Here is a 461,373-nt window from a genome sequence, read left to right on the forward strand (position 1 = left end):
GATGAATCGTTACAACCAGGAGAATACCGACGGCTTTCAGCGCTAGAGGTCAGCTATTTTTAAGTTCAGAGCTATACAGTACAACCTGGTTTCGCCCACGCGCTTTAGCAGCATAAAGCGCGTCATCGGCCTGCTTGTATAGATTGGCAAAGCTTTGCTCTTTATGGCTTTCAGTCACCCCAAAACTGCAGGTAAAACTCGGTTCTTTGCTAGTCGCCACAAATGCTAAGCGTAAACGTTCGGCCAAATTAAGCGCTTGCTGAGCATCGGTTTCTGGCAATAACATAATAAACTCTTCGCCGCCCCAACGCGCCAGCAAATCTGTATCTCGCTTTAAGTGATTAACTGTTTCGACTAAACGAATTAAACATTCGTCGCCCACATCGTGACCGTATTGGTCATTAAGCTGCTTAAAATGATCAACATCTAACATCAATATTGAAAATAGTGAGCCATTTCGTTCGCTCCTGCTTTGCTCCAAGTGAGTTGAATCTTCGAAATGCCGGCGATTAGCAGCCTTCGTTAGGGGGTCTGTGTTGGCTAATTTTTTTAGTTCATTCTCTAGGGATTTTTGTGCGCTGATATCAACGCTAGAACAAACAAAATTGTGTAATTGGTTTTGCCAATAAACTGCTGTTACCGTCAATTGCTGAATAGATGTTTTACCTTTTAATCCTTCTACTTTAATTTCGCCAGACCAACTACCTTGCTCGCTAGCCAGCAACATAATTTGCTTAAAATCGGGTTCGCTATGGCCAAAATCGGTTAAATATTTCCCTAGCATTTGCGTTTTTGGTACACCAACTAATTGCGAAAAATAACGATTAGTTTGTAACACGATACCTTCAGTGTTTGTAATGACTTGGGAAAACTCCCCCTCAAAGGCTGCTTCTCTTAGGGCGTTCAATTCTTCAATTATCGCCTTCTCTCGGCGAATAACATCCGTTAAATACGCCCCAATAAAACAACTGAGAATTGCTACACAAAAAACAATAGCAATAAATACCAACCAATAGCGATTGCTTTCTGCCAAATCTTCATAGGATATGTACAAGTATGTGAGATTGGGTTTCTTATCAGCTGATTGAATACGCTTAACAAACATCAGCCCCGTTCCCACATCAAAAGGAGCTTGCTCACCGTCAAACATATCACTGGCAAAAAATCGTTGAATAGAAAAATAGTTAAAACGCCCCACTAAGGCCATGAGTTTTTGCCTAGTGTCTTGACTATAATCACCTTCAACAATAACGCCTTCGTCAGTAAGAATAATTGCTCGTTCCACTAAACGAGGCCTGCCCACAAAGTGCACAGTTTCATTAATAGAGGCTTGATTATATTCATTGACCATCCAGCCGGTCAGTTTCGACCATTTATCAAAAACAGGGGTGTAGATTAAATAAAGTTGATTTTCACTGAAATAGTCATTGATGACTTTACTAGAAATTTGGCCTTCGTTACGCCAACCGACACCTTTAAAGTAACTAATCACCGCAGGGTTTACTTTCGCTCCCCACTTCACTTTATGTCCCGAGTTATATTGATTCAGGGCTAAATCTACCCGTCCATCCCGATGGATATAATAGAAGTTTCCTTCCAAGTTAATATCTTTAGCTATGCGCTGCCATTCGGTTGCCAATGTCACTAAGGTTAACTCAGACTCATTGTTGACGTAATTGAGTAAACCTAAGGTTCGAGTCAACAAAGAAAGCCGCTGAGATAAGAGGCTAACAAGGTGTTTGTTGGCGGTACTAAAGCCAGTAAAAGATAGCTCAATTTCTTCTACTATTTGCTGCTTTACGGTTTGGAATCGATGATAAACTACGGCAGAAAACAGCAAAACCACCAATAGCGTCCATATTGATGCTCTTTGTTTCCAAGATATAGTTTTTTTAAAAAATCGTGATTTCAAATGATCTCTTTTATAGATTATTTTTATTACTGGTTATTATTAAACATTTACGCGTGTTTTTCTCTACTTAAGTGATAAAGCCCCACGAGCAAATCTATAATGGCAATTTCTCTTTTCATACTTGAAAGCATAACAGCAGAAAAGGATACTAGAGAAAAAACTATAAGGTAAATAAATGACTGATTTTCGCTTCCATCCTCAAAGTCAGCTTATTCAGCAGCAAGACAGCTATCAAGTCACCCTTTACACCGCGATAAACCATCCTTATCAAAAAATATTTGTTCGGGTGGAACCCGATCACGAAGAATGGCTTATCGAGCTTAAAAAACCCATAGTTGAAGGGAATTGGTTAAAGTGGCAAGCAACGATCCCAATCAGCCCTCACAGTCCATTAACCCTTTACTGCTTCAAGTTTCTACTGAACGACAGACAAATCTATTTACATGCAGCGGGAGAATCATCTCGTCTTCCGCAAAAGCACTATCACTTTCGCATCAATACTCTTGATAAACCGCCAGCCTGGGTGAAACAACAAGTTTTTTATCAAATATTCCCTGAGCGCTTTGCAAACGGTGACCCAAGCTTAACTCCCAATGACCAAAGCTATAGCTATCACCGGGATGGCAGGAAAGTACTGCAAAAACAATGGGGTGAGCCAGTTGCTCAATCGCACTCAGGAACCGGTGCCACCGAGTTTTATGGTGGTGACTTAATCGGCATCGAACAAAAGCTTGATTACTTAGAGCAGCTCGGCATTACCGCCTTGTATCTAAATCCGATTTTCTGTTCGCCTAGCAATCACAAATATGACTGCAGCAACTACTTCAAAGTAGAGCCCCACTTTGGAGGAGACCAAGCCTTAATTAACTTATCCAGTAAGATGAAACAACGTGGTATGAAGCTAATGTTAGACGCCGTGGTTAACCACACGTCCAACCAACACCATTGGATGGATTTCTACCAGCAAGGCAAAGGTGGTGCCTACCATAATCAAGATTCTTTGTTTCGAGATTGGTATCATTTTGACAACCACGGAAACTACTGGTCTTGGAAAGGTGTAGAAACCTTACCTAAACTCAATTTTGCCAATACCGAAGTACAACAAGCTATATACTCTGGCCCACAATCGGTATTGAAATATTGGCTTAAGCCGCCCTTCTCTATTGATGCATGGCGTTTTGATGTTATTCACATGCTTGGTGAGCATAACAGCGCTCAACATAATGCCCATTACGTTGCAGAATTTAGAAAATCGATTAAAGAAGTGAATACAGAAGCCTATATGATTGGCGAACACTTTGCCGAAGCTAGCCAATGGTTGCAAGGCGATCAAGAAGACGCGGCCATGAACTACTATGGCTTTAATCAGCCGGTGGTGGCTTTTTTGGCTAAGGTAGACGTTCCCCGTTACGTTCCAGTAAAACTGAACGCCAGTGACTTTGCTAACTGGTTGGCCGAAGCACGTGGCTCAATCCCCTTTGCGAATCAACTTGCCCAATACAACTTACTTGATAGCCACGATACGCCTAGATTCACCCACTTGGTCCAAGAGAATCAACAGCTGGCGATGGTGGCCGCGACTCTGTTGTTAACTTATATTGGCGTGCCGTCTATTTACTATGGTGACGAAGTGGGCTTAACAGGCGCTAACGACCCGGATTGTCGCCGTTGTTTCCCATGGGATGAGCAGCAATGGGACCAGCAGGTATTGCAACACTATCAAGCGTTAATCAAACTGCGCAAACAACGTAAAGAACTACAAGAAGGCGATCTTATTAGTTTACTTGAGCTTGAAGATGTTTGGGTGTTTCAACGCTGGTTGCCCGAGCAAAACAGCCTGGTAGTGATTAACCGAGGCGAGGCGCAAAGCATCTCTATAGACCTGAGTGCCGCGCAGTATTCACATCGTTATACTCAGCTCCACACTGGCAAGCAAATAACAGTAGAGCAGCAACAGCTTATACTCTCGTTGCCCGCCCATTCATCAATGGTACTAAGCAGTCATTAAGCACTAGTCTTGCTGCTGGCTATCGGCTAGCAGCTTGGCTTCCAATGATTTGCTTGAACTGACTTGTAAATCCTTTAACAACTGTGCTTGCCTAACTAAATTACCTTTACCGGTACTTAGTTTGCTCATGGCATGTTGATAACTGTCGTTAGAACGCTGTAATTGCTGGCCGTGGTTTTGGAGATCTTCAGTGAAAGCTACAAACTTATCAAATAACTTACCAGCGCGTTGGGCGATCACCTGAGCATTTTGTTGTTGATGTTCGCTGCGCCAGAGGTTTTGAATAGTACGTAACGCCACCATTAGGCTGCTAGGGCTTACCAGCAAAATATTCAATTCAACCGCAAATTTCACTAAGCTAGGATCTTGTTCCAAGGCACTTAGATATGCACCTTCTATAGGCACAAACAACAATACATAATCCAAAGATTGTAGCTGATAAAGCGTATGGTAATCTTTTTTACTCAAACCAATGATCTGACTTCTTAAGCTTTTTGCATGTTCTTTTAAAGCACTTTGTTGGACCTCTTGCTGATCACTATTGTAATAGCGTTCATAGGCAACCAGATTGACTTTAGAATCAACAATGACAGCTCTGTCGTCGGGTAATTTCACCACCACATCAGGCTTAATGGTTTTACCATGCTGATTGACACCAACTACTTGAGTTTGATATTCGTGCCCTTCTCTCAAGCCTGAAGATTGAAGGATTTGCTCAAGAATTAACTCTCCCCAGTCTCCCTGCTGCTTGTTATCGCCTTTTAACGCTTTAGTTAACTTTACAGCATCATCGCTCATTTGTTGATTGAGTTGTTGTAATGTGACTATCTGATCTTTCAATGAATGGCGTTGCTTAGCCTCATTTTCGTAACTGTTCTGAATCTGTTGCTTAAAGCCATCCAACTGTTGCTTTAAAGGCTGTAACACTGATTCGATGCTCAGCTTACTTTGTTGCTGAAGCTCTACCCCCTTCTCCGAGAAAATACGATTAGCTAACAGTTCAAATTGAGCATTTAACCGCTCTTCACTTTTTTCCAGATAAGCAATGCGCTCTTGCAAAGTGAGGTCCTTTTGCTGCAATAAGGCGCAGCGCTGTTGCTCACGTTGTAACAGCTGTTGGCTAGTATCGAACTGTTCCTTCACTGTGGTTAAATTCTCGAGTTCGTTGCGTAATTCAGCATTACTAATGAGCTGATCTTGTAAACGTTGCTGCAGCGCATCAGCGTTTAATTTCAACTGTTCTTGCTCAAGGAGTTGTTGTTCAATATTTTGCTTTAACAAGTCAGTTTGTTTACTGGTAGTGCCAGTGTTTATACGATTTACCACTAACAATAATAAAACAAGAAACAATAAAAATAAGGTAACCAAAAGGCTAATTTGACTAAATTGAGAAGAAATAATCTCTAAGTTCACAGTAATACCATTGCGGTTGTGGTGATTTGCTCGTTATGATGCATCATACCGTAAACAGCCGACTAAGCGCGTAGCTGTTTAGCATGTTTTAGCTTAATTTTAGGAAAATCATCAACATGAGTATCTTTTCAGCTTTTAAGAAATTATTTGAATCAGAGCCAGCTAAAGCCAAAAGCTACCCTGAAGAACAATATAGCGACTTTACTATTGCGCCTAGCCCTCAGTCGGCAAATGGCCAGTACCGAGTAGCGGCAGTAATCAGTAAAACTATCGATGGCGAGTTGAGAGAACATACGTTTATTCGTTCAGACACCTGCGCTAGTTCAGACGATGCCGCCGAGCTAGCGTTGCATAAGTGTAAAACCTTTATCGATCAGATGGGTGATCAAATATTTGAGTAAACCCAGGCTATTTTTCGACTTCAAATAACCGCGTAAGCACCTGTTTTACTGCGTCAATATCAAAAGGCTTGTCTACCAAAGCGGAAACACCGCTTTGCCGAACCCCATCTAATTTGGCGCAGTTATTTTCTGAAGTTACCATTAAGGCTGGAATGTCACAAAACTTAGGATGTTGCCTCAGTGCTTCGATTAAAGCGGCCCCATCCATCACCGGCATATTGTAATCAGTGATCACCAAGTCAACCTGATTGCTTTCTAATATCGTTAAGGCTTCTTGCCCATGTTCGGCCACTAATAAGTTAATCAGTCCGATATTTTCCAAGACCTTCGAAATATGGCGACGAGCAGTTTGGCTATCGTCTACCACGAGTATGGTTTTGTCGGAGATATCAATATTATTGATCACTTCACTATCAGGTTCGATATAACTAATCGTTGCCTGTAATGCGGCTAACAAATGGGTGAATTCAAAGGGCTTGGGTAACATCGCAATCACCCCCGCTTGCTTAATTGCATCTAAAGTATGGTGGCATGCTTCGCTAGAGATCAGCATAAAGGCAACATCGCGGCTAAGATTATTGGCACGTAGTTGTTGAACCAGATCGGTGGCTGTACCGTCCGAAAAATACATTGAACTAACCACTAAGTCAGGGGCAGTTTTTAACGCTATTTCTAGCGCTTGTTGGCAATTTTCTGCCAACAAAAAGTTATCAACACCCGCTTCGTGTAAACGCGTTCGAATGATGTTGCGCTGCATATTTGAGGGTTCGACCAACAAAATGGTTAAATCAGCTAAGGATAAAGAGTCCATAAAATCCAATTAAAGCTAGCAATAATTCGCCTTATATTACCCCTTTAAACTCACCTTTTTTACCGCTATTTTGTTAATCTTCGACATTGACTTGAAAAACATGCATTTAGTCACCAAATTAAGACTAAACAATATAATGGAAAACACTATGCAGCCCACTACATCTGTTATCGATATTAGCTTTGAAAATGCCCAACAGGTATTAATTGAAGGCTCATTTAATCAACCTGTAGTCGTACAGTTTTGGTCACCCGCTAGCCCCCAGTGTGAGCCTTTATTTGGACTGTTACAGCAAATCCACCAGCAAACCGGTGAAAGCTTTGTCTTGGCTAAGCTTAATATGGATGAGTTGGCCCAACTTGCACAGCAACTAGGAGTAGCACAGGCTCCTGCGGTAGTCATTCTAAAGGAAGGCAGACCTGTAGATGGGTTTACCGACATCCCCTCTCCAGAAGTGATTGCAGAAACCATCGTTCGTCATTTACCCGCTCCAGAAGAGCAATTGCTAGCCAAAGCTAAAGCTTTACTTGAGGCCGACCAGTCAGCAGAAGCGCTTAGCGTCATAAGAGAAGCGCACCAATTGGCTCCGCAACGCAACGATATCATTTTGGTGCTTATTCAAGCTTTATTAAATAATCAACATGCCGAAGAAGCAGAAACACTGCTAAATGCCTTACCTTTAGAAGACCAACAAGCTGATTTTCACGAACTAAAAAGCCAGTTAGAACTCTTAAAGGCTGCCGCAGAAAGCCCAGAGATACAAGCCTTAGAAGCCAAGTTAGCCACCAGTGAAGACTCTGCTGAGCTACGCTTAAATTTAGCCATTCAATATTCTCAAGCAGGTAGAAACCAAGAGGCTTTAGAGTTGTTGTTCGCTATCCTACAAAAAGACCTTGAATCAGTAGACGGGAAAATTAAGAAAAACTTCCTCGATATACTTGCTACCTTGAATGGTGACCCGCTTTCATCACAATTTAGACGAAAGTACTTTAGTTTGCTTTATTAGGCCTGTAAGGGGTGAGAGCAAGCCAATATCAGACGATACTGGCTTGTTTTGCATGACTTAAACCGCTTCAGCAACGAGCTCGCTATCGGTTTTATTTGATGTTGTTTTTATCAGCTTTAGTTTATCTGCATCTAAACGGTAATAGTGCATAATAAACACCAACGAAACAAAAAATAGCCCAGGCAGTAATGTATACAACATGTTTATCCACGTTATTGCTTGGCTAGACTGTGACTCTGCTCCACCAACATATCCTGCACCAGCAAGACTCCAACCGACCAAAGCGCCACCAATAGCAATACCCGCTTTTATTGCAAACAAGTTAGTTGAAAAAACCATGCCACTTAAAGAGCGACCACTGCGCGATTTTTCATAATCAACCACATCACTCATCATGCTCCACAATATCGGTGTTGTGCTCATTTGCACCACACTCAACACGATCATCACAGTAAATATCAGTAAAATATTGCTAGGCTCTATGAAAAACATCAAGCCAGAAAGAAGCCCTGACACGCCAATCAAGACTTTGTAAGTCTTAGCTTTATCAAAACGACCTAACACCGGCGCTGAGGCCATAGCACCCACAATGTTGGCTAGCATACCTGCTACCATCATCCAGGTCGCTAAATCGGGACGGCCCATTACACTATTTACGTAGTACATGGTGGACGCAGCTTTTAACACAACCCCGGTCAACAACACGATATTAAGTATAAACAGCACTCGCCATTGGGTATTTTCCCATAATAGTTTTATGTCACCAAATGCAGAATTTTTTTGGCTTTGATTAACTTCGGTTGTGATGTGCTCTTTGGTATTAGCAAAACAATAGAAGAATAACACCATTGCTCCGATGCCCATTATTACCATTGCGCCCAAGTAGCCTTTTTGTTCATCACCTTGGCCAATATATTTCACTAAAGGTAGAGCGACGAGTGCCACTACCAATCCGCCCGCAGTGCTTAAGGCAAAGCGATAAGATTGCAGAGAAACACGTTGTTTTGGGTCATCGGTCATAGCATTCGCCATGGCGCAATAAGGAACGTTTATTGCGGTATACATTAAAGTGAGCAAAATGTATGAGCAGTAAGCATATATAATTTTCCCCGTCGATCCCAAGTCAGGGGTATAGAAAGTAATCATACACGCGACGCCAAAGGGGACTGCCATCCACAGTATATAAGGGCGAAATTGTCCGTGTTTGGTTCTCGTTCTATCAACTAACGACCCCATTAACGGATCGGTAATCGCATCAATAAACCTTACCAAGAGAAACATGGTTCCCATGTGAACCGGTGATAAACCATATACATCAGTGTAGTAATACGCTAAAAAAAGCATGACCGTTTGCCATACAAAATTACACCCTGTATCTCCTAATCCGTAAGCTACTTTTTCTTTAACCGTTAAATGAACATTGCCCATGAAACTCTCCGCTGCAATTAGTATTTTATCTATTCGCATTGTTAATTACGCTTCACCAACAAACTATTATGTTATAAAAAAGAGTCTTTGCGTTATTTTATAAGTGATAGGTCGATCTATGTATTGCATTTATTCTTTTAGCAAGTTGCGCAATGTTTAATCGAAAATCATTTGTAAAGGCTAAGGCGCATCGGCTTTTTGGGTTTGAGAAGAGCAGCAATCTGTACTTATAGGGTCAGTGAACAACGTGCGTAAGGCTGACAAGCGTCATCATTGGCTGGTGCAGTATTCTATGGCGGTTGTTTGAGTGAGGCCGGTGATGGTGACAACAAAATTTAGAACACGCTGCATGTAACACCGTTGACTCGCAGCTTTAAAGCCACGAAGCGACGCAGCGACGAAGCCACGAAGCCACGAAGCCACTTCAGTCTAGATAAAACTCGTAGTAAACATCTAATGCGCTATTTATACCAGAGAACGCTTCGATAAATAGCTTTGGTAATATCTCATATTTCACGGTTAGCTCATTGACTGGGTCAAACACCCCCATTCCGTAACGAACTTCAACCCCAGGCAATACATAAGCGCTCACCTCTACTTGGGTAGAGCTACCTGAGCCAGCTGTACTCAATGCCAAGTCACTTAGCCCCAAGCTACTTCCCACGTTGCCGACAATACCGCCTGCGCGATTTATTCCAGCGCTGAGTAGCATTGATGAAAGCGCGTTATTGTCTTGCTCGGTGTCGCTCAACGCTCGACCTCTTAGTAAATAGGATAACATTTCGTTTTGCGACATAGAGGGATCGGAAAATAAGGTTACTTGTGGAGCATCGGCTAAACCAATCACTTTTACCCCAACAGTAACGCTGTCAGAAATGGTGTTCGGATTACGAATCGCTTCAAAGTCTAAATAGGGCTGTTCTAGAGGACCGGTAAACATTATCCAGCCTTTTTCAATCACCAAATTTTGGCCGTAAGCATTAAATTCACCGTCTATGAGCTCAATTCGACCGTTCGCCCGCAATGGTTCTAACGGTTGTTGTTTTAGGTTTAATTCTCCTTTTAACTTGGTATCTAAACCTAGTGCTTCTAGAGTGATAACTTCAGCTAGGGTGACGGTTAAATCTATTTTGGTGCGCTGTAGCGATACGGTTTCAGTTTGTTCTTCAATCACAATCGCATCTGCAGACTCTGAGATGGCAGATTCTGGTAAGGATTTAACTTTTATAGCGCCCTCTTCAACGGCGATAATGCCGCTGACATCGATAAGCCTATCAGAAAAGACTACGGTTACATCGGGTGATACCGCCAAACTTGCATAGGGATCGACGCTAATCGGTAACAGTTTGGCATTGATATTTAACTCGCCAAGTAGTTGGTTATCTGGCCAGCTGAATTCACCCTTCCAATATGCTGATTTACCTTCACTATTAAACCCACCGTTTAAACTCGCTACTTGGTTATCAAAATTAAGCTCGGTGTGCAGCTGATCGATGCTAAGAGGCACATCGGGGCCCGATACTCGCCCATCAGTAAGCTTTATCTCTCCACGTAATTGCGGCGCTTGTAGTTTACCGTTAACTATAACCGTTCCGTCTATTTCACCGCTTAAGTCATCTAAGGCATTGATAAAGGGTAATAACGGCGATAGCTGAAGCTTATCCAGTTGTAACTGACCACTAATGACCCCACTTTTATCTAAGGATGCTTTACCAGCAGAACGTAAGGCGCCAAGTTGTTCCGATTCAAATAATGCTTGCCAGTGGATATTCTCTTGCTTAATTTGAGCGTTTAACTCTACGGTTTGATAGTTGAGAGTGAGAGCGTTAGTTTCCGTCTTTTGGGATATTGAGCCAGGTGTGAGGCTAAGTTGCAGATTGCCCGTTTGTGGTAACCAATTCTTCAATTTCGCATTAATTACCGCTGAAGCTTGTCCTTCAACAGTATATTCAGTGGGCATAAAGGTATTAAAAATGGCAAAATCGAACCGCTCAACCTTAAGCGCCACTTTACTCTCCCCATCACTAGAGAACGGCGACAGTAAACAAATTTTACTGTTATCTCTTGACCAACAATGGCTGCCAATAGTGGCCACAGAGTTGGCATACTGTAAATCGATAGGGTTAGATAAATAATAGGTACCCAATTCAGCAGTGAGCTCCGCATTTGCGAGTTGCCCTTGCCATTGAGAAAGGTTCCCCTCGCCTTTCAATGAAAGCTCTGCCTCGCGTTGATCTTGTTCTGCTTTAAGACGTAAACCTTGTTGGTTATTGTTACTTGTATAAGCAAGGCTCGCGGCATTTATCGTTTCACCAGCCACAGCCAAACGTTCAAGAGCTAGATCTATGTCTCCGCTAAAGCCTTCGTCTAGCGTTAACTGCCCTTTTGTCATGAGCTTAGCAAGCGATAACTGTTGATTGACAACATTTTCGCTATTAATTTCCCAAGAAAACACTGGCATAGCGAGTGGGCCGGATATTTCAATATCAGCAGCAACCGTGCCCTCTGTCAGCCAAGGCAATTCTGCTAGATTGTCGGCTTGTAAGCGCGCACTAAGCGCTAACTGGTCTTCATTCACAGCGGCTTCTGCCATCAGCATGGTGTTAGCGAGTTTAAGCTTAACTTTTGCATTATTGGTTTGTTGGTCAATATTACCTTGACCAGTAATATCAGCTGTTAAGGGAAGTCCTAACCATTCGCCGGTTAAATCTGCTTTATGCAAATGCCATAGCTTTTCATCGAGAGCAGCCTGAATGACACCATCTAGATTAGGTAATGCGTTTTCCTTACCTAAATCAACCCAATGGCTAAGCTGTAGGTTATCTAAATCAATCGATAACTCTGCTTTTAAGCTTGGTTGCCATTGAGCGCTCCCCTTAATATTGAAGCCGCCTACAGCTTCTTGAGTATCTGCGTATTGGTTAGATGGCGGCTCGCTTTCCTCTAGGGTTTCTGATTGTGGGCTTATAAGCTTATTTTTTAATAGTTCTCCTTGGATAGCTAGCTGGCTAAGCTGAGATAGATCACCACTCAACTGGGCGTTTAACCACAGGTCTTGTAAGCCAGCTAAATCACTATATAGCTGTAATTGGTAACCCGACAAATCGCCGTTAGCATCCATGGTCAGCGAGTCGATTGATAATTGTTCGGGTAATAACTCAAAACTTTGCGTGAGTTCTGCACTAAAATCAAAAGGAAGGTTGGTTTCCATCCAAGCGGCATTTAGTGCTACCTGACTAGCTAGCAAACCTTCACTACTCAGCTCTGCAGACAAGCCTTCGCCATCGCCAGAAAGTTGAAAACTTAAGGCCAACGGCTGCTGCTCTACTTGCATTTCCCATCGCCCCTTTAACTGAGACGGATATAGCTTTTGAAAACCTTGAGTGCCTGCTAACTGTAAATATCCCCAGGGTGTGCTTGCCTCAAGCTTGCGCAACTCTAGATAAGAGAAATCCAATTTTCCGCGTAGGTTTATTGAAGGAAAATTTAACACTTGCGTAGTCAGATCAACAGCGCCTTTTTGTAGTTGCAAATCATCGACGATGACTTGATAAGGCATGCTTACGTCGGGTAGTTCAACAACAAAAGGCAATATGCTTTGAGCTGAGCTGGCTTGTTTTTGCGGCTGTGAAGTCGAGTCCTCTATGGGTGGCATGGTGAACAGCCAATCATCGAGATGTAGGTAATCAACTGAAATAGTCGATTTTTGCCAGTTAGCTTGAGCTTGTATGGCCTGCCAAGAAATTAGCATACCATCAACATTAATTTTGGCCGAGCTCACCGCTAACCGGTTTACAACAAATGGGAACGGTGGTGTCCAAGGGCTGTCGTTTGATTCAGTGCTCTCTGCTTGTTCAGGCTCAGTTGATGCTGCGCTCATTGCCGCTGTATCCACCTTCACGATCAGTGCACTACTTAGCAATTTATCGACACAGAGCTTCGTTTGGCTGATACATAACCAGTCTAACGCGAATTCTAGCTTGTTTAGCTCTACATATAGCCCTGCTTGCTGCCAAATTACTTGTTGAGCACTGATCCCTTGGTACAGATTACCGTCAGCTTCGCTAATGGTTAAGCCATCAACCAAAGTGCTAGCTTTAGCTAAAATCCATTGGGTCGCGCCGCTAGATGATAAGGCCAGCACTAAACAAAATAACAAAGCACTTACCAACAGTAATAAGTACTTGATGGTTTTAAACATCATAAATCTGGCCCCAATGAAAAATGCACTCGCCAGGGATCGGATTCATTTTGGAATCCTTTTGCTACATCTATTCTTAACGGACCAATTAAAGTAAGCCAACGGATCCCCATGCCAGCCCCGATCGATACCGGTTCAGAGAAATCATTAGTAGCCGTACCCGCATCAACAAATGTTGCCCAACGCCACTTTTCGGCAAACTGGTAATTGTATTCAATACTGCCCACCGTCATGTATTTACCACCAATTAGCTGCCCATCGTCGTTTGTGGGACTGATAGTTTTATAATCGTAGCCTCGTATGCTTTGGTCACCACCGGCAAAGAAACGCATTGACGCAGGTACATCGGTAATTTCATCAACTATTATCGCTCCGACATCAGCGCGAAGCAGCACCCTGTGGTTCTGGTAAGAGCGTAACCATTTACCCAACGTGGCTAGACGCAACATTTCTACATCAGATCCCCAATAGGGATGGCCAACTTCTACGCTTGCCTGAAGGTTATCTCCCCAATAGGGGTCTAAGCCCCCCCGGCTTCGAAGACGCGCAAAGTTTGCCCCCGGTAAAACTAAATCGGTAATAGAATACTGATCTGCTTGGCGGTATTTCTCATGCTGCCACTTTAGAAAGAGTGAAGGCTTCCAATCATTAGGGAGTAACCATTGCCGCGTGGTAGAGAGTACGGTTTTTTCACTTTCGGTATCGTTATTATCTTCTCGAATATAACCCGCTTGTACATCGACATAATCATCTACCGGGTTATCCATAGGAATTCGATAAACAAATAGCGCACTTTGTTTGGGTTCTGCGGCTTCTATTTCAAAGCTTACACTATGGCCGCTATCATTTACCCAGGGTCGATTCCACTTTAACCGGACACGGGGGCCTATATCAGTGGTTACCCCTCCACCCACTTCAAAGGTATCCCTTGGTTTTAATTGCAGCCCGACCAGCAAATCGATTTGACCATCGTGGCGATTTTCTAAGTCGGGTCGCACCGAAATAGCTTTAAAATAATCGGTTTCACCTAGGCGTTGGTTAAATTCGCCGACGTCTTGAGAATCGTACCGATCGTTTGTATTGAATTCGGCCAAATTGGCAAATATATCTCGTGGAAGATTTGGGTTAGTGAAAACAATATCGCCAAAACGATAACGTTTACCAGAATCATAATGTAGATAAACATCTGCTGTATTGGTCTTGATACTGATTTTCACTTCGGCTTGTTGGTAACTCGCATCAAAGTAACCATAGCGAGCGGCTAAGCGATTAAATTCAGATTTTAAACCATCATAAGCAGCGTGAGAAAAGGGTTTCCCTTCTGCTAAGCCACTTTTTGTGACCGCGCTGTTGAAACGAGTATCTCTGGTGGCTTCACCAGAAAACTGAAACTCTATCTTGCCAACATTGAGTCGTTCACCAAGCTCAACATTCACCAAGTAGCCCTTTTTGTCTTGTTCAGTAATGGTGATCTTGCTTTGATAGTAACCAAGCGCACGTAAAGCCTTTTTTGTTTGCTCGCTACTGGCACTAATAATTCGTCTAGCACTGCTATTTTCAGGAAAAGTTTGCGCTTCTAAATAAACCTTTACATTATCTTTGGTTTCACCCGATAAGCCCTGGTAATCAAAGTCTATGGCAATTACCGAAGTGGTAAATAAAACAAGCAACATCGGCCAAAAGCGTAAAAACAATGGTTACTTTCCCAATCAAAATTCCGTTAATAGCTAAGTTTAAAGCTTTTTTTGCAGTTTAAAACTACTTATCTAGGTAAGCTGGACTAAATTAGTCGAAAAAAACTAACAGAGTAATCAAATGGATAAAAAATGGCCAAAACCGGTGCTGGGTATTGCCGGTTTTAGTGGGAGTGGGAAAACACGTTTACTGAGTGAAATACTCCCCATGTTGATAGAAAAGAAACTAAGGGTGACGGTCATTAAGCATAGTCATCACACCATTAATTTGGATGATCCCACAAAAGATAGCCATAAGCTTACAGCAGCCGGAGCATCTGAAGTGATATTGTCTTGTCCCAACAAACGTTACCACTTTAGTCAGCAACACAATCACGATAGCGTCGAAGAACAACTGAATTGGGTGAACTGGGCTGCCTGTGACCTGGTATTGGTTGAAGGGTATCGTGACAGTGAAATACCAAAGATTGAAGTTTATCGTGAACAATTAGGCAAACCGCTACTCAGTGCCAATGACGAATCAATTATCGCCGTGGCTAGCCCTAATAAACTGGAGTCACCGCTTACAATTCTGGATTTAAACAAGCCACACTTAATCGGCGAATTCATAGTGAACTATACTAACAACGAAAATTTGTGAAATAGAATCATAAACTTAAAGGTCTATACATTGTCACTACTGTTTAGAGAATAAAATATGAAAGCGAATAAACAGATTGTTGTAGCGGTACTTGTCGTTATTATCGGTCTTACATGGTGGTTCGATTTGGGCCAATGGTTAAATTTTGACACCATCAAACAGAGCCAATCGGACTTGCAATCTAGCGTAGAGCAACATTACTTTGTATCTATTGTTGGTTACTTTTTCCTATATATATTTGTCACCGCTTTTTCAATACCGGGAGCCGCATTGCTGACCCTGCTAGCGGGAGCTCTATTTGGCGTGGTGAATGGGGTCATAATGGTGTCTTTTGCCAGTAGTATTGGGGCAACCTGTGCATTTTTTGTGGCGAGATACTTATTAAGAGATAGCCTAGAGAAGCGTTATGCAGACAAACTACAAAGCATCAATCAAGGCATTGAAAAAGAAGGCGCATTTTATCTATTTAGCTTACGTCTAATCCCTATTTTTCCTTTCTTTCTTATTAATCTTGTGATGGCGTTGACTAAACTGCCACTCAAAACCTTTTACTGGGTAAGTCAGTTGGGGATGATTCCAGCGACTATCGTTTACGTTAATGCAGGTACAGAATTAGCAAAGCTCGACAGCTTATCAGGAATACTGTCCCCTTCGTTACTCATCGCTTTTACGCTTTTAGGTGTGCTTCCTTACATTAGCAAAGCAATTTTAAACAAAATTAAGCAAGGTCGGGTGTACGCGCCTTTCAAAAAACCCACATCTTTTGACAATAATTTATTGGTGATTGGCGCGGGCGCGGGCGGTTTAGTGAGCTCGTATATAGCTGCAGCGGTAAAAGCTAAAGTAACACTAGTTGAAAAACACTTAATGGGTGGCGATTGCTTAAACACTGGTTGCGTGCCATCTAAGGCGCTAATTCGTAGTGCTAAGTTTGCTTATGAAGCCAACAATGCTGAAAATTTTGGTTACGAAAAAGTGGCGGCTAAAGCCAATTTTGCAAAGGTGATGCAACGCGTTCATCAAGTTATAAAGCAAGTTGAGCCCCATGATTCAGTGGAACGTTACACCCGCTTAGGCGTGAATTGCGTTCAAGGCACTGCGCATATTCGTAGCCCTTGGGAAGTTGAAATTGACGGCAAACTGGTTACTACTCAAAACATCGTGATTGCTACTGGCGCTCGGCCACTGGTTCCGGCTATTCCAGGCTTGCAAGATGTTGATTTTCTAACCTCAGATAGCTTATGGCAGCTAACAGAGTTACCTCAAAAGCTATTAGTATTAGGCGGCGGTCCTATCGGCTGCGAACTTACCCAAAGTTTCGCTCGTTTAGGTTCTCAGGTCACTCAAGTTGAAATGGCCGATCACTTGCTTATTCGCGAAGATATAGAGGTTAGTCAGTTATTAGAAGAACAATTTACCAAAGAAGGCATAGACCTTAAGTTGGGGTGGAAAGCAATAAGCTTTCACAACCATGAAGGTAAACAAAGTGTCATTCTCACCCAAGGCGAACAGCAGCTACAAGTAGAATTTGACAAAGTTATACTTGCGCTTGGAAGAGTGGCAAATACTAAAGGTTTTGGTTTAGAAGAATTAGGGATTGAGAATTCCGAACGAGGCACTGTGGCTGTTAATGCCCACCTTCAAACTAACTTTCCCAATATTTATGCTGTGGGTGATGTAGCAGGCCCTTACCAGTTTACCCACTTTGCAGCCCACCAAGCTTGGTACGCAGCAGTGAACGCACTGTTTGGCCGATTTAAGAAATTTAAAGCTGATTATTCGGTCATTCCAGCGGCAACTTATACTTACCCAGAGGTCGCACGAGTAGGACTGAACGAACAAGATGCGAAACAGCAAGAGATTGCCTACGAAGTGACCGAGTTTCAATTAGAAGAACTCGACCGAGCAATCGCAGAAGGCTCCACCAATGGCTTCATTAAGGTACTTACTGTGCCGGGTAAAGATAAAATTTTAGGTGCGACTATAGTAGCTGAACATGCGGGCGAATTGCTTGCTGAGTTTACCCTAGCGATGAAACACGGACTAGGTTTGAATAAGATATTGGGAACAATTCATGCTTACCCAACCATGATGGAAGCAAACAAATATGTAGCCGGAGAGTGGAAACGTAATCATGCTCCACAGAAGGTCCTGTCATACTTAGAAAAGTTTCATACTTGGACAAGAAAGGGTTAAGCAAGCGGCCTAGCTGACTGCTTTGGCAATACCTTGCGACCTTTAATCTAAAATAAATAGGGCCTAGTAACTAGGCCCTATTTATTATTTAAGTGCTAAACATTAAAGTTACTTAATGAGTTGAGGCAAATATCTATTTTACCACTGAATAGCAAGCAAACCTTCTACCCACGAAAATGCTAATAAACTTTACGCCTTTGATGGCTAGGCAACAAAGGCCTCAAAAAGTGTGTTAATGACGGTTTTGATATGCCCAATAACTTTCAACCTTGAATACAAACTTACTTGTTCTTTAGGCTATCTCTGCCTGACCGATAAATAAGCGATCTTCAAATATTTCTGGCTCTAAAGCTTCGCTAAAGTAGAAACCTTGATAAACCGTACAACGACGATATTTTAAAAACTCTAGCTGATACTCTGTCTCTACCCCTTCGGCAATAACTTCTAGGTCTAGGTTTTCCGCCATAGAAATAATAGTCGTGATAATGGCACATTCACTGCCACCGCTTTGCAATTCGCTAACAAACGATTTATCAATTTTTAAGCAATTAATGGGTAGTTTGTTTAAATACGCTAATGAAGAGTAGCCAGTACCAAAGTCATCAACGGAGAAGCGAACGCCAATGTCACGGAGGGCTTGAATTTTTTCAACCGTATCCTGAACGTTATCGACTAATACGCCTTCGGTAATTTCAAGCTCTATAAGTTTTGGGTCACAACCTGTCGCTTGAATAATATTAATAGTTTCTTGGACAAAAGTGTCTCGGTGAAACTGGTTAGGACTAACGTTAATTGACAAGGTTTTAAAGTTATCGGGAAGCCCTCGGTCTTGCCATACTTTTAAGGTTTCACAGGCACTTCGCATAACCCATTGTCCTAGCAACAGGATGAGTCCATTTTCTTCTGCGAGAGGAATAAAACGACCAGGAGATATCCAACCCATTTTACTGTCAAACCAACGTAATAAGGTCTCGGCTCCCACCATTTCAAAATTTGCGTTATAACGAGGCTGAAAATAGGCAACCATGTCTTCGTTTTCTAGGGCTTCTCGCATCATTTTTGTTAGCAAGTGGCGTTCTTGAATTTCGTCGGCCATTTTATCCGAGAAAACATGAACACTAGAACGCGCTAAATCTTTGCCATGATAAAGCGCGATATCGGCTTGGCGCAAAATCTCAGTAGCATTACTTTCAAGGTTCGGGAACAAGGCAACACCGGTGGTTAAATTAAGGGTGATCTGGTTGCCTTTGATAATAAATTCTTTATGAATAATTCGGCTTAATTCAACCGCCATCTCAGTCGCTAAATTTTTCGCTTCTTCGCGATCATTGGATAAGTTAGGAACCAACAACGCAAACTCATCGCCACCTAACCGTGCTACAGTTTCGGCGCTACTGCGGCCCTCTCGAAGACGGTGAGCAATTAAGCGTAACAACAGGTCTCCGGCTGCATGTCCCAGCATATCGTTAACGTTTTTAAAATGGTCAATGTCCAAATAAATCAGCGCGCCGACTTTTTTGCTACGTTTGCTCCTGTCGATCTCGAGGTCTAAGTTTTCTAACAGCTTACGACGATTCGACAAACGCGTAATATCATCGTGAGACGACTGGAAACGCACCAATTCTTGAGCCGAGCGGACTTCTGAAATATTGGTTTGCGTACTAATAACACGCGAAGGCAAACCACGCTCGCTACGTTCTACAACCATCCCTCTTGATAAGACCCATAGATAATGGCCATCTTTATGCCTTACGCGATGCATACTCTCGTAGACCTTATTTTTCTTTTTAAGGTGCTTACGAAGCTCATTGAGAGTTTTGTCTAAGTCGTCCGGGTGAATTCTTGATTCCCACTCTTCAATTTTTTCTCCTACCTCTGAATCTTGAAATCCCAGCATTGATTTCCATTGAGGTGAATAATAAACCGTGTTGGTCAGTAGGTTCCAATCCCAGATCCCATCCCCCGATCCACTTAATGCGAATTGCCAACGTTGTTCGCTTCGTTGCAACTGGGCAAAACTGCTATGAATGCCAGATGCCATTTTTGATATAGCATGTTCTAAAGCACCTATTTCACCCTGACTTTTCGCTTGAATTTGTAAATGATTATGCGTTTGAATTTGCTTAGTGCGACTCACTAGTTTGTTGACTGGTTTTACTAAAATGCGATTTAACATCCACACTAAAATCAACATAGCGATCGACATGTAAATAAAACTTTTTATTGCTTCACTAAAAATTTCTTGGCGCTTTACCAACCAAGCATTTTCAAGGTTGTAACTGACAAATATTGCTCCATGTTCTGCACGTCTTAAACTATCTTCACGCGGCCCCATATCGAGAGGCAAATACAAATTCACTTGCCATTTCTGGGGGAGTATTTGTGTCAATGGCGCCCGCTGGTTTTTGACTTTGGTAAATAAGTCACCATTAAAATAGTTGCTACTATCGGCGGCAAATAAGCTCTTTTCAGCACGATGATTAGATAACTGAACCAAGCCTTGAGGGTCGATAACTTGCAGCGAGTCTAAGCCTTGATTTAACGCCACTAAGGTAATTTGTCGTTCAGCGATATCCCATTGATGACGCGACAAGCTATCAGACAAACTTTGCTGAAGCTGGTACCCGGTATTCAACAGATTAATAGCGGCATCTTCCGCTATTTTGTCTTGTTGTTCGTTCAATGTACCCAATAGCAGTAGCCCTTGTGTAACTAGCAACAACACCAGAGCCAATACAGGAATAACTATGCTTAGCGAAATCCTTTTTATCTTAAACACCTGTTAACTCCATTAACCACTCACTACTGAAGTTTCTCGATAAATCCGGCGCCCGGCGGATCAATTCTAAATCTGCCATGCGCTGCGCTTTTTGTTGGGCATGCCCTGAGATAAAATTGCTAGAAAATAGCGAAATACTTTGCTGTGCATTTAGAACCTGTATTTTGGTATAGGCTTGTTTAACCTCTTTACTATATAACTGAGTTCGCTTGGCTATCAGCTTGAAGCCTTCTCTAGAATGTTCCTCTAACCAACTACTGGCAGAGTAAAAATTATTCAATAGCTTAAGCACATTTTGTTTTTGGTCATGTAAAGCCTTAGTGCGCACCACCAATACACGATAATACGGTTCACTTTGCACAGCACTTTGATATAAAACATTCCCTGACAAGTTATCAACTAAACGGCTCTGGATTGGGCCCGAAGTGAGAACTGCACTAATATCACCTTTGCGAAACAAGCCAAGTTGTTCATCTAATTTTGCTTCTACTAACACAAAATCATCCGCTTGCAACTCACTGTCTTGAAGCCAATCGTCGATCACTAGCGACGCAACGGATAAACTTTCATAACCTATCCGTTTACCTTTTAACGAACTAATATCGCCAATAGCCTGCTGCGATACCAAAGCATCACCACCGACGCTGCGGTCAATAACCGCAACGACGGTCAGTTCTACGCGCTCTGATAATAATGTAATCACTTCTGTTAGGCTGAGAAAGGCAGCGTCTACTTGGTTGCTCTTAATAGCATGCATGACATGACTAGGGGTTGTAAGCTCACTAACCTTGTAACTGGCAGAGCCTTCGTAAGCGAGTTGTTTAGCGAGAAATATTGGCTCAAAACCAAGCCATGGAGAGACAGCAACGCGAAGATTTTGAGTTTGATTTTGGCAAGCAGCTATCAAGCCAGCCAACAACATGACAGTGATCTGTTTGAAACACTTTAAAGACGGCACAATAAAATTCATATCCCTACGTTGTTCTCAACTCATCCTGAGCCTTTAACAATTATTAGGTCATTCTGCTTGCCATTAGCACAAAAAGAAAGTGTCGATGTAAAAAAATTATGACGATGTTACATACTTAAAGGTTTACGCCCAAAATTTGAGCACTAGATCAAAGAGAGCCGCAAAAACGGCCCTCTTTTTAAAAATTGAAACAGAAGTGATTCTTGGTTAATTCGCTCTTAGTGCTGCTATGCGTTTTTCTAAAGGCGGATGACTTAACAGTAATTCGTTGATTGAGCGTTTTCCGTTAATGCCAAAAGCCATCAATGAACCTTCCATTTCCGGTTCACGGCTACCACTTAGGCGTTGTAAAGCGTTGATCATTTTTTGTTTGCCAACCAACTTAGCCGACCCTGCGTCTGCGCGGAATTCACGTTGGCGAGAGAACCAACTAACGATGATGCTCGCTAAAATGCCAAATACCATTTCCAATACAAAAACTGTTGCTATGTATGCGAGGGTCCCCATACCTTGGCCGTTTTCATTGTTGTTGCTCATAGAAGAACTAATCAGGTTGGCAATAATACGTGCTAAGAACATCACAAAAGTATTAACTACTCCCTGAATTAGAGTCAGAGTGACCATATCACCATTAGCAACATGGCTAATTTCATGAGCAAGTACCGCTTCGACTTCATCACGAGTCATGTTTTCCAATAAACCTGTACTCACCGCTACCAAGGCGTCATTACGCTTTGCTCCAGTAGCAAAAGCATTCATATCTGGCGCAGCATAGATTGCAACTTCAGGCATCCCGATACCGGCGGCTTTAGCTTGGCGCGCGACCGTTTCTAGCAACCAAGCTTCAGTTTGGTTTTTCGGAGTAGTAATCACTTGAGCCCCAGTAGATCGCTTAGCCATCCACTTAGATATCAGCAGCGATATTATGGAACCACCAAAACCAAAGATTGCACAAAATACTAATAGTCCGCCAATACTTTGAGTCGATATCCCCAAAGCAGAGAACACAATGTTCATGACGATGCCAAGTACTAATACAACCGCTAAGTTAGTGGCTAAAAACAAAAATATGCGTTTCATCATCTTCCTCGAAATAGGTCTAAATAACCCAACACCTATAATATATTGGGCATAGCTCACATTTTTCAATGCCTCGAGATTAAATTATTAACTTACATTTTACAAACTAGCTCATTCAAACTGAAGTGATTGGCGATGGATTGCGGGTCTAGCTGAGCTTGATAAGGGATTTTGGCGATACACGGTGCTTCAAAGGTGTCGCGTAGATACTGAATATTCAAATCTGATATTTGACGATCGCTATTTAGTACATTGGCTACCCAGCCGATTAAACGGGCTCCACTAGCCTTGATAGCCTCGGCCGTTAACAATGCATGATTCAAACAACCAAGCTTTACTCCAACCACTAACAATACGGGTAGCTGTTGCTCTACGACCCATTGCGACATCGTGATGTGATGTTCCCCCAATGGTACGTGCCATCCCCCGGCGCCTTCAACAACAACAAAGTCTGACTTCGCTTTTAGCTGCTGTAAGCCCTTAGTCATCAAGCTGATATCTACCGGTGTTTTTTCTAGCCGTGCCGCAATATGAGGAGCAATGGCTTGCTCTAATACCACCGGGTTAATTTCAGAATAACCCAGTTTACCGCTACTAACGGCATGAATAGCGATACCATCCTCATTAACTAAATGGTCACCGCTTTGCTCAGCGCCTGCTGCAATAGGCTTATAGCCATTGACGCGACGGCCTGCCATCTGTAGCTGTAATGCTTTAATGAGGCCACAACTGATGACCGTTTTACCAACTTCGGTATCGGTACCTGTAATGAAAATAGACTTAGTCATTTATTAACACTCCATAACAGACTTTATAGCTGGCACTCATGCGGTTATCCATCTCTGATTTGGCAAACTTTTGTTTATAAACACCCGCCATCTTCTTTAACTGCGTTGGATTGGCCAAGCCGTGTTGACCTTCTACTACGTAATTGGCGCCTATCCCCTTTAACTCCGCGAGTAACATAAAGGCATGCTCATACCACAGCGTTTGATCTTCAATAGTGATGTCTCGTTGATTAAAACCCGAATTTTCAATGGCTTTTTCGATATCAGATTGATGAAGAAAGCTATTCACGTGGCTATGTTGGTCAATTTCAGCCCAGGCTTGTTTTAACTCACATAAACTTCCGTCAACTAAAGTAGAAAAAATCGCCACACCGTTAGGCTTTAATATTCGCTTTATCTCAGCTAAGGCCTGCGGTAAGTCATTACACCACTGCAAGGCCAAATTTGAGAAAACCAGATCAACAGAATGATTGGCTAAACCTAAGTGTTCTGCATCACTCACTACACTAGATAAACCATGATGGGTTTGCATAGTTTGACGAGCCATAGCGTGGGATAAGTCAACCGATATTAGATAATCAGCTCTGGCCTGCAACTCAGCAGAGAAATATCCGGTACCACAACCTAAATCAATAGCTAATGGAAACCGCTGGCTTGGCAGAAAAGTCAATAAACGGTGCCCAATATCTCGTTGTAATCCAGCGAAATCATTATAAGTGGTAACAGCTTTTGAGAAAAACTGCGCCACCAAGCGTTTGTCAATAATCATATTTTGTTACTTAATAACTCAGCCAGCACCGACAACAACTGGCTAATATCTTGTTGTTGGTGGTGGCTACTTAAGGTGATACGCAAGCGCGCAGTATTTGAGGGTACTGTTGGGGGCCGGATAGCGGAGACCCAATAGCCTCGCTGTTGTAACTGTTGGCTGATAGCTAAGGCCCGCTCGCTAGATCCCAACAAAATTGGCTGTATAGCGGTGTCTGATCCACCTAATGTAATCCCCAGTTCTAATGCCTGTTTTTTAAAAAAGGTAATATTTGCTAGTAGCTGGGCTTGAAATTGTGGTTCATTTTTGACCACCTCAATTGCAGCACTGATCGCGCAGGCTTGGGCAGCCGGCATAGCGGTTGAATAAACATAACTTTTATCAAAGTTAATTAAATAGTCTTTCAGTTCTTGGTTACATAGGATGGTCGCCCCTGATACACCTAGCGCCTTACCAAATGTAAGCATGTGTATTTGTACGTCATTGACTGGCAAATGGGCATGTTCGATACTTCCCCGACCTTGATCACCAAGGCAACCAACACCATGAGCGTCATCTACCATTAACCAGCTATCATGCTGCTTACATAATTGACTGATTGAGCTTAACGGAGCTTGATCACCATCCATGCTGAAAACACCTTCAGTGATCACGAGGCGGTTGGCATTGCTAGCATTGACAAGATGTTGCTCTAGATGTTGAACAGAATTATGTTTAAAACGTTTGAAGCTTGCCTCACTCTGCACCCCTGCTTCCATTAAAGATGCGTGATTAAGTTTATCTTGTAATAACACATCATGTTTTGTTAACAGTGCTTTTATCAATCCTTGATTAGCTGAAAAGCCACTATTAAACAGCAAGGCCCCCTCACGCCCCTGCCATTCGCAGAGTTGCTGCTCTAATTGATAATGTGGCCTTTGAAATCCGCTAACCAAAGGTGAGCCACCACTACCCACACCAAAATCTCGAGCCCCCTTAATCCAGGCTTCAATCACACTTGGGTGGTGAGATAAACCAAGGTAGTCATTACTAGAAAAATTAAGGTAGCGTTGGCGATCAAATTCTATCCATCGCCCTTGAGCGGAAAACTGGCAGCGTCGTTGGCGAAACAATTGCTGCTGTTTACGCTGCTCAATGGCTTGACTGACAATCTCAAAAGCCATTTTAAGAAGCGTCGTAGAATTGCGAGTCGCTGTCTTTTTGCTGCTGCTTAACCAAAGTTTGGTAGAGCACTTCTTCTTGCTCTTCGGTGCCATTTTTAAGCGCCGCCGTCTCAGGACGGATACCTAATTTTTTGAACAACTGCATATCTTGGTTTTCATCTGGATTAGGGGTGGTTAATAGCTTACAACCATAAAAGATTGAATTGGCACCGGCCATAAAACATAAAGCCTGCACTTGTTCGTTCATCTCTTCACGCCCGGCTGATAAACGTACGTGAGAACGTGGCATCATGATCCGTGCAACAGCAATACAACGAATAAACTCAAACTGGTCCATATCATCAACATCCTCAAGCAAGGTTCCCTTAACCTTGACCAGCATATTAATAGGCACGCTCTCAGGATGGCGAGGCAAATTTGCCAACTGCACTAACAAACCACTTCTATCACTAGCGGTTTCTCCCATCCCCATTATTCCGCCAGAGCACACTTTCATCCCAGCAGAGCGCACGTTATCAAGGGTATCCAGGCGTTGATCATAAGTTCGAGTGGTAATGATTTCTTGGTAAAACTCGCGAGAAGTATCAAGGTTATGGTTATAGTAATCTAAACCCGCATCTGCCAGTTGTTCGGCTTGCTGTTTCTCCAGCATACCTAAGGTCATACAGGTTTCCATGCCCATGTCTTTCACCCCTTCCACCATTTTCAGTAGATAAGGCATGTCTCTCTGCTTCGGATTTTTCCATGCCGCCCCCATACAAAAGCGGGTTGAGCCGTTTGCTTTGGCTTTTTCAGCCTCTTTGAGAACATGTTCGACTTCTAATAAACGCTCAGTTTTTAAGTCTGTTTTGTGATGAGCACTTTGTGGACAATATTTACAATCTTCAGGGCAAGCGCCAGTTTTAATTGAGAGCAAAGTAGACACTTGTACCTGATTAGGGTCAAAGTTAGCGCGATGAGCGCACTGAGCCTGAAATAGTAAGTCATTAAATGGCAAAGCAAACAGATCGTTTACTTCCTGTACGGTCCAATCGTGGCGGAGTGCTTGAGTCATTTGTGCGCTTTCTTTAGCAATAATATTCGGCTAGTCTATCTACAGCAAAGCAGCTGTCAACTTTTATAAGTCAACAACTTTACAAGCGGTTAAAAAATGAGCATTGATTTAAACTACGACCAACAACATATTTGGCATCCTTATACTTCTTCGATTACACCTCTGCCTTGTTTTCCAGTCGCCGCCGCCCAAGGATGTGAAATTATACTCGAAGATGGCCGTCATTTAATCGATGGTATGGCGTCTTGGTGGGCATGTATTCATGGCTATAAGGTCAAAGAACTCGACCAAGCTGCCGCTGATCAGCTATCGAAAATGTCACATGTGATGTTCGGCGGCCTAACCCACCAACCCGCTGTTGAACTCGCCAAAAAACTGGTAGAGATCACCCCTAACAATCTTGAGCAGGTTTTTATTAGTGACTCGGGATCGGTCGCGGTAGAGGTAGCCTTAAAGATGGCACTTCAATATTGGCACGCCAAAGGTGAAAAACGCACTAAGTTTGCCACGATACGCAACGGCTACCATGGCGATACCTTTGGTGCGATGTCGGTATGCGACCCTAACGGCGGAATGCATCAGCTTTATCAAGGTTTCCTACCTGAGCATTTCTTCTGTGCCGCCCCACAAACTGGCTTTGATGAACAGTGGGATCCCGCAGATATTGAACCGATGAAAACCCTGCTCGAACACAATCATCAGCAGATAGCCGCGGTTATCGTTGAACCCATTGTACAAGGTGCGGGCGGTATGCGAATTTATCACCCACAGTATCTGCGTGAACTAAGAAAGCTGTGTGATCATTATCAAGTACTGCTAATTGCCGACGAGATCGCCACCGGCTTTGGTCGAACAGGTAAACTGTTTGCCTGCGAGCATGCCGACATTTCGCCTGATATTCTTTGTTTAGGAAAAGGTTTAACCGGCGGTTATATGAGCCTTGCAGCCACGCTTACCTCAAAAAGAATCGCTGATACTATTTGTAGCGGCGAGGCAGGTGTATTCATGCATGGGCCGACATTTATGGGAAATCCTTTGGCTTGTTCAGTAGCAGTAGCCAGTATTAATTTGTTACTCAGTTCGGGTTGGCAGCAACGAGTCCGTAACATAGAGAAGCAATTAAAGCAGCAATTGGCCCCTTGTGCAGGTCTGCAAGCGGTGCATGATGTCAGAATATTAGGTGCCATCGGCGTGGTCGAAACGAAAACACCGGTCAATGTTGCACAAATACAACAAACATTTGTAGAGCAAGGAGTATGGATTAGGCCCTTTGGTAAACTGGTATATATCATGCCTCCTTACGTTATTACACCGAGTCAGTTAACTCAGCTATGTAGCGCTATTTACGGTGCTTTAGCGGAGTAAGCCACTAATCAAACAAGTTTAAGTAATAGCCTAGCAACGCGGCAATCACAATCAGCGCTAACAAGCCCGTATTTATTTTAGAATAATCGGTTTGACGGCGTGAACGACTCCAGTTTAGCGCGATGCTGGTTAAGGTAATGCCACAACATCCCCACAATAAATAAACGTAAAGCTGACGCAAATCTTCTTGCCAATGGTCGCGGTATCCTTGCCCGTCTGATGGTTGAAAAGCACTATATACAATTTCGGGACGTGCATAGTGATAAACAATCAGCGAGGCTAAGAATGCACTCCACCCTATCAAAGAAAATACAAAGAACAAACGTTGGAGGCCATCTGGACCTTTTCTTCTTTCTTTACGGTTATGGGGCATCGCTAACCTTTTTTGCTGGTATAAATTTGTTTTTATAAGGATAACTTATCGAATTACATTGTTTTAGCATATTTTACTTGAGTCTTTAGCCTCAGGAAGTAACATTGGTTCCCTTATAATATTAGCACTATCAGATTGGAGCAGTTGTTTGCTATGACGCATTCTTCAGTGGCAGACGTTTTGAGCGGTAAGTTCAACGTTGGTCAACAAGTTACATTAAAGGGTTGGATCCGTACTCGTCGCGATTCAAAAGCCGGACTTTCTTTCTTAGCTATTCATGACGGTTCATGTTTTGATGCCGTACAAGCCGTAGCACCTAATACCCTGTCCAATTACGATAATGATGTGTTAAAGCTGACTGCCGGTTGTTCTGTTGTTGTAACGGGCGACGTGGTTGAATCCCCAGGCAAAGGCCAATCATTTGAAATTCAAGCGACTGAAGTTGAAGTGGTAGGTTGGGTAGAAAATCCCGACAGCTACCCCATGTCGGCTAAACGCCACAGTATAGAGTATCTCCGAGAGCATGCTCACCTGCGCCCTCGCACTAACGTAATGGGTGCGGTTATGCGTGTGCGCAATTGCTTATCTCAAGCCATCCATCGTTTTTACCACGAACAAGGTTACCTTTGGGTAAGTACCCCTATCATCACCGGTAGTGATACTGAGGGTGCTGGCGAGATGTTTAGGGTTTCTACTCTAGATATGAATAACTTGCCACTGGGTGATAAAGGCGAAGTAGATTACCAACAAGACTTTTTTGGTAAGGAAACCTTTTTAACGGTTTCAGGCCAATTAAACGCCGAGACTTACGCGTGTGCGCTATCGAAGGTTTACACCTTTGGGCCAACCTTCCGTGCAGAAAACTCTAATACTAGCCGGCACCTAGCTGAATTCTGGATGGTAGAACCGGAAGTTGCATTTGCAGATTTAGAAGACGTGGCAAAACTTGCAGAAGATATGCTGAAATACGTATTTAAAGCCGTGTTAGATGAGCGTATGGACGATATGAACTTCTTTGCACAGCGAATCAACAAAGAAGCGGTAAGCCGCCTCGAAAACTTTGTTAGTGCTGATTTTGCCCAAGTAGATTACACCGACGCGATTCAAATTTTAAAAGATTCAGGACGAGACTTTGAATACGACGTTGAATGGGGCATTGATATGTCTTCAGAACACGAACGTTATTTGGCAGAAGAGCATTTTAAAGCGCCAGTGGTAGTGAAAAACTACCCGAAAGACATTAAAGCTTTTTACATGCGCCAAAATGAAGACGGTAAAACAGTAGCAGCAATGGATGTTCTGGCGCCTGGTATCGGTGAAATCATCGGTGGTAGCCAACGTGAAGAGCGACTCGATGTACTAGACGCGCGCTTACTTGAGCTAAACCTAGATAAAGACGATTACTCTTGGTACCGCGATTTACGCCGCTATGGTACCGTTCCGCATTCAGGTTTTGGTTTAGGTTTTGAGCGTTTAGTGTCATACGTAACCGGTATGACTAACATCCGCGATGTCATCCCGTTCCCACGGGCACCTAAAAATGCAGAGTATTAATTAACAGCGTTTATAAACCTTTAATGATTAAAGCCTCAATTTTGTTGAGGCTTTTTTATTTGCTGATCACCCTCACACTCAAGCTAATTGCCGCTTAAGCCATATCAATCAAAGCTATACAGCATTGGGATCATCATCCATACTTGTTTTCATTGAAAGTGCAAAATTATCATGAGCGTAACAAGGATCTGCATGAAAAAATTGAAAGTGGTTACTACCGAAGACGTACTACTCACCCTGTGTAATTCAGTCACCAATGTATTGAACAAAGCAACCAGTAGTGAAATTAGATACTCGGCGATGGTTCAAAAAATCAACAAAACTTGCCTTAAACCAGATATAGGCTGTTTTGTACTTTTCGATGGCGGTTTTTCAGGTTTGGTCGTGATTAACTTCACCGCCGATGCTGCAATGGAAATCTACCGCAATTACATGTTGCACATGGGCATACCTGAATCGGAACTCGCCCAACAACACACTGCTGATGAGGTCGGCAACGTGATGGGTGAACTAATGAATCAAATGGTAGGTTACTTCACTGGTGTGATTGGAAAAGAGTTACAAACCTCTCTTACCCAAAACCAGCCGAAAATGCTTGCACTAAATAAACAAGTTCTCATTTCGATTGATACTAATCTAGATCGACCTCAAGCGCGCCGAGTGACCTTTACTACCGCTAAAAATAATATCTTCTATCTAGAATTGGCGATGGATAAAACAGAGTTCATAAAACTTCATGAATTTGAAACCGAAGAAGATGTTGATCCCGATGATCTTATTGAACAAGCTGCAGCACAGAACAAAGCATCCAAAAAGCCTGCCGAATCAAGCCAAACCATTGATCAAGATTTACTTGACGAATTGGGCATCTAATTAAGCAACTGCTGTATATGCTCAAGGCTAACTTGAGCATTTTTATAATCTAAGCCCACTGGATGATAAGCACCTGAGACTTCTAACACCAAGGAAGGAAAGCCCTGAATAGGTAAACTACGAGCAAAATGAATCTGCTCTAGTAGCTGTCTATTCAACTCGTCACTCGTCAAGTCACGAGAAAACTGCTGACTATCCAAGCCCAAATTTTGAGACAGCGTAATCAGTTGATGATCATCTGAGGGATTGATTGCCTGCAAATAATAGGCATGCTGAATTGCGCTAATCATCGCTTTTCCTGCGTGCTGCTTAGCAGCAGCAAGTACTGCGCGGTTTGCTGGATAGGTGGAACGCCGAGGTATGTTTAGTCGCCAGAAATCAAAATTAAATTCAGTGCCTAACTGGTCGGAAATTTTATGCCACGTTTGCTGTAAAAATTGTTGCATATCTTCAGCCATCTCCACCGAAGAGTCAGCGGCCAAGCCCCCTAATAAGTACTTTAGTTGAACATTCTTAGGCAATTTTTTTTCCAGTGAGCTCAAGGTTGGTTGGTAACCCCAACACCATGAGCACATTGGATCATGCACGTAATATAAGCAGCCTTTAAAATCACTCACTCTACAACCAACTTACGTAGTCTTTAAAGTCTAATTCACGTGGCTTATTGGCTTTGGTTTGAGCACTACCTAAATAGAGATAACCCACAATAGACTCAGTCTCAGATAAACCTAATTGTTGGTTAACTACCGGGCTATAAGCCATGGGACCTGTACGCCAAATACCATTATACCCTTGAGCAAATGCTGCCATCTGCATCGCATGAACCGCACAGCCTGCAGACAATACTTGTTCAATTTCAGGAACTTTAGAATGTACTTTAGGTGAAGCGATAACGATGGTAATAAGTGGAGCACGAAACGGCATAGCTTTAGCTTTCTCGTGGTCGCCCTCTTCAGCTTCAGCCGCCTTCGCAAAAATGTTCGATAGACTACTTAACCCCTCACCGCTAACATGAATAAAACGCCATGGGGTTAAGCCTCCGTGGTCAGGAGCCCGCAGGCCTGCTTTCCAGATCACTTCTAGCTCTGCTCCTTCGGGAGCGGGTGCCGCTAAGCGCGCGCATGAGTAACGATTTAGCAATAAATCTAAGGCTTTCATTATTATCCTTAACAGCCTGAATATAGCGCCATTGTGCGCGAATTATGCCAAAAGTAAAGTAAGCTAGATCGCTGTTTTACAGCTAAGCAATATGTGTATTGAAACGAGAGAAGCTAGCTAATCAACCAGTTTAAAGTGTGGCTGTTGCAGTCTTGGCTAAAATGAGTCTACTAGACTGCAACGGTAAAATTAACAATACACAAAGCTAACCCTAGATAACAGCTGCCAGCTCAGCGCCTTGGCGAATAGCTCTTTTAGCATCCAGCTCGGCCGCGACGTAAGCTCCGCCTATGAGGTGGGAGCTTACGCCTAAAGCACTTAAATCGTCATGTAAGCCGCGCATAGGCTCTTGTCCAGCACATACGACCACATGATCGACATCGAGAATTGTTTTCTCTCCATTAACCAAAATATGCAAACCTTGATCATCAACTTTTTGATATTCAACACCAGCAAGCATTTCTACCTGGTTTTTCTTTAAGGTTTCACGATGGATCCAGCCGGTTGTTTTACCTAAATTCTTACCTACTTTACTGGCTTTACGTTGACATAAGTAGACTTTACGTAAGGCCTTATGCTGCTGCTGCTCTTTTAGGCCACCCGCTTGTGACATTGTATTATCAATTCCCCAATTGTCTAACCAACGGCCTACATGAGTAGATAAAGAAGGCTGTTTTTCAACCAAATATTCTGCAACGTCAAAGCCGATACCGCCAGCACCGATAATCGCGACTTTATCGCCAACCTCCTTGTGGTCTCGTAGCACATCCAAATAGTTATAAACTTTAGGATGATTGATGCCTTCAATGGGGGGAGTACGGGGTGATATACCACTCGCGACGACAATTTCGTCCACATTTAGCGCCGCTAACATGGGCGCGTCAACACGAGTATTGAGCTCAAGGTTTATATTGAGTTGCTTGATACGATTGGCAAAGTAACGCAGCGTTTCATAAAACTCTTCTTTGCCAGGGATCTGCTTCGCATAGTTAAACTGGCCACCTAGTTGCGCGCTGGCGTCATAAATTGTCACTTTATGTCCACGTTCTGCGGCGTAACATGAAAATGCCAAGCCGGCAGGACCGGCGCCAACTACTGCAATATTCTTACTATGTTTACTGGTTTCAAAAGTAAGCTCGGTTTCATAACAAGCTTGCGGATTAACGAGACAGCTAGCACGTTGCTGTTTAAATACATGATCTAAACAAGCTTGGTTACAACCAATACAGGTATTGATGAGGGCGGCTTGGTTGGTTCGCGCTTTTTCGACAAACATCGGGTCTGCTAATAAGGGGCGCGCCATTGACACCATATCGGCCTGACCTGAGCGTAAAATATTCTCTGCTACATCAGGCGTATTAATGCGGTTTACTGCTACCATTGGAATACTAACGTGTTGCTTTATTTTTTCAGTAACCCAAGCAAATGCTCCTCGGGGAACACTGGTTGCGATAGTAGGAACTCGCGCTTCATGCCAGCCAATACCAGTATTCAATATTGTGACACCGGCTTGCTCAAGTGCTTTTGCAAGGATCACGACTTCGTCATAGGTGCTACCTTTTTCAACTAAATCTAACATCGATAAACGGAACACTATGATAAATTTTTCGCCAACCAAAGCTCGGGTTTGTTTAACAATTTCTAAAGCAATTTTTATTCGATTTTGATAACTGCCACCCCAGCCATCGTTACGTTGGTTGGTTCGCGCGCAAATAAACTGATTAATCAGGTAGCCTTCTGAGCCCATAATTTCAACACCATCATAACCCGCTTTTTTGGCCAGTTTGGCGCTGTTGGCAAAATCTTTAATGGTGGCGCGTATTTGACGATCACTCATTGCCTTTGGTTTAAATGGCGAGATAGGCGCTTTTATTTTGCTCGCGCTTACATTAAATGGGTGATATCCATAACGACCGGCATGTAAAATCTGTAGCGCAATTTTGCCACCTTCTTGGTGTACAGCATTGGTGATTATTCGGTGTTTTTTAACTTGCCAAGGAAAACTAAGCTGACATCCATTAGGCGCTAACCGTCCTCGAAAGTTAGGCGCAATACCGCCAGTAACAATTAGACCAACCCCACCCTTTGCGCGTAAGGCATAAAATGCGGCTAACTTTTCAAACCCACCTTTTTCTTCTTCTAAACCGGTGTGCATAGAGCCCATTAAGACTCGACTTTGTAACTGAGTAAAACCTAAATCAAGTGGTGCTAACAAGTTGGGGTACTTGGTCATCTTTGTAACCTCAATCCTTTGGAATGTTATTAAACTGTTAACAGAGTATACAAAGCAAACCCACGTTTCAAACAATTGTTTTAATATTTGCAGGTGCCTGATAATTATGACTATGGTAACGTTTAACTCTATTTGACATTAATAAGTAGATCGCAGTGTTTAAATTCATCAAAAACATATTCCGCTTGTTTTGGAAAACCCTTAACTTTATTCGTGCGTTAATCGTTAACTTATTTCTACTATTGCTGGTAGTAATGGTAATAATTGCCGTTAACGATGTCAGCGACGAACCAGCAGCCCCACCGGTTGCCGGCGCATTACAGCTTGTTCTTGACGGGCAAATTGTTGAACAACGCCAACGAATAAACCCGATGGCTGAATTGTCCAATGAATTACTGGGAAATACCGTAGAAAAAGAGTTTGATTTACACGACATAGTCGCAGCCATTGAGCAAGCCCGTACAGACAGTAATATCACCGGTATTGTGCTTCAGTTAGGTAGTTTACCGAACACTAGCCAAACAAAATTGGCCACCATCGGACAGGCTTTGCTGCGGTTTAAAGACAGTGGAAAACCTATTGTGGCTTATTCCGATTATTACGACCAACACCAATACTATCTCGCAAGTTACGCAGACCAGTTATTGCTTAACCCTAAGGGAGCGGTATTAATACGAGGGATGAACTCTCGTCGCTTATTCTACAAAGATGCTATCGATAAACTTGACGTCACTACCCATATTTTCCGAGTAGGAACACATAAATCGTTTGTAGAACCTTACATTCGTAATGATATGTCCGACGAGGCAAAACAAGATTTAGCTCATTGGATGGATCAGCTTTGGCAGGCTTATTTAACAACGGTATCAGCAAATAGGAAGCTCGATGCCGAGCATCTTATGCCTAAACCCTCAGAGTTACTTGCACGTCTAAAATCAGTAGACGGTGATGGCGCACGTTACGCCGAAAAGTTTGGTTTAATCGATCAGCTCACTACTCGCAGCCAAGCTAAACAGGTGCTAGTCGATACCTTTGGTGAATCAGAAGATGGTGAAAGCTATAAAAAACACAGTTACCTCGATTACCTACAAACCGTGTCTAACAATCAAACCAGTAGTAACAAGATTGCTTTAATTGTTGCTCAAGGGGCAATTGTTGGCGGGCGCGGACAAGAAAATGTGATCGCTGCGGATACTGTATTGTCGCAGCTGAATCGCGCCTTGAATAATGAGCAAGTTAAAGCCTTAGTAGTTCGCGTTGACAGCCCTGGAGGTAGCGCCTTCGCCTCAGAATTAATTCGTGAGAAATTCCAACAATTTCAAGATAAAGGCATCCCGGTCATCGTATCAATGGGTAGCGTGGCAGCAAGCGGTGGATATTGGATTTCTTCCACCGCCGATCAAATCTTTGCCAGCCCCACCACGATTACTGGTTCTATTGGTATTTTTGGCATGTTTGCGACTTTAGAGAACGCCTTAGCGAAAATTGGCGTGACTAGCGACGGCTATGCAACTAGCACCTTAGCTGAAATAAGCCCTATCCAAACCCTACCTGAAGAAGTTAGGCAGATCATTCAGTTGAATGTGGAGCATGGTTACCACGATTTCCTATCGTTAGTTTCTTCTGGTAGAGGTATCGACTTAGTCGATATGGATAAGATAGCTGAAGGCAGAATTTGGACTGGTCAAGATGCATTAAATAATGGACTGGTCGATCAACTCGGTGATTTACATGATGCGATAGACTACGCTGCTGCTCTCACTGAGTTAGAAAACTATCAAGTAGTAAAACTAAGGCCTGAGCTAAATTCTCGTGAACGTTTTATTGCCCAGCTATTTGACTCTCATATAGCCCAAGCCTTAGAAACGGCTATCCCCAATTGGGCGCTATTGCATTCTCTTGCAGAACAGGCCCCGAATGTTGAACAATTCAATGACCCGCTAGGTCAATATAGTTTTTGCGCTGTATGCGAACAATTCTAAAACGATGGCATTTATTTAGAATCGCTTAATTACTTTAGCTTTGCATCAGACTATAATTTCAAAAAATTATTGAATTATAGTCTGATGAATCAAAAATCTATTTATATAGCCTACACTGGCGGCACTATCGGTATGCAACGTAGTGAAAGAGGCTATGTACCTGTCGCTGGGTTTATGCGTGATTGTCTTAAAGCAATGCCAGAGTTTCAACGCGACGAAATGCCAGACTTTACCGTTCATGAATTTTCTCCACTTATAGATTCAGCTGACATGGATCCTCAGCATTGGCAGTTGATCGCTGAAGATATCCAAGCTAACTACGAAAAATATGATGGTTTTGTCGTTTTGCACGGTACCGATACCATGGCTTACACCGCTTCAGCACTATCATTCATGCTTGAGAACCTAACTAAACCCGTCATTGTTACAGGCTCGCAAATTCCACTGAGCGAGTTACGCTCTGATGGTCAAACAAACTTACTGAACGCGCTTTACCTTGCCGCTTATTATCCAGTTCACGAAGTATGCCTATTTTTCAACAACCAGTTACTACGCGGAAATCGCAGTACCAAAGCCCATGCAGACGGCTTTGATGCATTTATGTCACCTAACTTCCCCCCTTTACTAAAAGCCGGCATAGATATCGAAGTTATCGCTGGTGAAATAAGGCCAACCGGAATTAGCGCCCTGCAGATTAGTCCTATAGTGCCCCAACCTATTGGCGTAGTGAGTTTATATCCGGGGATTTCAGTTGAAGTAATCGCTAATCTGCTATTACAGCCAGTTAAGGCGGTCATTTTGCTTAGTTATGGCGTGGGTAATGCTCCGCAACATGAAAGGATGACGGAGCTGCTAGAACAAGCCAGTGAACGCGGAATTATCGTGCTCAACTTGAGCCAATGTTTAACAGGAAAGGTAAATATGGACGGTTATGCAACGGGCAATGCATTAGCCAAAGCTGGTGTTGTAAGTGGCAGTGACATGACCACCGAAGCAGCCTTAGCTAAATTACACTACTTGCTAAGCAAAGATTTACCTAGCAAGCGGATTAGAGAATTGTTAAGCCAAGATATTAGAGGTGAAATCACCCTCTAACTATCGTGCTGAGCTACTTTAATAATCGTTTGCTCCTCGCGGTACTGACGCTTTAGCTCTTGCTTTGACTTCATGACCAATTCGCCGTCGGTTCCTACGGTGAAATGTTGGGGCTGATGGTTATGTTTAGCCTGATACAAAATCACCATTTGCTGGGTATGGTCACGCTGTTCTTTAGTGACTTTTTTACCATCAGGCCAACGTCCAGTTTCTACTGCTGTTAGCATGTTTTGATAAATCTCGGGGCTCATCGCCGCCAACAACTTCTCTACATCCATTTATCACTCCTATAATGTTATGGAAACACTAACAAACCAATTGAGCACTGCCAAGTTATAAACTGAGCAGTTGAGCAAAATGCCGGGGTTTAGATTGACCTAAATAGAAAAAAACTATGCTAGTCTTACACTTATAAAAATTGCCACTAAACCTTTATCAGGGAAATGATTTGTCTCTATTTAAACCATTTAGCCTTAGCTTATGCTTAGTTGTTCCGCTTACTCTTAGTGGATGTGATACTCGATTTAATTTCTTCGGCTTTGGCAGCCCTACAATAAAAAGCATTTGCAAAAACAACCCCGAGCTTTGTGATGATCTAAACCGAGATGGCTGGTGTAAAAATGAACGCTCAGCAGTCATATTTAGCCGCTTAGACGAGCGACAAGAACCCAGTGAACCCAACAAATACGCCTTGATAAGAGACTATAGCGCTTACAATTTCTGTATAGAGCTAGCCGCCAGTATTGAGCCCAAATATGACAAATCACGTAAAACACAACGGGTAATAGGTATGTTGACTTCTCTTGAAGAACTGCAACGCTTAGAGCAGGAAACTAAAGAATCTGATTACCCCTTCCTATCCAAATACCACTGGACTCAATTACGCAATGAACAAGCGGGTAAACGGTTTTTAGCACTAGAAGGTACAGAGGCCTTAAACCATCCTGAACTGCAGTGGACATTAGCTATTTACTACAGTGGAAAGGATGCAAATAAAGCCATCAGCATTTTACAAAATATCTTTAAACTTTACTCTACAGAAGCGTCGATCCCAGCGAAATATGCTGAAGCAATCACTTCACAGTATATGAGTATAAAAGATTACCCAAATGCCTACTTATGGGCTCGGGTTTCTGCAAAATTCAGCGATCATAGCACCCAAGATTATGCGGGACTAAATCATCTATTGAAAATGGATGAACAACAAAAACAAGCGCTAGACAACACCGCTGACAAAATTTTTGAACAAATAGAGAAAAGGCAATACCAGCCGTAAATCAAGTCTAATTATCAGCAGAAAAATCAAGCGCCACTGAATTGATACAGTAGCGGTCCCCTGTTTCAGTAGGGCCATCATTAAACAGGTGGCCCAAATGGGCGTCGCAGCGACTACATCTCACTTCTATTCTATCCATGCCATGACTTTTATCGGCCACAAACCGAATAACGTGCTCACTGGAGATACGATCAAAACTTGGCCAGCCACATCCGGCATCAAACTTAGCGCCTGACTGGAACAAGGCTTGGTTACAGCATACACAGCTATAAACACCTTGCTGTTTATTATGTAATAACTTCCCAGTGAAAGGATGCTCAGTCGCACCGTTACGAGTGACTTGAAAAGCGAGTTCGTCTAACAATTCACGCCACTCTTGCTCATCTTTAACTACTTTAGTCATGGCTTACTTGTTCTAATAATAACATGGAACTTTTACTCAATTTAATGGATGGTTTTCGCCGCTGTTTAGGGTAAATAGCTTGTTCACTAGAAGTATCTAACTGTTGCACCCAACGATGGTTATTTTCTGCGGCGGGAATAGCAAACTCTATGGAATGGTCGCAAGCATTAATAATCCATAACCAGCGTTCCTTGGCATCTCGTAAACTACGCATTTCAACAGCCACCGCCCAACCATGGGACTGGTGCCAATCCTCTTGATGCATATGTTTTCCATCAGGCCTGAACCAACGCACGCTATGATGCTTATGATGACACTTCTCATAGCTGTCGTTTTCTAACTGCAAATAATGAAATAAGCGAGAACGTTTACGCAACGCTATAAGCTGCTGAGTAAACGCCAAAAATTGTTGCTGTTCACTATCTAACTGCCAATTAAACCAACTCAGTTTGTTGTTTTGGCAGTAGGCATTGTTATTGCCTTGCTGGCTTCGGCTTAACTCATCGCCGCCTAGAAAATGAGGGATTCCTTGCGATAACATAAGAGTAGACAATAAATTACGTTTTAGTTTTCTGCGCCGAGCCAATACTTTCTTGTCTTTGGTAGCTCCTTCAACGCCGCAATTGACCGAAATATTATGTCCGTGCCCATCCCGATTATCTTCCCCATTGGCATGGTTGTGTCGCTGTTCATAGCTGACGATATCTTCGAGGGTAAATCCATCGTGATAACAGATATAATTAACGCTAGTATGAATACTTCTGCGACTGGATAGGAATACGTCGCGAGACCCCATGATTCGAGTCGCCATTTCACCTAAAAGGCCGTGCTCTCCTTTCCAAAAGCCTCTGCTAGTATCACGGAAGCGATCATTACACTCCATCCAACGCTCTGGAAAATGCCCCAATTGATAACCGTTAGGGCCGATATCCCATGGCTCGGCAATCATTTTGGCACGCGATAGGATGGGATCTTGGGCAATAGCTTTAAAAAATGCGGCTTGGTTATTATAGTGATTTCGTTCTCGGCCTAAACTTACCGCAAGGTCAAACCTAAAGCCGTCAACTTGCATTTCATCAACCCAGTAGCGCAGGCTATCTAATACCAGCCTCAAACCGATTGGATGATCTAAGCTAACACTGTTTCCACACCCAGTATTATTCACATACTGGCTATAATCAGGGCTGTCGCCAATGTGTTCAAATAGGTAGTAGTTTTTATTATCTAGGCCTCTGTAACACAACGAGGGCCCGTCTGAACCCGATTCAGCGGTATGGTTAAAAACCACATCAAGGATAACTTCAATGCCATGCCTATGGAATTCGCGAACCATGGTTTTAAATTCAGTCAACGCATCATTTTGAGCATAACGAGGTTCAGGAGCCATAAACAATATTGGGTTATAACCCCAATAATTACTCAAACCTAAAGATTTTAGCCGCGGTTCTGACATGAATGTAGCTATTGGTAGCAGCTGCACAGAACTAACACCTAAGCTTTTAATATGCTCAATACTAGACGGCTCAACCAAACCCAAATAAGTGCCACGTTTGGCAATCTCGACATCTTCTTTTTGCTGACTAAAACCGCGAACATGGGTTTCGTAAAGAATGGTATCTTGCCTAGCAATATTGGGTTTGCTTACACCTTGCCAATCAAAAGCATCGTCACAAACAATGCATTTAGGCACCATTTGAGAGTCGTCATCCTGATAGGCTTTAGCATCCCAAATAATCGGCCGAGTGACCGCTTTGGCATAGGGATCTAAGATCAGTTTTCTTGGGTCGTAACACAGACCATGCTCTGGCTGGTAAGCGCCAAAAACACGGTACGCATAAAGTTGACCCGCTTTAATGCCGGCGATATGACCAAAACGGATGCCGCCCTGCTTTCCGGGTAATACAACCCGAGCGAGTTCATTTTCATTGTGATCAAATAAGCAAAGCTCGATGTGCTTGGCATCACCAGCATGTATCGCAAAGTTACACCCATCATCATCTAATGAGGCGCCAAGCGGATAGTCATTCCCGGTTGATGCCTGATACTGAACCAGGCTAATCGGCAGTGGATTTAATTGACTTTTTGTAGACATGTACACCCTTGAGCCTCTGCTAAGGCAGAGGCTAAACATCAAAAATCTAATCTACTTTGATTAAATACAATGTTGACAGTGGTGGCAAGTTTAAAATAATGGAATTTTCATATCCCTTCGCATTAATCGCTTCACTTTGGAACTCGATACCGGCGTCATAATTGCCCCCCCAATACATCTCAGAGTCGGTATTCAATATGATTTTATAACGCCCTTCTTCGGGAACAGCTAAGCGATAAGCATCTCGAGGAACCGGTGTAAAGTTACTAATAACAATCACTTTTTCGTTATTGCTAATGGCATTTCTCTGGAACACTACGATGCTATTTTCCCAGTCATCATGATCTACCCACGTAAAGCCATTGGTATCATAATCACCTTCATACATTGCCGCATGACTGCGATAAACTTTATTAAGTTGTTTAACCAGCTCTTGTTGCCCTTTATGTTTTGGATAATCCAAAACATTCCACTCTAGGCTTGTATCATGGTTCCACTCACTGGCTTGGGCAATTTCATTACCCATGAAATTCAGTTTTTTACCTGGGTGAGCAAACATGAAAGCGGTATATGCTCTTAAATTAGCGGCCTGTTGCCATTCGTCACCCGGCATTTTCCCTAATAACGAACCTTTACCGTGAACCACCTCATCATGAGATATCGGTAATACAAAGTTCTCGTCGTAGTTATAGACCATCGCGAAGGTAATTTCGTTGTGATGGTATTTTCTAAAAGCCGGATCTTTTTGCATATAAGTGAGAGAATCATGCATCCAACCCATATTCCATTTAAAGCCGAAGCCTAAACCACCAGTAAAAGTAGGACGTGATACCCCAGCAAATGCTGTCGATTCTTCAGCTATCGTCATCGCATGCGGGTACTGACGGTACACTTCTTCGTTAAACCACTTCAGCAAGCTAATTGCTTCGTAGTTGTGGTTGCCACCGTCAATATTAGGCACCCACTCTCCCTCTTCACGAGAGTAGTCCCAGTACAGCATCGATGCAACGGCGTCAACACGTAAGCCGTCAACATGAAATTTATCTAGCCAAATCAATGCACTAGCAACTAGGAATTGACGCACCGTATCGCGACCAAAATCATATATGTATGAGTTCCAATCGTTATGCCAGCCACGACGTGGATCTTCATACTCATACAGATGGGTGCCATCAAACTGGGCAAGACCATGCGAATCACTCGGGAAGTGTGCAGGAACCCAATCAACAATAACGCCGATACCATTTTGGTGACATTGATCAACTAAGAATTTGAAATCATCTGGGTTGCCAAATCGACTGGTTGGAGCAAACAAGCCAATTGGTTGATACCCCCAAGATCCGTCGAAGGGAAACTCTGAAATAGGTAAAACCTCAATGTGGGTATAGCCCATTTCTTTAATGTAATTAACTAACTCTACGGCAAGCTCTCGATAGCTGAGATAATTGTTACCGGTATCTTCTATTTTACGCTTCCAAGAACCTAAATGGACTTCGTAAATACTCATTGGCTGATAGCGTTTATCGGTTTTTTGAGACTCGATCCAGGCTTGGTCACCCCATTGGTATTGATCGTGATCCCATACTACCGAAGCAAAAGAAGGATATTGCTCAGAACTAAAACCCACCGGATCTGTTTTATGCGGTAGTGAATGACCGTGCCGATCCTTCAGTTCATACTTGTACTTAATGCCTGCCGATAAACCAGGTACAAAAAGTACCCAGTGGCCATCTAGAGAGCGTTGCATTGGCAAACAACGTCCGTCCCAGTGATTGAAATCACCAATCAAACTGACGCTTGAAGCACTCGGAGCGTAAACCGCAAACCTAACACCCTTTACGGTTTGTCCTTCAAACTCATAAGATTTAACTTGAGCGCCTAAAACCTCATAGAGATTTTGCGGGGCATGGGTCATTGTTGCTAGGCCATCGTAGGCCTGTTCAGTAAATTGATAAGGGTCGATAACGGTGGTTTTGGTATCACCATAATCAACTTCAAGCTGATAAGTAAATCGTTGACGATTGTCTAGTTTGAGCTCGAATAAGCCCTGAGTCGACAATTGCTCCATGGTGCCTATAACTTCGCCAGCTAAGCTCATTACAGTGATGGCTTTGGCGTCGGGTTGCCAAACTCGAAGCAGCATACCCTTGCCATTTTTATCGTCTAATAAGCCTAAAGCATTGAAAGGCTCACCTAAGCGAACACTAGATAATTGTTGAACTAATTGAGAAACATGTGAAGACAAAGATCGTTTCATTGTTTACTTACCTTAAGATCCTGAGAATAAGGGGATTTGGTCATTAAACTTAGGTTAGCGCAACTGAGCAATGTTTTCTGCTTTTATGGCCACTAAAGTGAGATAGAAAACATTTTCATGGCAAAAAAAAAGCGCTCCGAAGAGCGCTTGCTTATATTATGAACAATAACTAACTAGCTTTGTTACGAGCATCGGTCAGTGACTGCATTAATTGTTGGACATCGTTACTCGCAAACAAGTCACTAAGATTCCAAGTTAGCTTACGTCGCCAGTTTGGATATTCAGCTGAAGTGCCAGGTACGTTAACAGGCTTGTCCATCTCCATCCAATCTTCTAATTGGACAGACAATAGGCTACAACTGCCCTTTGCCATATGCACTTGAATACCGAAGTTCAAGCCACGATCCATACCAACCCAATTTACATCATGTGAAATATAATCAGGAATGCTTTGATGACCATGTAAGGTATCTAGTAGCTTCTGTTTATTTTCATGGCGATCTTTATAAAGACTTTGCAATACGTCTTCGTCGGGGTAAATGCCTAACTCGCGACCTAGTGCTAAATCATCACAATGCCAAAAACCACGTAGGGTTGGCATATCGTGGGTTGTCACTGCAGACATCGCCTGAACTGGATAATGAGCCGGTGAAATGAAGCCACCATCTTCAGCTTGTTCAAAGAAGAATATACGGTAAGAGTGAACACCGTTCTCTTGAAGTATTTCAAATATGCCGTCAGGCACCGTGCCTAAATCTTCACCAATGATGAGACATTTATTTCTGTGGCTCTCTAGAACCAAAATGCCTAATAGATCTTGGATTGGGTAATAAAGGTAAGCACCTTTATCAGCAGAATCTTCATTAGGGACTAACCAAAGTCGTAACAGCGCCATTGCGTGGTCAATACGTAATGAACCACATGAACGCATGTTTGAGCGGAACAAATCAATCATGGGTTGATATTGCTGTTCCTCAAGCACTGCTGGGTCCATCGGAGGCAAGCCCCACTTTTGACCTAATGGACCAAGAATATCTGGCGGAGCGCCTACACTAGCGTCTAGCGAGTAAAGGTCACCATTTGCCCAAATCTCTACACTACCTTCACTAACACCTACGGCTAGGTCGCGGTAAAGGCCCATTGCCATACCAGAATCTTTAGCAACAGCATCAACCGCAGCTAATTGCTCATCAGCCATCCACTGTAACCACAGATAAAAATCTACCGCTTCCTGGTTAGCTTTAACCCACTCTGCTACTGCTGGTAAATGGTATTCTTTATATTCGTCTGGCCATGCTGGCCAACCCCAAGCGTTACCAATCGCGTCATACAAGTGAGCTTGTAATGCGTCGTAAGTTGCCTGAGCAGCTAAGCTTTCGCCGCCTTCTTTAACAAAAGAACGGAAAGCATTAGCGCGTTTAGTGCGGCCTTTTTGAACAGTTTGGAACTGTTTAAAGACAAGTCTAAGCGCTTCTAACTTGGCTTCAGTGACACCAGTGTAATCTACCCATTCGCTACTGCGAAGTTGCTCTAAGCGATTCTGAAAAGCACTGCTAGCGACTAATTCAGCCGCTTCAGAAGCTTCAAACTCGGCAATGGCTTTAACATCGATGTAAACTACGTTTAACCAGCGACGCGAAGACGGGCTATAAGGGCTAGCAGCTTCTGGGTTTGCTGGGTACAAAGAGTGAATTGGGTTTAAACCAACAAAGTCACCCCCCTTTTCAGCAATATTTTTAACTAATACTTGTAAGTCACTGAAATCGCCAATACCCCAGTTTGTTTCACTGCGTAGACAGTAAAGTTGAACGCTAGGGCCCCAAACTTTTTTACCGTTGGCAATACTAGGTTGAATATATGCCGCTTGTGGCGCAACAATGTAACGTGTTTCAGCCAATACTTTGCGTCCGCCCTTTAACGAGATATTTAAAGAGTGGTAACCAATAGGTAATTCTAGCTCTAGTGGAACTTGATAAGCTTGGTATTCTGCTTCATTAATGGCATGAGCTTCGATAAGCTCACCATCAACAGGAACGATTTGCCCCTTGAATTCTTCACCCTGCTCAGTTTGCAGCTTCCAATTAAAACTCTTATTGGCTAGCTCAATAGGAACACGAATTTCCAGAGGATATTGCGGAGCGACTCTCACTACTTTTACTACTGGCATTACTTGTTGCCAGTAATTCAGTACGTCCTCTTCATAACGTTGGGCTAATTGCTCTGCGTTATCTACAGGGTAACCGAGTGCTTTCAATAATTTTAACTTGCTTTCAGGCACGACTTCAGCCGCATTACCCCAAGCATCTACGTAGCTGGTTTCGATGCCGCGAAGCTTTACCAACTGTTCAATGATTTGATCTGACATAACATTTCCCGAGTTATTGCTTTGTATAGAACTAATTATTATTTTTTTGCGCGTGTATTGTACTCATCCTAAAGCTTGTTTTATCGATCTAGCACAAACTTCACCAAATTAATTTTATCTGAGATTCACTGATATTGATTGTTTTTTTTTAAGTCTACGTCAATACTTCTTTCTGCAAATTGTAGCTTGTACATTTTTGAATCATTAATTGATGTTGCGCAAATTAATTGTCGATTCGACTTGAACAAATTTCAGAATGTTGTAAGTTTACAACCAAATTATACATCTGTTAACAACTAGGAACATTAGGTATCACTATGACAATTAAAGTTGGTATTAACGGTTTTGGCCGTATTGGACGTTTCGTATTCCGTGCATCTGTTGAGCGTAACGACATCGAAGTCGTAGGCATCAACGACTTAATCGACGTTGAATACATGGCTTACATGCTTAAGTATGACTCAACTCACGGTCGTTTCAACGGTACTGTAGAAGTAGTTGACGGCAACCTTGTAGTAAACGGCAACACTGTTCGTGTTACTGCAGAGCGTAACCCAGAAGAACTAAAATGGGATGCTATTAGTGTTGATGTTGTTGCTGAAGCAACAGGTATCTTCCTAACCGACGAGACTGCTCGTAAGCACATCACTGCTGGCGCTAAGAAAGTAGTATTAACGGGTCCTTCTAAAGACGCGACTCCTATGTTCGTAATGGGCGTAAACCAAGCGTCTTACGCTGGACAAGACATCGTTTCTAACGCTTCTTGTACAACTAACTGTTTAGCACCTATCGCTAAAGTACTAAACGACAAGTGGGGCATTGAATCTGGTCTTATGACTACTGTTCACGCTACTACTGCAACTCAGAAAACTGTTGACGGTCCTTCTGCTAAAGATTGGCGCGGTGGTCGTGGTGCTTCTCAAAACATCATCCCATCTTCAACTGGTGCAGCTAAAGCTGTAGGCGTTGTACTTCCTGAGCTAAACGGCAAACTAACGGGTATGGCTTTCCGCGTACCAACTGCTAACGTTTCTGTAGTTGACCTAACAGTTAACCTTAAAGAAGCTGCAAGCTACGAAGAAATCTGTGCTGCTATGAAAGCTGCTTCAGAAGGCGAAATGGCTGGCGTTCTTGGTTACACTGAAGACCAAGTTGTTTCTCAAGACTTCATCGGTGAAACTCAGACTTCTGTATTTGATGCAAAAGCTGGTGTTGCTCTAACTGACAAATTCGTTAAAGTTGTATCTTGGTACGACAACGAAATCGGTTACTCAAACAAAGTTCTAGACTTAATCGCTCACATCTCTAAATAAGAAATGTAGCTTTAAGCTAGACTAATAAAGCGACCTTAGGGTCGCTTTTTTTATAGGTGCAATTTATGGTCCTTGAAAGATTACAACTTAAAGTCGTTAAACAGCTAGATAACGCTGTATTTGAAGTGCGTAACGAAGAAGGTATGCTGTTTTATTGGGTCGATCACCCACAAGCAAAAGCACTTATTGCCCAGCAAGGGGCTCACTTAGTCAGTTACCGACCTAATCCCGGTAAAGAAAAATTATGGCTTAGCAAAAGTAGCGAATTCACCAGGGGAAAAGCGATTCGCGGAGGCATTCCTATTTGCTGGCCCTGTTTTGGTACCTTGGGAGGCGACACCTACCCAAGACATGGCTTTGCTAGAACCAGCCAATGGTCACTAGATACCATTAAAACAACCGAGCAATACTGCCAACTGGTACTTACCCTGTGCCATGATTCAACACCAGAAATTGCCTTAAGCTGTAAATTCACCCTCGGTGACCAAGCTAGCATTGAACTAACGACCACCAACAACAGCCCGACCGAATTTGAAATCACTGGCGCATTGCATAGTTATTTCATAACTGATGTAAAAAAATTACACATCGGATCACTTGGCGATCAATATATTGATTCTGTCAGCCAACAGACAAATTGCGATGTAACACAGTTTGAACTAAGTGAAGAAACCGACCGAATCTACCTAAAGCCCAAAAATATTAGTCATTTAAGCTGGGATAATTCAACAGTAGAGATTGAACACCGCGGTCATGACAGCGTAGTAGTGTGGAACCCCGGTAAAAAATTAGCTGACAACATGGCTGACCTACATAGTGCTGACCACTTCATTTGCATTGAAACCGCTATAACTCAGTCACCCGTCAAAATACCGGCTAAGCATTCGCACCAGTTAATTCAAGTTATTCGCTAAATAAAAAAGACCCTAAAAGGTTTCCTTTAGGGTCTTGTGTTCATTTTGTGTGTTGAAACAACCAACAGGTAAATTTATGGTTGTTTCAACATGAACCCACAAATTTATACTTTGGTAATACCAAACACTTGATTTTCTTGTTCTTGAACTCGAATAAATGTGGTGCGCTTAGTTAACTCTTTAAGTTCAGACGCCCCTACATAAGTACACGCAGAACGAACCCCGCCCAATACGTCTTGTACGGTAAGTTGAACACTGCCTTTATAAGGAAGCAAAACTGTTTTACCTTCAGAGGCTCGATATTCTGCCACCCCACCGGTGTGCTTATCCATCGCTGTTTGTGAACTCATGCCATAAAATTTCATGAACTGCTGGCCGTTCTCTTCGACGACTTCGCCGCCATTTTCTTTATGCGCAGCCAACATTCCACCTAACATCACAAAATCAGCTCCGCCGCCAAACGCCTTGGCCACATCGCCCGCTTGAGTACAACCACCATCACCCACTATTTGTCCACCAAGGCCATGAGCCGCATCGGCACATTCAATAATGGCTGACAGCTGCGGGTAACCTACACCGGTTTTCACCCGAGTGGTACACACACTGCCCGGGCCAATGCCCACTTTAACAATATCGGCACCGCTTAAGATGAGCTCTTCTACCATTTCACCGGTAACCACGTTACCCGCAACAATAACCTTATCAGCAAAGGTGTCACGCATCTTACGAACAAAACTCACAAAATGCTCTGAGTAGCCATTAGCAACATCAACACATATAAACTGAAGATGCTTATTAAGAGCCAAAATTTTCTTAGTTTTTTCAAACTCTGCGTCTGAAGTACCGCAACTTACCATCAAGTATTTGATTTTCTCAGGCGCCATATTCGCTAGAAACTCAGACCACTGAGCAATCGAGTAATGCTTATGTACTGCCGTCATCATTTTATGTTCAGCTAAGGCTGCCGCTAAGCCAAAGGTTCCCACAGTATCCATATTTGCGGCAATAACAGGCACACCTTCCCATTGACTACCGGTATGTTTAAAGGTAAACTTCCGATCAAGTACAACCTGAGATCTACTCTTCAGTGTTGAACGCTTAGGTTTGATTAAAACGTCTTTAAAACCAAGCTTTATATCTGTCTCAACTCTCATCTATTTCTCTACTACTTATTAGGCACAAAACCCAAAGAGTATAGCAGCAAAGCCATAGTAACAAAACCATTAATAATCGATTGCTGTAACACAGAGCCGCATAGCTTTCTGACACGCGCTATCTCATTGGCTGATCAGGTAAATTTGTACCGTGCAATAAAATAGCCTTAAAAAGGCTTAGGACAAAATAGAAAGCAATATAGCGTTTAGCGAATTGGGGGGGATTTTAGGGTGTTAAGCGTTCAATCAAACCGTCACTTGCTTGTTCAATTAAATCCAGCACCGTTTTAAAACCCTGCACGCTGCCGTAGTAAGGGTCAGGAATTTCTAAGGTATCACTTCCACCTGATGGCAGATACAATGCCAGTTTGCTACTAAACTGATGAGGGCAGTGTTTCTCTAGGTAAGCTAAGTTCTTATTATCTGAAGCAAGTATCAGGTCAAATTTGGCAAAATCTTTAATCAAAACCTTTCGAGAGCGTATACCTTTAAAACTATAGCCTTTATCTTCGGCAACTCGAACCGCTCTGGGGTCGGGTTTATCCCCATGGTGGTAATCGGTGGTACCCGCAGAGTCCACTTTTATTTTCAGTTTTTTCTGCTTAAGCTTGGTTCTTAATACAGCTTCGCCTGTGGTCGACCTACATATATTGCCCATGCAAACCACTAGAATAGATTTAACTCCAGGTATTTTATTCACTATGCATCCTTCGCCGTAAAACAAAGGGGCCAACTAAAGCCCCATCATGTTTAATTGAAAAAACCACCTAAGCTATCCAGTAGCTTTTTACTATCTTCATTATCGCCTAACGCTTTATTTAATTCTTTATTAACCGCGTCTTTTGCTTGGCTTTCAAATAGCTTCTTCATATCTAGGTTTATTTTGGGTTCCGACCAAGTACCTTTTACATTGATAGGAATATCTAATCCTGCCAAATCATTGTCGGCGCCCTGCCCTTCTAAACTGGCAACGACTTTGGTGACGAAACTAAAGTCTAAACTTTCTTTAATAAGATGCGAGTTGCCTTTGCCATCAATACGTAACAGCGGCGAAGACATTTGCATTTGCTTTACACTAGCCAAGGAATTTCCCAACGTCGCCTTGACTAGCAGCTCACTAAAATCGGTTTTTTGTTCTTGCTGAGCTTGCTGTTTATCCCCACCTTTCATTGATGCTTTGGCACTACGGATCATTTGTGGAATATTCACTCCATACACTGCACCGTCAGTAAAGGTGGCGTTTATCGGACCAGAAATTTTTTGTTTTACCGCCGTAGGCGTTAAACCCACACCTTTCAGATTGAGGTCGACGTTTAAGCCTCCAGCAATAAATTCGAAATCAGCAGCATCTGTGAGCAAAGGCCTAGCTTGGACACCTGACAAAGTAGCCTTCATAGAATAACTGGCTACAGGTTTTTGGGCATTAATAACTGCACTGCTTGCCAATTTACCATCATACAAATCGGCGCTTAGCTCTTGAACACGTAAGATCCCTTTATCAATGCTCAACTGTTGCTTGATATTTTCTATATGCAATTTTTGATGTTGAAATTGAGTTATTCTCAGAACGCCATCCAAATTGATGGTGTTAAGCGCACTAAGGTCAGGTTCTTGTTCTGGTTCATTTTTTGGTTTGGCGGAATCATTACTGTCATTATTAGATGTTGTGTTATCAGTCTCAGCAATAAAGTTAGCGGTATCTAGTAATGGAATAGTTAGGTCGAATGAAATGTCGGGAATTTCATTTAACACGACCCGGCTACTGCCGTTTAGTTGAGTGTTACCATCGATATCTACCGCAAGATCGCTCAATTCGACAGTTTTTGCTTCAACAAGATAAGCAAGACTAAAATCGGTTTGAACTTTCATCGCACCATTAGGAATCGTTTCCCCTTTTAGTGAGATACTGTTACTGACTGCTTTTAAAGCTACTTTGCTAAAGTCACTTGCGACAAACAGTAAACCCTCAGCCTGTTGTTCTACCGCCAACTGGCCATCACTGAAGTTTAACGAAAAAGTAAATTTGTTATCTTGGTCGAGCTCCAAGCCTTCAAGGGCAAAGTTTACTGGGCCAAGCTTCTGCGTTTTGTTTTGTTTAAGATCGATGAGCTCGATATTAGCGTCACTGAGGGTAATACCTGACAGGCTAATGCTCCATTCGCTCGTAGCCGAAGAAGCTGAAGTGTCAGCTGTTTCCCCAGTTGTTGGCGCGGGTTGTGCGTCACCCTTAGTTAAATCATCAAGATTACTAGAGCCATCAGCGTTGGTTTGATGGCGTAAGCGTAAACCTTCAACTGAAATATCGCCAACTTCTACGTTTTTACTAAACAAAGGCATCAAAGCCACTGACATTTCGGCACTGTTAATACTAAAAGTATCACCATCGCCAAACTCAGGGTGATCAAGTAAACGTACTTCTCCAAGCTCAAAACCAATGCTTGGGAAGAACCGCCAGCCTAAATCACCTTCAATGATCAGCTCGCGCCCCGTTGCTTGTTTAGTTTTTTCTACAAGCAACTGCTTGATGTCATCGGTATTCACTAAGGAGACGGCTATAACCACCGCTAAAATAATTACAACAAATACAATGGCTAGTCCATATAGCAGCTTTTTCATGATCTTCCCTATTTATCAAAATCGTTGAATAATATGTAATTAATTTATAATAATCACATTCAGCTGGGTTTGCGTTGTTTTTCGCTTGATTAGATAAACTTTCTTACCCTGTAGCGTCTACTAAACAACTCTACGACGCCAGCAGATGTCTTATTTTTGCGTTAATGATGTCAATTGCAATTCGATTTTTTCCGCCTCGTGGGACGATTACATCAGCATACTGTTTTGAGGGTTCAACAAACTGTAAAAACATAGGGCGAACCGTATGGTGGTATTGAGACAATACTGAATCTAATGTTCTACCGCGCTCTTTAAGGTCACGTTGAATGCGACGCGCCAAACAAATATCGAGGGGGGTATCAACGAAAATGCTAATATCTAATTGGTCACGTATCGCCGGGTCGGTAAATAGAAGGATCCCCTCCAGAACTATTATTTTTGTGGGTTGAACGGTTTTAGTTTGTTCCATTCGGTTATTTACAGTGTAGCTATATTGAGGCTGCTCAATCGTAAGCCCCTGTTTTAGCTGTTTAAGGTGACTGACTAATAGCGCGTGGTCCATCGACTTTGGGTGGTCATAATTGGTTTTTTTTCGTTGCTCAGGGGTAATATGACTTTGGTCGTTGTAATAACTATCTTCATTTATAACGGCAATACAGCTATCACCAAGCTCACTACGAATGTCGTTTACAATGGTTTTAGAAAAAAGGCTTTTACCTGAGGCTGAAGCTCCAGAGATGCCGATAACGACAGTATTATGATCTTGATTTTTCATAGAATTAACCTAGTACTTTTGCGGCAATTATAGGTGCAAAGCCACTATTAGTCATTACTGGATTAGACTACAAATAAATATTTGATGCTGATTAGCCATAAGTTATTCAGCTGGCTACTCACCCACTAGGCATCAACAGCCGCTTAGGGTAAGATTGGCTCCCTAGAATCACCTGTTAATTGACTGAGCTTACAGTAGATCACATGACAAACGAACAACGAAAAATACTGGTCACCAGTGCCTTACCTTATGCAAATGGTCCTATTCACTTAGGACACTTACTGGAATATATTCAAACTGATATTTGGGTTCGTTTCCAAAAACTTCGTGGTAATACCTGCACCTACGTGTGTGCCGATGATGCCCATGGCACTCCGATCATGCTTAAAGCTCAGCAAATGGGAATTTCACCCGAAGAAATGATCAATCAAGTTCACCTTGAACACAGTGCTGACTTCAAAGAATTTAATATTGAGTTTGATAACTATCACTCGACCCATAGCCCAGAAAACCAAACCTTATCTGAAGGCATTTACAATAAGTTGAATGAAGCTGGGCATATTAAAACCAGAACCATTTCTCAGTTATTTGACCCTGAGAAAAACATGTTTTTGCCCGACCGTTTTGTCAAAGGAACGTGTCCCAAATGTGGCAGCGAAGACCAAAATGGCGATAACTGTGATAATTGCGGTGCAACCTATAGTCCAACCGATCTGGTATCGCCAAAATCGGTTATCTCTGGCGCTGAACCGGTACTGAAAGATTCAGAACATTACTTCTTTGATTTGCCTGCATTCCAAACAATGTTAAAAGACTGGACTGTTTCAGGGTCTTTACAAGACGAAATGTCAAACAAACTAAACGAATGGTTTGAGCAAGGATTACAACAGTGGGATATTAGCCGAGACGCCCCCTATTTTGGTTTCAAGATACCAGGTACAGAAGATAAATACTTCTATGTATGGCTAGATGCACCTATCGGCTATATGGGGAGTTTCAAAAATCTTTGTGACAAACGTGACGATCTAGATTTCGATAGTTACTGGAATAAAGACTCTGACGCAGAGGTTTACCACTTCATCGGTAAAGACATCATTTACTTCCACAGCTTATTTTGGCCAGCAATGCTCGAAGGAGCCGGATACCGCAAACCAACGAGTGTATATGCACATGGTTACGTCACGGTAAATGGCGCTAAAATGTCAAAGTCTCGTGGCACCTTTATTAAAGCACGCACCTACCTAGACCATTTAGACCCTGAATACTTGCGTTATTACTACGCGGCCAAATTGAACAACAGAATTGATGACTTAGATTTAAACCTAGAAGACTTTGCTCAAAGGGTTAACTCAGATCTAGTCGGTAAAGTAATCAATATTGCTAGCCGCACAGCTGGCTTCATCAGTAAGCGTTTCAACTCTACCTTATCAAATGAAGTAAGTAACCAAGCGCTATTAGATGAATTTATTGCAGCTGAGCAAACCATTGCCTCGTTATACGAAGGCCGTGAGTTTGGTAAAGCCATGCGCGAAATCATGGCGCTAGCAGATAAAGCTAACCAATACATAGCAGAAGAAGCACCTTGGCAATTAGCGAAAAATGAAGAAACCTTAGAACGTGCTCACCACGTATGTTCAATGGGTATTCACTTATTCCGCGTTCTGATCACTTATTTAAAACCGGTGTTACCAGAGTTAAGTGGCAAAGTTGAGCAATTCTTAAACATAGAGCTAAAATGGTCTGATATTGGTAATACCTTGGTAAACCATGAAATCCAAACTTTTAAAGCCTTAATGCAACGCATTGATATGACGAAAGTTGAAGCAATGGTCGACGCGTCAAAAGACAATTTGCTTGCTGCTCCGGCTGCAAACGAACAGAAACCTCAAATAGACAAAACTGAAAAAGCCGCGTTCGAACCTATCGCAGAAACAATTAGTTTTGACGAATTTGCAAAAATTGATTTACGTATCGCCCGTATCGTAAAAGCTGAACATGTAGAAAAAGCTGAAAAACTACTTCGTTTAGAGCTAGATATAGGCACCGAAACTCGCCAAGTATTTGCAGGCATCAAATCTGCCTATGCGCCTGAAGACTTAGAAGGTAAATTGACGGTGATGGTCGCAAACTTAGCGCCGAGAAAAATGCGCTTTGGCGAATCTCAGGGCATGGTATTAGCGGCGGGACCTGGAGGTAAAGAACTATGGATATTAAGCCCTGATGACGGCGCCCAGCCCGGTATGCGAGTAATGTAATTCAGCACTAAAAATGGCGCCAATGGCGCCTTTTTTAATAACTATTAAACTGACTAAACGTTAAGGTATCTAGCTTAATTAGCTCTTCAGTGACGATATCTTCAACCACCGAAGACGGAGAAGCTGTTTGCAGAAACCCCATTAAAACCATCACGTCTGTTTCATTACCTTCAGCGACAATTTCAACATCACCATCACTAAGATTTTTGGCATAACCGGTTATTGATAGCTGATTTGCCTTGAGCATAATATGGTATCTGTATCCTACGCCCTGTACTTTTCCTTTGGCTAAAACAGTTAAGCGGATTAACGACATATCACCCCATTAATGGTTTTGGTTTACCTAAAATAGAAAAGTCAAAGCCTATCGATTCAAGGGGTAAAGCGTCTAGAGGTACTTTGCAATGATCCAGCTCTAAACAAAAATATCGTTGCAATTGATATTGCGCATTGAGTTGCTCAACCTCTTCAAAGCCAAACTGACTCAATGTCCAGCGTAGCCTCTCATCTCGACAATTGCAGATTAAGCTAAGTAAACTATAACCTAGCTTTAATGCATAACAGCGCGCCCAGTCGACCATCAGCTTTGCTAGACCTTGCCCCGCATTATTACGGCAAACTGTAAGTTTATGCATAAATAGGCTTTCATTTTTTACTTCACTGTTTACTTCAATGGCTCCACAACGAGTATTCAAAATCATTGCTGCTACCGGCCTACCAGCCACATACCCCATAAACATTTCATCTAATCGATGATTAGCGAGTAAGGAATGAGGGGTTATTTGATTTAACTTCCACAATGGCTCACCTCGTGATTCGAACCAGCTAGCGGCCTCCATAAGTAACTCACAAAATTGATATAACTCTATACTTGATATAGCACGAACCACCATGTGGCTTGTGGCTTTTGAAGACATATCAACTCCCTTGATAAACGCCCAAACTGTGACCAACACCCAGTTGTGAAGAATATGTTACACACATTAAGTATAAGTTAAAAGAACTGTGAGCTTAAATAACGTTGAGATTTGCTATTTCTAATATTACCAACTAAATGGGGAAATCAGTAAATTCAAGCTAAAACCAATAAAACGGCTAAGCTATGCTCATATTGCAGACTAAATGTGATGTCTGAGCGTACCTATAAAACGCAATCATCTGTCGTAAATATTGCATTTTGTAACTGATAATATTCAATAAAAATGTGATAATTCAGTCTTATATGTAGTCAGTGTCGCTATTAGTACCACTCAACTATGTAGTCAGTGTCGCTATTAGTACCACTCAACAACACCGAGGTAACACACTCAATGGATTGCTGCAGTCAGCCAGGCCTTATGCCAATAGAACAAGCCAAATCAACGCTTACCAACAGCGTTAACATCAAAACAACACCACAAACAATTGGTGTAGATGAGGCCTTGGACCGAATTTTGGCTGAAGATATTGTTTCTCCATTAGATATTCCTCCATTTGATAACAGCGCAATGGATGGATACGCTATTTGCGTTGAACAATTACCAGAAGATAAGCAACTCCCTTTAAGCCACAAAGTATTTGCCGGCGATACGCGCAAACTTAGCGTAGAAGCCGGTCATTGTGTAAGGATTATGACAGGAGCCCCTTTGCCGACGGACTGTGATGCGGTCGAAATGCAAGAAAACACCGAAACAGTCGGTAACTTAGTTCATTTTAAACAACCAATTACCAAGGGGAAAAACGTTAGGTTTGCTGGAGAAGATGTCAAGCAAGGGCAGGTCGTTATCCCTGCGAGAACACGCCTAAATTCAAGCCATATTGGATTACTTGCAACCTTAGGTATTAAAAATGTTGTTGTTCAAAGCCTGTTGAAAGTTGCCATATTTTCTAGCGGGGATGAACTAATCCAACCAGGGCTGCCACTTAAACACGGCCAGATATATGATAGCAATCGCTTTGCAATAAGAGCGCTACTAAATAAATTGCCTGTAGAAATCATCGATTTAGGGGTGATACCCGATGATAAACAGCAGGTAAACGAGGCTTTCATTAATGCTGATCAACAGGCCGATATTGTTATTTGTAGTGGCGGAGTATCTGTTGGCGAAGCTGATTACACTAAATTAGTACTGGATGAAATTGGCGATATTGGTTTTTGGAAATTAGCCATTAAACCTGGAAAACCTTTCGCATTTGGACAGTTAGCAAATTCTTATTTCGTCGGCTTACCAGGTAATCCAGTGTCAGCCTTCGTTACGTTCTACAAACTTGCGATGTTGGTGATAGCAAAAGCCAGTGACTGGAACTACCAAGAACCATTAAGTCTAAAAGCTACGTCTTTACAAAGTTTTAAAAAGTCTCCTGGGCGCACCGACTTCCAGCGGGGTTACGCCAGTATCAATGAACAAGGTCAGCTCCAAGTACGCTCAACGGGTGCTCAAGGAAGTGCCATTTTCACCAGTCTCACCGACGCCAATTGCTTTATTGTTTTAGAAGAAACCCGCGGTAAAGTGAGTGCTGGCGAACCAGTGAATATCGAAATGTTCGCCAACCCAATGACCTAGTTAAAACTGATTATGCAATTTTACAGCCTTATGCAGCAAAAACACCATTTGGTCTTTAGCCAAGCATAAGGTTTGTTGGGCTCTTGGAGAGATAGGTACAGAAAATACCAGCCCCTCTAAATCCACTTCGATTAAACATTCATTCGCTCGTTGACTAAGCCCCACAACCTTTGCTTGCCACTGGTTTTGCGCACTGCAGTTTTCTACAAAGTGACTAGAAATCACCAAATTTTTAGGTTTAAAGCTAACTAAATGAAAGCTTTGATCTAATAGCTGATCGCTCTCAGCGAGTAGGTATTGTTGTCCGAACTTAAACCATCGCCAGCCGCGATCGGCTTTTCTATCCGATTGAACCACCTTGATAACTAAAGCCTGTTGCTGCTGATCGTTGTATCGATTAATCATCTGTAAACTATCACCCAGTGCTACGGGCTTGTCCGCAGTTAACAGCAATACTTTGTCGCTGAAATAGACTAAGTCCTCCGGGTTATGCGATATCATTAAGCAATCAATGTGGCGAGCGGTTAACCACCTTTTTAAACCTTTGAGTAAAGCTATCGCGCTGCTCCTATCCAGGGCAGAGAATACTTCGTCTAGCAACAACAATTTGGGTTGGCTAGCTAACGCTCTCACTAACGCCACCCTCTGTGCTTGTCCACCCGATAACTGAGTCGCTTTTTTATCCAATAAAGGGACTAATTCAAATAAATTGATAAGCTGTAACAGCTCTTCATTATTGACGCGTTGTACTAATTTTATATTCGCTTTAACACTTAAATGAGGAAATAGATGACTGCCTTGAGTCACAAAGGCTATAGGTCGACGGTGGGGTGGGATATTACAGGAAGCGTTTAACCAGCTTTGCCCATTAAACTGTATCTCACCACGAGATGGCGATTCTAAGCCAGACAATATTCGTAGTAAGGTTGTTTTACCCACTCCAGAGGCGCCAAAAACCCCAGTTAAAGAGGGTAAATCTAATTTACTTGTTTCTAAAAGAAAATCTTCCCTGCGGTAAACTAGGCTAAAACTTAACACCGATGCTCCCTACTCGCTTGCTTTTAGCAGAGAAAAAATAAGTCATCAGCAAAGCAACAAACGAAAAACCTAGCAACACAATAGCGAGACGATGAGCAGCCGCAAAATTCAGGCTTTCTACATGGTCAAATAAGGCGATTGCAATAACTTGGGTTTCACCAGGAATATTACCGCCAATCATCAATACCACCCCAAATTCACCTAAAGTATGAGCGAAGCCTAAAACCATTGCCACCAAAAATCCATTTTTAGCTAAGGGCAATTCTACTGCGACTAGTTGCTTCCACTTGGCCATTCTCAGCACTTTAGCGGCATCTAATACGCCAGGTTCTATTTGTTTGAATGCACTTTGTATGGGCTGAACCACAAATGGCAAGGAATAGAGACAAGAAGCAAATACCAAACCTGAAAAACTGAACGCGAGTTGATTGCCGGTCAATTGCAGCCACCATTGGCCTAGCATGCTATCTGGGGCGAAACCAATAAGTAGATAAAAACCGAGGACGGTGGGTGGTAACACAATCGGTAACGCGACAATCGCTTCCACAATATGCTTTAACTTAGATTCGCTTCTCGCTAGCCACCAAGCTAAAGGCGTACCAAGCAGCAGCAATATTAAACAGCTTAGTGAAGCAAGTTTAATCGATAATAGGATGGCTTGAAATTCTGCTTCGGTCATTGCTTAAGGTAATAAATATCCGTTGTCAGTAATAATAGTCTGCGCCTTAGCGCTCGATAAATATTGATAAAAGCCCAAAGCTTGTGGAGTATCTTCAAGCAATGCAACATGTTGAGCAAGCCTTTGATGAAAGTGGGTAGGCACCAACCAATAAGAACCATCAAACAACGCGTGCGTTGAGCGAGCGACAAAACCGCCCGCTACGTTACCGGTTACAATAAATTGATAAACCTGTGAGACATTGTTAGCGAGAATAAGCTTGCTGGTTAGGCCTTTTTGTTTCACTAATTGATCTGCTGCTAAGCCGTACGGCGCCAGTTTAGGATTGGCATAAGCAACACCAAATTGCCACTCTCGCCATAATTGTTCGCCCATTACAGGCTGCCCGTAAGCATTGGTATAGTTAGGGGCCCAAAACACTAACTGACCAACAGCGTATGGTTTCTGTGCTAATGCGTATTGGTTTGTAAACAGCAATTTGGCACGCTGCTCATCTGCTGAAAAAAACAAGTCAAATGGCGCGCCATGCAGCACCTGATTATACAGTACACCAGTAGACGCACTGGAAATGCGGTAAACAAAATTGGAATTTACTGCTTGGTAATCTTTCGCTAGCAATTCTAGCGTGGCTTTGAAGTTAGCAGCAACCGCCATCGTAACCGGAGCTGCATTGACGATGTTAGCCATGACCATGAGTAACACAGTAACCAACAGTTTTACCATTTGTTCTTCGCTTTTAGATCAGACTCTCTAGCATCTAACCAAATATCGCCTTGTGAAGTACGTTCTTTTTTCCAAAACGTTGCCTGAGTTTTTAAGTAATCCATAATGAAGTGGCAGGCTTCAAAAGATGCTTCACGGTGCGCACTGTTAACCCCAACAAATACTATTTGCTCGTTAACATCTAAATCTCCCACTCGATGCACAACACTAGCATCTTGAATTGGCCACCGCGTTCGAGCTTGATCTACAATCCGAGCTAATTGTGATTCAGTCATGCCAGGATAGTGCTCTAGGTGCAAGCCTTGTACTTGTTCACCCAAATTCATGTCCCTGACTAAACCAACAAAAAACACTATCGCACCCGCACTGGCTCGATTTCTTAAGCGTTGATACTCCTCGCCAACATCAAAATCTTGTTGTTGTACACGAATCATTTAGCCTCCTGTCACCGGGGGGAAAAAAGCGACCTCATCACCATTTTTAAGTCGCTGTACATCATTTATCTGTTGTTGATTTAGCGCAACAAGCACGGAATCATCAGCTAACACCGACCAAGCGGAGCCGGTGTTAATTAACTGTTCAGTTAAATTTTCAGTATTACTGCCTTCTACCAGCTCTATATTTATACTTGAGCAGCCAAGCTGTTCTTTTAGCCGAGCAAAAAATAGTACCTTGATTAACATAAGCTCACCTTAATTATTGGGCGCAAAAAGATCCTGATTTGCCACCATGCTTCTCCAGAAGCTTAATATCTTTAATCACAATATCTTTTTGGATCGCTTTACACATATCGTAAATGGTTAAAGCTGCAACACTGGCGGCCGTAAGTGCTTCCATTTCTACGCCCGTTTGCCCTTTTAATTTGGCTGTACTGATTACAGTGATAAGTCCTGCGGTTTCGTTCAAGTCCAACTCAACCGTGACTTTACTCAGCATCAAAGGATGACAAAGCGGAATTAACTCTGAGGTTTTTTTAGCCGCTTGGATACCCGCGATACGCGCACAAGCAAATACATCACCTTTATGTTGCTCGCCACTGATTAAGCTAGCCACTGTTTGTTGATTAATTTCAACTAGAGCTTGAGCCTTGGCTATTCGGCTTGTTTCTGACTTATCAGAAACATCGACCATAATCGCTTCTCCTGATGCATTGATATGGCTAAAGTCGCTCATTATTTTTGCCCTATGTGCGGTACGAAGTTACAGGGCTTGTGAGTGCTATTCAGTTGCTCTAACAGTATTTTTTGCCACGCTGTTTTACACGCATTGGTTGAGCCGGGTACACAAAAAATGACGGTTTTATTGGCAAAGCCACCCAAGGCTCTACTTTGAACGGTGGATGTTCCTATTTCGGTATACGAGATATAACGAAACAATTCGCCAAAGCCTTCAATGTCTTTATCAAATAACACACTCACCGCTTCAGGCGTATTATCTCTTGCTGTAAACCCTGTACCGCCGGTCGAAATAACGCAATCCACTTCAGGGTCGGCGATCCACTGACTCAACACAGCTCTTATTTTATACACGTCATCGATTACAATTTGCTTATCGGCTAAGTTGTGCCCAGCCTGTTGCAATGCACTGACTAAGTACTGTCCAGAGGTATCTGTTTGTTCATCTCGAGTATCTGAAACCGTCAGTACGGCAATATTTAGGAATGTTTGAGTATTATTCGCCAAATGGCTCATTAATTTTCTCCAAGTGAATTTACAACGAACTGCCATTGCTCGGGTGTATTGGTGTTTATCAAAGAAGCTTGCATAGCTTGGGGTAAATCTACGGCAGTTGCTTGAATAAGTGACAAAAATGCTTTAATTGACCGCTGTTTTTGCTCTGAATAATCAAGAACATCTTTCAGTAATTGAATATTACTAGCGTTCGCTTGAACGACTAAAGGGAAAACGCTATTCAAACAAGAATAGTTAGCTGGTTGGTCAGTGTAGTGCTGAACTAAACAGTCGATAACCTGATTACTTAGCAAAGGCATATCAACCGGTACAATCAAACAGGCATCGCCCTCTAAGGCTTCTAAACAACTTAATATACCGGATAGAGGACCATGTGACTCCCCTTTATCCGCGATGCAGCGAAACGCTGGATAATAACCACTAACATAACAGGGACTAGCCAGTACCGCTTCAAGTTGATTCACTTTCGTCGCCAATAAGGTTTTGCCCTTTAATGAGAGCATTGCTTTGTCGGTGCCCATACGGCGAGATTGTCCGCCGGCTAACACCACCCCATGAATGATTGTATGAATTTTTTTTTGCATGCTCTAAAAAGTAAAAACACTTAGTAGGCCAATAATGCCTACTAAGTGTTAGGATGAAAAGGCTTAATCAAGCCTAAGTTATTGGTCTTTATCCCATTTAGATAGAATAGCTAGAGAAATAACCGCAACTCCAACAAAACCCATCACAAAAATAGTCGGCATAGCGGCATAACCTAACACATGCCAAAAAACTGATTCTAAAGTACTCATGTGTTTTCCTTAATTTACTGCCAACCTTCAACGCCACTCATATCGGGTAAGCGGTGTGCAATTCCTTTATGGCAATCTACACAGGTTTTCTCTCCGCTAGCTAAAGCGTCTGAGTGTTGCGCCACGCTTCGGGGGCGTTGTTCAGAAAAGTCCATAAATTCAAACTCATGACAGTTACGACATTCCTGTGAATCATTTTCTTTCATACGATGCCATTCTCTGCCAGCTAAGTAACCGCGCCGTTCCTCAAATTTCTCTTGGGTGCTAATTGTTCCCATAGCAAAGGCTATCAACTCTTTACTGGCTTGTACCTTACGAACAATTTTATCGGTCCAATTATGTGGTACATGGCAATCGGAACAGATAGCCCGCACTCCTGAACGGTTAGAGTAGTGAATAGTTTCTTGAATTTCAGCAACAATCGGCGCATGACAACCTGAACAAAAAGCCTCGGTATTAGTGGCTTCCATTCCCGTGTTAAAGGCACCCCAAAATAGAATACCACCGGTAAAACCGAGCGCTAACACTACACCCACAGCAGCTTTGCTGGGTGTACTGAGTTTTCGCCAAAATGCTTTTAGTAACTTCATAATTTAGCCTCTGGTTAAACTTGTATTTAGCGTAATGACTCAACACGTTGGTAATCATTTTCTATCAACGGCGCGGCTTCATTTTGAGGCACATGGCACTGTAAACAGAAATAACGACGAGGAGACACATCCGCTAACACTTGACCATCTCGAGCTTCATAGTGAGTCACACTGATCTTAGTTGCTCCACTTTCGCGAGCATTCTTCCAACTATGACAAGACAAACATTTATTGGCGTTTAAACTCATTTCATAGTGACGTATTTGATGCGGTATCAACGGTGGTTGAAACACATAGTCACTTTCGTAAGGTTTATCCTGTTCTACGACATGTTTTAGATTGGCGGCCTGTTTCTGAGTATTTAACTCAGTATCACCTCTTAATGAGGCGACCCCACCATTACTTACGTAATCATTGGCTACAACGGCTCCGCAAAGCAGAAGGCTGGTTATAAAGCCGGACATTAATACTCGCATTTTCATAATACTCTCTCCGCCACCTTGGCAAACTTTTCTAACGAAGTATTAACAGCGAGGGGCTCTCAATACTTCTCAATTGCGTTAAACCTTCACTAACTTCACGGCACACTTTTTAAAGTCAGTCTCTTTTGAGAGAGGGTCTGTGGCATCTAAAGTGAGCTTATTGGTTAGCTGCTTGGCATCGAACCAAGGCATAAATACAAGGCCTTTTGGCGGACGGTTTCGGCCGCGAGTTTCAATACGTGATTTAACTTCACCGCGGCGTGATTGAATGAGTACTTCATCACCTCGTTTAAATCCACGTTGCTTTGCATCCTCTGGATGAATAAATAACACTGCATCAGGAAAGGCTCGATAGAGTTCCGGTACACGTCGTGTCATCGACCCAGAGTGCCAATGCTCCAAAACACGCCCCGTGCTTAGCCACAAATCAAACTCTTCATCTGGAGACTCTGCAGCAGGCTCAAAAGGCGTAGCAATGATGAACGCTTTACCATCTGGCTTACCATAAAAGTGTACTTCTTGACCTGGTTTTACATAAGGGTCTGAGCCTTCACGGAAACGCCACCGCGTTTCTTCTCCATTCACGACGGGCCAACGTAGTCCACGCACTTTGTGGTAGGTATCAAATGGGGCTAAGTCATGGGCATGGCCACGGCCAAACAAGGCGTATTCTTCAAATAACCCTTTTTGCAGGTAAAAACCAAAGTCTTTTGATTCATCATTTAACTTAGCATCAACCTGTTCGACTGGATATTGATCCACCACACCGTTACGGTAAAGCACATCATAGAGGGTTTTACCTTTATACTCGGGCTTCTTAGCTATTAGCTCAGCTGGCCATACTTCTTCTACAGTGAAGCGTTTCGAAAACTCAACTAACTGCCATAAATCAGATTTAGCGTCACCTGGTGGTGACACCTGTTGATGCCAGAATTGAGTACGACGTTCAGCGTTACCATAAGCGCCTTCTTTTTCAACCCACATGGCGGTTGGCAAAATCAAATCGGCGGCTTGAGCTGTCACCGTGGGGTACGGGTCAGAGACCACAATAAAGTTTTCAGGATTTCGGTAACCGGGTAAACCTTCCTCATTAATATTGGGTGCGGCCTGCATATTGTTGTTACACATGACCCAATATGCGTTAAGTTTACCGTCTTTCAGCATCCGATTTTGTAATACGGCGTGGTAGCCAGGTTTGGGCGGAATAGCACCTTCGGGAAGCTTCCAAATATCTTCTGCAATTTTTCTATGTTTGGGGTTATTCACCACCATATCGGCAGGTAAACGATGCGAGAATGTTCCCACTTCGCGTGCAGTGCCACAGGCCGATGGTTGCCCTGTTAACGAGAACGGGCTATTACCCGGCTCGGAAATTTTGCCGGTTAACAAATGAATATTGTAACAAGAACAGTTTGCCCAAACGCCACGGGTATGCTGGTTAAAGCCCATAGTCCAGAACGACGTCACTTTGACATTGGGATCGGCGTAATCTTTTGCTAACGCTTCGAGTTTTTCTGCTGGTACGCCTGACAGTTTAACCACCGCGTCTAGATTGTAGTCTTTTAGGAACTCGCGATATTCATCGAAACTCATATCGGTCATTTTTCCAGAATCGGGGTTCGCAGCGGCTTTCTGCAAGGGGTGTTCTGGGCGTAAACCATAACCGATATCCGTTTCACCGCGTTTAAAATGAGTATGTTTGTTAACAAAATCCCAGTTAACTTTGTCATTCTCAATAATGTAATGGGCGATATAGTTAAGAATGGCTAAATCTGTTTGCGGGGTAAATACCATCCCGTTATCCGCCAACTCAAAACTACGATGTTCAAAGGTAGATAAGACATGAACTTTAACGTGAGGAGCAGATAAACGACGATCGGTTAATCGTGACCATAGAATCGGATGCATTTCGGCCATATTCGAGCCCCAAAGCACAAACGAATCAGCCGCTTCAAGATCATCGTAACAACCCATCGGCTCATCGATCCCGAAGGTACGCATAAAGCCCCCTACTGCTGAAGCCATACAATGGCGTGCATTAGGATCGAGGTTATTGGTTAAGAACCCCGCTTTATGTAACTTGGCGGCAGCGTAACCCTCCCAAACAGTCCACTGGCCTGAACCAAACATACCGACAGAGGTTGGCCCTTTATCAGCAAGCGCCTGTTTCCATTTTTCAGCCATAATATCGAAAGCTTGGTCCCAAGAAACCGGAGCAAACTCGCCATTTTTGTCGAATTTACCGTCTTTCATACGCAATAAAGGCGTAGTTAAGCGGTCTTTTCCGTACATGATTTTAGAAAGGAAGTAACCTTTAATACAGTTTAAACCTTTGTTTACCGGCGATTCAGGGTCACCTTGGGTAGCGACTACTTTGCCATTTTGCGAGCCGACTAACACACTACAACCAGTACCACAAAATCGACAGGCGGCCTTATCCCAGGTCACTTTTGTTTCTTCAGAAGTGGTAATTAGATTTGTCGCACTGGCCGGTATAGTGATACCGGCCACGGTGGCGGCGGCACTGACCGCATTCGCTTTAACAAATTGTCGGCGTGTCCATTTCATGATGCGTCCTCATTGGCTGATTCAAATTGGTGGAATACTAAATTACTGCTTAGCACCGCTTCCAACTTTCCGATATCTTCTAGGGTCGTTACGATGTTGTTGCGCATTTCACTTTCGATAGAGACAACAATTTTTCCCTCGGGGTTAAAACCATGTACCTCTAATCCAGCAAAACTGCTTATTTGGTCGATAACTTCAGTGATTCGGTCAGGCTGACACATCACCACTGCGCTACTAATGTGGTACTCGTCGTTCATCCAACTTCCTTAATTTCAATGGCATTGCTGGGGCATACAGAAATACAAGCACCACAACTATTACATTCTACCGAGTCGATATTGACCTCAGCTTTTCCGGCTAACAATGGTTTAATCGATATCGCTCGTTGATCACAGGTATCACTGCAAGTACGACAATAAACGCCATTTTGAGCTAAGCAGTTAGCGCCATTAACCACGACTGAATTTGTCCAGGCGGGGTGTTCTTCAAGATGAAACAAAGATTCAGGGCAAGATTCGGCACACTGGTAACAAAACGTACATTCACCTTTTGTAAAATCAATGGTAGGAAAACCACCACTTCCTTTGACAATAATCTTCTCTGGGCACGCTTTTAAGCATTCTCCACATTGGCTACAGCCCTTGTCGATTGCTTCGATTAACCAAGGCAAAGAGTGATGTTGTTTATTGCGAGCCGTTGGACTGCTTCCAAACATACGCCGTTTAGACAGATCTACCGACATCCTCGTTCCCTTCCAAATTGGGCTTTACCCAAACGACAAAACCCCTTAGGTTTCTATTGGAATAAGCGTAGAAGTTATTAACATTCAATAACATACCTCTAAAGAGGTGTTTGTGTGAATGATTGACTTAGATCAAGTATAGTGCGTGATTTCTATCACGCACTTAAACTTAGCCGCCGATAGAAGCGAGGTGGGGAGTAGCGCCGGTGTTGCCGTCGTGAAGGAAATGACTCACTTTTTTGGTTTGCAAGGCGGTTTCAATTCGTTGCATTAACTGATCTTGCTGGGCGCAATTTGACAATAAATCTCGTAAGTCGACGCCCTCTTCACCAAATAAACAAAGGTGTAATTTTCCAAGTGATGAAATTCTTAAGCGATTGCAGCTGGCACAAAAATCGTTAGAGTATGGCATGATCAAACCAATTTTACCGGCGTAATCGGGGTGATGAAAAACTTGAGCAGGGCCGGCATTGTGAGCTCTAATTTGCTGCTCCCACCCTTGTCGTAGCAAGAGAGTTTTGAAGCCATCCCCTGCTATATGGTGCTGTTCAAAATACTCTGGGTGATCACCCATTTGCATCAATTCAATAAAACGAACCTCTACGGGGCGGTGTTTAATCCACTCGAGATACTTTATAAAATTCGTTTCAGCCATGTGTTTAATAAGAACGGCATTAAGCTTAACCGCTTCAAACCCTTGATTTAAGGCTTCGTCGACTCCTCGCATTACTTTACTAAAGGTCTTAGTCCCAGTTATTAACTCAAACTGGCGAGGGTCTAAACTGTCAACACTAACATTCACATGGCTTAAGCCTGCTTCTTTCCATCGCTTGGCATGACTGGCCAATTTAAAACCATTAGTGGTCATGGCGAGTTGCTTAATACCTTCGGTTTGAGAGCAAATTTGCATTACCTCAACGAGGTCTTTGCGCAAACTAGGTTCGCCTCCGGTTAAACGGATTTTATTGGTACCTAATTTCGCAAAGCAACGAGCGAGTAGTTCGATCTCTGATAGAGACAAATTGGCATGGGGTGTTTCACAGTGATAACCGTCGGGCAGACAATAATCACACTTAAAGTTACAGACGTCAGTCAGAGAAAGACGCAAATAGAAAAACTTTCGGTCAAACGAATCCGATAACATAAATCAACCTTTCCAAATGCGGGAGGCAAAGCCATTTCTGAACTCTACCCTGCTTAGTCTATTGCTAAGGGTCTAAACGCCATATCATTCTGACTTAGGTCATTTTAGACTTCGGTGATAGGTTTAATGCTATGCAATAAAACCGGATTTGTTAAGTGCTTTGTGTTCAAGATACAATTATAAATCTTGATACTGCTAGCTAATCTCTCATAAATACAAGGATTTCAGCTTGAAACGTTTTTTTGGCAAACGCTCTATTGGCATAGCGATTATTCGCTTACTTAGCCTGATGATGTTTTTATTTGCATTGGTAGCGGTAAGTTCATTAACCACTTTGGTAAACAGTTTAAAAGATGCCGAAGCAATCAACGTTGCCGGCTCACTGCGCATGCAAAGCTACCGTATGGCGCACGCTTTAAATATAGGCGCTACCGATATTAAGCCAAAGATCAGCCAATTTGAAAACTCTCTAAACAGCCCTTCGTTGAAAAAAGTTGCCAAACAAGACGATACGATTTTGCAACATTATCAAGCCGTACAAGACAGATGGAAACAATTGAAGCCAGTGGTAAGCTCTCGCGATGTAGCCGCTTTTGATTTGGAAATCGTCGCTTTTGTCGACCTTATCGACGATTTTGTAGCCCAAACGCAATATAGCTCTGAACAAAAAGTGTTCTCTTTAACCTTGCTACAGCTCATCGCCTTCGCAATTATCACCATTATAGCTATTTATACCTTGTGGTATATGCGAAGAAATATCTCCAAGCCTATATACAAGCTAGTTGAAGCAGCTAAGCAAGTGCAAAACGGTGATTTTAAGTTAGATTTAGCAACCCGTTATGACAGTATCGAAATGGAAACTTTGTCTAAAGCCATCATTTCTATGTCTAAAGACTTAGAGCGTTCTTACCAGAACCTAGAAAACCAAGTAAAAGATAAAACCAAAGAATTGAGGCACGCAAATCGCGACCTAAACTTCTTATACCAACTAGAACAAGAATTGTTTAACAGCGATTTAAACCAACAGCATCTAGAGCGATCGTTAAAATTACTATGCGAAACCTTAGCGGTTAGTGATGCGAAGCTTTACTTAGAAAAATTGGATATAAGCATAGAAATTGGTGAAACGAATGAAAGCTTGGTATCGCCTAGAGAGTTGAGACTTGAAAACGAACATTACGGGTATTTGCAGTTACCCGCTATTGCCCATAGCCAACAAGCTATTGTAAATAGCTACAGTCGAACCGTGACCAAAGTTTTAAGATTTGAACAGAGCTTACTGCAAAAACAAAAATTATTGTTAATGGAAGAACGTGCCACTATCGCACGTGAATTGCATGATTCACTCGCTCAGACTCTATCTTATTTAAAAATACAAACCAGCTTGTTACAGAGGCAACTTAAAAACCACCCAGCAGATGTCGAGCAAAGCTGGATCATCAGCGAAGAAATAAAAAATGTACTTGGCGCGGCTTACGCTCAGCTACGAGAGCTACTGTCCACTTTCAGATTGACCATTAAGAATGCCTTACTTACCGAATCTCTAAAAGTATTAGTGAAAGAGCTTAACAATCAGCACCCCCAAACCATTGTATTATCCAGTGATCTGAGTAATGACATGGTGGAAGCAGATAAACAAATCCATATTATCCAAATCGTTAGAGAAGCTATCATTAACGCTCTCAAACATGCTGATTGTGATACAATTTCAGTCACTTGTATTGGTGATACTGAACAAATAACCTTAGAAGTCTCTGATGATGGACTACGAGGAAATAAACTAAAACAAGTTAATGACCATTACGGGCTGCAGATAATGCAAGAACGAGCTCAACGTTTAAACGGTCAAATTAATTTCGATCAATCTTTAAGTGGCGGAGTTTCCGTTAAACTAAGTTTTCCGCTTCTCAGTAAACAAGGAACTACCGAACTATGAGCAATACTATTAGCATTCTTGTTGTCGACGACCACCCTCTTATGCGTAAAGGGATCGTGCAATTTTTAAGTATTGAACCTGACTTCAATGTAATCGCTGAAGCAGGAAGTGGCGCTCAAGCAGTCGAGTTATGTAACGAATTAGAGCCTGATGTAATATTGTTAGACCTCAATATGAAAGGCCTGTCTGGCTTAGACACACTAAAGCTATTACGGGAAAAGCAAATATCATCTACCATCATTATTTTAACCGTGTCCGATGCAAAACAAGATGTGATTAAATTGATTAATGCTGGCGCCGATGGCTACTTGCTAAAAGATATGGAGCCAGAACAACTTCATGAACAGCTGAAGAAAGCCGCAGCAGGGCAACAAGTCCTTAGCGACGAATTACTCCCTTACTTAAATTGCTTGCACGAGAATGATGAATTTGCAGACAAATTGGCCACCGTAACCAAACGAGAACTGCAAACACTCAATGAGATAGCTAAAGGTGCGAGTAATCGAGAAGTGGCATCTAGCCTCAAAATAACCGAAGGTACTGTCAAGGTTCACGTAAAAAGTTTACTCAGAAAACTTAACGCTAAATCTCGGGTAGAGTTAACGGTTATGTACCTAGAGCACATGGCTTAAGCGGTTAAGGTGCTAATGAACAAGCTTATTTTAGGACTAGAAGTTGTTCTAGTTGCGCTTTCAACAGCGTGTTTCTTGCAAGCAATATATTGGCACTCTCAACGCCACCAAGAGTGGCTGCGACCTTTCTTGGTTTTTTTTAAACCTGTTAACGACCTCACTGCCAGAGAATACCAACGCATTAAATATGGCCTATGGTTAGTCATCGCGTTGGTGGTTATTGACCTACTGAGAAACGGCTTAATTTAGCAAAATCAACGGCCTTTAAGAAAACCGATCGTTTATTTACCCTCGGTTTGGCCGGTCCACCCCGGCTTATAGTGAGCCACAAGTCCCCCTATCCCCCGTCTAATGATGCCCTGTTCGTCGCTACATCTATGGGGTCGCCCAGATCGAAATTTAGTCGACACGAACCCGTTGGCCTTAGTCTTACTAACAACCAAACACAAAAAAAGCGACGCTTGTTTTACCAAGGCGTCGCTTTGCTATTACCGTTTACTATTTGCTGTTATTGTTTATTACCTGCGAATACGACGACCACTTTATCGTCGCCTTTAACGCGGCTAAAGGCGTAAGGTTGGTCACTAATCTTATTATGCTCACCTGCGCCAATCGCTACGTGACGGTCGCGGAACTGACCTACTTTTTGCCAGTGTTTAACCAAGGCTTGGCGATCCGCTTCTTTTTCTATTTGCGCCCAGTTCATAAAAGAACGGGTCGGCGAATCGAAAGCGTCGGTTTGAGGGCCACGAGGCCTTGCGCTTTCATCGCCATAATACAACTGCACACCACCCGGCATCATCAACAAGGCGGTACCCGCACCCGCTTGTAGCGGAATATCTTCGTAGTTCGAGTAGAACAACTTAGTATCGTGTGAGCTAATGTAAGTTAACAAATTGAAAGTAGGGTCACTATTAATGTCTTTCGCATAAGTAGCGTACATATTTTCGTTTTGCGCTAAGCATTGTGAGCCTTTCAGTGCTGCACTGTCACCCGCGTACTCAAAGTTGATTAAGCTATCCATGCCATTGTCAAAGTAGAAGTCTCGATAAGCTCCGTGGTGCCATACTTCGCCTACCATCCAAAATGGCTTGTCATCTAAGGCTTTTTCAGGATTATTCTTCTTCCATTCTGCCAAGGCTTCAGTAGCAGTGTCTTTTAGCTGCGCCCACACTTCGGCTTCTACGTGTTTTACTGTGTCAGCCCTAAAGCCATCAATACCGTAATCTCGAACCCAGTTGGTATGCCACTCAACCAAATAATCTAAAACTGTATAACCTTCACGCTCTACCGCTTTAGTATCTTTCTTGTTTTTCAAGATTGGCGGCAAACCAACATGCTTAGTACTTTCTGTTAATAGGTCTGGTAAGCCCGCTAAATTCATGGTGATATCGTCGCCGCCAGGAGGAGTGTATCCAGCCATACCACTGCGCACCCAATCAGGGCCCCACCAATTTTCTACCCACTCGCTCGAGCTCCAGCGAATGAAGTTGTTATAACGATGCCAGTTATGGCCTTTATCAAAATCGGGTTGCCAATCAGTCCATTTTTTGGGCACTGGGGCACCAGGCGCCATAGCGTTAATACCAAACGTTTGCATGTCATCCATGGTTGGATAACCCACATGGTTTACCACTACATCGACCAATACGCGTATTCCACGCTTGTGCGCTTCATCTACAAATCGGCCAAAATCTTCTTCACTACCCAAATTAGGATCAATCTTAGTAAAGTCTAATGCCCAATACCCATGGTAGCCATAAAACGGAAAGCTGCCCTTTTCACCACCACCAATAAAGCCATGAATCTGCTCTACTATAGGGGTTACCCATATAGCGTTCATGCCAAGATCTTTAATGTAATCTAGCTTGGCTGTAATACCGCTAAAGTCTCCACCTTGGAAAGTTCCGGTTTCTTGCTTGCCATCTGCTTTACGGTTTAACGGAAAATCATTACTGGTATCGCCGTTATTAAAGCGATCAGTCATGATGAAATAAACGCTAGCGTTATCCCAAGAAAACTCACTGGCTTTAGCGTCGGCGGCTTCAAGCAACAACACGCCACCGCTGGCTGGGTCAGGTTGCATACTGACTTGGCCGTTAAGTACTTTTTGAGTTTGGCCTGAATAGAAGTCTTTAACGGTTTGGCCATCTTTAAAGGTAGAGCTCACATCAACAGTTACTGGCTTTCCATCCCAAGCGATACACTCAACCGCTGGTGGTTTACGTTTAAACGTCGAAGCTTGCGCCTTACGGGATACTTGTAACGTAGGTTTGTCGGCGTCAGAGTTATCCAAAATCAACTCATAATCACCCGCAAACCGAATATTCAACTCAAAAAACTTGTCTTTAGCACAATCATCAAGGCCTTGCGCTTTTGAGAAGCGAAGCTTGCTTTCGTCTACAGGGCCATAGCGTAAACCACATTGTTGCCCTTCATCTGAGATTTGGATGTTGTAGATACGTTTCTCTAAAGGAACCGTGATTTTATAGCGACTCTTACCTGCAAACTTTAAACGTTGTTCAACATTTACGCCGCTTTCAGCATAATTCATGTACAAAGGGGTTTTGATCATCGCTGCCGACACACCCGCCGAACCACCCGCCATAACTAGCGCCGCACTCAATAAACCTAGTTTAAAACCTTTCATTCAACCTCCATGGAATTTGTACATCGCAAACCGCGAGTAAACCCCTCGTTCAACTAATTGAATTGATGAAAACAAAAGCTACTGAAGTTTTCACTAACAAAGCATGATTATTTGTTAATTTTATGACTGACAGCGCTTTCATTTGGCAAAACAACAAGTTCGCCATCATATCGACACTGATTCCCTCGTGCCCCTTGCTGGACCTAAGATGTTGTTTTATGATGTTGGGTCTTAATTGTGGTTATTTGAGTGCTTAGTGTTGGTTCAGAAACCGTAATGTGCAAACAAATAAAAGAAACAGTTTACGATAGTAGTCGCTTAAATCTTGACAAAGAAATAGAAACAGCGCGAGTAGAAAGCAACAGACAGGGTGTAAAGGAAGCAATGAAAAAAACAATGTACGAAAAGATCTGGGACGCGCATGTAGTCCACGAACCAAAAGGTAGCGCATCTATCCTTTTTGTTGATCGTCACCTCATGCACGAAGTAACTAGCCCGCAAGCATTTGAAGGTTTGCGCATTGCTAATCGCCCGGTTCGCAACCCCCATAGCATTCTGGCAACAATGGACCACTGTGTGCCAACCAAAGCTGCCGACCGCATCAACTTGCCAGATCCAATCGGCAAGAAACAAATTGAAGTTATGGCGCAAAACTGTGCCGATAACAGTATTAACCTTTACGACATGAGCAGTGTCAACAACGGCGTTATTCACATCGTCGTACCAGAGCACGGCTTCGTTCACCCAGGTATGGTAGTGTGTTGTGGTGATAGCCATACAGCTACCCATGGTGCTTTTGGTGCCCTAGCCTTCGGTATCGGTACTTCTGAAGTAGAGCACATTATGGCTACTCAGACTATCCAGCAGCAAAAGTCAAAAACCATGTTAGTTAAAGTAGATGGCGAACTGTCGTCATTTGCTACCGCCAAAGACATTGTGTTAGCCATTATTGGTAAAATTGGTACTGCTGGTGGTACTGGATACGTTATTGAATTTGCCGGTAGCGCTATTGAAGCCCTTAGCATGGAAGGTCGTATGACCGTGTGTAACATGGCTATTGAAGGCGGCGCACGTGCTGGCCTTATCGCTCCAGATCAAAAAACCTATGATTTCTTAGCAGGTAAAGAATTTGCGCCAAAAGGCGAGCACTGGGAACAAGCAGTTGCTTACTGGGAATCACTAACCACCGATGAAGGCGCAGAGTACGACGCAGTAGTAGAATTAGCTGCCGCTGACATCGCTCCGCAAATCACTTGGGGCACTTCGCCTGAGCAAGTACTTCCAGTGGATCAAGCCATTCCAGATCCAGCTCAAATCGAAGACTCTATCAAGTCACTCGCCGCTAAAAGCGCCCTTAACTACATGGGCCTAGAAGCTGGCAAGAAAATGACAGATTTCTCAGTTGATGTGGTATTCGTAGGCTCTTGTACTAATGGTCGCATCGAAGACTTCCGTGCAGCCGCTGAAATGACCAAAGGCAAAAAGGTTGCCCAAGGCGTACAAGCTATTGCCGTACCAGGGTCTTACCCAGTAAAAGAACAAGCCGAAAAAGAAGGTTTAGATAAAATCTTCATTGATGCGGGTTGGGAATGGCGTGAGCCAGGTTGTTCAATGTGTTTAGCAATGAATGGTGATTACCTTCAGCCTGAGCAACGTTGTGCTTCTACTTCAAACCGAAACTTCGAAGGACGACAAGGCAAAGGGGGTCGTACCCACCTTGTTTCACCAGCCATGGCCGCAGCAGCTGCCGTAGAAGGTAAGTTCGTCGATTTACGTACTTGGAAATAATGTAAACACATTGAGTTAATCGATGTGAGTTAAATTTTTGGAGTTAGATATGCAACCATATGATAAACACGATTCTATTGCCGCGGTAATGAACCGCAGCAACGTTGATACCGACCAAATTATTGCAAAGCAATTCTTGAAAAAGGTTGAGCGCACCGGTTTTGGTATCCACTTATTCCACGATTGGCGTTACCTAGAAGACGGTTCTGACAATCCAGAATTTGAGTTAAACCGCCCTGAGTTTAAAGGCGCAAAAATCCTAATCGCTGGTGATAACTTTGGTTGTGGTAGCTCACGTGAGCACGCACCTTGGTCAATTGCCGACTATGGCTTTAATACCATTATTTCAACTAGTTACGCTGACATTTTCTTTAGCAACTGCTTTAAAAATGGCATATTGCCAATTAAAGTTGATGCCGAAACACTGCAAGCATTAATGGATGAAGTAGAAGCTGCACCGGGAATTTCAATTACTATCGATCTAGAGAATCAAGTGATTAAAACCCCTGCCGGTAAAGAGATTGCGTTTGATGTTGACCCCTTCCGTAAAGAGACCTTGTCAAAGGGTCTTGATGACATCGGTTGGACTTTAAAATTCGAAGATAAAATTACTGAATTTGAAGCAAAACACAAACAACAACTACCTTGGTTGTGGCCAAGCGCCTAGTTGTAATTTAGACGCAGCTTAGGCTGCGTCTATTTTTTAGCAATTTTCATTACTGCGAGACATGGTTTATGGAGCAGAACCGCTCAATACAACTCATGGACACTACCCTTCGCGACGGCGAGCAAACTCAAGGTGTGTCTTATTTCCCCCAAGAAAAAGTAGCCATCGGCAAAGCCCTTCTTCAGTTGTTAAAAGTCGATCGTATTGAAGTCGCTTCTGCACGTGTTTCCGACGGTGAAAAAGCCGCCGTGCAACAACTCACCGCTTGGGCTAAAGATGCGGGCCACTTAAATCAAATTGAAATTCTTGGTTTTGTTGATAACACTAAAAGTGTTGACTGGATCGTACAATCTGGCGCTAAAGTGATTAACTTACTCACTAAAGGCAGCTTAAACCATTGCACTAACCAGCTCAACAAAACCCTTGAGCAACACATTGTCGATATTAAACAAACGGTCACTTACGCGAAAAAACAAGGTTTAAACGTAAATGTCTACCTTGAAGATTGGTCAAACGGTTACGCCAATAGCCCCGATTATGTCTATCAGCTAGTAGCAGCGTTAAAAGACTTAGGCATACAGCACTTCATGCTACCCGATACCCTCGGTGTGATGGCACCAAAAGAAGTGTTCGATAGCTTAAGCGACATGATAGCTCGTTTTCCAGGTATTCAGTTTAACTTTCATCCACATAATGATTACGGCTTAGCGACAGCCAATAGTATGGCAGCCGCCCAAGCTGGCGTAGCCGCTTTGCACTGCACCATGAACTGTTTAGGCGAGCGTGCCGGTAACGCTTCCTTAGCCGAAGTCTCGGTAGTGCTAAAAGATAAACTTGGCTTTAAGTTAAATATTGATGAGAAAGAAATTCACAATATCGCCAAATTAGTAGAGAGCTTTTCTGGTAAACGCTTAGCGGCCAACACGCCGATTGTGGGCGCCGATGTATTTACCCAAACAGCGGGAATTCACGCCGACGGTGATCAAAAAGGTGGCCTATATATCACCGAGCTTAGCCCAGAACGCTTTGGCCGTGAGCGCAGTTATGCTTTAGGTAAATTGGCTGGTAAAGCGTCGGTATTAAAAAACCTTGAAGCCATGGAGATAGAGCTGTCTGCTGAAAATCAGCAAAAATTATTGAAAAAAATCGTTCAATTAGGCGACCAAAAGGCCACGATTACCCAAGAGGATCTCCCCTTTATTATTGCCGACATTATGGAAAGCAACGACTTTGCCCACATTGAAATGCTAAACTGTTCAATAACCAGTGGCTTAGATTTAGAATCTTCGGCTAACATTCGTCTGCGTATTGGTGATGAAGTTTACAAAAGCTCCGGTCATGGAAACGGGGGCTTCGATGCGTTTATGAAAGCCCTAGCTTATCCCTTATCAGACGCTGATCTCTCTTTGCCAGAATTGATTGACTACGAAGTGAGAATTCCACCCGGTGGGCAAGCCAATGCCTTAACCGAATGTGTCATTCAATGGCGTGATGAAGGCAAACAATTCCACACTCGCGGGATTAACTCCAACCAAGTATTTGCCGGCATTCAAGCTACCCTACGTATGCTTAATGTGCGCTTACATCAACGTCAGACAGTTTAGTCCCGTTAAAACGGCAAGCTAAGACTTGCCGTTTTTATAAAAACCTTAAGCTGATACTTCAGCATTAAAGGCTAAGAGTATTTGGGTAACTTCGCCGATGCGCCTTACAAAACTCTGTTTATTCGCTCGCTCATGTATCGTATGGTCACCGTCGCCAAAAGGACCAAAGCCATCTAAGGTTGCCACCCCCACCGAAGACACTATGTTGGCATCACTCACCCCTCCTCGTTTTTCAGTCTTTAGTGGATAATCCAAGATCTCAGCAATGCTTGACAGCAATGCAGCTTGTTTAGCGGATGCCTGCATAACGTCTCGTTGAATGCCTCCTTCAAGCTCAGCGCTCACCCCGCGCACTTTAGGTGTAGCTACAATCTCTTTGAGTGCGGTTAACAAGCGATCTCTTTCTTTTGTTTGGGTATAGCGAACTTCAACCACTATCGAGGCTTTAGGGGAAATCGTGTTGGCACCGATGCCACCTGAAAATTTTCCCGCATTTACGGTGCTGCCCTGCGTTAGATCAGTGAGCTCAGTCAACGCTATAATCATATGGGCAGCCGCTAAATTCGCGTTACACCCTTGGGCATAGTGATTACCGGCATGTGCGGCTTTACCTTCTAATGAAATGGTAAAAGTGCCCACGCCTTTGCGCTCTATCACGACTTCATGGTCTGGCCCAGCGGCTTCAAACACTAAACAGATATCATACTCTTTGGCTAATTCGGCACTTAAGTACTTGCTGTCATCACTGCCACTTTCTTCATCACTCACTAATAACATATCAATGTTTGCGATGGTCCCACGTGTTTGTTTCACCGCTTTTAAGGCTTCCAATGCGACAATATTGCCTCCTTTCATATCGCAAACACCAGGTCCATAAACCCACTCGGCATCTTCACGAAAGCCTTCAAAGGTCTTTGGTGGAAATACGGTGTCTAAATGACCAAGCAGCAATACCCTTGGTAATTTGGGATTATATGCACTACGAAAATGTAAGTGATTACCAATTTTTTCCCGGACAAATACTTCGGTGCAGTAGCCTAACTGCTCCATCCAAGAACGGAACATTGCACCATTTTGGTCCACACCCTGTTTATTTTTGGTATATGAGTTTAAATCAATGATGTTTTTTAGCTGGGTAAAGTTAACCATAGCGCAGTAACCCTTATCTCTATTCAATGCTTTCAAACTTAGCCAATACCCCTTATGAGGTAGCACAGCAGCGAGTTCCACTCCCTACAAACACATTATGCTGCAAGTGATTATTGCCACCGAACAACACAGTGGCGGTGCAAAAAGTGAACCAGTGAAATACTAACGACATCTGATGGCACTAATATTGCTGTTTTAGATACAAGGTTTAAAAGGGGTTAAGCCTTGTAACTACGAAATATTTTGGTCTTAAGGGGTGTGTATGAATAGAACGCTAATAGCTAATAGTGGCCCTACTATAGGGATGTGGATGTACCAAAATAGTGGCGGCGAAGATATTCAAAACCAAATAATTAGCAAGCTAGCCAAACGAGGCATTAGTGTCATTACCGGCTTAGATTTAGCCCACGCATCAGCAAAAAATGGAGAGATCATTTGTAACGGCATAGCCATGGAACAGCTCGATTTATTTTTTTCTTATAATGCTGGTGAACAAACACCTTATCAATTGTACTTATACCAAGCGATAAACAAGCTAGTGCCAACGATTAATAACTATGAAGCCTTCTCACTTTGTGAGGACAAGTTTCTAACCGCTTATGCACTTAACCAGGCGGGGATCCGCAGCCCCGATTATCGACTGTTTAACCGAGATGATATTTCAGGTTTACGTGAAACAGTAAGAGAATGGGACGGCCGAGTTGTCTACAAACCTACTGACGGTTGGGGTGGCACTGGCATTGTAAAAATAGAAGATGAGCGCTCTTTAGACGTATTAGTCCCCTTCTTAAATCGTTTAGATGTTCCGCATTTCTATCTAGAGAAGTACATTAATTATGATAAATCTGACTATCGAGTAGACATTGTCGATGGTCAGTATATCGGTTGCTATGGCAGAAAAGCCCCTACCGACAGCTGGAAAACAAACATCACCAGCGGCGGCAGTGTGATTACACGCCACCCATCAGATGATGTGATAGAACTGGCAATACAAGCGGCCAAAGTAACCGGCTTGGAAGTGGCCGGCGTAGATCTACTCTATGATCTTGATGCCGAAGAGTACGTGGTGCTAGAGGTTAACGGCATCCCCGCCTTCGCCACACCAGAACAAGAAAAGTTAGGTATTGATTTTAACCAGAAAAAAATCAACGCCATTGTTGAATTAATAGAGCGTACCGTGTTCACCAAAGCACAGCCTCTCCCCTTATTAGACCGAATAGAAGACAGCATATATGAGCAACAGCAAACTGCCTAAGTTAGGTTTACTTTACCTTGATCACGTCTTGCGATTTTTTGATAAGTCGAACTTCAAAGGATGGCCAAATAAAATTGAAACAGTGGTATATCACTGGGGCAATGACAAACAACGATTCATCGAAGAAGTAAAACAAAAGAATATTGAGGTATTAGTGGGTAATATCCCCGCTACAGCCTATGAAACCTTTCGAGAAATTGCTCGGGCTCTACCCGAGGTAAGATTTATCCCCTCTCTTGATACCCAATTTAGCAACAAGTCTAAAGAAAATGTGACTCACTTTTGCGAAAAGTACCAGATCCCAATCCCCCCTACTAACATTTATTATGAACCCAAAGACGCGGATGCTTTTTTACAAGCAACCACCTATCCAAAAATCATTAAAAAATCTTACGGACCGTCTAATTATGGCGGCTATTTTGTACATAAAGTTGATAGCTACCAACAAGCAACCCAGTTGTTAGAACAGAAAAAGTATTACCCAGTCTACTTGCAAGACTTTGTGCCAATGAGCGCAGATATTAGAGTGATGTTAATTGGCCATAAACCAGTTTGTGCCTTTTGGCGTAGACCACCGGAAGGCGATTGGTTAACCAATACTAGCCAAGGTGGCAGTATGGACTACCAAGATGTTCCCAAAGCGGTATTAGATTTAGCCGTTAAGGTATCAAAGGCGGCTAACGCTGAATATTGGGCTTGTGATGTGGCAGTGGGTATAGATGGAAAATTGCGTATACTCGAATGCGCCACGGCTTTCGCGGCCTTCCCTTATATTAGAGATTGGATAGGCCAATATCTGATGTGGCATTTATCTGAGGGACAATTCAAGCTACCGAACATCCCCTTATATAACTGGGAAGAACTGGGCAAAATGAGCTCATCTATTCTACGAACCATGCGATATATTACCTTTGGAAAAGAAGTATTTCCAAGCTGTGATAGCGGTGAAACCTTTAACCAGCTTAGCGAAGACAATTACCCAATCGTTTCATTAGATACCGCGCCTGTTGAGGAAGAATGGCCCAGTGAAACATGGAATAGGCAAGACAACTATCGGCTAATAAAGCCCCATGACCAGTCCACGGTAATGACCCAAATGGCTGAGAAACCAGACCAAGGAGACATACCCTCTCTAGAAGAAGCTGATGAATCAAGTCCTTTACATCCATCTAGCTAAAAAGTTAACTATCTGCTTCCCTTATTCTATAAAATAGGGGATGCAAAATAGTAAACCTAGCAACAGACAACTACGCTGCGCTAGGCCATGCGACATATTCAAGGAAAGAATACAGGCTTTGCGAAAATCCTGGCAATAGGCCAACTATGAAAAAACAATATACTTCTTACAAAGAAACCATGGCATTTCTCGATCAAGCTATGGCTGAATATCCCGACTTAATCCGGGTACAAAGTATCGGAGAAACCTGGGAAGGTAGACCAATATTACTTGCAACGATATCTTTAGGCTTAGCCAATGCGGACAGCAAACCCGCGCTTTTGTATACTGGTACTATTCATGCGCGCGAATGGATAGGTATTGAGCTGGCCAACAGCTTTATCAAATACATCCTTGATAATCATCAGTTTAACCCTAAGTTACAACAAGCCCTAAGTCGCAATACTTTATATATAGTGCCCTGTCTTAACCCCGACGGTTTTGAGTTTTCGCGTACTCACTTCTCTTTTTGGCGAAAAAACCGTCGGAATAATGGAGATGGTACCTTTGGCGTAGACCTGAACAGAAATTTTGGCACACGCTTTAAACGCCGTAACGATACCAACGCCACCACCTACGGTGGTCCAGAGGCTTTTTCTGAACCAGAAACACGGGCCATTAGAGACTTTGTCGATGCCCATAGCAATATTACAGTGGCCTTAGATTACCACTCTCAAGGTAACGTATTTTTCCCAGCGCATAAGTTTAATCATGAAGCTGAAGTTGACACCACTGATCTGAATACCCTTTGCGCCAACATGGCCCACGAAATTAACAAGGTCTCGGGCACTAAATACGGTATTCATCGAGGTAAACCCCCCACCAATTTAATCAACGGCAGTGGTCGCGAGTATTATTATGATAAAGGCATCATCGCCACTGTTGTAGAAGTGGGCACCCGTAACATCCCCGACTACATGGAAAACATGGCGCAAAGTGTTAACGAGAATATCCCTGCACTGGTGCATGCTCTCGATTGTGCGATTAGCTATTCACCGCTAGCACCCGCTCGCGTAACCAACTTTACCATTAAAGACATTGCAGACAACCAAGCCACGTTGGAGTGGGAATATCCAAACGATGAGGACGTTTTCTTTGAAGTTTATCGTAATCAACAACATAAAAGCCCTTGCACCGATGACAACTTGGTGGGCTTAACCAAGTCTACCAGCTTCACCGATGTACAATTACAAAGTGGCAGTTACTATTACTACAAAATAAGAGCCGTTGATGCCAAGCAAAAAATCAGCGGACCTTATGCACCAGAAGTCAAACTAAAAACCAATCTTGCTCATCACCAATTTAGTAGAACCTTATTTCCACTGCGTAGCGATGTTGGCTATGTAGGAGAATATACCCTCGACAAAAACCGCGATCACTTTGGTAATAACTCTTTATTCATTGGCGTGAATAAATCGCGAGGCATTTGCTATGGGGTTATCGAGTTTAAATTAGACCGGATACCCGACGACGCACAAATCGAAGCCGCATCATTTTCGCTCTACCCACTTAATCGAGTAGGCGCAAAAATTGAGAACTATGGAGAATGGGGGATATCCATACTTGACCCTACAAGTGTCTCTGACATTCGCGATTTCGATGCGATCCAAAATGCGAAGGTATTACATACAGGCCAAGCAATTGAATCAGATAAACTCACCCAAGGCGTTTGGAGTAATTGGTCGTTTAACGGCGCAGAGCGTAAACTGTTCGAGCAGCAGATAGAGCAAGGCAGTGTGCTTATCCGTATTGATGGCCCCAACACCCTTCCGCGGGGTCATGAGTCGCAAATGATGCAATTTGACATCGGTTTTGGCCGCTTCGGATCTGGAATCCATTACCGGCCAAGCATAGAATTGACCTATACACGACGCCCCCAAGTGGCTGAACTTTACCCCACAATGGTCAACAGTATTTACCAAGCTGGCACCGAAAGCGGAAAGTTGTCTGCGGGTTACGATCCGCAAGGTGAAAAAGTATATGGGCAATTGGCCTTTGCGATGCAAGCAATGCCAGATCCACAGCGCACCATAATTACTGATGCCTATTTACTGCTACAAAATACCAACTCTTTGGCGGCCAAAAAGGATATTCGCTTCACCGTAGAACTGGCTGAGTTCGATAACTTGAGTTATGAAGCGGTGAAACAACGCCAACGCATCCAGTACATTGGTTATGAAGTCAGCAATTCAGAGCTACGGGATAAAAAGCCGCAAGTGTTTAACTTCGACAGCTTTAGCCGAAGTGAACTAGAACGACTGTACAGTGAACATAGCCCTATTTGTTTTTTGATCCGCTCAACATCAGCGAGCAAAAAAGGCCAAGATGACTTAATTCACTGGTTAAATAAGCCCAGTAAACAACAGCAACCCAAGCTGGTCATTGAATATATAGAAAGACCTAAAACACCCTTAGACGCGCCCACTAGCTTCACTGTTAGCCTAGAGAAAAACTTGGCAAAACTGACCTGGAAGAACCCAGATGACGCGGATTTTGTCGGTGCTTTTGTTGTTCGAAATCGATTTCATCCCCCTAGATCGCCTCAAGATGGCGTTAAAATTTACGGTGGTAAAGACGAATATACCTTTGATGATTTTGGTAACCCGAATATTCCTAAGTACTATTCAGTATTCTCTTATGATGGCGTGCCATTATATTCAGCCCCAGCTTGCATTTTCTTTAGTGCCAACCAAGCAGTGCCAGTAGTGGAACTGGATCCCGAAGATTGGGAACCACAACAAGATGAGTATTTTCAAAGCTTAGATAATCCATAACTCAATCCCCCTTTAAGCCAAGATCCTTAAAGGGGGATTGAGTTCGCGTTATCTAGCAGTCAATCGACTGAAACCTTTATCAAAAATTAAGCCAGAGGGCAAAGCTTAGAGGCGTTTAGCTGCTTAGCCCGTTTATCCAATGCCCCGCTGACCAGAGTCAATAACAAAGCCACTAACACTATTAGTGAACCCGCCCATGGCGTGTGCATGACGCCAGCGTTGGCAACAATCATCCCTCCCCCCCAAGCACCTAAAGCAATCCCTACATTAAAGGCCGCGATATTCAATCCCGAAGCTACATCAACGGCGTTCGGTGTATATTGCTCTGCCAGTTTTACCACATAGACTTGTAGGCCAGGAACATTGCCAAAAGCAAAGGCACCCCATATTAAAATAGTAGCGACTGCGGCTACTGGGTTATAAGCAGTAAAATTAAACACCATCAACACCATAGCCAAACCCAAGAAAATCCAACTAAGCGCTTTAACCGGGCCAAGTTTATCAGCCATTTTGCCCCCCCAAATATTGCCCACCGCAACCGATACACCGTAAACCAACATAATTAAGCTAATCGCGCTGGCATCAAACCCGCTGACATCCTGCAAAATTGACGCTAAAAAGGTAAACGCCGTAAACGACCCGCCATAACCTATGGCTGTAATTGCATATACCAATAACAATCGCGGTTGCGTTATTACACTGAGCAGATCCTTGAGTTTGGTTTGAGGCGCTTGCTTTAGGTTATTGGGTACCAAAAAAGCACTGCCTATCAAAGCAATAAGGCCGAGTATAGCCACCACCAAAAACGTAGTTTCCCAGCCAAAATTTTGACCGATATAAGTACCTAGTGGTACCCCAGTGACTAAGGCAACCGTTAATCCGGTAAACATAATTGCGATCGCACTCGCCGCCTTTTCTTTCGCTACTAATCCCGTTGCTATCGTTGAACCAATTGAGAAAAACACACCATGAGCTAAACCGGTAAGAATTCGCGCCCCCACCAAGGTTTCATAACTTGGCGCCTGCCATGCTAACAGGTTACCGGCGACAAACAGGCCCATCACCGCCAGTAGTACATGTTTTCGATTCCACTGACCTGTCAGTGCAGTTAACACCGGCGCACCAATCGCCACGCCCAAGGCGTATAAACTCACCAATAATCCGGCGGAAGGTACCGATACGCCAAGGTCTTGAGCCATGGTCGGTATAAGCCCCACAATAACAAACTCAGTGGTCCCTATGGCGAAAGCACTTAAGGTCAGTGCAAATAAAGCTAATGGCATAATAGTAATCTCTACTCATCTCTAGGTTAATGTTGCTATCAGCAACCATTGAAGGTAAACATTATTTGCCAAAAAACCATTGTAAAAAATAGCGGTTAATACAAAATACTTTTGTATAATTTATAGGTAATCGTAAAAGCTTGGCCAAAAAAGGTCACAGGTCCCCCTTAAAATTGACCATACATATAAATAGGAAGTGAGATGTTCTCTCTCAAGAACCGTTCAGATGAATTGGAAATATTACTCGCAGTGGTAGACCACGGTGGGTTTTCTGCTGCTGCTGAAGCGTTGGACATTCAAGTCGCTAAAGTTTCACGGGCAGTGAAAAGAGTAGAGGTAAAGTTAGGCACCAGCATTTTAAATCGAACCACCCGCCGGATTGAGCAAACCGACGAAGGTCGTCACTTTATAGCAGCGGTTCGCCAAGGACTCGCGCACATACAGCAAGCGGAAGAAGACATCATTGCGCGCGGAGAATTACCCAAAGGTAGCTTACGAGTCGATGCCGCCAGCCCCTTTATACTGCACCAACTAATACCGCTAATCAGCGAATTTAAACAAACCTTTCCAAACATCGACCTCGTGCTAAGCTCGAATGAAGGTTATGTAGATTTATTAGAAAAGAAAACTGACCTTGCTATTCGTATCGGTAAATTAAGCGATTCGACCTTACATGCCCGCCCATTAGGTACTAGCCCCTTATACATAGTGGCGTCAGCAGACTACTTAAGCAAACGAGGCCTTCCTCTTCGCGTTGAGCAGCTTAGTCAGCATGACTTAATTGGTTTTAGCGGTGCTAAGGTACTTAATCAATGGCCGCTAAAAGGCTTTAGTGCGTTTACGCCTAGCATCAGTGCCAGTAACGGTGAAGCGGTTCGCCAGCTAGCCCTAAGCAATAATGGCGTTGCTTGTTTATCTGGCTTTATGGTGAAGCAAGATATTGCTCAAGGTCGACTCATTTCATTATTAGAAAACCAACAACTCACCCATACCAACCGCGAACAAATAAATGCGGTTTATTACAAGTCTTCTGCTGTAGCCCGTAGAATCAGCGCCTTTATAGAATTTATCCAACCAAGGTTAAGCCTATAATTTGTAAGCAAAGCAAGCCGACCAAAATCTGGCTTGACTGGGAGTAAGCTCCAAGGTTTACACTATTTATTTAGTCAATAAATAGTAGGACGTTATTATGCAACAAACTAGATACCAACAAGGCCTAGATAAACTCAGTGAAATTGACGGAGATGCAGGCCATAAGGTGATAGAAAGCCTCGCTAAAATATCTCCAGACTTGGCCAAATATACCATCGAATTTCCGTTTGGCGATATCTATAGCCGCCCAGAGCTTGACTTAAGATCCCGAGAAATAGCAACGGTAGCGGCCCTTACAGCGATGGCCAATAGCGCCCCGCAACTAGCAGTACACATACATGGCGCGCTTAATGTAGGCTGTAAGCCTACAGAAATAACCGAAGTGATAATTCAAATGGCGGTATACGCAGGTTTTCCTGCTGCGATTAACGGCATGTTAGTCGCCAAACACGTTTTTGAAGAAAGAAACATCGACCTAACTGACAACCGCTAACAGCGTCAGCCAGGATAGGAAGTGATCTAACTATTGTTTTTCAAGCACTATCGGCTTAACAATGGCTTTACCCGATGCTTGATAAAATGGGCTTGGTTTACCTTGCCCTGTTAGTTTCCACAAAAATAACTTGGTAAGCACTTGAGCTTTTAGCATGAACGTTGAGGTGGTCACTTGTTGCTCGCTCGGGATCGGGGTGAGAGCTTGTTCAGGGTACAACATACCAATTACCGGTCCCAAAACCTCCTCTGCATTCGGCTCAGAAACAATAAAGTTATGATAAATGGCTACAAAAGGCACCTTTAAGCCAACCGTATTGGCAATAGGAGTATTACAACAAGCACTATACCAACGATAAATGCCCTTACTGGTTAACCTTGCGCACCTCAGTTGTTCAATACCGTGCTCGATGTGTATAGAGCTCGGAGCGAGTTGATAAACCTCTGTACCGCCATAAGCATCTAAAGTCGTTGTTTCACTGGATAGGTAGTGAGCAAACTTTTGACAATCTTTGCAATAACATACTATTCGGTTGCAACAGCTACGTTTAACCTTGCTCACCGAACCGGCCACTTTTCCACATTGACACTGTAAAGATAAATCCGTCATTAGTACCCCATTTTTATGAATGTTAGTTAACTGCTCACAGACTTGAATGGCAGTAGCTGTAAACATTGCTGTTTATATTGGAAAATTTGTTGCTTTTCTTGCTGACAAAAGTTGTTAATAGCTGCAGCAAAATCAGGCTGCTTAATATAGTGAGCTGAATAAGTGGTGGTCGGCTCAAACCCCCTATACAACTTATGCTCCCCTTGCGTACCAGGATTAAAGCGTTTAATTTGGCGTGATATGGCAAACTCTATCCCTTGGTAAAAACACAATTCAAAATGCAACATATCGATGTCTTGTATACAGCCCCAATAGCGCCCATATAGGTTGTCTTTGTCAAAGAAAAACAACGCTGACGCAATGGTTTTTTGGTTTTTCTCAGCGGTGACTAACAACATGGAGTCGCCCATCCGTTTACTTAACTGATCAAAAAACTCAAAACTTAGATAGCCTTGCTGCCCGCGCTTCAAATAGGTTGATTGGTAACACAGATAAAAGGCCTCTAAAGAGGTCTGGCATATATCCGCACCTATTTTCCAGTGTATTTGGTCAACACTAGCCTGAGCTATACGTCGCTCTTTATTGGTGTTTTTTCGTTTGCGAGAGGTAAAGGTTGCAACAAACTGGTCAAAATGTTGATACCCCTTGTTGTACCATTCAAACTGCACACCATGGCGAATCATACAACCTGACTCTGCCAACTCATTCGCCAGTTGTTGGTGAATGAAATTACAATGCCAAGAGCTGAGTTGCTGTTGCTCACAGATAGCAAACACACTGTCAGCCCAAGCTTTTATGGCTTTACTGTTTAAAGTTGGACCAAAGTGCTTAGCATTGGTGATAGGGGTGAACGGCTGCATCGTCACCAACTTGGGATAATACTCTAGTCCATGCCGCTGATAGGCATCTGCCCAGGCCCAATCAAACACATACTCTCCATAACTGTGGTGCTTCAAATAGCTGGGAATAACAATCTGATGATCGGGTAACTCAATATGATTGGCAACCCATCCGCTATTTTCACCTACGCACCTCTGCTCTTCTAAAGCGATAAGAAAAATAGGGTTACTAAACGGAGAGCTAGGCTCAACTGACTGAAGCGCGACGCCACTTAGATTAGCGTGCACCTTAAAATCACTTGCTTGGGCGGTGTCGTTAGGTTGTTTAAGCATCAAAGTCGTTTTCTAATCAGCAGCAATACAACTAAATTACAACATCTGTAACATTAAAGCTAAATGTCTGTATCGCTGCTTTGTAAAACGACATGAATGTCGCTTATGTCCCGAAGCTTACGGCTTATAGTTCAAGCCAAGTTATTTTCTCATTGGCAGAGGGTTTTTCAAATTTGTCCCAAAACATGGCCATCATTTCAGGTGTCATTTCGTAGGCTTGGTCGCCCCTTTTTGAGTTGCGGGAGTAGGCTCTTTCACAACACGCCTGATAACTTACATCAAGATAAATCATCTCATACTCCACATTCATTGACTTAGCCCAGCAAGACATCGCCCGCCTTTCAGCCTCGCCCCACAACCCAAAGTCAAAAATTACCGAGGTCCCTAAACCGAGTAGTTCTTCGGCCGACGCTTTGAACAACGCAGTGAGAGTGTCAAAACGCGCGTCAAACACTTCGCGTTCCATATGTTCACCATAAAGGGGGATCATCCACTCATCGATGGTAAAGCGAAAAGCCGGTTGTTGTTTCGCTAGTTTTTTAGCGTAAGTGGTTTTGCCTGATCCAATAAATCCACAGATAAAATAGATTTTTGCCATTATGTCCTTAAAACGTGAGTTGTTTGATAAGCGCTAAATATAAGGGTTAGTCAACGCTAAGAATTAACCCTCCTTCATGATACGCTCTTTTTACTCTCTATGACTTGTGGTCTTAGCAAGATGAGCGATAAACTTTATAAGCTTAGGTTTTCTCGCTTATTTGGTTATATATCGCTAACATAAAATAAAACAAACGCGCGATGCAAAAAACATTTCGTTGAGTAAACGCCATGTAAGGCTTATTAAGTATTTAGGGACGATATGAAAAAATGCTATTTAGCACTGGCTGTGTTTGGTTCCACTTTGGCTCTCTCTGTTGAAGCCGCGGGACCCAGACTGGTAGCTCATCACGACACCTATATTCTGCTGGCGAAATACAACCCTAACCCTCCTTCTTTAAATGAGTATTCAAGCGTTTTTGCTACGAAAGATGGCAGTGACGGTCAACGACTAGATAATCTTGAAGCAGAATTTCAAATTAGTGGCAAATTGATTGTCGCCGAGGGCATGTTAGCTAATCGTGATTATTTAAGCTTTGCTTATACCCAACAAAGCTTTTGGCAAGTCTACAACAAGCCATTCTCTTCTCCTTTCCGAGATACCAACTACGAACCCGAGCTTATTTATACATGGCGCCCTTCAGAGTTCGCGATAAGCCAAAATAAATTACACTTCCGTGCTGTTAGCATTGGTTATAGCCACAAAGCTAACGGCTCATATGATGAATTCGACCGCTCATGGGACAGAATTTACGCACAGTTAGATGCCAACTATGATAGTTGGCTTTTTCGCGTGAAACCTTGGCTACCCGTTGGTCCAGAAATCAACGCTGGCGAATCATTCACTGACTATTATGGCTATGGAGAGGTGTCTGTCGCTTATCTGTTTGGCGACGACCAGTGCAACCACGCGATTAAAGCGATGGGGCGCAACAACCTCAAGTCTGATAATAAAGGGGCGATTGATCTGCGCTTCTCCTACTGTATGTCTCCAACTATTTCGCTGTATGCTAAGTACTTCAACGGTTATGGCGAATCAATGATTGATTACAATATTCATAATCAATCTTTTGGTTTAGGGGTATCCTTAAATCGAATCGGCGACAGGCGAGAAATGGCATCGCAAAGCAGCAAATGGACCTTTGCCGGCATGAGCATATTTAGAGACAATTATATACTTCCCGTAAAGTACAACCCTTCACCTGCAGCGCCAGATCTAGCCGGAGGGCTTACAGGTGACACGCCCGAGAAAGTTGAGCTTGAGTTTCAGTTGAGTTTTCGACTCACGTTTCCTTTTACCCTATTTACCAGCAGTGACAATCTAAGCTTCGCTTATAGCCAGCAAACATTCTGGCAACCTTATGGCCGCGATGGAGATGCCATTAGAGAAACCAACTACGAACCAGAATTGTTTTACCAGTGGAATGCCCAGCAACAGCAGCAAGACAGTTCCGTGTGGCTTCCAGAATGGGTAAGGTTTGGATTCGTACATGAGTCAAATGGTCAAACTCAGATACGTTCGCGCTCTTGGAATCGTATCTATACCGAACTTAGCTTTGATGCCAAGCCAGTCACTATTGGCATTAAACCTTGGTACCGACTTAAAGAAGATGCCAGCGAAGACGACAACCCTAATATTGAAGATTATTATGGCTACGGAGAATTAACCGCAAATTGGCAAATAAACGACAATCATCGCTTAAGCTTGATGGCTCGCAACAATCTAAAAACAGATAATAAAGGTGCTATTGACGTGAGGTGGGCCTACCCAATCACCAAAGAACTGGCCTTATACTTAAAATATTTCAATGGTTACGGTGAATCGCTGATTGACTACAACAAACACAACCAAAGCTTAGGTATAGGCTTTGCGCTAAATAATTAATCGCGAAATAAACAAAGCCTATGTGTAGCAACATTCACTACACATAGGCAGTTGTGATTTTTTATAGTCTGAATTTTCCGATCATGTCGCTTAAATCACGATTGATTGTGGCGATATTTTCAGTTTCAACGCGTTGTAAGCTCCCTTCATTATTTAGTTTTTCAACCATGTCATGGATTTGGTGCATGCTTTTGTTGATGTCTTGAATAACCACATTTTGCTCATTAGCTGAGGTTGATACTTGTGAATTCAGTTCGTTGATTTTAGTAACAATAACGCTCATTTCCTGTAAATTATCAGAGGTATTAGCCGCCTCTCCTACCGTGTCGTTACAAGTGTGCTCAGTGCTACCAATAGAAGAGACAACTAACGACGCTTCATTTTTAAGTTTTGAAAGTGCGGTTTCAATCTCACTAGTGCTGGTTTGAGTGCGGCTTGCCAATGCACGAACCTCATCTGCAACTACCGCAAAACCACGGCCTTGATCGCCCGCTCTGGCCGCTTCAATGGAAGCATTCAAGGCCAATAAGTTAGTTTGTTCTGCAATACTACCGATCACCTCAACAATACTTTGAATACTGCTGGTCTCATTGTTCATGTTCTCTATGTTGCTAGAAGTTTCATGAATTTGTGCTGCCAGCGCTTGAATTTTTTGCTGGGTAGATTTGATAGTATCAATTGACAACTCACCCGTTTGATTGGCATCACTGGTATATTGCGCCGCAGAGCTGGTATGTTCGGCAACCATCACCGCGGTGTTTGATAACTCCTCTATGGCAGTCACAATTTGTGTTGTTTCACTAGAGTGTTGTACCAAAATTTGCTCACTACTACGACTATACTGTTGAAGTGTATTAACGCCATTAGACAGTTTTAATGTGGCATTATTGATATCAACTAACATGGTTTGTAATTGAGAAATAAAGTTGTTTATGCCCGACGCTATTTTGCCAATATCGTCGTCGTTATTGACCTCTAGTCGCTGTGTTAAATCGGCATTACCTTGGCCTAACTCAGTCACTAAGTCTCTCAGTTTATTTATCGGCTGATAGAGTTTATTCATGACAAACAGCAAAATTAACACCGATACGATCACTGCTAAAGCGATGATCATCGCTAACTTATAGGTTGCAGCCGTTAATGGAGCAAACGCCACGGCTTCATCTACAACCGTAACCACATACCACTCGTTGTCGCCAAGTAATGGTATTTTCTGACTAGCGATCAAAGTGGCAATGCTTTCAATTTCAACGGTCTCAAACGATTCATCTCTACCAACCACCGCAGAAAACACATCGAGCAAATTTTCACTTTGCTTAATATTGTCTTTCTGGTTTATAAAACGGGTATTCGAAGCGAGTACCAAGCCCTGCTTGTCGATGATAAAGCCAGTGGCACCCTCAATCTCACTTAAAGAATCTAGTTGCTGCTGTAATTGGTCAAAGCGCAGATCAGCCATGATAATCCCATCTTGAATCGGGTGCATTACGCCCACCATCGGGATCCCCTCTGAGCGAGTGAAAAAAACATCACTCAAAGACAGTACACCATTACGTTTGCCTGCTTGATACCAAGGTCTTGAACGAGGATCGTATTTACTCGGAATGCCAACGCCATCAGGAAATGACTCAGAAGCTTTAGATACAAAAGACGAACCATCATCAAAACCTATAATAACTTTAACTACTCCGCCTAATTTTGCAGTGTATTGAGTCATCTTTACATGGTCGTTGCTATGTTCACCTTGCTTATACAAAGCTGCTAGCTCAGTTACCGCAGCAGTGGTTCTACTAAAGGAGGCCTGAATCTCACTCACCTTAGTATCAATTGTATGATGTATATCATCTGTTAAGCCGAGTGTTATTTGCTGTTTTAATAGGCTATAAGACAAATAACTACTTACTAAAAGCGATAAAATCATCAGACTGGTTATTGCGGTTAATAGGCTAGCCTTAAATCCCAATTGCTTCATAGATCCTCTCATTTGTATTATTATATATCCAGCAATTGTATATCGGATAACTGTTGAAATACTGCTAACTTGCTCAATAAAATGACATTACACAACGATGATTTTTAAACATTCTTTGACATTGTTAACATAATGTCAGCTTAATAATCACCACACCTAGCCAAACAATGTATGGATACATGAAGCTCAAACGGCAGATATGAAAAAGCTCTAAAGGGCTAACCTTTAGAGCTTCTGAAAACGAAGAATTAGCGTTGTTAACTTAAGTCGATAGCTTTAACCAACTCCGCAATGGCATCCCAGTTTTGATCTTTAATTAAATTGGCCGGTACCATCCACGTACCACCGCAAGCAAGAACTGCATTAATGCTTAAGTAGTCGTTAATGTTTTTTACTGATACTCCGCCCGTAGGCATGAACTTAACAGGATAAACCGCAGTCAATGCTTTCAACATGCCTACGCCGCCAGAAGGCTCAGCAGGGAAAAACTTCAAGGTATCTAAGCCCATTTCCATCGCTTGCTCAACCAACGAAGGGTTATTTACACCTGGAATAATTGGCATATTTCGTTGTTGGCAGTAAAGAACGGTGGTCGGGTTAAAACCTGGGCTTACAACAAAATCTACACCCGCATCAATAGCTTGGTCTACTTGCTCACTCGTTAACACCGTACCAGCACCGATTAACATATCAGGGTAGGCTTCACGCATATTGGCAATGGCTTGGGCTGCAGCAGGAGTTCTAAACGTAATTTCGGCACAAGGTAAACCGTTATCAACCAATACTTTTGCTAGCGGTACTGCATCATCGGCGTTATCAATGGCAATAACAGGAATTACTTTAAGCTTCTGAAGTTGTTCATTTAATGTCATTTTTCTATCCTAATAGTTATACCGCATCTGCGGTAGATAATAGCTGAATGGTAGGCATGTGCTTAGCATCAATAATGGCACCTTTATGCTGTATAACGGTTCCTGCCATTTTATGGCCGGTTAACGCTGCTTGTTTAGCGTTAGCACCTTGCAGACGAGCCGCCAAATAACCTGCTGCAAAAGAATCCCCTGCTGCATTAGTATCCACTACATTGGCTACCTTGGTGGCAGGCACACTAATAGCACCCTCTTCAGTGACAATTAGGCAGTCTTTGCTGCCACGCTTTATCACCAACTCACTGACACCTAGCGCTAAGGTACGTTCAATACATTGTTCTATGTGTTCATCACCATAAATAGCTTGCTCGTCATCAAAGGTAAGCATCGCTGTATGAGTACAAGCTAAAATTTTTGCGTAAGCATCAATCGCCTGTTGCTTACTTTGCCAAAGTGCTGGTCTAAAGTTGTTATCAAACATTACTTTAGCTCCATTAGCTTGGCACTGAGCTAAAACATGGTAAAGTTTCTCGCGCATCGCTTCAGAGAGAATAGCGACACTGATCCCCGATAAATACACAACATCGTAAGCATACAATTGTTCTAACAATGCATCACTTACATTATCCAGCCAGTATTTGGCTGCAGAATCATTTCGCCAGTATAGAAAGCTACGCTCACCGGTCTCATCAACCTGCACCATGTAAATACCTGGTAATTTATCACTCAACCTCTGTACCAATTGAGTGTCAATTTGCTCTTGATGCCATATAGCAAGCATCTGGTCGCTTAATTGATCGGTACCTAAGGCAGTAACATAACTCACGGTAGCACTGTTCACTAACCGCGAAAAATATACCGCTGTATTTAAGGTGTCACCACCAAAGCTTTGGCGTAAGCCCTGCTGTTGCTGTTGTAACTCAACCATGCATTCGCCAATAAAAGCGACTTTTAACTCAGTCATCAATGTTTCCTCTTAAGCCAAGAAATCCTCACGCGGGGGTGAGAAACAATCTACTAATACACTGCCTTCTTCAAGCGCCACGGCCCCATGCATAAAGGTTTTTGAAGCGATATAGGCATCGCCTTTTTTAACAATTTTCTTTTCGCCGTTAACTTCAGCTTCAAAGCTGCCTTCAGCAACGTAACCAATTTGATCATGAAGTTCGTGAGCGTGAGGTACACCAATGGCACCCTTCTCAAAGCGAACATGAACAACCATTAACTGCTCTGTATAACCGACAATTTTACGGGTGATGCCATCGCCAAGGTCGTCCCAAGTGGCTTCTGCTGAATTAAAAAATGCTGTCATAGTGTTTCTCGTTATTATCTAATTGTACTTACTGTCTATCAATAGATAGACGGCTATCTAATTATCGAATCGCAAGGCCGCGCGCGACCTTGCTGCTCGATTGTTGTTAATTGAGTTATTCAGTTGCAGATTCAACGGTTAAGGTTTTATTAGGTTTACGTGCTGCTTGAACCAACAGTATCCCCGCCGTTAACACGATAGTTCCACATAATACGAATAAAGCTCTGCCTGATATGTCGTTTGGAATCAAAGCCATCGCGATAATTCCGAAGCCTGCTACGCTAATGAGGTTGCCCAACATTGAACGTTGGCGAGTATCAAGGTTTTGTTGCTCTTCGCTTTCTGCATAAACCGGCGTATTCCAATCACGAAATAGTTCATCAACCTCAGCTTGACGCTCAGGTGTGCGGCCACGGTAGAACTTGGTTGTTGCAAGGAAGAATCCACCGGTAACAATTACGTGTGCAGCCAAGCTTAAGCCAACTTTAAGGTCTGCCCATTCGCGGCTTGTTAGTTGCTGCTCTAAACCGAACCAATTTTGGATATCATCTGCTGTAAGTGCCACACCGAATACGTAAGACACCACACCACCAACTATCAAGGTGGCCCATCCAGCCCAATCAGGCGTGTTACGCACCCACATGCCTAATAACACAGGAATTAACATTGGGAAGCCAATTAGAGCACCAATGTTCAACACAATATCGAACAAACTTAAATGACGTAATGAATTAATAAACAAGCCTATTGCGATAATCACAAAGCCCATAAATATCGTGGCTAACTTACTCGCTACAATCAGCTCTTTTTCACTGGCCGCTTCTTTACGTACGATCGGCGAATAGAAATTACGTATAAAGATGCCTGCATTACGGTTTAAACCTGAATCCATTGAGCTCATCGTAGCCGCAAACATTGCCGACATTAACAAACCTACCATGCCCGCAGGCATCACATTTTGAACAAAGGCTAAATAAGCTGCATCACTGCCACCCACCGAGCCATAAGCTTCGGCAAAGTCAGGCATGAACGCGTTCACATACCAAGGCGGTAAGAACCAAATTAGCGGACCAACAATCATTAAGATACAAGCAAGACCTGCAGCTTTACGCGCATTGTCACTGTCTTTGGCACACAAATAACGGTAGGCATTAATGCTGTTATTCATGACACCGAATTGCTTAACAAAGATGAACACGATCCAAAGTAAGAAAATACTAATGTAGTTTAAGTTACTGCCTACAACGAAATCGCCATGGAAATTACTAACGATATTGGTTAAACCGCCGCCATGGAAGTAAGCGGCAATAGCACACGTAATTGTCACAGCCATAATCACTAACATCTGCATAAAATCAGAAGCTACAACGGCCCAAGATCCACCAGTTACGGCCATAATCACGAGTACTACACCGGTAAAGATAATGGTTGTTTCCATCGGGATGTTAAATACGGCGGCAACAAAAATGGCTAAACCGTTCAACCAGACACCCGCAGAAATCAAGCTGTCAGGCATACCTAACCAAGTAAAAAACTGCTCAGAGGTACGGCCAAAGCGCTTTTTAATCGCCTCAATGGCCGTAACAACGCGAAGCTGCCTAAACTTAGGTGCGAAATAAATGTAATTCATAAAATAGCCAAACGCGTTGGCCAAGAACAAGATAACGATGGCAAAACCATCGGTAAATGCTTTCCCTGCTGCTCCAGTAAAGGTCCATGCTGAAAATTGAGTCATAAATGCTGTCGCACCTACCATCCACCACAGCATTTTACCGCCGCCTCTAAAGTAATCACTGGTGGAAGAGGTAAAAGTACGAAACATCCAGCCTATCGCAATCAAAAATACGAAGTAGGCTAGTACAACAACGATATCAATACTCATAACTGCCTCTGAAGGTTAATTGAAACTGAAAATTAAAGAACAGACGTAGTTTAAAAGCAATATCATTTTATTGTAATACAAAAGCACATTATATGTGATGGAGATCGAATTGTTTTTAATTGTCAGAAAAGTTATTTGCAATCAAGTACCGTATAAGCCCCGTATAAAAGGGCTTAGAGACAGCTCGAAGCTCCCTGTTAGATATATTGTGAGTAAGCTCACTCTTTTAAATCTTTATGCTGACTAGTTGGGCTATTTGTATTACTTTATAGCCAATAGATATGAGTATTACGAGGTTACAATGCTTGAGAACGTAAATGCAGTGTTAATGAGTCATCACGAAATATTAGATATGCGTAATCAACTGGGGCGCGATAGCTTAATGGGTAAAACCTTAGCTAGCATGATTAGCGATACCCAAACTTACATGGCCAATCCTATTGAAGTGCCTGGACACGGTGAAGCTGGCGGGTATGAGCATAACCGCCACAAACAGAACTACCAGTATATTAACCAAGCAGGCCGCCTATTTCTAATTACAGGTGAAGACCAATACGCTCATTACGCAGCTGATATGTTAAGTGAATACGCTGACAAATATTTAGGTTTTGGTTTCCATATTCAGCGTAATACTAATCCTCCTGGGCGCTTGTTCCACCAGATCTTAAACGAACACGTTTGGCTTTTATATGCCAGCCTAGGATACAGCTGTATTAAACATTGGTTAAACGAAGAACAGCGCCAACACATCGAAGGCCAGTTATTTCAACCGATGCTGGACATGTTCACCGACAAATATGGCTTCGACTTTGACCGCATTCATAACCATGGTTTATGGGCTGTAGCCGCCGTCGGTATATGTGGGCTCGCCATTGATAAACCCGAATACATAGAGATGTCAGTGCATGGCTTGAAAGGCGATGATGTGACTGGCGGTTTTCTTGCTCAAATTAGCCAACTATTTGCTCCCTCTGGCTACTATATGGAAGGCCCCTATTATCACCGTTACGCCATTAGACCACTGTGTTTATTTGCCGAGGTATTACACCGCCACCGCCCAGAACTAAATATCTTTGAATATAAAGATCAAGTCATCGGCAAAACCATAAAAGCGATGCTTGCTACCGCCTACCCTAATGGCGTATTCCCTGCGCTAAATGATGCTTCATTATCAATGGATATCAAAGATCAAGGCGTGGTGGTTGCCGTCAGCTTAGCCTACAAACATTACGGTCATGATGAACGCTTATTAGCTATGGCACAGATTCAGCAAGGCGTTTGGCTACATAGTTGTGGCTTATCACTTTCCGATGCTTATGAGCAAAGCACCAACCCAAGCCTGCCACACTGGCCAAGCGTAGAGTTAAACGAAGGCCCCAATGGCGACCGAGGAGCTCAAGGTTTTGTTCGTATGCAAAGCAAAGGTGGTGACGTTAGCCAGTTAGTGATGAACTATGGCCAACATGGCATGGGCCATGGCCATTTTGATACCTTGGGTATTAGCTTCTTTAACCGCGGCCAAGAAGTATTAAAAGAATACGGATTTGGTCGCTGGGTAAATGTTGAGCCTAAATTTGGTGGGCGTTACCTAGACGAAAATAAATCTTACGCACGCCAAACCATAGCCCATAATGCAGTAGCGGTAGATCAATGCTGTCAAAATAACTTTGACGTTAAGTTAGCCGACAGCAAACATGGTATTCCCCATTTCTTTAATACTGACAATCAAGACTTACAGGCCGTCAGTGCCTTTGCCGATGATTTCTACCCCGGCGTTCAACAACAGCGCAGTTTAGTACTAATTAACGATGAAGCCCTTGAAGCTCCCTTGCTAGTTGATGTATTCCGTTTAAGCAGCGAACAAGAACATATCTACGATTACGCCCTGCAATACCAAGGGCAAATTGTACGCTGCAATAGCGACTACCAAACCCACACCGAATTAGCCCCAATGGGTGACAATTATGGTTATCAACACCTGTGGAATGAAGCGCAAGGTAAAGCCGCGGATAACAGCTTAGTTAGCTGGCTACAAGGCAGCAGTTATTACTCGTGGATTAGTGCGAGTGAAACCAACGATGAACTGTTTTTTACGCGTGTTGGCGCTAACGACCCACAATTTAACCTGCGTAACGAAACCAGTTTTATCTTACGCCGTAAGGCTAAATCTACGGTATTTGCTAACGTATTAGAAACCCACGGCTACTTTAACGAAGCGGTAGAAGCAAGTACCAATGCTCGCGGTAAAGTAAACCAAGTGACGGTGATTGTTAGCAATGACATCGGCAGTGTTATTACTGTGCAGGGGGAAGGCATCAACTTCACGATTATGATAAGTAATCAGCGCGATGTTACACCCAATACACAACACTCTATTGAATTTAATCAACAAACCTATTGCTGGCAGGGATCTCTGGCTTTACTAAAGAACCGAGGTTAATCATGACTTACCAACCCTTATTGATCAGCTTTGAAGAAGCAAAAGAGCTCGCTAAGCACCTAAATACCGACACGCTAATCGGCCAATCGATTGCAGCCGAAGTGGCCGCTTTAGAAGCTTACATGCCTATTGGCATTGAGATCCCAGGCCACGGTGAAGCTGGCGGTTACGAACACAACCGCCACAAGCAAAACTACATCCACTTGGATTTAGCGGGCCGTTTGTACTTGATTACCGAAGACCAACGCTACCTTGATTATGCGCGTAGCATGTTGGTTGAATATGCCAAGGTGTACCCTACTTTAGAACTAAACACTAGCCGAGATTCAAATCCTCCTGGGCGTTTATTCCACCAAACGCTGAACGAGAACATGTGGATGTTGTATGCCTCATGTGCTTATTCGTGTATTCGCCATAAACTGCCTGCTGACGAACAAACACTGATCGAAAACGATCTGTTCAAACTAATGATTGAGCTATTTGTTGATGTATATGCGCATGATTTCGACATTGTACACAACCATGGTTTATGGGCTGTTGCAGGTGTAGGCATTTGTGGTTATGCCATTCAAGACCAAGCCAGTGTAGACAAAGCAATGTATGGCTTAAAAGGCGACAGTGTAAGCGGTGGCTTTATTGCTCAACTTACTCAACTGTTTTCGCCAGACGGCTATTACATGGAAGGCCCGTATTATCACCGTTTCTCACTGCGCCCTATTTTCTTATTTGCCGAAGCTATTGAGCGTCGCCAACCAGAAATAGGCATTTACCAGCTTAAAGACCAAGTAATTAAAACCACCACCTATGCTGTAATGGCGACAGCCTTTCCAAATGGTGTATTACCAGCGTTAAATGATTCATCTAAAACCATGGACATCAACGACGAGGGTATCTTAATCGCTACCAGCATGTGTTTTAGCCGCTATCAACGTGATGCCAACCTAGTAGCAATGGCCAAACATCAAGCTAAAGTATGGGTTCATGCCTCAGGTGCAAGTTTGTCTGAAGCCAGTGACAACGCCGACAACATTGGTGGCTTTAACTGGGGCAGCTTAATACTCAGCGATGGCGCCGAAGGCGACCGTGGCGGCGTAGCTATTTTGCGTCACCGCGATGCAACACAAGACGACAGCATGGCACTATTGTGGTTTGGCCAACATGGCAGTGACCACAAATTGCACTCTGCGCTAGACCATGGGCACTTCGATGGTTTGCATTTCAACCTATTCAACCGTGGCCAAGAAGTCCTGCATGATTACGGCTTTGGTCGCTGGGTAAATGTTGAGCCTAAGTTTGGTGGTCGATACATCCCTGAAAACAAAAGCTACGCCAAGCAAACTATTGCTCACAACACTGTAGTGGTTGATTTTCAAAGCCAAAACCAAGGCGATACCGCCACCGCCGAAGAAAAATGGGGCGAGAAACACTTCTTCGTTACCGGCGACAGCAAGCTACAGGCCATGAGTGCGATAGTACGAAACTACTACCCAGGGGTAGACCAGCAGCGCAGTGTGATTATGTTTGAAGCTGAAGGTTTCGCCAAACCATTAGTGCTAGATTTATTTCGCTTAGTCAGCGAAGAACAGCACAACTACGATTACACCTTACATTATTCAGGTCAGTTTATTCGCAGCGACTTTAACTACGAATGTAACGCCCGCTTAAAACCCCTAGGTGATAGTAATGGTTACCAGCATTTGTGGAACCAAGCTAGCGCAGAAGTAAGCGGTTCTAGCTTAGTCACTTGGTTGCAAGGCAACAGTTACTACTCAATGATTAGTTCAGCAGTAGACAATAGCCAAGTGATTATGGCGCGCACTGGCGCTAATGACCCAGACTTCAACTTACGCAGCGAACCTGTTTTGATATTACGTCAACAGGGTAAATCACATCTATTCGCAAACGTTTTTGAAACGCACGGTTATTTCAATGAAGCAATTGAAGCAAGCACCGATGCGCGTGGACAAGTTGCATCTGTAGAAGTATTGGCACATAACAAAGTAGCATCGGCAGTAGCTATTCATTTGCTGTCAGGAAAGCAAATTTTGGTTTGTGTATCTAACCAAGCCAACGTACAAGAGGCGACCCAACACCAATTAGAGCTTAATGGTGAAACGCTTCGCTGGAGTGGTCCTATACTAGTGAAATAAGCTTGCTGGCTTATTTATTTGGCCCCGCATCGCGGGGCTTTTTTGTGTTTAATAATCAGCAAACCTAAGTCTCAAATCATTGGCAAACAATACTTAGCGGTCATTCACATCTACTTGTATGTCATATCGTGTTTCTTAAGGCTACTGTAAATAGCTCTCGACACTTCGCCAATAGCACTCGACATTTCGCCCCTGCAGACGGTGCCATGATGGGCAGGAAGGTGTTGGTACATCGTCAACAAGTAACAATACCCTACTCCACAAAATCAGCCGCAATAAGACTAAGTCGTTTAGCTATCTTAGTGGCTGCAGATTTCCAAACAGCACTGACAAGGGGCATTATCGGTGTGGGTTTAGTCATCGAGTGTGTTAGGTGAACGACAATGTACGCCACGAACAATATTCGATTAATGTTGTGAGTAACACCGACATTATTTCACCGTATTAAGCAGGTTATTCTGGCCAACTAGCCAAAACCGAAAGTACAAGCGTTACAAAGTTGGCAACAAATAGATGCCGAAATCACAGAGTGAGTTCGGCATTGAGATGGGGGGAATGGAGCGATTAACTATAACTATGCAGCATTATTTGAAGGCAAACGGTGATTGCTATTATTAAGTAACGCTAAGTTTGCTTCACGTGCTTTGTCGGCATTGCCTATCATTATCGCATCATAGATAGCTTTATGTTCTTCAATACAGGTGCCACCCTCTTTAGATGAATGGTCAATAAAGCCCACAAACATAGTACGTAATACGTTCGCGAAAGGAATATAGAAACTATTGCCGGTAGAGAGGAAAACCAACCGGTGGAACTCCATGTCAACATCGGTCCACTGGTGAGTAACATCTTTACCGCTCGCTACGTCAGCCATCTTCTGGAAAACTTCAGATAACAACATGCGCTGCTCAGCCGTGGCATTTCTAGCTGCTAACGCTGCAGCTTCAGGTTCAATTGCCCGTCGTAGCGCCAAAAATTCTTGATATGAGCGCTCGGTATTTTCTAAGCCCATCATCCAATCTAATAATTGGGAATCGAGAAAATTCCAATATTCGCGGTCTCTTACTCTAGTGCCGATTTTTGGACGAGATTCGAGCAGACCTTTCGAGTTCAATAATTTAATAGCTTCTCTTAAGGCCGTTCTACTCACCCCAAACTGCTCGCAAAGGTCTAACTCACCTGGAATGATACTTCCTTGCGGTAATTGGCCGGATAGAATGCCACGAGCAATATCTCTGGCAACTTGTAAATGAAGGCTACGGGAAGAACCTTTGATTAAATCGAATTCATTAGACATGAAAAAACCCTAAAAAATAAATATTAGTAATCCCAGACTAATCAATCTGGGATTACTGCTACTCATTAAGTATTATTAATCCTACCTGATTTGCTCGCTATCATAAACAAAAAAAGCTAGCAATTGCTGGCTTGATCGCTTTATTTATAACACTTAAGGCCCTATTCAAAGGCCGTCCATTAGAAAGATAATCAATATTGCTTTACCTTGAAAGCTGCGAGAAATTAATGAAAGATATTACAATATGTTTACTGTTAGAACATAAATCAGGTTGTATATAGCGGTCAATCAAGCACAAACATAGCAGTGCATTCTACTTTGTGACCACCGAGCCAAACTTCAGTCTTAAAAACAAAAAGACCACACCGTTTACTGTGTGGTCTTTTAGAACTGGCAAGGATTACTATTAATAGCGTTTCTAGCCGCCCAAGCAACTAAATGCCTAGATACCTAAGGCTTGTCCGCCTCCGATTTGAACCGTTTCAGCAGTGATAAAAGAAGCGTTGTCACTGACCAAAAAAGCAATCGTAGAGGCAACTTCTTCGGGTTGGCCTAAACGACCGAGCATGATACTGTCTTTCCATGAAGCGAATACTTCGGGTTTACTTTCTTTTATTTGAGCGTGAAATGGCGTGTCAATGGTACCGGGCGACACAGCATTAACACGAATGCCCGCTGGCGCTAATTCCTTAGCTAAAGCACGCGTTAAGGTGTGAACTGCACCCTTAGAAACACCGTATATTCCTGCACCAGGACCACCGGCATTCCAAGCTGCATTTGATGTAAAGTTAATGATTGACGCATTTTCAGCTTTCTTTAAAAATGGAATGGCGGCGCGCGACACGAAAAAGGCACTGTCTAAATTAAGCGCCATCACGAACCGGTAGAATTCAGTGGTCATTTCTTCCATAGGGCTGCGGCCGCCTAGACCTCCAGCATTGTTCACTACGACATCAATTTTACCGAATTTTTCACCAATTTTAGTCACGTTTTCTGCCACAGCAGCATCGTCGGTCACATCAAAGCCATAGTACTCCGCTTCAATACCCGCAGCGGTCAGCTGAGCAACACGCTCGGCTCCCCGATCGTCTTCAATACCATTTAGTATAACGGTATAACCTTCTTGACCTAAGCGTTTAGCCACTTGGAAGCCGATACCACCGGTTGCACCGGTGATTAATGCGATTTTATTAGCCATATTTATGCTCTCATTGATTAGTTTATAGTGATCTCAATTAAAAGAGTAAGCCCTTTTAATCATATAATAAGATTATAAAACTATTTATTGTATTACAAATACCTAGATCACATTTTAAAAACTGTAACGTAAACCAATGCGGCTTCTAAGCTCTCTTTGGCTAGAGTTACTCGATACAGAAACGTCACCAAACTCCAACCACGGTGTCCAATCCCCCATTGAGTAATGAACGGTAAAGTTGTTTTCGTAATTGGTGCGGCCATTGTCAAACAGCAGATACTCAGGGTTATCTGAATAATAATAGTTGCCCTCTAGACCAAAGGCCCACTGTTGATATTTATACGCTATATTAGCGGTATAACGATGGCGATACTTATTGATATCTTCGCTAGGCTTTATATCTAAACGGTAACGCCCACTAAGCGAGAAGCCACTTAGATTCTCAGGGGTATAGGTAAGACGTAATTGCGGCTTATAAGTCGTGCCGGCGTCACTAAACTCAATAGGCATGCCAGGAATTAGTGCCCACTGGTCATTAATTTTGTAACGGTAACCGAGATCTATTTCTGATCCGTTTGACTGTAAATCTTCCATGAACTTGCCCTCTTCACCTTTAAATTTCAGCTCTAGCGCTAAAGCAAAATTGTTGTCAAAGGTGTGAGCCATTTTCACTCGGCTAGCATGTTGCTTTGTGTCACTTTTGTATTCGTGACGAAAGTCTACCGAAGTAGCTGCTGCATTGGCGCTGACGAAGCCAAGACTAGCGACCAACAAAACTAGGCTATTAGGTTTCATATTTCTCTCTATATTTAGTAATTATCAATTGTATTACAATACTATTTACAGGCGAGTCCAACTTTTTTTTGATGGTTTTGTGATCACTCATCAAGCAATTAGTTAAAGATTGCTTAAGATCACGAATTTTCAACGCGAAATCCCAGTTAAGCCCTATATTACAGAGCAAACATTTGGTGAAGAGATAAATGCCAGTGGGACTATATTCAAATAAACCAGCAATAATGCTGGTTATTCACATAAAATTAGTGCTAAAAACGGTGTTTTGGGGTCATTGATGGTTTATGACCACTTGTCGAAAGCTGGCTTCAAAAACACCACCATTGTTTTTGTCCACTTGGGGATATAGCCCCGCTTTAAAGTAATACTGCAGCGCTAACCAATCCGTACTTAAATCGACACCATTGAATTTCAGCGTTTGGCTGACCCCCCCTGCGGTAACTATCACACCGGTCGCTGTCATGGTAATGTCATAACTCCAATAATCAGTATTCACCACGCCTAAGTCGACACTAAAAGCACTGTCTTTTCCTGGTTGTTGATTTAAAATTACTCGTACAGGCCTGTCATAACCTTCCCACAATAGTTTAACCAAAGCTTGGTCAACATCTAATGCGTGTATCTGCCCGACGACGACTTTTGGTCGGGTGTTCGCCACGTAGTCGTCAATTTGTAGCACCGCAGACAACTGATGCTGCCCGCTAACAGGCCAAGTGCTCGCTGCATCACCATTACTTTCACAAGGAGACCATGTAAATAACTCTCTCAACTCTGAGCGCAGATAACTAGAATTCGGCGTAGAAACACCACCATTTAGAGGTACTCGAAAATGAAGCGCATCCTCGGTTACCCAAAAATAGTCATTAGACAAATCTTCATTCAGAGAGCTACCATCAAGGCTACAACCACCGGGAATTACCTCTGCGGCTCCGCTTCCCCCGCTACCAAAGTAGCTGTCTTTACTTTCTGGCAGGGTTAATTTCCATTGACTTAAGGCCCATGAACTATCAGGGTCAACCGGCGGCAAAACAACCGAATTGTCAGAGCCTGAACCGCACCCAGCTAACAAGCCCAGCGTTACGGTAAGCATTACAAGGTGAGCTACATTATTATTTGTCATTTTAGAACTCCCAAAAAAAACGCACTGCCTAAGCAATGCGTAAACCAACTAGGAAAAACTGAAAGGCTATGAACAATGAACTCACAATGTTTGGAATGTATACCCTCAGACAAATTAGCTTCAAGTATCTCAAAACGCTGGTCGGCGACGTTTCCATTTTCTATTTAAGCTTTATGAAATTCAAAATCAGAACATTCAATTTTTGATTGAGCTGTCAGTGACATAGCTGAGCAGCCCAATCAACTATATTTTAATCCTTGAAACGATAAAGGCTAGAATTATTTGTATTACATTACTACCAATATGAACTGAGTCACAAATGAATGATTTAAGTACGCTGATTGTGACATCTTGTGGCGCTTATTTTGCCACAACAAACACTGTTGGGTATTTGCCCTCCCAAACCAGAGGATCACCACTAACAACAGACAACCATGTTCAATTGCCGCTTCTCACCATTACCCGTTATAGGTGATATAGAAATCATATTTGCATTTTCCACGTTGAAGCTAATAGCAGTAACACGCTTGGTCATACCATCAATAAAGGCAGTGCTTTGTTATCGATAATGAGCTCTAGGGCTCTCTGTGGGCTATTGCAAGTGCAGCCAAGGCATAGGCGGTAACAATGTTGAAATAGGTAATAAGTCTAATTTTAGGGCCCCAGCTGTCTGGCACGCCCCCACTAAAAGTGCTCAGATTATCTGAAACATAAGTCGTCATAATACAAGCCAGGCGGCAAGAATCACGGCCAATACTGTCAGACAATTTTTATAAAGCCTGTCATATCAGAGTGGTTAACTATACTGCAGTTAAACAGCCAAATGACAAGAATTGAGTACCGCAAGAATGGTTAGTGGACTTTAGAGTAGCAGAAAAACAAGACCAGACTCACAGACGAATACTTATTCCGATCACATAAATTGTAATATTATAACTAAAAATTAAATTGGTTAGTGACTTAGCTTAAGCCACTAACCATTCTAGAGCTGTAATCATGACCTCATTGTGTTGACGATAAAGTACCTATCATTCAGCAGCGCTCACAAAAACAGCAAATAGGATTAAACACTTGTTTACACATCACTACAAAACATTCATTATTTAATGATAAACGATAAATAAAATTAATTTCAATCACTGTGATTGACAAGGGAAAAGCAAGCGAAGGAGAAAAACCATGATACATATAGGCGTGTTTCTAGCGTTTATTATAGTTTGCCTAGTGTTAATCGACATAATGACGCTACTAAAAAAGAAGGATTCAGCAGATTAACTCAATGGTTCATGTTTAAGCCACTGCGACAGTGAGCCAGTGATATATACGGGCCGTTCGCGCAACAGGTCTTAAGCATAGCTTAATGTAAACATGGCCCATTAGTTGGCTAAGCCATTAGAGGTTAGACCGCTACTGCCACATTATTAAGGCAGGATTAACCTCTTTAGCCCATCCCTATAAGAAGTCAGCCCTTGGTGGAGAAAATGTATCGATTAAAACACTGTTTTCTTCCAAAGCAACAGCGCCGTGCTTAGAATGTTTGCGCGCAATAAAGGCGTCACCAACTTGTAGCGTCTGCTTTTCACCATCAACCTCAGCTTCGAAGCTTCCCGCTGCGACATAGGCTATTTGGTCATGAAGTTCATGGCTATGTGCTGTGCCTATAGCCCCCTTTGCAAAGCAAACATGCACCACCATTAAGGTATCGGTAAAGCCCACTATTTTCCGTTTAATTCCCTCGCCTAAATCTTCCCAAGGTGTATCTTCCGAACTAAAAAAAGTACCACTATACATAATTTCCATTCCATTGATTTATGGTTTCTCGCCAGTAATAGTGAAACCGAGCTTTCACTAAAACAAACATAAAATAAATATTATATAATAATACATATAAACCTTGTGAGCATAAATTTCAATAGCTAATTGAATTTAAGTTTATTTAGACATTAACTAAAGAATTAACAGCAATCGGCTAACAATTATCGTAATTGAAAAACTTGAAATTATTTAAGAAGGCCAGGTTGCATTCATGAGTGAACGCTATATGTCAGACAAATAAGCCTATGGCAATGGCCAAGTTGCTATACGATATTGGCCAGAGAATGGCTTACATCTATAAACATAAAAAAACCTCGCATGGCGAGGTTTTTTTATGTGCTCACGAATGGCGTTTAAGCAACATCTTCTGCAGGTAATCGGTGATTACTATTGTTTAGTAATGCTAAGTTCGCTTCTCTGGCCTTATTTGCATCACCAGCCATTATTGCCTGGTAAATAGCAGTATGCTCTTCAATGCAGGTACCACCTTCTTTTGAAGAGTGTTTAAAGAATCCGATGAACATAACTTGGAGTACGTTAGCAAAAGGAATATAAAAATTATTTCCGGTGGCAAGATAGATTAACCGATGAAACTGCAAATCGACCTCGACCCATTCTGAAGAATCATCTCCCTTAGCAATCGCTAACATCTTTTGAAAATATTCCGACAGTAAAACGCGCTGCTCAGCAGTAGCATTTATCGCAGCTAACGCTGCAGCTTCGGGCTCAATGGCGCGGCGTAACGCCAAGAACTCAGCCAAAGTATCTTGTAAATCGCCAATGCCTGCCATCCACCCTAATAGCTGTGAATCAAGCATGTTCCAATGCTCTCTGCTCTTAACACGGGTGCCTATTTTCGGCCTAGATTCTAGTAATCCTTTTGAGCTAAGGTGCTTGATTGCCTCACGCAATGCCGTTCGACTAACACCAAACTGCTCACATAGTTCCATCTCTGAAGGAATAATACTCTCTTGCGGCAAAGCCCCAGATAAAATACTTTTGGCAATTTCTCTCGCGACTTGAAGGTGTAAACTGCGAGAAGCGCCTTCTATTATTGCAAATTCATTAGACATAGGTGTTCCTTTACTTTCCTATGAAATAAACCATAGATATTAACCTAGTGCGGGATAAAAAATTCAGCACTCTTTTAGTGCTCTTACCCTAACAGATTTTCATTAGCACTTCATGAGAAACCATTTATCATTCTGATATAACTGTATTTTTTTTATTACACCCGTGGCATAAACGGGTCTTATTTACAGCTTTTTTCAATACACACGAAGCGCAAAAAAACCAATCATGTATTACAATTAAACGTCATCATTAAACAAACCAAAATGTGGCTTAGAGAGTCATCTATTTTCAATTTTCAATTAAGTTTCTGTAAATACTTAGCTTCAGCTGTTTTTAGATGCGATCTAGATAACGTTTTCAGCGAGAGTAGATATAAAAATGAGATCAAAATCGCACTTAGCCCCTTATGTCATACAATATTGCCATTGTGGTTGTTAAGGTAGCGCTATCTACTATGGAAGAGGAATTACACAGATGGATTTAAACGTCCTTATTGTACTCATTTATTTTTGCTTTTTAATCGCAATTGGTTGGATGTTCAGAACATTTACCAGTAATACCAGTGACTACTTTAGAGGGGGCGGCAAAATGCTGTGGTGGATGGTGGGTGCAACCGCCTTCATGACACAATTTAGTGCATGGACCTTCACTGGAGCCGCAGGTAAAGCCTATAACGACGGCCTCGCTGTTGCGATTATTTTTGTAGCCAATGCCTTTGGTTACTTTATGAACTATGCCTACTTTGCACCTAAATTCCGTCAACTTCGTGTAGTAACGGTGATTCAGGCCATTCGCATGCGCTTTGGTAAACATAATGAACAAGTTTTCACTTGGTCTGGTATGCCTAACAGTGTGGTATCTGCCGGTATTTGGCTAAATGGTTTGGCGATTATTGCTTCTGGTATTTTTGGTTTTGATATGACTTGGACAATTATCCTAACGGGATTGGTTGTACTGATAATGTCAGTTACCGGTGGGTCATGGGCGGTTATTGCTTCTGACTTTATGCAAATGGTCGTGATCATGGCTGTAACGGTAACCTGTTGTATCGTTGCGATTATTCACTCCGGTGGTGTAGGCAACATTCTAGAAGAATTCCCACGTGACTTCGTGATTGGTGACAACCTTAATTATGTAAGCATTCTAACGATTTGGGCGTTCTTCATCTTTGTTAAGCAGTTCAGCATTACTAATAATATGCTAAATTCCTACCGCTACTTGGCTGCTAAAGATTCAAAAAATGCAAAAAAGGCCGCGTTACTTGCATGTTGTTTGATGACCTTAGGTCCCGTGATTTGGTTTATTCCGCCATGGTTCTTGGCAGGGCAAGGGATTGATTTAGCCGCTATGCACCCAGAAATGGGCAGTAAAGCAGCTGACGCAGCCTATCTAGCCTTTGTTGAGCTATATATGCCTGCCGGTATGGTCGGTCTATTAATTGCTGCCATGTTTGCCGCTACAATGAGCTCTATGGATTCAGGTCTAAACCGTAACTCGGGTATTTTTGTTAAAAACTTCTACGAACCAATATTGCGTCCTCAAGCGTCAGAAAACGAGTTAGTGGCAGTATCTAAAATCACCTCCACGGTGTTCGGTATTCTTATTATCTTGTTCGCGCTATTCATTAACTCGTTAAAAGGCTTAAGCCTATTTGATGCAATGATGTTTGCAGGCGCGATGTTAGGCTTCCCAATGACTATTCCAGCATTCTTAGGCTTCTTTATTAAGAAAACACCCGACTGGGCAGGCTGGGGAACCTTGCTAGTAGGCGCATGTGTATCCTACGTTGTAGGTTTTGTGATTGGTCCTGAACATATTCAAGACATCTTTAACCTTGACCAAGATTTAACTAACCGAGAGTGGAAAGATCTTAAAGTTGCTATCGCTTTGATTGGTCACATTGTGTTGACTGGTGGCTTCTTTATCGTGTCTCAATTGTTCTACAAAGGCTTAAGCGAAGAGCGTTCTAAAGATGTAGATAAGTTCTTTAATAACTTACACACACCGTTAGTGAACGAAAGTGCTGAGCAAGAAGTGTTAGATAACAAACAGCGTAGCATGTTGGGCAAGTTGATTTTAGCAGCAGGTGGATTCGTAACCCTACTGGTATTCTTGCCTAATACTTTTGGAGACCGCATGGTGTTTGTTCTTTGTGGCGCCATCATCATGGCTGTAGGTATATTGCTGATAAAAGCCGATACTACCAATAAGCCTAATGTGGGTGATGCTATAGAGTCTGATTCATAGTAAGACCTTAACTAAAGTAAGACCGGAACTGACCATTCCTTTTGCAGTGTTCGAGGTGTTGGCTTGAACACTGCTTTTTTATCCCATTCACCATGCACATCCCCAGTCGTTTAATCTGGCAATGTTGACCACTCTCTGAATTACACCACCTCAAACCCAGTATACTAAATTCCTCACCATGATGGCTTATCAGTCGCGGTTACTCGCCGTCCCAGTACTCTATTACCTGCAAAATGTAAACATCGCCGTTTACGCTATGGCTACCTTTAGCGAATTACTAACAAGATGGTTAACCCAATCCAATGTTGTGAATACAGAAAATCGCTTAAAAATAGAACTAGACTTGTGGCTTAACAACACCATTCAGTACTTGCGGAGTATTAGAAAATATTCGCTTAGTTTGAGCCATAAATAGCTCTGCGGTGGCAATAGCATCAATCAGTGCACTGTGTGCGTTATATTCAGGTAAACCATAACGACTTCTTACTGAAGCTAAACGATAATCACCGTTTTTTTGATGATTAGCATTGGCAATGAGAGACTTTTCAAGCGTTAAAGTGTCTAGCCACAATAGCGGTAGTCTTTCGCAAAAATACCGCTGTCGTACATATTGCTCAATAAACTGCTTTTCAACACTACTCCCATGCACCACTAATACTTTACCGCACATTGCAGCGAACAGATGGTTCATCACTTCATCTATAGCAAGCCCATCTTGTAACATCTCAGGAACGATATGATTAATAACGGCGGTTTCAGCTTTAACACTTTGCTGACTACTAACATAAAAGTGTTTGGCACTTTTAAGATCAATAACCGATTGTTTTAAGGTTACATATCCAACACTCAAGATGTTGTCTACCGCGGCATTTAAGCCGGTTGTTTCGATATCAAACACTAAAAACTCTAGCTCAGCTAACGGGGTCCCCGCTTGGGGGATAGGATGGCTTAACACATCGCGCAGGCATGGCGCTAAACTAATATTAGTCAGCTGCTTTTCTCGTTCTCTGTTTAGCTTATATAGAGGCGTAAAGCGTTTAAACATGATAAAGCACCTACTTTTCACTGAAACGCAGTTTTGCTGCGTCCTGTAAATTACCAATAATGCGAAATGCATCCTTTAAGTGCTTTCGTTCAAAACTGCCAAAACTATTTGGAGCAATATAGTTATTTGCTACTAGTCCTTGTTTTAACGCCGAAAGCTGATGACGAAAGCGTAATTGGGTGATGAAGCGATACGCTCCAAGCACGTCTTTCAGCGAATCTTCGCTGAGTATTTTTTGTTTGGCAGCATTGTTAAAACGTTGCTCAGTGCCTGTTTCATCACAATTAACTGCGAGACCGTAAATGCGCGCTAAATCAACAATAAGTAACAGCGCATACTTCTTAATATCAAGCATTTCGCTATGCTCCCCACCCTTTTCTAATACGAGATTATTAAATATACCCAGTGGTGGCTGTACCGATACCGAGTCATTAACCAAGGATGTAAGGAAGTTCTTATTGTCTGCCAGTAAACCATATAGATGGCTTTGCAAAAGCTCGGATAAACTAGACTCACCGTATATAGCTCTTACCTCCATAAATACCGTTGCATTTAGCAGCATACTGTATTCTGGGTTCGACACCCATTTACGATAATACTCTTTCCATACTTTTAGTGGCTGACACCACTTGGGTGTAGCAGCCATAAACTTTCCGCTACATAAGGGATAACCACAAGCGTCTAAAGCATTACAAACATACATCGCCAAATGGGTGAAATACACACGGTCTTTATCACAAACATCATCGGACAATATGATTGCGCTATCTTGGTCTGACAACATATGAACTTCATTACGAGCGTGTGAGCCTGCGACGACCCAGGTATATTTACAAGGAGCCTCGCCAAGTTTTAGCTCTGCCATTTGAATAAGGCGGCGACTATACGCGTCCATGATCATTGCCATCACTCTGCCAATAACCTCTACCCTCACCTTCCCTTCAACTAAAGCTTCAAAGATCGCTTGCCGCTCAGGCGTTAACCGCGCCAACCCTTCCACACTTTCGGTATATTTGATTTTTTCAATTAAAAATATTGCTTGTACACGATGCTTTTGAACTAAATGTGAAGTTGTTAGCAAGCCTAATACCTGATTATTGTCAACCACTGGTAAACTTCTAACGCTATGCTCCATCATTAATGATGCGGCAGTTAAAATAAGGTCATTTGGTTTTATGGTTATTGCTGGCGATGTCATCACATCAGCGATAGGTTTAGTAATATCGTAGCCTTTACCGATCACCCGTTTTGTCATATCCCGATCAGTTATGAGCCCAGTGATGATACCGTCTTGTTTAATTAGCGCAGTAGAAGAGCGGCAATCTTCACGCATTGCTTTGGCCACCGCCTGAATAGACATATCAGCATTGACCACCGCAACAGTGCCACTAGCGACTTCAGACACTTTCTTAAAAAATAGCCCTTTTTCGTTATCTGACCAAACAACATTTAGTGCTGATTGCAGCCGAACTCGAGCCTGAGAGGCAAAGCTCTCGGCATATTCAGGATATTGCTCGAGCAGTTTAATTAGCTCTGCATGTGGCACCATATATAACAGAGTATTTTCAATCGCCGTGGCGCTATAACCATCCAAGGCATCCTTTAGCGGCTCCAGAAATGTAAAGCCAAACAAATCTTCAGGGCCAAGCTTGGAGCGTAAGACCCCATCGGGTTTACGCTGCTCCATCGATCCTGTGCGAATAATGTACAAAAAACACTGTTTGTTATCTGCGTCGAAGTGAATTTGTTCACCGCGTGCCAAGTAGGTTATTTGAACGGAGTCAGCCACTTCTCTTTGAACCGCCGGCGGCAGCAAATTAAAGGGATGAATCAGAGAAAGAAATTCTATGATATTTGGTAATAGTGTTTGCGGCATGAGCTCAACCTACGCGATATAATAGTAGTATTATATTTTTTAATCACTTGATTACTATAGATACAGTCAACTTAAAGAAAAATAGTTCCTTATTTATACACTATTAACGCTAACCATTGATAACATGACGCTTATTGAGCTAGCTATCACAATATGAAAGGACGGTTGAGCAGTAATCATTTTTATGATCTGTATTACAAAATAGTCAATGTTCCGCCAAACGCATCACATTATTTGCACATTCCAATTACAAATGTCGCCAAAATGTAAGATCATTACTTAGCTGGTTAACTTGTAAAATAGCATTACAAGTCAGCAAACATAACAATTATAAGATCGACAAAACCAATGCAAATTGCTAACTCGTACATGATTAAAACAAAATAAAAGACACTAAACGCGAGAACACAATATGATACTAGTAGGACTATTTCTAGCACTGATAGCTGTATATGTAGTAGCTTTAGAACTTGCAACTCGACTGGGGTATCGCTTTTAAACGATTTCCCGAATACAGTAACAGCGCTTAACAAGACAAGCGTGTACCGCCTTGTTTGCTATTAAATTTAATCATTGCTGCAATTACTCAACGGTAATATGCAGCGATTTAGTTTTCAGTGTTTGCTCCTCTGATGCCACAGTCTAGTATGTGCTTTCTTAGCATTTAGGCTTGGCTACCCATAATCTTTATTCTATGTGCCCCTGTACTTTTACATTATTATAGTTGCCCTATAAGCATTTGCTTCTCCTTAACTGCCCAGCATATGAGTACCCTTCAGTATGGAATTAGAAGAAATTTATCGCAGAGATCTAAATTTACTGGTCGCGTTAAAAATTCTATTGGAAGAAGGCAGTGTTAGCAAAGCGGCTACTCGCTTAAATTTAAGCCAATCAGCAATGAGTCGAGTGCTAAATCGTTTACGTGAGCTGCTTAACGACCCTTTATTTATACGCCAAGGTCAACATCTGGTGGCTACACAGCGAGCGATAGAACTTTGCGAGCAATTAGCACCGCCTCTAGAGGCACTAAAACAAACACTAAGCCCGAACGATTTTAGACCTCGAGATTGCCAGCAACATTTTGTGATTGCCACTACTGACTATGCGATGCAAACCATTTTGCCCTTTGCCTTGCCGCGCATCTATCAAGAAGCGCCAAATATATCGTTAGAATTTGCCCCAATTCAACATGACAATATCCATTCTCAACTCAGTTTTAATGGTTGCGACATGGCAATTTGCCGGCCAACTCAAAGCATTAAACCCTTGCAAAAAGACAGTCTGGGTTTAGTTGGGGTTTTTTGTATGGTAGCCAAACAACACCCAGTAGCCGAAAAAACACTAACGATAAAAGATTACCTGCAATATCCTCACGCGATGATTGCGATCAGTGATGGGGTTAAATCGCTAATCGACAATGCTCTTGCTAGTTATCCCAAGCCTCAAATGTTACTAAGGGCTTACCACCTTGAAGCTGCAACCGCTATCGCTGACAAAGTCCCCGTTATTATTACTGTTCCTGCCGACTTAGCCTATCTAGTCGCAGATAAAAATGACTTAGTGATTAAACCCTTACCCTTTGAATTTGAACCGTTTGATTACTCCTTAATCTGGCATCCTCGCTGTGAGCATTCGGCTGCCCACATGTGGCTGCGTAATATTATTAAGCAAGAATGCAGTCGCTTAATTAGCAAACGCGTGCAAGACATGGGATTAGCGGAAAATTAGACACCGCTAGAATAACCTTGAGCCAGTCCCTACCACGTAATTTGCCCCAAACTAAGTAAAAAAAACGCTGGCGGTGCCAGCGTTATATAAAAATTATCGGTATCAACAGGGCCGATTTTTTCCCAAGGCTTAAAGCTTGATGACTACCCGGCCAGTTACTTTACCGTTTGTAATGTCGTCGGCGTAGCCTGTCACCTGCTCTAACTCTATTTCGGTGCAAGCTTGTTGGTAATAGCTAGCAGGTAATAACTCGGCTAAACCTTGCCATGCTTTGATGCGTTTTTCAGTCGGGCAATTCACAGAGTCAACACCAAGTAAACTCACATTACGTAAAATGAAAGGCATTACAGTGGTTGGCAAATCAAAGCCGCCCGCTAAACCGCACGCTGCAACAGCACCATTGTAATCCATTTGCGCTAGGACCTTTGCGAGAACCTTGCTACCTACGGTATCTACAGCGCCTGCCCACAACTGCTTTTCTAAGGCTCTTGCAGGTTCTTCAAATACGCTTCTATCAATAATCTGCGACGCCCCAAGCTGAGTTAGCAATGGACCATTTTGCTCTACCCGGCCCGTTACCGCAGCTACCTTGTAACCTAAGGTGGCCAATAAACATACCGCTACCGACCCCACGCCACCACTCGCACCGGTGACCAACACCTCACCAGATTCAGGTGTAATACCGGCGTCTATCAAGGCTTGTACACATAACATCGCGGTAAACCCCGCAGTGCCAATCATCATGGCTTGCTTGCCATCTAAGCCCGCCGGTAAAGGCACTAACCAATCGGCTTTTAAACTGGCTTTTTGGGACATTCCACCCCAATGTCCTTCACCAACACCCCAACCGGTTAATACAACATCGTCACCAACCTTATAACGAGGGTCATGAGATTGTTCTACCGTGCCTGTAAGATCAATGCCGGGCACCATAGGGAAATTACGGACTATTTTTCCCTTACCGGTAATGGCTAAACCATCTTTGTAGTTTAACGATGAGTAACTTACCGAGATAACAACATCGCCCTCGGGTAAATCAGAATCATTAAGTTGGCGAATATTAGCTATTGTGCTTTTTTCAACTTGGTCTAACACCAGTGCCTTAAACATTATTGCGCTCCGAATAACTGACTAAAGTGATTTGCATAGCTAGAGTGTAGTCGCTATAGCTCTATGTATTAAATGAATTTTTATCATTTAATACATGCATAAAGCGCATTTATACAAAATATAGACGGCTTAATGACTGATTGGGAGTACAAAGCAAGCATTACAACACAATGAGGCGCACACTGTTGCTGGCAAGATAACAAGAACGGTCTGTCAACCGTGTGAATTTAGGATGGTGTAACCAGCAATTGTTTATAAAAAAAGGCCGACTTATAAGTCGGCCTCTACGGGTTGATTACCAATAACCAGGCACCTAACGCCTAGAACAAGCTTGACGTTATATTGTCAAAGTATGCGTAGTTTGCATCACCGCTCGTGTCACCCGTGTAAAGAGTGACCTGAGATGGAGTATTCGCAGAATCTAAACCTGTATCAGCTTGGTCAATACCGTCGCCAACAACGGTATCGTTTAGAGTCACAGTGAAAATACCAGCATCAGTCCAAGACAAATCTACGGTATTCCACTCGCCTATTGTAACATCGCCATCTAAGTCAATGTCGTCAGAACCAGCTTCGTATTGGAAGTTACCGCTACCGCTAATACGAAGTTCGAAATAGCGGTCTGAATTATTTTTACCTGAACCAACATTAATGTAGGTAGTTTTTGCATTGCCTTCAGGGATGTAAACATCTAAAGAAACCGAACCCGCAGCAGAAGGCTCAGAGAATGCCACCCAAGCAGAAGGTTTGGTTGAGCTACTTTCATCGGCAATGTATAGTGCTTTTCCTTCGGCATCAGCTGGGTCTTCAGCTATCTCTGCGCTAGTAGTACCCGCTTCTTGATCACCAATATTTGAAGAACTCCAACCACTCACATCACTAATAGCAGTGCCTACAGTTTGGTCTTCAAAATCATAGCTTGTACCATCACCAGGCTCTTCGCCGCCATCGTCATCTTCACCAGCAACAACCGCTTCAACAGCACTGTAGAAGGCTTCACCATCTAGGTCATAGTCTAAATCATAATCTTCAAAGTCGTCGTTTAGCACTTCTGTAGTCATTGCTACGTCAGAGTAGATAACTAAATTGTCTATGGTTGAAATACCCGCTGCTATTTTAGAATTAGAGCCGAGTTTTACACCAAAGTAAGCTGCACCGGTAGCGTCTGTATTGTTAAACGGCTGCGCAGTTAAGATAGACGTGCCATCAATGCTTAACGTATAAATAGCCGTCGCTGCATCCCAAGTCACTGCGTAAGTCGCCGTTTCACCAGGAGTATGTTCAACACTTAAAGTATTATCCGCAGAACCATTTTGTCTTGTAACAATTCGTCCATCAGATTTTAGGATAATATCAACGAGCATAGAGCTAGTGCTATTGCTCTCATCATACACACCAATGGAGAAGTCTTGGTCTTGGTTAGTTGGGTACATCACATCAACACTTACGGCACCCGTGTCAAGTTCGAAACCGTGTCCATCGACAATGCTATATTTGAAAGAACCAGAAGTATCAGCTGAGGTATCGGTAATAGCAACATATTGACCTGTAACCGGATCTGGATCTGGATCGGGATTTGGGCCTGTACCGGCATTCGGATCGTAAGTACCACCACAACCAAATAATAATGCACTCGCTGCTAGCGCCGCTGCTATTTTTGTTAGTTTAAAGTCCATATTTAACCCTTTCATTATATTTAAGTGTGCGTCCATTAAATGAACCGTCTTGTTATGTATTATTAAATGATAATCACATATAAGCGTCAAACGCTGTGTGCTAAATAAACGATCTCGCTCACGTTAATCTTATTGGCAGTAGCTGTTTCGCTAACTTTGAGAGGCTGAGCATCGTCGCTAACTTGACATCAAGGTATCCGTAAAAACACGATAAAATAATACAAAAGAAGAGGAGAAAAGAATAATTGAAGAAGTTGTACTTGTTGAGAGTTAGTACACAGCCAAGAACGTGTTCACGCTAGCTATTGCGTAAAATCGACCAATAGTTGTGTGAGTTAACGGTTAACGACGTCGTTGGGTCTGTAAGCTAAATAGCGAGGATGTTTGGCATAAACCAATGTAGATATCAGGAAAGTTCTAGCCAAGCTGCTAACCAGCAGCTTGAATTTATTAACTTAAAAGTGCTTATTAAAAAGCAGCCCTTGTATTAAGCTGCTTTCGACACCTCAAAGCGGGCGACCAATTGATGTAAACGAATAATCGAGTTTTTAACCAAGGTTGTTCGTCGAATTAACTGTTGTGACGACAGGTCTAGTGAAGACGTCGTTTGTTGGGCCTGTTGCGCAGTTTCGCTGTGCTGCACACTGTTACCCGCTAGCTCATTAATAGTCGTAAACATGTTTTCTACCGCCTGTTGAAGCTTAGCACTGCGTGAACCTGAATCTAACAGTGCAGAGCTTTGATCTACATTCTTCACCCCTTGCTCCATATAATTGACCGCTGTTTCTGATTGAACCCGTAACCTACCCATTGTTTGGCCGATATGATTAGCGGCTTGAGATGTTTTGGTCGCTAAGTTCCTCACTTCATCGGCGACAACTGAAAAACCTCGACCATGTTCACCAGCACGCGCCGCTTCAATGGCGGCATTTAAAGCCAATAAATTGGTTTGCTCAGTGATCTCAGAAATCAGTTTTACAATGTCTTCTATCTGTTTCATTTCATTGTTTACATCATTAACACTTTTCGCCGAGGCTTCTACAATCTGCTTAATATCTTGAGTATTTTTAACCGCGCTTTGATATTCCAACTCAGCGTTAGCCACCATTTCCTGCATCACATCTTGCAAGCTTTCAGCCGACTGGGTGGCCTTGATAATCTCAGACTGTTGATGGTGAGCTAAGCTCAATAAAGAATCGATTGAGTTTGACGTTTGTTGGGTGCAGTCGTCCACCACCCCACAACGCCGTAACATAGAACCACTGACTTGCTTCACTTCGTTAGACGCATAAATGATCCCGCTGACTACGCCTTCCAAGTTATCAATAAAACTATTGATCCAGCGCCCTAGCTCTCCTGTTTCATCTGGCCGAAACTTAGTACTGTCCAATCGCCTTTTTAAATCGCCATCGCCTTCTGCAATAGTTTGAATAACTTTGCTCATTTGCTGTAAACGTTGGGCTATAGGTTGAGCCACCAACCCATTGAATATAGCCATCCCTATTACTGAAAAAGTCGCAACTAAAGCCGCTAGTTGGCCGATCGACAACTGCATGTATTGAGCGATTAGAAACGGCGGAACCAGCGTTGAAATAAGGCTTACAGCGTATTTATTGGTTAACTTTTGGCTTAATGACCGATGACGATAAACTTCTTCTAAATCAGCTTCACACATCATTCCCCAGCGGTCTAACGAACCCTTAAGCTGAAAAGTTACGCCCTTACCAATAACAGGGATATGCCGGTAATCAGAATAACCGGGATACTCAACAAATAGATTACTGCCATGCTTTATGGTTTCTCGCACTCCAGGGTGTAGATTTTTAGTCGCAGGATCAGTGAAACGAATTTCAAATTCAGTATGACGACTAACTTTTACCGTTCCCCACTTAGTGGTAACACCTGATTTTAAATTCTCACCATGCGAAAAAGTATTATCTTCAAACCGGGAGCGTGACAAAGCGGTTCCGGCTTGAATGGAACGATCGTAATGGGCATCAACCATAAAAATATAGTTATCGCCTGATTCACTATAAATATGCCCAGCCTCTCGCTGAATCAGATCTCCCAGCACATCGTTAGGAACTCTGCCACATAAGCAGCCAGCAATGTCCCCATCAACTTCAAATGGTTGATAAAACATCAGCGTCACTTCATCATGGAAAGCCGAACTAGAAGCTCCGACCGATAAGGTTCTAGCGTCTTGGTATGGGCCATGCAAAAATTGCTGTTGGGTACCATACTTCAGCGCTTGTTCGTCGACAATCTTCACCCCAACATGTTGATGAAAACTACTGGTAGTAACCTTGCCGTTTAAGTCAGTAATAAACAACTCTGAAAAATCGCTATTGCGTGTCAGTAATTGTTTTAGCACCTCTTGCTGTTGCCCAACAGGCTTGGTTGCAAGATAAAACATTGCGTCCTGTAAGAAATCCCACTGAGTTTCGGCCCAAGCATGCAAAAGCTTAACTCTTGTTTGAGCAATACTATCAAAAGTTTGTTTTAAATTATTTTGTTGCTGTCTATTTAACCAACAAGCTTTTCGCATTGCTAGCTTGCCAGTCGCACCAAATATCGGTAACCAATTCCGCTCTTGGTTCGTTAATTCCATTAATCTAGTCCATTTACTTACCCGTTGTTTTGACTTTATAAGCAAAAACAATGCCTTAAAATGAGGCCCCAAAAAGCATCAAAAAGCTAAGATGCGTACATTTTCTAAACAAATATTTAAATGACTCACCATGATGGTGATACAGATGGTTTAATATGGTGCAAGCTGAGTATCAGCAACAAGGTATTAACGACTTATTAGCCATATCGCTTATTAATTCTACTTAGCCCCTAAAAGTAACAATCTTCTTATTTTTATAAACATCTCCTATAAGCGGGTAAATCCATCATTTTCGGCTTCAGAAGTTAACTATCATCTTGGTTGTTATATCATCGAGAACGCAATGACGAAGCCAAAACGTTGTTACCTATTACACGCTGACTCTTCACTCAAATATCAGCTGGATAAAACACCCTCTATTAGGCTATGGACATAAAAAAACCAATAAACAGGGTTTATTGGTTTTTTGCTTCGCAATATTTCACTCAGTATTTAACTAAACAAAACACTCTGCATAACTACTACACTCCACACAACTTGGTGCCCGGCATATATAATCTCCCCCTTGTTCACACAGTTGCCGATAAAAGAAACGTTTCCAACGCATGTTCTTGGTATTCATGGCATGCAGCTTAGGGAAGTTATGCCTAATCAGTTCACTTAGTTCGGCACGATTACTTAACCCTAAACTGCGCCACAAGTGAATTTGAGACAGGCTAGCACTGGCAATAATAACCGCCATTTGAACAGCATAGGGTTCTTCATCATTGGCATATTGCATCAGTAAAGCGATCAGCTCATTACGTTCTTGGGCGCGTAAATCAGAAACTTCCGCAAATACCGCAGCCCGTTTACGAATTAGTTGATGACTTGGCTCTAGCCATAATAACTCTTGCTGTTCCACTTCGTTGTTATTGATGACACGTTTTAATTCAAGATAACTGGCGTTATCTAAACCTAAACCATGCGGTAACGAGGAGCTGCCAGTTAACTGAGCAATACTCATCTGACGAAACCATCGACGGTTTTCCACGGATATTGGCTGAAAAATATTACTTAATGCCCCTAACCATCTTTGACTAATAAAAGGGGGGTAAGCATTTGCATTAGCGTTAGTGCTACTCATAACAACGCTCCTATTTTGTCATCGCTATAACATGACTTTTTTGAGGTATACCACTTAATGAACCCGGTGGATTAAGCGCCCGCCCCTGATTATCGGTAATGGCAGTTTCCACCGGACAAATTTGTCCACATTGAGGTCCATTAGTGTTGCTACGACATTCATCACAACGATGCTCAACGATCATGAAGCCTTGCTCGGCAACTGTCACCGCATTTTTAGGGCACACTTCTTTACAGGCAAAACAGCCAATACAGGCTTGGGTAATTGATAATGCCATTAGCTACACTCCTTTCCACCGCATCCAGCATTTGCTGCGTTGGCCACTAATAAATGATGCTGATTGCTTTGCTCTGATTGCATTTGTTGCTGAATTTGCCGCAAGGCATCCGATATGTCGCGCAAGGCATAATGGGTATCGACCTGCAATCCTAAGTCTTCTAACTCTTGCCTTGGAGCTAGGCCTATTCGGCTGCATAGCAACAAATCAAAGTGTGCCAGCTGATTTAAGTCTCTATTAGCTTTATCGTCGTTGCATTGCTCATCACCCCGGCAATATTGCTGCCAACTAAAATTAGCTTCGGCTTGAATGCTATTTTCGGTAATAAGGTAATGCTGAAATTCTGTGGCATAACCAAAATGCTGGTCCACCAGCAGATTGCTTTTACTAGCAACGGCAACCCTAATTTGCGGTGGTAAGGCTGGTTCTACATTCTCTAGGCTATTAATATCAATATCTTGGCCCAACTTACCCACTGCATCTGCTCTACATTGCTGACAATGCGTCATTTGCTGCATACTTTGGCCTGCTTTCTCACGCGCCGCGCCAAGCATTTCACTGCTCGGTTCTCTTTGCCCCATCAAGCCAAAATAAGTACCGTGCGCGGGGTCAGAAATCAGCGGCATAATATTATGAATAAAGGCGCCATATCGCCCCAGTTCAATCGCTAAAGACTCAATATGATGATCATTAATCCCAGGTATTAATACGGTATTCACTTTTACCAACATGCCAGCGTTAATCGCGGCCTCTAAACCCAATAGTTGCTGATCAATCAGAGCTTGAGCAGCTGCTCGCCCGCGTAAACGCTGTTGATTAAAGTAAACCCAGGGGTAGATATTTTTTCCTATTTCGGCGTCAATACAGTTTATGGTTATCGTTAAGTGCTTAACCCCTACCTCGAGTAACTTATCTATATGCTCAATCAACGCTAAACCGTTGGTCGAGATACACAAATGCACATCGGGATCTGCTGCAGCGATAGCCTTTAAACTGGCTATCGTTGCTTTAGGATTGGCTAATGGATCACCCGGACCGGCAATGCCCACCACCTTCGTTTCGGGCACGTGCTGTTTCACTTTAACAAAACGCCTAGCAGCCATCGCTGGGGATAGCAATTTCGACACCACCCCAGGGCGAGTTTCATTGCTGCAGTCAAACTTTCTATTACAATAATTACATTGAATATTACAAGCAGGCGCAACGGGTAAGTGAATTCGTGCGTACTGGTGACCTTCTTTAGAGAAACAAGGATGAGTGGCAACCAAAGCCGCTTGCGTATCTGCCTTTAGCTGTGAGGAGTCAGGCTGTTTGCCATCAGTCATTTTATCTAGCTTCATTAGAGTGTCCCTAAGCTGGTTTACTTACTACTAGCTCTGCAAAGCGCATTCCAAATATGAACAAACAACAAAACCCTATAAAACAAACACTTAATCAAAAAAAATCTTTGTAAATATACATCGCTGTCGCATTTGTCGTAAACGCGACAGCGACAAACTTACAGTTGGCGCACGTTAATATTCATCACCTGGATCCGGTAAGCGATTTGCCTCGGCGTCATGTTTAACAAACGCGCGGCTTTAGCTTGTACCCAACCCGCTTGCTCTAGTGCTGCCACCACCCTTTCTCGCTCGTCCATATCAGGGTCTTCAATCAACGCTTTATCCACGCTGGGGCGGCGACTAAAATTTTGGCCCTCAATGCCATCAATAACGATCAAGTCTTGATCGATAATCCCGTTTTCGCTCATCACCGATGCACGTTCCAGTAAGTTTTCTAATTGGCGAACATTACCCGGCCAGTCATACGCCATCATCATGCGTATCGCACTGTCGGTTAACGACAACTTACGACGCTGCTGTTTACTCAGCTTTTCAATCAGGAACTCCGCCAAATCAGGCAAGTCTTCGATGCGATCACGTAATGGGGGCGGAAACATTGGCATCACATTAAGTCGGTAATACAGATCTTCTCGAAAGCGATCTTGTTTCACCTCTTCCTCAAGGTTACGGTTGGTCGCCGCTAAAATTCGCACATCAACAGTAATGGTTTGAGTACTGCCAATGCGTTCAAACTCTCCTTCTTGTAATACCCTAAGTAACTTAGCCTGAAAAGCCGCCGAGATCTCACCGATCTCATCTAAGAACAAGGTACCACCGTCAGCCATTTCAAAACGCCCCTTACGCTGCTTTACCGCTCCGGTGAAAGCTCCTTTTTCATGGCCAAACAATTCAGACTCCAATAAATTGTCAGGTAAAGCTGCGCAGTTAAGCTTTATAAAAGGTCCGGTCGCACGTGGCGAGTTATAATGAATAGCATTAGCAATCAGCTCCTTACCGGTTCCAGATTCTCCGCGAATCAAGACCGTGCTATCCCATTTCGATACCAAACGGATCTGTTCAAATACGCGACGCATCACCTGAGAATGGCCAACAATATTATCTAAGCTGTAATTGCTTCTTACCTTACGCCTGAGCCTATCTCTCTCGGCTTCTAACTGATTGGTTTGTACCGCAACGTCTTTAGCTAATAAAACACTTTTAGCGATTAAGTTGGCGGTCATCTCTAGGAAACGGGTGAACAAGGCCAACTTTTCAGGATCGTCAATTTGCGGTTGGGCGGCCAATACTCCTAATACCTCACTAGACTTTTTAATTGGCACAGCAATAAAAGGTAAATCTAAGGCGTACAAATCAAGCTTGTCGGCAAAACGTAAGTCATTAGAGACTTTGCTCAATACAATTGGCTGCTTTTGGGTTAATACCGTACCTACAATCCCTTCACCGGGGCGATAACGAATATTTTTCCCCATAGAATCACCGAAGTTATTTGGGGTATGTACCGTATCAATAGTCAGTTGATCTTCATTTTCTGAGATTAAAGCTAACATCGCATGTTGCAACATTGCCGTGTCATGCAGAACCTGTAGAACTTTGGTGACACTTTGCTTGTAATCTAAGCTATTAGTTAGCACGCTGCTAACTTCATACAGAGCAGCTAAATGACTTTCTGCAATGCGTGTTTCGCGTGTTGTTGAATATTCCATTATTCACCCCGCTTATTACTGCGTAGAGGGAGTACAACCTTGGCTTTACAGCCACCTAAAGATGTTGCTTGGTATTGCACGGTACCGCTATGATCGCTCACGACTTGTTGAACAATACTTAACCCCACCCCTCGACAGCTGCTGCTGCCCAATGGCTTAGTGCTATAAAAAGGTTCAAATACTTTTAGTTGTAGTTTTTTATCAATGCCAGGGCCGCTATCTTCCACCGATATCTCGATGTCGCCTTCAATCACTTGGGTTGAAAATACAATATCTCTGCGCTTCATCTTAGCGAAATCAATCGCTTCAATAGCGTTATCTAATAATTGTTTTAACGCGACTCTTATCCTTGAAGGCTGGCCGGTAAAAGCGGGTAAAGTACCATTCAAATTGAGCTGAATGGCAATGCTACGCGACAGTAAACGCTGATTGCTCATCTCGGTCACTTCGTGCACCAATTGATTAATATTAACCGACTGCATCGCTTCATAAGGCTTTTGTGGTAAGGCATTTTGCAACTGAACGATAGCCGCATTTCCTGCATTTAGGCCCGCTTGCATCGCATCAATGCGAGAGCATCGATTAGCGCCACCACAAAACATGGTTAAGGCAGAATCAATCATATTGATCGGCCCTTGGATCTGATGAATAGCAGCATGCAGTGCCTCTTGCATACTATGGAGTGCTTCAGACTCAGCCGTAGAACGTTGTAGCTCGATTATTCTCTGCTGCTGTTGGCGCCGTTGTTCGCGGGTAAACTCACTTAGCGTAAGCACCAAATAACGACTCGTCGTAGGCGTAAAGTAATCATCTACATTGCCATCATTGAGCTGTACTGCCGACAAACAGCAAGAAAACCATCGTTTATGGCCACCGTTGCCAACCTCCAAGTTAAACTGCTGTCCATCAGCCAACTGCATGAACGCTACACCAGCTTCATTTTCACCAGGCTTGAATTGCTCCGCTACTAGATCAACAGGCTCACGTTGAAAATCAGACGCTAAGGTCTTATAAGACAAGTTATCTAATACCACGGTTTGGCTGTCATCGATCAAGGCTATCGCAACCGGCGCGGTATTAAGCACCGCTTCAACCATGGCTTTTTGATTAGCTACTTTTGTCTGATTGTCATGGCGCCTACTTATGTCACGGTGCATACCTACATAATGAGTAATCTCACCAGCTTTGTTATATAGGCCTTTTATAGACACTTCAGCCAAGTAGCGTTGGCCGCTTTTTTTACGATTAATCAGCGTACCTTGCCAGTTTTCGCCTGCAGAGATGGCCTCCCACAAGCCCTGATATACACCGTGTGGCGTGGTTTTAAAACTCAATAAAGAGTGCTTTTTACCAATAACTTCAGCCGAACTGTAACCCGTCACCTCAGTGAAACACTGGTTAACGTAGAGAAAATTGGCGTCTAAATCGCTAATAGAAATAGCTATCGGAGCTTGTTCTACCACTTGTAAATACTGCTCAGATAAACCTGACAGCCCTTCTTGACCTGCCAGATGAAGAGTCTGCTCTAGGCTTGTTTCTGCGTTTGGTCCTAATTCACTCATGAACTGCCTTCCTTTGCATTAACGCTAATGGTGACCTTAATGGCTATAATGCAAAGGCTATTCCCACATGCCAACACCGCGTTATCAACGGCTTAGTAAGCGATGATTGTTTGATTTACAACAAACTTGATTAAATTATCGGTAGGTTTTGTCAGCTTTATCACCAAAAGTCACCGGCAAATATGCCAATCAGAAGCCTGCGTAACACGCTAAATCAAGGCCTTACTCCCTAAAATGGTTCAATTTGCCCTGCTTGGTACAACACCTGCAATTTGCTAGTCATGGTAATTATTGGAAGTAAAACATGGGTGAATATCTCTTAATCTTCATTAGTACTGCTGTGGTAAACAATGTCGTGCTGGGAAAATTTCTCGGACTATGCCCTTTTATGGGCGTGTCTAACCGAATAGACAGCGCCTTAGGAATGGGATTAGCCACCACTTTTGTACTGTGTTTAGCCGCTGTGGCAGCCTGGTTATTGGAAGCGCTGATCCTTGTCCCGCTAAATCTTCAAGTGATGCGCATATTAGTATTAATTCTAGTCATCGCCGCAGTCGTTCAGCTCACCGAGTTGCTCATACAAAAAAACAGTCCAGACCTTTATCAAGCCCTTGGCATATTCCTTCCCTTAATCACCACTAACTGTGCGGTATTAGGGGTAGCCTTGTTAGTGGTTCAAGACAACATGAATCTATTAGCCACATTATGTTACGCCTTTGGCTCAGCACTCGGTTTTAGCTTAGTGATCGTGCTATTTGCAGGGTTACGCCAGCGCTTGAAACTGGCAAAGGTCCCTGCTGCATTTAGCGGCTTACCGATTGCCTTTATTACAGCAGGACTATTGTCGATGGCCTTTTTGGGCTTCAGCGGCATGGTTAAATAGGAGCACTTTGGATGATGATTATTTCAATATTTTTATTAGTGGTGATCGGTGCCAGCTTAGGCGGCTTACTTGGCTGGGCCTCTAAAGCGCTCAAAGTAGAAGGCGACCCTAGGGTTGACGAACTAGAAGCCATGTTACCCGGTGGACAATGTGGACAATGTGGTGAACCAGGGTGCCGGCAAGCCGCCGAAGCAATGGTAGCAGGGCGATTATCGGCGCAAAGCTGCCCGCCTGGTGGTGCGGGCTTAGCCGGCTCTATCGCTTCGTTGTTAGGGCTTGAGTTAAGCAGCGAAGAAAATAGCACACCTTTAGTTGCTTATATTGATGAGTCCAACTGCAGCGGATGTACCCGTTGCTTTAAAGCATGCCCCTTTGACGCCATTGTTGGAGCCACTAAACAAATGCATACCGTTATAAACCACATTTGTACGGGCTGTCGTCTCTGCGAAAAAGCCTGCCCACAGGGTTGCTTGTCTATGCAAACACAAGCCGTTCAGCTAAATACTTGGCAATGGCCCAAACCACAAGTGGCTTAAGGAGGCAGTATGTTTAGATTAAAGGCTAGGCCATTCAGTGGCGGTGTTCACCCTAAGGGCTTCAAAGAGTTAACCAATAAACAAAGCATTGTTAAGCATTTTAGTCCTGACCGCGTGTATTTAGGCATGCAACAACGCAATGGTTCAATGTTGCATTGCTTGGTCGCAGCTGGAGATAGCGTTTATAAGGGGCAGTTAATTGCCAAAGGCAGCACCGAGATGACCGTGCCTTTGCACTCTCCGGTTAATGGCACGGTGTTAGAAATAAAACCCTACCTGAGTAGCCACCCAGCCGGAATTAAATGCCAAACCTTGGTTATCTTGAATAATGCAGTGAATCACTGGGGAGTGGATTACCCGCCTAGCGATTATCGAAAACTTACCCCCGAACAAATTGTACAGCGGGTACTAGATGCCGGCGTTGTGGGGTTAGGCGGGGCGGGTTTCCCTAGTGGCATTAAATTAAGGTTGGCCCGTAAAAGCCATGTGCATACCTTGCTTATCAATGGTGGTGAATGCGAACCCTACCTCACTTGTGATGATAGGTTGATGCAAGAACATGCTGCTGAAATCATTGGTGGCATCAATATGATGCTAAAAGCAATTGGCGCCACTAAAGCGGTGATCGCCATTGAAGACAATAAACCGCAGGCCATTGCCGCCATGACTAGCGCTTGCGAGCAGCAGCATAATATCCAGTTAAAAATGGTGCCTAGCCTCTATCCTATGGGCTCTGAGCGTCATCTTATTAAAGCGGTAACGGGTTTAGCCATTCCGCCGGGGCAGCTCAGCACCGCTAAAGGTATTCTGGTGCACAACGTTGCTACTGCCAAAGCCATATACCAAGCAGTAAGATTTCAACGTCCACTGGTGGAAAGAGTGATCACCGTTTCCGGTGATGCGGTAGAAAAGCCGAGTAACTTAACGGTACCTATTGGCAGCTTAGTCTCGCAGGTATTGGCTGAATGCGGCGGCCTAAAAGCCGAAGCAAACCGGATGATTGCAGGTGGCCCTATGATGGGACAAGTATTGCCCTCTCCGTTTGTTCCTGTAGATAAAAGTATTGGTGGCTTACTCGCCTTAAGTGATGCCCAGATAAACAAACGAGAATCACAAGACTGTGTGCGTTGTGGTAACTGCGTAAAAGTATGTCCGATGGGTTTAATGCCTTTTCAGATGGCCGCTCATAGCAACCAAGGTGACTTTAGCGGCGCACAACAATTTGGCCTCGACGCCTGTTTATTGTGTGGAGCCTGTAGTTATATTTGCCCCTCTAGCATCCCCTTAGTTCAATACTTTCAACATGCTAAATCCAATGTAAATGCGCAACGCAGCATGGTGCAAAAATCTAACCTTGCTAGGCAGCTTACAGATGCCCGCCAACAACGTTTGGCTAAAGAACTAGAAGCTAAAAAAGCAGCAAAAGCCGCCAAACGTAAACGCCCAGCAAGAGCGCCACGCAACCAAGGAGAACGCTAATGCTTAACCATAACCCTATTGCCGCTCCACACACTCACTCGGGGACGTCTACCACCAATATCATGTATTGGGTGATCGCAGCACTTAGCCCAGCAGCACTCTACGGAGTATGGCTGTTCGGACTTCCCGCGTTGTTGGTCATGGTCAGTTGCTGCGTTACGGCTTGGCTTTGTGAACTGTTTTGCTTATTACTGCAGAATAAAAATTGGCAGCGTAGCTTTGATGGCTCAGCATGGCTTACCGCACTATTACTGGCGATGAGCCTACCTCCCACAACACCCTGGTGGATAGCCGCACTAGGTACTAGCTTTGCCATATTATTAGGCAAACAAGTGTATGGTGGCCTGGGGCATAACCCCTTTAACCCCGCCATGTTGGGCCGAGTGATGCTACTGATTTGTTTTCCTGTGCAGTTAACCGATTGGCGTAGCATTTCTCCCCCGATACTTAGCGATAACGGCCTTATTTTTAGCTCCGCTTGGACCGGTATTGATGGAACCAGTGCCGCGACCCCCTTAGCCGATCTCAATCAAATTCAAGATTTAGCGACACTATTCACCGGCCAACATGCGGGCAGTATGGGTGAAACCAGCGCTTTATTGATTGCCCTTGGCGGGGTATTTCTGATCTGGCGCGGTATTATTCGCCCCTACATACCCAGCGCATTACTTTGCGGCATTGTTATACCTGCAGCCATTGCCCATCTGATTGACCCCAGCCTTTATGCCTCGCCGCTATCACACCTATTTAGCGGCGGCGCGATGCTAGCGGCATTTTTCATCGCCACCGACATGGTTACCTCACCCACCAGCCCACGTGGCCAGTGGGTATTTGGTTTGGCTTGTGGCTTATTGATTTGGTTAATCCGAAGCTTTGGCAGTTATCCCGAAGGGGTGGCCTTCGCCGTATTGATTATGAATGCTTGCACGCCGGTGATTGATCATTATTTACGCCCCACCATCTTCGGTATGCCAGCACCATTCAGCCGTTCGAAAGGAACCAAATCATGATGCTTCCCTGTATAGAAAAACATATCGACAGCACCTTATATCAATCTTTGTCGCTGGCCTTTGCGGTAGCGATTGCGAGCGTATTGTTGCTGAGTCTAAATATGTATACCGAGCCAGCAATAGCTCAGCGTTTAAATGAAGATAAGTTAGCTGCTATTGACTTAGTCATGCCACAGCAGCTCTACCAAAACCCGATGTTAGCGAGTGAACAGGTGTTTACCGTTCAGCACCAGCAATACACCCTATACACCGCTCTTAATCAAGATAGTGACGTAAGTGGTTACGTGGTGCAAACCCAAGCCAGTGGCTACGCAGGGCCAATTGATTTGCTGATTGGTGTCGATGCTGATCTAGCCATTCTAGGCGTGAGAATTTTAAGCCACAGTGAAACCCCGGGATTGGGTGACAAAATCGAAGTGGATAAATCTTCGTGGGTATTAAATTTTGCCGGAAAAAGCCTCACTAATACCCAACCATCAGCATGGAAAGTGAAAAAAGACGGCGGTGAATTCGATCAATTTACAGGTGCAACCATTACCCCTAGGGCGGTGGTAAACACCGTTCATCAGAGCTTGTTAGATCTTAAGCTTCAAACCCAACACGCTACCCAGCAAGGAGGCTAACCATGAGTCGCTACTCTTCAATTATTGCCGATGGTTTATGGAACAATAACGTGGTGCTTGGCCAATGTTTGGCTTTATGCCCCTTACTCGCAGTTACCTCTAGCGCCACTAACGGCTTAGGGCTTGGCCTAGCCACTCTTGCTGTGATGGTATGTGCTAATGCGGTTAGCGCCCTCATAAAAAACTACGTTAGCCGAGCAGTACGTATCCCAATTAATATTCTAATGATTGCCACACTGGTAACCATTACCGATTTAGTGCTAAACGCTTGGGTGCATCCGCTACATAAAGTCTTGGGGCTGTTTATCCCGCTGATTGTAACCAACTGTGCCATTTTAGGCCGAGTCGAATCCTTTGCCAGTAAGCAAAAATTACTGCCCGCTATTGTTGATGGCGCCGCCATGGGGATTGGTTTCACTTGGGTATTAGTCTTGTTAGGTGGAATACGAGAAATTATTGGCTCGGGCACCTTGTTTGCTAATGCCCATATTTTACTTGGCCCAGCATTTAGCAGTATCGAGCTAACCATTATCCCAGACTACCATGGCTTATTGTTGGTGATACTCCCCCCCGGTGGTTTTTTGGTGCTAGGTGGTCTACTCAGCATTCATCGTTTAATTCAGCAGTATCTTCAGCAAAAACAACAAACACACGCAAGCTGCTGTGTTGACCCAACAACTTCAGCTTAGGAGTAAACCTCTATGATAGTGAGTATTGCCTACGCCACCCCCGCACAACAACTGTGTATCAATGTAGATGTGGTGCAAGACAGTAGTGTCATTAATGCACTGCATCAATCTGGCATATTAGAACTGTGCCCTGAGATAGAACTCGACAAACAAAAATTGGGAATCTTCGGCAAATTTGTCACCTTAGAAAGCCTATTGGTTGAGGGTGACCGAATAGAAATATACCGGCCAATTACTTGGCAACCCGATTTGCTAGACGACGATGATGAAGACGATGACTAAGGTCGATTATTCTCCCGTCAACTCAAAACAGCCATTGTGAGTTTTGCTACATGGCATATTACTACAATGTAGCTAGGGCACAGAGGAAATACAAACTAAACCATTGTTAAATAACAAATAAAATAAGGATTGATAATTGCAGTGTTAAGTTTATTACCTATTTAAAGGAGTACTACCATGGCAGATATAGGCATTTTTTTTGGTACCGATACCGGTACTACACGTAAGATAGCAAAAATGATCCACCAGCAATTAGGTGCCGATCTGAGTGACAAACCGCTAAACATTAATCGTGTTGACGTAGACACACTCAGCGACTACAAAATGCTAATTCTAGGCACCCCAACACTGGGTGAAGGGCAACTTCCTGGGCTAGCATCAGATTGCCAAGCAGAAAGCTGGAACGAGTTTTTACCGCAACTAGAAAGTGCTGATTTTTCGGGCATAAAAGTCGCCTTATATGGCTTAGGCGACCAAGTAAACTATGCCAGTGAGTTTGTCGATGGCTTAGGTGAACTCTACGACACTATCGCCGACATAGGTGCCGAGCTAGTAGGAGAATGGCCAGCAGAAGGTTACACTTTTGATGACTCTGCAGCGCTACTCGAAAATGGCAAATTCGCTGGTTTAGTGTTAGATAACGATAACCAAAGCGAGCTACATGCTGAGCGTTTAAGTGGTTGGCTAGAGCAAATTAAAGCAGAGTTTGGCGTTTAAACCCGTAGTTTAAGTGCTCATACCAAAGAATTCCGGTAGTAGGCCAACTCGCCGGAATTCTGCCTCAAGCATTAAGTTAATTCTCTGTTTGGTGCCATATCAACCACGACCAAGCAACACAACCAGACACTCTATGGTCGCTAGCAATGACCACAGGGGCCTTACTCCCTCCGCCAAAAACAGGCCCTTCAGCCTTTTTCCCTGATACGTTCAAAATTAACTAAACTTAAAAAACACGCCTTGCAACAAACATAAAGATATAACCCGTCTTTTAAGGGGGCAGCAATGGACCAAGAACCCGCAATAGTCAAAGAGATAAACAAAGAAATATCTGACCGTTACTTATATTCGAAGTTTGATTTTATTTTTAATCATATCCTCTTATTTATCGTAGTTGTGGCGAGTAGTTTCCCAGCATTCGCACAAATATTCGGTGATGGCCAAAGCAAGTTAACCGCGGCCATTGCCGCTATTCCCGCATTTATTTTGTTGTTCCAACGCACCTTTAAATGGGAACAACGTGGCGAATGGCACTGGGACTATCGTAGGCGACTGATGGCTATTTCTCGGGAAGTAAGAGATCAAGGCTTGTCAGCCGAACAGGCAAGTAAAAAGTTAAATCAACTTGAACAGGAACTCGCCGGCAGCTTTCCTGGTGTAAACTACCCTGCCAGCAAAGAGAAATAACAGCCGATTAAGGTGTATCCATGAAACTAACGACATTTAACCCAGAATTCACCGATGAGCTGATTGTATTTTTCAGCCAAGTATTTAGTGACGCCGCGAATCAAGCTGAGGGTAAGCTTATCGGTGATTTAGTCGCTAAACTTATTACCACGACAGCTCCGCAAGATATCGTTGGTTATCTAGCGATAGACGATGGCATGATTGTGGGCAGTATTTTTTTTAGCCGCATGAGCTTAAGCAACCAACAACATGCCTTTATCTTATCTCCTGTCGCCATTGCCACTAAGCATCAAGGCAAAGGCATTGGTCAGCAGTTAATCAAGTTTGGCATTGAGCAGTTAAAAAGCATCGGAGTTGAACTGCTGTTTACTTATGGAGACCCCAATTTTTACTCTAAGCTCGGCTTTAAGCAAATCAGTGAAACATTAATTAAAGCGCCACTTATACTCAGTTATCCCGAAGGCTGGTTAGCGCAAACACTGAATGGCAAATCAATGACAGCTATAGATGGAGAAACGCAGTGTGTTAAGGCTTTAATGGATCAACAATACTGGTAAAATCAAGCGCATAGTTGAATTCACACCCAAGCATGAGACACTAGCATGAACACCAAATACATCGATGAGGGTTACCCCCTACTCTATTGGGCAAAGCTGATTGAAGCAATATGCCCAAAGTGTGCAGGTGTTGGCGTAATAAGAGGTAAGCCTGATCATCGTGACTGGCACGCAAGTTTTATGTGTGGTTGTTGCCATCACTCGTTAACATCAGAACGGGATAAATGGCATGGCCCATTAAAGGCCTTTGGCAGCCGCCCTTGTAGTCGATGTGGCCATCAATCGGTGTTAGTCAGTCTTCTTTTTGACCACCCCTCGCAAATAACATCAAAGCATGGCCATGCAAAGTGCCCTGAATGTCAGTCGCTCAACGAAATAGAGCTCTCTTTTTCTCGAACCGCCCCCACAGATAATGCAGTCGACCCATTTTTTGGGCTTGAACTAGCATTAAAAGAGCCGACTCGCCACGGAGTGGTTTGGGCTTATAGCGCGCCACACTTAGCAGAATTAAAAGCCTATATCAGTGCCCAACACCGAATATCAGCTCAAGAAAAATGGTCATATTTTGGCAGGCTGCCACAATGGATCAAACTCAGTAAAAACCGACAAATGGTATTAAAAGCCATTAGTAACCTAGAGCGCAGGCTTACCACAGATACCTAACAGCCGCTTTACATGCCAGAGGAATAGATGAACTAAGCATTTTATTCATTTGAGTAGGTAACGATTAAGGGCTATTTTTATAAAAAAATATAGTGAACAACACACTTACGCCATACAATGTTGTCAGCTTCTATTGATAATGTTTTTATCTCCACTTTGACAATCCATTGGCTTAACGCGTAAGTCGAGCCAGGCTCTTTCACAGCAAAACCTTAGCTATAGGCTAAGACTTTTTTCGAATTAAGGACTATTCATGACTAACGTTTCTAAAACCCTTGGCCTAACATTGCTCGCTTCAGTTCTCAGTGTGGCCATGCCTGCACAAAGTGCCGATTTAGGCTCTTTGCTTGATTCAGCTTCATCATTAAGTGGCTCTGATAGCTCAGGTATTAGCAGTGATTTACTCGGCAGTTTAACCAGCCAGTTGGGCGTGACAGACAGTCAGGCCGCCGGCGGCACTGCCGCACTAATGGCACTGGCTCAACAGCAACTATCTAGCAGCGATGGTTCACTACTCGACAGTATTATTCCTTCAGGCGCTAGCGATTCAATGAGCACTCAATTGCTCAATCAAATTACCAATATGGAAAGTGTACAACAAGCCTTTGGCGCACTAGGCCTAGACGCCAGCATGGTTCAACAATTTGCACCGATCATTATGCAGTACTTAGGCGACAATGGTGGCGCAGATTTGTTAGGCAGTTTAACTAAGATTTGGGCGTAATTATCCTGCTAAAAACGAGTAGTTAAGGCTACTCGTTTTTTGCCTCAACAACGACTGTCTATTACACCATACACTACCGCCTAGCCAGGCCATTAATTGAGAGGCTCACTCTGGCAGATCTTCGCTAACCACTGACGCTGTCGCTGTTTACAAGCATGTTGAAATAAGGCCTGCTGGATTTTTTCTTTGGCGTGTTCAAAGGGCACTTGGTGCTCTCCAACATGCTGCTTACACCATAGCAAGTGATAACCCATCTCAGAAAGTATAGGCTGACTAAAGCTGTGATCGTTCATCGAAAACAAAGCTTGGTTAAGTTCAGGTAGCAGTTGTCCTGCTTCCACTAATCCCAAATAACCACCATTCACAGCCGTTGGGCACTCCGAATGACGCTCGGCGAGATGCTCAAAATTGTCTGCATTAACAGTGTTAGCCAGTTTGCCAATTCTGATTTTCGCTTGCGTAGCAGTATTTTCTTTAAACTGCGGGTTAATCGTAATCAGCAAATGATGTGCTTCACAGCGTGCGACTTGAGTAAATTTATCGATATGCTGTTGGTAGTAATCTTGCGCTTGTTGTACTGAGACCGGGTCGATGTCTTTAGACACATAAGCCAGCACTGCATCATTGATTAGCTCATTGGCGACTGCCAAACGCAAGCCATCCACACTAATCTGATTAGCCGTTAGCGCTGTTCTAAACTCGTCTTCAGAGTTAAAACTTTGCCTTACTAACTCAATCGCTTTGTCGAGCTGATGCTGTTCAATATGCACTTGCTTCGCTTCGGCAGAAGCCAGCACTCGCTGTTGAATGGCTTCGGTTTTGCCCACCACTCGAGCCAGCTCTTCGCACTGATGACTATCCAGCTGTTCGGGGTTTAACTCAAACAAGGATAAGCTGGTTTTCATCATTAGATAAGCCCGAGACTCGGTCAAATTGGCGGCACGGATATCGATGCTGCTTGAAGACTTATACGACATAAGACACTTCCTCCAAGGCTGCCAGCGCTCGCTCTGGTACTTCAACGTCTAATTCACCGTATTGAATACGATAGTGTGGCATGGCTTGCTCTTTGCGACGCACCGCGAGCACATCAACAATGCTTCCTTTGTCGGCCACCACCTCTCCTTGCTGAGATAAAGACAGGGTTAAGGCGGCTTTGTCACCATACTCAAATAAATTAGGCTGCCAGACTAACTCGGCATCAATTAACTCTGTTTCTTTACAGCCAATGGTTAAGCCTTTATTAAGAAACTGTATTTGATAGACAATTTGATTTTGCAAATAATATCCAGACTGACGAACATAACCGGTCGCGCCGCGCCTCACTAACAAAGCTCCTTTCTTGCAACCAGGAAAAGCTGCCGTCATTGCGAATGTTTTCTACCACCCTCACTTTACATCCATAACCAAACTTTGCGGTATTCATCTGCTTCACCTCTATTGTTCAACATCCTTCACATGCACTACAAGCTGGGGTGGAATGGGCGACCACTACCCCCTTCTCTAACAGGCAATACGCCTTGGCAACCAATACTTTGTAGTCTTGATAAGTACTCGCTGGTTGCTTGGCTAACAATTGACCTAACAAACGCAAGTACACAACACGTTTGGCTTGTATCAAGCCAGGTTTATATTCCACCTGAAAGCCCTGTAGAAAATCTTCAGCGCCACTAAAAGAAGCCACCATTGTTTCAATATTCTGTTGGTCTACCGCAACAGGCGGTATTGTATTGTTCATTGCGCTAACCCTCTATCCGCCCATTTGCTATAAGCAAGCTTGCCATTTATATCCTGATTCAACGAAGCCACACCAGCGATGCTATTGTTATAAAAACCCAGTAACTCTTGGTTAGACGGGCTACGTTTGTAGGTTTCAGCCCACTGACTCAACAGTGATTTTAATAAGCCACATTGGGCCGCAGTCAGCTGTATGCCCAAATGTTGGTAAACCGAGACAATGGCTTTGCTACCCGAGTGTTTGCCTAATACCAAATGGTGTTTACGACCCAATAGTTCAGGGGCAAAGCCTTGGTAGTTGTTAGGGTCTTTGAGTAGGCCATCAACATGAATACCTGACTCATGAGTAAAAACCTGCTGACCAATAATGCTTTTACTTACTCCCACGGTTCGCCCTGATGCTTGTTCAACCAAAGCGCAAATAGCTGGCAAACGGCTTAAGGAAATGCTTGGAATAGCGCGTTTCCCGGCCAACTGGGTAACACTTAAAGCCATGATGACTTCTTCTAAGGCAGCATTACCGGCTCGCTCACCTAAACCCGTTACCGTAGTATTGACCGAATCAGCCCCAGCCTTAATTGCCGCTAAAGTATTCGCGGTGGCCATGCCCAAATCGTTATGCGCATGCATTTCAATCTGCAGATCAGTGTGTCGCTTTAGCTCGCTGATCAACACTTCTGTCGCAAAGGGATCTAATACCCCTAAGGTATCTGCAAACCTAAGTCGCACAGCTCCCCACTGTTGGGCTTGATGGGCTATTTGATATAAATCATCAAGTTGAGCGCGCGAAGCGTCTTCCATACCAATACACACCGCTAAACCTAAGTCTTGAGCCTGCTTAATGTGACCTTCTAACTGCTTTAGCAACTGGCTTTGGCTAATCGCTAACTTTGATTGCCGCTGCTGTGCAGAGGCTGGGATAGATATATCTAGGTAATCCAGCCCCAGTCCCCCTGCCAAGGCAATGTCATCTCGATGTAAGCGACTCCACCCCATACTTTTAGTACCACTAAGGCTTGAGCAGATAGTTTTAATCACCTCTCGCTCTGCCTCCCCCATAGCTGGTACACCCAGCTCTAGCTCGCTAACACCTGCGCTTTGTAAGGCGCTGGCAATTTGCAATTTCTCGCTAGCGCTGAAAGCGACACCAGCGGTTTGTTCACCATCGCGTAGGGTTGTATCGTTAATGATTAACATCAAGCCACCCCTTCATTTATCCATATACTGGGCTAAAGCTTTCTTGGGCCGGTAAGTCGTTTGCTGCGTCCCAATAAGGCGACAACATACGTAACTTGGCGACAATACCGGGCAATACCGCCAACACTTGGTCTACCATGGCATCATCACTAAAACGTGAAAACGAGAACCGAATGGCGCCATGTGCTGCGGTGTAAGGGATGTCCATGGCGCGCATCACATGTGAAGGTTCTAAGGAACCAGAAGTACACGCAGAGCCTGAAGATGCCGCTATACCATGCTGATCTAACATCAGCAAAATTGACTCACCCTCAACAAATTCAAAGGCAATGTTACTGGTATTGGGTACCCGATGGCGCGGGTCGCCAGTAACAAAACAATTAGGCACTTTAGCCAGTAAACCTTGCTCTAATCGGTCACGTAGCATCGCAATACGTGCCGAATCTTGCTCTACCGATTGCTGAGCCAATTCAGCCGCTTTTCCAAGGCCAACAATACCACTGCTGTTCTCCGTACCAGCGCGGCGGCCGCGCTCTTGATGTCCGCCACGTAACAGCGGCCTAAATTTAGCACCACGGCGAAGATATAAGGCGCCAATGCCCTTAGGGCCATGAAATTTATGGCCCGATAAAGACAGCAAATCAATACCACTATCAGCCACTTGAATGGGCAGTTTGCCAGCCACTTGCACTGCATCGGTGTGAAATAGAATGCCCTGTTGCTTGGCCAATTCAGCCATACCGCGAATGGGAAACAAGCTGCCGGTTTCATTGTTGGCCCACATAAAGCTGGCTATTGCCACATTTGGGCTAAGCGCTTTTTGGTAAGCATCCATGTCTAAGCGACCTCGCTTATCAACCCCAATCCAATGGATGATATAACCTTTACGCTCCAACAATTGGCACAACTCTAAGGTAGCTGGATGCTCGATCACCGAGGTAATAATTTCTTTGCGTTGCGGGAATGCCTCAACCGCCGACATTATTGCGGTGCTGGTGGCTTCGGTGGCACAGGAAGTGAATATTATTTCGCTGCTATGCTCTGCGCCAATTAAGGCTTGAACCTGGCGACGTGCAGCCTCTAAAGCTTTGCCCACTTGTTCACCAAACTGATGAATTGAAGAAGGGTTACCATAGAACTCGCTCAAATATGGCAGCATAGTGGCAAGCACTTTAGGGTCAACTTGGGTGGTAGCATTATTGTCTAGATAGGCAAAATCTTTGTAATCATTCATGGTTCTACTCCCTTACGCTAAGCTCGCTGAGCCAGTTGGATACACCGTTATGCGTTCACCCAAGGCTTGGCTGAGTTTTTCTTCAATCATTGCCAAAGTACCCGCCGACAATCCACAGCCCGAACAGGCGCCAGTTAACGACAAAAACACCATGTCATCTTCAACATCAGACAGCAGTACATTGCCACCATCAGCTTGTAATTGTGGGCGAATCTCGTCTAAGGCTTGTTCAATCACGCGGATCCGCTGCACGATGGTGGTTGCCGGGCTTACGGGCGTAATAACTGGGCTAAGCTCCGCTAAAGGTGCGCCAAGGCACTCTTCTAGTACCCACTCAATCTTTTCATGGCAAGCGGCGCATGCCCCCCCCGCTTTGGTGTAATTGATCACATCTTCTAGGGTGGATAATTTGTTTTTAGTCACAACACGTTTGATCAATGCGTCATCAATGGCGAAACATTTACAAATCAAATCTCCCTCTTCGTGCTCTTCAGCCACTTCTTCACCGCGATACTGAGCAACAGCGGCGTGTAAGGCTTCCATCCCCATGACTGAACAGTGCATTTTTTCAGGCGGTAAGCCATCTAAATAGTCGGCAATATCTTTATTTGAAATACTCATGGCTTGGTCAAGAGTTTGGCCAATGATCATTTCAGTTAATGCAGAAGAAGAGGCAATCGCGCTGCCACAACCAAAGGTTTGAAATCCTGCGTCTTCGATAACATCGGTATCAGGATTAACTTTAAGTGTTAAGCGTAAAGCGTCTCCACAAGAGATAGATCCCACATCACCAATGGCGTTAGCTTGCTCAACTGCTTTGGCATTTTTAGGTGTAAAGAAATGTTCTTTTACCTTTTCTGAATAGTTCCACATACGCTACCCCACGATGTTAATGATTAAATGAGGGCAGTAACTAGCTAGCTTGAGACAACATTGATGCTTACTGTTGAGTATTGAGATGCCATTGGGAACTAAAACACAGCGTTTCTTGCTCGAAGGATCAATACTCAAATTACCTAGTTACTGCTTAACTAGAGTATTGCAATCTAGATACCGCATTGGTCAACGTATATAAGGTGTTGTTTTTGCGAAGATTTAATTTCATGGGCGGTGTTAACATGGTGTGAGCTACATCACATCTACAATTTAATGTCGGCTTTGCGACATTGATTGTAGCTCTCTAAATTGTGGCTCTTTAGACTTTAGTTTACTCACCGATACCTGCTGTCTAGCCTTGCTTGCTAAGTGACGCGTTAAACGGCGGCTCACTATCACTCCTAAGCTAAAACCTGCCAGTGCCCCCAGTCCAGCCAAGGTGTTTTGTCCATCATGGTGTTGCCAATCGGTCACATAGCTAGCAAAGCTGTAACTCACTAATAAAGCGCCCCCCACTAGGCCTGCCAAAGAGGGCAGCAACATAACGGCTATCACCTTTAATAAAAAGCTATCTTGGCAAGACACATTCAGGTGTTGGCCAACTTCCATAGACGGTTGTTTGGCTAAACGCGCACTAAACAGGCCACCGTCTTCTGTTGCAACATTAATACAACTACTTTTTTGCGCGCAAGACTTACAGCTAGATTGGCGCTCACCTTGCAGCTCAACCGAGTCTTCGTTTATCGCCACAACCTGCATTATCACGTCAGCCAAAATCTAGATCCTTTGTTAAAAAGGTGTCAATACGAGTTAAGCGGAATCACGCCTCTTTGCGGCCCAAACAGTGCTGGCAAACCTTAGCCATTTGCCTCTGCGCTTAACTTACATTGGCGTAACCATTAAACGCCAGCGACTACACTGGCGTATAACTCGCCACACATAGGTAAACGAACTAAGCCATACTGCTAGCCGAAGTATGGGTGTGGCAGTTTTTAGGGCATACCGTTGAACACGCACTACAACCAATACAATCGCCAGCGTTTTTTAACTCCATGACCATCACAACATCATCATCGTAATCATCATAAGCGTCATCATCTTCATCAATCTCACGCTCTACCAAGTCGAATACATCACGCGAACAAACCTTGTAACAACGGCCACAACCAATACATGAACCTTGGTCAAGCTCGGTTACAAACTGTGGCTCCCAGGAGGTTCCATCTCTGGTTAACCCCATATATTTAACATCACTCATTTCGTTTTCCTTTTTTAGTTAAAACTGTGCCCTACCAAGGTTCGTCTAGTAACTCGTTTAATCGCGTTTCTGCATCAGCGTCGCTTATATTTTTTACCATCCATGGCAAGGGTTGGTGAACAAACTGTAAATGCAATTCACCCAGCAATAGGCTTAAGTCCTCGTCAGTATCAGCCATAATGCCTACAATGTTGGCTTGCTTAAGTAAGCGCATGGCTCCTTGCCCGCAAGCGGTACTAAATACCGCTGCACACCCTTTTAGGGCGTCAATGCGTTGTTGCAAGCGTTTGTTGTCATGACCCGGAGGGCTTAGCTCAAATTGGAGTGCTTCAATCAATTGAATATGTTCAGGGCCAAAGCCGTAAACTAAAAAGGTGTGAGCACTGCCAAAGTGTTGATCAACTCTAAGCTTGCTCTCACTAGCAAACGCCACCTTAAAACTGTGATCCCGTTGCTGTCCGTCTTCAATCAGCCGCAGCTTTCGCTCAATTACTGGCATGCTCGCCTCACTGTTGATTGGTCAATGTTTGCTCTGGACCAAAGCGGTAAGCACTAACATGCGCTGGCACTTCGTCTTGGTGATAAGCTTTTAGTAAATTGGCTAAGGCAAATAAGCGCGCGCGCGCGCCCTCATAACCCACTTGCAATACATCACTATTGCCAAATCTATCGTGACAAGGATATCCCGCTCGCAATACCGGCGTTTCAGGTTCACACAAATTGGCACAATGGGTATTGCCCACCACCAGCTCAATGGAGCCTAACTGCTGGCTAAGATCTGACAGATCGCCAATAATTATTCGCTGTGCGTTGATTTGCTTTAACGAACGACTATTTAAGGTGCTAACCACAAGCTTAATTTGCGCTCCTACTTCACTTAATAAAGATGCATAACCGCAGGCGGCATCGGGCTCTAAGGCCAAAGCAATGGTGCTGTTTGATAACAAGAAGTGGGTATCTAATAAACTATCTTGTAGTCGTTTACGTTGGCGGCTTAACCAAGCAGGAACTGGCTTGCCTGACAATCTAGACAAAATCAAAATTAGTTGGTCAGTCTCAGCTAAGCCCATTGCCATACCCAAATGATAACTAGGCATCCCGCATTGCTGTTCTAAAACATGCGCAGCACTACTCATCGACGGCCCCACCACCAAATTGGCCGCGCTATAGGCCATATCCGCTAACTGCTCAATGCTAGTACCGCCGGTAGCAGTAACCGAATAATCTTGCTCAGCCAAATGGCCATCTAGCGACAGCGACAAATTGGGTAACATAATGGCGCTAAAACCAAAGGCACCACAGTAATGCTCTATTAGCTCTACATCGGCACTGGTGAGAGCCACCGAACAAAATACATTCAGTTGCTGGTTATTTCGTTTAGCCAGCGCAGTGGCGCTATCAATAGGGTTGTGCAGCAGCATTTGTTTGACGCAAGCTTGAATAGCATCAGCAAACCCGGTTTGCATAGTACCTACAAAGTCAGGGGTCGTTACCGGCACAATGTATACCTGCTGATATTGCGGATACTGCTGCCTAAACTCTCTAATCACTCTATCTAGATCACAGCCCTGCATCTCCGTTAAGCCAGTAGTCATAACCATAATCAATTTGGGCTGATGTGTATCACACAATAACTGTAACGCTTGGCTTAAGTTGTCATCGCCCCCCATCACCGCTGCAATGTGGTCAATGGCGGTGTTTTGCAATGGGATTGGCTCTCTAAAATGTTGAATTAAATACACTTTGGCAAACGCGCCACAACCTTGAGAACCATGCATTAAAGGGATGCTGTCGGCTAAACCCATACAGGCCAGCGTCGCGCCGGTTGCAGCACTGGTTTTTAAGGGTTGTTCTACTAAGGGGCTACGACTTTGTTCGATTAACTGGCTCATGGTTACTTCTCCTGATCGCAGGATTGAACAGCTGAATTTAACCAAGGTTCTGGTTGGCTAACCAAATCCCATACGGGACTTTCTAAGGTACGGCACAATTCTTTGGCAAAAGTAAGCATGCCTAAATACCCCGCGTAAGCATGTTCGCGTTCTTGGTTAATATCTAAGAACGGGAGCCGTGCCTTAATCGCGGTATACATATTTCGACCACCGGCGATCATTAAGTCTGCGCCATGTTGCTGGGCTATATCTAATAAATTTCGAGCGCCACCTTCGTCAAGCATTAAGGCGTCTTCTCCCATAATTTGTTGGATTTTAGCCTTATCCTCGGCGGTTGATTTTTTGGTCCCGGTAGCCACCACGCTAATGCCTAACTCTTGAAGTGCAGACACAATTGACCAAGACTTAACCCCGCCGGTATATAACAGGGCTTTTTTACCTTTTAGGCGTGCTACATAGGGGGTTAGTTGCTCACGAATGCGGCTTTCTTGCTCAGCAATTAAGGCTTCCGTTTCCAGCGTAACTTGTGGGTCGGCCAATAAGCGGGCAAAGCTACGCAAAGAATTTGAGGTATCTTCTACCCCATAAAAACTGCCTTCAAACCACGGAATTTGCCAGCGCTCTTCAAGCATTCTGGCCACGTTAATTTGCGCCCGCGAACACACCACCATGGCTGCATTAGCACGATGCATGGTTTGAATTTCATGAAAGCGCGTATCACCCGACATACAGCTCAGAACCCGATACCCTAAACGCTCAAGCAGTGGCGATACATGCCAAAATTCGCCAGCAATATTGTACTCTCCAATCAACACAATATCGTTAACAGCGCGGCTTGGATCGTGTTTCATCATTGGTTTAGCGGGTGGCTCTGCGCGACCAATTACCTGCTTAACCATCACTTCGCCAGCAATACGGTTACCCAAGTTTTTACTGCCATAAAAACCAGCGGCATCAACGGCTATTACTGGAATATGCCAGCGTTGTTGGGCTAACAGACAAATGGCCGCCACATCGTTGCCCTCAAGAGCCGGCACACAGGTAACATAAACAAAAACCGCTGGTGGCTGATGCTTTTCTACCACCGTTTTAATCGCATGCAACAGGCGTTTTTCAGCCCGCCCCATAATCACATCTTGCTCATTCAAATCGGTAGTAAAGCCTAAGCGGAATAAATTACGCCCAGAAGCACGTGTGCCGCGGTTATTCCAGCTATTGCCAGCACAGGCAATCGGGCCGTGAACAATGTGGGCAACGTCAGCAATGGGTAACAGGGTAATTTGCGCCCCATCAAAGCTACAGCCTCCAGCCGTTGCACCGGGCACAGGTCTAGCGCATCCACTTTTCTCACCACTGTTATGCTCGCAAGCTGGCTCGTCTAATAACTCGGCTATTTCACTTCGCTTCATGCTTACCTCTCATAACAATAACGCTGCTTAAATTGAATAAAGCGTTTGTTACAAGCAGTGCAACTAGCAAGCCACCACGTAAAGCATTGATTAATATGAATTATGTGTTGTAGGGTTTGCTACAAAGGCTCTGACAAACGATACAATGTGCAACATTTGTAAGCAGAAAATTAAGCCACATTTAGCAAAGTCTGAGCATTGATGAGGAGAATCAACCAATCTATGTGTTGCTGTAAAGTGCAAGGTTAATGGTAGAACCTCGAATCAGGGTTAAAACAGCGGATGACAATTCCGATGATAAACGTGACGGCTTACCTAGCTAATACAAGATAAGCATAAGAAACCCTTAGCCTTATGTATATTAATCAATCAGCTTAATTAATTTTTTTATAAACATTAGCTGATGAAATTTTAATTTAGCTTACAACATATATAAGCATTTACTCATTAATGTTTATAAACAACATGCACCATACAATTTAAATGATTAACACATCACTCAAGTCATTCAATATGCTAAGTTTAACTCGTACGGCTCCAGTTTAATTATTCACATTTAATCCTACAATTTAGGCACCAGCTAATAAACGGATGTAAATAACGGTGAACAGTTAAGTTGATATATCACAAAATCATTTAAGCCAAATAAATCAATGCGTTATTCTTCGCCCTCATAGAAAACCCTTTAAAACGGGCATTTAACCAGCTCAAGCCATGTGATTACTGTGTTAAGAAATAACAAGCCTAGCGTGGTGAACTATACTACTCACTAGCTAACAACGGTGTTTCTACATATTTTTCATATTAATTCCCTTGCTCAGCGATTAATTACTGTTCTTTAAATAGACATTAAACCTGTAATTTAAAAAGGGAATATTATGGACGACATTATCACAGCAATAAATGTAGATGGAACCATGCAAATCCAACCAGCGTTTGGCACTAACAGTGGTTTTGAGTACAAATTTAAAACAAACTTTCGAAATAGCCACACCGTATTATCCGGTAACAAACTAATATCAATTTCGGTTAAGCAAATCAATCCAGGTTTTCAAGTACCTATTGAAGTGATGTTAGTTAAGCCAGGGTCAAACAATGAATTTGCGATGGTTCAACCTGATATCGACAATGCACCTGGTGTTTTAGCGGCTATAAATGATGGTATTGGCCCCCTTCATGAATTTGGTGGAGATGCAGGGGTTTTCATCGACGATAATCGGCCAGGAGGAGCGTCACCGCCAGTAGTCGATGAACGCTACAAATATCTTATTAAAGATGCTGATCTAGATGGAACGTGGACACTAAGAATTAGAAACAAGAGCACCGTTACTGAGAGCTTTAACATTCATCTAATACACCCAGATTTACAATTAACACTTAGCGAAACCGCCGTTCCCTTATCACTATTAAATAGATTACTACTAAAAGTGCACAAACTGGTGGGAATGAGAGTTCGGCTAGATAATACCGCCTCGGTTAAGTTTAATCCTGAGTTTTCAAAAATGTTAGGCGTAGATAATATCACTAAACCTCTAGATTTACCTTTGGGTGCCCGTTTGCGCGATCTCAATCTTATTGTCCCGTGCCCACAAATTGGCAGACGAGGCAATGACACCCTGTCCCTCCCTATCCCCCTTGAATTTGAAACAACTGGGCCAGCAGAAATTGATATAGCAGGCCCCAATATCAATATTACGCAATTCTCTTTTAACATCGAGATCCTCTTTAAGGGGGCGTTCCCCTATCGTGAGACAAGAAACCTAGCGGCTGAAAAGATTGACGCTAGAAATGCGAATGGCCACTTAACATTAAAACATGACAGTCAGATTAGCATTTCCACCTTAGGCATTATTGAAAGCAGTATTAGAGATGCCATTAATAGTGAAATAAACGGCTTACTAGATGGCGCGGATATGAACAAAACCTTAGCTGACATAGCCCCCCATGTTACTGAAGGGATTATGTTCTTGGCGAAAGGTAACGATGATCGGCAATTTTATGATTTGCGAATGACAGACGCTCAAATGATCGTTCGGCATTATGCTACCCCTAGCCATAAGCTTCGTCTGCAGGAGGCCTTTCAGCCAGACCATGAGTTTGAGCCTTTATTGGTTGCCCAAGCATTTACCCCCGCTACGCCAACCGTTCCCACCACGGTTCCATTTCAATTTTTAACTCAAGGCTTTACTCCAACATTTGTCGGCACAACAGGCACCATGGCACCTGAAACGCCAACTAACGGGGGGGCCGCTAAAAAAATAGAACATATTGTTGTGCTGATGCTAGAAAACCGCTCTTTTGATCATATGCTAGGTTACCTAACATCAAAAAAAGGCCGCATTGATATTGATGGGCTTGGCGATATTGCTAGTCACAGCAACCCAATCCCCGGTGGTAACCAAACCCAAAGCATCCTGCGCTTGCAAGATGGAAAGGCTATTCAGGTAGACCCAGGGCACAGTGTAACGGCAAACCAAGAACAAATAGCGGGCGGAGAAATGTCAGGCTTTCTGTCTAATTATCTTCGTAAGTCAGCGTTCTCGAATGATCCTGAAGGCGCTAACGTAGTAATGGGTTTTTATGATGACGAGCACCTTGAAGTATTTGACCAACTGGCTGATGAGTATATGGTCTGCGACCGCTGGTTTTGCTCACACCCAGGCCCAACCTATCCTAATCGGTTTATTTCTGTGATGGGAAGTACGCCCGATGTTAATAACTTAGAACTAGAATCTCGACTGGCTGGTGCAGTAAAAGGTACAACGATTTTCGACTTGCTAAGTGAAGGTAATGTTAGCTGGAATTATGTAGAGAGCAATATTTCATTTTTGCGTATGTTTGATAAATATCGTATTGACGAAACGAATATAGTGCAGCGCAATAATTGGTTAACCAAGGCGAGAAATGGCAACTTACCTGCGGTTTCTTGGATTGACCCCCATATTGGAAATTTAGAGATAGATGATGATGCCGATGATGACCATCCACCGTCAAACGTGGTTCGCGGTCAAGAAGGCGTATTTGAGATATATGCGGCATTAACCGCCAACAAACAACAATGGGACAAAACACTGTTTGTGATTACTTACGATGAACACGGTGGATTTTATGACCATGTTCCTCCACACGGAATTAATAGCAATACAGCCCCCGAGGTCCACAAAATACATCCCGATGGCGCTACTCATTACGGGCCAAGAGTTCCTGCCTTGTTGGTTTCTCCTTGGATCAAAAAACGTTCAGTTTCTAGTACTGTATTTGATCACACCTCGTTACTCAAAACGATACTCGTTAATTTCTTAGGTGAAGAGGCAGGCAATCAAAACTTATTGGGACCGCGCGTAGATGCTGCAAATAGTTTGCTTGATCAGCTAGAAAACACCAAGCGTGCGAATACCGTGATACTGCAAGCTCCAGCGCCTGCCGCCAACTTTGCACCAGGTGACGTGAATATCCCTATAGAAAAGAGCAGTTTTCACTTAGGAATGAGGCTGTTCCCGTTTGGCTTGCAATTTAGAACACAAGTAGCGTCTAAGGTTGATGATTAAGCGCGATATAAGGCTTAATGGCTTAAGGTCTGTTTAGTGAGCTAAACAGGCTTCTTTAGCCCCAGATGAGTAGCAAGTATTAGATTGATGACAAAGCCTACTGAATACACAACATGCGGGATCAATGTTAAATACCAACGCCGCTAAATGACAATATTTGGCTATTGTCTTTGGCCACCTAGTGCTTAAGTGAGTTAACCACTTGGATATATTCACCTCGGTGCGCCTTAGAAATAAACGGGCTATATTTCCCGAGTCTTTCAAACGCTTTAAACCTTTGTTGAATCTAGCTAAAAGACCTTGATGATTGATTTTTTTAATGCTATTTGCTCAGCCTTAAGCCGCCAAATAGGTGATAGATACACAGTACTATGGATAGTTGCCGGTGGTAACGTTAAGGCTTATTCGCTAAACGTTAGTAAGGCTGCCAGCGCTTGCTCAGCCTTAGCCGATTGCACAAAGATATGGTCATGATAATAAGCGGCAATAACATTAGCGCTGATCCCATTTGCAGCCAACTTAGCAGACACCGCAGCAGTTAAGCCCACAGCTTCAAGACTTGAGTGGACCGTTAAGGTTATTTGACGAAACGAAGCTTCAAACGGCAAACCGGCATGTTGAGCAGCCGTTTTGTCCAACACCAAGGTTAAACCTTCCGCCTCAATAAACGTTGCTAGCGGTTTAAGTGAAATATAATCAACTAACGAACCCGCCACCGTACAAAACACAAATTCAGGTTCGAGCAATTGTGGCTGCATCGACTTCAATAAGGCCTCTAAGTCTGTCATTCCGGCCATGCGAATTTTCCTTGTTGTTGATGTTGATGTTTACCTTAACTTTCAGCTTAAGCGTCACTCGTGTTTTTAGTCACTGTACCTGAAACCTTAATACCGTTTTGAGCTTCTCAGGCTGCACTTTTCGAGCATCTGAGAGATATATTTCACGATGCACCTTTGATAAACGGGTAAGGCCTTGCTCATCGGCAAACTGTTCCATTTTTCCGAAACTTAACGGTTCATCTTCAAACCGCCCTAAATGTAGCATCTGAACAGATAATCCTTCAACAAAGCTTTCAAAGCTCAATTGATCTAACAACGGATTGTTGGTCTTCAACTTGGCAAGCTCAAGCATTTCGGAATAGAAATTTTGGTCTACAAAATCAGGCTGGCGGATCATCAATTTATAAACAAAGTCTTGTTTATTTACGGTACCGTCAAATGTCGCCTTTGCCTGATCATTAATATCCCATACCCCCTCTAAAGGGTAAACCGTAAAATCGCTATAGCCTTTTGGTGGTTCAGCCATCTTCTTGGGCATCATTTTCAGGGTATAAGCTAGTGAGTATAATGCGCCAATCCTATCGCTAAACTGGCTATTGGCTGGACTACCTTCACCGCTGATGGTAATAAATGTAAACTCGGGAACATTCACTACTTCAGGCTTATTTTTAGGGAGATAAAGGGCCTTTTCTGTTTTACGCCATTCATGTTTAAGCTGCATACGTAACCTTTCAGTGTTGCGCTGATAATTGTATATAGTAACTCACAGTTATAGGATAAAACTGTCGTGATACGCCAGAGTATGCGCAATAACACCCTAACTATTCAGTATCTTAGTAAAACTTAGCTAAACTCTCTTATTAAAAATCACACAGCGAGTAAACTTCAAAACAGCTGTCGCCTAAGCAACAGCTATTCAGATTGGGGTTTACATTGTGAAGCTAATTTCAGGTGTTTCTAACATAAACACCTCGCCGCTATCTAAGCTTAGCTCGATAAAGAAAACGTAACTGCCCGAAAATTCGGGCGCTTCAGCCAATTTAAGCTGAACAACATTACCAGCATGAACATCATCTTGTTCTAAATATTGGTTTAAAGAGTAATATTCCACCCCATCATCGACATAATTATAAAATCGGGTTTCAGAGTCAGCAAAACTTACAATAAATTTAGACTTCAGAGAGTCTCCGCTAGCGAGATCGCTATCAAAAGCAGTTGATGAAGTAATCTTAATGTCGACTATCTTTTCATTGGTGCTTGGTAACGCTGGCGAGCAGGCATAAGCTTTGCTCACTAGTGCAAAAGAAAAGGGCTGAGACGTTGGTTTTGTTAGGGCAATAAGCTCGACTTCAGAATTGATTGAGAAAACAATATCGCTATATTCAACTTCAGTACTTTCACTATAACTATTACCCATAGCCATATCAGGGTAGGTTGACGGCTCAGGTGCCATCAGTACCTCTATATTAGCATCGGTGATATCAAACTCAGTAGGCAAAGAACTGAGGTCTCCACAAAGCGATTCTTCTGATTTTAACTGATCACTAACATTACATCCTGCAATGCTGAGTAAGGTAATAAATGGGATTAGTATTTTCAATTTCATGGTTATCCTTAAAAATAAATATTTCTTGTGAACTAAGCCGCTGCGCAGCAAAGTACATGATTATCAATTCTTCACTACTGGCCACTCAGCCCATCGCGGAGATAGTCTTTTAGATGCTGTCTAACTGTGCAAACGCCCCAGTGATTAACTGTTCTTTAGTTAACAAGGCCTCACTGCTTGGAAACGTAACCACCTGCCCCCCGGCACTTAAAGCGGCTTCTTTAAATGCACGTACCTCTACATTGGTAAAGCCACCCTCGGCGTTTTCAAGTAGATGAACCACTATCGTTGTGGGGCCACTGAGAAAAGTTTTTGGGGCTAAATCGTTTACAATGCTGGTGAAGCAACGCTCTACAGCAAAGAAGTCTCCAATCAGGCTTCTTGGATGAGCGAACGCGTCACTGCTGTGGGTAAGCGTTTTGCCCGAGTTAAGCTCAGTCGCTTTAATACTGCCTTTACGAACTTCAAGATATAGCACTGCTTTTTTAAACATTAATCAACCCTTTGCTTATAGATGTAACCGCCAAATAGGCCCGTGGAGCATGCTATTTTCAACCCTTATGATGCTGTTAACTTCGTGGCGGTAGCGGCAATGGTAGTTAGCTATTATTTAGCCTAGGCGCCGTCTACATTGATCACTTTACAAGGAGAGATACTCTCACTTTTTTTATTGTTAACTTTACATCCGATTAAAGCGCTATTTATTGCATGCTGCTTAGATGTTCTATTTTATTTTTCAGCTCCATGCGCCACTGTCTGATTGTGTAAAAGCTTTATGTGAGGTGGCATCTAGATAATTAGTTTCATAAGAGGCTAAAGCCTGATGAATGATAATCGAAGAGATATTAAAAGGCGCTTGGCTAACCCGTTCTTTTCGATTTTAGGGGCTGGGTCAGCTTCAGCTAGATTGCCATTAACGGCCACTTTATCGTTAGTTGCGCAGCCTGCCAGCATTAAGGCCATGGCTGTTATATATAACTTCATTCATCTTCCTTGATATGCGGGTAACACGCTTAACTAAATGTCATGTTGAGAGCGCTATCAATCGGTCTTTCAATGATCGGCTTAATCGCCAGAAACAGAGCCTATTCAGCAGCGCTAGTTTCTAGTCTCGCTGGCTGCAAGACACCCTATCCACATTCGTTATGCTTTATCAAAACGAGACTTTAAAATATCGTAACCTTTAGACTTTTCAATAGTAACGATGACATTCTTAGCGTCATTGAATGCTTCTAAAAATTGAGGGTCTGTTTGTTGTTCGTAGCTTAAGGTTAAGTTGTAATCCTGTATCGTCTTAAAAGCTTTGTAGTACTCAGGAATACTTAATAAATCAGCCATAGGCTTCATGTGAGTCAACATTGAAGACTTTATCTCACTACCTTTGTGGGCTAACTCTTTAGCTGATTTCTGATTGTTAGTTTTATCCCATGGGAAGTCATAATTAGGATGGGGGATGACTTCCCAAGTATCAAAACGGCTCACGATATTAGAGTAAACACGAGGCTGCATTATGGCTGGATTTACTACAGAACCAATAGTGTGCCTTAGTGCGCCTAATGCCGAACCAGCACCTCCTGGCGGTGCCGGATGCATATATAACTCAATGGCTCCTCGCGCTTGCCCAGCAAAGAAAAGGAAGCCAGCATCTTCAACTCTGTCGAGTGAAATTGCATAGTTTGAAGCTAAAAAATAAAGGAACGAATTTGCCCATTCAGGCTCTTGAATGACTAATTCAACTAAATCAATTTGAGCTTGTTTATCACTTTGGGCCTTTTCATAAAGCGTATTAAAATCAGGCTTTCGTTCGGTGATATTGTGCTCAACGGTAGACTGGCAAGCTAAAAGGACGACACTCAAAACCAAACAACTCACTATCTTGCCCAAACCAAGCTCCATATAATCAGACCACTTCCCTATAAAGATAACTATGGTGCTAACCATCTGTTATTAGCTCCCTGTTATAAACGAGAAGCACAATAACACCAGACATATACCATTTCAGCTAGATAGGAACAAAAATGATAATTTAGTCATAAACAGAGTAGACCTTTATCGCTAAAAATAGACATCGGTTAAACACCCTAGGTCTCTCTTTTCCCCTGCTGACCCACTATTGTTGGCTGACTATATCTATTGCCCCACGAAAGGGCCATACTGGAAAGGTTACGCATTGGCTTAATTATTTGTATAAACCAGCTATTGCCTAACTCGCCCTAGGGTTGGGTCCCCTCCTACCTCAGGCATTAGTGCTTAGCTCAAAAGGAAAGTATCATGAGTAAAGGACAAGACAGTAAGAAGAACGCTAAAAAGAAACCGCTATTAACCGCAAAAGAGAAGAAAGCCGTTAAGGCCGCCAAAAAAGCACCGTCTAAAGGTTTAGGCATTTAGCTTTAGGTCCTTGGTTTCGGCGGGTCATCGATTAATTCGATGGCTTTCTTATCGGTTTAGCGACTAGCGATGTAGTTCTTCAATCAGACCGGTGCGGCTTATCACTTTATTGCGTCCGGTTTCTTTCGCTTGGTAAAGCGCTTCGTCGGCTAGGGCTATCATGCGATCGGCAAGCATTTCAAAATCATCAGGCAACTGAACATCATTAAACGCTAGGTGATAAGCGCCAATTGAAACAGTAATCGGTTCTGCTGTTAACGATATACTGCCGATGGCTTTCATTACTCGGCTAAATACTGCAGCGCAACCTTGTTGGTTACTGTTAGGTAGCCAGATTAAAAATTCTTCTCCGCCAAGCCGTGCTACAAAGTCATAGTCTCGAATAGAGGCTGAGATTTTATTTGCAGTTTCTACCAAGGCTTTGTCACCTAATTGATGGCCGTAGGTATCATTAAGCTTTTTAAAATGGTCGATGTCGACAATAGCTAAGGTGCCATGGCCCTGAGTTCTAATCAGCTGGTTGATACTCTTTTTGAGCTTGCGGTACATACCGCGACGATTAGGAATATCAGTAAGGCTGTCATAATTAGCTAAGTGCTTTAACTTTTCATTTAAGCGATTTAGCTGCTGTTCTTGTTGGCGGCGGATCAGTTCTACTTCTATCCATGACGCCATCAATTGCAAAGCATCAATGTCTATTTCTTGAAAGTGACGCGGGTATGGATGAGGGCTTGAAAAATTTAAGGTGCCGTAAAGCTTGCCATTTAAACGGATCGGCATACCGATATACGACTCTAAACCAAAGGCCTTATAAGCCGGATGGCTAGCATAAATGTCATTTTCGCCAATATACTCCAGCGCAACTGGCGCACTGGCTTCACACGTAATTCCGCAATAAGTGGTATCTAAGGTAAAGCTATCGCCAGCGTGCAGTTCAACCCCTTCAGGAGTGACACAGTGCTTTACTACATATTCGTTGCCCTGAATTCTAGACAAAATACCAATATCTAGATTAAAGCGCTCCAAACCCATTTTTAGTAACTCCAAAAGCTGGGCTTCAAAACCTTGGTTGTGAGCATTGGTAATTTGATACAAGCGCCTAATGACTTGTTCACTACTGGTGTTAGGAGTGACATCACAGGTGACAGACATTAGTATTCCTTTCTATTTACTCTAGGCATTCTCACTAAAGAATAGATAAAAAAATCCTTACTAACAATAAGCTAACTAACATAAACCTTATAAACCCGATACCTTTCACTTTTGTTTTATCTTTTTTATTTTATGTTTAGTTTAAAGCGCTATAACAGACCTTGATTAAGACCTTCACAACACAATTAACGGGTTTAGATAAAGCATCGATACAAAGTGCCTAAACTAGCCTGATTTAACTGCCTGCTAGTTTGCGTAAAAGTTGGTCAAGTTGTTGCTGTTCTTGCTGGCTAAGCACCGACAGTGTGGCTTGCTCTTGCTCATGAAGTTCTAGGGTTACTTGCTCAATGAGTACCTTGCCCTGCTCGGTTAAGCGTACAAGCTTGCTGCGTTTATCGTCTGGGTTGTTTATTCGCTCTACTAAACCTGCGTTAGTGATTCGAGTGAGCACCTTGGTTAATCCACCAGAACTAAACAACATTGCGCTGTATAGCTCGGTAGGTGACAAGCAATAAGGCGCAGGATGACGACGTAGTGTTACCAATACCCCAAAATCCGCCCCCTGGAGACCATACTGGCCAATAACCGACTCTAAAAGGGTAACAAACTTGGCGTTGGCACGCACAGTACGCAAAATAATCGAAGAAATACCTTGGTAGGCCTCTGGCCAATTTAATTTGGTTGAGTGCAATATGTGGTCGACGCTTTGCTGTTGGGCCATGGGTATCCTCATTGAGTAAATGCCTCTCCAATATATCTTGCTAGAAAGCTAAATACTAGCTATTATCTTTCCAGAAAGATTAAATAAGGTTATTTATGCAACAACTCATCTCCAAAAAGCTCGTGTTTATGCTTGCCGCGGTCTTCGCCATGACCCCTTTTGCTATCGATAGTTACTTACCGGCCATTCCGCTTATAGCTGAAGATTTTTCGGTAAATACCTCGATGATTTCAATGACAGTGAGTTTGTATGTATTTGGTATGGCGCTGGGTCAATTAATTGGAGGCCCCCTATCAGACAAATACGGCCGCAAACCAGTAATGGTGATGGGCTTAAGTATCTTTGCGGTATGTAGCGTGTTTTTGGCGCTAGCTAATAACTTAGCGTACTTTTGGTTGTGGCGTTGTTTACAGTCTATTGGTGGGGGCATTGCTGTTGTAGGTGTTCCAGCAACTATTCGCGACAACGCTAAAGGCAAAGAAGCCGCTAAGATCTTTTCGTTAGTGATGCTGATAATGATGATTGCGCCTTCAGTCGCCCCATCCATTGGCACACTTATCTTAAAGTACTTTGGCTGGCATTGGATATTTATCAGCTCTGGTTTGTTGGCCGCTGTAGTCGCGATTTGGGCGATATTTGTAATGCCCAAACACACCCAGCCCACCCACTCAGCCACTAAGGTAAGTTTTGCCAGCATACTGGCCAACCGACAAGCGCGCGGCTACTTAATTGCTCATGCTTTTGGCTATGCAGTATTAATGACTTTCATCACCAATGCCCCCTTTGCTTACATCGTTAACTTTGGCGTGTCTGAACAGCTCTTTTCAATACTTTTTCTGGCCAACGTTGTGGGTGTAATAACCATTAACCGCCTTAACGCTTATATGCTTAATCGTGTAGAACCTGAAAAAGCCTTAGTTAGCTTTTTGGGTTTACAATGGTTTGGCGGCTTAATCTTGCTTAGTGCGCTAATTTTAGCGCCAAACAACCTTTGGTTTGCTGCCAGCGGCTTTATTATTTGTATGGCTGCCACTGGTGGCACGATGTCTAACTCTAACGCTTGTTTCTTAAAATATTTTGGTCGCGGAGCTGGCACCGCATCGGCATTACTTGGGGCATTACAATTTTTCTCTGGCGCGGCAATAAGCGCCATCGCCGCAATGCTTACTCAACACACCCTATGGCCAATGGTCTTGATCATGTTGGGCTCAGCGAGCATTGCGTTAATAAGCACCCTTAAAGCTAACCAGCTAAACGATAGCCAACTTGCACAAGCCCCTTTAGCAAGCTCTTGATGATTTGAAGTTTGCACAAACAAACATCGAGTCATAGACTAAATATTAAAGCTATTAATACAGGTTTAATCTGCTCATGGCTCAAGATGTTGCCCTAGGCAAATTCGATGAAAGCTGTCGGCTAGTAGCCACCTGCCCAGAGTGCCATTCTCACCACGTTTATCTAAGCCACGTTATTTGTGACTTAGGTAGACTGGGTGGCGTATTAGGGGTTGAGTGCGCCTTTTGCAACAAAACTGGTGAGTTATGGCCAGACCCAAAAAGAAAGGGAGAATTACTAAAATGGGACGGTTCTACTCAGCCGGTCGCTTGTCGCCTACAACACCCAAAAATGCTTATCAAATGAGCGAGGTAGCAACCTATTTTAGGGGTGTTAACTCTTAGCATGCTGATCAAGTGGTCGCGCTTTTACTGGTTTAAAAAAAATCTCCAAATAGCTGTTTTTTTCTATCAGCGTTTTTATTGTCAGTGAGGCCAAAATCGCTAAAGACACTTCAATTATCGAGAACAGCACCACATAATCACTAAAAGGAAATAGACTCACCACAAAATGGTGAAGATGAATCAAAATGAAAAAGTGGAAAATCAGAATATACAAACTGGATGCCCCCAATCGTGTAAAAGTGCTTCTCAAGCACGCTGACTTTGCCAGCAATATCGACAAACACAAAGCCATATATATACCGCATAAACTACCTAAGCAGCTAGCGATTGGGTTTACCAGTAATCGATGGTTAAAATCGATATGTGCCGAAGTAAACAGTGCCACCGTAAAAAAGCCCGCTATAGATAACAAAACATAGAATACATTTGGCCGAAAACTCACCACTCTATTTCTAAAGATGTAGCCTAAAATGAAATACGCGACGGTGATAGGAGCAACATCCAGAGAAAAAGGCAAACCAGGGAGCAACACCGAACCACCAAATATAAGCATGGGGGTATACCAAAATGCGTCAAGCCCCCACACACCAACACTGAAAAAACTAATTAGTAGTATTAAGGTTGTGGGCAACCTTAACGAACATAATTTGCCATAACGTACCAAGCAATATGCCATTAGATACAAAAGGAATAAATGGGGTAAAAACCACATAGGCGTCCACTCTATGGTGTCTCCAGTGGCATAAAAAATGCCTTTAAGTTGCCAAATAAGAGCATCTTCTTTGGCTAAAAATGACACCACTAGCAAAATCAACAACACAAAAAAGTAAGGCTTAAGTAGAGCTTCCGCTTTCTTCAAAATAAAATGACTTAAGCGTGAACGGGTAGAAAAAAACACGCCTGACAAAAAAAAGAAAAGCGGCATCCTAAACAGTGATAATGAATCAATAAAATTCGGTAAAGCACTATGAATTTGGCTATGGTGAAACACCACTAAAGAAATTGAAATCCCCTTCGCGATGTCAATACACTCTACTCTGCTGGCCATTATCATCAACCTAAAGAATACTCATCAACAAACACAAACGCGTGTTCGCCGATTCGGAATCAGCAAGGGTAGATAGTGCAAAGAAAAACAGTTAATTGCTTACTAAATAACCCTATTGTCTTTGAACACTATAGGTAAGGAAATCGCTATCAACAGAGCAACAAGCTGTACAAAATTTATACATTATTGTAAGTGTGCGCCAGCTTGCAAATACACCGCGACAAGATCACAACAAGCACACATGTGGTTAACAAACACTCAACCTAAGGTCGCGCACAACAAGGAGAAAACAATACACAGCGCTATTCCATACTATTTAACTAAGTATGTTGAGCAAAGCTATGGGAGGCCAGGAGCAACGATAGGCTTACGGCAGCTAAGTGACTAACGATGATTCGTTACGCTAAGATACTTGAGGTGCTTTTTTATTATCTTCTTTAGCCACGGAGCTTCTTTCGGTACCTCATCTGACAACCTTGCCGCTGCAATTATCGGCCACCATTTTCTTAAGCTATGCTTGCTGATTCCCGATGCCTTTAAGTACTCCCTAAGGTAGAGGGAGGCTAAAAGCCGCTTATAAGCTATAAAGCCCACTTTCTTCAATGGGTTCATCTCAAAGGGGATAAAAGGGGTAATCAGCATTAAATAAGTTCTTAATAAGTCGCCTTCAGCATTTCCTGAGTAGGCATTCATCCAATCAATCACGATAAAGTCCTGTTGATGGCTAATAATGTTGCCTACGTGAAAATCACCATGACACACCCGTTCAGCTGAAGCGAGCTGGCTAACCGCGCGTAAAATTTGAGCCTGATACTCAGGGATCTGGTCAGTACGTTTTATCAAGCTAGAAAGCCGCTCGGCTTGCTTGGGCAAGCCGTCGATAGACTTAGCATTAAGCATCGCTTGCGCCCTAGCTAGGCGTTTAATGATAGATATTGACCGAGAGGGTTTGGCCAATAATTGATTAATCAGTATTTCCCCCGGTACATAGTCATACACTATCCCGCTTCGGTCACCAATGCTGACTATTTCATGGTATTTGGGAGCAGCAATGGCCGAAGCGCTGACAGATTTGGCAATACTCGCTTCATAATTCACAGCGTCTAGGCTGTAATTATTGCTAAATAATTTTATGACTTTGGTTTGTTGGTAGAGATACACATCGGCGGTAGCGCCGCTGCCTATCTGCTGTAGGCCATCTAAATTAATCATGGTGTGTGCTTTGGTTACAGGCAGTTAAAAACAAGGTTATCAATATGCTTGGTTTTACACAAAGTTAATTGCTGCGCGACGCCACAATGCCCTTTGCCATTTCATCTAAATGGTCACTCCATGTTCCACAGCAGCCCCCCCATATATCCATGTGCGGATGACGTTTAGCTAGCTCTCCACATAACTGGCCAATTTCTTTTGGGTCGCCCGACTCTAGATGGCCAATCGAGCACAATGACATTTTATCCATTTTAGAGGCATTAGGCCTTACGCCGCGAAACCTGCGGATCCATTCTCCCTCTACCAACGCAGGCTGATACTCAAGCGGATGTGAGCAATTGATTGAATAATACTCTGGCGATTGGTGGGTTTGGCTATCGATTAAGCCAATGGCTTCGGCCAGACCGATCCCCGATTGAAGCTTTCCCCTGCTGTTTAAGATAAAAGAAATAGCCAGTGGAACCCCCAGCTTTTCCGCCGCTTTAGCCGCACCAATTGACTCAGTAACGCTACTAAATGTGAGAGCTTGGGCTAAATCAACCTTCGCTTGTTTTAAGGTATTTAGTTGCACTGAGTGATAGTCTTCGGCTTCATTTACTGACATATCATGGCTTGGCTTATAGGCATCGGCACGCGGCCCCAGCAAACCTTGTATTAATATTTCTGGAATATCCAACGTATATTCAGCGGCTAGCTCTCTTAAAAACGCAATAGAACTCAAGTTAGCCTCAGCCAAGCCTGCGGCTGAATAACCCAGTAACGCACCCCAGTCTGGGCTGGCGCGATAATCTAATCCACCCATCAATGCGCACATCTTATGTTTAGCCACTACGTCTAAGTAGCGTCGAAACATGTCTTTAAGTGTTACCAAGGCGACAGGGTTATCAAGTAAGGGAAACATTGCAAAATACGGCAGTTCAAAGCCATGTTTATACATCAGTTCTGTTTCTGTGCCGCCCTCAGAAAGAAAGATCCGCCCCTTCTGATAACTCGGAAACGTAAATCTGCCTGCCATCTAAGCCTCGTGATTAATCATTTTGATTAAGCATCAAGTATAGGAAGTATTTAACGAGATAGTTGATTTGCCGGCTTGTGTTTATGTTTATGAACACAAGCCGGTATTGAAAGAGCCTTCTGTTGGCTATTCTTCTAGTGTGGCAAGCACCACTCCTATCGCCATGTCTAGGTCATTGGTAAGTTTCGCGCACCCTTCCCCTTTACCGATGAGGAAAATATCGCATGTCGCCGCTTTTGCATAAGGCTCACGTTCTGCCATGTCATCTTCGCTGCAAACCACCACCCTAAATTGAGGGTGATGCTTTTTAAAGCACTCAACTTTTTTGTCGAAGCTTTCGGCTTCCGCTAACTGTTTAATTAGGGTATCAATGACCGCTTGGCTTAATACCTCGCCGGCTTGGCTCTCGCCTTTACAGCCACAATGACCTTTATGTTTTGAGTGTTCGGCTGAATCACTACTGCACTGGCATTGATGCGGATGTTTGGGTTGATGAGCAGCCTGCTCGCCTTTGCAGCCACAGCTTTTAGTGGATTCACTGGTTACGCTGGACATAAACACTCCTGTTGTTGCTCATTTGATAGTACGCCTTGTCTCTCTAACAGTTTTTCTAACCAGCGAGGCGGCGCTAGCATGACAATTTGTAAACGGTCTAGAATAAGCTCGCTCGCCTGTGGGGTCATTTGCTTTAAGGGCAAAATATCGGCGCGGCTTACCCTCGCAGCGGCTGGCCCACCAATCGATAAAGTTGCAAGAAGCTGGCAATCGTTGATCAGTTCAATTAGATAGCTTGTACGAGCATCACCGGTAAGATTCTCGGCTACTGGCCGCACCTCAACCAACTGATAACCCGCCGCACTCACTTGGTAAATCAAAAATCGCAAACATGAACCAAAGTGGCCGTCTATTTGCTCCATATTATTTGAACTTACCGCCAACGTAACCACCGGCCCAGTGAAACACAACCGCGACTCTGGGAGCTTAGGCGCTTGCATGGGGCTTAATTGAGCAGAGCTTAAAATGGCATGTACTTGATTAATGTGGCTGCGATCAATGTTCAACGTTGGATTTTGTAATAATTCACGCAGAATTTTAGGGCTTAGCGCTCTAAATTTTTTTTCACTTAATGGCTCGCCACATTGCTTTACCAATAAGTTTACAAAATCTTGCAAGGCAAGTTCTGGGATGGCTTTAGATGCCATTGCCACACGTAAGGCAAGGTCATCACTCATTACTGTGCTCATAGTTGTCTCCTCATTGGCGACTCGTCAATTCAGCAAATGGTTGAATACTACGCTCTGCGAGCCCTTACCGTTTTTGGCAAACTTGGCGCAGGGCTAATGGGGTCGATGTAATATTTTGTTCCATCGCTTAACTCAATATCGCCGCCCCACTGCTCGGCCTCGTCAAACTGTAAAGAGCTGATAGGCAGCTCTACATCTTTTTTGGCAATATAGGCTTGCAAAGCACCTGACGCTTCGCGACTAATAATTAGATTGGGCATATTCACATTCCTTGTAAGGCCGAAGCACAGCTTCGGCCTTGTTTATTGGACAACAGTTAACAATTGTTTTAGCGAACTAAATCAAAGCCGTAGTCTGTTTTACCCATTTCACTGGTATCGTCGTCAAGCTTAGCCAACACTTCATTCACTAATGTGGTTAGCATATACATGCCGCCTTCGTAACCTAACGTGGTATTGCGGTGTAAATGGTGACGGTCAAAGATCGGGAAGCCAAGACGAATCAAAGGTACTTCAAACTCGTCGCCTTTGGCTTTGGTATCACGCTGAATGAACTTGCCGTAAGAGTTACCAATCATGAAATCTGGCTTATTGGTAAATACCAATGAACGGAAGTGCCACAAGTCTTTACCGGCATGGATTTCGGCATTTTCAGTCGTTGGTGATTGAGCAATCAGCGCTTCCATTTTCTTACGCCAGCGCTTAGCGCCGTTGTTGCATAAGATGTGTTTAATTTCACAACCTAGCTCTTGCAAGAATTTAGTTAAGCCCATTAGGTAATCAGGATCACCGTAGATAGAAAAGCTCACCCCATGCAACCAGGTATGAGAGTCGGTCATCATGTCGACTAAACGGCCCCGCTCGGTAGCTAATGATTCAGGGATCTCTTTACCGGTTAATTCTGAAATTTTAATTAGCAGTTCGTCGGTCCAGTCTAATCCCATAGGGATATTTAGCGCGGGAACCTCGTGCTGCCACTGGCCTTCTACATACTTTTTGGTTTTAACCAGTTGGTCTGGTTGCAACAATATAGTTGTAATAGCGTTAGGCGCATCTTCCATCTCAGCAATTGGCGTACCACCAGCATACATGCGGTACTCACCGTCTGCAGGTGTATCTAACACTTCAGATGGGTCACACAGCAGGCTGTAATCAACATCCATTTGCTGCATCATTTTGTGAATAACACGGTAGTTACCAAGGTAGGTTTCAAAGCCCGGTACAATGTTAATTTTACCGTTGCTGCCGACGACTTTATTGTCCATGCTTTTGGCCGTGAAGTACTTCGCAAAGCCTTCGAACATGCCATCCCACCCGGTTACGTGGCTGCCCACAAAACTTGGTGTATGAGCAAACGGTGTGGGTAAATCTTCAGGGATATAGCCGTCTTTTTTGGCGTTACCAATAAAGGCATTTAAATCGTCGCCAATCACTTCGGCCATACAAGTGGTTGATACCGCAATAACCTCTGGCTTGTATAAAGCCAGTGAGTTTTGTAAGCCATCAAACATGTTTTTCTGGCCGCCAAATACCGCTGCATCTTCAGTCATAGAATCTGAAACACAGGCTACAGGCTCTTTGAAATGGCGGTTAAAATAGGTTCTGAAATAGGCTACACAGCCTTGAGAACCGTGCACATAAGGTAAGGTTTTCTCAAAACCTAAACCACATAATACCGCGCCAAGAGGCTGACAAGCTTTAGCCGGATCAACGGTTAATGTTTTGCGCGAAAAGTTAAGATCTTTGTATTCTTCAGTGGTGGTCCACTCAAAGATTTCTTTCACTTTTTCGTCACTTGCGCCTTCTTCATGCTCAGCGCGTTTACGGGCCATCATATCCTTGTATTCTGGCTGTTCAAACAAGGGGTAACCCGGTTTGATATCATCTACTGATTGACTCATTTTACTTCTCCTTTCGCGCCACTCTTCTGTGAACAACGAATTGAGTTAATTTTCTAAGCGCTAACGCACTCAACCTGGTGTCACTGAACGCTTAGGCCGCTTCGGCAGCTTTATCTGCTTTGGCTTTCCATGGTGGCGTTAATTTATCCCAACAAGGGTTGTTCAAGGTCATGTCCATGTCGCGGGCAAAAATGGCGAAACCATCAAAGCCATGGTACGGACCCGAGTAATCCCAGCTGTGCATTTGACGGAAAGGGATCCCCATCTTCTGGAAGATGTATTTCTCTTTAACACCCGCACCAATCAAATCAGGTTTAAGTTTGTCGGCAAACGCTTCTAACTCGTAGCCTGTTACGTCATCGTAAATTAAGGTAGCGTCTTTCACTTCAGGTACGGTTTTGCTGTAGTCATCGTTATGGCCAAACTCATAACCAGCCCCTACAATTTCCATTCCTAAATCTTCATAGGCTCCGATTACATGACGAGGACGTAAGCCCCCCACATACAGCATGACTTTTTTGCCTTCTAGGCGTGGACGATACTTATCAACCACTGCTTGCCATTGGGCTTTGTAACCAGCAATCACTTCTTCAGCTTTAGCTTGAATTTTCTCATCAAATTTAGCGGCAATAGCACGAAGAGACTCTTCACACTTAGTTGGGCCAAACAAGTTGTATTCCATCCATGGCACACCATATTTTTCTTCCATGTGACGACAGATGTAGTTCATTGAGCGGTAACAGTGAACCAAGTTAAGTTTTACCGAAGGAGTGTTTTCAAGTTCAGGTAAAGTACCGTCACCAGACCACTGTGCAACTACGCGTAAACCAATTTCTTCCAACAAAATGCGTGAAGACCAAGCATCACCACCAATGTTGTAATCACCGATAATGGCGACATCGTAATCGGTTGTCGCAACTTCTTTGCCTTCCGATTTATCTAGTACGTAATCACGTAAAGTATCGTTGGCAATGTGGTGACCCAGTGATTGGCTCACCCCACGGAAACCTTCACAACGCACCGGCACAATGGTTTTGCCAATTTCAGCGCCTTTGGTTTTCGCCACGGCTTCGATGTCGTCACCGATCAAACCTACCGGACATTCAGATTGAATCGAAATACCGTTAGCTAATGGGAATAACATTTCAATTTCGTCGACCATCGTGGCCAGCTTTTTATCGCCGCCAAATACGATGTCACGCTCTTGAAAGTCTGAAGTAAAGTTCATGGTACCGAAGCTGTTTACGCCGGTGTAGCCGGTGTAGTAGTTACGACGACCTGCACGAGAGTACTGACCACAACCAACTGGACCATGAGAGATATGCACCATATCTTTAATCGGTCCCCACACTACCCCTTTTGACCCCGCGTAAGCACAACCACGTGCGGTCATTACCCCAGGCAGCGATTTGCGGTTAGCGGTAATACAACTGCCACCTTCGGTATCGTTAGCCCCTAAGTGCTTTTTACGATCGGCCTTGGCTTTCTCTGGATAGACTTCTAGCACCTCATCAATCAGCGCCTGAGTCTCTGCTTTTTTATCTGACATTGCTGCCTCCTATAGCATCAATAAGATCTCTGTTGATAAGCGCCTAAGCGGTTACTTCTTCGGCGACTTGGCCGATAATGGTTTCGTCTTCTTCATCCATGATGCCGAATTCCATTAACAACTCTTCTAACTCGTCCATGGTTACAGGCGTTGGAACAACAAATAGTTGGTTGTTGATGATTTTATTGGCTAGCGTGCGATATTCATCAGCTTGGTTACATTTAGGGTTGTACTCAATAACTGTCATACGGCGAATTTCAGCTTGCTGTACCACGTTATCGCGAGGTACAAAGTGGATCATTTGCGTGCCAATTTTGGCGGCTAGCGCTTCAATAAGCTCGTCTTCACGGTCACATTTACGTGAGTTACAAATTAGACCCGCTAGTCGAACGCTACCGGTTGCTGCGTACTTACAAATACCTTTTGAAATGTTGTTGGCCGCGTACATTGCCATCATTTCACCAGACACTACGATGTAGATCTCTTGAGCTTTGTTTTCGCGAATAGGCATGGCAAAACCACCACATACCACATCACCTAACACATCGTAGAATACAAAATCTAAGTCTTCTTCGTAGGCGCCTTCTTCTTCTAAGAAGTTAATCGCTGTAATTACACCACGACCCGCACAACCTACACCTGGCTCAGGACCGCCAGACTCAACACAACGTACGCCGCCGTAACCCACTTTTAGTACATCTTCTAACTCGATGTCTTCAACCGACCCCGCTTCAGCGGCCATTTCCATAATGGTGTTTTGCGCTTTTGCGTGTAAGATTAAGCGGGTTGAATCTGCTTTAGGGTCACAACCGATAATCATTACTTTTTTACCGGCTTCTGCTAAAGCACCCACTAAGTTTTGTGTAGTAGTAGATTTACCAATACCACCTTTTCCGTAAATTGCACATTGACGAATAGCCATAATATTTTCTTCCTTTAGCTTGATAAATAGTTCCCGAGTTAACTATTGCGAATACCAAGCCAACCATTCTAAAAACAATAAGCCATTGTTATTTAACGTTTATTTATTTCGCTACAGAAAACATGTAGTAAGCACAAACAACAAATGAAGGGCCAATGTCGTATTTGTAACAAACGCATTGGTGTAGCTTGAGAGCGAGTACAACAAGGTTTTATGGCAATCACATAGATTGGGCTATCCTCGCTAAGCCGTACACTATCGGTTGCAGCGATGACTTTTTAAAATTTCCCCTTGGCTTTACCAAGTCGGACTAATTAACTAACTTAGAAAAACCAGTTCGGTATGGCTCGCTCTTTACAGCAATACTGCCTTGATGGTGATTTATCCAAGTGGTGTGCATCAAACAAAACGACCAAGGCTGGTCAAAAAGCACAACTTGGTCGCCTGGTCTGCCTCAACAGGTTAAATATCAATTGAAAAAGGATTTTATGCATGGCTGAAAAACTGTTTAATCAACTGGCCGTATCAGCGGCAAAATCACTTGCATCAACTTTTGGCAGTAAAATCGGTGGCGTATTTACCGAGATGTTGATGGAGGAAATTGGCGTTAGTCACGATCGCTTTGACGAAGTGATCGATGAGTTAAAAGATATTCAAGCGCGCCTCGATCAAATGGATGTGCTATTACGGCAAATTAATCACAAGCTGGACTGGTTGCACAAAGATGATGTGATTGCCGACTTTAAGGCGCAAGTGGATACGTATATGCGTCGCATCCACACCGTAATTACATCAGATGACAGTGATGATGTAAAAGTCGCCAAAATTCGTAAAATGCTCGATGAGAGTGAAGCCATAGCAATTGAGACTCGCTTAACTGCTGTACACAACATGTACGTCGGAAACGATGGGGCTATAGAGGGCGGCAAAAATCTGCCAGAAACTATGTTTAACAGTAAGTGGGAAATGTTTGGGTCTTCGGCGCGTCAACAAACCATTAATGACGCGGCCAATATCGGTCTAGGAGTGTTTCGTCGCTTGGCAGACTATCAAATGAAGGGAACTGGGCTGGTATACCTTCGTCATGCTTTGGCTGAACCGACAGAGATGTCCCAAGCTAAAAGCGTGATTAGCCAGACACGGGCCAACTTGCGCGAACAGTATATTAAACTGCTAGAGGAAGCTCCTGATCTTATTGCCTATGCTATGTCCGGCTATCCATCCTACGGACCTAATGCGAACTACTCTGTGTCAATGAAAAGCATGCTTCCTGGACAATCGGCACCTTACGTTAAACCCGTACTGGGGATGTATTGGTCTGGTAAAGATGTCATGGAAGAGCAATTCGCCACGACCCCTCAAGAAATTAACCTAGTGCCAGATCCAGACCAAAAAGGGCGCTGGTATTTGCGAAGTATAGATAGTTGGAAAGCGATGTGTTTTGAAGCTAGGCAGTTTATGGTAGAGCCAGGTAACAACGCTCATACTATTAGTACCGTCGGCATAGGGGGAGGACATTCAGTTGTATTCGTTCCTGCAATTGACGCCACCTTTCATAACTTCGTAACCATGGTATTCAACGCACCTGATGCAGACCCAACACGCACGGTGATTGATATCTATACAACTACAAAACCCAATCAGTATGTTGTAGGCAGCGAAACTGAAGGCTACGCCCAACCCCAACATTTTTTTGAAGACCCGAATTGGTTTGTAAAAAGCCAATCTGGTGCCCGCAGCATGGATCGGTATAGGGTCACCGTTTTGCCCGATCATGTTGTTCCGTCGCAGGTCAAAGGCGGTGTCATCACTATAGCCGAGCCATGGGAGATAAAGGTTTGGGAAGGCAAAAGTGAAATGCTATCTAGGCTTCAGTCTAGTGGCAGCATTTGATCGCTATTTTTGATAATGACTAACGGTATATCGGGGGATATAGTGGGATGTCCCTTGTTTTTTTTAGGTATAGAATCGGCCAATGGCTCCTTGTTACCAACCCACCAGGCACTGCACCGGCCTTAGTCAAACGAGCTAGGCGAACGGCATAAGGATAATGGCAGGGCTTAGCGCCGTTCAGCCAGTCTTAGTCAGCCTCCCCTTGTTAACAGTAACAAGGTTTTGGCCCCGCCAATATCTACACCGTTATTTACTATATAAAGGCACATCGGGCTTGTTCAACACCCGAGTAAGGCGTCGGCTGCGCGACACCTATTCTTATCTGCTAAATGTATATGAAATTACACTTGTATTCTTGTCGTAGAATTTGGAAAAATTGACATGTAGCAAAAAGAAATTGCTATATACCCAACACCTTGAAATATTAAAAGCGTAGTTGCTCCTAGTAACATGGTAGGTGTAGAAGTGCCTGTAAATACATAGCCAATAATACTCTTAAATATTTCGATAATAAAAATGATCAAGCTCAGACTAATAAGATGCTTTCGATTGTTGCTAAGTACCTCTTTCACACATATTTTACCCGTACATATATAGTGAGGAATAACCAAAAAAAGGCTAAAGAGGAGCACTGTAGATACTGCATCAGAAATTTGACTCAATTGTGAAAAACCTTCATTGTCTGAAACACCAAATATATCCAGACACAACATTACCAAACAATACTTTAAGCCCCAAACAAGAAAAGTATAGGCGGTTAGCAACATACAACTTTTTGCATATATTGATTGCGTTTCAACGAAATTGGGAATTTCATTTTTTGTAACTAACAAAACACAATTGGTTAAATATATAGAGACGGCATAAAACTGAAACGCATATAAAAACCACGCAAAAAAGGCATTTTCATCCCCAAAATTAACTGCTAACGCCCAATTGCAAACTAACATAAATATCGGAACAGTAACTGCGTTAATAATTCGCTTAGGATAAAAAATAGGATACATGATACTTCCTAATAGGATTTTACTAATATTCAACAAAACCTCCGGAATACATCTAGACATAATGCTCCCCTGGTGAAAGTGTCGACCTCCTGCGTTTATCGTGGCTTAGTTAAACTAGCGCCACACTGTTAGATGCAAAGTCATAACAGAACAGCAGATTGACATGTCTACATCTAGCCGGCTGTTCATAGCACTAGACGTTCACCAAGAAACCACAGATGCCGCTTATTGTGTTGATAGTTCGAGAGATGAGCCTGTATTTCATGGCACCATTCCCAGCCACATTCGTTCTATCAATAAACTTATCAAAAAATACAAAGACTTGGCTAGTCATCTTTGTGTGGTTTATGACGCTGGGCTTTTTACATTGGGCTGCTGTTGCTGCAACACTTATCGCCCTTCAAACCAACAGCATTAGCACCGTGGTTAACTATGGAAGATAGGGAGTATCGGGCTTGTTCAACACCCGAATAAGGTGTCGGCTGCGCGACACCAATTCTTATCTATTAGATGTATTTGAACACTTTAATAATCTTTTTTCCAATGACCATCTTCCATACGAAGGAAGTGGTTGCCGAGTTTCCAGCTGAGCACTTTTTTATCGTTTTGGATGGACTTATATATGCAAGCAGGAATGATATTAAGACTATTTTTAGCAATGGCAATCCCACCTTTAACGAATTCCTGAGTTTGAGGAGTTTCATTTAATGAACGAAACTCTATATCTAATGGTGCGCGGAAATATAAATAATCTGCATCTTGTGCTTCAAGTTGATAAGTTCCTTTTGGAAGCATAACACCTGAGTTTTTTTGGTAGCCATCAAACCATACTTGAGGTTCATTAAGCGTGATCGTTTTCGATTCGTCTTCTGTAGTCACGACGACTTTCTCTTCAGATATTACAGGGTTTGTGGTTGGCAAAGCACCACACCCAAATAATAAGACAATGATTGATAAATATAAGTATCTAGTCAACGCCAATCTCCTTATATAGCTAGACATAATGCTCCCCTGATGAAAGTGTCGACCTCTTGCGTTTATCGTGGCTTAGTTAAACTAGCGCCACACTGTTAGATGCAAAGTCATAGCAAAACAGCAGATCGACATGTCTACATCTAGCAGGTTTTTCATAGCACTAGACGTTCACCAAGAAACCACAGATGCCGCTTATTGTGTTGATAGTTCGAGAGATGAGCCTGTATTTCATGGCACCATTCCCACCCACATTCGTTCTATCAATAAACTTATCAAAAAATACAAAGACTTGGCTAGTCATCTTTGTGTGGTTTATGACGCTGGGCTTTTTAGATTGGGCTGCTGTTGCTGCAACACTTATCGCCCTTCAAACCAACAGCATTAGCACCGTTGTTAACTCTAGAAGGGCGCATCGGGCTTGTTCAACACCCGAGTAAGGTGTCTACTGCGCGACACCTATTTATATCTTTTATACGCGATTAGCCCGCAACACATGAACTTGGAAGATATTCATTTGGGATCGTTGTTTTGTTTTTACCTACAGCAGACATACCATCAACAGCTTCATCATAACCGCACAACCAAGAAATGGGACTTAAAGGACTACCATCTACTACAGCCGGCCTAAATGTTAAGACTTTGCCTTGAAGAGGTTTTGCTATTTTATTTCCTAGAGTTATGTGAATAGCACCATTTATTATGGCGATACTCGTCACTCGATTTGCAATTAATTTATCTGACTGTGGGACTCTAGCTTGCATATTATCTTTTGGGAATTCAAGCTTCTCTACGTAATAGGCCGTCACATCTTCCCTTATTGTTGCAGCCATACTTAAGGCCTCAACAACCTCGCTTTTATGTACGTAACTTTGGTATTGAGGCATAGAAACAGAAGCCAAAACACCTATGATCGATACGACAACCATTAACTCTATAAGGGTAAATCCTTTATTTTTGATCATATTGCTTCTCCTAAAACAAAAATTGGTGCATAAACACTACTTACAAATTTAAAAATACAAAACACAATCAATACAGCAACAACGATATAAACCCTCCTGATGTAAGCCTCCGAGAGTAAAACTAGGTTGTTTACATTATCATTAATCAAGAGTGATAATGTCTCTGTAATTTCCATTTCATTAAAGCTTTCATTGTTAAAGTGATCAATAATGTCGTCGGAGATACCATCTTTTTTTGACTTAACAAGAAAAATAGGCAATAGAATAAGTGATATCAGTTTTTGATATTTAGTTTTAATGCCACCTGGAATCAACATGCGATATATCAGAGACTTCGAAACACCAACCTGATACTCAAACATTTTTTTAATTTTAAGATTTATTAAAATAGATATAAAAATTAAGGATGATATACCAGAAAAAATAGCACCCCAGTGATTTACAAACCAAACAAACTCTTCTGGCGCACCGAAATTAAAGCTATCAAACATTTCTAGTGCTTGCGGAACAACAAATATCATATATATACTAGACATAACAAAAAAGACTACTGCCAAGTAACCTATATAAACACCAACTCTTTTTAGTTGTGATGGCTTACAATCCAGTTCTGAAACATCTAGTTGGCTATATATTTTCAACACTTTTTCTGCATCTTCTTTTGAAAACTCTTTGCTTTGAATGGTTGAGATAATTTTCGTAATTAGATTGTTAGAATTTTTTTCTACAGAGAATTCATTAATGATCTGAGTGTTGTCCACTATTTTTATAGCCGATGTCACTTCGCTTTCACTAGAAAGCTTTCGTAGTAATTCGTTACTGTAAAATTTAAAAAAATTCCAATTCATCATACTTCCTTGATTGCTGATTGTTAGATGAGATAATAAGCGTATACCGCTCGGCTCACTGAGCAAATTTTTGAAGGCGGTTTTTGGCACAAAAGGTGACAGCGGAAATTTGGCCGTTGTAGCAATTTGTTAAGCTTCATTTGCATGTTTCTCTGCCATCCATAAAAGAATGGCTGTATCAGCCCCCCCAGCCTCAACAATTTTGTTGCCATGCAATAAAAATCCCATTCCATGCTCTTCCTCCCAGTTACAGCCCATTTCCACGCCAATGTAAGGAATATTATCTTTGCTCACTTGATGGATATTCACGGAAACGATGCCTACGACATTCTTAATGTCGCTAACGTCATTTACTTCAGGAAAATACTCCGCCATTTCTTCACCACATTCTTCTATGCAGGCGTCTTTAATAGCGGCGTAGTTAGAAAATAGCGCGTTTGTTATAGACCCTATGACTTGCCTCTGATGCGATATAAACCAATTTATAAGCTCCATTTCCGTAGAGTTTAGAGATTCATCGCCTCTACCTTCTGGCGCAAAAACTATTTTAATAGTTCCATTAGATGGTTCATCCGATGATATTGATCCATAAGGCCCGTTTCTTTCTTGGAAGCCTGACCAAGCAGGTAGCTTTACATCTGCTTGCCAGAAAAACTCGTTCCATTCGAAATTGGGATTTACTGGATTACTCACATTCTCTCCTTGAAACTTAGACATAATGATCCCTGGTGAAAGTATCGACCTCTTGCGTTTATCGTGGGTTGGTCAAACTAGAACCTCACAGTTAGATGCAAGTCATAGCAGAACAGCAGATCGACATGTCTACATCTAGCAGGTTTTTCATAGGACTAGACGTTCACCAAGAAACCACAGATGTCGCTTATTGTGTTGATAATTCGAGAGATGAGCCTGTGTTCCATAGCACCATCCCCACCCATACTCGCTCTATCAACAAACTTATCAAAAAACACAAAGGCTTGGCTAGTCATCTTTGTGTGGTTTATGACGCTGGGCTTTTTACATTGGGCTGCTGTTGCTTCAATACTTATCGCGATCCAAACCAACAGCTTTAGCACCGTGGTTAACTCTAGAAGGGAGCATCGGGCTTGTTCAACACCCGAGTAAGGTGTCTACTGCGCGACACCTATTCTTATTCGTTATAAGTGCCGTTGGTGAGCAGGTATTTTTCCTACTTTCAGTAACGTCGTAATCTGCTCTGAATAATCTAGTGCGGCTTTAATTATGAGTGCCGTAACTCCAAACTCATGCTGCTGAACCTCAAAACATTCGATCATCTGACTCAACTGTTCATCTGAATAATCTTTTGAGCTATGTAAGCGACGCAATTCAGATACTGATAGATTAGAAATATACTCGACTTCAATCTCAAACACATCATCCAATCTAGCTGGCACCATTACCTTCATTGGTTTTGTGCCTAACATGCTACGAGAAAGATGAATATTATAATTTCGTAGTAGCTTAAAAATATGAAGTATTGGATTCTGGGACTTATAAAGTTGGTAGTCCGAGAATGCTAAAGCAAGGTAAGATTGCTTGATATAGTCTTCTATACTAATAAGCTCACATAGCGCTGCTCGAATACAAGCTACATCTTTAGCTTCACGGGTTATATTTGCTTTTACTGGCTTATCACCAACCATTACAGACATATAAATGACACTACAGAAACGGTCATAAAGATCGCTATATTTTTTTAGATCATCGTGGGGTTGAGGGACTAAACAATATCCTGTTTCAACTTTTGTGCATTTCTCAAAGTCTAATTTCATCAGTTATTCCTAAAGCACTTATAACGCTAAGTAGGAAGCACGTGCTTCCTATCCCATTCAATGAGCACGCTTCCTATCACAGAACGTGTGAGCTAGCGCGAAGTCGCCCGGCTATTCATGCTCTATCTTTAACTTATTGTCTACTTTGAGTTTTTCTTTTAATTTTATCAATAGTGAGAGTTCAAATTTTGATGGCTGTTTTGACAAAAGCAGCGTAAAAAAGCCGCACCGCTTTATATTCATACCGCTAAAACGTGCGCAAAGCCTAAATGGTAATTTCTCGATGTGTTTTCCACCTGAAGGCCTTGCCAAAGCGTGTTAGAAAACCGCCACCTGCTTAGCCAAAAGCAACATGCCTTGTCGTTTGCCAACATGGCTTGAGTAAATAAATGCTAGATGATGGCTACCGATTTAAGCTGTAACCATACGCTTTGGCCACATTTTAATGCCAGCAAGGCAGTGGAGTATTCTGAGATAAGTGCCTGTAACAATTGCCCTGACGCTAAGCGCGATGTCACTAAGCATTCGCCGTCTTTTAGCCCTTTATCAATGCTTTGCACCATGGCTGGCAGGACATTAACTATTGAGCTAAGGTCAGGTTTAGTGTTACACAGGCTAACATCGCGAGCGTTCACTCTGCAACGCACGGTTTCCCCTATGCGCCAATGTTGCCCCGCGACATAAATCAATAAGCCTTGTACACGTAAGGTAGATAAACCAAGCCTGTCTTTAGCGACCACTTGCCCTGTTAGTAGGGTGTTAGCTTGCCCACCAAACAACAGCCCGGCGCGTTTGTCTAACATAAGCTCATTAAGCTTGCCCGCCAGCGCCACCTTTCCTTGATTAAGCATCACCACATAATCTGCCAAACTGGCGACCTCTTCTAGGGCATGGCTTACGTACACAACGGGAATAGACAAGTGTTGATGCAAGCGCTCTAAATAGGGCATGATTTCTTGTTTTAACTTAAGATCTAAGGCCGATAAGGGTTCGTCCATCAATAGCAGTTTGGGAGAGGTCAGCAACGCTCTAGCAATGGCGACGCGTTGCCGTTCGCCGCCTGATAAAGAGGCTGTATTGCGTGATAATAAGCCGGTGATCCCTAACAGTTGGCAAGTTTCTTCTGGTGTCACTTTGCGTTTATTAGCCGCTATACGGCGGTATCCAAACAACAGGTTTTGTTTTACATTTAAATGTGAAAACAAACTGGCCTCTTGAAATACATAGCCAATGTCTCGTTGGTGGCTAGGGCGCCATATGTGGTGGGGTTCGTCTTGCCAAACGTCACCATTGATTGACACATAACTATTGGCTAAGCGCTCTAGCCCCGCCATGGCCCGTAAGCAAGTCGTTTTACCCGAGCCCGAAGGCCCAAACAACATGGTAACGCCTCGACAAGGTATGTTGATGTTAACATCGAGGCAAAAATCACCTCTATTTGCCTGCAAATTTAGCTGTATGCTCATGCCATTACCTTTCTTCTGGCTAAATCGTTCAAGCTGTAAATAAGCAGTAAGGCGATAAATGAAAACACCAGCATGGCGCCAGCTAGCCAATGCGCTTGGCTGTATTCTAAGGCTTCTACATGGTTATAAATTTCTATCGACATCACTCTGGTTTGACCGGCAATGTTGCCACCTATCATTAGCACTACACCAAACTCGCCAATGGTGTGACAAAAACCAAGAATGGCAGCGGCAAAAAAACCGGGCCTCGCTAATGGAAAAGCCACCTGCCAAAACACCACTAAGGGGCTAGCGCGTAATGTAGAGGCCACTTCTAAAGGTCGTTTACCCATTGCCTCAAAGGCGTTTTGCATGGGTTGAACCACAAACGGCAAGGTATGCACCACACAGGCAATCACAATGCCGCTAAACGTAAACGGTAAATGTCCAAACCCAACACTGTCTGATAAGCGCCCTACTGCGCCATTGGGCCCTAGTAATAACAACAAGTAAAAGCCCAACACCGTGGGCGGCAATACCAGTGGCAATGCAAATATGGCACCTACCAGCGGTTTAAATGCCGATCTCGTTTGCGACATCCACCACGCTAAAGGCGTGGCGATAAATAGCAGTACAGTGGTGACAACCACCGCCAATTTTAAGGTTAACCAAACCACCATTAAATCGGGCATTTACCTCTCCTTGTTACGCCGCAGCTATACCTATATTTAGCGATTTACCCATCCACCATGTGCTTAGCGGCAACTCGTTTGATCTTTTTCTAGCCTCAGTGCACCGCATAACCATAAGCGCGGATCAGCGCGACCACGCTGGGCGACTGCAGATAGGCTAAAAATTCACGCGCCACGGGCTTATGCTCAGCCACCTTAAGTAACACCGCATCTTGCAAAATAGCTGGGTAATAGTGGCTTGGTACAACCCACGCCGAACCGCGTGAGATAGTTTGCTCGCTATATACTTGCGACAGAGCAATAAAACCCAAGGTTGCCGCGCCCGAGCTAAGCTGTTGAAATGTTTGGCTCACCGACTGCCCTTCTACCAGTTTGTTAGCCAATGTTGAGTAACAACCAAGCTGCTTAAGCACCGCTATAGCGGCGGCGCCGTAGGGCGAAATTTTAGGGTTGGCAATGGCTACATGTTGTATCTGTGCCTTAGTGAGTACCTTAGGGCTTTGCGCGATAAGCTGTGTGTTGGCAGACCACAGCACCAGCTTGCCCTGAGCATAAGTAAATTGACTATCAGCCAGCGCTAAACCGGCAGCCACCAGCTTGCCGGGGCGGGTATTGTCGGCCGCTATAAACACCTCAAACGGCGCACCATTAATGATTTGCGCATACAATTTGCCGGTAGATCCCGCCGAAAGCTGAATGCTATGACCAGTCTCTTTTTCAAATTGCGCCGCTATGGCCAGTAAGGGTTTATAAAAGTTAGCAGCCACGGCAACGCGTAACTCTTCGGCCAAGGCTTGGCTGGGTATTATTAGCCACAGAATTAGCAGTAACAATGAGTATTGACTATGCATGCTTAACCACTCCTTGGGGTCACTGTTAATAACAACAAACAATCACTGAAGAAGCTGAAAAGCTAACAGTAACCTGGCTCGATTCTGCTAAGGCTAAGCTTGCTACGGTTTCGCAAGGCACCACCGCTGCCAGCGTTTTTTGTCCGGCAATCGTCATGCTGATGTCGTCACATACCGCGCCTTTAGTGATCCGCGCTACCTTTGCTAATAATTGGTTATTGGTGAATAGTTGATGTTGATTGGGCGGTTGAACCATCATATGAGAGGCTTTTATCAGACACAAAACCTGACTACCAACCGCTATAGATAAGGGGCTTAAAGACTCACAACTAATCATTGCCACGATAATTACCCCTTCTGAAACTTCTACCTTCACTAGGCTGTTTACCGCGCCTAAACTAATCGCTACCACTGTGCCAGCGAGTTGGTTTCGGGCACTGCTGCGCACGCTCATTCGGCGCAGCAATTGGCGATATTGGGCAACGTGTAAATCGTCTTCACTAAGGGGGGCGTGTAACTTGGGTTCTAGCTGCTGATAGGCTTGTTGGTATTCTTGGTCTAAAGCTTTATACAATGCGACTAAACGCAAGGCATAGCGGGTTAGGCTAGTCCCCCCACCCTGTTTACCGCCACTGTGTTTAACCACTAGCGGCCGATCAGCTAAGTTGTTCATGGCATCTAAAGCGTCCCAAGCCGCCTTATAAGACATTGGCAATGCGCGTGCTGCCGCACTTAAAGAACCATGCTGATGAATCGCATCTAACAGCTTTATTCTATGGTCACTAAGAAATGGCGCTAACTGGCTGCGGGCAATATTGCCATGACCCGCAGCGGTATGATGACTAGATTTAATTTTACCCACTGTATACCGTCCTATATAACGCCGCTTGGTCAGCTATTTATCCCGCTACTATTAGCAAGGCTTACAAAATAACCGCTTTAATGAACTCAATTGCAAATCTAGAGCCAAGCCAGTAACACGCTAGAAGCCGCTAAAATAAGGGGCTTGCATTAAATACCAGAGAATGGGGTTTGTTACTTAGGCAACAACTGTCGTTATATTGTCAGCTATATAACGAGGCTATATTGGCTCCTCAGACAGCTTGCGTGCTATATACATATTGCTCAAACTATATGGGGCTATTTATCGGCTTTAGCCAGATAATGTACTAAATCCGTTGTTATTTAAGGGGCTTACTGTACCCTTGAGCCTCATTCCCGTTTTGTCATTTATCGCCAGATAGCTGGCTCAGCGCCAACATTAGGCAGCTCGATGACACCGCTTCGTTATAATTACCAAACTGTAGAATTTGGTAAAACTGATATTCATCTTTGTACTTTACGAGATAACCAGCAATTTTCTGATCCCGACGATATTGCCAAAAAACTCGGTATATCCTCAGCATCATGGCCAATATTTGGCATCATTTATCCCTCAAGTTTAGTGCTGGCGCATTACATTTCAGATTACCAAATAGCGAATAAACGAATATTGGAAGTGGGTTGTGGTATGGCTTTATCTAGCTTGCTGCTTAACAAACGTCACGCCGATATTACGGCTACCGACTACCACCCTGAAGTGGGCAAGTTTTTACTGCGAAATACCACCCTAAACCAAGATAGCCCTATCACTTATGAACGAACCGGTTGGGCCGACAGCAACGACGATTTAGGACAGTTTGACCTAATTATTGGCAGTGATTTACTGTATGAAGACGAACATATCAATTTGCTTGCATCTTTTATCGAAGCGCACGCTAAGCCTAACTGTGAGGTGATATTGGTTGACCCAGGGCGAGGCAGAAAAAACAAAATAAGCAAAAAAATGATAGATTTTGGCTTTAGCTCAGACCATATAAAGCCAACACTAACCGCCTATCTAGAAAACGAATTTAAAGGCCATATTTTAAAATTTAAACGTTAGGCTCTCCAGCCCGCGCCGCCAGCGTGGGCTGGGCTGTATAGCCTCACGCTGTTTTCGCCCGCTAAAATCGCTATCAACCAAGCAAACTGTTAACCCCTTTTCATCTCCCTACTTAGCGGTGTGCCTTTTTAGCAATAAATTCAATTTGATAAGCGCCTAAGTGTTGATACTCAATGTCATTTAGGCAATCAAACGCTAACTCTAACACCCCCGCATACGACCCTGTGATTAATGCCTGACCCGCCCTAAAACTTACCCCACGTTTAGACATGTAATTGATTAACCAATAAATGGGGCTAACAGGATTTTGATTAGGGTGTTTACCGTCATATAATTGGGTGGCATCACCCTGAGTGATACTTAAATTGATGAGGCTAGCAGCCAACGCTTTTTGTTTGTCTAACTTGGGGCCTAAAAATAAGCCTTGGTTTACTAATCCATCCGCTAGTACTTCAAAAAAACTCGCCTGTTCGCTATCGGCAAAGCGGCGCTGAATCAGCTCTAATGCCATGTGACAATCACCAATAGCATCGTTAATTTGCGCTTCGCTATAATCATCGGTTTGGGCCGGTAAATCTTTAGCCAGTACAAACGCAATTTCAGGCTCTACCTTGGCAACACCTGTATCGGCCATTAACTCACACTGGCGACCACTTTGTATATCATCGGCAAAAATCGGTGCCACTATCAGTTTGTCTGCAGCAATCGGTAATAAACACTTCCAACCGCCTACGCTATCTTGGCGTAATTCAGCCATGGCCGCTTGTATACCTAGTGCGTCATCTATCGATTTGGGTCGTAACTCAGGCTTTAGGCGCGGTACATTTAAGCTAGTATTACGATTTTTAAGCAACACCGCTGCCGCGTGTAGGCAAATGTCTTTATTCATAATAAAATACTACTAATATAGTAAGGAATTAGTATCATACCTAGATATCAACCATTTAACTACGACTTATCTGTGGTTACAGCCTCCTAATACACGTTAGCAGGCCCCTACTGTTAGGCACCTTAAACTCACCAGTAGGCTAATAAAAAACGTTAATTTTAGCTTTTGACTAAACCACTTGCTATGTACACTACCATTTTGCTGATTGCCAATGGAACCACCATGGATTTGTCTGTTCTATTAATATTTATCCCTACCTTCTTTTTTGTTTCGATAACGCCAGGCATGTGTATGACCTTAGCCATGACCCTGGGCATGACCATTGGCTTACGCCGTACTTTTTGGATGATGCTTGGAGAGATGGTAGGTGTGGGCATTGTGGCGATTCTCGCTGTACTCGGGGTTGCGGCAGTAATGCTTCGCTACCCAGATATTTTCATTGTATTTAAGTGGATGGGTGGCGCCTACCTCGCTTATCTAGGAATTCAGATGTGGCGCTCTAGAGGCAAAATGGCCATACCGGATAAAATTGCTGAACATGTACAAGTTAACCGTTGGCAATTAGCCATTCAAGGCTTTGTTACCGCTATTGCCAACCCAAAAGGTTGGGCGTTTATGATCTCCCTACTACCGCCATTTATTCAAGCCGACCAATCAATTGGTCTGCAGCTTAGTCTATTGGTGAGTATCATTTTAGTATCTGAGTTTGTCTGTATGACACTGTATGCCACGGGCGGTAAAACGCTGCGGGTATTTTTGAACAAAAGTGGTAACGTGCGTTTACTCAACCGTATTTCGGGTAGCTTAATGATTGGCGTAGGCGCTTGGTTAATCTCTAGCTAATCTCACCCATTAATCTAACAAAAAACCAGCTAAGGCTGGTTTTTTAGGGTGAGTAGCAAGTGACTTACAGGCTGTCTAGATATACCCGCCAACTGGCCAAATGGGTAATATCTGTGGCACCGCTAATAGCATAGCCTTCACAGATAAAACTGGTTAGCCATTGGCCATCGGCAAGCTCTACTTTGCCAAGCCCAAGGGGCTGAGGGATACCTTGTAAAAAACTGCCCACATGTTTAGTGGGTATACTCCATACTTCAACCGCGATTTGTTCGCCATTCTCTTCATCACGGATCAAGCCAGGCCTAGCCGGTGGCCCACCTGCGAGTGCATAAAACCGATAGTTTTTAGAGGTAGTGCTGGTCTTAATTAATGTTGCTTCTCGTTCTAATAATTGATGGTTTAACGCTAAACCTGAGAGGTGCGCACCACACACCACTATTTGCAGGCTATCTTGGCGAGTATATTGCGTTGTATCTACCGCTTTTAACTGCGGCAACGCTTGCTTAGTAGCACCTAAGGCATAACCATTACTTTGTTGAATTAAGGCCGCCATGCTCAATAATTTACGGTCTGCATAAGCTTGGCTAAACAAGGTGATACCAAAAGGTAAACCTGAGGCTTGAAAGCCAGCAGGTACAGAGATGGCGCTGTAGTCTAATAAGTTCATAAAGTTAGTGTAATACCCCATATTCGAATTGAGCTGAATAGGGTCGGCGTTTAGTTGCGCAATGGTGTAAGTGCTACCCGCTGTCGGTGTAACAATGGCATCAAACTGTTCAACAATAGGGTCACAAATATTTTTATAGGCTTGCAGCTTATAAAAGGCCTTAAAGGCCTCTACCCCGGTCACGCTTTTCGCCCCACCAATAATGGTTTGAATAACCGGTAAGCAACGGCTGGGGTCTTGCTCCATAAACGATTCAATCGCCGCATAACGCTCGGCAACCCAAGGGCCTTCATAGAGCAGCTTGGCAGCCGTTAAAAACGGTTCAAAATCAATTTCTACCAGCTCTGCGCCTAATTGTTGCAGTTTATTTAAGCTCTCAGCAAATAAACTTTGGGTATCTTGGTTACCAAAAAATTCTAATTGCTCGGCTTGTGGCACTGCGATTTTGTAGCCGGTTAACTCTTTAGCGGCTAGGTACAAACCTGCATGATTGCTATCGCGGTTTTGGCGAGCATAACAATCACTGCTGTCGTATTGTCCCGCTACCTCTAACAGCACATTTAGGTCATCGCTAGTGTGAGCAAAAATGGTCACGCAATCTAGACTTTTGCAAGCAGGCACCACCCCACTACAGCTCACCAAACCCTTCGTTGCCTTTAAGCCTAAGATATTATTGAGTGCCGCGGGTACGCGCCCCGAACCGGCAGTATCGGTACCTAATGAGAAACAAACTTGCCCAGTGGCAACGGATACAGCACTACCTGAACTAGATCCACCAGAGATATAGTCGGGGTCAAAGCTATTGTTAACTGGCCCCCAAGGGCTGCGAGTGCCCACTAAACCGGTAGCAAATTGGTCAAGGTTAGTTTTACCTAAAGGCACTGCCCCCGCCTTGATCAACATGTCAACCACGAAGGCATTTTGTTCTGGTTGGTAGCTATATTCTTTACAGCCTGCCGTCGTATTTAAACCGGCAACATCAATATTGTCTTTTACCGCAAATGGCACACCATATAAGGGTAAGTCGTTGATATCTTGATTGGCTAAGCCCTCTAAGTAGCTGTCTAGCTGGCTGTCGCTAATTAACGATAACCAACAGTTATGACTGTCGGCTCTGGCCATACTAAGCTGCTGCTTGAGGTAGTCAGCGGGGCTAAATTGTTGCTCAGTATACGCTGCGCGTAGCTGCTCGATTGTATAGGTTTGTTCCATTATAAAGCCTCCATGACCATTAAACGTTGCCCAGCTTGAACCTGCGAGCCTTGGCTTAAATTAAGTTGGGTTATGGTGCCACTCTGCGGCGCCAATACCTCTAGTTCCATTTTCATTGCTTCTAATACCGCGACTACTTGGCCACTTTTCACTTGCTGGCCGGGCTCTACCATCACTTGCCAAAGATTACCGGCTACATGGCTATCGATAGCCACTTGGTTGTCTGTTAGCTGGTTTTCTTGGTGTTGCGTTTGCTCGACCACTTCACTGGCAAAGTGCGCTTGGCCGGTTTCTTCCCAACGTTGACGCTCGGCTTCAAAGGCCTGTTGCTGCACTTGTTTAAACTGCTGAATGCTGTCTTGTTGCTGCTCAAGTAGTTGCTGGTAGCCATGTAGACTAAATTCGGTGTTTTCAATTTTTAAGGGGTAATCACCACGCGGGAAGTCTTTGCGAATTTGTTTTAATTCATCTGCGCTGACGGGGTAAAATTTAATCTGGTCAAAAAAGCGTAATAACCAAGGTTTGCTAAATTCTTTGGTTTGTCGGTAGCGATTCCACATTTGCAAGGTGCGACCCACAAATTGATACCCGCCTGGGCCTTCCATACCGTAAACGCATAGGTAAGCACCACCAATGCCCACTGCATTTTCGGGGGTCCAAGTTCGTGCCGGATTGTACTTAGTGGTCACTAAGCGATGGCGTGGGTCAATGGGTGTAGCCACTGGCGCTCCCAAGTAAACATCCCCCAAGCCCATGACCAAGTAATTGGCATTAAAGACTATCTCTTTAACTTGCTCGATCGAATCTAAGCCGTTAATTCGGCGAATAAACTCAATGTTATCGGGACACCAAGGGGCATCTTTACGAACCACATCATTGTACTTTTGAATGGCTAGGCGGGTAGCTTCGTCATCCCAAGACAAGGGTAAATGCACCACCCTTGCTGGCACAGTGAGTTGGTTAATATCGCCTAGTGTGGCTTCGGCTTGCTCAAGAGTCTCAAGCAGGTCTGCCAATGGCAGTTGCAAATTATCGTAGTGAATTTGCAAGGAGCGAATACCAGGGGTGAGCTCTTCAATGCCATTTATCGCCAGGCCTTGTAAGCGAAGCATTAGCGCATGCACCCGAAAACGTAGCGCTATGTCTAATCGTTGTGGGCCATATTCTACTAACAGGTAATCTTCACCTGCCGGCCGGTAAACTACTTTTTCACCATATTTATCGGCCGCTAAGGTTTTAATGATTGGGCTAGATAACGGCGCCGCTTCTAATTGTAGGGCTTTTACCGCCCCTTGAGATAACAGGCTATTTTGTTCGCGTTCGGCTACCTCAGCTTGGGCAATGCTAACAGGCACAAAGCGAATGCTGTCACCCGCTTTTAATTGCCCCATTTTCCACAGGTCAGCTTTAATGATGGTAGCTGGGCAAACAAAGCCGCCTAGGCTGGGTCCATCTGGCCCTAAAATCACTGGCATGTCACCGGTAAAATCAATGGTGCCAACCGCATAGGCATTGTCATGAATATTCGAGGGATGCAAACCGGCTTCGCCGCCGTCGGTTCGGGCCCAATCGGGTTTAGGGCCAATTAACCTTACCCCGGTGCGGCTAGAGTTGAAATGCACTTGCCAATTTGCCGAAAAAAACTGTTGAATGTCGTCATCAGTAAAAAAGTCAGGGGCACCGTGTGGGCCGTAAATAACATGAATAGTCCAGTCTTTATTGATGACAGGTGTAGTGGTTAACGCGCGGCCAACAATAAACTCGTCGGTAGGCGTGTAAGCAGCAAGCGGATCCAGTTGCAATACATCACCGCTGCGCAGCGCTCTGCCAGCGTGCCCACCAAATTGACCCAGGGTGAAGGTGGATTTACTGCCCAAATAATCAGGACATTGAATGCCACCACTTACCGCCATATAAGCACGAGCGCCATGATCTAGCACTTTACCTAAACGTACTGTTTGGCCGGCGTCCACTTTAATCACTTGCCACATCTCTTTGGCGGTATCATCAACAAAAATCTCGATATCGGCACCGCCAACGGCAATTAAGCAAGTTTGGTTGAAACGCAAACTGGGCCCTTGCAAGGTAATTTCTAAACCGGCGGCCTGTGCTTTATTGCCTAATAACTGATTAACTAATTGAAAGCTAAGCGCATCCATTGGCCCAGATGGGGGCACGCCAATATCCCAATAGCCCATTCGGGCGGGGTAATCTTGAATAGTCGTTTGAGTACCGGGAGCCAGCACATCCACGCTCGCGGCTTGATAAGAAAACTGATTAAGGCTGCTGGTAAGCAGCTCACCGCTAATCAGACTTGGCAGGGTCAACAGCTGCTTTAAATAAGCAAGGTTATGCTCGATGCCATAGACTTCGCTGGCCTCTAAACTGGCTAACAAACCACTAATGGCGGTGTCACGATCTTCGGCTAAAAACTGCAACTTGGCTAACATTGGGTCAAAAAATGGCGATATTTCAACGCCACTTTCTATCCAATGGTCAATCCGTAACTGCTGAAAGTCACTGTTAAGCAAGTGCGCAGGGTTTGGCCAAGCTACATGGCTAAGTAAACCCGCGTTAGGTTGAAAATCTTTGTTAGGGTCTTCGGCATATAAACGCACTTGAATAGCGTGCCCTTTGGGGCTGAGATTAGCTGCTCGCTGGTCTAAGCTAACACTTTGCTGGGTAAATTGAGCGTAGCCTAGCTCTACCATCCACTCGACTAAGTCGACACCATATATCAGTTCAGTCACACCGTGCTCAACCTGTAGACGAGTGTTCACTTCAAGAAAATAAAACGATTGTGTTTTTTGGTCAAAAACAAACTCTACGGTGCCAGCACTGCGGTAATGAATACTGCTGGTTAACTGCTTGGCCGTTTGTTGTATTTGGCTACGTAAAGCAGCACTAAGATTAGGTGCTGGGGTTTCTTCTATCACCTTCTGGTTGCGACGTTGCGCTGAACAATCTCGCTCGCCAAGGGTAATGATCTCTCCCTCGCCGTTGCCAAACACTTGTACTTCGATATGGCGAGCCTGAGTAATAAACTTTTCAAGAAATAAGCCAGCATTACTAAAGTTGTTTTCGCTAAGTCGCTTCACGCTATCAAACGCTTGGCTTAGCTGCTCTGGGTTATCGCAGCGCTGCATGCCGATCCCGCCGCCGCCAGCGGTACTTTTTAACATCACCGGATAGCCCAAACCTTCGGCTTCTTCTAAGGCTTGCTGGCTATTATCTAATAATCCACTGCCTGGTAGCAGAGGCACTTGCGCCTGCTCGGCTAACTCACGCGCCCGGTGTTTCAGCCCAAAGGCGTTCATTTGCTCGGCGGTGGGGCCTAAAAATACTAAACCGTGCTGCTCACATTGCTGCACAAATTGCTGGTTTTCACTTAAAAAGCCGTAGCCCGGATGAATAGCTTGAGCACCACTACGTTTAGCGATATCAAAGATTTTGTCGGTGTCTAAATAGGTTTGACTGGCGCCACCTTCACCTAGGCTATAGGCCTCGGTTGCTTGGCTGATATGTAAGCTGTCTGCGTCTGCTTCACTGTATATAGCAACGCTGGCGATACCCATTTTATTAAGGGTTCGAATGATCCGACAAGCAATCGCGCCACGGTTGGCTATCAATACTTTTTCGAACATAATTTCACCTGAGAACTTCGGGTCGTCCCGGCTAATTAACAAGGCTTGTTGAGGGTCGTCCCTCGCCTATGGTTTAACTTTGCCCTTTTGGGCTTCGATATGTGGGTTTTACTTAGCTACTACGCAGCGTCCCACACCAACACTTCAACCGGTGTTGGGTTATATGCGTTACAAGGGTTGTTTAATTGCGGGCAGTTTGACAGCAATACGATGACATCCATCTCGGCAAACAGCTCTACGTATTTGCCGGCACCGCTAATACCGTCTTCGAAACTTAACCCTCCCTCGTCCGTTACCGGTACGTTCATGAAGAAGTTAATGTTGTGGGTTATATCGCGTTTGCTTAAACCGAAGTGTTCATTTTCGGCTACCGCTAATAACCAACTATCACGACAGGCATGCATGCATTTTTTGTCTAGCGCATATCGAACCGTGTTGCTTTCTGTTGCGCATGCGCCACCCAAGGTGTCATGGCGCCCGCAGGTATCTGCTGTGATCCGTAGCATCGGTCTGCCCAGATTTGATTGCAATGTTGTACCCGCAGTGAGATATACGTTGGCTTGTTCACGAATGGTGTCTATGGCGCTATAACGTTCACTGGGATCATCGGCATTGTAAAACAAGGTATCCGCTGCTTGGTTGCCTTCTAAATCAAGAATACGTACCGTTTGCCCGGCTTTGACAACTTGCATGTAGTAATCACCAGCAGGAACGGTATCTCGTCTACTGGCTAATGATGGTTTAAGTAAGCTTTCTACGATCATCAGTGATCCTTTCAATCGTTAAAATAATATCTATGTTCAATCATCAAGCCACTAGCCACAGCAGCTAAGGCTTGCTTGCGCTTGGCTAATACAACGATAACGCTCGGTATTTTCAAAACCACGGCCGTTTTCAGGTCGGAAGTTTCGGCAAAAGTCATCTTCTGCGGGCACTAAGGCCTCACACATCGCCACCTCTACCCCAGCCTTAGGATAATCTACAGCGGTATTCATTGGGTGTGGGCAGGTTGTCATCAGCACTAAGGTATCCATTTCAAAGCGCAACTCAATAACATCGCCGGCTTTGCTCACCGAACTGTCAAAACTCAAATTACCCTGCTGATCCGGTGCTACCTTGCTAAATAGATTAACGTTGGCAGCCATATCGCGCTGGCCTAATCCATACTTGGCTAATTCAACCAGCATGCTGTCGTAACCATTTTGTAGCCATTGGTTACTGTCGCGTTGATAGCTGCGATCTCCCCATTTTTCAGCGACTTTTTGTTTGTTCGCTAAGCCGCCCACCGAATCTATCCAGCCGGTATCATCTCGCACGATGGAACAAAAAATACGCCCCATGTCAGAATACAAACAGTTGCCTTTACTCAGTTTAAAGGTGTGCTGGCACTTCAAGGTGTCAGGAGCGTTGAAACGCTCTAACAGATCTTTAGGGTTATAAAACAATAGGCTTACGTTCGCCTCACCTTCAGTGTTGGTAAAACGCAGGGTTTTACCAGCAGGAACCAATACCGACCAATGGCTAGCTCCTGGAATGTTTTCGGTATAAATGATGTCTTTCATTGTCTTGTTCCTTTAAGCCAAGCTTAATTGTGCGGCCGCGGTCAATTTAGGTCGCATCGCTTGGTTTTTCATGTCTTTTGAAATGGGAATATCAAAGGTTACCTGCGCTCCATAGCGCTCTGGTTGCTGGGCATCATGGCGATGTTTATCAAATACCCACAGCCGATTACCTAAGCTAAACCCTTCAGAAAGGTCATGAGTAATCATAAAAATAGTGAGTTTGTGTTCTAACCATAATTGATGAATCAGCTTGTGCATGTCTTTACGAATGCCCGGGTCTAAGGCGCCAAACGGTTCATCCAGTAACAAGATGCGTGGCTTCTTCATCAATGCTTGGGCAATCGCCAATCGTTGTTGCATCCCCCCCGATAGCTCCGCAGGATAGCGATCGGCAGCTTGCTCTAAACCCACTTTGGCTAACATGCTTAAGGCACGCTGCTTGGCTTGTTGCTTAGCTTTACCAAATAGATGCACCAATATTGGAGACTGTTCAAATACCTCTGCTAGCATCACGTTTTGTACTGCAGTAAGGTGGGGAAACACCGAGTATTTTTGAAACACAATACCCCGCTCTGAGCTGGGTTCTTCTGGTAATGGCGCGCCATCTAGCAGCAGTTCGCCTTTACTCGCGCGCTCGTTACCTAACAACAAATTTAAGAACGTAGACTTACCACAACCCGAGGCACCGACAATGCTGACAAAGTCGCCTTCGTTTACCACAAGGTTCAGTTTTTCTAGCACCACGTTATTGCCGTATTCTTTCCATACATTTTTAGCTTCAATAATGGGAGTGTTCATTCGCCCTCTCCTTGCTCTTGGTGGTACCAGCGAAATGCGTAACTTGAGAATTTACGCAGTAGCCAATCCATCACAAAGGCTAAAAGGCTGATCCATAATACATAGGGAAGAATCACATCCATGGCCAAGTAACGACGGATAAGGAATATTCGATAACCCAATCCTTCGGTGGCAGCAATCGCTTCGGCGGCAATCAAAAATAGCCAAGCGCTACCCAGTGTTAAACGAACACTTTCTATTAATTTGGGTAAGATTTGCGGTAAAACAACACCTACGATGGTCTGCCAACTCGAGGCCCCTAAGGTTTGTGCCTTTAGTATTTGCTCCTGCGGTAAGGCATCGGTTCGCAGTTGCAAATCGCGGATCATAATCGGACAAATACCAATAATAATCAGCATCACTTTAGACAGTTCACCTAAGCCAAACACAATGAACAAAATCGGTAAAATCGCCATAGGTGGCACCAGCGATAAAGCGGTAACCAAGGGTGACATGGGTGCCCTAACAAACGGCACCATGCCGTTGGCAATGCCTATTGTTAACGCAAGCAACGCACTAATGGTTACCCCTGTGATTAACCGAGTTAGACTGGCTAGCGTATCGGCCAGCATCAAGTAATCGCCGGTGCGTTTACTGGGCTCAAAAGCCATCCGTTGTATTGCATCAACAAAACTGGTCATTGCTGGCAATAGCTTGTCATTAGGGTTATCGACCAAGCGTGCTTGTGAGGCCATCATGTACACGGCGATTAACAGCACAAAAGGCAATAAGCCCAGTAGCAGCCGCGAAATGCGGCTGGGTTTACGGTTAATAATTCGGGTCATAAGCGGGCCTTAAAGTTTGCCTTGCGCTGCCATTTCCATATACGTCGAATTAAAACGAAGTTTAATGTTGCTGCTATCGCCATAAACACCGGCGGGTGTTTCAATACCAATGAAGCTTGCATCTGGAGCACCTTCACCTAATAAACCATGTAGGTGAGAGAATTCGGCTACCTTCGCCATAGTCGCTTTTAAGTCGCCGCTGTTGGTAAAGTCGACTGCTTCAGCAGGTGTGTAGAACATTTTTGTTGAGGCAAGTTGCGCTTCGTAACCCGCTAAATCGGTGCCTGATGCTTCTGCCATAAAGCTACGTGCTTTAATCGCCGCATCGCTATCACCCGACATAGTGGCCATAATTTCATACCACGCGCCCGTTAACGCTTTGCCAAGTTTAGGGTCTTGTTGCAAGGTGTCGGTGTTTACCACCAATAGGTCAATGATTTCACCTGGGATTTTTGACGAATCAAACACCAGGCTGGTGTCTGGCATTGCCATTATTTCGCTAAGTAGAGGATTCCAAGTCGTAACAGCAGTTACATCTTTAGTGGTGAATGCCGCCACTAAGTCAGCATCCGAGGTGTTGACCACGGTAAGGTCTCGTTCGGCCAAACCCACCGACTCTAGGCCGCGAGCCAGTAGATAGTGAGAAACACTAAGCTCTACTAAGTTAACATTTTGGCCTTTTAAGTCAGCAAGGGCTTTGTCACCTTTCAAAATAACGCCGTCGTTACCGTTAGAGAAGTCACCCACAATAAGTGCTGTAGAATCAACACCGCTGGCAGCCGGGATAGTCAATGCATCCATATTGGTCATTACTGTGGCATCGAACGAGCCTGCGGTGTATTGGTTAATCGACTCGATATAGTCATTTACCTGCACGACTTCGATATCTATGTCGTATTTGTCAGCCCATTTTTTAACAATGCCATTGGCTGCCCCGTAGTCCCATGGCATCCAACCAACATAGATAGTCCATGCTAAACGATAACTGGGTTTTTCAGCGGCCTGAGCAATGTTAGAACCGGCCAAGGTAGCGCTAATTACGGTAGCTGCTAAAGCTATTTTACGGAGTGGAGTTTTAACTAAGTTGAACATGTTCACCTCATTGTGGTTATGCACTTAAAATAAAAAGCATGAGAGACTTAGGTACTGTCATCTCCCGGGCTTTTATCCCTCCGTGTAACCTCGTTGAGGTTGACAACTCTCGGTCCAGTCACTGCGCACAGTCGGAACCCTAGATGTCTATTGCAAATTGTTTGGCGGCGCTAAATGTGACCAGAACCTTCGTCTCTCATGCCGCATTAAACAATTAGCAATGGCTATGCCAACTCCTCAAATACCACCATATAGGTAATTAATATAAAACTGCCGCTATTTGACGCTTTATTAAGGTGCGCTTTATCGTCATTCGCACCAATTTAGCGCAAACACGACGCCAAGCCGACTTATCTCAGCTAAGCTAAAATTAATACCCGCTAGGCAACGAGGATGCGCCGATTATTTACGCAAAGATAAGGCCGTTTGCTTACGATTTATCAACAACTTAAGTTAATACCCTGCTAACTCTTGGCTTTCTGGGCCAGCCAGGGCCGTTTAGGCTATGATTTATCATTTTTAACTCTAAAATGGCATAAGTTTGAATGGCCATGGTCGATATATTAATAGCCTTCAACTTGTACTCGATGAATAAGGAGTAATTCATGAGCAGCATTTTTTCCCCCGCGGTCTACCTCAGTGACCGGATTAGCTTTAAATATAAATTTATATTGTGGACCTGTTTATTTCTAATTCCGATTGCCTATGGCTTTAGTTCCATCATCATCACAATGAATAGCGACCTTGAGTTCGCCGAACAAGAATTGGCAGGCTACAAAGTTGTTAGTCAACTTCCCAGCTTGTCAAAATCAATCGTACAACATCAGCATTTAAACACCCTGCGCACCATGGGTGCTGAATTTGATAAAGCCGAATTATCAGCACTGCAACAAGGCCTTGATGGCAGCCTAAGCCAGTTATCTTCGGTGCTACCTAGCAATCTTCTCCCCGCACTTGAGCAAGTTAGCCAACGCTGGGAAACCGTCCGTGATAGCAGCAGTTCGCTTGGCCAATTACTAATAGAACATGAGGCTCTATTAAGAGAAATAAGAGGCCTTACTCACAGTGTTGCGGCAAATAGCGGGTTAACTCGAGACCCTATCGTTACCAGTTACTATCTTATCGACATCACGGTCGACCGCTTACCAGCTTTACAAAGTAACATTGCAAGGATCCGAGATAAGGGGGGCGATATAGCTGACTTTGGAATTTTAGATGCTGAAGGTAACGCCGACCTGCGTTTTCGTACTGATAACGCTAGCGAAGTACTCAATGATATGCGCAAAGCACTAAGCCAACTGAGCGCTTACGATCAACAATTTGAGCAAAAGTTAGGCAGTGACGCAGCACTCACCATACAAAGTATTGAACAAATTGTTAGCCTAATTAGAGATGATATTCTTAAGGACCAACAGGTAAAAACCAATACCCAAACGGTATTTGCAACCGCCAACCAAAGCCTGCAGCAAATCGAACAATTTACTGAAGCGGCACTAAACTACTTTGGTGAAGAGCTTACCCAGCGTACTCAGAATGCTGAAAATAAACGTATCATTATGCTTCTCGCCCTCGTTTTTGTTTTGTTGGTGTGTAGTTACTTTATGATTGGCGCATATTTGTCGGTAAGGCGCACCGTTAAACAAATCCGCTTTGTAGCGGCACGGGTAAATCAAGGCGATCTGAGTCAAGATTTAATGGTCTACGGATCAGATGAATTGGCAGACATTGCCCAAGACTATAAGACAACCTTAAACGCTCTGCGTAACTTGCTTGAGCAAGTGACCAGTAGCTCAGAAGAAATGTTAACCGCCACGCAACAGATCGGAGATAAGTCTCAGGAAGTGCGCGAAGCGATAAACCAGCAACAGCAAGAAACCCAACAAATCGCCACCGCAGTTGCTGAAATGAACGCCACCGTAAACAGCATGGCCGATGATGCTAATAAAGCCGCAGACTCTACCTTGGCGTCACAACAAGCCGTGGTCAACGGCCAACAAATTGTTGGCAATACCATATCTACAATTGGCCTAATCAACCAAGAAGTTCTGACCACTTCTGACTCACTCAGCCAGCTTCAAGAGCAAACCGGTGCCATTGGAGGTGTGATAGATGTGATCAAAAACATTGCCGAGCAAACCAACTTACTGGCGCTAAATGCGGCTATCGAAGCCGCCCGCGCGGGTGAGCAAGGCCGTGGCTTTGCCGTTGTTGCCGATGAAGTGCGTACCCTCGCTAGCCGCACTCAAACGTCTACTGCTGAAATACAACGTATGATTGAAAATTTGCAATCAGGTTCTTTGAGTTCGGTTAATGCCATGGCCAATGCCAGCACTCGAGCACAAAGTGGTGTTGAACAAGCGGAAGAAGCCAGAGATTCATTTAGCCACATTACTCAGGGCGTAGACGAAGTCGTTGAACTAAATACCAACATTGCCAGTGCGATTGAGCAACAAAGTAAAGTGATGGATGAAGTTGAACATAACATCGTGCAAATATCTGATGGTGCCAACGCGGCGCTGTTTATCGCCGACGAAGCCAGTAAAGCCGGTGAGAGCATTCGTTTTGAAGTAGACAAACTTAACCAGCTGATTGAACGCTACCAGCTATAGCCAGTTGGCAACGGCTACAAAGTAAAAGAGCAATCTAGACACTCATCTAGATTGCTCTTTTCGTATTTAGGGCAGTATCAAACTTGTCGCTATCGGCCTTCGCTATAGACCTTCACAAGTTAAAGCATCTTCAGCAGCATCGAGTGAGCGAGGTACATAACGAATATTGCCTAAATTGACCGTCACTGGTGCCGCACTTTGCAAGAGAAATACCTTGTCCACGAAAGAGAATTCCATCCCTTCAGCAACCAAGCACGATAGAGGGATTTTTACGGTATCCCACTCGGCGTCTCCTTCCGTACGAACCGCAGGTAATGCACCAGAAATATCTAACTCTGCAGTGCAAGGATACTCACAGTCGGCCCTTAATCGCATTGATGCTGGCGCTTCTGACAGCAGCTGAATATCAAATTGAAGGCTTGAATCGGCATTCACATAGGCGTTTCTATCGCTACCCGCGCCATCAAGCGTTTCAAAAAATATTTCAGCAATACTGCTGCCAAACTCCAGTTTCACCGCATCTTGTTGGTGGAGATAATTGATTGGCGTTACGCTTAATGAGCCAATCGTTGTGACAGCCCCTCGGTCAACATCAACCGCCGCCCAACCGTTTGCTTCACCAGCAATACGTGGTTGATACTCGCCATTTTCCGATGGGCCAAAAATCTCAAGGTTTACGTTAGCAACGCCATTATCAGGCTCATCAACTCCACAGCCAAACTCTCGTGTATCAAGCGGTAAATCATCTAAGTCCTCGGTAACTCCTTGTTGGTCACTGCTGGCATACGCCAAACCATAGCCATAAGGGAACAATGGCTTGTGTTCACCCTCAATGTCTTGTTCCATCGAAGGAGTTACATAGTTTTCTATATTGGGTGCATGGCGATTAATGGTGGTAGAACACTTTTTCATCGGCCATGAATAAGATAAGCGCCCTTTGAAATCGGCACCAGAGTGAGCAAACAATACATCTGTAATACCGCCTGCTTCAGTACCTGGTAACCAGGCCGCTACAAACGCATCTGAGTGGTTAAGCTCTTCGTTCACATATAATGGTCGGCCTGAATAGAATACTGTCACCACTTGTCGCCCCACCTCTTTCATTGCTTTTACAATCGCGAGATCAGCAGCGTAAGAAGCTTTCAACGAAGAGAACTCGAGGGTTTGGCTGGCTTTAATATCACCAAACATCTCGGCATAAGGATCTTCACCGATAACTACAATGGCGATGGCTTCTGGGGGTGCAGACGACTCTGAGGTATAAACGTTTGCAGCGCCGACTTCATCTTCGAGCGCCATTTTAAGGGTGCTAGCGCCTGGGAAGTCTTTAGCGATGGTATTGCCATCACCTTGCCACGTTAAGCTCCAGCCGCCGGTTTGTTTTTGAATGCTGTTAGCTGCACTACCCAAAATAATGTAAGGTTTGCTTTTGCTTAAAGGCAGCACCGCATCTTTATTTTTGAGTAGTACCAAGGACTCGCTAACCGCTTGTCTGGCGAGGGCTCGGTGGCTGTCAGACCCTAAAATATCGTCATTACCTGCTAGTTGACGCAATGACGGTTTTGGTTTTTCCCATAAATTAGCTCGCATCTTCACACGTAAAATTCGAGTTACTGCATCATCAATACGTTGCATAGAAATAGTGCCGTCATTAACTTGGCTGATCACGTTATTGTAAAACGCTTTCCAATCACTGCGCGCAGTTACCATGAATATGTCGTTGCCAGCATTAACCGCTTCGGGGCAATTGGCAGCACTACAACCGCTTAACTCGCCTTGGCCATTCCAATCAGTCACAATTAAGCCATCAAAACCCATTTTTTCTTTGAGAATATCATTCAGCAAATACTTGCTACCATGTAGTTTGTGGTTGTAAGTCGCACTATCGCTACCGGCGTTTTGGTCATAGTTAGCGGGGTTATGCCATGAATTAAAAGAACTCATCACCACTTGCGCACCAGCGTCTAGCCCAGAGAAGTACCCAGTAGCATGAATGTTGCGCAAGTATTCTTCTGAGTAGTGGTTTTCACCTCGGTCTTTGCCATCAAGCGTACCGCCATCGCCCACCCAATGTTTTACATTAGAAATCACATTGGTTTGTCCTTTTAGGCCTACGGCCCCCCCTTGCAAACCCTCAACCATTTTGCCCGCGTATAAGTGGATGATTTCAGGATCCTCTGAGTACCCTTCGTATACCCGTCCCCATCGGTAATCGCGCGGTGAAGCCACTGTTGGCGCAAATGTCCAATCCAATCCGGTAGCTGATACCTCTTTTGCAGTGGCTTGACCAATTTGCTTAATGAGCTCTGGATTATTTGCCGCGCCTAGACCAATGTTATGCGGGAACACGGTAGCGCGGTATACGTTATTATGGCCATGCACTGCGTCGGTAGCCCACATGAATGGCACTTTAAACCCACGGTCTGCATACGCTTCTTCAAGCGCTTCCCAGTATTGATCAGCTGCATAAACCCAATCAGCAGCGGAGGCATATTTGTTGTTATTAGGCCATGCACCACCGCCATTGAGTATTGAACCCAATTTGTATTGCTTTGCTTCAGCTGGCGTCACTTCAGGCAGGTTGGGCTGAACCATTTGCCCGACTTTTTCCTCTAAGGTCATTTGACCGAGTATTAGCGCAATGTGAGTTTCAATAGCTTGGTCTTTATCGATTTGGCTATCAATTTGCGGCCACTCACTGAAATAAGGCAAGGTACTAGACTCAACCGGTGGTTTAGGAACTGGGTCACTAGAACTATTACAGCCTGTCAATATTGCCATTGCGACTAAACACGAAACTATCGTTCTCTTCTGATGCATATAATTACCTATTTAAATGAGTTACGGCCATCGTGTCATGAGCGATGGGCTAACATTAGCCTTCGTTATCGTTAACCGACACCTACACCTACACCTACCCAAAACGAGCCGCCTTATGGAACCGCTCCCACAACAAGGGCAATAAAAATTGTGATAAATACAAGGGCTCAGCGAAGCCGATTTATTACAATGTGTGTTTGTTGGATTTTCACGGCCATTGTAATACTAATTAATGGGCCAATGATGCGATCCAAGCCTCACTATGAAACCGCTCCCACAACTGTAACTAAAGGCGCACAATTAAGACAATTTTGCTTTATCTTAATGGCTAAACACTAAGCCAATGTTAACTTAGTTTATTTTTTTAACTGAGTGCCTGATGACCAATTCAGGTACCAGTAATTGAGGAATGGGATAGTCCTGTTGCTTTACCAGTGACAGTATCTTGTTGGCGGCTAGGAACCCCATTTCAATGGTAGGAAAGTTGATGGTTGTTAACTTAGGCGTGACGTGCTCGCTGACTAAACTATTGTCAAAACCGACCACTGAAACATCATCACCCACGGTTAAGTGCCGTGCCTCTAACTCATCATATACACCCAAAGCAACATGATCGTTTAAACAAAAAACAGCAGTGATGTCGGGATTGTTATCCAGTAAGTAACGTGGAGCTTGCCGGTTATTTTTGAGATCCAAGCGCCCTTCGACAACAAACTGGCTGTTATATTCTATAGCGTGCTCTTCAAGCGCTCTGCGATAGCCATGAAGCCTATCGCGGCTAATGTTCTGACTCATAGGGCCTGTTATACAAGCAATCTTTGTGTGACCTTGTTCGATGAGGTGTTTAGTGGCCAGGTAACCACCTAACTCATCATCCAAGCCAATGCAATTATTGGCAAGTTCGTCAATCTGGTGATTGAGAATAATGGTCGCAGGAACTTTATCTACAATATCGAGCAGATCTTGATCCGGTAGCTCCCCTGTATGAATGATTAAACCATCCACCTGCTTTGATAACAAAAATTGAACCGCGTCCATCTCGTCCTTTATAGAACCTTGGCCACTAGTAGCAATGAGGTGGAAGCCGTTTTTACGCAAGGTTCCTTCGGTTGAGCTAACTAACGAAGAAAAGTAAGGCCCAGCCAATGTGCCAACCAACATGCCAATACTGTTAGTACGCTTTGACGCAAGAGCCTGAGCAGATGAATTGGGTTTATACCCAATGCTATCGATGACTTTAAGCACTTTTTGCTTCGTGGCTTCAGCGACTCTAGGGTGATCGTTAAGCACTCTTGAAACGGTAGATTTAGACACTTGGGCCAATCTGCAAACGTCTTTAATGGTAGACAAGCTGCATTCCCTATACGAATTATTCGAGCTTCGAGTACAGTACCTTATCGCGTAAAGCTGTCAAGATAAGCAAATATTGTCTGTGAGATGAATGCCTAATCAGATTAGACTCCAACACTAAAGTGCGGCTTTAAAAACCAAAAAAACCAGTAGCAAATGCTACTGGTTTTTTGAATTGGTGCCCGGGGCCGGACTTGAACCGGCACGTCCTTTCAGACGAGGGATTTTAAATCCCTTGTGTCTACCAATTTCACCACCCGGGCAAAACTTTTAAATCATTCCATTAATATAATGGAGGCGGGTCCCGGAGTCGAACCGAGGTCCACGGATTTGCAATCCGCTGCATAGCCACTCTGCCAACCCGCCATACAACGTTACAAAAATTTGGAGCGGCACATCAGGTTCGAACTGATGACCTCAACCTTGGCAAGGTTGCGCTCTACCAACTGAGCTAGTGCCGCTTAATTCTTTATCACCATTTAATGTGGTAAGTGCTTAACCCTAAGGTTGCGCTACTCTTGATACCCACACTGAGCGAGTGCCGCTTAATTCTTAACAAGAATACAAAATTTTAGGTATTACTAAAGTTAAGTATTACTTCAATATTTAGTATCGCTTAATCGTATTATGCACGACCTTGCCATACTGAGTTTCTCAACTCTAATAGTTGGTGCCCGGGGCCGGACTTGAACCGGCACGTCCTTTCAGACGAGGGATTTTAAATCCCTTGTGTCTACCAATTTCACCACCCGGGCGACACAGTTTTAATAGTATGGAGGCGGGTCCCGGAGTCGAACCGAGGTCCACGGATTTGCAATCCGCTGCATAGCCACTCTGCCAACCCGCCATACTATGTGTGTTAATTTGGAGCGGCACATCAGGTTCGAACTGATGACCTCAACCTTGGCAAGGTTGCGCTCTACCAACTGAGCTAGTGCCGCTTTATCATTACTTAGTATGTTCATTGAGTAGCTAACCAAAGGTTGCGCTGCTCTTTATACCCACACTATCTAATGTTGCCTCATTAACACAGCAACAAAATGTTGCCTACTCAGCTAAAGAACTTCGTTCCCGCTGAATGTGCTGTGCATTTTAGCGACCTAAATCTTTACGTCAACAGTCTTTTTCTAAGTTTCTTACTGTTCGCCTGATTTTTAGTCGAAAGCTGCTAAATATTAGTCATTCTGACGCAAATGTGGCCAAGCCATGAGTAAATAACTCACCATTGACCACAAGGTGAGTATCGTGGCGACAAAAAGAAATGCGTAACTCACTTGTGTAAGCAAGGGACTAAACTGGGCAGTAAGCCCAAAAATCGCTGCCATTTGTGCAGCAGTCTTATATTTTCCAATCCAAGAGACCGCAACACTGGAGCGTTTTCCTAATTCGGCCATCCATTCACGTAAGGCAGAAATGATGATTTCGCGAGAAATCATGATTAACGCAGGGATAGTAATCCAAAAAGATTGGTAGTGCTCAACCAATACCACTAGTGCAGCAACCACCATCGCTTTATCAGCAACAGGGTCAAGAAACGCACCAAATGGCGTAGTTTGACCAAGGCGACGCGCTAAGTAGCCGTCTAAGTAATCAGTGACAGCAGCTAAGCCGAATATGAATGCAGCGGCCAGCATCCCCCACTCTACCGGAAGATAGAAGGCAATTAAGAAAAATGGAATTAGTACAATTCTAAACGCGGTTAGTATATTAGGAATGTTTATCATTATTTTTCATTTATAAAACTACTGGCGCTATGTTGCCTAATCTTGCTTAGTGATGCAACGTATCATGGATTTTTTGCGCCAAAGAAGGGCTAATACCCGGCACTTTCTTAATTTCATCAACGCTTGCGTTGTTCATTTGCTGCATTCCACCTAAGTGAGTCAGCAGGGCTTGACGACGTTTTGCGCCAATACCGGGTATATCCTCCAACACACTGGTCTTGCGTGCCTTGTCGCGACGATTACGATGACCAGTAATCGCAAAGCGGTGACTTTCGTCGCGAATGTGCTGAATAAGATGTAAGGCGGGTGAATCGCTAGGCAAATGCACTTCTTGCATTGTCTTACCAATCAACAAGGTTTCTAAACCTGGCTTACGTGTAATCCCTTTAGCCACCCCGACTAACAGCGGCATGGCTTGTAAGTTTAGCGGCTCAAGACTGGCAAAGGCTGCCGACAATTGGCCTTTGCCACCGTCGATAAACAGCACATCAGGAATTTTTTCAGCCAATTGAGCTTTTTGGTAGCGTCGCGTTAAAGCCTGAGCCATCGCCGCGTAGTCATCACCACCGGTAATACCGTCAATATTAAAGCGTCGATATTCAGACTTATTGGGGCCCTGTCTATCAAATACCACACATGACGCCACTGTGCGCTCACCTTGGGTGTGGCTGATATCGAAACACTCCATCCGTTTAATCGGTTTATCTTGTTTGAGCAGCTGCTCCAATTCGGTCACCCGGTGATGGATCGTCGCCTCTTGATTCAATTTAGTCAGCAAGGCATTTTCGGCGTTAGTATTGGCTAAGGCGACAAAGCGTAATTTCTCACCACGTTTTGGGGTACTGAGTTTTACTTTTGAATCGAGTTCTGCTTCTATGGCGGCCTCTATTTCGGGCCAGTCACCTTCAACGTCGGGCAGCAGTACTTCGTTGGGCTGGTTACCTTTGCGTTGCTCAGACAAGTAGTACTGCATAACAAAGCTACGTAACACTTCAGGGACTTCAGCTTGCTTGGGTACTTTAGGATAATAAGAACGACTGCCTAATACCTGGCCATCTCTAATCAGTAGCAAGTGGACAACTGCAATGCCGTTTCTAAAGGCGAAACCCACCACATCACTGTGTTCGGTATTGCCACTTACAAATTGTTGCTCTTGTACTTTACGCATCGCTTGAATTTGGTCGCGAAAGCCTGCTGCAGCTTCGAAATTTAGGCTGTCACTGGCGGCCGACATCTTTTCTACCAACTGATTGATAACCTGTTGGCTTTTACCTTTTAAGAACATGCTAGCAAGATCCACTTGCTGTTGATAATCATCATCACTGACGAGATTAACGCAAGGTCCTGAGCAGCGTTTTAGCTGATATTGTAAACAAGGGCGCTGCCGATTTGCGTACTCGCTATCGCTACATTGGCGGATTGGAAACAACTTTTGCATTAGATGCAAGCTTTCTCGGACCGCGTTGCCGTTTGGATAGGGCCCAAAATAATTACCCTTAGAACGCTTCGCTCCTCGATGCATAGAAATACGAGGGTGTTTGTGCTGACTGATTAAGATGTAAGGGTAAGATTTGTCGTCGCGTAACAATACGTTGTATTTAGGCAGATACTTTTTAATCAGATTGTGTTCGAGTATCAGTGCCTCTGTTTCTGTATGGGTCACCGTGACTTCAATATGTGCAATGTTAGACACTAAAGCTCTGGTTTTATTACTATCAACCGTTTTTCTAAAGTAGCTGCTAAGGCGCTTTTTAAGAGACTTCGCCTTACCAACATAGATCACTTCGTCTGCAGCGTTATACATCCTGTATATACCGCTAGACTCAGAAACCTGCGCTAGAAAAGTTTTACTATCAAAATCTTTAGCAGACAAAATTACAACTTATCTGTATCTATCATTCCATGACGTATTGCTAAGTGAGTGAGCTCTACATCACCATTGATGTCTAACTTGCTAAACAAGCGATAACGATAAGAATTGACAGTTTTAGGGCTAAGATTCAATTGTTCAGAAATGTCGGTGACCTTTTCACCTTTGGTGATCATCAACATTATTTGTAATTCACGCTCAGACAAACTTTGAAACGGGTTGTCTTCAGCGGGGTTAAACTGGCTTAAGGCCATCTGTTGGGCGATCTCGGGCGACAAGTAACGCTGGCCTACATTCACCGCGCGAATAGCTTGTAGCATCTCGTCAGGGGCAGCACTTTTAGTTAAATAACCACATGCACCAGCCTGCATAACCTTAGTAGGAAATGGATTTTCAGTGTGAATGGTTAGTACTATTATTTTGGCATCGGGATCATAGCGAAGAATCTTTCGGGTAGCTTCTAGGCCACCAATGCCAGGCATATTCATGTCCATAAGAATGACATTAGCCTGATTACTTCGACACCATTGAACAGCTTTTTCGCCGCTCTCGGCTTCACCAACAACCTTAAATCCTCTAACGTCTTCTAAAATGCGACGGATCCCTGTGCGCACTAACTCATGATCGTCAACCAGAAATACGTTTATCAAGCGCGTTCTCCGCAGTAACTAAAACATCAATCAATTAATTGGGCGGGTTGGCAAGTCTACAATTACTTGCGCAGCAAACTTTATATCCCATCAAGCCGCGAATTTAAAGGATTAAGCTTTATAAGTTTAGATTTGGTAAGTAATAAAGAGCATTTTAGATAACTAAAACATTTATTGGTTAAGCCTTGAACAGCTTAGGCGATGTCTATCAACGAGCAGTAGTGGCTGCTAAAACGAAAAAAGCTAGCCCAATGGCTAGCTTTTCGAATATGGCGGAGGAGGAGAGATTTGAACTCTCGAAGGGCTATTAACCCTTGCCGGTTTTCAAGACCGGTGCATTCGACCACTCTGCCACCCCTCCGCAGCAACGGGGCGCATATTAACCGCCAATTAGAAGCTTGTAAACTGTCTTTTTAAGGTTTTTTGAAAAAGAGCACTAAGCGCGCAATTAACACACAGAATCTGGACATAAAAAAACCCAGCCTTAGCTGGGTTTAGTAAGGTTTCGCAAGGCTTATTTAGGTAGGTAACTTTTACCCATTAAGAAAGTGTCTACTGCTTGGGCAGCACCACGACCTTCGTTAATAGCCCACACAATCAAGCTTTGACCACGACGAGCATCACCTGCCGCGAATACACCTTTAACATTAGTGGCGTATTCATCGTAAGCAGCTTTAGCATTTGAGCGAGCGTCTTTTTCTACGCCTAACTCATCAATAATACCCGCTTCTGGCCCCATAAAGCCCATCGCCAATAATACTAAGTCAGCTTTAATGACTTCTTCGCTGCCTTTGACTGGCTCAGGAATCATTTGACCATTGGCATTTTTAGCCCAGGTGATCTTGGTGGTATGAACAGCAGTAACATTGCCTTGTTCATCGCCCGCCATCTTCTGTGTCATGACTAAGTAACGACGCGGGTCTTCACCTTGAATCGCAATCGCTTCATCCTGACCATAATCACGTTTAAGCGTGCGCTTAAACTCAGGCCATGGATTATCTTGAGCACGCTCTTGTGGAGGCTGAGGCATAATCTCAAGTTGCATAACGTTGGCACAGCCATGGCGCAATGATGTGCCCACACAGTCAGTACCGGTATCACCGCCACCGATAACCACAACGTGCTTATCTTTAGCACTGATGTAGCGACCGTCATCCAGATTGCTATCCAATAGGCTCTTAGTATTCTTACCTAAAAACTCCATCGCAAAATGAACACCTTTCAATTGACGGCCTTCAACCGGTAAGTCACGCGGTACCGTTGCACCCGTAGCTAACAACAAGGCATCAAAATCATCATGTAAACGATTGATTGAGATGTCTTTACCGATTTCAACTGAGGTTTTAAAAATGATGCCTTCTTCACGCATGATATCAACACGACGCTGCACAATTTCTTTTTGCAGTTTCATGTTCGGAATACCGTACATTAACAAGCCACCAATTCGGTCTGCACGCTCAAATACTGTGACGGTATGACCGGCAGAGTTTAATTGCGCAGCCGCGGCCAAACCTGCAGGGCCAGACCCTACGATAGCCACCGTTTTACCGCTGCGTTTTTTAGGAATGTTAGGTTTAACCCAACCTTCTTTAAAAGCGCGTTCGATAATGTTTACTTCTTGGCTCTTAATGGTTACCGGTGGAGCATTAATACCGAGTACACAAGAGTCTTCACAAGGTGCTGGGCATACACGACCAGTAAACTCTGGGAAGTTATTGGTTTTGTGTAAACGGTCGATTGCATCTTTCCAACGACCACGGTACACCAAATCGTTCCACTCAGGGATCAAGTTATTAATTGGACACCCGGCTACACGTGGTGCGTAGTCTGAGTCACCTGAATGACAAAATGGGATACCACAATCCATACAGCGAGAAGCTTGGTCTTTTACCGCTTCTTCGCTCATCGGCGTTTTAACTTCAAGCCAATCTATCAAACGCTCTGCTGGGTCGCGGTCTGTCGATAGCTTCCTGTCTATTTCCATAAATCCAGTTGGATTTGCCATGTCTCTCTCCTAAACCGCTTCAGCTTTTTGTTTGGCTTGCTCAGCCTTGGCTTTTTTCGCTTGCGCGACGCTATCAAGGTGCATATCGAATGCTGCTACTGCAACGTCATAATCCGACTCGAATTCACCTGTCGCTTTCGCCTCTTTCATGTAATTTTGCATACGTTCGTAATCGGTAGGCATTACACGAACAAACAAGCTTAAGGCATTGTCCCAATCTTCTAGCAACTCTTTAGCGACATCTGAACCAGTATGCGCTAAGTGATTTTCAATTAGGGCTTTCAACTCGGCAGCTTCAGCAGCATCTTCTATGCCACCCAACCTAACCATTTCCATGTTACAACGAGAAGCAAACTGCTTGCTGCGATCAAGTACGTAAGCAACACCACCAGACATACCTGCGGCGAAGTTACGGCCTGTTTCACCAAGAATAACCGCTTTACCACCAGTCATGTATTCACAACCGTGGTCACCAACACCTTCAACGATAGCGGTTACACCAGAGTTACGAACACAGAAGCGCTCGCCTGCAATACCACGGATGTAAGCTTCACCAGAAGTACCACCAAAGAAGGCAACGTTACCTACAATGATGTTCTTACGTGCTTCAAATGGGGCATTCGCATCAGGATAAACCACTAACTTGGCGCCAGATAAACCTTTACCGAAGTAGTCATTGGCATCGCCTTCAAGTTCAAACTTGATGCCCTTGGCAGCAAACGTACCAAAGCTTTGGCCAGCACTACCGCTAAATTTAACCTTAATCGTATCTTCTGGCAGACCTTCTGCACCATAACGCTTAGAAATCTCATTCGACAACATGGTACCAACACTACGGTTAGTATTGATAATGTCAGAACTTAACGATACCGCTTCACCAGACTCTAGTGCTGGAGCTGCATCTTTAATTAACTGACGGTCAACAATGTCGTGAATTAAGTGTTTTTGCTCTTGGCTACAGTAAAGTGTTTCGTTACCGCTATCATCGGCTTTATACAAGATTGGCGATAAATCTACGCCTTTATATTTCCAATGATCAACGTCTGTACGTGGTGTTAAGCATTGACTTTGACCAACCATCTCATTGATGGTGCGGAAACCAAGTTCAGCCATAATCTCACGTAAGCCTTCAACCATCATCTGGAAGAAGTTAACAACGTGGTCAACTTGACCAGCGTAACGCTCACGCAAACGACGGTCTTGCGTAGCAATACCCACCGGACAAGTGTTCAAGTGACACTTACGCATCATGGTACAACCTTCAACCACCAGCGCTGCGGTTGCTACGCCCCACTCTTCGGCACCAAGTAACGTCGCTACAGCCAAATCGCGTGGTGTTTTAAGTTGGCCATCGGCCTGTACCGTAATACGGCTACGTAGTTTATTTTGAATCAGCGTTTGGTGAGTCTCGGCTAGACCAAGCTCCCACGGCAGACCCGCGTGTTTAATTGAGCTAAGTGGAGATGCACCCGTACCACCATCGTAGCCAGCAATAAGCACTACGTCGGCATAACCTTTACATACACCAGAAGCAATCGTACCTACGCCCGCTTCTGATACTAACTTAACGTTAATACGTGCGTCGCGGTTAGCATTTTTCAAATCGTAGATTAGCTGAGCTAAATCTTCGATCGAGTAAATGTCGTGGTGAGGCGGCGGTGAAATTAGACCAACACCCGGTGTTGAACCACGTGTTTTACCAATCCATGCATCGACTTTATCACCCGGTAATTGACCGCCTTCGCCAGGCTTGGCACCTTGAGCCATTTTAATTTGAAGCTCTTCAGCGTTAGCCAAATAATGGCTGGTCACACCAAAGCGACCAGAAGCAACCTGCTTGATCTTAGAGATCATCGAGTCGCCGTTTTCCATTGGCTTGAAGCGAATGGGGTCTTCACCGCCCTCACCTGAGTTACTCTTACCACCAATGCGGTTCATCGCAATAGCTAGCGTGGTGTGCGCTTCCCAAGAAATAGAACCGAAGCTCATTGCACCAGTAGCAAAACGCTTAAGGATATTCTCAGCTGACTCTACTTCGTCTAGCGGCACACTTGGGCGATCAGTTTTAAACTTCAATAAGCCACGTAAAGTGAAGGCTTCTTTAGCTTGGTTATCTACATTGGCCGCATATTCTTTAAATACTTTATAGTCGTTAGTCGACGAAGCATTTTGTAACAAGCGAATAGTCGTTGGGTTAAATAAGTGACGTTCGCCGTCTTTGCGCCAAGCGTAGTCACCACCGGTTTTAAGGATCAGGTCGCTGAACGGATTATCGTCAGCAGGGAAACCTTCGCGGTGACGGTTTAAAGCTTCGGTAGCAATACCATCTAAGCTTAAGCCTTCAATACGGGTTACCGTACCAGTGAAGTATTTTTTAACCACGTCAGAGTTAATACCTAAGGCTTCAAAAATTTGCGCGCCTTGGTATGACTGAAGGGTAGAAATCCCCATCTTCGAGAAGATTTTTAACAAGCCGCTATTTACCGCATTGGTGTAACGCGAAATAACATCGTCGTTAGACATGCTGCTATCAATAATTGCTTGGTCACGCATATCTAGCAAGGTTTCTATGGCTAAGTACGGGTTAACTGCAGCAGCGCCGTAGCCTAATACCGTCGCTAAGTGATGTGTTTCACGTATATCACCTGATTCAACAATCAAGTCAGCGTGAGCACGAATACCTTCACGAATTAAGTAATGGTGAACAGCCGCTGTCGCTAATACCGACGGTACGGCAGCGTGGTCGCTGTCTACTTTTCGGTCACTCAAAATAAGAATTGAGAAGCCATCGTCTACGGCATCTTTAGCATGACGACAAATACGCTCTAACGCTTTCTCAAGGTCGTTTTCTGCGCCAGAAGCGTGGAAAGTTGTATGAATAGTTGCCGCTTGGAAGTGGTTATGGTCAATGCTACGTAGCTTAGCTAACTGCTCGTTAGATAACACAGGTTGCTTGATTTCTACCTTGCGGCAATGCAGCGGAGTTTCTTCAAGTAAGTTTAAATCAGCGCCTACGTAAGTACGTAAAGACATCACCATTTCTTCACGAATAGGGTCAATTGGCGGATTAGTTACCTGAGCAAACAACTGCTTAAAGTAATGCGATAGGTGTGGGTTTTTGTCAGATAAAATCGCCAAAGGCGTATCTGTACCCATTGCACCTAAAGGTTCTTTAGACGTACCCACCATTGGTTTCAATATTGCGTTGATATCTTCTAGGCTATAACCAAAGGCTTTTTGACGCTTCTCTAGGCTATGCTGAGTAGCAAAACGATCGTAGCCTTGTGGTAACGGTAAATCATCTAAAACAATCTTGTTTTCTTCTACCCACTTGCCATAAGGCTGGCTAGAACACACAGTGTGTTTTACTTCGTCATCAGCGATGATTCGGCCTTGCTCTAAATCTGCAATGAAGATTTTACCCGGCTGTAAACGGCCTTTTTGTACTACTTTAGATTGGTCTACAACCAATGCGCCAGTTTCGGAACCCATGACAACCAAGCCATCGTCGGTCACTAAGTAGCGAGAAGGACGTAAGCCGTTACGGTCTAATGTTGCGCCAATGACTTTACCATTAGTAAATGAAATTGAAGCAGGACCATCCCAAGGTTCCATCATGCAAGAGTAGTACTCGTAGAAGGCACGTTTCACTGGGTCCATGTCATCTTGAGTTTGCCATGCTTCTGGCACCACCATCATCATCACTTGCTCTAACGGACGGCCGCTAAGTACAAGCAATTCAACACACATATCTAGGTTAGCTGAATCTGATCGTGAGATATCACAAACTGGATTAATCATATCCAGTTCTTCTTTACTGAAGTTAACACTTGCAAGCAATGATTCACGCGCTCGCATCCAGTTTACATTCCCTTTAACAGTGTTAATTTCACCATTGTGGGCAATGTAACGGAAAGGCTGGGCTAAACGCCAAGCAGGGAAGGTATTGGTAGAGAAACGAGAGTGGAACATGGCAATAGCCGAAACCACACGCGGGTCTTGTAAATCTAAGTAATATTTACGTACCTGAGCGGTGGTTAACTGCCCTTTATAAACGATGGTACGTGAAGACATAGACGCCATGTAGAAGTCTTCACTGACACCCGCAACGGTTGCGTCAGCAATGTGCAGTGTGTATTTGCGTAATACAAACAGTTTACGTTCGAATATTTGCTGGTCTAGATCGGCCGGTCGCCCGATGAACACTTGTTCAATTTGCGGTTCATTATCTAATGAGGCCTGACCCAAACTAGAGTTATCTTTTGGAACAACTCGGTAGCCTAATAAACTTAAGCCTAGTTTCTCAATATTACGTTTGAGAATTTCACGACATTCACGACGAATCGCTTCATCGGCTGGGAAGTAAACCATGCCCACGCCGTACTCACCGGGTTTAGGTAAGCTGAAACCCAGTTTAGTGGCTTCTTCGTTAAAAAACTCGTGAGGAAGCTGAATGAGAATACCTGCGCCGTCGCCGCTATCGACGTCACAACCAGTACCGCCACGGTGCTCCATGCAAGTAAGCATAGTCAATGCGTTTTCGATCACATCATGACTTTTACGCCCTTTTAAATGGGCAACAAATCCGATACCACAGCTATCGTGTTCGAATTCTGGCCTATACAGGCTCTTATTGTGTTGAGTTATGTTTGTCATCCAGTAATTCCTATTTACTGCTATATTAATGTTATTCAGACTAATAAGTCGTAGAACACTAATAGTATTTTCATTTAAAGAGGTGCCCCATCATCGACTGATGATGTGTAAACAACCACCATTCACAGACAATTATTCTAGAAACCTCCAAAACAACAGCATTCAATAACGCAGGAGCTAATCCATTCGTCACGAAAGTAAAAGAAATGCTACCACAGATATAATCCGAATTTCAGACTTGACTTGAAATTAAACACGATTTTTTTTTACATAATTGTATAAGCGGCTAAAAAAACGCGTTTTTTCTCATTATTTTTGCAGAAAAATTCACTATATCTGCACTCAATGGGGTCAAGCAGGGCAACTCGTAATAAAATAACGTAATTTGTAAATCAAATTAGCCAAGGTTGTTATTGAAAAGGTTATCTTGAGTTACAAAAGTAAGTTGACTGACTTACACTTACAAAAAAGCCAGCACTGTCGGCTGGCTTCATGCAATCGTTTAGGTATTAAACCGCGTCAAACTGTCGTTGTAACGGCGGCATTATTTGCTTTTTACGGCTAACAACACCTGGCAGGTCAATAACAGAACCTTCCAAAGTGCCACCTAACGTAGAGGCCACTAAGGCCGCTTCGTCACTACAAATTAAACCGGTAGAATTTAAAGTAGTAATATCAGTGAGTACAACTAACGCAGTATGGTAGTTGTTGGCTTGTTTAAGAGCCACTAAAGCGGTTTCTAACTCGTCTAAACGAGCAAGAACAGGTGTCACTGAGGTTAACTCTAATTGAGCGATAGCAAACTGCTTACCATTGATCTCGTAAACTTTTTGGTCTCTAAGTACTAATTCTTCAGCAGGCACTGACGCTACATCTGATTTGGCAGCAAACTGCTCATCGGCAAAAGCGTCAATGTCAGCAACACCGGCTAATTCAGCTAATGCTTCAGCAGCGGTGCGGTCAATCGGTGTAAAGGTGGGTGAATTAAACTTAACCGTATCACTTAAGATAGCACCTAGCATTAAGGTAGCAGCTTCTTTACTTGGGATGATGTTCGATGCTTGGTACATGCTGTAAACAATAGTACAGCTACACCCAACAGGGCGGATCCAACACTCAACCGGCTCAGCCGTGGTTATATCCCCCAGTTTATGGTGATCAACAATACCGCGAATGTTGGCTTTTTTAGCGTCTTTCGGCGCTTGGCCCCAATCAGAGTAATCAATAAGCCAGACATCTTCACCAGCAATTTCAGTGCGGATTTCTGGTGCTTCAAAGCCAATCTTATTTAACAGAAATTGAGCTTCTGGGTTCGGTTCACCTTGCGCAATCGCGGTAGCAGGCGTGCCTTGCTTGGTTAATAACTCTGCTAAAGATATCGCGCCAGCGATACTATCGCAGTCTGGATTAGTGTGTCCTAGTACTAACATCTGTTATCCGTCTCACTTTAATCGTAAATCAAAAGGGATAGGCAAAAAGCCCCGTGTATAGTTCGATCATAGGGCTATGCGTGGATGAGTGCAATACTACCTTTTGTATAAAAGCCAATTGAATTTAAGCGGCATCTTTGAGCCGCTTAATCTTAAAATCTATTGCTCAGTGATGTTTTGGTGACACGAGATAAGCTTTTTAGATGTCGGATTTGATTTTCTTTAGCAAAAATATCGTTATACTAGCTATTCGTTTTAACAAAACTAACAAACAACTCAGTCAACTACGGAGTGAAATGAATGAATCAGCCCAGCACGATAAACTATAGCGCTGCATCGAAACTGGAGACCAATAAGGTTTTGCGTAACACTTACGCGTTATTGTCGATGACCTTGTTTACCAGTGCAATCGCAGCTTTCGTTTCGATAGCCGCCGGCATCGGCCACACGACAGCTTTTGTTATGGTAATAGCTGCTTTTCTCATCCTATTTTTTGTGATACCTCGCAGTATTAACTCATCTATGGGGCTAGTTTGGACCTTTGTATTCACTACGTTGTTGGGTGCATCTTTAGGCCCAACAATTGGTCATTACCTGCAGTTTCCTCAAGGCCCGGCAATCGTAATGCAAGCCTTAGGCATGACTGGCTTAATCTTCTTTGGTTTGTCTGGCTACGTGCTGACCACCAAGAAAGACTTCTCATTTATGAGTGGCTTTTTAATGGCTGGTGTCATTGTATTAGTAGTAAGCATGCTGCTTAACATCTTCTTACAAATACCAATGCTTAGCTTAGCCATCAGCGGCGCGGCAGTGATGCTGTTTTCTGGCTTTATCCTTTACGATACCAGTAACATCATGAACGGCACCGAGACCAACTATATTCGAGCTACTATATCTATGTACTTGAATATATTTAATATTTTCGTACACTTATTGCAAATACTAGGCTTTTTGAACGACGACTAGATAGCTTGCACAAGGATAATTACGCCCTGTCCTGTACAGGGCGTTTTCATTTATGGCCTTAACACTCCCTATTGACGCTTCAAAACTCAACTGGACGATAGCTTTAAAAGCAGCAGGCCTTGCTACGCTTATTTTAAGCCTTGGCCTAGTGTTCAATCTTGATATCGCCCTCACTGCGACATTGGGTGTGGTTGCCGCAGGCCTTTCTGACAGCCCCGATTTTTATCAGCACCGCCGACAAAGCACCCTGTTAATGGCGTTCAGTTTCACTTTAGCTAGTGTATCGGTCACCCTACTCTTCCCTTGGCCTTGGTTATTCGCATTGGGCTTATTTAGCTCTACCTATTTATTTATGCGGATGCCGGTATTAGGACAAAAATACGGTGCTATTTCTTTATGTTCGTTAATCATCGCTATCTATACCATGCTGGGCTACAGCACTTACGCTAACCCATGGCAACAACCTTTATGGCTTGTCATTGGGGCTTTGAGCTATGCCTTATTGTCATTATTAATCAATGCGCTATACCCAACGCGTTGGCTAGATAAGCAATTAGATCAAATTTTTCGCCAAATCAGCTTATATCAGCTAACTAAAACACGTTTGTTTCAACGTGAATCGAACATCAACGATATCCAAGTAAAATTAACGGCACAAAGCGCCGATATTGCCGAACAACTCGGCGTAATACGACATGGTTTGTACGTATACCAGCAACGCAACAAACAGCAGGTTGGCTCTAGCCAGATGGACCGCTTCTTTAAGGCTCAGTTATTACACGAACGCTTAAGTTCTTCGCATTTAGATTATCAACGCCTACAAAAAGTACTCCCTAGAACCTTGCTAGCCGAAACACGTACGGTATTAGTAAAAATAGCCCGTGTCATTGGCGCGAATAAGGTAAACAGTGAAGTAGAGGAGGAATTGAACCTCGCCATTGATGACATTGAAAGGTCACGTGCCAACTTAAAAGACGTTCCTCCTCGTTTTGCCTATATGCTTAAAAATTTAAAAAAAGTGACGGCCTTATGTTTTCACGAACAGCACTTCCCCGAGCCTGAACAAAAGTTTTCCCCCTTTAGAGCCATTTCGTTAAAGCAATACTTTCAACAGCTCTTCGATTTTAGTTTATCCGTTAATCGCCATGCCTTGAGAATGGCGACCATTATGTTGGTCGCTTATGGGATGATCCAAGGGGTTGGCGACGAGCACGCATACTGGTTAATGCTAAGTTGCTTACTGGTTGTTAAACCCAATTATCACGACACTAAAAAACGCGTAGATAAGCGAGTATACGGCACTATAATTGGCGTGATACTAGCGGCAGGTTTGAGCTTTTTGGCACTACCTGATCTTGTTACCACAGCCTTACTACCCGGCTTAGTCCTACTGTTTTTCTTATTCTTTCATGTAAACTATGCGATTTCGGTAGCAGTGATAACCATCTTTGTTGCCATGTCGCTAGACATTCAAGGTTACCCTGCCAATGAAGCCTTAGCGGTAAGAACTATTGTTACCATTATTGGTGCGTTGATGGCATTAACCGCGATGCGCTATCTCTGGCCCGACTGGCAACATAAGCAAAGCCGCAAAATTATCAGTCAATTATTTACCAATATTGCAGCATACCAACGCGCTATATTTGAGCAATATTTTAACCAGTCAGCCGAAGAGAGCACAGAATTCCGTTTAAGCCGTTACCATGCATATCAAAGTGAAGCTGAGTTAGTGAGGCATTGGCAACATATGCTGGCAGAGCCCAGCGCCAAACAGCGCCTTTCACCTGAACTCTATCAATTAGTGGGTCTAAGCCATCACTTGTTATCCCACTTGTCGGCTTTATCGACTCACCGCAGCCAATTACAATCTAGCCAAGCCGCCCAAAGTTTGGCGGCTTTAGGTGAACGCTTCCAAGATGAGTTAATCGTAATGCATGATTACTTATTATTAAAATCGGCTCAGCGACCAAGCTTGAGCTTACAGCACGACACATTGATGCGTTCTATCAATCAGTTGCTGCCGCAATTAGTCGGTAATGAGCTGCTCATTGCTTATCAGCTGCAGTTGATTGGCAAAGATCTAAAACAAATTCGCCAGTTACTGTTGAACGGTAAATGGTAAACTCCCCCTATCACCATGTTACAAGGCAAGTCAGTTTTCCATGATTGAATTTAACGGCCAATACTACCAAACCGATAAAAATGGTTATTTACTTGAATTAGATGTTTGGTCTGAAGATTTAGCGGCGCATATTGCTCAGCTTGAAAATATAGAGATGACCGAGGCCCACTGGGAAGTGGTTAGGTTTGTGCGTAATTTCTATTTAGAATTTAATACCTCTCCGGCGATGCGAGCGCTAGTAAAAGCGATGGCGAACAAGTTTGGCCCAGACAAGGGGAACAGTCGTTACTTATACAAATTGTTTCCTGAGGGACCTGCCAAGCAAGCGACCAAAGTGGCAGGCTTACCAAAACCCGTTAAGTGTATTTGAAGCCTACTCTGCCGCTTCTATGCGCTATTGGTTACATAGATTGGATGCTGACCTTTTGTTGGCGTTGCGATTAACTTCTAATCCACTACACCATAAACAGACCAGATTAGCAGGGCGTTGGGATAAGTGCTAAAACAAAAAAAGCGCCTAAGGGCGCTTTTTTTGGCTTTACTGCTCACTAGATAGAAATAGTGTCTGCGCCGCCCATATAAGGCTGTAAAACCTCCGGTATATCAATGCTACCGTCGGCGTTTTGGTAGTTTTCAAGGATGGCTACCAAGGTACGACCTACCGCTAAACCCGACCCATTCAATGAGTGCAACAACTCTGGTTTTTTAGCACCCGTTGGGCGAAAACGCGCTTGCATGCGGCGTGTTTGAAAATCTTCACAGTTAGATACTGAAGATATCTCACGATAAGCCTCTTGCGCGGGCACCCATACTTCTAAGTCATAGGTTTTAGTCGCGCCAAAGCCCATGTCGCCAGTACACAGAGTCACTACACGGTATGGAAGTTTAAGTTTTTGCAAAATGTTTTCTGCGTGCTGGCGCATTTCTTCTAAGGCATCGTAAGAAGTCTCAGGTTTAACTAACTGCACCATCTCTACTTTGTCGAACTGATGTTGACGAATTAAGCCCCGAGTATCACGACCATAAGAGCCAGCTTCACTGCGAAAACATGGTGTATGAGCCGTCATACGAATGGGTAGCTCAGTTTCGTCAACGATAGTGTCTCGTAACATATTGGTTAACGGCACTTCTGCGGTAGGAATCAAGCTCATGCCAATACCTTCTTCGGTAGCAGGCTGAGTGTGAAATAAATCCTTACCAAACTTAGGCATTTGACCCGTACCATACAGCGAATCTGAGTTCACCAAGTAAGGGACATACATCTCTTGGTAAGCGTGTTCTTCGGTATGGGTATCTAACATGAATTGAGCAATAGCCCGGTGTAGCTTGGCAATTTTACCCTTCATGACGATAAAGCGAGACCCACTAATTTTAACCGCATTGGCAAAATCTAAGCCTTGTAAATCAGTCCCTACATCAACGTGGTCTTTCACCTTGAAATCAAAGCTTGGTAGCTCACCCCAAGTATGTAACTCAACGTTTTCGTCTTCATCTTTACCAATAGGCGCACTAGGGTGAGGCAAGTTTGGTAGGGTTAAAGAATAGTCTTTAATTTCTTCCAGTAAGGCATTTAACTCGCTTTTAGCTGCATCTAGCTTCTCGCCTAGTTGGCCGACTTCGGCTAACAAAGGCGCTATATCTTCACCACGCCCTTTTGCCTGACCAATTGATTTGGAACGGGTATTACGCTCGTTTTGCAGTTCTTGGGTACGAACCTGTAGCTCTTTACGACGACTTTCTAGTTCAGTCAATCGCGCTACGTCTAGTTCAAAGCCACGAGTCTTTAAGCGCTCTGCGGTGGTTTCTATTTCGCCGCGCAACAAATTAGCGTCTAACATTCAATAACCTACTTCCAATTCAAATAGTTAATTACTAGCAATGTTGGAGACAACAAATCCCTATTCAATGTCTAAAACACCGCTAAATGTATGGTTTACAAAACTTGCTTATTATAAAGCAACTACTAGTAGACACAATCTAGCTTTCCACTAGATTGGGTAATAAAAAGAAAATAGTTTCGATAAGTAGTCGGTTACTTGGCGTGTTGGTCTAAATCTTTTAAGTAACGAAGCTTTTCTGCAATCTGCTTTTCTAAACCACGCGCTTGGGGATAATAAAACTGATGCCCTTGTAAGCCTTCAGGCATGTATTGCTGCCCTGCGGCATAAGCGTTTGGCTCATCATGCGCGTAGCGATACTCCGCGCCGTAGCCAAGTTCAGCCATTAATTTAGTGGGGGCGTTACGCAAGTGCACCGGAACGTCAGCATCACCGTGCTCTTTAGCGGCAATCCGAGCCGCTTTAAAGGCCGTGTATACGGCATTACTTTTGGGTGCACAAGCCAAGTACACCACCGCTTGCGCAATAGCTCTCTCTCCTTCGGCAGCGCCGACTCGTGTATAGCAGTCCCAGGCGCTAACAGCGATTTGCATCGCTCTAGGATCAGCATTACCGACATCTTCTGAGGCAATAGCTAAACAACGACGGGCAACCGATAAAGGGTCACCACTGGCTTCAAGTATACGGCTATACCAATATAACGCTGCATCAGGCGCTGACCCGCGAATCGATTTATGTAAAGCCGACAATAAGTCGTAGAACTTATCCCCGCCTTTGTCGATATGGCTATAACGCTCTCCCGCTACTTGTTTCAGTAGCGCAAAGCTCAAATACTTGCCGTGTTCGTTGGTTTCGGCTAGTTCAGCCATCATTTCTAACAAATTGAGGGCTCTGCGCGCATCCCCGCTCACCAAGTTTGCTAAAGCGTCTAATACGCCCTCTTCAAAGCTAAGCCCTTGCTGCTTGAGGATCTGATCATGATTAATCGCTCGATCTAAGAGTTGCAATATGGCCGTACTATCGAGCGAGCGCAGCACATAAGTTTTCGCTCTCGATAACAAGGCGTTATTTAATTCAAAAGAAGGGTTTTCGGTGGTTGCGCCAACAAAAATAACTGTACCGTTTTCTACGTAAGGTAAAAATGCATCTTGCTGACTTTTATTAAAGCGATGTACTTCATCAACAAATAAAATAGTGCGGCGGCTGACTTGTTGATTTTGTTGAGCCCGCTCAATAGCAGCTCTGACCTCTTTAATCCCCCCGGTAACAGCGGATATTTTTTCAACTTCTGCATCTGCATAATGAGCGGCTAACTCAGCAATGGTTGTTTTACCGGTGCCAGGAGGCCCCCAAAGGATCATTGAGTGCAACTGGCCGGTAGCGATGGCTTTAAACAAAGGTTGGTCACTACTCAATATATGCTGCTGCCCCACATAATGCGCTAACTCAGTGGGTCGCATTCTTGCAGCAAGAGGCCGAAAATCGGCCTCAAAATTCAGCTCCAAGCTCATTAACGTTGGTCGTCTATCATGGTATTGGCTGGAGTATCAAAGCTAAACAGCGAATCTGATAACTTAGGGTTGGCTTTAAAGGCTTGCAAACTAAATTCACTGCGTTGGCCTGTACTCTCAATAATATCGAAACGAGAAATACTATTGTCAGCATCGAGTTTCACCCAAAATGCCGCTTGTAAGGGGTCAGTTTTAGATTTAACCAAGTAGCCATGTTGTACTTTTTCAACCTGATACTGAGCCCAGCTTTCAGCTCTGTCGTCGGCTAATAAAATGATCGGCGACTGGCTGGTCGCTTCTGCCGCATTCATAATAGTGACTTGTTCAACAAACGGACTGTAGTACCAAATAGTGGTGCCGTCTGACACCATCATATCTTGCTCAGGTGCAACCTGCTGCCAATTTAATTTTGCTGGTCGAGCTAAGCTAAGCTTGCCTTCAGCTTCATGAATGTTTACTCCATCGGCATCTACTACCACCTGTTTAAACTCGGCTTGGAAACTATTTAGCTTGGCTAAATGTTGCTTCAATTCGCTGGCGGCGTCATTTGCAAAAGCACTGAACGATACTAATAGCAGCATCGCTATTTTTATTATTGTTTTCATAATCAACTCTTTAATCAATTCGCACTGGCGGCGGCGCAATAACCTCACGGTTACCATTATGTCCCGGTGAACTAACAATACCTTGGACTTCCATCTGTTCAACAATTCGAGCAGCTCGGTTATAACCAATTTTAAATTTGCGCTGTACGCCAGATACCGAGCCACGGCGAGTTTCGGTGACATGCATAACAGCTTGGTCGAATAAAGCGTCGAGTTCTTCATCTGATTCGGCCACCTCACCGGGTAGCATTGCGTCTGGCCCTGCTTCTCCATTTAAAATTTCGTCAATGTAATCAGGTTCACCACGCTCCTTCCATGCGGATACAACAGCATGTACTTCATGGTCATCAACAAAAGCTCCGTGAACCCGGGTAGGCACACCCGTACCCGCAGGAAGGTATAACATATCTCCCATACCTAACAGGGTCTCCGCACCTTGTTGATCCAAAATAGTTCTAGAATCGATACGACTAGATACCTGGAAGGCCATTCGGGTTGGAATGTTAGCTTTAATCAAACCGGTTATCACATCAACCGAAGGACGCTGAGTGGCTAATACTAAATGTATCCCTGCAGCACGCGCTTTTTGGGCAATCCTGGCAATCAGCTCTTCTACTTTCTTACCAACAATCATCATCATGTCGGCGAATTCATCGATAACTACCACGATATGTGGGAGTTTATCCAAGGTTGGCGCTATCTCCGCCATGCTATCTTCGGGTTTCCACAAGGGGTCTACTATCGGGTTACCAGACTCAATGGCATCGAGTACCTTTTGGTTGTAACCCTTTAGGTTACGAACCCCTAACGCCGACATCAATTTATAACGACGCTCCATTTCTCCGACACACCAACGCAAAGCGTTGGCCGCTTCTTTCATATCGGTCACCACCTCTGACAACAAATGTGGAATCCCCTCGTAAACCGATAGCTCCAACATTTTGGGGTCAATCATGATTAACCGAACATCTTCTGGCGTTGATTTATAAAGCAGGCTCACGATCATGACATTTACGCCAACTGACTTACCAGAACCGGTGGTACCGGCGACAAGCAGGTGAGGCATTTTAGCCAAATCAACCACCACAGGCTGGCCAGCAATATCTTTCCCCAAAACCATTGTTAATGGTGATTTAGCTTGATGGAAAACCGGACTGTCTACCACTTCACTTAAGTAAACAATCTCTCTAAATCGATTAGGCAACTCTAAACCAATCACCGACTTCCCAGGAATAACCTCTACCACTCGTACGCTGATTGCAGATAGTGCTCTGGCTAAGTCTTTTGAAAGGTTAGTAATTTTACTCACCTTCACACCCGGCGCTAAATCTAATTCAAAGCGGGTAATGACGGGGCCAGGGTGCACCGCGACCACAGAAGCTTGAATATTAAAATCGAGTAACTTGGCTTCAACCAAACGAGACACTTGTTCTAATTCTTCGGCTGAAATAGGATTTTCTTTTTTGTTCGGCCTGTCTAATAAATTCATGTCGGGCAAGCGGCTTAACGTCGGTTGAACAGCCTTAGCGGGGGTAACAGCAGGCTTTACCACTGGCTTATGCGCAACCGGTACCGATTCGCTATCAAAAGGAATGTCGGGCATGGGTTCGGGGGGTGTTTGATCGATAATAACACTGGGAGGGTCTATCGCTTCATCTTCAAACGCAAATTCAACCTCATCTTTGGCATTGGCTAACTCTTGCTCGAAATCAGACTCCACTGAAAAGTGCGGCTCTTGAGGCTGGTAACTTGCAATATCACTATCAAGAGGCTTAGCGTCGATAACACTTTCTGAATAATCTTGGTACTGACTAAGGTCGGTGTCTGGTTCACGCAACTCCTCAGGCGCTGACTCAGCGCTAATGCTAGGTTCTCGCTGAGAGCCAACTGCTGTATCGGCATCAAAGTCACGCATTAATACGTCTTTTTCGATCTCAGCTTGTTTATTCTGTTTGATACTTTGTGGCAAAGATATCAATGAGTTGAACATTGAGTTCAAGGTAGCGCCTAACTTTTCGACGATTTGAACCCAAGAAACGCCGGTGAATAAGGTAACCCCACCGGCAAATACCGCTAACAAAATGATACTAGTGCCTAACAGGCCAAACACTGGAATCATCAGCTGAGTGAATACATCGCCCACTAAGCCTCCTGAAGAAAAATAATAAAAGTCATCAATATGAATGCTCGACAAAGTCGTTAAACTAGCAAAAGTAAAAACAAAGCCGATAACACGCAGCCCTAAAGTAAAAAAATCTATCTGCGCAATCGGACATGGCCGCCAAAATAACGCCCAAGCGAGCAAGCCACAAATAATGGGTACGCTATAAGCGACAAAGCCAAAACTAAATAGCAGTAAATCAGCAAACCAAGCACCAGAGCTTCCTCCTGCGTTGGCTACTGTTTGCTGAACGGCTGTTTGTGACCAGCTAGGGTCACTAGGGTTAAAGGTTAATAAGGCTACCATTAGGTACACACCTAAAGCGCCCATTGCGATAGCACAGACCTCCGCAATTCGAGCAAAGCCAGACAATCTGTTGTCTGTTAAATCAGTCACAAGCGATCCCTTGAACTAGTGGTATTCCAATTAGTGTTTTATTTTGGCTGAAAACAAAACAAGCGGCACCAGCCGCTTGTTTTACTTTATCAAAAATGAATTGGAGGGGGAAACCGCTCAGTTAAGTTTTGATAACTAATCGATTACTCTGCTTCACTTCTTCCATTACTACATAGGTTCGCGTGTCATTAACACCCGGCAAACGCAGTAAGGTTTCGCCCAATAATTTACGATATGCAGACATATCGGCCACTCGGGTTTTTAATAGATAATCGAAATCACCTGAGACTAAATGACACTCTTGAATTTCTTCTAGCTGCTGAACAGCATGATTGAATTGTTCAAATACGTCAGGCGCGCCACGGTTTAGTGTAATCTCAACGAAAACCAACAATGAGGCATCTAAATACTGCGGATTTAAAATTGCAGTGTAACCGGTAATGTAACCTTGGCGCTCAAGGCGTCTAACCCTTTCTAAACATGGCGTAGGGCTAAGACCTACCCGTTTCGAAAGTTCCACATTTGATATGCGGCCATCTTTTTGCAACTCATTAAGTATGTTGCGATCAATACGATCCAGTTCCTTCATTGGTCGACCTTTTGCTTCCATTAATGGTGATACGTATGTTGTCCCTAATACACCAGCTTGTTACTGACTATTCATGCACAAAAATCAACGCAAATTGCATAATTTTTATGGTAATCCTTTCCATCACAAATAAGTCATTCCAAGCAAGATGCAGAGCTAAAACCCAAGTGAACAAACTTTTTTAAACTTTTGTTTTATCCCTGAGCATTATTTATTCCACAAAATCCACGTACTATCAAGTAAAAAGCCGAATTAATGGCTAGATAAATACGCATATCCATATAAAGTTTTAGTATTTGGAGGGATTAAACAAGCCTATTATGCTGTAGCTAACAAAACTTCTGCTCTTGAGTAGATAACAAGTTTTTAACTACTGGGCGCTTGATATTAAGATTTATACCCTCATATACCAAGCAAGAACTGTAAAGGAATTGTAGCAATCATGAGTAACGCGAAGCACCACAAATTAGTCATTCTAGGCTCTGGGCCTGCTGGATATACTGCCGCTGTTTATGCAGCAAGAGCTAACTTAAGCCCGGTATTAATTACCGGAATTCAGCAAGGTGGCCAGCTGACCACCACCACTGAAGTTGAAAACTGGCCAGGTGATGCTGAAGGCCTCACAGGGCCTGCACTAATGGAGCGCATGCTCGCTCATGCAGAAAAATTTGAAACAGAAATTATCTTCGACCATATCAATGAAGTAGATTTCAAACAAAAACCGTATCGCTTAAAAGGGGATAGTGGTGAATACACCTGTGATGCACTCATCATTGCGACCGGAGCTTCAGCCAAATACCTAGGTTTACCCTCAGAAGAAGCCTTTAAAGGCAAAGGGGTATCGGCATGTGCTACCTGTGATGGTTTTTTCTATCGCAATCAAAAGGTGGCCGTTGTTGGTGGTGGCAACACCGCCGTTGAAGAAGCCTTGTATTTGTCCAATATTGCTTCCGAAGTCCATTTAATTCATCGCCGCGAAGAATTCCGCAGTGAAAAAATCTTAACCAAGCGATTAATGGATAAAGTCGCTAACGGTAATATTGTTCTTCATCTAAACCAAACCTTAGATGAAGTTTTGGGCGATGAAATGGGTGTTACGCATGTGCGAACCAAAAGCACTGTAGATGGAAACACGAGTGACATAGAAGTTATGGGCGCATTCATTGCTATTGGCCATCAACCCAATACCGGCATATTTGAAGGTCAATTGGAAATGAAAGATGGCTACCTAAAAGTTCAGTCAGGAACCGAAGGGAACGCCACTCAAACCAGCATACCGGGTATTTATGCAGCCGGTGATGTCGCTGACCATATTTACCGCCAAGCTATCACCTCAGCGGGTGCCGGCTGTATGGCTGCTTTAGACGCTGAACGTTACTTAGATAGCGTAAACGACTAGTTTTACTTGAATCAAGCCGGTAGCTTTATCGGCTTGATTGTTTGTTACTGTTTAAACTAAGTTTTTTGCTATAATCTAAGGCTGATTATCACTCATCATGTCGACATCGTGCAGCCAATAATAATTGAAGGCAACTCTCCCTTTCCTTCCCCTGAACGCGCCTTAAGCGAGCCCAATGGTTTATTAGCCATCGGGGGGAGTTTAAGCCCTGACAGACTAATATCAGCCTATTCAAACGGTATATTCCCTTGGTTTAGCGACCACCAGCCTATTTTATGGTGGAGCCCAGACCCTAGAATTGGTTTAAACCTGGAAAAACACGCCATTAGTAAAAGCATGCTTAAATTTATTAAGAAAACCTCTCTCACGGTTACTCTTAATCACAGTTTTGAGCAGGTAATCCGTCACTGTGCGGAGCTGCGGGTAGACGAAACGTGGATAACTCAAGATATGATAAGTGCCTATCTGAGATTACATCATTTAGGTCACGCCCACTCAGTCGAAGTATGGCAAGAACAAAAGCTCGTTGGGGGCTTATACGGCGTTGCCGCAGGCAGTGTATTTTGTGGCGAGTCTATGTTTCACACTGTTAGCAATGCCTCTAAGCTGGCTTTTCACGTTTTTTGTCGGCACTTTAAACATTGGGGAGGCGACTACATTGATGGCCAAGTAGAAAACCCTCATCTATTAAGCCTTGGCATGCAGTCGCTACCCAGAGCAAGGTTTTTAAGGCTGTTAAAAGATTCGCAAGAAAAGCAGATTGATAAGGTATGCTGGCAACAACAAGGGCTAGATTTATGCGCTTATCTTTAGGCCTCAGCCCTGCCAATACTTGTCCCTATCTACCCGAACAATTTGAGCAGTTGTGCTTCACCTTGTGTACAACCGAAGAAAAGCAGCTTTATTATTCACAGTTATTAACGATGGGATTTAGACGAAGTGGTGATGAACTCTACCGCCCTCATTGTAGCCAATGCCAAGCCTGTGAATCTCTGCGCGTAAATGTGAAGGACTTTCAGCCTTCTCGTTCTCAGAAACGCATACTAAGTAAGGCAGTTGATGTACAAGTTAGCTGGGGAAACAGTTTAAGCGAACAAGATTACCAACTGTTCGCACGTTACATTGAGGCCCGCCATAAAGATGGTTCAATGTACCCAACCAGTGAAACCTCATTTCATCAATTTTTAAGCTGCCAATGGTCAAATACTCAATATCTTCGTTTGTATTTAAAAGACCGTTTAATCGCAGTGTGTGTCACCGACATTCAAAGCAGCGGTTTTAGTGCGGTATATACTTTTTTCGAACCTGAGCTAGCATCCTTGTCGATCGGTACCTTAGCGGTATTGAAACAAATTGAGCAAGCTAAGTTACAAAACACACCATGGATTTACCTAGGCTATCAAGTCGATCAATGCCAAAAAATGAACTACAAACAAAACTATACACCCCATCAACGATTTATTAACGGTAAATGGCAATAGATTTAGAGGATAAACTTTACACAAGGCACTAAATCTGGCATTCTCCCAGCGTTTTTATAAGTGCGTGTCAAACAGAGGACTCAATGGCGAAAGAAGACAATATTGAAATGCAAGGCACAGTGTTAGACACCTTGCCTAACACAATGTTCCGTGTAGAACTAGAAAACGGACACGTTGTAACTGCCCACATTTCTGGAAAAATGCGTAAGAACTACATCCGCATTCTTACCGGAGATAAAGTTACGGTACAACTAACACCGTACGACTTGTCAAAAGGGCGCATTGTTTTCCGCGCGCGCTAATTGCTAGAAAATCGCAATTAAGAAAAAGCCAGCTAAAGCTGGCTTTTTTAGTGGTTAGATAAAATCTAGGCTTCGGCGACTTCATCTTCATACTGAAATTCTAGCTTACCGTCTTTCAAGGCAATCCCCACATGTCCACCTTGGTTTAAACGGCCAAACAAAATTTCGTTCGCCAAGGGTTTACGTAGTTGCTCTCGGATCACTCGAGACATTGGCCTCGCGCCCATAGATCTGTCGTAACCTTGCTCAGATAACCACAATCTAGCATCCGCATCCACTTCCATTGAAACACCGTTAGCGTCCAATTGAGCTTGTAGCTCCACAATAAACTTATCAACCACTTGTTCGATGATTGTTTCGTCTAAATGGTTAAACCAAATAATGTTATCTAAACGGTTTCTAAACTCTGGAGCAAAAATCCTATTGATTTCTGCCATCGCATCAAAGCTTAAATCTTGCTCTTTAAAGCCAATCGATGAACGATGAGTCTCTTTAACACCTGCATTACTGGTCATCACCAAGATCACATTGCGAAAATCGGCGTGACGACCGTTGTTATCAGTCAGGGTGCCGTGGTCCATCACTTGAAGTAACAAGTTAAACACATCTTCGTGAGCTTTTTCTATCTCATCGAGTAATATGACGCAATGTGGGTGCTTCATGGCCGCATCAGTTAGCAAACCACCTTGATCAAAACCCACATAGCCTGGAGGTGCGCCAATCAAACGAGATACCGCATGACGCTCCATGTATTCAGACATATCAAAGCGGATTAACTCTACGCCCAAGGCTTTTGCCAACTGCTGAGTAACTTCGGTTTTACCCACTCCGGTTGGACCGGCGAATAAGAACGACCCTACCGGTTTTTGTTCAGCACCTAAGCCAGAGCGATTGAGTCGAATCGCATCAACCAGCACATCAATGGCAGGATCTTGACCAAACACCACCATTTTCAAGGTTTCGTTTAAGCCACGTAATGTTTCGCGATCTGAAGATGAAACCTTAGTTTCAGGAATTCGAGCAATCTTGGCCACAATGGCTTCGATGTCTCCAGTACCAATGGTTTTTTTCCGCTTGCTCACCGGCAACATTCGCATGCTAGCCCCCGCTTCGTCGATCACGTCAATCGCTTTGTCAGGTAGGTGCCGCTCGTTAATGTACTTAGCCGCTAGCTCAGCGGCGCTGCGCATAGCTTGCTTAGTGTAGCGTACGTCATGGTGTGCTTCATAACGGCTCTTCAAGCCCATCAAAATCTTGGTCGTGTCTTCGACGGTAGGTTCTACTACATCAATTTTTTGGAAGCGACGCGCCAACGCACGGTCTTTCTCAAAAATCTGATTATATTCTTGGTAAGTGGTTGACCCCACGCAGCGCAATAAGCCATTGCTTAATAATGGTTTGATTAAGTTTGCCGCATCAAGTTGACCGCCAGAGGCCGCACCTGCACCAATAATGGTATGGATTTCGTCAATAAATAGAATGGCGTTTTCTGCATTTTCAAGCTGCTTGAGTAAGGCTTTAAAACGTTTTTCAAAATCGCCTCGATACTTAGTACCAGCCAATAAAGAGCCGATATCTAAAGAGTAGATGGTGGCGTCTTTAATTACGTCAGGCACGTCTTCGTGAACGATGCGGTAAGCAAGCCCCTCGGCGATGGCGGTTTTACCCACACCGGCCTCCCCCACCAAAAGCGGGTTGTTTTTGCGGCGGCGACATAATACCTGAATGGTACGGGATAATTCTTTATCACGACCAATTAAAGGGTCAATTTTGCCTTTAAGTACAAGGTGATTAAGGTTGCTGGCAAAGCTTTCTAGTTGCTTGGTATCTTCAGACTGAGCTTCAGTCTCTGCAGGGCCTTGCTCAGCACTTGGCTCGTCGTCTTTACGAATGCCATGGGAAATGAAATTAACCACATCTAAACGGCTAATATCCGCCTTTTTAAGGAAATAAACAGCTTGGCTTTCTTGCTCACTAAAAATAGCGACCAATACATTAGCCCCACTGACCTCACTATTACCGGATGATTGCACATGAAATACAGCGCGTTGCAGAACCCGCTGAAAACCTAAAGTAGGCTGGGTTTCTCGCTCGCCATCGTCTTCTGGAATAACAGGCGTGGTTTGTTCAATGAAACTACTCAACTCTTGATTAAGTTGATTGAGGTTAGCCCCGCAAGCCACTAGGGCTTCTTTTGCGGCGGAATTATCTAATAAACCCAGCAACAAATGTTCTACAGTCATAAATTCGTGTTGCTGCTGTCTCGCTTCTTTAAACGCTTGGTTTAAAGTTTGTTCCAACTCTTTATTTAGCATGCATAGGCCCCCTAAAGACAATCAATACTACTTAGCTATGCTTTCTCCATGGTACACATCAATGGATGGTCGTTTTGTTTGGCATAGCTATTAACTTGTGCAGCTTTTGTTTCAGCTACTTCGGCCGTAAAAACTCCGCAGACTCCTTTACCTTTGTAGTGAATGGTCAACATAATTTGAGTTGCTTGGTCTAAGTCCATATTAAAAAATAACTGCAACACCTCAATAACAAACTCCATAGGAGTATAGTCATCATTATTTAAAACCACCTTATACATCGGAGGCGGCGCAGTAAGATTCTTCGCCTCTTTGGTGATTTCTTCAACATCTAGCCAATCAGATAATTTGCTCATATAAAACTATTGTAGTGAAAACGCGTCTCTGTTCTCAACATAACCGCTTTGACTTAACAAGGCTAGTAGAAAAATGCCCTGAAAACTTGACTGTAGTAAATATTTTACTAAATTGTTAAACAGCTGACTTAAAGTTGTGTCAAAAATGACCAATCTAGTCAGTTTGGTAGATAAATTTTATAGGGAAATGTGGTATGCCAAACGGAACAGTTAAATGGTTTAACAACGCAAAAGGATTTGGTTTTATTTGCCCGGATACAGGCGGAGAAGATATTTTTGCCCATTATTCGACAATTCAAATGGAAGGGTATCGCACCCTGAAAGCAGGTCAACCTGTCCAATTTGAAACCCAGCAAGGCCCTAAAGGGAGCCATGCTGTGAGTATCGTTTTTGACGATAGTCAGCAATGACCTTTTGCTAGCAAAGCTCTGCTAAGCCAAATGCCAGTCATCACGACTGGCATTTTATTTTGTAAAGAATCGCAACTCATCTCCCCCCGACCAAATCCTTGGGCACAAAAAAACCGGTGACATGCACCGGCTTAATCGTATTTAGGCTAACGGTTAGCGTAAACCATCAACAATCTGATTAAACAGAGTGCTTGGACGCATCGCTGCTGCAGCTTTAGCTGCATTGGGTTGGTAGTAGCCATTTAGGTCAACTGCAGGGCCCTGAGCAGAGTTTAACTGCGCTACAATTTCAGCTTCGTTGGCGCTTAGCTTCTCAGCGACAGTTGTAAAAGTAGCTTTTAGCTCGGTGTCGCTATCTTGAGCGGCTAAACACTGAGCCCAGTACATACATAAGTAAAAGTGACTGCCACGGTTATCTAGCTCTTTAACTTTACGTGAAGGCGATTTGTTCTGGTCTAAAAACACCCCCGTCGCTTTATCTAAAGTACTGGCTAGCACAGCCGCCTTGGCATTAACTGTCACTTGGCTTAAATGCTCTAGCGAGGCAGACAACGCTAAAAACTCACCTAAAGAATCCCAACGTAAGTGGTTTTCTTTTTCAAATTGTTGCACGTGTTTTGGGGCAGAACCACCAGCACCCGTTTCAAATAAACCGCCGCCATTCATTAAGGGAACAATCGACAACATTTTTGCTGATGTACCCAACTCAAGAATTGGGAACAAATCAGTAAGATAGTCACGTAATACATTACCGGTGACTGAAATAGTGTCCAAACCTTGCTTAACTCGTTCAAGAGAGAATTGAGTCGCATCGTTAGGTGACAAGATCTTAATTTCAAGACCCGTGGTATCGTGTTCAGCGAGATAGCTTTCAACTTTGGTAATTAACTGTGCGTCATGAGCGCGTTGGCTGTCTAACCAAAATACCGCTGGCGTATCACTTAAACGTGCACGGTTTACCGCCAGTTTCACCCAATCACGTATCGGTGCGTCTTTCACCTGACACATTCTGAAAATGTCACCCTGATTAACCGTTTGGCTTAATACAACTTGCCCATTGCCATCAATGACTTCAACAGTACCCGCAGCAGGAACCGCAAACGTCTTGTCGTGTGAACCATACTCTTCCGCTTTTTGTGCCATCAAACCCACGTTCGCGACAGACCCCATAGTGGTTGGGTTGAACGCACCGTTTTCTTTACAAAAATCGATAGTTTGTTGGTAAATACCCGCGTAGCTGCGATCAGGGATCACTGCTTTTGTATCCTGTTGCTTGCCTTCGCTATTCCACATTTGACCAGAAGCACGAATCATCGCAGGCATAGACGCATCAATAATCACGTCACTCGGTACATGTAAGTTAGTAATGCCTTTATCCGAGTCAACCATGGCCAAAGCAGGACGTTGCGCATACACCGCTTCAATAGCCGCCTTAATTTCGTCTTGCTTGGCACTGTCTAAGCTTTGGATTTTGGCATAAACATCACCTAAGCCATTGCTTACATCTACACCCAACTCGTCAAATAATTCGCCGTATTTAGCAAATACGTCTTTAAAGAATACTTTAACCACATGGCCAAAGATGATCGGATCTGACACTTTCATCATGGTGGCTTTCATATGCAATGAAAACAATACACCTTTCGCTTTAGCATCTTCAATCTCAGCGTCAATGAAACAAGCTAACTCAGCAACATTGAGTGCTGCAGCGTCGATCACCTCACCCGCGAGTACAGGAAACGCCTCTTTCAACACTTGTACTTCACCCGTATCCGTTTTCAACTGGATAGACACGGTACCGGCTTCTTTAATCGTTGCAGACACTTCGCTGCCGTAAAAGTCGCCTTGGCTCATGCTAGCAACATGGCTTAACGAATCTTTCGCCCATGCGCCCATCGAATGCGGGTTGTTGCGGGCATATTGTTTAACAGAACCAGGGGCGCGGCGGTCAGAGTTACCTTCGCGTAACACGGGGTTAACCGCACTTCCTTTCACTTTGTCATATTTTGCTTTAGCGTCTCGTTCTAGATCGCTAGTAGGCTCTTCTGGGTAATCGGGTAAAGCATATCCTTGCGCCTGCAGCTCTTTAATCACGGCTTTTAGCTGCGGCACTGAAGCACTAATGTTAGGCAACTTAATGATGTTAGCTTCTGGTTTTTTAGCCAGCTCGCCGAGTTCAGCCAATGCGTCTGAGATTTGTTGTTGCTCTGTTAATAGCTCAGGAAAGCTGGAAATAATACGACCCGCTAGTGAAATATCACGAGTTTCTACGTTTACACCAGCGGCATTAGTAAATGCTTGTACAATCGGTAACAATGAATAAGTGGCTAAGGCTGGCGCTTCGTCCGTTAAGGTATAAATAATCTTTGACGTCATGTCGGTCCCTAAAGTTGTGGTTGCTCTCGCTACGGCCGCCATTTCTTGCATTAATGGTCGAGTCCGTGAGGTGGCTAGTAACAAACAAAGAATGAAACACGCTCTATTTATCTACTGGCCGTCCAATAATTCGGCCAAAATAATAAACCATTTACAAACGCATTAACATTGTTTTACTAGTGGTACATCCAATAGCTGTTACAATTGGCGCCATGAAAAAGTTAACAAACACCCCAAAGCCGCGCCGTTTTAAACGAAAGGCTGAAGCTAATTCTACAAAACCATTGAATGGCCCACGCCGTTTAGTTTTGTTCAACAAACCCTTTGATGTACTAAGCCAATTCACCGATGGACAAGGTCGCTCGACCTTAAAAGACTATATTGATATCGCCGACGTTTACGCTGCTGGCAGACTCGACCGTGATAGCGAAGGCTTACTGCTATTAACAAACGACGGTAAGTTGCAACATCAATTAGCCAACCCTAAGGCCAAAACCAGTAAAACCTATTGGGTTCAGGTTGAAGGCGTACCTAGCGATGAAGATTTAGCCCCTTTGCGTAAAGGGGTTGAGCTAAAAGATGGGCCATGTTTACCGGCTAAAGTTAAACCGATAAACCCACCCGATTTATGGCCACGCACCCCCCCCGTACGCGAGCGTAAAACTATTCCAACCAGTTGGTTAAGCATTACCATCAAAGAAGGGCGCAATCGGCAAGTAAGACGCATGACCGCGGCCATCGGCTTTCCTACTCTGCGCTTAGTACGCTACCAAATTGGCGAATACACCCTTAAAGGGATCGCAAACGGTGAATACCAGCAATTAGTCGACGACCAGATAGCATAAACTGGCCGTTTGAAATGCTGTTTTCATCACAGAATTTCTGGTAGAATTCGCCCCAAATTTTTTCCAACAAGTTAGCATGAACTCAAACAACACTAAAAAAGTGATTGTCGGTATGTCCGGCGGCGTTGATTCCTCAGTTTCAGCCTACTTGCTTATACAGCAAGGCTATCAGGTTGAAGGTCTTTTTATGAAGAATTGGGAAGAAGACGATAACAGTGAATACTGCGCAGCGGCTGAAGACTTAGCCGACGCACAAGCTGTATGTGACAAATTAGGTATTAAGCTACATACCATTAACTTCTCAGCGGAATACTGGGATAACGTATTTGAACACTTCTTAGAAGAGTACAAAGCGGGTCGCACGCCAAATCCAGACATTATGTGTAACAAGGAAATTAAGTTTAAGGCATTTTTGGAATTTGCCGCAGAAGAACTGGCAGCAGATTACATCGCAACGGGCCATTATGTGCAACGCCGCTTTCAAGACGGTCACTGGCAAATGTTACGCGGTTTAGATAGCAATAAAGACCAAAGCTATTTCTTATACACATTAGAAGAAAAGCATATTGCCCAAACCTTGTTCCCAGTAGGCGACATTGAAAAGCCAGACGTTCGCCGTATTGCCGAAGAGCAAGATTTAATTACCGCCAACAAAAAAGATTCTACCGGGATCTGTTTTATTGGTGAGCGCAAGTTTACCGACTTTTTAGCTCAGTATTTACCGGCTCAACCCGGTGATATAGAAACCTGTGAAGGCAAAGTCATTGGTAACCACCAAGGATTGATGTATCACACTCTTGGTCAGCGTAAAGGCTTAGGCATTGGCGGCACTAAAGACGGCAATGAGACCCCTTGGTATACGGTCGATAAAGATATCGAACGTAACGTACTGATTGTTGGCCAAGGTCACGACCACCCACGGCTAAAATCTCAAGCGCTGATTGCAGGCCAATTACATTGGGTAGACCGCAAGGTGATAACCGAAGAGCTGCGCTGTAGCGTTAAGATTCGTTATCGCCAGCAAGATGTTCCGTGCACCATTATTCCGCAAGCTAACGACGAAATTAAAGTGGTATTCGACCAACCACAAATCGCCGTGACGCCCGGCCAATCAGCCGTATTTTACTTAAACGAAGTCTGTTTAGGTGGCGGTATCATTGAACAGAAAATTGGCATATAAGCGCTATGAGTAATTCACTATCTAACCGTGTCATCGCTTTCGCCGGTATTTGCCAAGCAGCGAAATTAGTCCAAGATGTAGCGCGTACTAGCACCTGCGAAGAAGCCGGCCTAAGTACTTGCCTTAACAGTATTTTGGTCACCGAACCTAAAGAAACGGTAGATGTGTTTGGCTCATTAGCCGAGCTTAAATTAGGCCTGGGCGTAATGAGCGCTCAGCTCAACAGCCAACAAGAGAAACGTAACGCCGAGATAACCCGTTACTTGGTCAGTTTACTCGCGCTTGAACGGCGTTTAAATAAACGTCCTGATCTTATGGGCATGATGGGCGAACGTATCACCCAACTAGATCGACAGTTGCAGCATTTCGAATTGTTAGACCAACAAGTACTGGGCGGCATTGCCGACATCTACAGCGATATAATTAGTCCTTTAGGTCCCCGTATCCAAGTTGCAGGCAATGTTAGTCACCTGCAGCAACCGGTTGTTCAACACAAAGTTCGCGCCTTACTGTTAGCCGGAATACGCGCCTGCGTATTATGGCGACAATTGGGCGGCCAACGTAGGCAACTACTGTTTTCTCGAAAGAATTATTTACAGCAAACCACACAACTTTTAAACACCATTGATTAGTTAATTTAGGAGATCACCATGGAACTGTCGGCATTGACAGCCATTTCCCCGATAGACGGACGCTACGGGGACAAAACTTCTGAACTGCGCAGTATTTTTAGCGAATTCGGCTTAATTAAATATCGCGTAAGGGTAGAAATTCGTTGGTTACAAAAACTTGCCCAGCAGCACAACATCGCAGAAGTGCCTGCCTTCTCTCCTGAAGCCATTGCCTTTTTGGATAGCATTAACGATAACTTTAGCGAAGCTGATGCTGCCCGCGTTAAAGAAATCGAACGCACCACTAACCATGACGTAAAAGCGGTTGAATACTTCTTAAAAGAGAAAGTCGCCGGCAACGCAGAGTTAGACGCGGTTTCTGAATTTATTCACTTTGCGTGTACCTCAGAAGACATCAACAACTTGTCGCACGCCTTAATGCTAAATGAAGCGCGCAACAAGGTATTAGTGCCTTACCTACAAAAGTTGATTGACGCGATTACCGAGGTGGCAAAAGAACTACGCGATACGCCTTTGCTTTCTCGCACCCACGGCCAACCAGCATCGCCCAGTACCATGGGCAAAGAAATGGCTAACGTAGTGGCACGCTTACGTCGTCAGCTTACCCAAATTGAAGCCGTAGAAGTACTGGGTAAAATTAACGGTGCAGTGGGTAACTATAACGCCCATATATCTGCTTATCCAGAAGTTGACTGGCACACATTCTCAGAAGAGTTTGTGACTAGCTTAGGCGTTCAGTGGAACCCTTACACCACTCAAATTGAACCGCATGATTACATCGCAGAATTGTACGATGCTATCGCTCGTTTCAATACTATTTTGCTAGATTTCGACCGCGATATTTGGGGTTACATTTGCCTAGGCCACTTTAAGCAAAAAACCATTGCTGGTGAAATTGGCTCTTCAACCATGCCACATAAAGTTAACCCAATTGATTTTGAAAACTCAGAAGGTAACTTAGGCATCGCTAACGCACTATTTGGCCATTTGGCGGCTAAATTACCTGTATCTCGTTGGCAGCGTGACCTTACTGATTCAACGGTTCTCCGTAACTTAGGTGTTGCTATGGGTTACTCACTCATTGCTTATCAGGCGACCCTAAAAGGCGTCAGTAAGTTACAGATAAACGAAGCTAACCTACTCAGTGATTTAGACAGCAACTGGGAAGTATTGGCCGAGCCAGTACAAACCGTTATGCGCCGCTACGGTATCGAGAAGCCTTACGAGAAGCTTAAAGAGTTGACCCGTGGTAAGCGGGTAGATGCTGAAGCCATGCGTGAGTTTATCGACGGTTTAGACATGCCTGAAGCAGCAAAAGTCGAACTGAAGAAAATGACCCCTGCCAATTACATTGGCGATGCGGTTAAGTTGGTAGACCAACTATAATCGACAGCCTTCCTTGCTAGGTAAATTTACCAAAGCCGACTTAATCGTCGGCTTTTTTGTATCAGCAGTGCTCTCACTATTACCCGTGCTTGCTAACGCCATGCAATAATACCGAACGGCGATAGCTTGGCCGCTGTTTTAATCGCTGACATATCCGCAACTTAATTAGCCTTGTTTTCAGCGATGGACAAAGAGCCCTAGCTTGTTCGATATTTATAGTATGAGCATTAACACCGAACTAGACAAACTCATCAGATTTCTGCGATATTGCCAATCACCGCCTTTTGTTTATGGGATTATTTATGTTGTTTAGCGTTTGGCTCACCTTTGTCGTTGCCTGTATCATTTTTAGCTTATCGCCAGGCGCGGGGGCAGTAGCCACCATCAGTCATTCTTTGAGCGGCGGCTTTCGGCAAGCTTGCAAAAACATCGCGGGCTTGCAGTTGGCGCTGATTGTTCACCTAGTAGTGGTTTCTGTAGGGCTTGGCGCTTTATTAGCCTCTTCAGCCATAGCTTTCACTTTGATTAAGTACTTAGGGGCAGCCTATCTACTCTACCTAGGCTTGAGTAAATTTTTCGACAAGCCTAAACGTTTACACACTGGGCGAGATACCATTAAATCCAGTTCGGAGTTAATCAGACAAGGTTTCATTGTTAATCTAATGAACCCTAAATCGATCATTTTCTTGGCTGCGTTTTTACCTCAATTTGTAAGCCCCAATAACGAACTAATTAGCCAGTACTTATTACTGGGATTAACCGTGGTATTGATCGATTGTGCGGTTATGTTCAGTTATGCAACCCTCGCTACAGCAGCTAAACCATGGCTAGGAAAAGCTCGCTTTATCGCCTTACAAAATCGCGTGTTTGGCTCGTTATTCATCATGATGGCTGTGGTCTTAGCCCGCGTAGAGCGATAACCTGAAGTAAATAGCGCTTTAACGCTCTAATTATTCATTGCTAATTAAGGCTAAGCACAGTAGCGTAAATCTAACAATGAGTGAACAACAGAGAAGCAACGCAATGAAAAACACCCTAGCCATGTTATTGGCCAGCAGCCTTTTAGTCGCTTGTGATAGCAGTGAAGTCGCTGACGTATCACTTGGCTTGTTTACCACCAAAGATATTAAAATTAGCGTACTCAATGATCCGTTAATACCAGGGGTGACTTGTCACATTGCAAATGTTGAGGCGGATTTAGACTTTGCCGACCCTAGCGATGCCTCTATTTCCTGCCGCCAAACAGGCGAAATAACAGCCGCTATGCTGACCAATATCGATACCTCAAAATCTGGCGAAGTCGTCTTTAAAAAGTCAAAGAGCATTCTGTTTAAATCACTAAAAATTCGCCGTATATACGATCTTGAGTCACAAACGTTGATGTACTTGTCGTACTCCACTAAAGAAACCTCGGGGAGTTACAAACACAGTTTATCAACGGTACCGCTTTGGGGAACTCAAGCCTACCAAGAGCCAAGCCTTGTCACTCCCTAATCTAGCAATACTCGGTTTTAATCTACCACCATAAAAAAGGCCCTCCAAGGAGGGCCAAACAGTACAATGGTAACAACAGTTCTTGAGCTTTGAGTTTATTTTGCAGCCAGTATTTTTAATTCACTGGCAACAAACTCAACATGTGGACCAATTACAACTTGTACCGCTGTTTTGCTCGGTACAATCACACCTGGCACATGTTTTTTGAGTTCTTTTACATTAACTTGGCCACTGTCTTTCACTTCTAAGCGAAGACGGGTTGCACAGTTATCTACCAATACAACATTATCTGTACCACCTAGCATGGTAAGCACTAAGCCTGCCACCTCTGCATGCGAACCACCAACACTTAAGGTCGTTTCGTCTTCGTCAGCTTCTTCACGGCCCGGTGTTTTCAAGTTCATTTTGATGATCATGGTTTTGAAGACGAAGTAGTAAATTGCAAAAAACACTAAACCTTGTGGGATTAACATATACCAGTTAGTGGCTAATGGGTTACGTGAAGACAGCACCATATCGACCAAACCCGCACTAAAGCCAAAGCCAGCCATCCACTGCATTGAGGCGGCAATAAATACCGACACCCCGGTAAGTAGAGCGTGCACCACATAAAGTACTGGGGCGACAAACATGAAGGCAAACTCTAGTGGCTCTGTTACACCCGTAAAGAAAGACGCCGTTGCCGCTGCAATCATAATTGACGCAACTTTACTTTTGTTTTCTGTTTTAGCTGTATGATAAATAGCCAGCGCTGCACCCGGTAGACCAAACATCATAATAGGAAAGAAACCCGCCATGTATCGGCCTGTTTCACCTGGTACGGCATCCGCAGCCACACTCAAAAATTTACCTAAATCATTAATGCCCGCCATATCAAACCAGAACACAGCGTTTAATGCATGGTGTAAACCCACCGGAATAAGGATGCGGTTGAAGAAACCATAGATGCCGGCCCCTACAGATCCTAGACCGGTAATGCTTTCACCAAAGGTGACTAAACCTCCAAAGATAAGCGGCCAAAGATACATCAGTACAAAAGCCATACCGATACCTGCCACTGAAGTAAGAATAGGCACTAAACGCTTGCCACTAAAGAATGACAACGCTTTGTGCAGCTCAACTTGGTAGAAGCGATTATATAGCTCGGCAGCCATAATACCGCTGATAATACCAACGAACTGATTATTGATTTTAGAGAAAGCCAAAGTACTAGACTCATCTAAGGCCACTAGTCCGATTTGCTCTACCGCGCCTGGCGCTAGCAAAGTAGTAATCACCATGTAACCAATGAAACCGGCCAAGGCTGCTGCGCCGTCTTTATCACGAGACATGCCGTAAGCAATACCAATAGCAAACAGTACCGACATATTGTCAATAATAGCGGCACCAGACTTAATTAAAAATGCCGCTAATGCACTGTTCCCACCCCAACCGTTGGGGTCTATCCAGTAACCAATTCCCATTAAAATGGCCGCTGCAGGTAATACTGCAACGGGTACCATTAAGGCTCGTCCAATCTTCTGTAAATAGGTAAACATAGTATCCCTCTTTATGGCTATCATTAACCAAATTCAAATTTATTAGCGGCAATTGCCAATTCGACCTTAGTGTTCCAATACACAGCGAGTCTTGCTAAACGTTCCACCAAGAACTTAATTCGCAGTGTAAATAATTAAATTCTCCACGCAAATAAAGATTGGGTAAATATGTGATCAATACGTTACTAAATTATTTTTAAACTGCTATTAATCACATTTTTAACGAAACTTATTTCTCGACGAGAATTAAACTGCTAAGCTAAATCAAAACTTGCGGAGAAAAATCATGAGACTGATACCTTTACTAGACAAAGAACAAGTAGGACGCTGGTCTGCACTTTATATCGCAGAGAAAATTAAGTCCTTCAAACCTACCGCTGACAAGCCTTTTGTTCTCGGTTGCCCTACTGGTGGCACCCCGCTCACCACTTATAAACACCTTATAGAGCTACACAAACAAAAACGGGTTAGTTTTGAGCATGTTGTGACTTTCAATATGGATGAATATGTCGGGATCCCTAAGCAACATCCGGAAAGCTATTACAGTTTCATGCATAACAACTTCTTCTCACATATTGATATCAAAGCTGACAACATCAACCTACTCGATGGTAACGCTGAAGATTTAGAAGCCGAATGCGCCCAATATGAAGCAAAAATTAAGCAGTACGGTAAAATTAACTTATTTATGGGTGGCGTTGGTGTAGATGGTCATATTGCATTTAATGAGCCGGCATCATCATTGGCTTCACGCACGCGAGTTAAAACCCTTACAGAAGATACTCGTATGGTTAACTCGCGCTTTTTTAACAACATCGAAGAAGTTCCAAAACTGGCCTTAACTGTTGGTGTAGGTACCCTCTTAGATGCTGAAGAAATCCTTATACTGGTGACCGGACACAATAAGGCGCAGGCCCTACAAGCAGCCGTAGAAGGGAGCGTTAACCATCTATGGACTATATCTGCGCTACAAATTCACCCTAAAGCAATGGTAGTATGCGACGAGCCTTCAACCATGGAACTGAAAGTAAAAACAGTTCGTTACTTTCAAGAACTTGAAGCCAACAACATAAAAAATATTTAGGAAAATCGGAATGATGTATGCCCTTACCAATGCTCTAGTTTTTGATGGTTGCGAATTGTTAAATGGCTATTCCGTATTAATTGAAGACGGCCAAGTCAGTTCGGTAGTTCCTAACCAACAAGTATCACCACAGATCAGTGGTATCGACCTCAATGGCGCGGTGTTATGCCCAGGTTTTGTTGACCTGCAGCTAAATGGTTGCGGAGGGGTGATGCTCAATGGCGAATTTACTGCCCACAACCTGGAGGTTATGCATAACAGTAACCTTAGAAGTGGCACCACGAATTTCATGCCGACACTAATCACTACCAATGATGAAGAAATGGAGCAAGCGGTAGAAGTATCGCGCGCACATCAACTCAGCCATGGTACGGCCAACTTGGGCTTACATTTAGAAGGCCCCTACCTCAGCGTGGACAAAAAAGGCATACATAGTGAAGCGCTTATTCGCCAACTTAACCAACAGCGCTTACGCTTCTTACTAGATAACAATGACGCGATTAAAAAAATCACCTTAGCACCCGAACATGTCGAATTAACCACCATTTCGGCATTAAAAGAAGCAGGCATATTAGTCTCATTGGGACATACCAACGCCAGTTATCAACAAGCCAGTGAAGCGATCAACGCAGGGGTAGGATTTGCCACCCATTTGTACAACGCCATGAGCCCAATGACGGGGCGTGAACCCGGCGTAGTCGGTGCAATTTATGACCATAACCTGTTCGCTGGTATTATCGTCGACGGCCACCATGTTGCCGACGCCAATGTACGCATCGCCAAGCGTTTACTTCGCCACAAATTGTGTTTGGTAACCGACGCCACTGCTGCTGCTGGAGCCGATATAAGTAGCTTTGATTTTGTGGGACGCAAAATTACCGTACAAGATGGGATTTGCTTTGGTGATGATGGTACACTCGGCGGTTCTGCTCTAACAATGATTGGGGCAGTAAAAAACTGCGTACAATCAGTCGGTTTGTCTATGAGAGACAGTTTAAGAATGGCTTCTTTGTATCCAGCAACTGCAATCTCACGAGACGATAGATTTGGCCGAATCAAAGCAGGTTATAGCGCAAACTTAACCGCATTTGACCAAGATTTTAATGTCACTTTAACGATTAGCGATGGCCAACTCACACGGTTTTAAGCAACAAAAGCATGAATAACAAACTTATTGTCAACGTAGATAAAGTTAAACAGGTAAACACTGCAGCAGTATACGGAATGATAGATCAATTAGGTCCGATTTCACGTGTCAAAGTCGCTGAAGAAAGTCAATTGGCTCCTGCCAGTGTGACTAAAATCACTCGTCAGCTGATCGCTACAGGCCTAATTAAAGAAGTGGCTCAGCAAGCGTCTACTGGCGGGCGTAGAGCTATTTCTTTAATGACAGAACAAAGCCACTATTACTTTATTTCGGTGCGTTTAGGTCGTGGAGAAATGGATATTTCGCTATTTGATTTAAGCGGAGAATCTCATGCTCACAATAAGCTTGTTATTGCAGAAGTAGAGCAGCAACCCTTAGTAGATATCCTGCTTAGCAACATTGATGCTTTTATTAAACAACAAGTGAGTGCTTCTCAAAACCTAATCGCAATTGCCATAACCCTTTCTGGTTTGGTTAATCCCGGTGAAGGCTTGGTAGTATATACGCCGCATTATCAGCTTCGTGACTACCCTCTCGCATCCATCATTGAACAACGCTTTTCACTCCCCGCTTATATCGGTAACGATACCCGAGCCATGGCGCTCGCTGAGCACTACTTTGGTTCAACCAGAGACTGCTTAGATTCAATTTTAATTACCGTTCATAACGGGGCCAGCGCAGGTATCATTGTTAACGGCCAAGTGTTTATGAGCCAAAACCGCGATGTTGGAGAAATAGGACATATTCAAGTTGATCCTTTGGGGGACCGCTGCCAATGCGGTAACGTAGGTTGCTTAGAAACGATTGTATCTAATAGTGCCATTGTAGAGCGCCTCAAGACCTTAATTAGCCAAGGCTGCCCGTCGATATTGCAAGGTGACTTTGGTATTGAAGATGTATGTTTCGCTGCCAATCAAGGGGACATGTTATGTCATCAAGTGTTGCACCGCGTAGCAAAAATGCTCGGCAACAGTATCGCTATTACCATTAACCTATTTCATCCAGAGAAGATCGTCATAGCGGGTGAAATAATGGCGGCACAGAGCATACTGTTACCGACCATCAAACAATGTATCGACCACCAAGCACTAAGCTCTTTTGCCCACGGTTTACCTATTGAAGCTGCGCATTTTCAGAAAAATCCTACTATGGGTGGCTTGGCGCTCGTGAAACGGGCCTTACTAGACGGAAGTTTATTGATCCGTTTAATCAACGAAAAGTCACAACCGCGTTAGCCACGCCTAAAGCTAATAATGACTAGAAATGTAATTAGGCGCTTGTAAATTATAGCTTTTAGTCGGTTTTTTGTGCTTTAATCAGATGATTGGAGCATAAGGAATTAGCTGGATGCGAGTCGTTACCCAACGTATTATTGTGATAGCCAGTGGACTAAGCGCCTGCTTAGCGGTGGTGATAATAGCCTTGCAACTACTCTCATCTGAAATCACTCAAGCTCAGCGACATATTGCTCACAGCACACTTAATCTTACTCAATCGGTTATTTATGATTCACTTCAATCCTTAGATGACCTCAGTCACCTCGACATCGAAGACTGTAGCGACAGCGCGTTATTAAAAATGCGCCAAGTGGTTTTTTTAAGTGATTACATCAAAGATGCAGGTTTTATTCAAAATGAACGCTTGGTATGCACCACCACCGGCGGCGCTCTGGCTAGCCCGATGGAATTGGCCCCCCCCACATTTAGTACTGGCTTGGGCTTTGATTTATGGTTAAACCAGCAACTAGTAGTATTTGATAATCTGCTCTCAGGCGTGGTTTTACGCAAAGGCGATTTTAATGTTGTGGTGAACAACAATACCTTTGGAAACTTAGAATTTGGTGATAATCAATGGGAGATAGTCAATCGTTATAATAACCAAATCACCCATTTAATTGGTACCCCAGGTATTTTCAAACAAGCCCAGTTAAACGAATATGAAGAAGCCAACGATAACTTTCACTACTTTCATCGTTGTAGTGAAAACTATGAGTTTTGCGTAGCATTAAGCCTTTACAATTACACCCTTATTAGAAACAAATTGGCCTTTTTAGCCTTTTCGTTATTGTTTAGTTTTGCTTTTGGCATCATTACGAGTATCTGTTCTGAAAGCTTAATCAGGCGTCATGTTAGCGTGGGTTCACGGCTACGCCGAGGCTTGAAAAAAGGCTATTTCTCTTATCAAATACAGCCTTTGGTTGATCTAAAGACTAAACGAATTATTGGCGGCGAAGTGTTAGCTAGGTTCGAAGATCAACATGGTCGGCTGTTCCCTGATGAATTTATTCCTGAAATACGCCGTTTACGTCTCACTTGGCCCTTTACCCAACATATTATTGAAACCGCTCTGCATGACTTACAAGCCAGTAAGGTGATACAAAAAGACACCAAGATCAGCTTCAACATTTTTCCTAACGATGTTGAGAGCAATCAAATAGCGGCCCTTAATGAGCTTGTTGAAGTGAAACAGTTCGATGGAAACATCACTTTAGAAATCACCGAAGATTTACAACTAGACAGCTTAAACGCGAACCGCAATATCAACCACATCATCCAACAGGGTTTCGAAGTCGCCATTGATGATTTTGGTACCGGATATTCAAACCTTAAACAGCTTAAAAACTTCCGTTGTCAGTACTTAAAAATCGATAAAAGTTTTGTATTCGAATTAGAAGCAGGCGCCATTCGTTCATCTTTGGTGCCGCACATGGTGGATATAGCGCATAAGTCGAACTTAAAAGTAATCGCTGAAGGTATAGAAAATGTCATGCAATCGAAGGCATTAGAGCTGCTAGGTGTTGAATATGGGCAGGGTTGGATGTTTGGCAAGCCCATGCCAATTGATGTATTCATAGAGAAGTACCTAGCATCTCAGCAAGATAACAAGTCCTGAACTGACAAAGGCTGAATACATTCAGCCTTTTCAACACCTGCAAAGCTCCCCGTTAACAGGTGATTCCAATCTTATCTTCTGTTTGCCAATAAAGTTGCCATTGTTCGTCACTCGCCGCCGCACAACCACACCCACCCGAGCATGATGCTAACTTTACCAACTTTAAACGATGGCGTTTTAACCAAGGCTGGAGCATTGCTAAGGCCGCCTCATCAGTCAGCGAAAAATGCTTGGCTACTTGGTTAAGCATCACGCCAGGGTTAGCTTCAATATATAGCTTAAGCGCTTGTAATATCAAAATGCTCTGCCTTTTTTCGCTTTAAGAACAGTACCCAAACACTCAACATGACTACCATAGCAAACAACAATACGCTGGCAGACACCGGCGCTTGCTGCCAAGTAGCCAACTGATAATAAATAGTGGCGGTACTGTAGGCCAATAGCGTAGACCATACCGCTATTAAGCGCGCCCATTTCATCCCTAGTTCTTTTACCAAGGCACCCATTGCCGCCGCACAAGGCATGTACAATAAAATAAACAACATAAATGACACCGCCGATTCAGGCGTAAAGTGCTTCTCTAACTGAGACATGGTAGTTATGTCTACTTCATTCAGTTCCGCTGCGGCCGCTAAGTTATCGGCGGTTTCAATCCCAATACCTAGTGGATCGTCGTAACTTAAGTCGTTAAAGTTGTCGATAATACTTTGCCCCGCTTCTTGGAAGCGCCCCAAGTATGTCCATTCTTCAGCGTCTTCTGACGGGTCTGCATATAAGCTATTTAATGTACCGATTACCGCTTCTTTGGCAAACAAACCAGTGACAATACCGACGGTTGCAGGCCAGTTATCTTGTTCGATTCCCATTGGACCAAATACCGGAGTAACAAACTGGCTGGCTCGACTTAATAAAGAGTGCTCTTGGCCTTCAGCGTCGAGTTCACCGCCAGTGCCAATGTGATTTAAAACGCTTAATATTGCCACTACTAGTACAATAGTTTTACCCGCTCCAACAATGAAACCTCGCACCTTTTGCCAAGTTAACAGTAACACCCCAAATGCCGTGGGTAATTGGTAATCAGGAAGTTCTAGCACTGAATCTTGAGCGCTACCGGGTAACAATGTGTACTTAAGCAGTAGCCCAGTAACAATAGCGGCAACGATACCAATTAAATACAACGCAAATACCATGTTTTGCCCTTGATGGGGGAAAAATGCCGCAACAAATAAAGCGTATACCGGTAAACGAGCACCGCAGGACATGAACGGACTCATGGCAGAGGTTAATACCCGCTCACGGTGCTTTTCTAATACTCGAGTAGCCATGATTGCGGGAACTGTACAACCAAAGCCCATTAGCATTGGTACAAAAGCTTTGCCCGGCAAGCCAATCATTTGCATCGCTTTATCTACAACAAAAGCAGCGCGGGCCAAATAACCTGAGCTTTCTAACAAGGCTAAGAATAGATACAAACAAGCAATCACAGGGATAAAGGTCGCCACCGTTTGAATCCCTACGCCTACGCCGTCGGCTAATACTAAGCCAACCCAATCAGGCGTACCAATAAGACTCAGTAGCTGATTGACCCCGTCGACAAAAATGGTCCCTGCAGCGATGTCGAAAAAGTCGATGAATACGGCACCGCCATTAATGGCAAACATAAACATTAGGTACATTACGCCCAGAAAGGCAGGGATCCCGAACCATCGATTTAATAACACGCGGTCAATGAGGGCTGAATAGTCTCTGTTTAATTGGCCTTTTTTGGCGATACAGCTTTGAGTAAGCTCATAGATAAAATTGTAGCGACTAGCGGCTAACTCTAAATCGATGTCCACAGCTGAAAACGTCAGCAAGGCTTGTTGAAGCGCTCGTTGTTGATCGCCGTCTAGCGTTTCAGTTAACCAGGGATCTAGTTCCAGTAAGCGTAATACTTGGCCTTTATTCAAATCCAGACTTTGCTGCCATTCGGCTGCAAAGTGTTCTATCTGTGAAGAGTACTGAATATTCAAGGCCGAGCTTTGTTGTGCCTGAAGCATTAACTGAGGCAGGTTTTTCTTAAACGCTTCAACTTGCTTTTTAGACGTGGCAGATAAGCACACTAAAGGAAGATTGAAACGCTCGCTAAATTGTTTCACTTTAATGTTAAGCAGTCGGGCTTTGGCGGTATCCATCTTGTTCAGCACAAGCACAACGGGTAAGCCCAACTCTTTCAATTGGATAGTCAAATACAAACTGCGTTCTACTGAACTGGCATCAACAACATTAATTATCAGGTCTAAAGGCTCTGACTGTAAAAACTCACAAGCGATACGCTCATCGATAGAGCTCTTATCTAGTTGCGGGTCAATATTGTATACCCCTGGCAAATCAATTACTTCTGCCTGCCAATCAGCGTGGCGGATCCAGCCTGACTTTTTGTCTACAGTAATGCCGCTAAAATTGCCTACTTTTTGTTTACTGCCAGTAAGCGCATTAAATAAGGTACTTTTACCGCTATTTGGGTTACCAACGGTGGCTATCATATGTGTATTCATAGGGCTTGCACCTCAATAGCTTTAGCCTGCTTAGCACTTAAGGCAAAACTGATTCCGGCTGCGCTAATTTGGATCGGATCACCCAGCGGAGCGCGCCTAACAATGGTTAAGGTTGAATCAGGCAAAATGCCCAACGACATTAATTTTTTACGATTGGCCCTTGGTAAGTGCTGTAAACTTAGCACCAAAGCTTGTTGGCCTATGGCTATTTCATCCAATGACATGCTATCTCCTGGGCTCAATTCTAAATAGTAATGATTTTCATTTAGTAGATTGTGCGTCACTCGTCACAAAACAACAATGATCTAAATCAAGCTGGGGTTTATAGGTTTTTATTTTTTTGAGGTATTTTTTTGAAACTAGCTAAACAAATACGCTACCATCATCGCAACTACAATTAAGGTAAATTGAAGATGTCATTCAAAGACCAACTCTCTCAACTTGTTTATTCCACCGATCAAGGCCGCATAGAGCCTGAGCAACAAGAAGAGCAAATACCAAGCAGTGATGGTTTCGTTAAACTGCGCCGTGAAACCAAAGGTAGAAAAGGTAAAGGAGTCACTTGCTTAAGTGGTTTTGGCCTTGATGAACCAAGCCTAAAGAACCTATGCAAAGAAATGAAAAAGCACTGTGGCGTAGGCGGTAGTGTTAAAGACTACGTTATTGAAATCCAAGGTGACCAGAGAGATAAGTTAGAAGCTTGGCTAAAACAACGCGATTACAAAACTAAGCGTATTGGCGGATAAACGCATTGATTATTTATGGTGACTTAGCTATATTCAGCGCGCTTTTGGGGAGTAGCCGCCAATAACCTTAGGGTTAACGGGCATTCATCAACATACTTAGTGCAAAATCACTATGGTGAATGCAGCCTAAACAGGCCTGGCAAGACCAAATGCACATTAACGCTATAAAGAGGTGAGCGGCGTTGTGTGCATTGGTTTATTTGCTCGCCTCATTAAGAGATCCAAATGGAAGCCCTATTTACTTCAATCACCGCTGTTGCTATCGCCGAAATTGGCGACAAAACCCAACTACTGGCCTTATTATTAGCCTGCAAGTTTCGTAAACCCTTACCCATTATTGCTGGCATTATCATTGCCACTTTACTCAATCATGCCGCCGCAGCGTGGTTTGGCTCTTTTGTGCAAACGTGGTTCAGCCCAGAGATATTGCGTTGGGTGTTAGGGTTGTCATTTATTGCTATGGCTATCTGGGTGTTAATTCCAGACAAAGTGGATGACCTAGAAAGTGGTATGCTCAAGTATGGCCCCTTTGTTGCGTCTCTCATACTGTTTTTTATTGCTGAAATTGGCGACAAAACTCAAGTAGCCACGGTGATCTTGGCGGCAAAATACGACTCGCTGTTTATGGTCATTATGGGAACGACCATTGGTATGTGTTTAGCCAATGTACCAGTAGTACTCCTTGGGAAGCTGGGTGTTGATAAACTACCGATGGTCTTAATCCACCGTATTACCGCTGTATTATTTTTGGTGTTGGGTGTAACTACATTGCTATTTTAGCTTGGGCTTAAGCTTTAACTAATTTATGTTACACTCTGGCAAAATTTGTTAGCAAGGTTGTGAAAGATGAAAGTAATTCGTTGGATTTTAGGCCGTATAATATTGTTACTAAATGCGGTTTTTTCTCCCAAATCAGTGATACGCAGTAGCGAAGATCAAGCAGCCATTGATCAAAAGTTACAAGGTTTAGACCTTTATCAATTGGCGGCATGCCCTTTTTGCGTAAAAGTAAGACGAGCCATGAAACGTAACGGTATTAATATTGGCTTACGAGATATTAACGCTCAGCCTAAATACCTCGAAGAACTGGTAACTGGCGGCGGCTCACGAAAAGTTCCTTGTTTGCGCATAACTCAAGGCGACCAAGTAGAATGGTTGTATGAATCAAATGATATTATTCGTTATTTAGAACAGAAAGTTGCATAAATAAGTCAACAAAAAAGCTCCGCCATGCGGAGCTTTTTTTCACTCGCGGCACAGTTAGTCTACGTCCATAATGTCACTTGGCATTGTCTCACGTAATCGCTTCCATACTTCACTACTAGCAATACCGTAATTACGTACCACTTGTAGCGCTTTATCGTGCTCGCCAGACTCAGCAAGAACAATGAGATCATCGTAGAACTTATCAACCAGTTGGCGTGAAACCGGGTCTTCAAAATAATATTTGCCTACACTTTGATACATGCCTCTAAATCCATTTAGGATTAATGCGTACAAAGGGTTACCAGAGGCAAAAGATAGGCCATGCAACACTTGATAATCAAACTCGGCGTAGGCTTCTCCGGTTTGTTCTAAGAGCTTATATTGCTCAATAAGCTGACGGCTTTTCTCAGGATTATTTTTTAAAGCACCGCGAATGAAAATAACACTAATATTGGTTCGAGCAGACAACAGTTGTTCGAATAACTCTGGAACCCCCTCGGTATCTAATCGAGCCAGCGTCGCTAAAATATTCAGCCCGGCCGTTTCCCAGAAATTATTCACCTTGGTAGGTTTACCGTGCTGAATGGTTAGCCAGCCGTCGCGAGCTAAACGCTGCAATACTTCACGTAACGTGGTTCTTGTTACCCCTATTAACTCTGATAATTCTCTTTCAGCAGGCAATATGGTGCCGGGAGCAAAGCGATTATTCCAGATAGATTCAATAATGTACTGTTCTGCAAATCCCGCTGGGCTTTTTGCTTTAATTACCATTTTTTACTCAGTCTATTTTCGTTTTTATTCATTGGATAATAACAAACCATTAACTAAAGCTAAAGTAAGTGGTTTGAGCTCAAACCTCCAGTTTTGCAAATCCAATAACATTTCTTTTCAGTTATTGATTAAATTTGATGATTTCGCACGTTCAACTACCAAAACTGCTTGATATCACATACAATCGCGGCGAGTTTCCGTAGGGGAAAACTCGTCCCGCATTTGAACAACAATGAGATTTCAGGATGAATACAAGTCTTACCAGTGCTTTTGCTAAGAATTTTCTTGGTAATGCACCTCTTTGGTATAAAAAAGCCATTGTTTTATTTCTAATTATTAACCCCATCGTTTTTTATATTAACCCCTTTCTCGCGGGTTGGTTGCTGGTTATTGAGTTCATTTTCACTTTAGCGATGGCCTTAAAATGTTACCCTCTTCAACCTGGTGGTTTGTTGGCTATTGAAGCGGTAGCCATCGGTATGACATCCTCTGAAACCGTAAAACATGAATTAGTGGCCAATTTTGAAGTAGTACTGTTGCTAATCTTCATGGTGGCAGGGATCTTCTTCATGAAGCAGTTACTGCTTTTTGTATTCACCAAGATGCTAATAAAAATCAAAGACAAGGCTATTTTGTCTTTGGCCTTCTGTGCTGCTGGCGCTTTTCTATCTGCTTTTCTAGACGCCTTAACCGTTATTGCGGTTGTGATCAGCGTTGCCATAGGTTTCTACAGCATCTACCACAAGGTAGCTTCAGGCAAAGATTTTCATCAAAAGCACGATCATACCAATGATGACTTAAGCAGTAATGACCTAGAAGGCTTTCGAGCGTTTTTACGTAGTTTAATGATGCACGCGGGTGTAGGTACTGCGCTGGGTGGCGTTTGTACTATGGTCGGTGAGCCACAAAACCTCATCATTGCCGACCAGTCAAGCTGGCAGTTCTTTGAGTTCTTCCTGCGTATGTCTCCAGTGTCGATACCAGTACTCATTTTTGGTTTAGCCACTTGTGTGCTGTTAGAAAAAGTAGGTAAGTTTGGTTACGGAGGAGAACTTCCTCCCAACGTACGAAAAATTCTTACTGACTATGATAAGTTTGAAGACGAAAAGCGTAATAATCGCGATCGCGCCAAGCTAATCGTACAAGCGCTAATTGCCGTATGGCTAATTGCCGGTTTAGCCTTACACTTAGCCGCCGTGGGCCTAATTGGTCTGTCGGTGATTATTTTAGCCACTTCGTTCACGGGAATTACAGAAGAGCACCAATTAGGTAAGGCCTTTGAAGAAGCCCTGCCATTCACCGCTTTGTTAGCCGTATTTTTCTCAATTGTTGCTGTAATTATTGACTTAGAGTTGTTTAAGCCCGTTATTCATTGGGTGTTGTCTATTGAAGAAGAAGGACAGTTAGTCGCCTTCTATCTGGCTAATGGCTTGCTTTCGATGGTAAGTGACAACGTATTTGTTGGTACGGTTTATATAAACGAAGTCAAAACCGCTTGGAACGAAGGTCAAATTACCCGCGATCAGTTCGACATGCTTGCGGTGGCTATTAATACGGGTACTAACCTACCTTCAGTGGCTACGCCAAATGGTCAAGCCGCATTCTTATTCCTACTCACCTCTTCATTGGCACCTCTGTTACGTTTGTCATACGGACGAATGGTGTGGATGGCATTGCCTTATACTGTTGTATTGGCTGGCGTAGGTTTGCTTTGTGTTGAATTTGCCTTAGTGCCTGCGACCCAATACTTCTATGATATGGGATGGATTACCCATCACGTTGCGGGTGCAGCGTCAGCGGTTTCTGCTGGACATTAAAATTAAAAACGGCGATGCTTGCATCGCCTTTTTATTTATAGGAGTTATTGAATATGCTCAACTTTTTAAGCAGTATGCCGCACCAACGTAAACCTTGGTTTCTGCTTTTTGTTGGTAGCTTGTCACTTGAATTATGTGCGTTGTTCTTTCAACACGTGATGAAGCTTGATCCCTGTGTCATGTGTATCTACGAACGCGTAGCTATGTTCGGTTTGATGGCTGCTGGCTTAGTGGGTTGCATTGCACCCAAGTACCTAATTGTTCGTTTGACCGCCTTTGGCTTGTGGTTGGCTAGTGCTGGTTGGGGTTTGCAACTGGCGATTACCCACACTGATTATCAGATGAATCCAAATCCTTTTGCTACCTGTGATTTTTTTGCTAATTTCCCTGAGTGGATGCCGCTAGATAAATGGATCCCATGGCTATTTAATCCAACCGGTTTTTGCGACGAAATCTCTTGGATGTTCTTTGGCTGGTCAATGCCGCAATGGCTAATCGCGATATTTGCCATTTTCCTCTGCGCCGGCGTAGTGTTTTTCGCTCTACAGTGGCGTAAAAAAACCACCTATTAAGCGAACAAATTTGAGCAACATCCGTTGACCATTTGGTCATCGGATAAGGGCTTAGCGGCTCTCCGCTCAGTAACGTTATGAACGCTAAATAGGGAATAAATAACCTTCAATTTAGCGTTTATCAACTCAGTGATTCAATAAGCACTTCTGAAATAGCGCCCTTGCCTACCTCTTAATAAGCGATAACGTGTAAACGGTGACCATCCAATACACCAGACAGGGTTGATACAATGCCAGCGGCTAAACCATTCACTGTCACAGGCCTTGTCCCAATAAAGTTCTCGCCATTTTATCGCCTAACAGAGTCGCTAAATCAATATTGCTTTCACCATCGAGCATTATTTCGAAAGTAGAACGGTAGCATTGGGCGTTTCGTTGGCAATGTCTATGATGCTTTAAAGGCCGCGACTAGAGTAATAGTCAGCCCCGTCAATGATTTCATGCGCAAGATACTATTTTTATCAATACTGTTCGTTGGCGGCCATTCCAACAATGTATCTTTTACAAAAAAACTAAAGAACCTGCGCTACTCGGTTGCCGCTAGTTTGAGATCAACTTTTTGGTCGGTTACGGGTTTGTGACATAATTTGTTTGACCAAAACTAAGCAATAAATCTAGAATATTAAGTGACACAGCTAACGCTATATTAACCCACCAACGCTCCCACATTAAGCCTCGAACGGGCCAGTTAAGTTGAGTCAATTACCACTAAATCGTTTACACATCATTTCAAGATTAAGGCCGAATCAGTTATGCGAGATATTTTAGCTACAGCTTGAAAGATTAATCAGCGGCTTCTAACAGAAGAAATATCCCCCCCCCCCACAAACTCGCTAATTATGATAAGGTTAAGCCATACTTTAGAATATTTTGATTACGCCGTGGACCCAATTGCCCCTGAATTACTAAAAGAGTTTAATGCACTACCTTGTCAAACTGAGGTGCATCTACAAATTCCCACTGCGACGACCCCTTTGCGCTTACGTAGTCGATTAATCGGTATTGAACCCGGCATGTGTATAATTCTCTCTAGGGGAATGGACCAGCAATGGGATGCAGCCAAAGAGCTGATTCGCGAAGGCCAGTCGATTGTGGTTCGAATCGTCAATGAAGGGGATCCCGACGCAACTATTTTTGCTTATCGAGGTTCCATTTCTAAGCTGATGAGTAGCGTTGGTCGTTGGGTAGTATTAGATTATCCACGCAGCATTCAGAAAATCAGTTTACGACAACATAGTCGCTTACCCGTCTCTTTACCCTGCCAATTAATCACCGAAGGAGACAAACCCGAAACGCTGATTGGTTTACTAAAAGACTTGTCGTTAAATGGCGGAGGCTTTGTTAGTAGCCCTATTCCAATGCCACTAAGCCAACAAAGCTTTACCTTAAGCCTAGCCATCGAGAACCAAGAGGCACTTACAATTAAAGCCAGTATTTGTAATCAACACCTAGAACAACGAGCGCCTGAAAAAGTACATTATGGTTTGAGTTTTGAAGGCACAGAAAAAGAAAAACAGCATTTTGTGCAGACTGCACTACTAGAAATTTTACAAAAAGAAAATAAGACACCAAGCTAAATAATCGATTAATCGAGTATAAACGCTTTTACTGGCTGTATTTCAATGCACAAAAAAAGCGACCCTAGGGTCGCTTTTATATTAATGGTCAACTTCTAGTCTTTGTTGTACTTGGCAGTACGTGGGAACGCAATGCCATTACTATCAAACAAGTAACCCGCGTTAGTTGGTAAACCTACACGCAGTTGATCGCCATTGTTAGATGGGAATTCGCTACGTGCTTTAAAGGTGAAATCGAAGCCTTTAACGTCCATATAAACGTAAGACTCAGCACCTAAGTGTTCAGCAACTACAACTGTACCTGTAATGAAGTTCTCTGCATGAGCATGGGTATCTTCAACCAAGTGCTCAGGGCGGCAACCAAACTCTACAGTATCGCCAACGCTAGCGCGGCTAGTGTCAACTGCTGCACTGATGATATCGCCAGTTACCAATTTAATCTTACTGTGTTGCTCACCCGATTCAATAAGTTCGCCTTCAATGAAGTTCATTTTAGGAGAGCCAATAAAACCAGCAACAAATTTATTTGCAGGGTTATGGTAAAGCTCTAACGGAGAACCATATTGCTCCAAGTTAGACCCTGCATTTGGATCTAATGGGCTTAGCACAACAATTTTGTCAGCTAAAGTCATCGCTTCCACTTGGTCGTGGGTAACGTAGATAATAGTTGATTGAAGTTCTTTGTGCAGTTTAGCAATCTCGATACGCATTTTCACACGAAGCGCAGCATCAAGGTTTGATAAAGGCTCATCGAATAGAAATACACCTGGTTGTTGTACAATACAACGACCAATAGCAACACGCTGACGTTGACCACCACTTAATTCTTTTGGTTTACGATCAAGTAACGGGTCTAAGCCCAAAATATCAGACGCATTGTTTACACGTTTCTCGATAGTCTCTTTGTCAACCTTCTTCAATTTAAGGCCGAAAGACATGTTTTCGCGTAGATCCATGTGTGGGTAAAGAGCGTAAGACTGGAATACCATACCTACATTACGCTCTACTGGTGGAACATCATTCATGAAGTTACCACCAATTTGAAGTTCACCACTAGTGATGTCTTCTAGGCCAGCGATCATACGTAAAAGCGTTGATTTACCACAACCTGATGGACCAACAAATACAACAAATTCGCCATCTTGAATGTCTAAGTTAATGTCACGCAAAGTGTCTTGGTGAATTGCAGGATCATAGTTCTTACGTACATTTTTTAGAATTACATTAGCCATTATTAGCTCCAAACTGAATAAAGTATTCGCTTTATTCGCAATCAATCTTGTTTTGCGTAGCCGCATCTGCGGCTACGCCCAAATAACTTAACCTTTAACACCACCAGCCGTTAACCCGCCGACCAACCAACGTTGGGCCATTAGGAACACTAGCGTGATAGGGAATCCAGACAATACTGCTGCGGCGGCGAAATCGCCCCACAAGTAGTTTTGCGGATAGAGATATTGTTGAGCACCTACTGCAAGCGTGAGTTTATCTACGTCTTGCATCAATACAGAGGCCATTGGCACTTCAGTAATTACCCCAATAAACGCGAGGATAAATACTACTGCCAAAATAGGTACAGAAAGCGGTAACAATACCAATCTAAACGCTTGCCATGGAGTTGCGCCGTCAATAGCCGCAGACTCTTCAAGCGCAGGGTCAATAGTTTCGAAGTACCCTTTAATCGTCCACACGTGCAGTGCGATACCACCAAGGTAAGCGAAAATAAGACCACCATGAGTGTTTAGACCCAACCAAGGAATGTATTCACCAATCTTGTTGAACAAGGCATAAATTGCTACCAAGGCCAATACAGATGGGAACATTTGGAAAATTAACATACCGTTAAGAATGGTTGCTTTACCCTTAAAACGCATACGCGCAAACGCGTAAGCACTTGTAGTAGATAAGGCCACAATTAACAGTGCTGAAATACCCGCAACTTTAATTGAGTTCCACAACCAAGTTAGAACAGGGAATGGTGGTGGTGTCAAAGAACCATCTGGGTTTACAACTGTAATCCCTAAGGCTAAACGCCAGTGGTCGAGAGTTGGGTTAGATGGAATAAGTTCGCCTACCGCAAAGTTACCAGTACGGAACGAAATAGTAATAACCATCAATAATGGGAATATAATCAAACATAGAAATAAACATAACACTACGTGAGTAGCTAGTTTTCTATATTTCAATGACTTAGCTTGAACCATTGCCATAGTAGCTTCTCCTTATGCCTTGTCAGCTTTAGTTAATTTCAAGTTAATCAAGGCAAGCGCACCAACCACTAAGAAGATTAGCGTTGCAATTGCACTGGCGAGACCGTAATCCTGACCACCATCGCCTTGGAAGGCAATACGGTAGGTATAACTTACGAGTAAGTCAGTTGTACCTGCAGGAGTAGAAGCACCGATAATGTCTGGACCACCATTGGTTAACAACTGAATCAATACAAAGTTGTTAAAGTTAAAGGCAAAAGAGGCTACCAACAACGGGGTTAGAGGCTTCATCAGCAGTGGTACAGTAATGTTGAAGAAATTATTGATTGGACCTGCGCCATCCATTGCTGAAGCTTCATACAAATCTTCAGGGATAGACTTAAGCATACCTAAACATAAGATCATCATGTACGGATAACCTAACCAAGTATTCACGATTAGAATCATCGATTTGGCCATAACAGGATCGGTAAACCAATCCGGCTTAATACCAAATAGCGATTCCAAAATACCGTTAATTTCACCAAAGTTTTGGTTAAATAAACCTTTGAATACCAAGATAGAGATAAAGGCAGGGATAGCGTAAGGAAGAATTAGAACCACGCGATAAATAGCGCGCCCTTTAAGCTCTTCCCACTGAATTAGACAAGCTAACACCATACCAATAGCCAAGGTAAAGGCTACTGAAGCGGCAGCAAAAATAACTGTCCAAATAAAGATTTCGATAAACGGTTCTTTAATACCTTTGTCGGTAGCAACGCGCTCAAAGTTTTTCCAGCCTACTTTAACTGTAAAACCCGGAGCAAGGCGATCACCAACAAACTCACCGTCGCCATCGATATACTGAAAATAACCCGTTTCCATATTTGGCAACATTAATTCGCCAGTTTGGTTATTTCGTAAGATAGAAGGACCTGGAAGAATAGCGCCACTTTCTTTAAGAACTACACCGTCAGCGAGACGAGTGTATAGAGGCTTCATCGCTGAGAATTTGCGCAGGCCATTCATAACCAGTTCATCACCGTTAGGGGTAACAAGAACGATATTATTGAAAAATTGGCGATGCGAGATAATTTCTTTTATCGGCGCGATAGCACTAGTAGGCAAAGCATCTACTTGTTTAAGCCTAAAACGTTCAGTTTCAAGCGTAAGCCGTTTAGTACGAACATCGGCGTTAGAGATAACTTCAACAGGAGAAGTGACAAAAAGATCTTCATCTTGTGAGAGTGCCAAGATGTATTTACCTTCAGCCGCTTGATGCAACTGAAAAGCAAATGAACCACCTTTAGCCATGTAGGTTTTTTGGGTATGCAATTGCTCAACACGTTCCAACGATAACAAGTTTGTTCCGCTGTAGTTGGTAAATGCAATACCAATGGTATACGCCAAGGGAAAGATGATAAAGACCACCATTCCGGCAATACCGGGGAAAATATATCGGTGCGCATACATTTTTTTAGTAGTAAAAACATACACACCAGTAGAAACAACAACAAGGGTGAGCAATGCAAATGCATATTCACCACCTGCATACATCAAAACAATTGCGTAGCCGTTAAGCAATACAATCGCCGTGATCAGCAGCAGTTTTAGCCAAGCATATTTGCCCTGCATAAAACCTGGAGAAGCAGAAAGACCCATCTTATGTACAACCTTTGATTTGACCGAAATTAACTAAGAGGAGGATAGACCAATATCCTCCTCCTAACCGAAATAATATGACCGTATTATTTCGCTATACGACGCGCTGCCGCGTCTAGTGCTTTCTCTAGAGGTTGACGACCACTAGTGATGTTGGTTAGTGATGTTGCCATCGCTGACCAGAATTTACCCATAGCAGCTACGTTAGGCATTGGCTCACCATCTTGAGCGTTTGCGAAAGTTGCAGCGATGCGAGGGTCACTTGAAAGCTCTTCCATGTACGACTTAAGTGCTACAGCACCTAGAGGTACATCGTCATTCACAGATTTCAAGCCTTCATTAGTAACAAGGTAGTTTTCTAAGAACTCTACCGCTAAATCAGCATTTGGTGACGCAGAGTTAATTGCACCCGCTAATACACCAACCATTGGCTTAGCTTTGTTACCGTTGATAGTTGGAATGTAAGTTACACCGTAGTTGATGCCACTTTTTTCCATGTTATCCCAAGCCCAAGGGCCGTTGATAACCATGGCTACTTCGCCTTTGTTGAAGGCAGAATCCATTACACCGTAGTCAGCGCCTTTTGGCATATGACCATTTTCGATTAAATCTTTAATAACTTGAGCGCCCATTTTTGCGCCGTCTGTCGCTACACCGGTGTCTTTAACATTGTAAGAACCGTTTTCGAATTTAAAGATGTAACCACCATTCGCAGCCAATAGAGGCCATGAAAAGTAAGTGTTATTGTAATCCCAAAGGATTGCGTGCTTACCAGACTTTTGTAGTTCGGTGTCTAGTGCAGGAATTTCTTCCCAAGTTTTAGGAGGGTTAGGCACTAAGTCTTTGTTGTAGATAAGACCAATAGCTTCGATAGCAATTGGGTAACCGTAAACTTTGCCATCTAGTGTTACTGCATCCCATGCAAAATCTTCAACTGCTGCTTTTTTCTCTGCGCTTGGCTTAACCTCAGTTAATAGACCTGCGTCAACCCAGTCACCAAAACGGTCGTGAGCCCACAAGAAAATATCAGGACCTGAGCCAGTAGATGCAGCTTGTTGGAATTTACCAGGGGCATCGTCTGGGTGTGCAACACTTACTTTAACACCAGTATCAGCTTCAAAGCGTTTACCTACTTCAGCCAAGCCGTTGTAGCCTTTATCGCCATTTACCCAAATGGTCAATTGGCCTTCTTCAATCGCAGCAAAAGCATTAGATACCATGCCTAAAGAAGCAACCGCTATAGCAGATGCAAGAATTGTCTTTTTCATTAGCCTTTCCTTAACTGTCGTTATGATTATATTTTTAGGTCGCAAGGGTAACTTGCTGGGCTTGATTCTAGCCCATATGGTTGCTTTCGCACATGACTTAGCTCGCACTTTTGAAATTATACTACAAACGGCCAAACCAAGGCCACATGGGCCTTGGGAGGCCACTTAAGCAACAAACAGTGGTAATAAAACAACATTATCAACCATGTTAACGCTTGAAAACCTTTCCATGTGGTAATAAAACTACATTTAAGTTTTTGATAAGCTTTTCAGAGCTCACAATTAACTTATTTGTTATTTTTCAACTGTTCTCTTAAGTTAGGAGGGATCCCGACAATCGTCAATGTATCTGTCGATTCATCGTAAAAAACGCGATCCCCCAACAATTTTTGTTCAAAGCTAACCGATACTCCTTTTCCTTGCCCAAAACATTTAGCCAGTTTTTTCAGGGCGGTACGGTCAGCTGGAAATTGATCTTCAAGGGGATAGTTTTCAGCCGCAAATTGATAAAAGTCGACATTATCTTCAGCGGTAGGTAAGGCCTTGGCTAATTCTCCTACGATGATTTCCTCACCGTCTTTTAACTGTTGTTCACAGTAAGATTTTACTTCACCTTTATAGGCTAGCTTTTCTTCTTTATCTAATTGCGTTGCTTGGCAGTAATCATCCACCGCTTGCATCAACACCGCATTTTGTACTTTTACATCCAAGCCGTCATCGCACCCCAAATACTCGACAAAAAAATCAGCTATTTTACGCCCAGCCCTGCCTTTAACATAAGAGACATAGCGCTTAGACTCTGGGTTACGTTGCATATCGGTGATATCAATCCTAGCCGCTAATTGAATGGAACTTGTCTCAAGATAACGGCTAGCAGTTAGCTCTAAGCTCTCGTTCACAGCAGGAGAGGTTTTATTCTCGAGCAACATGATTAATAGATATTCACCTGCAACATGTTCATAGTTAGCCAGCAATAACACGCCCTGCTCAATAAACTCATACTTTTTTAGTTCTTCAATTAATACCGTACCGCTATCGACACTGTATCGATGAAAATCGATGTCTTGGTTTAGTAAAGCATCTAGTTGCGTCTTGAAGGGACTACTATTGTCTTCATTATAAAAGCCAAACCCTTTAGCGGCACGCCCACTGTAATTGAGGTGTAGACTCTCTATTAAGCTAAGTGCAGCTTCACTATGAGCCATCTCGTCGGCGCGAGCTTGTAGGGCAATAGTGCCGTCTTCGGCCAATTCTAATGAATGTAAAATAAGGTGTTTTAATGAAATGCTCATGGTCTCTTACTGTTAGTGTTTACTGACGAGGTGGGTTATTATACGCGTCTTTATCAGTAAATTCTTAGTGAAGTAATGGCAATAATTTCAAAATATTCTAATGAGCAAGTGGAACAATTACTTAATGATGTACTCAAAGTAGTCGACAACCATAATATCACCACAGATTTAGCACTGATGGTGTTAGGTAATGCGACCACATGTTTGATTAATCAGCGGGTTGCGCCTGAACAACGGAAAAAGCTCACTGAAGGTTTTAGCAAGGCGCTTAAAAGTTCGATCAACGAAAAATAATAAAATTGGAAAGGATCCATTAACTCGCAATGGTAAATAACTCAAAACAGTACCGTGACAAAGTGTCTCAACTCATTAGCTGGGGCCATTGGTTTTGTTTGTCTAACATTATTCTAGCCTTAATCGTTGGCTTGCGTTATTTGGTGTTAGCCGCCCCACCTGAAACTTTTTTAGGTCAAAGCTATTTACTGATTAGTTGGATCGGACAGTTTTCTTTTATCGGTTTTGTTATCTTCTTATTGACTCTGTTCCCACTGAGCTTTGTCATTCCGAGTAACCGAACCATGCGTTTTGTCGGCGCACTGATTGCGACTATCGGCATCAGCCTATTAATCGTAGATACCGAGGTATTCGCTACTTTTAACTTGCACTTAAACCCCGCCTTATTGCAACTATTAGTAGATGAGGATCAAAATAGCCAAGCCAACACACTTAACCTGTTGTTTGTTGCAGTGCCGTTCATTTTCTTATTAGAGTTATGGTTAGCTAGGTTGTGTTGGAAGTACTTACGGAGACTAGAACATAAGCACCTAGGTGTGCCTGTCGCTGCTCTATTGTTTGTATGTTTTTTACTTACCCATTTTATTCACGCATGGGCTGATGCCACTAACTATCGGGTGGTCACCCAACAGAAAAACAACTATCCCCTATTCTACCCTCTCACCGCGCGTAGCTTTTTACAGCAACAGGGCATTTTTGATGTCGATGCCTATTACCAACAAGTAAAAGCTAGAGAGTTAAAACAACAAGGCGAGCTGCGTTACCCCATTTCACCCATCAAATATGGCAATGTTGAGCAACGCTATAATCTAATGGTAGTGGTGGTTGAAGGCCTACGTTGGGATATGCTCAATCAGCAAGCGATGCCGAATAGTTGGCGACAAGCTAAAAGCTCTAGTCAATTTTTTAGCCATTTCAGCGGCAGCAACAAACCTCAAGAAGGTTTATTTAGCTTACTGTATGGGCTCCCAACGACTTACTGGCCAACCGTTAAGTCTTCACATCAAAGCCCGGTGTTAATCTCTGCCTTGCAAGACAATAATTATCAAATAGAGTTATTTAGCAGCCGCGGCTTAAACCACCCCGAGCTGGCAAGCACTAGCTTCTCGGCAGTCAACAGCCTTGATATGACGTCTTCATTAGGAGGAGCAAAAGGGGATGAGCGAGCCATACAAGAGTGGCTTATGTGGCAACAAAGCCAGTATTCGCAACTGCCTTGGTTTAATTTTTTGTATCTTAATGGCGTCGCTAATTTTGACAACGGAAATGAGCATCAAGCAAAAATAACGACTGATAGCCTAGGCCCTTTGTACCTTGAAGCCGCTCAGAACTTAGATAAGCAATTAGCGGAAGTATACCAACAGTTGGCTCAAACCGGTCAATTGGAGCGCACGGTGCTTATAGTGACATCTGATTACGGCACTCAGCTAAACGATAACAATAGTAATTACTGGGGAAACAACAGTAATTTCAGTCGCTACCAAACCCAAGTGCCGATGTTCATTCATTGGCCGAATAAAGCTCCGAGTTTACACCATGGTGATACTAGTCATAACGATTTAGTACCCACCATCTTAGAGGGGCTATTCGCTGTTTCTTCAAAGAGTTCCAATTACAGTACTGGCCAGAATATCTTTAGAAAACGTAAGCGCGATTGGCTATTAATTGGCAACCAAGAGCAACAAGCGGTGGTTCAGAGTAATCAAATAACCTTGTTTAATGACACTGGAAGCTACCAAGTGTTTGATCGTGACTTAGAACCCAGTAATGCGCAAGTTTCAGTGCCTATGCTGGTGCAAGTTTTAAATGAATTAAACCGTTTTTATCAGCCGCAGCAATAATTTGCTCAATCCATGAGCACTTGGCCTTGAAAACACAGCTAACGTATTGACACAGGTGGTATAGCTAAGTAAATTCATTTCCTATTCGGGGTATAGCGCAGCTTGGTAGCGCATTTGTCTGGGGGACAAAGGGTCGCAGGTTCAAATCCTGCTACTCCGACCAATTTAGAAAAACCTATAGCTTATTCAGCTATAGGTTTTTTTTTACTCTGACGAAGACGGTGTAATACTGTCCGAGAGTCAAACACCCGAGGGTTTGCTAAGTGGTAATGTCACCCGATGGTTTTACATTCTTAAAGCTGCTTCTTGGTTTGTTAGCGCCGTCGAACCTGAATACATTTTTATCAACATCTCGGTGAATCGTAATGTCGATATAAGTGGTTTGATTAGCCGCGCACACCTGATCGATAGCCATTCCCTCAGAGCGAAACTGAGTATTTTGATAAAAAGAAAACCCTTTATTTGGCCTCGCCATCACTTGAATACCAAAACAGTTGTCTTTGATTTTAGACATTTTCTCAGCATCGATGTAATACACTAAGCTATGAGTATTGCTATTCATTTGCTTATCAACAAAGAAACCTTCAGGCAATTGATGCGGTTTGTACCCTTTACCTGCTAACAACAGGATATCGTAGTCTTGGTTGTTGATATGCTCACCCAATTGGTCTTTCACTCGAATCACCAACATACAATACTTACCGATTACTTGTTTTTTACCTTCAGGAACTTTTGCCTGTTCAATGCGGCTGAACTCGGCCATTTGCTGCCCCCTCTTTTGGTATTCGCTACCAGAATTCACTGTTAAACAAGCCAACACCTGCTCGATAATAATATGGTGATTATTCGAACTGGGTTTATTCGCCATGATGCCCATCTTGTTACCTGAGTGACTAAACTCACTGAACACAGCCATAGGCACAGCAGCGGGTTTTCGTATCGGCTCTATTTCACTGGGAGTTAACCGATAAACTTTACCGCCAACGCCATTTATCTGCTCCTCAGATTGCAGCAAAGCTATATAGCGATAGTTCATATTGGCACCAGCAACACGCACCACCCCATCAGAACCCGATTCAACCAGATAGCCATTTAGAAAGTCGTAAAACTTGCTATCGATTCCTTGACCGATTAGCACAAAAGGAAAAAAGTTATTCTCAGCATTTTGGTAAGACATACTGTTTTCGTTCAGTGCCCACTGCCCCTCACTCCCTAAGGACAACCAATCTAAGACTCGCTGGCCTGGCTCTACTCCAGAAAACCAAGACTTAATCCGCCCTACTCGCTGCTTACCTAATACGGCCAAACTTGAGCCGTGATTGGCTGGCGCGAGCATCACCAAGTGCTGTAATGGCAGTGATGTTAAACCACTGGCCCCGTAGTATTTATCGATCCATGAACGCACGACTGGGCCGCCCGTTGAATGAGTAATACACGAAAAGGGCTGAATGCTGGATTCATTGCCGGGTAAGTCCCGCAGCGCTTGTTCTAACGCTCGGGCTATATCATCCATTGACACTTCATCATGGAAACTGACATATTTCCCCAAATAAATATGGTCAATATCAAGATTGAGATTAGTTGAAGCAGCTTTAGAGACTAGAGATTGTGGTAACTCTCCATAGGTGTTGGTGTGGGTAACACTCCATCCGTGTACAAAAATCAATTTCATATTATTACGTCCATGTGATGAATTGCAGAAATAAGCTAGACTCGGCCAAATGCTAGCCCCAGTTAGCAACAAACAAATTGCAAACTGATTATTATCGATGTTGATAGAGCTTAGATGGAGAGTTAACCGCTGGCAAAGTTAACAAGAACTTTACTTAAAACAATTGGATATCAGTGTATTGATATCTGGACGATTAGTGGTCAATCATGCAAGGCTTAAGGTTGTGGTTTACGAAGATTTATCACCATCGCTTGTATAGATTGAGGGGCATCGGTGCAAAAGCGCTGAACCGTAAGCGCCAGTAAAAAGTTCAGTAGCATGCCAAAGGCGCCGATTCCCTCTGGAGAAATACCGAATAACCAGTTCTCACTCAGGTTGGCGGCTGGATTAACAAACTTAAAGTACACGATGTAACTCAAGGTTACGCTGATACCTAACAGCATGCCACTGATAGCCGCGGTACGGCTTAGTTTGGCAACAAATATCCCTAGAATTATCGCAGGAAATAGTGAGCTAGCAGCAAGACCAAAAGCAATCGCCACGACCTCAGCCACTAAGACTGGAGGGTTAACACCTAAGTACCCAGCCACGATAATAGCTAGCACAGCGCTAATTCGCGCTAACTTTAGCTCTTGTTTATCGGTTAGATTTTTCTGCCAAGTCTGCTTAATAACATCATGAGCAATGGCGCTAGAAATAACCAATAACAGCCCCGCTGCAGTAGACAGTGCTGCCGCTAAACCTCCAGCGGCCACCAGCGCGACCACCCAGTTAGGCAACTGGGCCATTTCGGGGGATGCTAAAACCACAATATCTGGATTTATCACCACTTCGTTACGTTCATCCCCAGAATAAAATAAGCGCCCATCATGATTAATATCCTGCCATTCAACTAAGCCTGACTGCTGCCAATTTACAAACCACTCCGGGCTATATTCAGCCAATACACCTTTATGATCTGAACCATTAATCGACTCGATGATATTTATTTTGGCAAATGCGGCAACGGCCGGCACAGCTGTATAAAGTAAGGCTATAAAAAGCAGCGCGTAACCGGCAGATTTTCGAGCATCATGCACTGTTGAAACAGTTAGGAAACGTACAATAATATGCGGTAAGCCTGCGGTTCCCATCATAAGCGCAGCGGTAATAAAAAAAGTATCTACCAGCGATTTATCACCACGGGTAAAAAGCTCAAACCCTAAATCTTGCGATAGGCCATCCAGCTTATCTAGCAGGTATAATTCTGTACCATTGCTCAAGCTGCTACCTAAGCCTAGCTGCGGGAACACTTGCCCAGTCAACGCAAATGAAGTGAATATAGCGGGAACCAAAAAAGCAAATATGAGCACACAATACTGGGCAACTTGCGTATAGGTAATGCCTTTCATCCCCCCCCATACTGCGTAGACAAAAACGATGGCCATTCCTAATAAAATGCCTAAGTTAACATTTACATCTAAGAAACGCGCAAATACCACGCCTACGCCACGCATTTGCCCAGCCACGTAAATAAAGGAAATAAAAATAGTGCAGGCAACGGCCAGTAAACGAGCGCTTTTACTGTAATAACGCTCTCCAATAAAATCGGCAACGGTATATTGGCCAAAGCCTCTTAAGTAAGGAGCCAAACACAAGGCAAGTAATACATAGCCCCCTGTCCAACCCATTAAATACACCGCTCCGTCATAACCGGCAAATGAAATGATCCCCGCTAATGAAATAAAAGATGCTGCTGACATCCAATCTGCAGCGGTCGCCATGCCATTAGTAACGGGATGTATTTGAGCGTTAGCAATGTAGAAGTCTTGAGGTGATTTGGCCTTCGCCCAAACTGCAATAATCATATAAAGAGTGAAACTAGAGGCGATAAAAATTGATGTCCATGTTTGTATATCCATGCTTTCGCCTATGTCACATCTATACTTCGCTTTGCCACAGCAACTTATTCATGAGTCGCAAAGCCAAACACATAAGTTAATATTTTGTTACATCAAATTAGAGGCTTATTGATAGAAATAAACTTAGACTTTGGTATAGATGAGAGCATCACTAGATGAAATGAGACATCACTTTGGAGAGATCGTGATAACACACTGAAAATTAAGTTAAAAAACCACTGCCACTCAACTAATCCTTTAGTCGAATGTAGATGGGTAATCCTTGAAAACTTAGGGATTTAGCAAAAAAAATGCTCTTGCAATGCAAGAGCTAATGGAAACGTGCTTATATGATACCTCCAACACTACTCCCCTCGATGTAGTGCTCGCCGACCAAAGCTAGAAGGTTCAAGCTACCAACTTAAATTAGCATGTTAAAAGCGAAGGTCAACGCAAAATTTTACATTTTGTTAACTTTTTGTGAGCCGCCTAACATGCATTCAAATCACACAAATTGCGATCTATTTACATATTTACTGCGTAAACAAGATAATTGATGGCTTAACAGCCCAAATATGTTGATTTAGGTCATGAATTGATTTTTATAGCCAGATAAACAACTGTTTACGAAATCAATAAACAGCAAGATTTACAAAAAAAAGGCTTATTTTTTATAAATTTATTTTAACAATGGTATAAGCTTATTTTAACGCTTCATGAAATCTTTTGTTTCCAAATTCTGTCTTTATTAGGGATAGCTTGTTTTAGGAGGCCTAGGCTATGAGTATTTTTGACCACTATCAACAGCGTTACGAGCAAGCTCAGGAAGAAGAGCTATCGCTTGATCAGTTTCTCACTCAATGTAAAGAAAACCCCAGTATTTACGCCAGCGCAGCAGAGCGACTTTTGCATGCCATAGGCGAACCGGAAATGGTAGATACCTCTAAAGACCCCCTTCTGAGCCGATTATTTTCCAATAGAGTTATTGCTCGCTACCCCGCATTTAAAGAATTTTATGGCATGGAAGACAGCATAGAGCAGATAGTCTCTTATCTAAAACACTCTTCTCAAGGCTTAGAAGAGTGCAAGCAAATACTCTATTTACTCGGCCCGGTAGGGGGGGGTAAATCATCGTTAGCTGAAAAACTGAAAGCTTTAATGCAATTAGTTCCTATCTATAGAATTAAGGGCTCTCCGGTTAACGATCATCCGTTCTGTTTATTTGACCCGGACGAAGATGGTGGCATATTGCAAAGTGAATACGGTATTAGCTTACGACACCTTAAAACCATCATGTCGCCTTGGGCCGCCAAGCGATTGAGAGAATATGGCGGTGATATTACACAATTCAAGGTGGTAAAATCCTACCCTTCTATTTTGAATCAAATTGCGGTCGCAAAAACCGAGCCTGGAGATGAAAATAACCAAGATATTTCATCGCTAGTAGGTAAGGTAGATATTCGACAATTAGAGCATTATGCGCAAAATGATCCCGACGCTTATAGCTATTCAGGCGCACTGTGTAGAGCCAACCAGGGTTTGATGGAGTTTGTAGAGATGTTTAAAGCACCCATTAAAGTGCTGCATCCTCTATTAACCGCCACTCAAGAAGGCAACTACAATGGCACAGAAGGATTATCAGCCATTCCTTTCGAGGGTATTATATTGGCTCACTCTAACGAGTCAGAGTGGCAAAGCTTTAAGAATAATAAGAATAACGAAGCATTCTTAGACAGGGTTTATATCGTTAAAGTCCCTTATTGTTTACGAGTCAGTGAAGAAATCAATATTTATCAGAAACTGCTCGATAACAGTGAACTTAACACCGCTAAATGCGCGCCCAGCACTTTAGAGCTGTTGGCGCAATTCACCGTATTATCACGTCTTAAAGATCCTGAAAACTCTAGTATCTACTCGAAGATGCGGGTTTATGATGGCGAAACCCTCAAAGATACCGATCCTAAAGCGAAGTCTTACCAAGAATATCGCGATTTCGCTGGGGTAAATGAAGGAATGGAAGGCTTATCCACGCGTTTTGCATTTAAAATCTTATCGAGAGTGTTTAACTTCGATACCAGTGAGGTAGCAGCAAACCCTGTGCACCTTTTCTATGTATTAGAACAGCAAATAGAACGCGAACAATTTGGTCAAGAAGTCGCCGATCGTTACCTTGAACATTTGAAAGGTTATTTAATCCCCAAATACGTCGACTTTATCGGTAAAGAAATACAAACCGCATACTTAGAGTCTTACTCTGAATATGGGCAAAATATATTCGATCGTTACGTGGTGTATGCCGACTTCTGGATTCAAGACCAAGAGTTTCGAGACCCCGATACGGGGCAGCTGTTTGACCGCGCCGCGCTCAATGCTGAACTAGAAAAAATTGAAAAACCCGCAGGGATCAGTAACCCCAAAGACTTCCGTAATGAAATCGTTAACTTTGTATTGCGTGCTAGAGCAGGAAATGATGGCACCAATCCTAGCTGGACCAGCTATGAGAAACTGCGCACCGTGATTGAGAAGAAAATGTTCTCAAATACCGAAGACTTGTTACCGGTTATTTCTTTTAATGCTAAAACCTCGGCCGATGATCAACAAAAGCACGATGACTTTGTGGCGAGGATGATGGAGAAAGGCTACACCCGTAAACAAGTTCGCTTGTTATCTGAATGGTATTTACGCGTTCGTAAATCTTCATAGATTTGATGGAGGGCGCCTATGGCACATTTTATCGATCGACGTTTGAATGGTAAAAATAAAAGCGCGGTAAATCGCCAGCGCTTTATACGCCGCTATAAAAGCCAAATCAAGCGGGCCGTTAACGATGCGGTTAACCAACGGAGTATTCAAGACTTAGAAAATAGCGAAAGCATTAGCATTCCGCATAAAGACATCACTGAACCCTTTTTTCATCAAGGCGAAGGAGGACACCGCCAACGCACGCTTCCTGGCAACGATCAATTTGGTACCGGTGATAAAATTGAGCGACCACCACAAGGCGAAGGAGGTGGAGGGTCGGGTGATGGCGAAGCCAGCGACCAAGGAGAAGGCACTGAAGAGTTTCAGTTCAACATCTCCAAAGATGAATATCTTGATATTTTATTTGACGATTTAGAGCTGCCAAACCTTCAAGAAACTGATGTTGAAAGCATTGTTGAATACCAAACCTCTAGAGCAGGCTTTACCAATGAAGGTGTGCCAGCCAATATCAATATAGTGCGTTCTTTACAAAACTCTCTCGCACGACGCATCGCCATGGGAGGAGACAAAAGAAGACAACTTAAGCGCTTAGAGCAAGAGCTTGCAGAGAAACAAAGTGATCCACTGATACCTCAATCCCACATTGAGCAATTAAAAGCAGATATCGAACAACTAAAACAACGCTTAGCCAATATTCCGTTCATCGACACGTTTGATCTAAAGTTCAATAACTTCGCTAAACACCCCATACCAAGTAGCCAAGCGGTGATGTTTTGCCTTATGGATGTTTCAGGATCAATGGACCAAGCGACCAAAGACATCGCCAAACGTTTCTATCTGCTACTGTATTTATTCTTAACCCGCAGTTATGAAAAGATCGAAGTGGTATTTATTCGCCACCACACCCAAGCCAAAGAAGTAAACGAACATGAGTTCTTCTATTCCCAAGAAACCGGGGGCACCATCGTATCTAGCGCACTAAACCTAATGGAAAAAATCATCCAAGAGCGCTACCCCCAACAACAGTGGAACATTTACGCCGCCCAAGCTTCTGATGGTGATAATTGGGCAGATGATTCACCCAAGTGTCGCGATTTACTGGAAAACAGTTTACTTCCGTCTAGTCGTTATTATACCTATATTGAAATCACCAGCCGCGCCCACCAAAGCTTATGGCACGAATACGAACAGCTGAGTGAGATATTTAGCAACTTCTCTATTCGTCATGTGAAAAATGCCGATGAAATACTCCCGACCTTTAGAGACCTTTTTAAAAAAACCACGCAGTGAGGCCCACATGAGCAAAACCAAGATGTTGCCCGATGGACCAGATTGGACCTTTGAGATGCTAGAGCTCTACCATCAAGAAATCGCTAAGGTGGCAGAGCACTATAAACTTGATACTTATCCAAACCAAATTGAGGTCATCACCGCCGAGCAGATGATGGACGCCTACTCAAGCGTAGGTATGCCTATTGGTTACCACCATTGGTCTTATGGCAAAAAGTTTATCCAGACAGAACAAACCTATAAACGCGGGCAAATGGGTTTAGCCTATGAGATTGTTATTAATTCAGACCCTTGCATTGCCTACTTAATGGAAGAGAACACCATGCCAATGCAGGCTCTAGTCATCGCCCATGCATGCTTTGGCCACAATAGCTTCTTTAAAAATAACTATTTGTTTAAAACCTGGACAGACGCAAGCTCAATTATTGATTATTTGGTATTTGCTAAAAACTACATCAGCAAGTGTGAAGCACGCCATGGGGTGCAAGCGGTAGAGGATTTACTCGACTCTTGTCATGCACTGATGAACTATGGTGTGGACCGTTATAAGCGCCCTAGCCCAATATCGATGGAAGAAGAAAAGTCTCGCCAAGACGCTCGAGCGGAGTATTTACAGAGCCAGATAAACGAACTTTGGAAAACCATACCAACCAAAGAGAGTCATGACGTACAGCAACGCCAGCGGTTTCCACCCGCTCCAGAGGAAAACATTCTCTACTTTATTGAAAAACATGCGCCGTTATTAGAAACATGGCAACGCGAAGTGGTACGTATAGTTAGAAAAATCAGCCAATACTTTTACCCGCAAAAACAAACCCAAGTGATGAACGAGGGCTGGGCCACATTTTGGCATTACACCATCACTAACCATCTGTTTGATCATGGCCAAGTGAGTGAACGTTTCATACTTGAAATCCTTCACAGCCATACTAGTGTGGTAATGCAACCCGCCTATAACAGCCCGTACTTCAATGGCATCAATCCCTATGCACTAGGCTATGCAATGATGACCGATATACGACGGATTTGCGAAACGCCCACTGATGAAGATCGCCAATGGTTTCCCGATATTGCGGGGAGTGATTGGTTGGAAACTCTGCACTTTGCCATGGCAAATTTCAAAGATGAAAGCTTTATCAGCCAATACTTATCCCCTAAAGTAATCCGAGATTTAAAGCTATTTACACTTGACGATAATGAAAGCAAACCCTACCTAAAAGTAAACGCAATTCATGACGATTCGGGCTATCAAAAAATAAGAGAAGCACTCAGCTCACAATACAATCTCAGTAATATCGAGCCCAACATTCAAGTTTATAATGTTGACCTGCGGGGTGACCGTTCTTTAACCCTTCGTTATGTTCCTCATCAAGGGATCCCCTTAGGTAAAACCAAAGACCAAGTAATCAAACATTTACATCGTTTATGGGGGTTTGACGTTATTCTTGAACAAGTAGACGACAACGGGCTAGCACAAACAATTAGCCGCTGCCCAGTCGTCGACTAATAGTTACAATTTGCATAAAAAAACCACCCTTAGGTGGTTTTTTTATTTAGGGCTAACTAAAACAATGAGGCATTCACCATCAGGTGGCAAAAAATTGAAGCCACATAACCTAAGGCAATCACAGGCGCCCAACGTAAGTGGCTGATAAAAGTATAGTGCCCTCTTGCCTGCCCCATCAACGCGACACCCGCAGCCGAACCAATAGACAACATACTTCCCCCGACACCTGCGGTTAAGGTAACCAATAACCACTGCCCCAAAGACATACTCGGTTCCATGGTAAGCACCGCGAACATAACAGGGATGTTATCAACAATCGCACTGAGTACGCCCACCGCGACATTGGCGTAAGTAGGATCCCAATTCAAATACATCAAATTGGAAGCAAGCTCTAAATATCCAATAAAGCCTAAACCGCCAACACACATCACCACGCCGTAGAAAAACAGTAAGGTGTCCCATTCGGCGCGAGCGACCCGGTTGAAGATGTCAAAAGGGACAACACTGCCCAAAGCTTTTAAGCGCGCATCATTTCGATGCTCGATGGCATCAATCGCTTTTTTGTGGAGGCTAGTCGCCAAGGTTTTACGCAAGAAGAAACCAAAAAATTGCAGGTAACCTAAGCCCATCATCATGCCTAATACGGGCGGCATATGATATAAACTGTGACCTAGCACTGCAGTGGCAATGGTAATGAGAAACAGACCCACAATTCGCCTAGCGCCCCGTTTCAGTTCTACGGTTTCATTTTCTGCGGTAACCAAATCATTCGACACAAAAAATGACATAATGAAGGCAGGTACAATAAAATTAACAAACGAAGGTAACAATAGATCAAAAAACTGCCCGAAGTGGACCAAGCCTTTCTGCCAAACCATTAAGGTGGTGATATCGCCAAACGGACTAAATGCGCCACCAGCGTTAGCACCAACCACAATATTAATACAAGCCAAGTTAATGAAACGGCTATTTCCATGGGCCACTTTAGTGACCACTGCACACATCAGTAACGCCGTTGTCAAATTATCAGCCACCGGGGAAATAACGAAAGCAAGGCAGCCAGTTAACCAGAATAGTCGCCGGTAACTAAGATTCTTACTCACTAACCAAGCACGCAAAGCGTCAAACAGTCGTCGCTCTTCCATGGCGTTGATATAAGTCATCGCTACCAATAAAAACAACATTAACTCTGAGAACTCAAGTAAGTTATGACGAAACGCGTCCGTCACTAACTCTTCTTGGCCCGAGCCGCGATAATAAATGGCGATTAGGAACCAGATTAGGCCCGCCCCGACCAATACCGGTTTAGATTTGCGTAAATGGATAACTTCTTCACTCATCACCAACAAATAGGCGAAAGCAAAAATAACTAAAGCACTCGTTCCAACCCATGTATCAACGAGGCTCCCACCTTCAGAGGCAAAACAAGCGGAAGAAAAAAAGACTAATAGAAAAGACAACAATATACGCATCAAATCCCACTCCTTTAGGCGAATGCAATGGTTGTTAAACTTGTATTGTGCAGCGCTAACGGCCGTAACTTAAGGCAATAGCACTGCGATGATTATTCATTGCATTCTCTGCTTTGGCTAATAGTTGCTCTATGTCGGTCACAGTATTATCAACACAAGCAACACCAAGCCTTGAACCTAAATCTAAGTCTTCTGGAAATGTAAGCCAAAACTCGTTATCTAAGGTCTCTTTGATTCGCTCAGCGGTATCCAGCGCTTGGTAAAGGCCAGATTCAGGTAAACCGATCACAAATTGGTCAGCCTGAGTTCGTGCTAAGAGATCGATTTTTCGTATCTGAGATTGCAAAAAATTAGCGAGACTAGTCAGTAACTTATCCGCGTCATCGTCGCCCAATTTATCATGATAATTAGAAAAATGATTGACGTTAATCAAAACAATGGAATAGGCATTTTGATAACGAGAGCTACGTTCAATTTCTGTTTCAGAAAATTGCTTAAAACGAGCGTAATTAGCAAAACCCGTCAAGCTATCGACATACATGGCTTGCTCGCCAGAAGGAGTGTTGTGCAGCGTGGATTGGTTCTGCTGGTCAGCAACTAAGTGTTGTGCGTAAGCATGGCGCCAAACCAAATGCAATAATGACTGAGCAACTAACAATAAAGCGACATAGCTTAGGTTGCTGGAGAGTACAGCCATAAATTGCTGATGGTCTGAAGAACCATAGGCCAAATAACAAGCCGTTGTAGCGCTTATTAATAACCAAAAAATGACGCTAAAAATGGGGAGATAGATAACACAAAGTAATACAGGCAAACTGTAAACAAACCATGAAGACATGACCACATCATACCATTGAGGCAGTAACACCATCAGTAGAGCAACCATAACAAAATGCTGAGTTAAGATGCTGTTTAAAAAAAGCCTCCCGGCCTTAGCCGATTCTATTTGCAGGCCAAACCAAGTCATCATTGCTTGAGTAAATAACCAAAGCCCCAGACACGCGATAGCTTGCCAATTTAGCGCTTGCCACCAGATCTCTGCGACACCCAATTGAACAAAGAAAATCAGACCAAAACAACAATAAATGGTTTGCACCCATAATAAACGAGCACTTTGTTGCTGCCATAGTCTTGCACAGAAATGCTGTTCTTGGTTCCCAGGGGAAAAGCCCTTATAAATAATTTTCCAACTATTTAATTCATCTTGCTGTTGCATCCCACCCTTAACTCCAGTTGTTAAATCGAAGAGAACACAGATAGGGCTAGTGCTGATTAGTCCCTACCGCTACAATATCCATTTATTTGCTATATAAGAATACTCGTGACTTCAGTTAAGCATAATACTTACCGCCAATTTTTCCCGTCCTTAAACGGAAATAATCAAGATGTCGTTTATCTAGATAGTGCAGCATCAACACAAGTGCCAGAGGCGGTGTTATCGAGTATTCAACAATACTACAGCCAAGGCCACGCTAATGTACATAGAGCAAGTCACCGCTTTGCTAGGCAGTCGACAAATGCTTTTGAATTAGCTAGAAAAACGATTGCAGAATTTATTGGCGCAAAAGCTAGCAATGTTATTTTGACTAGCGGGTCGACTCAGGCTAGCAACATCATCGCCAGTGGTTTAAGCAATACAATACAGGCCGGCGATGAGATATGGGTGAGTGAGTTAGAGCACCACTCTAACTTGGTGCCATGGCAACAGTTAGCCTTGAGATGCAAAGCGATTATTAAACCGATACCCGTGCTTGAAAACGGCGATATTAACTTAGATTTCTTGCGTGAGAATATAAATGAACGATGCAAAATTATTGCAATCGCGCATGTCTCTAACAGTATTGGCGCCATGTTACCGGTACCCGAAATTTGCCGCTTAGCCCATCAATACGGGGCTAAAGTGGTGGTTGACGGCGCTCAAGCAGTAGCGCATTTAGATGTCGATGTTAAGCGATTAGGCTGCGACTACTATTTTTTCTCCGGCCACAAACTCTATGCCCCCACAGGAATAGGAGCACTCTACGGCACTACTGAAGCGCTAGAGTGTTTAGCGCCTAGTATTTTTGGTGGCGAAATGATTAATCATGTGAGTATGCAAGAAAGCAGCTGGAATAGCCTACCTTACAGACTAGAGGCAGGAACCCCCAATATTGTTGGCGCAATCGGCTTAGCTGCTGCCGTTGATTTTTTGGCGCAATTTCCGATCAAGGAGCGTTTACAGCATGAACGCAGCCTACTAAATTACACGCTTCAACAACTTAGCCAGCACCCGAGTGTTGAACTCGTTGGCAAGCCAATGATGCGAGTAGGCTCGATTGCATTTAATCTAACAAATATCCACCCTCAAGATGCAGCCACTCTATTCGACCAATATAATATTGCGCTGCGCTGTGGTCACCATTGTGCCATGCCACTAAACGCAAGGTTGGCTCCACAAGGGAGCATTCGATTATCTCTAGGCATATATAATTCTGTTGAAGATATTGATTTAATGCTCAGTTCCATTGACAGTTTAGTGGAGCTATTTGATGAATAACACGCCGCAAATTGCTTTATCACTAGCACAAATCGAACAACGCTTTAGCAACTGTAAAGCTTGGGAAGAAAGCTATCGTCAATTATTACTGCTCGCCAAGCAACTCCAAGCCATCGATGAGCAGTTTAAAACTCCTGATAATAAAGTTATCGGCTGTGAAAGTGAGGTGTGGCTGCTCGTTTCAAAAGACCAACTATTTCTCGATAGTAATGCCAGAATTATTAGAGGTTTAATCGTGGTGATTTTAGCCTGCCTGCAAGCTCTCCCGCAGCAAATAGAACCGGCTGAGGAATTATTCAGACAAACCCTCGATAAGCTTGGTTTAGCGCATCACCTCAGCCAATCAAGAAACAACGGCATTACTGCAATATGGGACAGCATAAAGTCTTACGAAGACTAAACGCTTAGTTATTCTTCAGTAGGGAGAGTGTAGACGCGACGTTTCTTGGTTTTGATAACGACTTTTGGTTTATTGGCACCTCTCTCTTCCATGACAGCTCGGTATTCACTTCTTGGAATTGAGGATTCAACCGGGGCTGACGAAACAGGTTTGGTCGCTGCCGGAGGTCGGCTAACTACAGTATATTTAAAGCCACAATCTACACAGGCCATTAACGCTGGTTTATGGCCACCACATGATGGGCATTTTTGATTCACACTCACAACTTAATCCTTTACCAACAAGGTTGAAATACATTCACTAAGCATAAGTGTATTTGATCAGGGACATTTAATCACAATAAATTAAATATTTAATGATCCAGCCAGCTAATTCACTTAAAAACACCCGCCGAGCCCCAACGTTTAACAAGTAAATGTTAGCGCGTAACGCCAAACGACACTGAATACCAAACCCTGCTAACAGTCACAAGTAATGGTAATAAAAATCAATTAACGCACCGTTTGGCTATAAAACTCACTGATGTACTTACCGCCTTTAATATTAGCAATAACACGCAATTTATAACTATCGCCCTGGTTAGGGATCAAGCTGCGTAACTCGGTAGCACTTTGCCAATAATAAGGGCTATCAAGCATACCGAGTGGATAACTGGTCGCTTGGTTCGAGCTGTTCACTAAAAACAAGGTGGCACTATCGAGCGGAAAGGTCGAATTAAGCTGAGTGATTCCAGCCTCATCGGTAATATTGAGTTGAAAGTCGCCCGACTCCAAAATGCATTTTTGGTTGATAATGTCACAATGCCCATAGGTGCTTAATTGAAAAATGCGATCTTTACTCGCGTCATGTTCCATATACACATCGGATGCGATGTATCCGCCTACAGCTAAAAATGGCATAACCAATAGCGCCAATTTAGTATGTTTATTCATCCAATCTACTTCCTGTATAAAAACGAAATATTCAACTTACTATTTATAGCGTCCACAAAACTTATATTTCATTGAATAATAACAAAAATAACCAATTTTTGACAAAAAAAGGCTCCATTTTTGGAGCCTTTACATTGCGTTATTTAATCAATACTCAAATCTAGTGGTCGTGTGCTGCACCCGCACCATGTGGTACGCGGAAGTTATCAACCATATCTTGAATATGCTGTGGCGCTGGCCCAGTGACTTGGCATACTGCGAAAGCAACACCGAAGTTAACTAATGCACCCACCACACCAAAGGCGTTTGGCGAAATACCTAGGAACCAGTTTGGACCCATGTCACCTAAGAATGACGTTCCAGGGATGAACATGATGCCCTTATGCTGGAATACATACAGCATTGTTACACCAATACCCGAACACATGCCGGCTACAGCCGCGGTGCCACTCATTTTCTTAGCAAAGATCCCCATCATTAACGCTGGGAAAATAGACGAGGCAGCCAAACCAAATGCCAAGGCTACGGTACCTGCAGCAAAGCCAGGCGGATTTAAACCAAGATAGCCAGAGACCAGAATAGCAATAGTCATTACGATTCGTCCCGCCAATAACTCATTTTTATCCGAGAGGTTAGGCGTTAGTACCCCTTTCATCAAGTCATGCGATATCGAGGACGAAATAGCTAACAATAAGCCTGCTGCGGTAGACAGTGCTGCAGCTAAACCACCCGCGGCTACCAGTGCAATAACCCAGTTAGGTAAGTTTGCGATAGCAGGGTTTGCCAATACCATAATGTCTCGGTCAACTTTGACCATTTCATTCGCGTCTTTATCAGCAACATATTGAATTTTGCCGTCGCCATTCTTGTCTTCAAACTTAAGCAGGCCGGTTTTTTCCCAATCTTTAAACCACTGAGGACGCTCATCATAAACAAGGTTGTCACCGGCAGATGGAACAATAGTGTTCATCAAGTTGAAGCGTGCCATTGCACCTACCGCTGGAGCTACTGTATACAGTAAAGCAATAAATACTAAAGCGTAACCCGCTGATGAACGAGCCGCTTGCACAGTAGGTACCGTGAAGAAGCGCATGATTACGTGAGGTAAGCCAGCCGTACCAATCATCAACGACATGGTATAGGCAAACATGTTCAAGGAGCCACCTAAGTTATCGGTGGTGTATTCCTTAAAGCCTAAATCCGTCACCACCATATCAAGCTTATCCAGCAGATAAACGCCACTGCCGTCAGCTAAAGTACTCCCTAAGCCAATTTGTGGGATAGGATTACCAGTAAGTTGTAGTGAGATGAACACAGCAGGAATAGTGTAAGCAAAAATCAGTACACAATATTGCGCAATTTGGGTGTAAGTAATACCCTTCATTCCACCCAATACCGCATAGACCCAAACTACACCCATACCGATGTATAAACCGTTGTCATAATCCACTTCTAAGAAGCGAGAAAATGCAACACCTACACCTTTCATTTGGCCAATAATGTAGGTCAAAGAAGCAATAATTAAACAAACTACAGCAACGATACGCGCGGTTTTTGAGTAATACCGATCAGAAATAAATTCTGGTACGGTAAACTTGCCATGTTTACGCATATAGGGCGCGAGTAACATAGCGAGTAATACATAACCGCCAGTCCACCCCATCAAGAACACAGAGCCACCATAACCAAGGAAGGCAATTAAACCTGCCATAGAAATGAACGAAGCCGCACTCATCCAGTCAGCACCAATCGCCATACCATTTTGAATCGGTGTAACGCCACCACCAGCGACATAGAAGTCACTGGTTGATGAGGCTCTAGCCCACCACGCAATGGCGAAGTAGAGACCGAATGACCCAAATACGGCGATATAAGTATAGAGTTTTAACTCATCCATTTAAGACTCCTCAACATGGTATTTTTTATCAAGCTTATTCATTTTGGCGGTATACCAAAAAATTAAAGCTACAAAGGTGTAAATTGAGCCTTGCTGGGCGAACCAAAAGCCTAATTTGTAACCCCCTAAACGGATTTCATTCAATGGCTCTACCAATAACAGGCCAAAACCAAATGAAACCACGAACCATATGACGAGACAGGTAAATATTAGACGCAAGTTTTCTTGCCAATATGTAGTCTGTTCTTCCATGATATTTCTCCGAGCAAGCCAGTGAGTGACCTTGCTGATTGTATGGTGTTTGAATAAATGTTGCGTAATTGTTAATTGACTAACATAGCATTAGCTTTTTACCTGCTTCTGCACAAAGAGATACAGGTATAAATCTAATTCAAGCTTATCGAATTAAAACTTAACAAACGATTAACAGAACAGGTATTAATCTTTAGTCTAAGCCCAAGTTATATGGCCAAAAATTGGGATCTAGGCAGTAAAAAAAGGATAATTTACCAAGGAAATGTGCTTGGATTAATATTGTGCATTGAAAATGCGCTTCAATGAGGGGGGCTAATTTACAAGCCTGAGTGTTCAGGCTTGTAATGGGTATGCTTCATAGCCTACATACTGATTGATTCTGGCTAGTGTGCGCGGCGTTTTGTAAGCCTAAAGCAACTAAAAAAGCATTTAGCTCGCAGCGGGCTAAATGCAAGACGCTAACCCTGTGGTATCAATGGTGTTTTCTTCAGTGGATATTTCGGCGTAACTATCATCGGCAAATGACAGCTCTTCGCCGCTATTTAACACAATGAAATATGAGAGGTTTACCGGATCAATTCTTAATTCACCCTGTAAGAAACATCCACTGTTAAATAGCACCGTTGTATCAGGCTGGGAAAAAAATATAGCATTTAACCTAGGGCCAAAATTAACTAAGGCTATAACCACTAAAAAGGATGCTGTAAGCCACTTCATTGTTATCTCATTTTCAACAAAAAGTGGATTGTAACAGGTTTGCTAGTGAAGAGCGCAACAAGGAATAGTGCAGCGCTAGCTCTGAACAGAACTAGCGCCCAATCAACGTATTTAAAAGAAGTATCGTGCTTGCAAGGACATTTCGTCTTGCTTGCTATCAACACCTAAAGCATCTTTTTTCTCTAAACCAAATTTATACTCTAAAGCAATCAGTACCTGACCAGGCTTCCAACCTACGCCGGCCAAAGCGTAACTTAACTCTCCTTGGCTATTGTCGGTTTTGTCTTCTAGACCATTGTAGCCACCGTAAACATGGTATAGGCCACCGTCGATCTTATAGACACCAATCAATTCAAGCCCATTAGCCTTATCAGCCAAGGTGCTAAACATTTTACTCAGGTTCTCATATTCACCGTAAGTACCTGCTAGGTAGAACATATCAGATTCATAAACCACACCCGCTAGCCACGAAGTGGCCTTATCTTGATCAGCGGCACCAACATAACCGGTCTTAGCACTGTCGTAACCATTTGCCGCGTAAGCCGCTCCCAATGACAGACCGAAGTCGAAGTCATAGGTACCGCTAATTTGATAGCCATAATCTCGCGCTGTAGATTTATTTTCCAGTTGGTATTGGGCCGCGAGGTTAAAACCGCCAAAGGAATTACGGTAGGTCACCGCATCGTCAGCCCGGCCCATACCTGATTCGTCCCCACCGTTCCTGCCATCATAAGTTCCGGATGCGTCACCACCGAACTTCCAAAACTGGTCGGTCCATACGGCAATATCATAATATGCAGACCATTGCTTACCGACTCGAATGGAGCCAAAGCGGTCATTACTAAAGTAGATGTTACCGAGACGATTAGTAAATAATGGGTCTGCTTTTTCTACGGGGTTAAACCCCCACTCTAACTGGGCGCCTGCAATCCAGTCTTGGAGCATTTCATGCTCAAAAGCAAACCTGATCCTAGATGCTCTATCTTGCATCTCAAAAGACCCGTCTTTATTTTCACCCTCTCCGTAGCCGCTTTGATAAAAGCCTTCTACGCCTATATATCCGCCAATGCTTACATTAGTTTTACCATTTTCATAAATGGTTACCGCTGACACACTGCCAGCTAATGCACTCAGTACGACCCCTGCAATTACCTTATTCATGCTTACTCCTTGGTTTGAGTTTTGTGTTATCAACTCTTCATAAATAGGATGGAAAATAGTGCTAACAGTTGATCCAGCCCAAGTTCAGCGTAGTAACAAACTAATAAATGAACAAATTGGTCACCAACAGAACAAAATCTCAGTTTTCGGCTTTTCTCGGGCGCTTTAGTCAAGGCTGTCATAAAAAACACATATAACAGGATTTGCTAGGGCACATTCTCGGCATTACTTTATTTAGCGCTAAATTTGCTGGCATAATTTCTTGCCAATAGGTGTAAATTAACTACTATGCATGACTTTAATGAGGGGGTTACATTGAAGCTAGGTCGACGTTTAACCACTATTGATAGGCTTATTTCTGAAGCCTATGCTGATATCTGGGACTGTTGTTGTGACCATGGCTTATTGGGCGCTCAGCTCGTTCAACGCCGCGCAGCAGACACTGTACATTTTGTTGATTGCGTCCCTAACATTACTCAAGATTTAGAGATAAAACTTAAGCGATACCTGCCGTTTCAACACAATCCTGATATCAGCCAATGGCAAGTACATTGCGCAGACACGGCAGAGCTCATTCTCGGTAACAAGGGGAAACAACTGGTTATTATTGCGGGTGTGGGCGGAGAGCTATGTATTCAACTGCTAGCCTCCTTATTAAGTCAAAACCAACAACATTTTGAGTTAATCCTTTGCCCTGTCCATCATCAATTTGAACTGAGGCAGTTTCTGATAAAACACAATATCAATCTCATTAGCGAACAGCTGATTTGCGAAAACCGCCGCTACTATGAAGTGCTGCATCTCACAACAGGCCAAGCTAAGCCTATCAGTTTAGTAGGCCAAGAAATGTGGCAATTAGACGAGCTTGACCATCAAGACTATTTAGCGAAAACAATACAACACTACCAAAAACTTAAGCTGAACCAGGCTCACCCAGCCTTGGCTGCATACCAAGCACTACTCACTAGATAACGTTTTTTACCCTTGATTGTGAAGCTATTTATCCAACGCAACACCACTGCGGATAAACGCTGAAATTAAACAAGGCGATTGCGCCTAAAAGGAAAGCGCGAGCAACAAACGCTAAGCTCAACGAGCAATTCATAGGTATTTAGTGGAAAGTTGGAGGTTAAATCTATTGCGGAAACAATAAGCAACATTTTGCGTTGGCTATGGTAGAATCGCCGCCTTTGCGCAGTGAGGCAACTACACTGCTAAATAAGTCTTAATATAACAAGCGACCTTTGTATGAAATTTCCTGGCCAACGTAAGTCAAAACACTATTTTCCGGTTGAATCTCGCGATCCACTCACCAACGAATTAAATCCGATTTTGCGACCTAAGCTTACTCACATAACCGGGATTGACCAAACGTTAGTGGATATAGAAGCCCATGTTGATGAAGCATTTATTCAACGCCACAGCTTGGTAAAAGGAAATTCTCTACTGATTGATGATGCCGCTGCTCAGTGCCTTTATCAAGAACTACACGATAACCAACTTATTAGTGCCGAGTTTGCCGGCGGTACTATTGGTAATACTTTGCATAACTACTCTACCCTCGCTGATGGACGCTCAGTGATGTTTGGCGTAATGAGTCAAAACATCACCGTAGGAGATTATGCTTATCGTTATCTCTGTAATACCTCATCACGCGTTGATTTAAACCACCTTCAGTCGGTAGATGGACCGATTGGGCGTTGCTTTACCTTAATCACCGAGTGTGGCGAACGGACCTTTGCCATATCCAAAGGTCATATGGATAAACTTTCGTCAGATTATATCGATGAAACGCTGATCAAAAGTGGCGCCGCTTTGGCACTCACCGCTTACTTAATGCGAGCAGGAAACGATCCTATTACAGAAGCTGCAATGCGGGCTATCGACTATGCTCATCAGGCTAATGTGCCGGTTGTTTTGACCTTAGGAACTCGTTTCTTAATTGAAGACGACCCTAAATGGTGGCAACAGTTTGTCGCCGAGCACGTAACGGTATTGGCGATGAATGAAGAAGAGGCCGAAGCACTAACCGGCCACAGTGACGTATTATTAGCTTGTGAGACAGCCTTAGAGTGGTGTGATTTGGTACTATGTACCGCCGGTTCTAGAGGCTTATTTACTGCTGGTTATACTGAAGACGAATTCAAACGAAGCACTAGTCACACCCTGTTACCAGGCGCTATTCCTGAATTCAACCAATACGAATTCTCTCGCCCCATGCTGAAAAAAAGTTGCCAACAAGCCATTAAGGTTTACTCTCATATAGCACCGTTTATGGGGGGACCAGAAAAAATCACCAATACCAATGGTGCGGGTGATGGTGCACTTTCAGCATTACTGCATGATATGGCAGCTAATGTCTTTCATCGTTGTAATGTAGAACAATCTAGTAAGCACCAATTTGAAGCCTTAAGCTACTCCTCTTTTGCGCAAATATGTAAATATGCAAACCGCGTAAGCTATGAAGTTCTGGCTCAGCACAGCCCACGTTTATCTCGCGGCCTGCCTGAGCGGGAAGAGAGTTTAGAAGAGGCATACTGGGAGAGATAGTCAGCCCCCAAGTGCCGTTTATGATAACGTTTGGCCCCGCAATGACCTTGTGGGGGCTACCAGCAGTGCCGCTGCGGTTCCGCCAATAACCCAGTGAACAGCACTTCTTGATCCATATGAGTCAAAACACCACGACACAACCCTCACACTCTTTATAAACTACACTATCATTAACAGTGAAGGGCAATTTACTTGGCATTGCGCCGTTAGCAAATGCTTCTATCTCTCCAGCGCTGACTGGCTTCAATAGCTAAACTAGCGTAAACGCCCGAACCAAATAAACGCATTCGATACCAATTTTATGGTTGGAGGAGAGTTAGCATGCAGCTAGGTAAAATAGTGTTAGTGGTGTTAGTTGCACTAGGGCTTACTATTTCCGCCTCAATATTTACATTTTCGATAATAAAAACCAGTCTTACCAACGATATTGCACAATCGCTACAAGTGGTTAGGGACACAGCCTATCACGGTCTAATCACGTGGGGCCGTGAAACGGTACACCACGCGAATGCAATAGTCACAGATCCAAAAGTTATCGCCTATACCGAAGCCATTTTGGCTGAACCACGCAATCATCAAGCCTTGTTAGCCTCAGCTGTTCAGCAACAGCTTCGCAACTATTTAACCCCGCTACTCCATGCCCATCGACTACGTGGATTTTACATTATCGCGCCAAGCAATATTAGCGTCGCCTCAAGCCGTGATAGTAACGTTGGCACCACTAACCTACTCACACACCAACCGGAGATACTCAACAAAGCTTGGCGTGGGCAAATTCAATTAACCCCGCCCCAGCCCTCTGATGTTGCACTGGTCGACAACAACGGCGTATTAGTTGAAAACTATCCCACTATGTTTTCTACAGCACTAATTCGAAATCAGCAGCATCAAGTCATCGCCCTTCTTGCGATTAGCTTAGACCCTAAAGCAGACGTTCAGAATATACTCTCCCGTGGCCAAATGGGTGAAAGTGGAGAAACCTACTTAATCAACAAACACGGTTACTTACTGACCGAAAGCCGTTTCAACTCTCAATTGAGTGAGCTGCAACAGCTCAAAGAAAATAGCCCTAGTGCTTTTAACATTAGAGCGATGGTTCCCGCTGTATCAAATGGTAAATTACCAAGCTATACCGTCATGGCGACCAGTGCCCTAAGCGGAGAAACGACTTATAATGTCGACGGCTACCTAGATTATCGCGGTATTAAAGTTGTTGGCGCGTGGCTATGGGACCCAGACTTGCAATTTGGTTTAGCGACTGAAATGGATTATGCAGAAGCCTTTGCCGCCTATGAGCAAACAAAACAAAGTTTCATTCTATTTACCAGCGCTACCTGTCTATTTTACATTGGGGTAGCTATCGGCGTTTACTATCTAATGGCGCGTTTGCAACGCCAGCAAGTAAAATTCAAAAGTATTTACGATAATGCAGGCGACCCTTTACTGATCACCGATCTCGACACTGGCACATATATTTCGGTTAATAATTTGGCTAGTGAATTTCTAGGGTATTCAAAAACTGAGTTAATGGGTATGCATGTCTCAATGATCCGCAGCCATTCCAGTTTAGATCAAGTCAATCAAGATATAGAAAACGTGTTGAATATCGGTAGTCTAAAGTTTGAAACGAGCATTCGCACAAAATTAGGTGAAGTCATCCCGGTAGAAACCAGCGCTAAATTAGTCCCATATGGGGATAAGCTTGCCATCCTTTCGATTCTTCGAGACATATCCGCTAGAAAAGAAGCTGAGAATACCTTAACAGAATTACTTATCACTGACTCTTTAACCGGTTTAGCTAACAAGAATCACTTTCAAAACATCATGGCAGAAAAACTATTTGAAGCAAATGCAGCGAGTGAAAAGCTAGCCATCTTGTTTATAAATATTGACGCTTTTAGGGTTGTGAACGACAACCTTGGCCATGCTATTGGTGACCAAACCCTAATAAAAATTTCTCAGTTGCTGATAAACACCATTCCTGAGAACGCCCTAGCCTTTAGATTTGGTGGCGATGAATTCACCATCATAGCCCCCATCAAAGACCAGCAGTGCGCGATACAAATAGCCTGCCAGCTCCAGCAAGCCATGTCTAAGCCTCTATCTATTGCAGATAATATTTTCCATTTAAGTGCTAGCATCGGCATTGCACTGTCTCCCCTTGACGGCAACGATGGCGCTCAGCTATTACAATCAGCAGACACCGCTCTAAATTACGCTAAACATCTTGGCCACGGTCGCTATGCCTGTTTTTCTGAAGATATGCGTATCACCGATGCGCTACATTTAGCCATCTCCACTGCCTTGGCTCATGCCATCGATAACAAGGAGTTTTCGTTACAGTTTCAGCCTGTTGTAATAACAGATACCGGAGAGTTAAGCGGTGCAGAAGCGCTTATTAGGTGGGATAGCCATTTGCTTGGAGAGATTTCACCGGCGGTATTTATCCCGATTGCAGAGCAAACCGGTAAAATTAATGAGATTGGCAATTGGGTGCTCAATGAAGCCTTACGCATCAGGGCTGAATGGCAAAATTTAGGCTTAACAAGCTTAACAATGTCTATCAACCTTTCGCCGGCGCAAATTATTTCATCGGATATTTTTAATATCGTAGCTAACGCTCTAGAGCGTCACCACCTGCCGGGGAATAGCATCGCCTTAGAAATCACCGAAGGTGTATTTTTAGATAATCGAAAAGAGTTACTCAATCTAATGAATGGGCTGAAACAGCTGGGCGTTAGCTTTTATCTCGATGATTTTGGTACTGGTTATTCATCTCTCAGCTACGTGAGTAGCTACCCTTTCGATATCATCAAGATAGATAAAAGCTTTGTTGATGATATGGAGCATAGCGCTCGGTCTCGAACCTTGGCAAAAACCGTGATATCTATGGCCAGTAGCCTCGACTTACAAGTTATCGCTGAAGGGGTTGAAACGCCTTGGCAAAGCCAATTTCTAAAGGATAACAACTGCCACAAAATCCAAGGTTATTTATATGGCCAACCACTTGATAACAAGAAATTTTTACAACATTGGCAAGTCACTGCAAACATTAATGAGGAAGTAAGTAGCGTTGATAGAACAGCTGCTTTGGAATAGGCTTAGAAAACAAATAGCCTTGCACATAATCACAAGCTACACCAAAAACACGCTGGTATTGCTGCTCTGTCTCTACCCCTTCTGCGACCACTTTGATATTGAGATGGTGGGCAATGGTTACAATCGCCTTAACTAAGGCGGCACTATCTTCATCAGTCGTTAAATGTTCTATAAACGAGCGGTCAATTTTAAGTAAGTCGATATCCAACTGCTGTAAATACGCAAGTGATGAGTAACCCACACCAAAATCGTCAATTGCAACATCAATTCCATGTTGATGTAATCGGCTTAGCTGATGTTTAATTGACTCCTCAGTAACCATCAATACGTTTTCAGTAATCTCGATCATAATGCTATGTGCCGGTATTTGTTGGCGAATAATGGTATGCAACCAATCATCAATCCAAGCAGCCCCATCATTAAACTGAGAGGGAGACGTATTCACGCTGACTTGTATGGCTTGGCCATTTTGCTGATACCAGCCGGCGACCATCTCAACCACTTGATCCATCACCCAATCACTAATTTCCCTAATGAGCCCCGCTTCTTCAGCGACTTGGATAAATTCACCAGGGGCAATCAGCCCTTTCTCTGGATGGTTCCAGCGCAGTAAAGCCTCCGCCTTATTCACTTTGCTATCTTTTAAAACTGCCACAGTTTCTACAATAGGTTGGTAGAACATTTCAAACTGCTGCTCTTTTAAGGCGATTCTAAGCTCTTCTAACAATTTACGTTTTTCTTGGGCTTCTACCTGCATCGCCGAAGAGAAAAATTGATAACAGTTTCGACCACGCCCTTTAGACACATACATCGCTTGATCAGCATGTTTCACCAGTGATTCAACCGTGTCACCATCACCAGGGTATAAAGTAATGCCGATACTACCGGTCACATAGGCGGCTTCTTGTTTTATGGTAAAACGTTTAGCTAAAGCTGCTAACACTGTCTCGGCAATACTGGCAACGTGTTGCTGCTCACTCACACCTTCAATCACAATGGTAAATTCATCCCCACCTAGCCGAGCAACGGTATCCCGCCCTCTTACACTGCGAAGGATCCGCTGACCAGCTTGGTTGAGCAAAATATCTCCATAGTCATGACCCAGCGTATCGTTAATTTCCTTGAAGCCATCTAAATCAATGAATATCAGTGCAAACTTACTGTCTTCAACAATCAGCTTATGGAGTTTTTCATAAAAATAATGACGATTGGGTAAGCCTGTTAATCCATCTTTATAGGCATATTGCAATAACTGATGGTTAGCATTTTCTAGTTCCTGAGTGCGCACTTTTACTTGGGTCTCCAACATTCGATCGCGCAGTTCAATGTTTTCGAGCATATCATTGAAGCATTTAGTTAAGTTGGCTACTTCATCAGCACTCGACTGCTGAGCTCTTAGGCTATAATTACTGCTTGAACTTACTTGCTCGGCGACATCAGCCAAGTGCAATAATGGCCTTAAAAAACCACGCTTTAGAAACAAAGACAAAAATAAACTGAGACCAAAAGTGAACACCAGCAACACGGCTAAAAACTGGCTGTAAAATCGAACTCTGGTATCTATATAGCTATCGTTAGCCCAGATCAGTAACTCACCGTAAATTTGTCCATCTAAAACCAAAAGATGAGACACCTTAATCAAATTATTTTCGATTTCGCTTAGCCCTGTGGGCTGATCTAAGCGGCTTTCACTTACCAGTAGATTTTTCTGAATATCAACCACATCAGCTTTAATCACGTCCTCTCGCAACAATAGCGAACGAAGCTGCTCTCTCATCGCATCTAGATCATCAAACAATAAAGCCGCAGTGATGTTGGGTGATAACATTTTGGCGTTGCTTTGCAAACTAGTGGTTTGGTCTGCTTTAGCACTGACAACTTCGTAGGCACTGAACACGCCAGCCACCATCACTGTAGAAAAGAACGACATGCTCATTAGGATCAACAATAGTTTCTTGCTCATCGTGTTAAAGGAGAAAAACCGACTCATCACGACGCTCCCTTAACAATACGACTTAACCTAAGCACCTTTGAACTCATTACAATTCCTGATTGTTTAAGTTTCTCAGGGTCAACTTCAAAACGAATTTTACCTGCCAACAAAAAAAAGCGAATATGGCCGCCATTTTTCATAAAGTTGGCGGCTTCACCAACTAACATGGTATTGGGTAATAGCCGCTTATCGACCTGCTGCCATTGTTGCTGATAGGCAGCGCTAATAAACAGTAGGTTACATTGGGTGATATCCGATGAATCTAAGCTCATGTAGCTAATTAAAATAGGCAAATCATGTATGGTTTGTTCGGCCAACACCTCACTAGCTGAATCAACAAAGCTAATATCTGGACTGCATAATCTAAAATATCCGACTAAAGGTGCCTGATCCTGCCACTCACTATAACGGGCAAAGTTAAAAACAAAGCCCGCTTTTAACGACAGTTCTTTATCATTAGCAGCAAGGCAATCAGGACTAAACAGCAAGTAGCTTATTAAAGATATAACTAGCATTGGCCGTTTAAAAAATGCCATCATCAAAATTCAGCCGATACTCTGAATAACACACTGGGTTCTATGTGATTAGGCAACGTAAATGTCTCTGAAGTGTTGTAATACTCTAGGTGTGAACCTGCCAAAAGATTTTTGGCACTTAAGGACACAACGGTACTTGGTATAAGCTGCCAATTCCAGGTTAAATCTAAAGCGTCATAATTGCTCGTGTTATACGCATTACTGTGTATTGAGCGGTATAAGCCAAACAAAGAATGCTGTTCAAATACCTGCCAGCCAAGCTTAGCGAAAAACTGTTGATTATCAGAGTCAGTTCCAATGGCCGGTAAGCTGTTATCTTCGAGTCGATATCGGTAAGACATTTGGCTATAACCAAGCTCACTGACAAACCGCATATTAGGGCGCCAAGTGACTAAGGCCTCGCCGCCTTTCGTATTAAGTTGAGCATTAGACACTACATCATACTCTACAACCGAGCTAATCAAGGCTTGTTGTGCTTGTTCGATTTGCCCTGAACCTAACAGAGCCAAAATATCGTTGATAGGCACACTGTTCACGTTAGGCGACACTGCAATCACGTTGTCAGCTTGGGTATGGAACAACGCCAAGTCTAAAGACCAATGCGCCTGACTGAAGCGATAACCCAGCTCATATGATGTTGACCGTTCTGGCTCAACATTTTGATTACCATTTAACACCGTACGAATAGCGTAGTTATCAATCGCGTCAAAGCCCGTCACCAATACATCCCTGACAACGGTGCCATTAAGGGCAGAATCAAAATCAAATTCAGTGAGCGAAGGTATCCTAGCGCCCTGCGAGATAGCGCCCCACAATACTTGCTTAGACGTAGGTTGCCACAATAATCGAGCAACGGGTTGGTGCTCCCAACCGGTAAAACTATTGTGTTCTGATTTATTACCTAATATTAAACTGACACTATTCGGCACCAAACTAAACTGTGCTTGGATAAACGCGCCATATTGCTGTAAACGATGAATATCAGCATCACTACTAATCAAGAAGCTATCTTCGTAGGGCAAATAATTATTACGGTAATTTAAGCCCCAATCAAATTGGGTATTGCCCAATAATGTGTTCATCTGGTAGTCAATATCTATCGACTGAAAACGCTCATTAAGATACAACTGCTCTCCATCGAGCACGGCCCATGACGCTTGTAACATTTGGTTCGAAGAATGGGATAAGCGATGCTCAAGCCTCGCCATAAATCGTACATCATCCCGTTTAAAATTGTCGTGATACAGGGTATTTTGATTGGTTTCAAGCGATAAGGCTTTTAGATTTTGTCCCATATCAGTATGGGTGTAATTTAATTGACCAAGAATAGATAAGTCATCACTGGGAGCCAAATCTAAACGAAAACCTACACTGGCTTGTTTAGCATCGTCATTGGTAGCGATCTCTCTACTGGCCTTTTTGGCGGCATCAGAATCTCGAACACTACCAAAAACTCGGTAACTACCTTTACTGCCTAGCTCTGATCCAAAGCGTAAACCAACATCATAGTTTATTTGGTCACCGCTACTCACTTGCAACAGTGTGTCGCGGGTATCAATGCTGTTTTTTGTTATGATGTTAATCACACCATTGGTCGCATTACTTCCCCACAGTAAACCACCTTGACCTCGAATCACTTCGATACGTTCTATATCGTATAATGGGACATCTAGGGTCTCCCAGTAAACGCCGGCAAAAGCTGGGTTGTAAACAGTTTGTCCATCAACCATGACCAAAAGCTTGCTGGTATATCTACCAGCTACACTCCGAGCACTGATGGCCCACTGGTTATTATCTATTTGCCTTACTTCAAGACCAGGAACCAACTTTAAAGTTTCCGCAACCGTTACTGCGCCAGATGCCCGAATATCTTCTTTACTTAATACATATAATGAAGCCGCAGTGGTAAACGACGATTGTGCCCGCTTCATGGCCGATGTTGCTTGCACATCGGTATCCATTAACGATTCTAGCTCTAAACTAGACAAAGAACTGCCACTTGCAAAGCTAACTGCAGAGGCAAAACCGAGAGACAAACAAAAACAACGAGCAATACAAGATGACTTCAACAAGACAACTCCATAGTCTTTCAAACCGTCCATAGCTGCCAAAGATAGGTGTTAAATCAAGATTTTCAGCAGTAAACAAAATAAAAATCTAAACACATTTTCAGCAAAATGTGATGATATTTATCTGCTGTGCAATTAGCAAGCAATTAGCTCAACTTATTGTGCTTGCCATGATCTCTAATCATTCACTTACTCAGTTAATTCACTTTAACTGAATATGGATAACTTTCAATGAAATCCTTTCACAAGGCCTTACCACACCTTAAGTACTTGACCCCGCCTACTCCCATCGCCATACTTCAATGCTTATCTGTTTAGCTAACATGGCACTATGAGCAATACTCAAGATCCCGAACAAGAAGTTGAGGTGGAAGCCCTCGAAGTACTCGTCAATGAACAACCTATAGAACTGTACAAGGTGCTTAAAATAGGCGAGCTGGTCAACGGTGGCGGCGAAGCAAAAATGGCCATTGCAGAAGGATATGTTGGGGTCAATGGTGAAGTAGAACAGCGCAAGCGTAAAAAAGTATACGCTGGTGATATTATTGAATTTAACGGCCAATATTTGTATGTAGTGTGTGATCAGCCTGTCACCGACACTAGCAATAAAGCGCTTAAACCTAAAACCGCGAAACCAAAGGCTAAGCAGAAAACGCAAAAAGAGTCTAAGCCAAAGCCACACTCAGCTCTCACTAAACCTGCCATGAGTGAAGAGCCGAAGAGAAACGTAATAACCGGTCGCCAATCTATTAAGTTCTAGTGAGTTTCCCCCTCCGCTATTTTAAAAGCAGCCAATGGCTGCTTTTTTGATGGTGTTAAATGCTGGGCATAAAAAAAGCCGCTCTAGGAGCGGCTTGATACTAAAAAGTAAGCTTACTTCTTAGCTTGTCTCTCTTTTTCTGCAGCAATGACTGATTCAGCCACGTTTTGTGGAGTAGCAGCGTAGTGCGAGAATTCCATAGAGAACTGACCACGACCAGAGGTCATAGTACGTAGTGAACCAATGTAACCAAACATTTCTGCTAGTGGTACATCTGCTTTAATACGTACGCCGGTTACACCAGCTTCTTGGTCTTTGATCATGCCGCGACGACGGTTCAAGTCACCAATAACATCACCTACGTGATCTTCTGGAGAGAATACGTCAACTTTCATGATTGGCTCAAGAAGTTGTGGACCCGCTTTTGGTACAGATTGACGGTAAGCGCCTTTAGCTGCAATTTCAAAAGCAATCGCAGATGAATCCACAGCGTGGAAAGCACCATCAAATAGCTCTACTTCCATATCTAGAAGAGGGAAGCCAGCTAATGGACCCGTTTCCATCATTACTTGGAAACCTTTCTGAACTGCAGGCCAGAATTCTTTAGGCACGTTACCACCAACTACTTTTGATGTGAACGTGTAACCAGAACCTACTTCACCAGGCTTGATGCGGTAATCAATCTTACCGAATTGACCAGAACCACCAGACTGTTTCTTGTGCGTGTAGCTATCTTCAATTTCTTGAGTAATAGTTTCACGGTAAGCAACCTGAGGTTGACCAACAACTAGGTCTACACCGTAAGTACGCTTCAAGATATCAACTTTAATGTCTAAGTGAAGTTCACCCATACCTTTAAGAATGGTTTCACCTGAATCTTCATCAGTTTCAACTTGGAAAGATGGATCTTCAGCAACCATTTTACCGATAGCAATACCCATTTTCTCAGTTGAACCTTTATCTTTAGGCGCAACAGCAATCGAGATTACTGGAACTGGGAATACCATAGGCTCTAGCGTACAAGGGTCTTTAGGATCACAAAGCGTGTGACCCGTTTGAACATTCTTCATACCTACGATAGCGATAATGTCGCCAGCTTGAGCAGAAGTGAGTTCGTTACGGTCATCAGCTTGCATCTCAACCATACGGCCAACACGCTCAGTTTTACCTGTAAATGCATTAAGGATGGTGTCACCCTTGTTCAGTTTACCAGAGTAAATACGTACGAATGTTAATGCACCAAAGCGGTCATCCATAATTTTGAATGCTAGTGCTTTGAATGTTTCGTCAGCAGAAACGATAGCGTGGCTACCAGTTTCTTCGCCTTCTTCGTCCATTAGAGGTTGAGGATCAACTTCAGTTGGGTTTGGCAAGTAATCAACAACAGCATCAAGGATTAATTGAATACCTTTGTTTTTGAACGCCGAACCACAGTAAGTTGGGAAGAAGTCCATTGTACGCGTACCTTTACGGATACACGCCTTTAGTTGCTCAATCGTTGGCTCTTCGCCTTCCATGTAAGCTTCCATTAGGTCGTCATCTTGCTCTACAGCAGATTCAACCAACATTTCACGGTACTCTTCTACTTTCTCAACCATGTCCGCAGGAACATCAGTGATTTCGTAGTTTTCTGGAAGACCCGTGTCATCCCAGATGTATGCTTTACGAGTAAGAAGGTCGACAACACCAACGAAGTCTTCTTCAATACCAATAGGCAAAACCATTACTAGTGGGTTAGCCGCTAGAACGTCTTGTGTCTGCTTAACTACACGGTAGAAGTCTGCACCCATACGATCTAACTTGTTAACGAAGATAATACGTGCAACTTCTGAGTCATTCGCATAACGCCAGTTAGTTTCAGACTGAGGCTCAACACCACCAGAACCACAGAATACGCCGATACCGCCATCAAGCACTTTAAGAGAACGGTATACTTCAACAGTGAAGTCAACGTGTCCAGGAGTGTCAATAACGTTGAAGCGGTGGTCATCCCAGAAACAGCTTACTGCTGCAGACTGAATAGTAATACCACGCTCAGCTTCCTGTTCCATGAAGTCAGTAGTAGACTCACCGTCATGTACTTCACCAGTTTTGTGGATCTGACCAGTAAGTTTTAGGATACGCTCAGTTGTGGTAGTTTTACCTGCATCAACGTGAGCAAAAATACCAATATTTCTATATTTTGATAAATCAGCCATTGTTCAACTCTAATCAATTGTTTCAAATTCGGCGGGGAGTATACCACTACTGTGGCACAAGGCGAGAGGGTGAACTGAATTTGAGCGATTAATTGCCAAATTTATTAAAAATAATCTAGCAAATAAACGATTAAAGCCGTTTAAAACCCGATAACGGCTGTTTTCACCACTCTATATTCGCAATGTTAAAACTTTTTTAGATGGTTAAGCTCTCCGCGGCCCATTTCTGAGCATAGTAGGACACTGTCGCAACGCAACTTTATATTCGGTTCAGCTGTCAAAGCCTGAATATCGGTGACAATCCGTTGATTACTCTCTACGCTAAACGCTTAACAAGCTTTGACATTTGCTTATTTTTTCTTGTTCATCATTGCTTTTAAATCTGCAAACGGATTGCTGGTCGCTACATCCTGCTTTAGATCGCTACCCGCTTCTACCGTTGAGCCATATTGCGCAGCCTCGGTATATTTAGCATGCTCATGGTCATGGCAATATAAACATAGCAACTCCCAATTAGAACCATCATTAGGATTATTAGTGTGGTCATGATCAATATGATGAACCGTAAGCTCACGCAGATTCGAATACGGAAATTCACGCGCGCATCGTCCACATACCCAAGGAAATAGCTTGAGGGCTTTCTCTCGGTAACCCTGTTCTAAACTTGCGTAGTTATTTGGAATCGTCGCCATTTTATTCTCCAAGAAATTTTTGCCAAATATTATACCACCCAAGCAGTTAAATTTTTCAGTCAAAAAAATAAAATGCTGAATGGCTCAAGATTAATAAATGACATATTCACAAAAGCATAAAGTTGCGCCAGAATTAGATTAATCAATTAAGGGAATAATGATGTCGCAGCCTTCGACCCTGATTCAATGTAACCGTTGTGATTGTAGTAGCGACCAACACCAAATCAATACTTGGCGAGTACATCTATACAATGGCCTAGAGATTCCGTTACGTAAGACGATAGGTTGGTGTAATGAATGTAATGCTTTAGTCAGCGCTGATGAGTTTAGGGATATTGACCTAATCATAAATGAAATGGCCGCTTTGGTTCGCCAAGTGGCCTCACTCGAAGAGAAGCTGAAAACAAACTATTGGCAAAGGCTGTTAAACAGAAAGTTACGCCGAGTAAGGCGTCGCAGTGTGGCAACCCTACTGACCCTTGGTGCAGAGTTAGACATTTCTAGACAACGGCATAACCACGCGGAATGCTTGAACTGTGGTTCACACAAGATATCGGTGATTGATCCGAAGCTCAACATCGTCGCGCACTATTGGCAGCGTGAATCGCAAGCCGCAATATCGACCGGCCTATTGCACCCTGTATGCGGCGGCGAGTTCATTGCTACCCCTATTGCCCCCCAACCTGCTCCTGCCATGAGTAAAACCTCAAATAAGCAGCCAAGCAAAACGATTGCTTAGCAGCTTACTTAGGCCCGAACCTTTATACTGCCAGCTAACAAGACAGCAATTGATTTACCTGTTGCGCCCTTTCATACCAACTTTCAGAACGCACGTGCAAACGTTGAAACGAGGTTCTTCTTTGCTGCAATGCAGAAGGCGTTTCTAGGCTGTCTTCTAGGGCCTGAACCATTTGATAGGCTTCTTCTACCTGGGTCACCATTCCCGCATAAGGTTGTAGTGCTGGAAACGGAGTGCTCACTATTGGCCTGCCTGCGGCCAAATACTCGCGTAACTTTAGCGGGTCACACGAGGAGATTTGTTTACAAGCCCTAAAGGGTAACCATGATACCTGCCAGTGCTGCACATAACTGGGTAGCTCGTCATGGCGAACCGCGGGGTAAACTTCAATATTGCTAAGACCTTTAAAAGCCGAAATATCGGTTTGCACATCACCGATAAATACAAAGCGCCAGTGTGGTAACGACTTGGCAACGTTTACAATCAAAGGAATATCTAACCAAACGGCAATGCTGCCATAAAAACCAGCTATCGGCTGCGCACTTTGCTGAATAGTCGGCGCAGGCTCTGACGGCCGAACAAATAAACTGTAGTCAACGCCATGAGGTAAAATACGTGTTTTAGCAGCGATATGCGCTTGGCGACTAAATTTTTGCAACAGCATGTCGCTAGCCACCAGCACATGATCGGCTTTTTTCACTAGCTCGGTTTCGCAACGAGTAACATGTTGATGGTCCACCCCTGCCAAGGCGCTAAAGTCATCGCCACAATAGTAGATAACTTGACGTTCATTTAAATGCCCCAGCATATCTACCGCTGTCGCCAGCGCTATCCATAGATCAGGATGCGTTATCCCCAGTCGCTTAGCTTGCTTATTGACTTGAGCTTGCAATATGCATCGGTTCAACCAACGAAAAAATCGACTGCGCGGCGCAGGAAAAGCCACCGGTGACAGTACATGGATATTGCGAGGCCTAACGGGTGCCTTCTCTCGCTCGGTGTTTTGAGTTTTACTCGTTGGCTGGCTTGAACCCAACATCGATTTAAGCTTCTCAATCACCCGTTTAGCATCACGTAAACTTAAACGAGGGCGGCGTAAGCCAATGGAGTTAACCCAAAGAATCCTATGGTTCTTTGCCAATTCGGTAATAACATGCTGACTACTGCTAGGGTGACGCTGCCAATCTTCACCAAATACTATGAGATCGCGTTTCATATTAGTTCTCCTCAATAGCTTTTATTACTTTGGCAGGAACACCTGCAGCAAGCACCCCAGCGGGTAAGCTTTTTGTGACTACACTCCCCGCCGCCACTACCGTTCCTTTGCCAATGGTCACACCCGCCATAACCGATACCCCAGTGGCTAACCACACGTCGTCTTCAAGTATGACATCGCCAACTTGTTCCTCGGTGTCTGGTAAACCTGCTGCGCGCTGTTTTGCATCTAGGGGGTGGCCTGGGTAACCGGCGATGAAACAGCGCCCTGCAATACGCACGTTATTACCCAAACTGACCAAGCGCCCCACTGCAATGGTGGTTTGCCAGCCTATATCTACGTTGTTACCTACTATTAATTGTGCTGCTTGCTGACTAGACGCTCGGCCACTAAAGGTAGTGGCTCCTGAAATTCGACATTGGTTAGCCAATTGAATAACCAAGCCTTCACCCAGTAAGGGCATGCCGCCATATAGATAAAGATTTTTAGATGGGCCCTGAGTTTTACTTCTAAACAGGGGGGTCCACCAAAAAATTCTTAATACGCTGCCGAACAAGCCGCTTATTAACAGGTGTAAGCGGTATAGCGCACTAAACAAAGCGGGTATTTTAGGCAGCTGAAAAAGCCGTATACGCTTCAAAAATAAAAACACATTCTTCGCTAGCGGAGATTCGCTGTGTTTTAGCCATAACTTGGTTTGATGTAAAAACATGCTGCTCATTAGTTTCCCCTTATGACATGTTAAAACTGAAACTTATCCTTGTGATAGCAGCATCCATGCCATGAATTTTAGACTCATAAAATCAATAACTTAAGATGGTGCAGGGACGCTATTCGCAAAATGAAAATTGACCAAGCCCAAAAAAGAGTGACTAAAAAGCGCTGCTTAATTGGCCCTGAGGCTTAACCACCCAAACAGAGCCAAGTATTAACCAGATAAGCCCGACCATAGGTAATAACTGCGCCCAAGCCACTTCCCCTACTAAAGGCAGCAGCAGTAACAGCATTAACGGTGGGATAAAGGCTACAACTAATGGAAACACTCGGTACTGTAAAGGCTGTAAGATTAAACTGATGATGGTAAACATGACAAAGCGCAGGGCAAATACACTGTTAGTGGCAGCAATTAGGCCCCATACACCCCAAGCAGGGATCAGTAAGTAGTACAAGCTTATCGCTAACACTGCAGACGCGGCGTTAATCCTAGGTAACCAAACCGGGCTGTTTGGCAAATAGCAGCCTATATCAGTTACCGCGGTAGCTAATTTAAAACCGACTGCCAGAAGCATCAGAGGTAACCAGTCAATCCCTGCTAGATACTCAAGCGGTAATACAGCCTTAAGTAATAAAGGTGCAAAACAAGCGGCGGATAGCAGCAGCAACATTATGGCTAACAACAAACGCTGATGAATAACCGTCACCTCCATTTGGCCATTCGAGTGTTGTAATACTGCAAAGCGGCGCGGTAACCACCAACTTTCAATCACGCCAAATGCCATGGCAGTAGCTTCAACCACCTTAATCATAATGGCGTATTGAGCTAAAGTCTCAGCGCCTAACCATTCAGCTAACAATAAACGGTCGAGCCCATGCATCACAAACAAGGCGAGTGACGCACCAATTAAGCAGCTTTGATAGCTTAAGGTTAATTTAGCTAATGCAAAATCAAACCTTAGCTTGATCTGCTCACGACAAAACCATACGCCCAAGCTAAGCCCAACAACGTTGGCCGCCACACTTGCTGATATCACCGCATTAATTCCCCAACCATGCTGCAGACCCCATAAGGTCACCGCAACTTGAGTTAGCGACTGAAGCACCACCAAATAAAAATATCTATCTGCTCTGCGCTCAATACGTAGCCACATCATTAAAGGTTGTAAAGCAATAGATAGTGCGACGACAGCAGCGACTGCAGCCAACTGCCACACGGTTAAACTGGCGAATAATTCAAAGGGTAGGAAATGTAAACTAAGCCCCACCAATACCGCGAGCAATAGGCCATAAGCTAAGCTAAGAACAAAAGACGAAGAGATTAGATTCGCTTTGGCCGCGGCATTTTTACAATCGGGGTAAAAACGCGGTAAGGCTCCAGCGCTAATCTCCAGTAAAGAACACAGCGAAAAAATCACCACTAAGCTTTCTAATAAGCCATAATCTTGCAAACTTAAGTAACGTGTAGTCACCGGCAACATCATTAGGCCGATACCTTTTTGCAAGATCATCAGCACCCCATAAACACCCATTTCTTTCAGGGATTGGCGCGCAGCTTTGATTTTATTCCACGGCATAATTGGCTCTCCCGGCACGAATGCGGATTAACCATAGAGCCCATTCACGGTGTTGCCATTTACAAAAACTACTCACGAAATAGTTATCTTTACTCTGCTGATAGCTTTCAGATAAATCATACTTCTCAATCAAATGCTGCGTGAAGCGCCAATAACACAGTAAATCAAACCAACTCACTTGAGTACGTAACTGTAAGTAAGCATGCCGACACAACATTTCTAAACATAAAGGAGCGGCTTTAGGTAACAAATCACAGTGTTCCATTCGTTGCATAAAATCACCGATGGAACACATCCGTGCATACAAACGAGTCTGATCAGCACCGGGTTTGCGGCAGATGCCGTCAAGGTTATGCCGATAGAAGTAAAACGGTTCATCAATATGTACAATTTTTTTCGCGAACAGTTCTGCCATATAAGAGAATATTTCATCTTCAAATAGCTCCCCTGCAGGAAATGCTATTTGGTGCTCATTAATAAACGAACGATTAAATAACTTATTACAGACCGAGGTATTTTCGCTGATATTGTTATGGGCGTAACACTCCAGCCCTTGATCTGAGAATTTACTAAAACCACAGCTTACCCAGTCGGCACTGTGTTGTTGCGCTTCATTTAATAGACGCAGATACATTTGGCTGTCTAGATAATCATCGCTATCTAAAAAACCTAGGTATTGACCGCGAGCGTGGCTCATACCAATATTTCTCGCTTGCGCCAAACCGACATTGGTGGTGAGTCTAACAATATTAATCGCTAAACTAGATTGCTGGGCAAACCGCTTAGCCAATAAGTAAGCATTATCTGGTGATGCATCAATAACAACAATCACTTCTATTGACCGCAAGCTCTGTTCTGCAAGGCTTTCAAGGCACTGCCACAAGGTTTGTTCGGTATTAAACACAGGCACTACAACAGAAACATCAGGCTGAGTATTTTCAATGATGCTCATGACTTAGCTCCCTGTGTACTTAAACCCATTGGCTGAATATAATCCAGCAACTGCTGCTGAGCTTGACGAGCCTTTACCCAATATGCCAACAAGATAATACGTGTCGCAGAGCCCCTGAATTTTAGGTAGCGGCTCACTTTATATTCTTCACCGGTATCAGTGCAGCGCGCTAATAGTTGGTACTTGCCCACTAGATGATCAATAAAACTAAAGAAGCCGACTAAATCAATCACAGAAATATGATAATAGAGCGCACTCAAAGCGTGGTTTGCTAAACACTGCAGTAATTCATCGGCATGTTTATCAATCGCCCCTCGGCGATCCATGTCAGCCAAAAACCTGGCCAGCATTAATTGTTTGTCGTAAAGATTAAAGCGCCCGTGGTTTTCACCGCGACATAATCCTTCAGGGCTCATCCGATAGTTGTAAAGCACTTGATTAACTTCAGCCAGATTTTCAGTCGAAAAACGCGCAGTGTAAGCAAACGGTTCATCTTCAAAAATGACGTTGCTATAAAAATTGATTTGTTTCGAAAGCAGATAAACACGGCGAAATAGCTTATTAGTTACAAAAGTGTCTTCGTAATACTCTTTAGTTGGAATGTTGTGATATTCAATGAGAGAGGCATGGGTCTCAAAAGAACGCATTTGACAACTGACGACATCAGCATTGGTATTGAGCGCTTCGCTGAACATCAGTTCAAACATGTTTGCTTCTACGTAATCATCACTATCAACAAACCCAATGTACTCACCTTGGGCCGATTGCATCGCGATATTTCTCGCCACCGAGACGCCGACGTTTTGTTCCAATACAATTTTTCGAAAACGCTCTGGGTATTGCAAACAATAGTTGCCTGCAATGACCGCACTGTTATCAGGAGAGCCATCAATAACCACGATAACTTCTACATGCTCAAGCGTTTGTTTAGCGAGTGAATCCAAACAACTGGCAAGATATTGCTCTGATTTATAAACTGGAACGATTATCGATACATTAAACATAGAGAAGTCCTCATTGCGGTTAACTGCCGTGAAGATGGACCAAGGTGGGCAGCGGTGATAGTTGCAATACAGCAAAAGCCAGACCACTAATTTTTAATCATGTATTTTCAATAAGATAAGCGCTAACACGGTAAGGTTTATAGCGTAGATAACTAGCGATTTGCATTCTGCAATGGTTGACGAAGTAATTGAGCGATAGCGACCACTAAGGCAGTGAATATATAGATTGGCCAAGTAAAACCTTGAGTTAAAAACGTACCAGAAACAAACGTGCCTAGTAGCCCTGCGAATACCCCTTCGGCACAAGCATATAAACCGGAGTGATGGGCAGACGCCTGCTTCATGAGAAATTGTAAGTTACCGTGAGCTAAACGGCAGATTTTGAACGCTAAGGTACAGAAAACCATAAAACCCAAAAATCCGGTTTCTGCCAACACGCCAAACCAAGTGCTGTGAACCGCATGGTTTTTACCGTCCCAATGCGACGAGAAGAAATAGTAGTTAGCGTAAAAGTTATCGATACCAACACCTGTTAGCGGATTGTACAAGGCCATCTTAAAGGCCGCTTGCCACGCATAAATACGCCCCATTGACGATTCATCGATTCCTGACTCAGCCGCCCCTCCCGAACTCCGTTCAGAGACCCCCGCTAATACAAATAATATCGGCATTGCCATTGCGGCCAAGCTGATGAGCAATACTTTGTTTTGTACCCGTCTCCAAGCAAACACCGCACTGATAGTAGCAATCCCTAACAAACCGCCACGGCTTTGGGTGGCTAAAATAGCCATAATAATAGCCACTGCACTCACTATGGCCAGCCAACGACTTATCCAACGACCAGGCTTTAAGCTAAATGCTACGGCGAAACCTAGCGGGAACAATAAGGTTAAGGCCAAATCGTTTGGGTCTCCCAACATAGAGCCCATCGAACGACCAATCGTCACCCGCGTTCCTTCAACCATCTCAATACCCGCAGCGGCATTTTGCAAAGCAACCATCGCTATCATAAAACCGCAGACAAAAAAGGCTATTGCAGCCTTAACAAAATCTTCTGGCTTACGCATCAACCATGCTATCGCCACTGTCATAAGAGCAATTTTGCTAAATACCCCATTGAAATACGCCATGGCTACCGGGCGACTGCTAGAAAAAATAACGCCCACAGCACACAAACCAACAAATGCCATCAACCAACTAAGCTCCTTACTCCAGTAAATTTGCAATTTGCGAGAAATGAATAAATGCCAGCCTAAACAGGCCAACGAACCCAAGGCTAATAGTTGCGGAATGCGTAAAACGTACAGGCTAGGAAAAGCCTCATGCAGGCGAAAAAATGAGAAACAAACAAAGCCAAGCACAATCCAAAAGGGTTGCTTGAACACCATAACCACGCAAAGAGGAATCAAGCCTAATACCAATGGAATCAGTAGATTAGGAAGCTTTAGCCAGACTAAGCCAGCGATTGATATTGTCAGTAAAGCCCACAAGATAGGCCTTAGGTTTTGCGTTGTGTGAGTACCATGGTTGCGGCTTCTGTTCATCAATTTATCTCTCTGGCATAAGTCATGCTTATGTAGCTACATAAGCAACCTCAATGCCAAGGACACCAACATGTCGAATCCAGTAGCAACTACACCTGTTTGCAGCGTGGTCATTCCTAGCTATAACTGCCTAGCCTATTTAAAACAGGCCTTAATTAGCGTTGAACAACAGCAAGTTTCAAATATAGAAGTCATTGTTGTTGATGATAATTCCAGCGACGGAACTTGGCAGTGGTTACAACAACAACAGATCAGCAAACCGCAATTACGCAGTATAAAGCTGTCGGGAAATGGCCCCGCCTATGCTCGCAATATTGCGATACAACATGCGAAAGCGCCGTTAATCGCTTTCTTAGACGCCGACGACACCTGGTTACCCGGTAAACTACAAAGGCAAATTAATTTTCATCAGGCATTTCCCGAGCTTAGCTTTAGCTTTACCGACTACCGCCACTTGGGTCCGAATGGCGAAGACCGAGGAACCTGTTTTGAATTTTGGCCTAACTATCGTCATTTAGTCACTCAAGCTAAGCGCTATCAAATAAAACATGATGCGGCATCCAGCTTATTTGCTGAAAACGTAGTGGGCACATCGACTGTAATGGCTTCACGTTCGGCTTTACTCGACTGTTTTGCCTTTGATGAGCAGTTACCCTCGGCAGAAGATTGGGATCTGTGGTTGAAATTAGCGCTGTCTGGGCCGGTGGCCGTCGCTAACTTTTGTGACTGTCAGTACCTCATGCGCGATGGCTCTGAAAGCAGTAAAAGCCAACTTAGAATCAAAGCGATGCATACCATTTATCAACGTTATGCGCCCAAAGTAGCCAAGCAATCAAGCCAAGCTCTCACTCAAGCGAAAGCGAGAATCGCCACCGCTGAAGCAGAACGGTGTAATGAAGAGCACCAGCGGCTGTCAGCGATTATAGCTAGATTAAAGGCATTGTTTCTTTCACCGAGTCGTCGCCGGTTAATTGAAACCTTAGCAGACACCCGTAACCTGATGCTGTTGCGATAAGTGCCGTTAAACCATTTGATGACCGAGCCAGCGAATCGCTCATAAGCAAATTATCGGCATAAAAAAAGCAAAGCCTAAGCTTTGCTTTTTATCCAGTAACCAGCTTATGCTACAGCGGCTACTTGCTTGTGGTTGTCAGCAAAAGTGATAGCGTCTCGCCATAACACTTCTACTTGTGACTGCATTGTGTCATCCGTTTCACCATCAAAGTGCGCATCTAATAAGGCGATATGCATTTGTGATTTTAAGCAGTGTACCATTGGACGATGGCTCAACTCGGTTTGAGTTGCAGCAACACCTAAATGATCTTTTAAGTATTGAACCACGTTTTTTGGTGGAGCATTTAGATTAGTGTCGTGACTGTTCAGATAAGTCTGTAGCAGAGTGACATAATTTTTGAGCATCGGTAACCTCATTTTCAGGGTTCGATACTCGATACATAATATAATCTCGGTAACCAGTAATTACCTTGATGCTTCCGGATAAATATTTATCCAGTTCTGTATCGCCAGTATCAACTATCAACGGGCGTCCATGCAAAGATTTAAGTTTAGTTTTAGTGGCTACGACTACGATGTTATCACGACCTAGTTTACGTATTACCGCAGGGCTAAGTTGCTGATTACCACGTCCAAATAAATGGCCTTGGCCACCTATTGGTGTAATCAATAGCTTTGTTACGGGGCTTATTCTATTTACCAGCTGTTCTGCGGTCAAATCCTGTTGTGCAATTTGGTGATCTTCGACCAAATCTACTCCCAAAAGAGTATTGGGCAGTGATAACTCCTGCATAATTGCATCTACCGTAGAGCCTGAGCCGGCGATAAATGGCTGGTCTTGCAGCATTTCTATCACTTCGGCGGCGATATCTTGTAAAACCAAGTCTTCAGACTCCATCCCACCTTGCTTAACAGCTTGTACATAACGAAGCTCGTCGGGAACGGTCATCTCTCCAAAGCACTTAGCTCTCACTTTACCTTGGCGAAAAGCCTGCTCGTCAATGTCCATCACGTCTGCCAGCTTTAAACTAAGCATTTCGCCCTTGACTAATTTTTCAATCACTAAGCCACTGGCTTTAGGTGTCACGCCGTATACCCCAGAGTGAATTTTACACCCTGCAGGAATGCCTAGGCAGTGAAGCTGCTCCCCCACCACATTAAGTACATCACGCGCTGTTCCATCTCCCCCAGCAAAAACAAGTAAATCAACGCCTATATCAGCAATGGCTTGAGCAGCCAACTGAGTATCCTTAGCACCGCTTGGCTCATCAGCTTGGTAGACGACTTGGTGAGCTAAGCCAAGCCTGACACATAATAGCTCCCCCATTTCACCAGAGGCAGTAAACAGTTCAACACTCCCCCTCAAATCAACCAAGCCCTGCAATGCTTGCTCTGCTCTAAGGTTGGCTTTTTTTACCGCACCTTTAGCTAAAGCCTGGTCAACTACCCCATCAGACCCCTTTAAGGCGACGCTGCCGCCAATACCTGCGATGGGATTGATTATCAAACCAAGTTTAATCATTGGGCGGCCTCATTAAGGGATGAATCAACCGTTTGTCTAAGGGCATCAATAAACAATTGCGCCCGCGGTGGAAAGCATGTTTGTAAATACGCCTGATATTGCTGTTCTACCGCTTTGCTAAAAGCATGGCGGTTGCTCTGAAAACCAGAAAGATTATCTACACTCACTTGAAACTCGCGACCAGCCGCTAAGGCAAAGGCATATTCAATGGCCTGAGGTTTCACTTCCACTTTTTCAAACTCGAGTTGTTGTTGTTGGTCACGACCATCGCCATTGTACCAATAACCATAATCTTCCAGTGTTCTTCGCTCGTCACCGGCAAGACACCAGTGAGCAATTTCATGTAGCGCACTGGCAAAAAATCCATGAGCAAAAATCACTTGGTTTTGTTCAGACATCGCTCCAGCAGGGAGGTATATTGGCTCATCGTCTCCAGCAACCAACACCGTGTTAAACTTAGCAAAAGTTCGGTTAAATAAATCAATCAATTGGCCAACATCGTCAAACATCTATTTACCCACAAGCACTCTGCGATTATCTGTCTAAAAAAAAGCCCCTAAACGTCACTGTTAGGGGCTTTAAAAGGCGTAGTTACGCTTAACGTAAAATAGGTGTGTCAGTGCTCACTGCACCATTTTGTCCACGTTGACGTAAGCAATGGTCCATTAATACAATGGCAAGCATCGCTTCGGCAATCGGTACCGCACGAATGCCTACGCAAGGATCGTGACGCCCTTTGGTAACGACTTCAACGGGCTTGCCAAACTTGTCGATAGTTTGTCCCGGCACAGAAATGCTTGAAGTAGGTTTCAAGGCGATATGGGCAATAACATCTTGGCCAGAAGAGATCCCACCTAAAACGCCACCAGCATGATTTGAACTAAAGCCTTCTGGCGTCATTTCGTCTCGGTGTTCACTGCCGCGTTGGTTAACAACCGCAAAACCATCGCCAATTTCAACCGCTTTAACCGCATTTATTCCCATCAGGGCATGCGCAATATCCGCATCTAAACGGTCAAACACCGGCTCGCCTAAGCCCACAGGTACCCGCTTAGCAACCACACTTAACCGTGCACCAATCGAGTCACCTTCTTTTTTTAAGCCTCGCATAAACTCATCTAAGTCTTCAAGTTTGCTGGCGTCGGGGAAGAAGAATGGGTTTTGCTCAATTTGGTCAAAATCAATGGTTTCAGCTTTAACTGGGCCTAATTCGCTCAAGTAGCCATGAATTTCAACACCATGTTGTTGTTTCAAGTATTCTTTAGCAATAACACCTGCAGCAACACGCATCGCGGTTTCACGCGCTGATGAACGGCCACCACCGCGGTAATCACGAGTGCCATACTTTTGATGGTAGGTATAGTCAGCGTGCCCAGGGCGAAACATATCTTTGATGTTAGAATAGTCTTTTGAACGTTGGTCGGTATTCTCGATCATTAAACCAATTGAAGTACCGGTGGTTTTACCTTCAAAAACACCCGCCAAAATTTTAACTTGATCGGGTTCACGACGCTGAGTGGTGTAACGAGATGTACCAGGTCTGCGGCGATCCAAATCTTGTTGAATCATCTCTTCAGTGATGTCTAGACCCGGTGGGCACCCATCAATAATACATCCTAGTGCGACACCATGGCTTTCACCAAAGGTGGTCACTCGAAAAAGCTGGCCAATACTGTTTCCTGCCATCAACTCTATCCTTACTGTTTAAATAGCGAGCCACAAGCAAGCAATTGCTCACGACTAATAATGAATACCCCATGCCCACCATTGGTAAACTCTATCCAAGTAAATGGTACATCTGGGAACTGCTGCTGCATATGCACTTGGCTATTGCCAATTTCTACAATCAATAAACCTTGAGGGTTTAAGTGCTCGGCTGCATCAGCCAAAATTTTCTTAGTTAGCGCTAATCCATCAAAGCCCGACGCCAAACCTAGCTCTGGTTCGTGCATGAATTCATCAGGTAAGTTGCCCATATCTTCAGCATCAACATAAGGTGGGTTACTTACAATTAAATCATAAGTTTGGCCGTTTAGCGCCGTTAATCCGTCTGAAAGTATCGGGGTGACCTGCTGCTCCAAACCATGCCCTTGAATATTAATTTCTGCCACTGCTAACGCATCTTCAGAAATATCTACAGCGTCTACTTCTGCTTCAGGGAAAGCGTAAGCACAGCCAATGGCGATACAGCCACTGCCGGTACATAAATCCAAAATCCGCTTAGGTTCTTCAGTTAACCATGGCGAAAATTGGGTTTCTATTAATTCTGCGAACGGAGAACGCGGCACCAACACGCGCTCATCAACATAAAATTCTAAACCAGCAAACCAAGCTTTATTAGTAAGGTAAGCAACAGGTAAGCGTTCTTGAACCCGTTTCACCACCAACTCCACCAATAAACTGCGCTCTTGACGAGTTAAACGTGCATGCCGCACCGCTGGATCAACATCCAAAGGTAAATGTAGGCTAGGTAGGATAAGCTGCACGGCTTCATCCCAAGCATTGTCTGTTCCATGACCATAGAAAACGCCTGAAGCATTAAATCGACTCACCGCCCAGCGGATCATATCTTGTATAGTATGTAACTCATCGATTGCTTCTTCGATAAATATCTTTTCCAATTTGGCCTCCAGATTAAGTACAATCACCCAATTAATGGCTTCAGGCACAACTGATAATAAAGATGAAAAAACCTACTGACGAAGATTTCGCTGCTTTCAAAGAAGCACTCAAAGGCGTTCGCCAGATAAAACAAGATAAAATAAGTCTTGAGCCTGCTCGAATCAAGCAAAAAAGCCAACAAAGAGAAAAACAGCAAAAAGCAGCGCTAAATAATAGCCAGTTTTTCTTTTCTGATGAATACCATCCATTGTTGCCCGATGAAGGCCCGATGCGCTGGCAAAGTGATGACTGTGATCCCTACGAATTAAAAAAGCTGAGAAGGGGTGATTACGAGCCAGAGATTTTGTTAGACCTACATGGCTTAACGCAACGGCAGGCAAAACAAGAAATAGCCGCGTTAATTATAGAATGTAAGCAACAACATTATCACGTTGCTTCTATCATGCACGGGCATGGACAACAGATCTTAAAAACCAAAGTTCCACAATGGTTAGCACAGCACCCGCAAGTATTAGCTTTTCACCAAGCCCCTAAAGGCCATGGAGGGTCAAGTGCCCTACTGGTTCTAATCCACTCGCCAAACTAAAAAACCACTGTTAAAAGTGGTTTTATCGTTCAAGTAACCAGCAAAACTAGGCAGCTTTGTTCCTAAATTGATCAATTTTCTGATTGACTTCAGCAACCGTTTGTCGATGTTTGTTGGTTTTGTGATTAGGTAGCGTTTCTAGCTTACCGTTTTTGAATTCGTAAGCCCCACGTCCCTGAATATACAAACGTCCCTTAAAAAACGCTTTGACATAACGGGCAATTTTGACAGGAGAATAGCGCGAAAATATTTTCATAAAGTATGTCCACTACTTGTTGCGACGCAGACATACTACTAGGAGATTTTCGCTAATTCTAAAGATATTGTGTCCAATTCAGCGTTCCGCGAAGGAGATCTCAAAAGCACAAAAAACTGGGAACCTTTTCAAGCTAGATTAAAAATCCAACTTTTCTGTAGAAGATGAAGTAAAAAACCAAGTATTTACAAGCTTACCGGATGTAGCAAAGAGATAAATCTGTTTTCAGGCGCCACCTCGACTTGCGCGACAGCTGCAGTACTGAATAATGGTGCACCAGCATCTGCCGCCAAACCTTCCACTAAATACCCCACCAAAGGTAAATGTGAAATCACCAGTAAATTCGCATTTGGCTGTTCTAGCGCAAGTTCACTAATTAAGCTCACCACAGCGGCTTCATCACCAGAAGGAGTGAGTTCAGTCATTTCAACGATGTTAGTTGCTTTAGGTAATACAGCGGCTAAACCTTGCCAAGTTTGCTGAGCACGTAAATAGGGGCTAACCAATACGTAATCAAGATGTTCAATTTTTCCGGCTAAATAAGTCGCCATTTTAGCCACCTCTGTTATGCCAGATTGATTTAAACTTCGGTCACTATCACTAGCGGCAAACATCTCGGCTTCGCCATGACGCATGATAAAAACTTGCATATTGTCACTCTTCTATTTTCGTTGATAGTGGAAAGCAGCTTATATTACGTTTTTCGCAGCTAATTTAATTGATATGCAACAAAACTTCCATCAGAGTTTGCAAGACCTGAATAAGCAGCTGATAATCATTATATCTCTTTGATAAAGGATACGACCTTGCGTACCAGCCCTAATGATCCGAAACACTATCACAACATAACATTAGACAATGGTCTTAAGGTGCTTTTGATTCAAGACCAAGACGCCCAAAAGTCGGCAGCCTCATTGGCGGTAAATATTGGTCACTTCCACGATCCAGACGGAAGAGAGGGGCTCGCTCACTTTCTTGAACACATGCTGTTTTTAGGGACTGAATCCTATCCCGTCGCAGGGGAGTATCAATCCTTTATTAACCGTCACGGAGGCAGCAACAACGCGTGGACCGGTACAGAACATACTAATTTCTATTTCGATATTGAAAATGACTGGTTTGACGAAGCCTTAGATCGCTTTAGCCAATTTTTTATTTGCCCATGCTTCAATCCAGAGCTAGTCGACCGTGAACGCCAAGCCGTAGACTCCGAGTACAAGCTAAAACTAAAAGATGACGTACGTCGCCTCTATCAAGTCCACAAAGAAACGATGAATCCGGCCCACCCTTTTAGTCAGTTTTCTGTGGGCAATTTGGATACCTTGAGTGACACCCAAGACGCCACTATCAGAGATGACTTGATCGACTTTTATCAGCAGCATTATTCAGCCCATTTGATGACCTTGGTACTCATTAGCCCTCAAGCAATCGACAGCCTAGAGGAATACGTGGTTCAATTATTTAATGCTGTTCCGCGAGTAGCGGTAAAAACCTATGATTTTGCACCACTGTATTTAGCTGAGCATTTAGGCTTAGAGATTCACATTCAGCCGGTAAAAGAACTTAAGAAACTCACTTTATCATTTGGCTTTGGTAATATGGACCCCCTGTATAGGATCAAGCCGCTCACCTATATTGCTCATTTATTAGGGTACGAAGGCCCTGGTAGTTTAGTGGCCTTATTGCGCCATGCTGGGTTAATCAATTCAATGGCAGCTGGTGGGGGAATTAGTGGCAGTAATTTTAAAGACTTTTGCATTAGCTATAATCTAACCGAAGAAGGGCTAACTTGTATCGACTCTATTATTGATGCCAGTTTTTCCTACTTAAAGTTAATCCAAAACCAAGGCTTGCAAGCTTGGCGCTACAGCGAGAAGCAACAAGTGTTCGAGCGCGCTTTTCTCTATCAAGAAAAATCTCGCGCTATCGACCTCGTTTCACATCTGTCGGTCAACCTTCAGCATTATCCGGCTGAAGATGTGATTTATGGTGACTATGCGATGGAGCAATATGATCAAGCCTTAATCGAACAGTGTTTAAAACAGCTGTCGCCTGATAATTTAAGAATTACCATCGTTTCTGCGCAGCAGCCATGTAATAAAATAGCCAAGTGGTACCATACCCCCTACTCGGTCGAGCCGATAGCTAAACAGCGCTTAGATCGCTGGCGCCAACCGGCAAAGCTCGACAGCTTGCAATTACCCAGCAGCAACCCATTTCTGTCATTTAATACCACCCCTTTAGTCGAGGTGGACGACCAAGAAGCCCAACCAAGATTGTTGTACGACAAGCCTGGCTTCCGTTTATGGTTTAGTAATGAACCCGAATTTAAAGTACCTAAAGGCCATCTTTACGTTTCGGTAGACTCCGCCTACTCGGTTGCCTCGGTGAGAAACATCGTTTGCAGCCGATTAATGGTGGAGCTGATGTTGGACCACCTCAGTGAAATGACCTATCAGGCCGAGATTGCCGGTATGTCTTATCAGTTATATTCTCACCAAGGTGGCTACACGCTGCACTTGTCAGGCTTTAGTGATAAACAAATCTTGCTGCTTAAAATGATCATGAATAATCGTTTATTTGGCCATTTCGAGCGTAAGCGGTTTGGCATAATAAAACAGCAGTTGAGCAAGCACTGGCAAAACCAAATGCAGGTGAAGCCTATATCGCAATTATTTAGTGAATTGACCTCGCTATTGCAACCCAACAACCCGCCACCAGCAGAATTACTAGAAGCTTTAGAAGATATTCAGTTAGAAGACATGCCTGATTTCGTGGCAAAGCTTTATCAAAATATTCATATCGAAATGCTGGCGTATGGTAATTGGGCTGAATCAGAAATTCACCAACTGGGCGACTTTATTCAACAAGAAATTTCACCTGATTCAAGTCCATCCAAAGAAACACCGCGCAAACTTGTCAGCATCAAAGATCAGGCAACCCTCCTCTATGAAGTAGACTGTAAGCAAAGTGATTCAGCCTTGATGGTTTACTTTCAAAGTCGTGATCTAAGCCCTGAAAGCATTGCACTATTTGCCTTAAGTAACCACATCATGACTTCAACGTTCTTTAATGAACTGCGCACGAAACAGCAGCTAGGCTACATCGTTGGTACCGGTAATTTACCGTTAAATCGACACCCCGGCATCATATTTTACGTTCAATCTCCGCATGGACAACCTCAAACATTACTCGATGCAATCAATGACTTTTTGGATGCTTTTCCAGTACTGATGTTTGAACTGAGCGATGCTCAGTGGCAGCAAAGCAAACAAGGTCTCATTGCCCAGATCCTTGAACGAGAAAGTAACATGCGTACTCGAGCACAACGATTTTGGGTGAGCATTGGCAATAAGGACCACAACTTCAATCAGCGACAACTTGCCGCTAAACGAATTGAACAATTAGAGCGCCGAGATTTGGTCAGATTCATGATGAGTTTAAAAAGTAAACAACGAGACAGGATAGTTGTATACAACTATGGCGGAACTGATTTACAACAAGGGCCGCTAAACACCCACCATTTAGAGACCGGGCATTACATCAGTGATCGCACAGACTTTCAACGCCAAGCAAAACTGTATAGCTACAATTAAAGTAGCAGCCTAGGCGTTGTCTTTACGCTTGCAAACAAGACTCATTAAATCCTTGGCTACGTTTTAAGTTAAGTTTCTGATGCGTCCACAACAGTGGTATACATATCGGTCCAAATAACAAGCCGGCAATGGCCCAACGCCAACCTGGCAATGAAAATTTGATGGCTTCAATATAGAAAAACAAGCCAAACAATAACGACACCAACAAAAGCCAAAACATACTACTAGCCCTACTACAAATTGGCCGAGAATAATAACAGAGATAGTGGCAATTCACTAAACCCAAAACAAACCATTTGCTTTGGGCTCAGTGATTCACTTTCCAGCTATGTTAGGCGTAATAAACCTGCCCTTGTTCAGCCATACTCACCAAAGCCTCACAGGGTTTGAATCGTTCACCGTAGTTAGCTTCCATGGCGTGTAACTCGGTCACTAATTTATCAATGCCAATAGCGTCCATCGCGCGGAACGGTCCACCCAAGAATGGCGGGAAGCCAATGCCAAAAATGGCACCTAAATCACCATCACGAGCACTGCGAATAACCCCTTCATCTAAGCAGCGAGCGGCTTCATTCAGCATCATATATACGCAGCGCTTAGCCAGTGTTTGAGCATCCATATCGCCCTTAGGTTTAACCCCTAACACTGCGTAGACTTTTTCATCTACTTGCTTGGCTTTGGATTTTTTACCTTTACCGTATAAGTAGAAGCCACGGCCGTTTTTCTTACCTAAACGCTGGTCATCAATCAGTTTGGCAAACGCATCGGGGGCTTTAAATCGCTCACCCAATTCTGCTTCCAAGATTGGGGCGATTTTAGAGCCTACATCAATGCCCACCTCATCTAACAACGTCATAGGCCCAACCGGAAAGCCATAATCAAGCAAGGTGTTATCTAAATGCTCAATACTTTGACCTTCAAGTAGCAACAGTGCCGCCTCATTCATGTAAGGCGCCAAAATACGGTTTACATAAAAGCCGGCACCGTCTTTAACCACAATCGCCGTTTTCCCCTGCTTACGGGCAAATTCTAGGGTATCAGCAATAGTTTGCTCGCTAGTTCCGCTATGCGGGATAATTTCAGCCAGAGGCATTTTTTCAACTGGACTAAAATAATGTAAGCCAATAACCTGTTCTGGGCGCTTGGCGGTGGCGGCAATTTGAGTAATCGGTAATGAAGAGGTATTACTGGCAAAAATGGTATGTTGATTACAATTGGTTTCAATGTCTGCCACCATTTGTTGTTTAAGCGCTAAATCTTCAAATACTGCCTCTACCGCAATTTGAGTATTCTGCATCCCAACGAAGTTGGTACCACCAGTAATAGCATTCATTTGTTGTTGTAGCTGAGCGTGACTGATAAAACGGCGTTTTCGCTTTTTATCAAGTAGCTTATAAGCATAATTAAGCCCACCTAATACGCCCTGCTCACTAATATCTTTAATGCGAACTTGCGCCTTGGCTTTAGTGGCAGACACAAAAGCAATACCGGCGCCCATCAAACCGCCACCTAATACGGCAACTTGGTTTATTTTTTGCGGCTTAACCCCGTCAAACAGGCTTTCTTTTTTAAGCTCATTTGAGGCGAAAAATAAGCCACGTAAAGCCGCTGACTCAGAACTCTTCACTAAACCGGCAAAACGCTTAGCTTCTTCTTGGTAAGCGGCATCAGTACTTTTATCGATTCCCGCTTTAACACAGGCAATAATTTCCATTGGCGCAGGGTAATTACCACGCGTTTTAGTTAAGGTTTGTTTGGTTACTTGTGAAAATAAAACGTTTCTACCCAGCGGGTTGCCTTCAAGCAACTGCGACACCATGCTTAGCTTAGCTTTTGGCCTGCGTTTGGTTTTGCCTGCATATTTTTTGGCTACCTCTAGCAATACGCTATTGGGGACCACTTCATCAACTAGACCACTTTTTAGGGCTTGTTTTGGACGAAGCTGCTTACCCGTAAGCATCATTTCTAAGGATTTTTGAATACCCACTAGCTTAGGTAAGCGTTGGGTGCCACCGCCGCCCGGCAATAAACCCAACTGTACTTCTGGCAAGCCTAGACTGGTTTTATCATCTAGGCTACATACTCGATAATCACACGCTAACGCCACCTCTAAACCGCCACCTAAACAAGGTCCATGAATGGCGGCTATCACTGGCATCGGTAATTTAGCTAGACGAGCGAATACTTTGTGACCGTCTTGCGATAATTTTTGCGCGTCTTCGGCTGTGTCGCAGCTATCCAACATACCTATATCCGCACCCGCAATGAAAGAATCAGCTTTACCGCTATATACCACTAAACCACTAAGCTGCGATTGCGTCTCTAAATCAGCCAAAATAGTATCTAACTGCGGGCCAAACTCTGCTTTTAAGGTGTTCATGGATTCGCCATGTACATCAATTTTAAGTAGTGCGATATTGTCTTCAATGTTTAGTGTAAAAGTTTGCTGTTCCATTACTCAACCTCCAAAATCATAGCTGCACCCAAACCACCCGCGGCACAGGCAGTAGTCAAACCTAAGCCCCCACCCCGTCGACGCAGTTCGTTAAGCATTTGAGTAATCATTCTTGCTCCGGTGGCCGCAAAGGGGTGACCATAAGCAATAGAACTGCCCATTACATTGAATTTTTCCATATCAATCTCACCCAAGGCCTGATCGCGACCAATTGATTTAGCGAATTCATCGCTGGCGAACATTTTTACGTTAGCCAGCGTTTGCGCGGCAAAGGCTTCATGCATCTCGATAAGGTCTAAGTCTTGTAGGGTGATACCAGCGCGATCTAAGGCTATTGGCGTTGCATAAGACGGCCCCATCAACATATCTTCCCAAACATCAATGCCAGCAAAAGCATAGCTTCTAATGTAACCCAATATTGGTAAGCCTAGGGCTTTGGCTTTATCTTCTCGCATTAACAATACCGCGGCTGCGCCGTCAGTAAGCGGCGTGGCATTAGCGGCTGTCACAGAGCCGTGTTTACGGTCAAAAACGGGCTTTAATTTGGCTAATTTTTCTTCGCTTGAGTCACCACGAACATTGTTGTCACGGCTAATTGCGGTTTTGTAAGGCTCTGGATAAGCGGTCATTACCTCATCATCAAGCTTGCCTTCTTCCCAGGCTTGATAGGCTAAATGATGCGACCGAGCAGCCAATTTATCTTGTTCTGCACGCGCTATACTGTGGGTTTTTGCCATTTGCTCAGCAGTTTGTCCCATTGAGATACCCGTTGAATATTCCGCCACTGCAGGTGGCACCGGCACCAAATCTTTAATACGCAGCTTTTTAATAATGTTCCAACGTTGTCCGGCTGTACGCGCCTTTGATAAACCCAGTAAACTGCGAGCCAGCTTTTTGCTAACACCAATAGGTAATACTGATGACGAATCAGCCCCACCCGCAATGCCGCAATCAATAGTGCCTGCCATAATCGACTCTGCTACGTTAACGGCAGCTTGAAAACTGGTAGCACAAGCGCGCGAGACACTGTAGGCGTCGGTAGAGACATCAAGCGGCGTGCCTAATACGATTTCTCGAGCGATATTCGGCGCGGCGGGCATCTGCACCACTTGGCCAAACACCAGTTGTTGAATTTCTTTAACATCGAGGTCTACGCGTTTAATTAATTCGTTAACCACCATTTTGCCAAGATCTACGGCGGGTACATCCTGATAAGCGGTAGACTGTCGGGCGAACGGCGTACGCAAACCGGCTACCACTGCGATTCGAGCCCCATTGGCGGTCTTTAAAGATTGTTGTTGGTGCATTCAATATATCCTTAACAAGTTAAGAGGTCCGACCTCATGGGTTTATATTAACTAATTATTCACATAATTCAAACAAGTGATTAAAACTTGTGTTAAGCCGTCAAATTTTAAGGAAAAATTTTGCGCCTAGCGCAGAGTGCTTTATCATCCGCAAGCGAGAGACAATTCAGAGGATAGAATGAGCAATAACAATTTATCGGCCATAAGAGATTATCTTAATCAAAGCATTGTTGGCCAATCAGAATTTATTGAACAATTACTTGTCGCCTTACTCTCCGATGGGCATATTTTAGTTGAAGGCCCGCCGGGGCTGGCAAAAACACGCGCAGTAAAAGCCTTATCAGAGTGTATTGAGGGTGACTTTCATCGAGTTCAGTTTACACCAGACTTATTGCCGGCTGATCTCACGGGTACCGATATTTTTCACCCCGAAACTGCCAGTTTTAGTTTCCAAAAAGGGCCCATTTTTCACAACCTGGTATTGGCCGACGAAATTAACCGCGCCCCCGCTAAAGTACAATCAGCCTTACTAGAAGCGATGGCGGAGCAACAAATTACCGTGGGTAGCACTAGCTACGCCTTACCAAAACTGTTTATGGTAATGGCAACTCAAAACCCAATTGAACAAGAAGGCACCTATCCGCTGCCTGAAGCCCAGCTAGATCGCTTCATGTTCAAATTGTGTTTAGACTACCCCGATGCAGAAAACGAACTAAAAATTCTGCAACTCACCGAGCGAGAAGCCAAGCAAGTTCACTTACGTAAACCAGAGCCTCTCACTCAGCAGAAACTTTTTGCCTTGCGTCGTGCCATTTTAGAAGTACACATTGCCCCACAGCTTAACCAGTATATTGTTGACTTGGTTGTGGCTACTCGCCAACCCGAGCGTTATACCGATGAGTTTAGCCAATGGTTAGAGTTTGGTGCCAGCCCTAGAGCCAGTATTTCGTTGGCCAGAGCAGCTAGAGCCAAAGCATGGCTCGATGGGCGTGATTTTGTGAGCCCAGACGATATCCAACAATTGGCCTATCCAGTATTACGTCATCGCTTGTTATTAAGTTACCAAGCCCAAGCGAAAGGGATACAAGCCGATGCTGTCATACAGCGTCTTATTGAATTGGTAGCCTTTGCCTAATGAACACCATCACCCGTCAATCTCCAGTTAGTCTCGACATCGAACAACTGATAGAAGCCAGAGCGATTCATCTCAATATGCCCCCTTGGCGTCAAGTATCGAGTAATCGAAGCGGTAATCGCTTGAGTAAAGTACGTGGTCGAGGCATGGAGTTTGATGAAGTGCGGCATTACCAAGCTGGTGATGACATACGTTGTATTGATTGGCGCGTGACCGCTCGCACCGGTAAAACGCATACCAAGCTATTTCGCGAAGATCGCGAACATCCCGTGTTCATTTTCTTGGATTTATCACACTCAATGTATTTTGGCAGTGGCGATAAACTCAAGTCGGTATTTGCTAGCGAGTTGGCCGCTTGCTTAGGTTGGAATGCCCAACAACTCGGTGAGCGAGTAGCGTTAATGCTGCACCTTGGCGAACACAGTCATAATGAAAAACCGGCCGCCAGTAAAACCCATTGGTTAGCCCAACTAAATAGCATTGCAGAGCAACATAATCGGCAGTTTGCGGCACTCAGTAGCCAGCGAATAGGCAATATGTCACCTAATCAAAACTTAGAAACGCTCTGCCAACTGGTTAAAACCGGTTATCAAGTGCATCTAATTAGTGATTTTTACCATTTTGACCAGGCTGCAGCATTGCACTTGCAACGTTTGTCTAATCACAACCAAGTATTTGCTTGGCAAATTAGCGATCCTTTAGAGCAACAGCTGCCAAAATCTTCAAGTAGCCAGCAATTACAGGTAAATAATGGCCACTCTGAAGGCTATTTACAGCCAGACAATAAATCGTTTCGCCAACAATTTAAACGCTTAGCGAACCAGCGCCAGCAAACCATTGATGGCATGCTGCAGCAAGCGCGAATTCCTCATCAGCATTTCTCAACAGCGTTAGAGTGGCAGGACTATGCCTGAGCAAAGTGACCTACTAGCAAATTTAGAAGATATTATTCTACCCACCCATTATGAAACGGCCCTCCCAGCGGTGGGTTGGTGGCTATTAGCCATGGTAATTATTGCGGCATTGGTTGGCTTGTTGTTTTCCAGTTGGCGTTATTGGCAATTGTGTAAACCTCGCCGCGAAGCCTTGCAGCTACTAAATCAAGCAGAACTGACCTTGAGTGAAACCAACCAATTAATGAAACGTTTGGCCTTAAGTTATTACCCAAGGCAACAAGTGGCGTCACTCAGTGGTGAGGCTTGGCTGAGCTTTCTCGATAGCACGCTTAAGGGCAATAGCAGCGCATTTATATCGATTAAGCAACAGTGGCAACAACAATTGTACGCGCCTTCGCCTAGTACACTAGATGCTGATACTGCAGCCCTATGTAAGCGTTGGGTAAGAAATCTACGCCCACCGGTTAATTTACGTTCTTTTTTATCCTTAGCTGCCACCAGCAACCAACAATCGGGAATAACAAGGGGCCAAGATGTTTGAATTTGTATGGCCTTATGCTTTTTTTGCTATCCCTTTATTGTGGCTAGTGGAACGCTTTAGCCAATCTCAGCAAAGCCAACAACCGGAACAATTGCTCAATACCAGCCTGCCTTACACACAGCAGCAAGCTGAATTAGATAAACCAAACAGCCCACTAAAACAAAGTTTGCGTTGGGCAATTTGGCTACTGTGTCTGACGGCTTTAGCTAGACCAGTGTGGTTAGACGATCAAGTTCAGGGAATCAATGAACAGGGCCGAGATTTACTGTTGTCGGTTGATATGTCGAGCAGCATGCAAATCAAAGATATGCAACTCGATGGCGAGGCGGTAGATAGGCTAACGGCCCTTAAATATTTATTGAAAGAATTTATTGAACAACGTCGAGGTGACCGCCTTGGTATGATTTTATTTGCCGACCACGCCTACTTATCTTCTCCCTTGAGTTTTGATGTCGATTCTTTGCTGGTTCAGGTGGATGAACTTGTTCATGGTTTAGTCGGTGATAGAACTGCCATCGGCGAAGGCATAGGGCTTGGCATTAAACAGCTAATGAACCACCCTGCCGAGCAACGGATACTTATTTTACTCACCGATGGGCAAAACACCTCCGGAGCAGTTGAGCCGATACAAGCCGCTGAGATGGCTGCCAAAAGCCAAGTAGTTATTTATACCATAGGGGTTGGCGCTGATGAGTTTTACCAACAAACACTATTTGGAACGCGCAAAGTTAACCCTTCTCAAGACTTAGATGAACAGCTATTGCAAGAAATTGCAGGCATGACCGGCGGGAAGTACTACCGTGCTCGAAGCACTGACGAGCTAGCACAAATATATCAAGAAATTGGCGCTTTAAACCCGATGTCTGAAGCCCAGCAATACTATCGCCCACAATACGAATTGTATTACTGGCCGCTTTCTTTGCTCACCCTGCTGCTGCTAGCGGCCTTAATTGGCCCTTTGCTTAGCCAGCGCTTTAGTAGAGAGGCTCAATAATGGTTACGACCAGTTTAGTGCGCCCCCAAAGGCAGCGACTAGCAAGCTTAATCCGTCCTTTCTGCTCTTTGGTTGCTCAAAGCTTTATTAAGGAGGCACGGTAATGTTAGATATCAGTTTATTGCGCCCCGAATGGCTGTTATTAAGCCCCTTGTTATTACTACTGTTGCTTAAAAAACAGCAACGAGAGCAATCTGCATGGAGCCAACTACTCAGCCCTGGCATTGCTAAATACCTCATCACCTCGCCCCAGCAAGCTAAACGCTCACAATGGTCACTAGCAGGCTTATTTAGTTTAATCATACTGGCACTCAGCGGCCCCAGCATCGTCAGCGATGATGTTCCACTCTACCGAGAAGGCAGTGCGCGGGTATTAATCATGGATATGTCCTACTCCATGCGCGCTCGTGACGTAAAACCCGACCGAGTTGAGCTGGCAAAATACAAAGCCTTAGATTTATTAAACCAATGGCAAGACGGCGAAACGGCACTGATTGCATACGCCGGTGATGCTTTTGTATTAAGTCCCTTAAGCAGCGACACCAATACGCTGGCTAACTTGGTTCCCCACCTAAAACCAGAGTTAATGCCCAGTCATGGCTCAGCCCTTAATTTGGCGATTGAACAAGCCGCCGAGTTGATTAAACAAGCCGGCTATGCCACAGGCGATGTGGTATTAATTGGGGATGGTATTAGTGAGCAACAAATGACCAAGAGTTTAGCTAGCCTGCAACGGCACAACTTGCGTTTCTCTATGTTGGCACTAGGTACCGAAGAAGGCGCGCCAATTCCATTGGAAAATGGCAGCATGCTTAAAGATCAATACGGCAGCATTGTTATCCCTAAGTTACAAGCCGAGTATTTTTTGCCCTTGTGTCAACAAACCGCAGGGATTTGCCAACTGATAAGTGCCGATAACAGTGATATTGAAAAACTCGGCTCATTACGAAGCCGCAATAGCGAGCAAAACCAAGTTAGCGCGCAGCAAGGGCAAATAAGACAAGATGTGGGTTACTACCTACTACCGTTTATTCTATTGCTATTACTCAACAGCGTTCGCCGTGCCGAACTATTAATGCTTAGCATAACCCTAGGCGTGTTTACGCTACCTAAGCCTGCTACAGCCGCTGATATCTGGCAGAATGACGCCCAACAAGCACACCAAGCCTTTGAGGCAGAGCAATATCAACAAGCCGCAGAACTGTTTAACGATTCTAGCTGGAAAGCCTCGGCGCTATATCGAGCCGGTGAATATCAGCAAGCTCAGCAACTGTTCTCTCAAGATGACAGCGCTGAGGGTTGGTTCAACCAAGGTAATTCCCTCACTCAGCTTGGTCACTACCCCGAAGCAATATCTGCCTATGAGCAGGCTTTGCAACGCCAGCCTGATTTAGAAGCCGCTAGCCATAACAAAGGGCTGGTTGAAAAACTGCTTGAACAACAGCAAAACCAGCAGCAACAATCAGAGCAATCGAAGGATGATTCAGAGCAATCTCAAGAAAACAATGAGCAACAGCAATCGGCTGACTCTCAATCACCACAGCAAAACGACGACTCAGACACTGCGCAAGAACAACAAGCCGCAGAGGAAGACCCCGACCAACAGCAACCAAATGAACAACAGCAAGCCGAACAAGCCGAAGCGACTGAGCCAGCAGAAGACGATGAACAGCAAAGCGCGCAAGCGGGTTCACCAAGCGGTGAGCCATTGGATAAAGATCAGCTAGAACAATGGTTGGATGAACTGCCTAACGACCCTAGCTTATTGCTACGCAACAAAATGTACCTTGAATACCAAAAACGCCGTCGTCAACCCAGCAATCAGGAGAATTGGTAAGTGAAAGCGCTCAGCCTTTGTATTATTCTTTTACTTAGCTTAAACAGTTATGCCACTACTGAAGTAACCGCTACCGTCAGTCAAAATCCGGTCGCTGTTGGGCAAGCCTTCACCCTAGAAATCATCGCTGATGACACCCTGCCAGCCAGCGAATTTGATTCATCAGTATTGCTACGCCAAAACTTTGTGGTTGGCAGCACTTCTACGGGTAGGCAGCACACGAGTATCAATGGGGTGTCATCCACCCAAACCCGTTGGACAACCACCTTGTTAGTGCGAGAAGAAGGCAGCTACCTGATCCCCTCTTTCAGTATTGGCGGCCAGCAAACCATCCCTATTCAACTAAAAGCTAAAACCATTGCAGCCATAGAGCCAAGCAAAGACCAAGTGCGCATGGAAGTGAGCCTCGACAATGCGCAAGTATATATCGGCCAGCCGGTGCGTTTTACTGCAAAAATATGGGTGGCCAATAGTTTAGATCAAGCCAATATTATTGCCCCAAGTATGTTAGGCGCAAAAATTGAGAAGCTAGGTGATGACAAACAAGATTTAGAGATTGTAGACGGTAAGCGTTATCGCACACTATTACGCCACTGGCTGATCACCCCAGAAAAAGCCGGTCAATTTGAGGTAAAAGGTCCACGTTTAAGTGGGCTTGCCAATGATATTAACCGCCGAGCTCGCCCGGTAGATATCGCCGCTCAAACCTTATCTTTAGAAGTAAAAGCACCGCCTGCTGATTTCCCAGGCACCTGGCTCCCCTCGACCGACGTGCTGCTCTATGAAGAAATCCAACCTTTACAAAGTGATTATCAACAAGGCCAAGCCTTTACTCGCATTATCAATTTAACCATTGCAGGCATCACTGAAGCGCAGTTACCCGAGATAAGCATCGACTACGGTGATGATTTTCGGGTTTACCCTGAAGACTATCAAGACCGAACCATCGTCAAAGACGGCATTGTATTCGCGCAGCGCAGCTTAAATGTTGCGCTCATTCCGGTAAATACTGGCGAGCTGAGTCTGCCGGGCTGGTCGGTCCCTTGGTGGGATTTAGGCAGCGACCAATTGGCCACGGCAAAAATAGCCGAGCGAACAATGACTGTCGTAGCCGCACCAATTAATCAACAATTGGCAAACTTGCAGCCAAGCGCCACAGACACCCCACAAGCACCTAGCCAAGCGACCACTTCAATTTGGACATGGCTATTTGCGATAGCTTGGCTAGTGACTTTAGGACTATTAGTATGGAGTGTGAAACGTCGCCGCGGCGCACCCCTTCAGCAGTCTGAACAACCACCAAGCCCTGAACAAGCTGATGGCTTAAACAATCAACCTTGGCAACAATTTGCTAATGCGTGCCAGCAGCAACAGAGCCAAGTAGCAGAACACGCCTTGCGTCAATGGCTAAACCAACAGCCAACGTCGCGTGAATTAGAGATGCAACTACAGCAACTATCTCGGGAAAACTGGGGGAATAATGCGCAAGCAGCGCTAGATTTGAAGCAGTTTTATCAGCAGTGCGCCAGTATTAAGAAAAAGTTAAAGGCTAAAAAAGAGCAAGGCCAGTCGGCACTGTCCTCGCTCAACCCTTAAGCGGTTAGCGGTTAAGGCTTAATTGAAAGATTAAGCTTTCTGCTTGGCAGGCAAAAGTGAAAGACGCGTTTAATTTAACCCCGCCTTCTACGGTGCTGATGTCGCTAGTGATCTCGCAAGGATCTGATTCGGCCTTGCGTGCTTTTTCAATTAAATTAGCTAATCTTGCTTCCGCTAGCGCTTGTTCTGCAAACCCTTCTTCAACAACAGCGGTAAGCTCTTCACCGTCGATTACCGCACCTACATCTACACAACAGCAAGTTTGTGATTCTTCTAATTTAGTTTTCATCAATTTTCCTTTATTTTTGCGACCGACCTTACTATTCACACAACTTAAACTAAGGCGCGATCAGGTGTACAATGTGTACCACATAGGCAGTTAACTCTCTTTGATACGTATCATAACAGATTAGTCTTAGGCGTTTTATCTAGGAATTTACATGGTTGTTGATTTTTTTCGAAAGAAAAAGCAAACCGACTCGGTCATGTCGGGTATGGAAGCAAAACAAAAACGTTATGAAGCCCTCGTGCAGGCTTATAATCGAGATATTTATCGTTACGCCTATTGGCTGGTACACGATAAACACATTGCCGAAGACATTGTTCAGGAAACTTTTCTGCGAGCATGGCGATCGCTCGATAGCCTAAAAGACGAAAAAGCGGCTAAGTCGTGGTTAATCACCATATTACGACGCGAGAATGCGCGACGGTTTGAGCGCAAACAGTTTAATTTGGTGGATATCGAAGACCACTCGGTGGCCGATGTTCATTCAACATCCACCGAACAGCAAATTGAAAATGTATGGCTAAGGCGGCAGATTGACAAGCTTGCTCCCGAATACAAAGAACCGCTATTGCTGCAAGTGATTGGTGGTTTTAGTGGGGACGAAATTGCTGAGATGTTAGAACTGAACAAAAACACCGTGATGACACGTTTGTTTCGCGCCCGCAATCAACTAAAAGAAGCCTTAGAAGATGGCCAAAATCGAGGACACAGTAATGGATGAGCTAGAGTTTCGCCGCCAGTTGTATACCAATCCTCGTGAACGCAACGACGCGCTCATCGAGGAAGCGACCAGAACCAGCAAAAACAAGCAACTATTTGATGATATGCAACAGTTCGAAAGTAAATTAGAACAAGCACTAAATGTAGATGTGCCAGATGCATTGGCTGAACGTTTAATTTTGAGCCAAAGCTTTGATGACTCGCAGTTGCGTTACAAACGCAAAACCCGTTTTCACCTTGCGGTGGCTGCGTCTGTCGCCTTTGCGGTGGGTATCAGCATCAATTTTAACCCGTGGCAAACTAGCGAAAGTCACGACATGGGGCAAATAGCACTCCATCATGTTTACGATGAAATGCCCTACATTAGTGGTGTGGATGAACAACCTAACTTACAAACAATTAATGCTAAGCTGGTGCGTTATGGTGCTAGCTTTGACCAAATCCCTGGCGATGTCGTGTACGTAAACCATTGTGCTTATGCTGGTAGTCCCGCTTTTCACATGGTAATGAAAGGAAAAATGGGCTCTAACATCAATGTGTTTGTGGTGCCTAAATCAACCGAACTACAGGCGGTTGAAAGCTTTGCTGATAAGAAGATGCACGGTATGGTTACCGCCTTAAACAATGCCAGTTTAGTGGTCGTAGGCGAGCGAAATGAACCCATAGAAAAAACCGTGGAAGCCCTCACTCACGATCTAAATCAGTCAATATAATGTGCTTTACCCGCCAACATTAACGATTAACAGCGTTAATGTTGGCAAAGCCATATTAGCTTTTGTTATTCTCACACCAATATCTGCAAATCACCCATTCTGCTTTTATTTTCTAGCTAACTCACAAGTTAAACGCCTGTTTAACTTTTGTGCGGCAGCTCGAAGTTTTGACAAAAACAATTAACACTTACTTAACATTTTATTAAATTACCCCTAATCTGGTCAGAGGTCAGTGGTCTGACTTGGTGTAATTATAATAACTTAACCCCGTTATAAAGAGGGAACGATGAAAATAAGGAAATTACCACTCGCACTTATTGCTGCGTCTGCAACACTTACTGCCACTGAGCTTAGCGCCGCTGGCTTTCAATTGGTTGAGCATTCGGCGACAGGCTTAGGCCGCTCTTTTGCAGGTGAAGCGGCGATTGCCGACAATGCAGCGGTTATGGCGCGTAACCCCGCTGCCATGGCGATGTTTGATAGCATCGCTGTCTCTGGTGCCTTAAGCTACATCGCTCCTGACGTTTACGTTAAAGGTAATAACGGACTATATAGTGAAGATGAAAAAGCCAGAACAAACAACGATGTAGTTCCTGCTGCGGCGGTACCGGCTGGTTATTTCATCCAACCCTTGAACGACCAGTGGGCCTGGGGGGTAGGCATGTTCTCTAACTTCGGTTTGTCCACTGACTACCCTGCTGACTATCCTGATGGTGACTTGGCAGGACAAACCGAGTTAATTACTTTGAACCTAAATCCAAATGTTTCTTACCGCATCAATCAACAATTTAGTATTGGTGCAGGGGTGAACGCAGTTTATGGCACCGCTAAGCTAGTGCGTAACTTTGGCACTGGTGGTCCCTTCCCTGCCGATGGTACAGCGGCTTCTTTAGAAGGTGACGGCTGGGGCTTTGGTTGGAATGTTGGCGCCTTATGGGAAGTAAATTCAAACCACCGTTTTGGTATTAGCTACCGCTCTAAGGTCGATTTAGGTTTTGAAGGTGATTTCCATTCAGATATTCCAGAAGGACTAAGTGATAATCCCTACGGAACGGGCGGTGAAACTATTCCCGGTGAGCTCACCCTTAACCTTCCCGATATTTTCGAGTTCTCAGGTTATAACCGTTTAAATGATGCCTTTGCGGTTCACTACAGCTATGTATGGACCGGCTGGAGTACTTTCCAAGAAATTAACGCCACCTCTGAGGGCATTGGCAGTGTGTTAAACAAACAAGAGAAGTTTAGCAACTCTTACCGCGTTGCCTTTGGCGGCACGTGGTACTTAAATCCTGCTTGGGAATTGCGCGCCGGTATGGCTTTTGACCAAAGCCCATCACGTACCCATAAAACCATTAGTATTCCGGATAACGACCGTTACAACTATGGCTTAGGTTTCACTTACCACCTCAGTGAAAAAGGCAGCTTAGATGCTGGCTTTACCTACATTCAAGGTAAAGAAGGTAGCTTTAATGAAGAAGGTGTAGAGTTTGTATCTAAGGGCGATGCCTATATTGCCGCCATTCAATACAACCATAGCTTCTAATTATTAAGCCGCCAGTGACTCGCTGGCGGCTGTTGTTCATTTGACCAATCACCGCTTAGCAACCACGCTTTAGTCACTTCCACTTTATTTTGAGGTAACAATGGCCACAACGCCAACGCCTTTTACGATTAGTGATTTAGCCAAAGAATTTGCCATTAGCACCCGCAGTATTCGTTTCTACGAAGACCAAGGACTATTGCAACCATTACGCGTAGCCAGTAAAAGACTCTACAGTAAACATGATAAGTTACGGCTTAAGCTAATTTTGCGGGGCAAACGTTTAGGCTTTTCCTTAAACGAAATTAAAGAACTATTTGACCTCTATGACGCCAAGTTAAACAGCAGTCATGAAGTCGTTAATCTACTGGATAATATTAAGCTTAGAAAAAGAAGTTTATTACAGCAGCTTGAAGACATTCAGGTTGTATTAATGGAGTTGAAATCAGCAGAGCGCCGCTGTAGCAACGCCCTCACTGATCTTAATCAATCTAATAAAGCTTAATGCTCGCCCGCGTTACCTTGAATAAAGTGCTTACGGCACAACGATACGTAACGTTCATTACCGCCAATTTCTATTTGTAAGCCCTCACTCACCACTTGACCATTTTGATCAATGCGCGCGTTAAAGTGCCCCTTATTGCCACACCAACAAATGGTTTTTAGTTCTTCCAGTTTGTCCGCCAAACATAGTAAATGATAAGCACCTTCAAACAACTCACCCATAAAGTCAGTTTTTAACCCATATACCATAACCGGTATATTCAGCTCATCCACGACTTTGGCTAACTGGTAGACTTGGTCGCGGCTTAAAAACTGGCCTTCATCGACAATCACTACATCTTGTTTACTGGATTGATGTTTGTTCATTACCAAGTCAAACAAGTCTTGTTGTTTATTAAAGGTTTCAGCCTCAAGTGACAAACCGACTCTTGCTTTAATTACCCCGACACCATCGCGAGTATCCAACGCTGGAATTAAAGCCAGCGGGCACAAACCTCGCTCTAGATAATTAAAGTGAGCTTGAATCAACTGCGTTGATTTACCTGAATTCATTGCTGCATATTTAAAATGTAGTGAAGCCATTTACAACTCTGTTCCTAAATAATTTTACGCACACGCTTTCGCGGACGATTGCTGTAATTGATACAAACCCGCAGTGAGCAGACCAAATAACACCAAACCAACCGATAAGGCCGTCATAACACTGCCGCTGAAGCCCATCACTAAATAGCTAACAATGCTAATAGCTGCGACCAATAGCGCATAAGGTAGCTGAGTGGCTACATGGTCTATATGGTGACAAGCTGCGCCCGTCGAAGACAAAATAGTGGTATCAGATATCGGTGAACAATGATCACCAAATACTGCACCCGCCAATACCGCTGACAGCATAGGCAGAATTAACGCCACATCACTGGCCACCGCCATGTCAGCCGCAATCGGTAACATGATGCCGAATGTTCCCCAGCTAGTGCCCGTTGAAAACGCCATAATACCAGCCAGAATAAAAATAAGTACCGGTAACATTGCCGGATTAATCGCGCCATGTAGTTTTGATGCTAGGTACTTACCGGTTTCCATATCACCAATAACGCCGCTGATTGACCAAGCAAATAACAAGATCAGGATAGCCGGGCTCATGGCTTTAAGCCCTAGCCATATGGCATTAACTAATTGAGAGGCGGTTAATGACTGTTTGACAGCAAAAGCGATACTCACCGCTAAGCCTACTAGGCCACCATACACTAGGGATAAGGTGACATCGGTATTTTCTAGAGCGGCCAATAAACTAAAGCTTTGCTCTTGGTCAAGAGCTTGCGCCCCTGTCACGACGAAGCTAATAAAAGTGACGGCGGTTAATAATAAAATTGGCAACACCAAACCCAATGGTGACCCATTACTGGCCTCAAACTGATGATTAACACTACCGGCAGGCTCTCCTTTGCTGCTATCAAACAACTCGCCTTGCTGAGCGGCAGTTTCGTGCTTCTTCATTGGGCCAATATTGAGGTTGAAATAGGCGACAGTTAAAGCCATTAATAAGGCGAATATCGCATAAAAGTTCAGTGGGACCATCGCAGCAAACGCGGCCAGTGGGGTGATATCGGTAATACCATGGGTAACCAAAATACCACCCACTAAGGCGATAATGTATGCGCCCCAGCTAGATAATGGCATTAATACACACATCGGCGCAGCGGTTGAATCGAGCAGATATGCCAGCTTGGCGCGGGATACGCCGGCTTGATCGGTTAACGGACGAGCGACACTGCCAACCGCAAGGCTGTGAAAATAGTCATCAACAAACACGACAAAGCTTAATAAGGCGGTGGTTACCGTAGCATGGCGCTTAGTTTTGATTCGCGTTTTGGCCCATTCAGCAAAAGCATGGGTAGAGCCGGTGGCGGTCATTAAACTGGTCATGCCCCCTAACAGCAGCAGAAACACTATAATTTGCGAGTTCCACGAATTCACTGCGCCGTCTTCCCAAACTAAACCCACGGTTAGCTGCGCTAAGTATTCGCTGCTGCCAGTGAAAGAGTAACCACTCAGTAAAAAGGCGCCAGTAACAATGCCACAGCTTAAGGCGAGTATCACCCTACGAGTTGCAAGTGCAACCACAAGGGCAATAACAGGAGGTAAAATTGACAATAAGGAGTCGGTATATGGAATTGTTTGCATGAGTTCTCTATTTGTATTGTAGAGAGCAAACCGAGTTGGACTTCATCATTTGAAGGCAGGACTCTGTAGCTCTCCATAGTGTTAACTATGACAATGCTGTACTTATTAAATACAGCACCAGCAATATTCCCAGATAAGGTTTATTGCTTCGGCACCAGCCCCTTTCACGCAAAATCATTGGCATCACCCCATATTGCGCTACTTTTGACTGACGCTCCTCTACATATCAGTATTAGTGACTAAATTGTACCGCAAAAACCAGAATTAACAACCTAAAATTTCCGAAACGGCCAAGCCAGTTAATAGTGACAAAATGGCTTATTTGTAAGTAGTTAATTGACAATGCAAGTTATCTAATTAATATTTGTTGTGAAGGTTAAATATATAAATATAAAAGTAGGGGTAACATGAGCGATTTCATTAAAGTGTTTTTAAACGCAAGAAGCTTAAAAGCAGCCACCAAAGAATTATCTATCGAACAAATTGAAGAAAGCTATAATAAATTAAAGTCAATTCTCGACGACCGTTATCAAGCGCAACAAGAAGAAGAAAAACAGTTACAAGAAAAACGTGAAAAGCTTGAAAAATATAAAGCGCTACTAGAGCAAGACGGTATTGATCCTAGCGAATTATTGTCAATGATCGAACAAGCGCCAGTAAAAGAACGTAAAAAACGTCAACCTTTACCTGCTAAATATAAATTTGTTGACGAAAATGGCGAAGAAAAAACGTGGACAGGTCAAGGCAGAACGCCATCACCAATTCAAAAAGCCATTAAAAATGAAGGTAAATCTAAAGACGATTTTCTTATCTAAATAGAGTGCTAACTAAAAGCGAGCGATAAGCTCGCTTTTTTTAACGGCTAAGGTTACGAGCCGAAACCATTAGGATTACCTTGCTGCCAACGCCACGAGTCTTCTGCCATATCTGCCAAGCTTAATTCTGCTTGCCAATCTAACTCCTGCTTAGCCAAAGAAGGATCTGAATAACAGGCGGCTATATCGCCAGGTCGGCGCGGGGCGACTTTATAATTAATGGTTTTACCTGACACCGCCTCAAAAGACTTAATCATATCAAGTACACTATAACCCTGCCCTGTCCCCAAGTTATAGGTGACGAGGCCAGCATTGCCCGCCAATTTGTCTAACGCTTTTAAATGCCCTTTGGCTAAATCAACAACGTGAATATAGTCACGTACCCCAGTACCATCAGGCGTATTGTAGTCGTCGCCAAACACACTAAGCTGGGCTAAACGGCCCACCGCCACTTGAGTAATATAAGGCACAAGGTTATTAGGAATACCATTAGGGTCTTCTCCTATTAACCCAGATTTATGAGCCCCCACGGGGTTAAAGTAACGTAATAGCGCAATGTTCCAACTGCTGTCAGATTTATATAAATCACCCAGCATTTCTTCAACAATAAGTTTTGAGCGGCCATAAGGGTTAGTCGCCCCCGTTGGAAAGCTCTCTATAATTGGTACCGTTGCTGGGTCACCATAAACCGTTGCCGAGGAACTAAATACCAGGTTTTTTATATTAAACTGAGCCATTACCTCACATAATACCAACGTACCGGATACATTATTTTGATAATAATGAAGCGGCATTTGGGTAGATTCGCCCACCGCTTTTAGCCCGGCAAAATGTATTACTGCAGTGATGTTATTTTTAGAAAATATTTCAATTAACGCCTCTTTATCCAAAACATCAGCTTGATAAAAAGTCGCCCTTTTCCCACATATTTGCTCAACGCGATCAAGCGAGGTTTGATGAGAATTGCACAAGTTATCAACGACGATAACTTCCTCGCCTTGATTGAGTAATTCCACTACAGTGTGGCTGCCAATATACCCCGCACCACCGGTCACTAATATAGCCATAATAATCCTTAATTAAGAAAGCTTGGTAATTTTTTGGAATAGATTTAGTGTCATAGCAACTCTACCTATTCCAATGTATTTATGAGTTTGTAAAGACAAACACCGGTTATTTTTAATACATCTGTCAATACACAATTTAGTCGTTCTTGCATGTTGGCTAATAGCTTGCAGACAAACCATTACGTCCTTATTACTTGAGCCGCACAATAATAATTGCTTTAAATTGTCGATGTCTTTCACCCTACTCTACTCGGTGTTTTATTTCGCACGACTGAGAAGTTTACCCAACGCGACATATCACCACTAACACCGATGAGGGTGACGAGTGCTTGTTCATCGGCTAGGTTTACCGGCCAAGTTTGCTTGAACCACACTAAACCCACCAGGTCACTACCTTGTAAGCGAACAAAAACCGCAGCGGCTCCGGCATGAAATTCATCGCTTAGAAAGGTTTCAAATATCGCATTAACCGGCAAATAGCCCGCTTACATTTGTATCCCAATTGATAATAAGCGAAAATCAATAGCAATATTAAACCACATTTTTAAGTGCAAACAATGAAAGAAAAGGCAGTCGTCATTTATTCTGGCGGAATGGATTCTTTTACGGTATTACATAAAACGCTTGAACAAGGTCTTCAGCCCTTCGCTCTCAGTTTTAACTATGGCCAGCGCCATATTAAAGAGTTGGATTATGCTAAAAAGGTCTGTAATGATCTGAGTCTGGAACACAAAATTGTTGATATTAGTAGCATCAATCAATTGTTAGCCGGTTCATCTCTGACTTCAGATCTCGACATTCCTGAAGGGGATTACCAAGAAGAATCGATGAAATCTACTGTAGTGCCCAATCGAAATATGATTTTGCTCTCTTTAGCCATTGCTTATGCAGTATCAATTGGCGCTAAAAAAGTATTCTATGGGGCACATTCTGGTGATCACGCCATTTATCCGGATTGCCGACCAGAATTCGTCAATAAAATGAATGATGTCAGCTTAGTGGCCAACTATGACCCAGTAGAAGTGATAAGCCCTTACTTGCTGCAATCAAAAATAGAAATACTACAAGATGGTTTACGCATGAACTTAGATTATGCGCAAACTTGGACCTGTTATAACGGCCGCGAACAAGCTTGTGGAAAATGCGGAGCCTGTCAGGAGCGTCTGGAAGCATTTCAGTTAAACGGCCTTAACGACCCGCTAAGCTACGAGCATCAAGGATAAATGCTGTACCTTGGATCAACCGCCGACGCTGCTAACTATGTATAGTATTTTGCTGAAACGTTTTTGGTTTTTATGGCTGATGATAGCATTATCTTGGTTATTATTACCCCATAGTGATTGGGCAAGTTGGCACTTAAAACAGATCCAAGCAGGCCAATACTGGCGCATATTAAGCGGTAACTTTTGTCACAATAATTTCATTCACTGGTTAATGAATGTCGCCGCCCTAACCCTCATTTATTTTATCTATGATGAACGTTTATCCAATCGCCATTTTTTGCTAATCAGTATCACTATAAGCAGTATTGGCGGTTATGCCTTACTTTACGCAAACTATGCAGAGTACGTTGGGCTGTCTGGTTTAATACATGGCTTGTTGGCCTACGCAGCAAGTGTAGATGTGATCAAAGGTAACGCTAAAATTGGCGGTTTAGTGTTAGCTGGCTTGTCTATAAAACTACTACTAGAACAACTGTACGGCGGTGACCCATGGGTCAAACAAATGATAGGCATTGATGTTGCTATCAACGCCCACCTCTATTTCGCAGTGGTGGGTGTTTTAATGGCGCTGGCTTATTTAGTTGTGAAGAAAGCCAGCACACCAGTTGCTCGCTAAGCTAACAATTGTTGGTTAATCGCGCTAAGCACTTCAGCAGGAGCTTCAGCTTTAGTGATAGGCCTTCCTATCACTAAATAGTCAGAACCCGCTCTAATCGCTTCTAGCGGTGTCATGATTCGACGTTGGTCGCCTTGATCACTGCCTGCTGGTCTAATACCCGGTGTAATTAACGAGAAGTCTACACCCAGTAGTTTTTTCAGTGATTGAGCTTCATGTGCTGAGCAGACAACACCGTCTAAACCACACTGCTTAGTTAAAGTGGCTAAGCGCTCTACCTGTTGCTGGGGGCTAATGCTAATGCCCAGTTCAGTTAAATCCGATTGATCCATGCTGGTTAAAACGGTAACGGCGATCAGCTTAGGGCGTTTATCACCGTAAGGTTCTAAAGCGGCTTTAGCGGCTTCCATCATTCTTCTTCCGCCACTCGCGTGAACGTTCACCATCCATACGCCTAACTCAGCGGCGGCACTCACAGCCTTAGCGACGGTATTTGGAATATCATGAAACTTAAGATCTAAGAAAACCTCAAAACCACGTTGATGCAGTGTATTAACCAGCTCAGGTCCAAATAAAGTAAACATCTCTTTACCCACTTTTAGCCGACATGAACCAGGCTCAAGCTGAGCAACAAAGTTCAAACACTCTTTTAGATCCGCGTAATCTAAGGCGACTAATACTTTAGGGTCTTGCATTGGTTCTATTCTCCGTCGAGTCCCATTATCGGTTTTACTGTTCCCCAGCTTTTACAAGAAGGGCAATGCCAGTAAATTGAATGCGATGTAAAACCACAACGTCGACACTGATAATGGGGTTTAATTTTAAGTTGTTGTGTGACTAGACCACGTAATACTTGTAAGCTCTGCTTGGCTTGACCTTCTTCAGCCGAGTTTAAGTGTAGTCCCATTAAGTGGTGAAACCCTTTCATGGTGGGGTTACGTTTAAGTTCATCGGCTAATAAATCTTGCGCTTGCTCTACGCCGTGCACTTCTTGATAAACTGCTGACAGCTCTACCACTACGCTAGCGCTGCTTTTTAGAGACAAGCAATATTCTAAAAATTGCTGATAGTATTCAGGCTTACCCATTTGTTCACTACAAGATTTATAGATAGCTAAGGCGTCAGAGGCGAAGTCTATATCCTGTTCAGGGATCTTATTTAGATATTTTAGTGCGCCCTTAAAATCACCTTGAGCACGTTGAATTTGGGCCAAATGCAAACTGGCTCTAACGCAGTTCTTGTCATTAGATAAGGCTTTTTTCAGTAAGGCTTGGCTTTTCGGCTGTTTACCTGCGGTTTCTAATTCCTGCGCCTGTTCGCAATAAAAGTGGGCTATTTGTCGGTGAATATCATTAAGTTGCTTAGGGTCGACTTTTTTAGCGATTATAATCGCTTGCTGCCACTCGCGCGTTTGTTGGTAAATGCTGAGTAATTGCTTCAATGCTAGCTGCCGGTAATCAGGCTCTTCTTGTAGCTCAATTAATAAGGCTTCTGCTCTATCGAATAAGCCAGCAGCCAAGTAATCTTTAGCCAGTTGTTGTAAAGCCAAATTACGCTGGTCTATATCAATGCCTTCACGAGCAATCAGGTTTTGGTGAATCCGAATGGCGCGGTCTACTTCTCCGCGTTGACGAAAAAGATTGCCAAGGGCGAGGTGGGTATCAATGGTATCAGAATCGACTTGGAGTAAGTCAATAAACAAATCTACAGCTTTATCAGATTGGTTGGAAAGAAGTAAGTTTAAGCCTTCAACATATTGTTTAGATACGTGATTTGCTTGTTGTTGCTGACTTTGCCTTACACTGCGCTGCCCCATATACCAACCATAGGCTGCAGCAACAGGTAATAACAAGAACAACAAGCCAAGCATTAATTATCCTTGACCATCTCGTTTTGCAGTTTATTCAGTTGTTTCTGTTGTTTTGCCAAACGCCGCTTTAAGCTTGCGCTTTCCATACGAATGCGTGTATAGAAGGCCAACAAAAACAGTAAACAGGTAATAAAACCGGTAATAAATAAGCCAGCCATTAACCATGAGAGTCGCATGTCAGATTCAGCGATAAGATAATTAACACTCACAATTTCGTCATTCTGAGCGCCAACAGCTAACGCTGTTACAAACAACACAACCAAAAGTAATGTAGAAAATATTGCTTTCACACAACCTCCTAAGCCAAATAAAAGCTAGGGAAATTATGCAGCAATCACGCTAATTTAACCAGCCAAGATCACCTAATTGTAAAAGAAACAAGACTATAGGTCGTTATTTACCCGTTCTCGCAATTCTTTACCAGGTTTAAAGTGAGGAACATGTTTACCAGAAAGCTCGACTTTCTCACCGGTCTTTGGATTTCTACCTACTCGAGGCGCTCTAAAATGCAGAGAAAAACTACCAAAACCACGGATTTCAATCCTATCGCCTTCCTGCAGTGAACAGGTCATTTGCTCTAAGATTTCTTTAATTGCCGACTCAATTTCTTTACTGGTAAATTGAATATGTTTACTCGCGAGTATTTCAATTAAATCAGATTTAGTCATGGATTCTCCAAGCCATTGATAAAGGGAACTAATACCAGTGTAGATAAAGAACTTGGGGGGGACAAGTCCCCCCCAATATTCAATCACATAAATCTAAAAAAAGATTTAAAGATTATTCGCCTTTAAGCGCTGATTTGAATGCGTCAGCCATTGCGTTACCAATCTGAGCATCTTCTTTCTTGTTCAGAGTAGCCATCGCTTCTTTCTCGTCCGCTTCGTCTTTAGCACGGATAGAAAGGCTGATTACGCGGTTCTTACGGTCAACACCAACAAACTTAGCTTCAAGCTTGTCGCCAACAGAAAGAACCAGTGAAGCATCTTCAACACGGTCACGGCTAACATCGCCAGCACGTAAGTAACCTTCAACGCCACTTGCTAGTTCGATAGTTGCGCCTTTAGCATCAACTTCAGAAACAGTACCGTTTACTAGGGCACCTTTCTTAAGGTCAGCTAAGTAGTTGTTGAATGGGTCTTCAGCAAGCTGTTTAACACCTAGGCTAATGCGCTCACGTTCTGCGTCAACTTGTAGTACAACAGCTTCGATTTCGTCGCCTTTCTTAAAGTCGCGAACCGCTTCTTCACCTTGAGCATCCCAAGAGATGTCAGATAGGTGAACAAGACCGTCAATACCGCCGTCAAGGCCGATGAAGATACCAAAGTCAGTGATAGACTTGATTTTACCTGAAACTTTGTCGTTCTTATCGTGAGTGCTAGCGAATAGCTCCCATGGATTAACTTTACACTGTTTCAAACCAAGCGAGATACGACGACGTTCTTCGTCAATATCCAATACCATAACTTCAACAAGGTCACCCACGTTAACCACTTTAGATGGGTGGATGTTTTTGTTAGTCCAATCCATTTCAGAAACGTGAACTAGACCTTCAACACCGTCTTCGATTTCAACGAAACAACCGTAGTCAGTAAGGTTAGTTACGCGACCTTCAAGACGAGCACCTTCTGGGTAACGGTTAGCAATTGCTACCCATGGATCTTCACCCAGCTGTTTAAGACCTAGAGATACACGAGTGCGCTCACGGTCAAACTTAAGTACTTTAACGTTGATTTCATCGCCAACATTAACAATTTCGCTTGGGTGCTTAACGCGTTTCCAAGCCATGTCAGTGATGTGTAGAAGACCGTCAACACCGCCAAGATCAACGAATGCACCGTAGTCAGTAAGGTTCTTAACGATACCTTTAACTTCTTGACCTTCTTGTAGGTTCTCAAGAAGTTGATCACGTTCAACACTGTTTTCAGTTTCGATAACAGCACGACGAGATACCACTACGTTGTTACGTTTCTGGTCAAGCTTGATAACTTTAAATTCAAGCTCTTTGCCTTCTAGGTGAGCGGTATCGCGAACTGGGCGAACGTCAACTAGTGAACCAGGCAAGAATGCACGGATGGTGTTAACTTCAACTGTAAAGCCACCTTTAACTTTACCATTGATGATACCAACAACCGTTGCTTGCTCTTCGTAAGCACTCTCAAGTTGGATCCAAGACTCGTGACGCTTCGCTTTTTCGCGAGAAAGAACAGTTTCACCGAAACCATCTTCAACAGCGTCAAGGGCTACGTCTACTTCAGCGCCTACTTCAACTTCCAATTCACCAGCAGCATTTTTAAACTGCTCGGCAGGAATGGCAGATTCTGACTTAAGGCCAGCGTCTACTAATACCATACCGTTTTCGATACCTACTACAGTACCTTTAACAATAGAACCAGAACGAAATTCCAAATTCTGTAGAGACTCTTCAAAGAGTTGAGCAAAAGATTCAGTCATTTTATAATTTACACATATAGAAACGGCCACTCAGCAATCCGGCTAAATGGGGTTAATAATAAACACCTATTTCATCCATGTTATAGGTGAGATAAATCCCAGAGATTACTGGGTTAATTTTTCGTCGATAAACGCTATCGACATTGAAACCACTTCATCAATAGAAAGTGCAGTAGAATCAATTACTAACGCATCTTGAGCAGGAACTAAAGGAGCAACCGAACGGTTTCTATCTCGTTGGTCTCGTTCTTCAATTTCGCTCAAAAGGTGGTCAAAACTAACATCAAAGCCTTTATCTTGCAACTGATTATAGCGCCGCTCGGCCCGTATCGCCGCGCTCGCATCTAGAAAAATCTTTGCTGGGGCGTCAACAAATACCACCGTCCCCATATCTCGACCATCGGCAATTAAGCCCGGTAAGCTTTTAAATCCGCGTTGCCTACGTAATAGGGCCTCGCGTACACGCGGAAAAGCAGCCACTTTAGAAGCGGCATTACCTGCCGTTTCTTTACGGATTTCAAGGGAAACATCTTCTCCCTCTAATATCACCATGGTTTGGCCATTGCTCGCTTCAAACCGAACATCTAAATGGGCGGCCAATAAGCTCAATGCTTCTTCGTTATCTAATTGCACATCATGATGAATAGCAGCGAGTGCCAACACACGATAAATCGCGCCGCTATCTAATAATTGCCAATGATAGTGCTGGGCTAAACGTTGACATAACGTCCCTTTGCCTGACCCACTTGGGCCGTCTACTGTCACTACTGGAACGTGTTGCGTCATGAGTCCCCCATAAATGCCTAGACCAATAATGTGGCTCCACAGAAATTATCAGCAGGAACCAAAAATCGGCGGCATTATACGTGAAGTGACGGCATTTAGCCCATTAATTTATTAATAGGAAACACGGTAAGCCGAACGCTCATCGCATTTTTAATAAAAAAGCAGCATCTACTACTACGATGCTGCTCTAAAATATGGATGTATGCTGATTGTTCAGGATTTAAGCAGGAAGTTCAATTCCTGCACCTTTTATCCGAGCAAGTTTATAGCGTAAGGTTCTGGGACTAATACCCAATTTTTCCGCCACATCTTTGCGCTTACCGTTGCAGGCTTTTAAGGTTTCTAAAATTATTTGTTGCTCTTGTTGCTTAAGTTCTAAACCTAAGGGTTCGCCATTTGAACCATTTTCTTCCGCCGCTTCAGTGAATAGCATTGGCTCATACTGATTTTCAATAATCAAACAATCAGCATCTATAGTGGACTCATTGGCTAAAATTAGCGCGCGTTGCATAACATTATCTAGCTCACGGACATTGCCCGGCCAAATGTGATTCAACAACTTATGTTGAGCACTTAAACTTAATTCACAGGCCCTCTCACTGTGTCTTCGCAACAAATGGTTAGCCAAGGGGATGATATCGCCTTTACGCTGATTTAGCGGCACCCAGTTTAATGGGAACACGTTCAGGCGGTAATATAGGTCTTCTCGAAAATGTCCTAAACTGACAATTTCTCGCATATCACGGTTACTGGTGGCAATAACACGAACATCTAACTTAATCATTTTGCGACTGCCCAAACGCTCAACTTCTTTTTCCTGCAGTACCCGCAGCAGTTTAGCTTGCAGCCCTAAGTCCATTTCGCTGATTTCATCTAACAGTATGGTGCCACCCTGAGCTTGTTCAAATTTGCCTGGGCAGGCTTTTATAGCGCCAGTGAAGGCCCCTTTTTCATAACCAAACAACGTGGCCTCAAGCATATTTTCAGGGATCGCAGCACAGTTAATCGCAACAAACGCTTGCTCGTTGCGTGGCGAACAATCATGGATATAACGAGACAACACCTCTTTACCTGCACCACTGGGCCCACTAATTAATACCGTCGCTTCAGAAGCGGCCACTTTTTGGCTGATATTTAGTAATGCTTCGGTGACTGGATCGCCATAAACAGGCTCTCTTTTTTCAACCTTTACAGCTGGAGCAAACCGCCCCACCTGATTGAGCAGCACCTCGGGCGAGAAAGGTTTAGATAGGTAATCAATGGCACCGTCTCGCATTGCTGAAACGGCATCATCAATTTTGGCGTAGGCCGTCATCAGTAACACGGGGATTAAAGGCCATTTTTGCTTAATGTTTTTTAATAAACTTAAGCCATCCATTCCGCCCATTTGCACGTCACTAACCACCAGATCAATAGATTGATTAGACAAAATAACTAATGCGGCCTCACCACTCTCTGCTTGTTCACAGTGATACCCCGCCAATCCAAGCGTATCAATGAGTGCTTCGCGTAGTCCGGCGTCATCTTCAACAATGAGTATTTTTGATTGACTCATGATTATTGTCCTCCCACAACTAGATGTTGCTCTTCTCTCTCAGGAACCGGCAAACTAACGATAAAACATGAGCCATGTGGGTTAGATTTGAGCATTACGCTTCCTTGGTGAGCTTTAACCACTGATTTAACTACCGCTAAACCTAGGCCTGTGCCATTTTGCTTAGTGGTATAAAAGGGTTCAAAGATCTTCTGCGAGTATTCGGGGGGTATTCCACCCGCTTGGTCTTCAATGTAAATATTAATGTTATCTTCAAGGTATTTCGCGGATATGGTTATAGACTGCCCTTCTGCACTATGTTGAGCAGCATTTTCAATGACGTTAGATAAGGCCGACACTAATGCACTTGCATTGACCAACAACTCAATATTCTCGCTACATGGCTTGATGTCTAGTTTTACCTTGTGCAGCCTTACAGATGCCTCGGTCGCGGCTTGTAGTTGTGAAAAAATCTGTTTTATCGGCGTTGAATTAACAATCATCTTTTCGCCACTTTTAGCAAATAGCAGCATGTCATTCACCTGCGTTTCTAAATCATTCAAGCGCGCCATCATTTTGCTTTGAAAGCTCTGTCGTGAATGTTCCGATAAGGTTTTATTGGCTAAGTTAGAGCCATATAACATTGCCGCTGATAATGGGGTTCGAATTTGATGAGCTAGCGAGGCAACCATGTTGCCTAAGGCCGACATGCGTTGTAGTTTGGCGACATTCTCCTGCAGCTTTCGTGTATGGGTCATATCGGTTAAAACGATTAACTGACCTTGAGAATTGCGTAAAGGAGACAAGCTAAGCTGAACTTTTTTACCATTAACCAAAGAGAGTTCATGGCCATCGTCTGCTTTAGGTGAAAATAAACGCGGTACAGCCTCTAACCAACGCTGCTGTTCAATATCATTACCCAGTAGCTGCTTAGCCACCGGATTAGCGCGAGAAACAAAGCCTCTATTATCAAGTAAAATTAGCCCAGACGGCATAACATCAAAGATCTGAGCGAGGTCATTCTCTGATAATTGGGCTGATTGCTGTTGTTGTGTAAGCTCTGAAGGCATGACTATTGCTCCGCGTCATAAAACCGTTAACAGTGCTAAACAATCAATTATCATGCCAAAAAAAAGGCCATGATATTCATGGCCTTAGCTAAGCGATTTTGATTAATACCTAATTGTCTTTATTCAAACCGTACTTACGCATTTTTTCTACCAAGGTGGTTCTGCGCATTCCTAGTTGCTCAGCAGCGCGCGCGACTACCCCGTCTTGTTGTTCAATGGCTTGGCGAATAAGATCGACTTCTAGCTCAGCCAATAGTTCTTTAAGGTTAACCCCTTCATCGGGCAATTGCTGAACGGCTCCCCAGCCCTCATCATCCTCAGTTTGGTTATCATCACTCTCTTCAGGAAATAACAGGTCTGGGCTTGGGTCTGAAAATACCGAGGCATCTTCATCGTTGAATATCGCTAACAAAGCGTCTCTTTCTGCCAACTCAGGGCTGTAGTTTGGTTCAAATACTTCAGCATCAATGTGTCGATATTTAGGCGGTAAGTCATGCACATCAACAATTTGGTCAGGATGTAAAATAAGTAGCCGTTCAACTAAATTAGATAGCTCGCGTACATTGCCAGGCCATTGATGTTGCATTAAAGATTCTACCGCGCGTTGAGTAAAACGTACCACGGCCGAATGCTCTTCTTCATGCCGATTAACTAACTCTTGAAGCAATAAAGGCACATCATCTTGACGCTCACGCAGCGAAGGCATTTCGATAGGAAATACGTTGAGGCGATAATATAAGTCTTCTCGAAACTTTTCTTGCTCTATCATTCTTTCTAACTGGCGGTGAGTGGCGGCCACCACCCGAACATTAACATGAATCGCTTTACTACCGCCCACCCGCTCAAACTGACGCTCTTGTAATACACGTAATAACTTCACTTGCATTGGCATCGGCATGTCGCCAATTTCATCTAAGAACAGCGTGCCGCCTTCGGCTAATTCAAAACGACCTTTACGCATCGCAAAAGCACCGGTAAACGCCCCTTTTTCGTGGCCAAATAATTCACTTTCTAATAAATCAGCGGGAATAGCCCCACAATTAATCGGCACAAAAGGGCCATCTCTTCGGTCAGAATGGTCGTGGATGGCCTTTGCGACCACTTCTTTACCGGTACCAGACTCGCCAAGAATCAACACATTGGCTTCTTTCTTAGCCACCTGCTCGATTAAATGACGCACCTCTTGAATGGCAATACCCTTGCCAATCAGATTCTGTCGAAGACGCTCACTTTTGGCTGGGGATATTTTCCCGGGTAAGTGGGTTAAATAGGCATCACAATGGTGGAGTAACTGAGTCAGTTGCTCATAACTAAAGGGCCGCTCAAGGTGCCCAATTAAATTGGATGAGTGGCTAATAGCATCTTGGGTGCCCACACTGATAAAAGGGCATTGAGGAAAACCCGCGACAATATCGTCGGCTTGCGATACGTCACTACTGATAAGCACCACCTGCCCTGAAGCAGTGACTTGCGATTCAAAATCAGCCTTACTACAAATGTTAAATTGTTGCCCAATAAAGCCTAACACGGTCTCTAACTCTTTAGCTCTAGACTGGTCGTTATCTAGCACCAAAACATTTTTGGATGCTTGCATCCTTATCCCCTGCATAAAAATTCGGCTACCTTGCGACAAACCTAACTAAAACCAACAATTACACTGAATTGTAAACACGCGTCAAAAATTCGCAAGCCATTCGCCATAAATGCGACAAAAATATGACGCCCGCTTGATTTTAGGAATAACAAAAGCTTAAGAACAGTTCACAAATCCGGTGATTTTGTGGATTACGTTGAAGAAATGAACAAACAGCAAGGCCACGACTATGTTTAACTACCTAAATTGGATAGGCTTCTAGGTATAAGCTTTGCATAGCTCATATCATTAGCAACTATGCTTCATCAAATCTGGAATTGGGAATAGTGGATGTTTAACGACAAACAGATATTAATAACAGGCGGTACTGGTTCGTTTGGTAAAAAGTTTGTTAAGTTACTATTGCAAGAGTATCGGCCTAAACGTGTCATTATTTATTCCCGCGATGAATTGAAACAATATGAAATGCAGCAGCAATTCAACCAATCTTGCATGCGTTATTTTATTGGTGATGTGCGAGATAGAGACCGCATAACCATGGCCATGCGCGGGGTTGATTATGTCATCCATGCGGCCGCGTTAAAACAAGTCCCCGCAGCTGAATACAATCCGATGGAATGTATAAAAACCAATATCAATGGCGCTGAAAATGTCATTAATGCCGCACTGCATAATAAAGTACGAAAAATCATCGCCTTATCAACCGACAAAGCGGCTAACCCGATCAACCTCTACGGCGCGACTAAACTGGCTTCAGACAAACTATTTGTCGCAGCCAATAATATAGCCGGTGACCAAGAAACCAGCTTTTCAGTGGTACGTTATGGCAACGTGGTGGGTTCTCGTGGCAGTGTGGTTCCATTTTTTCAGAAGTTGATTGATGAAGGCGCAGAATCACTACCGATCACTCATGAAGATATGACCCGCTTTTGGATTACTCTCGAGCAGGGGGTGCAGTTTGTGGTAGATAACTTTAAGCGTATGCACGGCGGCGAGATATTCGTGCCAAAAATTCCTTCCGTTAAAATAACCGACCTTGCCAAGGCGATGGCTCCCGACTTAACGACTAATATTATCGGCATTAGACCTGGCGAGAAATTGCATGAGGTAATGTGTCCTGCCGATGATTCTTATCATACTTTCGAGTTTGACGATCATTACGTGATTGCGCCCTCTATTTCTTTTAGCAGCCGTACGAATGATTTCCAGAAAAACGCTTTAGGTGAAGGGGGTAAAAAAGTCGAAGTGGGCATGGAGTATAACTCCCTATCTAACCCGCATTACCTGACCATCGAACAGATCAAAGAGCTTCGATAAGCCATGAGCGATCCTATTCATTACGGTAAGCAACAAATCGACCAAGATGATGTGCAAGCCGTGGTCGATACCCTAAATTCGGCCTTTCTAACTCAAGGGCCTCAAGTGGCTCAGTTTGAACAGGCCTTAGCAAACTACGTAGGTAGCGCTCATGCTATTGCCTGTAGTAACGGAACCGCAGCGCTTCATCTTGCTTGCATGTCTTTAGGTGTCGTCACTGGGGACATCGTTTGGACCTCAGCCATTAGTTTCGTTGCTTCGGCCAATTGTGCACTGTATTGTGGCGCCTCTATTAGCTTTATCGACATTGATGCTGATACTGGAAATATTTCAGTCGCCGCATTAACCCAAAAATTACAACAAGCAAAACACACCGACTCACTTCCAAAAGTGATTGTGGTCGTGCATTTGGCGGGCAATAGCTGCGACATGCAAGCCATTAGTGAGTTATGTAAGCCTCTAGGCATAAAGCTAATCGAAGACGCTTGTCACGCGCTAGGCGCGAGCTATCAAGGCGACAAGGTGGGCAACGGAAAATATAGCGATTGCTGTGTATTTAGTTTTCACCCCGTTAAAAGCATCACCAGTGCCGAAGGTGGAATGATAACCACCAATGATTCGAACACCGCCAAACGACTAAAACAGCTAGCCTCTCACGGTATCACGAAACACCCCACAGAGCTCCAGCTGGCAGGTCAACCTAATTGGTATTACGAGCAACAGAGCTTAGGGTATAACTACCGATTGTCTGACTTACACGCAGCCTTAGGCTTAAGCCAATTGGCAAAACTCAATACTTTTATTGAACGCAGAAAGCTGATATTTCAACAATACCAAACCGCCCTTAGCGTTGGAAACTTGACACTGCTTGAGCAAAACCCTGAAGGCGAAAGTGCCCACCACTTGGTGGTTGTGCTTATTCCCAACAATAAAAGAGATGCGGTCTATCAACGGCTAGCCGATATGAAGATTCATTGTCAGTTGCATTATATGCCTATTTACCGCCAGCCTTATCATCGAATAAGCGATGCCGCCATCAACACATTTTCGGGTGCTGAACAATACTTTGCCAATGCTTTATCACTGCCGGTCTACCCTGATTTAAGCCATCAACAGCAACAGCGAGTGATACAATCTTTGCTGGAGATAGTGAATGAATAAAAGCCTATGCGTTATTCCCGCGAGAGGCGGTAGCAAACGTATCCCCAAAAAAAACATTCGGGATTTTTGTGGCAAGCCAATGATTGCTTGGTCTATAGACGCTGCAATTAATAGCCAACTGTTTGATGATGTCATCGTGTCCAGTGATAGCGCCGAAATTATAGAAATTGCCAAGCAGTATGGCGCCAGCACCCCCTTTGTTCGCCCGGCTGAATTAGCCAATGATCATGCTGGCACAACCGCCGTAGTTAAACACGCGGTTAATGCTGTTGACCCTGATAAATCGCGTTACTCTACTATTTGCTGCTTATATGCCACCGCGCCATTTGTCACAACAGACAAACTACTTGCCGCGGTGACCAACCTGGCAGACCCCCAATGCGAAACCAGTTTTTCAGCTTCCAGTTTCGCTTTCCCTATCCAGCGAGCCATCAAGTTGAACAATAAAGGGGTGGCTCCGTTTTACCCTGATCAAATCGGTAAACGCTCACAAGACTTAGAGCCCGGCTATCACGATGCCGGACAGTTTTATTTTTGGACTAGGGAAGCACTGGACGGCAACGCAGGCATGTTTTCTGAAACATCATTCCCGGTGATACTGCCAAGAATGCTGACTCAAGATATCGACGAACCTGAAGATTGGGAAATGGCACAGTTTTTGTTTAATTATTTGCATAAACAACATTCGCTGTGAGTATAGCCGTATCAGATATCTAAAGTTATCGCGGTTATCACCGATATATTAGTAACAACGACTTGAAGGGGTCTTTATAAATGACTTCCAAAATAAGAACAGAGCCTCTTTTAGTACAATGCCCTAGCCTACCTGATCGAGACATTCTCAATCAGTATATTGACCGAATTTACCAAGCAAAATGGATAACTAATAATGGTCAATTAGTTCAGGAGTTAGAGCGAGAATTAACTACCTATCTTGATGTTCCTTATCTTGTGTTAACCGCTAACGGCACCACTGCTCTGCAACTTGCTCTTAAACTATTTAATGTCGAGCAAGAGGTGATTACGACCCCTTTCACTTTTGCCGCTACTGGTCAAGCTATCAACTGGATTGGCGCGAAGCCAGTTTTTGCCGATATAGACTCAAAAAGCTTATGCCTTTCACCGCAGAGTGTGGCAGAGAAAATTACCGACAAAACCCAAGCCATACTGCCGGTAAACGTTTATGGGCGAACAGCCCACCATGAAGAATTCGAAGAGTTAGCCAAACAGCACAATCTAAAATTAATTTACGATGGCGCTCAGAGCTTTTCAACACCTAGCCTACATCAAAAACTAGCGCTCAATAGCGGTGATGCCACCATTCTCAGCTTCCATGCCACTAAAATATTTAACACCATTGAAGGTGGAGCTCTCATTCTAAACAATGAATCAGACTACCTTCAGGCGAAAGCGATGACCAACTTTGGTTTTTCCGATGGGTTCCCAGCTGAGGTGGGCACCAATGCAAAAATGAACGAGCTAGAAGCCGCATTTGGGCTAGCAAATCTGCATAAGGTTGATCTAGAAATAGCCAAACGAAAAGAACTGACAACAGCTTATTTGGAGAAACTGGGGGCAATGACAGAACTCAATCTAGTCTCTTCACCTAATTATTCGTATATGCCTGTAATTTTTGATAGTGAAATGACGCTGTTATCGGTAGCTGAATCATTAGCTGAATCTAACATCTTTGGCCGCCGCTACTTTCACCCTTTACAAATAGGTTCTGATCCCAAATTGTTACCCACTGCAAGTTCAATATCACAAAGAATTTATTGCTTGCCGCTTCATAACAATATGGATATTGATGATGTCACGACTATTTGTACGCTCATAGAGCAAGCGGTTATTCGCAATCAGCATACCGCTCTTAACCTCAAACGTAGTTAAGCAATACACGCCAATGAAACCACTAGAATGCGACAAACTTAAGCCTAACCTTGCTGACTTAACAACAGCCTTCAAACGCGCTCTACTTATTCGCCAGGCCGAGTATAGCCTGCTTGATTTGTATAAAGAGGGACTAATAAGTGGAACAATTCATACCTGTATTGGGCAAGAATTAATTGGTGCCATCATCGGGCAAACCTACCAAGAGGGAGATTACATTTTCTCCAACCATCGTGGTCACGGTCACTTCCTTGGCACATTCCCTGAGCAGCTATCTGCTTTTTTTGCCGAATTACTCGGCAAGGAAACGGGCTTATGTGGCGGCCATGGAGGCAGTCAACACTTGCACCATGATGGATTTACAAGCAATGGTATTCTCGGAGGAACAGCCCCGATTGCGCTAGGTACGGCGCTCGCTCAAAAACTCTCTAAGAAAGGAAAAACAATCGTATTCCTTGGTGATGGAGCCATGGGGGAAGGCGTAATATATGAAGCACTAAATATGGCCAGCCTGTATAAAGTGCCTTTATACATTGTTTGCGAAAAAAACCATATAGCTCAAACCACTGCCACTGATTTAACCACTGCAGGCAGCCTTCTCGACAGAGCTAAAGCATTTGGCATAAACACCTTCTCCAGCACAACCCTCAATCCTGAGGGGCTAGTTGAAAGTGTAAATCAAGCTATTGATACATTAAAACACGGCCCGGTATTTCACCTGATAGAAACCCAACGTTTGATGCCTCACTCAAAATCTGATGACACTCGTTCACCGGATAGCATCAAACAAATGTGGCTTAATGATCCCTTAGACAAATGGCATTTTTCTTTTTCTGATAGTGAACAGCTAAAACAAAAAGAACAAGTTCAGTCTCTTATACAAGAAGCAATAAAGCAGGCTTCATCAGCGGATCACGCAACGCGTTTTCCTCCCGTGTATACACCTGCGAGCTCAATGCTAGAGCAAACGGCTGAATTATCAGAGCAACCCTTGGTAGAGCGGATCAATCAGGCGCTACACACTCAACTCAAAAACCCCTTATCAATGGTATTTGGTGAAGATGTTTTAGACCCATACGGCGGCGCATTTAAAGTATCGAGAAACCTCTCTGAAAAATACCCGTCACAGGTATTGAGTACTCCGATAAGCGAAGCTGCCATTGCCGGTATGGGAATAGGTCTCGCATTAGCAGGACGGCGGCCAATTGCTGAGATCATGTTCGGTGATTTCCTAGGTTTGTGTTTTGACCAACTGTTTAATCATGCCAGTAAAATTCCAAGTATGTTTAATGGCAAGGTCAGCATTCCGCTGATTATACGCACCACCTCTGGTGGTGGCAGAGCTTATGGCGCAACACATAGCCAAGCTGTTGAAGGTTTACTGCTAAACAAACCAAACATTCAGAGTATTTCCTGCCATCCCTATTTAAGTACAAAACAGCTTGAGGACAGTTTTGCTTCAGTTGAAAGCACCACTATCATTTACGAACCTAAATTGGCCTATCAATCTAAAGCCTCGAGTATTAAAGGGCACAAACTATTTACCGTTGGAGCGCCATGGCCCGATTTATTCGTTCAGCCAATGATGCCCGCTTACCTCACACTGATTTGTTACGGCCCAACGCTTGACCTTAGCTTAAAAGCCGCTCAAGAGCTGCTTTTCAAATATGAGCTTCCCGTAGAAGTTATTTCATTATGCAGACTTGATACGCCGAACTGGGAGCTAATCGAGCGTTCAGTAAAACATACAGAAAAGGTGTTAATCGTTGAAGAGTCTCACTCAGCTGATGGTTTAGGTTATTCGATCATTAACCACTTACATCAGCATAACCAAGAAATACAAGGGCGAACACTATGCGCCCACTTTTCACCTTTATCAGCAGCACCTCAAATTGAGTCTCAACAGCTAGTGAGCTCATCAGATGTCATTAACTGTATTGTTAATTGGAGCCAATAGATGTCGATCACTTATATTCCCGCCCCTCAAGAATCGGCCAATGATAGCGAAGTAAAGCTTGTAGAATGGCTAATTGAAGACAATTGCGAAATTGTTGAAGGCCAAATTTGTTTAAGCTTAGAGGGCAGTAAAAGTATTTTTGATGTTGAAGCTCCCACCACGGGAATATTGAAGCAACTGGAGTCTATCGGCAGTCAAGTGCAAGTGGGAGAGCCCATCGCGCTTATTTACCAACAAGGTGATGAACAACAGGTACAAACACTACTCGCATCGCTATCCACTAAAACAGAAACCGAGATACCGGAAAACTTCACTGAGCCTGCTTATGCTCTAGCCCAAAAACATGAATTGGTTGACTATTTTAGCCAACAAGAATTTGTTAACAGTAATATGGTTCAACGCCATGTAGACCATAAGTTAATCAAGGCTCTAAGCGATAGAGAAAGTTCGCTAACGCCGGCGGTAAATGGAAGAACCCTCTTAATTGGCGCAGGAAAAGCTGCATACCAAGTCATGGCCGTGCTATCCAAAGACCCAAACACCGAAGTCATCGGTTTTATCGATGATACGCAAGAGAAGCAAGGGCTAACACATCTAGGCTTACCCATTTTAGGTACCATCAACGATTTAGAAGAAGTACTTACGAATCAATCGATTGACTCGATCCTTTGTAGTGCTGGTAACCAGCAGCTAAGAAGACGAAGTATAGAATTAGCCCTTAAATATAAGCTCACAATGGCGAACGCTATCCACCCTAGTGCCGTATTAGACCCAGGGGTATCTATCGCCGGGGGTAACTACATAGGGCCGCTTTGCTTCATTGGTGCTGATGCCAAAATTGGTGTGGGTAACTTCATTAGCTCTAACAACGTCATCGAACATCATTGCCAAGTTGGCTCATGCAATACAACAGGACCTAGCGTATCTCTGTCTGGTGCGGTAAAAATAGCTAACTTTAGTACTTTCGGCTCAGGAATAATTATACAGCCCTCAATAACACTGGGTAACCACGTTAATCTTGCTTCTGGCGCAATCATTACTAAGGATATCGCCGACTACCAGAGTGTTAAAATTCGTTCGAATTTAAATATTCGAGGCAGTCACTAATGAAGTTTATCATTCTAGGTACTGGTAGCTTTGCTCAAAAGCTCTACGCTACTTTTACTGATTACTCATTAAACGTAACTGCATTTATCGATGAATTTGCGGTTGGTGAGCTACAAGGGCTTCCAATTTATAAAGCGAGTGAGATACCACCAGCATTTCACCAACAAGAACACTTTTTCTTCATTGCTATTTCACACCCCGAATATGCAAAAGCAGCAAAACAACGGCTATTAAAACAGGGATTAACTGGTGAATGCATTTACCAGATAGATGACGACTCAAGTAATATTCTAATCTCTTCGCTATTGGAACAGTCAACGAACAAATTTTGCAGTAGCCTAAAGCAAGCAAAAGGCGACTTTGTCCAAGTTGAAAACATGTTCTCACAAAGCGCTATTCCAACTGATGAGATTAGCTTCCGCCTTTTTAATCGCGCTACGGGTTTTCTAAAGCATTTGGGTCATTTGCCGGCTAGCCTCGCACAAAAACATAACAGTCACCTGCTGTGTGATGAAAATATTGCGGGGTATGAGGTTCGGTTATGTAGCCAACAAAGAGCCATGCAAACACCGGCTAAATTAGTCGTTACTTCGCAACTGCTACCTTGCTCTCCGAAAGAAACCCCGAAGCTCACAATGGTGCATGCTATTTATGACTCGGCGATGTATAGAGACAGCTTGATTAGTAACCTCAAACAAGCTGAACAGCACTTCATTGCCGTCGCGTCTAAAGCCAGTATGAAACAATTTAAAAGTATTGTTGAAGAGCATCAGCTTAACAACGTTACCTTGCTCGCTGCTGGCTATCCCAAGTTAGACCTAGCCATTGATAACTACCAAGAAAAAAGTAACTCTGAGCGTATAACTTTACTTTATGCCCCGACACAAAGTTACACTCAATCTGAAGAATGCAAACATTTATATAGCATAAATTTCGCTCAACACATTATGAATGAGTTATTAGCCTTAGGTGAGCAATATCAAGTTGTTTTTCGCCCACATCCAGAAGATTTATCTTTAGCAAACGCCAATGCCCCAGGGCAAGCCTGTGAAATATTTCAATGGTTATTAGCACTGGAAAATTCAGAGCCCCGTTTTCAAATAGACAGAGGCAATCAAAATGAAAGTTTTGCAAACGCTAATATTATGTTGAGTGATAGTTCTTCTAGTGCTTACAGCTTTGCATTTACTAGCTTGAAGCCCGTACTCTTTTTATCTTTCAACGAGCATGAATTATCTAACAGTGTTTTAAAAAACGACTACTTTAACGATAGACAAAAAATAGGCTTTATTAACCAAAAAATTGAAAACTTGGCCCTCGACGTACACCGCTTGCTTGAACAAAAAGATGCCTTCAAATCGCGTATTCAACAACTACGACATAGTCAAATTTTTAACCTAGGACACTCCCAAGAATATTTGCGCTCACAAGTAACGAGCATACTAAACACAAAAACAATTCAAAAGGAAACTTTATGAAACATGGAGATTTCAGTCAACTAGCGGAAGCTTACGACCAATATAGACCAGATTATTCCACTAACGTGCTAGAGGCAGTGTTGGGTTTGTTGGACAGGGACATTTCCGAATGCAACTTTGCAGACGTTGGCGCAGGGACCGGGATATGGACCAGAATGCTAGCTGCAATGAATCCCAAATTGGTGAATGCTATTGAGCCAAATGAAGAAATGCGAAGTCATGGAAGTGCGCATTCAGTTGCAAATATTGAGTGGAGAGATGGTAGTGGTGAACACACAAATTTAGCAGACCAAAGTGTTGATTTGGTATCAATGGCCTCTTCTTTCCATTGGGTCGATTTTGAAAAAGGTACCGAAGAGTTTCATCGCATCTTAAAACCAAACGGTCTTTTTGTCGCGCTGTGGAATCCTCGTTTTATCGATAACAATCCAATTCTAAAAGATATAGAAAACTATTTATATGTACTTGAACCTAATATGAAAAGGGTCTCCTCTGGTTCTTCAGGTATGACATCGACCATTTTCGATAAGTTAACAGAGAGTCCTCTGTTTGATAACGTACTCTACCTAGAAGGGCGACATAAGAAACATTTCACTACCGAGCAATACATCGGTGTATGGGAATCGGTAAATGACATTCAAGTTCAACTCGGCAAAGAGAAATTCGGCCTATTTTTAGATTTTATAAAGGAAAAAATAGGCAATAAAGGGATCATTGCAGAATACAAGACAAGAGCCTGGGTTTCTCGCAAAAAAAGCTAATTAATATTGGGATAGATATGGAAACAATACCTACATACATCGTTGGTGCTGGAAGCTTTGCAGCCAAACTAGCCAGCATTCTCCAACAGTATAAAATCGAATATATATTTGTAGATGAATATGCTAAATCACCGATAAACAGCAGGCCTGTTGTTAAAGCTGAGGCGCTAACATCAAGCAATGGATTATTCCTCGTCGCCATATCTATCCCTCAATATGCAAAAGCCGCTGAAGAACGATTACTTGAGCAAGGAGTTGCACAAAAACAAATTTTACAATTGAACTACGATTCTGCAGTCGTGACTCTGGCATCGATGCTCACGATCAATAAAGACAAAGCATTAACGGAGCTTTATTCACAACATCTATCATTTGCTGATTTCGAACAGCGTTTTTTTGTGAAAAATCGGGTTAAATCAAGCAGTGATAGCAAGCAGTTCAGCATTGGATTTAATTTCTTAGGACGTGGTGGCGGCTTTAGAAAACATGCGGGACAACTAAGAGAAACCCTCGCAGTTAACCATAACATTGCGACTTTTAGCGATGAGATGTGTTTTTCAGGCGATCAGCCTGAAAGCTATAACATATACAGCCAAGAAAGAATGCTGAATTCAAATTGGGCCGATCTTACAGTAACAACGAATTTTTACCCCTGCTCACCTCCTTCAACCACCAAGCTCACCTTAATGCATATGATTTATGACTTTCTTCTATTTTCAGAGGAAACTTCTCAAGGTATGCGTCAAGCAGAAAATCACTATATTTACATGCCCTCTAAACCTTGTATGGAACTACACAAGAGAATTTGTTTTGAAAAAAAATTGAACAACAATATAGTGCTAATTCCTGGTGGTTATATTCGACAGGATGACAATCAACAGCGTTATAACGAAATCGCTTTAAAGCATCCAGAGCCAGAATGCATTGTATATGCTCCAACTTTATCCTCACTATTAACAGCACAGCAAACCAAATATAGTTATTCGATATTACATGCCGAGGAATTTTTACGAGACATTCTACGTACATTTCCTGACAGAAAAATTATTTTTAGACCTCATCCGGAAGATTTAGACTTAGTCGAGTCAGGCATTAAAACTCAACGAGCCAAAGCGTTCAGCCGTATTCTTTCTTTTTGCAAAGAGCACCCTATGTGTTCAATTGACGATAAAAGAACTGACTATATAGAGACATTTGCAAAAAGCATCATGATGATTACAGATACATCTGCAATAGCCTATTCCTTCGCCTTAACTACAGGCCGTCCTGTAATTTTCTTTTCTCCAAACCAGACCAAATTGCAAGAAGCCCTACCAAATGTTTTGTATATAAGAGACAGAGAGCACTTTGGGGTCTGCGTTGAAACAACTCAACAATTGATTTCTGCGGTCAAAAAAATTCTTGATGGAAAAGTTAGCTGTAATACCGACTTTGTAAATCAAGTAGTATTTAATAGAGGCTGCGCCGAAAAGTACTTAGTAGATAATCTGGATTACATCCTTACAAACAAAAAACACCCCGACTGGTGGTACTTACAAGAGAACCTATAGTATGAAAGGACGTGTCATTTGGATCACTGGCTTACCTGGTGCCGGAAAAACAACACTAGCAAACCAACTAGTCAGTCTATTGCAACCTTATCATCCGGTATTGTTAGACGGAGATAGCTTGCGCGCAGCATTAAACGATCAAGATTATAGCGCACAGGGACGAAAGAAATTGTCTTTACAGTACGCAGGTTTAGCCAACATGCTGGCAGAACAGGGCCACCTAGTCGTGGTATCGGTTGTGGCAATGTATCACGAGGTTCACCTTTGGAATCGTGAAAATAATAAACTTTATACGGAAGTACTACTTAAGCCCTCACAGAGAACCTTGTCACATAGAAATAAAAAGGGCTTATATCAACCTGGCGGTGCATTTGAGTCATTAGATTCAGCAAAAAACGAGTTGGCGATTGAGTACCCGTTACACCCAGATTATATTTTTGACAGTGGCAATACACACCCTCAAGATTTGGCTAAAAAATTGCTTGATAGTATAACTTTAAAATCTCAAGGAAAAATTGGCCATGCTGGATAGCTCAAATCAATGTCAGTTTACCTTTTCAAATAAAGGTCAAACTCTGCTTTCTCTAAAAGAAGCTAAACTGAATGCTAAAGTTTTGGATGGCGTGTTGATGAGTTATTCGCAAGTGTCAAACGCTACCGAAGCTGACTTTAACCAAATTTTTGTCCAATTATCCAACAATAACTTAATTGTAAGAAGTAGTTGCTCACAAGAAGATTCTAACCAGCAATCTAATGCAGGAAAATTTGAGAGTATTAAGAACGTTACGAATGCTCAAGAACTCATCGAAGCTGTAACTAAAGTTTTCAACAGTTACCGCCCTCACTTAAGCAATGCTGAGCAAGTATTAATTCAGCCTCAATTACAATCTGTTATTAGTTGTGGGGTTGCATTTAGTTGTGTGCCTGCTACTGGAGCGCCATATGTTGTTATTAGTGAATCCGAGGATGGCCATACTGATACAGTGACTGCTGGCGAGAGTAATAACTTTAGTACTCATTACTTAGCTTCGCGCGATACAGCTTGCCTTCGGCACAAATTGATTTGGGATTTATTGGCCGATTTAAAACTTATCTACCCTCAGACAGAATTAGATATTGAATTTGCTTTTACTGAAGGCGAAGCAACTCCTGTTTTATTACAAGTTAGGCCGCTTATTGTTGCCCAACAAGCAGACACTACCCAAGTCAAGCAAGCGCTGAGTGACATAGAAACCAAACTAAAAGGCCTGTTCAAACCTCACCCTTACCTTAGTGGTAAACAAACAGTGTTAGGGGTAATGCCAGACTGGAACCCAGCAGAAATAATAGGTTTAAGACCAAAGCCCTTAGCAATGAGCCTTTACAAAGACCTCGTCACCGACAGCACTTGGGCCTATCAACGAAACAATTACGGTTATAAAAACCTAAGAAGTTTTCCACTTATGATAGATTTACATGGCTTGCCTTACATTGATGTAAGAACAAGCTTTAACTCTTTCATACCCAACGACTTGCCTCCTGCCTTGGCGGACAAATTGGTAGACTATTACCTCGATAAGCTAGTCGCTAACCCCAGTTTTCATGACAAAGTTGAGTTCGATATTGTGTTGTCTTGTTACAGCCTTGATATTGAAACGCGCTTAAACAGCTTTCGTGAAGCCGGCTTCACTGAACTTGAATGCCACACGTTAACATCTAGTTTAAGAAATTTAACCAATCGTATTATCGATCCACGTTCTGGCTTATGGATCCAAGATCTACATCGAATAGAAAAGCTAAAGCAACGTCAAAAAATTGTTAGTCAGCAAATTGACGAACCAGAGCAACAAATATATTGGTTACTAGAAGACTGTAAGCGCTATGGCACACTCCCCTTTGCCGGTTTAGCAAGGGCGGGGTTTATTGCGGTGCAATTACTTCAGTCATTAATTAATGAAGGAATTATCAACGAAGAGCAATATCAACTTTACCTCGAGTCACTGCAAACTGTGAGTGGCCAACTAGCTAACGATTTCCACTCTTTAGACAAAAATATTTTCTTACAAAAATATGGTCACTTAAGACCCGGCACATATGATATTTGTTCGCCAAGGTATGATTCTGAGCCAGACCTATATTTTAGCTGGACACAACAACCTTCTGAACCTAAGGCTTCCCCTCGCTTTAGCCTAGACCTACAGCAATATAACAAACTAAACAAGCTACTTGAGCAGCACTGCTTGAATCACAGTGTTGATTCATTTCTGCACTTTATAGGCTCCGCCATCGAAGGGCGTGAATTAGCCAAGTTTGTTTTTAGTCAATCTCTCAGTGATGCAATTGAGAAAATAGCTAAACTAGGTGAGGTTCATGGATTCAGCCGAGATGATATGGCATTTGCAGATATCAACGTAATTCGTAACTTTAGTGGCTGCGCGGATAACCCCAAGAAGGCGCTTCAGCAATCAATTGATAGTGGGAAACAAAAGCAAGCACTTGCTCAACAAATACACTTACCCGCATTAATTTGCCACTTAGATGATATCTATAATTTTAAGTTACTAGCTAGTGAGCCCAACTTTATTACCCAAGGAGTGGTAAGTGCGGAAGTCACCTCTACAAAGAACCAACAAGACTTAGAAGGAAAAATCGTGTGTATACCTAGTGCTGATCCAGGTTTTGATTGGTTATTTGCCAAAGGTATTGCAGGATTAATTACTGAGTTTGGTGGTTGTAACTCCCATATGGCAATTCGCGCGAATGAACTGGGATTACCCGCTATCATTGGTGCAGGCCAGCAGCTTTATCACAACTGGTCTAAAGCTAAACGCTTACATATAGACTGCAGCAATAAAAAAGTGACCCTACAAGCATGACGCCGGTACTTGTATCACTAGGGCGCCATACTATGCAATATCAAGAGGCCCACGATAGCCTTGATGAACGCTGGAATCTATTACTCATGCGTGCAGGGATTTTACCTATTCTGGTAGCAAATCATACTGAGACAGCCAGCGCATTATGGCAAACACTAAAGCCTGCGGGTGTGATATTAACCGGTGGAGGTGAGTTTAGTCTTCGCGACAATGATGTAAGAAGTCGCACCGAAGAACAATTAGTTGAACTAGCTAAACAACACAACAAACCATTGCTCGGTATATGTAGGGGCATGCAAGTCTTACAACAGTTAAATGGAGAGAAACTCATTAAACTAGAGGGACACGTTAACCCTAATCAGGAAGTTTTAGTCAATGGAAGCTCAATTCCCCTTAATAGCTACCACAATTACGGTGCTAAACAGGTTGAAATGCCCTTTAAAGCCTGGGCAATTAGTCATGATGGGGTTATTAAAGCAATTGAAAGTAGAGAGACCAAGCAAATTGGGATCATGTGGCATCCGGAGCGAACAGAACCCTTTACCTCGCGAAACATAGAATTTCTAAATCGACTATTTGTAAAACAGGAGTATCCATGCGCGCACTTATACTAGCTTCTGGGCGAGGCTCTCGTTTAGGCGAACTCACAGCTAAACAACCCAAGTGTTTTACCCCTGTGGCCCAAAAACGACTTGTTGAATGGCAAAAGCTGGCATTAAGCGGTGCCGGAATCGACCAATTAGCCGTGACTACAGGCTATTTTTCAGACAGCTTTAAGCCGCTCTTCGAGAAGCGTTTCCACAACCCACTTTGGGCAAGTAGTAACATGGTCTACTCTATGCTGCAGGCCAAAAATTACATTGCAGAGGAAAGCTGTATTATCAGTTATTCTGATATAGTTTATTCAGCCGATGCGGTTAAACGCCTGCAAAGTTGTCATGATGACATTGCTATAGCCTATGATCCTAAATGGCTTAGTCAGTGGCAAGCCCGTTACGAAAATCCATTAGATGACGCAGAAAGCTTTTCAATGCAGCAGGGCTACCTAACTGACATTGGTCGCAAGGTTAATAATCTGGACGAAATCAACGGGCAATATATGGGGCTACTGAAGTTTACCGTTAATGGCTGGCAGCAGGTTCTCAATTATTTAAATCAACTAAGCCATGAACAACTGGCTAAACTTGATATGACCTCATTGCTTCAGGGATTAATAAAAGCGGGCCACTCTATCGCGGCTGTAGCCATCGCGGATGAATGGTTTGAGGTTGACACTCTAGAAGACCTGCTAGTTGCAGAGCAACAGGTAGCCAATTTTTCATGGAATCAATAATGAAGCCGTTAATTAGTGTTGCGGTTAGTTGCTACCAATTTGAAGACTATATTGAGCAATGCCTACGAAGTGTACTAGACCAAACATGCTCAGTACCCTTTGAAGTGATTGTTGTTGATGATTGCTCAAAAGATAACTCTCGCAACATTATAGAAAAATTGTGCTGTGAGTACCCTAACAAATTAACCGCCATTTTAAGTGATACTAACTACGGTTCTGATACCACTAAACAAATAGCTATCAGCAACTGCAGCGGTGACTTCATCGCGTTTCTAGATGGTGACGACTTTGCCTACCCAGAAAAATTAGAAACACAATACCAATATCTACAAGACAATACCGACTGCGTACTTTGTTACCATGATATGGCACTTGTTGATGCTAACAGCCAATCGCTGGGCAACAGTTTTGCTGAACAGTTTTATAATCAACACCTTGTTCCAAGCAAAGCGGCAATGCAACATCTAGTAGAGTTAGGTAGTTTTTTGGTGTCGAGTAGCCAAATGTTTGTTAACAGTAGAGTGCACCCTTGTGTACTACCGGCAGATGTTAAAATAATTCAAGACTTTTACTACCATATCCATAATTCACAGTATGGTTTTTTGGGTCGAATAGATAAGGTGCTGGGGGCCTATAGACAGCACAGTGCTAGCTATACTGGGCTAACTCACAATAACTCAGCCAGAAGGTGGCAAACGCTTGCTGATATATTGTACGCCTGTGACTATGCACAAAATCTTGGGCTTGACTCGGAAAGCGTAAGAAAAGGCAAGAGCCACTATTATTTCGCCGCATCGATTTATTTTTTAAAAAGACGGGCTTACTCTGATTTCCAAAAAGCGCTAGAGATGAGCCAATCCTACTCATCTCCTTTTAATGAAAAACATAAACGTCTGCTCGAGCTCATTGATCAGCCCCAAGCAGCTTATGCGTTCATTACTAGTGAGTCGTAACTTCAATCTTATATAGGCTGCTTTAGACAAGCTGCGGGGACATGTTCCGACCTAGGTGACAATACCAAGAGTCCAAACTATCTGGCTCAACCAGATAGCCCGGAAAATTGCGAAATGCTGCTGATATTTAGCAATAAAGCAGCCAAAACATCGACAAGATTACGCCGTGCTTCCGGCATCAACAGTAATGGTCGTGCCAGTAACAGCACTGGCTTCTAAACTGAGTAAATAACATACCGCTGAAGCGGCTTGCTGTGGGCTCGCGAGGCTTTTCAAGGGCGTTCGACGGCGTATTTTATCTAACTTATCTCCTTCCAGCTTTTCTGTCATCTGGGTTTCTAAAAAGCCTGGAGCAACACAATTCACAGTGATGTTCGCTTTGCCCAACTCTCTGGCAAGCGATCCCGTAAATCCTTGTAACGCCGCTTTAGATGCAGCATAAACACTGAGCCCATTAAAGCCGGTAGTGGCTATAATTGACGAGATATTGACAACCCTACCCAACTGGTTAAGTAGCATCGGTCTAACCAAGTATTTAGTCATCATTATTGGCGATTGAATATTAAGTCGCATCACTTGTTCTATTTGACTATCGTGCATTGTCGCCAATACCCCATCATGGCCAATCGCGGCATTGTTAACGAGGGCATAAGGACGGCCAAATTGTTTTACGATATCTCGACACAATTGAGGGATCTTATCTAAATCAGCTAAGTCACACTGTAGCCAATCTAGCTGTTGAGGATAGTGATTAGCTAGCTCGATGAACCCATCACTATGTTGACGCGATAAGCCAAGCACCCGATAGCCATGCTTCAACAAAGACTCACTGATAGCTAAGCCAAGGCCTTGACTTGCTCCACTTACTACTACCAATTTAGTATTATTCATTTCTTTTTACTTTACCTGTCAATGCTACATCAATGCTATCTAGCCAGCGGAAAAACATCGGTATTTGATAGCGTTGTAAAATACGATTACAGTGTTCCAGTATTTGCTTCTGGGCTAGTTTAGGATCTTTCTCGGTGGACACAATATCAGCAGCAACCAGTTGTCCCATGATAGGATTTGACTTAGGGTAAACCCTTGCATGAAGTACTTGAGGGCATTGGTGTAGCACACTTTCAATATATTCAGGATACACTTTATTGCCACCGACATTGATTAAGCCGCTACTGCGTCCTTGAAAGTAGACTCTACCTTCTTTAACCGTCACTTTATCACCGGTATTGATATAGTCTTTTTCAACAGTAACTTTTAGTAACAAACAATCATCACTATCAATGCTTAACATTGGAAATCGTTTAGAATTATTAAGCCAACTTAGCGGAAACCCAGCTAATCCGTCGGACACAGCAAACCCAACACCAAGCTCAGATGCGGCAAAAATATGAGACACTTTGGCTTTAGGGAAAAGGCTATTTATTTGGTCTAACAAAGTTTGCTCGGCAATTTCACCGCCGATGCTAACAAACTGTGGCTGTAAACATTCAATGCCTTTAGCCATCATCAAGCGCCGATAAATTGATGGTGTTGCAGATAGAGCATTAACCCCATTACTTAGCATAATATTTAAAGATGTTTGGGGGTTTACACTTACGGCGTCAACCAGTTTTGCTCCACTTAGCAGGCTTTGCAAAATAACTTGTATGCCAGCAAATCGAGTCGCTTGATAAAGCAGACCCCAACATAAACAAGCTTGCAACTCTCCGGTCACCACTGCTCTGCATAACTGTTGCGATGTATGTGGGTTCCAGCTTGGTATACCGGTGGTGCCTGAACTGGCAAACCACCAGCTGGTTTTCTCCCAGTTATCACCTTTTATATCAGCATCAATTCGGCGTAAAACCTCATCGGTATCTACCCCATCAGGTAATAACACCAAATGTTCTACGTAACCATCGAAAGCCAGTAACTCGGTGACAAATTGGAGAATATTTTTAAAACGAACAATAGCATAATGACGCCCCGAGTTAGTTTTGCGCAATACACGTGCCGAGCTAATTAAACTGTGAAAGCTCACATCTTGCTCAACACTAAGCGCGACCTTATCAGTAAAACCGCTTATTGCCTGTTCAAGATTTACCCACATTACTTATCAGCACTTCGCTGGTAGATCGAGAGGAACTCACCAAAAGTACGGGGATAAACAGCCATTTCCATTTCACTAAATGGGTCAAGGCCTAGCTCTTCTTCTAACTGAGCGACTAACAATGCAAAACCTAATGAGTCCAAACCGCTTTCCAATAACACAGTTTGATTCTCAATATTCTCGATTAACGTGCAGCCACAAAGTTGAGCCGCACTTTCGAAGCACTCGCGAATACGTTGTTCTAAATTCAAAATCATTCCTTATAAAATAAAGCGAATATACTTTGCAGCTTCTGTAATCTGCTTTGGCAGTTTAGCCAGCACTCTTTCTCGCTGTTGCTGCCACCTTAAAACGGGATACCTATAATCGTGAAGCAAGGGCTTACTACCTGATTTTACACCATCGATATTACTGCTAGCTTTAAGCTGATACTCAAATAAATCTCGAAGTTTTAACACCGAAGGATTGGTAGACAATACCTCTGCTTTCAATTGGTCTATAGAGTGTTTTATGTAATTGGCACTATAGTCCAACGCGGCTATCTCTAATAATAATCCAGAGCCAGGCCACACATCGGTCTCGCCGAGGTAACACCCCCACTCTAGTATCCCCGGCTCGACTATATCAAAATTAAGTACACCGATAGGCCTGCCGTCTTGATAGAAAATAAAATAATCGCAGTTTTCCTGCTCAGATAAACCGGCAAACCAAGCTTGATGATTTTCAAATGAGATAAGCTCGCTATTTCTCATCATGTGACGAACACGATCTTGATTACGCCAACCAAGCACCAATTCTAATTGGCTAGGCTCTAAAAGGCTAAACGTCGTTTGGGGGTAATGCTTACTCACAAATAAAATTCCGTGGTTATCTTAATTGATATCATACCTTTTTTTGCAGGCTATATAGAAACCGCCAGATAAAATATGAATCAGTTTTAGCCGCTAGACCTGCCTTATATCACCATTGCTTTGAGTGATGCTTTCCATTGCAGAAATAACCCGTTCTGCGCCATAAACATCAACCATTTTTAATGCAAGATCATGCCGTTGAGATAAGTCGCTGGCTAACAGATAGGTAAGCTGTTCAACGAGCTTTTGCTGTGCTGAACACCCTCTAGCATCGAAAGCACAACACCAGCCTGAAGCTTCTGCCTCGCGAGATGCCTTAACTTGGTTATCGGCAACAATGGCAAATACTGAAGGAACCCCTTGGCTAGCGAGTTCAAATATTGTTGACCCCGCAGCAGCTATTGCAAATTGGGCTTTGCCCATTAAGCTCGCCATTTCCTTGGCGCCCAGATTTTGATGTAGCGTAACCTTGGCAAGCTTAGGGCTATTTAGATCGATAGTCATCGCATCGGTTACTACCAAGTGAATATCGCTTAGGCCTTGATTGCTCAGAGCTTCAACTGCATCCAAACTTAAATTCGCTACATCGGCACCACCAAAACTGACTAGTACTATGTCTCGTTTTGGATAACTCAAAAAGCCTTGTTGAAACTCAGAGCGCAGCAAAACATAGCGCACACCTAAGAGTAATGTGGCGCGGGGGAAGGTGTTGCTATAAAAATCCTTAAAGTCTTTTCCGCTAGGGCTAACCACAAGATGGCTATCTAAAGGGTAAGCTTGTTGTAAATCGTCTATGTGTGCCAACCGGTTTGCAATGCGGTTAAATATTCCACATTGCTGCTGAGAAAAATGATAACCGTCTAAAAACAACCAGTCCGGTTTATTGATTAATGATTGATTTAGCAGTTGCTTATCACCATCGATATAAGTGAGCTCAATACCTGGCGGTAAGTTCACCGCTACACGGCTAGTAGTGAACAGCTTAACCTTCCACTCTCTTGCAACAGCCGCTTTGGCTAAGGCAGACATTCTCACCAAATGACCAAAACCGATGTTTGAGCTAGCATCAAGCCGAATCCATAGTTCCATCTAGGAAAACAGCTCCCAACTTAGCGGGGTACCTTTATCTAAATCTCTACTCGCCTTGCGCCCTAGTACCGTCTCCCAGTATTTAGGCGGCATGCCTAGGCCTGGCCTAACAATTTTCAAATTGTTAGGTGTAAATAATTCACCGGCTTTGATGTTACAGCTGACATAGATAGAACGGCGGTACATCTTCGATTTTTCTTCAGCCTCGGTACCTCCATAACGCACCTCTCCCAATGCTAACTTGGCATTGTTGCATTCAATGACCAAGCTAGTGAGCTCAGCAGGCTCAAGTGAAAAAGCAGCATCTACTCCGCCGGCGTTACGATCTAGTACGAAGTGTTTTTCAATGACACTCGCGCCCATGACCATACTGGCAACACTCACGCCTATGCCTAAGGTATGATCAGACAGGCCCACTAAACAATCGAAGCTTTGCTGCATGTGCGAAATGGTGGCTAAGTTGGTATTTTGGGCCGAAGCGGGATAAGTACTGGTGCACTTAAGCAAAATAATTTGCTGATTACCTTGCGCGCGAATAGTGCGCACCGCTTCATCTATCTCGGCTAAACTGGCCATTCCAGTTGACAAAATAATTGGCTTACCTGTTTTTGCGATATATTCAATTAAAGGTAAATCGTTGTTTTCAAAGGATGCAACCTTGTAGCAAGGTACATTAAGACCTTCTAGCATATCCACCGCTTCTTTATCGAAAGGGGAACTAAAAGCAATCAACCCTAAAGACTTTGCGTAACTAAATAAGGCTTCGTGCCATTCATAGGGAGTGGCGGCTTCGGCATATAATGAATGTAAATTTTTCCCCTGCCACAAATTGCTACTATCGCGAATAACAAAACCTTCTTTATCGGTATCCAAGGTCATACTATCAGCGGTATAACTTTGCAATTTAATCGCATCTACCCCAGCTTCGGCAGCTTGTTTTATCATTTCTTTGGCGATTGAAAAATCTTGCTGATGATTACCCGATAGTTCAGCAATAATAAAAGGCTTATCGTTACTGGATATCGTTTTCCCAGCAATAGTAATTACTTGCATTGTTAAAATCTTGCGAAGGTTGCTTTGCTAAGACACTAGCAAGAACTACACCTAAAAAACATCGTTTTTTTGACGAAACTCGAGAGTGGCGTTAATCTTGCTTTTTAATTGGCTAAGCTTCGGTTAAGGTTAAATTAAATTTCTATAGAGGGCCTATAAAATGGATACAAAAGAGTTCACCGAATTAATGAAAAACTCTGCTCAAGATGCAGTGTTATTTTCTCAAGAAGCCTTTCAAGTTGAATTAGATTTTAGTATCAGTAGTGTCAATAGTATTGACCAAATGATTCAGCAATTAAGCTTACAAGCTCTCGATAACAAAGCGCTATTTACTTATTCTTATATGTTAGGTGGATATTTAGGAGAGGTTTACATTAAAACTTATTCTGGACATTGGCTTTATGAGGAAGAAACTGAAGATGAGCCACCACAAACCTTCGTGGTAAATGGTGAAAACACCTTCGCTTTTCCCAGCAAAGTTTACCATGCATTAATTGGGACTGAAGATGTTAGTTTTACCGAGTACTTTAAAAAAATAAGTGAAAGTACCCTAGAGCAATAAAATCAGGGTTGTTGTCTTAAATTACCAACAACAACCCATTTTTTTAGCTGGTTTTCGCTTGTCGATCCCAAGACGCTTTTTGGCTTGTTACATCCCATTCATCTGCGCGATTAAGTGTGTACTCTTTAGCTTCTTCAACATATTCACGCCAGATCTGCTTCCCTTGCTCAAACCTTTCAATACAGATATCTTCATCTTCTGACGAAAATGCCAATCGAGTTAAATAGGTTAAACTAAAAGAAGCACTGCCACGTAACAGGGCAAAAAATAGCGAGTGTTTATTGGCCGAGCTTCTTTGAACAAACAATAGCTGGTTATTTAGTAACGCTAACACCTCTTGCCAATTGTGTTGTTTTTCGTCTAATTGTTTTAGCAATGCTTGGCAATCATCAGCAAACGCTTGCGGCTGATACTGCTGTTTGAAAGCAGAGTAGAGCTTCGACGTATCAATGGTATACGCGTCACTCTTAAGCTTGGTTTTTAACTCACTTTTATCGACCACTTTATTAGCGATCACATCATCGCCATTTAATGGCTGGGTTCCACCAATGTAAGCCCCATCACTGCAATTGAAGACATCGACATCAGGATACTCTGCAATGGTTTCTTCCATCACTTCACGGGCAAATCTAAATTCAAACTTAGTGTTCACCCACTCTTGAAAGTTGCCTTGTACTCTTAGGCCAGTACCATGTTTGGCGTAATTATAAAGCTCTTTACCGGTTTTCTCATGAAAATACGCCGAATGTTTACTGTGGTGTTGAGTCGGGTCTTTAAATCCTAAGTCAATGCCAAACAGGTAGATCTGCTTAAATCCAAGCTTTAAGGCATAAGCTAAAGCACTGTTAGACACTGTCGGATAAGAATACAAAATATCTTCAAACAGATTAGTCTCGGGTACAGAGTCTTGATACATCAACGTGGCGGCTTCGCCACGTTTGAAACAAATCAATGCATCATTAAATAGTGCCGTAACATCAGGGTGAACACCGTTCACACTCATTAAATCGATACTTTTGACCCATTCAGGATCATTAACTTGCTCAATCCACTCTACCGTGGCACGTGTTTGTTCCACTTCGGCGTGAAAATCTGGCTTAATACCAAGCTTATGTAGTGTTTTTAGACAAGTGCCACAAGAAATAATAATTGCATGACCTTGGTGTCGTCTAATATGCTCAATGCTAGCGTCAAGTGAAGGTCCGTTGCCCACAATAAACAGTGGTGTGTCGGCCAGTAGCTTAGTGATCTCTGGCGTTTTACGCTTTAATAAATGGTGATGACCTCGGCGAAACGCTTCATTAGTGTGCGATATATTAAACATTGCATGATCAAAGTATTCACCTATGTTCATCAATACGCGAAACTGCTCTCGAGTACTACGGATAGCGGTATCCATTACCTTATGAAAGTAACTCACATAGAAGAAGGTATAAGATAAAATATTAATACCTTGCTGTTGCAACTTAGTATGTAAGTCACTAAACATGTTACTGCCATCATCACCGATATTAAGGTAAATATGCTGCTCGTTTTCTTCAACGCGATGTAATACAGCCTGCCAATCTATCAGGTACATAGACGCCATAAAATAGTCGATATTAGGCTCGTACAAAATAAAATAGTCGATGTCATGAGATAACAACAAGTGCTCTATTTGATAGCCTGCACCACAACCATACATGATAAATGAGGGTAAGCGCTGTGGAAGCTTGGTTCTTGACTCTGTGGGCAAACTACTGACCAGCTCCTTTAATTCGTCAGAGCGCTTATAGTGAATATAGGGGCTAGGCTTTCTCAGCCCTTTACGCGCATCAAGCGCTTCCAACTTTGGATTAGATGAATAATGTTCGAAATAGTTTTGGCTTTCCTGTTTAGGGCTTTTACTAAATAAACACACACCATAGTCACTATCAAACAAATTCACTTCACCATTAGGCATTAGCAGCAACTGCCAGCGCTGTTGTTGGTAAGATAAACTTTGGGCGTAAATGTCCGGCATATGTTCAGCAAAGGCCAGCAAGTTATTTTGTTGGCGTTGCAGCAAAGTATCGTGAATAGCAGCCAATTGTTGCGAACTAAAAGACGAGCCCATAAAGTGATTCATCGAATAACAACATTCATAATCTCGATCTTCATCTTCACTACGCCATTGAATTTTATCAATATTTTCAAAGCTCAGGCTACGCGTAGCAAAGCCCCACTCTAGCGCATTAAAGGGAATATAGTTGTAATGTTTAAATAGAAAGAAATGACTCTCAGCGGTTTGTTGTTGCCACTCTTTAACAGAATGCAGCATCTGCTGGCCAGTTTCGCCGATAATAAAGGTTAATTTACAATCTTGATTCTGCAGATAATTGACAATGTTAAGCCATTGAGCACTATACAAAGAGACGGCTAACAAGTCCCATTCAGGCTCAATTAACAAAACATGTTTCCAGACTTTCATCTGTAGCAACTGCTCAATATGCAGCCCTAAGCCGCAGCCTAAAATCATTAGACTGTCTGACTCTGAACTAATACCTGTATATTGTTCTTCTAGGCCAGGGTAGCGCTGCTCAATGGTCATTAAGCTATGTTCATTAGGCTCAATGCAACTGTTCATGGTTTCACTATTCACTAATAAACCGCGTTGCTGGAAATCACTCAACTGCTGGTTAACTTGTACGTTGGGTACGACATCGTAAAGCGCACGACCTTTATGAACATTCACAATGTTTAGGTGCTTTTTACGGGTAATAAACGGCGAATAATGTGCAGGCGGATGGCGGTGAAGTTTTTCGGCCAGCTCTTGTGAATAAACCGAGATAGCGTTCAAATTGATTTGAAATTTACGCTTAATGATGGGAGTAACAGTGGCTTCAATGGTTTGTTGCTCATTAGTATCAGAGCTAATTTGAAAATCGATATTTCTCAGCATAGTATTCCCAGAAATTGTCTGGCTAATTAATAGCCGTAGGCTTTTTTAACTTTTTCACTCCGGCGTATCGCGCCTAACTTACCAGACACTTCACTACGTCCCTGAATACAAAATTGCTGAATTTTTTGCATTCTTTCTACATGCAATTTAATGATTGCCTGCTGACTAGGATTTAATGTATTCACAGTGGAGAATAAAAGTTCGAATAGTTGTTGGTGTTGCTTCAGCAGTGAGTCTAAAGACTCACTGGAAGGCTGGTCTACTGCAAGCTCTTGTTCAACGCTAGCCAAACAGTGTTGAGCTTGTTCAACCACAGAATCAAAAGTTTCTGCTGGCTGCATTTACTCGCCACGCATTTGATAGGCTTTCTGCTTATCAGCTTCTGGTATTTGATCCCAGGCAGACTTAATCGGTAACATTAGATCGATAACTTCGCCGACAATCACAGCATCATTAGCGATAGACGCTTCAGATAAACGTTCCAACATAAATGAATACAGATCAGCCAGATTAACCGCAATATCTCCACCGCGGTCGAAGTCCAATGTGTTTTTCAAAGAAGTGATAATAGACGTGGCTTTAGCTAAGGGTTTTCCCTTATTTTGAAAATCAGAACGCTCAATACACCCTTTGGCTACCGCTAAATTTTCTAGAGCGGTTTGCATTAAAATTTGCGTAATTCGGTGAGGATCAGCGGTTGCAACCTGATCTTTAACACCCACTTGTCGATACTGATTAATACCTTTCTGATACATGCTCTATTCCACTAACCCAATTGCCCCATAATATAGGACATTTGGCTATTTAAACTACCCATGGTGACATCAAATGCGGTGTATTTAGATCTTAAAGTCGATTCATAAGAGGTCATACGCTCCTCAAAATCTAGCATTTGATGTTCCAGATCCCTTTTTTGACTCTTAACTGAGTCTTCACGTGTGGCTAATACCCCACCCGTTTGTTCGTAACTTTTTACGGTAGCTAAAAAGCTCTCAGCTACACCACCTTCCATTGCAAAAAGCTCGCCAACGCCGTCTAAGTTGTTATTAATGGCTTCTTTAAATTCTGATTCGTTCAATGTTAATAAGCCATCAGCGTCCATTTCAATGCCTATACCATATAAGGTACGCATACCGGGCGCTGCATCATCATAACCATTGGTCGACAAGCCGCCTAAACTATAGCGCAAGGTTCTAAACATGGGGTCGCCACTTAACTCTTTGCGGCCACTATTATCATCACCCTCTTGTACCGAGGTTGCTTTGGTATGTTTATCGATTTCTTTAATAACATTATTGTAAGCGTCAATAAATGCCTTAATATTTTCAACCGACTTCTCTTCACTCGGTTGTATATCTACAGTAACTGCACTGGTCGTCAATTTATTGACATCAATAGATACCCCAGAAATCACATTATTAAAGTTATTGGTTGAACTAGTCGCTTCTATATTATCGATAGTAATCTTGGCTGAAGATGCATCGGTCACATCCATTTTCCCGCCAACATTGGTAAAGTTATCTAGCTCAGCATTAGCGCCAGTGTTGGTCACTTGTAAGGTATTTCCGTCCCCGGTTTCGTTTGAGGTCATTGAAAGGCGAATTTCTGAACCGGTATCTATCAAGTTGACCGACACACCGAAGTTGTCGTCTTGGCTATTAATTTGCTCACGTAATTCTTTTAGCGTGGTACCCGCAGTGACATCTACAACCATTGATTTTCCACTAGACGTACTGAAGGTTAATTGGCCGTCAGCTGTCGCGATAACATCATCTTCTGAACTATAAAGTGGTGTTCCGCCATTGCTAGCAGCGTCAATAGAGGTCAATGCGGAGCCTTGCGCTAAAGCTTGTACTTCAATAGCGTAGTTACCATTAGTCGCATTATCAGCGAGATCAACAGAAAACGATTCGCTACCTGCGGCTTCATTAGTGGTAGCTGTTCGAGGGAAAAAGGTATCTTGGCTTTGTGCTTTTTCAAGTATGCTACGAAATGCACTGAGTTTAGATTTGATGCTGCCGACAGCGGAAAGGGTCACCTCGAGGGTGGTTTTGGTTTTTTCAAAGCGTGCATCTTTGCCTGCTCGCTCTGCATTCAGAGTCACTTCGATTAGGGCTTCTAGATCTAAGCCACTACCAATACCTGCCGCTGTAATTCCTGTCATAACATCTTACCCACATATATTTTTATACCAATTGATCAACAAACAAGCCGGTTGTTTCGCCAATGGCGTCTTGAAATTTTTGCAGCCGCTCTTCCAACTGACGATACTCTTCTGTAGGGATCTCGCGAATCAGCTCATCAGTACTTCGATTCAGTACCGAAGTAAAGAACTGCCCATCTCGCTCGTCAACTACAAATTTCACGTCTCTATCTTGGACCTCGAGTAACTGATTGATTGAAGCAACCACATCTTCTACTTGTTCACGGTCATCCGACTGACGTTTTTCCTGGTCGGCCTGTTGTTGAGCCTTAGCTTGCTGTTGTTCTTTTTGAAGCGATATCTGTGCCACTTCCATTTTATCGGCAGCACTAACCTCTGGCTCTCGACTTTGCGTTAAGCCCACGGTTGCCGCCGACGTGGATACTAAACCAACATTACTATCCATATTACAGACTCCTTAAATAAAGCAAGCCACACCTAGAGTATAAGTGTGGCTGCGTCTTTCTTCACTAATTTTACTATTAAACTAAAGCTAACGCAGCCTGTGGGCGTTGATTAGCTTGAGCCAAAATAGAAGTACTAGTTTGCTGTAAGATTTGAGCTTTAGTTAAATCAGCCGTTTCTTTAGCGAAATCAGTATCTTTGATTCGAGAACGCGCACCAGAAATATTTTCTGAGATGTTAGACAAGTTTCGAATTGTAGACTGGAAACGGTTTTGAACCGCACCAAGCTCAGCTCGCTCAGAATCAACCAGTTTAATTGCTGAATCCAGTAAAGCCATTGCAGCACTTGCGCCAGCAACACTAGAAACAGACAGACTTGCTAAACCTAAGCCTGACGCTCCCCAACCACCTGAACGAGAGATGTTTACACTGATATTTTGTCCAGCGTTAGCTCCCACTAGGAATGCAGCAGAGTAACCGCCATCAAGTAGATTAACACCACCAAATTGGGTAGTTGTCGCTACTCGGCTCATTTCAAGTTTAAGTTGAGAAACCTCAGCTTGAAGTGCAGTTCGGTCGCTTGAATTATTGATACCATCTTGAGATTGAACGGCTAACACGCGCATACGTTGCATCATGTTAGTTAACTCGTCCATTGCACCTTCAGCAGTTTGCGCTACTGAGATACCATCTTGAGCGTTCATCACCGCGCGGTCAAGACCTTGGATTTGCGATGTCATACGGTTAGAGATTTGTAGACCAGCAGCATCGTCTTTCGCACTGTTAATACGGAAACCAGAACTTAAACGTTGGTATGCGGTGTCTAGTGTATTGCCAGAGCTTGCTAGCTGGCGTTGTGCGTTCAATGACGACACATTGGTGTTGACAACTAATGCCATATTTTGAGCCTCCTAAGAAATTGTTCATCCTGATTGAACTTGAGTCAGGACGACCAAAACCATTTTTAGTTGTTGAACCCCTGATTTATGAACCGTAAACCAAGACAACGTTTAAATGGACCAAAGTTTTATTAACTTCATATCTGTTAGCGGCAAGGGAAGAAGAAGCTTTAGGAAAAAAATGGAAAAAAGCGGAAAAAATTTGCCGCTTATACGGCAACACCTTATATCACGGGCTTTCACGGCAAAAAATATATCGTAAAAGGCACAATTGAAGTTGATAATAAGGCCAAAAATGAAAATTTATATTTATTTACGCCAAGTTCTTGTCAGTAAAACTTGGCATAAGCTTTGCTTTGTTATTGTGGCAGTCTGAACCACTGCGAAAAAAAGGCCAAGTGAGTATGCATCACTTGACCGTATCGCTCGAAACGATAGGAGATTGAGAGCGAAACTAAAGCGCAACTTATTATTGGTATGGAAATGAGCCTCCTAAGAGTACTAATTGCGCTACTGCAGCCTGAGGACGGTGGATTGAACCCCCACCGTCCTTTCTTTTTACCTGGATTAACCGAGTAATGATAATGCAGCCTGAGGACGTTGGTTTGCTTGAGCCAAAATAGTGGTTGAGGTCTGCTGAATAATCTGGTTACGCGTTAATTCAGCGGTCTCTTTAGCGAAGTCTGTATCTCTAATACGTGAGCGCGCCGCAGTAACATTTTCTGAGATATTCGATAAGTTACGAATAGTCGATTGGAAACGGTTTTGCACCGCACCGAGTTCTGCACGCTTACCATCGATAATCTTCATCGCTGAATCAATGGCTGTCATTGCCGCACTTGCCCCAGCAACACTAGAAACAGACAGAGCGCCTAAGCCTAAGCCAGAAGTACCCCAGCCTCCACTGCGAGAGATATTAACACTGATATTTTGACCAGCATTAGCACCCACCAAGAAGCTAGACGAGAAAGTACCATCGAGTACGTTAACGCCACCAAATTGAGTTGTGGTGCCGATACGGCTCATTTCAGCTTTAAGTTGAGACACTTCTTGTTGAAGCGCGATACGGTCATCTGAGTTATTGATACCATCTTGTGATTGGATAGCCAATACTCGAATTCGCTGTAAAGAGTTGGTAATTTCGTCCATCGCGCCTTCAGCCGTTTGCGCTAGAGAAATACCATCTTGGGCATTCATTACAGCACGGTCTAAACCTTGAATTTGCGAAGTCATACGGTTTGAAATTTGTAAGCCAGCTGCATCATCTTTTGCACTATTAATACGCAAACCCGATGATAAACGTTGGAATGAGGTATCTAATGACCAGCCAGATTGCGTTAATTGGCGCTGAGCATTAATAGATGACACATTTGTATTTACGTATAAAGCCATGATATTTCTCCTATCTATATTTAACCATTTACAGGTTTTATAATTTGTCAGTTATTTTGTTTTTCTGACTTACCTATATAACGGCAACGCTTCAATATTCTTTAGCAATTTATTTTATTTTTTTGTTTTATATATAAGCTGTAAAACAAAAAAGGTTGCTTCAATATTGAAGCAACCTTTATAACGGCAGACTAAGAATATACTTTAGGGTTTATAGGTAATTAAATAGCGAAAGTTGGCTAATGCGGCTGTATGAAGAGTAAGATGTATTAAGCGCTAGTTCGGCTTTCTGAAGGTTGCTCACCGCCTCAGCAAAATCCACCTCACTGACAGAAGCCCTTGATTTTTGGTTGATTATATCCATAGCTGACGCTGAATTTCGTACCGACTCTAGGGAGTTTCCTCGGGCACCTAGCGAGCCCAAGGTTAAATTCACCCTTTCCATAGCATTATCAACGCCTATTAAAAAATCATTCTGAGCAGCAACAAATTCGCCTTCAGGAATAGTATTATCCTCAAGCGCGGTAATAAAATCACCTAACATATTTAAAATATTGTCTTTCACTGGAGGGGCTAACTCAAATTCTTCAGGTGGACCTCCGGCAGCGCCGGTCACCACCACGTCGATACCGTTAAAGTTAATGAGTTCTCCTGAAGTATAATCGCCCACCACAGGGGGTACTAATGACGCCCCGCCATTATCTAAAATTTCATAAGTATCTGGAGAACCAACATTGGTTTGAACTAAAAACTGATTATTAGCCGGATTAATAGGATCGTAATTTAACTTATGAAATGAATCATAGGCTTTTTGATCAGATATCGTAGTGGTAATATTAGCGGTTAAATCGTTTGTAACAAAACGTTTAAATACATTATCAAATATTTCTTGGCCGGTATCATTACTTTGAATATAAACCGATGATGAAACTTTTAACTCATTAACACCTACATCACCCTGGTAGTTGTAGTTTTGCCCGTCATATACATAGGGCTTCTTTTGGGTTTGAAAACCCGAAAAAATGTAACTGCCATCGGCATTTTGACTATTCATAAAGTCAAACATTTGATCTTGAATTTGGCGTAATTCTTGAGCGAGCGAGGCGCGCTCTGTTTCGCCGTTAATACCGTCACCTGATTGCACACCTAATACACGCGCTCTTTGTATGGCTGTCATCATGCCATCGAGAGTCGTTTCTTCAAAGTTCAGTGCATTTTCTAACAAGGTACCATTTTTTAGGTGTTGCTCTGTTAAGGTGATTTCGGTACTTAAAAACATGGTTTTACTCATGTCAGAAGGACCATCGGCCGCGGTAAGTAATTTTTTATTGGTAATTAAATGCTGGTTCATTTTCTCAACTTGTTGCTGAGAATTAAGCACCCCATTCAATGAGCTTTGATACAAATTAATACTCGATACACGCATAATTAGCCTACCTCACCGACGCTAATAAGGTTTGAAAGGTCTCTTGAGCCGCACTTATCACTTGAGCGGAAGCCGCATAAGCCTGCTGAAAGCGAATTAAATTGGATGCTTCTTCATCAAGGTTAACCCCTGATATAGAATTATGCCGCTGAGTACTTTGCTCTAAAAGTGAAGATGCCGCAGATGCAGACACCCTAGCTTCGCTGGTTTTACCACCCACAAAACTCACTAAACTGGCGTAAGCATCGTTCATGGTCATTTTATTATCACCCGTGGCAGCTAAGCTTTTACGTACTAAATCTTTTTGTTGTAAATCAACCATTCGCAGCGCGTTATAGTTGTCATTAAAACCATCGGTATTGTACCCCATGGTAAATACGTCACCTTCCTGCACATCCCCGTCGATATTGATCTCATAACCCGGAGATAAAGCCGGTGTAGCATTAGCAAATATCTGCTGGCCCGCAGTCGACGCAGGCGCGGTGGCCAACAGGCCACCAGAACCATCGTAAATATCATAGTCGCCAGCTGCGTTTATACGCACCTCATGCGGGCCATTTACATCATAACCACCAGGCAGGGTAAAATCTGAGGTAGCAGGGTCGGTATCGTAGATAGAATCAATCGAAACCGTGGCATTTCCACGGTTATTCAGTTCACGCTCTACGCGTATAGGCGCCGCCAAGGCCAACTTTTCTGGCTGGCTCATACTCACGACCATTTGTGCAGCAGCATCACGCGTAGGCTGTATTAAATGCTTATCACCCGCAGCAAATGGCCCTGATGAGAAATCCCAATCCATGCCATCTAACTGAAAATTTGTCGGCGGAATAGACCCCGATACCACCGAGTCAATGGCACTATCCCCATCATAACGCTGTACTTCAAAGGTCGTAGGCGAGATAAACGACACCCGGTAGTCGTAAGGGCTCACTTCACTGCCACTGCCCGCGACAAAAGTTCCACTGATGGTGCCAGCCGTGGTATTGCTGGAAAACTCTTTACTATTAAAAGTTGGCAAAGTGAAAATATCGGTGCCGATATCCCCATTTAAGTCCATGCCTAATGAGTTTTGTTGGTTAAATGCATCTGCCATCGCAATGGATAGCTGGCCTAATTGGTTACGACTAACATCCAAGGTGGTTTTACGGTATTCCATTAAACCACCAATGGTACCGCCTATTTCCTCACGACCAATAATTCGGCTAGAGCCAGCCAGTGTCAGAGTCATTTCTTTTTGCGTTTTATCGGGATCACCATCAACCATATTCAGTTGGGTGTAATCATCTTCCAATACTAGGGCTTGGCCTGAGCGCATAAACACCAAGGTAGAGCCGCTATCTTGAACAATGGTATTAATGTCGATAAGTTCTGCTAGTTCTTTGATCGCTTGGTCACGTTTATCAGACAAAATAGCAGTATTGCCATCTAAGGGACTGCCCCCTGCGGCTACAATTTCTTTGTTTATTTCAGCAATATTAGTAATTAGGGCGTTAGCTTCATTAGACTTTTCAACCAAGTCTTGGCTGATATTTTTTTCTTGAATTTGGTACTGTTCGTTAAGCGTGCGGTAACGGTCAGTTAATGCATTGAATTGAGATAAGGCCAACTCTCGAGTAGACAGGGCCGTAGGATTATCTGTTGTAGCGTGTAACTGGGTAAACATGTCGTCGAATTTAGAACTTAACGACAAAGCATCATCACTAAGAATCGCATCGATAGTGCTTACCGATTCCAAGTAAGCGTTACGGCTGGCAAAGGTAGAGGTATCGCGAAACATTTGCGCTTGAGCAAAACCATTCAATACACGTTCGGTATACCCTTCCCTCACCCCACCTAAAGTATCGGCAGTATAAAATGTTCGCTGAAGGCTATAACCAGGAGTATTAACATTGGCAATGTTGTTACCCGTGGTCATCAATAGGCGCTGTTGAGCAGCCACCCCTGATGAACCAATCGTTAACAGGTCATTCATAGCCATAATCTAATTACTCCCCTTCAACATCAGAACGACGAAAGTCGGAAAAATGACGACTATCGAGTATTTGGCCAATCTTATTGGCGTACTGAGGGTCGGTCGCATAGCCCGCATTTTGTAATTCTGCAGCATAGCGTTTGGCATCCATCCCATTGGCGACAGCCTGTTGATAACGAGGCCCTTCAACAAACGACAAGTAGTCTTTAACACTCTCTTCGAAAGAGTCGTAAGAGCGAAACGCAGCGCGTTCTTGCTTAGCTTGCCCATCTCTATACTCTAAAGTGTTCACGACTGCTTTATCTCCTTGCCAGCGTTTGTCGGCTTTAATACCAAACAAATTATGGCTGCTTGTTCCGTCATTATTGGCTATCACTTTTTTACCCCACCCCGATTCCAGTGCTGCTTGGGCTACAATGGCCATAGGCTCAATGCCTTTATCTACCGCCCACTTTTTGGCTATCGGCAACAATGTTTCAATAAATTCGCTGGGGGTGGCAAAACTTTGCCCTTTTGCCGCATCTACTTGTTGCGGTTTTTCAAGTGAATCGCGATTAATACTCACTTTATCTAAAGTTTCCTTAACCGCGGCCGTTACACTAGTCGATACAGCAATTTCCTTGCCAACTGATGACTTAGCATCTAAAGCGCGTTGTTCAAGGTCGATATTCTGGCCACCGCGTAATACTGACGCTGGCGTCATGTTGGCAGCAGCGGGGTTCAGTTGCGCCACAATTAAGTCGGCTAAACCTAGCGCCCCCGAAGAAGATAACTCTAGTGCCATTTGATTATCATGCATGTCACGATAAGTTTGAGTATGTCGGTTATTTAATGGCGAGTCGTTTTCAAACAATGCGTTACTTTTACGCATTTGTTTTAGCAACATTTGCATAAACATAGCTTCAAATTGACTAGCGACCTGATTTAGTGCCTTGTTAGGGTCTTTTTGAGCCGAACTTCTAAGCTCATCTAAACTGGCTAAATCATGGTAATTTGCGCTTTGTTTGACCGCATCCATCGTCATCGTTAAATCACCATTAACTCGCCTTGAATTGCACCCGCTTGTTTTAGGGCTTCAAGGATTGATACCAAATCACCAGGTGCAACGCCTACACGGTTAACCGCTCTAACCAAATCATCTAATGACGCACCAGGGTCAAAATTGAACATTCTTGAATCTTCTTGAGTGGCTTCAATGGTACTAACCGTCGTTTCTACCGTTTCGCCATCAGAAAATGCATTAGGCTGAGAAATAACCGGTGTTTCAGATATTTTCACCGTTAAGCCACCGTGGGTAATCGCCGCAGGCAAGAGCTTGACATCTTTACCAATAACAATGGTACCGGTACGAGAGTTAATAATGATTTTGGCCGACTCAGACGCCGGTTCAAAACTTAAATTCTCTAAAGTAGAAAGATAGGCAACACGTTGACCGGGGTCTCTTGGGGCAAATACTTGTACCGACGTGGCATCCATGGGTGTTGCCGTGTTTGGCCCCACTAAGCCATTAATGGTATCGGCTAAACGTTTGGCTGTTGTAAAGTCTGAACGCTTTAAATTAAAGGTAATGGTATCGCCACTCATAAAAGGTGAAGGCACCGAACGCTCTACAATCGCACCATTAGGAATGCGCCCTACCGTAGGGGTATTGGATATAACCTTTGAGCCATCAGCGCCCTCTGCACCAAAACCGCCTACAATTAGGCTACCTTGAGCCAGCGCATAAACTTGGCCATCAGCCCCTTTTAAGAAGGTTTGAACTAGACTACCGCCGCGTAAACTTTTCGCTTCACCAATCGCAGAGATGGTGATATCAATTGTTTGACCGGGTTTAATAAATGCGGGGAGTTCTGCATGTACCGCCACAGGCGCTACATTTTTAATTTTTAAGTTAGTACCAGGTGGCACGGTAATACCAAAATTTCGAAGCATGGTGGCAAAAGACTGCTTCGCAAAATCACTGTTCTTCTCCCCTGTTCCCGGCAAACCCACCACTAAGCCATAACCTGTTAATTGGTTAGCACGTACGCCGGCTACATTGGCCACGTCTTTGATCCGCGCAGCACTAACAGTATTAACCACTAAACACAAACTGATACTGAACAACAAAATGCCACGTTTAAACATGAGAACTACTCCTAAAAATAAGGGCTTAGAATGGCCAAACTTGGCTATTAAAGAACTGAGATAACCAGCCCTGTTCGGTGGTATTAGCAAAATCACCAGTACCGCCATATTGAATTCGAGCGTTAGCAATACGAAGCGACATAATTGAATTATCAGGCGCTACATCTTCTGGACGAATAATCCCCGTTAGGCGAATATACTCATTGCCGTTATTAAGCATTAACCATTTTTCGCCACTAATAATTAAGTTGCCGTTAGCCAACACCTGCACCACGTTGACTGAAATATTGCCGGCTAAACTGTTACTTTGAGCGGCATCGGCTTCACCACTAAAGTCACTATTTTGACTAAGACCTAGTTCTATTGGGTTTCCACCTATGGTTGCTACACCACCGGGTACGGTAATCTGGTTAAGATTTAAGGTTTTGTCTTTAGCTAACTCGTTGCTGGCTGACTTACTGGCCTGGGTGCTTTCAGCTAGGGTGACCACGATAATGTCACCAACCCGATGTGCCTTTTTGTCCGAATATAAATTATTAGCTCTGTCTTCGGTAAATAACGACCCTGTAATCCGCGATTCAACGGCAACATCTTCAGGGTAAACAGGCGCGTAGGCAGGATCATCTGGCACCACGGTATTATTTACGCTAGCACAGCCTGCCATTGCAACACAGCCTGCCAAAACGATGAGTTTATACATGAGCAATCCCTCTCTCTAAACTTCGATTACAACTGTTGAGTTGCGAAGGTCAACATTTGGTCTACGGTAGAAATTACTTTTGAATTCATTTCGTAAACACGCTGAGCTTCAATTAAGTTAACCAGCTCTTCAGTCACATTCACGTTAGACGTTTCTAAAGAACCTTGGCGAATAGCACCTAAACCATTCTCTGAGGCGATTCCATTTTGTGGTGCTCCACTGGCACCGGTTTCGAGGTACAAGTTTTGTCCTCTAGGCTCTAAGCCCGACGGATTAACAAAATCAGTAATGGTAATTTGACCAATCACTTGGCTGTCTGTTTGCCCTGGTAAGCGAACACTCACCTCGCCGTCTTCGCCTACGGTAAAGCTCTGAGCATCTTCAGGTACCTGGATCTCTGGCTGCAAAGGGTAACCTGCGCCCGGCGTGACAATGGTGCCTTCGTCATTGAGACCAAATTGACCATTACGCGTATAGGCTGTTGTTCCATCAGGCATGAGCACTTCAAAAAAGCCCCGCCCATCAACCATTAAGTCGAACGCATTGTCAGTAGTTTGCACATTACCTTGATCATGATTTTTTTGAGTAGCCACCACTTTGGCACCCGCTCCAATCATCAGTCCCGAAGGCATCTTAGTATTTTGCGAAGAACGTCCGCCTGGCTGATTAATGGTTTGGTATAACAAGTCTTCAAATACAGCTCGACTTTTTTTGTAACCAATAGTGCTAGCGTTTGCTAGGTTATTAGAGATTACAGATACATTGGTTTGTTGGGCATCTAAGCCGGTTTTACTTATCCATAATGCGGGATGCATAATTCGCTCCTTATTCCTAACTTAATCGCAACAAGCTACTAGTGGCTTTTTCATTTTCTTCAGCGGCTTTCATCATTTTAATTTGCATCTCAAATTGACGTTGCATGCTGATCATATGGGTCATTTCTTGAATAGGGTTCACATTGCTACCTTCAACCGCACCTTTTACTAACTCCACCGTAGCGTCAGGTTGGTAAGGTTGACCATTGGTGGCTCTAAATAAACCATCTTGGCCTTTGGTTAAGTCCGCAGCGAATGGCTTGCTAAGTTTGATGCGATTAATTTCTTCTAAAGCATCAGCAGGAGCACCTTCAGGGCGGATTTCAATGGTTCCATCTTCATTAATTTCTAACTTTTCAACGGGTAAGGGAATAATGATAGGCGCATCTTGGTTACCTAAAACCGCTTGACCTTGCATGGTTTGCAACACGCCGGCAGCAGAAATAGTAAAGTTACCATTGCGTGACAACGCTTCGTTTCCATCTTTGTCTTGAACCGATATCCAACCTTCACCTTTTACTGCCACGTCTAAATCTCGCCCGGTCGTTTTAAGTAAACCACCAGCAAAATTTTGACTAGGCTGCTCGGTCATCGCAAATACCCGCGATGGCATACCAGGGCCAAATGCTTGCATAGCGCGCGCATTTTCAATGTCGGCCTTAAACCCCGTGGTATTAGCATTGGCTAGGTTGTTTCCGCGTACCGCGAGCGAATGCATGTTTTGCTTTGCACCGGTCATCGATATGTAGAGTAGTTGGTCCATTATTTATTCCCTTCGTCAATTAGCTGACTCTAGGTAAATAACAGCAAGTATGATGCCAAACAAAATAAGGTGATAAAGAAGAAAGGAAATATCTATATAAATCAGATAAATAAAAAGGCAGCGAATGCTGCCTTTTTATTAGAAAAGCATAAGCACGATTAGCGGATTTGGATAATCGTTTGCTGTAATGTCGAGTTAACTTCAAGTGCTCGAGAGTTAGCTTGGAAGTTACGCTGAGCGCTAATCAAGTTTACTAATTGCTCGGTCAAATTAACGTTGGCCTGCTCTAACGAAGCCGAATTAATTTTACCAAAGGTACCGGTGTTCGCTTCACCAGCGATGGCTTCACCACTAAGCTGAGTTTGCTGCCATGCGGTATCGCCAATTTGTGATAAACCTTGATTATTATTGAACTTGGCAATAGACACTTTAGCAATGTTTGATGTTTGACCATTACTGTAAGAAGCCACCACTAAGCCATCAGGGCCAATATCGATCCCTGTTAATTTACCTACGGTCGAGCCATCTTGTGACAAGTTCGATACTTCAAACGCCGAATTATATTGGGTAGGAGAATTAAGGTTAAAGGTAATAGTTTGCGTAGGATCTACCGACCCAGTGACAGGATCCCATACTCCACCAGGGCCTGACGGCGGCGCCGTGCCCAAAGCAACCGTTTCAATGATTAACGGTGCAGAGGTGGCTAACGCACCGGTATTATCAAAGGTTAAGGTTGCCGAAGCTGGAATAGTAGGGTTTGAGTTACCAGCATTAGGTGTATTGGCCGTACCACCATTCACATCGACCGGTTCGCCGTCAATGTAAATCAGTTTATGCCAAGTATTCGCGGTCGTATCGTCTTTTATAAAAAAGGTTTCCGCGACATGTGAGCCACCTTGCGAATCATAAACGGTTACCGAAGTCGCCGAGGTATAGGTATTGCTATCCGTTGGGTCAAAATCGCCAAGGTCATGACTGGTGCCACTAGATGGTAAGTTGAAGGTCATATCAACTTGGCCAGTCATGGTCGGTGTTCCCACCTCGGTGCCAATTTTAATGGCATTGGTAGCAGCCATACTTACTGCCGATGGCGTACCGTTATTGTTTACGGTATAGCCTTGTAGGTACTGGCCTTGCGAATTAACAATAAAGTTGTCTGCATTTAACTTAAATGCCCCTGCCCGCGTAAATTCACGAGTTTGGGTGGTAAGATCTGAAGCAGTAACAAAAAAGCCTTCTCCGCTGACAGCCAAATCCAACGCATTTTGAGTAAAATTCAAACTACCTTGATGAAACTGTTGGGCAACATCAGCTGTTTTAACGCCATTACCCACAGCAGTACGAGCATTAGAGAAAATCGATGTTGCATACACATCGGCAAACTCAGCTCGCGACTCTTTAAAACCAATGGTGTTGACGTTAGCAATGTTATTCGCCGTTACGTCAAGATCCTTTTGCGAGGCATTGATGCCGCTTAGCGCGATATTAAATGACATCTCTCAATCTCCTATCGTTTAGTATTCTTTGTTAGGCTTTAGCTACTTCCAGCACATCGCTCATGGCGATACCACCTAATCCTTCTAAATTGACGACTACGCCAGATGTACCACCCGCCAAACTTACGCTACTTACGTTCGCAAAAGTTGCAGTGGGTAAACTGATCTCTTTACCGCCCTGAACGCCATTTACTTTGACGTTGTATTTTCCTTCTGGCATCGGATTCCCGTTAGAATCAGTGCCATCCCAAGAGAACGGAATGTTACCGCTGCCCTCTCCTAAATCGATAACCTTAACCACTTCGCCGGCTTGGTTTTCGACAGTAACTTTTACATTGGTAGTCGCTGCGCCTGTCACCGCAACGCCATCAAATCCAGAACCACTGTTATGACCGTAATCTAAAGGGACGAGTACTTTCTGGCCAACTAAGGTTGAGGCCTGCAGCGCCGCAGATGAATTCATAATAGAGTTCATCGTGTCAAACTTAGTGCCTAGCTCTGCAATACCTTCAGAGGTTTGAAAAGACGCCATTTGCGCAATCATTTCAGCATTGTCGACCGGTTTACTCGGGTCTTGATATTGCAATTGAGTCGTTAACAAGGCGAAAAAGTCTTCTTGGCCAAGTGACTGATTATTATTACTTTCAGGAACCACCGACTCGGGTTCCCAATAGCTGCCTTGTAGTGGATTAATAGTAGACACGGGCTACTCCTTAACTTTTACCCAAATTGAGAGTGCTATTTAGCATTTGTTTCGCAGCTTCTGCGACTTGCACATTAGCTTGATAGGAACGCGAAGCACTCATCATATCGGCCATCTCTTCGATCACATTAACGTTTGGCTTGAAAATATAACCTTCTTCATTAGCCATCGGGTGTTCTGGGTAATACTCTTTACGTAATGGCGCATCAGACTCTACGATGCCGGCCACTTTGACTTTGGCTGATTCATTCATCGCACCACTGGCTCTATCTAATTCTGCCGCAAAAACCGGTTTTCTAGCGCGATAGGTTTGGTCGATACTCGAACTGATACTATCGGCATTGGCTAAGTTGCTGGCGGTGGTGTTTAAGCGCACCGATTGCGCCTTCATTGCCGAAGCCGAAATATCAAACACATTAAAAAAACTCATTATTGACCTCCTTTAATCGCGTTCTTTAACCCACTAAACTTACTGGTCAAAAAACTGATCCCGGCTTGGTATTCCAAACCGTTTTGCATAAAGTCTGCTTTCTCTTGTTGCACGTCTACAGTGTTTCCATCACCGGTATCGGGTTGGTCGGGCACTCTGAAACCTAACTCTGAGAACTGGCTTCTTCCCCCTGTCATGTGACGCTCGTTAGTCACATGCATGCCGCCGTTTTGATTAGCCTTGGCAGCTGCAAACGCTTTATTAAAATTGATATCTTGTGCTTTATAGTTAGGCGTATCAGCATTGGCGATATTACTAGCGATAACTTCAGAACGTCGGGCTCTTACCCCTACGGTATGCTGATGAACCCCTAATGCTTTATCAAATGTTATCGCCATAAAAACCTCTCTACACAATTACAAATTCAAATTTGCAAAAGCTGTGCCATAGTTTTTTTGACGCTTTTTACTGAAGGAATATAAGGAGTTAGAGCAAGTGGCCAAGTACAGCGCAGCGCCACTCTAGAGGAAGCGGCAAAAAAGCGGCAAATGTTGCCCTACTCTGCCGCTTTGATTTTGCGTGACTTATTTTAGTTGGTAAACAATGCCAGGGTGGCAGCGTAACATATTAAATCGGTCGGTTAAGCCCGTGATAGATTCAGATGCCCCCAACATTAAATAACCATTAGGGTTCAGCGCTTGAGCAAACTGATTAAGAATTTTCGACTTCACATCAGCATTAAAGTAAATCAGTACGTTACGACAAAAAATAATGTCGAACTTGCCCATTAATGCATAACTATCGAGCAAGTTTAGCGGGCGAAAGTTTACATTTTTTCTCACTTTGTCATTAACTTTAAAGCGCCCATCACTGGTGGCTTCAAAAAACTGACGCTTACGCTCTGGCGATAAACCTCGGGCTAAGGCTAGTGGGTCATACTCACCTTTTTTACAGTGTTCCAACATAGAAGGCGAAATATCGGTCCCCACAACTTGAACCCCCAATGGTAAGGCTCCTGGCTTTCTAGCTTGATACTCGAGAGACGTCATCATTATCGAGTAAGGTTCTTGACCTGATGAACTGGCAGCTGACCAGATTTTCACCGGCCGTGACATTTTTTGGTAATCAGGCAACAATTTGTCAGCCAGAAGCTGAAAGGGATAGGTATCACGAAACCATAGCGTTTCATTGGTGGTCATAGCATCAACCACCGCAGCTCTCAGCTCTCTTTCGCGCAAACTCATCGACTTCTGCACCAGCTCAGTCAAACTAGATAAGGAATATTGCGCGATCAATGGAGACAAACGGCTTTTAACCAAGTATTGCTTGTTATCGCCTAATACAATTCCACACTGCTTTTCTAAAAAGCCACAGAACTGCTTATATACATCATCAGTTATGGTTCTCAATGCATCCACTCTTTATAAAGATTGACGAACAGCTGCAGCTAACTCGTCTGGATTAAACTTAGCAATAAAGGCGTTGGCACCAACTTTATTCACCATTGCTTGGTTAAACACTCCACTTAGTGAAGTATGAAGAATTATATGTAAATCTTTTAAATCTGGATGAGATCGAACCTCAGCAGTCAGGGTATAACCATCCATTTCTGGCATTTCAATATCAGAAATCACCAACGCAATTTGATCGGTTATCGGTCCGTCTTTTGCCATGGCTGACAATAACTCTAAAGCTTCTCGGCCATCTTGACACAGTAAGGCTTCAACCCCCAAAGAAGTCACCGCTCGCTTAACTTGATTCCTTGCTACTGATGAGTCATCTACCACCAATACTTTTTTATCAATTTTCACGTTCGCTACAGCTTCATCGACAATATCTTGGCTTACAGTGGTATCGACCGGGGAAATCTCATCTAAAATTTTCTCTACATCTAATATAGAAACCAATTCTTTTTCAACTTCAGTGACCGCTGTTAAGTAGTTAAATTTACCCGCCCCCTTTGGTGGTGGCAAAATATCTTCCCAGTTCATATTTACGATGCGCTCAACCGACCCCACTAAAAAGCCCTGTACCGAGCGATTGTACTCAGAAATGATGATAAAACACTTACTGAGATCTTCGATGGGTCTGCCACCCGTTGCAGAACTAAGATCAATAACTGAAATGGTTTTACCGCGGATATGCGCCACACCGCGAATAACAGGGTTAAGTTTTGGCAAAGCAGTTAATGGTGGACATTGCAGCACTTCTTTTACTTTAAAAACATTAATGCCATAACGCTGAGTTCCATTTAATCGAAACAATAATAATTCGAGGCGATTTTGCCCTACCAACTGTGTTCGTTGATTTACCGAATCTAAAATACCCGCCATATATTCTTCACTCCTTGGAAAGGGGCACTATCTTTGCTTACCCCTGTATACTATCTTTCAATTTAGCTTAAAAGTCGTTTTTTTGACACAAGCTAACAAGGCATCACTTTGTTAAGCATAGACAAAAAAGCCAATTGTTACTTTGCTTTATCGGTATCATATAGGAAATGTTGATAAAAACTGTTACTTCACTGCTATTATTTTGTTTTAGCCTGACAGCTCACACCAGTGAGTTGCACCGACAGCTGGAAAAAGAAGCTGTTGATTTCGTTTATTCGCAAATGGCCCATAATGATTCACAGAAAATAGAACTAACCGCCAACCAGCTTGACGAACGCGTCACCCTAGCCAAATGCCCGAGTGGCTATAGCTATAGCTTAGCCAATGGAGAAGTGAGGCGTAATACCAGTGTATTGGTAAGCTGCAGCGATCAAAGTAATTGGCGATTATACATTCCTGTCCGTATGCAAGTATTACTGGCAGCGGTAGTAGCCAGTGGGCCAATTCAAGAAGGTGCCGCATTAAGTGCTTCGCAAGTATATTTAAAATTTTTGCCCGAGAATCGCCTGCGCGGCAGCTACTTTACTCAAGCAGAACCTTTGATTGGGGCAAAACTAAGGCGCTCAATAAGAAAAGACCAAATCATAACTGGGCGCGATATTTGCATAGTCTGTAAAGGTGACGCGGTGACAATTTCAGCCAACATGGGTGGATTAGTGGTGACCACGCAGGGAACGGCTTTGTCTAACGGGAGTATCGGTGATACCATCAAGGTTAGAAATAATCAGTCTCAGCGTCTTGTCACAGGGCGAGTAAAAGCATTAGGGCTGGTAGACGTAAAACTTTAATTTTTTTCTAAAGTTTTAATTTGTTAAGCCGATAGCATTATTGAATACGAAAATTGATTAACTGTGGGGCGCCATTATGGCTTTAAACATCAACAACTTAGGTGGGAACCGTCCAAGTCAACTTGATACTAATCGAGTAAACGACAAGACGACTAAAGAAAGCACTGAACAACGTTCAACTGCTGGTTCTACTGCAGCCCAGGATTCAGTGATGCTTACCAATGAAGCACAACAACTCAATCGTATTCAGCAGAATTTGCTTAATGAGTCTGATAGCAGAAACTCAAAGTTAGAATCCATTAAACAAGCTGTGGCCGATGGCAGCTACCAAGTTGACGCTAACCGAGTAGCCCAAAAAATGGGTGACTTTGAAAGTGAGTTTAACAAAGCCCTTGGATAGTTAACCAATGATCGCAGACCTACTGAATACTCAAGAGCAGCAACTTAGATTGCTGCTTTCTCTTTTGCAAAAAGAAACTAAAGCCCTAGAGAGCGATGATGCTATTTCGCTATACGCTATTGCTTCAGATAAAGAACAAACACTAGAAACTATCGCAAAACTAGACCAAGAGTTAGAAACATCAGCAGACAAACAACAGCTAGGCTCTGCACCGCTCAAGCAACAGGTTGATGCAATTAAGCAGTTACTAGAGCAATGCCAACAATTAAACGCGCTAAATGGCGAAATCATTCAAGCAAGCAATGAAAAAATCCGCCAATTAAGTCAAGTTATTGAACAGCTAAAAAACCAAAATTCAGCAACCTATGACAAGCTAGGTAAAAAGCATGGCGCTCATAGAGTAGGTAAAGGATTTAAAGCCTAGCTGGCAAACATGGTTAACGCGAAGCCCCTCGTTAAGTCACCCTCTATTCTCTCCCAAAAAAAACCGGCCTTGCTAGTGTCTTTAGCAGCACCACTGATGACTCAAAGCAGGTGCTACCTCCCTTAATGCTCAGCATAACTGCCAACACACTAATGGCTTTTGTCATTGGCATCACCGATTGCTGCAATTGATGCTTAGTTGCCAGCGGTTTTCTATGTGCCATAAATAGAGAATATTTCCGGTAAAAAGAGCAGGCATTTACACCCCCTTTTTACCAAAATGCAGATACAACAAAGCCGCGCAGTTGGCGGCTTTGTTGTGTAATAGAGCTAAAGCGCTTTAGCCTTTTTCGCCCATCGACATTGAGCGTGAAGTTTTAGCCTGATTACGAGCTTCAATAATCATGACGCCATCACGCTTGGTGGGTGGCGGTACTTTGTCTAGGTAGACTTCATTGGGGATTAACTCTTGGGCAGAGGCCACCACCACTTTTGATTGGGCCCCAACGATTCGAGCGTTCACCAATATACCTTCATTAGATTTACTAAATGTGCCCACGAGTAAATATTCTATCGGCAAACGTTTTGATAATTCTTTTACATTACGGCTATAAACGAAATCACCACCTTCAGTGATACGAATAAAACCGGTGGCTTTATAATCGATGATAGAGAAACCATTTTGTTGCATTTCATAAACAAAACTTTCGGCAATTTGCATCCCAAACAAGTCGGTTGTTTTTAGATTATCCAGCGGCACAAAAGACGCTACGCCAATCGGCGTATCAGCATTAACAAAATGCGAGCTTGACACCAAACGCTGCGACATAAGATTGACATATTCTGTTAGCGTTCTTTTACCGTCGGCATTGGCAGGCGAAGCACTACTTACCGGAGCAGAACGGGTCATCGCATCACTTAAGTAGAGGTGACCATTCTCATCCACAACACCAGAAACATAATGGGCTTCGTGCGAATGAGCAGGGCGATGGCTTGATGAGTCATACACCAGCACTTTTTGCATCGTAGGAGAGCTACTGCAGCCAGCTAGCATCGAGGTGGCTATGGCTAATACACAAATACCTTTCATGTTACGTCCTTAATCGTCTATTACCTTTAAGGTATCGGCATGAAAGGTGAAAGCTTTATTAAAACTGTACGGTTTTTTGACTATCTAAATGGCGAGTGGGCGCCATAGACATCGTCACTCTATACACTTCTCTAAAATCCAACTGCAACTCAGTGACATACACATCGTCAACTGCATAAGCATTAACCACTTTAGCCCCACGAATAACCCCGGCTACAGAAGCCGCTAAACGCTCGTTACCCAATACCATGTCACTAATGGTGGCGGTGCTGTCGATATGTTGGCCATACACTTGTTCTGATAGCTCACGGTAAGCATCAAGCTTTGACGCCTTCATGGCGCGAAGTTGCTTGGCTGAATTATCAGCACCGCGCTGCTGGCTAATTGGAGCGTAACCAACCGCATTCACCACCGTAAAATCACCCGGTGGTTGGTAAGTCCACTCAACCTGCTTTACTTGAGTGGTCGGCGTACATGCCAACAGCAGCAATACTGAAAGGCTTAAAAACCAAGTTCTAAAGTACAGTTTGTTCATGACGCTGCAAGCTCCCATTAACACTAGTGACTCGAGGAGAGGTGGCTCCGGCACTATTTGGAAAAAACTGATAGGCCGCAGATACCACCGCTTGATTAGCCAGCTCAACTAAACGCAAATTGACATGTCTGCCTGAACCGGTTCGCTGAAAACTCCCCACGACCACATAAGTTATCTGCATTTGTTCGCGCAATAACTCTGCATCTCGAGATAAAGAAAATTCGCCAAATCCAGGGTCCATCTGAAAACGGCCAGTTAAGCGAGGTTCAATCGTATTTATGCCTTCATTGGATAAAGCGGCAAACATTGCCTCTGCCACTTGCCGCCCAAAACTATCGCTGGATTGTAAGTTATCTAAATCCACCACTGTACTTATGGCCACAGAATCAGAGGCACTCAGCTCAATATCATCCGTCAGTTGTTTAGACAGATTATCAACGTATGCGTACAGAGCTTGATCTTGCTGCTCTCTAGGCTCAACATATGGATAATTTGAAACGTGATGTAAACTGGTATTACATCCTTGTAGTATCATTAGCACTACAAGCCATATCGAATAACGCATATAACTCCCCTTCCTACTCGTTCACTATGGCTATTTCACAGTAATAGCCAAGCAATATGTGTTCCATGAAGCAAAAAGCATTCCAGTCAAAAAAATAACACCTAGACTTGGGTACAGTTATTGCTTAGTTAGGACTAGGAGGGACTTATGAAACAACTTATTTTACTCATTGGTTTGTTGCTCAGCGTGTCAGCCCAAGCAGTCTGGTATGAAGCGAAAGGTCAAGCGACCATCGTTAACCAGGATCTTGACCAAGCCCGCAGCACCGCAACCCAAGAAGCCGTTAAGCAGCTATTACTTTATGCTGGCGCATCGGTGACTAGTATTAGCCAAGTATCTGGCGGTCAACTCACCCTAGATCAGATAGAGGTGGTATCTAAAGGCTCCTTACACAACATCAAAGTGCTAGATGAAGGAAACCTTGGGCAGCAGTACTATGTGGTTTTACAGGCAGATGTCTTTCCCGCGGCTACTCAATGTAAAGCCAGTGGCTACAGTAAAAACATGTTGCTATTGCCGCCATTTCTAAAGCAGCAACACCAAGTAAGAGTGGGCCAATTACATGAAATTTCGCCGGCTGTAGAGCAACGTGCTTACGATATTGCCAGAGAAGTCGGTCGCCAATTCAATGTGAAGCACCCGCCTAAATTACCACTTAATTACTACAAACCCGGCGAGCATAACTTTAAAGGCATTAAAGATGTTGCCGACCGCTACGGGGCGCAATATTTACTGGGTTTAGAACTTGAAAACATTTCGCTAGACCAAGAGCACAAACCCAAGCTATTTAATTTCAGCTATCCCAACCGCTATTTTGTCGTCAATGCACGTGTATATAATGCGATTGACTTGGAAGAGATTTATAACAAGCGATTCTCAGTTCATGCCCCTTGGGAGTTTGATGCACGAACCATCATTTCACCGCACTCTGCCGAGTTTTGGTTATCGTCTTATGGGCAAACGGTTAATAGCACCTTGCAACAGGTGATTTCTGAAGTAGATGCTTTGCTAGCATGCCAACCTTTACAAGGCAGCGTGGTGAAAGTACTCGGGCCCGATCGCTGGCAAATTAACTTGGGCCAAGCCAACCAATTAAATACTGGTATGTTGCTAGAGTTAATCCATCAAAACTATCACTGGGGGAGTTGGGATGTACCTCGACAAGAGCAGCAACTCGCTGGCAGCATGGTAAGAATCGAACAAGTTTATCAGGAAAGTGCCATCGTAGTAGCGGTCGACCCAACCATGACAGCAAACATTCAACTAGGAGATCTAGTCAGTAAACGGTAGCCCTACACATTTTATGCGGTGATAACTAGTTAGTAGCAAGCTTAAACAAACTAGTGATTACCGCCCTTCCCTTTAAAGGCTTGCTTGTAACTATTTCCTTCAATCTTTCCTAAGATAAGGTATTAATACCTTATAAATCATGAGCCCGTTATTTTTAATTATCGCTGCAACCATCTTCAACTATTAAAGTATTAATTCGACCACTGTCTCATTTAAATATTTCAAACCGTCATTCCAAGGGCATTTCTTTATAAAGTAGGCCAACGCTCAATCGTTAAATACATGTTAAATATGTGAGCTTTATCATAGATAGCAGAAGTTACTAAATACCTAACCTAGTTTGAAAAATTACGCAGTTTTATTGATTAGCTAGCTTCCATACAATCGATATCGCTCAATAAGCAATAAACTAAAATGTAAAGGGAATAACATGAAACTTAGTAAACTTCTTACCTCTGTAGCCATGGCCGCTAGCCTTCTTTCTAGCCCAGCATTTGCGCAACTAACGATTGGCTTTTCGCAAATTGGTGCTGAAAGTGCGTGGCGCAGCGCCGAAACTGAGTCAGTCAAAGCAGAAGCTGCCGAACGTGGTTACACCTTGAAATTTTCAGATGCACAACAAAAACAAGAGAATCAAATTAAAGCCATTCGCTCATTCATCGCACAGGGCGTTGACGGTATTGTGTTGGCTCCTGTAGTAGAAACCGGTTGGGAACGAGTGCTAAAAGAAGCCAAAGCAGCGGATATTCCAGTTGTATTGGTTGACCGAGGTATCAAAGTAAAAGACAACGATCTCTATCTCACCAAAGTAGCGTCTGATTTTATTTTTGAAGGGAAATTAGCAGGTTCTTGGTTAGCGCAAGAAACACATGGCTACGCCAATATCGTAGAGCTTCAAGGTGGCCCTGGCGCGGCTCCAGCTATTGACCGCAAAGCGGGTTTTAGCGCAATAGTAGATCAGTTTCCTGGTATGACGATTACCGCCTCTCAAACCGGCGAATGGACTCGTACTAAAGGCAAGGAAGTTATGGAAGCCTTTTTAAAAGCCCAAGGTGACCAAATAGATGCCGTCTATGCTCACAATGACGATATGGCCCTAGGCGCAATACAGGCAATTAAAGAATACGGTTTAACACCAGGTAAAGACATTCTTGTTGTATCCATTGATGGCGTTAAGGCAGCGTTTCAAGCAATGGTAGATGGAGACCTAAATGCCACGGTTGATTGTAACCCTCTACTTGGCCCCCTTGCTTTTGATGCACTTGAAAGCGCGCTAAAAGGTGAAACTGTAGACAAGTGGATTGTTCAAAAAGACAAAATCAACCTCCAAAAAGATGCCGCAGCTATGATCGACAGCCGCAAATTCTAATTGGCCACCCGTTTCCCCTCAAGGATAGTAGTCCTTGGCGGGAAACCTTAAGACTTTTGAAGTTATCCATTTAATATAGATAAAGGTCATTGAGATGAAGCCTAAACCTATACTTACAGTGAACCAATTAAACAAAACTTTTCCAGGAGTCAAAGCTCTTAGTCAAGTTCAGTTTGAACTTCAAGAAGGCGAAATCATGGCCCTTCTTGGTGGTAACGGCGCTGGTAAGTCCACATTAATAAAATGCATTACTGGAGTGTATTCTATTGATTCCGGTTCGATTAACTTAGCAGGAGAAAGCATTAGCCAGTTGTCTGCTGAAGATATTCAAAAAAAGGGAATTAGTACCGTACACCAAGAAGTAAACCTTATTCCAACCCTTACCGTGGCTGAAAATATTTACCTTGGTCGACAGCCCTATAAACATGGCCGCATTGATTGGTCGGCTATGAATAAAAATGCAAAAAAATTACTGTCGAGTATGGATGTACAAATAGATGTCACAGGCACTCTTAGTGAATACTCTATTGCTATTCAACAAATGATAGCGATTGCTAGGGGCGTTGATATGTCAGCCAAAATACTCATTTTGGATGAGCCGACGGCGAGCCTAGATAATAAAGAAGTAGACCAACTTTTCAACCTGATGCGTAAGCTAAAAAATCAAGGAATTGGCATTATTTTTGTCACCCATTTTCTGGATCAGGTATACGATATTTGTGACAAAATAACTGTTTTAAGAAATGGGCAATATGTCGCTAGACATGATGTTAGCGAGCTACCACAACTTGAACTCATTAATTTAATGCTCGGTAAACATCTGCAAAACAAAGACGCCAACAAAAAAGTTCAACACCAACTTAAAGCAGGTGCTAAACCCTTTTTATCTGCCACCAATATTGGTCGAAAAGGCATGATTAATCCATGTGATGTGAATATTTTCCAGGGGCAGACACTTGGGCTTGGAGGCCTATTAGGTGCAGGTCGCACTGAATTAGCAAAACTATTATTTGGCATTGAAAAGCCCGAGCAAGGCTCAATTGAAATCAATGGGAACCGTCAAACATTTAATAGTCCACATGATGCTATTCAAGAAGGATTAGCATTTTGCCCAGAAGATAGAAAGATTGAAGGAATTATTGGCGAGCTATCGGTCATTGAAAATATGGTTCTGGCGTTACAAGCCAAGCAAGGCTGGTTCAACATGATCGGAACGAAAGAGCAAAACGAAATAGCCAAACGGTTTATCCGATCGCTAAACATCGTGACATCAGACATCAATAAACCCGTCAAAGAATTAAGTGGCGGTAACCAACAAAAAGTTATTCTTGCGCGATGGCTGGCATCTGGACCATCGTTACTAATTTTAGATGAACCAACGCGCGGTATTGATGTTGGAGCCAAGGCTGAAATCTTACAAATTATCGATGGGCTTTGTCAGCAAGGTATGGCCTTGATGGTCATTTCATCAGAACTAGATGAGATAGTTGAATTTAGTGACCGTATTGCCGTATTAAAAGACCACAATATGATTGGCGAGCTGATTGGTGATGAAATTTCTACGCAGAATTTGATGGCGAAAATAGCTCAGGAGGCATCATGAAAGAGTTAACCATAAACCATAGTGAAGTGGTGAAGATAAAATTAACTAGCATGATGAATAATAAGTTATTTTGGCCGCTGTTTGCGCTAGCACTTTTATTACTGTTCAATTTAGTTAATGACCCTTCATTTTTTCATATTGAAATCAAAAACGGCCGTCTATTTGGCAGTATTATTGACATACTGAACCGAGCGGCCCCCATTGCGTTGTTAGCCTTAGGCATGACCCTAGTGATAGCAACCGGAGGGATTGATTTATCGGTCGGCGCAGTGGTCGCAATCTCAGGAGCTGTTTGTGCCTATTTGATACAAAACGACATAATTACATCGACGCCTATCATTATCATAGCGGGTATCTCAGTCGCCCTAATAGCAGGCCTATGGAATGGCGTGTTGGTAAGCCTCTTGGGTATTCAACCGATCATTGCAACGTTAATACTAATGGTAGCAGGACGAGGAATAGCCCAGCTAATTACCGGTGGTCAAATCCTTACCTTTAATCATGAGGGTTTCGAATTCATTGGTGGGGGCAATTTATTCGGTTTACCATTTTCGATCATATTGGTGATTATCACTTACTCACTGACCTTTCTCGTCTTGAAAAAAACCGCTTTAGGTCTATTTATTTCATCCATTGGTGCTAATCCAACGGCCAGCTACTTTGCTGGCATTAGAGAGCCTCAAATAAAGGTACTCGTTTACGTATTTAGTGGTTTATGTGCAGGATTAGCAGGGATGATACTAACCAGTGACATTCAAGGCGCCGATGCCAATAACGCGGGTTTATGGTCTGAGCTAGACGCCATTCTTGCAGTAGTGGTTGGCGGTACAGCACTCGCTGGCGGTCGTTACTACATAGGCCCCACATTAGTGGGCGTGTTAATCCTACAAACCATGACCACCACCATTTTAACCAGTGGTTTACCTGTGCAATTTACTCACATTGTGAAAGCGGGGGTTGTTATTCTAGTCATGCTAATAATGTCTCCGCAATTCCGCAAAGAGCTAAATGGATTTGGCAAGTTATACCAAAAGGAAGCTGGCAAATGAATATTAAATATATGCCCTTAATGGCGACTATTGTTGTATTTATATCCTTATACAGTTTGGGCTCTATACAGTTCGACAACTTTTTTAGCATGAGAGTTTTCACCAACTTATTTACCGACAATGCGTTTCTAGTGATTACGGCCATTGGCATGACATTTGTTATTTTGTCGGGTGGCATTGACCTGTCTGTCGGCTCTATGATCGCTTGTGTTGGCGTATCGGTTGCGGTGCTTATCGAGCATTACAACGTCCATCCTATTATCGCGTTTACCATCATTTTAATGTTGGCTTGGCTATTTGGTGGCTTTATGGGCTTACTTATTGAGCGCTATAAATTGCCACCATTTATCGTTACATTAGCGGGTATGTTTTTTCTGCGCGGCTTATCGTTTGTCATTAGTATTGAGTCAATTCCAATCACTCATGAATTCTATGATTCGATTGCTGATTTCTCGATACCGATTATCGGTGGAGGAAACTTAACGGTCAGCTCTTTAATCATGTTTGTTGTATTGGCTGTTGCCATCTATATCGCTCATTACACTCGATTTGGACGTAATATCTATGCGATTGGCGGCAACGAACAATCGGCTCGATTACTCGGTGTTCCGGTAGCGAAAACAATCATTAATATTTATGCATTAAACAGTCTATTTGCCGCCCTTGGTGGGATTGTGTTCTCTTTCTATACGTTTAGTGGTTACTCACTTGCAGCAATGGGGCTTGAACTTGATGCGATTGCCTCTGTAGTAATCGGTGGTACTTTACTAACAGGAGGAGTGGGCTTTGTCGCTGGAACACTCTTTGGCGTGCTCATTCAGGGTGTAATACAAACCATAATTTCATTTGATGGAACACTAAATAGTTGGTGGACCAAGATATTTATTGGCTTACTTTTATTTGTATTTATCGCCATGCAAAGACTGCTTTCTTCGGCGCGAATGTTGCGCTTTTTAGAAAAATTAAAACATCGAAAACTCAGTGATGCTCACAACTAGTTATGCGCAATGCATTGAATAAGAAAACGAGGTATTTCAAAATAGATACTCAGCGGCTTTTAAATAAGCCGCTGAGAATCGCTATTTTGCTAAACCCAAAACTATCGGCTCACTCTGAAGTGATGCGAGGTATCAGTGATTATGTGAAACACCATGATATAAACTGGTCAATTGTGTTGAGCCAAGAGCTAAAATATAAAAAAACAGATGATATTGAACTGTGGTTTGATGGCATTATTGCTGACTATAGCCAGCCGCATATTCACAAATTACTTGAACCTCTAAACATACCCGTTGTGGGAATATTGAGTGGCACAGATCAAATAAAGGAAGACCATAAGCACCCTGTTGTTTGTTTAAACAATGAAATGATGATCTCGCTGGCCCATGATTTTTTGGTGGCCAAAGGCCTAGATAATATAGGCTTCTACAGCCTACATGATGACGATAGTAATCCTTGGCAAAAAACCAGAACGGAAACCTACTTTAAACTGCAATCTAAGCGTAAAAAGAACCCCATTCTTTACCAAGGCTATCAAGCCAGTTTCTCATCATGGATAAAAGAATACCATAGCTTGTCACACTGGGTTCATGGCTTAAGCAAACCATGCGGCATTATTGTCACTAGTGATGCGCGAGCTCGGACACTCATTAGCGTATGTGAAGAACAAAAAATAATTGTTCCTGATGAAATATCAATAGTGAGTATTGGAGACATAAGACCAACTGACTACTTTAGCTTAACCACTCTATCTGTTGTTGACCCCAATTATTATTCCTTGGGTCAGCTTGTAACAGAAAAATTGGCAAAATATATCGATAATCAACCTATCGAAAAGGTCACCTTCTCTAATCCTGAGTTGATTGTCGAGGGAACCAGCACCGACTTCCGTTCAGTGGTCGAACCTACCGTTATCAGGGCTTTACATTTTATACGTAACAACTTTGCGAAAGGTATAAAGGTCCAAGATGTGGTTGAATACGAAGGATGCTCAAGAACACAGCTAGAATCAAAATTTAAAGAAAGTCTCGGCCATTCTATTCATACAGAAATATTTCAATCCAAATTAGATAGTGCTGTGGATATGTTACTAGAAGAAGATAGCTTAAGCATCGATGAAATAGCCACCCTAGCGGGATACCCTTCTACCCACTATTTCTACACCTTATTTAAGAAAGAATTCAAATTAACCCCAACAGAATACAAAAATAGACATTTAGGACTGGGTAATTAAGTTCAAATTTAATAATAAACTCGCGATACAGACATGTTGATTCTTTATGTTCTCTAAAGCAGTGAATCCATAAGTAAAAGCTATTCATCATTTTGTTTTTTACAATCTAATAGAAAGGTTTCAAACATGAAGATAAATGATCATGCGCCATTCACGCCCTATGTTGCGGATGTTTCGCGGTATGAGGCAATGCCATATCGAAAGTGCGGAAATAGTGGCATTTTACTACCGGCATTTTCTTTGGGGCTTTGGCACAATTTTGGTCAGTTTGACAGCTTCGGCAACGCCAGAAACATTCTAAGAGCCGCCTTTGATTTAGGGATCACCCATTTTGACCTAGCAAATAATTATGGCCCTCCCTATGGGTCCGCTGAAGAAACCTTAGGTCGAATACTCGATGCAGATTTACGCCCATATCGCGACGAATTATTTATATCGACTAAAGCTGGCTATGATATGTGGCCAGGGCCCTACGGTAACGGCGGCTCTCGTAAGTACTTGTGTTCCAGCATCGACCAATCTTTAAAACGAATGAATCTAGAATACGTTGATCTGTTTTATCATCACCGCCCTGATCCCCAAACGCCAATAGAAGAAACCGTTTACGCTTTAGACTTACTGGTGAAACAAGGCAAGGCCTTGTATGTCGGGCTGTCTAACTATAACGCCGAACAAACCAACGCAGCCCTAACCCTATTCAAGCAGCTTGGTACTCCCTTTGTCATTAATCAGTCTAAATATTCGATGTTTGAACGTAGCGTTGAAGATGGCTTGCTGGATCTACTCAGTAACAAAAGCATCGGAATGATAGCCTTCTCTCCGCTGGCTCAAGGCATGCTCACCAATAAGTACCTTAATGGTATCCCTAAGGACTCTAGAGCAAACAATGATAAATCTTACCTCCAAGAGCAGCAAGTTATCGCACACTTACCACAAATAAATAAGCTCGCTACCATCGCCAAAGCCAGAGGGCAAACATTAGCGCAAATGTCATTAGCTTGGTTATTAAATGATCACCGAGTGACATCGGTGCTCATTGGTGCCAGCTCAGCCACACAACTTAGAGAAAACGTGTCATCCATCGAAAACCTAGATTTCACTGACGAGGAAAGCACTCTAATAAGAGAGACTATTGAGTCAAAGGTACTCGTGTAGACAACTTAAGTCGCTGAGTCTTAACGGCTCAAAGCAAGTTGTCGCAAACAACCCGCTTGCCTAGCGACTCATTTGATCAACCATAGTGACTTATTTAATTGCTATCTAACTCGCTCACTTAACAGAAAGCTAGATAGCCATTTATTGCGGGATTTAATTGGTATACAATGCCGCACTCAGGCAAAAAGTCCCCTTAGTTCAGCTGGATAGAACAAGGACCTCCTAAGTCTTAGACGTGAGTTCGAATCTCGCAGGGGACGCCAATAATTCCAGCCTATACGGCAATAATCACCAGCCACACCAAATACAAAAAACCTCGAATAACATCGAGGTTTTTGAAACACACTTAAGCTATGGCCTACCAGTGTAAAGTGAAGTTAATCGAGCTTAATGACTATAGAGCACCAGCTCCCGCCATCGCCTTACACACATAAATACTTTCCTTTAAGCCAGTTTTTGCTTGATACTGCTGCTCTACTGCTTGGCATACTTTGTCTACTAAAGCCGGCGGCATTAACCCCACAATACAACCACCAAAACCACCACCAGTCATACGTACCCCACCCTCGGCACCAATGACTTGTTTAACAATATCAACCAAGCTATCAACTTCGGGCACGGTAATCTCAAAATCATCTCGCATTGAAGCATGTGATTGCTCCATCAATACACTCAAGCTTGCCATATCATTGGCTTTTAGCGCTTCAGCCGCTGCCAGTGTACGCGCATTTTCAGTAATAACATGGCGTGCCCGCTTAGCAACAACGGGGTCTAAGGTGTCAGCTTTTTCGGCAAACAAGGCTTCACTAACATCACGTAAAGAACTAAGCCCTAAACCTTTAGCTGCGGCTTCACACTGTTGCCGGCGAGTATTGTATTCACTGTCTACCAAGCCACGTTTTTTATTCGAGTTAATAATCACCACGGCCATCTCTTCCGGCATGGCGACTGCTTTAGTGTCTAGTGAGCGGCAATCAATCAGCAGAGCATGATTGGCCTCTCCTTCAGCAGAGATCAATTGGTCCATAATGCCGCAATTACAACCTACAAAGTTATTTTCAGCTTCTTGGCCAATTAAGGCCAGTTGCTGCTGAGAAACCTCTAAATTGAACAGTGTTTTAAAGGTTTGGCCTATCACTACCTCTAGTGCAGCAGAAGAACTAAGCCCTGCCCCTTGTGGCACATTACCACTGACCGCAAGATCAACACCTTTTAGTTGATAGCCTTTAGTTAATAGACAATCAATCACACCGCGTATGTAATTCACCCACATGCAGGTTTCGTCAAATTCTAGCGGCTGACTAATATCAAATTGATTGACCTGATTATCATAATCTACCGATACAACCCGCACGATGCTGTCATCGCGAGGCGAGGCAGCGACTACAGTTTGGTAATCGATGGCACAAGGCAGCACAAAACCATCGTTGTAATCAGTATGCTCGCCGATTAAATTTACCCGCCCAGGAGCCTGAATGAGTTTGGCGGGGGCTGAGCCAGTCATAGTAGTAAAGGCAGTGCTTACCTTTTCAATTAGTTGTTGTTGGCGTTGAGTCATTTGCTGCTCCCTTATTTAACTTGTTCTTTATAGTGAACGTCGCTGACATTGCGTAATTTTTCAGCCGCCTGTTCTGCCGTTAAATCTCGCTGGCTTTCGGCTAGCATTTCATACCCCACCATAAATTTACGTACGCTGGCAGAGCGCAATAGCGGTGGGTAGAACAAGGCATGTAACTGCCAGTGTTCAGTAGAGCTATCACCTTCTTTAAAGAAGGGCGCAAAGTGCCAGCCCATTGAATAAGGAAATGAACACTGAAATAAATTATCGTAGCGACTGGTGAGCTTTTTAATCGCAAGGGCTAAATCATCACGCTGCTGGTTTGATAACTCGCTAATACGACGAATAGGCGCTTTAGGCAACAACATGGTTTCAAAGGGCCATGCCGCCCAGTAAGGCACCACGGCGATCCAGTGCTCGGTTTCTACTACGGTACGCGTACCATCGGCTTGCTCTTTGCTCGCATAGTCCACCAGCAAGTTACTACCATGCTGTTGGTAATAGCTACGTAAATGCTGGTCTTTACGTTCAATCTCATTAGGTAAAAAGCTATTCGCCCAAATTTGTCCATGCGGATGCGGCTGTGAACACCCCATGGTTTCCCCTTTGTTCTCGAAGGCCTGCACCCATAGATAGTCTTTACCTAACTCTTCAATTTGTTGATTCCAGGTATCAATCACACAGCGAATCGCATTAAGCGATAACTCCGGTAAGGTTTTACTGTGGTCGGGAGAGAAACAAATCACTCGACTTAAACCGCGCGCTTGCATACTTTTAAACAAGGGATCGCTTGAGGCTGGCACGTCGGGTGAATCGGTCATTAAGGCCGCAAAGTCGTTGGTAAATACATAAGTCCCTTGGTAGTGAGGGTTTTTATCACCCGAAATACGGGTATTACCGGCACACAAAAAGCAGCCTTTGTCATAACTTGGCAAAGTCGCCGTTGCAGGGGCTTCGTCTTGGCCACTCCAAGGGCGCTTGGCGCGATGCGGCGACACCAAAATCCACTGCCCTGTTAGAGGGTTATAGCGGCGATGAGGATGCTCAGTGGGGTCAAATAGATTGTTTACCATGGGTTTATTACTCCATCAAAAACGTCATTTAAACGCTCTCTAATTTCAAAGTGATTACTTATCGTAGCCATTGGGATTGTTCGACTGCCAGTTCCAGGTATCCGCTGTCATATCTTCAACACTCCGGGTCGCCTTCCAGCCCAAGACTTGCTTGGCCTTATCGGTAGCGGCCCAGCATTCGGCAATATCACCATTACGGCGCGGGCAAATGTTATAAGTGATGTCTTTACCGCAAGCTTTGCCAAAGGCGTTAAGCATCTCTAATACCGAACTACCTGTGCCAGTACCTAAGTTAAAAACATGTAGACCCGCTTGTTTACCCACCTTGGTCAAGGCAGCAATATGGCCCTCGGCTAAATCCATTACGTGAATATAATCTCGAACACCGGTGCCATCTGGCGTGGGATAATCATTGCCAAATACCGATAAACTGTCTCTACGCCCCACCGCCACTTGAGCGATAAATGGCATTAAATTATTAGGGATCCCTTGCGGGTCTTCGCCCATCAAGCCACTAGGATGTGCTCCCACCGGATTAAAGTAGCGCAGCAGGGTGACACTCAAGTCTGGCGCCGCCAGTTGAATGTCTCGGTAGCATTGTTCCACCATGTATTTACTGCGACCGTAAGGATTGGTGACATCGCCAGTGGGGCTACTTTCATCAATAGGCATCACACTTGGCTCACCGTATACCGTGGCTGATGAGCTAAATACGATGCTTTTAACCCCCGCTTTACGCATGACATCAATCAGTACCAGCGAACCAACGACATTATTATCGTAATACTCATAAGGCTTTTGTACTGATTCGCCCACCGCTTTTAAGCCAGCAAAGTGGATCACAGAATCGATTTTATGCTCAACGAAAATGCGCTCCAGAATGGCGCGGTCTCGCACATCACCTTGATAATAGGCTGGCTGCTTATCGGTTAAAGATTCAATACGAGCCAATACTTCAAGCTTACTGTTACACAAATTATCCAAAATAATGGGGCTTAAGCCAGCTTCAATCATTTGTACACAGGTATGACTACCAATGTAACCCATACCGCCCGTCACCAAGACCTTGTTCATTCCTTTCTCCATTTACGCTGTAACAATCGCTAAGCGCTCATCAAACTAACACTGCTTATAACAGCCTGAATAATTATATTGAAGCACGAAAGGGTAAACGTTTCCACTTTTATGTAAACTTTACTTCTAGTAATCATTATTTTTGTGTCGCTGCGCATTGTTCTGTTTGCTTAGCATCAAATGATAAACAGGTATAAACACTGCTAAGTAGAGGCTTTAGTTAACTAGAAAATACACTAAACCTTGAACAAAAGGCGTAAAGCCCTTAGATACTTCAGCCTCTAATTTGGTCTGCAAACCGATAAAAAGGATGAAGAATTACATTTATATTCACGGCCAAAATGGCAACGTTTACCCATCATTCAAACGGCACTAAACTCGTCCGCCACTTGCTCAGCAGTTGGCGTATTGTAAGCGTCGCCTTCAGGCCAGAGTAATTGAGTGTGTTGTTGGTAATTCTAAGCCGCTAAGCAGCATGAATTATCGCTTCCCATAACGTGACGAAATATTATTTCATTTTTGCTGAGCTTACACTTGTTCGCTCAATCAAAACTCCCTAAAATAGCCCGCTCAAAGTGGCAACTACTTGCCCTCATCCATTTAAAGGTAAGAATACATGCAGCACATCGTTACCTTGCTTAGCCAACAAGCTCAGCAGCAAGCCCAACAAGTGGCGCTGAAAATTTGGCGTAATCAAGCCTGGCAGTGTTTTACATGGACCGATTTTTCTCAGCAATGGACGCTAGTCGCAAAAGGTTTGGTTCGCTTAGGCCATCAACCACAACAGCGGGTGGCGATTATGTCTCCCAACATGCCTGAATGGACCATCGCCGATCTTGGCATTTTGGCAGCGCGCGGCTGTGTAGTGCCGATATACCCCACCAACACCCTTGAGCAAAGCCAATACATACTAAAAGATGCTGACTGCAAAATCCTTTTTGTAGGTCAAGCAGAGCAGGTAGAAATAGGCTTAGAGCTATTGGCTGCAGGCCATGTAGAAACCTTAATTTGCTTTGAAGACAGCGAACATACTAAGCAGCAAAATGTACTTAGCTGGAAGCAAATTCTCACATTAGGCGAAAGCGCCGACGACGCAGAACTTTCAGAGCGCCAAAAACAGCTGCAAATGGATGACTTAGCCACCCTTATTTATACTTCTGGTACTACCGGCGAGCCTAAAGGGGTAATGCTTGATCACCGCAATTTTGCCGCAGCCTTTGCTATGCATGACCAACGTTTAGCGGTAAATAGTGATGATGTATCGCTGAGCTTTTTGCCACTAAGTCACGTATTTGAACGGGCTTGGACTTACTACATATTGTATCGCGGAGCGACCAATATTTACTTAGAAGACCCGGCAACAATACAACAAGCCTTACCGCGCAGTCAGCCTACGCTGATGTGCAGCGTGCCGCGCCTGTATGAAAAAATCCACTCGGCGATTCTACAGAAAGTATCAACCGCTCCAGCGGTAAAACAAACACTGTTTAACTGGGCAATGTCGGTCGCTCAACAGCGCTTAAACGCTAAGCAGCAACAGCAAACACTCTCAATTTGGTTGAAGCTACGTTACGCCCTAGCTAACAAACTGGTATTAGCTAAGATCCGCGCCGTGTTCGGCCCAGCAAGACTACTACCCTGCTCTGGCGCGAGATTAGCTGATGATATCAATAGCTTTTTTCAATGCTTAGACGTACCGATTAACTACGGCTACGGGATGACAGAATCGACCGCTACGGTGTCTTGCTATAGCGAAACACAAAAAGCGATCAGTACTATAGGTCAGCCCTTAGAAGCCCTACAGATCAAAATATCTGATAAGGGTGAAATTTTGGTTAAAGGTGACACCGTCATGCGTGGTTACTTTAATAAACCACAAGCTACCGCCGAAACCATCATCGATGGATGGCTACACACCGGCGACGCTGGAAATATTGATGCCCAAGGTAATCTGGTACTGACCGAGCGTATTAAAGAGTTAATGAAGACCTCTGGCGGTAAATACATTGCCCCACAACGAGTTGAAGGCGCGTTGATTCGAGAGCCTTTGTTTGAGCAAGTCGCGATTATTGCTGACGCTCGCCACTTTGTATCGGCGCTGATTGTGCCCGCCTTTGAAGCCTTAGAACTGCATGCCAAACAGTTAGGTATAAAATGGCAACACCGCAATGAGTTGTTAGAAAACGCCGAAATCAAACAACTTATCCAAGCTAGGCTTAAACAAGTGCAAACCAATTTGGCGCGCTTTGAACAGGTGAAACAATTTACCCTGTTGCCACGCGAGTTTTGTATGAAACAAGGTGAACTAACGCCAACACTTAAGTTGCGCCGCGCGGTCATCGAAAGTCGCTTTGCTGAGCAAATCAGTGCTATGTATGCCGAAACTAGAACGGCATAACGAGGCCTCTAAAAACAAAAAAGACGCATAAAGCGTCTTTTTTATTTTTTGTCTTGGCTAATCTTGCCACTTAGCCCGCATATTGGCGATAGTCATCGCGCTGACCTCATGAACGTTAGAGTATTGCCCGTTACAACACACTATCTCTAACTCAGCCTGGTACTTATTGGCAAGGTCACGATAAGCTTGCATTTCCCATTGCTGTACAAAGGTGTTCGCCACTACTACATCATGGCCTAAGGCCAATTGTTGCTCGGTTTGCTGCTGGCACCATTGATGAGCCTGAGCAATTTTATCTGGCTGATAACAGTACTCGCCCTGTTGGTTCACAAAGTACATATCGGCCTCTAGATGAACCGCATCAATAGTATTAGCCAGTGTTGATTTACCGCTCCCGGGTAAGCCGCGTATCAGCGTGAGCTTAACCACTGTGCAATCCTAAGAGACCGCTTTTAAGTGCGGCTGGCGCGGCTCTTGGCAGTAAGCCAAAGGCGCTTGTTTCAATAAGCGAATCACCGCATGTTGGTCCATCGCATCACAAGCGTCATTCAGATCGCTAAACAAATCCATCAGTTCTGCCCAAGGAATAAAACTCTCATTGGCAGTGAGGATCCGTGGGTGGTCTGTAGGCCTTTCATCATCGCCCACCAGCAACTCTTCATAGAGTTTTTCGCCAGGTCTAAGCCCTGTATATTTAAGTTCAATGTCGCCGTCAGGGTTGTTTTCATCGCGCACTTCTAAGCCCGATAAATGCACCATGCGCTTAGCCAGTTCGGCTATTTTCACTGGTTCGCCCATATCCAGCACAAATACCTCACCTCCTTTAGCCATAGAGCCAGCCTGAATAACCAACTGAGCGGCCTCTGGTATGGTCATAAAATAGCGAATAATATCCGGATGGGTGATAGTAAGCGCCTCTCCTTTACGGATCTGCTCTTTAAATAAGGGGATAACCGAACCCGAAGAACCCAGCACATTACCAAAACGCACCATGCTAATAGTCGTTTGAGATTGATGGTCGGCCAAGCTTTGCATAACCAACTCGGCTAAACGTTTAGTGGCGCCCATCACATTGGTAGGGCGAACCGCTTTGTCTGTAGACACCAGGACAAACGATCTTACTTTTGCTTTGATGGCTGCTTGAGCAATGTTGTAAGAGCCAAATACATTGTTACACACCCCTTCCACCACATTTTGTTCAACTAAGGGCACATGTTTATAAGCGGCAGCGTGATACACCGTATCTACATTGTTAGTTTGCATAATGCTCGTTAAGCGAGGCAGGTGTTGTACAGAGGTCATTAGAGGCACTAGCTCAATGTTAAGCGCTAATGCTTCACAGCGACTCTTAAGCTCTCGTTCTATTTGATACAAGGCTACTTCTGAGCGCTCAATCAGTAATAGTCTAGCCGGCCTAAACTGCAGTATTTGCCGACACAATTCAGACCCAATAGACCCGCCAGCACCACTCACCAACACGGTTTTATTGCGAATTTGGCTTTCCATAAGGTGTACATCAGGGCTTACTGCTTCGCGCCCCAGCAAATCTTCAATATCGACCTCTTTGATCTGATCTACTTTCGCTTCACCGGTGACCAAGTCATTTAAACGGGGAACCGTTAACACTTCGGTATTCAGATTAGCTAAACCAATCAGAATTTCTGAGCGCCTTTTTTTACCCGCATTAGGGATAGCCAATAATACTTTAGATACTTGAAAACGGTGGATCAGTTTCGCTAACTGACTTGGCGGGTAAACCGTTAAGCCATGAATTAGCGAGTTGCGTAGCTCTTCTTTATCGTCAATAAAGGCCACCGCTTGAAAATTATCACCTTGGCTAATGGCCTGTAATAACTGCCTACCACTTTCGCCGGCCCCAAAAATAATGACATTTTGTTTGGCACTATTCTCTAACCACACAAACAACAAGCGAATGGCAAATCGAACCCCGCCACACAACATCACCCCAAATGCCAAATAAATAAAAGGAGCCGTTCTGGGAATTAAGGCCTGAAAGTAAAATGAAGTCACAATCATTAATAGCGTTGCGAGCAAAAAGCTCAACAAGATACATTGTAAACTTTTGGCATTAATGTAACGCAATACCGAGCGATACAAACCAAAGTACCAAAAACCGATAAGGGTGGTTAGCGCCACAGAAAAGAAGGTGATCCAAGTGGGGGTATCTTTAAAGTAGTTAGCGTCAGCAAACCTTACCCATAACGCGCCCCAAAACGCTAAGCTCAAAAACACAATGTCTAGTACTAGCATTAGCGCGGCTTTTTGACGGCGACTAATCAAATTAAGAATAGTGAGATAGGTATGATGAGCGAGCATCTAAATTCCTTTTACCTGCATGCTGTCTAAGTGTTGGTGAACAACAAGTTGCTGCAAAGTCGCTTGTATAGCGCTGCATATCTTGCTCATGTCTGCGGCCAACAAGCTTGGGTGCACCATAAACATCAAAGAACTACGGCTTAACTGCTGAGTATTGCGAAGCGCTTGGCTAGGTTGTACGCCTAAACCATTAAAGGCTTTCTCCAAGTAGATTTCACCGCAGGTGCCTTGCATACATGGCACACCATGCTGGTTTAACTGCTCGACAATCTGATCTCTCGTTATGCCCGCTAACTGTGACTCATCAACAAAGGCATAAAACTTATAAAATGCATGTTGGATATGCGCTGGAACGCGAGGGATGTTGATGAAACTAAACTCACTTAAACACTCGGTGAGCCTCTGTGCATTAGCCACTCGGCGTTGGTGCCAATCGCCCATTCTTTGTAATTGAATGCGACCAATCGCAGCTTGCATTTCGGTCATACGCCAATTGCTGCCAATGCTTTCATGTAACCAGCGAAAACCGGGTGGATGTTGGCGCTGATAAACCGCCTCCCATGATTTACCGTGGTCTTTATAAGACCACATACGTTGCCAAAGCGAAGCATTGTTGGTGGTGACCATACCGCCTTCACCGCCGGTGGTCATAATTTTGTCTTGGCAAAATGACCACGCCGCAATGTCGCCCAAACTGCCAACGGCTTGTCCATGATATTTGGCGCCATGGGCTTGAGCGCAATCTTCAATTAAATACAATTGATGTTGCTCTGCCAAGCGCTTGAAATCATTCATCTCACAAGGCCAGCCGGCCAAGTGCACACAAATTATGGCTTTGGTTTTATCGGAAATAAGCGGGGTAACGGTGTCGACGCTGATATTTTGACTGTCTAGTGCCACATCGGCAAATACTGGTTTTGCACCTACATTAACGATGCAACTGGCCGAGGCGATAAACGTACGAGAGGTAACAATAACTTCATCGCCCTCACCTATCTCTAAGGCACGTAACGCTAACTCTAAAGCTAAGGTGCCGTTGGCTACTGCTACGGCGTGTTCGCTGCCACACCAAGCGGCAAATTCTTTCTCAAACGCTTTACCGTTTTCGCCGGTCCAATAATTAACTTTATTAGATAACAAAACATCACTAACAGCTTGCGCTTCTTGCTCGGTAAAACTAGGCCAACGAGGTAACTCTTCCATGAATACTATTACTTATAATCCTTTATAAATGCTGCCTTTATAGTGAACCAAAGCGACGCCAGCTACAATCATTCAGGCCTTATTTAGCGGGATTTCCGTACACTTTTACAGCATGCTTCACATCTTTTACTACCACTGAACCTGCACCAACAATTACATCGGCTTTAATGATAATTCCCTGAATAATACAACTGCCAATTCCAAGCATACTCGCCCGTCCCACACTCACCTCTCCGGCAAGGTGAGCCCCGGGAGCAATATGCACTCCATCGGCACAATGTCCATCATGATCAACCGAGCTATTATGGTTAATGATGACCCCTCTACCGATGCGGCAATTCACACTCACCGTGGCATTAGCCATAATCACTGAGCCCAATCCAATGCTGGCAGAATCACTAACATAAGCCCTAGGATGAACTAATACGGGTTGCTGATAAGCCAAGCGTTCTAACTGGGCAATTTTGTCTAAACGCGTATGGTTATTACCAATAGCAACATGCACATCCGAGCTGGGCTTATCGGCCAAATAGCGAAGCAAAGCCTGCCAATCACCTTTTACCGAGCAAGCTTCTATCAACCCTAGCTGCTGCCAACGTTCATCAAACAAAACAATGTGGGTGTAACCCAGTTGTTTGGCGATATCAACCACCACCTTAGCATGGCCACCAGCGCCATAAATCGCAATGCTTTTCACGACTTACTCCCGGTGAATTTGCTCATAGTAGCCTGCCCAACTGCGTTAACATCATCTTTACTAATCACTTTTTTCACCGTTAAAAACAGTATTTTAATGTCTAGCCAAACAGAGCGATTTTCAACGTACCAAACATCCAGCTGAAATTTTTGCTCCCAAGTGACCGAGTTTCGGCCATTGATTTGTGCCCAGCCGGTTACCCCGGGTTTAACATTATGTCGTTTTGCTTGTTGCTCTGAATAAAGGGGTAAATACTCCATCAACAAGGGTCTGGGGCCAACAAAGCTCATCTCACCTTTAACGACATTCCACAGCTCGGGTAACTCATCTAAACTGCTGGCACGTAAGGCTCGGCCAAACGCGCCTAAGCGCTCTTCATCTGACAATAACCGACCAGTACTGTCTTTATCATCTCGCATGCTGCGAAACTTAATCATCTTAAACGCTTTACCGTGTAAACCCGGCCGCTGCTGGGTAAATAGGACCGGCCGCCCCAACTTGAACGCGATAAGTACCGCCACCATCAGCAACACCGGTGTTAGCAGCAGTAACAATATGGCAGCCAGCAGCCGTTCAAAGAAACTAAACATCTTGTCTTTTAGCAATTAACTCACTCCGTTGATGACATCTAAGATTTGTTGATTAACCCGTTTTACATCGTAGCGCTGCTCAGCATATTGCCGACTCGCCTGGCCATGCTGCTCAAGCAATTCAGGCTGTTGTAAATAGCAAATCAGCGCATCCGCTAAGGCTGGGCCATTTTGCGGCGCCACTAAAAAGCCATTTTGTTTATCTATCACTGTTTCACGACAACCGGGGGCATCAGTCGTCACAATCGGCCTTGCGGTAGCCATCGCCTCTAACACCGTACGAGGAGTGCCCTCACGATACGATGGCAGCACATATACGTGGCAATTTTCCAAAAGGGGTTTAACGTCATCTACCCGACCATGAAAAATCACTAAACCTTGCTCTATCCATTGCTTTAAATCGGCTTCATCAACACAGCTGGGGTTGTCATCCAACCAGCCGGCTAAATGAAACTCAGCCTGATAGCCCTTCTCTCTTAATATTTTAGCCGCTGCCACATACTCATAAATGCCTTTATCTTTAAGTAATCGCGCTATGAGTAGAAAGCGCAGTGTGGGTAAGCGTTCTGGCAAAGGCTTAGCGGCAAACAGCCCTAAGTTTATGCCAGAGCCATTAATCAGCTGGGTTTTAGCCAATGGCACAATATGTTGTTGAGTAAATAGCTCACGGTCGTCTGGGTTTTGAAAAAATACCGCTCGGTTTAATGCCAAGCTCAGTTTATACATCGTGCACACTAAGGCATGTAAAAGCTTTTGCTTAAAGCTTATGGCATGGCTAAACACATAACCCAAACCGGTTATCATCGAATAAATCTGGCGAACTCCCGCCAGCCTTGCCGCCAATGAGCCATAAATGACTGGTTTAATGGTGTAACTTAATACCGTGTTTGGCTGTAGCGTTTTAATCAACTTAAATAATGACACCACACTCGACAGGTCTTTAAACGGATTAAGCCCGGTGCGTTGCAATTGATAGGCGTGACCAACAATCCCCATGCTCGACAACTGTTCCAATTGCGCTTGGCTAAAATCAGGGGCAGCCACATGTACTTGGTGGCCATTTGCTTGCATCGCTAACAGCAAATCACCTCTAAAGGTCAAAATAGAATCGGCGAAACTGGCGATAACCAGCACTGAACTACTCAATCTAAGCTCCACTCATCAATTTAAACATTATTTAGCCGCTACATTTTTCAAAATAGTGACTAATTTTTTTGACTGAACCTGCAAAGAGTAACGCTGTTCTGCGGCCTCTCGTCCCGCCAAACCCATTTTTTTTCTCAAATCGACAGACGATAACAATTGCGTTAAAGCCTCAGTCCATGGCTCCTCTGGCTTAACTAGCAAGCCCGATTGGCTATCTTCAACAATCTCGATATTGGCCCCTACCGCACTCGCTATTACTGGTACTCCGCAAGCCATATATTGAATCAACTTATAGCCACATTTCCCTTTCTCCCAAGGCCCATCAATTAAGGGCATAATCCCGATATCGATAGATTGGATAAAAGCAACTTCAGTGGCTTCAGACCAGTCAAAAATCTTAACGGATAAGCCATCAAGTTGCTGCTTTGTAGCAGAAGAGGCTCCCATTAAATGCAATTCAATATCAAACTCAGCGCTAATAACGCGCAGTTGCTCGGCTATTTCAACGACATATTTTGCCGTAGACGGCGAGCCGATCCAACCTATAACCAGCGGCCCCGTTTGCTCTCGCTGGGTGACTTTGTAGCGATCTATATCGAGCACCGTAGGAATAACAGATACGCTAGTAGCGCCGGCTTTTTTAGCCTCAGCAGCTAAAAAAGCATTGCCCGCTACCACCCACTGAGCCTTATTCATAACCGAAGATATTTTGTTATTTAATACTCTGCGAATCAGCCTATTAGAAGAGAGCTGATAGTTGTAAAAAATGGCATCATCGTAATCGACGATAAATGATATCTTGAACAATCGAAGACAGCGTTCAATCAACGCGGGGCAATAAGGAAACAGCTCTTTTTCAATCCACAGAACGTCGTACTTACGAGCGGTAAATAGCACTAACAAACGCCTAAGGTAATAGTACAACACCCGCTTTCTCGACCCGGTTTCATACAGTGTTTGCAGATACTCAGCATCGTATAAACTGCTTGTGGTTATCTTTGCCCCGCTGTCTGCCAACGCATCGAGGTACTGAAAAGTTCTTAACCTAGAGCTTGCGCCATTACGCGAGTATTTAGTCAATACTAACACTTTCATGCTATTTGCCCTGCTCACGAAAAATGGCCCATTTCCAAAGCTTTGAATAGGCAAGTAGCAACTCTTTACAGCCGTCCATATCTCTGCGCAATAAAGATTGCAGCATGCGCAGCAAGGGCTCAATCACTAAGCTTAACAAAGCAACAGCCACGGCAGTAAAACGGCCAAAATGTTTGAAGCAATACAATAGCCGACTTCGAATCGAATAAAACATGCGCAAACCTTTTACTTGCCTTGAAGTGCCTCCTCCCACATGAAAAGCATGAGTCTTGCTCAAAAAGTAACTTTTGTAACCCAAATCAGCAGCCCGTTTTGCAAAATCAACCTCTTCGTAATAAACAAAAAAGCGCTCATCAAAGCCCTTTAGTTGCTGAAAAAGAGTGCGTCGCACATAGTAAAACGCCCCTATAACTTGATCTACTTCGGCGTCGTTGTTGTGATCCCAATCGCGCATAGCTTGACCAAACCTGGGCCATAAACGGTCAATACCCAAAGCATGGGCGGCTATCCCTTTAACGGTAGGCCTGCGCGAACAGCTCCTGGCCACCTGCTGATGTTCATCAAGTAGCGGAACCCCGCAAATGCCGATGGCTTGGTTCTCGCTAGCATTCATGAATTGGCTTACCTGCGACAAGGTATCGGCATCTAACGCAGCGTCGGGGTTGAGAAACAATACATAGTCAGAATCACCCAGCGATGCTCCCAAATTACAGGCTTTGGCAAACCCCACATTACTGCTTAATGCCGATAAAGTAACTGAAGGGTAAGCGCTAAGAAAATCAATAGAGGTGTCGCTAGAAGCATTATCAACGACCACTAATTGCCCAAGCAGCTTATGACTATGTTGCAACACCGAGTCTACGCAAGATTTAAGAAGATCTTTAGAATTCCAATTTACAATAACCACATCAACCAGCACAAAATATCCTTATTTATTAAGCTTTCTTGAAAGTAAAAGAGGGGTAGACAACAAAAAACCAATAATGACCCAAGTAGTGAGCAACGACAAATACTGGTCTTGAAACCATTGAATAAACAGTGCGTAGACACTTAAAGAGTAAGCCAGAACAAAACCATACTGACCTAACAATGCGCGTTTATATAACACCGTATGTAATACCCCAAAACCAAACTGGGTGGCAAATACGTATGTCAGGCCATAATCAAGATAATAAGGGTAGAAAACAGTGTAAACATTGGTCGCTTGCGGGATGTAAACATAGGGTTTAACCAGCTTAACCGGCTCAAACTCAAAGCCAATTTTAGCCAAAATAGCAAAGAAGGTTCGTAAGGTATTTGACCCATATTGCAAATCATAGGGTTGGCTCAATACCACGTCAAAGGCAGATACCCCACCGAGTAAATACAAAGAGAAGGAAGACATAGCTTCACCTGCATTCTCTCCAACCTTACCCATTACAACACCAATAAAAAAGAAAAAGCCAATAATGGTCACGAAGCCAAGAATAAAGCTTTTCAGCCCCATTTTACTGGGGTTAGTAAACGAAAAAACAAATAAGATAGGAATAATCACTAAGAAGAAATAGGTTCGCCCGGTGCTCATCACCACGTAAAAGCAGGCAATAACTATCGCCAGTAAAAAGGTTAAACGGCCATTTTTAGACTTATAATCAAGCGCCGTTAAGTAGACAGCGGCAAACGCGATGAGGCTGATATACGCTAATATACCAAAGCTTTGATTACCAAAGGCTTCATGATTTAAACCAAGACGCAAATTCAGCATAAATGAGCCAGTGGTTCCATGAGAGGCTATTTGTTGCGCTTTACGAAAAACAAAAGGTATTCCCAATAGTGCTATAGCGATATAGACCTTATAGAACCCTCGATATTTTCTTAAGTTATAGCTAGGTTTAATTTGGGCATTAGCATTAGTTTGATAAAGCGCGGTGACCAGCAGACAGCCGGCGGCAAAAGACAATAGCGCCCCAACAACCACCAGCAACACATTCGCCCCTGCCGCATTTAAGCTGTGAGGCATAAAACTATGCAAAAACAAAATTGAAGACCACACCAAACTATGTAACACAGCCGGATGTCTATAGTCTTTGTAACTCACAAAGCTAAATGTCAGCATTGCAAAGGCAACAATGGTCGCAAACAAAGACTCAACACTAAGCGACATCGCTAGCCCCTGAAGACTCAGCCTCTGTGGTTGGCATCGACAAGTATCTATAGATTAGCAAAGCACAGTCTAGGGCTACTCGAAATACCCACGCAATGGCTGCGCCAACAATGCCAAACTCCCCCACCAAGAAATACAATAACATAGCGAAAAGAGGCAGCTCTGCGCAATGGCAAAGCGCCGTATACTTGGTATCACCATTGGCATGTAACCAAGCGTAATACATAACCCCTATCGCATTAAGAAATACGCCCAAGCACAGTATTTGACCAACCCAAACCGACGTTTGGTCAACATACCCCCCCACCCAAATAGACAGAATAATCGGCATCAACATAGCAATGCCAACCATTGCGACAAACATCATCACAGAGACAATAACCAACCAACGTTGAAACAAGGCTTTCGCCTGCTGGGGCTGACTAGCCAATAAACGCGATATCGCAGGAAACGCCACCGAGCTTATGGCCCCTACTCCAATGAGCGCTTGCACGGTAATCTCATAAGGAATGACATACAAAGTGACAGCGGAGGCCGTTAGCATTAGGCCAATAAAGAAACGATCGGCTTGCACCAAAAATGGACTAATAATACTGCTTAAGGTGACCCAAGATGAAAACTCAAACAGTCGCTTTAAGTGTTCAGTAGCGAAACTAGCACCTTTGGTGACGCCCAGTTGTACTAAGTTTGACTTAGCCAAGTAACGGTATACAAAAAAGGCGATTAACCGAGATAATACCAAGCTGCTAACGAGCAATGGCATGCTATGGCTATAAGCTGCAATTAAGAAAGGCCCACCGAAATTTGCCACTCCCAAAAACACTCTTAATATACTGATCCCTCTAAAACTAAGAAAAGCTTCGTTTAAGCCTTTATAGGTGGCGCTCATCGCTTGGAGTGGAATAGCTAGCGCCAATAACAGTAATGAATGATTAATCTCGGATGAGCTAACCTGCTGCTTGGGTATCCATTGCTCTACCCCTAAATAAACAGATAAACAAATCAGTAAAAACGCCAAACTACCTAGCAAAGAAGTGAATACCACAGCAGTGTTAACAATAGCGGGGATAAGTTGTACATCTTTTGCCCCCAGCTTCACTGACACGTAATGGGTTACCGCCCTACCCACTCCTAAATCGAAAATACTGGCGTAACCGATTAGGGCCCAAGCCAAGGTTAAAAAACCAAAGCGCTCAAGTCCAATAACAGCCAACAGATGAGGGATGGTAATAACAGCAATAATTAAAGGGAAACCTAAGCCAACAAGATTCCATATGATGTGGCTAACTTTCAACTGAAAACCTCAGTAATACCTTGCAACTGCAACAACGCTTTATCCTTAAAGTGTGTAAAAATAGTCATTCAATCCAACAAATTAGCATTAATGCCCATGATAAAAAACATGTTTATCTTGGGCGGTCACTGAACCATCAACCAATTCGAACGGCCATGTTGATAAACCAACTCCTTTGACTTCATTTCCACTAACTGATGCAAGCTCAGACCTAGATCCAAACTAAACCTTAGGTTAGCCCCAACCCCCGTGTCGCCTTGGCCCTGATTAGGGTGAACGGCCACCAAAATATCGAGTAACAAGGTATCTTGCTTACTAATACGTCGATGCTCTGGGTGTATAAGGCTATAAAATGCAAAAGCAGAACGCCGTTTTTGTCTAATGTTACTCATGCCCGCCAAACTATAAGATTGGCTCTGCAAGTTCGCCCAGCTTGCTGGCGCATCACCATTATTTCTGGCCTGTAGCTGTTGCCAAAAATGCTGTAACTCTAAGCCTGCTAGCTCAGCCAAATAAGGGCTTAAATAACCGTCTTGAACCAGCAACGTTCGCTGATGCTGGCTCAGTGTTTCAAGGCCGGCTAGATATTCAAACAAGGCAGTATGTCTTTCTTCTACACCCAAAACATGGTCGGCTTGTTGGCTACCAAGTTGTTGCGCCGATATCGAGCCTACACCACCGCAAAATAACAACACTGTTATCAAAGCACTGCTGAAGCTAGGCTTAAATATTGAGCGGCGAAGTATGGCGGTAAGCTTGAGCAGTAAAAGCATCTTAGTCATAAAATTGTCAAATAAAAGCCGATAAAAAAGCGAGTCTGTTGTATAACTAAAAGCAGATATCGACAACTACAAGGGATGTAAAATGCGAATCACGCCCCGTTTAAGCCAGCAAAACTTGCTTAACAAGCCAATTATAGGCAAAAGTTTAATCACCTTATCGCTGCTAGCAGCCTTATCACTTAATACCGGCTGCGCGAATACCGCAGAAGGTGCGGGTACCGGCGCATTAGCAGGTGCCGCTGGCGGGCTGGTGTCAGGCCTTATTTGGGGAGGTGACCCGCTCGAATCAGCCGCTAGAGGGGCAGCGGTAGGGGCCGCCTCTGGTGCAGCCGTTGGCGCAGTGCAAGACGCCAAACAAACCAGCGCGACCAAACAAGCCAGCGAAGACGCGGCAAAACAGCAACAAGCCAACCAGCCACCCAGTGATGAAGAGTTACGCCAGCTAATTGGCGAACCCGCTTTTAATGCCGTCAGCGCTTTAGCCAAATGTGACTACGCCAGCGCGCTAGATTTAGCCAGCCAAGCTAAAAGTGCCAGCAACAATACCCATAAAGAAGCCGGTACTTGGGTCCAAGCATTAAGCTATGCAGAAACGGGAGATGTAGAGAAGCTAAACAGTAGTTACGCTGAAATTATTAAGCTAGACAAAAAAGTGACCAATGTATTAGAGGCGCAATCAAGCTTAAGTGACGCTTTAGATAAGCTAAAAACTATTCGTAAAGAACATAACTTGCCAGAAAGCTGTTCTTAGTGAGGGCTTGTCGATGTGCTTAAGCGAGGTAACACGCTATGCACATCGACAAATTTAAAGGGCGATAACTAGGTTCGGTAAAGCACTTTTACCACATGCCAGCCAAATTTTGTTTTCACTAAATGAGGCGTTAGCACCTCACCACTAAAGCACACTTTATCAAACTGCGGTACCATTTGACCGCGTCGAAACTCGCCCAAATCACCGCCCTTTTTACCCGATGGGCAGCTTGAATATTTTTTAGCAAGGGTTTGAAACTTAGCGCCTTTTTTAAGCTGAGTGAGTATATCTTCGGCTTGTTCTTTATGCTTCACCAAAATGTGTAATGCTGCTGCGGTGCTGGCCATGGTTTTTCCTAGAATTGTTTAGCCGTAAATGATAACAAATCTACAACCAGTTTGAGTTATTAATTACCCAAGAAAACCTGAGAAATAGGCTTGCATTGCGGTAACGATGTATTCCCATTGCTGCCAACGATAAGAACCATATGATGAGTAGGGCTAGTATAAGATAGTGACTGCTCAGCATGAAATGTAATCAGCGACTCTCAGCCAGTATCCGCCACCTAAGAACCCCTCTGTCATTAACGTCCTCATGGTTATTGCAAAATAATAACGCTTTCAATAAAGCTTAGAGATATTTATCTAGTTTCAATACTTTTAGGGTATGCGTTCTAATGCTAAGCTAAGTGCTGAATTATAGGCTTAGGCAATGGAAATGCGATTCAGTAAAGTAGTTATCTCGGCAGCACTGGCTGCGTCTCTTTTAGGCTGTACCCAAGACTATAAAAGCGCCAAAGAACTGGTAGATATCGCAGTAAACGGCTTGCCCGATATTCAATTATCAGAAGAGGAGCGCTTAGCGCTTAATTTTGCCGCTGTTTACATCAAATATGGCGAACATCCCAAGACCTATATCGCACTCGCGAAGGCACAAGGCGATGAAAGAGTATGGGCAGCCAGTGATGGTATCACCTTGGTCACTCGCAATGGCCAAATTATTCGCAGTGACGGCTTACCGTTTGCCAGCAGCGGCGTGCATTACCTCAAGCAAGACCCCTTTGCTCAAGGTTTACTCTCGGTAGAAGAAAACACCCCATACCTCGCCACCCGAGATTACATATCTGAAGACTTATTTGGGGTAACCAGCGAATCAAGCTTTACTGTGCATGAGACTAGCCAAGCAGTTATCGCCGGAAGCGAGCGACAACTACAAAGGGTAAGCGAGCAGTTAAGTGTGCCAGCACTTAAGTTCAGCACCACCAATCAATATTGGGTAGAACAGCGCAACAACAAACAAATTATTTGGCGTACAGAGCAACAATTAGGCCCCAATCAGCCAATGGTATTCTTAGAAAGCTTAATGCCTTTTTTTGAAGATATTTAGTTAACGGGTATTAACTCAAGCTGTGTTAACTCAACAAGGAAGAATGTTTATGCGCGTAATGCGTAAGTCTTTATGGGCCGCTGCGGCCCATTACTCTAGTGCGACAAGCTTAGCCAAACGGCCATTAGCGTTGTGGGTAAAATTAGCTAAAGCCACCCTGCTGGTGTCAGTGTTGAATATCGGTGTAAACAGCGCTCTTGCCGAAACAGCAGCTGACGCAGGCACTAACCAAACACCACACATAAGCGTAGCGGTACAACAAGCCCATCAAGCGATACAGCAATATTCGGTTGCGCAAGGTTCACGCCTCAGCCAGCTTATCAGCCAGCTCAGCTTAAGTGACAACGATTACTGGTATGCCACGGCATGGTTGCGCCATGGTCAGGCACTTAAGCATCAACAAAAAAAATCAACCTTACTCACGCTGGTAGACCAGCAAATAGCTAAGCAAGATAAATATGCTGAGCAATGGCGCGCCGTTAAACAGCAGATCGCAGCACTGGTGCCTACCGATCGCTTCACCATTGCGGTACACCCAGACCGCGTGTATGCCGACGGCACGAGTAATTATCTATTACACGCGCAAGACAAAATCATTATTCCGGCTCGACCTAGCACCATAAGCATCACAGGCTTTGCTACATCACTAAATCTCGACCATCAGCCTAGCCAAGACTTAAACGATTACTTGAAAAGCGCCACAATGTTAGCCATGGCAGATAACAGCATCGTTTGGTTAATAAAACCCGATACCACAACCCTCCAGCTACCTATTGCTTATTGGAACAAGCTCAATAAGCAAACCCTAGCGCCTGGCAGCATCATTTTTGTGCCCGCTAAAACACAAATATTTAGCGAACAACACCAACAAATAAATCAGCTCTACCTTGAGCTTCTGCAAAATCAGATAATAGGAAGCCCCCAAGGTGAGTAAACGTCAATTTCAAGCCTTAAACATTAAGCCCTTAGCCCCTTTAGCAATGGCTATTTCGGCATTATTACCCCTATCTGCCAGCTTGGCGGCGCCTTCCCAATCAGACTTTGGCGGAGTAGGTTTAATGCAAATACCCACTGCCCGCATGAGCCCTGAGGGTGAATTCGCCTTTAATGTAAACTATGTAGACCCCTATATCAGAGGGGCGATAGCAATCACCCCCGTGCCATGGTTTGAAGGCGTGATACGCTATACCTCGGTTGAGAACCGTTTATATAGCCCCTACCCCGGATACAGTGGCGACCAAAGTTATAAAGACAAAGGCTTTGACGCCAAATTTAGGCTGTGGCAAGAATCTTACTACGTACCTGAAATCGCGTTAGGCTTTCGAGATATTGGTGGCACTGGTTTATTTGCTAGCGAGTACTTGGTCGCCAGTAAACGCTGGGGGAACCTAGACTTCACCTTAGGCATGGGCTGGGGCTATCTAGCCAACGGCAGTGATCTAGACAATCCATTATGCAAAATATCTGACAGCGCCTGTGAACGCCCGGGGCGAAAACCCGGAGACAATGGAGGAAAGCTGGGGGCTGGTGATTTCTTCCGTGGTCCAAATGCTGGCCTTTTAGCGGGCCTTGAATACCACACGCCCATTGAGGGCTTAAGTCTAAAGCTTGAATACGATTCTAACGATTACCAGCACGAAGCATTAGACAACCAATTCGATCAAAGCTTACCGGTTAATATTGGGGCCGTTTATGCCTGGGGCGACTACGTCAATCTAAACCTTGGCTACGAACGCGGTAATACGCTGATGGCCGGTATTACCATTCGTACTAACTTTCAAACGGTGCCCAATCAAATCAAGCTTGATGAACCACCAGAGTCTTTAAACGACACGAACACCGACACCTCTGCCCAGGTAGATTACGACGACTTAGTCGACACGTTAGCCGATAACGCCGGATTACAAGCAAGTACCCTAGTATTGAGCGAGAACCGTATAAGCGTGAGCGGCGAGCAACTTAAATACCGAAAACGCAGCGACGCAGACCAACGCATTGCTCGCGTACTACATAACCGTTTGCCTGACACAGTGAGCGAATTTGAGATAGTAGAAACCGCACAAGGCCTGCCTTTATATAGCAGTACCATAGACCGAGCCGCTTTCTTAGATAACGCACAAAACCAACTTGAGCCAGAACAAGAAAGCCCCTATGTGAGCAGCCAAGTCTACCAAGAGTTTGACAGTACAGCAGCAAACCAAACCAGCACTCAGGTAGATAAAACGCCTTATAATGTCTCGCTGTACCCCGGTTTAACGCAAAGCATTGGCAGCGCAGAGACCTTTTATTTCTACGCGGTATCTTTACACCTAGCAGGAGAGTACCAATTTACCGACAAGTTAAAAGCCGATGGCATTGCTTCGTGGACAATTGCAAATAACTACGACAAATTTAATTATACGGTTGATGATTCCACCGGTGCAATCCCGCGTTCACGCACTTATATTCGGGAGTATTTAACCGCCAGTGATATAGGCCTGTCCAATCTACAACTCACCTACTTTGATAACTACGGTAAAAACTTCTACGCGCAATACTACGGCGGCTATTTAGAGTTTATGTATGGCGGTGTGGGGGGCGAACTATTGTATCGACCATACAATAGTTCACTGGCCTTTGGCGTGGATCTAAACCACGTTAAGCAGCGTGATTTTGACAGAGGTTTTGGATTTAGAGATTACGAAGTCACCACCGGCCACGCCGCGCTTTATTGGCAATCTCCATGGTATGGAGTTAATACCGAGCTATCAGCAGGGCAATACCTCTCTGGTGACCGAGGGTTTACCGTTGATGTATCAAGAGAGTTTGATAACGGCACCATTGCTGGTTTCTTCTTCACAAAAACCGATGTCAGTGCTGAAGACTACGGCGAAGGTAGCTTTAACAAAGGCTTCTACATAAAAATCCCCTTCGACATGATGCTGACCCGTTCCAGTACCAAATATGCCGCCTTTAATTGGACGCCACTCACACGAGACGGCGGTCAAAAGCTTATTCGTAAATATAGCCTGTATGATGAGACTAAAGCCAAAGGCAGAAAGAGCATTGGTACTCACTGACCACTATGCTGTAACGCCTAGCTGCAAATAACTAGGCGCTGATCACCCGACAAAAAACGGCGCTAATTAGCGCCGTTTTTTAGTTAAAACCAATGTAGTTTGGCCGACTTAATCACTGCCAAACAAATCGCGGGTATACACCTTATCTGCTACGTCTTTAATTTCATCTACCATACGGTTTGCTATTAGGGAATATGTTAAAGATCTAGATAATTAGGTATATAAGGCTGCGTGCCTAACATCGTAATATTGCAAGGCTAAGCTGTTCAGGGCTTATGTTAACTTTGCCATGGTAAACACTTTAACGGGCGTATACTGCAATCGCTTCTAACAAAAAACCCGCTTTCGCGGGCTCTTCAGGCTAAACAATTAAATTTAATGTAGCCAATAAGCGGCCTTGTTGGTCGATATTAGCATCTCAAGCGAGTCCTGCGAGTATCTAACATTAATACCGCGATGCTTCGGCTCTCCCACAATATACGGACTAGACCAAATAGCCTGCCCTTTAGCACTCATCTTTTGGATATAATATTTTTCTTCAATATCATATTGATAATCCTCGGGTATTTTGATTGCTGCAAACACATCTTGTTGCGAGCTAGAGGAAGGATCTATAGCAATATCTAGAACGCTACCTGTCAATTTAACACGAGATACTTCAGTCAAGGTCCCATTGTTTATCTCATACACGATAAAACTCGACGTTTGATCAAAAAACGTACCTTCATCAAAACACATCAGCTCTAAAGCATCATCATTATCATAATTAAACATTTCTACACGGCGACAAGCTTGCTGCTGACTATTTAATAGCGTAATCACACCATTTTGCACTTTTAATAACGATACACTCTCAGACAATCCCACAATCACATAGTTACCATCATTTGAGCTATAACTAGTGATATCATTGACGTATTGATTGAAACTATACGAACCCAGTATGGTTTGATTATCTATATCGATGACCCGTATGGCAGAGCCTTCATCATAAATCAAATCATCTTTACCATCGCCATTAAGGTCGCTTGCTTCAATAACCCCAATATCAACGCCAGAATCTCCAGCGGTCTGCCAATGCACACTACTATCAAATAGCTGCAGCGCGGCAATAGCGCCATCATAGGTTTCAGTCGTTGGCACGAAAATATCACCAAAGCCATCAAGGTTAAAGTCACGAGTAATAGCGTATTGACTATTGTCCCAATTGGACGATAGCTCATCACTCACGGTTGTGTGGCCTTGCTTATCGAGAGTAAATATTCGCCCTCCACCGTAGCCACTCTCAGAAGAAGGAGAAAAGAAGACCGCCTTTTCGATATTGTCGGTAATGGTTGACCACCCCGCAGTGCTGTAATTATCAAGCTGAATACTATTGCAAGGTTTAATCGTTGCGGCATCCTCAGTGAGATCGGCAATAATAAAGAGGTCTTCTCCCGAGCTCCCTACATCTGCGGCCCAGTGCATCTCTAACTGGCCATCGTTGTCAGAATCTCCCACGGCAAGAGAGGCAATGCCATATCCTTGACTTGAAACCTGTGATAAAGCTAACAGACTAACACCGTCCCATTGAAGAACCTCAATATTTCCCCATTGGCATCCCCCTAATATCACTTCATCAACGCCATCATTTGATATGTCTGCGGTGATTAAGTCACAATAGTCATTGCCCGAATATTGATAGCGTAGTGATTTATCAATTGCGGAATAAATATATAGGTGACTGGTCTTATCCCCGATTATTTCGGCAATCCCATCCCCATCGATATCACCAGCAGCAACTAAATAATTGCCAAATCCCTCACCATAAAACCATTGGTTTTCCCAGGTTTCTGTGTCATACACAAAACCGTTATTAGTAATGATTTCAAGCTGAGTATCAGCGTCAACATTGGCAAAAACAAACTGTTTTGCGCGTAACACATCACGGCTAAATACAAGCGTATTGGGCTGTTCAACATTGACCACTTTAAGCGAAGCGCCATCATAAGAATACTCACTATTCGCTTCTAAGTAGCCCAGTAACCAGCCACTCTCTGTTTTAACAATACGCGCATATTGCAAGTATTTATCACTAGAAAATAATAATGTTGCTACACTCGCTAAGTCGCTGATAAGACTAATACCATGTTCTGATACAACGATTATCTCTTGTTGGCCATCATTATCAATGTCAGCAGATAGCGCTTGTTTTACCTCGCCCTCTGCAGGCAAGGCAAAGGGATAAACCCATTTTTGCACATAGCTGCCATCAAGGTATTCCATCAAATATACCGTTGAATTATGGCCAACGGTGAGAATTTCGTTACCTTCATGTTGATCAAAGTTCCCGATCCAAGTGGACTGGTTACGGTAAGGCACTTCAGTACCAGTGCGTACAATGGGAAATTTATCGTTACTGTGCACTTCTACCGTCACCAACTCAACCTCGTCAGAACCGAGCAAAGAGAAGCTAAAGGTGTAGTGTTGAACAGGGAAAAGTAAATTATCAGGAACCTGCCAATTTACCTCTCCTTGCTCATCCATTGTGGCACCAGATGGGCCTGACTCCATTTCTGCTGGGGTTTGCGTTCCTTGCAAGTCAGGGTCAACCATATTGACAGAAAAACTCACCCACTCACCGGAAACTACGTTTTCTGGCAGGTTGGAAATAGCCACCTGTACGGGAGAGTCGCTTAATTCAATGGTTAAGCGTGGCCCTTCAACACTATTTGCGCCATCAAAAACGACCATACTCACTTCCAACAGATCGCCATATACCGCTTGATAAGGAGCTAAGGTACTACTGGTTTCAGCTAAACGTGTACCGTTCACATACCAGTGATAGCTAATGGTGAGCAGTTCATCGGCAGTGTCAGGGTCTTCATAGTAGCCCTGCTCCACCGTAATTGTCGTTGTGGTGTAAACTTCATCACCAAACGTATTCCAATAAGGTTCAGTCACCAAAGGGGGAAGAGAAAGCTCAGAAAGGGCAACTAATTGCTTGGTACTCACGTCCCCAACTAATAGCTCTTGCGAGTTACTAAAATAGGTACCCACGTCATAAAGCTTATCGCTGTTTATATCTTCAACATAACGAATATAGTCGTTGTCAAACTGCAGTGCAGTGGCTTTGTCTCCCACTAACAACAAGCTACCCTCATCGAAATTAGGAATGCTTCCAGAGAGCTCATCAGAGGAAAAGGCTACTTTGCCTTTGTCGGCGATAAACAGGTCACCGCTGACCGACCAACTACCATCACCTGCTTCGTTGTATTCAGAACTAAGCCTGACTGGTGCATAGCCTTTTGAGGAAAATAATAGCCGTTGGCTTTGAGTTAATAAGTAAGACTCCTCGACTTGTCGCGAGTAACCGGTTACCACTGTAGATTGCCCTAATCGTTGCCAATTAAGGTTATCGTAATAAAACACATAGTCGGCAATATTTTCGTTTAGCTTAACCATTCTAAAGGCTGCTTGGCCGTCTAACTGAGACCCGGTGTCCTCTAAACAGCCATCGTAGTCCAGCGATATAGCGCCTTGGTAATTCGAGCCAATAGCCCCTTTATACGTTAGCGTCCCACCATTGGTACACTGCGTAACTAAATTAACATTACCTTTCGCTTCAACCAACTCAATGAGCCGATAACTAAGTAAGCCGGGCAGAGCGTTTACCGATTCTCCAAACAAATTTATGAATAGCTGTTGCGCTAGCGCAACATCCATTGGCGCATTAACCTGCTCGCCGGTATAGCGTAAATCCACTAAACTTTCTGCGGCTTGTTCTAACTGCTTAACAGAGTAGGCCGAGGGATTCTTAATCATATCGCTTGATGAAGTGTTAGCGGGTGGCGCTGTAGATTCAGAACCGCCCCCCCCGCAAGCAACTGTATATACAACGCTACAACTCAGCAGCAAAATCCGTCCAATGTGTTTCATCGTTCATCCTTGAATAAATAACAAAAAAGATAATAACAAAATACCAATAATATTCGAGTGATAAATGACAACATACAAGGTAATGGCGACGTAGAACCAAGAAACATAAACACGTGGATTGTTTGGCTTTAATATGAAAGGAAATAGCTTGACTATTTTTTGTTCAAAACAGGCTCGGCAGCTAATTTTAATAACCTACAAATTAAAAAACACCGAGCCCTTCTGTTGAGTTTAAGGCAGCGCTAATCACTGCCAAACAAATCGCGGGTATACACCTTATCTGCTACGTCTTTAATTTCATCAACCATGCGGTTGGCAATAATTACATCGCAGCTTTGTTTAAATTCAGCGAGATCGCGATACACCTTTGAGCGGTAAAACTCGTCTTCTTCCATCACGGGTTCGTAAATCACCACTTCAATGCCTTTGGCTTTGATGCGTTTCATAATGCCTTGAATGCTAGAGGCCCGGAAATTATCTGAGCCAGACTTCATAATGAGGCGATATACGCCTACCCGTTTAGGATTACGCCTAACAATAGAGTCGGCAATAAAATCTTTGCGGGTGGTATTCGCGTCAACAATGGCACCAATAATATTATTAGGTACATCTTTATAATTGGCTAACAGCTGCTTGGTATCTTTTGGTAAACAGTAGCCGCCATAGCCAAACGAAGGGTTATTGTAGTGACTGCCAATTCGAGGGTCTAAACCCACCCCCTGGATAATGTGTTTACTGTCTAGCCCATGGGTTTCAGCGTAAGTGTCTAACTCATTAAAGTAGGCAACACGCAGCGCCAAATAGGTATTGGCAAACAATTTTATCGCTTCAGCTTCTGTTGAATCAGTAAGCAATACATCAATGTTTTCTTTAATTGCTCCTTCAACTAACAAGCTAGCAAAAACCCGCGCACGCTCAGACTCCTCACCCACCACAATGCGAGAGGGATGCAAGTTATCGTATAAAGCACGCCCTTCTCGTAAAAATTCAGGCGAAAAGATAATATTGTCACAGTCAAACTTTTCACGAACCGATTTGGTATAACCCACTGGTACGGTAGATTTGATAATCATCGTTGTATTAGGGTTGATGGCTAATACATCCTTGATGACCGCTTCTACCGAGCCTGTATTAAAGTAGTTGGTTTCAGGGTCATAGTCGGTAGGAGTTGAAATAATGACGTAATCCGCTCCTGCATAAGCCAGCTTTTTATCTAAAGTAGCAGTAAAATTTAACTCTTTGTTTGATAAAAAACTCTCAATTTCTGCATCCACAATCGGTGATAATTTACGATTAAGTAGCTCGACCTTTTCTTCAATAATGTCGACAGCAACAACTTCATGGTTTTGAGAAAGTAACATAGCGTTCGATAAACCGACGTACCCCGTACCTGCAACTGCAATTTTCATATTTTTCCTTGTAACTCGTAAATATTAATAATCTTTAGTACTAGAGCGTCAAAGCTTTAATAACCTATTACTTAATGTACCGAATAATAGTCTTTATACCAATCAACAAAACGCCTAACGCCCTCATTTATGGCAACTTTAGGCTTATATCCTGTAGCTTGGTAAAGCTCTGAAGTATCCGCCCAAGTGTGATACACATCACCGGCTTGCATTGGCAAATAATTCTTTTTAGCGGGTATGCCAGTGGCATCTTCAATGGCTTTTACAAAGTCCATCAGCTTAACTGGCGCACCATTACCAATGTTATATAAAGCATACGGAGCCGTGCTTTGGTTGGGAAAACTGAAATCACTATGCTGGCTATCAGTAGGTATTAACGCTTGAATGCGCATAACGCCTTCCACAATGTCGTCTATATAGGTGAAGTCACGAGACAAGTCACCGTTATTATAAATATCGATGGTGTCACCATCCAAAATGGCTTTAGTAAACTTAAACGGCGCCATATCCGGCCTACCCCACGGCCCGTATACGGTAAAAAAACGCAGCCCGGTGGTTGGTAAGCCAAATAAATGTGAATAAGTATGAGAGGTCAGTTCGTTAGCACGTTTAGTCGCAGCGTATAAAGACACAGGATGGTCAACCGGATCTTTTACGGAGAATGGCATTTTATTATTCATGCCGTACACCGAGCTGCTAGACGCATATACCAAATGTTCTACTTTATATTTACTGCACCCTTCAAGAATATCGATATGTCCAGCAAGGTTAGCATCAGCATAGCGATGAGGGTTTTCTAAAGAGTACCGAACCCCAGCTTGAGCCCCTAAATGAATAACCCGCTGAAACTGTTGCTCAGCAAACAGTTGATCAATAGCCTCTCGATCGAAAAGATCGATAGAATAAAAATTGAAATGGTCGTAATTTTTAAGCTGCTCGAGCCTGGCTAACTTCAAATTAACATCATAATAGTTATTGAGATTGTCAATGCCTACTACTTCATGGCCTTCAGCACATAAGCGCCTAGCCACATGAAACCCAATAAAGCCGGCTGCGCCGGTCACCAAATATTTCATAGTTACTTCGTTAAACAATAAAAGCTAGTTAAGGCAACTAGCTTTATTGTTAATTTAAATTATTACTTATAATAGCAATTACAAGCCATCGCGACTATTCAATATTGCTATGCATAAAAACCGTTTAAGCGGCGAATAAAGGCATCAAGTTGCTCATGTGGTAGCCGATTAATACCTGCGGCTGCCTTTCTGCCACCACCTGTCACAAATTCGCTACACACTTCATCGGCCCCGGTTTTATTATTTAGCGGAGCCCGAACACTAATCAAGTAAGTGTCATCGCCATTATCACTGACGACAGCGTGCGCCTTATTAGGGTTATTATTGGCCAGTTGATTACCAAACACGCCACCTACCCGTCGGCTCCATTGTTGATTAGGCAGCAAATACACCTCTGCCACATCAGTACTTGCAGCACAATCACTGGCTTCTGCTAACGCCATATCGGCTTTATAAGCGTTCTGTAGCACAGCAAAGGGGGAATTATCAGCGGCAATAGCAGAAAATGGATTGTCGTAAGCCAATAAAGACTGAAATAACTCAACCGGCTTAATATGTAAATCGTCTAGCGTAGCACCGTAACCGTTATAGTTAATCAGTGTACCAAACTCTTTCAGCTGGGCTCTTTGAGATAGATTAAGTTTAGCCTCATCAGCTAACTGCTCAGCTTTAGCCAGCAGGTTGTCACCATAGGCTGCGGTAATGGCCCATAAATGAAATTGCCCATTTAAGTGTTTATCCACTAACAGCGCAGTACAAACGTTAGGATCCATATCAATGGTAGCGTTCAGCGAAGCGTGCTCAGGGATGGTCCCAGGACGATGGTGGTCAAAATAGCTAACTTTAGCACCGGCATTTAATGCTTTGGTCAGGCCATCGATATTCTTCTCCATAGAAATATCTAACACGGTTACTTCGCACTCGGCGCTAAATTCAAGTTTATTCATTAACTGAATGTCGCGCTTAACACCGGTAACCAATTGGCTATCTTTTGGCTCGGCTAAACGTAATTGTAATAAGGCAATAATGCCATCGGCATCACCGTTAAAAATGTCTATGTAGTTCACAACACAATCCTATAAAGGTACTTCGATACACGAGCTGCAAGCTACCAACACTATACTCATAGCTCATAGCTCGGAGCTCGTAACTCGGAGCTCATAACTCGTAGCTCATAACTCATAGCTCATAACTCGTAGCTCATAACTCGTAGCTCATAACTCGTAGCTCATAGCTCGTAGCTCATAACTCATAACTCGTAGCTCATAGCTCGTAACTCGGAGCTCATAGCTCGTAGCTCGTAGCTCATAACTCGTAGCTCGTAGCTCGTAGCTCGTAGCTCGTAGCTCGTAGCTAGCTAATTATCCCAGCGTTTTCTAAGGCTGAAATCACCTCATTGGCACAGTCTTCAACAGATTTACCATCGGTTTCAACATGGATATCAGCACCAGTAGGTACCTCATAGGCTGAGTCTATACCGGTAAAGTGTTTAATTTCGCCCGCGCGAGCTTTCTTATACAAACCTTTAGGGTCGCGTTGTTCGCACACAGCTAATGGCGTATCAATAAACACCTCTAAAAACTCGCCGGCTGATAATTGATTGCGCACTAAATCACGGTCGGCCTTAAAAGGAGAGATAAAGGCTGTTGAAACCACTAAGCCCGCATCAACAAATAACTTGGCGACTTCCCCAATGCGTCGAATATTCTCAACTCTGTCTTTGTCAGAAAAGCCTAAGTCGCCATTTAAACCGTGGCGAACATTATCACCATCTAATACATAGGTATGCACATTACGTTTATGTAAAAGGTGGTCAACCGCATTAGCAACGGTTGATTTACCCGAGCCACTTAAACCGGTAAACCATAAAACACAAGGTTTGTGTTGTTTATGCTCAGAACGGGCTTCACGGCTTACACTGTGGGCATGCCACACAACATTTTCGCTTTTATTATCCATAACAACCTCTACAAATTAAAACAAACTCTAGGCTAGCCTTAAATTTTAATAAATCACTCGACACTAGCTCAACGGAAACATCATAGGAACTAAAGTTAACACTACCGCCGCATAAACGAGGGCAACAGGAAAGCCAACTTTAAAGAAATCGATCAATTTATAACGGCCCGCGTTATACACCATTAAATTAGTTTGGTAACCATAAGGGCTAACAAAACTAGCACTGGCAGCAAAAGCAACAATCATGGTGAAGGTCATTGGGTTTGCGTCAACCGCAATGGCAAAGCCATAGGCAATAGGAAACATCAGTGCTGCAGCCGCGTTATTAGTGACTAGCTCGGTTAATAACCAAGTCAATAAATAAATCACAAGTAAAGACAGCATCATCCATTTGGGATCACTGATATGACCAAAGCCACTTTCTAATAGTAATACTAGCCCTGAATTATGAAGAGCCTGAGACAGCGTCAGTGCTGCAGCCACAATTAGCCAAATTTCTTTAGGAAAACGACGTAACAACTCACTAGGGGTTAAGCAACCAGAAAAGAGTAAGATGCCGAGCAATAAAAACATCACCTTAAATAAGGGGACAACACCCACCGCGGCCAGCGCAACGGCAGTAAAAAAGCCGCCAATGGCTATCCATTCTCTAAAACCACTCAAACGGCTTTCCGCTTCTACTCCACTCACTACAATGAAGTTTTTGCTCAAGTTGTTACGGCTTTTAAAATCGCCACCTACCGCTAACACGAGGAAGTCACCCGCTTGCAAAACCACGTCCCCTAGCTTCCCAGATACTCGCTGGCCATCGCGGCGTATCGCGACAACAGCAGCATCAAACTGCGCTCTAAAACCAGCACTTTTAAGGCTTTTACCGTTCAGCATACTTTCTGGGCGTATCACTACTTCGGTTAAATTAGAACCAAGCAACCCGTTAGAATCGGCAAACATTTGCAAGCCAGAAAACTGGTTGAGTTGCATTAACTTAGTGATATCACCACTAAATACCAGCCTATCCCCTGCTTCAAGCACTTCATCTGGCGCTACAGGGCTAATCAGTTTGCTATGGCGAACAATCTCAACTAAAAACAGTGATTCTAAATGGCGTAAACCATTTTCTTCTACACTCTTGCCTATCAAACCTGAATCAGCTTGCACCTTGGCATCAATAAAATAACTATGAAAGTCTACTTCTTCGGTGTCGTTATCTGGCAGAAACCGCGAGCTAAACGCCAGCGTTACGCCACAAGCGATCACCGCCACTAAGCCAATCAAGGTAAAATCGAAAAAGCCAAGAGAAACACCACTGGCGTCGATCAATAAGCTATTCACGATAAGATTAGTTGAAGTACCAATAAGGGTTAAGGTGCCGCCCAATATCGCCGCATAAGATAAGGGCAACAATAACTTGCTTGCACTATGGTTGGGGTTGTTGCGAATGGGCGCTAATAAAGTGGCAACTACCGCTGTATTGTTCAAAGCCGCAGAGGCAAGCACGGTAACACTGTATAAACGGAACCACGTTTCTTTCAGTGAAGGCTTAATAATTGAAGACGCCACTAAGCGCAGCAGTCGCGTTTTCTCTAACGCAATAGAGCACAACATCAGCAATACTAAAGTCAATAAGCCGGGATTAGCTACACTGGCTATAAGCTGCTCTGTAGACACCAAATTACAAAAGTATAAAAACAAAATAACCCCACCAAAGATTTTGGTCGGGTTATTTTGATAGCGGACTAAGGCCGCGATAGTGCTGGCAAAAACTGCCAGCACTATTATAGCTTGCCATGACATTATTTTAGAAACTCACGCAAGTCCTTGGCATCCCAATGTGGAAAATGCTTCCTAATGAGGGCATTTAACTCTACTTCAAAAGAAGAAAAATGAGCATTTGGCTTAGTTTCATCTAGCTTACCTTGACCAGTAATCATACCCGCGCCTACGGTGACATTAGTAATACGGTCAATAATAATAAATGAACCAGTACCTTGCGACTTAGTGTACGCGTCAAAGGCCACTTGTTGACTAAACTGGACTTGGCAATGACCAATTTCATTCAAGTTTAATCGAACCGCATCTTTGTTTTCCAAAGTATTCACATCAATTTGGTAGTCAATATTATCTACCGAACCCGATGTGGTTTTAGTGGCCAACTTAAAGTCGTATTGTTTATTAGGAATCAGCGGTTCTTCAGCCATCCAAACAATAGTCGCTTCAACACTACTGGCTACAATCGGTTGGTTGTTAGTATGCACCAACATATTGCCGCGGCTAGCGTCAATTTCGTCTTCCAAGGTTAGGGTAACCGCCATAGGTGCAAAAGCTTCTTCTATTTCACCATCAAACGTGACGATAGAGGCAACTTTTGAAACTTTACCTGAAGGTAAAGACATCACTTCATCACCTTTACGGACAACGCCTGAGCTAATGGTTCCACAGAAGCCGCGGAAATCGAGGTTAGGTCGATTAACGTATTGCACAGGGAAACGGAAATCATCAAAATTTAAGCCAGACGTAATCGGCGCAACTTCTAGCATCCCCATTAGCGTATCGCCGTGATACCAAGGGCTTAATTCACTGCGCTCAACCACGTTATCGCCGTTAAGTGCAGAGATAGGTACAAATTTAATACTGTCGATGTTTAAGTTTTCAGCAAACTTCTGGTATTCGGCTTTAATTTCTTCAAAACGGGCTTCAGCAAAATCAACCAAATCCATTTTGTTAATCGCAACAACCACTTGCTTAATACCTAGCGACGATACAATGAAGCTATGACGACGGGTTTGCACTTGCACACCGTAACGAGCATCAATCATCACAATGGCTAGCTCACAGTTAGACGCACCGGTCGCCATGTTACGGGTGTATTGCTCGTGCCCTGGGGTGTCGGCAATAATAAATTTGCGTTTATCAGTAGAAAAATAACGATACGCTACATCAATAGTAATGCCCTGCTCACGCTCTGATTGCAAACCATCCACTAACAAGGCCAAATCAAACTCGCCGTCGGTGGTATTGAAACGTTTAGAGTCGTTTTTAATCGTGGCTAATTGATCTTCAAAAATCATTTTTGAATCATGCAGCAAACGACCAATTAAGGTACTTTTACCATCGTCTACACTGCCGCAAGTTAATAAACGTAATAGTTGTTTTTGTTCATGTTGTTGCAGATACTCTTCAATATCTGACGCAATTAAATCTGATTGATGTGACATTTCATCCTCACTCGCCGGGGCTCGCTCTGAAGCTATAAGCTATATGTTAAAAGCTATAAGTGAAACCAAGACTAAAATTACTAATTAATAACGACTACGCCTGAATGCTTTTAGCCAAGCCAAATAGCATTGAACCAAGCTCGCGCGTTTCTTGCATCCAAACATCACCTAAATCATTAGGTATATAATTAATTCGGATACCAATTAAAACTTGTGTACGTAATTCCGCACAGGAGCCTTGAGCGATATTGATAAAGTTTAACTTCTCTTTATCAGAGCGTCTTACCATGCCCTCAGCGATATTACTGGGGATAGACAAAGAAGAACGGGTAATTTGGTCCTTAAAACCGAAATCTTTTGAATCACTAAAATGAGAATAAATGTGAACAGATAAATCTACTGCGCGTTGCCAAACAACTAAGCGTTCAAAATCCATGTAATATCCAAACTCAAACTAAATTCAAGGTTATTCTGTCTCTCTGACTTAAAGCTATGCTCTTCGCTCTTATCGCTTACTTCTTAAGGCATATGGCTATTTCTAAATCTAGAAATAGCCTTCCATCTTTTTCTTTTCCATTGAGCCAGCGCTGTCATGGTCAATAACTCGACCTTGGCGCTCAGACGTCTTGGTCAGCAGCATTTCTTGAATCACTTCTTGTAGGGTATCTGCTTCAGATTCAACCGCGCCTGTTAGCGGGTAACAACCCAACGTTCTGAAACGTACCATTTTATGTTGGATGTCTTTTTCATCCACAGGCATACGGTCGTCATCCACCATAATTAAAGTGCCATCGCGCTCAACTACAGGGCGTTTCGCCGCTAGATAAAGAGGAACAATATCAATGTTTTCTAAGTAGATGTATTGCCAAATATCAAGCTCGGTCCAGTTAGATAAGGGGAAAACACGAATGCTCTCGCCTTTGTTTACTTTAGAGTTATAAGTATTCCAAAGCTCAGGGCGCTGTGATTTAGGATCCCAGCGGTGGTTTTTATCGCGGAAAGAGTAAACACGCTCTTTTGCGCGAGACTTCTCTTCATCACGGCGAGCACCACCAAAGGCTGCGTCAAATTGATACTTGTCTAAGGCCTGCTTCAAACCTTGAGTTTTCATCACATCAGTATGCACGGCGCTGCCATGGGTAAAAGGCCCCATGCCCATAGCGATACCTTCCGGGTTTTTATGGACAATTAGCTCAAAACCATACTTTTCGGCCATTTTGTCGCGAAACTGGATCATTTCCTTAAATTTCCAGTTGGTATCGACATGCATAAGCGGGAAGGGAATTTTACCTGGGTAAAAAGCTTTGCGTGCCAAATGCAACATAACCGCTGAATCTTTACCAACTGAATAAAGCATTACAGGGTTATCAAACTCTGCAGCCACTTCGCGGATAATGTGAATACTCTCAGCCTCTAAGGCCTTGAGATGGGTTAAATTATAATTTTCCATTAATTTTGAGCTCTTGATTCCAGTATTTCATTAAAAGAGTGTGAAACAAGGCTAGATTACGTGATTCTCTGCAAAACCTCTAGGTAACGCGATATAACTTTATTGACGCAGAAATAACGTTGCATTCTAAGCCGCCCTTTATCACCCATGCTTATTCTTTGGGCATGTGTGAGGTCGGCAATGTCATTAATAGCCAAGGCTAACGAAGCAACACTTTGCGGTTGGCAAAGCAAGCCTGTTTCACCGTCGTCAACGGTTTCACGGCACCCCACATTGTCGGTGGTAATAATCGGCTTGGCCATGGCCGCCGCTTCTAAAAGGCTACGCGGCACGCCTTCGCGATAATAAGACGGCAGTACCACACAGTCACACAAACCAACAATACTAGGTACGTCATCAGACGAACCAAGATAATTAATCAGCCCTTTTTTATGCCATTGATTAACATCATTAATATTTATCGAATTAGGACTTGATGGTTCAGGTATACCAAGTAATTGAAACTCTACGTCACTACGTCGTCGCGCCACCGCCTCGGCGGCTTGCACATACTCGCGAATACCTTTTTGATTAAGCAGCCTAGCCACCAAAATAAAGCGCACTACCCCATCATTTGGCGCTTCCACGGCGCGAAACTTGTCTAAATTTATCCCTGAGCCAGGAATACGACTGGTATTTTCAGCCTTAACATAAGCACCATCGACAAAAATTTTCCGGTCATCTTCGTTTTGAAATAAAACATGCTGCGCCTTCGGTTGGCTATACTTTAACAAGCTACGCACAATGCGGTTTAATAGGTTATCTGAGCTAAAGCTAGTGCCAAGGCCCGTGATATTATTCACCACCGGAATACCTAAACTATGCGCAGCAACCGTGCTGTAAACATTTAGCTTAGGCGTATAATTAAACACCACTTTAGGATTGATTTGCCGATAAAGCGCACGAATAGCGCGTAGCGATAAAAAATCAATTAGGGGATTGGTGCCTCTACGGCTTAACTTAAGAGGGTGGTGAACTAAGCCCATCGCCAGCAACTTGTCAGTATGCGCATCGACCGGAGATACCACGTGAACCAACCAACCTTCGTCCATTAAACGCTGCATTAAGCCTTGATGAAAGTTGTACAAATACCAAGAGGTGTTAGCAGCAAAAACACAGCGTTTAAAACTAGTTGCAACACTATCGTTGCCATTCAATTTTGTAGGGTAAATATTATCCACCGATTCTCATACACAATCTAGCTACCACTTGAAAGATAACGCGCCTTTGAAAGTAGGTAAGCTTTTGCTACCTATAGCACTACTGAAAATTAACCTTGAGCCCCTTAGGGAAGCTTCACTAGCGAGCTCAAGAACCAATGTCGTCTTACATCAAAGGTTTAGCTTTTTCCTATAGACAGCAATCTTGTTATTAATGACTCGCCCTTCAGGACGAAATCGTTTAGCTAGCAACATCAATTTTAAAGCCAAGCTGACATCGTCATTCTCTAATGCCAAAGCTGAATCTCTGATCAGGTCAACATCTTTTTTTGATAAACGCTTATTATCCTTGTTTTTATAAAAGTCATAAGCATTAATCACCTCCGCTAATGTAACATTTTTTAGCAACCGCAATAAGGTTTCACTGTCATTTGGCTCAGCATTTTTGATCATAGATATTACTTTCAAATAACGATCTTTAACGAAGAGCTTTGATTCTTCGAGGATTGGTATTAGTGAATACTCATCGTAGAAATCTTTTCGCGCGTTGTTATAAGGTAAATATGCTAGTTCAGCTACCGAAAATGTGATGCTTTTTTCTGGTCCTAAATAACCTTGGCGGTTATCTTTAAACATTGAGGTTATATTGCTACTTTTTTTAGGGCGTCCTCTACCTAGAAGAGAAATGTACTCCATTTCACTTCTATACATTCTATGTAATACAAAATAATCTTTAAGGGGCTTAGCTAATTCCTCTTCAGAAACTCTGCCATTTCGGCGCCCATCAAAATTGAATAATGCACCATTAGCGAGCTTATAAACTGCACCTTTAGCATGAACATTATGAGCTTCAGGTTGCTCGATATCCAACTTGGTCGAAAACAGCGATTTTACCCATCTCGATTTTTTTCCTTTTATTTCCGACCTATAAGGCGGAAGGAAAGGTTGATTTTCTGATACGCCAATTAGCCATTCAAATGACATAACATCGGCAGCCAAATTATCAATACAGCCGTGAACACTGTCAGTAAAATTTTTAGGCGTCCAAAACTCATCAATGTCTAGGAACATCAAATGAGAAAATCCATCCTGCTTTGCTTTTTGCAAAGCATCCAAATAGGCAGCTTCTTGCGGCCGAGCGAACGATTCACCAAAGAAAGCATCGCCATCTAGAAACTGTACAGGAAGTTTACCAGTGAAGGCCTCAGCGACTAAATGAGATTGATCAGTGGTGTTGTTAATGTATACATCTATAGAATCAAATCCAAAATAAAGATGATGAAACAGCCAATCAGGTAGGTATGCGGATTCATCTTTAGCAATCGCGGCTAGCTTCACTTTATACTTACTCATTTACTTCCCTTAAATAATAACTTCAACTTCAAGCGATTTAAGTTTTGCTCCACTAGCAGCTTTTTGTATTCAGTTAGTCGCTCCGCTATGATCTTACCCCCGGGTCTAATTTTCTGGGCTTTCTTCAAATATTCGATAGCTTCAGGTAGCGATTGCTGAGCAGCATCTGCAGCCATAGACTTAAGAAGTTCGGCATCATCCCTGCTTTTAACCTTCTCCGCACGGTATTTCTGGAATGCGCTAATAACAAGTTGATCATCAACACCGCGAAAAACAGTGAGAAGCGGTTTGTAAAAACGGTCTAATTGCTCCCCTAAAGCCTCTAAACTAGTTTGGTATCTTGCCAGAACAAAGTCTTTAGCAACCGAAAGTGGTTTATCCAAACTACTAGCGCTAAGAAATGTAGAGAAACTCTTCGTATAATCTGAGAATAATCGATCATCGAACTGGCTCGAGTGCAAATTACTTGTACGAGAACCAAAGCCATTTCGATTCAACTTATATAAACACTCTATTTCATCAGGGTTTCCTCGAAACAACAAAGAGATATATTCAGTTTGAGAGCGATTAAGTCGATGAAAAATAAAGCTGCTGGACACATGACTCAGTTTAGGATGTACGGCTTGCTCTACTTTTTCACTAGCAATAAACGCTGAACCATCAGCCAGTAGGTGTGGACATACATTTTTTAGAATAGGAACATGCGGACGAAATTCTTTTACATCTGCAGATATAGGTAGCAATGTTTTAACTATTCTAGAAAGCTCACCATTCAAGGGATTAGAAAACCGAGAGAAGGGTTTAGCATCACCTAAATCATTCATCCATTGAAAAGAAATAAGGGCTTCGCTAGAAGCATCCATTACACACTCTTCTATTTTCCTAGAGAAATCCCTTGGCACCCAAAATTCGTCAATATCTAAAAAAAGAATATGGCTACAATTACCATTATGTTTTGAATCATAAAACCCTTTTGCATAGGCGACAGCTTGGAAACGTTCACGCACTTTATCTGGACAATATTCAATCCAATCGATGGTTTCCCAAGTTAAGCGAGGTTCACATTTAGATATTGAAGATAAAATTTCCTTGGTGTTGTCTTCTGTTCTATTCACCATAATATGAATTTCAGAAAACCCAAAGTAGAGATGATGATGAATCCACTCGGGTAAATAAGCCGCTTCATCCTTTGCGATGGCAATGAGCTTTATTTTTGGAGCAACCATCTAATTTATCCGTTTAGCTAAAGAAATGATCATATCCATCTGAGCTGCGCAGACATCTTCTAATTTAGTCACCCGTTCTTTAAGTAGCAAAATATCATCCGAATCACTCCCTACTAAAGAATTCAAGTCCATCGTTTTTTCAAAGTCTACTTTTGGAAAAAAGCGATTGGCGAGACGTACATTTTTTTCTTGATATTGTTCAACTAGTTTTTTGACCATGTTATTAGAAAAAGAAGGGGAGTACTTTTTTTCTGCTATACCAGTAAGAGAATGCTGCTCGATAACTCGCTTCACTGTTTGGTCATGTATGTCCTGGTATACCTCAGATGCTCTTGACAACGTTTCACACATAGCAACGCTTAAGCCCACGTTACTATTTGGTATATCAAAATCTAAACCGTCAGTAAGGATGCTAGATCGCGCACAAAAGTCTTCCAATAAACATCCATTTATCAAAGCTATTTTGTCAATTGGCCTAACCCTTAGGGAATTGGCCGGATATTCATTTAAAAGTTGATTAGCATTAAATAAATAGTCTGCAATATGGCCTTTATAGAGCCTTTCAATATACTCTTCTAACTCTAAACCTTCCTTGTGCCCCCACTGTTGCCAAGCAGACACTAAAAACTTATCTTGTCGCCTAACATAATAAACAATCTTAACATCATCAAAAAAACCACCCAACATACGGTGAATTTGCCGAGTAATAGAGTCTTTACCTGCTAGCCCATTTATTAAGTTTTCAGCCGAAATAATTACTCTTTTACATCCATTATCCTGCGCATTTTTTACTAACGAATTCAGTTTTCCTTCTAGGTCAGAAATCTGTAACTCTCCGCCTTGTATTTTTGCGAAATAATCCCTTGGCGTATGAGTCAGATGGAACTTGTATTCGTCATCATTCGGGAAATTGAAATTACAATCGGGTAAATATGCTCCTCGATTCTTTAACTTTTGTCGATTTTTATACAGAAAATTCTGAATGGTAGTAGAGCCACATTTCGAGTGACCGGGGTGTAAAACTAAATCAACCATAATTTTTTATTCACCTAAAAACGGAAATCGGCCAAAGTTACTCACTAATGGGCCCCATTTCATAATCTGTTTTTCATCTAAACCGTCGTCGACAAATGGATTTTGCCACCCAGCGGCTTGCCATTTATCTAAGGGGTTTAAAATATGCATATTCTGTAGACCAAAGTCGCCGGGTATTTGGGCGTCGGCTACCACATTGTCTCCCACGTGGATAAAGCTATCAGCTGGACCAACCTGAGTTTTAAGTTTCTTCCACATGCTGCCGTTATCTTTACGCAGCCCTAGCTCACTAGACACGTATAGGTGGTAACCGTGAGACAGGCCTACCTTTTTAAGCATGCGGGTTATTTGCGGTTCTGAGTAATAAGTATCTGATACGACGAGTACTTTCTTACCTGACAAAATCAAGTTATTGGCTATTTCTACCATTTCATCTTTTGATTCTATCATGTCTAAATCAAAGGCAAACTCAAGTTCTGCATACTCAGCCGCTAACTGTTCGCTCCAATTAAATGTACTGGCTAATGCCTGATAGGTCTCATCGATAGCGACATCGCCTATAAACTGTTTGGCTTTTCTTACTTCAAGCTCGGCGTTATTTCGTTGTTTCACAAAATCTTTGGGGTTATCTATTTTACCTTGTTCGCACAAGTAATTAGCCAATTTTAGCTTGGCATAGTCAGGCACAAAATATTTACGTCGCACCAGAGTATCAAACACATCAAAAGAAACAGTCGTAAATGGCGCTAATTGATTAGCAATCCCATCTGCACTATTTACATAGTTAGCCAAAACAAAAGATTGATCATGGGTAAAAGCGCCTAAGGGCGGATAATAAAAGAGCTGTTTGTAGCCATTTTTTTCGGCTAATAAACCAATGCAACGCTCTAAGGCGTGAAGCTCTGAACCATCATTGGGTAAAGGTTCTGCAGGGAAGTCATCATAACTATAATCAGCGTCGAACAACTGCTTTAAGGCCTGCGGCCTTGCCCAAAACATCCCCCCCACAGGGTAAGCCAAAAAGTCACGGTCTAGTGATAAGCCCCATTGCGTTACCCAACGACCACTATGTGGTTTATTTTTTAACCAATGGTTTACCCAGTTTGGCATCATCCAGAAAGAGGTAGGGTAATAAATCCCACAGTCTGGGTCGTTGTCGAAATGGGCAAGCATTCGTTTTAATACGGCTTGGTCTTTAAGCAAATACTCGCCTAAATAATCCGCCCACTGGCGTTGCTCTCGGCCTGAATACAAAGATTTTTTAGAGTGCATATGGCAAAGCAAATCATAATTTAGCAACTGCTTACCAAACTCAACTAACATAGGGCCAAAATTTCGCCCTCTATTAGGGACTATAGCGGTGACCACTTTGTTAACCGTAGTTAACTGAGACAACTGTTGCTGGGCCTTGGTGTCTATCCCTTCTTTGCTAACACTAATAAATATGTCTACTTGCCCAGGAAAGTCAGCCAAGCATTCTGCATAGTAGTCGATAAAATCTTCATAAAAAATATGAAAGCATAAGGCAATTTTCTTATCAGTTTTTTTACTGATCGCCTGTTGTTGCTCCAATTTGTCACTGGGGCGCCATTTAGGAGAAGCAGGCATGGATATCCGCCCCTCATTGAGGCCAAAATTTAAATAATGCGCCAGAGGGTTAATACCTGCGTGATAAATATCTACGTTACACTTTTGATAAATTTCGGTATCAAAGGCGGGGCTAGGGTTAACATTAGAAAACATCGATTTATGCAAGTAATCGGCAAACGCTTGTTCATCGCTTGTAAATGCAGAATGCTGGTGATCATTATACCAATCTAGATCGAAGTGCCCGTGCTTTTTAGCCAATGTAAGCAAACCTAAGTCCGCCTCTCCGCGATATTTTATGCGAGTTGGGATACTTTTCAGATAATACTTAACGCTGCGAATACGCTTTTTTACTGAGCGTAAAAAAGCGTATAACAAAGGATATTGGTGCTTTATAACTGACTTATAACTCATTATCGTAATCCAAAAAACTGAAGCGGGTCTACCGTACCATTACCAGCAACATCATCATCTATTGCGAACAAATGCCATAAAGCACGAGGAATCATATGAGGCTTTACCATATGTTGAATAAGGCTAGACTCTACCTCTTCCTGGCTAAAACCAATGTTGTGCTTCGCGGCATGCACGACATAATCAACAACCCCCGCCATCACCTGTTCTAGTTCATGTATATGTTTTTGAGCGTTTACCTTACGACCGTAGTAAAAATCAAAATCACGCCCAGGTAATTCGCTGAGTCGAACATCCTGAAATTGCCCATTGGGAGAGGTTAACAGCGCCTCTAAAAACATCGACCTATCGAGAGGCACATAGCCATCTCCCATAGTTACCGATTGTTTTAGATAACCTTTCATTATGTTTTCTTGACCATGAAAAGTCGTCATGCCCGGCTTAGAGGAAATGAGATAATGCCCAGTTACCGGTTTTTCTAGCAATAAGCTCATCAGTTTTTGAATAGTGCCTGAATACCCAAGGTCTACAATATGCAAAACACTAGGGGCGTTAAGACCTAGACTATTGAGGTAAGCCAGATAGGCTGTTTTTGTTGGTGCTACAATCTCGGCTAAGTGTTTGGCCTGAGAAAGCAACAACTGACGAACTTTAGAATCATCATCAGGTAAGCTAATTATCGTAGTTTGAACTTTTTGATCAAAATGACGTTGAATCGTGCTGTTACTGATCATAAAGCGTGAGCGTAATAACTCGTAAAAAGTACCCGTGAATTCGCCTTTAAGCGAAAACTCATAGCTTCGTTCATCATCTAACAATAAGCGGAACATAAATGAGCGAGATGCTAATAAATATTGCCCATTATCAGGCATACCCAGTGCTTGCTGATAACGATTATATATATTATGTAAAAAATAGCCTTCGCGAGCGAGAAAGTAGAAAGGTACTTTCTGTTGACTTAGCTGCTCGCAAAAATATACCGCTAATGGGCCTAAGAAATTAGAACCAAACTGGCGAAAGTTTTGGGTTACCATTTAAAGTTCCCTAAGAAAATAATCAAAAAATATTTGCGTCATAGAAATTAAAGCCAGTGTAATACCAAAAAATATCAATATAAAAATAAGTAAATGCGTTTATCTAGAACGTTAATCATTCTACAACCATGACAACACAACAATAGAGGGAGTCTAGAAAGTATGAGTTTGAACTAAAATGCAAAGGCATTATATCGTCATTCAGCCTTTAAAGCAGCCCGATATTCTTCTACTTTACGACTAATCAAAGTGCCTTTAGGGCGAGCCTGTTGGGCAATCCCCATTAGCTTTAAGGCAAGTTCTAGGTTGGTTGATTCTAACCTCAGCGCCTCATCTCTCAAGAAATCAACGTCTGCCGGGCCCTTAATATCCTGTAGGGTCACGTTGTGAATAGTCCACTTTTCTGGTCGTTTAATACGAAGAAAAGAATAGCCGTGTCCAATTAGGGAGGTTATTTTATGCGCGTCGACTGCTTTCAACACTGAAACAACATACTCTTTTTCTGCAGTTTCCCCACTGACCACTAGCTCCCCTACATCTAAGGCCTTAATTAAGTCTTGTTTAGTCTGAATCGAGTGAAATGTGAGCAGACTCGCCGCTACAGTAACTAAGCCTGAGTAAGTGCTACTGTCGTTGACAGGCTCAAAACCACGAGAAGACACTGAAAAACGCCACGACTTTTTAAGGTCAATGATGTTAATGGCTAAGCTCGTCACTTTGCTAGAATCAAGTGATTGAGCCGAAATAACATAGTTCAAAGCCTTTGACACCGCGCGCGATTGCAGTTTATTAGGCAGTAGTCGTATGGCAGCGGTAAGGATGATTTTATTCATAATTTTACTCTGTAAATCGTGTTAGCTTTCCGTATCAAAAGTGGTGGTTAAATTTAAAAAGTGGAACACTTTAGCCATTTGTGCCAAGCCCCTCTTTGAAGAATATTGTTCCTCTGCGAGCGCTCTAGCGTTTTGCGAAATTCTCTCCCATAGGGCGCGTTCATTATGCAGGGCCATAATATGGTTTACCCATTGCTCAGGGGTTTCTGCAATAAGGGAACTAACATTGTGTGATAAACCGGTACTCTCAGCAGCAATCGGCGACAAAACACTTGGTAAGCCATAAGCGGCAGATTCGAGTACTTTACCTTTAATTCCGGCTCCAGATAATAACGGCGCGATAAACACCCGGTGTTTTTGAAAAACATCGTCTAAGTTTTCTATATAGCCAACACCTTCAAGCAACGAACTGCCTAAATCTTTATATTTTTCAGGCATATGGCTGCCATATATATATAGTTTTACATTGATGGACCGCGCAAGAAAAAGAGGCATAAGCTGTTCAATAAAGAACTCTATCGCTTCAATATTAGGCGTGTGCTTAAATCCGCCTAAAAAGGCTACGCCATCCCGGTCATCAAAGGGCAGCGGTTGAGGCTTCGGTTCCAGAACCCACGGACACTTAAAAATGTTTTTTTGCTCGAACAGGTGGGAGCAGATAACCGCATGCTCTGTTTCATTGTAAGAAAGAATCGCATCTACGTTGCGCATCACCTCTAACTCTGCGGTTTTAGTTTGATGGGCCTTAGCCAGGGCGATTTGGCGCTCTCCGTCGGTGTGATGGGTTGACAGGGCTGCTCGAACCTCTCTTAAAAAGTGTAAATCTGCATTATTGAAAATAATAGGTATCGCTGGCGCAGCCTTCTTTAAAAATTCAATAAAGTGCGCTGCTACGTTATAGCGCGTGATATAAAAAGCACTTATGTCTTTAAGCCGCTCATCAATGAAGTCTGCGATAGCGTTATAATGAGGGCTGTAACATACCTCTACCCCACTATTTTGCAAATTTTTTGTATAGGCATTTGAATACTTCAAATCAATGGGAACAAAAATAACCTGATAACCTAAACGCTGCATAAGACCTATTTCTTGAATTGCAGCGTAAGAGCCGGCGTCTTTATCTGGAGAAGGCGTTTGCACGTCTAACATTAATATAGTGCCGAGCGTTGGCTTTTTTGTGACTAGTGACACTTCATTTTTAAAATGTGCTGTTAACGGCTTTACAGACGGGGGCGGATTAGCGTCAGCATCCATAACATCGATTTTTTTCGACATAAAAGAATCGTCATGAAAATCAATCTCTGAGTAAACACAAGCATTACCGAGATATACACCAACCTGCTTATCGGTAGTTACTTTAGTTTGCCACATCTGTATAAGCAGCTCTGCACAAACAGAGTCTGCGGTTTCCATAAAATGGGCAAGATCTTTGGTGCGATAAATACTGCAAGAATGAACCGCTTGGCGAACGGTTTGCGTAAAATTTACAGCAGGATGGTTCGCACTCATAACGCGTTCAGAGGGTATTGGTGAGTGCAAATCATTACCATGAGTTAAGCCATTGCGATCGACTACCTTGCAACAAACAAAAGCATCCTTTGATGCTTCCATTGTGCTGATCAGCTGCGGTATGGCGTCTAAGCCAAACTCGACAAAGTAAGGGCAAAAGAGTATCAATTCGCCCTTTGCCGCATTAATAGCCTTTGCCATAGCGCTTGTATATTGGTCGTTACAATTCAATGTCACTAAGTTGTTTACAGATAAGGCCTCAGGGGTATTGGTGATCCAAATTATTTCATAAGACGCTTCTAGCAACGTTAGTATTACCGATGAAATCATCATCTTTGCGTCGGCAGCACTGATAAATGGCGGAAGGATAAGCGTGACTTTAGGTTCTAATACTGCTGGTAAACAAATGGTACAGTTTTGATGCCCCGTTAATACAGAATAAGCAGTAGGAATAAGGCGCCTATTTTTGTCAGATAACTGCGTTGTACGTAAAGCCTTAGAGAGCCCTTTTATTCTATCCCCTGTTATATCGATGTCAGTAGCGGCGAATATTTTCGTTGGTATGACACAATTAAGGTTGTTAGTGTTATCACTAATGTCTGATTGCCATACAAAACAAGGGAAGCCTTTAATTGCTAACTGATACAACGCTTTATCTGGTCTAACAAAATGGGCCGGTAGTGAGATAACAAACGTGCCATCAATGGCATTTATGTTGTGCTCTGTTGTAGCTAAAGGCGCTCCATTACAATAAAGTATCGTGGTATAAGCACCTAGCTCTACCCCCGCATAGTTGAATACTAGCTGGTGTGCCTCCAATCCTTCTAGCTGAAGGGTTATGGCGTCGTAACGATTATCGTCGATTAAGGCTTCAGACACTGCGTTTTGCCTAATGTCTTGTAGGCGAATAACCTTGCCTGCCAACTCTTGGTAGGTTTGTTCAAGCAGCACAGAAAAAGCACATACCCCGTTGGCAAAACCCGCCTCTGCGAGATCAGCCCGGTAAATATCTGGCACAGCTTTGATGACTTGGTCTTCTATTGCTAGAAAAAACTCAGGCGTATCAGCCCAGAGAGGGTCGTAAAACCAACCATTTATTCGCCCAGAGTCTATGCTATCTATATGACCCTTTGCGGTTGTATTGCAAGAATGTGCCGTCAAACTACTGCCTTAAATCAATACTCAAAAAGTGTATGTAGAACACCGGAGACTTTAAGAACCTCCAGATAGAACTAGATATTACTTACTGAAATGCTTTGTCAGTACCTTTTCGATAACGGATAGACGAGTAGAGATTTCTGCAATATTATTTATAGCGACATTAACCACAGTATTTAGAGAGGCCTGTTCATTAACAGGTGTAGCCTCAACAATTTGGTTGGCAATGCGCTGTGACTCAGCAGCGAGTAACTGCTCAAAACTGTCGATTTGTTCTGAAAACACCTCAACAAACTTAGCTTTATCTATGGCTTCTTGTGTAGTATTTAACTCAACCGGGTTTAGCAAAGTGGCTAGCCCATCTAGGTACACCTGACACTCCACCGAGGTAGAGGGAAAGTTAGCGGCATTTACTTTTAATGTAAAACCGTAATTGCCATCGCCAATGCCTGCATCAGCTAAGTCGACGCGAGGCTGGTCTGCAAGCCCGAACGCTAACACTTTATCTTCATGCTTCAACTCAACCGTGACGCGTTTAGTATCAGCATGAATGTTACGGGCCCAACCTAGCACCTCGTTGTGGCTTACTGCATCAAAATGACAAATGTAGTCTTCTGCTTTAAGTGATGTTAACTCAAGCCCAACCGGTTCAGGGTTTACCTTATGCCCATTGATCAATATATCCACCGATTCGATATCATTCTTCAACACCGCTATATCAGGGGTGATGTTAAACGCGCAATCCCCCAAACCCGCATCGACAAGATCGCTTCGAGCATGATCGGCGTTGCCCTCCCAAAGCAACTCGTCACCGCTGAACACTTCAACTTTAGCTGCTTTTTGCGGCTCCAAATTATTAAATGCCCAACCTGATATCGCTTCAGCAGAAACTACATCGATATGAAACTGAAGGTCTTGGATCGAGGGGGTATTTTTACCCAAGGCAGATTTAAGTTTTCTTTTAAGCATTACTTCAACGGATCCTATAACTGATATGGATTAAGCCATATTCCATTTTATACCCTTACGCGACACTAAAGGTAGAGGTTATGTCCCAAAATACTGATTCATATTAAGGAACATATGTTTACAGTGTTGGCCTTTGGCCTAAAATACTAGCTTCTAAAGTTATCTTGATTGTCTAAAAACCATTGATAAGCATCCTTTAGACCCTCTTCAAGGTTATAGTTATAACGCCAACCTAAATCAGCTAAACGACTTACGTCCATGAGTTTTCTTGGTGCACCATCTGGCTTAGTGGTGTCCCATACTATCTCACCGCTAAAGCCAGTTACCTTAGCCACTGTTTCTACTAGTTCGCGAATGGTGCAGTCTACCCCTGTACCCACGTTAATATGGCTTAGCATTGCTGAGGTATTGGCATCGTAAGTGGCTTTGTCTAACTCCATAACATGGATAGACGCGGCAGCCATGTCATCCACATGCAAAAACTCACGCATTGGTTTACCGCTGCCCCAGGCCGCTACCTGTTTATCACCGCGTAGGGTAGCCTCATGAAAACGACGTAACAACGCAGGAATAACATGCGAGTTTTCTGGATGGAAGTTATCGTGCGGGCCGTACAAGTTGGTTGGCATTACGCTACGGTAATCAAGCCCATATTGGCGGTTGTACGATTCACATAACTTAATGCCGGCGATTTTAGCGATGGCATAAGGCTCGTTGGTTTCTTCTAGGGTACCAGTTAACAGCGCCGTTTCTTTCATCGGCTGTTCAGCCATTTTAGGATAAATACACGACGAGCCCAAAAACAGCAGATGCTTAACACCACTTTGGTAAGCCGAGTGAATGATATTGCACTCTATCATCAGGTTTTGATAAATAAACTCTGCAGGATAGGTATTATTGGCATGGATACCCCCTACTTTAGCGGCCGCTAAATAAACCTGTTCAATATTTTCTTTGGCAAAGAAATCGGCAACCGCTTGTTGGTTGGTTAAATCTAAATCGTTGCGGCTGCGTGTAACAATTTCAACATCAGCACGCTGCTCTAACTGCCTAACAATGGCTGAACCCACCATACCGCGATGGCCGGCTACAAATACTTTATTCATATTATATTCTCTATTTACAACTAACCTGAGGTGACCGTACCTTTATATATCATGGGAGGCTCGCCCTCTTTACCCTCGAACTCTTCAAGCGTTGACGAAAAATCGCTGAACACTTTAGCGCTAATTTCCTTACCATAATAAGTCTCAGTAAACGCTTTAAGTATTTGCAAAACCATATACCTAGATACATGACGAACCACAGAGTCATCAGTACCGTATACTGGATAAGGTAGATGACAGCCAAGCCACTTTACTATTTCAAATGATGGCCAATAAAACGTATTATCAGGGGCCGTAGCCAAGGCTTCATGTAACGCTACTCTTAGCGTAGATTTAGAAACACAATCGGCAGTAACACATGATTGTCCCTGAAATGATGCTTTAAGAGGCACAGGGGATAAAGTTAAAATAACAGGGGCATCTTTATTCACCAGCTGTAACAATTTGATAATGGCGTTAATGTTTTCGGTATTTTCTGAAACACTAGATAACCTAAAGTTATGCCTTCCTTTTTCGAAAACAGATTCAGGGATGCCGCGCCAAAACACTTTATTGGTTAGGCTGTCTTCCCAAATTTCAGCTAAGCCCAAAGTAAAGACAAATGCGGAAGCCGATTTAAACTGACTCAGATAGAAACCACGCTCATATTCAGGCGTCCAGTCACTAACAACACCATCAAGATTTCGCTCGTAGCGATAGCCTTTTGACGTTTCTTCACCAGTAATAACCCAATTCAAAAAGTCTCTCAAGGCGAAAGTATTATTAAGGCCCGAGGGAATCCAAAAGCTATTTGAGGACAATCCCGCTGAAGTTAGGAAATGCCTTAGTTCAGCAGCAAAACAAGAGCCGATAGTAACAACATTACTATTATTGTTTAACAAAGGCTTAGTTGGAGTATGCCCAGTAACCACATACTCCTTTATACAATTGTTAACATCTTCAAATACTCGATTAAGCTGTGGGTATTCAGTGGCATTTTCCACATGCCAATAACTCTCCGCCCAAGACTTTGGACCACTGCCTTTACGTTCTGAGGCAATACTACCCACTTCGGTATCTTTCATAACATTCCCCAAGATAAAAAAGCCCAAGGATTAGGGCTTTTAGCAAACCAAGAGTAAAATTTATTCTTTCGCTACAGAAACATCAAAACCGTGCTGTTCAAGCAAGGCATGTTGCTTAGCTTTACTTAAATCATAGGCAACCATTTCAGCACACATTTCTTCAACGGTAATCTCTGGTACCCAGCCCAATTTTGCTTTGGCTTTTGCTGGGTTACCCAGTAAGGTTTCTACCTCTGCAGGGCGGAAATAGCGAGGGTCAACTTTTACAATTACATCGCCAACCTTAACACCAGGCGCATCGTTACCCGAAATAGCCACAACAGTCGCGATTTCATCGACACCTTCGCCGCTAAATTCCAACTGGATGCCGGCTTCTGCGGCAGACATGCGCACAAATTCACGCACCGAAATTTGCTTGCCCGTGGCAATAACAAAATCTTCGGCTACATCTTGTTGAAGCATCATCCATTGCATGCGCACGTAATCTTTAGCATGACCCCAGTCTCTTAAAGCGTCCATGTTGCCTAAATATAAACAAGGCTCTAAACCCTGCGAAATATTGGCAATAGCTCTGGTGATTTTACGGGTAACAAAGGTTTCACCACGGCGTGGTGACTCATGGTTAAACAAAATACCGTTACAGGCGTGCATGCCGTAAGATTCACGATAGTTAACCACTATCCAATAAGCATACATTTTCGCTACAGCGTAAGGTGAGCGAGGGTGAAATGGCGTGGTCTCAGTTTGGGGGATCTCTTGCACCTCGCCATACAGCTCAGAGGTCGACGCTTGATAAAACTTGGTTTTTTTCTCTAAACCTAAAAAGCGAATAGCCTCTAACAAACGTAAAGTGCCCATGGCATCAACATCAGCGGTATATTCTGGCGCTTCGAACGATACCGCAACGTGTGACTGAGCCCCTAAGTTATACACTTCATCGGGCTCAACTTCTTTTAAAATACGGGTTAAGTTTGAACTGTCGGTTAAATCACCGTAATGCAAAAAGAAACGCGGATTTTCTTCATGCACGTCTTGGTAAATATGATCTACTCGCGCGGTGTTAAACAATGATGCGCGGCGTTTAATGCCATGTACTTCATAACCCTTTTCTAGTAAAAACTCGGCTAAATAAGAGCCGTCTTGACCGGTAACACCGGTAATTAGTGCTTTTTTCATTTTCAGTCCAACTAAATTATAACATCGATATGAATAGGAAACCTAAATAGAAAGTTTGAGTTAAGTAAAGAAAGCCACTACTGTACAGCTCCTAAAACTCTAATAACTGGTTGAACATCACTAGGCACGTCAATTGCTAAAGACCCTGATTCGACTTCAATCATTTCAACAATATAATCAGATTCCAAGAAGCGGAGTATTTCAATATCTTCAACTTGCTCATGAAGAGTTTTAACTTTCTTGCTATAAAAAAACTCTAAATGTTCTTTAGAAAATGCATAAATACATACTTGCTTATAGCCAAACTCATACCCCCCCGCTTTAGTTTGGGGAATACCTGCCCGGCTCATATAGAGTAACTTTCCAGTTTGACTGAACGTTACTTTAGGTACAGTGAACGAACGAAATTCTTGCTCTGAAGTGATGCTACACATAGCATTAGTTACATTACCAGTCTTCAAGAAAGCTTCAATGACAATATTAATATCCTTTGGGTTAATAATTGGTTCGTCACCCTGGACATTGATGATAAAGTCACAATCCAGTTGCAAGTTCGCTTCGGCCAAACGATCTGTGCCTGTTAAGCACTCCGAGCTGGTCATCACCACTTTACCACCAAAGCTTTCGACAGCATTTTGAATTCGCTCATCATCCGTCGCAACATACACTTTGCCTTGTCCTACCGCTAGACAGCAACGTTCCCATACGTGTTGTATCATTGGCTTCCCACAAATATCAACCAGCGGCTTTCCAGGGAAACGGCTTGACTCATAACGTGCAGGGATGACGACTGCGAATTTTTTTTGATGGCTCATAATTAGATTCTCACAGTTGAAAAGTCATCGATAATCAAGTGTTGATGCAAAGAGCATTGCTCAAGCATCTTCTCTTTGACATTAGAATAAGGTGAATAGAACACAAAATCGATGTGGTTCTTTTGTGCTGAAAGCATGTCGGATTCAGCATCACCAAACATAACCGCATTAGTGCTGTTTTCTTGCTCAAGAATATATTGGATTAACTCAACCTTAGGTGTCGGTGAACCAAAAACACCATCAAAATAGCCGTCTAAACCTCGTTGAGCGAACACATCTCTTAATTCACTTTGCTCAGAGCCACTCGCGACATATCGCTTTCCTTTGCAATGGCTAAGAAACGCTATAAAGCCAGGTGTCAACTCAGCAGTTAGGTATAACGCACGACACTGTTTTGAGAAGTCTGCCAAAATCTGTTGCTCAAATTCTTGTTTTTTTGTTCCTTCAACCTTAATAATCGCATCCAGAAAATAGGCTACATGATGAAAGCGTGATTTTCCAAAGTTATGACGGAAATAATCTACACATTCAGTGATGAGGTCCTGAGCTGAGAAATGCGCTTCCAGCGCATTTCTCATAGCTTCAATTTTCAATTGATTTGAATCTAAAATGACTCCATCACAGTCAAAAATATATACTTCGTATTTACTTAACAGGCGCATAAACAGAGCCTTTAAGTATCGGGTAGCTAGTCGGAGTCAAGGCATTGATTTTTAGACTCTTTTCATGGGAAAGGTACAAACTTAAAATATCTACCATCTCTTGTTGGCGAACGTCGTCTTGAGCGTAACCATCAAAGCCAACAACAGAAACCGAGTCGATATCGGACTCGAGTAAGGCACCAAGAATGTAAGCAGTAGTGATGTCATACGGTACTGTTGTATAAGTACCATGGGTTGAAAAACTATCCTTAGCCACCTTAAGCCCGTAATCAATAATATTTACACTATCCAACTCAAAAAGTTCAGCCGTTGTAAAACGACATTTTGGCAGAATAATTGGTTTATTAAGTTTTTTGTAAAGCTGGGACTCAGACAAAAATTTCGAGTTATGAGAAATCACATAATAATCAATCAACTCAGGAGCGATGAGCGCAGTTGTGTTGATTGAGATAACAACTGGTCGCACGTTTTTAATGTACATCTCAATCGCTGAAACATACTTCTCAATATTTGGCGAATTAGCAATAATAAGCACATTTTTACCATCGAAAAGACCTTGCGCATCTTTACTTCCAGTCACTTCCGCTTTAGTACCAGAAAAGCTCAGAGCAGTATTTAACACAGCGCCGTTGTATGACATCGAGCCTTCCTGCTTACTTAAATAATCAATCGCACCAATTATTTCATCTGTACCAAAGTGGGTGCTAGACAATAAATTCTGAATATAAGTAGGGTGTACGTCATTTTGAGCACCAAGAAAGTAAAGCAAGTTACTACCCCAACCGTACTCTTTCTGCATTGCTTCAAAGTGACGAATTACCAACTCATAAATTGGTTTCGGTTGGTACTTAGAATCGCCTTTACCTAAGTGAGCTAGTAAGCATTCGGTTTGAGTATTACCCGCACCACGACCCATTCCAGTTACGGTGGTATCAAGCCAAGATACCCCCGCTTCCATTGCTGCAAGAGTGTTATCTAAACCTTTACCCATGTTATTATGAGTATGAATGCCCAAAGGGCCTGTCCAGTGAGTGCGTAGTGCTTTCACGATACGCTGCACTTCTAGGCTATCCATGTTACCGAGTGAATCTGCGAAATAAAGAACATCCAAACCTTCCCAACTCGCCGCGAGACGAGCCTTATCCGCAATTTCATTATCCGCTTTTCCGCCAGCTTGCATTAGATTGAAGCCTACGATGTAGCCCAATTCTTTGAGGCGAGATACGATAGAGGCCGAGAACTCGACCTCATTAAAGTGGGCAGCGACCCGAACTAGGGCAACTTTACTGTTAGCAGCTGGAACGAAAAGCTCATCGATAGCTTCTTCAATTGCCATACCTGATTCAAGGATAGTCTTGGCATCCACCATCACACCATAAGTAGGACCAGCAGGTAGATTTAGAGAGTCAATGAAACCTTCGGTTGTATAAGCAAATGCTCCCAAGAAACCAACCTTTGCAAAGCTGCGAAAGCCCAACTCAACATAATCTATTTTTGCATTTGCGACACTACTAAGATAAAGCGCAATAACTTCTGGATCGAAGTCCCAGTCATTATAGTAACCACCGTCTCTTAAAGTACAATCTAAAATAAAAGATTTCACGTCTATTCTCCTGAGTTAAGTTCTAAACTAAGTTGTTCCAACATTTTCAAACCAAACTCTTGGTCAGGTTCCAAATAGTTGCCTTCGGCCCACTCATTCCAGGCTCGGATGAATACCAAATTTTCTTCAGGAGAGCGATGGCTTACAGCATCTAATATTTGGCGTACATGAACTCTGAAATACTCAGGTTGAACATCATAAAAAACCATCGCATCATCACCAAGCCTTGGAGTAGTGTCCCAATTAGGAATGATAACTGGATAATCCCCATCTCCATATCCTCCAGGCTTCACCAAGTGTTTCATAACTTTGCGATAAGGAACTTTTTTTAATTGTTTGCTATGCAACTTATCCCAACCGCTTTGTTCATCCCAGACTTCTTTAGGTAAATGTCTCTGTCCAGAAAACAAACATCCATCAAGACCAAGTGTTTCATTACTAGTACCGGGTGCATCACCTATAATATGAAGGCCTTTTAAACCATTATCCACTGCCAAACTTCGCCAATATTCCAAATATTTTTTACAATCAGGAATTTCCTGAGGGCGGTAAATGATTAACACTGGCTTATCGTGAATACGGATATACCTCTTATCCTTGAAAGCTTTAAGCATGAAGTTAAAGTGCTGGAGCGCATCTTCTTTACTTGGGTATTGTTGGATAATATCCTCCCCTGTTGCTCCCCCCATCCAGCCTTTGCCGGTCCAGTCATGGTTCGCCCAACCTAAACAAAAAGGGAAATCAGGCTCATCTGAACTTAAAACTTCATCAAACGGTCGCTCTAGTAGGCGTCGCCCATTACCCAACCAATAGTGCCAGTAGCAAAAGCCTTCGATGCCATGCTCTTTTGCTAGTTCAGCTTGCGCTCTCCTTGTTTCAGGAACACGCAAATCATAAAATCCCAAATCTCGAGGCAATTTGGGTTGTACATGCCCAGGGAACAATGGTTGTGCTTTAGTCACGTTAGTCCATTCAGTGAAGCCTTTTCCGTGAGCGTTGTCATTTTCTTTGACAGGGTGAAATTGAGGCAAATAAAATGCTATTGCCCTTACCTTTTTGCTATCCATTAATGTATATTCTCAAAGTGATTTATCAATTAACAAAAATAATTTTTTATATTTGCTTTAAAATCCTTTCCGAAAAGTGGATCGGAACCATCAGTGCTTTGGCCGCCAGCTAAAAACTTAGCAATAACTCGATTGATATATAGCGGATGATGTGAAGACCAAACCTTCAAGTTCATATCCCAATCAGCACACAATTTATATTTCAAGTTATATGGTAGATGCTTCAACTTATCTTTTCGGTTGTAAAATATCGCTTGATGACAAATATTTTTTTGTTTAATTTTATTGGTGTCAAACTCGCCATCATAGATGGTACCATTTTTAGCCCATTTAACATCACCTACAACTTCAACACTGCCATATATCATTCCAATATCTTTTCTTTCACATTGTAACAGCGAACTATGGACGTCTTCCAATACGTCACTGTCGTTAAAGCGATCATCGCTTCCCATAAAGTAAACCCATTCCCCGGAAGCCTTACTGACACCTTTATTCATGGCATCATAAGTTCCGCTATCTTCTGAAGAGTAGATTTTAAATCTAGAGTCTTCACCTATATAAGATAACGCGAATGCAACTGTAGCATCAGTTGATTGCCCATCCATGATAATAACCTCGAAATTTTCGAAAGATTGTTCTTTAAGGCTATCAATCGATTTCCATAAAGTCATCAGAGAATTAAAACACGGTATAATTATTGAGAAAAAAGCCCCCCCCCCCGATGGAAGGAGTGAATCGAAAAAGGCTTTGTATTTTTCAGATGAGTCATCTGATATATATTTAATAACATCATCATTAATTTCAACATTTTCTTTTGAAGCGAATCTTCGCCCCAAAGAATTTACCGAATCAAACTGACAATTCTCTGCCAAGTCTATTGTGGGTATATTGGTTTTATACTGAAAAACAAGCTGACCAATAGCATGCAATTCAAATAACAATGATGAAGTATGCCCAATAACGATAGAGTGCCCATAAACATTATTAGTCGAATTTAAGTTCTTAAGTTTCTTTTCGTAAGCCGCTATATTATTATGTGGGTGAAATTTAACGAAAACATCAAAATCATGTCCAAGTGAAAAACCGCTGACTATGTTGTACATTTCTATATTCTTCTCAGAAAACACTTCTTGATCAAAAATAATTAAGATTGTTTTACTATGGCTTGTGGTCGCTCTTCGAATATTTGGCTTACCACAAATCTTCACTTGAGAATTACAATTATATCTTTCGATTAATTTTTTCGTGTTATCACCCCACGCTAAAAAGTAATCTGATGGTTGATTAATATAGTTAACTATATTAACCGTATCAATATCTTTGTATTCAACGTATAGCCCGTGCTGCAGCGTTACAGTTTTGACCCCTCGACCTTTAAAGTATAGAGTACTTAAGTAATCAATTGGCTGCATATCTGAAAAAGTAACTAATACTTTTACTGAGAAATGAGCCACTTTACTAACTATGTAACAATAGTAAATAAAACGGATAGCTAAACAAATCTTCAGGTCACTTTCATAGCTGCGAAAGTATTTCATTAGACCATAGTTATTTTTTAAAAAATCAGAGGCGTCTAAATTCATTATTGAAGAACGAGTGATGAAATCCTCCACATGAATTTTATCACCAAAACACTGAGAAGATATCGAATGAAACAAATTTCTATAGTCATCTCTCCTCAACGTTCTAAAGAACAAAAAATCTTGTTCCTTATAGCACGGTACTTTAACATCACAGTAAAGAAGTTCATTAAGCCAACTTTTTTTTATTTCCTCAATCTGGCCTTTATCCTTTTTCTTTAAAAGAAATAAATCAGCATACATGAGCTTCTCAACATCCGCTCCCAATAATCTATCAAACATAATCAACCATGACCTTAAAAAATACGAAATCCAGCTTATTCTTCATCATTTACAAACCCCAAGTATTGCTCAACAAATGATTTATAAGTATATTCATCCCCCAAATAACGATAGCGGGTATTATCATCACAAAATGTTAGCCCAAGGAAATTGACTGTTGCTGGATGAATTGGCAATTCTTGCATCAAATGACCATTTACCTTACATAATGATGAACCATCCAACATCTCATACCCCATAAACTCTAAAAACTGGTTTGCTAATATAAAATATATTTCATTTTTGGGATGATTGAATATATGAAAAAGCCTTTTCCGCTTATAGTTATCTTCGATATATTCCTTAATTAAAAACGGCCCTTCCAGTTCGTCCATTTTTTTCAAATAATCTAAATCTTTTATTAACCGTAGAGAACAAGCGTTACTAATAGCGTCACCCAAACCTAAATATTCATCTATAGCTTCTGAAATCAAACCGTCACCACTTGCTATTTCATCAAGCATAAAGCTACGATAGGGTATTTTCCCATAGGGATATTCTTCAGATTTACCTAGAGGCTTATCTGCTATAATGGAAAAATCTGGCCAATAAGAACTAAACGTCACATAAGGTATTTTTAAAACTTTAGCTAACTTAGGTAATTTCCTTTTTATTACTTCAATGTCTAAATCTTTAGTTGGATGATATATAAAGACATCGCAACTAGATAAGCTATCATCACTTATTGACAGGTTAGCCTTTCCTGGTGACGAAAAATTTGAAATATACTCAACCTCATAATTATTACTTATGTCATTTGACAGCAACAAAAAATCCCTAAATGGAACTCCCTGGCAAGTTGCATACACTATTATTTTTCTCATAAATATATCTCAACTCTTTCTTGAACAACTTATTGATTATTTATATATCCGACTAAGCAATTTGAGCTACGCAATTAAACTCTGCTCAAAAGTTTGGTTATCTTTTTGAAGTACTCGGAAGACACACTTTCTGACTTGACATCTTGATGAAACAATCTTTGTCTAGCACTTATAACATCTGTACTCCTACCACTATCCCCAGTGACCTTAAACATACCAAATATGTCTTCAAATTCATCACTAAAGGATAGCTCCAACATCTTAGCTATCATCAGCATTTGTTGTTGAGGATTCTCAACAAATTTTTCATATTTAAATACTCTATCTTTGTCATACTGTTCAAGTAATAGACACAACCGCCTACAATATTCGTCAAAGGTTTGCGGCTTGAAATGTACCCATCCATTTTTGACTAAAGACGAATATGAATCGATTGGATCCCGAATAGTTAAGACCGATACGACATTATAATCATCTTCAAGAATTGATACTATTGTGCTTTTTTCTGGTATTTCATCAGTAGTGCTAAAGTCAGCGTGTGTATGGTCTCTCAATACTAAAACACCCCCCATACTCTCGACATGACTGTATACTTCACTAATCGCATTTTTGAATAGTTTGGCCGCCAACTGTTTTTGCTTAGGAATTCCAGCATATTTTGATAAAGATATTATATCCGATGGTGCGTATTTGGGTTGTCCTGTCCCTATAGCAAGGTCTGTAAAAGGATGTACCTCACTCAACAAATATACATTAGGCATTGCTGATATACATTTAGATATTAAGGTACCACCACTGCACGCTAAGTGATGAATGATTCTTATCGTTGGCTTTTTATCTTCATGTTGTTTGCAAACACGCTCACACCTCTCAAGCAAAGACTGCGTATCCACAAACTGCTCGTTAGCTTCTTGCGGCAATTGCGGTATGTCCACCCCCGCCGCGCTTTCTACCAGTGCTAAAGCTTGATCTATTTGCTGTTTAAACTTATTAAAGTTATTACTCATCACAGCACCCCTTACTCATTTGCAGAGTGGTCATTATTCATTAACTCAGGGTGCTCTTGTTGCAGTTGGTAATAGTACTGGGAGGCAACGGTTAACTTGGCGCGTAGCTCTTTTATAAGGTCGACTAAATTTGCTTCAGAATCTAACTTCTCTGCATATTTCTCTCTTAAATGCTCAAGATCAATATGCGATTTGGTCAGCATTTTTTGGCCTAAACGGCTCGAGCGAGTTAGTTCAGCGTTTTCATTTTTTAACTCACTGCGCTGAGCCGTTAAACTTGCTACCTCCACCTCAATTTTTGAGACTTTAGATATCAATTCAGACTCTTTGGCTTTGCTGCTACTTTTAAGCTGTTCAAAATCACTATTATGGCGTTGTTGCTCTTTTTCTTGCGCTATATTCTCTGCCTTGAGCTCTTCACAAAGCCTACTCAATTGAGCTTTTTCATCACTGAGTACAGCTTGCTTCACCGTTAACTGTTCGCACTCTTGCTCTACAGTAGTGACGCGTTCTAGTGCTTGTTGCTTGTCAGCCTCTAAGGCTGATACCTGAGATTCAAGTTTTTCCTTGTCGCTTTGTGCACTGGCTTGCAGTTGTTCTAGGCGTTTGTTTCGTTCAGCTTTCTCTTTACTGAGATCGGCTTGCTTCACCGTTAACTGTTCGCACTCTTTAACTAAGTGGTTACTTCTTTCTATCGCTTGTTGCTTGTCAGCCTCTAAGCCTGATACTTGAGATTGAAGCTTTTTCTTGTCGCTTTGTGCACTGGCTTGCAGTTGTTCTAGGCGTTTGTTTAGTTCAGCTTTCTCTTTACTGAGCTCGGCCTGCTTCGCCGTTAATTGTTCACACTCTTTAGCCAAGTGAGTATTTCGCTCTATCGCTTGTTGCTTGTCAGCCTCTAAGGCTGATACCTGGGATTGAAGCTTTTTCTTGTCGCTTTGTGCACTGGCTTGCAGTTGTTCTAGGCGTTTGTTTAGTTCAGCTTTCTCTTTACTGAGCTCGGCCTGCTTCGCCGTTAATTGTTCACACTCTTTAGCCAAGTGAGTATTTCGCTCTATCGCTTGTTGCTTGTCAGCCTCTAAGGCTGATACCTGGGATTGAAGCTTTTTCTTGTCGCTTTGTGCACTGGCTTGCAGTTGTTCTAGCCGTTTGTTTAGGTCAGTTTTCTGTTTACTGTGCTCGGCCTGTTTCACCGTTAACTGTTTGCACTCTTGCTCTAAGGTAGTAGCGCGCTCTAGGGTTTGTTGCTTACCCAATTCTAATTGGTCAATTTCAGATGCTAATTCAGTAAACTGTTCCAAAACTTGCTGCTGATATTCAGCAAATTCTTTTTGCTTAGGCTCACTAAAAAATGACTGTAAAGATTGGAGAAAAGTCGATTCAAGGCTTAATTCCGTGGTGCTTTTTGTATATTGATATAAATTGAAGAAGGGGCCTTGCATTAAATTTGATAGCGTAAAACCGCTATATGATAAGCCGCTTAATACTAAGTTTTTTTGCTCTTCATATTCAGCGCTTGGGCTTTGTTTAAAAACATACAAGTCTATAGATTGAAAATTACTCAGCTGCTCATGGCTTGAACAGGCTAACAATTGGCACTCTATACCGTTGAGCTCTATCACTAACTTAGCCTGAACCGACTCTTGTGTTAACTCTGGGTGTTGCTCAAGTAACTGTGTAATAGTAAATTTTTCAGCGGGGATCCTTTTATCTACAGTGGCCTGATTAAACGTTCCGTCAAGCCACGAGGTATCAACGCCGCTGAATTGGGCAGGCTTAATACAAGTGAAGGTCGTCGCTTCTTGGTTAGGCGTAATAATTTGGTTGAACACTGTCACATTAGAATAAGCACTGCATTTTGTAAGCAAAGAGTCATAAGTATCAGGGTTGCCTTCATACAAATATATTTGCTTAGCACCACTTGATAGATATTTGTCTAACATTTGGCCACTGCCCGCCCCCAAATGAACAATTACATCTAACGCTGCTGATTTCTCAGTGGTTTTTATTTGCTGTTCAGTCATAATCAACCTTGGTTAAAGCCCTTTTGTCGTCTATTTATCTTCAAAAACATCAGGAATAAATTATACATTTATGTTCACCCCGTTGCACTTAGAGGCATGGTACTTTTAGAAAACTTTACTTGTTAACTATTCAATATTAAACGCCCAAACATTTTTTTAGCCATTGAGATAATGGCATATACAGTTGTATGCTATATGGGTTCTCATTGGGTTCAGAAACCATTTGGGGAGCACTGCCAACATATCTGTCATTTAATGCCCACTTAATAACCGCTAAGCCGAGCCGTTTTGCTTCTCTAGTGACCCAAGTATCAGAAAAACAAATAATCTGTAATTTAAAGTGAGCGGCTAGCCAAAGAACACCTGAGCTTTGATATTGGTACACGTCGTTATTATAGTTAAATGCTATGATTGAGCTGTCCTTAAACAAGCGCATCAGCTGTTCATGCTCTATAAAACCGCGTATAAGTGTTAAATTGGCGCGCTGAGTATTCAACAGTTGCAAGTGTTGGTCTATCGTCACTAAGTGTACCGCTTCTTTATTTATCGAGTATTGTATCACTATCTGCCAATTAGGGTATCGTTGTGATATGCCCTCTACCATGGTTGGTAGCTCACAAAAACCCTTGTTTTCTTTTGCATCGCCAACATACAAAATAATTTGTTTATTTACGTTATCAATACATTTAACCTTGTCTCGACTTAAATCACCTAGCAGCAAGCATGGTTGTAAGCCCACCTCTCCACCAGCAAGCCCTTGAGCAAAGCCTATAATTTCGGCATCAGCGCCATATAAGGCAACATTAGGAAACTGAACCAGTCTGCGCAGGGGTATTTCAAAGCGCATCTTTTGTTTGATAATCGCGGTTTCATTTTCAACCAACTGGCGATAAGGGTGGTACATAAGGCAAATATTGATGTTCACCTTATCTAGAAAACAAGGTTCACCCCATTTTTGTTCTAACAAGCTAAGCGCTAAGCTAATAGCGTGCGCGTGTGGCCAGTCTACGGTATGACACCAAAAAGTGATTTTTTCAGCTTCTGATAATTTGCCAACAGCATCAAATATCGCATCATAATACTCTTGCGCTAATCGCTGTATGTACGCGAATAGATCTTGCGGTGAGGGCTGATGATAAAAATACTGATAAAAGTCAGTTTTAAACACCGGTAATACTTCTACGTTCTCAGCCTCCAGTTGTTGAGCAAACCCAGCCGGACATTGCTGATTACAATATACTAATAAGCGACAATCGGTTAAATGTTGCGAGGCCTGTGCTATCGATTTAATCGACGCGGGGTGGTGCCCGCCTAGCTCTCTTAAACCAGGGTCGAGTACCACCAAATATTTGTTAGACAGCGAAACCATTATTTCAGTGCACTAATTTCATAATAGTCATGCTTTGCTGTAAATGGTTTGGAACTGTTTTAGGTTTTACGCCCTTTAAAGGTGTCCAAACTGCGCCTTGCTGGCACTTTACATAGTAAAATTCTAGCTCTTCTTGCAACTGATGAATTTGTAGCAATGCCAATTCATTTTCAGCTTCAAGCTCTCGTTTATTAGCCGCTAATTTAGCCACTTCCGTCGATAACTCAGATATTTTTACTTCAGCATTTTTTTGCAGTTTTACACTCTCTGCATTTGCTTGCTGGCTGTTACCACTAGCATTGAGATGTGCTTGCTCTAACTCTTCTTGAAGCTGATGAATTTGCAGAAGTGCAAGCTCTCTTTCGCTTTCCAAGCTAGCCATTTGAGACTCTAGGCGCTTTACTTCATCCTGCAGGTCGCCTTCTTTAGCTTCAGCAGCCAGTTTCAGCTGGTAATTGTCTTCGCTAAGTTTCTGGTGAGTGTCCCGCTCTTTAACATAAGTTTGCTCTAGCTCTTCTTGAAGCTGGTGGATTTGAAGTAGTGCAAGTGCATTATCGGCCTTTAGCTCATTTCGACTAGACTCTACATCCTCAATTTGAGCTGAGTACTTCGTTGCTTTTATTTGCGATAGCGCGTTTAGCTGTTGCAACTCGGTTAGGTAGTTCTGCTGCCTAGCGTTAAAGCTTGGCTCAAATGCCTTGTTAAGCAAACATGAGGCGCTTTCAAGCTGTTCGTACAAAGCCTGCACTTCTTGGTTGCTATATATTCGGATACAACACGAGAGCACTGTCATTAGCTCTTCAAAATCGCTTTCGCTTGTCTGTGAAAAATGAGCTAAAGACACATTAAACAAACGGCTAAAAATATCTCCCCACTGCTGAGTATTGTTAAACACCTGATGTTGGTTAAACAGTGTTGAACGCGGTAAGTTTGAAAAATGTACATCTAGAAGCTGATTACTCGCCCCTACCCAGGCCTTTGTGGCCTCTTCATCAATACATGAAAACTCTGGCGCAGAATAAAAATGAATAAAGTGGCAATGTTGATAAATGTTTGCCGCATTAGCCAGTGTGCTCAACTCGCCTTGAAAGATGCACGCATAGGCTGTAGCGGAAGCGTCATTGGCTTCTGCAACTATTTGTTCAGCACACGTTTGAAGTTGCAAATCGCTCTGCTGCAAGCCGAGATATTTAATTGAATCATTTTTGCCTAAGTAATCTTGCAGGGCTTGTTGGTTTTGGGCCTTATCCAGTCCACAAAAAACGAACAATGTCATTATTATTCCTTGGTTATTCTGCTAAGCGAAATAAAACATAGAGGATTTATTGCCTCTATGTTTTTTTCAATTATAGTTTTTGTACTTCTTGCAGTGCTTGCTTTATATATTGGGAGGCCGTTTGTTCGTTACTTGCTTCAGCGTAACAACGCAACTCAGGGGCATTGCCAGAAGGGCGTAAATGAATAACATCGCCGTTAGTTAAATTCACTCTTAATCCGTCTGTGGTATCTATACCGTCAACCAGTGCATCAGTAAAACCCAAACGAGTTAGCAAACTTTGGGGATCTTTAGCACCTTGTTGCAAAATAGATACACTACGGGCTGTGGCAAAGTTTTGAATACGGTCACTGGCGGTAAAACGCTGCGGTAAATTTGCCACTAAAGCAGCAATCCCGTTATCGGCGGCAGCGATAAGTAACGCGATAAATGGAAGAACAGCATCGCGAGTGGGTAAGCTTTTAAGCGCGGTATTGTTAATATCAATATCACTACCTAATAAAAAACCACCATTAGCTTCAAAACCGGCAATACGCTGATATTTTGTGGCTAAATTATCAAATTCTGCGATAACATATGGAGAGCCAATTTTAGTTCTGCTCACATGCGAAAACTTGCCACTTAATTCAATCGCTGTATTACAGCTTACAGGCACAGCAAGTGCGTCAAGTTGTAACGCATCTGCACAGAGTAAACCTAGAATATCACCACGTAACCACTCACCGTTTTCATCTGAGACTAGTGGGCGGTCACCGTCGCCATCTGTTGAAAAAATCGCATCAAAACCATATTGCTCAGACCAATTTCGCGCTTTAACTTTGTCTTCATCACTTACCGCTTCTGTATCGATGGGAACAAAGGTATTGGTTCGTTCTAAAGACATAACTTCGGCACCCAACGCTGTAAAAATGTCAGGATACAAATCTCGACCCGCACTAGAATGCTCATATATACCAATGCGCTTACCCGCCAATGGCTTTACCGTTTGCCCATTCTGCGAATAAAGTGAGGTATAACGCTCAATGTATTGTTGTGTAGCAGCATTATCAATCGGCAATTCGGCAAGGTCAGCGAGCGGTTCAAACTGTACTTTCGCCGTTAGTATTGATGATTCGTCCTGTTTACCGATTTCGCCGTCTGGTCGGTAAAACTTTAAGCCATTTCGGTCAAATGGTATGTGACTCCCCGTCACCATAATTGACGGAATATGTTGTTGCATAGCTGAATACGCTAATGCAGGGGTGGGAATAACTCCGCAATAAACAACATTCACATTTGCTTGCTTGGCTGCTGCTGCGCAAGCTTGAGCCATTGCATAACTGCTTGGACGATTATCAATAGCTAAAGCAATCGTGTCAAATTGATAGGCTTGGCGCATTACGTCAATAAAAGCATGAGTAAATGCTGCACAAACTTCTGGCGTAAAGTCTGTCACTAAGCCACGAGCACCACTGGTACCAAAAGCAACGTTACTATCACCCAGCACTTTGTCTGTAATACTTTTTTCAGTTGTCATATCTTAACCTTTGATTCGGCCATAACGGTCTTCAAATCGAACGATATCATCTTCACCCAAATAGCTACCGGTTTGAACTTCAATCATTTCTAGCATTATTTTACCGGGATTCTCCAAGGCATGAATAGTACCCAAAGGAATATAGGTAGATTGGTCTTCAGTAACAATGATAGTTTTATCGCCATTAGTTACGCTAGCAGTACCGGATACAACGATCCAATGCTCGGCGCGATGATGGTGTTTTTGAATGGAGAGTTTTTCACCCGGTTTTACAGAAATACGCTTCACTTGGTCGCGTTTGCCAAAATCTATTGAGTCATACTTGCCCCAGGGGCGATAAACCTCTCGGTGAATATGATGTTCGGTTCTATTACTGGCCTTTAATTGCTCTACAATGGCTTTAACATCTTGTACTTGGTCTTTATTCGCCACTAACACTGCATCTTTAGTTTCAATAACCACGATGTTGTCTACACCTACTGCAGCAATCATTTTTTGTTCTGCATTAAAGTAGCTGTTTGTAGAATTATGCGTTAATACATCACCGCGCATAACATTGCTATTTGAGTCCTTGTCCGATATGTCCCATAAGGCAGACCATTCACCCACATCGCTCCAGTCAGCATCTAAAGGAATAACCACTGCACTGGTGGTTTTTTCCATTACTGCATAGTCAATCGATTCTGAAGGGCAGGCTGAAAAGATGTCATTGTCGACCCGGACAAAGTCCATGTCTGAAACGGCAATATCCATGGCAGCTTCACAGGCTTTATATATGTCAGGTCTATGCTCGTTCAATTCTTCCAAATAGCGCGACGCTTTAAACAAAAACATCCCGCTGTTCCAATAGTAGTTACCATTATCTAGATAGCTTTGCGCGGTTTTTGCATCCGGTTTTTCTACAAACTGATCAACATTAAAACCATGTGTGGTCTCTTGACCTCGTTTAATATAACCATAACCGGTTTCTGGGTGTCTGGGGACAATGCCAAAGGTTACCATTTTACCGTTTTGCGCTTCAACGTAGGCTTTAGCAACACTCTCTTCAAAAGCACTTTGGTTTTTAATCACATGGTCAGCGGCTAACACCAGCATCATCGATTCGGGATCGTGTTTAAGTAGTTGAAAAGCCGCTAAAGCGATTGCCGGAGCAGTATTACGCCCTACCGGCTCTAATATAATTTGGCCAAGTTGGCCCACTTCTCTTAACTGCTCTGCGGCCAAAAACCGATGTTCATCATTACAAATCACAATGTTTCTTTGCTGAGTAAAGGCTTCGGTGCGCTTTACCGTTTCTTGCAACATGCTATTGTCGCTCGTTAATTTTAAAAATTGCTTAGGATGCAATGCGCGAGACATTGGCCATAAACGGCTGCCCGTGCCACCCGCCATGATTACCGGAGTAATATTCATAATGATTACCTACAAAAATAGAAAAAATGAAGAATTAAAGTAATGGCTTCCACCAAGATTCGTTGCTTAAATACCAATCTAAGGTTTTTGCAAAGCCACTGTCAAAAGATTCTTTAGGCTCGTAACCTAATTCAAGATTGGTTTTTGTAGCATCAATGGCGTAGCGGCGGTCATGTCCTGCGCGATCTTCAACATAGGTAATCAGTTGTTCTGCTTTACCATGTAAAACCTGTTTCGCTAAAGGGAATTGTTCTGCCAGCTGAGGTTGCTGAATAAACTTGTTATTCATCTGCTTACACACTAATTTAACAATATCGATATTGGCCCATTCGTTATTGCCGCCGATGTTGTAGTTTTCGCCAACACGGCCTTTGTTTAGAACAAGTTCAATACCGCGCGCATGATCTTCTACGTATAACCAGTCACGAATTTGTTGACCGTCGCCATACACTGGCAGAGGTTTGTCTTGCAAAATGTTGGTGATAATTAGCGGGATTAACTTTTCAGGGAAATGATAAGGCCCGTAGTTATTTGAACAATTAGAGGTGGTAACCTGTAATCCGTAGGTGTGATGATAAGCGCGAACTAAATGATCACTGGCGGCTTTAGAGGCCGAATACGGCGAGTTAGGCGCATAAGCGGTATCTTCGGTAAATGCAGGATCAGTAGGGCTTAAAGTTCCGTATACTTCGTCTGTACTCACATGGTGAAAGCGGTGAGCTACAGCTGGTTTACCATCTATTGCGGGCTGATCTATCCATACTTTTTTGGCGGCTTTTAATAAGCTATAGGTACCAATAATATTCGTTTCAATAAAGGCATCTGGCCCAGTAATAGAGCGGTCGACATGAGATTCAGCCGCAAAGTGCACTAAAGTATCTATATGGTGTTGGTTTAGTAGTTTTTCTACTAACTCGGTATCGCAGATATCCCCTTTTACAAAGCTGAAGTTAGGGTTGGCCGCTACTGGTTCGAGACTAGCTTTATTACCTGCATACGTTAGCGCATCAAGCACTACCACTTTATCTTGAGGGTTATTACTTAACCAATAATGGACAAAATTAACCCCGATAAAGCCGGCTCCGCCGGTCACTAATAAATTTCTCATTGTTTCCTCTAAAATATATAAAACCAAAAGTTAATCGCTATAAGTGTAAAACTTTACGTAAAAAGCCTATCACTTAGGGCTTAGTGCTTAGTACTTTCAGCTAAACTAACTGGTCCATCATGCTGCTTAATTGCTGACGCCAGTGCACTGTGTTTTGCCCGGATGCCTGCTCGGCAGTGTGTTTATCAATAACGCTGAACGCAGGGCGAGCAGCTGGTAATGGGTAGGCAGAAGCATCAATAGCTTTAATGGGTATCGCTTTACCTAGCAGGCCTTTTTCTATGGCTAACTCTTGAATAGCGACTGCAAAATCATACCATGAGGCTACGCCTGCATCTGTCCAATGATAGATAGGCGTGCGACCTTGCCATTGAGGGTCTGCTGCTACGCTATTGCTAGCTTGCTTAGCTACCATTGCCCATAACCATAAAGCTAAGCCTTTGGCCCAAGTAGGGGTGCCCACTTGGTCATAAATAATACCTAGCTCTGGTTTATCCGCCATTAAACGCAACATGGTTTTTACAAAGTTATTGCCGTTTACCGAATACACCCAGGCGGTACGTACTATTAGCGCTTGCTCGGCCAAGGTCTCGTTTACCGCGATATCACCCGCTAACTTAGATGCGCCATAAACGTTTATCGGCTTAGTTTGATCATCCACCTGATAAGGCGTGGTTTGATTGCCCGAGAATACAAAGTCGGTAGATATATGCATCAAGTACGCCCCCTGCTGCTTGCAGGCTTCGGCGATATATTTGGCACCTAACTCATTAACCGCAAAAGCGGTAGCTTGGTCCGCTTCTGCTTTGTCTACCGCCGTATAGGCCGCTGCATTTATCACAATGTCGGGTTTATGCAAACCGATAGCCGCTTGCACAGCCACTTGCTGAGTAATGTCTAGCTCTTCTAAGCCTAAGCTTATTAACTCAACATTAGCAGGCTTTGTTTGTTCGAGTTCCCAAGCCAGTTGGCCGCCCTTGCCGGTTACGAGTACTTTCATGAGTATCCTTGAGGTTTAAATGGCGACGATGCTTTTATCGCAAGTACGCCATGGTAACTATTATTGTTTTTACAACTTTGGCGCTAGGTCAAAAGCCAAGCCGTTTTCATCTTTCTCTGATATTAATGGCGCCAGCCCATTCACCAGCGGCCACTTGATACCTATAGCGGGATCGTTCCACTTAATGGATACATCAAATTCTGGCGCATAGTAGTCGGTGCACTTATACACAAACTCGGCTTCTTCACTGGTGACATAAAAACCGTGGGCAAAGCCTGCTGGCACCCATAATTGACGTTTGTTTTCGGCTGATAATAACACCCCAACCCACTGCCCATAAGTGGGTGAATTAGCGCGAATGTCTACCGCTACATCAAACACCTCACCGCTCACTACTCTTACCAATTTGCCCTGGGTTTGCTGTGTTTGGTAATGCAAACCACGCAAAATACCTTGCTTAGACTTAGAGTGGTTATCTTGCACAAACGGCTGCTTAGTACAGTGTTGTTCAAATAAGCTTTGTCGA

Annotated in this window: 401 protein-coding genes, 9 tRNA genes and 4 riboswitches (2 of these 414 running past the window's edge); of the genes, 137 read left to right on the plus strand and 273 right to left on the minus strand. The window is 43.3% G+C overall.

Annotation, left to right across the window (positions count from 1 at the left end):
- Window positions 1-63, plus strand: partial view of a pseudouridine synthase gene (locus tag ACVFI8_RS00615; protein WP_457872727.1) — the 3' portion only. It extends 636 nt beyond the left edge of the window; the window shows 63 of its 699 coding nt (coding positions 637-699); its start codon lies off the left edge, out of view; the stop codon is at window positions 61-63.
- On the opposite strand, the gene ACVFI8_RS00620 is transcribed toward ACVFI8_RS00615, so the two are convergent.
- Window positions 50-1,912: a diguanylate cyclase gene (locus ACVFI8_RS00620; protein ID WP_457872728.1), complete on the minus strand. Its 1,863-nt coding sequence runs from the start codon at window positions 1,910-1,912 to the stop codon at window positions 50-52. The genes ACVFI8_RS00615 and ACVFI8_RS00620 overlap by 14 nt on opposite strands.
- Window positions 1,913-2,087: 175 nt before the next feature.
- Here ACVFI8_RS00620 and malZ point away from each other — a divergent pair, with 175 nt between their 5' ends.
- A complete protein-coding gene (gene malZ, locus ACVFI8_RS00625; RefSeq protein ID WP_457872729.1) occupies window positions 2,088-3,920 on the plus strand; it encodes a maltodextrin glucosidase in 1,833 nt (610 codons plus the stop codon).
- Between the two features lie 3 nt (window positions 3,921-3,923).
- On the opposite strand, the gene ACVFI8_RS00630 is transcribed toward malZ, so the two are convergent.
- Window positions 3,924-5,333 (minus strand): DNA recombination protein RmuC, encoded by a 1,410-nt coding sequence (locus ACVFI8_RS00630; protein WP_457872730.1) that lies wholly within the window; start codon window positions 5,331-5,333, stop codon window positions 3,924-3,926.
- A gap of 116 nt (window positions 5,334-5,449) precedes the next feature.
- Here ACVFI8_RS00630 and ACVFI8_RS00635 point away from each other — a divergent pair, with 116 nt between their 5' ends.
- Window positions 5,450-5,734 (plus strand): HlyU family transcriptional regulator, encoded by a 285-nt coding sequence (locus tag ACVFI8_RS00635; RefSeq protein WP_248715367.1) that lies wholly within the window; start codon window positions 5,450-5,452, stop codon window positions 5,732-5,734.
- Window positions 5,735-5,741: 7 nt separating this feature from the next.
- Here the strand turns inward: ACVFI8_RS00635 and ACVFI8_RS00640 are convergent, their stop codons facing one another.
- Complete coding sequence (locus ACVFI8_RS00640; protein ID WP_248715366.1) at window positions 5,742-6,545, minus strand: response regulator; 804 nt, start codon at window positions 6,543-6,545, stop codon at window positions 5,742-5,744.
- Window positions 6,546-6,693: 148 nt separating this feature from the next.
- On the opposite strand from ACVFI8_RS00640, the gene ACVFI8_RS00645 reads away from it, so the two are divergent.
- On the plus strand, window positions 6,694-7,551 hold the full coding sequence (locus ACVFI8_RS00645) for a tetratricopeptide repeat protein (protein ID WP_457872731.1): 858 nt from the start codon (window positions 6,694-6,696) through the stop codon (window positions 7,549-7,551).
- Window positions 7,552-7,608: 57 nt separating this feature from the next.
- Here the strand turns inward: ACVFI8_RS00645 and ACVFI8_RS00650 are convergent, their stop codons facing one another.
- From ACVFI8_RS00650 to tamA, 3 genes are all read right to left on the minus strand, one after another.
- On the minus strand, window positions 7,609-8,979 hold the full coding sequence (locus tag ACVFI8_RS00650) for a glycoside-pentoside-hexuronide (GPH):cation symporter (RefSeq protein ID WP_457872732.1): 1,371 nt from the start codon (window positions 8,977-8,979) through the stop codon (window positions 7,609-7,611).
- 424 nt (window positions 8,980-9,403) lie between these two features.
- Window positions 9,404-13,183: an autotransporter assembly complex protein TamB gene (tamB, locus tag ACVFI8_RS00655; protein ID WP_457872733.1), complete on the minus strand. Its 3,780-nt coding sequence runs from the start codon at window positions 13,181-13,183 to the stop codon at window positions 9,404-9,406.
- A complete protein-coding gene (tamA, locus tag ACVFI8_RS00660; protein WP_248715362.1) occupies window positions 13,180-14,874 on the minus strand; it encodes an autotransporter assembly complex protein TamA in 1,695 nt (564 codons plus the stop codon). The genes tamB and tamA overlap by 4 nt, the downstream gene beginning before the upstream one ends.
- Window positions 14,875-14,995: 121 nt before the next feature.
- On the opposite strand from tamA, the gene mobB reads away from it, so the two are divergent.
- Both mobB and ACVFI8_RS00670 read left to right on the plus strand, forming a co-directional pair.
- Window positions 14,996-15,514: a molybdopterin-guanine dinucleotide biosynthesis protein B gene (gene mobB / locus ACVFI8_RS00665; RefSeq protein ID WP_457872734.1), complete on the plus strand. Its 519-nt coding sequence runs from the start codon at window positions 14,996-14,998 to the stop codon at window positions 15,512-15,514.
- Window positions 15,515-15,571: 57 nt separating this feature from the next.
- On the plus strand, window positions 15,572-17,710 hold the full coding sequence (locus ACVFI8_RS00670) for an FAD-dependent oxidoreductase (protein ID WP_457872735.1): 2,139 nt from the start codon (window positions 15,572-15,574) through the stop codon (window positions 17,708-17,710).
- A gap of 292 nt (window positions 17,711-18,002) precedes the next feature.
- On the opposite strand, the gene ACVFI8_RS00675 is transcribed toward ACVFI8_RS00670, so the two are convergent.
- The 7 genes from ACVFI8_RS00675 to bioB form a co-directional block, all read right to left on the minus strand.
- Window positions 18,003-20,489, minus strand: a complete 2,487-nt coding sequence (locus ACVFI8_RS00675; protein ID WP_248715359.1) for an EAL domain-containing protein — start codon at window positions 20,487-20,489, stop codon at window positions 18,003-18,005.
- Window positions 20,482-21,459 (minus strand): ABC transporter substrate-binding protein, encoded by a 978-nt coding sequence (locus tag ACVFI8_RS00680; protein ID WP_248715358.1) that lies wholly within the window; start codon window positions 21,457-21,459, stop codon window positions 20,482-20,484. The genes ACVFI8_RS00675 and ACVFI8_RS00680 overlap by 8 nt, the downstream gene beginning before the upstream one ends.
- Window positions 21,460-21,666: 207 nt before the next feature.
- Window positions 21,667-22,539 (minus strand): protease HtpX, encoded by an 873-nt coding sequence (gene htpX, locus ACVFI8_RS00685; protein WP_248715623.1) that lies wholly within the window; start codon window positions 22,537-22,539, stop codon window positions 21,667-21,669.
- 92 nt (window positions 22,540-22,631) lie between these two features.
- The gene (gene bioD, locus ACVFI8_RS00690) at window positions 22,632-23,327 is read right to left on the minus strand and encodes a dethiobiotin synthase (protein ID WP_457872736.1); all 696 of its coding nucleotides are present in this window, start codon (window positions 23,325-23,327) and stop codon (window positions 22,632-22,634) included.
- A complete protein-coding gene (bioC, locus tag ACVFI8_RS00695; RefSeq protein WP_457872737.1) occupies window positions 23,320-24,096 on the minus strand; it encodes a malonyl-ACP O-methyltransferase BioC in 777 nt (258 codons plus the stop codon). The genes bioD and bioC overlap by 8 nt, the downstream gene beginning before the upstream one ends.
- Window positions 24,093-25,259 carry an 8-amino-7-oxononanoate synthase gene (gene bioF / locus ACVFI8_RS00700; protein ID WP_457872738.1) on the minus strand — a complete coding sequence of 389 codons (1,167 nt, stop codon included), beginning with the start codon at window positions 25,257-25,259 and terminating at the stop codon, window positions 24,093-24,095. Before bioF ends, bioC begins: the two co-directional genes overlap by 4 nt.
- Before the next feature lies 1 nt (window position 25,260).
- A complete protein-coding gene (gene bioB / locus ACVFI8_RS00705; RefSeq protein ID WP_248715354.1) occupies window positions 25,261-26,313 on the minus strand; it encodes a biotin synthase BioB in 1,053 nt (350 codons plus the stop codon).
- Window positions 26,314-26,409: 96 nt separating this feature from the next.
- Between bioB and bioA the strand changes: the two genes are divergently transcribed.
- Window positions 26,410-27,678 (plus strand): adenosylmethionine--8-amino-7-oxononanoate transaminase, encoded by a 1,269-nt coding sequence (gene bioA, locus ACVFI8_RS00710; RefSeq protein ID WP_248715353.1) that lies wholly within the window; start codon window positions 26,410-26,412, stop codon window positions 27,676-27,678.
- A gap of 4 nt (window positions 27,679-27,682) precedes the next feature.
- Here bioA and ACVFI8_RS00715 read toward each other — a convergent pair whose 3' ends face one another.
- On the minus strand, window positions 27,683-28,051 hold the full coding sequence (locus tag ACVFI8_RS00715) for a hypothetical protein (protein WP_457872739.1): 369 nt from the start codon (window positions 28,049-28,051) through the stop codon (window positions 27,683-27,685).
- A gap of 153 nt (window positions 28,052-28,204) precedes the next feature.
- On the opposite strand from ACVFI8_RS00715, the gene asnS reads away from it, so the two are divergent.
- Window positions 28,205-29,605 (plus strand): asparagine--tRNA ligase, encoded by a 1,401-nt coding sequence (gene asnS / locus ACVFI8_RS00720; protein WP_457872740.1) that lies wholly within the window; start codon window positions 28,205-28,207, stop codon window positions 29,603-29,605.
- A 192-nt stretch (window positions 29,606-29,797) separates the two neighbouring features.
- Window positions 29,798-30,478: a DUF3334 family protein gene (locus ACVFI8_RS00725; protein WP_248715350.1), complete on the plus strand. Its 681-nt coding sequence runs from the start codon at window positions 29,798-29,800 to the stop codon at window positions 30,476-30,478.
- On the opposite strand, the gene ACVFI8_RS00730 is transcribed toward ACVFI8_RS00725, so the two are convergent.
- The 3 genes from ACVFI8_RS00730 to ACVFI8_RS00740 all read right to left on the minus strand — a co-directional run bounded on the left by ACVFI8_RS00730 (window position 30,475) and on the right by ACVFI8_RS00740 (window position 33,869).
- Window positions 30,475-31,053 carry a DsbA family protein gene (locus ACVFI8_RS00730; RefSeq protein ID WP_457873840.1) on the minus strand — a complete coding sequence of 193 codons (579 nt, stop codon included), beginning with the start codon at window positions 31,051-31,053 and terminating at the stop codon, window positions 30,475-30,477. The two genes, ACVFI8_RS00725 and ACVFI8_RS00730, sit on opposite strands and share 4 nt — an antisense overlap.
- A gap of 43 nt (window positions 31,054-31,096) precedes the next feature.
- Window positions 31,097-31,636: an NAD(P)H nitroreductase gene (locus ACVFI8_RS00735; RefSeq protein WP_457872741.1), complete on the minus strand. Its 540-nt coding sequence runs from the start codon at window positions 31,634-31,636 to the stop codon at window positions 31,097-31,099.
- Between the two features lie 211 nt (window positions 31,637-31,847).
- Window positions 31,848-33,869 carry an oxidoreductase gene (locus tag ACVFI8_RS00740; protein ID WP_248715348.1) on the minus strand — a complete coding sequence of 674 codons (2,022 nt, stop codon included), beginning with the start codon at window positions 33,867-33,869 and terminating at the stop codon, window positions 31,848-31,850.
- A gap of 155 nt (window positions 33,870-34,024) precedes the next feature.
- Between ACVFI8_RS00740 and sppA the strand changes: the two genes are divergently transcribed.
- Window positions 34,025-35,851, plus strand: a complete 1,827-nt coding sequence (sppA, locus tag ACVFI8_RS00745; RefSeq protein WP_457872742.1) for a signal peptide peptidase SppA — start codon at window positions 34,025-34,027, stop codon at window positions 35,849-35,851.
- A gap of 84 nt (window positions 35,852-35,935) precedes the next feature.
- The gene (gene ansA / locus ACVFI8_RS00750) at window positions 35,936-36,946 is read left to right on the plus strand and encodes an asparaginase (protein ID WP_248715346.1); all 1,011 of its coding nucleotides are present in this window, start codon (window positions 35,936-35,938) and stop codon (window positions 36,944-36,946) included.
- Here the strand turns inward: ansA and ACVFI8_RS00755 are convergent.
- Window positions 36,943-37,224 carry a YeaC family protein gene (locus ACVFI8_RS00755; RefSeq protein WP_248715345.1) on the minus strand — a complete coding sequence of 94 codons (282 nt, stop codon included), beginning with the start codon at window positions 37,222-37,224 and terminating at the stop codon, window positions 36,943-36,945. The two genes, ansA and ACVFI8_RS00755, sit on opposite strands and share 4 nt — an antisense overlap.
- Window positions 37,225-37,394: 170 nt before the next feature.
- On the opposite strand from ACVFI8_RS00755, the gene ACVFI8_RS00760 reads away from it, so the two are divergent.
- A complete protein-coding gene (locus tag ACVFI8_RS00760) occupies window positions 37,395-38,222 on the plus strand; it encodes a DUF2989 domain-containing protein (RefSeq protein WP_248715344.1) in 828 nt (275 codons plus the stop codon).
- 7 nt (window positions 38,223-38,229) lie between these two features.
- On the opposite strand, the gene msrB is transcribed toward ACVFI8_RS00760, so the two are convergent.
- From msrB to malQ, 4 genes are all read right to left on the minus strand, one after another.
- Entirely contained in the window at window positions 38,230-38,625 is a 396-nt protein-coding gene (gene msrB / locus ACVFI8_RS00765; RefSeq protein ID WP_248715343.1) for a peptide-methionine (R)-S-oxide reductase MsrB, read from the minus strand.
- Entirely contained in the window at window positions 38,618-40,717 is a 2,100-nt protein-coding gene (gene glgX, locus ACVFI8_RS00770; RefSeq protein ID WP_248715342.1) for a glycogen debranching protein GlgX, read from the minus strand. Before glgX ends, msrB begins: the two co-directional genes overlap by 8 nt.
- A 46-nt stretch (window positions 40,718-40,763) precedes the next feature.
- On the minus strand, window positions 40,764-42,974 hold the full coding sequence (gene glgB / locus ACVFI8_RS00775; protein ID WP_457872744.1) for a 1,4-alpha-glucan branching protein GlgB: 2,211 nt from the start codon (window positions 42,972-42,974) through the stop codon (window positions 40,764-40,766).
- Window positions 42,975-43,143: 169 nt separating this feature from the next.
- On the minus strand, window positions 43,144-45,339 hold the full coding sequence (gene malQ, locus ACVFI8_RS00780) for a 4-alpha-glucanotransferase (RefSeq protein ID WP_457872745.1): 2,196 nt from the start codon (window positions 45,337-45,339) through the stop codon (window positions 43,144-43,146).
- Between the two features lie 317 nt (window positions 45,340-45,656).
- On the opposite strand from malQ, the gene gap reads away from it, so the two are divergent.
- The gene (gene gap / locus ACVFI8_RS00785; RefSeq protein ID WP_248715339.1) at window positions 45,657-46,652 is read left to right on the plus strand and encodes a type I glyceraldehyde-3-phosphate dehydrogenase; all 996 of its coding nucleotides are present in this window, start codon (window positions 45,657-45,659) and stop codon (window positions 46,650-46,652) included.
- A 65-nt stretch (window positions 46,653-46,717) separates the two neighbouring features.
- Window positions 46,718-47,566: a D-hexose-6-phosphate mutarotase gene (locus ACVFI8_RS00790; protein ID WP_457872747.1), complete on the plus strand. Its 849-nt coding sequence runs from the start codon at window positions 46,718-46,720 to the stop codon at window positions 47,564-47,566.
- 104 nt (window positions 47,567-47,670) lie between these two features.
- Here ACVFI8_RS00790 and ACVFI8_RS00795 read toward each other — a convergent pair whose 3' ends face one another.
- The 4 genes from ACVFI8_RS00795 to udk form a co-directional block, all read right to left on the minus strand.
- A complete protein-coding gene (locus ACVFI8_RS00795) occupies window positions 47,671-48,720 on the minus strand; it encodes a GMP reductase (protein ID WP_457872749.1) in 1,050 nt (349 codons plus the stop codon).
- 226 nt (window positions 48,721-48,946) lie between these two features.
- The gene (locus ACVFI8_RS00800) at window positions 48,947-49,420 is read right to left on the minus strand and encodes a low molecular weight protein-tyrosine-phosphatase (RefSeq protein WP_256469362.1); all 474 of its coding nucleotides are present in this window, start codon (window positions 49,418-49,420) and stop codon (window positions 48,947-48,949) included.
- A 50-nt stretch (window positions 49,421-49,470) separates the two neighbouring features.
- On the minus strand, window positions 49,471-51,336 hold the full coding sequence (locus ACVFI8_RS00805; RefSeq protein WP_248715336.1) for an AsmA family protein: 1,866 nt from the start codon (window positions 51,334-51,336) through the stop codon (window positions 49,471-49,473).
- 130 nt (window positions 51,337-51,466) lie between these two features.
- Entirely contained in the window at window positions 51,467-52,111 is a 645-nt protein-coding gene (udk, locus tag ACVFI8_RS00810; RefSeq protein WP_248715335.1) for a uridine kinase, read from the minus strand.
- A 203-nt stretch (window positions 52,112-52,314) separates the two neighbouring features.
- On the opposite strand from udk, the gene metG reads away from it, so the two are divergent.
- Complete coding sequence (gene metG / locus ACVFI8_RS00815; protein ID WP_248715334.1) at window positions 52,315-54,366, plus strand: methionine--tRNA ligase; 2,052 nt, start codon at window positions 52,315-52,317, stop codon at window positions 54,364-54,366.
- 34 nt (window positions 54,367-54,400) lie between these two features.
- On the opposite strand, the gene ACVFI8_RS00820 is transcribed toward metG, so the two are convergent.
- On the minus strand, window positions 54,401-54,682 hold the full coding sequence (locus ACVFI8_RS00820; protein WP_248715333.1) for an acylphosphatase: 282 nt from the start codon (window positions 54,680-54,682) through the stop codon (window positions 54,401-54,403).
- Window position 54,683: 1 nt separating this feature from the next.
- The gene (locus ACVFI8_RS00825; protein ID WP_457872752.1) at window positions 54,684-55,283 is read right to left on the minus strand and encodes a hypothetical protein; all 600 of its coding nucleotides are present in this window, start codon (window positions 55,281-55,283) and stop codon (window positions 54,684-54,686) included.
- A 393-nt stretch (window positions 55,284-55,676) separates the two neighbouring features.
- Here ACVFI8_RS00825 and moeA point away from each other — a divergent pair, with 393 nt between their 5' ends.
- Window positions 55,677-56,909 carry a molybdopterin molybdotransferase MoeA gene (gene moeA, locus ACVFI8_RS00830; protein ID WP_248715331.1) on the plus strand — a complete coding sequence of 411 codons (1,233 nt, stop codon included), beginning with the start codon at window positions 55,677-55,679 and terminating at the stop codon, window positions 56,907-56,909.
- Here the strand turns inward: moeA and ACVFI8_RS00835 are convergent, their stop codons facing one another.
- The 15 genes from ACVFI8_RS00835 to moaA form a co-directional block, all read right to left on the minus strand.
- Window positions 56,910-57,947 carry an ATP-binding cassette domain-containing protein gene (locus ACVFI8_RS00835; RefSeq protein ID WP_248715330.1) on the minus strand — a complete coding sequence of 346 codons (1,038 nt, stop codon included), beginning with the start codon at window positions 57,945-57,947 and terminating at the stop codon, window positions 56,910-56,912.
- Window positions 57,934-58,626, minus strand: a complete 693-nt coding sequence (gene modB, locus ACVFI8_RS00840) for a molybdate ABC transporter permease subunit (RefSeq protein WP_248715329.1) — start codon at window positions 58,624-58,626, stop codon at window positions 57,934-57,936. The genes ACVFI8_RS00835 and modB (ACVFI8_RS00840) overlap by 14 nt, the downstream gene beginning before the upstream one ends.
- Window positions 58,627-58,629: 3 nt before the next feature.
- The gene (gene modA / locus ACVFI8_RS00845; RefSeq protein WP_248715328.1) at window positions 58,630-59,349 is read right to left on the minus strand and encodes a molybdate ABC transporter substrate-binding protein; all 720 of its coding nucleotides are present in this window, start codon (window positions 59,347-59,349) and stop codon (window positions 58,630-58,632) included.
- Window positions 59,343-59,783: a molybdopterin synthase catalytic subunit MoaE gene (gene moaE / locus ACVFI8_RS00850; RefSeq protein ID WP_248715327.1), complete on the minus strand. Its 441-nt coding sequence runs from the start codon at window positions 59,781-59,783 to the stop codon at window positions 59,343-59,345. The genes modA (ACVFI8_RS00845) and moaE overlap by 7 nt, the downstream gene beginning before the upstream one ends.
- The gene (gene moaD / locus ACVFI8_RS00855; RefSeq protein ID WP_248715326.1) at window positions 59,784-60,032 is read right to left on the minus strand and encodes a molybdopterin converting factor subunit 1; all 249 of its coding nucleotides are present in this window, start codon (window positions 60,030-60,032) and stop codon (window positions 59,784-59,786) included. It abuts the gene before it with no gap.
- Window positions 60,033-60,045: 13 nt separating this feature from the next.
- The gene (moaC, locus tag ACVFI8_RS00860) at window positions 60,046-60,525 is read right to left on the minus strand and encodes a cyclic pyranopterin monophosphate synthase MoaC (RefSeq protein ID WP_248715620.1); all 480 of its coding nucleotides are present in this window, start codon (window positions 60,523-60,525) and stop codon (window positions 60,046-60,048) included.
- The gene (gene moaB / locus ACVFI8_RS00865) at window positions 60,522-61,040 is read right to left on the minus strand and encodes a molybdenum cofactor biosynthesis protein B (protein WP_248715325.1); all 519 of its coding nucleotides are present in this window, start codon (window positions 61,038-61,040) and stop codon (window positions 60,522-60,524) included. Before moaB ends, moaC begins: the two co-directional genes overlap by 4 nt.
- Window positions 61,040-61,624 carry a molybdenum cofactor guanylyltransferase gene (locus ACVFI8_RS00870; protein WP_457872756.1) on the minus strand — a complete coding sequence of 195 codons (585 nt, stop codon included), beginning with the start codon at window positions 61,622-61,624 and terminating at the stop codon, window positions 61,040-61,042. The genes moaB and ACVFI8_RS00870 overlap by 1 nt, the downstream gene beginning before the upstream one ends.
- Window positions 61,625-61,702: 78 nt before the next feature.
- On the minus strand, window positions 61,703-61,834 hold the full coding sequence (locus tag ACVFI8_RS00875; protein ID WP_248715323.1) for a TIGR02808 family protein: 132 nt from the start codon (window positions 61,832-61,834) through the stop codon (window positions 61,703-61,705).
- A 14-nt stretch (window positions 61,835-61,848) separates the two neighbouring features.
- Window positions 61,849-62,424 carry a NapC/NirT family cytochrome c gene (locus tag ACVFI8_RS00880; RefSeq protein WP_248715322.1) on the minus strand — a complete coding sequence of 192 codons (576 nt, stop codon included), beginning with the start codon at window positions 62,422-62,424 and terminating at the stop codon, window positions 61,849-61,851.
- Window positions 62,425-62,450: 26 nt separating this feature from the next.
- Window positions 62,451-62,900, minus strand: a complete 450-nt coding sequence (locus ACVFI8_RS00885) for a nitrate reductase cytochrome c-type subunit (protein WP_248715619.1) — start codon at window positions 62,898-62,900, stop codon at window positions 62,451-62,453.
- A gap of 84 nt (window positions 62,901-62,984) precedes the next feature.
- Window positions 62,985-65,474 (minus strand): nitrate reductase catalytic subunit NapA, encoded by a 2,490-nt coding sequence (gene napA, locus ACVFI8_RS00890; RefSeq protein ID WP_457872758.1) that lies wholly within the window; start codon window positions 65,472-65,474, stop codon window positions 62,985-62,987.
- Window positions 65,471-65,731 (minus strand): chaperone NapD, encoded by a 261-nt coding sequence (locus ACVFI8_RS00895; RefSeq protein ID WP_457872759.1) that lies wholly within the window; start codon window positions 65,729-65,731, stop codon window positions 65,471-65,473. Before ACVFI8_RS00895 ends, napA begins: the two co-directional genes overlap by 4 nt.
- Window positions 65,728-66,216: a ferredoxin-type protein NapF gene (locus ACVFI8_RS00900; RefSeq protein WP_457872760.1), complete on the minus strand. Its 489-nt coding sequence runs from the start codon at window positions 66,214-66,216 to the stop codon at window positions 65,728-65,730. Before ACVFI8_RS00900 ends, ACVFI8_RS00895 begins: the two co-directional genes overlap by 4 nt.
- Window positions 66,217-66,385: 169 nt before the next feature.
- A complete protein-coding gene (gene moaA / locus ACVFI8_RS00905; RefSeq protein WP_457872761.1) occupies window positions 66,386-67,360 on the minus strand; it encodes a GTP 3',8-cyclase MoaA in 975 nt (324 codons plus the stop codon).
- Window positions 67,349-67,489: riboswitch (molybdenum cofactor riboswitch) on the minus strand. It overlaps the preceding gene by 12 nt.
- Window positions 67,490-67,589: 100 nt before the next feature.
- Here moaA and ACVFI8_RS00910 point away from each other — a divergent pair.
- The 3 genes from ACVFI8_RS00910 to ACVFI8_RS00920 are packed head-to-tail and all read left to right on the plus strand — an operon-like array spanning window position 67,590 to window position 70,177.
- On the plus strand, window positions 67,590-69,296 hold the full coding sequence (locus ACVFI8_RS00910; RefSeq protein WP_248715317.1) for a type IV pili methyl-accepting chemotaxis transducer N-terminal domain-containing protein: 1,707 nt from the start codon (window positions 67,590-67,592) through the stop codon (window positions 69,294-69,296).
- Complete coding sequence (gene narL / locus ACVFI8_RS00915; RefSeq protein WP_248715316.1) at window positions 69,293-69,928, plus strand: two-component system response regulator NarL; 636 nt, start codon at window positions 69,293-69,295, stop codon at window positions 69,926-69,928. The genes ACVFI8_RS00910 and narL overlap by 4 nt, the downstream gene beginning before the upstream one ends.
- A gap of 15 nt (window positions 69,929-69,943) precedes the next feature.
- The gene (locus tag ACVFI8_RS00920) at window positions 69,944-70,177 is read left to right on the plus strand and encodes a hypothetical protein (protein WP_248715315.1); all 234 of its coding nucleotides are present in this window, start codon (window positions 69,944-69,946) and stop codon (window positions 70,175-70,177) included.
- A 259-nt stretch (window positions 70,178-70,436) separates the two neighbouring features.
- Here ACVFI8_RS00920 and ACVFI8_RS00925 read toward each other — a convergent pair whose 3' ends face one another.
- Entirely contained in the window at window positions 70,437-72,578 is a 2,142-nt protein-coding gene (locus tag ACVFI8_RS00925; RefSeq protein WP_248715314.1) for an alpha-amylase, read from the minus strand.
- A 384-nt stretch (window positions 72,579-72,962) separates the two neighbouring features.
- Between ACVFI8_RS00925 and leuC the strand changes: the two genes are divergently transcribed.
- The 3 genes from leuC to ACVFI8_RS00940 all read left to right on the plus strand — a co-directional run bounded on the left by leuC (window position 72,963) and on the right by ACVFI8_RS00940 (window position 76,637).
- Window positions 72,963-74,366, plus strand: a complete 1,404-nt coding sequence (gene leuC / locus ACVFI8_RS00930; protein ID WP_248715313.1) for a 3-isopropylmalate dehydratase large subunit — start codon at window positions 72,963-72,965, stop codon at window positions 74,364-74,366.
- A gap of 49 nt (window positions 74,367-74,415) precedes the next feature.
- Window positions 74,416-75,033, plus strand: coding sequence for a 3-isopropylmalate dehydratase small subunit (leuD, locus tag ACVFI8_RS00935; protein WP_248715312.1), 618 nt, complete (start codon window positions 74,416-74,418; stop codon window positions 75,031-75,033).
- Between the two features lie 68 nt (window positions 75,034-75,101).
- Window positions 75,102-76,637, plus strand: coding sequence for an alpha-isopropylmalate synthase regulatory domain-containing protein (locus tag ACVFI8_RS00940; protein WP_457872762.1), 1,536 nt, complete (start codon window positions 75,102-75,104; stop codon window positions 76,635-76,637).
- A gap of 45 nt (window positions 76,638-76,682) precedes the next feature.
- On the opposite strand, the gene ACVFI8_RS00945 is transcribed toward ACVFI8_RS00940, so the two are convergent.
- Window positions 76,683-77,786, minus strand: a complete 1,104-nt coding sequence (locus tag ACVFI8_RS00945; protein ID WP_457872763.1) for a M20 family metallopeptidase — start codon at window positions 77,784-77,786, stop codon at window positions 76,683-76,685.
- Window positions 77,787-78,048: 262 nt separating this feature from the next.
- Here ACVFI8_RS00945 and ACVFI8_RS00950 point away from each other — a divergent pair, with 262 nt between their 5' ends.
- From ACVFI8_RS00950 to ACVFI8_RS00960, 3 genes are all read left to right on the plus strand, one after another.
- On the plus strand, window positions 78,049-79,041 hold the full coding sequence (locus ACVFI8_RS00950) for an ATP-grasp domain-containing protein (protein WP_457872764.1): 993 nt from the start codon (window positions 78,049-78,051) through the stop codon (window positions 79,039-79,041).
- Window positions 79,019-80,218 carry an ATP-grasp domain-containing protein gene (locus tag ACVFI8_RS00955; RefSeq protein ID WP_457872765.1) on the plus strand — a complete coding sequence of 400 codons (1,200 nt, stop codon included), beginning with the start codon at window positions 79,019-79,021 and terminating at the stop codon, window positions 80,216-80,218. The genes ACVFI8_RS00950 and ACVFI8_RS00955 overlap by 23 nt, the downstream gene beginning before the upstream one ends.
- A 146-nt stretch (window positions 80,219-80,364) precedes the next feature.
- Complete coding sequence (locus tag ACVFI8_RS00960) at window positions 80,365-83,031, plus strand: M14 family zinc carboxypeptidase (RefSeq protein ID WP_457872766.1); 2,667 nt, start codon at window positions 80,365-80,367, stop codon at window positions 83,029-83,031.
- A gap of 86 nt (window positions 83,032-83,117) precedes the next feature.
- On the opposite strand, the gene ACVFI8_RS00965 is transcribed toward ACVFI8_RS00960, so the two are convergent.
- Complete coding sequence (locus ACVFI8_RS00965; RefSeq protein WP_457872767.1) at window positions 83,118-84,314, minus strand: MFS transporter; 1,197 nt, start codon at window positions 84,312-84,314, stop codon at window positions 83,118-83,120.
- A 201-nt stretch (window positions 84,315-84,515) separates the two neighbouring features.
- Between ACVFI8_RS00965 and ACVFI8_RS00970 the strand changes: the two genes are divergently transcribed.
- Window positions 84,516-85,406, plus strand: coding sequence for a LysR family transcriptional regulator (locus tag ACVFI8_RS00970; RefSeq protein ID WP_457872768.1), 891 nt, complete (start codon window positions 84,516-84,518; stop codon window positions 85,404-85,406).
- 97 nt (window positions 85,407-85,503) lie between these two features.
- Window positions 85,504-85,899 (plus strand): carboxymuconolactone decarboxylase family protein, encoded by a 396-nt coding sequence (locus tag ACVFI8_RS00975; RefSeq protein ID WP_457872769.1) that lies wholly within the window; start codon window positions 85,504-85,506, stop codon window positions 85,897-85,899.
- Window positions 85,900-85,929: 30 nt separating this feature from the next.
- Here the strand turns inward: ACVFI8_RS00975 and ACVFI8_RS00980 are convergent, their stop codons facing one another.
- From ACVFI8_RS00980 to ACVFI8_RS00990, 3 genes are all read right to left on the minus strand, one after another.
- Entirely contained in the window at window positions 85,930-86,508 is a 579-nt protein-coding gene (locus tag ACVFI8_RS00980; RefSeq protein ID WP_457872770.1) for a DUF6151 family protein, read from the minus strand.
- 26 nt (window positions 86,509-86,534) lie between these two features.
- Window positions 86,535-87,680, minus strand: a complete 1,146-nt coding sequence (locus ACVFI8_RS00985; RefSeq protein ID WP_248715302.1) for a GNAT family N-acetyltransferase — start codon at window positions 87,678-87,680, stop codon at window positions 86,535-86,537.
- Between the two features lie 124 nt (window positions 87,681-87,804).
- Window positions 87,805-88,278, minus strand: a complete 474-nt coding sequence (locus tag ACVFI8_RS00990) for an AAA family ATPase (RefSeq protein WP_457872771.1) — start codon at window positions 88,276-88,278, stop codon at window positions 87,805-87,807.
- Window positions 88,279-88,539: 261 nt separating this feature from the next.
- Between ACVFI8_RS00990 and ACVFI8_RS00995 the strand changes: the two genes are divergently transcribed.
- Complete coding sequence (locus tag ACVFI8_RS00995) at window positions 88,540-90,162, plus strand: phospholipase A (protein ID WP_457872772.1); 1,623 nt, start codon at window positions 88,540-88,542, stop codon at window positions 90,160-90,162.
- 61 nt (window positions 90,163-90,223) lie between these two features.
- On the opposite strand, the gene ACVFI8_RS01000 is transcribed toward ACVFI8_RS00995, so the two are convergent.
- From ACVFI8_RS01000 to ACVFI8_RS01020, 5 genes are all read right to left on the minus strand, one after another.
- Window positions 90,224-92,134, minus strand: coding sequence for a methyl-accepting chemotaxis protein (locus ACVFI8_RS01000; protein ID WP_248715299.1), 1,911 nt, complete (start codon window positions 92,132-92,134; stop codon window positions 90,224-90,226).
- A gap of 257 nt (window positions 92,135-92,391) precedes the next feature.
- Window positions 92,392-93,006 (minus strand): bifunctional 4-hydroxy-2-oxoglutarate aldolase/2-dehydro-3-deoxy-phosphogluconate aldolase, encoded by a 615-nt coding sequence (locus ACVFI8_RS01005; RefSeq protein ID WP_457872773.1) that lies wholly within the window; start codon window positions 93,004-93,006, stop codon window positions 92,392-92,394.
- A gap of 16 nt (window positions 93,007-93,022) precedes the next feature.
- The gene (gene kdgK, locus ACVFI8_RS01010) at window positions 93,023-93,967 is read right to left on the minus strand and encodes a 2-dehydro-3-deoxygluconokinase (RefSeq protein ID WP_457872774.1); all 945 of its coding nucleotides are present in this window, start codon (window positions 93,965-93,967) and stop codon (window positions 93,023-93,025) included.
- Between the two features lie 12 nt (window positions 93,968-93,979).
- A complete protein-coding gene (locus ACVFI8_RS01015; RefSeq protein ID WP_248715296.1) occupies window positions 93,980-94,315 on the minus strand; it encodes a cupin domain-containing protein in 336 nt (111 codons plus the stop codon).
- 115 nt (window positions 94,316-94,430) lie between these two features.
- The gene (locus ACVFI8_RS01020; RefSeq protein WP_457872775.1) at window positions 94,431-96,197 is read right to left on the minus strand and encodes a sodium:solute symporter family protein; all 1,767 of its coding nucleotides are present in this window, start codon (window positions 96,195-96,197) and stop codon (window positions 94,431-94,433) included.
- Between the two features lie 301 nt (window positions 96,198-96,498).
- Between ACVFI8_RS01020 and ACVFI8_RS01025 the strand changes: the two genes are divergently transcribed.
- A complete protein-coding gene (locus tag ACVFI8_RS01025) occupies window positions 96,499-98,637 on the plus strand; it encodes a heparinase II/III domain-containing protein (protein WP_457872776.1) in 2,139 nt (712 codons plus the stop codon).
- 2 nt (window positions 98,638-98,639) lie between these two features.
- Window positions 98,640-100,787: a heparinase II/III domain-containing protein gene (locus ACVFI8_RS01030; protein WP_457872777.1), complete on the plus strand. Its 2,148-nt coding sequence runs from the start codon at window positions 98,640-98,642 to the stop codon at window positions 100,785-100,787.
- Between the two features lie 574 nt (window positions 100,788-101,361).
- Here the strand turns inward: ACVFI8_RS01030 and ACVFI8_RS01035 are convergent.
- The 6 genes from ACVFI8_RS01035 to ACVFI8_RS01060 all read right to left on the minus strand — a co-directional run bounded on the left by ACVFI8_RS01035 (window position 101,362) and on the right by ACVFI8_RS01060 (window position 108,085).
- Window positions 101,362-102,084: a FadR/GntR family transcriptional regulator gene (locus ACVFI8_RS01035; protein WP_248715292.1), complete on the minus strand. Its 723-nt coding sequence runs from the start codon at window positions 102,082-102,084 to the stop codon at window positions 101,362-101,364.
- Between the two features lie 442 nt (window positions 102,085-102,526).
- Window positions 102,527-103,282, minus strand: a complete 756-nt coding sequence (locus tag ACVFI8_RS01040) for an SDR family NAD(P)-dependent oxidoreductase (RefSeq protein ID WP_457872778.1) — start codon at window positions 103,280-103,282, stop codon at window positions 102,527-102,529.
- A 114-nt stretch (window positions 103,283-103,396) separates the two neighbouring features.
- Window positions 103,397-104,077, minus strand: coding sequence for an oligogalacturonate-specific porin KdgM family protein (locus tag ACVFI8_RS01045; protein WP_457872779.1), 681 nt, complete (start codon window positions 104,075-104,077; stop codon window positions 103,397-103,399).
- 271 nt (window positions 104,078-104,348) lie between these two features.
- Complete coding sequence (locus ACVFI8_RS01050; RefSeq protein WP_457872780.1) at window positions 104,349-105,197, minus strand: polysaccharide lyase family 7 protein; 849 nt, start codon at window positions 105,195-105,197, stop codon at window positions 104,349-104,351.
- Between the two features lie 1,452 nt (window positions 105,198-106,649).
- On the minus strand, window positions 106,650-106,988 hold the full coding sequence (locus ACVFI8_RS01055; RefSeq protein WP_248715288.1) for a cupin domain-containing protein: 339 nt from the start codon (window positions 106,986-106,988) through the stop codon (window positions 106,650-106,652).
- A 377-nt stretch (window positions 106,989-107,365) separates the two neighbouring features.
- Window positions 107,366-108,085 carry a FadR/GntR family transcriptional regulator gene (locus ACVFI8_RS01060; RefSeq protein ID WP_457872781.1) on the minus strand — a complete coding sequence of 240 codons (720 nt, stop codon included), beginning with the start codon at window positions 108,083-108,085 and terminating at the stop codon, window positions 107,366-107,368.
- 475 nt (window positions 108,086-108,560) lie between these two features.
- On the opposite strand from ACVFI8_RS01060, the gene ACVFI8_RS01065 reads away from it, so the two are divergent.
- On the plus strand, window positions 108,561-110,333 hold the full coding sequence (locus tag ACVFI8_RS01065; RefSeq protein WP_248715287.1) for a sodium:solute symporter family protein: 1,773 nt from the start codon (window positions 108,561-108,563) through the stop codon (window positions 110,331-110,333).
- Window positions 110,334-110,670: 337 nt separating this feature from the next.
- On the opposite strand, the gene ACVFI8_RS01070 is transcribed toward ACVFI8_RS01065, so the two are convergent.
- Together ACVFI8_RS01070 and ACVFI8_RS01075 are read right to left on the minus strand one after the other, a co-directional pair.
- Window positions 110,671-111,378 carry an exonuclease domain-containing protein gene (locus ACVFI8_RS01070; RefSeq protein ID WP_457872782.1) on the minus strand — a complete coding sequence of 236 codons (708 nt, stop codon included), beginning with the start codon at window positions 111,376-111,378 and terminating at the stop codon, window positions 110,671-110,673.
- Between the two features lie 10 nt (window positions 111,379-111,388).
- Window positions 111,389-113,254, minus strand: a complete 1,866-nt coding sequence (locus ACVFI8_RS01075) for a DUF294 nucleotidyltransferase-like domain-containing protein (protein WP_457872783.1) — start codon at window positions 113,252-113,254, stop codon at window positions 111,389-111,391.
- 780 nt (window positions 113,255-114,034) lie between these two features.
- Between ACVFI8_RS01075 and ACVFI8_RS01080 the strand changes: the two genes are divergently transcribed.
- On the plus strand, window positions 114,035-114,982 hold the full coding sequence (locus ACVFI8_RS01080) for a LysR family transcriptional regulator (protein WP_248715284.1): 948 nt from the start codon (window positions 114,035-114,037) through the stop codon (window positions 114,980-114,982).
- A 129-nt stretch (window positions 114,983-115,111) separates the two neighbouring features.
- Here the strand turns inward: ACVFI8_RS01080 and acuI are convergent, their stop codons facing one another.
- The 8 genes from acuI to nifL form a co-directional block, all read right to left on the minus strand.
- Entirely contained in the window at window positions 115,112-116,092 is a 981-nt protein-coding gene (acuI, locus tag ACVFI8_RS01085; protein WP_457872784.1) for an acrylyl-CoA reductase (NADPH), read from the minus strand.
- 320 nt (window positions 116,093-116,412) lie between these two features.
- The gene (locus tag ACVFI8_RS01090; RefSeq protein ID WP_457872785.1) at window positions 116,413-117,768 is read right to left on the minus strand and encodes a hypothetical protein; all 1,356 of its coding nucleotides are present in this window, start codon (window positions 117,766-117,768) and stop codon (window positions 116,413-116,415) included.
- Between the two features lie 487 nt (window positions 117,769-118,255).
- The gene (locus ACVFI8_RS01095; protein WP_457872786.1) at window positions 118,256-120,379 is read right to left on the minus strand and encodes a methyl-accepting chemotaxis protein; all 2,124 of its coding nucleotides are present in this window, start codon (window positions 120,377-120,379) and stop codon (window positions 118,256-118,258) included.
- 496 nt (window positions 120,380-120,875) lie between these two features.
- The gene (locus ACVFI8_RS01100; protein ID WP_457872787.1) at window positions 120,876-121,505 is read right to left on the minus strand and encodes a nitrogen fixation protein NifQ; all 630 of its coding nucleotides are present in this window, start codon (window positions 121,503-121,505) and stop codon (window positions 120,876-120,878) included.
- 10 nt (window positions 121,506-121,515) lie between these two features.
- Window positions 121,516-121,782 carry a 4Fe-4S dicluster domain-containing protein gene (locus ACVFI8_RS01105; RefSeq protein WP_248715279.1) on the minus strand — a complete coding sequence of 89 codons (267 nt, stop codon included), beginning with the start codon at window positions 121,780-121,782 and terminating at the stop codon, window positions 121,516-121,518.
- Window positions 121,782-123,122: a nitrogenase cofactor biosynthesis protein NifB gene (nifB, locus tag ACVFI8_RS01110; RefSeq protein ID WP_457872788.1), complete on the minus strand. Its 1,341-nt coding sequence runs from the start codon at window positions 123,120-123,122 to the stop codon at window positions 121,782-121,784. The genes ACVFI8_RS01105 and nifB overlap by 1 nt, the downstream gene beginning before the upstream one ends.
- A 158-nt stretch (window positions 123,123-123,280) precedes the next feature.
- Window positions 123,281-124,828 carry a nif-specific transcriptional activator NifA gene (gene nifA / locus ACVFI8_RS01115; protein ID WP_248715277.1) on the minus strand — a complete coding sequence of 516 codons (1,548 nt, stop codon included), beginning with the start codon at window positions 124,826-124,828 and terminating at the stop codon, window positions 123,281-123,283.
- Window positions 124,828-126,390, minus strand: a complete 1,563-nt coding sequence (gene nifL, locus ACVFI8_RS01120; protein WP_457872789.1) for a nitrogen fixation negative regulator NifL — start codon at window positions 126,388-126,390, stop codon at window positions 124,828-124,830. Before nifL ends, nifA begins: the two co-directional genes overlap by 1 nt.
- A 304-nt stretch (window positions 126,391-126,694) precedes the next feature.
- On the opposite strand from nifL, the gene rsxA reads away from it, so the two are divergent.
- From rsxA to ACVFI8_RS01180, 12 genes are all read left to right on the plus strand, one after another.
- A complete protein-coding gene (gene rsxA, locus ACVFI8_RS01125; RefSeq protein ID WP_248715275.1) occupies window positions 126,695-127,273 on the plus strand; it encodes an electron transport complex subunit RsxA in 579 nt (192 codons plus the stop codon).
- Between the two features lie 11 nt (window positions 127,274-127,284).
- Window positions 127,285-127,809 (plus strand): RnfABCDGE type electron transport complex subunit B, encoded by a 525-nt coding sequence (locus tag ACVFI8_RS01130; RefSeq protein ID WP_248715274.1) that lies wholly within the window; start codon window positions 127,285-127,287, stop codon window positions 127,807-127,809.
- Between the two features lie 9 nt (window positions 127,810-127,818).
- Window positions 127,819-129,288, plus strand: coding sequence for an electron transport complex subunit RsxC (gene rsxC, locus ACVFI8_RS01135; RefSeq protein WP_248715273.1), 1,470 nt, complete (start codon window positions 127,819-127,821; stop codon window positions 129,286-129,288).
- Window positions 129,288-130,298, plus strand: a complete 1,011-nt coding sequence (locus tag ACVFI8_RS01140) for an RnfABCDGE type electron transport complex subunit D (RefSeq protein ID WP_457872790.1) — start codon at window positions 129,288-129,290, stop codon at window positions 130,296-130,298. Before rsxC ends, ACVFI8_RS01140 begins: the two co-directional genes overlap by 1 nt.
- On the plus strand, window positions 130,295-130,921 hold the full coding sequence (gene rsxG / locus ACVFI8_RS01145; RefSeq protein ID WP_248715271.1) for an electron transport complex subunit RsxG: 627 nt from the start codon (window positions 130,295-130,297) through the stop codon (window positions 130,919-130,921). Before ACVFI8_RS01140 ends, rsxG begins: the two co-directional genes overlap by 4 nt.
- 2 nt (window positions 130,922-130,923) lie before the next feature.
- On the plus strand, window positions 130,924-131,610 hold the full coding sequence (locus ACVFI8_RS01150; protein WP_248715270.1) for an electron transport complex subunit E: 687 nt from the start codon (window positions 130,924-130,926) through the stop codon (window positions 131,608-131,610).
- Window positions 131,611-131,622: 12 nt separating this feature from the next.
- On the plus strand, window positions 131,623-131,892 hold the full coding sequence (locus tag ACVFI8_RS01155) for an RnfH family protein (protein WP_248715269.1): 270 nt from the start codon (window positions 131,623-131,625) through the stop codon (window positions 131,890-131,892).
- A 177-nt stretch (window positions 131,893-132,069) separates the two neighbouring features.
- A complete protein-coding gene (locus ACVFI8_RS01160) occupies window positions 132,070-132,609 on the plus strand; it encodes a flavodoxin (RefSeq protein ID WP_457872791.1) in 540 nt (179 codons plus the stop codon).
- 285 nt (window positions 132,610-132,894) lie between these two features.
- Window positions 132,895-133,296: a hypothetical protein gene (locus ACVFI8_RS01165; RefSeq protein ID WP_248715267.1), complete on the plus strand. Its 402-nt coding sequence runs from the start codon at window positions 132,895-132,897 to the stop codon at window positions 133,294-133,296.
- A 20-nt stretch (window positions 133,297-133,316) separates the two neighbouring features.
- The gene (locus tag ACVFI8_RS01170) at window positions 133,317-133,853 is read left to right on the plus strand and encodes a GNAT family N-acetyltransferase (RefSeq protein WP_248715266.1); all 537 of its coding nucleotides are present in this window, start codon (window positions 133,317-133,319) and stop codon (window positions 133,851-133,853) included.
- Between the two features lie 45 nt (window positions 133,854-133,898).
- On the plus strand, window positions 133,899-134,516 hold the full coding sequence (locus ACVFI8_RS01175; RefSeq protein ID WP_457872792.1) for a hypothetical protein: 618 nt from the start codon (window positions 133,899-133,901) through the stop codon (window positions 134,514-134,516).
- 253 nt (window positions 134,517-134,769) lie between these two features.
- Complete coding sequence (locus ACVFI8_RS01180) at window positions 134,770-135,240, plus strand: DUF2780 domain-containing protein (protein ID WP_248715262.1); 471 nt, start codon at window positions 134,770-134,772, stop codon at window positions 135,238-135,240.
- Between the two features lie 92 nt (window positions 135,241-135,332).
- Here ACVFI8_RS01180 and ACVFI8_RS01185 read toward each other — a convergent pair whose 3' ends face one another.
- From ACVFI8_RS01185 to nifE, 11 genes are all read right to left on the minus strand, one after another.
- A complete protein-coding gene (locus tag ACVFI8_RS01185; RefSeq protein ID WP_457872793.1) occupies window positions 135,333-136,217 on the minus strand; it encodes a peptidylprolyl isomerase in 885 nt (294 codons plus the stop codon).
- Window positions 136,207-136,608 carry a nitrogen fixation protein NifZ gene (locus tag ACVFI8_RS01190; protein ID WP_457872794.1) on the minus strand — a complete coding sequence of 134 codons (402 nt, stop codon included), beginning with the start codon at window positions 136,606-136,608 and terminating at the stop codon, window positions 136,207-136,209. The genes ACVFI8_RS01185 and ACVFI8_RS01190 overlap by 11 nt, the downstream gene beginning before the upstream one ends.
- 76 nt (window positions 136,609-136,684) lie before the next feature.
- Complete coding sequence (locus ACVFI8_RS01195; RefSeq protein ID WP_457872795.1) at window positions 136,685-136,978, minus strand: nitrogenase-stabilizing/protective protein NifW; 294 nt, start codon at window positions 136,976-136,978, stop codon at window positions 136,685-136,687.
- Complete coding sequence (gene nifV, locus ACVFI8_RS01200; protein ID WP_248715258.1) at window positions 136,975-138,174, minus strand: homocitrate synthase; 1,200 nt, start codon at window positions 138,172-138,174, stop codon at window positions 136,975-136,977. The genes ACVFI8_RS01195 and nifV overlap by 4 nt, the downstream gene beginning before the upstream one ends.
- Window positions 138,175-138,190: 16 nt before the next feature.
- Complete coding sequence (nifS, locus tag ACVFI8_RS01205) at window positions 138,191-139,408, minus strand: cysteine desulfurase NifS (protein ID WP_457872796.1); 1,218 nt, start codon at window positions 139,406-139,408, stop codon at window positions 138,191-138,193.
- Window positions 139,409-139,420: 12 nt separating this feature from the next.
- Window positions 139,421-140,281, minus strand: coding sequence for a Fe-S cluster assembly protein NifU (gene nifU, locus ACVFI8_RS01210; protein ID WP_248715256.1), 861 nt, complete (start codon window positions 140,279-140,281; stop codon window positions 139,421-139,423).
- 273 nt (window positions 140,282-140,554) lie between these two features.
- Entirely contained in the window at window positions 140,555-141,049 is a 495-nt protein-coding gene (locus ACVFI8_RS01215) for a SoxR reducing system RseC family protein (protein ID WP_457873802.1), read from the minus strand.
- A gap of 187 nt (window positions 141,050-141,236) precedes the next feature.
- On the minus strand, window positions 141,237-141,542 hold the full coding sequence (fdxB, locus tag ACVFI8_RS01220) for a ferredoxin III, nif-specific (protein WP_457872797.1): 306 nt from the start codon (window positions 141,540-141,542) through the stop codon (window positions 141,237-141,239).
- Window positions 141,543-141,573: 31 nt separating this feature from the next.
- Window positions 141,574-142,041 carry a NifB/NifX family molybdenum-iron cluster-binding protein gene (locus tag ACVFI8_RS01225; RefSeq protein ID WP_457872798.1) on the minus strand — a complete coding sequence of 156 codons (468 nt, stop codon included), beginning with the start codon at window positions 142,039-142,041 and terminating at the stop codon, window positions 141,574-141,576.
- A 7-nt stretch (window positions 142,042-142,048) separates the two neighbouring features.
- A complete protein-coding gene (gene nifN / locus ACVFI8_RS01230) occupies window positions 142,049-143,434 on the minus strand; it encodes a nitrogenase iron-molybdenum cofactor biosynthesis protein NifN (RefSeq protein ID WP_457872799.1) in 1,386 nt (461 codons plus the stop codon).
- A gap of 2 nt (window positions 143,435-143,436) precedes the next feature.
- Entirely contained in the window at window positions 143,437-144,843 is a 1,407-nt protein-coding gene (nifE, locus tag ACVFI8_RS01235) for a nitrogenase iron-molybdenum cofactor biosynthesis protein NifE (RefSeq protein ID WP_457872800.1), read from the minus strand.
- A gap of 878 nt (window positions 144,844-145,721) precedes the next feature.
- Here nifE and ACVFI8_RS01240 point away from each other — a divergent pair.
- Entirely contained in the window at window positions 145,722-148,391 is a 2,670-nt protein-coding gene (locus ACVFI8_RS01240) for a phospholipase C (RefSeq protein ID WP_457872801.1), read from the plus strand.
- Window positions 148,392-148,792: 401 nt separating this feature from the next.
- Here the strand turns inward: ACVFI8_RS01240 and ACVFI8_RS01245 are convergent, their stop codons facing one another.
- The 8 genes from ACVFI8_RS01245 to ACVFI8_RS01280 form a co-directional block, all read right to left on the minus strand.
- Complete coding sequence (locus ACVFI8_RS01245; RefSeq protein WP_457872802.1) at window positions 148,793-149,188, minus strand: ACT domain-containing protein; 396 nt, start codon at window positions 149,186-149,188, stop codon at window positions 148,793-148,795.
- Between the two features lie 70 nt (window positions 149,189-149,258).
- Complete coding sequence (locus ACVFI8_RS01250) at window positions 149,259-149,891, minus strand: GyrI-like domain-containing protein (protein ID WP_457872803.1); 633 nt, start codon at window positions 149,889-149,891, stop codon at window positions 149,259-149,261.
- Window positions 149,892-150,098: 207 nt separating this feature from the next.
- Window positions 150,099-150,776 carry a hypothetical protein gene (locus tag ACVFI8_RS01255; protein WP_248715248.1) on the minus strand — a complete coding sequence of 226 codons (678 nt, stop codon included), beginning with the start codon at window positions 150,774-150,776 and terminating at the stop codon, window positions 150,099-150,101.
- A 109-nt stretch (window positions 150,777-150,885) separates the two neighbouring features.
- Complete coding sequence (locus ACVFI8_RS01260) at window positions 150,886-151,269, minus strand: hypothetical protein (protein ID WP_457872804.1); 384 nt, start codon at window positions 151,267-151,269, stop codon at window positions 150,886-150,888.
- A 320-nt stretch (window positions 151,270-151,589) separates the two neighbouring features.
- Window positions 151,590-151,760 carry a hypothetical protein gene (locus tag ACVFI8_RS01265; protein ID WP_457872805.1) on the minus strand — a complete coding sequence of 57 codons (171 nt, stop codon included), beginning with the start codon at window positions 151,758-151,760 and terminating at the stop codon, window positions 151,590-151,592.
- Window positions 151,761-151,919: 159 nt separating this feature from the next.
- Window positions 151,920-152,717: a hypothetical protein gene (locus ACVFI8_RS01270; RefSeq protein WP_248715245.1), complete on the minus strand. Its 798-nt coding sequence runs from the start codon at window positions 152,715-152,717 to the stop codon at window positions 151,920-151,922.
- 510 nt (window positions 152,718-153,227) lie between these two features.
- The gene (locus ACVFI8_RS01275; RefSeq protein ID WP_457872806.1) at window positions 153,228-154,316 is read right to left on the minus strand and encodes a sensor domain-containing diguanylate cyclase; all 1,089 of its coding nucleotides are present in this window, start codon (window positions 154,314-154,316) and stop codon (window positions 153,228-153,230) included.
- 235 nt (window positions 154,317-154,551) lie between these two features.
- On the minus strand, window positions 154,552-155,037 hold the full coding sequence (locus ACVFI8_RS01280) for a MarR family winged helix-turn-helix transcriptional regulator (RefSeq protein WP_457872807.1): 486 nt from the start codon (window positions 155,035-155,037) through the stop codon (window positions 154,552-154,554).
- Between the two features lie 95 nt (window positions 155,038-155,132).
- On the opposite strand from ACVFI8_RS01280, the gene ACVFI8_RS01285 reads away from it, so the two are divergent.
- Together ACVFI8_RS01285 and ACVFI8_RS01290 are read left to right on the plus strand one after the other, a co-directional pair.
- On the plus strand, window positions 155,133-156,332 hold the full coding sequence (locus ACVFI8_RS01285; RefSeq protein ID WP_457872808.1) for a multidrug effflux MFS transporter: 1,200 nt from the start codon (window positions 155,133-155,135) through the stop codon (window positions 156,330-156,332).
- Between the two features lie 76 nt (window positions 156,333-156,408).
- Window positions 156,409-156,678, plus strand: a complete 270-nt coding sequence (locus tag ACVFI8_RS01290; RefSeq protein ID WP_248715241.1) for a hypothetical protein — start codon at window positions 156,409-156,411, stop codon at window positions 156,676-156,678.
- 27 nt (window positions 156,679-156,705) lie between these two features.
- Here ACVFI8_RS01290 and ACVFI8_RS01295 read toward each other — a convergent pair whose 3' ends face one another.
- From ACVFI8_RS01295 to nifH, 9 genes are all read right to left on the minus strand, one after another.
- Window positions 156,706-157,764, minus strand: coding sequence for an acyltransferase family protein (locus ACVFI8_RS01295; RefSeq protein WP_457872809.1), 1,059 nt, complete (start codon window positions 157,762-157,764; stop codon window positions 156,706-156,708).
- A gap of 384 nt (window positions 157,765-158,148) precedes the next feature.
- Window positions 158,149-158,976 (minus strand): phosphotransferase family protein, encoded by an 828-nt coding sequence (locus ACVFI8_RS01300; protein WP_457872810.1) that lies wholly within the window; start codon window positions 158,974-158,976, stop codon window positions 158,149-158,151.
- A 64-nt stretch (window positions 158,977-159,040) separates the two neighbouring features.
- Window positions 159,041-159,991, minus strand: coding sequence for a homocysteine S-methyltransferase family protein (locus ACVFI8_RS01305; protein ID WP_457872811.1), 951 nt, complete (start codon window positions 159,989-159,991; stop codon window positions 159,041-159,043).
- Window positions 159,992-160,117: 126 nt separating this feature from the next.
- On the minus strand, window positions 160,118-160,546 hold the full coding sequence (locus ACVFI8_RS01310) for a hypothetical protein (protein WP_457872812.1): 429 nt from the start codon (window positions 160,544-160,546) through the stop codon (window positions 160,118-160,120).
- Window positions 160,534-161,235, minus strand: coding sequence for a NifB/NifX family molybdenum-iron cluster-binding protein (locus ACVFI8_RS01315; RefSeq protein ID WP_457872813.1), 702 nt, complete (start codon window positions 161,233-161,235; stop codon window positions 160,534-160,536). Before ACVFI8_RS01315 ends, ACVFI8_RS01310 begins: the two co-directional genes overlap by 13 nt.
- A 47-nt stretch (window positions 161,236-161,282) precedes the next feature.
- Window positions 161,283-161,495, minus strand: coding sequence for a putative nitrogen fixation protein NifT (gene nifT / locus ACVFI8_RS01320; protein WP_248715235.1), 213 nt, complete (start codon window positions 161,493-161,495; stop codon window positions 161,283-161,285).
- A gap of 68 nt (window positions 161,496-161,563) precedes the next feature.
- The gene (nifK, locus tag ACVFI8_RS01325) at window positions 161,564-163,135 is read right to left on the minus strand and encodes a nitrogenase molybdenum-iron protein subunit beta (RefSeq protein ID WP_457872814.1); all 1,572 of its coding nucleotides are present in this window, start codon (window positions 163,133-163,135) and stop codon (window positions 161,564-161,566) included.
- 91 nt (window positions 163,136-163,226) lie between these two features.
- A complete protein-coding gene (gene nifD, locus ACVFI8_RS01330) occupies window positions 163,227-164,684 on the minus strand; it encodes a nitrogenase molybdenum-iron protein alpha chain (RefSeq protein ID WP_457872815.1) in 1,458 nt (485 codons plus the stop codon).
- 43 nt (window positions 164,685-164,727) lie between these two features.
- Window positions 164,728-165,606, minus strand: coding sequence for a nitrogenase iron protein (gene nifH, locus ACVFI8_RS01335; RefSeq protein WP_248715232.1), 879 nt, complete (start codon window positions 165,604-165,606; stop codon window positions 164,728-164,730).
- Window positions 165,607-166,098: 492 nt separating this feature from the next.
- Here nifH and ACVFI8_RS01340 point away from each other — a divergent pair, with 492 nt between their 5' ends.
- Complete coding sequence (locus ACVFI8_RS01340; RefSeq protein ID WP_248715231.1) at window positions 166,099-167,499, plus strand: hypothetical protein; 1,401 nt, start codon at window positions 166,099-166,101, stop codon at window positions 167,497-167,499.
- A 341-nt stretch (window positions 167,500-167,840) separates the two neighbouring features.
- Here ACVFI8_RS01340 and ACVFI8_RS01345 read toward each other — a convergent pair whose 3' ends face one another.
- Entirely contained in the window at window positions 167,841-168,506 is a 666-nt protein-coding gene (locus ACVFI8_RS01345) for a hypothetical protein (protein ID WP_457872816.1), read from the minus strand.
- Window positions 168,507-168,669: 163 nt separating this feature from the next.
- On the opposite strand from ACVFI8_RS01345, the gene ACVFI8_RS01350 reads away from it, so the two are divergent.
- A complete protein-coding gene (locus tag ACVFI8_RS01350; protein WP_457872817.1) occupies window positions 168,670-168,924 on the plus strand; it encodes a hypothetical protein in 255 nt (84 codons plus the stop codon).
- Between the two features lie 107 nt (window positions 168,925-169,031).
- Here the strand turns inward: ACVFI8_RS01350 and ACVFI8_RS01355 are convergent, their stop codons facing one another.
- On the minus strand, window positions 169,032-169,508 hold the full coding sequence (locus ACVFI8_RS01355) for a hypothetical protein (RefSeq protein ID WP_457872818.1): 477 nt from the start codon (window positions 169,506-169,508) through the stop codon (window positions 169,032-169,034).
- Window positions 169,509-169,611: 103 nt separating this feature from the next.
- On the opposite strand from ACVFI8_RS01355, the gene ACVFI8_RS01360 reads away from it, so the two are divergent.
- Window positions 169,612-169,866, plus strand: a complete 255-nt coding sequence (locus ACVFI8_RS01360) for a hypothetical protein (protein ID WP_457872819.1) — start codon at window positions 169,612-169,614, stop codon at window positions 169,864-169,866.
- Between the two features lie 94 nt (window positions 169,867-169,960).
- Here ACVFI8_RS01360 and ACVFI8_RS01365 read toward each other — a convergent pair whose 3' ends face one another.
- The 8 genes from ACVFI8_RS01365 to ACVFI8_RS01400 all read right to left on the minus strand — a co-directional run bounded on the left by ACVFI8_RS01365 (window position 169,961) and on the right by ACVFI8_RS01400 (window position 176,934).
- Window positions 169,961-170,443, minus strand: coding sequence for a pilin (locus tag ACVFI8_RS01365; RefSeq protein ID WP_457872820.1), 483 nt, complete (start codon window positions 170,441-170,443; stop codon window positions 169,961-169,963).
- A complete protein-coding gene (locus ACVFI8_RS01370) occupies window positions 170,440-171,294 on the minus strand; it encodes a hypothetical protein (RefSeq protein WP_457872821.1) in 855 nt (284 codons plus the stop codon). Before ACVFI8_RS01370 ends, ACVFI8_RS01365 begins: the two co-directional genes overlap by 4 nt.
- Before the next feature lie 126 nt (window positions 171,295-171,420).
- Window positions 171,421-171,984 carry a DUF6985 domain-containing protein gene (locus ACVFI8_RS01375; protein ID WP_457872822.1) on the minus strand — a complete coding sequence of 188 codons (564 nt, stop codon included), beginning with the start codon at window positions 171,982-171,984 and terminating at the stop codon, window positions 171,421-171,423.
- A gap of 464 nt (window positions 171,985-172,448) precedes the next feature.
- Window positions 172,449-173,084 (minus strand): hypothetical protein, encoded by a 636-nt coding sequence (locus ACVFI8_RS01380; protein WP_457872823.1) that lies wholly within the window; start codon window positions 173,082-173,084, stop codon window positions 172,449-172,451.
- Window positions 173,085-173,476: 392 nt separating this feature from the next.
- Entirely contained in the window at window positions 173,477-174,550 is a 1,074-nt protein-coding gene (gene modC, locus ACVFI8_RS01385) for a molybdenum ABC transporter ATP-binding protein (RefSeq protein ID WP_248715227.1), read from the minus strand.
- Window positions 174,547-175,221: a molybdate ABC transporter permease subunit gene (gene modB, locus ACVFI8_RS01390; RefSeq protein WP_457872824.1), complete on the minus strand. Its 675-nt coding sequence runs from the start codon at window positions 175,219-175,221 to the stop codon at window positions 174,547-174,549. Before modB (ACVFI8_RS01390) ends, modC begins: the two co-directional genes overlap by 4 nt.
- A 95-nt stretch (window positions 175,222-175,316) precedes the next feature.
- The gene (modA, locus tag ACVFI8_RS01395) at window positions 175,317-176,072 is read right to left on the minus strand and encodes a molybdate ABC transporter substrate-binding protein (RefSeq protein ID WP_248715225.1); all 756 of its coding nucleotides are present in this window, start codon (window positions 176,070-176,072) and stop codon (window positions 175,317-175,319) included.
- A 25-nt stretch (window positions 176,073-176,097) separates the two neighbouring features.
- Window positions 176,098-176,934 carry a TOBE domain-containing protein gene (locus ACVFI8_RS01400; RefSeq protein ID WP_457872825.1) on the minus strand — a complete coding sequence of 279 codons (837 nt, stop codon included), beginning with the start codon at window positions 176,932-176,934 and terminating at the stop codon, window positions 176,098-176,100.
- Window positions 176,935-177,345: 411 nt separating this feature from the next.
- On the opposite strand from ACVFI8_RS01400, the gene ACVFI8_RS01405 reads away from it, so the two are divergent.
- Window positions 177,346-177,996: a class I SAM-dependent methyltransferase gene (locus ACVFI8_RS01405; protein ID WP_457872826.1), complete on the plus strand. Its 651-nt coding sequence runs from the start codon at window positions 177,346-177,348 to the stop codon at window positions 177,994-177,996.
- 112 nt (window positions 177,997-178,108) lie between these two features.
- On the opposite strand, the gene ACVFI8_RS01410 is transcribed toward ACVFI8_RS01405, so the two are convergent.
- On the minus strand, window positions 178,109-178,885 hold the full coding sequence (locus ACVFI8_RS01410; RefSeq protein ID WP_457872827.1) for a fumarylacetoacetate hydrolase family protein: 777 nt from the start codon (window positions 178,883-178,885) through the stop codon (window positions 178,109-178,111).
- Window positions 178,886-179,107: 222 nt separating this feature from the next.
- Between ACVFI8_RS01410 and ACVFI8_RS01415 the strand changes: the two genes are divergently transcribed.
- Complete coding sequence (locus ACVFI8_RS01415) at window positions 179,108-179,728, plus strand: LysE family translocator (RefSeq protein ID WP_457872828.1); 621 nt, start codon at window positions 179,108-179,110, stop codon at window positions 179,726-179,728.
- Window positions 179,729-179,792: 64 nt separating this feature from the next.
- Here the strand turns inward: ACVFI8_RS01415 and atzF are convergent, their stop codons facing one another.
- The 7 genes from atzF to ACVFI8_RS01450 form a co-directional block, all read right to left on the minus strand.
- On the minus strand, window positions 179,793-181,607 hold the full coding sequence (gene atzF / locus ACVFI8_RS01420) for an allophanate hydrolase (protein ID WP_457872829.1): 1,815 nt from the start codon (window positions 181,605-181,607) through the stop codon (window positions 179,793-179,795).
- Window positions 181,607-185,251 (minus strand): urea carboxylase, encoded by a 3,645-nt coding sequence (uca, locus tag ACVFI8_RS01425; protein ID WP_457872830.1) that lies wholly within the window; start codon window positions 185,249-185,251, stop codon window positions 181,607-181,609. Before uca ends, atzF begins: the two co-directional genes overlap by 1 nt.
- Before the next feature lie 119 nt (window positions 185,252-185,370).
- The gene (locus tag ACVFI8_RS01430) at window positions 185,371-186,015 is read right to left on the minus strand and encodes an urea amidolyase associated protein UAAP2 (protein ID WP_248715218.1); all 645 of its coding nucleotides are present in this window, start codon (window positions 186,013-186,015) and stop codon (window positions 185,371-185,373) included.
- 51 nt (window positions 186,016-186,066) lie between these two features.
- Window positions 186,067-186,813 (minus strand): urea amidolyase associated protein UAAP1, encoded by a 747-nt coding sequence (locus ACVFI8_RS01435; protein WP_457872831.1) that lies wholly within the window; start codon window positions 186,811-186,813, stop codon window positions 186,067-186,069.
- A 12-nt stretch (window positions 186,814-186,825) separates the two neighbouring features.
- The gene (locus tag ACVFI8_RS01440; protein ID WP_248715216.1) at window positions 186,826-187,611 is read right to left on the minus strand and encodes an ABC transporter ATP-binding protein; all 786 of its coding nucleotides are present in this window, start codon (window positions 187,609-187,611) and stop codon (window positions 186,826-186,828) included.
- The gene (locus tag ACVFI8_RS01445) at window positions 187,608-188,435 is read right to left on the minus strand and encodes an ABC transporter permease (protein WP_248715215.1); all 828 of its coding nucleotides are present in this window, start codon (window positions 188,433-188,435) and stop codon (window positions 187,608-187,610) included. Before ACVFI8_RS01445 ends, ACVFI8_RS01440 begins: the two co-directional genes overlap by 4 nt.
- A gap of 9 nt (window positions 188,436-188,444) precedes the next feature.
- Window positions 188,445-189,527 (minus strand): putative urea ABC transporter substrate-binding protein, encoded by a 1,083-nt coding sequence (locus tag ACVFI8_RS01450; RefSeq protein ID WP_457872832.1) that lies wholly within the window; start codon window positions 189,525-189,527, stop codon window positions 188,445-188,447.
- Between the two features lie 59 nt (window positions 189,528-189,586).
- Window positions 189,587-189,681: riboswitch (guanidine-I (ykkC/yxkD leader) on the minus strand.
- A 451-nt stretch (window positions 189,682-190,132) separates the two neighbouring features.
- Here ACVFI8_RS01450 and ACVFI8_RS01455 point away from each other — a divergent pair.
- The gene (locus ACVFI8_RS01455) at window positions 190,133-192,136 is read left to right on the plus strand and encodes a methyl-accepting chemotaxis protein (RefSeq protein ID WP_457872833.1); all 2,004 of its coding nucleotides are present in this window, start codon (window positions 190,133-190,135) and stop codon (window positions 192,134-192,136) included.
- Window positions 192,137-192,238: 102 nt separating this feature from the next.
- Here ACVFI8_RS01455 and ACVFI8_RS01460 read toward each other — a convergent pair whose 3' ends face one another.
- The 15 genes from ACVFI8_RS01460 to ACVFI8_RS01530 form a co-directional block, all read right to left on the minus strand.
- Window positions 192,239-194,956 (minus strand): glycoside hydrolase family 3 N-terminal domain-containing protein, encoded by a 2,718-nt coding sequence (locus tag ACVFI8_RS01460; RefSeq protein WP_457872834.1) that lies wholly within the window; start codon window positions 194,954-194,956, stop codon window positions 192,239-192,241.
- Between the two features lie 351 nt (window positions 194,957-195,307).
- On the minus strand, window positions 195,308-196,306 hold the full coding sequence (locus tag ACVFI8_RS01465) for a LacI family DNA-binding transcriptional regulator (RefSeq protein WP_248715211.1): 999 nt from the start codon (window positions 196,304-196,306) through the stop codon (window positions 195,308-195,310).
- A 176-nt stretch (window positions 196,307-196,482) separates the two neighbouring features.
- A tRNA-Leu gene (locus ACVFI8_RS01470) sits at window positions 196,483-196,569 on the minus strand.
- A 29-nt stretch (window positions 196,570-196,598) separates the two neighbouring features.
- Window positions 196,599-196,672: transfer RNA gene (locus tag ACVFI8_RS01475), tRNA-Cys, on the minus strand.
- Between the two features lie 19 nt (window positions 196,673-196,691).
- Window positions 196,692-196,767: transfer RNA gene (locus ACVFI8_RS01480), tRNA-Gly, on the minus strand.
- A 207-nt stretch (window positions 196,768-196,974) separates the two neighbouring features.
- A tRNA-Leu gene (locus ACVFI8_RS01485) sits at window positions 196,975-197,061 on the minus strand.
- An 18-nt stretch (window positions 197,062-197,079) separates the two neighbouring features.
- Window positions 197,080-197,153 (minus strand) — tRNA-Cys (locus ACVFI8_RS01490).
- Window positions 197,154-197,171: 18 nt separating this feature from the next.
- Window positions 197,172-197,247: transfer RNA gene (locus ACVFI8_RS01495), tRNA-Gly, on the minus strand.
- A 234-nt stretch (window positions 197,248-197,481) separates the two neighbouring features.
- Window positions 197,482-198,030 carry a CDP-diacylglycerol--glycerol-3-phosphate 3-phosphatidyltransferase gene (gene pgsA / locus ACVFI8_RS01500; protein ID WP_248715210.1) on the minus strand — a complete coding sequence of 183 codons (549 nt, stop codon included), beginning with the start codon at window positions 198,028-198,030 and terminating at the stop codon, window positions 197,482-197,484.
- 46 nt (window positions 198,031-198,076) lie between these two features.
- Window positions 198,077-199,903, minus strand: coding sequence for an excinuclease ABC subunit UvrC (gene uvrC, locus ACVFI8_RS01505; protein ID WP_457872835.1), 1,827 nt, complete (start codon window positions 199,901-199,903; stop codon window positions 198,077-198,079).
- Window positions 199,904-199,905: 2 nt separating this feature from the next.
- Window positions 199,906-200,550, minus strand: a complete 645-nt coding sequence (gene uvrY / locus ACVFI8_RS01510) for a UvrY/SirA/GacA family response regulator transcription factor (protein WP_248715209.1) — start codon at window positions 200,548-200,550, stop codon at window positions 199,906-199,908.
- A 270-nt stretch (window positions 200,551-200,820) separates the two neighbouring features.
- Window positions 200,821-200,911, minus strand: a tRNA-Ser gene (locus tag ACVFI8_RS01515).
- A gap of 153 nt (window positions 200,912-201,064) precedes the next feature.
- Window positions 201,065-202,555, minus strand: a complete 1,491-nt coding sequence (locus ACVFI8_RS01520) for a glutamate synthase subunit beta (protein WP_248715208.1) — start codon at window positions 202,553-202,555, stop codon at window positions 201,065-201,067.
- Window positions 202,556-202,564: 9 nt separating this feature from the next.
- Window positions 202,565-207,211 (minus strand): glutamate synthase large subunit, encoded by a 4,647-nt coding sequence (gltB, locus tag ACVFI8_RS01525; protein ID WP_457872836.1) that lies wholly within the window; start codon window positions 207,209-207,211, stop codon window positions 202,565-202,567.
- A 509-nt stretch (window positions 207,212-207,720) separates the two neighbouring features.
- Window positions 207,721-208,641, minus strand: coding sequence for a manganese-dependent inorganic pyrophosphatase (locus tag ACVFI8_RS01530; protein ID WP_457872837.1), 921 nt, complete (start codon window positions 208,639-208,641; stop codon window positions 207,721-207,723).
- Window positions 208,642-208,941: 300 nt separating this feature from the next.
- On the opposite strand from ACVFI8_RS01530, the gene ACVFI8_RS01535 reads away from it, so the two are divergent.
- The 3 genes from ACVFI8_RS01535 to ACVFI8_RS01545 are packed head-to-tail and all read left to right on the plus strand — an operon-like array spanning window position 208,942 to window position 212,099.
- On the plus strand, window positions 208,942-209,607 hold the full coding sequence (locus ACVFI8_RS01535; RefSeq protein WP_457872838.1) for a Bax inhibitor-1/YccA family protein: 666 nt from the start codon (window positions 208,942-208,944) through the stop codon (window positions 209,605-209,607).
- A gap of 52 nt (window positions 209,608-209,659) precedes the next feature.
- A complete protein-coding gene (locus ACVFI8_RS01540) occupies window positions 209,660-211,729 on the plus strand; it encodes an FUSC family membrane protein (RefSeq protein WP_457872839.1) in 2,070 nt (689 codons plus the stop codon).
- 40 nt (window positions 211,730-211,769) lie between these two features.
- Window positions 211,770-212,099 carry a TusE/DsrC/DsvC family sulfur relay protein gene (locus ACVFI8_RS01545; RefSeq protein ID WP_457872840.1) on the plus strand — a complete coding sequence of 110 codons (330 nt, stop codon included), beginning with the start codon at window positions 211,770-211,772 and terminating at the stop codon, window positions 212,097-212,099.
- 178 nt (window positions 212,100-212,277) lie between these two features.
- Here the strand turns inward: ACVFI8_RS01545 and serS are convergent, their stop codons facing one another.
- The 5 genes from serS to lrp form a co-directional block, all read right to left on the minus strand.
- The gene (gene serS, locus ACVFI8_RS01550; RefSeq protein ID WP_457872841.1) at window positions 212,278-213,567 is read right to left on the minus strand and encodes a serine--tRNA ligase; all 1,290 of its coding nucleotides are present in this window, start codon (window positions 213,565-213,567) and stop codon (window positions 212,278-212,280) included.
- Window positions 213,568-213,761: 194 nt separating this feature from the next.
- A complete protein-coding gene (locus ACVFI8_RS01555; protein WP_457872842.1) occupies window positions 213,762-215,078 on the minus strand; it encodes a replication-associated recombination protein A in 1,317 nt (438 codons plus the stop codon).
- Entirely contained in the window at window positions 215,078-215,683 is a 606-nt protein-coding gene (lolA, locus tag ACVFI8_RS01560; protein WP_457872843.1) for an outer membrane lipoprotein chaperone LolA, read from the minus strand. Before lolA ends, ACVFI8_RS01555 begins: the two co-directional genes overlap by 1 nt.
- Before the next feature lie 10 nt (window positions 215,684-215,693).
- On the minus strand, window positions 215,694-218,174 hold the full coding sequence (locus ACVFI8_RS01565) for a DNA translocase FtsK (RefSeq protein ID WP_457873803.1): 2,481 nt from the start codon (window positions 218,172-218,174) through the stop codon (window positions 215,694-215,696).
- 187 nt (window positions 218,175-218,361) lie between these two features.
- On the minus strand, window positions 218,362-218,850 hold the full coding sequence (gene lrp / locus ACVFI8_RS01570; protein WP_248715199.1) for a leucine-responsive transcriptional regulator Lrp: 489 nt from the start codon (window positions 218,848-218,850) through the stop codon (window positions 218,362-218,364).
- Between the two features lie 421 nt (window positions 218,851-219,271).
- Between lrp and trxB the strand changes: the two genes are divergently transcribed.
- The 4 genes from trxB (at window position 219,272) to infA (ending at window position 222,011) form a co-directional block, all read left to right on the plus strand.
- Window positions 219,272-220,228 carry a thioredoxin-disulfide reductase gene (gene trxB, locus ACVFI8_RS01575; RefSeq protein WP_457872844.1) on the plus strand — a complete coding sequence of 319 codons (957 nt, stop codon included), beginning with the start codon at window positions 219,272-219,274 and terminating at the stop codon, window positions 220,226-220,228.
- Window positions 220,229-220,333: 105 nt separating this feature from the next.
- Entirely contained in the window at window positions 220,334-221,041 is a 708-nt protein-coding gene (aat, locus tag ACVFI8_RS01580; protein WP_457873804.1) for a leucyl/phenylalanyl-tRNA--protein transferase, read from the plus strand.
- A complete protein-coding gene (locus ACVFI8_RS01585) occupies window positions 221,026-221,709 on the plus strand; it encodes an arginyltransferase (protein WP_248715197.1) in 684 nt (227 codons plus the stop codon). The genes aat and ACVFI8_RS01585 overlap by 16 nt, the downstream gene beginning before the upstream one ends.
- Window positions 221,710-221,792: 83 nt before the next feature.
- The gene (gene infA / locus ACVFI8_RS01590) at window positions 221,793-222,011 is read left to right on the plus strand and encodes a translation initiation factor IF-1 (protein WP_016401030.1); all 219 of its coding nucleotides are present in this window, start codon (window positions 221,793-221,795) and stop codon (window positions 222,009-222,011) included.
- Between the two features lie 65 nt (window positions 222,012-222,076).
- Here the strand turns inward: infA and clpA are convergent, their stop codons facing one another.
- Both clpA and clpS read right to left on the minus strand, forming a co-directional pair.
- Window positions 222,077-224,326 (minus strand): ATP-dependent Clp protease ATP-binding subunit ClpA, encoded by a 2,250-nt coding sequence (gene clpA / locus ACVFI8_RS01595; RefSeq protein WP_248715196.1) that lies wholly within the window; start codon window positions 224,324-224,326, stop codon window positions 222,077-222,079.
- 35 nt (window positions 224,327-224,361) lie between these two features.
- On the minus strand, window positions 224,362-224,679 hold the full coding sequence (clpS, locus tag ACVFI8_RS01600; RefSeq protein WP_248715195.1) for an ATP-dependent Clp protease adapter ClpS: 318 nt from the start codon (window positions 224,677-224,679) through the stop codon (window positions 224,362-224,364).
- Window positions 224,680-224,873: 194 nt separating this feature from the next.
- Here clpS and cspD point away from each other — a divergent pair, with 194 nt between their 5' ends.
- On the plus strand, window positions 224,874-225,089 hold the full coding sequence (cspD, locus tag ACVFI8_RS01605) for a cold shock domain-containing protein CspD (RefSeq protein ID WP_137674740.1): 216 nt from the start codon (window positions 224,874-224,876) through the stop codon (window positions 225,087-225,089).
- 153 nt (window positions 225,090-225,242) lie between these two features.
- Here cspD and ACVFI8_RS01610 read toward each other — a convergent pair whose 3' ends face one another.
- Window positions 225,243-227,465, minus strand: a complete 2,223-nt coding sequence (locus ACVFI8_RS01610) for an NADP-dependent isocitrate dehydrogenase (protein ID WP_457872845.1) — start codon at window positions 227,463-227,465, stop codon at window positions 225,243-225,245.
- A 212-nt stretch (window positions 227,466-227,677) separates the two neighbouring features.
- Between ACVFI8_RS01610 and ACVFI8_RS01615 the strand changes: the two genes are divergently transcribed.
- The 6 genes from ACVFI8_RS01615 (at window position 227,678) to ACVFI8_RS01640 (ending at window position 233,002) form a co-directional block, all read left to right on the plus strand.
- Complete coding sequence (locus ACVFI8_RS01615; protein ID WP_457872846.1) at window positions 227,678-228,310, plus strand: pseudouridine synthase; 633 nt, start codon at window positions 227,678-227,680, stop codon at window positions 228,308-228,310.
- Window positions 228,311-228,386: 76 nt separating this feature from the next.
- On the plus strand, window positions 228,387-229,490 hold the full coding sequence (gene mnmA / locus ACVFI8_RS01620; protein WP_457872847.1) for a tRNA 2-thiouridine(34) synthase MnmA: 1,104 nt from the start codon (window positions 228,387-228,389) through the stop codon (window positions 229,488-229,490).
- 5 nt (window positions 229,491-229,495) lie between these two features.
- The gene (gene hflD / locus ACVFI8_RS01625; protein WP_457872848.1) at window positions 229,496-230,122 is read left to right on the plus strand and encodes a high frequency lysogenization protein HflD; all 627 of its coding nucleotides are present in this window, start codon (window positions 229,496-229,498) and stop codon (window positions 230,120-230,122) included.
- 18 nt (window positions 230,123-230,140) lie between these two features.
- Window positions 230,141-231,508, plus strand: a complete 1,368-nt coding sequence (gene purB / locus ACVFI8_RS01630; protein WP_248715190.1) for an adenylosuccinate lyase — start codon at window positions 230,141-230,143, stop codon at window positions 231,506-231,508.
- 302 nt (window positions 231,509-231,810) lie between these two features.
- Window positions 231,811-232,428, plus strand: a complete 618-nt coding sequence (rhtB, locus tag ACVFI8_RS01635) for a homoserine/homoserine lactone efflux protein (RefSeq protein ID WP_248715189.1) — start codon at window positions 231,811-231,813, stop codon at window positions 232,426-232,428.
- Window positions 232,429-232,531: 103 nt separating this feature from the next.
- Window positions 232,532-233,002, plus strand: coding sequence for a CreA family protein (locus ACVFI8_RS01640; protein WP_457872849.1), 471 nt, complete (start codon window positions 232,532-232,534; stop codon window positions 233,000-233,002).
- 95 nt (window positions 233,003-233,097) lie between these two features.
- Here ACVFI8_RS01640 and nagE read toward each other — a convergent pair whose 3' ends face one another.
- Window positions 233,098-234,540 (minus strand): N-acetylglucosamine-specific PTS transporter subunit IIBC, encoded by a 1,443-nt coding sequence (nagE, locus tag ACVFI8_RS01645; RefSeq protein WP_457872850.1) that lies wholly within the window; start codon window positions 234,538-234,540, stop codon window positions 233,098-233,100.
- A gap of 286 nt (window positions 234,541-234,826) precedes the next feature.
- On the opposite strand from nagE, the gene nagB reads away from it, so the two are divergent.
- From nagB to ACVFI8_RS01665, 4 genes are all read left to right on the plus strand, one after another.
- Complete coding sequence (gene nagB / locus ACVFI8_RS01650; RefSeq protein ID WP_248715186.1) at window positions 234,827-235,624, plus strand: glucosamine-6-phosphate deaminase; 798 nt, start codon at window positions 234,827-234,829, stop codon at window positions 235,622-235,624.
- A 10-nt stretch (window positions 235,625-235,634) separates the two neighbouring features.
- Window positions 235,635-236,771 (plus strand): N-acetylglucosamine-6-phosphate deacetylase, encoded by a 1,137-nt coding sequence (gene nagA / locus ACVFI8_RS01655; RefSeq protein WP_457872851.1) that lies wholly within the window; start codon window positions 235,635-235,637, stop codon window positions 236,769-236,771.
- 11 nt (window positions 236,772-236,782) lie between these two features.
- On the plus strand, window positions 236,783-238,006 hold the full coding sequence (locus tag ACVFI8_RS01660; protein WP_457872852.1) for an ROK family protein: 1,224 nt from the start codon (window positions 236,783-236,785) through the stop codon (window positions 238,004-238,006).
- A gap of 112 nt (window positions 238,007-238,118) precedes the next feature.
- Complete coding sequence (locus ACVFI8_RS01665) at window positions 238,119-239,663, plus strand: EAL domain-containing protein (RefSeq protein WP_457872853.1); 1,545 nt, start codon at window positions 238,119-238,121, stop codon at window positions 239,661-239,663.
- A 52-nt stretch (window positions 239,664-239,715) separates the two neighbouring features.
- Here ACVFI8_RS01665 and ACVFI8_RS01670 read toward each other — a convergent pair whose 3' ends face one another.
- Genes ACVFI8_RS01670 through ACVFI8_RS01680 form a run of 3 tightly spaced genes read right to left on the minus strand, consistent with a single transcriptional unit; the run spans window position 239,716 to window position 242,424 of the window.
- Window positions 239,716-239,961: a FeoC-like transcriptional regulator gene (locus ACVFI8_RS01670; protein ID WP_248715182.1), complete on the minus strand. Its 246-nt coding sequence runs from the start codon at window positions 239,959-239,961 to the stop codon at window positions 239,716-239,718.
- Entirely contained in the window at window positions 239,942-242,200 is a 2,259-nt protein-coding gene (gene feoB, locus ACVFI8_RS01675) for a Fe(2+) transporter permease subunit FeoB (protein WP_457872854.1), read from the minus strand. The genes ACVFI8_RS01670 and feoB overlap by 20 nt, the downstream gene beginning before the upstream one ends.
- Window positions 242,197-242,424: a FeoA family protein gene (locus ACVFI8_RS01680; RefSeq protein WP_457872855.1), complete on the minus strand. Its 228-nt coding sequence runs from the start codon at window positions 242,422-242,424 to the stop codon at window positions 242,197-242,199. The genes feoB and ACVFI8_RS01680 overlap by 4 nt, the downstream gene beginning before the upstream one ends.
- A gap of 189 nt (window positions 242,425-242,613) precedes the next feature.
- Here ACVFI8_RS01680 and yciH point away from each other — a divergent pair, with 189 nt between their 5' ends.
- The 3 genes from yciH (at window position 242,614) to ACVFI8_RS01695 (ending at window position 244,152) form a co-directional block, all read left to right on the plus strand.
- Entirely contained in the window at window positions 242,614-242,946 is a 333-nt protein-coding gene (gene yciH / locus ACVFI8_RS01685; RefSeq protein ID WP_457872856.1) for a stress response translation initiation inhibitor YciH, read from the plus strand.
- A 44-nt stretch (window positions 242,947-242,990) separates the two neighbouring features.
- Window positions 242,991-243,168: riboswitch (yybP-ykoY riboswitch) on the plus strand.
- A gap of 3 nt (window positions 243,169-243,171) precedes the next feature.
- Entirely contained in the window at window positions 243,172-243,726 is a 555-nt protein-coding gene (locus ACVFI8_RS01690) for a TMEM165/GDT1 family protein (RefSeq protein ID WP_457872857.1), read from the plus strand.
- Window positions 243,727-243,792: 66 nt separating this feature from the next.
- The gene (locus ACVFI8_RS01695; protein ID WP_248715177.1) at window positions 243,793-244,152 is read left to right on the plus strand and encodes a glutaredoxin family protein; all 360 of its coding nucleotides are present in this window, start codon (window positions 243,793-243,795) and stop codon (window positions 244,150-244,152) included.
- A 54-nt stretch (window positions 244,153-244,206) separates the two neighbouring features.
- On the opposite strand, the gene fadR is transcribed toward ACVFI8_RS01695, so the two are convergent.
- The gene (fadR, locus tag ACVFI8_RS01700) at window positions 244,207-244,923 is read right to left on the minus strand and encodes a fatty acid metabolism transcriptional regulator FadR (protein ID WP_248715176.1); all 717 of its coding nucleotides are present in this window, start codon (window positions 244,921-244,923) and stop codon (window positions 244,207-244,209) included.
- A gap of 245 nt (window positions 244,924-245,168) precedes the next feature.
- On the opposite strand from fadR, the gene nhaB reads away from it, so the two are divergent.
- From nhaB to ACVFI8_RS01715, 3 genes are all read left to right on the plus strand, one after another.
- Entirely contained in the window at window positions 245,169-246,740 is a 1,572-nt protein-coding gene (nhaB, locus tag ACVFI8_RS01705; protein WP_457872858.1) for a Na(+)/H(+) antiporter NhaB, read from the plus strand.
- Between the two features lie 53 nt (window positions 246,741-246,793).
- Window positions 246,794-247,312, plus strand: a complete 519-nt coding sequence (gene dsbB / locus ACVFI8_RS01710) for a disulfide bond formation protein DsbB (protein ID WP_457872859.1) — start codon at window positions 246,794-246,796, stop codon at window positions 247,310-247,312.
- 881 nt (window positions 247,313-248,193) lie between these two features.
- Window positions 248,194-248,889, plus strand: a complete 696-nt coding sequence (locus tag ACVFI8_RS01715) for a PilZ domain-containing protein (RefSeq protein WP_457872860.1) — start codon at window positions 248,194-248,196, stop codon at window positions 248,887-248,889.
- A gap of 95 nt (window positions 248,890-248,984) precedes the next feature.
- Here the strand turns inward: ACVFI8_RS01715 and ACVFI8_RS01720 are convergent, their stop codons facing one another.
- The 5 genes from ACVFI8_RS01720 to yejK form a co-directional block, all read right to left on the minus strand.
- Window positions 248,985-250,121, minus strand: a complete 1,137-nt coding sequence (locus ACVFI8_RS01720) for an ABC transporter ATP-binding protein (protein ID WP_248715172.1) — start codon at window positions 250,119-250,121, stop codon at window positions 248,985-248,987.
- Between the two features lie 87 nt (window positions 250,122-250,208).
- The gene (gene malG, locus ACVFI8_RS01725) at window positions 250,209-251,099 is read right to left on the minus strand and encodes a maltose ABC transporter permease MalG (protein WP_248715171.1); all 891 of its coding nucleotides are present in this window, start codon (window positions 251,097-251,099) and stop codon (window positions 250,209-250,211) included.
- 12 nt (window positions 251,100-251,111) lie between these two features.
- Window positions 251,112-252,740, minus strand: a complete 1,629-nt coding sequence (gene malF / locus ACVFI8_RS01730; protein ID WP_248715170.1) for a maltose ABC transporter permease MalF — start codon at window positions 252,738-252,740, stop codon at window positions 251,112-251,114.
- 86 nt (window positions 252,741-252,826) lie between these two features.
- A complete protein-coding gene (gene malE / locus ACVFI8_RS01735) occupies window positions 252,827-254,008 on the minus strand; it encodes a maltose/maltodextrin ABC transporter substrate-binding protein MalE (protein ID WP_248715169.1) in 1,182 nt (393 codons plus the stop codon).
- Between the two features lie 287 nt (window positions 254,009-254,295).
- A complete protein-coding gene (gene yejK, locus ACVFI8_RS01740; RefSeq protein ID WP_248715168.1) occupies window positions 254,296-255,300 on the minus strand; it encodes a nucleoid-associated protein YejK in 1,005 nt (334 codons plus the stop codon).
- Between the two features lie 75 nt (window positions 255,301-255,375).
- On the opposite strand from yejK, the gene ACVFI8_RS01745 reads away from it, so the two are divergent.
- The 3 genes from ACVFI8_RS01745 (at window position 255,376) to ACVFI8_RS01755 (ending at window position 257,598) form a co-directional block, all read left to right on the plus strand.
- Complete coding sequence (locus ACVFI8_RS01745) at window positions 255,376-255,594, plus strand: YejL family protein (protein ID WP_248715167.1); 219 nt, start codon at window positions 255,376-255,378, stop codon at window positions 255,592-255,594.
- A 29-nt stretch (window positions 255,595-255,623) separates the two neighbouring features.
- Window positions 255,624-257,435 carry a DUF3413 domain-containing protein gene (locus ACVFI8_RS01750; protein WP_248715166.1) on the plus strand — a complete coding sequence of 604 codons (1,812 nt, stop codon included), beginning with the start codon at window positions 255,624-255,626 and terminating at the stop codon, window positions 257,433-257,435.
- Window positions 257,436-257,521: 86 nt separating this feature from the next.
- Window positions 257,522-257,598: transfer RNA gene (locus tag ACVFI8_RS01755), tRNA-Pro, on the plus strand.
- A gap of 96 nt (window positions 257,599-257,694) precedes the next feature.
- Here the strand turns inward: ACVFI8_RS01755 and ACVFI8_RS01760 are convergent.
- Both ACVFI8_RS01760 and ACVFI8_RS01765 read right to left on the minus strand, forming a co-directional pair.
- On the minus strand, window positions 257,695-259,107 hold the full coding sequence (locus tag ACVFI8_RS01760; RefSeq protein WP_248715165.1) for an esterase/lipase family protein: 1,413 nt from the start codon (window positions 259,105-259,107) through the stop codon (window positions 257,695-257,697).
- A gap of 215 nt (window positions 259,108-259,322) precedes the next feature.
- Window positions 259,323-261,008, minus strand: a complete 1,686-nt coding sequence (locus ACVFI8_RS01765) for a sodium:solute symporter family protein (RefSeq protein ID WP_248715164.1) — start codon at window positions 261,006-261,008, stop codon at window positions 259,323-259,325.
- Window positions 261,009-261,767: 759 nt separating this feature from the next.
- Here ACVFI8_RS01765 and ACVFI8_RS01770 point away from each other — a divergent pair.
- The 3 genes from ACVFI8_RS01770 to ACVFI8_RS01780 are packed head-to-tail and all read left to right on the plus strand — an operon-like array spanning window position 261,768 to window position 266,487.
- Window positions 261,768-263,690 (plus strand): PrkA family serine protein kinase, encoded by a 1,923-nt coding sequence (locus tag ACVFI8_RS01770; protein ID WP_248715163.1) that lies wholly within the window; start codon window positions 261,768-261,770, stop codon window positions 263,688-263,690.
- 18 nt (window positions 263,691-263,708) lie between these two features.
- A complete protein-coding gene (locus tag ACVFI8_RS01775) occupies window positions 263,709-264,980 on the plus strand; it encodes a YeaH/YhbH family protein (RefSeq protein ID WP_248715162.1) in 1,272 nt (423 codons plus the stop codon).
- A gap of 7 nt (window positions 264,981-264,987) precedes the next feature.
- Window positions 264,988-266,487 (plus strand): SpoVR family protein, encoded by a 1,500-nt coding sequence (locus ACVFI8_RS01780; RefSeq protein WP_248715161.1) that lies wholly within the window; start codon window positions 264,988-264,990, stop codon window positions 266,485-266,487.
- Between the two features lie 56 nt (window positions 266,488-266,543).
- Here the strand turns inward: ACVFI8_RS01780 and nhaD are convergent, their stop codons facing one another.
- Window positions 266,544-267,959: a sodium:proton antiporter NhaD gene (nhaD, locus tag ACVFI8_RS01785; protein WP_248715160.1), complete on the minus strand. Its 1,416-nt coding sequence runs from the start codon at window positions 267,957-267,959 to the stop codon at window positions 266,544-266,546.
- Between the two features lie 55 nt (window positions 267,960-268,014).
- Window positions 268,015-269,175 (minus strand): diguanylate cyclase domain-containing protein, encoded by a 1,161-nt coding sequence (locus tag ACVFI8_RS01790; RefSeq protein ID WP_457872861.1) that lies wholly within the window; start codon window positions 269,173-269,175, stop codon window positions 268,015-268,017.
- A gap of 105 nt (window positions 269,176-269,280) precedes the next feature.
- On the opposite strand from ACVFI8_RS01790, the gene ACVFI8_RS01795 reads away from it, so the two are divergent.
- Window positions 269,281-270,495, plus strand: coding sequence for an aminotransferase class V-fold PLP-dependent enzyme (locus ACVFI8_RS01795; protein WP_457872862.1), 1,215 nt, complete (start codon window positions 269,281-269,283; stop codon window positions 270,493-270,495).
- Complete coding sequence (locus tag ACVFI8_RS01800; protein ID WP_248715157.1) at window positions 270,488-270,895, plus strand: SufE family protein; 408 nt, start codon at window positions 270,488-270,490, stop codon at window positions 270,893-270,895. Before ACVFI8_RS01795 ends, ACVFI8_RS01800 begins: the two co-directional genes overlap by 8 nt.
- 491 nt (window positions 270,896-271,386) lie before the next feature.
- Here ACVFI8_RS01800 and ACVFI8_RS01805 read toward each other — a convergent pair whose 3' ends face one another.
- The 5 genes from ACVFI8_RS01805 to ACVFI8_RS01825 all read right to left on the minus strand — a co-directional run bounded on the left by ACVFI8_RS01805 (window position 271,387) and on the right by ACVFI8_RS01825 (window position 275,857).
- Complete coding sequence (locus ACVFI8_RS01805; RefSeq protein ID WP_457872863.1) at window positions 271,387-271,827, minus strand: hypothetical protein; 441 nt, start codon at window positions 271,825-271,827, stop codon at window positions 271,387-271,389.
- A 160-nt stretch (window positions 271,828-271,987) separates the two neighbouring features.
- Window positions 271,988-273,724 (minus strand): sodium:solute symporter family protein, encoded by a 1,737-nt coding sequence (locus ACVFI8_RS01810; protein WP_248715155.1) that lies wholly within the window; start codon window positions 273,722-273,724, stop codon window positions 271,988-271,990.
- Window positions 273,725-273,976 (minus strand): DUF4212 domain-containing protein, encoded by a 252-nt coding sequence (locus ACVFI8_RS01815; RefSeq protein WP_040306877.1) that lies wholly within the window; start codon window positions 273,974-273,976, stop codon window positions 273,725-273,727. It lies immediately after the preceding gene.
- Between the two features lie 447 nt (window positions 273,977-274,423).
- Window positions 274,424-274,696, minus strand: coding sequence for a hypothetical protein (locus ACVFI8_RS01820; protein ID WP_248715154.1), 273 nt, complete (start codon window positions 274,694-274,696; stop codon window positions 274,424-274,426).
- A gap of 111 nt (window positions 274,697-274,807) precedes the next feature.
- Window positions 274,808-275,857 (minus strand): porin, encoded by a 1,050-nt coding sequence (locus ACVFI8_RS01825; RefSeq protein ID WP_248715153.1) that lies wholly within the window; start codon window positions 275,855-275,857, stop codon window positions 274,808-274,810.
- A 288-nt stretch (window positions 275,858-276,145) separates the two neighbouring features.
- On the opposite strand from ACVFI8_RS01825, the gene ACVFI8_RS01830 reads away from it, so the two are divergent.
- The 3 genes from ACVFI8_RS01830 (at window position 276,146) to ACVFI8_RS01840 (ending at window position 281,506) form a co-directional block, all read left to right on the plus strand.
- Window positions 276,146-276,829: a tRNA (adenine(22)-N(1))-methyltransferase gene (locus tag ACVFI8_RS01830; RefSeq protein ID WP_457872864.1), complete on the plus strand. Its 684-nt coding sequence runs from the start codon at window positions 276,146-276,148 to the stop codon at window positions 276,827-276,829.
- Window positions 276,830-277,105: 276 nt separating this feature from the next.
- A complete protein-coding gene (locus tag ACVFI8_RS01835) occupies window positions 277,106-278,407 on the plus strand; it encodes an inosine/guanosine kinase (RefSeq protein ID WP_248715151.1) in 1,302 nt (433 codons plus the stop codon).
- Window positions 278,408-278,728: 321 nt separating this feature from the next.
- Window positions 278,729-281,506, plus strand: coding sequence for a bifunctional diguanylate cyclase/phosphodiesterase (locus tag ACVFI8_RS01840; protein ID WP_457872865.1), 2,778 nt, complete (start codon window positions 278,729-278,731; stop codon window positions 281,504-281,506).
- Here ACVFI8_RS01840 and ACVFI8_RS01845 read toward each other — a convergent pair.
- The 3 genes from ACVFI8_RS01845 to ACVFI8_RS01855 are packed head-to-tail and all read right to left on the minus strand — an operon-like array spanning window position 281,460 to window position 286,107.
- The gene (locus ACVFI8_RS01845; RefSeq protein ID WP_457872866.1) at window positions 281,460-283,496 is read right to left on the minus strand and encodes a putative bifunctional diguanylate cyclase/phosphodiesterase; all 2,037 of its coding nucleotides are present in this window, start codon (window positions 283,494-283,496) and stop codon (window positions 281,460-281,462) included. The genes ACVFI8_RS01840 and ACVFI8_RS01845 overlap by 47 nt on opposite strands.
- On the minus strand, window positions 283,496-284,038 hold the full coding sequence (locus ACVFI8_RS01850; protein WP_248715148.1) for a YfiR family protein: 543 nt from the start codon (window positions 284,036-284,038) through the stop codon (window positions 283,496-283,498). Before ACVFI8_RS01850 ends, ACVFI8_RS01845 begins: the two co-directional genes overlap by 1 nt.
- Window positions 284,038-286,107: a TonB-dependent receptor plug domain-containing protein gene (locus tag ACVFI8_RS01855; protein WP_457872867.1), complete on the minus strand. Its 2,070-nt coding sequence runs from the start codon at window positions 286,105-286,107 to the stop codon at window positions 284,038-284,040. The genes ACVFI8_RS01850 and ACVFI8_RS01855 overlap by 1 nt, the downstream gene beginning before the upstream one ends.
- A 328-nt stretch (window positions 286,108-286,435) precedes the next feature.
- On the opposite strand from ACVFI8_RS01855, the gene ACVFI8_RS01860 reads away from it, so the two are divergent.
- On the plus strand, window positions 286,436-286,864 hold the full coding sequence (locus tag ACVFI8_RS01860; protein WP_457872868.1) for an RNA-binding S4 domain-containing protein: 429 nt from the start codon (window positions 286,436-286,438) through the stop codon (window positions 286,862-286,864).
- A gap of 113 nt (window positions 286,865-286,977) precedes the next feature.
- On the opposite strand, the gene fusA is transcribed toward ACVFI8_RS01860, so the two are convergent.
- Window positions 286,978-289,062, minus strand: a complete 2,085-nt coding sequence (gene fusA / locus ACVFI8_RS01865; protein ID WP_248715145.1) for an elongation factor G — start codon at window positions 289,060-289,062, stop codon at window positions 286,978-286,980.
- 350 nt (window positions 289,063-289,412) lie between these two features.
- Window positions 289,413-289,754, minus strand: a complete 342-nt coding sequence (yajD, locus tag ACVFI8_RS01870; RefSeq protein WP_248715144.1) for an HNH nuclease YajD — start codon at window positions 289,752-289,754, stop codon at window positions 289,413-289,415.
- Window positions 289,755-289,911: 157 nt separating this feature from the next.
- Between yajD and ACVFI8_RS01875 the strand changes: the two genes are divergently transcribed.
- Window positions 289,912-290,493 carry a hypothetical protein gene (locus tag ACVFI8_RS01875; RefSeq protein WP_457872869.1) on the plus strand — a complete coding sequence of 194 codons (582 nt, stop codon included), beginning with the start codon at window positions 289,912-289,914 and terminating at the stop codon, window positions 290,491-290,493.
- Window positions 290,494-290,527: 34 nt separating this feature from the next.
- Here the strand turns inward: ACVFI8_RS01875 and ACVFI8_RS01880 are convergent, their stop codons facing one another.
- The 6 genes from ACVFI8_RS01880 to ACVFI8_RS01905 form a co-directional block, all read right to left on the minus strand.
- Window positions 290,528-291,709, minus strand: coding sequence for a glycosyltransferase (locus ACVFI8_RS01880; RefSeq protein ID WP_457872870.1), 1,182 nt, complete (start codon window positions 291,707-291,709; stop codon window positions 290,528-290,530).
- Window position 291,710: 1 nt separating this feature from the next.
- Window positions 291,711-292,430, minus strand: coding sequence for an acyltransferase (locus ACVFI8_RS01885; RefSeq protein ID WP_457872871.1), 720 nt, complete (start codon window positions 292,428-292,430; stop codon window positions 291,711-291,713).
- Between the two features lie 151 nt (window positions 292,431-292,581).
- Window positions 292,582-294,000, minus strand: a complete 1,419-nt coding sequence (locus tag ACVFI8_RS01890; RefSeq protein WP_457872872.1) for a lipopolysaccharide biosynthesis protein — start codon at window positions 293,998-294,000, stop codon at window positions 292,582-292,584.
- On the minus strand, window positions 293,987-294,952 hold the full coding sequence (locus ACVFI8_RS01895; RefSeq protein ID WP_457872873.1) for a glycosyltransferase family 2 protein: 966 nt from the start codon (window positions 294,950-294,952) through the stop codon (window positions 293,987-293,989). The genes ACVFI8_RS01890 and ACVFI8_RS01895 overlap by 14 nt, the downstream gene beginning before the upstream one ends.
- Complete coding sequence (locus ACVFI8_RS01900) at window positions 294,949-295,956, minus strand: glycosyltransferase family 2 protein (RefSeq protein ID WP_457872874.1); 1,008 nt, start codon at window positions 295,954-295,956, stop codon at window positions 294,949-294,951. The genes ACVFI8_RS01895 and ACVFI8_RS01900 overlap by 4 nt, the downstream gene beginning before the upstream one ends.
- 152 nt (window positions 295,957-296,108) lie before the next feature.
- Entirely contained in the window at window positions 296,109-297,500 is a 1,392-nt protein-coding gene (locus ACVFI8_RS01905) for an O-antigen ligase family protein (RefSeq protein ID WP_457872875.1), read from the minus strand.
- A 70-nt stretch (window positions 297,501-297,570) separates the two neighbouring features.
- On the opposite strand from ACVFI8_RS01905, the gene ACVFI8_RS01910 reads away from it, so the two are divergent.
- Window positions 297,571-298,515: a glycosyltransferase family 2 protein gene (locus ACVFI8_RS01910; RefSeq protein ID WP_457872876.1), complete on the plus strand. Its 945-nt coding sequence runs from the start codon at window positions 297,571-297,573 to the stop codon at window positions 298,513-298,515.
- 104 nt (window positions 298,516-298,619) lie between these two features.
- Here the strand turns inward: ACVFI8_RS01910 and ACVFI8_RS01915 are convergent, their stop codons facing one another.
- The 5 genes from ACVFI8_RS01915 to prmB all read right to left on the minus strand — a co-directional run bounded on the left by ACVFI8_RS01915 (window position 298,620) and on the right by prmB (window position 302,657).
- Window positions 298,620-298,841: a hypothetical protein gene (locus tag ACVFI8_RS01915; RefSeq protein WP_248715135.1), complete on the minus strand. Its 222-nt coding sequence runs from the start codon at window positions 298,839-298,841 to the stop codon at window positions 298,620-298,622.
- 22 nt (window positions 298,842-298,863) lie between these two features.
- Entirely contained in the window at window positions 298,864-300,036 is a 1,173-nt protein-coding gene (locus tag ACVFI8_RS01920; protein ID WP_457872877.1) for an ATP-NAD kinase family protein, read from the minus strand.
- A complete protein-coding gene (locus ACVFI8_RS01925) occupies window positions 300,033-300,545 on the minus strand; it encodes an elongation factor P hydroxylase (protein ID WP_248715133.1) in 513 nt (170 codons plus the stop codon). Before ACVFI8_RS01925 ends, ACVFI8_RS01920 begins: the two co-directional genes overlap by 4 nt.
- 88 nt (window positions 300,546-300,633) lie before the next feature.
- Entirely contained in the window at window positions 300,634-301,722 is a 1,089-nt protein-coding gene (gene aroC, locus ACVFI8_RS01930) for a chorismate synthase (RefSeq protein WP_248715132.1), read from the minus strand.
- Window positions 301,723-301,733: 11 nt separating this feature from the next.
- Window positions 301,734-302,657 (minus strand): 50S ribosomal protein L3 N(5)-glutamine methyltransferase, encoded by a 924-nt coding sequence (gene prmB / locus ACVFI8_RS01935; RefSeq protein WP_248715131.1) that lies wholly within the window; start codon window positions 302,655-302,657, stop codon window positions 301,734-301,736.
- 62 nt (window positions 302,658-302,719) lie between these two features.
- On the opposite strand from prmB, the gene smrB reads away from it, so the two are divergent.
- On the plus strand, window positions 302,720-303,244 hold the full coding sequence (gene smrB, locus ACVFI8_RS01940; protein ID WP_248715130.1) for an endonuclease SmrB: 525 nt from the start codon (window positions 302,720-302,722) through the stop codon (window positions 303,242-303,244).
- Between the two features lie 46 nt (window positions 303,245-303,290).
- On the opposite strand, the gene ACVFI8_RS01945 is transcribed toward smrB, so the two are convergent.
- Window positions 303,291-303,500 (minus strand): DUF1107 family protein, encoded by a 210-nt coding sequence (locus ACVFI8_RS01945; protein ID WP_248715129.1) that lies wholly within the window; start codon window positions 303,498-303,500, stop codon window positions 303,291-303,293.
- Between the two features lie 185 nt (window positions 303,501-303,685).
- The gene (sixA, locus tag ACVFI8_RS01950; RefSeq protein ID WP_248715128.1) at window positions 303,686-304,150 is read right to left on the minus strand and encodes a phosphohistidine phosphatase SixA; all 465 of its coding nucleotides are present in this window, start codon (window positions 304,148-304,150) and stop codon (window positions 303,686-303,688) included.
- Between the two features lie 156 nt (window positions 304,151-304,306).
- Here sixA and ACVFI8_RS01955 point away from each other — a divergent pair, with 156 nt between their 5' ends.
- Window positions 304,307-307,096, plus strand: coding sequence for an insulinase family protein (locus tag ACVFI8_RS01955; RefSeq protein ID WP_457872878.1), 2,790 nt, complete (start codon window positions 304,307-304,309; stop codon window positions 307,094-307,096).
- A gap of 22 nt (window positions 307,097-307,118) precedes the next feature.
- On the opposite strand, the gene ACVFI8_RS01960 is transcribed toward ACVFI8_RS01955, so the two are convergent.
- The 3 genes from ACVFI8_RS01960 to fadI all read right to left on the minus strand — a co-directional run bounded on the left by ACVFI8_RS01960 (window position 307,119) and on the right by fadI (window position 310,858).
- Window positions 307,119-307,316 carry a hypothetical protein gene (locus ACVFI8_RS01960; RefSeq protein WP_248715126.1) on the minus strand — a complete coding sequence of 66 codons (198 nt, stop codon included), beginning with the start codon at window positions 307,314-307,316 and terminating at the stop codon, window positions 307,119-307,121.
- Between the two features lie 111 nt (window positions 307,317-307,427).
- The gene (gene fadJ / locus ACVFI8_RS01965) at window positions 307,428-309,551 is read right to left on the minus strand and encodes a fatty acid oxidation complex subunit alpha FadJ (protein WP_457872879.1); all 2,124 of its coding nucleotides are present in this window, start codon (window positions 309,549-309,551) and stop codon (window positions 307,428-307,430) included.
- The gene (gene fadI / locus ACVFI8_RS01970) at window positions 309,551-310,858 is read right to left on the minus strand and encodes an acetyl-CoA C-acyltransferase FadI (RefSeq protein WP_457872880.1); all 1,308 of its coding nucleotides are present in this window, start codon (window positions 310,856-310,858) and stop codon (window positions 309,551-309,553) included. The genes fadJ and fadI overlap by 1 nt, the downstream gene beginning before the upstream one ends.
- A gap of 178 nt (window positions 310,859-311,036) precedes the next feature.
- On the opposite strand from fadI, the gene ACVFI8_RS01975 reads away from it, so the two are divergent.
- The 6 genes from ACVFI8_RS01975 to ACVFI8_RS02000 all read left to right on the plus strand — a co-directional run bounded on the left by ACVFI8_RS01975 (window position 311,037) and on the right by ACVFI8_RS02000 (window position 317,857).
- Window positions 311,037-311,993 (plus strand): AAA family ATPase, encoded by a 957-nt coding sequence (locus ACVFI8_RS01975; RefSeq protein ID WP_457872881.1) that lies wholly within the window; start codon window positions 311,037-311,039, stop codon window positions 311,991-311,993.
- Window positions 311,993-312,907 (plus strand): DUF58 domain-containing protein, encoded by a 915-nt coding sequence (locus tag ACVFI8_RS01980; protein ID WP_457872882.1) that lies wholly within the window; start codon window positions 311,993-311,995, stop codon window positions 312,905-312,907. The genes ACVFI8_RS01975 and ACVFI8_RS01980 overlap by 1 nt, the downstream gene beginning before the upstream one ends.
- Entirely contained in the window at window positions 312,900-313,430 is a 531-nt protein-coding gene (locus ACVFI8_RS01985; protein ID WP_457872883.1) for a DUF4381 domain-containing protein, read from the plus strand. Before ACVFI8_RS01980 ends, ACVFI8_RS01985 begins: the two co-directional genes overlap by 8 nt.
- Entirely contained in the window at window positions 313,423-314,424 is a 1,002-nt protein-coding gene (locus tag ACVFI8_RS01990) for a VWA domain-containing protein (RefSeq protein ID WP_457872884.1), read from the plus strand. Before ACVFI8_RS01985 ends, ACVFI8_RS01990 begins: the two co-directional genes overlap by 8 nt.
- 103 nt (window positions 314,425-314,527) lie before the next feature.
- Window positions 314,528-316,261, plus strand: a complete 1,734-nt coding sequence (locus ACVFI8_RS01995; RefSeq protein WP_457872885.1) for a VWA domain-containing protein — start codon at window positions 314,528-314,530, stop codon at window positions 316,259-316,261.
- A complete protein-coding gene (locus tag ACVFI8_RS02000) occupies window positions 316,262-317,857 on the plus strand; it encodes a BatD family protein (RefSeq protein WP_457872886.1) in 1,596 nt (531 codons plus the stop codon).
- 4 nt (window positions 317,858-317,861) lie between these two features.
- Here the strand turns inward: ACVFI8_RS02000 and ACVFI8_RS02005 are convergent, their stop codons facing one another.
- On the minus strand, window positions 317,862-318,146 hold the full coding sequence (locus ACVFI8_RS02005; RefSeq protein ID WP_457872887.1) for a YfcZ/YiiS family protein: 285 nt from the start codon (window positions 318,144-318,146) through the stop codon (window positions 317,862-317,864).
- Between the two features lie 151 nt (window positions 318,147-318,297).
- Here ACVFI8_RS02005 and ACVFI8_RS02010 point away from each other — a divergent pair, with 151 nt between their 5' ends.
- From ACVFI8_RS02010 to ACVFI8_RS02025, 4 genes are all read left to right on the plus strand, one after another.
- Window positions 318,298-318,864, plus strand: a complete 567-nt coding sequence (locus tag ACVFI8_RS02010; protein WP_248715116.1) for a sigma-70 family RNA polymerase sigma factor — start codon at window positions 318,298-318,300, stop codon at window positions 318,862-318,864.
- A complete protein-coding gene (locus tag ACVFI8_RS02015; protein WP_248715115.1) occupies window positions 318,833-319,576 on the plus strand; it encodes a DUF3379 family protein in 744 nt (247 codons plus the stop codon). The genes ACVFI8_RS02010 and ACVFI8_RS02015 overlap by 32 nt, the downstream gene beginning before the upstream one ends.
- A 286-nt stretch (window positions 319,577-319,862) precedes the next feature.
- Window positions 319,863-321,119 carry an outer membrane protein transport protein gene (locus ACVFI8_RS02020; RefSeq protein WP_457872888.1) on the plus strand — a complete coding sequence of 419 codons (1,257 nt, stop codon included), beginning with the start codon at window positions 319,863-319,865 and terminating at the stop codon, window positions 321,117-321,119.
- A 100-nt stretch (window positions 321,120-321,219) separates the two neighbouring features.
- Window positions 321,220-321,621 carry a MerR family transcriptional regulator gene (locus ACVFI8_RS02025; RefSeq protein ID WP_248715113.1) on the plus strand — a complete coding sequence of 134 codons (402 nt, stop codon included), beginning with the start codon at window positions 321,220-321,222 and terminating at the stop codon, window positions 321,619-321,621.
- Here ACVFI8_RS02025 and ACVFI8_RS02030 read toward each other — a convergent pair.
- Both ACVFI8_RS02030 and ACVFI8_RS02035 read right to left on the minus strand, forming a co-directional pair.
- Window positions 321,618-322,202, minus strand: a complete 585-nt coding sequence (locus ACVFI8_RS02030) for a thymidine kinase (protein WP_457872889.1) — start codon at window positions 322,200-322,202, stop codon at window positions 321,618-321,620. The genes ACVFI8_RS02025 and ACVFI8_RS02030 overlap by 4 nt on opposite strands.
- A 24-nt stretch (window positions 322,203-322,226) precedes the next feature.
- Window positions 322,227-323,801, minus strand: a complete 1,575-nt coding sequence (locus ACVFI8_RS02035; RefSeq protein WP_457872890.1) for a Na+/H+ antiporter NhaC family protein — start codon at window positions 323,799-323,801, stop codon at window positions 322,227-322,229.
- Between the two features lie 58 nt (window positions 323,802-323,859).
- Window positions 323,860-324,031, minus strand: a riboswitch (Lysine riboswitch).
- A 177-nt stretch (window positions 324,032-324,208) separates the two neighbouring features.
- Here ACVFI8_RS02035 and ACVFI8_RS02040 point away from each other — a divergent pair.
- Complete coding sequence (locus tag ACVFI8_RS02040; RefSeq protein ID WP_248715110.1) at window positions 324,209-324,616, plus strand: H-NS family histone-like protein; 408 nt, start codon at window positions 324,209-324,211, stop codon at window positions 324,614-324,616.
- Between the two features lie 53 nt (window positions 324,617-324,669).
- Here the strand turns inward: ACVFI8_RS02040 and galE (ACVFI8_RS02045) are convergent, their stop codons facing one another.
- Together galE (ACVFI8_RS02045) and ACVFI8_RS02050 are read right to left on the minus strand one after the other, a co-directional pair.
- Window positions 324,670-325,683 (minus strand): UDP-glucose 4-epimerase GalE, encoded by a 1,014-nt coding sequence (gene galE / locus ACVFI8_RS02045; protein ID WP_248715109.1) that lies wholly within the window; start codon window positions 325,681-325,683, stop codon window positions 324,670-324,672.
- Between the two features lie 236 nt (window positions 325,684-325,919).
- Window positions 325,920-326,159, minus strand: a complete 240-nt coding sequence (locus ACVFI8_RS02050) for a hypothetical protein (protein ID WP_457872891.1) — start codon at window positions 326,157-326,159, stop codon at window positions 325,920-325,922.
- Between the two features lie 81 nt (window positions 326,160-326,240).
- Between ACVFI8_RS02050 and queC the strand changes: the two genes are divergently transcribed.
- Window positions 326,241-326,906 carry a 7-cyano-7-deazaguanine synthase QueC gene (gene queC, locus ACVFI8_RS02055; RefSeq protein ID WP_248715107.1) on the plus strand — a complete coding sequence of 222 codons (666 nt, stop codon included), beginning with the start codon at window positions 326,241-326,243 and terminating at the stop codon, window positions 326,904-326,906.
- 37 nt (window positions 326,907-326,943) lie between these two features.
- Window positions 326,944-327,522 (plus strand): rhombosortase, encoded by a 579-nt coding sequence (rrtA, locus tag ACVFI8_RS02060; protein ID WP_457872892.1) that lies wholly within the window; start codon window positions 326,944-326,946, stop codon window positions 327,520-327,522.
- Here the strand turns inward: rrtA and pyrF are convergent.
- The 9 genes from pyrF to ACVFI8_RS02105 all read right to left on the minus strand — a co-directional run bounded on the left by pyrF (window position 327,519) and on the right by ACVFI8_RS02105 (window position 336,830).
- Entirely contained in the window at window positions 327,519-328,217 is a 699-nt protein-coding gene (gene pyrF / locus ACVFI8_RS02065; RefSeq protein WP_457872893.1) for an orotidine-5'-phosphate decarboxylase, read from the minus strand. The two genes, rrtA and pyrF, sit on opposite strands and share 4 nt — an antisense overlap.
- Window positions 328,218-328,222: 5 nt before the next feature.
- On the minus strand, window positions 328,223-329,392 hold the full coding sequence (lapB, locus tag ACVFI8_RS02070) for a lipopolysaccharide assembly protein LapB (protein ID WP_457872894.1): 1,170 nt from the start codon (window positions 329,390-329,392) through the stop codon (window positions 328,223-328,225).
- The gene (locus ACVFI8_RS02075) at window positions 329,392-329,682 is read right to left on the minus strand and encodes a LapA family protein (protein ID WP_248715103.1); all 291 of its coding nucleotides are present in this window, start codon (window positions 329,680-329,682) and stop codon (window positions 329,392-329,394) included. Before ACVFI8_RS02075 ends, lapB begins: the two co-directional genes overlap by 1 nt.
- Before the next feature lie 93 nt (window positions 329,683-329,775).
- A complete protein-coding gene (locus tag ACVFI8_RS02080) occupies window positions 329,776-330,060 on the minus strand; it encodes an integration host factor subunit beta (RefSeq protein WP_248715102.1) in 285 nt (94 codons plus the stop codon).
- A gap of 112 nt (window positions 330,061-330,172) precedes the next feature.
- Window positions 330,173-331,846 carry a 30S ribosomal protein S1 gene (gene rpsA, locus ACVFI8_RS02085; RefSeq protein WP_248715101.1) on the minus strand — a complete coding sequence of 558 codons (1,674 nt, stop codon included), beginning with the start codon at window positions 331,844-331,846 and terminating at the stop codon, window positions 330,173-330,175.
- 105 nt (window positions 331,847-331,951) lie between these two features.
- Window positions 331,952-332,632, minus strand: coding sequence for a (d)CMP kinase (cmk, locus tag ACVFI8_RS02090; RefSeq protein ID WP_457872895.1), 681 nt, complete (start codon window positions 332,630-332,632; stop codon window positions 331,952-331,954).
- 220 nt (window positions 332,633-332,852) lie between these two features.
- Window positions 332,853-334,187 (minus strand): sigma-54-dependent transcriptional regulator, encoded by a 1,335-nt coding sequence (locus ACVFI8_RS02095; RefSeq protein WP_457872896.1) that lies wholly within the window; start codon window positions 334,185-334,187, stop codon window positions 332,853-332,855.
- A gap of 2 nt (window positions 334,188-334,189) precedes the next feature.
- The gene (locus ACVFI8_RS02100; RefSeq protein ID WP_457872897.1) at window positions 334,190-335,236 is read right to left on the minus strand and encodes a sensor histidine kinase; all 1,047 of its coding nucleotides are present in this window, start codon (window positions 335,234-335,236) and stop codon (window positions 334,190-334,192) included.
- A gap of 109 nt (window positions 335,237-335,345) precedes the next feature.
- Window positions 335,346-336,830, minus strand: coding sequence for a sigma-54 dependent transcriptional regulator (locus ACVFI8_RS02105; protein ID WP_457872898.1), 1,485 nt, complete (start codon window positions 336,828-336,830; stop codon window positions 335,346-335,348).
- A gap of 330 nt (window positions 336,831-337,160) precedes the next feature.
- On the opposite strand from ACVFI8_RS02105, the gene pseB reads away from it, so the two are divergent.
- The 14 genes from pseB (at window position 337,161) to ACVFI8_RS02175 (ending at window position 353,192) form a co-directional block, all read left to right on the plus strand.
- On the plus strand, window positions 337,161-338,147 hold the full coding sequence (gene pseB, locus ACVFI8_RS02110; protein ID WP_457872899.1) for a UDP-N-acetylglucosamine 4,6-dehydratase (inverting): 987 nt from the start codon (window positions 337,161-337,163) through the stop codon (window positions 338,145-338,147).
- A gap of 3 nt (window positions 338,148-338,150) precedes the next feature.
- A complete protein-coding gene (pseC, locus tag ACVFI8_RS02115; RefSeq protein WP_457872900.1) occupies window positions 338,151-339,308 on the plus strand; it encodes a UDP-4-amino-4,6-dideoxy-N-acetyl-beta-L-altrosamine transaminase in 1,158 nt (385 codons plus the stop codon).
- Window positions 339,301-340,002, plus strand: coding sequence for a pseudaminic acid cytidylyltransferase (gene pseF, locus ACVFI8_RS02120; protein ID WP_457872901.1), 702 nt, complete (start codon window positions 339,301-339,303; stop codon window positions 340,000-340,002). The genes pseC and pseF overlap by 8 nt, the downstream gene beginning before the upstream one ends.
- Window positions 340,003-340,082: 80 nt before the next feature.
- Window positions 340,083-341,198: a DegT/DnrJ/EryC1/StrS family aminotransferase gene (locus ACVFI8_RS02125; protein ID WP_248715093.1), complete on the plus strand. Its 1,116-nt coding sequence runs from the start codon at window positions 340,083-340,085 to the stop codon at window positions 341,196-341,198.
- Window positions 341,199-341,211: 13 nt separating this feature from the next.
- A complete protein-coding gene (locus ACVFI8_RS02130; RefSeq protein WP_457872902.1) occupies window positions 341,212-343,155 on the plus strand; it encodes a thiamine pyrophosphate-dependent enzyme in 1,944 nt (647 codons plus the stop codon).
- A complete protein-coding gene (locus ACVFI8_RS02135) occupies window positions 343,156-344,262 on the plus strand; it encodes a biotin/lipoyl-containing protein (RefSeq protein ID WP_457872903.1) in 1,107 nt (368 codons plus the stop codon).
- Entirely contained in the window at window positions 344,262-345,740 is a 1,479-nt protein-coding gene (locus ACVFI8_RS02140; RefSeq protein ID WP_457872904.1) for a hypothetical protein, read from the plus strand. Before ACVFI8_RS02135 ends, ACVFI8_RS02140 begins: the two co-directional genes overlap by 1 nt.
- The gene (locus tag ACVFI8_RS02145; RefSeq protein ID WP_457872905.1) at window positions 345,737-346,501 is read left to right on the plus strand and encodes a class I SAM-dependent methyltransferase; all 765 of its coding nucleotides are present in this window, start codon (window positions 345,737-345,739) and stop codon (window positions 346,499-346,501) included. The genes ACVFI8_RS02140 and ACVFI8_RS02145 overlap by 4 nt, the downstream gene beginning before the upstream one ends.
- A 17-nt stretch (window positions 346,502-346,518) precedes the next feature.
- Window positions 346,519-348,051, plus strand: coding sequence for a CDP-glycerol glycerophosphotransferase family protein (locus tag ACVFI8_RS02150; RefSeq protein WP_457872906.1), 1,533 nt, complete (start codon window positions 346,519-346,521; stop codon window positions 348,049-348,051).
- Window position 348,052: 1 nt separating this feature from the next.
- Entirely contained in the window at window positions 348,053-348,583 is a 531-nt protein-coding gene (locus ACVFI8_RS02155) for an adenylyl-sulfate kinase (protein ID WP_248715087.1), read from the plus strand.
- The gene (locus ACVFI8_RS02160) at window positions 348,573-350,906 is read left to right on the plus strand and encodes a PEP/pyruvate-binding domain-containing protein (protein ID WP_457872907.1); all 2,334 of its coding nucleotides are present in this window, start codon (window positions 348,573-348,575) and stop codon (window positions 350,904-350,906) included. Before ACVFI8_RS02155 ends, ACVFI8_RS02160 begins: the two co-directional genes overlap by 11 nt.
- 32 nt (window positions 350,907-350,938) lie before the next feature.
- Window positions 350,939-351,520: a gamma-glutamyl-gamma-aminobutyrate hydrolase family protein gene (locus tag ACVFI8_RS02165; RefSeq protein WP_457872908.1), complete on the plus strand. Its 582-nt coding sequence runs from the start codon at window positions 350,939-350,941 to the stop codon at window positions 351,518-351,520.
- Window positions 351,502-352,239, plus strand: coding sequence for a phosphocholine cytidylyltransferase family protein (locus tag ACVFI8_RS02170; RefSeq protein WP_457872909.1), 738 nt, complete (start codon window positions 351,502-351,504; stop codon window positions 352,237-352,239). The genes ACVFI8_RS02165 and ACVFI8_RS02170 overlap by 19 nt, the downstream gene beginning before the upstream one ends.
- The gene (locus tag ACVFI8_RS02175) at window positions 352,239-353,192 is read left to right on the plus strand and encodes a glycosyltransferase (protein ID WP_457872910.1); all 954 of its coding nucleotides are present in this window, start codon (window positions 352,239-352,241) and stop codon (window positions 353,190-353,192) included. Before ACVFI8_RS02170 ends, ACVFI8_RS02175 begins: the two co-directional genes overlap by 1 nt.
- 159 nt (window positions 353,193-353,351) lie before the next feature.
- Here the strand turns inward: ACVFI8_RS02175 and ACVFI8_RS02180 are convergent, their stop codons facing one another.
- The 6 genes from ACVFI8_RS02180 to pseI all read right to left on the minus strand — a co-directional run bounded on the left by ACVFI8_RS02180 (window position 353,352) and on the right by pseI (window position 358,277).
- On the minus strand, window positions 353,352-354,083 hold the full coding sequence (locus tag ACVFI8_RS02180; RefSeq protein ID WP_457872911.1) for an SDR family NAD(P)-dependent oxidoreductase: 732 nt from the start codon (window positions 354,081-354,083) through the stop codon (window positions 353,352-353,354).
- Complete coding sequence (locus ACVFI8_RS02185; RefSeq protein WP_457872912.1) at window positions 354,076-355,284, minus strand: AMP-binding protein; 1,209 nt, start codon at window positions 355,282-355,284, stop codon at window positions 354,076-354,078. Before ACVFI8_RS02185 ends, ACVFI8_RS02180 begins: the two co-directional genes overlap by 8 nt.
- Window positions 355,284-355,535 (minus strand): acyl carrier protein, encoded by a 252-nt coding sequence (locus ACVFI8_RS02190; RefSeq protein ID WP_248715080.1) that lies wholly within the window; start codon window positions 355,533-355,535, stop codon window positions 355,284-355,286. The genes ACVFI8_RS02185 and ACVFI8_RS02190 overlap by 1 nt, the downstream gene beginning before the upstream one ends.
- Window positions 355,536-355,544: 9 nt before the next feature.
- Window positions 355,545-356,135, minus strand: coding sequence for a UDP-4-amino-4,6-dideoxy-N-acetyl-beta-L-altrosamine N-acetyltransferase (gene pseH / locus ACVFI8_RS02195; protein WP_457872913.1), 591 nt, complete (start codon window positions 356,133-356,135; stop codon window positions 355,545-355,547).
- A 93-nt stretch (window positions 356,136-356,228) separates the two neighbouring features.
- Window positions 356,229-357,224 (minus strand): PseG/SpsG family protein, encoded by a 996-nt coding sequence (locus tag ACVFI8_RS02200; RefSeq protein ID WP_457872914.1) that lies wholly within the window; start codon window positions 357,222-357,224, stop codon window positions 356,229-356,231.
- Complete coding sequence (pseI, locus tag ACVFI8_RS02205) at window positions 357,225-358,277, minus strand: pseudaminic acid synthase (protein WP_457872915.1); 1,053 nt, start codon at window positions 358,275-358,277, stop codon at window positions 357,225-357,227. It lies immediately after the preceding gene.
- A 160-nt stretch (window positions 358,278-358,437) separates the two neighbouring features.
- Between pseI and ACVFI8_RS02210 the strand changes: the two genes are divergently transcribed.
- Entirely contained in the window at window positions 358,438-358,839 is a 402-nt protein-coding gene (locus ACVFI8_RS02210; RefSeq protein WP_248715076.1) for a hypothetical protein, read from the plus strand.
- Between the two features lie 43 nt (window positions 358,840-358,882).
- Here the strand turns inward: ACVFI8_RS02210 and ACVFI8_RS02215 are convergent, their stop codons facing one another.
- From ACVFI8_RS02215 to ACVFI8_RS02310, 20 genes are all read right to left on the minus strand, one after another.
- On the minus strand, window positions 358,883-361,759 hold the full coding sequence (locus ACVFI8_RS02215; RefSeq protein ID WP_457872916.1) for a motility associated factor glycosyltransferase family protein: 2,877 nt from the start codon (window positions 361,757-361,759) through the stop codon (window positions 358,883-358,885).
- A 26-nt stretch (window positions 361,760-361,785) separates the two neighbouring features.
- Window positions 361,786-362,100 carry a hypothetical protein gene (locus ACVFI8_RS02220; RefSeq protein ID WP_248715074.1) on the minus strand — a complete coding sequence of 105 codons (315 nt, stop codon included), beginning with the start codon at window positions 362,098-362,100 and terminating at the stop codon, window positions 361,786-361,788.
- Window positions 362,101-362,514 carry a flagellar export chaperone FliS gene (gene fliS, locus ACVFI8_RS02225; protein WP_248715073.1) on the minus strand — a complete coding sequence of 138 codons (414 nt, stop codon included), beginning with the start codon at window positions 362,512-362,514 and terminating at the stop codon, window positions 362,101-362,103. It abuts the gene before it with no gap.
- Window positions 362,515-362,525: 11 nt separating this feature from the next.
- Window positions 362,526-363,923: a flagellar filament capping protein FliD gene (fliD, locus tag ACVFI8_RS02230; protein ID WP_457872917.1), complete on the minus strand. Its 1,398-nt coding sequence runs from the start codon at window positions 363,921-363,923 to the stop codon at window positions 362,526-362,528.
- A 22-nt stretch (window positions 363,924-363,945) separates the two neighbouring features.
- Window positions 363,946-364,368: a flagellar protein FlaG gene (locus ACVFI8_RS02235; RefSeq protein ID WP_248715071.1), complete on the minus strand. Its 423-nt coding sequence runs from the start codon at window positions 364,366-364,368 to the stop codon at window positions 363,946-363,948.
- A 76-nt stretch (window positions 364,369-364,444) separates the two neighbouring features.
- Complete coding sequence (locus tag ACVFI8_RS02240; RefSeq protein WP_248715070.1) at window positions 364,445-365,266, minus strand: flagellin N-terminal helical domain-containing protein; 822 nt, start codon at window positions 365,264-365,266, stop codon at window positions 364,445-364,447.
- Between the two features lie 567 nt (window positions 365,267-365,833).
- A complete protein-coding gene (locus ACVFI8_RS02245) occupies window positions 365,834-366,658 on the minus strand; it encodes a flagellin N-terminal helical domain-containing protein (protein ID WP_248715069.1) in 825 nt (274 codons plus the stop codon).
- 211 nt (window positions 366,659-366,869) lie between these two features.
- Entirely contained in the window at window positions 366,870-368,084 is a 1,215-nt protein-coding gene (flgL, locus tag ACVFI8_RS02250) for a flagellar hook-associated protein FlgL (protein WP_457872918.1), read from the minus strand.
- 7 nt (window positions 368,085-368,091) lie between these two features.
- A complete protein-coding gene (gene flgK, locus ACVFI8_RS02255) occupies window positions 368,092-370,065 on the minus strand; it encodes a flagellar hook-associated protein FlgK (RefSeq protein WP_248715067.1) in 1,974 nt (657 codons plus the stop codon).
- A gap of 7 nt (window positions 370,066-370,072) precedes the next feature.
- Window positions 370,073-371,083 (minus strand): flagellar assembly peptidoglycan hydrolase FlgJ, encoded by a 1,011-nt coding sequence (flgJ, locus tag ACVFI8_RS02260; protein ID WP_248715066.1) that lies wholly within the window; start codon window positions 371,081-371,083, stop codon window positions 370,073-370,075.
- A 2-nt stretch (window positions 371,084-371,085) separates the two neighbouring features.
- A complete protein-coding gene (locus ACVFI8_RS02265) occupies window positions 371,086-372,186 on the minus strand; it encodes a flagellar basal body P-ring protein FlgI (protein ID WP_248715065.1) in 1,101 nt (366 codons plus the stop codon).
- A gap of 25 nt (window positions 372,187-372,211) precedes the next feature.
- Window positions 372,212-372,886 carry a flagellar basal body L-ring protein FlgH gene (flgH, locus tag ACVFI8_RS02270; RefSeq protein WP_457872919.1) on the minus strand — a complete coding sequence of 225 codons (675 nt, stop codon included), beginning with the start codon at window positions 372,884-372,886 and terminating at the stop codon, window positions 372,212-372,214.
- A gap of 26 nt (window positions 372,887-372,912) precedes the next feature.
- A complete protein-coding gene (flgG, locus tag ACVFI8_RS02275; protein ID WP_248715063.1) occupies window positions 372,913-373,701 on the minus strand; it encodes a flagellar basal-body rod protein FlgG in 789 nt (262 codons plus the stop codon).
- A 16-nt stretch (window positions 373,702-373,717) separates the two neighbouring features.
- Window positions 373,718-374,464 carry a flagellar basal-body rod protein FlgF gene (gene flgF, locus ACVFI8_RS02280; RefSeq protein WP_248715062.1) on the minus strand — a complete coding sequence of 249 codons (747 nt, stop codon included), beginning with the start codon at window positions 374,462-374,464 and terminating at the stop codon, window positions 373,718-373,720.
- 158 nt (window positions 374,465-374,622) lie between these two features.
- The gene (gene flgE, locus ACVFI8_RS02285) at window positions 374,623-375,960 is read right to left on the minus strand and encodes a flagellar hook protein FlgE (protein ID WP_248715061.1); all 1,338 of its coding nucleotides are present in this window, start codon (window positions 375,958-375,960) and stop codon (window positions 374,623-374,625) included.
- A 31-nt stretch (window positions 375,961-375,991) separates the two neighbouring features.
- On the minus strand, window positions 375,992-376,663 hold the full coding sequence (locus ACVFI8_RS02290; RefSeq protein ID WP_248715060.1) for a flagellar hook assembly protein FlgD: 672 nt from the start codon (window positions 376,661-376,663) through the stop codon (window positions 375,992-375,994).
- Between the two features lie 10 nt (window positions 376,664-376,673).
- On the minus strand, window positions 376,674-377,093 hold the full coding sequence (flgC, locus tag ACVFI8_RS02295; protein ID WP_457872920.1) for a flagellar basal body rod protein FlgC: 420 nt from the start codon (window positions 377,091-377,093) through the stop codon (window positions 376,674-376,676).
- Entirely contained in the window at window positions 377,093-377,491 is a 399-nt protein-coding gene (gene flgB, locus ACVFI8_RS02300) for a flagellar basal body rod protein FlgB (protein ID WP_248715058.1), read from the minus strand. The genes flgC and flgB overlap by 1 nt, the downstream gene beginning before the upstream one ends.
- Window positions 377,492-377,677: 186 nt before the next feature.
- Window positions 377,678-378,502, minus strand: coding sequence for a CheR family methyltransferase (locus ACVFI8_RS02305; protein ID WP_248715057.1), 825 nt, complete (start codon window positions 378,500-378,502; stop codon window positions 377,678-377,680).
- 12 nt (window positions 378,503-378,514) lie between these two features.
- Complete coding sequence (locus tag ACVFI8_RS02310) at window positions 378,515-379,426, minus strand: chemotaxis protein CheV (protein WP_248715056.1); 912 nt, start codon at window positions 379,424-379,426, stop codon at window positions 378,515-378,517.
- Between the two features lie 167 nt (window positions 379,427-379,593).
- Here ACVFI8_RS02310 and flgA point away from each other — a divergent pair, with 167 nt between their 5' ends.
- The 3 genes from flgA to flgN all read left to right on the plus strand — a co-directional run bounded on the left by flgA (window position 379,594) and on the right by flgN (window position 381,098).
- Window positions 379,594-380,274, plus strand: a complete 681-nt coding sequence (gene flgA, locus ACVFI8_RS02315; protein ID WP_248715055.1) for a flagellar basal body P-ring formation chaperone FlgA — start codon at window positions 379,594-379,596, stop codon at window positions 380,272-380,274.
- 76 nt (window positions 380,275-380,350) lie between these two features.
- The gene (flgM, locus tag ACVFI8_RS02320) at window positions 380,351-380,674 is read left to right on the plus strand and encodes a flagellar biosynthesis anti-sigma factor FlgM (protein ID WP_248715054.1); all 324 of its coding nucleotides are present in this window, start codon (window positions 380,351-380,353) and stop codon (window positions 380,672-380,674) included.
- Between the two features lie 7 nt (window positions 380,675-380,681).
- Complete coding sequence (gene flgN, locus ACVFI8_RS02325) at window positions 380,682-381,098, plus strand: flagellar export chaperone FlgN (protein ID WP_457872921.1); 417 nt, start codon at window positions 380,682-380,684, stop codon at window positions 381,096-381,098.
- 339 nt (window positions 381,099-381,437) lie between these two features.
- Here the strand turns inward: flgN and ACVFI8_RS02330 are convergent, their stop codons facing one another.
- The 3 genes from ACVFI8_RS02330 to ACVFI8_RS02340 are packed head-to-tail and all read right to left on the minus strand — an operon-like array spanning window position 381,438 to window position 383,287.
- Window positions 381,438-382,187, minus strand: a complete 750-nt coding sequence (locus ACVFI8_RS02330) for a FlgO family outer membrane protein (protein ID WP_457872922.1) — start codon at window positions 382,185-382,187, stop codon at window positions 381,438-381,440.
- A 58-nt stretch (window positions 382,188-382,245) separates the two neighbouring features.
- Window positions 382,246-382,722, minus strand: coding sequence for an LPP20 family lipoprotein (locus ACVFI8_RS02335; protein WP_248715051.1), 477 nt, complete (start codon window positions 382,720-382,722; stop codon window positions 382,246-382,248).
- Window positions 382,703-383,287: a FlgO family outer membrane protein gene (locus tag ACVFI8_RS02340; RefSeq protein ID WP_248715050.1), complete on the minus strand. Its 585-nt coding sequence runs from the start codon at window positions 383,285-383,287 to the stop codon at window positions 382,703-382,705. Before ACVFI8_RS02340 ends, ACVFI8_RS02335 begins: the two co-directional genes overlap by 20 nt.
- 147 nt (window positions 383,288-383,434) lie before the next feature.
- Between ACVFI8_RS02340 and ACVFI8_RS02345 the strand changes: the two genes are divergently transcribed.
- The 8 genes from ACVFI8_RS02345 (at window position 383,435) to ACVFI8_RS02380 (ending at window position 392,249) form a co-directional block, all read left to right on the plus strand.
- The gene (locus tag ACVFI8_RS02345; protein WP_457872923.1) at window positions 383,435-384,577 is read left to right on the plus strand and encodes a flagellar assembly protein T N-terminal domain-containing protein; all 1,143 of its coding nucleotides are present in this window, start codon (window positions 383,435-383,437) and stop codon (window positions 384,575-384,577) included.
- Window positions 384,578-385,007: 430 nt separating this feature from the next.
- The gene (locus ACVFI8_RS02350; RefSeq protein WP_248715048.1) at window positions 385,008-385,946 is read left to right on the plus strand and encodes an ABC transporter substrate-binding protein; all 939 of its coding nucleotides are present in this window, start codon (window positions 385,008-385,010) and stop codon (window positions 385,944-385,946) included.
- A gap of 94 nt (window positions 385,947-386,040) precedes the next feature.
- Window positions 386,041-387,549: a sugar ABC transporter ATP-binding protein gene (locus tag ACVFI8_RS02355; RefSeq protein ID WP_457872924.1), complete on the plus strand. Its 1,509-nt coding sequence runs from the start codon at window positions 386,041-386,043 to the stop codon at window positions 387,547-387,549.
- Entirely contained in the window at window positions 387,546-388,598 is a 1,053-nt protein-coding gene (locus tag ACVFI8_RS02360) for an ABC transporter permease (protein ID WP_248715046.1), read from the plus strand. Before ACVFI8_RS02355 ends, ACVFI8_RS02360 begins: the two co-directional genes overlap by 4 nt.
- Entirely contained in the window at window positions 388,595-389,596 is a 1,002-nt protein-coding gene (gene yjfF / locus ACVFI8_RS02365; protein WP_248715045.1) for a galactofuranose ABC transporter, permease protein YjfF, read from the plus strand. The genes ACVFI8_RS02360 and yjfF overlap by 4 nt, the downstream gene beginning before the upstream one ends.
- 86 nt (window positions 389,597-389,682) lie before the next feature.
- A complete protein-coding gene (locus ACVFI8_RS02370; protein ID WP_248715044.1) occupies window positions 389,683-390,831 on the plus strand; it encodes an AraC family transcriptional regulator in 1,149 nt (382 codons plus the stop codon).
- A 126-nt stretch (window positions 390,832-390,957) separates the two neighbouring features.
- On the plus strand, window positions 390,958-391,986 hold the full coding sequence (locus ACVFI8_RS02375) for an aldo/keto reductase (RefSeq protein ID WP_457872925.1): 1,029 nt from the start codon (window positions 390,958-390,960) through the stop codon (window positions 391,984-391,986).
- Window positions 391,987-392,173: 187 nt separating this feature from the next.
- Window positions 392,174-392,249: transfer RNA gene (locus ACVFI8_RS02380), tRNA-Arg, on the plus strand.
- Between the two features lie 131 nt (window positions 392,250-392,380).
- Here the strand turns inward: ACVFI8_RS02380 and galK are convergent.
- Genes galK through galE (ACVFI8_RS02395) form a run of 3 tightly spaced genes read right to left on the minus strand, consistent with a single transcriptional unit; the run spans window position 392,381 to window position 395,691 of the window.
- A complete protein-coding gene (galK, locus tag ACVFI8_RS02385) occupies window positions 392,381-393,544 on the minus strand; it encodes a galactokinase (RefSeq protein WP_457872926.1) in 1,164 nt (387 codons plus the stop codon).
- 11 nt (window positions 393,545-393,555) lie between these two features.
- Window positions 393,556-394,617: a UDP-glucose--hexose-1-phosphate uridylyltransferase gene (locus ACVFI8_RS02390; protein ID WP_457872927.1), complete on the minus strand. Its 1,062-nt coding sequence runs from the start codon at window positions 394,615-394,617 to the stop codon at window positions 393,556-393,558.
- A 54-nt stretch (window positions 394,618-394,671) separates the two neighbouring features.
- The gene (gene galE, locus ACVFI8_RS02395; protein ID WP_457872928.1) at window positions 394,672-395,691 is read right to left on the minus strand and encodes a UDP-glucose 4-epimerase GalE; all 1,020 of its coding nucleotides are present in this window, start codon (window positions 395,689-395,691) and stop codon (window positions 394,672-394,674) included.
- A gap of 616 nt (window positions 395,692-396,307) precedes the next feature.
- On the opposite strand from galE (ACVFI8_RS02395), the gene ACVFI8_RS02400 reads away from it, so the two are divergent.
- Window positions 396,308-398,089, plus strand: a complete 1,782-nt coding sequence (locus ACVFI8_RS02400; RefSeq protein ID WP_457872929.1) for an AMP-dependent synthetase/ligase — start codon at window positions 396,308-396,310, stop codon at window positions 398,087-398,089.
- Window positions 398,090-398,146: 57 nt separating this feature from the next.
- Here the strand turns inward: ACVFI8_RS02400 and ACVFI8_RS02405 are convergent, their stop codons facing one another.
- From ACVFI8_RS02405 to ACVFI8_RS02455, 11 genes are all read right to left on the minus strand, one after another.
- Window positions 398,147-398,518, minus strand: a complete 372-nt coding sequence (locus ACVFI8_RS02405; protein WP_457872930.1) for an AAA family ATPase — start codon at window positions 398,516-398,518, stop codon at window positions 398,147-398,149.
- A 9-nt stretch (window positions 398,519-398,527) separates the two neighbouring features.
- Window positions 398,528-400,426: a polysaccharide biosynthesis protein gene (locus tag ACVFI8_RS02410; protein WP_457872931.1), complete on the minus strand. Its 1,899-nt coding sequence runs from the start codon at window positions 400,424-400,426 to the stop codon at window positions 398,528-398,530.
- Window positions 400,427-401,629 carry a DegT/DnrJ/EryC1/StrS family aminotransferase gene (locus ACVFI8_RS02415; RefSeq protein ID WP_248715013.1) on the minus strand — a complete coding sequence of 401 codons (1,203 nt, stop codon included), beginning with the start codon at window positions 401,627-401,629 and terminating at the stop codon, window positions 400,427-400,429.
- 79 nt (window positions 401,630-401,708) lie between these two features.
- Window positions 401,709-402,326: an acetyltransferase gene (locus ACVFI8_RS02420; protein ID WP_248715012.1), complete on the minus strand. Its 618-nt coding sequence runs from the start codon at window positions 402,324-402,326 to the stop codon at window positions 401,709-401,711.
- Complete coding sequence (locus tag ACVFI8_RS02425) at window positions 402,323-402,916, minus strand: sugar transferase (protein ID WP_248715611.1); 594 nt, start codon at window positions 402,914-402,916, stop codon at window positions 402,323-402,325. Before ACVFI8_RS02425 ends, ACVFI8_RS02420 begins: the two co-directional genes overlap by 4 nt.
- Window positions 402,917-402,931: 15 nt before the next feature.
- On the minus strand, window positions 402,932-404,062 hold the full coding sequence (locus tag ACVFI8_RS02430) for a glycosyltransferase family 4 protein (protein WP_248715011.1): 1,131 nt from the start codon (window positions 404,060-404,062) through the stop codon (window positions 402,932-402,934).
- A 27-nt stretch (window positions 404,063-404,089) separates the two neighbouring features.
- Window positions 404,090-405,157, minus strand: a complete 1,068-nt coding sequence (locus ACVFI8_RS02435; RefSeq protein ID WP_457872932.1) for a glycosyltransferase family 4 protein — start codon at window positions 405,155-405,157, stop codon at window positions 404,090-404,092.
- A gap of 1 nt (window position 405,158) precedes the next feature.
- Window positions 405,159-406,076, minus strand: a complete 918-nt coding sequence (locus ACVFI8_RS02440; protein ID WP_248715009.1) for a glycosyltransferase family 2 protein — start codon at window positions 406,074-406,076, stop codon at window positions 405,159-405,161.
- A gap of 9 nt (window positions 406,077-406,085) precedes the next feature.
- Window positions 406,086-407,300, minus strand: coding sequence for an O-antigen polymerase (locus ACVFI8_RS02445; protein WP_457872933.1), 1,215 nt, complete (start codon window positions 407,298-407,300; stop codon window positions 406,086-406,088).
- On the minus strand, window positions 407,290-408,594 hold the full coding sequence (locus ACVFI8_RS02450; protein WP_248715007.1) for a flippase: 1,305 nt from the start codon (window positions 408,592-408,594) through the stop codon (window positions 407,290-407,292). Before ACVFI8_RS02450 ends, ACVFI8_RS02445 begins: the two co-directional genes overlap by 11 nt.
- A gap of 125 nt (window positions 408,595-408,719) precedes the next feature.
- Window positions 408,720-409,376: a hypothetical protein gene (locus ACVFI8_RS02455; RefSeq protein WP_457872934.1), complete on the minus strand. Its 657-nt coding sequence runs from the start codon at window positions 409,374-409,376 to the stop codon at window positions 408,720-408,722.
- An 82-nt stretch (window positions 409,377-409,458) separates the two neighbouring features.
- On the opposite strand from ACVFI8_RS02455, the gene ACVFI8_RS02460 reads away from it, so the two are divergent.
- Window positions 409,459-410,127, plus strand: coding sequence for a glycine zipper family protein (locus tag ACVFI8_RS02460; RefSeq protein WP_457872935.1), 669 nt, complete (start codon window positions 409,459-409,461; stop codon window positions 410,125-410,127).
- Between the two features lie 68 nt (window positions 410,128-410,195).
- Here ACVFI8_RS02460 and ppiC read toward each other — a convergent pair whose 3' ends face one another.
- Entirely contained in the window at window positions 410,196-410,474 is a 279-nt protein-coding gene (ppiC, locus tag ACVFI8_RS02465) for a peptidylprolyl isomerase PpiC (protein WP_457872936.1), read from the minus strand.
- 364 nt (window positions 410,475-410,838) lie between these two features.
- Here ppiC and ACVFI8_RS02470 point away from each other — a divergent pair, with 364 nt between their 5' ends.
- Genes ACVFI8_RS02470 through ACVFI8_RS02480 form a run of 3 tightly spaced genes read left to right on the plus strand, consistent with a single transcriptional unit; the run spans window position 410,839 to window position 414,572 of the window.
- Window positions 410,839-411,513, plus strand: a complete 675-nt coding sequence (locus tag ACVFI8_RS02470; RefSeq protein ID WP_457872937.1) for a YjbF family lipoprotein — start codon at window positions 410,839-410,841, stop codon at window positions 411,511-411,513.
- Window positions 411,514-411,562: 49 nt separating this feature from the next.
- Window positions 411,563-412,447: a capsule biosynthesis GfcC family protein gene (locus ACVFI8_RS02475; RefSeq protein ID WP_457872938.1), complete on the plus strand. Its 885-nt coding sequence runs from the start codon at window positions 411,563-411,565 to the stop codon at window positions 412,445-412,447.
- The gene (locus tag ACVFI8_RS02480) at window positions 412,440-414,572 is read left to right on the plus strand and encodes a YjbH domain-containing protein (protein WP_457872939.1); all 2,133 of its coding nucleotides are present in this window, start codon (window positions 412,440-412,442) and stop codon (window positions 414,570-414,572) included. The genes ACVFI8_RS02475 and ACVFI8_RS02480 overlap by 8 nt, the downstream gene beginning before the upstream one ends.
- A 375-nt stretch (window positions 414,573-414,947) precedes the next feature.
- On the opposite strand, the gene ACVFI8_RS02485 is transcribed toward ACVFI8_RS02480, so the two are convergent.
- The 36 genes from ACVFI8_RS02485 to rfbC all read right to left on the minus strand — a co-directional run.
- Window positions 414,948-418,490 carry a hypothetical protein gene (locus ACVFI8_RS02485; RefSeq protein ID WP_457872940.1) on the minus strand — a complete coding sequence of 1,181 codons (3,543 nt, stop codon included), beginning with the start codon at window positions 418,488-418,490 and terminating at the stop codon, window positions 414,948-414,950.
- 242 nt (window positions 418,491-418,732) lie between these two features.
- Complete coding sequence (locus tag ACVFI8_RS02490) at window positions 418,733-419,899, minus strand: nucleotide sugar dehydrogenase (protein ID WP_248715000.1); 1,167 nt, start codon at window positions 419,897-419,899, stop codon at window positions 418,733-418,735.
- A gap of 71 nt (window positions 419,900-419,970) precedes the next feature.
- Window positions 419,971-420,975 carry an NAD-dependent epimerase gene (locus tag ACVFI8_RS02495; protein WP_248714999.1) on the minus strand — a complete coding sequence of 335 codons (1,005 nt, stop codon included), beginning with the start codon at window positions 420,973-420,975 and terminating at the stop codon, window positions 419,971-419,973.
- A 107-nt stretch (window positions 420,976-421,082) separates the two neighbouring features.
- Complete coding sequence (locus ACVFI8_RS02500; protein WP_457872941.1) at window positions 421,083-422,042, minus strand: DHH family phosphoesterase; 960 nt, start codon at window positions 422,040-422,042, stop codon at window positions 421,083-421,085.
- Window positions 422,043-422,328: 286 nt separating this feature from the next.
- Window positions 422,329-422,934 (minus strand): adenylyl-sulfate kinase, encoded by a 606-nt coding sequence (gene cysC / locus ACVFI8_RS02505; protein ID WP_457872942.1) that lies wholly within the window; start codon window positions 422,932-422,934, stop codon window positions 422,329-422,331.
- A 63-nt stretch (window positions 422,935-422,997) separates the two neighbouring features.
- On the minus strand, window positions 422,998-424,728 hold the full coding sequence (locus ACVFI8_RS02510; protein ID WP_457872943.1) for an SLC13 family permease: 1,731 nt from the start codon (window positions 424,726-424,728) through the stop codon (window positions 422,998-423,000).
- Complete coding sequence (cysN, locus tag ACVFI8_RS02515; protein WP_457872944.1) at window positions 424,728-426,149, minus strand: sulfate adenylyltransferase subunit CysN; 1,422 nt, start codon at window positions 426,147-426,149, stop codon at window positions 424,728-424,730. The genes ACVFI8_RS02510 and cysN overlap by 1 nt, the downstream gene beginning before the upstream one ends.
- Before the next feature lie 94 nt (window positions 426,150-426,243).
- Window positions 426,244-426,585 carry a four helix bundle protein gene (locus ACVFI8_RS02520; RefSeq protein WP_457872945.1) on the minus strand — a complete coding sequence of 114 codons (342 nt, stop codon included), beginning with the start codon at window positions 426,583-426,585 and terminating at the stop codon, window positions 426,244-426,246.
- Window positions 426,586-426,693: 108 nt separating this feature from the next.
- Window positions 426,694-427,599, minus strand: a complete 906-nt coding sequence (gene cysD, locus ACVFI8_RS02525) for a sulfate adenylyltransferase subunit CysD (RefSeq protein ID WP_457872946.1) — start codon at window positions 427,597-427,599, stop codon at window positions 426,694-426,696.
- Between the two features lie 56 nt (window positions 427,600-427,655).
- Entirely contained in the window at window positions 427,656-428,819 is a 1,164-nt protein-coding gene (locus ACVFI8_RS02530) for a glycosyltransferase family 4 protein (RefSeq protein ID WP_457872947.1), read from the minus strand.
- Between the two features lie 150 nt (window positions 428,820-428,969).
- Window positions 428,970-430,151, minus strand: coding sequence for a glycosyltransferase family 2 protein (locus ACVFI8_RS02535; RefSeq protein ID WP_457872948.1), 1,182 nt, complete (start codon window positions 430,149-430,151; stop codon window positions 428,970-428,972).
- Window positions 430,148-431,377, minus strand: coding sequence for a glycosyltransferase family 2 protein (locus ACVFI8_RS02540; protein WP_457872949.1), 1,230 nt, complete (start codon window positions 431,375-431,377; stop codon window positions 430,148-430,150). Before ACVFI8_RS02540 ends, ACVFI8_RS02535 begins: the two co-directional genes overlap by 4 nt.
- Entirely contained in the window at window positions 431,378-432,412 is a 1,035-nt protein-coding gene (locus ACVFI8_RS02545; protein ID WP_457872950.1) for a hypothetical protein, read from the minus strand.
- A gap of 6 nt (window positions 432,413-432,418) precedes the next feature.
- The gene (locus ACVFI8_RS02550; RefSeq protein WP_457872951.1) at window positions 432,419-434,413 is read right to left on the minus strand and encodes a rhamnan synthesis F family protein; all 1,995 of its coding nucleotides are present in this window, start codon (window positions 434,411-434,413) and stop codon (window positions 432,419-432,421) included.
- Window positions 434,413-435,447, minus strand: a complete 1,035-nt coding sequence (locus tag ACVFI8_RS02555) for an HAD family hydrolase (RefSeq protein ID WP_457872952.1) — start codon at window positions 435,445-435,447, stop codon at window positions 434,413-434,415. The genes ACVFI8_RS02550 and ACVFI8_RS02555 overlap by 1 nt, the downstream gene beginning before the upstream one ends.
- 197 nt (window positions 435,448-435,644) lie before the next feature.
- On the minus strand, window positions 435,645-436,280 hold the full coding sequence (locus ACVFI8_RS02560) for a hypothetical protein (RefSeq protein WP_457872953.1): 636 nt from the start codon (window positions 436,278-436,280) through the stop codon (window positions 435,645-435,647).
- A gap of 21 nt (window positions 436,281-436,301) precedes the next feature.
- Window positions 436,302-438,950, minus strand: a complete 2,649-nt coding sequence (locus ACVFI8_RS02565; RefSeq protein ID WP_457872954.1) for a glycosyltransferase — start codon at window positions 438,948-438,950, stop codon at window positions 436,302-436,304.
- A 78-nt stretch (window positions 438,951-439,028) separates the two neighbouring features.
- Window positions 439,029-439,916, minus strand: coding sequence for a hypothetical protein (locus tag ACVFI8_RS02570; protein WP_457872955.1), 888 nt, complete (start codon window positions 439,914-439,916; stop codon window positions 439,029-439,031).
- A 146-nt stretch (window positions 439,917-440,062) separates the two neighbouring features.
- The gene (fcl, locus tag ACVFI8_RS02575; RefSeq protein ID WP_457872956.1) at window positions 440,063-441,022 is read right to left on the minus strand and encodes a GDP-L-fucose synthase; all 960 of its coding nucleotides are present in this window, start codon (window positions 441,020-441,022) and stop codon (window positions 440,063-440,065) included.
- A gap of 20 nt (window positions 441,023-441,042) precedes the next feature.
- Window positions 441,043-442,086: a GSCFA domain-containing protein gene (locus tag ACVFI8_RS02580; RefSeq protein ID WP_248714981.1), complete on the minus strand. Its 1,044-nt coding sequence runs from the start codon at window positions 442,084-442,086 to the stop codon at window positions 441,043-441,045.
- A gap of 60 nt (window positions 442,087-442,146) precedes the next feature.
- On the minus strand, window positions 442,147-443,262 hold the full coding sequence (gene gmd / locus ACVFI8_RS02585; RefSeq protein WP_248714980.1) for a GDP-mannose 4,6-dehydratase: 1,116 nt from the start codon (window positions 443,260-443,262) through the stop codon (window positions 442,147-442,149).
- Window positions 443,263-443,339: 77 nt separating this feature from the next.
- On the minus strand, window positions 443,340-444,077 hold the full coding sequence (locus ACVFI8_RS02590) for a 3-deoxy-manno-octulosonate cytidylyltransferase (protein ID WP_457872957.1): 738 nt from the start codon (window positions 444,075-444,077) through the stop codon (window positions 443,340-443,342).
- A gap of 2 nt (window positions 444,078-444,079) precedes the next feature.
- On the minus strand, window positions 444,080-444,739 hold the full coding sequence (locus ACVFI8_RS02595) for an HAD family hydrolase (RefSeq protein WP_457872958.1): 660 nt from the start codon (window positions 444,737-444,739) through the stop codon (window positions 444,080-444,082).
- Window positions 444,723-446,342, minus strand: a complete 1,620-nt coding sequence (locus tag ACVFI8_RS02600; protein WP_457872959.1) for an aldolase catalytic domain-containing protein — start codon at window positions 446,340-446,342, stop codon at window positions 444,723-444,725. Before ACVFI8_RS02600 ends, ACVFI8_RS02595 begins: the two co-directional genes overlap by 17 nt.
- 2 nt (window positions 446,343-446,344) lie before the next feature.
- Window positions 446,345-447,409 carry a glycosyltransferase WbsX family protein gene (locus ACVFI8_RS02605; RefSeq protein ID WP_457872960.1) on the minus strand — a complete coding sequence of 355 codons (1,065 nt, stop codon included), beginning with the start codon at window positions 447,407-447,409 and terminating at the stop codon, window positions 446,345-446,347.
- Window positions 447,410-447,438: 29 nt separating this feature from the next.
- On the minus strand, window positions 447,439-449,274 hold the full coding sequence (locus tag ACVFI8_RS02610) for a glycosyltransferase family 2 protein (RefSeq protein WP_457872961.1): 1,836 nt from the start codon (window positions 449,272-449,274) through the stop codon (window positions 447,439-447,441).
- Window positions 449,275-449,309: 35 nt separating this feature from the next.
- Window positions 449,310-450,137 (minus strand): WcbI family polysaccharide biosynthesis putative acetyltransferase, encoded by an 828-nt coding sequence (locus ACVFI8_RS02615; protein WP_457872962.1) that lies wholly within the window; start codon window positions 450,135-450,137, stop codon window positions 449,310-449,312.
- Between the two features lie 74 nt (window positions 450,138-450,211).
- Complete coding sequence (locus tag ACVFI8_RS02620) at window positions 450,212-451,144, minus strand: hypothetical protein (RefSeq protein ID WP_457872963.1); 933 nt, start codon at window positions 451,142-451,144, stop codon at window positions 450,212-450,214.
- 11 nt (window positions 451,145-451,155) lie between these two features.
- The gene (locus ACVFI8_RS02625; protein WP_457872964.1) at window positions 451,156-453,165 is read right to left on the minus strand and encodes a hypothetical protein; all 2,010 of its coding nucleotides are present in this window, start codon (window positions 453,163-453,165) and stop codon (window positions 451,156-451,158) included.
- Window positions 453,166-453,301: 136 nt separating this feature from the next.
- On the minus strand, window positions 453,302-454,534 hold the full coding sequence (locus ACVFI8_RS02630) for a hypothetical protein (RefSeq protein WP_457872965.1): 1,233 nt from the start codon (window positions 454,532-454,534) through the stop codon (window positions 453,302-453,304).
- A gap of 4 nt (window positions 454,535-454,538) precedes the next feature.
- Window positions 454,539-455,810, minus strand: a complete 1,272-nt coding sequence (locus ACVFI8_RS02635) for a hypothetical protein (protein ID WP_457872966.1) — start codon at window positions 455,808-455,810, stop codon at window positions 454,539-454,541.
- Window positions 455,811-455,880: 70 nt separating this feature from the next.
- Entirely contained in the window at window positions 455,881-457,326 is a 1,446-nt protein-coding gene (locus ACVFI8_RS02640; RefSeq protein WP_457872967.1) for a phosphomannomutase, read from the minus strand.
- A 3-nt stretch (window positions 457,327-457,329) separates the two neighbouring features.
- Complete coding sequence (locus ACVFI8_RS02645; RefSeq protein ID WP_248714970.1) at window positions 457,330-458,739, minus strand: mannose-1-phosphate guanylyltransferase/mannose-6-phosphate isomerase; 1,410 nt, start codon at window positions 458,737-458,739, stop codon at window positions 457,330-457,332.
- 34 nt (window positions 458,740-458,773) lie between these two features.
- Entirely contained in the window at window positions 458,774-459,847 is a 1,074-nt protein-coding gene (rfbB, locus tag ACVFI8_RS02650) for a dTDP-glucose 4,6-dehydratase (protein WP_457872968.1), read from the minus strand.
- Window positions 459,848-459,947: 100 nt separating this feature from the next.
- Window positions 459,948-460,847 (minus strand): dTDP-4-dehydrorhamnose reductase, encoded by a 900-nt coding sequence (gene rfbD / locus ACVFI8_RS02655; RefSeq protein ID WP_457872969.1) that lies wholly within the window; start codon window positions 460,845-460,847, stop codon window positions 459,948-459,950.
- Window positions 460,848-460,916: 69 nt separating this feature from the next.
- Window positions 460,917-461,373: the 3' portion of a dTDP-4-dehydrorhamnose 3,5-epimerase gene (gene rfbC / locus ACVFI8_RS02660; protein ID WP_457872970.1), read on the minus strand. The gene runs 89 nt beyond the window's last position; 457 of the gene's 546 nt are visible here — the last part of the coding sequence; the start codon falls outside the window, past its right edge; the stop codon is at window positions 460,917-460,919.

This window comes from Agarivorans sp. MS3-6 (assembly GCF_054112545.1).

What these genes read in the sequence shown, in the direction of transcription:
- malZ (WP_457872729.1), top strand. Translation starts at nt 2,088, where the DNA reads ATGACTGATTTTCGCTTCCATCCTCAAAGTCAGCTTATTCAGCAGCAA.
- ACVFI8_RS00635 (WP_248715367.1), top strand. Translation starts at nt 5,450, where the DNA reads ATGAGTATCTTTTCAGCTTTTAAGAAATTATTTGAATCAGAGCCAGCT.
- ACVFI8_RS00640 (WP_248715366.1), bottom strand. Translation starts at nt 6,545, where the DNA reads ATGGACTCTTTATCCTTAGCTGATTTAACCATTTTGTTGGTCGAACCC.
- ACVFI8_RS00645 (WP_457872731.1), top strand. Translation starts at nt 6,694, where the DNA reads ATGCAGCCCACTACATCTGTTATCGATATTAGCTTTGAAAATGCCCAA.
- ACVFI8_RS00650 (WP_457872732.1), bottom strand. Translation starts at nt 8,979, where the DNA reads ATGGGCAATGTTCATTTAACGGTTAAAGAAAAAGTAGCTTACGGATTA.
- tamB (WP_457872733.1), bottom strand. Translation starts at nt 13,183, where the DNA reads ATGATGTTTAAAACCATCAAGTACTTATTACTGTTGGTAAGTGCTTTG.
- mobB (WP_457872734.1), top strand. Translation starts at nt 14,996, where the DNA reads ATGGATAAAAAATGGCCAAAACCGGTGCTGGGTATTGCCGGTTTTAGT.
- ACVFI8_RS00670 (WP_457872735.1), top strand. Translation starts at nt 15,572, where the DNA reads ATGAAAGCGAATAAACAGATTGTTGTAGCGGTACTTGTCGTTATTATC.
- ACVFI8_RS00680 (WP_248715358.1), bottom strand. Translation starts at nt 21,459, where the DNA reads ATGAATTTTATTGTGCCGTCTTTAAAGTGTTTCAAACAGATCACTGTC.
- htpX (WP_248715623.1), bottom strand. Translation starts at nt 22,539, where the DNA reads ATGAAACGCATATTTTTGTTTTTAGCCACTAACTTAGCGGTTGTATTA.
- bioD (WP_457872736.1), bottom strand. Translation starts at nt 23,327, where the DNA reads ATGACTAAGTCTATTTTCATTACAGGTACCGATACCGAAGTTGGTAAA.
- bioC (WP_457872737.1), bottom strand. Translation starts at nt 24,096, where the DNA reads ATGATTATTGACAAACGCTTGGTGGCGCAGTTTTTCTCAAAAGCTGTT.
- bioF (WP_457872738.1), bottom strand. Translation starts at nt 25,259, where the DNA reads ATGGCTTTTGAGATTGTCAGTCAAGCCATTGAGCAGCGTAAACAGCAG.
- bioB (WP_248715354.1), bottom strand. Translation starts at nt 26,313, where the DNA reads ATGACTCAAGCACTCCGCCACGATTGGACCGTACAGGAAGTAAACGAT.
- bioA (WP_248715353.1), top strand. Translation starts at nt 26,410, where the DNA reads ATGAGCATTGATTTAAACTACGACCAACAACATATTTGGCATCCTTAT.
- ACVFI8_RS00715 (WP_457872739.1), bottom strand. Translation starts at nt 28,051, where the DNA reads ATGCCCCATAACCGTAAAGAAAGAAGAAAAGGTCCAGATGGCCTCCAA.
- asnS (WP_457872740.1), top strand. Translation starts at nt 28,205, where the DNA reads ATGACGCATTCTTCAGTGGCAGACGTTTTGAGCGGTAAGTTCAACGTT.
- ACVFI8_RS00725 (WP_248715350.1), top strand. Translation starts at nt 29,798, where the DNA reads ATGAAAAAATTGAAAGTGGTTACTACCGAAGACGTACTACTCACCCTG.
- ACVFI8_RS00730 (WP_457873840.1), bottom strand. Translation starts at nt 31,053, where the DNA reads ATGTGCTCATGGTGTTGGGGTTACCAACCAACCTTGAGCTCACTGGAA.
- ACVFI8_RS00735 (WP_457872741.1), bottom strand. Translation starts at nt 31,636, where the DNA reads ATGAAAGCCTTAGATTTATTGCTAAATCGTTACTCATGCGCGCGCTTA.
- ACVFI8_RS00740 (WP_248715348.1), bottom strand. Translation starts at nt 33,869, where the DNA reads ATGACCAAGTACCCCAACTTGTTAGCACCACTTGATTTAGGTTTTACT.
- ansA (WP_248715346.1), top strand. Translation starts at nt 35,936, where the DNA reads ATGAATCAAAAATCTATTTATATAGCCTACACTGGCGGCACTATCGGT.
- ACVFI8_RS00755 (WP_248715345.1), bottom strand. Translation starts at nt 37,224, where the DNA reads ATGGATGTAGAGAAGTTGTTGGCGGCGATGAGCCCCGAGATTTATCAA.
- msrB (WP_248715343.1), bottom strand. Translation starts at nt 38,625, where the DNA reads ATGACTAAAGTAGTTAAAGATGAGCAAGAGTGGCGTGAATTGTTAGAC.
- glgX (WP_248715342.1), bottom strand. Translation starts at nt 40,717, where the DNA reads ATGTCTACAAAAAGTCAATTAAATCCACTGCCGATTAGCCTGGTTCAG.
- glgB (WP_457872744.1), bottom strand. Translation starts at nt 42,974, where the DNA reads ATGAAACGATCTTTGTCTTCACATGTTTCTCAATTAGTTCAACAATTA.
- malQ (WP_457872745.1), bottom strand. Translation starts at nt 45,339, where the DNA reads ATGTCAGATCAAATCATTGAACAGTTGGTAAAGCTTCGCGGCATCGAA.
- gap (WP_248715339.1), top strand. Translation starts at nt 45,657, where the DNA reads ATGACAATTAAAGTTGGTATTAACGGTTTTGGCCGTATTGGACGTTTC.
- ACVFI8_RS00790 (WP_457872747.1), top strand. Translation starts at nt 46,718, where the DNA reads ATGGTCCTTGAAAGATTACAACTTAAAGTCGTTAAACAGCTAGATAAC.
- ACVFI8_RS00795 (WP_457872749.1), bottom strand. Translation starts at nt 48,720, where the DNA reads ATGAGAGTTGAGACAGATATAAAGCTTGGTTTTAAAGACGTTTTAATC.
- ACVFI8_RS00805 (WP_248715336.1), bottom strand. Translation starts at nt 51,336, where the DNA reads ATGAAAAAGCTGCTATATGGACTAGCCATTGTATTTGTTGTAATTATT.
- udk (WP_248715335.1), bottom strand. Translation starts at nt 52,111, where the DNA reads ATGAAAAATCAAGATCATAATACTGTCGTTATCGGCATCTCTGGAGCT.
- metG (WP_248715334.1), top strand. Translation starts at nt 52,315, where the DNA reads ATGACAAACGAACAACGAAAAATACTGGTCACCAGTGCCTTACCTTAT.
- ACVFI8_RS00820 (WP_248715333.1), bottom strand. Translation starts at nt 54,682, where the DNA reads ATGTCGTTAATCCGCTTAACTGTTTTAGCCAAAGGAAAAGTACAGGGC.
- ACVFI8_RS00825 (WP_457872752.1), bottom strand. Translation starts at nt 55,283, where the DNA reads ATGTCTTCAAAAGCCACAAGCCACATGGTGGTTCGTGCTATATCAAGT.
- moeA (WP_248715331.1), top strand. Translation starts at nt 55,677, where the DNA reads ATGGATTGCTGCAGTCAGCCAGGCCTTATGCCAATAGAACAAGCCAAA.
- modB (WP_248715329.1), bottom strand. Translation starts at nt 58,626, where the DNA reads ATGACCGAAGCAGAATTTCAAGCCATCCTATTATCGATTAAACTTGCT.
- modA (WP_248715328.1), bottom strand. Translation starts at nt 59,349, where the DNA reads ATGGTAAAACTGTTGGTTACTGTGTTACTCATGGTCATGGCTAACATC.
- moaE (WP_248715327.1), bottom strand. Translation starts at nt 59,783, where the DNA reads ATGATTCGTGTACAACAACAAGATTTTGATGTTGGCGAGGAGTATCAA.
- moaD (WP_248715326.1), bottom strand. Translation starts at nt 60,032, where the DNA reads ATGTTAATCAAGGTACTATTTTTTGCTCGGCTAAAAGAACAGCTTGGC.
- moaB (WP_248715325.1), bottom strand. Translation starts at nt 61,040, where the DNA reads ATGAGCCATTTGGCGAATAATACTCAAACATTCCTAAATATTGCCGTA.
- ACVFI8_RS00870 (WP_457872756.1), bottom strand. Translation starts at nt 61,624, where the DNA reads ATGCAAAAAAAAATTCATACAATCATTCATGGGGTGGTGTTAGCCGGC.
- ACVFI8_RS00875 (WP_248715323.1), bottom strand. Translation starts at nt 61,834, where the DNA reads ATGAGTACTTTAGAATCAGTTTTTTGGCATGTGTTAGGTTATGCCGCT.
- ACVFI8_RS00880 (WP_248715322.1), bottom strand. Translation starts at nt 62,424, where the DNA reads ATGAAGTTACTAAAAGCATTTTGGCGAAAACTCAGTACACCCAGCAAA.
- ACVFI8_RS00885 (WP_248715619.1), bottom strand. Translation starts at nt 62,900, where the DNA reads ATGCGAGTATTAATGTCCGGCTTTATAACCAGCCTTCTGCTTTGCGGA.
- napA (WP_457872758.1), bottom strand. Translation starts at nt 65,474, where the DNA reads ATGAAATGGACACGCCGACAATTTGTTAAAGCGAATGCGGTCAGTGCC.
- ACVFI8_RS00895 (WP_457872759.1), bottom strand. Translation starts at nt 65,731, where the DNA reads ATGAACGACGAGTACCACATTAGTAGCGCAGTGGTGATGTGTCAGCCT.
- ACVFI8_RS00900 (WP_457872760.1), bottom strand. Translation starts at nt 66,216, where the DNA reads ATGTCGGTAGATCTGTCTAAACGGCGTATGTTTGGAAGCAGTCCAACG.
- moaA (WP_457872761.1), bottom strand. Translation starts at nt 67,360, where the DNA reads ATGTTATCGGATTCGTTTGACCGAAAGTTTTTCTATTTGCGTCTTTCT.
- narL (WP_248715316.1), top strand. Translation starts at nt 69,293, where the DNA reads ATGAGCAATACTATTAGCATTCTTGTTGTCGACGACCACCCTCTTATG.
- ACVFI8_RS00920 (WP_248715315.1), top strand. Translation starts at nt 69,944, where the DNA reads ATGAACAAGCTTATTTTAGGACTAGAAGTTGTTCTAGTTGCGCTTTCA.
- ACVFI8_RS00925 (WP_248715314.1), bottom strand. Translation starts at nt 72,578, where the DNA reads ATGAAAGGTTTTAAACTAGGTTTATTGAGTGCGGCGCTAGTTATGGCG.
- leuC (WP_248715313.1), top strand. Translation starts at nt 72,963, where the DNA reads ATGAAAAAAACAATGTACGAAAAGATCTGGGACGCGCATGTAGTCCAC.
- leuD (WP_248715312.1), top strand. Translation starts at nt 74,416, where the DNA reads ATGCAACCATATGATAAACACGATTCTATTGCCGCGGTAATGAACCGC.
- ACVFI8_RS00940 (WP_457872762.1), top strand. Translation starts at nt 75,102, where the DNA reads ATGGAGCAGAACCGCTCAATACAACTCATGGACACTACCCTTCGCGAC.
- ACVFI8_RS00945 (WP_457872763.1), bottom strand. Translation starts at nt 77,786, where the DNA reads ATGGTTAACTTTACCCAGCTAAAAAACATCATTGATTTAAACTCATAT.
- ACVFI8_RS00950 (WP_457872764.1), top strand. Translation starts at nt 78,049, where the DNA reads ATGAATAGAACGCTAATAGCTAATAGTGGCCCTACTATAGGGATGTGG.
- ACVFI8_RS00955 (WP_457872765.1), top strand. Translation starts at nt 79,019, where the DNA reads ATGAGCAACAGCAAACTGCCTAAGTTAGGTTTACTTTACCTTGATCAC.
- ACVFI8_RS00960 (WP_457872766.1), top strand. Translation starts at nt 80,365, where the DNA reads ATGAAAAAACAATATACTTCTTACAAAGAAACCATGGCATTTCTCGAT.
- ACVFI8_RS00965 (WP_457872767.1), bottom strand. Translation starts at nt 84,314, where the DNA reads ATGCCATTAGCTTTATTTGCACTGACCTTAAGTGCTTTCGCCATAGGG.
- ACVFI8_RS00970 (WP_457872768.1), top strand. Translation starts at nt 84,516, where the DNA reads ATGTTCTCTCTCAAGAACCGTTCAGATGAATTGGAAATATTACTCGCA.
- ACVFI8_RS00975 (WP_457872769.1), top strand. Translation starts at nt 85,504, where the DNA reads ATGCAACAAACTAGATACCAACAAGGCCTAGATAAACTCAGTGAAATT.
- ACVFI8_RS00980 (WP_457872770.1), bottom strand. Translation starts at nt 86,508, where the DNA reads ATGACGGATTTATCTTTACAGTGTCAATGTGGAAAAGTGGCCGGTTCG.
- ACVFI8_RS00985 (WP_248715302.1), bottom strand. Translation starts at nt 87,680, where the DNA reads ATGCTTAAACAACCTAACGACACCGCCCAAGCAAGTGATTTTAAGGTG.
- ACVFI8_RS00990 (WP_457872771.1), bottom strand. Translation starts at nt 88,278, where the DNA reads ATGGCAAAAATCTATTTTATCTGTGGATTTATTGGATCAGGCAAAACC.
- ACVFI8_RS00995 (WP_457872772.1), top strand. Translation starts at nt 88,540, where the DNA reads ATGAAAAAATGCTATTTAGCACTGGCTGTGTTTGGTTCCACTTTGGCT.
- ACVFI8_RS01000 (WP_248715299.1), bottom strand. Translation starts at nt 92,134, where the DNA reads ATGAAGCAATTGGGATTTAAGGCTAGCCTATTAACCGCAATAACCAGT.
- ACVFI8_RS01005 (WP_457872773.1), bottom strand. Translation starts at nt 93,006, where the DNA reads ATGACATTAAATGAACAACTTCAGAAGCTTAAAGTAATTCCTGTTATT.
- kdgK (WP_457872774.1), bottom strand. Translation starts at nt 93,967, where the DNA reads ATGACTGAGTTAAAAGTCGCTTTTATTGGCGAATGCATGGTTGAGTTA.
- ACVFI8_RS01015 (WP_248715296.1), bottom strand. Translation starts at nt 94,315, where the DNA reads ATGACAGCATTTTTTAATTCAGCAGAAGCCACTTGGGACGACCTTGGC.
- ACVFI8_RS01020 (WP_457872775.1), bottom strand. Translation starts at nt 96,197, where the DNA reads ATGAGTATTGATATCGTTGTTGTACTAGCCTACTTCGTATTTTTGATT.
- ACVFI8_RS01025 (WP_457872776.1), top strand. Translation starts at nt 96,499, where the DNA reads ATGCTTGAGAACGTAAATGCAGTGTTAATGAGTCATCACGAAATATTA.
- ACVFI8_RS01030 (WP_457872777.1), top strand. Translation starts at nt 98,640, where the DNA reads ATGACTTACCAACCCTTATTGATCAGCTTTGAAGAAGCAAAAGAGCTC.
- ACVFI8_RS01035 (WP_248715292.1), bottom strand. Translation starts at nt 102,084, where the DNA reads ATGTCTAATGAATTCGATTTAATCAAAGGTTCTTCCCGTAGCCTTCAT.
- ACVFI8_RS01040 (WP_457872778.1), bottom strand. Translation starts at nt 103,282, where the DNA reads ATGGCTAATAAAATCGCATTAATCACCGGTGCAACCGGTGGTATCGGC.
- ACVFI8_RS01045 (WP_457872779.1), bottom strand. Translation starts at nt 104,077, where the DNA reads ATGAAACCTAATAGCCTAGTTTTGTTGGTCGCTAGTCTTGGCTTCGTC.
- ACVFI8_RS01050 (WP_457872780.1), bottom strand. Translation starts at nt 105,197, where the DNA reads ATGACAAATAATAATGTAGCTCACCTTGTAATGCTTACCGTAACGCTG.
- ACVFI8_RS01055 (WP_248715288.1), bottom strand. Translation starts at nt 106,988, where the DNA reads ATGTATAGTGGTACTTTTTTTAGTTCGGAAGATACACCTTGGGAAGAT.
- ACVFI8_RS01060 (WP_457872781.1), bottom strand. Translation starts at nt 108,085, where the DNA reads ATGTCTAATGAATTTGCAATAATAGAAGGCGCTTCTCGCAGTTTACAC.
- ACVFI8_RS01065 (WP_248715287.1), top strand. Translation starts at nt 108,561, where the DNA reads ATGGATTTAAACGTCCTTATTGTACTCATTTATTTTTGCTTTTTAATC.
- ACVFI8_RS01070 (WP_457872782.1), bottom strand. Translation starts at nt 111,378, where the DNA reads ATGTTTAAACGCTTTACGCCTCTATATAAGCTAAACAGAGAACGAGAA.
- ACVFI8_RS01075 (WP_457872783.1), bottom strand. Translation starts at nt 113,254, where the DNA reads ATGCCGCAAACACTATTACCAAATATCATAGAATTTCTTTCTCTGATT.
- ACVFI8_RS01080 (WP_248715284.1), top strand. Translation starts at nt 114,035, where the DNA reads ATGGAATTAGAAGAAATTTATCGCAGAGATCTAAATTTACTGGTCGCG.
- acuI (WP_457872784.1), bottom strand. Translation starts at nt 116,092, where the DNA reads ATGTTTAAGGCACTGGTGTTAGACCAAGTTGAAAAAAGCACAATAGCT.
- ACVFI8_RS01090 (WP_457872785.1), bottom strand. Translation starts at nt 117,768, where the DNA reads ATGGACTTTAAACTAACAAAAATAGCAGCGGCGCTAGCAGCGAGTGCA.
- ACVFI8_RS01095 (WP_457872786.1), bottom strand. Translation starts at nt 120,379, where the DNA reads ATGGAATTAACGAACCAAGAGCGGAATTGGTTACCGATATTTGGTGCG.
- ACVFI8_RS01100 (WP_457872787.1), bottom strand. Translation starts at nt 121,505, where the DNA reads ATGAGTAGCACTAACGCTAATGCAAATGCTTACCCCCCTTTTATTAGT.
- ACVFI8_RS01105 (WP_248715279.1), bottom strand. Translation starts at nt 121,782, where the DNA reads ATGGCATTATCAATTACCCAAGCCTGTATTGGCTGTTTTGCCTGTAAA.
- nifB (WP_457872788.1), bottom strand. Translation starts at nt 123,122, where the DNA reads ATGAAGCTAGATAAAATGACTGATGGCAAACAGCCTGACTCCTCACAG.
- nifA (WP_248715277.1), bottom strand. Translation starts at nt 124,828, where the DNA reads ATGGAATATTCAACAACACGCGAAACACGCATTGCAGAAAGTCATTTA.
- nifL (WP_457872789.1), bottom strand. Translation starts at nt 126,390, where the DNA reads ATGAGTGAATTAGGACCAAACGCAGAAACAAGCCTAGAGCAGACTCTT.
- rsxA (WP_248715275.1), top strand. Translation starts at nt 126,695, where the DNA reads ATGGGTGAATATCTCTTAATCTTCATTAGTACTGCTGTGGTAAACAAT.
- ACVFI8_RS01130 (WP_248715274.1), top strand. Translation starts at nt 127,285, where the DNA reads ATGATGATTATTTCAATATTTTTATTAGTGGTGATCGGTGCCAGCTTA.
- rsxC (WP_248715273.1), top strand. Translation starts at nt 127,819, where the DNA reads ATGTTTAGATTAAAGGCTAGGCCATTCAGTGGCGGTGTTCACCCTAAG.
- ACVFI8_RS01140 (WP_457872790.1), top strand. Translation starts at nt 129,288, where the DNA reads ATGCTTAACCATAACCCTATTGCCGCTCCACACACTCACTCGGGGACG.
- rsxG (WP_248715271.1), top strand. Translation starts at nt 130,295, where the DNA reads ATGATGCTTCCCTGTATAGAAAAACATATCGACAGCACCTTATATCAA.
- ACVFI8_RS01150 (WP_248715270.1), top strand. Translation starts at nt 130,924, where the DNA reads ATGAGTCGCTACTCTTCAATTATTGCCGATGGTTTATGGAACAATAAC.
- ACVFI8_RS01155 (WP_248715269.1), top strand. Translation starts at nt 131,623, where the DNA reads ATGATAGTGAGTATTGCCTACGCCACCCCCGCACAACAACTGTGTATC.
- ACVFI8_RS01160 (WP_457872791.1), top strand. Translation starts at nt 132,070, where the DNA reads ATGGCAGATATAGGCATTTTTTTTGGTACCGATACCGGTACTACACGT.
- ACVFI8_RS01165 (WP_248715267.1), top strand. Translation starts at nt 132,895, where the DNA reads ATGGACCAAGAACCCGCAATAGTCAAAGAGATAAACAAAGAAATATCT.
- ACVFI8_RS01170 (WP_248715266.1), top strand. Translation starts at nt 133,317, where the DNA reads ATGAAACTAACGACATTTAACCCAGAATTCACCGATGAGCTGATTGTA.
- ACVFI8_RS01175 (WP_457872792.1), top strand. Translation starts at nt 133,899, where the DNA reads ATGAACACCAAATACATCGATGAGGGTTACCCCCTACTCTATTGGGCA.
- ACVFI8_RS01180 (WP_248715262.1), top strand. Translation starts at nt 134,770, where the DNA reads ATGACTAACGTTTCTAAAACCCTTGGCCTAACATTGCTCGCTTCAGTT.
- ACVFI8_RS01185 (WP_457872793.1), bottom strand. Translation starts at nt 136,217, where the DNA reads ATGTCGTATAAGTCTTCAAGCAGCATCGATATCCGTGCCGCCAATTTG.
- ACVFI8_RS01190 (WP_457872794.1), bottom strand. Translation starts at nt 136,608, where the DNA reads ATGACGGCAGCTTTTCCTGGTTGCAAGAAAGGAGCTTTGTTAGTGAGG.
- ACVFI8_RS01195 (WP_457872795.1), bottom strand. Translation starts at nt 136,978, where the DNA reads ATGAACAATACAATACCGCCTGTTGCGGTAGACCAACAGAATATTGAA.
- nifV (WP_248715258.1), bottom strand. Translation starts at nt 138,174, where the DNA reads ATGTTAATCATTAACGATACAACCCTACGCGATGGTGAACAAACCGCT.
- nifS (WP_457872796.1), bottom strand. Translation starts at nt 139,408, where the DNA reads ATGAATGATTACAAAGATTTTGCCTATCTAGACAATAATGCTACCACC.
- nifU (WP_248715256.1), bottom strand. Translation starts at nt 140,281, where the DNA reads ATGTGGAACTATTCAGAAAAGGTAAAAGAACATTTCTTTACACCTAAA.
- fdxB (WP_457872797.1), bottom strand. Translation starts at nt 141,542, where the DNA reads ATGAGTGATGTTAAATATATGGGGTTAACCAGAGATGGAACCTCCTGG.
- ACVFI8_RS01225 (WP_457872798.1), bottom strand. Translation starts at nt 142,041, where the DNA reads ATGCCAGTAATTGAGCGAAAGCTGCGGCTGATTGAAGACGGACAGCAA.
- nifN (WP_457872799.1), bottom strand. Translation starts at nt 143,434, where the DNA reads ATGAGCCAGTTAATCGAACAAAGTCGTAGCCCCTTAGTAGAACAACCC.
- nifE (WP_457872800.1), bottom strand. Translation starts at nt 144,843, where the DNA reads ATGAAGCGAAGTGAAATAGCCGAGTTATTAGACGAGCCAGCTTGCGAG.
- ACVFI8_RS01240 (WP_457872801.1), top strand. Translation starts at nt 145,722, where the DNA reads ATGGACGACATTATCACAGCAATAAATGTAGATGGAACCATGCAAATC.
- ACVFI8_RS01245 (WP_457872802.1), bottom strand. Translation starts at nt 149,188, where the DNA reads ATGGCCGGAATGACAGACTTAGAGGCCTTATTGAAGTCGATGCAGCCA.
- ACVFI8_RS01250 (WP_457872803.1), bottom strand. Translation starts at nt 149,891, where the DNA reads ATGCAGCTTAAACATGAATGGCGTAAAACAGAAAAGGCCCTTTATCTC.
- ACVFI8_RS01255 (WP_248715248.1), bottom strand. Translation starts at nt 150,776, where the DNA reads ATGAAATTGAAAATACTAATCCCATTTATTACCTTACTCAGCATTGCA.
- ACVFI8_RS01260 (WP_457872804.1), bottom strand. Translation starts at nt 151,269, where the DNA reads ATGTTTAAAAAAGCAGTGCTATATCTTGAAGTTCGTAAAGGCAGTATT.
- ACVFI8_RS01265 (WP_457872805.1), bottom strand. Translation starts at nt 151,760, where the DNA reads ATGAAGTTATATATAACAGCCATGGCCTTAATGCTGGCAGGCTGCGCA.
- ACVFI8_RS01270 (WP_248715245.1), bottom strand. Translation starts at nt 152,717, where the DNA reads ATGGTTAGCACCATAGTTATCTTTATAGGGAAGTGGTCTGATTATATG.
- ACVFI8_RS01275 (WP_457872806.1), bottom strand. Translation starts at nt 154,316, where the DNA reads ATGTCTGTCACCTGTGATGTCACTCCTAACACCAGTAGTGAACAAGTC.
- ACVFI8_RS01280 (WP_457872807.1), bottom strand. Translation starts at nt 155,037, where the DNA reads ATGGCCCAACAGCAAAGCGTCGACCACATATTGCACTCAACCAAATTA.
- ACVFI8_RS01285 (WP_457872808.1), top strand. Translation starts at nt 155,133, where the DNA reads ATGCAACAACTCATCTCCAAAAAGCTCGTGTTTATGCTTGCCGCGGTC.
- ACVFI8_RS01290 (WP_248715241.1), top strand. Translation starts at nt 156,409, where the DNA reads ATGGCTCAAGATGTTGCCCTAGGCAAATTCGATGAAAGCTGTCGGCTA.
- ACVFI8_RS01295 (WP_457872809.1), bottom strand. Translation starts at nt 157,764, where the DNA reads ATGGCCAGCAGAGTAGAGTGTATTGACATCGCGAAGGGGATTTCAATT.
- ACVFI8_RS01300 (WP_457872810.1), bottom strand. Translation starts at nt 158,976, where the DNA reads ATGATTAATTTAGATGGCCTACAGCAGATAGGCAGCGGCGCTACCGCC.
- ACVFI8_RS01305 (WP_457872811.1), bottom strand. Translation starts at nt 159,991, where the DNA reads ATGGCAGGCAGATTTACGTTTCCGAGTTATCAGAAGGGGCGGATCTTT.
- ACVFI8_RS01310 (WP_457872812.1), bottom strand. Translation starts at nt 160,546, where the DNA reads ATGTCCAGCGTAACCAGTGAATCCACTAAAAGCTGTGGCTGCAAAGGC.
- ACVFI8_RS01315 (WP_457872813.1), bottom strand. Translation starts at nt 161,235, where the DNA reads ATGAGCACAGTAATGAGTGATGACCTTGCCTTACGTGTGGCAATGGCA.
- nifT (WP_248715235.1), bottom strand. Translation starts at nt 161,495, where the DNA reads ATGCCCAATCTAATTATTAGTCGCGAAGCGTCAGGTGCTTTGCAAGCC.
- nifK (WP_457872814.1), bottom strand. Translation starts at nt 163,135, where the DNA reads ATGAGTCAATCAGTAGATGATATCAAACCGGGTTACCCCTTGTTTGAA.
- nifD (WP_457872815.1), bottom strand. Translation starts at nt 164,684, where the DNA reads ATGTCAGATAAAAAAGCAGAGACTCAGGCGCTGATTGATGAGGTGCTA.
- nifH (WP_248715232.1), bottom strand. Translation starts at nt 165,606, where the DNA reads ATGGCTATTCGTCAATGTGCAATTTACGGAAAAGGTGGTATTGGTAAA.
- ACVFI8_RS01340 (WP_248715231.1), top strand. Translation starts at nt 166,099, where the DNA reads ATGGCTGAAAAACTGTTTAATCAACTGGCCGTATCAGCGGCAAAATCA.
- ACVFI8_RS01345 (WP_457872816.1), bottom strand. Translation starts at nt 168,506, where the DNA reads ATGTATCCTATTTTTTATCCTAAGCGAATTATTAACGCAGTTACTGTT.
- ACVFI8_RS01350 (WP_457872817.1), top strand. Translation starts at nt 168,670, where the DNA reads ATGTCTACATCTAGCCGGCTGTTCATAGCACTAGACGTTCACCAAGAA.
- ACVFI8_RS01355 (WP_457872818.1), bottom strand. Translation starts at nt 169,508, where the DNA reads ATGTCTAGCTATATAAGGAGATTGGCGTTGACTAGATACTTATATTTA.
- ACVFI8_RS01360 (WP_457872819.1), top strand. Translation starts at nt 169,612, where the DNA reads ATGTCTACATCTAGCAGGTTTTTCATAGCACTAGACGTTCACCAAGAA.
- ACVFI8_RS01365 (WP_457872820.1), bottom strand. Translation starts at nt 170,443, where the DNA reads ATGATCAAAAATAAAGGATTTACCCTTATAGAGTTAATGGTTGTCGTA.
- ACVFI8_RS01370 (WP_457872821.1), bottom strand. Translation starts at nt 171,294, where the DNA reads ATGATGAATTGGAATTTTTTTAAATTTTACAGTAACGAATTACTACGA.
- ACVFI8_RS01380 (WP_457872823.1), bottom strand. Translation starts at nt 173,084, where the DNA reads ATGAAATTAGACTTTGAGAAATGCACAAAAGTTGAAACAGGATATTGT.
- modC (WP_248715227.1), bottom strand. Translation starts at nt 174,550, where the DNA reads ATGAGCATACAGCTAAATTTGCAGGCAAATAGAGGTGATTTTTGCCTC.
- modB (WP_457872824.1), bottom strand. Translation starts at nt 175,221, where the DNA reads ATGCCCGATTTAATGGTGGTTTGGTTAACCTTAAAATTGGCGGTGGTT.
- modA (WP_248715225.1), bottom strand. Translation starts at nt 176,072, where the DNA reads ATGCATAGTCAATACTCATTGTTACTGCTAATTCTGTGGCTAATAATA.
- ACVFI8_RS01405 (WP_457872826.1), top strand. Translation starts at nt 177,346, where the DNA reads ATGACACCGCTTCGTTATAATTACCAAACTGTAGAATTTGGTAAAACT.
- ACVFI8_RS01410 (WP_457872827.1), bottom strand. Translation starts at nt 178,885, where the DNA reads ATGAATAAAGACATTTGCCTACACGCGGCAGCGGTGTTGCTTAAAAAT.
- ACVFI8_RS01415 (WP_457872828.1), top strand. Translation starts at nt 179,108, where the DNA reads ATGGATTTGTCTGTTCTATTAATATTTATCCCTACCTTCTTTTTTGTT.
- atzF (WP_457872829.1), bottom strand. Translation starts at nt 181,607, where the DNA reads ATGGAACAAACCTATACAATCGAGCAGCTACGCGCAGCGTATACTGAG.
- uca (WP_457872830.1), bottom strand. Translation starts at nt 185,251, where the DNA reads ATGTTCGAAAAAGTATTGATAGCCAACCGTGGCGCGATTGCTTGTCGG.
- ACVFI8_RS01430 (WP_248715218.1), bottom strand. Translation starts at nt 186,015, where the DNA reads ATGATCGTAGAAAGCTTACTTAAACCATCATTAGCCAGTAGACGAGAT.
- ACVFI8_RS01435 (WP_457872831.1), bottom strand. Translation starts at nt 186,813, where the DNA reads ATGAAAGACATCATTTATACCGAAAACATTCCAGGAGCTAGCCATTGG.
- ACVFI8_RS01440 (WP_248715216.1), bottom strand. Translation starts at nt 187,611, where the DNA reads ATGAACACTCCCATTATTGAAGCTAAAAATGTATGGAAAGAATACGGC.
- ACVFI8_RS01445 (WP_248715215.1), bottom strand. Translation starts at nt 188,435, where the DNA reads ATGACCCGAATTATTAACCGTAAACCCAGCCGCATTTCGCGGCTGCTA.
- ACVFI8_RS01450 (WP_457872832.1), bottom strand. Translation starts at nt 189,527, where the DNA reads ATGTTCAACTTAGTTAAAACTCCACTCCGTAAAATAGCTTTAGCAGCT.
- ACVFI8_RS01455 (WP_457872833.1), top strand. Translation starts at nt 190,133, where the DNA reads ATGAGCAGCATTTTTTCCCCCGCGGTCTACCTCAGTGACCGGATTAGC.
- ACVFI8_RS01460 (WP_457872834.1), bottom strand. Translation starts at nt 194,956, where the DNA reads ATGCATCAGAAGAGAACGATAGTTTCGTGTTTAGTCGCAATGGCAATA.
- pgsA (WP_248715210.1), bottom strand. Translation starts at nt 198,030, where the DNA reads ATGATAAACATTCCTAATATACTAACCGCGTTTAGAATTGTACTAATT.
- ACVFI8_RS01520 (WP_248715208.1), bottom strand. Translation starts at nt 202,555, where the DNA reads ATGGCAAATCCAACTGGATTTATGGAAATAGACAGGAAGCTATCGACA.
- gltB (WP_457872836.1), bottom strand. Translation starts at nt 207,211, where the DNA reads ATGACAAACATAACTCAACACAATAAGAGCCTGTATAGGCCAGAATTC.
- ACVFI8_RS01530 (WP_457872837.1), bottom strand. Translation starts at nt 208,641, where the DNA reads ATGTTAGTACTAGGACACACTAATCCAGACTGCGATAGTATCGCTGGC.
- ACVFI8_RS01535 (WP_457872838.1), top strand. Translation starts at nt 208,942, where the DNA reads ATGAATCAGCCCAGCACGATAAACTATAGCGCTGCATCGAAACTGGAG.
- ACVFI8_RS01540 (WP_457872839.1), top strand. Translation starts at nt 209,660, where the DNA reads ATGGCCTTAACACTCCCTATTGACGCTTCAAAACTCAACTGGACGATA.
- ACVFI8_RS01545 (WP_457872840.1), top strand. Translation starts at nt 211,770, where the DNA reads ATGATTGAATTTAACGGCCAATACTACCAAACCGATAAAAATGGTTAT.
- serS (WP_457872841.1), bottom strand. Translation starts at nt 213,567, where the DNA reads ATGTTAGACGCTAATTTGTTGCGCGGCGAAATAGAAACCACCGCAGAG.
- ACVFI8_RS01555 (WP_457872842.1), bottom strand. Translation starts at nt 215,078, where the DNA reads ATGAGCTTGGAGCTGAATTTTGAGGCCGATTTTCGGCCTCTTGCTGCA.
- lolA (WP_457872843.1), bottom strand. Translation starts at nt 215,683, where the DNA reads ATGAAAACAATAATAAAAATAGCGATGCTGCTATTAGTATCGTTCAGT.
- ACVFI8_RS01565 (WP_457873803.1), bottom strand. Translation starts at nt 218,174, where the DNA reads ATGGGCGCTTTAGGTGTGTACCTAATGGTAGCCTTATTAACCTTTAAC.
- lrp (WP_248715199.1), bottom strand. Translation starts at nt 218,850, where the DNA reads ATGGAAGCAAAAGGTCGACCAATGAAGGAACTGGATCGTATTGATCGC.
- trxB (WP_457872844.1), top strand. Translation starts at nt 219,272, where the DNA reads ATGAGTAACGCGAAGCACCACAAATTAGTCATTCTAGGCTCTGGGCCT.
- ACVFI8_RS01585 (WP_248715197.1), top strand. Translation starts at nt 221,026, where the DNA reads ATGCGCTTATCTTTAGGCCTCAGCCCTGCCAATACTTGTCCCTATCTA.
- infA (WP_016401030.1), top strand. Translation starts at nt 221,793, where the DNA reads ATGGCGAAAGAAGACAATATTGAAATGCAAGGCACAGTGTTAGACACC.
- clpA (WP_248715196.1), bottom strand. Translation starts at nt 224,326, where the DNA reads ATGCTAAATAAAGAGTTGGAACAAACTTTAAACCAAGCGTTTAAAGAA.
- clpS (WP_248715195.1), bottom strand. Translation starts at nt 224,679, where the DNA reads ATGAGCAAATTATCTGATTGGCTAGATGTTGAAGAAATCACCAAAGAG.
- cspD (WP_137674740.1), top strand. Translation starts at nt 224,874, where the DNA reads ATGCCAAACGGAACAGTTAAATGGTTTAACAACGCAAAAGGATTTGGT.
- ACVFI8_RS01610 (WP_457872845.1), bottom strand. Translation starts at nt 227,465, where the DNA reads ATGACGTCAAAGATTATTTATACCTTAACGGACGAAGCGCCAGCCTTA.
- ACVFI8_RS01615 (WP_457872846.1), top strand. Translation starts at nt 227,678, where the DNA reads ATGAAAAAGTTAACAAACACCCCAAAGCCGCGCCGTTTTAAACGAAAG.
- mnmA (WP_457872847.1), top strand. Translation starts at nt 228,387, where the DNA reads ATGAACTCAAACAACACTAAAAAAGTGATTGTCGGTATGTCCGGCGGC.
- hflD (WP_457872848.1), top strand. Translation starts at nt 229,496, where the DNA reads ATGAGTAATTCACTATCTAACCGTGTCATCGCTTTCGCCGGTATTTGC.
- purB (WP_248715190.1), top strand. Translation starts at nt 230,141, where the DNA reads ATGGAACTGTCGGCATTGACAGCCATTTCCCCGATAGACGGACGCTAC.
- rhtB (WP_248715189.1), top strand. Translation starts at nt 231,811, where the DNA reads ATGTTGTTTAGCGTTTGGCTCACCTTTGTCGTTGCCTGTATCATTTTT.
- ACVFI8_RS01640 (WP_457872849.1), top strand. Translation starts at nt 232,532, where the DNA reads ATGAAAAACACCCTAGCCATGTTATTGGCCAGCAGCCTTTTAGTCGCT.
- nagE (WP_457872850.1), bottom strand. Translation starts at nt 234,540, where the DNA reads ATGTTTACCTATTTACAGAAGATTGGACGAGCCTTAATGGTACCCGTT.
- nagB (WP_248715186.1), top strand. Translation starts at nt 234,827, where the DNA reads ATGAGACTGATACCTTTACTAGACAAAGAACAAGTAGGACGCTGGTCT.
- nagA (WP_457872851.1), top strand. Translation starts at nt 235,635, where the DNA reads ATGATGTATGCCCTTACCAATGCTCTAGTTTTTGATGGTTGCGAATTG.
- ACVFI8_RS01660 (WP_457872852.1), top strand. Translation starts at nt 236,783, where the DNA reads ATGAATAACAAACTTATTGTCAACGTAGATAAAGTTAAACAGGTAAAC.
- ACVFI8_RS01665 (WP_457872853.1), top strand. Translation starts at nt 238,119, where the DNA reads ATGCGAGTCGTTACCCAACGTATTATTGTGATAGCCAGTGGACTAAGC.
- feoB (WP_457872854.1), bottom strand. Translation starts at nt 242,200, where the DNA reads ATGAATACACATATGATAGCCACCGTTGGTAACCCAAATAGCGGTAAA.
- ACVFI8_RS01680 (WP_457872855.1), bottom strand. Translation starts at nt 242,424, where the DNA reads ATGTCATTGGATGAAATAGCCATAGGCCAACAAGCTTTGGTGCTAAGT.
- yciH (WP_457872856.1), top strand. Translation starts at nt 242,614, where the DNA reads ATGTCATTCAAAGACCAACTCTCTCAACTTGTTTATTCCACCGATCAA.
- ACVFI8_RS01690 (WP_457872857.1), top strand. Translation starts at nt 243,172, where the DNA reads ATGGAAGCCCTATTTACTTCAATCACCGCTGTTGCTATCGCCGAAATT.
- ACVFI8_RS01695 (WP_248715177.1), top strand. Translation starts at nt 243,793, where the DNA reads ATGAAAGTAATTCGTTGGATTTTAGGCCGTATAATATTGTTACTAAAT.
- fadR (WP_248715176.1), bottom strand. Translation starts at nt 244,923, where the DNA reads ATGGTAATTAAAGCAAAAAGCCCAGCGGGATTTGCAGAACAGTACATT.
- nhaB (WP_457872858.1), top strand. Translation starts at nt 245,169, where the DNA reads ATGAATACAAGTCTTACCAGTGCTTTTGCTAAGAATTTTCTTGGTAAT.
- dsbB (WP_457872859.1), top strand. Translation starts at nt 246,794, where the DNA reads ATGCTCAACTTTTTAAGCAGTATGCCGCACCAACGTAAACCTTGGTTT.
- ACVFI8_RS01720 (WP_248715172.1), bottom strand. Translation starts at nt 250,121, where the DNA reads ATGGCTAATGTAATTCTAAAAAATGTACGTAAGAACTATGATCCTGCA.
- malG (WP_248715171.1), bottom strand. Translation starts at nt 251,099, where the DNA reads ATGGCAATGGTTCAAGCTAAGTCATTGAAATATAGAAAACTAGCTACT.
- malF (WP_248715170.1), bottom strand. Translation starts at nt 252,740, where the DNA reads ATGGGTCTTTCTGCTTCTCCAGGTTTTATGCAGGGCAAATATGCTTGG.
- malE (WP_248715169.1), bottom strand. Translation starts at nt 254,008, where the DNA reads ATGAAAAAGACAATTCTTGCATCTGCTATAGCGGTTGCTTCTTTAGGC.
- yejK (WP_248715168.1), bottom strand. Translation starts at nt 255,300, where the DNA reads ATGAGCATTTCATTAAAACACCTTATTTTACATTCATTAGAATTGGCC.
- ACVFI8_RS01745 (WP_248715167.1), top strand. Translation starts at nt 255,376, where the DNA reads ATGGCAATAATTTCAAAATATTCTAATGAGCAAGTGGAACAATTACTT.
- ACVFI8_RS01750 (WP_248715166.1), top strand. Translation starts at nt 255,624, where the DNA reads ATGGTAAATAACTCAAAACAGTACCGTGACAAAGTGTCTCAACTCATT.
- ACVFI8_RS01760 (WP_248715165.1), bottom strand. Translation starts at nt 259,107, where the DNA reads ATGAAATTGATTTTTGTACACGGATGGAGTGTTACCCACACCAACACC.
- ACVFI8_RS01765 (WP_248715164.1), bottom strand. Translation starts at nt 261,008, where the DNA reads ATGGATATACAAACATGGACATCAATTTTTATCGCCTCTAGTTTCACT.
- ACVFI8_RS01770 (WP_248715163.1), top strand. Translation starts at nt 261,768, where the DNA reads ATGAGTATTTTTGACCACTATCAACAGCGTTACGAGCAAGCTCAGGAA.
- ACVFI8_RS01775 (WP_248715162.1), top strand. Translation starts at nt 263,709, where the DNA reads ATGGCACATTTTATCGATCGACGTTTGAATGGTAAAAATAAAAGCGCG.
- ACVFI8_RS01780 (WP_248715161.1), top strand. Translation starts at nt 264,988, where the DNA reads ATGAGCAAAACCAAGATGTTGCCCGATGGACCAGATTGGACCTTTGAG.
- nhaD (WP_248715160.1), bottom strand. Translation starts at nt 267,959, where the DNA reads ATGCGTATATTGTTGTCTTTTCTATTAGTCTTTTTTTCTTCCGCTTGT.
- ACVFI8_RS01790 (WP_457872861.1), bottom strand. Translation starts at nt 269,175, where the DNA reads ATGCAACAGCAAGATGAATTAAATAGTTGGAAAATTATTTATAAGGGC.
- ACVFI8_RS01800 (WP_248715157.1), top strand. Translation starts at nt 270,488, where the DNA reads ATGAATAACACGCCGCAAATTGCTTTATCACTAGCACAAATCGAACAA.
- ACVFI8_RS01805 (WP_457872863.1), bottom strand. Translation starts at nt 271,827, where the DNA reads ATGAATAAACATACTAAATTGGCGCTATTGGTTATGCCATTTTTAGCT.
- ACVFI8_RS01810 (WP_248715155.1), bottom strand. Translation starts at nt 273,724, where the DNA reads ATGGATGAGTTAAAACTCTATACTTATATCGCCGTATTTGGGTCATTC.
- ACVFI8_RS01815 (WP_040306877.1), bottom strand. Translation starts at nt 273,976, where the DNA reads ATGGAAGAACAGACTACATATTGGCAAGAAAACTTGCGTCTAATATTT.
- ACVFI8_RS01820 (WP_248715154.1), bottom strand. Translation starts at nt 274,696, where the DNA reads ATGAAGTGGCTTACAGCATCCTTTTTAGTGGTTATAGCCTTAGTTAAT.
- ACVFI8_RS01825 (WP_248715153.1), bottom strand. Translation starts at nt 275,857, where the DNA reads ATGAATAAGGTAATTGCAGGGGTCGTACTGAGTGCATTAGCTGGCAGT.
- ACVFI8_RS01830 (WP_457872864.1), top strand. Translation starts at nt 276,146, where the DNA reads ATGCATGACTTTAATGAGGGGGTTACATTGAAGCTAGGTCGACGTTTA.
- ACVFI8_RS01835 (WP_248715151.1), top strand. Translation starts at nt 277,106, where the DNA reads ATGAAATTTCCTGGCCAACGTAAGTCAAAACACTATTTTCCGGTTGAA.
- ACVFI8_RS01840 (WP_457872865.1), top strand. Translation starts at nt 278,729, where the DNA reads ATGCAGCTAGGTAAAATAGTGTTAGTGGTGTTAGTTGCACTAGGGCTT.
- ACVFI8_RS01845 (WP_457872866.1), bottom strand. Translation starts at nt 283,496, where the DNA reads ATGAGTCGGTTTTTCTCCTTTAACACGATGAGCAAGAAACTATTGTTG.
- ACVFI8_RS01850 (WP_248715148.1), bottom strand. Translation starts at nt 284,038, where the DNA reads ATGATGGCATTTTTTAAACGGCCAATGCTAGTTATATCTTTAATAAGC.
- ACVFI8_RS01860 (WP_457872868.1), top strand. Translation starts at nt 286,436, where the DNA reads ATGAGCAATACTCAAGATCCCGAACAAGAAGTTGAGGTGGAAGCCCTC.
- fusA (WP_248715145.1), bottom strand. Translation starts at nt 289,062, where the DNA reads ATGGCTGATTTATCAAAATATAGAAATATTGGTATTTTTGCTCACGTT.
- yajD (WP_248715144.1), bottom strand. Translation starts at nt 289,754, where the DNA reads ATGGCGACGATTCCAAATAACTACGCAAGTTTAGAACAGGGTTACCGA.
- ACVFI8_RS01875 (WP_457872869.1), top strand. Translation starts at nt 289,912, where the DNA reads ATGATGTCGCAGCCTTCGACCCTGATTCAATGTAACCGTTGTGATTGT.
- ACVFI8_RS01880 (WP_457872870.1), bottom strand. Translation starts at nt 291,709, where the DNA reads ATGAAACGCGATCTCATAGTATTTGGTGAAGATTGGCAGCGTCACCCT.
- ACVFI8_RS01885 (WP_457872871.1), bottom strand. Translation starts at nt 292,430, where the DNA reads ATGAGCAGCATGTTTTTACATCAAACCAAGTTATGGCTAAAACACAGC.
- ACVFI8_RS01890 (WP_457872872.1), bottom strand. Translation starts at nt 294,000, where the DNA reads ATGCCGTGGAATAAAATCAAAGCTGCGCGCCAATCCCTGAAAGAAATG.
- ACVFI8_RS01895 (WP_457872873.1), bottom strand. Translation starts at nt 294,952, where the DNA reads ATGAGCATCATTGAAAATACTCAGCCTGATGTTTCTGTTGTAGTGCCT.
- ACVFI8_RS01900 (WP_457872874.1), bottom strand. Translation starts at nt 295,956, where the DNA reads ATGTTTAATGTATCGATAATCGTTCCAGTTTATAAATCAGAGCAATAT.
- ACVFI8_RS01905 (WP_457872875.1), bottom strand. Translation starts at nt 297,500, where the DNA reads ATGAACAGAAGCCGCAACCATGGTACTCACACAACGCAAAACCTAAGG.
- ACVFI8_RS01910 (WP_457872876.1), top strand. Translation starts at nt 297,571, where the DNA reads ATGTCGAATCCAGTAGCAACTACACCTGTTTGCAGCGTGGTCATTCCT.
- ACVFI8_RS01920 (WP_457872877.1), bottom strand. Translation starts at nt 300,036, where the DNA reads ATGATTAAACTTGGTTTGATAATCAATCCCATCGCAGGTATTGGCGGC.
- ACVFI8_RS01925 (WP_248715133.1), bottom strand. Translation starts at nt 300,545, where the DNA reads ATGTTTGACGATGTTGGCCAATTGATTGATTTATTTAACCGAACTTTT.
- aroC (WP_248715132.1), bottom strand. Translation starts at nt 301,722, where the DNA reads ATGGCAGGAAACAGTATTGGCCAGCTTTTTCGAGTGACCACCTTTGGT.
- smrB (WP_248715130.1), top strand. Translation starts at nt 302,720, where the DNA reads ATGAAAAAACCTACTGACGAAGATTTCGCTGCTTTCAAAGAAGCACTC.
- ACVFI8_RS01945 (WP_248715129.1), bottom strand. Translation starts at nt 303,500, where the DNA reads ATGAAAATATTTTCGCGCTATTCTCCTGTCAAAATTGCCCGTTATGTC.
- sixA (WP_248715128.1), bottom strand. Translation starts at nt 304,150, where the DNA reads ATGCAAGTTTTTATCATGCGTCATGGCGAAGCCGAGATGTTTGCCGCT.
- ACVFI8_RS01960 (WP_248715126.1), bottom strand. Translation starts at nt 307,316, where the DNA reads ATGTTTTGGCTTTTGTTGGTGTCGTTATTGTTTGGCTTGTTTTTCTAT.
- fadJ (WP_457872879.1), bottom strand. Translation starts at nt 309,551, where the DNA reads ATGGAACAGCAAACTTTTACACTAAACATTGAAGACAATATCGCACTA.
- fadI (WP_457872880.1), bottom strand. Translation starts at nt 310,858, where the DNA reads ATGCACCAACAACAATCTTTAAAGACCGCCAATGGGGCTCGAATCGCA.
- ACVFI8_RS01975 (WP_457872881.1), top strand. Translation starts at nt 311,037, where the DNA reads ATGAGCAATAACAATTTATCGGCCATAAGAGATTATCTTAATCAAAGC.
- ACVFI8_RS01980 (WP_457872882.1), top strand. Translation starts at nt 311,993, where the DNA reads ATGAACACCATCACCCGTCAATCTCCAGTTAGTCTCGACATCGAACAA.
- ACVFI8_RS01985 (WP_457872883.1), top strand. Translation starts at nt 312,900, where the DNA reads ATGCCTGAGCAAAGTGACCTACTAGCAAATTTAGAAGATATTATTCTA.
- ACVFI8_RS01990 (WP_457872884.1), top strand. Translation starts at nt 313,423, where the DNA reads ATGTTTGAATTTGTATGGCCTTATGCTTTTTTTGCTATCCCTTTATTG.
- ACVFI8_RS01995 (WP_457872885.1), top strand. Translation starts at nt 314,528, where the DNA reads ATGTTAGATATCAGTTTATTGCGCCCCGAATGGCTGTTATTAAGCCCC.
- ACVFI8_RS02005 (WP_457872887.1), bottom strand. Translation starts at nt 318,146, where the DNA reads ATGAAAACTAAATTAGAAGAATCACAAACTTGCTGTTGTGTAGATGTA.
- ACVFI8_RS02010 (WP_248715116.1), top strand. Translation starts at nt 318,298, where the DNA reads ATGGTTGTTGATTTTTTTCGAAAGAAAAAGCAAACCGACTCGGTCATG.
- ACVFI8_RS02015 (WP_248715115.1), top strand. Translation starts at nt 318,833, where the DNA reads ATGGCCAAAATCGAGGACACAGTAATGGATGAGCTAGAGTTTCGCCGC.
- ACVFI8_RS02020 (WP_457872888.1), top strand. Translation starts at nt 319,863, where the DNA reads ATGAAAATAAGGAAATTACCACTCGCACTTATTGCTGCGTCTGCAACA.
- ACVFI8_RS02025 (WP_248715113.1), top strand. Translation starts at nt 321,220, where the DNA reads ATGGCCACAACGCCAACGCCTTTTACGATTAGTGATTTAGCCAAAGAA.
- ACVFI8_RS02030 (WP_457872889.1), bottom strand. Translation starts at nt 322,202, where the DNA reads ATGGCTTCACTACATTTTAAATATGCAGCAATGAATTCAGGTAAATCA.
- ACVFI8_RS02035 (WP_457872890.1), bottom strand. Translation starts at nt 323,801, where the DNA reads ATGCAAACAATTCCATATACCGACTCCTTATTGTCAATTTTACCTCCT.
- ACVFI8_RS02040 (WP_248715110.1), top strand. Translation starts at nt 324,209, where the DNA reads ATGAGCGATTTCATTAAAGTGTTTTTAAACGCAAGAAGCTTAAAAGCA.
- galE (WP_248715109.1), bottom strand. Translation starts at nt 325,683, where the DNA reads ATGGCTATATTAGTGACCGGTGGTGCGGGGTATATTGGCAGCCACACT.
- queC (WP_248715107.1), top strand. Translation starts at nt 326,241, where the DNA reads ATGAAAGAAAAGGCAGTCGTCATTTATTCTGGCGGAATGGATTCTTTT.
- rrtA (WP_457872892.1), top strand. Translation starts at nt 326,944, where the DNA reads ATGTATAGTATTTTGCTGAAACGTTTTTGGTTTTTATGGCTGATGATA.
- pyrF (WP_457872893.1), bottom strand. Translation starts at nt 328,217, where the DNA reads ATGCAAGACCCTAAAGTATTAGTCGCCTTAGATTACGCGGATCTAAAA.
- lapB (WP_457872894.1), bottom strand. Translation starts at nt 329,392, where the DNA reads ATGCTTGGCTTGTTGTTCTTGTTATTACCTGTTGCTGCAGCCTATGGT.
- ACVFI8_RS02080 (WP_248715102.1), bottom strand. Translation starts at nt 330,060, where the DNA reads ATGACTAAATCTGATTTAATTGAAATACTCGCGAGTAAACATATTCAA.
- rpsA (WP_248715101.1), bottom strand. Translation starts at nt 331,846, where the DNA reads ATGACTGAATCTTTTGCTCAACTCTTTGAAGAGTCTCTACAGAATTTG.
- cmk (WP_457872895.1), bottom strand. Translation starts at nt 332,632, where the DNA reads ATGACGCAACACGTTCCAGTAGTGACAGTAGACGGCCCAAGTGGGTCA.
- ACVFI8_RS02095 (WP_457872896.1), bottom strand. Translation starts at nt 334,187, where the DNA reads ATGAGTCAATCAAAAATACTCATTGTTGAAGATGACGCCGGACTACGC.
- ACVFI8_RS02100 (WP_457872897.1), bottom strand. Translation starts at nt 335,236, where the DNA reads ATGCCTTCAGAGCTTACACAACAACAGCAATCAGCCCAATTATCAGAG.
- ACVFI8_RS02105 (WP_457872898.1), bottom strand. Translation starts at nt 336,830, where the DNA reads ATGCAAGCATCCAAAAATGTTTTGGTGCTAGATAACGACCAGTCTAGA.
- pseB (WP_457872899.1), top strand. Translation starts at nt 337,161, where the DNA reads ATGTTTAACGACAAACAGATATTAATAACAGGCGGTACTGGTTCGTTT.
- pseC (WP_457872900.1), top strand. Translation starts at nt 338,151, where the DNA reads ATGAGCGATCCTATTCATTACGGTAAGCAACAAATCGACCAAGATGAT.
- pseF (WP_457872901.1), top strand. Translation starts at nt 339,301, where the DNA reads ATGAATAAAAGCCTATGCGTTATTCCCGCGAGAGGCGGTAGCAAACGT.
- ACVFI8_RS02125 (WP_248715093.1), top strand. Translation starts at nt 340,083, where the DNA reads ATGACTTCCAAAATAAGAACAGAGCCTCTTTTAGTACAATGCCCTAGC.
- ACVFI8_RS02130 (WP_457872902.1), top strand. Translation starts at nt 341,212, where the DNA reads ATGAAACCACTAGAATGCGACAAACTTAAGCCTAACCTTGCTGACTTA.
- ACVFI8_RS02135 (WP_457872903.1), top strand. Translation starts at nt 343,156, where the DNA reads ATGTCGATCACTTATATTCCCGCCCCTCAAGAATCGGCCAATGATAGC.
- ACVFI8_RS02140 (WP_457872904.1), top strand. Translation starts at nt 344,262, where the DNA reads ATGAAGTTTATCATTCTAGGTACTGGTAGCTTTGCTCAAAAGCTCTAC.
- ACVFI8_RS02145 (WP_457872905.1), top strand. Translation starts at nt 345,737, where the DNA reads ATGAAACATGGAGATTTCAGTCAACTAGCGGAAGCTTACGACCAATAT.
- ACVFI8_RS02150 (WP_457872906.1), top strand. Translation starts at nt 346,519, where the DNA reads ATGGAAACAATACCTACATACATCGTTGGTGCTGGAAGCTTTGCAGCC.
- ACVFI8_RS02155 (WP_248715087.1), top strand. Translation starts at nt 348,053, where the DNA reads ATGAAAGGACGTGTCATTTGGATCACTGGCTTACCTGGTGCCGGAAAA.
- ACVFI8_RS02160 (WP_457872907.1), top strand. Translation starts at nt 348,573, where the DNA reads ATGCTGGATAGCTCAAATCAATGTCAGTTTACCTTTTCAAATAAAGGT.
- ACVFI8_RS02165 (WP_457872908.1), top strand. Translation starts at nt 350,939, where the DNA reads ATGCAATATCAAGAGGCCCACGATAGCCTTGATGAACGCTGGAATCTA.
- ACVFI8_RS02170 (WP_457872909.1), top strand. Translation starts at nt 351,502, where the DNA reads ATGCGCGCACTTATACTAGCTTCTGGGCGAGGCTCTCGTTTAGGCGAA.
- ACVFI8_RS02175 (WP_457872910.1), top strand. Translation starts at nt 352,239, where the DNA reads ATGAAGCCGTTAATTAGTGTTGCGGTTAGTTGCTACCAATTTGAAGAC.
- ACVFI8_RS02180 (WP_457872911.1), bottom strand. Translation starts at nt 354,083, where the DNA reads ATGAATAATACTAAATTGGTAGTAGTAAGTGGAGCAAGTCAAGGCCTT.
- ACVFI8_RS02185 (WP_457872912.1), bottom strand. Translation starts at nt 355,284, where the DNA reads ATGTGGGTAAATCTTGAACAGGCAATAAGCGGTTTTACTGATAAGGTC.
- ACVFI8_RS02200 (WP_457872914.1), bottom strand. Translation starts at nt 357,224, where the DNA reads ATGGAACTATGGATTCGGCTTGATGCTAGCTCAAACATCGGTTTTGGT.
- pseI (WP_457872915.1), bottom strand. Translation starts at nt 358,277, where the DNA reads ATGCAAGTAATTACTATTGCTGGGAAAACGATATCCAGTAACGATAAG.
- ACVFI8_RS02210 (WP_248715076.1), top strand. Translation starts at nt 358,438, where the DNA reads ATGGATACAAAAGAGTTCACCGAATTAATGAAAAACTCTGCTCAAGAT.
- ACVFI8_RS02215 (WP_457872916.1), bottom strand. Translation starts at nt 361,759, where the DNA reads ATGCTGAGAAATATCGATTTTCAAATTAGCTCTGATACTAATGAGCAA.
- ACVFI8_RS02220 (WP_248715074.1), bottom strand. Translation starts at nt 362,100, where the DNA reads ATGCAGCCAGCAGAAACTTTTGATTCTGTGGTTGAACAAGCTCAACAC.
- fliS (WP_248715073.1), bottom strand. Translation starts at nt 362,514, where the DNA reads ATGTATCAGAAAGGTATTAATCAGTATCGACAAGTGGGTGTTAAAGAT.
- fliD (WP_457872917.1), bottom strand. Translation starts at nt 363,923, where the DNA reads ATGACAGGAATTACAGCGGCAGGTATTGGTAGTGGCTTAGATCTAGAA.
- ACVFI8_RS02235 (WP_248715071.1), bottom strand. Translation starts at nt 364,368, where the DNA reads ATGGATAGTAATGTTGGTTTAGTATCCACGTCGGCGGCAACCGTGGGC.
- ACVFI8_RS02240 (WP_248715070.1), bottom strand. Translation starts at nt 365,266, where the DNA reads ATGGCATTAGTTGTCAACACCAATGTGTCGTCATTGAACGCACAACGC.
- ACVFI8_RS02245 (WP_248715069.1), bottom strand. Translation starts at nt 366,658, where the DNA reads ATGGCTTTATACGTAAATACAAATGTGTCATCTATTAATGCTCAGCGC.
- flgL (WP_457872918.1), bottom strand. Translation starts at nt 368,084, where the DNA reads ATGCGTGTATCGAGTATTAATTTGTATCAAAGCTCATTGAATGGGGTG.
- flgK (WP_248715067.1), bottom strand. Translation starts at nt 370,065, where the DNA reads ATGGCTATGAATGACCTGTTAACGATTGGTTCATCAGGGGTGGCTGCT.
- flgJ (WP_248715066.1), bottom strand. Translation starts at nt 371,083, where the DNA reads ATGACGATGGATGCGGTCAAACAAAGCGCAAATTACCATGATTTAGCC.
- ACVFI8_RS02265 (WP_248715065.1), bottom strand. Translation starts at nt 372,186, where the DNA reads ATGTTTAAACGTGGCATTTTGTTGTTCAGTATCAGTTTGTGTTTAGTG.
- flgH (WP_457872919.1), bottom strand. Translation starts at nt 372,886, where the DNA reads ATGTATAAACTCATCGTTTTGGCAGGCTGTGTTGCAATGGCAGGCTGT.
- flgG (WP_248715063.1), bottom strand. Translation starts at nt 373,701, where the DNA reads ATGCATCCCGCATTATGGATAAGTAAAACCGGCTTAGATGCCCAACAA.
- flgF (WP_248715062.1), bottom strand. Translation starts at nt 374,464, where the DNA reads ATGGACCAACTACTCTACATATCGATGACCGGTGCAAAGCAAAACATG.
- flgE (WP_248715061.1), bottom strand. Translation starts at nt 375,960, where the DNA reads ATGTCATTTAATATCGCGCTAAGCGGCATCAATGCCTCGCAAAAGGAT.
- flgC (WP_457872920.1), bottom strand. Translation starts at nt 377,093, where the DNA reads ATGAGTTTTTTTAATGTGTTTGATATTTCGGCTTCGGCAATGAAGGCG.
- flgB (WP_248715058.1), bottom strand. Translation starts at nt 377,491, where the DNA reads ATGGCGATAACATTTGATAAAGCATTAGGGGTTCATCAGCATACCGTA.
- ACVFI8_RS02310 (WP_248715056.1), bottom strand. Translation starts at nt 379,426, where the DNA reads ATGGCGGGTATTTTAGATTCGGTAAATCAACGAACACAGTTGGTAGGG.
- flgA (WP_248715055.1), top strand. Translation starts at nt 379,594, where the DNA reads ATGTTGATAAAAACTGTTACTTCACTGCTATTATTTTGTTTTAGCCTG.
- flgM (WP_248715054.1), top strand. Translation starts at nt 380,351, where the DNA reads ATGGCTTTAAACATCAACAACTTAGGTGGGAACCGTCCAAGTCAACTT.
- flgN (WP_457872921.1), top strand. Translation starts at nt 380,682, where the DNA reads ATGATCGCAGACCTACTGAATACTCAAGAGCAGCAACTTAGATTGCTG.
- ACVFI8_RS02330 (WP_457872922.1), bottom strand. Translation starts at nt 382,187, where the DNA reads ATGAAAGGTATTTGTGTATTAGCCATAGCCACCTCGATGCTAGCTGGC.
- ACVFI8_RS02335 (WP_248715051.1), bottom strand. Translation starts at nt 382,722, where the DNA reads ATGAACAAACTGTACTTTAGAACTTGGTTTTTAAGCCTTTCAGTATTG.
- ACVFI8_RS02340 (WP_248715050.1), bottom strand. Translation starts at nt 383,287, where the DNA reads ATGCGTTATTCGATATGGCTTGTAGTGCTAATGATACTACAAGGATGT.
- ACVFI8_RS02345 (WP_457872923.1), top strand. Translation starts at nt 383,435, where the DNA reads ATGAAACAACTTATTTTACTCATTGGTTTGTTGCTCAGCGTGTCAGCC.
- ACVFI8_RS02350 (WP_248715048.1), top strand. Translation starts at nt 385,008, where the DNA reads ATGAAACTTAGTAAACTTCTTACCTCTGTAGCCATGGCCGCTAGCCTT.
- ACVFI8_RS02355 (WP_457872924.1), top strand. Translation starts at nt 386,041, where the DNA reads ATGAAGCCTAAACCTATACTTACAGTGAACCAATTAAACAAAACTTTT.
- ACVFI8_RS02360 (WP_248715046.1), top strand. Translation starts at nt 387,546, where the DNA reads ATGAAAGAGTTAACCATAAACCATAGTGAAGTGGTGAAGATAAAATTA.
- yjfF (WP_248715045.1), top strand. Translation starts at nt 388,595, where the DNA reads ATGAATATTAAATATATGCCCTTAATGGCGACTATTGTTGTATTTATA.
- ACVFI8_RS02375 (WP_457872925.1), top strand. Translation starts at nt 390,958, where the DNA reads ATGAAGATAAATGATCATGCGCCATTCACGCCCTATGTTGCGGATGTT.
- galK (WP_457872926.1), bottom strand. Translation starts at nt 393,544, where the DNA reads ATGACTCAACGCCAACAACAACTAATTGAAAAGGTAAGCACTGCCTTT.
- ACVFI8_RS02390 (WP_457872927.1), bottom strand. Translation starts at nt 394,617, where the DNA reads ATGGTAAACAATCTATTTGACCCCACTGAGCATCCTCATCGCCGCTAT.
- galE (WP_457872928.1), bottom strand. Translation starts at nt 395,691, where the DNA reads ATGAACAAGGTCTTGGTGACGGGCGGTATGGGTTACATTGGTAGTCAT.
- ACVFI8_RS02400 (WP_457872929.1), top strand. Translation starts at nt 396,308, where the DNA reads ATGCAGCACATCGTTACCTTGCTTAGCCAACAAGCTCAGCAGCAAGCC.
- ACVFI8_RS02410 (WP_457872931.1), bottom strand. Translation starts at nt 400,426, where the DNA reads ATGCTCGCTCATCATACCTATCTCACTATTCTTAATTTGATTAGTCGC.
- ACVFI8_RS02415 (WP_248715013.1), bottom strand. Translation starts at nt 401,629, where the DNA reads ATGGAAGAGTTACCTCGTTGGCCTAGTTTTACCGAGCAAGAAGCGCAA.
- ACVFI8_RS02425 (WP_248715611.1), bottom strand. Translation starts at nt 402,916, where the DNA reads ATGTTTAGTTTCTTTGAACGGCTGCTGGCTGCCATATTGTTACTGCTG.
- ACVFI8_RS02435 (WP_457872932.1), bottom strand. Translation starts at nt 405,157, where the DNA reads ATGAAAGTGTTAGTATTGACTAAATACTCGCGTAATGGCGCAAGCTCT.
- ACVFI8_RS02445 (WP_457872933.1), bottom strand. Translation starts at nt 407,300, where the DNA reads ATGTCGCTTAGTGTTGAGTCTTTGTTTGCGACCATTGTTGCCTTTGCA.
- ACVFI8_RS02455 (WP_457872934.1), bottom strand. Translation starts at nt 409,376, where the DNA reads ATGACTAAGATGCTTTTACTGCTCAAGCTTACCGCCATACTTCGCCGC.
- ACVFI8_RS02460 (WP_457872935.1), top strand. Translation starts at nt 409,459, where the DNA reads ATGCGAATCACGCCCCGTTTAAGCCAGCAAAACTTGCTTAACAAGCCA.
- ppiC (WP_457872936.1), bottom strand. Translation starts at nt 410,474, where the DNA reads ATGGCCAGCACCGCAGCAGCATTACACATTTTGGTGAAGCATAAAGAA.
- ACVFI8_RS02470 (WP_457872937.1), top strand. Translation starts at nt 410,839, where the DNA reads ATGGAAATGCGATTCAGTAAAGTAGTTATCTCGGCAGCACTGGCTGCG.
- ACVFI8_RS02475 (WP_457872938.1), top strand. Translation starts at nt 411,563, where the DNA reads ATGCGCGTAATGCGTAAGTCTTTATGGGCCGCTGCGGCCCATTACTCT.
- ACVFI8_RS02485 (WP_457872940.1), bottom strand. Translation starts at nt 418,490, where the DNA reads ATGAAACACATTGGACGGATTTTGCTGCTGAGTTGTAGCGTTGTATAT.
- ACVFI8_RS02490 (WP_248715000.1), bottom strand. Translation starts at nt 419,899, where the DNA reads ATGAAAATTGCAGTTGCAGGTACGGGGTACGTCGGTTTATCGAACGCT.
- ACVFI8_RS02495 (WP_248714999.1), bottom strand. Translation starts at nt 420,975, where the DNA reads ATGAAATATTTGGTGACCGGCGCAGCCGGCTTTATTGGGTTTCATGTG.
- cysC (WP_457872942.1), bottom strand. Translation starts at nt 422,934, where the DNA reads ATGGATAATAAAAGCGAAAATGTTGTGTGGCATGCCCACAGTGTAAGC.
- ACVFI8_RS02510 (WP_457872943.1), bottom strand. Translation starts at nt 424,728, where the DNA reads ATGTCATGGCAAGCTATAATAGTGCTGGCAGTTTTTGCCAGCACTATC.
- cysN (WP_457872944.1), bottom strand. Translation starts at nt 426,149, where the DNA reads ATGTCACATCAATCAGATTTAATTGCGTCAGATATTGAAGAGTATCTG.
- ACVFI8_RS02520 (WP_457872945.1), bottom strand. Translation starts at nt 426,585, where the DNA reads ATGGATTTTGAACGCTTAGTTGTTTGGCAACGCGCAGTAGATTTATCT.
- cysD (WP_457872946.1), bottom strand. Translation starts at nt 427,599, where the DNA reads ATGGAAAATTATAATTTAACCCATCTCAAGGCCTTAGAGGCTGAGAGT.
- ACVFI8_RS02535 (WP_457872948.1), bottom strand. Translation starts at nt 430,151, where the DNA reads ATGAGTAAGTATAAAGTGAAGCTAGCCGCGATTGCTAAAGATGAATCC.
- ACVFI8_RS02540 (WP_457872949.1), bottom strand. Translation starts at nt 431,377, where the DNA reads ATGGTTGCTCCAAAAATAAAGCTCATTGCCATCGCAAAGGATGAAGCG.
- ACVFI8_RS02545 (WP_457872950.1), bottom strand. Translation starts at nt 432,412, where the DNA reads ATGGTTGATTTAGTTTTACACCCCGGTCACTCGAAATGTGGCTCTACT.
- ACVFI8_RS02550 (WP_457872951.1), bottom strand. Translation starts at nt 434,413, where the DNA reads ATGAGTTATAAGTCAGTTATAAAGCACCAATATCCTTTGTTATACGCT.
- ACVFI8_RS02555 (WP_457872952.1), bottom strand. Translation starts at nt 435,447, where the DNA reads ATGGTAACCCAAAACTTTCGCCAGTTTGGTTCTAATTTCTTAGGCCCA.
- ACVFI8_RS02560 (WP_457872953.1), bottom strand. Translation starts at nt 436,280, where the DNA reads ATGAATAAAATCATCCTTACCGCTGCCATACGACTACTGCCTAATAAA.
- ACVFI8_RS02570 (WP_457872955.1), bottom strand. Translation starts at nt 439,916, where the DNA reads ATGCTTAAAAGAAAACTTAAATCTGCCTTGGGTAAAAATACCCCCTCG.
- fcl (WP_457872956.1), bottom strand. Translation starts at nt 441,022, where the DNA reads ATGAATAAAGTATTTGTAGCCGGCCATCGCGGTATGGTGGGTTCAGCC.
- ACVFI8_RS02580 (WP_248714981.1), bottom strand. Translation starts at nt 442,086, where the DNA reads ATGAAAGATACCGAAGTGGGTAGTATTGCCTCAGAACGTAAAGGCAGT.
- gmd (WP_248714980.1), bottom strand. Translation starts at nt 443,262, where the DNA reads ATGAAAAAAGCACTAATTACCGGTGTTACCGGTCAAGACGGCTCTTAT.
- ACVFI8_RS02590 (WP_457872957.1), bottom strand. Translation starts at nt 444,077, where the DNA reads ATGAGCCATCAAAAAAAATTCGCAGTCGTCATCCCTGCACGTTATGAG.
- ACVFI8_RS02595 (WP_457872958.1), bottom strand. Translation starts at nt 444,739, where the DNA reads ATGCGCCTGTTAAGTAAATACGAAGTATATATTTTTGACTGTGATGGA.
- ACVFI8_RS02605 (WP_457872960.1), bottom strand. Translation starts at nt 447,409, where the DNA reads ATGGATAGCAAAAAGGTAAGGGCAATAGCATTTTATTTGCCTCAATTT.
- ACVFI8_RS02610 (WP_457872961.1), bottom strand. Translation starts at nt 449,274, where the DNA reads ATGTTTGATAGATTATTGGGAGCGGATGTTGAGAAGCTCATGTATGCT.
- ACVFI8_RS02615 (WP_457872962.1), bottom strand. Translation starts at nt 450,137, where the DNA reads ATGAGAAAAATAATAGTGTATGCAACTTGCCAGGGAGTTCCATTTAGG.
- ACVFI8_RS02620 (WP_457872963.1), bottom strand. Translation starts at nt 451,144, where the DNA reads ATGAGTAATAACTTTAATAAGTTTAAACAGCAAATAGATCAAGCTTTA.
- ACVFI8_RS02625 (WP_457872964.1), bottom strand. Translation starts at nt 453,165, where the DNA reads ATGACTGAACAGCAAATAAAAACCACTGAGAAATCAGCAGCGTTAGAT.
- ACVFI8_RS02630 (WP_457872965.1), bottom strand. Translation starts at nt 454,534, where the DNA reads ATGGTTTCGCTGTCTAACAAATATTTGGTGGTACTCGACCCTGGTTTA.
- ACVFI8_RS02635 (WP_457872966.1), bottom strand. Translation starts at nt 455,810, where the DNA reads ATGACATTGTTCGTTTTTTGTGGACTGGATAAGGCCCAAAACCAACAA.
- ACVFI8_RS02640 (WP_457872967.1), bottom strand. Translation starts at nt 457,326, where the DNA reads ATGACAACTGAAAAAAGTATTACAGACAAAGTGCTGGGTGATAGTAAC.
- ACVFI8_RS02645 (WP_248714970.1), bottom strand. Translation starts at nt 458,739, where the DNA reads ATGAATATTACTCCGGTAATCATGGCGGGTGGCACGGGCAGCCGTTTA.
- rfbB (WP_457872968.1), bottom strand. Translation starts at nt 459,847, where the DNA reads ATGAGAAATTTATTAGTGACCGGCGGAGCCGGCTTTATCGGGGTTAAT.
- rfbD (WP_457872969.1), bottom strand. Translation starts at nt 460,847, where the DNA reads ATGAAAGTACTCGTAACCGGCAAGGGCGGCCAACTGGCTTGGGAACTC.